Here is a 459,879-nt window from a genome sequence, read left to right on the forward strand (position 1 = left end):
CTTGGCCGGGTCGATCTCCCAGATCTCTTTCATGCCAACGCCGTATTTCTGCGGCAATTCGCAGCATCAAGTAGTCCCCAATAAATGAAGTGCGCTTTTATACTGTGAATTGGAACACGTTGGACAAATCCGGAATTCTTGGCGAACGTCCCCAATAAAAAGTGCGCTTTTGGCGAAACATCAATATCTTGGTGGGGGGCATCTTTTTTCACATCGAAGATGTCAGGAGTTCAAATCTCTCATCACCCACCATTCAACCCGCTGAAATACCTTACTTTTCGCCCAATCCGCACGTTGAAAAGAAGTGCGTCATGGTCATTTGAACCCAAGCGAACCTAATACCGCACCGAATCCGGTTCCGGCCAAGTGGGAAATTTCTCCGTCGCTGGCACGTCCTTGCGTTCCAACCATTCCTTGATTGCCATCCAGTAGTCTTGCAGCTCGGCGGCGTACTGGCGCGGTTGAAGGCCGTCGATCGAGCGCTGTAGCTGTGGGTACCACAGGATCTTGAGCTTCAGCCCGTGGGCCTTTGCCCAGACGCGCAGAGCTATTTCCCAGTCCGTTGTTGGGCGGGCTTCAAGTTCTTTGTGGAGGTCGAAGGGGATTCGGTTGGGTCAGGTAGTCATGGCGCTGATATGGGGCAGTCAGCAGCGGTCGGCAAAGCCGCTTATTTATGAGATCCCGAATGACCGGAGAGCCCCAAACTGCCTTAGCTGAACCATTTGAACTCTGCACCTGCATGCGTCCGGTCAGCGGGACCGAAGCCGACATATGCAGAGCGTTGACCAACGACCGCTTCCCGGGGCTTCGACCGGAATCGGAGCTCAAATCGACATGAGCCACTTCTTGAATATTCTCACTGTGACCCGCTCTTGATCTCCGGGTCGGCAAACGAAATAGAGCCCACGATCCAGCGGCACACGGCTTTCATCTAGGCGGACCAACCGTCCAAGTTTCAAATCCCTCTCCGCCAAAAGATGCCTTGCTAATGCCACGCCTTGCCCGTCAATTGCAGCCTCCAACAAGACAGCGCTGTCCACGTACTTGACGCTCTGAGCGTTGATCCGATCACCATTTAAGCCGACTTGCGCTGCCCAGCTTTCCCACCCGACATTGTAGGCATCGTGCAATAAGGGGAGATCGGCCACGTCCTCGGCGCGCATTGGTCGCCGTGCTTTCTCAACAAGGGACGGCGCGGCCACGACAATCAATTCCTCTTGTCTTATTTGCTTATGATAGAGCCCGTCCCAAGCAGGTTCCCCGAACCGTAAGGCGACATCGACCTCGGATGTATCAAAATCCGCAAAGGCGTCATTTGTGTCCAGCAGCAATGCGATACCGGGATGGTCCTGTTGAAACGAACTCAATAAAGGCACAAGCCATTTGAGCGCCAGCGACGTGGACAAAGACACCGTAATCGATTGGCGGCGATGTAAGCGCCTCACTTCCGATACACCCAACTGTAGTGCCGAAAATGCCCCACGCGTTGAGTGGTGCAGACGTTCCCCGGCTTGGGTCAGTTCAACGCCATTCGGTCGGCGATGAAAGAGTGGCACGCCAAGGTGCAATTCCAACAGCTTGATCTGCCGACTGATCGCACCGTGTGTGACGTTCAGCACATCCGCTGCCTTAGTCAGGCTAGAGTGGGTTGCGGTTTCGTCAAATGCCTGAAGGGCACGAAGGTGTCTGAGGTTTTCCGCCATGTGAGAAAATCTAACAGCAACGCGCCAAAATCTCGATAGGCGGCTGCAAATTTAAAGAGTTACACTGACTTAATTCCCAAAAACCTCATACCCTTTGTACCACAAGAAAGGAAACACTATGCCCGAAGTCAAAGTCGCGGTGATGACAGGCACGGGACAAGGCATCGGACGGGGCTGTGCCATTGAGATGGCAAAGGCAGGCTACAAAGTTTCGCTGATGTCCCCGTCCAACCGGTCTGTTGAACTGGCGCAGGAGCTTGGGGGCATTGGCCGTCGCGGCTCTGTACTGGACGTCGATGATCTGCAGGCGATGATCGATGACACCATGAGCAAATACGGGCGGATTGATGCAATTGTCAGCAACATGGGTCACGGTGGAACAGTGCCCGAAGCCATCAAGACAGTAGGATTCGACCCCGACTTTGATGGGCCTCTTTTAGAGCTTAGCGACGCGCTGTGGCACGAAAGTCTGGACATGTACGTGCTTAACGTCGTCAAGATTGCTCGTAAGGTAACGCCCATCCTGATGGAACAGGGTGGAGGTGCCTTCGTAAATATCTCGTCCATGAACACAATTGAGCCCCGCGCCCCTTACCCAATGAGCATGCTGCGCGGCGCGTTACACAGTTTCTCAAAACTCTACGGCGATCGATATGCTCGATATAACATACGCATGAACAATCTGCTCCCCGGCTTCTGCGAGAACGTGAACCTATCCGAACAGGCCCGTCGGGAAATCCCAGCTCAGCGAACAGCCACATTCGAAGAAATTGGACACGTTTGCGTGTTTCTCGCCAGCGAGGGGGCTCGGTACATCAACGGCCAGAGTATATTGTCGGACGGCGGGATGAACCGCGCGGTAAGGTAGCAAGGAGGCGATGAAATATGATTGTCAAATCACTCAATGAAATCCTTGATACAGGACGTGACGTTTCCGGGCCGGGATGGAATAGCAGAAGACTGCTGCTCGCGTCAGATGGCATGGGGTTCTCGTTAACAGACACGGTCATCAAAGAAGGCGCAGAGCTTGAGCTGGAATACACCCACCATTTGGAGGCGTGTTATTGTATCGAGGGCAAGGGTCAGATCCGGGCGTCAGAAGATGAAACTTGGTATACTCTTGAACCATTTACCCTCTATGCATTGGATCAACACGACCGACACTTAGTTCGCGCTACAGGTGCAGATCTGCGGCTTGTCTGCGTATTCAATCCACCGCTCAGCGGGCGCGAAGTGCACCGAGAAGACGGAAGCTATGCACCAGCTGCATCCTAATGAGCGCTTTGACGACTTTCGCAAACCGGCCAATCATGCACCGCGCAGCACCTGAAAAAATGGGCTCTTTCCGGATTTCGGGTGCGACGCAGCATCGGGCTGCTGCGGGAAACCGTCGCCCGGCACTCACCGTCCCATATCGGACCATCGGCACCTCGGTAGAATGCTGCGGTGACAGCCCGCTTTGCGGTCATTTTCTGTGAGAGGGAAATCTAAAGCCGTTTTGCATCTGCATCAACTAAGGAGCGATCCCTCATGCGGACGCTTTCTGCGCAAGTGTTTACAGATTGTTGTTATTGCCATTGGGCAGTCCTAAGCTTCTAAAGGCAATGCCGGAGATCAAACGATGCCAGAAGTTAACGAACGGCCAAACGTCATTTTGATCCTCGCCGATGATTTGGGATTTGCGGATCTCGGCGTGACGGGTTCTGAAATCAAGACACCCAACATTGATGCGCTCGCTCGGGATGGCACCATGTTGTCGGCCATGTACAATTGCGCCAGATGTTGCCCGACCCGCGCGTCGTTACTGACGGGGTTGTATCCTCACAATGCAGGCGTTGGTCACATGGGGGCAAATCTTGGCACGCCCGCTTATCAAGGGTTCTTGCGCAATGACAGTGCCACGATTGCAGAGCATCTTAGGGCCAACGGCTACCGAACACTGATGTCCGGCAAGTGGCATGTGGCCGGGGATTTTATGGCTCGCGAGGTCGACAGTTGGCGCGTCGGCGATCTGGAACACCCGACGCCGCGCCAACGAGGGTTTGACCGCTTTTATGGCATCGTCGATGGCGTCACGCATTTCTTTTCACCTCACTACATGTTGGAAGACGATAGCCGGGTCGAGACATTCCCCGACAATTTCTATTTCACCGACGCAATTACCAACAAAGCCATCGGTATGATTGAAGAGACGTCCGATGATCAGCCGTTTTTCCTCTACTTGGCACACACCGCCCCGCATTGGCCGCTTCACGCGCATGAAGAAGACATTGCCCGATACGACGGAGTCTACAATGCCGGGTGGGACGCCACTCGCACTGCGCGGCACGAGACGATGAATGCCATGGGGCTGTTCCAGACCAACTGGGACATTTCACCGCGCGATGACCAGGTTCACCCGTGGACTACAGAGAAAAACACTGACTGGGAAGCCCGGAAAATGGCGACCTATGCCGCAATGGTGGACCGGATGGATCAGTCCATTGGCCGTCTGATCGCCGAGCTGAAACGCATGGACAGGTTCGACAACACGCTGATCTTGTTTCTGTCCGACAACGGCGGTTGTGCCGAGTTCATGGCCGAAGATGGTTGGTGCAAGTTCTTCCCAGATACCACCTCTGACGGTCGCAAGATCGATATGGGCAATCGCCCTGACGTTATGCCTGGTAGTGCACTGACCTATCAAAGCTATGACAAACCTTGGGCCAACGTTTCCAATGCACCATTTCGGCTGTTCAAGCATTACGTGCACGAAGGTGGGATATCAACGCCACTGGTCGCGCATTGGCCCAAAGGGTTAAAAGCCCGGGACACGACCCATGCTGCCTGTCACGTCGTAGATATTCTGCCGACCATCCTTGAGGCGACAGGGTGCACATATCAAGAGGAGGTTGGAGGGCACGAAATTCAGCCTATGCAGGGTGAATCCCTGCTTTCCTTGCTCCGCGGAAAAGACTGGGAACGCGAGCAACCGATCTTCTTCGAACATGAAGGAAACGCAGCAATTCGACTCGGGCAGTTCAAATTGGTGCGTCGATTCTCGCAGGATTGGGAACTATACGATATGGAAGCGGATCGTACGGAGTTGAACAATCTGGTTGGTGCATCTTCCAAGCTTGAGGAAGATTTGAAAGGTCAATACCAATCATGGGCCGCCCAAACCGGGGTTTTGGATTGGGAGATTGCACTTCCGAGGTTACTGGACGCCTGGAAGATTGAGACTGCTGAAGGCTAGTCAAAAGCTTTTTCTCGGTTATTTCGGCCCAAACCGGCCATTGAACAAGTGTCATGTATTCTTCTGCACCGCTGTTGATGCAGGTCTTAGCTGCACCGGCAAACTGCACTCCAAAATCATCCCATGTGATTCAAACCTGTCCGGGAAGCCACAGAACGATTGCGGGGAAGGCAACGAGCATCGCGATTGTTGCAGCATCCGCCAGAAAGAAAGGCGTTACACCTTTAAAAACATCCTGAACGCTTAGGTCATCACGAACGCCGGCCACGACAAAGCAATTCAGCCCAATAGGTGGGGTGATCAGGCAAAACTCGGCCATTTTGACAACCAGAATGCCAAACCAGATAGCACACATAGGCCCGGACATACCGAAAGTGCTATCGGCTGCGCTTACGGCTTCACCACCATTCAACGCCATCACGGCGGGGTAAACTACCGGTAACGTCAGCAGCAGCATACCTATCGCATCCATGAACATGCCCAGCACAGCGTAAGCCAGAAGTATACAGATCAGGATCAGCATCGGAGACATCTCAAGCGAGGTGATCCAGTCGGAGAATGCACTTGGCAGTTCGGCGAAACCAAGAAAACGAACGTAAACCAAAACGCCCCAGATGATCGTGAAAATCATGACGCTCAGCTTGGCGGTTTCCAAAAGCGCGTCTTTGAGTTCCGACCAGCGCATGCCCTGATACAGCGCCATCAGGAACACCACGAATGCTCCAATTGCGCCGCCTTCGGTTGGCGTACCCCAGGCATCGCCGCCGAACGGGTTGTAGACAAAGAAGATGATGGTGACGACGACAATCACGATGGGCAATGCGGGCGGCAAGGAGAGGAAACGTTCTTTCCATGTAAACCCGGTGACTGCGGGACCAAATCCTTTGATCACGACAGCCATGCCAATGATCAGCAAGCCATAAATTACCGCCGAGAACATGCCCGGGATGAACCCTGCCAACAGCAGTTTTCCCACGTCCTGCTCGACAATAATCGCGTAGATGACCAGAATGGCCGAAGGCGGGATGAGCGAGGCGAGCGTACCACCTGCAGCGACGACACCTGCAGCAAAACGCTTGTCGTAGCCGATCTTCAGCATCTCAGGGATGGCGATACGGGCGAACACAGCGGAAGTGGCGACCGAGGCCCCGGATACCGCGGCAAACCCAGCGGTTGCGAAAACGGTCGAAACCGCCAGACCGCCGGGGACCCACGCCAGCCAACGCTTTGCGGCTTCGAACAGTGCTTTGGTCAGGCCCGCGTAATAGGCGAGGTAACCGATCAGGATGAAAGTCGGAATAAGGCTCAAAGCCTGGCTTGAAATCTTGGAATGCGGCACCTGCCCCGCTGTTTTGACGGCCACAGTCACAGCCTTGCCGAACCGCGCCGGATCGTACCCAAACTTGGCCCAGAAGATCCAGATCAGACCAACCATGCCAGCTGTCGCGGCGGCGAAGGCCACGCGCATCCCCAGCACCACAAGAACAAGCATACCACCCGAGACGGTCAGACCAATATCAATGGGTTCCATCAGATTTAACCTCAGTTATCGTGGCCCGAGACGTGCTCGGCTTCCATTGCAGCTTGAGTGGCTGCGTCAGCTATCAGCGGGACGGCAATAGGTGCCTGATCGGGGTGCCGGATCGCGCGACCGTAGGCCCAGAGCTGTAAAGCAAGCCTTAGGCAAAGCACGCTAAAGGCAACGGGGGCCAACAGCTTTGCGGGCCACAGCGGGATACCTATGTCGATGGAGCTGTCGCGGCTCCAGAGTGGAGCACCAAAGTCAAAGCTGCGTGCGAAATGCGCCCAGCTCCCCCAGATCAGCAAGACGATCAGCGCCAGAATGACAGCGGTTGTAATGAACTCAACGATATAGAGCGTCCGACCTCTGAGCGCTCCAACAACCATGTCCATTCGTATGTGGCCGCCATCACGCTGCGCATAAGAAATCCCCATGAAGGCGATTAAAGGCATGGCCTGCTCGATCCAGTCCACATAACCGGGAAGTGGCGCATTGGCGAAATTCCGACCACCAACGGAGACTACGGCCATGACCATCAGCGAGAAAACTGCAAGACCGCTGATCAGAGCCAGAAAGCTTTCCAGTTTGTAGAGGCGTTGATCGAGAATGCTGAGACGGCTGTCGTCGGACAGCACCAGGGATGACCCGGCCATCGTTGTGCTCCGCTGTCAGGGGAAAAGGCACCCGACGCCAGCATGGCTGACGCCGGGTTGTGAGTGGATTAGCTGCCGTTTGCGATCTTACCAGTCACAAGGTCATAGAGCTCTTGTGCCGGCAGGCCACGCTCGGTGTTTTCTGCAATCCAGGCCTCGGCCGCGGGGGCGGCAGCGGCTTCTTTGAACGCTGCGATTTCTTCATCGCTGAAAGTGACCCGTTCGATGCCGCGTTGATCCAGCTCAGGGCCCCACGCTTCCATCGTTTTGGTCTGGTAGTGGCTCACATAGTGATCCAGTGCCTCTTCCACCGATCCCAACAGCGCTTCGCGATGTTCATCAGATAAATCTTCCAGCGCCAGCGTGTTCACCACGACAGGGCAGTTGACGGTGCCGGGGTTTAGGTTCGTCGTCCACCACGTACCATTTTCAATGGTGCCGAAGGACATATGCGCATGTGGCGCAAAGCTGACAGCCTTAACGATGCCACTGTCCATTGCCTGACGCACTTCGGATGCAGACATCGAGGTCGGAACTGCCCCAACCGTCTCCATCGCTTTACCGATGCCGCCCGTCGCGCGCACGCTCAGACCTTCAAAGTCGGTTAGGGAATTCGGCGCTTCACCGACACCAACAAGGTTGTACTGCGGCAGCGGCGACGGCATCAGCAGAGTCGCGTCCCAGCGGGCCAGATCCTCAACAACGGCCGGGTGTTGATAAACTGCCATCGACAGATCGACTTCCTGTTCAAGGGATGTCACGCCCAGAAACGGCAGTTCCAATACAGTGATCGAAGGGTTCTTGTCGCGGTGATAGCCAGCGCAGAACTGGGCCATTTCAAACGCACCTATCGAAATCCCATCGAGGTTTTCTTTGTTCTTCGACAGGCCGCCATAGCTGATGTTGAGTGTGAACTCACCGCCCGTCTTTTCGCTCACCAGTTCGGCAAGCTTCTCGACGTGTTCGGTAAAGGCACGACGCTTGCCCCACAGGGAAACGTTCCATTCGACAGCCAGCGCTTCGGATGCAACGGTCAGTGACAGGGCAGCAATGGCCGCCCGGTTAAGATGTTTGCGCATAGTGGCTCCTCCCAGATCACGCAATTCGCTTGGGTGGAGTATTCAGGATGCGCAGCAGCCTGCCTATGAAGGAAAACGCGCGAGAAATTACTGTTCCCCTGCGGATATCCGCAGAGTGGTTTCGCTTACAACAGCGCCTCTTTATCGAGACCGAGTTTGACAATCTTTTCGTTGAGCGTCCGGCGACCAATCCCTAGCGCTTCGGCCGCGGCATCCATGCGGCCTTTATGTGCCTTGATGGCTTTGCCGATCAGCTCGCGCTCAAAAGCAGCAACCGCTTCGCGCAGTGTATCCGGCACATCGTCTAAGTGCTGATCGCTGTGTATAGCCAGCGCTACCGATCCTCCTCCGCGGCGGGCCGCCAAAACGCGCCGTTCGCAGACATGGCGCAATTCACGCACATTGCCGGGCCAATCATGTGCAAGCAGAGCGGCCAAATCGTCCTGATCGAGTTCTGGCGCGTCTATCTCATAAACCTGCGCGTATTCGTTCAAGAAATGCGTTGCCAACAGAACCAGATCATCCCGTCTTTGTCGTAGCGGAGGTAAGGACAGGACGACAGTATTCAATCGAAACAATAGGTCCTGACGAAGGCGGCCTTCCTCGGCGGCCAGTACAACGTCTTCGTTGGTTGCTGACACGACCCTGAAACTTACCGGCACCGGCGACACAGCCCCCACCGGCAGGACCTGCTGATCTTCGATGACCCTTAATAGCTTGGCCTGCGCCGCTGGGGGGCACGAGCAGATTTCATCCAGAAACAAGGTCCCGCCCGATGCCGCCACAAGCCTTCCGTCGGATTCACCCGCGACGCCGAACATTTCTGCTTCAAACGTATCTGCCGACAATGCGGCGCAATTCAGCGCCAGAAACGGTGCCTCCGGCGAGCGGCCCAAATCATGTAAAGCATGGGCAACAAGCTCTTTCCCGGTCCCGGTATCCCCCTGCAACAAAACCGCAACCGATGTATCGGCAAGATCAAGTACTTCTTGTCGCAAGTCTGCAATTGCGTCTGTTTGGCCCAGCAGGATGCGGTCAAGGCCTGAAAGTTTGAACAGCCTGTCTTTGAGGCGGGCATTGCTTTTGCGCATTCGGTTTTGTTCAGCCGCATGCCTCAGCACAGTCAACAATCGCCGAGGTTCATATGGCTTTTCGATAAACCCGTACGCGCCTTCCTGTATGGCCTGAACCGCCATTGGGATGTCACCATGTGCCGAAATCAACACCACCGGAGGCGCCACATGCCTGTCCAGACTGGCCAGTAATTCAAGTCCCGACATACCGGGCATACGCACATCGGAGAGAATGACATCAGGCGAGGTGCCGGCCAGATGTTCTGTCACCTGGGTCGCGCGCGACAGGGCACTAACAATCCAGCCAGCGGCTTCGAGCAACTCGACAAGAGAGTGTCGCATCGATTTGTCATCATCAATGACCAGAACTTTGAAGGGTTGCTGCTGGGTCATTCGTCCGTTTCTTCAGTCATCGAGGCTATCGGGAATATGACTCGAAAAATTGTTCCGCCGCCATCACGGTTTCGGGCCGTCATTGTGCCATCGTGATCTTTGACAATGCTGGTGGAAATCGCCAATCCTAAGCCCATGCCTCGCCCGCTTTCTTTTGTGGTTACAAATGGCTCTTGCAACTCAGCCAGCGTTGCCTCGCCCAACCCGTGACCGTTGTCCTGAATTTCCAACACTGCCTCATCACCAGAAGCCATGATAGCGATATGGATTTCCGGCGCATCCGCTTCATCCGTTGCATCTATGGCATTGCGCAAAAGATTGGTGATGACCTGTTCGATCCGCAGGGCACTGCCCCGGATAAAGACCGGACTGGTCGGCGCATCAACTGAGATTTTCACCCCACCCTGCTCGATGTTTGGTGCAACCAGAGCCAAAGCGGCATTGACCGAAGTGCATAAGTCTACGTCGGCGAACGCTTCACTCTCTGACCGTGCGAAGAACCGCAATTGGCGCGTGATCCCTTCCATCCTGTCAACCAGGCTTCCGATTTTTTGCGGCAGCTTGGTCTCACCGGAAGTCGAGATCTCTGCTGCCACCAGATGATTGCGCATCGCAGCGATGGGCTGGCCCAGTTCATGCGTGACCAACGCGGATAGTTGCCCCAGAGCCGCCAGTCGGCTTGCGCGCTCCAACTCGCCTTGGGTGCGTTTGAGGCTCCGCTCGGCTGTCTTGCGGTCGTCGATTTCGATGGCGAGCCGTTCATTTGCCTCGCGCAGCTTTGCTTCTTCCTCTTCAGATCTCGCCAAGGCCGCACCTACGCGTCTCGCGCGTTGTATCTGGAAGAAGATAAATGCGAGCCCTGCCAAAAGGACAAAAACTGCTGTTACAAGCCAACTGCGCGCTACGGCCTGATCGTCACTTGCAAAATAGTGAAGCGACCAGCCATGGGGTAAGTCCGTAGCTGCAAGATGCAGGCGCTTCGTCCCCGCAATTCTGGCCTGATCTCCCGGTAACTCAACCCAATCCAACGCATCCAAGTCTTGCCCCAGAAACTGCCGGGCGTTTCGAATTCGCTCTCGTTGTGGTTCCGACAATGGCGTCAACGCGCGGTATTGCCAATCCGAGTTCGAAGAAAGCAGAACGACACCGTCTTCATTGGCCAAAAGAACCTGTTCGCCCGAGTTTTTCCAACTATCCTGAAGATCAGAGAAATCGATCTTTATCGCTATGACACCAGCCGAAGCTCCACGGTCGTCAAGTACTGCGTTGGCGATGAAGTATCCTGGCAGACCAGTCGTTGCTCCGATGGCATAGAAGCGGCCTTGTTTACCAGAAATGGCACTTTGGAAATACGGCCTGAAAGCGTAGTTCTGGCCAACAAAGCTTCCATTGTCGCGGTAGTTCGATGCGGAAATTGTGATCCCGTTTTTATCCATCAAGTAGATCGCATCCAGCCCCGCCTGCTCCGCAAAATCCTCGAGGCGTCGGTTTAAAGCTCCGGTGCCGTGTCCTTCGGCTGTTCCAATTACAAAGGAATCCTGTGACAGCACATATGTGAGGTGGGAAAATCGTTCGAGTTCGCTGTTCACCGAGCTTTGGTAGAGAGAGAGCCGGCCCTGAGCTTTCGAAAGCTCCTCCGAAACGAAGTATTGGTAAGAAACCAAATAAAGGCCAATGCTGGCGGCAATGGCTACCAAAATACCTACAATATACGACTTTGATCGCATTGAATGCCCATGAACTGCGACAGCATAGGATCACAGTAGAATTTAGCCGTCCATCCCAAGACTTCTAATCCGACATTTAGATGTTCTGACCAAACAAGAATGACCGATCAATTCGAGAACGCTAAGCAATGAACGAACCTGACGAAACAACTATTTGCTTTCCGCAAGTAGACGTCTGCCCAGAGCTGCCATTTGTGCGGCATTCAAATTAATGCAGCGCGGCCTGCCATTGCCGACATTCGCCGCGAGTGCGAACTCGGGGCCCTAGCGAACTCACATTCTGTGGACATAGCTCCAATTCGCTGCCGAGCAGCAACCCGGCAGTACAACGTCAGAAGACGCAGAAACCAGACTTTGCAAACTTTGGCGGACGAGCCAATGCGGACAGTCATCATCTCTCTCGGATGCTGCAGTTGCGACCCGCTTAGCTGAGGATCACATATTTCTTCATCTTTCGCTCCCTGGGTACTCGATCTGATTGTGTTGAGGCACCGGCATTCAGTGCGTATAACTCCTGTAATAACTACAGGATCAAGTGGAGGCACTTCACATGATTGCGATAGGTGAGGCTTCCCGGCAAACCGGGGTCGGAATAGAAACCATCCGCTATTACGAACGCGAAGGTATCGTACCAAGACCCGCACGAGCTCTGAACAATCGTCGGCTCTATTCAGCAAGCGATGTGGGAAGACTTCGATTTTTGAAGAAATGCCGCGACCTGGGGTTTCCTTTGTCTGAAGCAAAGGCGCTTTTGGAGCTGTCAGAAGGAAGTGCTGAAGACTGCCGGTCAGTGAAAGAATTGGCCGAGGCTCACATTACCAGCGTTCGAACCAAGATTGATGAACTCACACGCCTGGAGCACGCCTTGAGTGAGCTTACGGCCAATTGTGATAGCGGAAACGTTCAATGCCCGATGCTGCAAAGACTGAGAACGATGGATGATATCTGACTCTAGCCACTGGGTGGAAGCTCAGGATCTGAGATTTAACCAGATCACGTCAGACCAAGGTCTGTGGTGCGATAACAGATTGTAGTTCATAGTCGATTTCGCGATGAGAACGAAAGTAACTGACCTGACGATTGGCAAATGGTCGTTGTCGCGAGTGTTTCTTGCGGCCAGCATTTTCGTGATGGGTACTGCTACCGCAATCGTCGGGGTCTGGGTGTCAAATCGAATCCAGAACGCAGTCGTGCAAAACTCCGCCAACTCTGCGGCGTTATATATGGAAAGCGTAGTATCCCCGCTCAGCCAGGAATTGGCACATGGCGACCATCTTTCTGAGCAGGCGAGCCGAGCGCTGGACGAGATTTTTATGACCCAGCCAATGCGTGACCGCATCGTCTCCTACAAATTCTGGAAGCAAGGCGGAGTGATAGCACATGCTTCGGATACAGACATCATTGGAAACCGTTTCAATCCAACGGATGACTTAATGCGGGCGTGGAGCGGTGATATCTCCGGCTCTTTCGAAGAGCTTGATCATGCCGAGAGCGCCGCCGAGGCGGCATTGGGGATACCACTACTTGAAGTTTACAGCCCCATCCGCGAACTCTGGTCCGGCGAAATCATCGCAGTTGCGGAGTTCTACGAAAGAGCTGATCAGCTTGAGTTAGACTTAGCCAAGGCCAGGCGAACAAGTTGGTGGGTCGTCGGTTCCGCATTTCTGGCAAGTACTATTGTTCTGTATTCCATCGTCGCAATTGGCGACAAAACTATTCGACGACAGGGGGCTCTTCTTAGACAGCGCCTGACAGAAAGTGAGGGGATGGCTGAGCAGAACGCTCTCCTGCGGTCGCGTGTGGTCGAGGCGTCGGAAAGATATGCCGCGCAAACAGATCGGTTCCTCAAGAATCTGGGAGCTGAGCTACATGATGGCCCTGCGCAATACCTGTCCCTCGCCGCCCTTAGACTGGAGGCGGCGTTTTCCAAAGGGTCCGAAAGACCTAAGGATGCAGAGGAAATTCAGCAGTCTTTGCAAAAATCTCTGGCTGAAATTCGTGCAATATCGCGAGGGCTGTCCGCGCCAGATATCGACAGCCTGTCACTCGCCGATGTTGTGAAGAGAGCCGTAGAAGATCACGCCGAACACAGCCCGTTGCGACCGGATATTTCATTCTTGGGTAGCCAGGCGCCAGAGTTGTCATTTTCCGACAAGCTGTGCGTTTTTCGGTTCCTTCAAGAAACGCTTTCCAATGCCGCGAGATATGCCCCAGGTTCCAACTGCACTGTTACCTCTGAGGTGCAGAACGACCGCATAGTTGTAAAGGTCAAAGACGACGGACCTGGATTTAGAAAGTCAGAAGAATCCGCATTGCGTGACGATGGTGGCCAGGGGCTTATGGGCTTGCGAGATCGGGTCGAGAGTATTGGTGGCAGATTTGAGGTCGCATCGAGACCAGGCGAAGGCACCACCATTGCTATGGCACTATATTCCAGAAAGATGAGTGCATTATGACAACATCTGTCGTTATAGCGGATGATCATCCAATTTTCAGAGATGGTTTGCAGCGTACATTGGATGAAGCTGATGGGTTCGAAGTTTTGGCAGCTGGATCCAACGCTGAAGAGGCGGTATCGCTAGTTGGTACGCATCGGCCCGACATAGCCATTCTTGACCTCTCAATGCCCGGCGGAGGGATAAATGCGACACGTGAAATTGCGGCGATGGCAAATCCGCCCTTCATTGCAATCTTGACGGTCTCAGAGAACAGCAGCGATGTCGCGGACGCCTTGGAGGCGGGTGCGATTGGCTACATCGTGAAGGGAGTAACCGCGAGTGAATTGACTGCTTCCTTGCACAGCATCGCTGAAGGTGAAGGGTTCGTCTCTCCGGGCTTAGCCTCGCGTGTACTGCTCCAAATCAACACTGACAGCCGCACCTCCAAGAACGGCAGCATTCTCGATGACCTTACGCATCGTGAGGAGGAAATACTTCGACGTGTGGCCAAAGGACTGAGTAATCGTGAAATAGCTGACGAGTTAGACCTTCAGGAAAAGACCGTTAAGCACTACATGACGGCAATACTGTCCAAGCTTCATGCGCGAAATCGGGTAGAGGCCGCGCTCATTGCGCATGATGTTTGGAACAAGGGAGATTAACTGCGGTCTCTTTGAAGACGATGACGGCCCCTCACTCAAAGAAGCCGCCAACGGATTATCGACTGGAGTTGCTGTTCAGTTGGCAACCGACTGCAACCTCCTGCGATCAGAGGCCGTCGCGTTTCTTTCAACGACAGTCCGGTTGTACGGGTCTTTCAACTCGTAGCGCCCAAACTCGATCTCCTCTTTCCAACCATTGGCATAGTTCACTTCGATATTGTTGCCCTGGCGTTCGATTTTCGTGGGTCGACTTCCTGCTATGCCGCCTTGCCCAGAAGAGCGCACGTTGTCGATTGAGATGCCATTTGCCAAAGACCGAAGCCTTGAAACGTCAGCGCCAGTCGCGGGGCGCTCCTCAACAGTGCGGTTCTGAGCATTCTTTCTCTCATACCGCCCGTTTTCGATCTCCTCCTTGGTTCCGTCGGCGTAACGCACTTCAATACCGTTAGCGTTTGTTTCGACCTTTGTTATCCCAGCCGAACCCGACGGTTTGCCCCCTGCTTGAGACCGATCCTTCTTTCCGCTGCCTCTATTGGAGCGTTTGGAGTCATCATCGTCGTCGTCATCGTCGTCGCGACCACTTTTTCCTGATCCCGAATCGTCATCGCGGTCATCATCTCTGTCGTCGTCGCGGTCATCATCTCTGTCGTCGTCGCGATCATCATCCCGGTCATCGTCACGATCATCGTCGCGACCGTCCCCATCTTTCCCCTTGCCGCTTTTGGCAAAGGCATATGACGGTTCAAAATGTAGGCGACCATCGGCATCAAACGCTGGTACATAAGGCGTCGCCGCAATCAACGAAGCCAACGCCGCAGTACTAAGGAGTTGACCCGGCATTCTTTGAATTTTCATTTTCGTCTCCAATTTTGATTATCACGCTTCGTGACATTGGAGACAGGTTACTTCTGGCTCGGCTTTCCCACATCGGGCTTAGGTCTGACGAATCTCAAGCCGAACGTCTTAGTCAGGTTAGGCAAACCAATAGAGTATTTGCTGATCCATATGACCAGTTTAGTGAGAACTAACCCCGTCGCCCTTCAACTCGTCATCAGGTTCGAGGTGAATGACAAAGACAGATCCCGGATACAGTCGCACCAATTCTTCCTCAATGTCATTGCAAATATCGTGCGCTGCGCTGACTGGCATTGTGCCGTCCACAACAAGATGAAACTCCACGAAGATGACATTTGCGGATCTGCTCCCTTTGAGGTCGTGGTACTCTAAGGCTGCGCCGAGATTTGCCTCGATTGCATCAGAAACGGTCTGCAAGTCATGATCCGAAAGAGATACATCCATCAGGCCATCAACGGATGCCCGAATAACTTTCCAACCCTCCCACAATATGTTCAGCGCAACAAGAATTGCCAGGATTGGGTCCAGGATCAACCAGCCGGTGATAAACGCAAGTATCAGCCCCGCGACGACACCAACTGAGGTCATGACATCCGTAAAAATGCGCCGCGAGCTTGCTTCCAACGCGGGCGATCCCTCGCGCCTACCGATCTTAGGCAAGAGGTAGGCTCATGCACCGTTCACGCCCGTCGCAACGATATTGATGGCAATTCCAAGCAGCGGCGCAACCTCAAGATGCGGATTTGAAAGTACCAACACCGCTTCTCTGATGATCAAGAACGCTGCCAGCACAATAAGTGCGCCTTGGACGACGGTGGAAAGATACTCAGCTTTTTTGTGGCCAAAGGGGTGGTTTTCATCAGGAGGTTTGTCGGCAACCCGAACTGCGAAGCACGCCAGCAGCGCCACAACGACATTCACGGTTGATTCCATTGCGTCTGACAACAACGCCACCAAGCCAGCAGTTTCAGGGCCAGTACCGCAATGGAAATCGGAATGGACCAAAGAGCGAATATTTGTGTCATTCCGTAAAGACTCTCAGTCAATCGTTACAAATGATCCTGGGAAAAGTTGAGCTACCGTACTTAACACGTAAGACAGGAGTAGGATAAAATTGAATAGGGCTACAGGGTCGGTCATGCACGTCCGACTGTAGTGAATGGCGCCAGCACCATAGCGTCATACATCCGTTACTCGGATGGACCCGATGGTTACATACAGCTAGCATCGATGATTACACAGCACGAAGGGAGACACACATGTCGAAGCTCACCAAAAGAACAACTGCCCATGGAGTAGCTGCACTCGTGATCTGCTGTTTCGCAACGGCGGCACAGGCGCAATCGGCAGGCGAGGAGATGTCGTTTTTCATCACTAGTGTGGGCAAGGGGGACGGTGCAAATCTAGGCGGCCTCGAAGGCGCCGATGCTCATTGCAATGCACTCGCTTCCGCGGCCGGTTCTTCCAAGACATTTGCGGCCTATCTGAGCACCTCAATGTCCATTGATCGCAGCACCGACCCAATGACAATCACCAATGGCGTTTCTGCACGCGACCGGATCGGATCGGGTCCGTGGTACAATGCCAACGGAGAGCTCATCGCCAACAATGTCGAGGACCTGCACAGCGATAGCGTGAACATTAATCTACAGACCGCGCTCGACGAAAATGGTAACCCTGTCAATGGGCGTGGCAGTCAGCCGAACAAGCATGACATTCTGACTGGCTCCGATTCCGCGGGATACTTCTCGACAGCAGGAGGCGATACGACATGCAGCAACTGGACTTCTAATAGTGAAGACGGGTCTGCAATTGTTGGACACCATGACCGAGTAGGTCTCAATGATGCTCGAAATATGCTGTCCTGGAACTCATCGCACGGCTCGCGCGGATGCGGAGAGGAACATCTGCCACGTTCTGGCGGGGCGGGTCTGTTTTATTGCTTCGCAACTAACTAATCGGGCAGCATTGGTACGCGTGTCGCCCGCATTGAACCTGATATTTCCAAGTCAGTTTTGGGGATCGCGTTCTGGAAGCGGTTTTTGGGCGGAAATAGTCTAAATGCCGCTTCGTTGCGAGTTTACTAAAATGCAAAGCTTGGTTGAGAAGGTCCGCTTAGCCGATCTTTCATTCACGTTAGTGCGCAGAAACACAACTGCCTCGCAGCAGACAGGGCCAAATATTGCAGCGAAACAACTACTGCGCGTGAACATCAACATCTCCTCGCTAGCTAAAACAGACACAGACATTGGGTCAAAGCGCGGCCTTGTCGAAAATGCGAACGATCCAATCGAGGAAAACCCGGACGCGCGGGGAGAGTTGTCTGTTTTGTGGGTAAAATGCAGCCAACGGGGTTGGGGATGGCGGTGTATCCGGTAAAACTTCCACAAGACGACCATCTTCCAAATCGTCCAGAAAACGATACTTCGGCGCTTGAGTCATTCCGAACCCGTTTCGGGTCAAATGATGCACAGTGTCAGCGTCGTTTGCAGTAACCAACGCCGGTAACGTCACTTCCTTAACCTTGTCTCCGACCTTAAACTCCAGCGGCATTACTGTGCCTGTTCGCGAAGAGAGAAAACCAACCATCTGATGACCTTTCAGATCGTCTACCGACGTGGGAGTGCCAAACTTGGCCAGATACTCCGGACTTGCACAGGTGATTTCGGGGAGATCGGTCAGGTGCCGTGTGATCATGCCACTGTCATCAGGAAAACCTGCACGGATGACGCAATCGACCCCTTCGCGCACCAGGTCCACCAGGCGTTCTGTCTGACCGAATTGAAGGGTGATCTTGGGATATGTCGCCAAAAAATCAGACAGGTGCGGCAACAGGAAAACCCGCGTCAGAGTGCCGGGAGCGTCAATGCGCAGCAGACCTGAGGGCTCGTGCCCGCGCATTGCACCTTCAGCCTCTTCAAGATCAGCCAAAATGGACGCGCATCTTTGGTAATAGGCCTGTCCATCTGGCGTTGGGGCCACGTGGCGAGTTGTGCGATCCAGCAGTCGACTACCAAGGTCACGCTCCAGTCTCTGGATCGCTTCACTTGCGGTAGACCGCGGAATGTTCAGATCAGAAGCTGCCTTTGTGAAGCTCCCGCGTTCCAGGACGCGAACAAACAGGCGCATGGTTTCAAGTCTATCGATCATTGTTCGCTTTTACCGAATTGTAAATCCAACTCAAGACTGATTATCTGGCCTGTCTCCGTGTCTATCTTCGCTGCAAACAGAAAGGAGATTGACATGGTACACGGACAACGAACTGCAATTGTAACTGGCGCCAGCAAGGGGATTGGTGCAGCCATCGCGCTCCGCCTGGCTCAGGATGGCCATGGAATCATTGCCAATTATGCAAGTGATGAGGCCGGAGCGAACGAGGTTGTAGACGCTATCAAAAAAGCTGGCGGCCAAGCAATCGCAGTTCAGGGTGACATATCTCACATATCCTGCATGCCAAGATTGTTCGATGCGGCTGAACAGGAGTTCGGCTCTGTCGATGTTCTGGTCAACAACGCGGGTATAATGCGCCTGAGCGCGGTTGCTTCTACATCTGATGCCGATTTTGAGGATCACTGCGCCGTCAATATTGGGGGTGTGTTTCGCGGCATGCGGGAGGCAGCCAGCCGCATGAACGCAGGCGGCGCGATTATTAGCCTGTCCTCTAGTGTGGTCGGCCTCTATCAGCCGACATACGGGGTCTATGCGGCGACAAAAGCCGCTGTGGAAGCGATGACCCATGTGCTGGCCAAAGAACTGGGCTCACGTGACATCACCGTGAATGCCGTCGCGCCTGGGCCAGTCGGGACCGACCTGTTCATGACTGGAAAGCCCGAGGCGGTAATCGAGAACATCAAAAAGATGAACCCGTTTGGTCGACTCGGAACGCCCGAAGATATCGCTGCTGCTGTATCGCTTCTGGCCGGACCTGATGGCCGTTGGATCAGTGGGCAAACACTTCGCGCCAATGGCGGTGTTATCTGAAAGCTTAACCCGAAGCCTCTAGTGAATTTGCCTTTGAGTAGCGCGCGGGAGGGCAACCAACATAGCGGGAAAACGCAGTGCTGAAGGCGCTGGAGGACCCATACCCTGTCTGAGCAGAGATTTCGGCAATACTGAGATTACCCGCCCGGAGCATATGTTTTGCCAGAGTCATCCGCCAGTTTTGCAAGTAGCTCATTGGGGGCACTCCCATAAGCGCTTCAAACCGAGTGAAGAACGCAGAACGAGATAGTCCGGCTTCGGTTGCGAGTGCTTGAACGGTCCAACTGTGCGCCGGGGCCGCGTGCATGGCCCGCAAACTGGGGCCAATTCTCTTGTCTGCCAATCCACGCAAAAGACCCGCAGCAGGAGCTGTATCCGCACCGGATCGGAAGGCTTCAATCAACAACACCTGTAATAGGTTCTCGACGATCACATCTCGCGCCGGCCTGTTTGCGCGAGCTTCATCGCGAACAAGCCCCGTAAGCGCAGCCAACCGACCCTCACCGCGGACAAAGATCAGATCAGGCAGTAGAGAGATCAATAGATCAGCGTCGGGGCTGGCAAAGGTGCAATGGCCTACCAGCTGTTGAACCTCTGGATCCGCATCAGTCAACCCAAGCCGGAAAACTCCGTCTTCCCCCTCTATGGGATAGTTGACCAGTCCATCGGGCGGTGGAGGGTCCATGCTTGAAAAGGTGAAGGACTTGACCGCAGGGATCAGCACAAAGTCGCCCGCATTCAAAACCAAGGGTTCTTTCCTTTCGACCTCCAGGCATGCACGTCCCGCAAGTAGAGAACAGTAGAAGGCCTCATTTACATCCTCACGATACACCCGAAATGGCCCCGATGCATGCACCAGTTTTGAATAGGATGCCTTGGGTTGAAGGAAGGTGATGATTTCAGAGAATGGATCTGCCATGTCGGACTATTGATAACAAATAATGGATGATTGATTATATATAATACCGCCCACGTTGGTTACTTTCAAGGCATCAACGAACAGGAGACAACGTCATGAAGACCGTATTGATCACAGGATGTTCTTCGGGATTTGGGCTGGAGACGGCACGCTTCTTCCTGGAACAGGGCTGGTTGGTAATCGCAACAATGCGTAAACCAGATGAAGCATTATTCCCGGCTTCGGATCGTTTGACGATCCTGCCATTGGATATCTCGGACAGCGAGAGTATCGCAAGGGCTGTGAAAGCTGCGGGCCCCATCGACGCTTTGGTTAACAATGCAGGCGTGGGCTGGCTTTCCCCTTTTGAGGGCACATCAGAGGATAACCTGCGCCGGATTTTTGAGACCAACACGTTCGGCACCATGGAAATGGTCCGTGCCGTGCTGCCGCAAATGCGCGCCACGGGACCAGGGGTGATCGTGAATGTCTCTTCTAGCGTCACACTCAAACCGTTGCCGCTGGCCTCGGTCTACACGGCTAGCAAAGCTGCGGTGAACGCCTTCACCGAATGTCTTGCCCTTGAACTGGCTCCTCTTGGCATTCGCGCCCATATCGTGTTGCCGGGTCAGGCCCCAACAACGAATTTCGGTAAGAATGCAATGGCACTGATGTCAGAATCCAATGACACGCCTGAAGACTACAAGCCATTCGTCGAGCAGACTATGGCTGCCTTCATGAACACCGAAGGGAAAGAATACACCTTCTCCGAGGATGTTGTTCAAGCAATCTGGAAAGCCGTAACGGACACCACCTGTCCGATGCGGATCCCGGCCGGAAAGGACTCGGTCGCTCTGGCGGCGTGATACCCTCAACAATAAGAAGAAGACCGCTCGAAAATCTAGCATGGCCGACCTCAATGGGCCGGCCTTTTGCATCTGGTATTGCCTCACGCCAGCATTTTGCTCGCAGTGTCCTGCGTTTGCCGCGACTTAACAGCATTAAGCCACTCAACGGCAGCCTTCGTGCCACCAAAGGGATAAAGGTGAACCGCAACATCAGCTAAATTGCGTCGTTGCAGCTCTTGTTCGATCAAGCAGACCAGACGGGAAAAATCAACGATCCCGTCCACGGTGTCACTCACGTTGTTAAGTCCGCCAGTCGAAACCCCAAATGAGCGTGCAAACCTGTGCAGGCGATCCTTTTTAGTCGGCCCTGGTATCCCAATTTGGATCGTCTGGCTAACACCAACGTTTCGAAGCTGGCCTATCCAGTTGAGAATTCTGGTTGGATCAAAGGCAAGTTGAGTGGTTATGCTCACGCTGCACCCGTAGGACTCCAAAAGTTTTACTTTTTGCTCCAATAAGGCCACGTCTGAACGATAACCTATAGCTGCGTTTCCCTCTGGAAAACCTGGCAAGGTGACCCTCTTGATCGCGTATTTTTCAATCCACTCGGTTCGAAGGAGATCCATCGTATTGTTGAATGGACCCGACGCATCTGATGGATCACCGCCAACGACCATGACTTGTCCTTGTGCGCCGGCAAACCGGAGTTTTTCGGTCAGGTCAAACAAGTGTTTTTTTGATTGAAGGCGTCGAGCTGCAAATATCGGGACCGGCAATAGTCCAGCATCGTCTATCCGGCGCACCGTTCGCAGCCTGTCGTAATCATCCTCATCGTTCAGCCAGGCCACGTTGACAGCGGTTCTCGCAGGAATAAAGGGTGCGGCTGTTGTGAGATCCGCAATCGTCTTTCCTGTCGCCTCAAGTGAAAAGAAATTCAAATCCATCAAGGGAACCATCCTTTGAAAAGGCTGAGAACTCATTGGGAGGGAGGCTGGCTAGAACCCATGCATGCGTTTGGCCCATTGGTATCCGACAATCAGGCCCTTCATGACCGGCAGCAGCGCCAAGGCACCGACTACTGCGATGACCGACATGCTCAAAGCCAACACCCACGGCTCCGGCCGCCATGTCACCCAGGCGATGTGCAGCGCGAACCCCATAAGGTGGCCAACGATCAGGATCGTAAGGTAAGCCGGACCATCATCAGCCCGCTGATGGCTCAGATCCAATCCGCAATTCGAGCACTCATCGTTCACCTTGATGTAGCTATGCAGCAGTTTGCCTTCCCCGCAATTGGGGCACTTGAGGCGCATCCCATTCATGATCGCGGGTTTGATGGGGCGCTCTTCACTGTCGTCGTGGGCGTCAATTGCAAGTTCGGACATCTTTGATCTCCTTCTGTTGCGCCTCAGATAGCTCATCTTCAGACAAAATGCAATCAATAGCCAATCAATGTGATAGCGGGTGCGACAAATTGTTGATAATTACTTGGAAAAATGGTAAAGGTGACAGGCACAATCTTCTATATTGATTGGAGCGATGCCTTGAAGTCATGGACACCAAATCTGCGCGACGACGGAAAACCGCTCTACGTCCAGATCGCCGAAGCGATAAAACATGATGTAGAAACAGGTGTGCTTGATGCAGGTGACAGGCTTCCGCCTCAACGCAGCGTCGCCAAGCTTGTTGGCTTGGATTTCACAACTGTCTCTCGCGGATACTCTGAGGCTGCGAAGCGAGGGTATATCGACACTTTTGTCGGCCGGGGCTCGTTTATCCGGAAACCAGAAGAAACTTCAGAAAAAGCAGATCCACGTCGCGCGCTGGAAGAAGACCCGAACATGAACATGCCCCCGGAGCCAGATGATCCGGCTTTGGTGGCCCGTATGGAACAGGGCCTCACACATGTTGCTGCGAACCTCGTTCCTCTGCTTCGCTACCAGTCCATTATCGGGAGCCGGCAAGACCGGGAGACCGCAGCACGCTGGATGAACATCAATGGTATCGACGTTACAGCAGACCAATTGGCAATCACGCCTGGCGCACATGCCAGTTTGCTGTCGATCCTGACATTGCTCGCCAAGCCCGGAGACACCGTGATCTGTGAGCGTGTGACCTATCCCGGTATTCGTGCCATAGGCGCTCAACTTGGCATCCGGCTTGTCGGTGTGAGATCAGATGCCAGCGGTATTCTTCCTGATGTTCTTGATGCCGCTATCCAAGAGCACGCACCTTCTGCTCTTTATCTGAACCCGACGCTGCAAAACCCCCTGACGCTTACAATTCCGATGGAGAGACGTCAGCAGATCGCATCCGTATTGCGAAAGCATGGCGTTCCTTTGATTGAAGATGACGCCTGTCGCTTTGTGTCTTCGGATGCGCCGTCATCTATCTCACAGCAGGTTCCCGAATTGGGGTGGTACATCGCGGGTCTTTCGAAATGTCTGGGCGCTGGTTTGAGGCTTGCGCTTACGGTGGTTCCGTCCGGGCTGTCGAAAACCCACTTCACTCGGGCCTTGCAGGCATCGAATGTCATGGCGTCACCAGTCACAACAGCTTTGATGGCGCGATGGATCGAGGATGGTACAGCCGCGGCGGTGCAAAAGTTCGTCCGCAAGGAGGCGGGCCGTAGACAGAACTTGACGGCCAAGATTATGCACAACCAAGACTTTGTGGGGAGTCGAGAGGCATTCAATATCTGGCTGACACTGCCCGAAGGATCTAGCCGAGCTTATGTGATGAGTCACATGGCCAATCGCCAAATCGGGATTATGCCGAGTAATGCCTTTACGGTGACAGGAACGCCCGATGAAGCGGTCAGGGTATGTCTGGGAGGACCAATTTCATTCGGCCAACTGACTGAAGACCTCGAAGCATTAAACTATGCGATTACCCACCAAGATTGGGTTCCCTAGGCTGTTAGGCGGTGCCAAAGATCCGAAGCGCCCTTCGTCTCAGTTATTCAACTTGCTTTATGGTTACCGTTTATTTCTATACACTTAGTACCAGATTGGTAAATCGTTGAATGTCCGCTGATCTGACAGGTCGATGCTGAACAATGACGTGCCAGTAGAGCGGTGCGATAAACATATCCAGTATCATTTGCCGATCTGTGTCTTTTGTAAGCTCACCACGCTCAATAGCTCTGTCCAGCATGACCATTGCCTGGGCCCGGCGATCCCGCGTCACACTCTCCAGCAATTCTGCCAATTCATCAGAGCGTGCGTGCTCAGCATGCAGGTCCGGTAGAATCCGCCTAACAAGCGGATGACGCAGAGTTGCAGCCATTCTTCGCATAAGCTTGGCAACGTCCTTCTCAAAGGATCCTGTGTCCGGAATTGGAGTGATATTCGTGGCCGCTGATTTCACCGCTTCGGTCACCAGTTCAAACTTGGATTTACTCCTTCGATAGAGCGCCGCCTTTCCGACACCTGCGCGCGCCGCAATGCGCTCCATTCGTAGAGCCGAGTAACCCGTTTCCGCCCATTCCTCGAACAAGGCGCGTTGGATTGCTTCCGTGACCGTGTCTTGCAAAACGGCAGCCCCGGCCGGCTTCCGACGCGGCCGATCAGGATTTTTTACGTCGGAACTCTTGCGTTCCATCGCGATTCTCCTTTATATAGGACGAAACGGTATCGTTCCATTATACTTTGAGGCAAACTTATCGATACCGCAACCCGTTTTTGGCGGCTGATGAAAGGACGCTAAGATGGACCCGAAAATCGCACTTCTGTGGTTTGCGCCTCTGCTTTGCGGGGCCTTGATACCCATCCATGCCGGAATGAACGCAGAGCTCAGCCGCGCTGCTGGCCACCCACTCTGGGCAACTCTGTTGTCGTTTGGAATTTCATTCGTTTGCCTTGTGGTCGGCATCGCATGGCTTCGACCGACATTGCCAAGCTTACCATCACTATACTCGGCTCCTCCCTGGGCGTGGGTAGGAGGTGTGATCGGTGTCATTTACGTGATGGCGACCATGGTTCTGATCCCACGCTTTGGGGCCGCCGCTTTTATTGCCGCAGTCGTCGCCGGACAAATGACGATGGCACTCATCCTGGACCAGAACGGGCTTCTTGGGAACGCTCCTCGACCAGCAGATTTCTATCGCATCACTGGCGCTGTGCTGTCGATCTCGGGTGTCCTTATCATGCAGTTTGGAAAAGCGACATAAACCAAGCCACCAGTCACAGAACAACCCTCCCGTTTAGGGAACAACAAGAGGTAATGAGATCATGTCTGACACGAATAACATACCCAGCTTTGGCGCGATGCTTCGCGGTGCCCTCGGAGATGAAATCATTGCAGAAGCAGGCGAGAACTTTCTGGACATGTGTGACGAAAGCATCGTGTTCGAGTTCCCGTTTTCTCCAGAAGGCTCAGTGCGAAAACTCCGCGGCCGAGACACTATGGCCGCCTATCTGCCAAAAGCAGGCGGCCTCATCAGCTTTGAATCCATAAGCCCGGCAGTCACCCATGTTGCCAAAGACGGTGAAACCTTTGTTTTGGAGTTCTCTTGCAAAGGTAAAGGCGAGGCCGGGCGCTACGACCAGAATTACATCTCGGTCATCGAGGTCCAAAACGGACGTATCACGCGCTATCGCGACTACTGGAACCCTCTGGTTCTGCTGAATGCTGTCGGTGGCGTCGAAGTTCTTAAGTCCAACCTGGGAGACTTTATCGATGACTAATTCCATCCTTGTCACCGGCGGCACCGGCAAGACTGGCAGCCGCGTCGTCAAACAGCTACGTGCGAAAGGGTTAACCCCCCGCGTGGGAACACGCAGCCCTCGAAACAAAGATGAATTACGGTTCGATTGGAGCAATCCGTCTACGTTCAGGGATGCTTTCGAAGGCGTCAGGGCTGTTTACCTCGTAGCACCCACAGACACCGTGGATTCACTGGGAGCAATGCAGCCCGGTCTTGAGGCGGCACTTGCCGAGGGCGTCCAACGCTTCGTGCTACTCAGTGCTTCTTCTTTGGAAGAAGGCGGACCCATGATGGGCGCAGTCCACGCCTGGCTTCGCTCCAATGCTCCAGAATGAGCCGTTCTGCGCCCAACCTGGTTCATGCAGAACTTCTCAGAGCTACATCACCGAGACCCCATTCGCGATGAGTCCGCCATCTACACAGCGACAGATGACGGCCGAGTTGGCTTTATCGATGCTGGCGATATAGCGGCCTGTGCAACGACGCTGCTGGTCACTCCCTCGATCAAAAACACTGACTATATACTCACTGGTCCGGAAGCGATTTCTTATGATGTAGTTGCTGAGGCGCTAAGCAGTCAATTAGGGCGGCAGATCATCCACCATTCTCTGACGGTCGAAGAACTAGCGGAGCGTCATCAGAGCCTCGGATTGCCGGAAGAGTATGCAAAGACACTGGCTGCTACGGACGGCGCAATCGCTTGCGGAACCGAGGATCGTGTCACCAACAATGTACTTAAATTGACAGGCTCGTTGCCAACTTCCATCGATCAATTCGTTCAGCAAAATCTGGAAGCTTGGAAGCAGAGCAAAGATATCAAGATGCGAGTGGCTGAGTCAGCGAACATGTGAGATGCATGTGCCCTTGGCTGACCTTCGTGCTGGCTTCTGGAACGGTAGCAATGTTGCGCATGTCGGAGTTTGCAAAGCTCGGCGATGAATGTCCGGTTTGGGCTGATGGAGCCAATCATGCGAAAAACAGCGAATGGTCTTAGCGAGCCCATTCGGTACCTCGGGTTTTCGTGCTGCGCGCGCTCGCAGCACGATAACCAGACGTCGATGCGATACGCCCTGAATATGCGACCGGCAGTCCGTAGATCACGGATCTTCCCTGACAAATTCTTGCATCTTTCAGATGTAAGGTCTCAGCTCAAAGTGGACATACTTCGCTTACTATAGGTTGCTCGGTTGCAGCCCTCGCCGGAGGAGGCCTTAAATAACGGGCCATGTGCGCCAGTCCTGTTTTGGCCTCAAACACGGGTACGATTCTTCGTCACACGTGATCTATTCGCCGTCCCGTATCGTTTGTTCGAATCCAATGCGATCGGATTGAACGGCGTCAAAGGCTTCGCGCATCGGCTCTTTGGCCTCGTTATATGTACCGCCCCAGAGAATAATCTCTGCCAATATTGGCGCAAGCGTACGTCCTTTGGGCGTCAATTCGTAAAGCGAGCTGCGCCAATTATCGGGGTTCTTGCGCTTGGCTACGATCCCGCACTCTTCGAGATGTTTCATCCTTTGGGCTAGAATATTGGTCGAAATGCCCTCCCAACCGTCAAGAAGCTCTGCATAGGTTTTCACCCCTTTGATGGCTAGGTCGCGAACAAGAAGCAATGACCAGCGGTCGCCGAACACGCTGAGAGCATAATCGATGGGGCATCCCGACAAGGGGCGTTTTGAAGTCTTAGTCATGACATCAATCTAAATTTTCAACTTTCAACTTGCAAGTAACAAGTGGACGTGCGACCCATCCCATCAGCTTGCATCTTGCAAGTTGATTCGGAGAACCAAAATGACATCAAGAACACAACACGTAGAGGCCCGGTTTTCGCGCCGGGATTTCCTTATCGCCGCGGCCGGAACGGCCCTGGCACCATCGATCATTCACGCAAAGGATACCGCCATGACACCAAAGGCCTTCGTTTACACTGAGGTCGCAATTTCGATTGCCTTCAATGACGCCCCCTGGAGCGCGATAAACACTGAAATCAACAAGCAACCTGGCTTTCTGAACAAGACATGGCTGCATGGCCATGGAAACGGCTCGCTTGGCGGCTTTTACGCCTTTGATAGCCAGGAAAATGCCACCAAGTTTGTCACAGAATACTTTCCGTCAGAACCTCGTGCTTTTGGGGTGGCCCATAACACGCGCGTCTTTGACGCTGAAATCGTGCAGGAAGCCAGCCAAGATCTTGGATCGGTTCACTATGGCGGCACTACCGACAAAACACCGGGGGCATTTGTCTACACCGAGCTTCAAATCTCGCAGCCGTTTGACAGCTTCGACTGGCGCAAGCGTAACGCGGTGTTGAAAAACCAGCCAGGCCTTCAGAGCAAAGTCTGGCTTAGCGGTGCCTCCACAAACACGCTCGGAGGCTTTGACGCGTTTGATACCTTGGAAGCAGCCCTGGACTTTGCCTTGAACCGCTTCCCTAAGGTAGCTGCAGGATTGGGCGCCGCCCCTTATACGCGTGTCTTTGATGCCACGACGACTGCAGAGGCAAGCCGTCAAATGAACTCGCCATTCTATCTGTGATGCAACCAATGCACCGCGCTTAGCCCCGGCACAGGCGCGGTGCCCCTATCAGCAAACCTAGCCTGACCCTATTTTCCTGACACGGGCGCCAGTCCGACAAGTCTTTCCCAAAGGCTCGTCGCGACTGCGCCCGGAACAACATCCCGACGTCTTATAGCGTGAAGAACAGCAGTGCGGGGTGGAAAACTTGCCACCGTTATCGGAACGAGCTGGCCAGACCTTCGTTCGTCAGTTGTAAAATGGTCAGGCAGCCCACCCCAGCCCAATCCCGCCAAAATCACTTCTTTTTTCGAAGAAAAGTCTGTGACCGTCCACTTGTTTCCCCCAGCAAGCAGATCTCGACTCTGTTCGAATTTTTGCCCACCGGTGCCTGCGACCACCACTTGAATATGCGTTTGAAGTATCGCTTGTGACACTGAATCACTTCCGATCTTTGCCACAAATTCCGGCGAGGCCATCGGGCGGATTGTCGTCTCTGCCACCGGATGCGTTTCCATTGCGTCAATCGACACACCAGCCAGGCTGGCAATGGCGATATCCGCATGCCCTTCCATCAGCCGTGCAACGGGCCCGCCCATATTCTCGGTCGACAGGCGGATATGGGTGGACGGGTGGCGCTGACCAATGTCTTTGAGCGCCTCCAAGAGCGGCGGTAGAGGTAAAGTGCCGCTGATCGCAAGACGCAACTCACTTTCCTCTTGGGCCCGCAAACGACCAGCCGTCCGCTCCAACTCGCGCATCTGCTGCAACACGCGCAAAGCCTCGCGATAAAAAATCTCGCCTTCTTGAGTCAGGGTCGGGCGATAAGACGCGCGGCTGAGCACTTCTATCTGCAACTCATCCTCCAGGTTCTTAACCGCGTTGCTGATCGCACTTTGAGATTTGTTCAGGCGTTCCGCAGCAGCGCGAAATGTTCCCTGCGAGACGATCGCCTCCAGAACTCTGAGCTGCTCATACTTCATTTCTTGATCCTATTTCTCAATCATGATTATCATATAATGATACTTTTTTCGGATAATTCAGCAAGCTAACTTTGCGATCTAACCTTCTCAAGGAGATCAAAATGAAGCTTTACTACAAACCTGGGGCCTGTTCATTGGCTAGCCACATTGCGCTGACGGAGGCAGGTGCAAACTTTGCTCTGGAATCCGTGGACACCGATGCTGCGATCACCGAAACAGGGGCACCCTATCTGGACATCAACCCCAAGGGTTATGTGCCAACACTGGAACTGGACGATGGCGCTCGTTTGACCGAAGGGGCAGCCGTCTTACAGTATATTGCGGACACAAACGCCAATGCGAACCTGGCTCCCGCCAACGGCACGCTATCGCGTACACGCGTTCAGGAATACCTGAACTGGACCTCCTCTGAGCTCCACAAAGCGTTTTCACCGCTGTTCAACGCGCACACCACTGACGCGGGCAAAGCGGATGCCGGCAAGGCTGTCGCCAAGCGCTTTGATCTGCTGGAACCGCAACTCGCCGACGGGCGCACATGGCTGGTCGATAACACATTTTCGGTCGCAGACGCCTATCTCTTTGTTGTTGCCAACTGGGCCAATTTCACTGAAATCGACCTAACGCCCTGGCCCTACATCGCCGCCTTTATTGACCGCGCGGCTGCGCGTCCTTCGTCTCAAGCGGCCATGCGCGTCGAAGGGTTAATCCAATGACGCCAGAGGATCACAAGCAGGTGCTGTCTTTGGTCGAGTCGTACTTTGACGGCTTGCACCACGCAGACAGCAAAGCTTTGCGCAAGGTGTTCCATTCAAAGCTTGCCTATGTCTGCGCAACAGAAGGCGATGAGCTTTATCTCGACCTAGACACCTACATGTCCCGCGTGGATGCGCGCACCCCACCATCTGAACGCGGAGACCCGCGAGACGAAGCGATATTGGATATCGCTTTCGGGTCCGATCGCATTGCCCGCGTGACAGCCCGGATGAGCATGATGGGGCGGAATTATCTCGACTACCTGACGCTGGTCAGAGAAAATGGAGAATGGCGCATTGTAACCAAAGCCTTCACCTATCTTCTGAGAAAGGTATGACCGATGCCTTATGTTAACATCAAGGTAACAAAAGAAGGCGGCCCAGTCGGCACAGGGCCCAGCGAACACGAAAAAGCCGCGCTTATCTCAGGTGTCAGCAAGCTGTTGTCTGACGTTCTGGGCAAAGACCCCGCAACCACATTTGTGGTTATTGACGAGGTCGATCTGGAAAGTTGGGGGATTGGGGGCCTGCCCGTCCGCGAATACCGGCAACAGAAATAGGTCCGACCTGCTTGGCTGAAAGGTTGGGTCCCACCCAGCCGCTTTTGCAGACTTCCAACAGGCGGCGCGCGTTTGCGCGTCGCCTCCAAGGCACCGGGTCGCCTCCTCTGCCGGCCCAGCAAATGTTTGCATAGCCCAAACACAAACCGGACCTCTGAAATACAGGCCCCAACGATTTAGCAGCTTTAGTGACAAACATGGCGTTGTTTGCGAAGCGTTTCCAAATCAAAGAGCCGTTCCTCGTTCAATATCGGCATTTCGCCTCCCTGCTCTGATAACTCTCGTACCTCGCTGGCGGGGATCCCATACTTATCAGCAAGGAACTCTACCCCCAATCCTGCGTGACGTTCCGCCGACAGACATTGGCGCAAACTGTCTGGAATCCGCCGTCTCTGGTCGCTTTGCGCTCCAGTCCTGACCTGTGGCCGCTCTGCGTTTTGCGATTTTTCGTCCAAGAACGCTGCGGATAGCTCGGCAACGATTTCCGAGGCGGGCCGAACCGCACGAATTTGCCCCACCCCTTGACCGGCATAGAGGCTGAGCTTGCTGGCCAGATCGGGGTTATCGACCTTTCTAAGCCCCCCGCCCATAAACCGGAGCAGATTCCATCCTCCGCGGCCAAGAATGGCTCGGTGCGGTGTGCCGTATCGCCAACCATAGGAGTACCCGGTCAGGAACTTGGGATCATCTGTTTCCGCGTCCACGATCTTCTCCTTATAGGCGTTGTTCGCATCGCATTCCAAAGAGGCAAGAAAGGCAGTCCCACACCAAACACCGGATGCTCCCAGACACCTGGCAGCGCGCGCGGCGCGAATGTCATTTATCGCGCCGGCTGCAATCACGGGGCGACAATCTGCAATATCCACCACGGCAGGTAATAGCGCCATCAAGCCAACCCTGCCGCGCGTAAGATGCCCTCCGCCTTCGATGCCCTGGGCTATGATAATATCGGCCCCATCCAACACGGCTTTCTTGGCTTCGGCGACTGTTCCAACTTGCACCATAGTGGTGATACCGGCGGCCTTGGCCCGCGGAATGACCCCGGAAAAATCGCCGTAATACAAAGAAACGACCTTTGGTCTTTCTTCCAGTACGACTTTGAAACCTGCTTCAAAAAACTCAGGGCCGCCATATTGAGGTACCAAATTGACTCCAAATGGCTTGTCGGTGAGGTCCCTCGTTTGCCTGATCCAGTCCCTCAACGTTCCAGGAAGCACGCGCAGCGCACCCAAGTGCCCTAATCCGCCAGCTTCACTAACGGCGGCAACAAGGGCAGGACCACTCAACCCCGCCATCCCGGCCTGAAAAACGGGCGCGGAAATCTCACACATCTCTTTAAGGGACCCAATGCCCGAACTCGAATGCGTTTCATTAGTTTGGCGCGTTTGGCAACACCTTTGGATTTGATTTGTCATATCCCACCTGAAGGTAAAGCGATCACTCATAGTAGATAGGCGTATTAGAATCTAATAAAGTGAATTATAGTGACCTTAACATTCCCAAAAAGAGAACGGCTATGGAACTGAAGAACCTCCTCACCTTTGCGGCAGTTGCCGAAGAAGGGTCTGTCGCCAGCGCTTCGAAAACGTTGCATTGTGTCCAATCCAACGTGACCACAAGGATCAAAAACCTGGAGGCCGAGCTGGGGGTGACGCTGTTCAATCGAAGTCGATCTGGAATGGCACTGACAGCGGCAGGAGAAGCGTTTTTGCCCTACGCTCTCGATGTGATGCGCGCCGAAAATCGGGCTCGGGCATCAGTTGAGGATTTTGAAAGCTCAGTGAAGTTCATCAGGATCGGCAGTATGGAAAGCACATTGGCCGTGCGCTTGCCAAATATCCTTGCATCTTTTCGCGAAAAGCATCCAGGATTGCGCCTTCAGATCCATTCAGGCCCGACAGAAGATCTTCTTCATAAGCTCTTACAAGACCAAATTGATCTCGCCTTCGTTGGCGGAAAATTTGCCCGACCTGGGATAAAAGGGCAGGCATTGTTCGCAGAGGAAATGGTCATGATTTCTTCGGCAGAGCTTGCCGATTTCGAACAGCTGCGGTCGATGCCCATAGCTGTATTCAAGCAGGGCTGTTCGTATAGGGACTATACGAGAAGATGGATGCGCATGTCGGGCTTGGCTCCGAATGACCTCTTTGAACTGGGAACCTTGGACGGCATTTTGGGTTGCGTTGCTGCGGGTGTCGCCATCAGTTGCCTGCCGCGCTCGGTTATCGAAGGCAGCCGATTTAGCGGTCTGCTCTCAATCCACACGTTGGAAGATCCTGAACGCTTCATTGATACATACGCAATGCTAAACGTCGATCAACCGCGCAACGGCACGGTCCAGGAGCTCCTCAAATTCATCCTCATTCCTGATCAACCTGACAAGGCCAGGCCGAAGGTGTGAGTATTCTAAAATTGTGATGGGTATGATCTCATAAAAAGTCTTCTTTGCTTGCCCTGACCGCGCTCAAATATCGTAATGTGCGAGGGCTGGATAATGAGATACAGAGACAACGGGCTACATTTCGGATTTGTATCCATCGTTGGGCATTGGGTCGGCGGGGCGACATTTCTGGCGTTTTTAATCTTCGCTTTTGTAGCGGACGTCTCGGTGTCCAATTCCGGGCCAGCGCACAGAATGGCGCTTTGGATGTCATTATTGGCAATGCCGGCTTCTGCCTTTCGCCTATATTGGAGGATCGCGAATTATCATCCGGCACCGCTGGGCGGTGCAAATCCGGCACAAGTGCTTGTTGGACGGGGAATAGCGCTCGGCATGCTGTTGGCAGGCGTTGTGCTTCCGACAATGTACTGGATCAAGGAGGCGTTGGCCCCGACAAACAGCTGGTGGCTGACGCCTCTGTTCTGGCTGGGCACGGCAAGTTTCTGTTGCGGCTTGGCATTACACCTCTACGGCGCTTTCACCCATGCTTTTGTTCTCAAAGACGCCAGTTTGAAAAGAATACTCGGCTCTCAGGTCGAGCTTTGACAGCCAAGAATGATGACCTTCCGGTTGTTTTTCACCGTTTCTCGGCTTTGTTAATGCTCTGGCCTGGTAACAACTAACTGCGGTCGTGGATTCATAGCAACCGCCCTCTCGAAAGACCGATCCAATAAAGTTGGCTAAATCGTAAAAAGACTTGCGCAGCATCCTCAAACACATTCTGCGTCAGCAAAAGCCGCACATGCGCAAGTCCGGTTTGTTCGCTTCACTAGCCTTTCCAGCTTGGGGAATCGAATGACAGGTTTGTGTGGTTCGCGACGTGCTGCGCTAGCAAAATCTGGTGTCCTAGCGGAGGCCCGGAAAGGGATCTTACTACCGGTCTACGCTCTCCGCAGAGAATGGCTGGAACGGAGTCTAACCGGACCTTCACAGCCATCTAGAGCGTCACATTTGCAGCAAGGTGCGAACCGCAACAATCGGACATTCACGCCGTTTGGTGAAAGACCATGAGGCGATCTGCCATCCACTCTCACAGCAAGTGCGCAGCGTTGTTCTGATCTGCCGCCAGCAGATTCCATGTCATCCGGTCCAGTTTGTCGCCTGTAGTCAACAGTCAAAAGAGCAACAGAGCCCATTTTGGTAATACCAACTAGAGTGTTCTACGGGACTCCCTTCCCAACCCAATTGCTGACAGAGCTTTCTCGAAACTTGCTTTGTCCTGTGCCTGGCCAAACCATATCTGTCGTTTTGATGTATCTGAAAGTTCCGGATGCTTTTCCATGAGCTCGCAACCGACAGCAACCGCAGCTTCTGTTTCACCTCGCAACCATAGGAATGCCCCGTGCACGAGCTTGTTGCGTTCCATCATCGGATTGCTTTCGATAAGCAGAGATGCCATTTCAGATGCAGTCGTAACATTACCTGCAACGAAATTGGCTATCGCCAATTCGCGTTGATGTCGGAAACGGTGGGGATCAATCCGACTGGCGTCCAGGACCCTCTTCAGATCCGCAATTCCGGCATTGATTTCCCCTAAGTGGCATCTTGCAATAGCCACCATCCCGTGCGCGCCGAGAAGATCTGGGTTGGCGTCCAACGCCGCTTCTGCGTGTCGCCGTGCTCGCTCGAAATCGCCGAATATGTCTTGGGACAGGATCGCTGCGACGAGGTGGGCGAAGTAACTGTCCGGTTTCAACGTTACTGCTCTTTCTGCCAGACCGTTCATCTCGTCAATGGACTCCGTTGACGGTGCCAGCGGAGAGTACTCAAAACCTCGGTGCAGGCAGAACGAGAGCATCGCCATAGCCATTGAGTTGTTTGAATCGCGTGCAAGTGCCTCTCGTAACGTAGCTTCAATCTTGTCATTCTCACCTGGGCCATGGACGAAATAGGCTGCACCTTTTCTGAGTAAGTCGGCGACAGGTAGGTTTTCGTCCTTAGCATTTCTCAGATTTTCAAACTCAAAGTCCTTCAATTTGACGCGAATGGCAGCAGCGACGGCCCGTGAAATCTCCTCCTCCAGATCGAAAACATCACCGACATCGCGGTCAAATCGCTCGCTCCAGATCTGGGTGTGCCGCGTCACTTCAATCAAACTGAACATCAATCGCACGCGGCCGTCCCGCGCACGAACAGAGCCTCTCAGCTCAAATTCCGCGTCGGGATTAGATACTGACTGTTCGTGTATCAGACCGATTTCCGAGTCTTTGCTGATGCTATTGAGGAACCCGTCTCTAAGCCCTTCAGCGAGAAATTTTGCCTCTTCGTTTCCCGCCACATTGAACTCGCGCACCAGCAGTGTGTGAACAGGCTGGCCGGCTTGATTGGAACTCTCAATATTGGGATGATACGGTGCGCCTTGATGGCCATTTTCGCTCTCATCGCTGTTTTGATTGTTTGAGTGCAACTGAAATACGCGGACAGACCCGTCAATGTTCTTCAGTTCATGCTCACCGAAATCAACGAATGGTAACTTGAGAGTGCGTCGCACTTCTTCAAATACCTTGTGAGAAATGCAGACGCCGGACGGCTTTCCCATCTCTTCCAGCCGGGCGGCAATATTGACGCCCTCCCCATAGAGGTTTTCTCCATCGATCATCACGTCACCCAGATTTATACCGACGCGGAACCACATTTGCTGTCGTTTCGGACGATTGTGATTTCGGGCGGCAATCTGTTTCTGAAATTCTACCGCAGACAGAACAGCGAAAGAAGGGCTGGAAAACTCGGCGATCAATGAGTCACCAGCACCCCCAAAAACACGGCCCTTGTGCCTTCGAATACTGTCTTCAATTATCTCAAAGCACGCCTTCAAAGCTTGCAAAGCATCGCGCTCGTCCCGACCCATCAAACTAGAGAAAGCAACGACGTCGGTTGCGAGAATAGTAGTTAGTTTTCTATCGACCTCTGACATCTGTCGTGCAGCCCGGAGTTCTTGGAAGTAGATTTTACCTGCAATGGGTCATGCATACAAACTGGGTCGCTACTGAAATTCTCTGCGCTGCTTCCGAGCTGGTGGATTAGAGCCCCAACCGGGTTTTGATGCGCTGCTAGGGTGCTATAGATGCAAAAGGCAGGTTGCAGCCCATAGCGGACCTTGATCGGATGATCTCGGTGCTTGAACTGTTGCACATGATGGGCGGTTCACTTTAGTCGTGGGCAGCTCAAGCGTTCTACCCAATAGCCCCACGTTCTTCAGAATAGATCTTCTTGACGTATAAGAAGACAGCCGGCTGTCTACTCGGTGTAGGTGGTGCTTTTCATTTCACGTTTAATCTATCGTAAACAGCTCCTGTCTTTCAGCAACACCACGTAGTCTGTATTGGCCAAGGGAAACAAGACTTGGAATGGTTTTCACCAAGTCGCCAGCCACCTTGTCGGAAACAACAATGTTTTGATCGAGCGCGCTGCACATGCCAAGAATGCGGGACGTTGTATTGACTGCCGGGCCGACTACTGTGAAATCCAACCGAGACCTGCCACCAATGTTGCCATAAAGTACATCGCCGGCGTGCAAGGAAAGAGTGAAGCCGGTCGTTGGTAGACTGTCTGCTTGCCGTCGTTGGTTGAGTTTATCAAATGAATCTCGCAACTCCACTGCTGCGTGAATTGCGACGCGGCGAGCGTCCGGAACCTGATCGATGTCGAAGATGGCAAGCATTCCATCTCCCATAAATTTCAGAACGTTACCGCCATTGCGTTCGACCACGTCAACGGCTTCTGCGAAGTAGTCGTTTAGCAATTCTATGATTGAATTTCCCGGAAGCGCCTCTGACAATTTGGTAAATCCTTGCAAATCAAAATACCAAATCACCGCTGAAATGGTTTCGGATGAACCTCGGGTGATGTCCCCGGAAAGAACGCGCCTACTGGCGTCCCGGCCCAGATAAGCAGCCGTTATGTCTTCTGCCATCAGTCTGTTTGCCCCGCATTTCAGCGTCAGGCAAAGTGGAGAAATCAGTTGGCGCAAACCGTCAAGTTGCTGGCTTGTGAAGCCCCCGCTCGCGTCGGTTGTCAACGAGATAATAGCGCCTTCCTCGGCCTGCATTGGATCGACAGGCGTAGCATTATCCTGAATAAGGAAGAACCGTTTAACAGCGAAGTAGTCCGTCGCACCGCGCTCGCGAAGTTCGTCGAAAATAGGAAAATTTAGCTCTGGTTCCTCGACTGTGAGGTTTTGTCTGATTTCTTCAACGTTGTTTACCAGAAGATAGTAAATCGGGCTCAAGATGTATTCTTCAGGCGCATCCGTTCTTCGGATAAACTCCTGTCGCTCATTTCCTCCATCCCTGTGCCAGCGGAAAGCGACCGTCCCAATCTCGGGATGATGAGCGCGCACAGTGATGTTTGCGCGTTGAAGCGGAATTCCTGCCGAAACAAGACGGTTGCAGAATTCTTCTAGCCAGATTTCAACCGGCGCATTCTCTAAACCCTGTTGAACCAACCAATCGGCTAAGTCCTGTATGGCGGCGGTCAGTTCCCAGTTCTGGATTAAAGGAGCTGCCATGATGTCCTCACAATGAGCTATCTGAACAGTTAGTTCCCAGTCTAAATCACTTCAAGGACACCTCAAATTCAATTTTCCCACGGCGCTTGCAGCCCATTGCGGTCATTGCGCCGGCGGCCCACACAATCCAATGCGGACTTTCACATTTTGGTCACGACGCAGTTTGGTTGGCCAGTTTCACGCGTGACCAATCAAAGACGATATTGAAGAAGAATGTATATACTAAAATAAACACAATCAGTACCGCCTCAAGTTTCATCGCATCCCAAAGTGTCAAGCCAAGGGCCCAGGCGAGAACAGGCAGGGTCAGCGCAACAAAGGTGCCCTCGAATAGAAGTGCATGAACCATCCGCACAGCCACTGATTTTTGCGCGTTTTTTCGGATGGTCACCAAAAACCAATCAAACGTCATGTTAAAGACCAAGTTCCACAGCATTGCAGCCAAGGAAAAGAACACCCCAAGGACCAGCGATTTCTGTACATCGACATGCGAGATCAGCGGAAGCAGCAAGGCAATGCTCAATAGCGCAAAGACTTCAAACAGCACCGCGTGCACCATCCGACCAGCAAAACTCATAAGTGTTCTCCTCTATTATGTCTTCGCAAGAGTTTTACCCTGTTGTTGTGATCCATAAAGGTGGATACCATATGCTAAACAGATAGATGGAAGAGAACTTCCGATGCGCGCATCATTCGAGCAGTTAGAGGCATTCGTTACCACCCACAGCGAAGGGTCATTTTCCGCCGCAGCCCGCAAATGCAATAAGGCGCAATCGGTGATGAGCACCCTGGTCGCCAATCTTGAGGTCGATCTGGACGTCGAGCTTTTTGACCGTAGCCGAAGATATCCGACCCTCACCAAAGCAGGAGAAGTGTTAATCTCGCAGGCCGAAATTCTGTTGGAACGGCGCAACCGGTTTCTGGCCATTGCCGACGCGCTGTCGATGACATTGGAGAACCGCATTACGCTAGCAATGGCACCACATATCAAACTGGCCAACCTGGGAGAGATCATCCGTACCTTCAGCGCCGAGTTTCCGTCTGTTGATGTGGAAATCCAATCATTTACGGCCGGGGAAATTCAACGGTTGATCGTCGAAGGCGAGGTGGATTTAGGCATTATTCTGGAACCCGAGGGCATCCCCCAAGCACTCGACTTTCGATCTTTAGGCACACTCAGGTTGGTCTGCGTCAGCCATCCGGAAAGCTCGCTGGCACAAATGCCATCGGTCTCTTGGGAGGAGTTGCGTCTGCATCGTCAAATATTGTTGAAGGAAGCCGACAACCCCAACAGCGCTATCCTTAAGGCCTCGCCATCAATTTGGCAGGTCAGTACTGCATCGGAGGCCATTGATCTGGTACAGGCCGACCTGGGGTGGTCGGCGCTGCCACTGCATGCGGTGGATGTCTTTGTTCAGACCGGTGCGCTGAAGATCCTGCCATTGCAATTCGAGACCAAACCCTATGCCGAACGCTCGGTGGATATGGTCTGGTCTTTCGAAAAACCCATGGGTCAGGCAACTGCCAAGCTGCTGGAGCAACTAACCGAAAACGCCGTCATTCAGAATTCCACTGTGACTTAAGCCTCGCCGCGAAGCTCCTTGGCGAAGGAGGTAATCGTGTATTTTGGTGATCCAAGGACCTCACGGGTTTCGCCATCCACTTGTTCTTCGCGTAGCTGTTGCACGAATGTCAACAAGTGTTCGATGAATGCCGCCTGCTCTTCCGGCAACCCCATCTGGCCGACCGCCTCCATAGGCAACTGGATGACTTCAGCCTCGGGAGCGTAGGTTTCCAGAAACTCGGTTGCCCCCTCGGTGTAGGTCTTGGCTTGCTGACCCTGAACGGCGAACTCTTTGTTTTTGGCCGCATCATTACCAATGGCATTAAAAATCAGTTCCGCCAGATCGCTGGAATTTGTGAACCAAATTGGATGAACGTGATTTCCGATGACGGCCAGTTGGTTGTCCATTAGGAATTTTGGCAGTGAATCTAAAAAGAAAGAGCAATAGAAAAATGTATAGGGAATGCCCGATGCCTTGATGGCATCGATGCCGACCTGGCGGATTGCATTTGTGCCATAGGCCATACCTTCGGTCGAAAACTCTGGATAGGCAGTGTCGACCCCTGCAATTTGCATGATGTGCTGAACGCCTGCCTCTTTTGCGGCTTCGACAATATTGATCACACCTTCCCGTTCCGTGTGGAACGGCAGGCTGGTGTCCAGCGACTCGGTGTTCAGGGTGATGTACAGCGTCTCAGATCCCTGCAAGGCGGATCTCAGGCCGGCCGGATCTGACACGTCGCCCTGAACAAGCCGAACATCAGAGGGCAGCGCGGATTTCGCCGCCTCTGGATCCCGCACTATGGCAGTCACTTCCGAGCCATTTTCAACAAGCTTTGCGGTCACGCGATGCCCCAGATGGCCCGTGGCGCCGATGATGGTGATCTTTTTGGTCATGGTAGTATCTCCTGTTTCAGCGACGCTTCTACAGGTTTAGCTGCAATGCGTTTAATTACGATCCATCTGATTGATAGATATTACGAGGACAAACGAAGGATCGGGCCTTACGATCTCAAGGAAAACGTGCACTTTGAAGTCATTCAGGAAATGTGTCTGCTTTCGCGAAGCGACGCCGACGTTGCAAAGTCCAGAGTCTACGCAAAGTTGCTGTTAGGTGCGCACAACGCTGCTAATACAGCGAATGACGGCTGTGTGGCGTTATCCCTTATCTTGCCCAACAGATTACAGGCGCGGCGAATGTCGGCAAGGTCGGCACAGCAGTCAATTGATTTTTGGGTGAACCCAAACCTCAGCTTCCGGATCGTGATCAGCGCGGCGGCCATCTGTCTGGGCTCCAAGCCGCTCTGCTACGGCCTGAGAACGACGGTTTTCATGGTGTACGTAGCTGACCAATCGATTAAGGCCGTGACGACGGTTGGCCCAGCTGCGAACTACCTTTGCGGATTCCGTTGCATATCCACTGCCTTCCGCTCCATCAAAAAGATGTCAGGCCAGCTCGACCTGCGGCCAGCCGGAATGCTTGAGTAATCCTACGCGACCAATTGGAGTGGTTTCCCCATGCAACGTCAAAATAAAGAACCCGAACCCATGCCATTGCCAATGGCCAATGCCAGTCAAAAAGCTATACCAAGCTTGGTCCTCACTGACCGTTTCTCCTTGCGCTTTCATTCGTGGCGAACTTGTCATGAAGCGTGTGAAATCAGGCAAATCACTCTTTTGAGGGCCACGTAGTATCAGTCTTTGCGTTTTTAGGATCGGCGCGAGAGTCAAAGCTTGGGACACATCTAGCTCCTTGTTGTGGACTTCCGCGTAGCCAAACAACCTCGGCAAAAAGCGCGGTAATTGCAATCAACACAATAGCAACTACAGCAAAGAACCGAATAAACTGAGTAGCCGCTCCGAAGTGAGCCTCCCCAAACGAACTGGTCCACCGCTATGTTTAAGAAACGGAGGGCCACGAATGGCAAACAAGAGACCGAAGCCCGAAGAGATTGTCTCGAAGTTACGGCAAGTTGACGTTCTGATGGGGCAAGGGATGTCCCGTCTTGATGCGATCAGACAGATCGGTGTTGTTGAACAAACCTATTACCGCTGGCGAAAGAAGTACGGCGGAATGGGCGTAGATCAGTTGAAAGAATTGAAGCGGCCTTAGAAAGAGAACGAGCGGCTTAGACGCGCCGTTTCTGATCTGACGCTGGACAAACTGATCCTGACGGAAGCTGCAATGGGAAACTACTGAGCCCCACTCGTCGTCGCGCCTGCATCAGCCATGTACGCAACCAGCTGAACGTTTCCGAGAGACGTGTCTGCTGCGTGCTTGGTCAACACCGGTCCACGCAACGGCGTGTCCCACAGGGTCGCGCAGACGAAGACCAACTGGTGGCCGACATGATCGAGCTGACCCGACAATACGGCCGATATGGCTATCGCAGGGTCGCTGCGTTGCTGAGAGAGGCTGGATGGTCTTCAGCGATGGGAGGATTGAACGGCTTTGGCGGCGAGAGGGGTTGAAGGTTCCAATGAAACAACCAAAGAAAGGACGGCTGTGGCTGAATGACGGCTCATGCGTGCGGCTGTGGCCTGGATATCGCAACCACGTGTGGAGCTATGACTTCGTCCATTGCGGAACCGATGATGGCAAAGCGTTCCGGACGCTGAACATCGTCGATGAGCACAGTCGAGAGTGCCTGGCGATCAGAGTGAAGCGCAAGCTGAACTCGGTCGACGTGATCGATTCCCTGACGGATCTGTTCATACTTCGAGGTGCACCCGGATTCACACGTTCAGACAATGGGCCAGAATTTATCGCCCAGGCCGTCCGAGACTGGATTTCCGCCGTCGGCGCTCAAACGGCTTACATTGAACCTGGGAGTCCGTGGGAGAACGGATACTGTGAAAGCTTCAACGGCCAGTTCAGGGATGAGCTGCTCAACGGCGAAATCTTCAACAGCCTACGCGAAGCACAAATCCTGATCAAACAATAGAGGAAACATTACAATACAAAACACCCCACAGTGCACTGGATTATCGCCCGCCAGCGCCCGAAACCATCATCCCGATGGATCACAGGCCGATGATGCACTAACAATCAACTTGGACCAGTAAGAGGATGCGGCTCACCCAATGGTCCACGTTTACAAGCTACCCACTTAGTCAGACTCATTTGCAGACAAAACTTTCGAGCCTTGTTATGCTTCAATGCCTGTCTCGCGTTTCCTGCTGAGACCTTTAGCGCCACCTTGGTATCCTGTTGGGCAAAGAGGTCTTCGCGGTAGATCGCAAATCACTTACAACAATGCACGCATTTGAACCTTTGATCGTCTTTTGGGACGCGGGGTTGGCTCATGTGGGCTTCGTCTTAGCCATTGCAACGTATGCCAGGGATGCAGTTTTGATCGGATCGCGTAGATTACCTGATCTGAATGGCAGCTTTTAGGCTGCGATCAGCCACTGATGCGACTCAGGGCAAACCGGGAATCTGGATCTGGGCGGCCGTTCTCTTCCTTCCTATTCATCTCAGCAATGCAAAGTGTCGGCTCACATGTGCCCAAAGAGATGGCACCAAAGGCTCGGCGATCCCGCATAAGAATCTGACGATCCCTCCAGTTATTCTCAAGACATGCGAGCTGCTCCTCATTTCTCGGCGTTGGAAGTCCTGAACTACGCAAACAATTGCCTAGAGTTGGCGAAGTTCTGCTAATCGGCGGCTAACCGACCAGGACTCTGATCGCGATCGTATCTATGCCCGCGCTGCCCGTTGGCTATGCTATACTTCACTAAAACGGACGCATTGTTGTGGAGGTAACTTATGATTATTCGCTTAATAGCAACGCTTGGACTCACGTTTTCATTTGCCGCGGCCGCTCCTCAGATTGCACGAGCCGATGCGGGCGACTTTATCGGCGGCGCTGTCGTTGGTGGGGTCGTGGGTTACGCAATTGGCAAGGACCAGCAGAAGAAAAAGGCTCAGTCTACAACCCGGACCACCCGGTCGGGCATTCCGTCGACTACACATGGTGCGCAGACCCAGACTGCGCTCAATTATTTCGGTTACAATGCCGGAAGGGTTGATGGCCAGGTCGGCCGCGGTACCCGATCAGCGATCGAACGCTACCAGGCTTCAATGGGTTATCCTGTGAATGGCTATGACTTTCAGCCCTACCAGTACGACTTTCTGATGCAAGCATATTACTGGGCAACAAGCGGTGGGCAGGCCACGACTCAACTATCGGGTCAGCCACTTTTGATGGCGTACCGCCAACAACTCCAAACCGGTTCTGCTGTTGCGGTCGCTCCTCAGGCTCCGGCACAGGTCACCCCGGTTGTTACGCCTCAGGATGACGCGTCCGCGACGAACACGACCGAAACAGCGGCGAATAGCCTGCCGAGCCTGTTCTCTGGCGGTACAACAGGTCCTTCGCTTGCCAATCGCTGTAGTGCAGTCATGCTGCAAACCTCAACCAATGGCGGGTACACGACTCTGTCAAACATGTCCGATCCAAATTTTGCGCTAAGCGAACAGTTCTGCCTCGCCCGCAGCTACGCGATGGCGCGTGGTGAGGAACTTATGGCGGACGTACAAGGGCTCACGCCAGACCAGGTGTCCGCCCAGTGCGACGCTTTTGGAGCATCGCTGGCGCCGCAAGTCGATACGCTCTCTCTGAGTTCACAGGCAGAAGCGGAATCCAAAATGCGTGAGTTTGCGTTGGGTACCGGACTTAGCCCAGAAGATCTGGCGGCAACGAGCAAGGTCTGTCTGGCAATTGGATACCGTCAGGACAACATGGATAGCGCACTGGGCTCTGCACTGATGTTGGTCGCAATGGGCGAGCCTGCCTACGGAGAGTTGATCGGGCACCACCTGCGTGAAGGCTTTGGTGTGCAGGAACGCCGCGATCTTGCGATGCAATGGTATGATGCGAGCCTTTCGGCGCTGGACGCCGGATCCCAGGCTGTCTTCTTGCCGTCCCAGTCCGACCGACCACAGCTTTTGCGGGCGGCGATGACGGAGGCGCAATAAGCCGAATTTGCTGCTTTCCCGCGGGCGAACTGACTGCCCGCGGTACAAATCCATAATCCGCTTCTTTCACCATTAGTGTGTCAGGATCGGCAGTTTCCGTTGGCGAATTGTATCGAAGTTGCAAAGATCCAACGGCGGCTTGGCCGGTCACCTGGTTTATATCGGCAGGGCGATGCACTGCAGTTTGGCCCGATGTTTGGGGCGTCGGCGCCAATCTACACCGAACGGCAACTACGCCAACACAGTGCCCAACGATCAGGCATCCCGGAAGGCCACCAAGAACTGTTCCGGCGTCTGTAGAAGTGTGATTTTCGAGGTGCTCGCAACCTGCAACGTCATCACTTGACCAGTGTCCCTCAAAAGACCGGAAACAGCCAATTTGGTGTGTGGAGCGAGTGATTGTACACCGGGCTTGATTGCCGCCAGAGCAAACTGTCTGGTCTTCGCAACAAATCTGGTAATGGCCCCATTGCCGCCTTGTCGCACTGTTTGGCCTAATACAATCAGTCGGGCAGTTTCATTTCAAGGACCAACCGCAACGCGCGATGCGACCGAGAGTGACAGTTGTTCAATGGCCTTCCTGTGCGTAAACGAATTCGGCGCGACCGGTGTCAACTAGCTTTGGGCCACAAACCAAGATTGTTCCGCTTGCGGATTTTGATCCCTACAACGAGGCGGTTGATTGTATTATCAGCGCTGACCTACTCTGTTTTTGAACTGGTGTGGCTTTCGTCATTCCTCTTCCAACAACCAGATTGCGAATAGCTGTGGAATCCAAGCTCGTCACCACGATAATCGCCGATATTTCGGACAGCACCCCGTTTTACGAAGCAATGGGGGACGATCAGGCACAAAAGCTGATACAATCCGAGATCGACCGCCTGCGCGAGGTCGCACGGAGTTTTGGCGGAATTCCTGTCGGGCAAAAAGGTGACGACGTCCTGTGCTATTTTCTTGAGCCTGACGCCGCAGTTAATTCGGCCTTAGAGATGATCTGCAACCCGCCGGGTTCATTGTTGTCCATTCATGCGGGCGTGCATCATGGGCCGATTGTCGTCGCGGAGAACGGCATTTTTGGCGAGACCGTGAATCTGACGGCTCGATTGGCTGCGGCCGCCAATCCAGGTGAGGCCTGTGTTAGCGACAGTGTCGTGCACAACTTGTGTCCGGACCTCAGGCGATTGCTCACCTCTATTGGTCCGCTCCGTCTGAAAGGTGTCAGTGATCCTGTAACTGTCTATTCGCTGGTCTTGCCGACCAACGATCTGAGTACGGTAATGCATTTGCCCACCCAACTTGGTCCCGGCGACAAGCAGGGGGAACAGAGCGAAAACTTTGCCCTCGTCCTCTATCACGACGACCATTCATGGCGATGCCGAGAGGGCGACGAGCTAAAAATCGGCAGGTCCAACCAATGCGACGTGGTTTTACCCCAGCCGTGGATTTCGCGTCTACATGCCGTTCTGAGCATGAAAAGTGGAAAGCTCATGCTGACCGATCGCAGCTCGTCCGGGACTTACGTTCAAATTGATAATGCACGGGAAATTCAATTGAAGCGCGAAGCTGTCATGTTGGCGGGCAGTGGATTGATTTCACCGGCACTTCCTATTTTGCACGCTGATGCGCGCCCGTTGGAATTCGAGGTCGTTCGGCGATAGCTCCCTTCTTTTGTTGGTTTTTCGGGATCTGTGGCGAAAGTCTCAGAAAGGAACCTGCAATTCGTGGTAGGATCAGCGCGAAGTGCGGTTTTCAACTAACTTCAGGAGGGAAAGATGTCATTGAATTCTTCGGGAAACCAAGTGCGTCTGGGCGGTCTTGTCCTTGGCGTTCTCGCATTGATTTGCGGTTCGGAAGCAGCCGCGCAATCGGCGATGCCCAATGCCTGCCCGGTGGATGGATGTGAAGTGCGCATCGTCTCGGTCGAGAAAAATGGCGACGAACTTACAATTACTTACGAAGCAAACTTCACGCCTGACGTATCAAAGAACCATTTTCATGCCTGGTGGGGGGAAAGCTACGCAGTTGAGCAGGTTGGCAGGAATGCCCAGAGCGAATTCAACGTTGAGCAGGGTCGATGGCACCGGCACGACGAGTATCCCTCTTACGTGACGAAGGAGGCCGCATCGACATCGGCACGGGACGGGGCCACAACCATGTGCGTCACTGCCGCAGATCGGGATCACAATATCCTGGATGCGACCAAGTACCATTGCGTGGATGTGCAGGAGCATTTCTAAAGTATCGGATGCGTCATGAGTTTCCCTGCGTTTATAGGTCGTTATGCCGTAGAGAGGGAAATTGCGAGTGGCGGATTTGCTGCTGTGGTGCTTGCGCGCGATGAAGAACTGGAAGTTCCCGTAACGCTGAAAATCCTGCACGCAAACCTTGCTGCAAATGACAAGGTCATCACGCATTTTCTTGAGGAAGCGCGGCTGCTGCGTCGTATTCGATCACCACGCGTTGTTTCCGTTCACGATGTGGGTCGCCTGGAAGATGGGCGGCCCTATTTCGTCATGGATTACGCGGACCGCGGCACGTTGGCCGAACGCCTGAAGCGTCTGGAGCCGGCGGCGTTGGCGAAGCGGGAAGGGCTCGACGTTTTGATTGACGCGCTGGCAGATGGTTTGGCCGCTGTCCACGAGGCAAACGTCGTGCATCGGGACGTCAAACCCGCAAACGTTCTTTTGCAGCGCATCAAAGGCAAAAAGGACGAAGAATCCACGGCGTCGTTTGGCGCATTGGTTGAACCGGATGAAAGAGTTTTTCTGGCTGACCTTGGGATCGCGAAAGATCTGGCGATTGGTGTGACCGGGGCGACCATGATGGCCGGAACACCGCTTTATCAGGCTCCGGAACAAGCCGAGAACGGGCATCCCGTTACTCCGATGACCGACATTTACTCGGCCACAGCGTTAATGTGGCATGTGTTGACGGGCAAGGCCCCGCCGCCGTTCTACCGTGTCTCGGAATTTCTGACGGGGCTGCCGGAAATGTGGCGGGAGTGCATAGAGCACGGAATGGCAATGGATCCAGATGCGCGGTTTCAGGAAATGGTGTCCTGGCGCAGTGCAATGAATGATGCGCTGGACCGCGACCGGCGAGAGGCAGCGTCCGAGGCTGTAACCCAGATATCGGCCAGCAAGGTGGAATGCCCCTACAAAGGACTGGCGGCTTTTCAGCCCGAAGACGCGAACTTTTTCTTCGGCCGGGAAGATCTGGTTGAAGAACTCTTACATCGGCTTCAACAGAGCCGCATTCTGGTTTTGGGCGGCTCCTCCGGCAGCGGAAAGTCTTCGGTTCTTCGCGCTGGGTTGCTCCCTGCGATTGCAGCGAACGCGATACCCGGAAGCGAGTGCTGGCGCACCTGTGTGTTTACCCCTGGCAGGGATCCGCTGACTGATTTGTATTTTCAGCTTATCGGAGACAACTCACATCTGACCGCCCAGATTTCACTGAACGACTTTATCGCATACCCCAGCGCAGCGCGCCGTCTCGCCACTGCCAATGACGGAGAATTGCTGATCTGTATCGACCAGTTTGAAGAACTGTTTACTCTGGTCACTCGGGAACGCAGGATCAATTTCATCGAGGCGTTGTCTGCAATGACTGATCCTGCAGACAGTCGCGTTCGCATTGTGATCACGATCCGCGCAGACTTTTATGCGTCCTGCGCCGAGATTCCCTGGCTTGCTGATCGGATTTCGGAAAACCAGCTGTTGGTCGGGCCGATGACACGACCCGAGCTTCGTCGCGCCATCAGCGAACCCGCGCGGGCGGCTGGTCTTCACATGGACAGATCGCTTATCGATGCCATAGTTGACGATGCTGGTCGCGAAGCTGGTTCACTGCCTCTGGTGGCCCATTCTTTGTATGAAACCTGGAGCCGGCGCAAAGGCGCGGTCATGTCACTGGACGGGTACCGACAGGCCGGCGGCGTGGCGGGTGCAATCAGCCAGACCGCGGAAACGCTTTTTTCCAACAGTTTTGACGAAAAGCAACAAGAGGCGACGCAACGGTTGTTCTTGCGCTTGGTGACGCCCGGAGAAGGTACGCCGGATACGCGAAGACTACTTCCAATTGATGAGGTCGAGCGGGACACCGATCCGGATACAACACGACGCGTTGTCGAAGCTTTGACGGATGCACGGCTGTTAACGCTGGACGAAAAAACCGTTCAAATCGCACATGAGGCCCTGCTGCGAACATGGCCAAGACTGAATTCCTGGATCGAAGACAGCCGCGACGATCTGCGAATGCGCCAACGCATCCAGCATGATGCTGCAGAATGGGAAAGCGAAAACCGCGAGCCTGACTTGTTGTATCGGGGAACAAGGTTATTGGCAGCAGAAGAATGGTCAGAGGACAACGAGAACGTACTCGGCGGGCTTGAGCGTGAGTTCCTCGGAGAGGCACGGGAAGCACGCGATAAGGCTCAAAAGGCATCCGAACGGAACAAGCGGCGGCGGCGGCGCCTCTATCAGGTCGCGGCAAGCGCATTGGGCATCCTGACCGTGGGTGCGACGGTTGCTTCGGTTCTTGCCATTCGTGCCTCCAACCTTGCTGAGCGCAATCGGATGATTGCTGTAGCCGCGACGGCTGAAGCCAACGAGAGATTTGCGCGGGCACTTGGGGCGGCGGCAAATGGATTATCCCAATCAGATCCGTTGCTTGCCCTTTCCCTGAGCGCCGAAGCCATTACCCGCGCCAACTCTGCCGGCTCAACATCAGAAGCCCGCACCGCGATGCTGATGGCGCGAAATCGATTGAACGAGGCCGGTCTGATCCCATTGGGCAGTCCGCTGACAGTCGGAGATGCGCAGACAATGGAAATTGATGCCGCGGGTCTCAGAGTCGCAGTTGGATTGCGCGATGGCCGAATTGTAATCCACAGCACCACGTCTGACGAAGGCGTTTTGGCCGAATTGGTCGGTCATACCGGAGGAATAAGGGATATCGCCTTCTCTCCTGATGGAAACTTGCTGGTTTCTGCGGCGACCGATGGCGATGTCCGGCTGTGGGATACAGAGTCGTCTCAGTACAGCCCGATAACCACTTTGTTTTCCGGCGATGACGTGGCCTTTGGCGTGGCATTCGACGCGACAGGAAAACGTGTTGCATCCGCAACCGGCGATGGAACGGTGCGCCTGTGGGACGTGACGAATGGAATGCAGCTAGGAGCCCCCCTGGCGAAAATGCCGCTTGGGTTCAAAAGGGTGGCATTCTCTCCGGTTTTGGAAGGCTTGGTTGCCGGAAATGTCGACGGTGCCATTTTTGGATGGGTGGACAAAGATGCGAAACCGGCATTCCCGCCAATTCCAGGTGGCCCACTGGGCCCTGATCCGGATCACCTGTCTTTCAGCATGGACGGCGATTCCTTTGCAGTGTCTCATACGAATGGAAAGGTCACGACAATTGGCTTCCCCTCAGGCGCCCCAATTGTCGATCGCTTTCCCAATGCAGGAACCGTTGTAGCGGCCGCATTTGCCGGCCCTGACAACGTACTGATAGGTGCCAGGTCTGACGGAACTCTTCTCATGGAAGCCTCAAACCTTTCGCCTGTCGGAGATGTCGTGCAGGCGCACAGCCAGAGCATCCTAGATATCGGCGTAGCCGACCGTGTATCCGTATTGGCAACCCTTGGTCGTGATCAGCAAGTTCGCCTGTGGCAAATCGCAACCGAACCAAGCTATGGCGAGACCCTGGCATTCGAAGACGACGTAAAGGCGCTTGGGGTGGCATACAGTCCGAATGGCAAGTCGATTGCCGTTGGCGACGGCGAAGGTAACGTCTGGATTTGGGATGTGGGCTCGACCATGAAGCCCATGCTGTTACGGGGTCACCGAAATCAGGTGTGGGCCGTGGCGTTTTCGCAAGACGGTCGCAGTCTCGTGACCGGTGATCGAGATGGTAACATCCGAATTTGGGATACAACTGTCGCGCAAGTGAAAGACCAGCTCAGCCTGGGACAGACACCCATTTGGAGTATTGCGCCAACTTCCTCATCTGTATTTTTTGCGGCCACCGAGGACGGGATCCATCGGATTGACACTGCAGACACAAATGTCGTCCAGACTTTTGGACCAACTGGTGTGTCATTTAATCGGGCGGCCGTCTCACCAGATCAATCGCGGATTGCTGCGGCTTCTTCCGACGGGAAAATCTATATATGGACGATTCCCGATCTTCAGTTGGAAAAAGTGATTGATGCAGACGACAACACGCTCTGGAGCGTGGCGTTTTCTGCCGACAACTCTCGGATTGCGTCTGCATCAAGCGATGAAGTGGTCAAAATCTGGGATTTGGAAAGCGGCGCAGAACTGGCGTCTTACGGAGGCCACAAGGGCGGCGCCACGGATATTGCGTTTTTGGATGATCAGGCAACTTTGGTCGCAATTGACCGAGCGGGAGAATTGCATTGGTGGGATACTGCCGCAAACAGACGGCTTATACCGGTTCAGAAAGTTCACACAGCTCCGAGCTGGCGAATTGCGCTTGCCCCCAACGGGCATTCGTTCGCGACAACCAGCGAAGAAGGCCTTACCAGAATTTGGGATGGGCTGAGTTTGGAATTAGCCTGCTCCTTGAGCAAACCTACTTTCGACAAAGGGCGACGGATCCAGTATCTGGGTAGTGAAAAGCCGACATCCAGTTGTGACGCTTTTGTTGAGTAGTAAAAAATGCTGATCAACACGTCGCTTTTGGGCAAATTGCGCCCAGTGAAAAATGTGATACTGCCCAAGGTCGCGCCTGCGCTGCCTGGCAGCCTTCACCCCCAAAAGCCAGGGAAATCAACGCAGGCTCAAAAACCGTCCTGAAAATCAGGCTCGTCATAGCCTTGAGTCAAGAGAAGGTCGGCCTCGTCACTGCAATCGAGAACGAGCTTTGCATTGGGAAGGTCGTTCTTTAGCGTCCTGTTCAGGGCGGTTTCGGCGTCCAGACCGTGGTTGATCCATCTTTGAATCAAACGATCCCTAAGCGCCTTCTTTGGCGGGCGAACAAACACGCGGACATCGAACAGGTCCTGCATGGAATTCCACGGCTCAGCGTTCAGCAACAGGTAGTTGCCCTCGACAACGACAACCGGGGTGTCGGGGTGAATTGCGATTGCATTCGCAATTGAGAGATCCAGGTGCCGGTCAAACCTTGGGTGAAACGTCTCCTGTCCGGCCGTTGCCAGACGCTGCATCGCTTCCACGAACCCGACGGCATCGAAAGTCTCCGGAGCGCCTTTCCGAGGTAGTAGTCCACGTGATTCCAGTAGCTGATTGTCCAAATGGTATCCGTCCATTGGCAGAAGCGCGGCCACAGGAGTTGTTTCATTAAATTCCGAATTCAATGAACGCACCACAGCATCGGCCAATGTGGACTTGCCGGAAGCAGGCGGTCCTGCAATCGCGACGATTGTCCTGGTCCCGTCCTGCTTTCTGTCCTTGATAAGGTCGCAGACACGTATTGTGTCATGATCGATCAAGCTGCGTCCTCACCTGGCGGTTCTTTCGCGCCGGTCATGAATGCAACCGCATCGGACATTGTGTAGTCCTTGGGATCGATGGTGCAGAGCCGTTTGCCCAGCCGGTGCACGTGAATACGGTCGGCGACTTCAAAAACGTGAGGCATGTTGTGACTGATCAGTATGATCGGAATGCCACGCGCCCTGACATCCTGAATAAGTTCCAGAACCTTGCGGCTTTCTTTGACGCCAAGCGCAGCCGTCGGTTCGTCCATGATGATGAACTTGGATGCAAAGGCGGCAGCACGGGCCACGGCAACACCCTGACGCTGGCCGCCGGACAGGGTCTCGACGGCCTGGTTGATTGACTGCACGGTCATCAACCCCAGCTCGGTCAGCTTGTCGCGTGCGAATTTCTCCATAGCGGGTCGATCCAGTTGACGCAGGTACTTTCCCATGAAACCGCTTTTGCGGATCTCGCGCCCCATGAACATATTGTCGGCAATCGACAGCGCCGGAGACATGGCAAGCTGCTGATAAACAATCTCGATCCCCATGTTTCTCGCATCGATCGGAGAGGTAAAATTGACCTGCTTGCCTTCAATCAGGATTTCGCCTTCATCGGGTATGGTTGCCCCGCAAATCGCCTTGACGATTGACGATTTGCCAGCCCCGTTGTCGCCGATAACTGCCAGGATTTCACCTTGACGCAGTTCAAAGTCTGAATGGTCGATCGCGGTCACGTGGCCATAACGCTTCACAAGTCCGCGGCCCTGTACGACAGGTGTATTGTCTGACATCAGCCCGATACCTTTCTGATCCACTGGTCAACCGCAACGGCGGTAATGATGAGAAGTCCGATAAGCAGGAAGGTCCACTGCGCATCCGCGCCCAGAAGCCTTAGCCCCAGCGTAAACACCCCGACGATCAGGGCCCCGAACAATGAGCCCAGGATTGACCCGCGCCCGCCGAACAGCGAAATACCCCCTATCACCACAGCAGTGATGCTTTCGATATTGGCCAGCTGGCCAGAGGTGGGAGAGACCGAGCCAATCCGGCCGATGAGGGCCCAGCCGGCAAAGGCGCAAATCAATCCAGAGAGCATGTAAACCGACATCAGCGTTTTGTGGACGTTGACACCTGACAGTTCGGCCGCCTCTGGGTCATCACCGACTGCATAGACGTGACGCCCCCATGCCGTATGTCTTAGCGCGTAGGCCAGCACAGAGATCAGCACCAGCATGAATACCACTCCGATGGTGAGGGTCGCCCCGCCGATTTCAAATTTGGTTCCGAAGAATTGCAGGAACGGCGCGTTCGCTTCAATGTCCTGGCTGCGGATGGTTTCGTTTGCGGAATACAGGAAGTTAGTGGCCAGAACGATCTGCCACATCCCGAGTGTGACGATAAATGGGGGCAGCTTAACGCGGCTGACGAGCCATCCGTTTATCGCCCCAATCGCAGTGCCAATGGCAAGCCCACACAGAACCGCAATCGGTACGGGAATGCCATAGCGGAAAGAGAACTGACCCATAATGACAGATGAGAAGACCATGATAGAGCCGACGCTCAGGTCGATACCCGCGGTCAGGATGACAAGGCTTTGCGCGGCCGCGACAATGCCGACGATCTGAACCTGTTGGAGGATCAAAGTCATTGCGAAGGGCGAGAAGAATTTTGAGCCCAGAAGCAGGCCGAAAATAGTAATTGCACCGACCAGAACGATCAAAGGCACAAAGGAAGGATTAACGTGAAGAATATGCTGCAACTTCCCGACAAAGCCAGTTCGATGGCTCTCGAACTCTGCAACTGTTTCTTTTCGGTTGGCCGCAGTTTCGAACTCTTGGGCACCTTGGTTAGCTTCAGACATTTCTCCCCCCTTTCGTGGCGGTGTTCGCTGCCAACGACGTCAGTTTACAGGAAGTTTCGGTTTTATTGCGATTGGATTGGTGAGGCGCGTAAACGCGCCTCACACAAGAGGTAAGGCATCAGCCCCAGCAGAGTTCCAATCCCTCCGCGACCGAAATCGAGTCCACTCCATCGACGGGTTGATCGGTTATCAGTGCAACTCCGGTATCGAAGAAGTCTTTTCCGGGAGTGTTTTCAGGCTTAATGCCTTCATCGGCCCATTTCTTCACCGCCTCTACACCAAGCGCCGCCATCAAAAGCGGGTATTGCTGGCTTGTCGCACCAATGACGCCGGCTTCGACGTTTTGAACGCCGGGGCAGCCGCCATCAACCGACACGATCAATACGTCGTTCTCACGACCGATGGATTTCAGGGCCTCGTACGCACCTGCGGCAGCGGGTTCGTTGATCGTGTGAACAACGTTAATTGTCGGATCCTTGGCCAGAAGGTTTTCCATGGCGCGCCGCCCACCTTCTTCATTACCGTCTGTGACATCGCTGCCAACCAGTCTCGCATCGGTTTCGTCACCGATGACATTGGGGTCGGCAAGATCCACGCCAAAGCCCTCCAGGAACCCTTGGTTGCGCAGAACATCAACGGTCGGTTGGCTGACGTTCAGATCAAGCGTCGCGATTTTTGCATCCGCTGCGGCGTCGCCCATCTTGGCCTTCGCCCATTGCCCGATCAGCAAACCGGCTTTGTAGTTGTCCGTGGCAAACGTTGCATCAGCGGCATCGATTGGGCTGAGCGGCGTGTCCAGCGCGATAACCAAAAGACCCGCATCCCGAGCTTGCTGGACTGCCGGAACAATGGACCCCGTATCGGACGCCGTCAGCAGGATGCCCTTCGCGCCGTCGAGAATACAGGTTTCAATGGCCTGAACCTGCGTTTCGTGGTCGCCATCGATCTTACCGGCGAATGCTTTCAGCGTCATTCCCAGCTCTTCAGCTTTTGCTGTCGCGCCTTCCTTCATTTTTACAAAGAAAGGGTTGGTATCAGTTTTCGTGATCAAGCAGACGGTTTCACCAGCGGCCTGCGCAGATGTTGCCCCGATGGTCAGGGCTGCTGCTGATGCTGCAATATAAAGAATATTCTTCATGGTTTCCTCCCGGGTAATATCTTTGGTCGCGCCGGTTTTCCGGCACCTGCCCGCATTTGTCCTCCAATACGGGTCTGACTATAGCAAAGGCGATTCTGTCGCGCCTGTCAATAAATAAATAAACTTGATTTATTAATCGGAGATGTCATCTTTCCAAAGGGATAGGAGGTGTCTATGGTCGGTCTCATGGAAAAAGAGATGCTGGCAAAACTAACGGGCGGGGTGAACCAAAGCGGTGTTCGCGACCACAATGAGCGCCTGATTCTCACGGTTTTACAAAGGCATGGCCCTACTGCGGGCGCGGATGTCGCGCGCCTTACAGGACTGTCCCCGCAGACCGTTTCCATCATTCTCAGAAAGCTTGAAAAGGACGAAATCCTAAGACGTGGTACGCCGATCCGCGGAAAAGTCGGAAAACCATCGATACCAATGGAACTCAACCCGGAAGGCATCCTGTCGGTGGGAATGAAGATCGGCCGGCGAAGTGCCGATCTTGTATTGATAGATTTTGCCGGCAATCCTCGCCGACAGTTTTCCATTTCTTATGACTATCCATTCCCCGAAACTGTGTTCGGATTTTTGGAAGAAGGGCTGGAAAAACTACTTGCTGATGAGCCGGACAGACTGCGCCGGCGCGTTTGCGGTATCGGGATCGGAACTCCGTTTGAACTCTGGAAGTGGCATGACCTGACAGGCATCGCGGCCGAGAAGTTCCGGACATGGAAAGACGTGAATTTCTTCTCGGAAGTTGCCAAATTCAGCGATCTTCCAGTGTTTGTAGTGAACGACGCAACAGCGGCCTGCCATGCCGAGCATCTGTACGGGCGCGGGGGCGAGTATCGCGACTATTTCTATTTCTTCATTGGTTCGATGATTGGTGGGGGCGTTGCTCTTAACGGCACTGTTTTCGAAGGAAATCAGGGCAACGCCGGCGCATTGGGGGCGATGCGCACCACAGGTCCATTGGGTGAAAGCCAGCAACTTATCGATGTCGCGTCGCTGCACTTGCTTGAAGACCGTTTGGTTGAAGCGGGGGTCGATCCATCCATTCTCTGGAAAAAGCCGCAGGACTGGAGCAGTATTTCCCGCTACGTTGACCCGTGGATCGGCACGACGGCGCAGGAACTTGCCAAAGCTGCCCTGTCCATTTGTGCGGTCATTGATTTCGAGGCCATTTTTGTCGACGGTGCCTTCCCGACGGATGTTCGCGAAGAACTGGTGGCGCGCGTTCGGCGATATTTGTTGAATCAGGACAAACGCGGGCTGATCCCTCCGAGGGTCGAGGCCGGGGCGGTTGGCGAAAACGCCAGAGGTATTGGAGCGGCAAGTAGCCCAATTTTTCGTCAATTCCTGTTGAACACGAACGCAGGATTGTCGGCGTTCTGAGTTGAAGCAACACGGCCAGATAACAACGAAAGTTTGATGAAGATTAGCGGGACCCGACTGCCACGGCAAAAGCAGCCCGACATGAAGCCGTGGAATTTTCAAGATATGACGTGCACAAAGCCATAATTTGACTTTTGAGAATAGCGTTAAAAGATCGCACCCATTTGTTCTTGGCTGTCATACGGGGCTACGAGCCACTTTCGGCGAAGGCAACATCCGCACGCTCAATCGTGCGTTCTATTAGCGCGTTCACCTGATCCGGCGTTTCGATCGATGACGAATGCCCTGCACCCCTGAACACGACCAGTTCCGATCCACGGATCGCCTGATGCATGTGTTCGGATTTTTCGGCAACCGTCGCAACGTCTTCATCTCCGACACCGATACCGACCGGTATTGCAATTTTGTGGAGCAGATCCGCGCAGCCATCCCTGTCGATCACCCCCTTGACCGCGCGCGTGATACCAATTCGATCATTGCTGGTGATGGCCCGCGCCCAACGTTTCCTTTCATTGTCGCGTTTGGGATCATTCAAAAAACTCTTTCCGAACATGATCGGCATGACCCGATTGATCACCGCCCATAGGCCAATCCAGCGTGCCACAAAATTAAGCATGCGGTACTTTGGTGCATTTTGGGGATCTTCAGGGTGCGCAGAAGTCTCAAGTAACGTCAGGGTCCGGATCAGTTCCGGCTCACGTGCCGCCAATCTCATCCCAACAAATCCACCCATACTCAATCCAACAAAGTGACATGGAGCTGCATCCAATTCCCTGATCAGAGCAGCGGCATCCCTGGTCAGGGTATCAATGTCATAACCCTCTTCGGTGATTCCGCTTTGCCCCTGCCCTCTGTGGTCAAACGTAATACACCGGTACCGATCCCTGAGATGAGCGACTTGCGCTTCGAACATTGCACCACTGAAGAGAAGACCATGGGAAAAAACTATGGGCTCGCCATTTCCCTGGGTATCTTCGAAATGGATGCGTGCTCCGTTCACCTCGATATGGGGCATGATGAGTCTCCGATCATTTTGAGCGCAGTGTAGCACAACCGGGGATATCTTCGGCGTCCGGGTGTTTGCCGTCTGTTCAATGCGAAATTGTCGTATTCAGGTATGCCCGATCTACCGCCCTGCGCGTATCTTCAGCGCAACCCATCCATCAGCTATGAATTCCGGCAAACCGATTGCGAGCGATACCGGCAGCGAGCGATTCAATGTCGGCGCCCAACGGACGGTCTTCGACGAGAGGGGGCGAAACCTCGCGAATGTCGTCGCAAATTCCGGCCAGTACATTTCCCAAAGATTGCCGGCATCCGCGCAGTTCTACGGCTTGGCAGGCTGCCAACAGTTCGATTGCAGTCAGGTGACGCAAATACCCGACTACTCTGTTCAACGCCTTAACGGATGCTGGTGAGCCGGGAAAGCAATCCTCTACACCGTTGGCATTCAAGCTGGGCCAGATCGGTACGGATTGAGCCGCGTGCGCGAGCTCTGACAACAGCGCTTCGGCCACTTTCATAACAGGAGCGAAGCCATTGGACGCGCTGTCTGGTTTTGCCAGAAAGCCGGGCAGCGCGCTGAATTCAGGGTTCAATAGCTTCGAAACCCGTGCCAACTGCGCCATCGCCAACGGGACAATTGATCGGGAAAGCGTTTCCATGACACTGGTGATTTCAGACGTGAAGTAAGCCCCGCAAGAAATCATCTCATCGTTGTCAACAAAAGCTACCGGGTTGTCGCTGGAACTGTTGATTTCAATCGTCAGGCACTCGATCGCACTGTCGAGGGCTGCGCGAGTCGTGCCGTGGATCTGAGCCACGTTTCGAAACGACAAAGGATCCTGCAAACGCCGCGCCTGCTCCGGATCAAACAAAGCTCCACCGGTCAATCGTTTGCGCAACCCTTCGGCGGCTTTCAATTGGCCGGGATGTGGCTTGATACGAAGCACCCGTGGCTCCAGCGGCCCGGCATTCGCGCGAAACCCTTCCATTGAAAGCGCCGCGGCAGATTGTGCCGCCTCGAACGCACAGGCTGTTTCTGCCACCGCAAGTGCCGCGGCCCCGGCAACGGCACAGGCATGGTTTGCCAGCGCCAGCCCGTCGCGCGGCGCCAATTTCAACGGCTCAATTCCGTGTGCGCGCATAACCTCGATGCTGGGGCCAACGGTTCCGTCAGGGGCTCGCATCTTCCCTTCGCCGATTAACGACAATCCGACAGTTGCATTGATAACCAGATCGGCCGCACCAATTGAGCCGATGTCCCCGACGACAGGCGTCAAGCCTGCATTCAGACACTCCGCAATGTGCTTCGCAACCTCGGGTCGGGCTGCACTGTGACCTGTCAGCATCGTGTTTACCCGCACAATCAGCCCCGCCCTGACGGTGTCTGGCGCAGCTTGCGGGCCGATCGCCTGAGCCCGCCCGCGTAACGTCTGAACCGAGAATTCGGACAGCGCGTCCGCCGACAGCACTTCGGTGGCCCGGGCGCCCAATCCCGTTGTGACCCCATACACAGGTATCCGTTCCTGGATGGCGCGTGCCACCAGCGCATGTGACTTGGCCATTTCCGCCAGCCCTGCGGGATCAAGCGAAACTGGCCGAGATTGCCGTGCCGCCACGCTGAGCGCTGCAACGGTCAATGACGCTCCGTCTAGCCTGAGTGAACCCATCTCAGGCATTCCGGTAGAGAAGCTTCTGAACGATACCGAGCTCTCGGGCCCGCTCCAGAATCCGGGCTCCCAGAGCAATGTCCGCGGTCGACATGCCACGGTGCCAGAACAAAATGGTCTCGTCGTCGGATTCCCGGCCCGGTTTCAACCCCGCTGCAATTTCGCCGATTTCGGCGTAAAAAGTGTCTTCGCTTACAAGGCCGGCGTCTATATGCGGACGCAGCGCGCCCAGATGACCCGCGCGCATCTGGCCCAGATCGTCCATGACAAACTTGTCGAACCCCTCAGTAAAGTTCAGCGGCAGGGCGCTCATCGTGCCGTATGGCACCACAAATGCGCCTTTTTTGACCCAAGACCGGTCAAACATTGGCGTTGGTTCGTTTAGGCGCGTTGCTTCGATCAGGATGTCTGCCCCATTCAGGCAGCTCTGCCAGTCTTCGGTGACAATCACCTTTTTGCCCAGATCACCGCTGAGTCTTTCACCGAAGGCATCACGGCTTTCCTGACGTCGCGAGTGCACCCGGATTTCTTCAAAGTCGAACAGATGATCCAACAACCTGACATTCCAGTAGGATGTGCCGCGCGCGCCGACATGCCCCAGTATTCGAGGGTTTCGGGGACCCAACCATTTGGCGCCAAGGGCGGTCAGAGCACCTGTCCGCATATCGGTGATACCAGCGGCATCAATCACTGCACGCGGGGCGCCGGTTCTGGGACAGAACAGGTTCAGCAGGGCCAGTTCCGACGGCAAGCCCTGCTTGTAATTGTCGACATAGTCGCCAACAATTTTCACCCCGGCATAGCCCAGCGGCTCCACATAGCCACGCAGCACGTTGAAATGCCCGTTGAACGCGGGGTCAGGCGTCAGATGCATGCGCGGCTCTATGACCGCCTTACCCTGCCCCGCCGCGATCAATCCCTGCTCGATCGCGTTCAGAATGTCATCATTGCTGAGTGCCACCTGATCGACTTCGGGCTGACCCAGGTATTCGATTTCAATTTTTGTCATGCGTAGATCCCGTGCTTTTTGTCATCTTGAAGAATGCATGCTGGCGTTCCAGATCAAAAAATGTGACGCTTGCCTAAGAATTCCTGATGCAAAGGAATGCCGCCTGTGCGACTTCCCCCGCTGAACACACTCAAAGCATTTGAGGCAACCGTCCGACTTGGCGGGTTCACCGCGGCCGCGGCTGAACTGGGAGTGTCGCCTGCCGCAGTGAGCATGCAGGTCAAAAAGGCCGAAGAATTCCTTGGGAAAAAGCTGTTTCATCGGACCAACAACAGCCTGTTGCTGACAGATGCAGGGCGATCCTACCATCCAACGATCGGCGACGCGCTGATGAGCATCTCAGCCATCACAGACCAACTCCTGGAAAACGAAGCGCGCTCTCGGATCATCATCAGCACTATTCAATCTTTGGCAGAAAAATGGGTCGCTCCTGCAGTATCCAGATTTCGATCTTCTCATCCAGACATAGGGATAGAATTGCGCATCGAAGGTGACCCGGTGGATTTGACAAGCACCCAAACCGATATCCGGATCACTGCTGAAAGCCATCTGTATCCCCAACACACAACCGAACCCCTTTTCACCGATACCGTCTATCCCTATTGCAGCCAACATTTTCGCAAGCGATTTATTTCGAACGGAAGTCTTGCCGAAATTCCTGACAACCTGCTGATCCATACCGATTGGGGTGAACAATATGCGTCATACCCGACATGGGCCGCTTGGTTCCGTGCCGCGGGGCTCGCAAGAACACCGGACATCCGCAAAGGCCTGCGGATCGGAGGCGCAGCCGTTGCCTTTGCACTTGCGTCCCGGGGTACGGGTATAGCTCTCGTACCGAAAATGCTCATTGATGCGGAGCGCGGTGCGGAGTGTCTTCCGCAATCCGCATTACTGGGTTTGTCTTTGCCTTATGGCTATGCAGCCATTCTTCCCAAACACTCGGCAGACCTGCGCCCCCCACCCTTCAAACCGGCATTAATTCAGGCGATTCTTGCCGACTTGAAGCAAAACGGCTGACACTTTCAGGGTATGCCATGCCTGTCTTCCGAAATTCAGTGACAAAGCCAGAATTGCTATGAAACCGGTTGTCTTTTCGTCCGATCCCGCCTAGGCACAACAACACCTCGGGGTGCGCGGCTTGCCGTGCTGAGATGCCTTTGGCGAACCCGTTGAACCTGAACCGGCTAGAACCGGCGGAGGGAAGGGTAGCGGTTTCATCCATCCTTGCCCTCTCGCCGCAATGGAGGATGATATGAAACATCTGATGATTGCTGCGGGAATACTGAGTGCAACATCGGCCATCGCCGCCGACAAACCTCAGCTGACCGTTTATACCTATGACAGCTTTGTCTCGGACTGGGGCCCCGGCCCGCAGGTCGAAGAAGCCTTTGAGGCAGTGTGCAACTGCGACCTGAACCTGATTGGTGTCGAGGACGGCGCGGCGCTGCTGTCACGTATCCGGCTTGAGGGTGAGAGTTCCAACGCCGATGTCGTGCTGGGGCTGGATACCAACCTGATCACCGCAGCGAAGGAAACCGGTCTGTTTGCCCCCAGCTCGGTCACAGCTGACTACACGCTCCCGATCGAGTGGACGGATGATGTCTTTGCACCCTACGACTGGGGGTATTTTGCGTTCGTCCACAACGCGGATTCACCGGCGCCTGCCAATTTCCAAGAACTTGCAGACGGCGACACCAAAATCATCATTCAGGACCCGCGCTCGTCCACTCCGGGCCTTGGGCTGTTGTTGTGGGTCAAAGCGGCCTATGGCGATGAAGCGCCGGACATCTGGGCCGGGCTTGCCGACAACATCGTAACCGTGACCAAGGGTTGGTCCGAGGCCTATGGCCTGTTCCTTGAGGGTGAGGCGGACATGGTCCTCAGCTACACGACCTCTCCGGCCTATCATCTGATCGCAGAGGAAGATGCCAGCAAGGCAGCGGCGGCCTTTGACGAGGGGCACTACATGCAGGTCGAAGTTGCGGCAAAACTGGCCGGAACCGATCAACCCGAACTGGCCGATCAATTCCTGGAGTTCATGGTTTCGGACGCTTTCCAACAGATCATTCCAACGACCAACTGGATGTATCCGGCGGTAACGCCGGCCTCTGGACTGCCTGAAGGGTTTGAAACTCTGATCGTGCCCGAGAAATCCCTGCTCTTCGGAGCGGATGAAGCCGCCGCAATGCGGGATCAGGCGCTTGCGGAATGGCTGGGCGCGCTCAGCCAGTAAGCCCGTTACCGGGTATCGGCGCGGCCGCGCTGGTCGCCGCGCTGATACTGGGTACGCTCGGCGCGGTCGCCCTGCGTGCCGAAGCAGCCGGCGGGTTTGGCCCCGCCGACTGGTCTGCCCTGCGCTTTACGCTTACGCAGGCGGTGTTGTCCGCACTGTTCAGCGCGGGATTGGCCGTCCCGGTTGCACGGGCACTCGCCCGGCGAAGGTTCAAGGGGCGACAAGCCCTCATTGCCTTGTTGGGCGCGCCTTTCATTCTGCCGGTTATCGTTGCAATCCTCGGACTGTTGCAGGTCTTTGGCCGTGCGGGGTGGATCTCGGACATTCTGGGGTTCTTTGGCCTCGCCCCCATTCGCATCTACGGATTGCATGGTGTCGTTCTGGCCCATGTGTTCTTCAACCTGCCCTTGGCCACGCGCCTCATCCTGCAGGCGTGGCAGGAAGTTCCCGCCGAGAGGTTTCGCCTGGCCGCGCAATTGGACTGCAACGGCATGGCGATGTTCCGGTTGATCGAACTGCCCATGCTGACACGGATACTCCCCGGGGTGCTGGCCGTAATCTTCGCCATTTGCCTGACAAGTTTCGCCGTTGCTTTGACGCTGGGCGGGGGACCGCGGGCGACGACACTTGAACTCGCAATCTATCAGGCCTTCACCTATGATTTTGACCTTGGTCGCGCCGCACTGCTGTCAGCGCTGCAACTTGCACTAACCGCAGCCGCCGCGCTGGCAGCGCTCAGGTTTTCGCGCAGAGATGGCCTTGGCGCAGGGTTGGATCGTGCCATTCGCCGCTGGGATGGAGGGGCGCCTGCAATCGATGCGTTCTGGATCTTGGCGGCGGCGGCATTCCTGTTGCTCCCCTTGGCATCAGTGGTGATTTCGGGGTTCACGGGGTTCTTTGACATGCCAGCAATTGTGTTTCGCGCGGCGCTGACCTCGATCATTGTGGCCGCTGCCAGCACTGCGATCCTGCTGATGCTTGCACTGCCGATGGCAACGGCCGTCGCGACCGGGCGTTTCGGGATTGTCGAACTCAGCGGAATTCTGGGTCTGGCCGCGTCACCGTTGGTTATCGGCACCGGTCTGTTCATTATGATTCGTCCACTGGCAAACCCGACTTCGCTGGCGCTTCCTGTGACCGCCCTGGTGAATGCCGTCATGGCCCTGCCCTTTGCCCTGCGCATTCTCGTGCCAGTAGCCCGCGATATCGTCGCGCGGCACGGGCGGCTCGGGCTATCACTGGGCATGGGAAAGAAGACCTTTATTGCCTGGATTCTGCTCCCTCGAATGCGCCCGCAAATCTGCTTTGCCGCTGGCCTCGGTGCCGCACTATCGATGGGTGATCTTGGCGTAATCGCTTTGTTCGCTGATCCCCAGATCGCAACATTGCCACTGCAAATTTATCGTCTGATGGGTGCGTATCAGATGCAGGCCGCCGCAGGAGGCGCATTGTTGCTACTGTTGCTGTCGATGGGGGCATTCTGGCTTTTGGATCGCGGAGGGCGCTGGCATGCTGAAGCTTGACGGCTGTGTCATCGAAAACGGAGGTTTCGCACTGCACGCCGATATTGGCGTCGAAGCCGGAGCCAGCGTTGCCATCATCGGCCCATCCGGCGCAGGAAAGTCCACATTGTTAGAAGCGATTGCCGGTTTTCGCGATCTCAAACAAGGCCGAATTCTCTGGAACGGTGATGACATTTCCGTGCTTCACCCCGGGAAACGTCCGCTGGCCATGCTGTTTCAGGATGGGAACCTTTTTCCGCACTTGACGGCCGAGCAGAATGTCGCGCTAGGCCTGCGCCCGAACGGACGACTTTCGAAGGACGAACACACCAAGGTGCAAGCCGCCCTCGATCGCGTCTCACTGCACGGATTGAGCAACCGGAAGCCATCAGAACTGTCCGGTGGGCAACAAAGTCGTGTCGCACTGGCCAGGGTCCTTGTGCAACGTCGCGAAATGTTGCTGCTGGACGAACCCTTCGCCGCCTTGGGACCGGCGCTGAAGGCAGAAATGCTTGATCTCGTTGCCGACCTGACAACGGAGACCAAAACAACTTTGCTGATGGTCAGTCATGATCCGCAAGACGCGCATCGAATAGCCGGACAAACAATCCTCGTGGCGGATGGATTGGTGAATCCTCCTGCTGCGACATCTCAGCTCTTTGAGAATCCGCCCCCTGGTTTGCGCGACTATCTGGGATAAGATTCCATCGAAATCCGTCATGCCCGAAACTTTTTGCGGGTGCGTGTCGAAAGATGGTTACTGCATAGGTCTTTGGCGGATTTGTGCGGCTAAAGCTTCCGTAAAGGGGTGGCTGGAAGACAACGCAGCGATTAAAGTGGTTCCTGCTTGCTGGGAATGTCGGGGGTCTTTTCACAGCTATCTGTTCCGCGTTTGGTGTTTCACACAATGAAAAGAAAAGTCGTATTTGCCTATCGCATAGGGCAAAAGAAAATGGGCGGCAAAGTCATGCGCGTCGATCAGTTGGCAGCGATGGCTCGGTCCCATCTTTCAGAACGTTACGAATTTGACGTGGCGTTGGCGCCAAGAAGCGCACGTCCGTACATGTGCAAAAGATTCGTGGAACAGTGCAAAGATGCCATTGTGATTTTTCACAAAAACGCGGCGGAAAACCTTGGGCCAGACTTTCGCGAAGCCCTGAAAAGCGTAGCCGCAGGTATCTGCGTCGATCACTTGGACGTGGTCGCGGGCCCATTTGAGTCAGGGTTCGTCGACATCCACATAGCCGCTTCTTACGAAAGCGAGCGGATTTTGTATCAAAACATGAACTCGCTCAACCCGGTTCCCGGAACGCAGATACGTCATTTGCGACATCACGCAGACCCGCGCTTAAAGGCGGGAACTGCGCCGGATCACAAACTATGTCCAGGGTATTTTGGATTGGCATCCAATGTAACAATGCCGGATGCATTGGCCGAAACGGTATTTACGCCGCAATACGATGGAAAATCGAATGCTGACGATTTTATTCAGAAAATGTCGCACGCGAACTTTCACATCTGCACGCGCGATCCACCAAAAAGAAATTCTTTTAAGCCCTTTACAAAAGGTTTCAATGCCGCTGTGGTCGGTGCCAATGTTCTTGTGAATAAACAGGTCCATGATGCAGAGCACTATCTGGGGTACTCTTATCCTTATCTGATCGAGAGCACCAATCCTGATGAAATAATGGAATGCATTTCGCGCGTAGAATCAGAATTTGGTAATCGTCAATGGAATAAGGCATTGAAGATAATGGAGGATGTATCCCGACAAGTGTCCCCGAAAAATGTTACGACCGAATTGGACAGGATTCTAAGACTGTTTTAGGCGTGGCCTGTGTCTCTACAGATAAAGCGCATGGCACCTGCTGAAGTTACGCAATGCAAACATTATTCTCATAGCCAGTGCTCGCGCCAGACAAGAACACCTGAAATGCCTCGCATTCGTGCAGCTCCCAGTCTGGGTAATTGAAATATTATTAAACCGACGGGCGAGGCTCGGGTCAGAACCCGTTTGATTCAGCCTGACCTCGTGGTTCATCGCAGCCCAAGCAACCTCAATCCTTTAATGGCGCTCGTCGATACCAAGATCGGTCCAGCTTTGTCCTTCATGGCCTAAAGGCGAAGCTACACAGCCGTCAGTTCGTTCACAACCAGTTGGGTCAATACTAGTGCAGGATCCAATTGCCGGACACGACATCCGGTGTGATCACCAGCCCTATACTCCTTGTGGTGTTCCTTCCACAAAACAGGTATTGCGGTTCATTGCCAAGGCACCCGGGCCGCCCTGTCACGCACGACTAACCGCTGTCCTGTTCCGGATTGTACCCGTTGTGGTTTCGCGGGTTGAGCGTTAGAACCTGAACCCATGAGGATCAGGATCATTTCTCCCGCCATTGTCACCGGTGGACCAGAGCTTCTGCATCAGCTTTGTCATGAGCTCTGCACAAACGGCTTTGATGCAGCCATGTGTTACACGCCTTTCGGCGAGAACCTTGAAACGCCCAGCGCCTATTCGGACTATGTAACACCGACCGCGGAATTCGAAGATGATGCGGATGTTCTTTTCGTGATCCCGGAATCCAGAACGGGATTGGTAAAATACATCAGGAAAGCTCAAATCTGCATTTGGTGGTTGTCTGTGGACAATTATCTGGCTCGAAAGCTGTTTCCCGAAGATAATGACGGCGCCAAAATGCGAATAAATTGGGGCCTGAGACACCGCATCGATATTGACAGATTGGCGGGCATGAAATTGATCCACCTGAGTCAGAGCCACTACGCGACGGAGTTTCTGGCCCGGCATGGTATACCCAGCTATCCACTTGGCGATTATTTGCACAATGCCTTTATTGAGGCATCAAGTCTATCCAGTTTGGAAAGAAAAGACTTGATTGCCTACAATCCCAAAAAAGGAATGCGGCGTATTCGTCATTTGATGAAAAAACTCCCTGGATTTGAATGGGTGGCGCTTGAGAAAATGACTCGATCCGAACTGATCGACTGCTTGCGACAAGTAAAACTGTATGTGGATTTCGGCAATCACCCGGGGAAAGACCGAATTCCACGCGAGGCGGTGATCTGCGGCGCTTGCTTAATTACTGGTCAAAATGGGTCGGCCAAAAATCCAATAGACATTCCCATCCCCAGTCGTTTCAAACTTGATTTCGAAAGTGCCGATTTTTCCTCAGAGTTTGAAAACCTCGCGGAAGGTACCATGAAGGACTTCGCAGAGGTTACTCGGGACTTTGATGATTATCGACAACACATAAAACAGGAGAGAGCAGCTTTTCGAGGCAGTGTCAGGAACCTGTTCGAAAATTTCACTTGACCCACTCACTCAAGTTGATGGGAACTTCATTGCATTAGCCATCAGTGTATCAGGCTCAACAGAAACTGTATTGCTTACTGCTTCTGCAACCAACTGGTGAAAGCCATGACACTGGCTCGGGGGCGGGCATTGCGCGGACGAGCCAAGAAATAGCCATAGTCCCCAAGCTCATACCCGGACAGAGGGAACAGCTTTTCCTCTTCAAGCTCACGGTCAATCAGGGCGTCCATCAGGGCAATCCCCTGCCCGTCAATAACCGCCTGAACCCGTACATTGGGGTCCGGGATGATCAACGTGTCCCGGCGTGTCTGGTGCGGCAACTGTGCGGCGTTTAACCAATCGGTCCAGGCATTACTGTCATCATGATCCCGTAATAGCGTAAATCCGGAAATCGCCTTCGCCATACCCCGCTTTCTTACCTTATCCAACGCCTCGGCGTTGCCAACGGGAAAGGCCGGGCACGGCATGAAAGGCGTGATTTCGCAATCATCCCAATGTCCGCTCCCCCAGCGGATCGCGATATCTACACCTTGAGAGTCGAGGTCGAACAACCGGATCATGGGCTGTAGTCGCAGCTGGATTTCTGGATGATCCTGCATGAAGGACATCAGCCGCGGTGACAACCAACGGGCGGCGAAAAAAGTAGAGACGCCAACAGTCAGTGTACTGGAAGATACGCCCTTCAAAGCCTGTATTTCCACCTCGATCTCATCGTAGCGGCTTTGACAGGCCCTCAGTAGCTTTTGCCCGACCGCCGTTACCCGGACCCCTCGGGAACTGCGTTGAAAAAGCGCAAAACCCAGATCGACCTCAAGCGTTTTGATCTGATAGCTGACTGCGCCTTTGGTCATGTTCAGCGCTTCGGCGGCATCAGAAAAGCTCCGGTATCGGGCAATTTCGACAAACAGGCGCAAGCTGTCGTGGTGGCGGAAGTCAATCGGCATGTGTCTAGCGTATAAATTTTTTGCACACCAAGTGAAGATAATTTCGATTTATTAGCGCCAAATTTCATAAATAATAAGGGTCGGAGTTGCCCACAGGAGTTTGGTGGTTGGGAAATATGAACAGCCAAACACATATCACCCAACGCGGCCGGTCGCGCCAAGGGCGATTGACCCGACACAATGCACGGCAAACAACGCCGGTCTATCTGAGTCGCAAAATCCCCGCTTATGATCTGCTGAGCGACGTCGCATTGACCCGCATCGAGGCCCAGGCGGATTGGATCCTGGAGCATATTGGCATCGAGTTCCGAGGCGATGAGGCTGCCCTTGCATTCTTTGCCGAGGCTGGCGCGCGCATCGATGGTTGCAGGGTACAGCTTGCACCGGGTCATGCCCGGCATCTTTGCGCCTCGGCACCAGCCCAGTTCCAGCTGCACGGCCGCGACCCCACACGAACAGTGACACTGGGCGGCGACAATCTGGTGCTGATGCCGGGCTATGGCTCGCCTTTCGTATCCGATCTTGAACGCGGTCGGCGCTATGCCACCCTGGCAGATTTTGAGAACTTCGTGAAACTCGCGCATCTTTCGCCGGCGCTGCATCACTCAGGCGGCATCGTCGTCGAACCGACGGATGTACCTGTGAACAAACGGCATCTGGACACGATGCTGGCGCATCTCACGCTGTCGGACAAACCGTTCATGGGCGGGGTGACGTCAGCACAAGGCGCGCAAGATAGCATTGATATGGTCCGATTGGCCTTTGGCAAAAGGTTCGTGGATGAAAACGCCGTAATTCAAGCCAACATCAACGTGAACTCGCCGCTGGTCTATGACGAGGTGATGTCCACATCCTTGCGCATTTATGCAGAGGCGAACCAATGTGTCTGTATCTCGCCCGCCATTTTTGCCGGAGCCATGGGGCCTCTCTCTCCTGCCGCCGTCGCTGCCCAGACCCTGGCCGAAGCCATGATCGGCATTGCCCTGGTGCAACTTGTACGCCCAGGGTGCCCGGTAGTGTTTGGCAGTTTTCATTCCACCATGAATCTACGCACCGGCGGGCTGACATTTGGCTCGCCCGAGGCCAACCTGACCACCATGGCGCTCTCACAGTTGGGCCGCCGACTGGGGGTTCCCGTGCGGTCGGGCGGGGGTCAGGTAACGGCGTCGAATGCCCCGGATGGGCAAGCTATGCAGGACAGCACCGGCGCGATGTGGGCCACGCTTCTGTCCGGCGGGCATCAGGTCTGGCACGCGGCTGGCTGGCTCGAAGGCGGGTTGGTGATGTCATATGAGAAATTTATCCTGGACCTCGACCATTGTGGCGCCATGCTGAAAATGCTGCAGGGATTCGACACCGATGACGAAGACTTTGGCCGCGACGCCTATAGCGAGGCCGGGCCAGGGGAGAATTTTCTCTCGACCGGTCACACATTGCGCCATTACACCACCGCCAATTTCGAGCCCTGGGTGCCAGACGGAGGTCCCTTTGAAGCCTGGCAAGAAAACGGCTGTATGACCGCAGATCAACGTGCTTCCATCCGATGGCGTCAGATGCTGGAAGAGTATCAGCCACCAGAGATGCCTGAAAGTATCCGAACAGCCCTGAATGACTTTGTGACAGAGCGCAAAGCGAGCATGCCTGACGAATGGCATTGAGAAAGGACCCTTGCACATGACCGAAGAACTGAGCCGCACGTCCGCGCTTGCCTCCCGCCACATAGCGCTTGGATCGGGCCTGGAGGACTGGAACGGAATGGGAACTGCCTGGACCTACAACAGCGAACCGAACGATGAGCACGACGCGGTGCGCGACCACGCCGGTATGTTTGACATGTCACCGCTGAAAAAAGTGCTTGTTAGCGGACCGGACGCACAGTCAGTGCTTGACCACCTGACGACCCGCGATTTGTCCAAAGTAACTGTGGGCAAGGCCGCCTATCTCTGCGTACTGACCGAGGAAGGCGGAATTGCAGATGATGCCATCGTGTCAAACAATGGCAATGATGAGTGGATGATCGTGCACGGCTCGGGCGACACGATGGCGTTGCTGCAGGCTTCTGCCGAAGGGCGAACCGTATCGGTCGAATTTACCGACGATTTGCACGACGTCTCGGTGCAAGGCCCGGCGGCCTTGGATATCCTGAATGCGCATTGCGATTGTGATCTGGCCCAACTTGCCTACTTTGAACATACGCCTGCAACCCTGTTCGGGCATCCCTGCCGCATTTCACGCACAGGGTATTCCGGTGAACGCGGGTATGAGATTTTTGCAGACGCCGAGGTAGTCACAGATATCTGGGACAATCTCGTTGAGGCAGGCGTCACGCCGTGCTCTTTCACGGCGCTGGACAAAGTTCGGATCGAGGTCGGGCTCTTGTTCTATGGATACGATATGACGGAAGAGCATACACCCTGGGAAGTCGGCTTGGGCTTTACGGTCAGTAACTCCAAACCTGACTTCCGCGGCAAGAAAGCTCTGATGGCTGCCAAAGGCCAGGAGAAGATCAGCAACGTCTGCCTCGATATCGATCATCCCGACATGGTCGAGGGCGGCGAGATCTTGTTGCTGGACGGCAAAGAGGTTGGCGTGATCAACAGCCCCTGTTATTCGCACCGGATGAACAAGTCGCTGGCACTGGCACATGTCGGAACCGAGATTGTCGTCGGATCGGTTTTAGGGGTCAAAAGCGCGTCACTGGACACTACCGCAACTGTTGTCGACGGTCCGATCTACGACCCTCAGAAATCCCGGACGCATCAGTAAGCTGGTGGGCTCGGCGTAGCGAGTGACATTGAGTACGCATTTCACAAGGGTTCTCAAGTCGGCTGATCTTCCGTCCTGATGGGTAAGATGCCACTCAGAACAAGGCCGCTCCCGCCCTGCCCCATATTCAAGTCTCATGCCAATTGCATGATCAACTCGACCTCGCCATCAATTACTCTTCCCGTCGGGCGGAAACCAAACCTTTCGTAAAGCGGCATTGCCCCACCGGGTTCGTCAACGACGCTGACAACCAGCCGGGCACGGCCCCTTTTTTGTGCCAGCGATCTGGCGAACTCCAATGCGGACCAGCCGTGGCCGCGCCCCTGATGGGCCTGGTCCACCATCAATCGCCAGATGTATATCCCATTCGGGTCATCGCCATCATCGAGTTGTGCTTCGGGATGAGACATATCGACAACGGCAAGCAACCCGACCGGGCAATCGCCTTCCCAAATTCCATAGATCTCTGATCCCGGCTCAAAAATGGACTGAGCCATAGTCATGAGGTTAGGTGCAACAAATGCCGCCTGTTTGTCGCCCACCTGAAGTGTTGCCAACGGTCGAAGTGAGTCTCGCTCTAAAGGTTGAAAATCAGGCATGGCGAATGTCTACCAGATGACCTGGTATCCGGGAAGCTCTGGATCAATCAGACACAGACACCTGATGGAATTGCGTTTCCAAGGAATGAAACACGACGCATCGTTTTGGATCACTCCCTTCCAGCCACCTTGTTACGGCTGGGCCTCACTGGATTCCTGTGCACTTCCTTGTCCAGAATACTCTTTCTCACGACCTTCAAAAACCGGGAACTCCACGAAGAATTCCGTGCCTGTTCCGACTTTACTTAGGTAATCTATCGTGCCGCCAAAGTGTTCAACGATTTCCTTGGAAATATTCATCCCCAGCCCGGTACCGCCCGCGTGCCGTTCGTCGGATGAGTCAATTTGCGAGAAACGCTCGAAGACCTTGTTCCTGCTGCCAGGAGGGATTCCGACGCCCTGATCCTTAACGAAAATCCGAACACGATTGCCTATAGTTTTGCACCCCACAGTGACCTTGCCACCGTCGAAGGAAAACTTGGCCGCGTTGGATATCATATTTGTCAAAACCTGATTAAGGCGAGACGCATCACCCCTGATCAGCGCGTCGCACTGACCCTGACAGTCTTCTTCGATTTCGACGTTGTGAGCACTGGCATATCCCAGGTTGCAGGCTATGGCCTCCTCAACCAGTGAGCAGACATTTATCGCATCGTCGCGGTAAACCATTTCTCCGGCTTCCATTTTTTGGATATCCAGAACATCATTGATCAGCGATGCAAGGCGTTCACTATTCTTGCTTGCCAATGAAACAAGGCTTTGCATCTTCTCTGGTATTTCACCCAAGGCGCCTGAGTTCATTAAGTCCAACGAGCCTTTGATCGATGTCAGCGGCGTGCGAAGTTCATGACTGACGGTCGAAATGAACTGAGTCTTCGCAATATACGCGGCTTTGGTACGTTCGTGCTCTTTCTTGAGTTTCTCCAACTGTTCCAGGTTTTTCCGGTAAAGACCCAGAAACACGAGCGAACAATCGATCAGAAAGTACATCACGAAGACGACGGTAAAAAAATGTAGCCAAAGTTCCGACGAAAGATCAGGCTGTTCGACCCAGATGTCTTTAACAACAATCACCATGAACGAAATGCCGTACATGACCAACCGGACAATCATTGCCCAAACGAACTGATGGTTGTTCATTGCCGCAAAAAGAGCGGCAGCAAAAAGGAAGAACAAAGGCGTAAAATGCCCACCGGACTCCTGTTTGAACGCCACTGATACGGCATAAAGGCAGATGGCCGTAGAACTGAGAACCGTGTTCACCAGGATCCAGGCGACCATCATGCGGATCGCTTTGCTCTGGTTGGGCTTCAGAACAGCCACACGTTTTGCGAGATACAAATCCTGCAGCTCGCAAATAAGGATTGTTGCGTAAAACAAAAGTGCATTTATGGGATTGAAAAAGAAGGCGGTCAGGATCGTCGAGGCGAGAAAAATCGCCTGACGCTGCCATAGAAGCGACGTGATCATGGCAGTGTAGTCTTTGATGTTCTGCAGCAGCCTATCGTCGGGAAATTCGGGTACCCGATCCGGCTGTTTCGCTTCGATGACCGTCATTTCAAGATCTTCACTACTCGCACTCGCGTTTCCTTCTAACCAAACAATGAGGACGGAGTTGGCCAGAATTGAGTTCACAGTTTGTCAATAATCATTGCGGGCGCTCAAAACTGTTGCGCTGTCAGGCAATGTCTCGCAGTTGCGACCGTCGGTATCTGACTGAAAAGGCGCGCGAAATTGCGAAAGTGTAATATGGTAACGCATCAAAAAAGCTTTGCCCCACTCAGCCTTCCGTTGCGTCAGCAGCGAGCAACATACCGTAGGGTCATTGAAACCAGAACGTCCCAGAGCATACTGGCCTAATGCCGCCTTTTCGTTACTTTCGAGAAAGGTGTGTTTCCTGACCGTAGAGTTCGTGCAGCACCTTTTCGAACAGGCGCGGGCTCGCGAGTTCTTTTTGCTCAGCCTCAAAATCGCAACCGGTGTGAACCCGTGCCGCGGCACCCTTTCTCAAAGCCTGTTCCCGATTGTTTACCTGCTCAACGGCCATCTTCAATGCCGACAAAGCTCCTGATTTCGAGATGGAACGCATGGGTACTGGCGAACTCATCAATGTCCGCAGATGCGCAGAAGCACCGCGCGTACTGAGAACCATCCCCAGTTTCCTGCTCAAAATCTCTTCAGACGGGAGAAAATCTGTGCTGTCCCGGCCGTGGGTGACAATAAGAAAAACACCGCCACCCCGGTAGGAAAAAACTGCATCGGCGTCTTTCATTACCTTGTCAATGCAGAAACCGATATCGGAAATCGCACGGCGGAAGCTGCCAAAGTCATTCATGTCGTAACGGTACTCGGCATCCTGCAATTTTACCGCTGTAACCGAAGAGTCAAAAAGGCGACCCAGCGAAAGGTTCTCGACATAACTGTCAAACTCGACATATCCCAAACACCGTTTCGGGCCATCGATAGACAGTGGATCCTCGAAACTGAATTGCCGGTTGTAATCAAGCTTTTCTTTGAGGGACTTGACCGACGCCATAGTTCTCTTGGCCTTGATCCGCTCCTGCATCAGCAAGTGCGCTGCATTCATACGGCTGCGCAACTCAAAAAAATCGAACGGCTTTGTAATGTAGTCGAATGCGCCTTCCTGAAATGCATCTTCGACATGTTGCCTGTCGCTCATTGCAGTCAACATTATCACGGGTGTTTCGGAATTATCCGGCAGGCTTCGAATTTTCCGTAGAAGCTGAATTCCGTTTGTACCCGGCATTTGAATGTCCAGCAGAATGCAATCGAACGGGGTTTCAGACATCTTGATTTTTTGCAGCGCCTCAGAGGCTGAACCAGCCTCCGTGACATGACAGTTCTTGAATGCGGAAAGTCCGGTCTGAAGAAGTTCCAGCACACCCGGTTCGTCATCGACCGCCAATACTCTGAACGTAGTCTGTTTCAGCGCCCGAAGTTCCAACTTCTGCTGAAACTGTTCTTTTGCGGGGATCGAATGTTTCATGACTGGCTAACCGCTTTTGCCCGTTTAACGACGCCAGACTATGAAACGACTAGGACGAAACCGCGGCAAAAAAGCAGAAAAGCAACAAGGAACAAGGTATTTTCTTGACCTTATTTGGGCGCACGTTCACCGATTGCGGCGTCTGAGTGACGGGCTTCCCTCGGAGTTTACCTACGAAAGATACGCACGAACCGCAAAGTTCAACCTTGCTGGCCCTGCATACTTTGTCGGCTGATCCAGATGAAAAACCACCGTCGCACTCGCACCGCGCCACAGCAAACCTGCCACGCAAGGCAATTCTCAGGCTATATCGTCTGCTTGTATCTGTACGTCGCTTGAACCGATATTCCCGTGGGTCTTGATGTTGAACAAAACCGACTGACTTGCGGTTCCATCAATCGAGAACTTTGCGCCAACTGGTGCAGCACCAACCCCTAGTCGCCGGGACCACCGCGCCCAAACAGAAGGTACAATCCCGAGAATGCTGGTCGCACCACCTTCTTGCGCTGTCACTGTCATTTGGCGGAACAACTCCTGCTGGACGATGGTCCTGCGTGTCGACGGAACATTGTCCGTGATGAAGAACCGTGATGCTTCCCAAACGGTAGGTTTGACCGGTGCTTCAAAGAACAGAATGTCGGTAGGCAAGCTTTTCAGAATACCTTTCTGGGCATCCCGCAGCATATAACTGTACACACCGCATTTCGCCGTGGTGGGCAGGAGGCGCACTCCACCAAAGATTTCTCCGAACTCGTGAAGCACGACCCACTGGCAGGCGGGGGTATCGTATTGGTCGAATTCCATACCGTCGGCCTCGCCGACCTGCCACTTCAAGCGGTCGATGAATATGGACTTTCGGATTTCAAGGTATTGCGCAAGCAATGTGCCGTGCTCATGCATATTGCGAAAGTTCATCGTCGCAGCACGGATGCCCCCAAGCCTGCTATCACGCTCGAGCGCATCACGACTGAGCGCAAAGAGATTGCGCGGCGCCGTCCCCGTCGGCGCAATCTTAGAGTCGTTGGCAGGCTCCAGGTCCGGAAGTACCTTCGGCGCCGGGAATGCCTGCTCATACCTGAGTGGTCTGTCCATATTTTGCTCTTAATTTCGCCACACTTATGACAAGATGTAGCTTAGCAAGTCTACAACTTATTGCAGTATTTTTTTCAATTGACCGGAATGTGTGACCAATTCGCCCTCAATGAGATGCATTGTGCAATAGCTTGGTGCCATTTCGATAGATTTGCGCAGACTTACCACTCAATAATGTAGCGTTGTGGGAACACATTCCGAATTCAACGCATTGATAGGAATTGTTTTTCTCCAGACTCAGTCGGATGCGTGCGGCGAAATTGACCCAAAGGTGTTTTTGCCCGAAGTCAAGCGCAGAAATTGCCGATACGCGGGCTACCTCTTGGTTTTTACGGGGTCAAACACCAGGCCAATTGCAGCTTCGGATTACGTGCTTTCAACTGGAAGGCTGAATGCACTGTGGTTAAGGTTTGCTGACAAACTGACGCCTTTCACGGGTCATCCTTTCGCCGCTTTTATCCGTCAGATTGAACCAACCCTAAGAGTTTCAAACACCAACCGACCTTTGCCCTAAGTCTGCAATGCCCAGAGGTCGGTTTGGTGAAAAAAGTTGGTGAATAGTTATGCGTATACTTGCCGTAGACGACGACCCTAGCATTCTGGAACTTCTGACCTGTGTCCTGGCGACGTTCGGCTATGAAGATGTCGTTACAGCCCGAAGCGGCCGCGAAGCCCTGCAGATTCTTTCAGAGCGTAAAGAGGCATTTGATTGTTTGCTTCTGGATGTCCAGATGCCGCAAATGAACGGGATAACTCTGTGCGAAGAAGCTCGAAAGATCCCGGGCTACAAGTTTACGCCCATAATCATGGTAACCGCCATGGTTCAGAAACAATATATAGACGAGGCTTTCGAAGTCGGGGCAACGGACTACGTAACTAAGCCTTTCGAGTTTTCCGATCTGAAGCAACGGCTGTCGGACGCCTACAGGATGGCTGCGGAGCGCAGAGCTGCCATCGAGGTGATGGAAGCCGATGTTTACGTTTGGAAGGATTCGGAGGTTAATCCCGACCTTCGGTTAAGTGACCCGCTGTATTTTGGTGATTTGCCCGGATGCATCGGGTTGGCGGAATTCGAGAACTACGTCATTCAGCTTTCGACGATGCATTCAATGGCCTCGAAAATCGTGGCGGTCAAAGTCGCGGACGTCGAGCAAGTTTTCAAGTCGAGCACTCCCGCCGAGTTTCGAAAAACCATGGCGTCGGCAGGAACCGCACTTTTGTCGGCAACCCAGGAAGGACGCAATTTCGCAACTTATTGGGGCAATGGCGTATTCCTTCTGATCCACGACAGCCAAAAGGGACTGAGCGCAGAGCAGTTGCAAAAACTGTTGGAAGAAATTCCGGCGGATGCTGTGGAAGGCGTTTTGCAAGACCAGGCGATAACATATCAGGCTGGCGAAGAGGTCGCGTTGAAAGCGACGTCAAAAATGGAAGCATTGTTCCTGATCGACAAGGCTGTCGAACTTGCCGAATTAAGCGACCGGCAAGTAGCCAGATTTGGTTAATATGCGCCCATCGTAACCGCCAAAATGTCGGCTGGCTTATAGTCAAAGAACAGATTGGCGATTTTGCCATTCTGCCCACTCCTCGACAGGATGGTGTCCAGCTTGATGCCGCCTCAGGCAAGCGCAATCCGCTCACCCTTTTTTCGGCACCTTGCTTGTGCCAACCTAGGCTGACGTCCCCAGGAATCGAAGCGGGGCTTGTTCCCCGGTCTGCAAAACGACCGCCTGACCGAATACATTCATGACTTCCTAAAGACCCCTTATGGGCGGCCTACTAAGCGTGGGAATTCGTCGCTGAACCCCCGAAGACAGTGCGCGATATCATTGCCGAACCCCTGGTGGCCTCCGGGAAGTTCAAAGATAGCCAAAAAATCGATGCCCGGCAGGCCGCCATCGGGCAAAGTGATGCACTTCGCGTTGTGCAGGATACAAAGCAGTACCTAGTTGCCCTTAGTATCGAGGGCTTGGACACCCGGATGTCGAAACAGTTTTGCCATCGCAATCAGCGCCAAAATGCAGCATGCGATGGCGATGAGAAATGGCATCCGCAGATTGATGGCCATGAGTGACCCGCTCAAGGCTGTAATTGTTCCGGACCCCAACGCGTAAATTGCTACAGTCACACCCATCACCCAGCCTTGTTCGGACGAGCCGACACTCCCGGAGAATAAGGACAACATGGTCGGATACATGATCGCAAAAGCGATCGTTATTGGAACGATCAGGACATAAGAAAGATCGGCCACAGGGTTAAGCATGAATGCCAAAATCCCAATGCCCATGGCCGCGATAGAGGCGTATAGTATGCGGAATTTCTTGTATCGTTCGTGCAATGGCGCCGTCAGGTAAGCGCTGCCAAAGGCCATGGATGCACCGAATACAGCAAGAGCCATGCTGTTTTGAAGCGTGCCGAACTTGAATTTGGTCAGTAGATAGGTGTCAAGGAAAAAGAAAAACGCGTTCAGGCACATAAGCGAGAACAGCATGACAACAGAAAGCCGCAGAACAACCGGATGCGAACGGACTTTCCACAAATTCATGGCGACATCCAGAAGCCCAAAGTCAATTTTTCGTTTTTTGAACCCGGGCTCCGAGAAGAAAACCAGGATCAGCGCCATGTTGATCAGGATAAGGCCGATTGCGACATAAAATGGCAACTCGAGCGATGCAAATGACCCCATCAGGTTTTGGTCACTCAACAATCCCGAAATCAACGGCCCCCCGAGAAGACCCAAGGCCGATGCCGCGACAATCATCCCCAGGTTTTTCGATTTCTCCTGATCGTCACGACTTATGTCGATCAAAGCGGCCTGCGCGATGGGTTGATTTGCCGTCGTAAACCCGGAAATCGCACGCCCCAACAGCAGCAGCCAATAGCTTGCTGTCATGATCGCCGCCACGGTCAGAACATACCCAATCAAAGCACCGGTCAGGCAAATCATTATTCCTTTCTTGCGTCCTATATAGTCTGACACCTTGGCGATGAAGGCAGCCCCAAAGAAGTAGAACAAAAAGAAAACCGCAATCAGAACCGTGTAATCGAACTGACGAATGTTTGTCGGAGTATCTTGCGGAAGGAAGTTTTGCTGTGGATCCAGTAAGATCGTATTGAAGATTGGCAGAATTAGACCAAAACCCATCACGTCAATGAACACAACAAGCAGCAAAGATAGTCGCGAAAGGTTCATGAAGGCTGCCTCGGTGTTATCCTTGAATTGAACAATTTTGCAAAAAAACTGAATGCCGGCTTTTGAAGGCAAAACAAACCGACAATGGATTTCGGGTGTTGTCTTCAATACTATTCTATTGGCCAATCATACTTGTGTCCAATTCAACGGAGTCATCTGTTCTTTGGTGCGCCGACCGGCCAAACGCCAATACGACTGTCTTTTAGCACGAAGGCCCATCGTAGGTTCCCAGGGTCTGGACACATAGCCAGTAGATGACGGTAGCCGGAAGTGAGATTGTAGATGGGAATGCATTTGGGCACCTGTCGTATCCGATCGCGACACGCCCCAGTTCGTAAACCAGCCGAACAGGTCCCCATTGCGGTTGCGAATTCTGGAGCGCTTATCAAAATTGACGGTCACTTTACGTTGCTTCGGCCAGAGATACATGCGCGTACCACCTTGTCTTTTATGGATTTTATGACCCAACCGGCGCCGTGGTCTTGATCCCTCAGCAACCAGTCGACACGTCTGGCGGCTCAAGAGGGCCTGTATACCGATGCAATCGCTGACCCGTCCGGCATTAACGATAGGATTCAATGGTCGCCCGTTGCGATCACAGATGGCGTTCAGCTTGTTACTCCCTTCAACTCTGGTTCTTTCAATCAGGTGTTCGCATCCCCTTTTCGACGTCCAAACTGGACGCCGAACGGCGGTTTGCCGATGCTCGGCGTCAATCTGATTGTCTGCTTTTTCATGCTCGGCAGCCAGGCCAGCCGCACGCGCCATTCGCCCGTCCATAAGTCAGAAAAGACCAGAAATACCCACCGTTTGCTTTCAAGTCGTGAATCGCGTCACTCGCGTAAGTAGTGGGTACGGAACTATAGCCAGCGGATGAGAGAGGCCGATTTCTAATGCCTTTCTCTGGCACTGCGGTAGAGTTTGCTCGCACGACTTAGACTTGCGAGCAACTCTCAGGCTTCTTGTCCGGTTGAAACGAATGCTTTTTGATTATTTCGGATAGCTCGGGCCGACAGGAACCACAGCCTGTTCCGGCTTGCACGGTTTCTCCAAGTATGTCCACATCAACAACATGCCCGGTGTCAATTGCGCGGATTATGGTTTTTAAACCGACGCCGAAACACGAACAGACTGTTGGCCCGGCATCTTCTACATCCAAAGAAGGACGCCCGGACAAGACCTGCAAGGGTGAGACGTCAGGCAAGGTCGCGATGTAGTCTCGCATCAGTTTTACCGGTTCAGGGGATACAAACAGTGCCGCCAAAAGGTGATGCCCTTCGAAGAATGCAATTCTGAATGACCCTCGATTTTGATCCGTTATCGATGCGCAGACGGCATCGGGTAAGCCAAACCATTCTCTTGCCGAACTCTCCCAATCCTCGACGAGCCGGTATCCTGCAAGCTCCGTTCTGTAACCCTTGTCCGTTTTGGCCGTCGCCCAGTAGTCGGCCCCAGGCGATGGAGCTGTAACAGACACCGCGAACCCATACCAAGCAGCCTTCATACGCCGAATGGACACCGCCGTTGCCTTGCTTTCAGGTTGCCCGGAGATTGGGTCGGTCACACTTGGAACCAACGCATCCACACGGGATGATGGGGCTGTTTCACCAGTCCAGTGAATTGGCGCGAATACCTGGCCGGTTGCGACAGTATCTGTGGTACGAAGTCGAAATACTCCACTTCCAACAGGGCTTTTGACTTCGACCAAGTCGGCGGTGGCGAGGCCCAATCTTCCGGCGTCCTTGGGGTTGATATCCAAAAAAGGTTCGGCGAGGTGAGCTGACAATCGGGGTGACAGCCCTGAACGGGTCATGGTGTGCCATTGGTCCCGAATGCGCCCGGTATTCAAAAGATACGGGTATTGTGCAGATGTTCCAGCTATTGGCGGTCGATGGGTAACCGGCACAAAACGCGCTTTGCCGTCAGAATGAAAAAACTGTCCGTCGCCAAAGAACCGCCCGTCCGTAGCACCCGATGTCACCGGCCAACGCGTGGGCGCCAAGTCTGCGTATTCAACGTCTTCGATTTCCGATAATCCTGAAATGTCAAAGTCTTTGCCAAACGATTTTGCAAGAGAAGATAATGCAGCATGTTCACGAAAGATCTGTGCCGGAGTCTCATAGCTGAAAGACGACACCCACCCCATGCGACGTCCCACTTCGGCAATTATGTCCCAGTCTGCACGTGCTTGCCCCGGCGGTGCCAAAACGGCGCGCTGTCTGCTGATCGTGCGGTCTGAATTGGTTACGGTGCCGCTCTTTTCCGCCCACCCCGCCGCCGGCAACAGCACATCTGCTATGCGCGAAGTGTCCGTATGGGCTGTCAGGTCGCTGACAACGGTAAACGGGCAGTGTTCAATGGCCGCCCTCACTCGGTCAACGTCGGGCATGGTGACCGCCGGATTGGTGTGGATGATCCAGAGCGCCTTGACCTGATCGTCCTCAATGGAACGAAACAGATCGACGGCTTTCAGCCCCTGTCTTGGCGCCATGGTCGGCGCGCCCCAGAACTCCTGAACCGCGGCGCGGTGGCTTTCGTTTTCTATGTCCAGATGGCATGCGAGCGTGTTGGCCAAACCGCCGACTTCGCGGCCGCCCATTGCATTGGGTTGCCCCGTCACCGAAAAGGGGCCCATTCCTTTTCGCCCGATCCGGCCAGTGGCCAGGTGGCAGTTCAGGATCGCGTTGACCTTGTCAGTTCCGCTGGAGGACTGGTTCACGCCCTGACTGAAGATTGTCACCACGCGCTCTGTCTTGATCCAAAGATCACAGAACGCCTCGATCAGATCTGGGCTTAGACCCGTTACGGCTGGATCCTCATGTTGCGCCGTGTCGAGGGCATCGGAAAAGCCGACGGTCCGCTCCAGAAACTCTGACGCTACATGCCCGCCTTCGTGAATTCTGCCTAGCAAGCGGTTGAACAAGGCGACGTCACTTCCGGGCTTTAGTGCCAGATGCAGATCCGCCTGATCGCAACTGGCCGTGCGACGGGGGTCAATCACGACGATCTTTGTTCCTCGAGACTGACGCGCTGCCAACACGCGCTGATAAAGGACCGGATGACACCACGCTAGGTTGGACCCGACCAGGACGACCAGATCGGCGTGATCCAAATCCTCATAGCTACCCGGTACCGTGTCCGTTCCGAAGGCACGTTTATGACCGGCCACAGTCGAGGCCATGCAGAGCCGCGAATTGGTGTCGATATTGGCCGAACCTATGAACCCCTTCATCAGCTTGTTGGCGACATAGTAATCTTCGGTCAACAATTGGCCTGAGACATAGAAGGCGATGCTGTCAGGCCCGTAAGCCTCGATGGTCGAGGAGAAACGATCAGCCACCAGTTGCAGCGCATCGTCCCACGCGACGTCCTTGCCAAAAGCACGCGGGCTCATCAACCGGTGTTCTGTTCCGACGGTTTCACCCAAGGCCGCACCCTTGGAACAAAGACGCCCGTGGTTTGCCGGGTGGTCCGGGTCGCCCCGAACCGCCAGCCCTCCGGCACCGTCAGGGCGCAGCAGGACGCCGCAGCCAACACCGCAATAGGCGCAGGTCGAGCGGACCTCGGGCAGGCCGGTACCGTCCATCAGGCTGCACTCCGCCGGGCAACTGCGCTGTCGTCCAGCAGGATGCGACCGTCCTTCAGGCGCACCGGATAGGTGGTGATCCGCCCGTCATCGGCGCCTTGCGCTTCGCCTGTATTCAAGTCGAAGACCCAGTTGTGCAGCGGGCAAGTCACCGACTGGCCGTGCACGATCCCTTCGGATAAAGGACCGCCCTTGTGCGGGCAGCTGTTGGTGGCGGCAAACACCTCAGACTCGGCTGTGCGAAAAACCGCGATGCAGCCGATATGAGTTTTCACAAGCCGTGCTCCGCGTAGGGGTACGTCGTCGATTTGTCCGATGTCGATCCAGCTCATTCCGCGGCCTCCAGTGTGAAATCTGCAATTGGCGCAAAGGTTTGCGCTTTTTCCCGCACGTGTTCTGCCCAGGGATCCTTGCGGTAAACGCTTTGCGACAGCTCGAACCGGGCGACCAAAGCGGTCCGGTTTTCAAGATCATCGACCACCTGCGCCTTGACCCAGTCCATGCCGACCTTTCCCAGCCATTTGTACAGACGGTCCAGATACTTGCCGCCTTCGCGATAGGCTTGCGTGACGGCCATCACGACCTCAATCGCCTCCTCTTCAGTGGGCACTTGGCATAGCAGCTCGGTCTCTTTCACATCCATGCCGGCGGCACCGCCGATGCTGATCTGGTAGCCGGAGTCCACACAGACCACGCCGATATCCTTGCATGTCGCCTCGGCGCAGTTGCGCGGGCAACCCGAAACGGCCAGTTTCAGTTTGTGCGGTGTCCATGAGCCCCAGAGAATTTTCTCTAATTTGATACCGAGGCCGGTGCTGTCCTGCGTTCCAAACCGGCAGTGATCGGTTCCAACACAGGTTTTGACCGTGCGGAGGCCCTTGGAATAGGCATGGCCCGAGACCAGCCCGGCTTTGTTCAAGTCCGACCAGATCGCCGGCAAGTCCTCTCCTTTGACGCCCAGCAGGTCAATGCGCTGCCCGCCAGTGACCTTGACTGTCGGCACATTGTACTTGTCGGCGGCGTCAGCAATGGCGCGCAATTCGGCTGGGTTGGTGATCCCGCCCCACATACGTGGCACGACGCTGAAGGTGCCATCCTTCTGGATGTTGGCATGCTTGCGTTCGTTCACAAAGCGGCTTTGCGGGTCGTCCTGATACTCCAGCGGCCAGTCCGCCAGCAGGTAATAGTTGATCGCCGGACGGCAGACATGGCAGCCGTTGGGCGTTGTCCAGCCGAGCTCTTGCCAGACAGCGGCCTGACTTTTTAGTTCCTGCCCTTTGATCAGACGCCGTACATCCTCGTGGGTCAGATCGGTGCAACCGCAGATCGGCTGCGCCGCAGGCATCTGGAACTCGCCTCCCATAGTGACCTGCAATACTTGTTCAACCAGCCCCGTGCAGGTTCCGCAAGAGGCGCTGGCCTTGGTGCTTGCACGCACCGCACCCAGATCGCCGGCCCCTTCATTGATCGCCTCAACAATCTCGCCCTTGCATACGCCGTTACAGCCGCAAATCTCCGCCTCAGGCGGCAATGCTGCAACGGCTGAGAGAGGGTCCGCGGTATCGCCCCCCTGATAGGCAGGGCCGAAAATCAACGTCTCTCGCATTTCGTCGATGTTGGTGCCGTCTTTGATCAAGCCGAAGAACCAGCTTCCATCGGTGGTGTCGCCGTACATAACGGCACCGATTAAGCGATCCTCTTCAATCACCAGACGTTTGTAGACACCGCGTGTGGGGTCGCGGAAGACGATGTCCTCTCGTGCCGGCCCGTCTGCGAAATCGCCCGCGCTGAACAGGTCACAGCCTGTAACTTTCAATTTGGTGGAAAGGGTTTTCTGAACGAACGCCGCCTCTTCCTCCAACAAGGCCTGCGCCGCCGCATTCGCCTGATCGTAAAGCGGCGCGACAAGGCCAAAGACCTCTCCGTCATGCTCGACGCATTCGCCCACGGCATAGATGTCCGGGTCCGAGGTCAGCATCTGATCATCCACATGGATTCCTCGCCCGATGGCCAGTCCGGCCTCTTGCGCCAAAGCTGTGTTCGGACGGATGCCCACGGCCATGACCAGTAGGTCACAGGGCAATTCGGTCCCGTCCTCCAACAGTAGCGCACGGACCTTGCCATCGTGCCCGAGGATTTCCTTAGAATTCGCTTGCAGGCAGATCTTGATGCCCTTTTCTTCCAGCGATTTCTTAAGAAGATACCCGGCGGCCTCGTCCAGCTGACGCTCCATCAGGTGACCCATGATGTGCACCACGGTGACGTCTACGCCATGCGCGGCCATACCTGCCGCCGCTTCAAGCCCCAACAAACCGCCGCCAATCACAACGACCTTGTTGTCCGGGCCCAGGGCCATCATCTGCTGGGTGTCTTCCAGATCGCGGTAGGCGATCACACCGTCCAGATCATGACCCGGCAGCGGGACAATGAACGGGTTCGACCCCGTCGCGATGACCAGCTTGTCGTAGGGAACGTGGCCATTCGCGCCCTCGACCACTTTCATCTCACGGTCGACATTCACGACACGCTCGCCGAAACGGCAGGTAATACCACGCTCTGCATACCAAGCGTCGTCATGGGTGACGATCTCTTCGTAGGTCTTGTCACCCGACAAAACCGGGCTGAGCATGATGCGGTTGTAGTTTCCGCGCGGTTCCGCGTTGAACAGGGTGATGTCGAACGCATCTGGTGCCGCGTCGGTCAGGTGCTCCAGCACCCGACCCGAGGCCATGCCCGCGCCTATGACAACAAGTCTTTGCTTCATGGTTTCACTCCGCTGCAATCGCCTTAGGGGCGGGTGTTTTTGGCTTGGCGCCGTGTTCGTATTCTTCGAGGAAATCGAGGACTTCCTGCCGGTAAGCGTAGTAATCCGGGTGCTCCAGCAGCGCTTTGCGCGTACGCGGACGCGGCAGGTTGACCGATGTGATCTTGCCGATGGTTGCTTGCGGACCGTTGGTCATCATCACCACCCGGTCGGCCAATAGGATCGCCTCATCCACGTCATGGGTTACGCAGATTGCGGTGACCTTGGTGCGGGACCAGACCTCCATCAGGACCTCCTGCAACTCCCAGCGCGTCAGACTGTCGAGCATCCCGAAGGGTTCATCCAGCAGCAGGAGCTTGGGGGACAGGGCAAACGCGCGGGCAATACCAACACGTTGCTTCATGCCGTTCGAGAGATCAGAGGCAGATTTGTCCATTGCATCGGCCAGTCCGACACGTTCCAGATAGTATTCCACAACGTCCTGCCGCTCGGCGATGCTTGCCTTGGGATAGACCTTGTCGACCCCAATCGCGACGTTTTCCTTGGCGCTCAGCCAGGGGAACAAATTGGGCGATTGGAACACCACCGCGCGTTCCGGGTCAGCCCCTTCGACGTGACGACCATCCAGTTTGATCGCGCCTTTCGAGATGTCGTTCAGACCCGCAGCCATAGTCAAAACCGTGGACTTGCCACAGCCGGAATGGCCGATCAGAGAGATGAACTCACCCTTGTCGATCTTCAGGTCAAAATCCTCGACCACGGTCAGAGGGCCTTTGGGCGTCGGATACACCTTGTGCAGCTGCGAGAAGTCGAGGAAGCGGTTCTCGATCATCCCCTTTTGCGCCTCGGCCACTGCCGTTGGAACGCCGTGGATTGGGGTGACATCCGGGAGGATCCGCGAGCCTTCGACCTTGGCCTCGATCCCCACGTCCATCAGGTATTTGGTGACGTCAGCGCGGAGGCGTTTGAAGGTCTCATCGTTGTTCATCGCACCCCGATCCCGTGGGCGGGGGATCGACACGCGGAACGCTTGCCCCAAAGTCCCATCAGGGTTCAGAGCAATGATCCGGTCGGCCAGAATGATCGCCTCATCCACATCATTGGTGATCAACACGCAGGTCTTCTTGTCAGCTTCCCAGATATGTTCGATCTCATCCGCCAGATTGGCGCGGGTCAGCGCGTCAAGCGCCGACAGTGGTTCATCCAACAGCAGCACTTCGGGGTTCATCGACAGCGCCCGCGCCACGTTGACCCGCTGGCGCATCCCACCGGACAGCTCAGCCGGGCGGCGCGTGGCGGCGTGGCTGAGACCAACCATCTTGACGTAGTGCGCCACTTTCTCGGCTTTCTCCGCCTTGCTGAGGTTGGGAAAGACAGTATCCACCGCCAGACCCACATTGCCGCTTACTGTCAGCCAAGGCATCAGAGAGTAATTCTGGAAGATCACGCCACGTTCCGGGCCCGGCCCCTTGATCGGAGTGCCTTTGAACGTGACCTCTCCGCCGGTTGGGGTGTCTAGCCCGGCCATCAAATTGATCAGGGTCGTCTTGCCGGTGCCCGAGAAGCCTAGGATCACCAGAAACTCACCCTCTTGCACGTCAAGATCGATGCCTTTCAACACATCGGTGCGCGCGGTGCCTTCACCGAAGGACATAGATGCATTTTTGAAGCTCAGAATGCCCATCGCGCTCACCGGTTGTTCGTAAATGTGAAGAGCGATTGCAGCGCGTACATCACCCGGTCCAACAGGAAGCCGATGATGCCGATGGTGAAGACCGCAACCATGATCTTGGCCAGAGAGCTGGACGAGCCGTTCTGGAACTCATCCCAGACGAATTTGCCCAGGCCAGGGTTCTGCGCCAGCATCTCGGCCGCGATCAGGACCATCCAGCCGACACCCAAGCTAAGGCGCAAACCCGTGAAGATCAGTGGCAGGGCTGACGGCAACACCAGCTTGGTGATTTTGGTGTAGGTGTTCATTTTCAGCACTTTGGAGACGTTCACCAGATCCTTGTCGATGGTCGCCACACCTAGTGCCGTGTTGATCAGGGTCGGCCACAGCGAACACAGGGTCACAGTGATGGCCGAGATCAGGAAGGATTTAGCGAACAAGCCGTCATTGGTGACGTAAACGGCCGAGACGATCATGGTCACGATCGGTAGCCAGGCCAATGGCGAGACCGGCTTGAAGATCTGAATCAGTGGGTTCAGCGCCGCATTGGCAGTGGGCGAGAGACCGGCCGCGATGCCAAGTGGGACAGCAACGACCGTAGCGATCAGAAACCCGAAGAATACGGTTTTGATCGAAGTCCATATCTGTTGGTAGTAAGACGGGGCGCCCGTGTAGGCGACTTGCTTGACCTCATCCGCGCGGCCTGCGTCGACCAGCTTTTGGTTCCGTTTCTCGACCATTGCCTCGAATTTGGCGCGTTTGGCGGCCTTGGCCCGTGCGTCCTCGTTCAGGTTGATCATCTCTTCCCAAACCTGAGCCGGTCCGGGGACCGCGCCAAGCGAGGTCTGCACTTTGGGGGCCAAAGTCGCCCACAACAGCAGAAAGGCACAAATCGACAACAGAGGCACCACCAGCAAACGCCAGATCTCGGCCATCTGGGCGCGCGGGTTGTCTCCGGCGGCGGCCTTTAGGACCGGTGTGGCCCAGCTGAGGCCAAGAACCTGGAACCATTTGTCGGCGGCGTTGATGCGGGTGAAAAGGCGGGCGCGGCGCTCTTGCTTGGCAGCGTCCGCATTGAATTCGGGATCGACCGTTGTCATCTGATGTGTCCTTGCGATGGCGGGGCACTTGTGGGGGCCACGTCCGACTGATGCCGGGCGTGGCGCTGCGGATTTATCCTTGCACGTCCGAGCCGACGATCTTCTGATCGCCCTTCAGACCGATGGGCAGACTTTCGAGATAGGCGTTGGGCGTGCGACCGTCGTAGGCTATGCCGTCGATGATATCCTCGGACGGTGTCGGCGCTTTGTAACCGTCGCTGTCCCAGGGAAAGTCGGCCTCATTCGCCAAACCTTCTTCGACCAGCAGGCGTGCTGCATCCAGATAGATCTCGGGTTTGTAGACGGACTTGGCCACTTCGTTATACCAGCTGTCCGGCTTCGCATCGGCGATCTGGCCCCAGCGACGCATCTGTGTCAGGTACCAGACGGCGTCCGAGTAGAACGGGTATGTCGCATTGTAACGGAAGAATACGTTGAAATCGGGGACTTCGCGCTTGTCGCCCTTCTCGTATTCAAACGTGCCGGTCATCGAGTTTGCGATGACGTCATAGTCTGCGCCCACATATTCCGGACGGCTTAGGATTTCGACCGCTTCTGGGCGGTTGGCGTTGTCGTTTTCATCCAGCCACATCGCAGCGCGGATCAGGGCTTTGGTCACTGCCAGCGTAGTGTTCGGGTATTCCTCGGCAAACTCGGCGGTGATGCCGAAGACTTTTTCAGGGTTGTTCTTCCACAGCTCATAGTCGGTGATTACCGGAACGCCGATCCCCTTGAATACGGCCTGCTGGTTCCACGGCTCACCCACGCAGTAGCCATAGATCGTGCCGGCCTCCAAAGTGGCCGGCATTTGCGGCGGAGGGGTCACCGACAGGAACACATCCGCACCAATCTGACCGGTCACGTTTTCGGGGCTGTAAAATCCCGGATGCAGACCGCCCGCGGCCAGCCAGTAGCGCAGTTCGTAATTGTGGGTCGAAACCGGGAAAACCATACCCATGTTGAAGGGCTTGCCTTCGGATTTGTACTTCTCAACGACCGGAGCCAGCGCTTCGGCGCTGATCGGGTGTTGCGGGCGACCATCATCCATCACCGGGATGTTTGGCTTCATCTCTTCCCATATCTCATTGGATACGGTGATGCCGTTGCCATTCAGATCCATCGAAAACGGTGTGATAATATGTGCCTCGGTCCCGTATCCGATAGTCGCAGCCAGCGGCTGACCAGCCAGCATATGCGCCCCATCCAACTGCCCGTCGATCACTCCGTCCAACAGAACTTTCCAGTTGGCTTGTGCTTCAAGCGTAACGAAGAGACCTTCGTCCAAAAAGTACCCCTGCTCATAAGCCACAGCCAGCGGCGCCATGTCTGTCAGTTTGATAAAGCCAAAGGTCAGTTCGTCTTTTTCCAGCTCAAGTTCGGCCAAGGCCGGAGAAACGAGCGCGGTGGTCGCCGCAAGGCTCAGAACAAGTTTTTTCATTTCGATCCCTTTCGGTCCCGCCCAGTTCCTTGGGCAAACAAAAAAGCCGCCGACACAAACCGCCGGGAAGAAATGGCGGTTGGTCGAGCGGCTTTGCTCTTGTGAGATGCCCACAGCTTTGGGCGAATTCCTACGGTGGGCGACGCTGCCTGCCGATAAGATGATTACGACATCGTTGTCTTAGGGTGTCATCAAGAAAGGTGTATCGATCGGATTTCTTTCTGCATCGCAGCAATTTTTCTCGCTGCAGTGCAATATTTTTGTGCACTCTTATCCGGAGGGCTCAAAAATACGCCGATCGAAAAAGACGTTCGGGGGTAGAATCAGGCTACCAGTGGCAGAAGCCACCGCCGTCGAGTTGGGGATAGCGCCTTCCAGCTTTTCCGATGCGCCGGGCAGTTCCGCCCCGGAACCCTGCAACTCGCGGCGATACAAATCGCTGCGAAACACTTCGGCCGCCAGACGCTCGGCCTGCATCGGACCGATGCCGCTTCTAACCGCCAGTTGATGCCCGATCCACTTGGCCTGACTGCGCCATGGAAATGAGGCTGCGCCATCGAAGAACTCGACAAACTGCTCGATCGTCCTCTGGTCGCCACGCGCAGAGATGGTGAACTCGCCCAACAACGCCCGATCAACCAGATCCGGAGATACGTTCAGATAAGTCTTTCGTGAGAGCATTTCAGATGCGGTGGTCCGACTTTCGGGCTTCGAAAGCCACCGCCCAGCCCGCCAGACTGACCGCATTAGACTGCCCAACAAGTACGGTTCAGTTTCGGCCCAGTCAGAGCGAACCGCCAACACTTTCTCGGGTGCGCAAGTCCAAATCGCCCGTCCCGGCAGAAGCAGCGCGCCGACTTCCTTGTCGACGGCAAATGACCCCCACGGTTCACCCACGCAAAAAGCATCAATCTCGCCGGCAGCCAGAGCCTGCGCCATTAGCGGAGGCGGTACAGTACGTATTTCGACTTGTGTTGATGCAAGTTCCGTTCCCTGCACCCAATAACGTAGCAGCTCGACATGCATTGAAAACGGAAAGGGCACACCGATGACAAGCGGTCCACCAGCAACCCGAGCAAGCGCGGCGCCTGCAATAGCTGCATCGCGAAAATCAAAGCCATACCCGTGTTTACGCAATCGGTTTTCCAGGCTGCGACCGACACCGATTACGTTTCCATTCAAGGACAATACGGAAACCGCCGAAATCGGCGTTGAGATACCTCCGAGGTTCAGAGCCATGGCGACCGGGATCGGCGACAATAAATGCGCTGCGTCCACATGCCCGAAGGCCAGCATGTCCCGCAGGGATGACCAGGACGGTGCCGGGCGCAGATCCAGAGAAATCCCTTCGGCACGATCAAAGCCCATTTCTCGAGCGACGATCAAAGGGGCCGCATCGACAAGGGGCATATACGCGACCGGAAGGGATACGGTTCTCATGACAAGAGCCCTGATGCGGTCACCAGCGCCTCGGCCACATCGGCAACACGACGGTTTTGGTTCATCGCAGTCTTGCGCAACAGGGCATATGCTTCATCTTCGGATAGGCCCTTGGCTTTCATGAGCAAACCCTTGGCCCGGTCGATGACCTTGCGTTCTTCCAGCGCGCGGCGTGTCTCGGCCAATTCCGTACGCATCTGGCGCAAAACCTGAAACCGAGCGATTGCGGTGTCGATGACGGGTTTGATGCGCTCACTCTGCAGACCATCAACAACATATGCAGATACTCCAGCCTCGACGGCTGTCTTGGCCAGTCCGCCTGCTGCGCCAGACACGAACATTGCAACGGGACGCTCCAACGGACCCGACGCGACCGTCAGCTCTTCCAGCATATCGCGCGAAGGGTTGTCGATATCGATCAACACGATATCCGGGTTGTGCGTAGCAATCTTGCGCGCCAGCCCTGAGACACTGCCAATCACAAAGACGTCTACATCCCCAGACTCCTTTAAGGCATCGACAATTGCGAAAGCGCGTTCTTTGTTCTGCTCGACAACAACGACAGTCAAATTTTGGTTCATGGCGTGTCAGCTGGACCGAGTCCTCGACAGCGACAATTGGAAAGTACTCGTCCTCCATACTAGCGCTGCCAGCCTGCATAAATTGTCAGCCACTTTTCGCAATTCGCGGAAAGAATAAGCAGAACAATATGCTCATTTTCAGCACTGAATGTCTGAGGTGCGGCCTTAAAGGATTTATTCGCTTCTTCTGTTTTGAAGAAAACTTTTGTCAGAAACACCGCGATATGGATTGATCCAAATTAATGCGAAGATTTTGCAAATCTGGTAAAATTATCCAATCAGGTAATGGGAGGAGATTTTGATGCCAGAACAGGAACGCCAATCAAGTTACCCCAGCACCCTTGTCGACGTATTCAGGCTGATGCAACCCTCGGCTGCGACAAACCCCGTTTTAGATGCTCAGATCGAGCAATTCTGGGACGCCCAAGAAAAAATGCTTGAGGAAGCCGAAACCTTTGCACAGCACTGGTTTGAACGGCGCCATGAGGCTGTCCGGACCGCGCTCAAGGCTGCGCGTACTGCGTCGTCCGCGAGCCCTGCTGATCCGTCCAAAGCGATGCAGACCATGACAGAATGGCAACGCCGTTCAGCAGACCGCATGATAGCAGACGCGCAAGAGTGGTTCGAAACCGTTGCCCGCTGTGCGGCTTATGCCGCAGAAACCGAGGTCGACGCCGTCGAGAAAACGATAGACGACGTTGCCAGCGCCGCAAAGAAAGCCGGGAAGTCCTCAAATTCTGAACCGGTTTAGGGACTTGTCTGCTGGAGATGTCAGCTGACATCATCGGAAGCAGTTGAGAGGAGATGAAGTACACAGGAAGATCCCGCTCCCTGTGGCGTTTGATCGTGAACACGAGACAAATCATCTTTTGAACACGCAAAGTGCTCAGGTCATCTGGCCCGGTAAAGTGTTTCAAAACCTTGCCTATTTCAAAGACCGGATTGCCAAAGAAACCTCGATCTGCCCGGCAATCCAAGTGTTCCTCGGGCAACGAGGCTGGTTGCTGTCATTAGTAGATTGGATGCGACGGTTCAGCGCGACCCATCGAACTCTCAGTAAACCGTCATGCAGTGAACAACCAAAGATGTCGCCAATCCGGGCATTCGACGCTGCGCCATAAGTTGCATTGCAGTTTTCGCGTGCCAATCATTTGGATAACACCTTCAAGTCTGTGCCCTCGAAGAAAGCGCTTTTCCTAATGGTATCGACATCAAACGAGAGTTTGCTGGGAACCTATGGCACCGTTTCAGATCTCCTCACTAACATCCGCAAAGCGTCTGTTTTGCGTCGCGCGGCACGCAGCAGTCACTGCAAACTCAACGCGGCGTTTTGGGTTTGGGTGCTCGCGCTGAGGGGTAAATGCTGGCCTTCGCTGAATTAGTAGAGAAAAAGCAGCGCGGAAGGCTGAGCATTCGAGGGAAATGCCACCTGCGCTGGTATCGATCTCAGAACCCAGGACAACATCAGCCCTTTTCGGTGTGAGGCATTTACTGTCCCCTTGCCCGACCCGCTCAATAGGCGCACAATATGGTCTTACACCCCAAATTGCGCCCTAGTTGCGCACCGTGACAGTTTCGCGACCGGGACGCCTTCGAAAACACGGAGGGCACCATGACTATTGCAACTCGCCTGAAACATCATCTGGACGCTCAAGGGATTCCCTTTGATATTGTTCCACATCCCTATGCCGTAACCGCCAGCGAATGCGCCGAAGCGGCACATGTACCCGGCGACCACCTTGCAAAATCCGTTCTCATCCACATGGAGGAAGGTCCGATGCTGGCAGTTCTGCCTAGCAATCATCAGGTTGACCTCACCGCTCTGCAATCAATGATGAACCGCCGCCTCGGTTTGGCGCCAGAATCTGAAGTGCGCGATCTGTTTGATGATTGCGACCTTGGTGCGGTACCGCCAGTAGGCGAAGCCTATGACGTACCCACCGTCGTGGATAACAGCCTTACAGGGCTTGACAAAATCTGGTTCGAGGCGGGAGACCATAAGACTTTGGTCGAGATGCGCGGCGAGGACTTCGACACGTTGATGAAGGATGTCAAACACGGCGCTTTCTGCTGCATGCACTAGTTGCCTGAAAAAACTCTCTCGGATTGCCGTCAGACTTCTTGGAAAAGGCCGTGGCTCGAACCCGTATTGTCTTCACAGTCAAGAAGCAGTTCGAACAATTATTGCATGGAATTGTACCAACCATTCGCGAGGAGAAAATCGTCATGGCTCGCCTCATGATCACAGCTGTTTTGATGGGATTGGCCACCGGTGGAATGGCACAGACGGCACCCACGGCGCAGGAGATTTCCGCTTACGTCGGGCTTTTAAAAGCCGCGCAGGAAGGTGATGTCGCAAAAATCAGGCACTTGGTTGCAAAGGGTGCCGACGTCGATATTCGCGATTCCCGCGGACGCACACCGGTGCACGTGGCAGCCTTCGCCTCGGAAGACGAAGCCCTTCGCGCATTGGCTGAAGCCGGGGCCGACATGAACGCACTTGAAGGACAGGCCTATGATGTGGTCACAATTGCCGCAGTAGCTGACGATCCTGAACTGATGTCGCTTGCTATTGAACTTGGCAACGATCCGGGCCTCACAACCAGCCCCTACGACGGAACAGCGCTTATCGCAGCGGCGCATCTCGGTCATGTCGAAGTTGTCAGACGATTGGTAGCCGCCGGCGCACCGCTTGACCATGTCAACAATCTGCACTGGACGGCGGTGATGGAGGCCGTGGTTCTGGGCGACGGTGGAGAAAACCACCAGGCCGTGCTCGACGCACTGCTCACGGCCGGGGCCGATCGAATGCTCACCGACCGAGAAGGCGCCACACCTCTTCAACACGCAGAAATGCGCGGATTTTCCGAAATGGCGGAACGGCTAAGGCAAGCAGATTGAGTGCAGCGACATAGTACGAAGTAACCTGAGATTCTTCCGGTCTAACTATCTGAAACTGTCGGAGTTTGTTTCCTTTTTGCCAAGCGAGGGCGCGACGATTGGACGATGCCGGCGAGGTGTAGTGACGACAAAGCTCCATCGGAATGGGACGACCGAAGTAGAAAACACCGTTTTTTACAAAGGTGACGAGTTTAAACTGGCCTCCACCATGGTCTACGGCTCCAACCTGATTTAAAAAGCTGGAGTGAAACCGAGAGTTTACCTGATGAAGTGGTGCCCGGGGGCGGATTCTAGCTCTTTTAATTTCAACCACTTACGGGGCGAATTTTCAAGCTTTACGTCGATTTTACGTCTTTTTAGCCAATTAGTGATCCTCAACCTTTTGGGTGACGTAAAGTACAACGCCGCCTGAAGATTGCGTGCCTGCCAAGAACAGAAAACCATGCGTTGGAAGCGTGGAATCTTCAGCATGTATGCTTAAGTGAGCTGTATTGGTGCGCGCAGATTCTGCTAACATCACTAGCTATGCGATCCGTTTATTTTGGGAAGCGCACGCCAAACATCTTCCGAAGCAGTTTTTCTACAATCCCTCTATACTCAATAATATCTCGATCCAGAATCTGAACTGATGCTCGTTCGTGTATCAGCTTGTTTCGCAGTCCATAGAAGTATTTCAGCTTGGCTTCAGTATTACTGTCGATGCTTAGATGCCCTTTCACCTCGTTCAGCACTTTTGTTCGGTTTGTGAGTATGTCTGAAAGCGCATTCCCTTTGTATTTGTGAGGTGGAAACAGAGCCGCGTTATTTACAATGTATTCCTTCATTCCAATCTCGACATTGCTATCAAGAAGTATCAAGGCAGCTCTATTTTTTGTCTCAAAACCTTGATCAAGTGCTACGTCGATCATGCCCATTGCCTCAACTAGTCCCAAGGTCCAAGGCTTTCGCGCCATCGTCCCTTGGTTTAGCTGCAATAACTTCTGCGAGTAAGAAAGCTTTGGCTCTCGCTTTATCGGCGGTAAAACCAGACGCTTCTTGGATGCTTTGGTGGTTGGCGTCAAAGGTTCGACGGTACCGGAGTCGTGCTGGTAGACTCCTTCTTCCCGATTGTTCTTGAAACGACGTGACAACTTGGAAAAGTACGTCACCAACTCAATGATACTAGGTCTCACTTGCGTAAAAGCAGGATGGCTGAAACTAATTCCGTTCTTACTACTGTTCCAAGGCATTAACTCTGCTGAACCATCGAGTTCTACAATTACCCGGCAAAGCGACCCATCTGGGTGCGGTACGCCCGCCTCAGCGGTAATGAAATACCCGACATCTCTTGTCTTAAGTTCTTTCAGTATGAGCCGTCCGTTGCAGTAGAACTATACTCCGTAGTTGTCAGCTTCTGGAATTCGGTCTCTGATTAGTCCGCCGGTGACCTTAGCATTGAGAAACTCTCCCTCACCCAACTCAACGTCGAAACTCATTTCCTTAGGGGGGTGACCCGGCGGATAGGCCCATGTGTCGAAAGTCGTTGCTCCCACCGGGGTGCCGTTCAAGAAAATCTGGCAACCCTCCTTTATGAAACTAGCGTACGTCGCCTCTAGATGCTTGTATAGTTCATCCAAATCTTGTTGAGAAAAGCCCTGGCGAACTTCGGAAATACTGACGTTTGTTGTGTTGGGATCAATGTTGGGAACGCGACTTACGTCGATTCTCCAGTCCTCGTCTGCTAACCAGTCCTTCGTAATTTCTAGCTGGTAACTATCCTGCTTCTTGAAACGAGAAGTGATTGTGACCTGCTCCCCCAATGCCACGCTGGCTCTTTTTCCTCCTACTCCGAAGTTACCAATCAAGTTTCCTGTATCGAATAATCGGGTGGCTCCCGGCGCGATCAATAACCTCATCTGATCAACAGGAACGCCGCCCGCGTTGTCGCGTACCGTGATGAGTTGGCGCTCTGTGTCCAGGAACAGCCAAATTTTAGTGCCGTCGGGTTTTTCTGTTGCGATCCAATGGTCAATCGCGTTGTCGACCAATTCACAGATTGCCGTCGGCAGATCGTAGTCTGCCATTATTGAGAGAAACATGCGTTTTTGAGGAGTTCCGTCAATTCTCTCAAAAAACTCTTTCCGCGATACGCCAGCCACTTCTCAAATCACTCCTAAAATCTCTTTTAAGCAAACCATCTTAGCATTCAATCTTCAATACAATCACAGCCATAGATTGTAGCGACATGTGCCAAAACAGGAATGCGTAGCGCAAAAAAAACCAAAATCGAGAACCAAGCCTAGCACTAACGGCCTTAAGCTGTTCAGGCTTGGAATCCATACGGAGAGGATGATGGTTCGATTCTACTGAGTGGAATCGAACTTTACGTCATCTTACGTCCATCGATTCTATTTAAATTATTGATTTTATTGACTTAATGGTGCCCGGGGGCGGAATCGAACCACCGACACGAGGATTTTCAATCCACTGCTCTACCCCTGAGCTACCCGGGCACGGGAACGGTGTTTGCCGTTGGGTGGAGGCCTTCTATGACTTGCACTCCGCAGTGTCCAGAGGGTTTTTGACATTTTTTCAATGCGGGAGGGATGGTTTGGATTCCTCATGATCCAGCTCGGCCTCTGCCTCGTCTTCACGCTGCGATGGTACTGCATAGGAGCCGTTCAGCCACTTGGCCAAATCAATATCGGCACACCGTTTTGAACAGAACGGGCGAAAGGAATGCTGTGTGTCTTCTCCGCAGATTGGGCAGCTCATTTCAACACCTCCGCCAAGGGGATACGACCGCGTTTGCGTTGCAACTCATAGTGCCCGAGCGGCGTCCAGCCGGCCATAATTGTCTCTTCAGGATCAGATTTGAAAGCCGACCGCAACGCAGACTCAAAGCCGCGACGGTCTTTCTTGGGCATTGGCGCCAGGTCGAGGGTGATCTGACCGCCCAGACCGCGCACGCGAAGTGCCCGGGGCAGCACCTTTGCGCAGGCGAAATTGGCCTTGGTCCCGGCTGCAAGCGAACTGTCGCTGCCGGTGTTCACGTCGACGGCCACAAGGGCGCGGGTTGGCTGGATGTACAGGTGCCCACCCCCGGGCAGCGGTTCTGCTACGCCCCTGACTGTTTCCAGCGCATCCAGAATTCCGTGCATTTCAAAACTGCCCGCAGCGGTCGCGACCTCGGCCGGTTCGGTCCAGTCGCGCCACGCCAGGATATGTGGTCCGTCTCCATCGCTCAGCGTTTCCGGGTCTGTGCCGGGATCATTCATGACCTGCTCGGCCTGCGCTCGCATGGCCACGATATCCTCGGCGATTTCGTCCTCGTCGGCACTCTGGCAACAGGATCGAAGGATCAGGCCATAGGGGCTGTCACTCATCTGCTCATGCGCGATTTCCAACAACCGGTCACGCATATCTTCGTCACGGATGCTGCGCGAGATATTCAGGCCGGGCGCATCCGGGGTCACGATGGCATATCGGCTTTTGAACAGAATGCGGCTGGTCACCGGGATCGCTTTGCCGGATTCGGCATAACCGGTCACCTGTACAAGAAGTAAGGAACCCTGAGCCAGCCCCTTGACCTGACGCAGGAATGCCGGGCCGTCAGGCGTGGTCAGAAACATTCCGCCCTGCCCTTTCACTGGCCTGTCCGCGCGGGCGCGATAGATGGTACCAGGTGGCGGTGCATCGGCAGCGATCAGAAAGTCCTCCAAAACACCGTCGACCATCAGAGCAGCCGCTTCGCGGCCTTGAATATGGTCCAGAACGACAGTGCGACCCTTCATGATGCCTCGCGATACAATGGGTAACCGATGCCTTGCAGCAAGGCTGCGGTTTCGGAAAGGGGCAGACCGACAATGCCGGTGAACGACCCCGAAATCCAGGGAATGAAAGCCCCCGCGGGGCCCTGAATGGCGTATGCACCGGCTTTGCCCTGCCAGTCACCAGTGGCCAGGTAGGCGTTGATCTCGGTGTCCGACAGGCGTTTGATCCTGACCTGTGAGACCACGTCGCGCTGCAAAACCCTGTGACCGCGCCGTACCGCGACCGAGGTGATGACCCGATGTCGGCGCCCCGACAATGCATGTAGAAATTCGGCTGCCTGACCGACGTCAGCAGGTTTGCCCAGAATGCGGCGACCCATCGCTACGGTGGTATCCGCGCACAGCGTGATGTCGTCGCTATCTGCCTGAACCGCATGTACTTTTGAGCGGGTGATACGACTGCAATAGGGGGCGGGCAGTTCCCCTTTCAATGGCGTTTCATCAATGTCTGGCGCACGAATTGCGTCGGGTATGACGCCAAGCTGCGCCAACAGGTCCAGCCGTCTTGGGCTGCCTGATCCCAGAATAAACGCCATTGGGTTGGGCGTTACTTGAAGCGGTAGTTGATCCGACCCTTGGTCAGATCGTAAGGGGTCATCTCGACCTGAACCTTGTCGCCGGCCAGAACACGGATGCGGTTCTTGCGCATCTTGCCTGCCGTATGTGCGATGATTTCATGGCCGTTTTCCAGCTCGACCCGAAACGTCGCATTAGGCAGGAGTTCCTTCACGACACCGGGAAATTCGAGCGTATCTTCCTTGGCCATGTTGTCTCCATCATTACGTTGCACCCGCAGAATCTACGGGGATGTGGGCTTAAATGAGCCTATTTTGGCCCTATTTCAAGGGCGGAATCACCTAAAGTCGGCACTTTGTGACCGAATTGACTCTGGGATCCTGCTCGCCCCAGTGGGCGCGGTTCAGCACATGCCCATCCGCGCGGACATTGGCGATGGCGGCGGGGTCGACCACGGCGTAGGTCCAGCCTGGTTGGTTCAAACTGCCTTCGGCCAGTACTCCGGTTTGCGGAAATCCCTTATCGGGCGGGCCAAAAATACCTCCGGTTCCGGTATTCATGTCCACCGCTTCTGACCATTCATTGTCGCCGACCAAAGATGCAATGACCGTAACGCATTGATTTTCCAGCGCGCGTGACATTGCACCTATCCGAACACGCCAATATCCCGAAAGCGCCTCAGTGCAGGACGGGACAAGAATCAGATCAGCCTCGCACAGCGCGCGACCCAGCAAGGGGAACTCGCTGTCATAGCAGATCAGAACGCCAATCTTTCCCAACGTTGTGTCGAACAGTTTGAGCGGACCGCCGGGGGCGATATCCCACGACTCGCGTTCGAAGCGTGTCATGATCTGTTTGTCCTGATGATCATGCGCACCGTCGGGTCCGTAAAACGCAGCGCGGTTTACAGGGCGCCCCGGTCCAGCCACCACAGGGGCCGACGCACCCAGAATATGAGTTTTGTACTCTTGTGCGAGGCGGATATGCACATCTTGCACATCCTCCATCCGATCAGAAACCGCGTGAATAGAACGCTCCAGATCGCCAGCCGCCTCGGGTCCGTCAAGGGTCGACACCTCCATTGCACCGTATTCGGGGAAGACCAGCAGATCGGCCCCCTGCCCGACCGCTTCAGAAACCCAGCCGGCCAGTTTGTCCTCGTATTGCGCCCAGCTGTCGAGCCAGTCCAGTGGATAGGCGGCGGTGGCGATTTTCATCCTGCTGTCCCCGTGTGCACAATCTGAAGGACATTAGCCACGCGCACGCAGGAGTGTACAGCCCGTTTAACGCGCCGTGGTCGGATCGATAATCGTGGTAATTTCGGTGATCGTGGTGGCCGGAAACCCGCTCAGCTCCGCATGCTTGTGAATCGCATCCTCGTTTTCCGCCAAATAGATGCAGAAGGTCTTATCGCCTGCGACATAAGAATGCTGCCATTGAACACCAGGAATTTTTTCCAACGCCTCGTTCGACTTGGCCGAAGCTCCGCTGAGCTCATCACCTGACATTCCGCCTACTCCGGGCAGGTCACGTTCGATTACATATCTCTTCATCGTGCAATCCCCCATGGAAAGCACCACCATATCATAATTTCTGATTTTGATCGCCTGCCCTGTGGGATGAAAGAGCAGAATTGGGCGCTAGATGTCCCTGATCCAGAACTGCAACGGTTTCGATGTCTCCTCGACTTCGCCAAGGTCCTTCCAGGAAAACTGCGCGACGACACCATCCATCGGTTCATATCCCCGTGCCCGCCAAAAGGCATCGAGAGGCCGATAGTTTTTCGGCCGCATCGGGTGATCCGCTGGACGCTGCACGCCGCAAAAGGCACATTTTGAGAAACCCAGGCGGCGCGCATGTGCTTCTCGCAGGTCAAAGAACTTATGCCCCACCCCCTGTCCGCGATAATCCGGCAACAAAACGGATTCCGCGCAATAGAAGATGTCGTCGAGTTTCAGGCCCGCGCCTTCGAACGCGGCAGCAAAATCATCGGCATGATCGGTCAGTGGCGCTCCGGTCGAAGCACCGACCAGGCGGTCGCCATCAAACGCGCCAACCACGATTGCCCGGTCACTGTCGCGGTAGGATTGCAGGTACTTGCGTTCATATTCGAGGTCGCCGTCATACAGATACGGCCAGGCGTGAAACACTTCGATCCGCAAACGCGCCACATCGTCCAGCGCGCCCTCCAGAGCCGATCCGGTTAGCGCACGGATGTCGTTGACCTTAGCCATTCGAAACCTGCTTGGTCCAATCGGCAAGGTTGTAGAAAGTGGTGACACGAGTGATCTTGCCACCCTTCAGGTCAAAGAACGATCCGGCAGGCAGACGATAGGTTTGACCGTGGGCCTCGGGCAGCCCTTCGTCGGTTTCCAGATAGGTGCCGTTCACGATGAACTCTGCTGCTGCGCGGGTGCCGCCTTCGGCTTCGAATACCACGATGTCAGTCAGGTTTTCCTTGTAGCAGCGGTTCATGTGAGCGCAGAACGCCGCAAACTTTTCCTTGCCAACGCGAATTTGGCCTTCGTTGACGTGGTGCGCCACATCTTCGGACAGACAAGCCAGCATTCCGTCCACATCACCGGCATTGAAGGCATTGAAATAGGTCTTGACGGTCGGATTCATGATCACTCCATTGGTTCACCCCAGCAGTCTTTCAGATGCTTGATGATCTGATCGCGGGTCTGTCGATAGTGATGTAACTTTTCTTCCCTCGTTTCGCCCAGTCCGGTAGGGTCCATTATTGGCCAATAATCGACATCGAGGTGAAAAAACCGCGTCAGTTCCAGCGCCTTTCGCTGACTGGCGGGCGAAAGCGCCACGATCAGGTCGAACGAACTGAGATCATCACCCCACTCTTCCATCTCGTCGAATGAACGCGACCGGTGGCGGGACAGTTCCACGTCGATTTCCTGACAGGCGGCGATGCAGAACCCGTCAATCTCAAGGTCGTTATGCACACCGGCGGACTGAACATAGGTTCCGGTGCCATAGAATTTCTTCATGATGCCTTCGGCCATGGGCGAACGGACCGAGTTGTGGTCACAACAAAACAGGACCGACTGCGGCAAAGGCTTCACCCGTCACCCCCCGAAATGCAGCACGCAGATCAGCGTGAACAGGCGACGGGCAGTGTCGGTGTCGATCTCGGCCTTCCCTCCCAACCTTTCCTGAAGAACGCGGCTGCCTTCGTTGTGGATACCGCGGCGGGCCATGTCTATGGTCTCGATCTGGCTGGGTGGCAGGGTCTTGACCGCGTTGAAGTAGCTTTCGCAAATCTGGAAATAGTCTTTGACTACCTGACGGAAGGGTCCAAGCGACAGATGGAACTCGGCCGCCTTTTCGCTGGCCTCGGTCTCAATGTCGAAAACCAGCCGCTTGTCCCGGATCGACAACTGCACGCGATAGGGGCCTTCGGGGACGACACGGTCATCCCGCTGCGGCAATGCAAACGAGTTCTCTTCGAGCAGGTCGAAGATCGCTACTTTGCGCTCCTGCTCAATCTCCGGGGTTGGAGGCGGCAGGTTGCTGTCGTCCAGTTCGATATGCGAAATTCGGGTCATTTATTGCAGTGGTCCGTTCAGATCAGGTCAGACCTATAACAACATATCGTCCGGGGCAACGTGGCAGAGCTCACCCTTTCGCAATCAGCCATTCAACCGCTGCAACCGTGCCAGCACGGACAATCCATGCGCCTCGAGACTTTCGGATTGCGCCAATTGTGCTGCGCTGGGGCCGATGGCCTGCAAAGCCTGTGGCGTCATCTGACTGAGCGTGGTGCGCTTGAGGAAATCCATCACGCTAAGACCCGAAGAAAACCGGGCCGAGCGGGCAGTCGGTAAAACGTGATTTGGTCCGCCAACATAGTCACCGATGGCTTCGGGTGTGTATTGGCCGAGGAAAATTGCGCCTGCGTGGACGGTTTTGGCGCTGAGTGCCGCAGGGTCGGCAACGCAAAGTTCTAGATGTTCCGGCGCGATCCGGTTGGACAGGGCCGCAGCCTCGTCCAGATCACGCACAGTGATCACGGCGCCAAAGTCGCGCCAACTGGCCCCGGCGATCTTGCGACGCTGCAGGGTTTCGAGTCGTTTGTCGACGGCCTGCGCCACCGCTTTACCAAATACGGCGTCATCGGTAATCAGTATGGACTGCGCACTTTCGTCGTGCTCCGCTTGGCTTAGCAGGTCCAGCGCGATCCAGTCAGGATAATTGTCTTTGTCAGCGATCACCAGAATCTCAGAGGGGCCAGCGATCATGTCGATGCCCACCTTGCCGAACACCCGGCGCTTGGCCGCCGCGACGAAGGCGTTGCCCGGACCGGTAATCTTGTCCACTGGTGAGATGGTCTGCGTGCCATAGGCCAGCGCAGCCACCGCCTGAGCACCGCCGATCCGATAGATCTCATCAACACCTGCCAGCTGCGCCGCCAGCAGCACCAGCGGATTCACCTGCCCATCCGGTGTGGGCACGACAATAGCCAGCCGCTCAACCCCGGCGACCTTGGCCGGGATGGCATTCATCAACACCGAAGACGGATAAGATGCCAACCCACCTGGTACGTAGAGGCCCGCCGCCGACACGGGCGACCAGCGCCAACCCAACGTGGCACCCGCCTCGTCCGTCCATTCGTGATCCGACGGCATCTGTTTTTCATGGTATGCCCGGATGCGGTTGGCCGCCAGTTCCAGCGCTGCACGATCCTGCGACGAAACCTGACACACCGCCTCTGTGATCTCTGCCGCGCTGAAGGCCATCGTCTCGGGCGTCAGCTCCAACCGGTCGAATTGCGCGGTCAGTTCAATGACGGCCGCATCGCCGCGGTCGCGGACATCCTCGATGATCTGCGCAACGACTGCATCCACATCCGGGCTGTCTTCGCGTTTGGCAGACAGCAGCGCCTGAAAGGCGGGTTCGAAATCTGCGAACGTTGTGTCGAGGAATACAGGCATGGTCAGAAACTCCGGACAGGTGCGAGGGTCTTATCGCCGGGATCGGGCACCCTCAACCCTCAGACCGGGGGGTGCAGCGATTTGCGCATCGGAAATTGCGGGATTCCGTTCCAATTGCCGGATGGACCGAATGGCTGCCACCCGCGCGCGATATAGAAATCACGAGCTGTCAACGTCGCCTCCAAATGCGCTTCGCTGCATCCAACCGCAACAAGTTCGCATTCGAGTCGGTTTAACAACTGCGCGCCGATCCCCCGCCGGACATGATCCGGGTCGACATACAGCAACATGACCTTGCCGGTCTCGCACAAGCCCCCCACCGCAGTTATCTGTCCCGAGACGTCCGCCAGCCAGATCTGCCTGCCGGAGACAATCCACCTCCGAATGGAAGCCGGGTCCTTCATTGCTGTCCAAAGCGCCATGTTCCGCGGATCATTCCCGTGGTCCGCTTCGCAAAGCCGCTCTATCGACCGGATCAACACCCGGCTGACTGCAAACACATCGAAAACCGTTGCGCGACGCAAAGTCATCCCCTGCGGCGGGTTGGAAAACGCCTGCGCTATGCCGCGCTTGTTTTTCATTCAGTCCGGGTGATGCGGCGCGTGGCCCGAAGGTGCGCGATACGGCCGGGTAACGTCTTTGAGAGTGGCGTCAATAGCTTCGACATTCAGGCGGATCGCGCCATCACCGGCCAGTGTCAACAGGACCTGACCGGCGCCATCGTCGCCTGCTTCGAAATCGACCGACAGCAGGGACAGAACCATATCTTTGTCGCTCCGGTCGATGCCCTGACTGGCGACCGACAGCACGGAATCAAAAACCAAAACGGATTGCACCCGCTCGAAATCCCGGTTGCGTCGGGTTGCGGCGTCCTTGTCCTCCCATCGAAATCGGTTCAGCAACAATGCGAACCTGCGCTCGGATGGGCGCCAGGTCATTTCAGTCACTGGAAAAATGGCATCCTGTGCCAGGGTCGCGATGACCTGAAGGTCGTCCCTGTCTTCTGCGCCGAGGTTCAGCGGAGCCTCGCGCCCGTCCTTGAAACTTGCGTCAGTCATTGGCCCTTGATCCGTTCAATCTTTGCGCCTACGCCTTCCAGCTTGCGCACCACATGTTCATACCCTCGATCGAGGTGATAGACGCGGCTGACCGTCGTTTCCCCCTCGGCCGCCAGCCCGGCTAATATCAAGGAGACCGAAGCGCGCAGATCTGTCGCCATCACCGGCGCACCCTTCAGCCGCTCCACCCCCGTTACCGTGGCGGTCCCGCCGTGTACTTCGATCTGCGCGCCCATGCGCACCAGTTCAGGGGCATGCATGAAGCGGTTTTCGAAAATACGTTCTTCCAGAACAGATGTCCCCTCAGCCGTGCACATCAGCGCCATCATCTGCGCCTGCAGATCGGTCGGGAAGCCCGGGAAAGGTTCGGTCACCACGTCCACCGACGTAACACGCCCATTCTTGCGAACGACCTTCAGCCCCTTGTCAGTCGGTTCGACACTTACCCCCGCCGCATCGAGTTTCTCGGCAAAGGATGCAACAAGATCAATGCGCCCGCCCAACAGCTCGACCTCGCCACCGCAGATCGCCGGAGCCAGCATGTAAGTGCCCAACTCAATCCGGTCGGTCACAACCTGATGCGTCGCGCCGTGCAGGCGATCAACACCTTGGATTTCAATGGTCGAGGTCCCCTCGCCCGAAATCTGCGCCCCCATCTTACGCAGACATTCGACCAGATCGACAATCTCCGGTTCGCGCGCGGCGTTTTTCAGAACGGTAGTGCCCTTTGCCAGCGTGGCGGCCATCACGATGTTCTCGGTCGCGCCCACCGAGGCAAACCGCATCTCATGCACGGCACCCTTCAACCCATCCGGAGCCTTGGCGTGAAGGTAGCCATCTTTCAGTTCAATCTCGGCGCCCAGCGCCTCGAGGCCTTCGACGTGCAGATCCATCGGGCGCGCACCAATCGCGCAGCCGCCGGGCAGCGAGACCACCGCTTGCCCCAACCGCGCCAGCATCGGGCCCAAGACCAGATTGGACGCCCGCATCTTGCGCACGATGTCGTAATCCGCCGTATGACTGGTCAGGTCGTGGCTGGACATCGCAATCACCTGACCGTCCTGCAATTGTGACACCTCGGCCCCAAGCGATTGCAGCAACTGAGACATGGTCTTGATGTCACTCAAGCGCGGCGCATTGGTGAGCGTCAGCGGTTCGTCGCTCAGCAAGGTTGCGGGCATAAGCGTCAGACACGCGTTCTTGGCCCCCGCAATCGGAATCTGACCGTTCAGCGGCCCATTGCCCGTCACCAGAATCGAATCCATCTGCTCTTAATCCTCGTTTTTGCCGGTTTTATCCCCGGATGCCGCCCGCGCCTTGGCCTGCGCCTTACGCCGCGCCATATTGGCCTTCAGCGCGGCCTTGAGTCTTTCATCGCGCGCAGTCCCGGTTTTGCCGTGTTTTTTTGGTGAATTTCTGTCTGCCATTGTCTTTCTCTACAGGAGACGCAAAAAACCGTCCAGACACCCTTGCGCCGCGTTTCGTTTGAGTCTAATCACCCGCCCACAGCGCTGCTGTAGCTCAGAGGTAGAGCACTCCCTTGGTAAGGGAGAGGTCGAGAGTTCAATTCTCTCCAGCAGCACCATGATTTCCTGACAAATCAACGACTCTCGAATGCGATTTGATAGAATGGCTATTCGGATGCGGCAGGTCGACGCTTGGCTTTGGTGGCGAAACAGTGAATTCATTTTTTAGCCTTTACGCTTCTAAATTATTCCGTTCGTTGCTTATTCTGCCGCTATGCGATTCCGAAACGCGCACAAACCCCATAAGCTCGAAACCCAGGCGTTGCTAAATGAGACCTCAAACGCTAGTCTAAACTTAATTGATTGATAACTTTTGGGGGCCGTGATGAGACTTTTCCTTGCTGCCGTTATCACTTGCGTAGCGGGTGCTTCGAACGCGCTGACTATAACGTTTGACCACGAAACGACAGAACCCGGTGGCACCCCATTCAGCCACGTGGGTTTTAGTCAAGGTTTTCGGTATGATTTCAGTGATGTCCACCTGACCGGAAATCATGTTGCGCTTCATGACGATAGCGGAATCACCTCTTCGATGATTCGAGCGATCGATGGTGCCCAATTCACCCCGATCTCTATCGACACAAATGGGTTCAGTCGGATCTTTATGACAGGTAGCGAAGAGGCCGCCGGCGATATTACTTACGACTGGGCAACTGCAGGAACAGCACCGGCCGTAACGCTGGTCTTTCAAGGGGTGAGAGACAGCCAGGTTGTTGCAACGCAATCAATATCGACCGTTGCGCGTAATCCACTGTCTTGGGCAGCCATGACATTTGGCACTGCGTTCCAGGCCATAGACGAACTTATACTAAGTCTCAGGTTCCAGTCTGACCCTGAGTATTTCGCCGGTCTTCCAGACGGCGAATTTGATCCTGATACGGCCTGGTGTGATCAGTGGTGTGGCGAGTATCGTGTGGATAACCTCGTGGTGTCCCAAGAAGTGGCACCTGTACCGTTGCCAGCCAGCGGGTTGCTCCTCATTGGAGGTATTTTAGGGTTGATGGGGTTCAGAAGCTTTCGGCGGCAGACCCAATAGCCATTGATACTACTGAAAGAGCCGTTTGAGGTTAATAGCATCGTCTGAATCCGCAAATGCCGGATGAGTTGGTACGACCCAACTCAGTGGAATGGGCGTTGAGGTAATGATTTGGCCACAAGTCAATCTCGCCGGGGCGTGATCAGTGTTTATTGGTCTTCCGAAGTTTCGGTTCCATCTTGTCAGGTGGAAACGTCGACCAAATGGGGGGAGCGCAATGGCAAGGGTAAAGACAATACTCCAGTCAGCTGTGGTAGTTCTGGTTGTCGGCGGACCTCTTACCGCTGTCGGACAGACCCATCCGGTTGGAACGGCTGATGGTTTCAAGAAAATTCCGGCGATCACCGCCGGGCGGGGCGCAAGCCTGCATATCCCGACCAAACTCAACCGACATTTCGGAACTGTTCAGCGCTCGCTGCCTTACCGGGCCCATAGGCATACACCGCGCCTAAAACGGACAAGCGACCATGGCCGGTCTTATCGGCGAGATTACAAGTACAAGGTGTACATATACGCGCGACCTCGTTCTTCCATCAAATACGGATATCACCTGCGCTTAGGACCAAAATATCGCGCCCACAAACCCACCCGACATTTCGGCGGCCACAATGGATTTCACATCAGGCATAAAGGATTGCGCAGGCCGTACTGATCAGCGATCAGCCGCCGCGAAGCCGTTGCATCAGATAAATTTCCGCGCCTTCCGGTATTGGCTCAGCCAGTCCTGTGGCAATAATCCGTCCGTCGATCGCAATCGACACGCCGGCGTCAATTGGCCCCTGCAATTGCGGATGGGCGCGTATCAGCTCACGTAGCAACTCGCCGGTTGTGGTCGCCTCAACTTCGACGACCTGCCGGCCCCCGGTCAATGACCGGAGGCCGGACCAAAGGTGGACCTCAACCATTGTCCTTTAGCGCCGCAAGGATGCGCGGCGGCGACATCGGCAATTCCCGCATCCGTACGCCGGCCGCATGAGAGACTGCGTTGGCGATGGCCGCCAAAGGCGGCACGATACCGGTTTCACCGACACCACGCACACCGAACGGGTGACCGGGGTTCGGTACCTCGACAATCACGGTGTCGATCATCGGCAGGTCCGAGGCCACAGGAATGCGGTAGTCGAGGAAGATCGAATTCTGCAGGCGACCGTCGTCGCCATAGATGTATTCCTCGTTCAACGCCCAGCCGATACCCTGCGCGGCACCGCCCTGATACTGGCCTTCCACATAAGTCGGGTGGATCGCCTTGCCGGCGTCCTGAATGACCGTGTAGCGGACGACGCTGGTTTTCCCGGTTTCCGGATCGACCTCGGCATCCACGATGTGCGTGCCAAAGGACACGCCCGCGCCTTCGGGCGTCGCTTCGAAATGGCCCGAAATCGGGCCACCGGTCGCACCCATGTCAGCGGTAATCTCGGCCAGCGGCATCGGATCGAAATCGCCTGCGTTCGGGCCGGAGGGCACGGCGCAACCGTCTTCCCATTTGACCGCATCGACCGGGATGCCCCATTTGGCCGCCGCCCGTTCACACAGTTTTTCAACCGCATGGCGGGCTGCCTTGATGGTGGCGAGCCCGCTGGCATAGGTCACCCGACTGCCATGGGACACGTCGTTATACCCCAACGAGGCTGTGTCGGCGACGGTCACACGGATATTCTCGTAGGGGATGCCCAGAACCTCGGCAGCCATAAGCGCCATCGACGCGCGCGAGCCACCGATATCGGGAGTGCCCACCATGACCTGAGCCGAGCCATCCTCGGACAAGGCCAGCGAGACACTGGTCTCGCCCCCGTGATTGAACCAGAAGCCGCAGGAAATCCCACGACCCTGCCCCGGTTTTAAAGGCGCCGAATAGTGTGGATGCGCCTTCGCCGCCTCCAGCGTCTCCACCAGACCAATGCGTTCGTAGGTTGGACCATAGCTTGCCTTGGTGCCTTCGTGCGCCGCGTTTTTCAGGCGAACTTCGATCGGATCGAGGCCCAGCTTCTTGCACAGCTCGTCCAGCACGGATTCAACCGCGAATGCGCCCATCGGCGCACCCGGTGCACGGTAGGCCGCCTGCTTCGGACGGTTGGCCATGACGTCATAACCCACCTGCCGTACATTCGTCAGGTTGTAGGGCGCAAAGGCACACATGGCGGTCATGTCGCCCGGCGCACCGGGGAACGCCCCGCCTTGCAGGCGGAAGATACCTTCGGCGGCGGTGATCGTGCCGTCTTTTTTCATCCCGATCTTTATGTCCATCGACGCCGACGCGGTCGGCCCGGTGGCCCGGAATACTTCAGACCGGCTCATGACCAGCTTGACCGGGCGATTGGCCTTGCGGCTCAATGCCAGCGCAACCGGTTCAATGAACACTGTGGTCTTGCCACCGAACCCGCCGCCGATCTCTGACGCAGTGACCCGCAGGTTTGAAGTTTCGATCCCCAGAACCGCAGCACAGGTTTTCTGGACGATCCAGTGCCCTTGGGTGCAGCACCACAGCTCGCCCTTGCCGTCATTGCCCAGCATCGCCAGACATGCATGAGGTTCGATATATCCCTGATGGGTCGCCTCGGTGACAAAGCTGTCTTCGATGACCAGATCGGCCTCGGCAAAACCGGCCTCGACATCGCCATGGCCGCTTTCGTGATACCGCACGACGTTCGGGTGCATGCCTTCGGGAACCGAATAATCTGCCGCACCTTCGCGGATGACCGGCGCGTCCGGCGCCATCGCCTTGTCCACATCGGTGACATGCGGCAGGACTTCGTATTCGACCTCGATCAGCTTCAAGGCATCGCGCGCCGCCAGTGCCGAAGTTGCGGCTACAGCGGCCACAGCGTGCCCGTCATACAGTGCCTTTTCACCCGCCATGACGTTTTCAAGCACGTTCCAGAATTCACCTTCCAGGCCCGGTTTGAACGGGACATCGGCAAAATCGGCACGGGTGACAACGGCCTTAACGTCCTTGAGCGCCTCGGCCTTCGAAGTGTCGATCTTTACGATCCGCGCATGCGCGTGGGGCGAGCGCAGGATTGCGCCATGCAGCATACCCGGAGCGGAAACATCCGCCCCGAACTTGGCGCGACCTGTTACTTTGTCCAGCCCGTCCGGCCGATCGGGGCGCGTGCCGACAAAATTGAATACGGATTTACGATCGTCGAGTGCCATTACGAAGCCTCCCGCAGTTCAGCGGCCGTATCCATCACGGCGCGAATGATCTTGTCATAACCAGTGCACCGACACAGGTTGCCCGCCAGCCAATAGCGCGCCTCTTCCTCGGTCGGATCAGGGTTTTTCTCCAACAGGGATTTGGCGGCCACAAGAATGCCCGGCGTGCAGACACCGCATTGCAAGGCAGCATATTCGATGAATTTCTTTTGGAGCGGATGCAGAACGTCACCTTCAGCGATGCCTTCGACAGTTTCGATCTGCTTGCCGTCGGCCTCAACCCCCAGCATCAGACAGGAACAGACCAATCGGCCATCCACCGTGACCGAACAGGCACCGCAATCTCCAGTGCCGCAGCCTTCCTTGGCGCCGGTCAGGTTCAGTTTGTCGCGCAGGCAATCCAGCAGGGTTTCTCGCGGGTCGCACAGATATTCGACCGTATCGCCGTTGACAGTGGTGGATACGTGGAACTTGCTCATGCTTGCTCTCCCTTCGCGCGGGCATAGGCGATTTTGGCGACCCGTTTGGCCAGAACGCCCGAAACTTCGGTTCGGAATGCGATTGTGCCCCGTTTGTCGTCGATCGGGTTGCAAGCCGCCGACGCAGCGGCCGCCAACGCATCCAGCGCGGCATCGTCCAGCGTTGTACCAATGATGGCGCGGGCAGCGTCCTCGACCAACAGGACGGTTGGCGCGACAGCACCCAGAGATACGCGGGCCTCGGTGATCGTGTCACCGTCAAGACGCAGGTTCACGGCAACGCCGACCACGGCGATGTCCATTTCCGTGCGGGGGATGAAGCGCTGATAAGCGTCGCCACCGTTTTCACCGCGCGCCGGGATGTTCACCGCAGAGATCACTTCGCCCTTGGCCAGTGATGTCTTGCCGGGGCCGGTCGGAATTTCCTCGACCGCAACTTCACGCGTGCCATTCGGCCCCGTGACAGTCACGGTCACGCCTGCGGCCACCATGGCAGGTACGGAATCAGCCGCAGGTGATCCGTTGCACAGGTTGCCGGTCAGTGTCGCGCGCCCCTGAACCTGAGTCGATCCGATCAGATCCATCGCCTCAACCACACCGGGCCAGTCGCGACTAAGTTCGGGATGCTCGCTCATTTCCGCGCCGGTTGCGGCAACGCCCAGCGTCCAGCTGCCATCTGCATTGCGTGTGATGTCGCGTACACCGTTGATTTTCTTGATGTCGATCAGCGTATCGGGTGTGACCAGATCCGAGCGCAACTGCACCAGAACGTCGGTACCGCCGGCCAGAAACCGGGTGATGCCCGTCGCGTTTGCAGCCAGAGCCGAGGCTTCGGCAAAACTGGCGGGGCTGTGATAGTCCATGTATTTACCTCGTACCTGTGGATCAGGATTCACTGGGATTCGCCGGGGACGTTAGTGCAGCAACCCCAGCGCGTCCATGGCCGGAACGACCAAAATTCACGATTCAGCAGGCTGTCTCCAAACTCTGATCAAAGGTCGAGCTCGACGACCCCACCCGGTTGGGCAGCCCGGCTCTGGCACAGGATGATCGCCGCTTCGCGTTGTTTGTTCGAAAGAACAAAGTCTCGATGCTCGATATCGCCCGAAATCACACCGCATTTGCAGACACCGCAAATCCCGTCAGAGCATTTCACATCTACGTGAATCCCAGCCTCGTTCAGCACCTGAGCTGCATCTTTGTCTTTGGGAACCGTCAACTCTCGCCCCGACTGCGCAAGACGCAGGGTGAAGGGGTGGTTCTCGTATTCCGGCTGCTCGGGGACCGAGAAATATTCAAGGTGGCGGGCGTCGTCCGGAAATCCCTGCCGTTCCGCCACCTGCATGACGCCGTCCATGTATCGATCCGGACCGCAAGTGTAGACATGCCAGCCTTCCTGATACCCCGACAGAATGGCATCCAGGTCAGCACGCGTGCCTTCGTCCGAAAAATGATAGAACACCCGATCTGCCCATGGCATCGAAGCCAGATCATCCAGATACCCGGCCCCAGAACGTGTGCTGGCCGAATAGTGAAGCTCGAATTCTCTTCCCAGCGCGTGTAGGCGATGGGCAAAAGCGATCATTGGCGTAATGCCGATGCCACCGCCCATCAGAAAAGTCCTGGTCGCCGTTTCATCCAGCTCGAAATGGTTGATGGGTTTCGAAATGAAGACCTTGCGCCCCTCGTTGAAAATGCGGTGCAGCAACGCGGATCCTCCGCGCCCTTTGTCTTCGCGTAGTACACCGATCTGATAGGTGCCTGTGTCCCCCGGGTTGCCGGACATTGAATACTGGCGCAGAAACTCGGGTGCGACCAGAACGTCCAAATGGGCCCCGGCGGTCCATTCTGGCAATGGCGCGCCATCAAGGGCCGAGAATTCATACTTGGTCACGTCCGCAGTCATCTTGTCGACCTTGGTGAGCTCGACCCGCATCACCGGGGCGTCGCCCGCAACCTGATATCGATGGACAACGGATATATCCCCGGCAGCCTTGCGGGCCTTGTATTCATCTGCCGTGACCATCGCCTCATAGGCCGCAATTCCGGCCTCACGATCCATGGCAAAGGGATAGGGCCAGGGATGTGGTGCCAGGTAGGCCGGATAGACGGCCAGTGTCTGATCTTCGTATTTCAGATCCAGGTCCTTTTGCAGGTCGCGCCGGTTCAGAGGGTGAACCGACGGGCGATAGGCTCCGTCGGCCTGCAACTCGATATCCCACCACCACTTCTTGGTGTCGTTCAACCGGCCATTTCCGACCGCATCGTCCAGCTTGGCCAGCGCGGGCGCCGCTTGGGGAATGTTCATCGCGGCCCAACGGAAAGGGCGTTCCTTGAAAATCCCCTCAAGGTTCCACGGACACGTCTTCATACACCGGCCACACATCGCTCCACCGGGTGTGGTCACACGATAGGTCGCACATTTCTGACTGTCCGATTTCCAGATTTCATAACCGTTGAACATCAGTTTCGGCCCAGCCGTGATTGCCCCCGACGGGCATTCGCGCGCACATTTGTTGCAGGCTTCGCAGAAAGTCTGCAGACCGAAATCAATCGGCTTGTCGTGGGTCAACGGCATGTCGGTGGTCACAACACCGGATTTCAAGCGTGGCCCAAGATATGGGTTCAAAATGACCTCGCCAATCCGGCTGACCTCGCCCAGCCCGGACAGCAGCAGCAGCGGAGGTTGCAGCACCTCGCCATCCATCACCGTATGCGCCTTGGCCTTGTAGCCGAGGTTGCGGATCTGCTGAGCGACAACACCGCCCAGCAGTGAAAACCGCAGATAGGCACGCATGGACTGCGCAACGCTGATCCAGTCATCGCCGCTTGCGCCTTCCATCGTCTCATAGCCCTGATCGATGATCATGCTGATGGCCTGATCATGGGGCGGCGTGATCTCCTCTCCGGTGGCATCGTGGGAATACCAGCTCCATTCGGGACATCGGCTGAGACCCACGGCGTCGACACCCAGAAAATAGGTTGCTGCCTTGACATTCGCCGCATTGCGTTCGGCGTCGGTGGGTTGGGCAACTTCGGCGCTTTCGCCATCCTGCAGCAGCACAAACGCCCCCAATGCGCGGCGCTGTGCGAAACTGGGTGCGGATTTGCGAACATAGTGCCCGCCTTTCGCCGCGTCTTGCAGCGACTTGCCCATGTCCCCGAACTGCGCGCGGGCAAACATGTCGGCCCGTTTTGGCACGCGGGCGACATTTTCTTCGTCAATATACGTGGTGGGCGTATCGACCCGTTTGAGCTTTTCGAACGGGTGCGCGCCTTCCATATACCGCCGTCTGGCATATGGGTCGCGGTTCAAAGCGTTCTTGGCAAAACCCGTTCCCAACCACCAAGCCGGACCTTGCGTGCGGATCCACGGTTGCTGTGCCATGGGCAACAAGGGCTGATCGTGCGCAATGTCCATCTCGGTTGTGACGGCTGCCAGACCAAAGCGCCTGCCAAGCCATGGAACAACAACGTCACCGTCTTCGACCGACGCCAGCCCGGCCGCAACGGCAAGCCTGCCAAGATCAACATCAGACGACATTGCCGTATGCGCCCGCGCATCGAAACCCAACAGGCGAATGTAATTGGCGATGACCACGGCGTTTTCCGTCGCCAACAGACAGGCACGATGATCCTGCGCGGCCAATATCCAATCAGACCCAGGCTCATGCGGGTCGGGGTCCCGATTGAATTCATACAGGAAAACAATGGCATGCCGGTGGTTGTCGATTGAACCAGGTTTTGCCTCCATGCTTTCCTTGAGATCAGCCATGATCACGTCGATCCCCGAGGCCAGTGTCTTGGTCTGTCGCGTTTTCAGCGCGTGGGCCAAACGGTCGATATCCGGATTACGGCGGGGCCGCTGCAACAACGCTTCGGGCGGCAGAGGGCCACAGCCCATCATCGAGGCGTCATTGAAATAACCGAAAGCCTTCAGATGATGGGCACGCTCGGTCGGGTCCGTCGGGATTTCCGCCGCAGCCGGATTCACGAACCCATCCCGGATCGCGTCCATCATCGCCTGAAACTCGCCCATTGCGTTAACAATGCTCTCCGGCTGGTCGGGTCGGTGGAAGCTTAGTTCGGGCATCGGTGTTGCCGCGGACAAGTCCGGCATGCCTTCCTGCCGCACCAACCGCTCCAGCGGGTACGGGCCCATATGAACGGGTCTGTTCTTGTCCGAGAAAAAGCGGATTCCCATCATGCGCCTCCTGTTCCACATCGTCCCCTATCGCCTCATGGACAGCAAATCCATTCATGAATAATCATAAAGGGTATGAGCAAAACTAATTTCACTGACTTGGACGGAAAAGTTCTGCGAGTCTTTCTGACCATCCTCGAGGAAAGCTCGGTTTCCAAGGCCGCCGACCGGTTGGGCGTTACGCAATCCGCGATAAGCCATACGCTGTCCAAGTTGCGTCAGGTGTTGGGTGACCCGCTGTTTGTAAGGTCAGGACAGGGCCTGACGCCAACCGAACGCGCTTTGTCGTTGAAGGAACCAGTTCAATTGGTGCTGGACAATATGCGCTCTCTCACCGCCGAGCGCCCTTTTGACCCCCAGTCCGAGGATATCAAAATCGAGATCGCCACCAATGATATGCCGCGAGAGTTGATCTTTCCGCAACTATTGCGCGCCGTTCGTACCGAAGGTGTACGTCTTCGATTGGGTTTCATACTTTCGGGAGTTCCGGATCCCGACCTGTTGCGCAGCGACCGGTGCCAGTTGATGCTGACGCCCCTGCCCCCGGACGGACCGGATATTTTTCAGAAACGCTTGCTGCAAAGCCCGCTGATGATCTATTTCGACGGCGACCACTGTCGACCACCGCACAATTGGCAGGACTATTGCGAAACAGAACATGTCGAGGTGCGTTTCGCGGATGGCCGCAGTTCCCGCGCGGTTATGCGCGGTGTGGATCAGAGTCAGATCCGGCCACCCACCGTCACGCTGCCTCATTTCAATGCGATTCCGTCTTTCGTGAAAGGCAGTGATCTGATCTCAACGGACACCGAGCTAATGAAATTCGGTCCACTGGCGGGGCTGGACTGCGCGCCCCTTCCCTTCGCGTGCGAACCAGTTTCGATCTATATGGTCTGGCATCAGCGATCCGCCAACGACCCGGCGCACCGTTGGCTCCGCACCCGGATCGAGGCAATCGCCACTAAACTTCAGGCCTGAGACAGCAACCAGTCCTTCATTTTCTCGACCAGCTCGGGTTGGCGTGGCTTCCGCGGCGCAACCACATAGAACCCCAGGTCTTCTATCAACACGTCTTCCAGTGGCTGGACAAGGCGGCCCGTTGCAATCTCGGTTGCCACGAGCGGAGCGTTTGCCAGAGCAATGCCCTGCCCCGACACCGCCGCATCTATCGCAAGACTGGTCTGGCTGAAATTCATCATTCTCGGCTTCCCGCTAACTGCGACACGCTCAAGAAACAATGGCCAAAGCCCGTGTGTGTCATTAAGCAAAACCTGTTTGATCAGGTCGAAAGGCTTGGTTACCTGACGGGCCAGATCAGGGCTACACACCGGAACGAATTCGGTCGAGAACAATGGAACGGCGGTCAGGTCAGGCCCAAATGGCGCACGCCCCTGCCGAACCGCTAGGTCCACGCCGTCGGTTTTGAATTCAGCAAGGCGTTCGCGCGCGTCGACCTGAACCGAGATATCTGGATGCCTGGCCGTGAAATCCGCCAATCGTGGCACCAGCCATTTCGACGCGAAGCTTGGCGTGACCGAAATTGTGATTTGCCGGTCTCCTGAAAGATCATCAACCGCCTCTTCGATCAACCTGAAAGCCCGCTTCAATGGCGCATGAAAACGCCGCCCGGCTTCCGTCAGGCGCAAACCGCGTGGCAGGCGCTCGAACAGCTTTTCGGCCAGCCGCGCCTCAAGCCCGCGCACCTGCTGGGCAACGGCGCCTTGTGTCACGCCCAACTCCTCGGCGGCCAGACGAAAGTTAAGGTGCCGGGCCGAAGCTTCGAAAGCCCGAAGTGCGTTCAAAGGGGGAAGAGCGGCCATTGGATTACCCAGTAGATTTTCTACAGCATACGGTCAGAAGAACTGATTGGTCAAACCGGTCATAGGACCGCATTTTGAAAGAAACGGATTGTCAGGAGAAAACACATGACAAAAGTAGCTCTGATCACGGCCGGCGGCAGCGGCATGGGCGCGGATTCAGCCCGAAGACTCGCGGCCGACGGGTTCAAAGTCGGTATCCTGTCCTCCTCGGGCAAAGGCGAAGCCCTTGCGCGCGAATTGGGCGGCGTCGGCGTCACCGGATCAAACCAGTCCAATGACGATCTGCAAAAGCTTGTCGACGCAGCCATGGCCCATTGGGGGCGCGTCGATGTTCTGGTCAATTCAGCCGGGCACGGACCGCGGGCACCAGTCCTGGAGCTGACGGATGAAGACTGGCACACTGGTATGGATGTCTATTTCATGAACGCGGTGCGCCCGACACGGCTGGTGACGCCGATCATGCAGGCGCAGGGCGGTGGCTCGATCATCAATATCTCTACCTTTGCTGCGTTCGAACCTGATCCGGTATTCCCGACATCGGGCGTTTTTCGCGCGGGGTTGGCAGCATTTACCAAGCTGTTTTCGGACCAATACGCCGCCGACAATATCCGGATGAACAACGTTTTGCCGGGTTTCATCGACAGCCTGCCGGAAAAAGAAGAGTTTCGCGCCCGTATCCCTCTGGGGCGCTATGGCCGCAGCTACGAGGAAATTGCATCGGTTGTAGCCCTGCTCGCGTCGGAAGGCGGGGCATACATGACCGGACAGAACATCCGCGTGGATGGTGGGATCACACGTTCGGTCTGATCAGCAGCGGCGCTAAAACCGCGCCTTGATCAAATGGGTTACCGCCGCGCCTGCTTCGAAAAAGGCGCGGCGCAGACCCGTCCAGCTTTCTCGATACTGAGTGATAGGCCGCACCGGCAGGTAGGACGGGTCCCCATCCAATAGACTGTTCGCCATCAGGCGCCCGAACACGGTACCCGGCCCGATCCCCCGGCCCGAGAAACCATGTACCGAAAGCGCATTGGGTCCCATTTCGATAATCTTGGGAAGATGATCCGATGTCATCGCAATTCTGCCGTGCCAACCATCGGTCAGAGGCTGATCCGCCAGTTGCGGATAAAGCTCGGCCATCTTTCGACAGACCCATCGACTGTGCGCAAACCTGCCGATCTGACCCAGATCGCCCATGCCGCCGATGATGAACCGCCCATCCTGATCCAGTCGGAATGATGTCATGATCAACCCGGTATCCCAGCATCCCTCGCCACCCGGCAGAATGCTGGCGCGAAGGTTTTCCGACAGCGGATCCGTGGCGTATTGGAAATAGTAGACCGGTACATAAGCAGGCGTGGATTGGGAAAGCTCCTGATGATATGCATTTGTGGCCTGGATGACCGCCTTCGCCTGAACCCTGCCCCGAGGTGTGGTCAGCACCCAGGCACCACCCTGATGAATCAGCGACCGAACCGGGCTGTTCTGAAAAACCTGAGCTCCGGATTGCACGGCCGCACGCGCCAACCCCTTGGCAAAGGCCAGCGGCTGGATCGTTCCGGCGCGCGGGTCGAACAAGGCACCGTGAAAGCCCGCGCTGCCGGTTCTTTGGCCTGCCTCGTCTGCCGAAACCAGCGTAACCGGCGCACCTGAAGCGGTCAGTTGTTCATGCCGGGATTGCAAGTCGCGCAGACCACCGGTGGAATGGGCACAATGCAGTGTACCGCATCGAACCGGTGCGCAATCAATACCGTGCGCTTCGATAAGACCAAAAACCTCTTTGGGTGCAGCGGCCAGTAATGCGATCAGGTGATCGCCCGTGTCCTGACCCAAGTAAGATCGGATTCGGTCCGGCGGCATCCAAAGGCCGGCATTCACAAGCCCGACATTGCGCCCCGACCCACCATGCCCGATCTCCTTCGCTTCCAGCAAACAGACCGATGCCCCCGCCTGGGCAGCAGTCAGGGCGGCCGAACACCCGGTGTAACCACCGCCTATGACAGCGAGGTCGACGCTCAGGTCACCGGACAGTGCAACGGCGTCGACGTTTTCTACGCAAGTTTTTCGCCACAGCGATTGGTTGTGATCACCCAATTTGAACCTCATGGATTTGAGCGGATCTTCGGTGCGGACGGGCCCGGTTACAAGCGCCGATCGATCATCGCCATCCATTTCTTGAATTCGAGTAGAACAGTCAAATCAAAAACGCGATGCGGCCGTACCTGTCGCCGACTCCGAGGCCAAAGGCGTGTCGCAACGTTGGCTCACTACTCGGCGCAGACCCGTGTTCGGGTCGAGGGGCGATTTCCTGACTTTTTCGACTGTGGCCCCAGCCCAAACTAAAACCGCGGAGACCGCATTGCGCAAGCAAATCAGAATTTGCCGTTGTCGTTCTTCCATTCGTTGCGCGGGGCAATTGTCTCGACCGTGTCCCAATGCTCGGCAATCTTGCCGTTCGCCACACGGAACAAATCATAAAATGCGCTGTGGTTGCCGTTGAATCTGCCTTCGCACACGGTCAGAACGAAGTCTCCTTCGGCCAACACCCGATGAACGCGCCGATAATCGACAACCCGATCACCATTTAGCCTCGCTGCCAGAGAGGATCGCAACTCTGACACCTCATCAGATAGCCGTGGGTTGTGTTCGACATATGCATCAGAGTCGATATCAGTTTCGAGCCGATCCAAGTCACCCGTAATAAGTACGGCTTCGACAAAGGCGTGCACGAAGGCCCGGTTTGCTTCTGTGAGATGCTCGTCACTGGCGCCCGTTACCCCGTCCACCATGCTGTGACCGGATCTGTTCGGCCCCTGCCGCTTTTGAATATTATCCCAATGTTCGACGGCCTGACCGTCTTCAAATCGAAAAACCTCAAACCCGATATTGCGACGGGAAAAATCATACTCCGTATGAGCAAATACGTAGTCTCCGTCCTCGAAGGCCCTGACGACATTCACGCGGGGCGAGGTTTCTGACAGGCGCTTGAACAAGGCGGCTAGACCCTCACTGCCTTCATGGGTTTGAGGGTTGTGCTGAATGTAGCGGGCCTCGTTCACCACGGAAACTGGGCCGGGGTCACCGGTCTCAATGCTTTTGAGCAGGGCTCGGATTCGATTCTTGTTAGTGTCCACCATGACGGCGCCCTTAGGGTCGATTTCGATACCCGGCCAGAATGCCATTCAGATCAACGCGGAACAATGGCGCCAAGTTGGATTTGCTGCGCAGCCTTCGGCTTTGCGTCCTGCGGACAGCAGGTGGGCCGGGCAGGCGCGGGCTTCGCCCGCGCCTGCCCGGCCCAACGGGAGGAGACGTTCCGAAAGGAATGTCGACGACGGGCGGGAGCCTACTTCTTCCGACTACTCGTCCAACGAGCGGGCAATGAGTTCCTTCATCACCTCATTTGTACCGCCGTATATCATCTGAACCCGCGCATCCGCATAGAGGCGGGCAATTGGGTATTCCATCATGTATCCGTAACCGCCGAACAACTGCAGACATTCGTGCATGACTTCATTCTGCACTTCCGATCCCCAGTATTTCACCATCGAGGCAGTCGCAGCATCCAGTTCACCCGCCTCCAGTTTGGCAATGCAATCATTCACGAAACTCCGCAGCACTTCGGCCTTGGTCTTGCACTCGGCCAGCTTGAAACGCGTGTTCTGGAAATCCATTACACGCTGCCCAAACGCCTTGCGTTCCTGAACATATTTCACGGTCTCGGCGATGGCGAAATCGATTGCTCCCAGCGCCATGATACCAATGGTCAACCGCTCCCACGGCAGCTGCTTCATCAACTGATAGAACCCCTGCCCCTCTTCCGGGCCCAGCAGGTTGGTCATCGGCACTTTGACGTCCTCAAAGAACAGCTCGGCCGTGTCGTTCCCCTTCATTCCCAGCTTTTTGAGATTGCGACCCTTGCGAAACCCCTCGACCCCGCCAGTTTCCACCACAATCAGCGAAACACCCTTTGCGCCCAGAGATTTGTCGGTCTTTGCCGCAACGATCACCAAGTCAGCCGACTGGCCGTTGGTGATAAAGATCTTTGAGCCGTTGATCTTGTACGAATTCCCGTCCTTTTCGGCCATGGTCTTTACGGCCTGCACGTCAGAACCGGTTCCGGGTTCCGTCATAGCCAACGCGCCGACCATCTCACCCGAAGCGAGTCTCGGCAGCCATTTCCGCTTTTGCTCATCACTGCCATAAGCGGTGATGTAATGGGTCACGATAGACTGTATGCCATAACCCCACCCGGCATCCCCTCGTGCGGTCTGCTCATAGAGAGTCACGGCGTCAAACCCCATGCCGCCGCCGACGCCGCCGTATTCCTCGGCAATCGAACCCGCCATCAGCCCTGTTTCACCTGCCTTCAACCAGAAGGCGCGATCAACGACACCGTTCTCGACCCAGGTCTCGATATTCGGCACCAGGGCGTCATCCAGGAACCGGCCCGCCATTTCGGCAAACATCCGGTGTTCATCGGTGACCCATGCGGCAGAGCTGGTAAAAAGAGACATTGAGACCTCATTCCTCTGGATTTGCTCCAAAACTAGCGGCTGCTTCACTTTCAGCCAATCCATGTGACGTCGCGTTCGGACAGACCGATACGCAACGTTTTGAATTTCACGCGCCTGTTGTAACCTTCGCCACGATCACGCTTTTGTCAGCGGCCCGGTCCAAAACCATGCCCATATAGTTGGTTCAAACTTTCGACCAATGCGCCACTTGTCGTGCGATTCAATGCCCTCGGTTCTCGAGGGTCACGAAAGGAACTTCGATGCCACGCGCCTTTTCTCAGTTGACTTTCACTCCGGCCGTACGTGCCTATCAGGACCGAATGGGGTCCGCCGCGACTTATGCCAAGTTCATTGAAGGCGGCCCGCAAAAAGGGCATGAGATCGGACCGAACGAAAAAGCCTTTATCGAGGCACGCGACGGGTTCTATCAGGCCACGGTGTCCGAGACGGGCTGGCCTTATGTGCAGTTTCGCGGCGGTCCTGTCGGCTTTCTGAAGGTTCTTGACGAACGCACAATCGGATACGCGGACCTCACGGGAAACAAGCAGTACATTTCGCGCGGGAATCTGGACGTCAATGACCGGATCGCGATGATCCTGATGGATTATGCGAACAAACGTCGCCTGAAAATCCTGGGCCGGGTCTCGTTTGCCGAAGGCGCTGAAGCCGCTACTGATTTGTACCCCGAAGGCGCCGAAACCGAGGCAGAACGCGCCGCCACAATACGGGTAGAAGCGCTGGACTGGAACTGTCCGCGCCATATCACACCGCGCTTTACGGAAGCCGAGTTGCGCCCCCATCTGAACAAACTGGGGCGCGAGATGGCGCAGCTTCAGGCCGAAAACGAGCGTTTGAAGGCCGAGTTGGACCGCATCAAAGCGACTTGGGGCTAAAATACGGCAAATAAGCGGAACACCCCTTGACCTTCCCGTGACTGGAACCCCCATCTGGAGGGTACTGCCAGTATCAGGACGACTCGGATGACAGAACTCAAACACGCTCAGATCAAAGTCACGGGAATGGGCTGTGCCTCATGTGTTGGACGGGTTGAAACCGCGTTGCAGGCCGTTCCAGGCATCGGCGAGGCTTCGGTCAATTTTGCGACCGAGACTGCACAGATCGCGTATGATGGCCAATTCCCTGAGATCGCCAAGGCGCTGGAAGCCGCTGGATACCCGGCCGCCACACAGGAAAGCATTTTGCAGATCGACGGGATGAGCTGCGCCTCCTGCGTTTCCCGGATTGAAAAAACCCTGACCTCCAGCCCCGGTGTAATTGGTGCAAACGTGAACCTTGCGACACAAAACGCGACGGTGATTTATCTCCAAGGAGCAACAGACCCGGCCGCGCTTGCAAAAACCGTGACCGAGGCAGGATACCCAACCCGCCCTGCAAGCAAGCAGGACGATCACGATCTCTCCGCAAAAACGGAAGAAATCAAAGCGCTCGCCCGGACGACCTTGTTCGCTGCGCTGCTGGCCCTGCCAGTTTTTGTTCTGGAGATGGGTGGTCATATGATCCCCGTATTTCACCATTGGGTGCAGGCGACCATCGGCACGCAGAACAGCCATTTGATCCAGTTCGCTCTGACCTCGGTATTGTTGGTTGGTCCCGGTCGGGTGTTTTATGCAAAAGGTGTCCCGTCGCTGTTGCGGGGTGCGCCGGATATGAATGCTCTGGTCGCGCTGGGAACCGGGGCAGCCTATTTGTACTCTGTCGTTGCAACTTTCGCGCCACAAGTGCTGCCGCAAGGCACAGCCAATGTATATTTCGAGGCCGCCGCCGTCATCGTCGTCCTGATCCTGTTGGGCCGACTGCTGGAGGCGCGCGCCAAGGGCCGGACCGGCGCCGCAATTCGCAAACTGGTCGGCCTGCAACCCAACACGGCCCGCGTGGCGCGTGACGGCGTCTTCGTCGACCGCCCGATTGCCGAGATTACAGTGAATGACATTATCCAAATTCGCCCCGGTGAGCGCGTCCCTGTGGACGGGCTCGTTCTGGACGGCAGCTCCTATGTGGATGAAAGCATGATCACGGGCGAACCGGTTCCGGTTGGCAAAGAGACCGGTGACGAGGTCGTCGGCGGCACGGTCAACGGCACAGGTGCGCTGCAAATCCGTGCAACCCATGTGGGCGCCGATACGGTGCTGGCGCAGGTTATCCGGTTGGTCGAGCAGGCTCAGGGCGCGAAGCTGCCCATTCAGGGGCTGGTGGACCAGATCACTCATCGCTTTGTTCCGGCCGTCATCGGTGTCGCCGTACTGACTGTTCTGGCGTGGTTGCTCATCGGTCCGGCCCCGGCGCTGCCGCTGGCATTGGTGGCGGGTGTTTCGGTGCTGATCATCGCCTGCCCTTGCGCCATGGGTCTGGCCACGCCGACCTCGATCATGGTGGGCACCGGTCGGGCGGCGGAATTGGGCGTTTTGTTCCGCAAGGGAGACGCGTTGCAGCAGTTGCAGCAAGCGCGGGTCGTTGCACTGGACAAGACCGGAACGCTGACACTGGGCCGACCCGAACTGGTCGAGGTGATCACCGCCTGCGGTTTTGCCCGGGAAGAGGTACTGCAATTGGCTGCGGCGGTTGAGGCTCGATCGGAGCATCCGATTGCAACTGCGATTACCCGTGCCGGACCGACGGAATTGCCGGAAGTTTCGGATTTCGAATCCCTCACGGGTCTCGGCTTGCGTGCAGCGGTCCAAGGGCGCAGCGTTTTGATCGGATCAGACCGTCTCATGGTGCAGAACGATGTTGATCTTGGCGCGTTGGAGACTGAAGCCGCACGACTGGCTGCCACTGGCGCAACGCCACTTTATGTCGCCGTCGACGGGCAACCGGCTGCCGCGCTGGCCGTTTCGGATCCGATTAAGCCAGGCACGCGGGCAGCACTGGAACGCCTGCATGAAATGGGGCTGAAGCTTGCCATGATCACTGGCGACAATGCGCGAACGGCGCAGGCTTTGGCGGGTGAGTTGGGCATAGACCATGTCACCGCTGAGGTGCTGCCAGACGGTAAACTGGCGGCAATTACCGATTTACAAAGCCGGTTTGGACCTGTGGCTTTCGTCGGCGACGGCATCAATGACGCTCCGGCCTTGGCGGCTGCCGATATCGGGATCGCCATTGGCACCGGCACGGACGTTGCAATTGAAACCGCCGACGTGGTTTTGATGTCGGGCGACCTGCGTGGCGTGGCGAACGCCGTTGAGATCAGCCGCCGCACCATGCGCAATATCCGCCAGAACCTCGGCTGGGCGTTTGGGTACAACACCTTGCTGATTCCCGTCGCGGCAGGCGTGCTGTATCCGTTCGGCGGTCATCTGCTGTCCCCGGCGCTAGCGGCAGGTGCGATGGCTTTGTCCAGCGTCTTTGTCGTCTCCAATGCACTGCGTCTGCGTCGCGTACGCGCAAGCGTGCCCGAAACGCCCCAACCATCCTTATCGCAGGAGGCACATTCATGAATATCGGAGACGTCGCCACCCGAACCGGGCTGCCTGCCAAAACCATCCGCTATTACGAAGAGATCAACCTGATCAAACCGTTACGCGACGACAATGGCTATCGCCGGTTTCGTGAGCAGGACATTCACAAACTGAACTTCCTGGGTCGCGCCCGAGCGCTGGGATTCACCATTGAAGACTGCCGCACGCTGCTGGCGCTTTACGAGGATGAAAGCCGCGCCAGTGCTGACGTCAAACGGATCGCGCGCGAGCATCTGACACAGATCGACGCCAAGATCGCCGATCTGAAAGCGATGCGAGACACACTCGGCCACTTGATCGAGGCCTGCGCCGGAGATGATCGCCCCGATTGTCCCATCCTGCGGGATCTGGGTGGACAAGCGTAACTCGGGGTTGCCCTTTGGTCCCGGCTTTGCTTTGTCAGACCTGAACATTCCGGTACTGGCCACAGCCGCCGCCGGACAGGGGAGAGGATCACAAAATGGCAAAAGTCGCGTTCCTTGGCCTGGGTGTCATGGGCTATCCCATGGCAGGGCACCTTCAGGCAGCAGGGCATCAGGTCACGGTCTATAATCGCACATCCGCCAAAGCCGAGGCCTGGGTCGCCGAGTACGCCGGCACAATGGCCGCAACGCCGCGCGAAGCGGCGCAGGGCGCGGAATTTGTCATGGCCTGCGTGGGCAATGACGACGATCTGCGCATGGTCTGCACCGGCGAAGACGGGGCCTTTCGCGGCATGTCAGAGGGTTCGGTTTTTGTCGATCACACAACCGTTTCCGACAAGATCACGCGCGAGCTTTATGCCGCCGCCAAGGCGCAAGGCATTGCATTCGTTGACGCCCCGATCTCGGGTGGGCAGGCGGGTGCCGAAAATGGCGTTCTGTCGATCATGTGCGGTGGTGATCAAGCTGCCTATGATGCAGCTGAACCGCTGATGCAGGTCTATTCGAAAATCTGCCGTCGTATCGGCGACAGCGGCGCCGGGCAATTGACAAAGATGTGCAACCAGATCGCCATTGCGGGGTTGGTTCAGGCCCTGAGCGAAGCATTGCATTTTGCCGAGAAGGCAGGGCTTGACGGTCGTGCAGTGGTCGAAGTGATCAGCCAGGGTGCGGCCGGTAGCTGGCAGATGTTGAATCGGCACGAAACCATGCTGGACGATCATTTCGAACATGGCTTTGCAGTCGACTGGATGCGCAAGGATTTGGGCATCTGTTTGGACATGGCCAACGAAACCGGCGCTTCGTTGCCTGTCACGGCACTGGTCGATCAGTTCTACAAGGATGTTCAGAAGCTGGGCGGCGGGCGTTGGGACACATCCTCGTTAATCAAACGGTTGCGGGCTTTGGACTGACGAAAGGGGGCTGTCTGCCCCCTCTTGGCCCATTGGGCCAATTCACCCCCGAGGATATTTGGGGCCAGATGAAGAGGATCCCGGTGCAAGCGGGACACAGAATCAAATGAGCGACTTGAACACATTCTGGACCAACGCCCTGCGCCAATCCTGGGGGCTGGACGCCCGGTTGACGCGTTTGGATGGTGAGTATGACCTGAATTTTCTGGCCCGGGCGACCAACGGCCAGGACTATGTGCTGAAGGTCATGCGGGCGGATTGCGCGCCCGATCTGGTCGATCTACAGATCAGGGCGCTGAAATACATCGCCGCCGAAGCTCCGGGCCTGCCATTTCCTCAACTGTACCCGGATCTGAATGGAGATTTCCTGCCTGAGATTGCGGATGAAAACGGACAGACACGACTTGTTTGGTTGTTGGAACGGCTTCCGGGACATTGTTATGCAAGTACGGCACCGAAGACCGAAGACCTGATCCTGAAATTGGGCCGTGTCCTGGGTGCGACTGACCGGGCACTGGAAGGGTTCACCCATGCCGCTTTGATCAGGCCGGATTTCAAGTGGGATTTGATGCAGGCCGGTTGGATCGCAGACAGACTGGACGCTATTTCGGATCCGAACCGGTGCGCGCTATTGCAGGAAATCGTGGAGGGCTTCGAGACGATATCGGACACGCTGTCCAGCTTACCTGTTCAGGCCATCCACAACGACGCCAACGACTATAACATTCTGGTTGAGGGCGAGTTGAGCGAACGCCGCAGCGTTTCGGGTCTGATCGATCTGGGAGACATGTGCGCGGCGCCGCGAGTATGTGACCTGGCGATTGCCGGAGCTTATGTGGTGCTGGATCATCCCAAACCTGAACGCGCTCTGGCGGCTCTGGTGCGGGGCTACCATGCGGCAAACCACCTGCGCCCTGAAGAGGTTGATCTGATCTGGCCCTTGTTGCGCATGCGGCTGGCCGTTTCGGTCGTCAATTCGACTTTGATGGCGCTGGAAAACCCGGACGATCCATATGTCACTATCAGTCAGGCACCGGCCTGGCGCTTTCTGGAAAACGGCACCGTCAATGGCGGCCTGATGCCTGCGCGGCTGCGCGCCGCCTGTGGGCTGCCGGTTGTCGATGGGGCCGAACGGATACACGCTTATCTGTCCGATCATCGCGACCATTGCGCGCAATTGTTCGGGCAGGACCTGAATGAGGCGCCCATGGGGTCACTGTCCGTTGAGAACTCTACCTGGCCGCAAAACCCATTTCACATGCCATTGGCCGAAGCCGCGCGCGTGGGTGAGGAATTCGGAGGCGGCCTCTGGCTTGGCTACTATAACGAACCCCGTTTGATCTATGCGGAACCCGGGTTTCGCAAGGGGTCGTGGAAGGCTTCGGACCGGCGTACGATTCATCTGGCCGTAGATGTATTCGCGCCAGCGGGGACTGTCCTCTATGCACCGATCAGTGGGCGGGTCGAGGTTGTGGAAAACCGCGACAATCACCTGGACTATGGCGGCGTTGTGATCCTGCACCACGAAACGCCAGAGGGTGATTCATTCTACACGCTGTATGGCCATCTGGACCCGGAGGTCTGCGACCGCCTTAAGCCGGGGGATCCGGTGGCGCAGGGTGCAGCTTTTGCCAGATTGGGCGAGGCAAACCAGAATGGCGGTTGGGCACCGCACGTGCATTTCCAACTGGCCCTGACCACCGCCGGGATGGACGCGGACTGGCCGGGGGTTGCCGACCCGGATGAGATGGAGCTATGGAACGCCCTCTGCCCCAATCCTGCGGCGCTGCTGAATCTGCCTGACGACAAGGTGCATTATCTCCCGACGGACAAGCAGGCCATCCTGCAAGGGCGTCAGGCGCATTTCGGCGGCAATCTGAGCCTGACATATGATGACCCGGTCATGCTGGTGCGCGGTTGGAAGCATCATCTGTTTGACGAATGGGGACGCCCCTATCTGGACGCGTATAATAACGTCCCGCATGTGGGTCATGCACATCCACGCATTCAGGCCGTCGCGGCGGATCAGTTGAAGCGGATGAATTCGAACACCAGGTATCTGCACCCCGCGCAGACCGCTTTTGCCGAGAAAATTCTCTCCAAACTGCCGGATCACTTCGAGGTCTGTTTTTTCGTCAACTCCGGCACGGAAGCGAACGAACTGGCCTTGCGTCTGGCCCGTGCCCATACCGGGGCAAAGGGTATAGTGACTCCGGATCATGGATACCACGGCAACACCAACGCGGCCGTGGCGATCTCGGCTTACAAATTCAACAAGCCCGGCGGCGTTGGTCAGGCGGACTGGGTCGAATTGGTCGAAGTCGCGGATGACTATCGCGGCTCGTACCGACGAAACGACCCCAACCGCGCGCAAAAGTTTGCGGATCTGGTCGACCCGGCGATTGCCGAATTGCGAAACAGGGGCCACGAGCTTGCCGGTTTCATTGCAGAGACCTTTCCATCGGTCGGCGGACAGATCATTCCGCCAAAAGGCTATCTGCCTGCGGTGTACGAAAAAATCCGCGCCGCCGGGGGCGTCTGTATTGCCGACGAGGTGCAAACGGGCCTCGGGCGGTTGGGAGATTATTACTTTGGCTTCGAACACCAGGGCGCCCTGCCCGACATCGTGGTGTTGGGCAAACCCATCGGCAACGGCCATCCGCTGGGCGTACTGGTAACGACGAAGGCCATCGCTGAGAGTTTCGACAACGGGATCGAGTTCTTCTCGACCTTCGGCGGCTCGACCCTGTCATGCCGGATCGGGAAGGAGGTGCTGGACATCGTTGATGACGAAGGCTTGCAGGGTAATGCCAAGGCCATGGGCGAGCGGTTGATGGATGGCCTCAGACAGATCGAAGCCGACTTTCGGCACGTTGGCGACGTGCGTGGCATGGGGCTGTTTCTGGGAGTTGAACTGATAAACCCCGACGGCTCGGAAGGCACCGAGATCTGCAGCTACGTCAAAAACCGGATGCGCGACCACCGCATCCTGATCGGTAGCGAGGGCCCCAAAGATAACATCCTGAAGATCCGCCCGCCTTTGACGATTGAAGCCGGAGATGTAGATATGATCCTGTGGGCATTGCGCGATGTATTGGCAGAGGTTGGAGATTACACGCCAGCGCCGGTTTGCGACCACGATCATCACCACGCGGGTTGCGGATGCTGCTGAGGTACGCACTGTAAGCCAGAAAAACAAAACCCCGGCGGTAATTGCCGGGGTTTTGCAGTACCGATCAATGCAACATCGCAGAGGGTGCGTGATGCCCTGTCGTCGGCACTGGGGGTGCGGATATCATTTGGCGCAGGGCCAGCCCGAGCTCTTCGGACAAGGACGCCAGAGCCGGCGCAAAGTCGGGGCGCACGATCAGTGAGGCCATCATCATGGCGTCTTCGCGCGCACCTTCCGAAGCGGCGGCAACCATCTGCGCGAAACAGTTTTCGTCAGCACCAATACACGAACACTCCAACCCGTGCCGGATAAGCGAACGACGCCCATAATTGGCACAAAGCGTGCACAGGCGGTCCAGCGTCAGCATCACCGCCTGCCCGCGATCCGAGCCGAGCGCGATATCGAAATCACTTGCCGCGTCAGCCCGACCGGACGCTCCGTCACTCCAGAGCCGCAGATACATGACTGCCCCGGCTTCGACAGGACTCAGATCAGCCAGTCGGCCAACAGCCGCCCCGCCGCGTGAGGATGGCGCGCTCATTTCGTCAGGATCAGTTTGCCCGCGCGCGTGATGCGCAGGGTATAAAGCTGGTCGCCAAGCTCGATATGAGCCAGGTTGCCACCATTGGTCAGCTCTTCGGCCTTGTGAGCCGGCAGCATTGAGACAGCATAGCCTTGGGTCGGTGTGGGATTTTGCGCGTTCATCGGACATCTCCAGAGCGTGTCGGGCAAAGTGCCATATCTGTTAATGGTTTTCGTGATCTGGCTGACCCTGACGGGCTGGCTTTCTGTTCCTGAAACTTAATCTGATTATTTTAGTCGGGATTGTCAAGCGCCAGATTTCAAACCTTTTGTTGGACTGCCGGTTGCGCACGGACACCTGCACGGGATAGGCCTGAAACCGACAAAGCCAGAGGCGGACCTATTCATGAGCGCAACCATTGTTTTCGACTTGGACGGTACACTCATCGACAGTCTCGCCGACCTCTCACAGGCAGTGAACCGGATGCTCGCGGACGTCGAACTAGCGCCGCTTCCGCAGCAAACGATCCGGCAATTTGTCGGCAATGGCCTGCCGAAACTGGTGGCGCGGACGATGGACCACTGCGGGCTGCCCCAACATCGCCATTCCGAACTGACAAAGGTAACTCTGAACCACTACAATTCGGCAGCATGTGATCTTACGACTGTCTATCCCGGCGTGCCGGAAGCGCTTGGCAATTTGCGCGATATGGGCTGTGCTCTGGGTGTCTGCACGAACAAACCTGAGGCCCCTGCAAGGCACGTTCTCGACGAGTTGAATCTGTCAGGGTTTTTCGACGCCGTTTTGGGCGGCGATACCTTAAACACACGAAAGCCGGACCCGACCCATTTACACGCCAGCTTTGAAGCATTGCCGGATGCCGGCCCGAGGATCTTTGCGGGGGACAGCGAGGTCGACGCCGAAACCGCGCAGCGGGCCGGGGTCCCATTTCTGCTGTATACCGAAGGTTACCGCAAATCCCCCATTGCGGATCTGCCGCATCATGCCAGCTACGGCCACAGCTCAGAATTGCCGGGACTCGTTTTGCAACTGCTACACGATGATCCCCACCTTGCCACCTGATCGGCCCGACTGGTTAAGACCCCCAAAATGAAATTGAGGGGCTGGCCGAGGGGGTAAAGAGCCAGCCCCCCATAGGGGAATTAAGTGAGAGTGGTAAGGCCTGAGCGGCCCTGGTAATACGCAATAGATAGCGCATGTGTTGAGAGAACGATATTGGGGAATTCCCGTAGAGCCTGTATTTGCCAATCAGGAGGCGGATTTTTGCCAATATAATCGGGACACTCAACCCTTGGGGGCGAAGTCAAAAGCGGCGCGGGCGATAACCAGTTCTTCATTTGTGGGAATGACCAAAACCTGAACTCGGGATGCCTCAGTCGAAATGGTTCGCGCGCTGCTCTGATTTGCGTCCTTGTTCAGTTCGATTCCCAGCCACTCCAAATCTGCGCAAATCTGGTCCCGAACACGCGCCGAATTCTCACCGATTCCACCGGTGAATACCACAGCGTCCACTCCGCCCAACACTGCAGCCAGCGAGCCAAGCTCTCGGCGGGCGCGGAAAGTGAAATACTCGATTGCCTGACGGGCATCGGCTGTTTCTGCCTGCTCAAGCGTGCGCATGTCGTTGGACAAACCGGACAGGCCCAGCAATCCGGATTTGCGATACAGCAGGTCCGAGATTTCGCCGGCACTCATTCCTTTCTGTTCCATCAGGTACAGGAGGACACCGGGATCGATCTGTCCGCTGCGCGTGCCCATCGGCAGACCATCCAGAGGCGAAAAGCCCATCGTCGACCCGGCTGAGCGCCCCCCACGTATGGCGCACATGGACGCCCCGTTTCCAAGATGAGCGACAATGACCCGACCAGCATGCAAATCCGGAGCGGTCTGTTGCAGATGACCGGAAATGTAATCATAGCTCAGCCCGTGAAACCCGTATCGCCGCACACCCATGTCGTAATACTCGGTGGGCAGAGCAAAAGTGTCGTTCACCCACGATTGGGTTCTATGGAAGGCGGTATCGAAACAGGCAACTTGTGCCGCCTTCGGAAACCGGCCCATTGCCGCGTGTACTCCGGCAAGGTTGTAGGGCTGGTGCAAGGGTGCAAAGGATGAGAGGTCCTCCAGGGTTTTCAGGCTGTCCTGTGTCAGCAGGACTGGCCGATCGTTATCCGGCCCGCCATGCACGATCCTGTGGCCCACTGCCGCGATCCGGGCGCCCGGAAACTGCTGCTGCAGCAGCGTCAATACATGCTCAAGTGCCGAGTCGTGATTCTGGATGACGTCCGAAGTTTCATCGGCCAAAACCTCGCCGTCCGACATGCGTGCGCGGACCTTCGCGGCCGGGCTGCCGATACGGTCGACGAGACCGGTGCAAACTTCCGACGGCTCTCCTCCGTCCGCCTGGAAGAGACCAAATTTCAAAGACGAAGACCCCGCATTCAGCGTGATGATATGATCCATCAGATTTTCCCCGAAAGCCGCGCTGCATGTAGTGCCGCAACGGCGCATGAGGCCAACCGAGCCTTGTCGTCATCCGCGCGGCTGTTCAGGATGATCGGCACTTTTGCACCCAGGACAACACCGGCGCCCTCGGCATGGGCGATGTAGGTCAACTGCTTGGCCAGCATGTTGCCCGCGTCCAGATTGGGCACCACCAGAATATCAGCCCGCCCCGCCACCTCGGAGACGATACCCTTGGTTCGTGCAGCGGCCAGGCTCACTGCATTGTCCATCGCCAGAGGGCCATCGACCAGCCCGCCCTTGATCTGCCCACGTTCGGCCATCTTGGACAGCAGCGCCGCGTCAATCGAGGACCGGATGGCCGGATTGACTGTTTCGACGGCCGACAGAACCCCCGCTTTGGGGGCGCTGATCCCGATTGAGATTGCCAGGTCGATCGCATTCTGGGTGATGTCGATCTTAGTCTCCAGATCGGGTTCAATATTGATCGCGGCATCGGTCACCAGCAACGGATGCGGCTGACCTGGGACATCCATCACGAAGACATGCGTAAAGCGCCGCCCGGCCCGCAGCCCGCGGTTGCGCCGCAGGGCAGCGTGCAACAACTCGTCCGTATGCAGGTGGCCTTTCATCAATGCCTGCGCACGCCCATCCGCTACAAGGTCGACGGCCACATTGGCGGCCTCGAAATGCCCCTTTACCGGGATGATTTCCGTGTCCCCCAGCGGTACTTCCGTTTCACGCGCCGCCGCGGCGATTTTGTCCGGATCGCCGACCAGGATCGGCTTGATGATCGTCTCCTGCGCGGCCAGCAATGCCCCGCCCAGTGAATTGGGCTCTTCTGGCGCAACCACGGCCGTTGGCATCGCCGCCAAGGGACGCGACCGTTCCAGCAGCGCGTCGAAATGCCGATGTCGCTGGACCACTAGGCCGGGCAATTCGATCTCGTGAAAGGACAACTCTTTTTCCGGCGCAATAACGACGGCCGTCCCGGAAACGATCACCGCATCGTCACTGGGTCGCAGGACGCTGGTGTCCATGACAACTTCGCGATTTTCCCGCTTTTCCAACACCTTAACCCTCGCCTGCAATTCCTCGCCTGCATGAGCCCGGGCGCCAAATTCGAAATGCTGTGATTTATACAGCGTCCCCGCCCCGGGCAGGATATTCCCAAGCACCGCTGAAATCAGCGCACCCACGAACAAGGCGGGTGCAATGGCTTCGTTGACGGAATCGCCGTCCCCGTCTTCCGTCGACAGGTGCAGCGGGTTGTGATTTCCAGAGTTCGAGGCGAAGACAAAAAAATCGTCTTCGGTACAGATTCGCGTCAACTCGGCCGAGTCGCCGACATTCAGCTGGTCGTAGGGTTTATTGTGATAATGCATCGGGTTTCTCGGCGGCTGCTTGCATCGGTTCACGCCCCCGGATCATGCACGAACCGTTGAGGCCGGGGCTCCGGTTCGGGACTTTAGGAAGTTTCGTCGGGAAGTCCACTGATATCACCGCTTACAAACCAAAGCGGTGACCTGAAATGCGTACGCCCACCAACTGAGCCGGCACAAGTGACCGAATTATTCAGGCATCGCATAATGGTCCGTGCATCACGAACACTCCGCAATTGCGGGTTCTGCATTCCTGACAAATTGGAACCGACGGGCCTAATGGTGGTCGACGGCGACCGCAGATCTAAACGTCCAACTTCACGAGGATCGGAAAATGATCAGACACCCCGTCCAAATCAACGCCCGATTTGGCGGACGGTCTGCTAAAGCGCCTCGGTCGACCACTGGAACCCACCATCACAGCAGGTCGGAATATTTCCACCGTGTCTGCATCCACCTTGATCGGGCTGGGTCCTCGGAGCATGCCATAAGACACCAGAAACTGATCCAGCATGTTCCAGTCGCTTTGGTAGAGATATGTCCCGGGATCATGCCCGAACATTATCGGCCACATCAGGTTCAACATGTGCCCGGATCTCGAATAGCGGACCCGACCCGGATCGCGGCTGCCCAGGAGATACTCCTGCATCGATCTGTTGAAGGGTTCGTCATTGAAATCACCCATTGAAATGATCGGCAGATTTTTGTCACCGCCGGCCTCCTCGTTCAGCATGTTTGCTGTGATGTAGGCATGCGTTTCGCCGGTGAGCATCCGAAAGGGTTCGGAACTGTACTGCCCCGCGCTTCTTGACGGCCAGTGGTTGGCGATCGCGACAAATTCCTCGTCGCTGGCAGCAACTTTGAGCCGCGCCCAAAAGATATCCCGCGTCGCAGAACGTTTGATAACGCTCTGATGATCAGTTTCCACTACGGACAGCTCATTCGCGTCAAAGATAAATGACGTGTCGATTCCCCGTGCATCCGGAGACGCGTGCGCAGCGATCTGGTAATTTCGACCCGGGATGTTGATCGCATTCGCCAGACGCTGAACCACGTCTTCGTTTTCGACCTCACAAAGGCCAAGCAAGGCAGGTCCGGTGCCGTTGAACATCTGTTCTACCACGCTCGCCAACTGAGTGATCTTTTTGTCTCTGACAGCGGCGGTCCACCCCACCAGTTCATCCGCCAGCTTCTGCTTCAGCTTGGGGTCTCGGGGGGCGTTTTCATGGTCAAAAAGGTTTTCAACATTCCAAAACGCAACGTTCAAAGTTGCCATCAAGCTGTCTCCTAAAAAATCGGCATCTCAATAGGCTAAGCCTAGCACGTTTTTTGAAGGATATCTTTGATATTTGGAAATTTATCGACATAACCGACGATCGAGTGACCTCGACCCCGCTGTTTTTTCGGACGGCAACAACTGCCGACGACCGGCACTTCACACTGAGGGTGTAGCACCGTGAAACAAGTATTGGGATGGCAGAATGGCCTCAGGTCATCCCCAGCGCTTCTTTGTACATCTCGATGACGGCTTCTTGTTCAGCAATGTCATCCTTATCGCGCTTCCTGAGGGAAATGATGCTGCGCATCGCCTTCACATCGTAACCGCGTGCCTTGCTTTCGGCGTAGACCTCTTTGATCTGATCCGCGATATCCTTTTTCTCCAGCTCCAGACGCTCGATCCGCTCAACGAACTGGCGTAGTTCGCCTGCAGTAACTCGGTAATTGGCAGCGGCCTGATCTTCGGTGATGTCTTCCATCTGCGTCTCTCCCAGGGACTGTTTGGTGATGCGATGTCATCGGGCAATGTGCCGGATACATCGACACCGCGCGGGGCGCAAGCGTGCAATCGGGCAGCCGGGCTTGTACCGACGACACCGATCCGCTAAGCGCGGTTGCAGGAATTTTGGCAAGTGTTGGAAACTATGTTCGACATCATCGTCTGGGGCGGGGCCGCCCTGTCCTTGGCCGGGTTGGCCGGCCTTATCTGGTGCATCCTGCGTGTGATGAAAGCGCGCAGATCCGGATTGTCGGACGATGAATTGAGGGCCGCCGTTCAAGGCGTGCTGCCATGGAACATGGCTGCGCTTTTTCTGTCGGTGATTGGATTGATGATGGTCATCCTTGGCATTTCGCTTGGATGACCACCCCGGTCAGACCGGCATATTGTCAAATCGCGCTTCAAGCGCATCTTCGCACAGGGCCGCATCCAGTCGTCGCAGGCGCGACGGAATATGAACACCTGTTGCGCGCATCCGATCCAGAACTTTGCTGACACTGGGTTGCAGAGCCAGACGTGTGTCCAGACAAGCGTTCTGCAGCTTTTGTTCCAGCTGTTCCGCTTCGGCAAAAAGATCCTGAGCAGTCATTTGCTTCCTCCCACATGTCGTTACTGTGTCTGATATAGGTAACGACATTAAGACCAGAATGAGACTAGATGAACGTCGCGCAATTTCTTGCCTGTTCTCTCGAAAAATCGGCGATACACCACTGGTCGATTAATCCTTATACGAAAATCTCTCGAATTGCCTTGACTGACATCAACTCGTGATTTGGAACTTCCATCACATTCCGCTATCAATATATGAACTAACCGGCGGGAGGACCCAATGACACCCATCGTGAAAGCATTCTTTGAGCCCGAGACCTTCACCGTTTCCTACGTGGTGCAAGAACCAGAGGGCTCGGCCTGCGCCATCATCGACAGCGTGCTGGATTTCGATCATGCCTCGGGTCGCACCAATACGACGTCAGCGGATCAGATCATCGATTACGTGACGGAACAGGACCTCAAGATTGAGTGGATTTTGGAAAGTCACGTTCATGCCGATCACCTGTCCGCAGCCCCTTATTTGCAGCAGAAGCTTGGCGGCCGCATCGGCATCGGCGCAAACATCGTGGTGATCCAGGACACGTTCGGAAAGATCTTCAACGAAGGCACCGAATTCCAGCGCGATGGCAGCCAGTTTGATGCGTTGTTCAAGGAAGGAGACAGCTTTCACATAGGCCAGATGCGCGGGGATGTCCTGCACACGCCCGGCCATACACCCGCCTGCATGACTTACGTTATCGGTGACGCAGCCTTTGTCGGAGATACCTTGTTCATGCCGGATTTCGGCACGGCGCGCTGCGATTTCCCGGGTGGATCGTCGGCCGATCTATATGCGTCGATACAGAAAATTCTGTCATTACCGGATGAAACACGCGTGTTTGTCGGCCATGACTACAAGGCCCCCGGTCGGGACGAATTTGCGTGGGAAACAACCGTGGGCGAGCAAAAGGCCCTCAATGTCCATATCGGACAGGGTCGCAGCATCGAAGAATTCGTCGAGATGCGCGATGCGCGTGACGCGACCCTGTCCATGCCCCGGCTGATTCTGCCGTCGCTGCAGGTGAATATGCGCGCAGGTCAGATGCCGCCCGTGGATGAAAAGGGCGACGTGTTCCTCAAGCTGCCGGTCAACAAACTGTGAACGACGAAAAAGAGATGTTTGGATGAACGTTGAATGGATCTGGGGCCTTGCCGGAGGTCTGATGATCGGACTTGGCGCTGCGGTTTTTCTGCTGGGCAATGGCCGCATCATGGGCGCCAGCGGGATACTGGGTGGATTGATTGAACGCAGCGACCGGAAGATCCGGACCGAGCGTCTGGCCTTTGTTGCTGGCCTCATTGGCATGCCTCTGCTGCTGCGCCCGTTGATTGCACCTCAGGCCCAGACGCACCTGACCGGCGATCTGGCCATCGTGATTCTGGCGGGTCTGCTGGTTGGCATTGGCACACGGATTGCAAATGGCTGCACATCCGGTCACGGGGTCTGTGGGATATCTCGGTTTTCCATGCGCGGGATCGTCGCCACCGTGTTTTATATCCTTGCCGGAGGTCTGACTCTGGTGCTGTTTCGCCACGTTCTGGGGGTGGTTTGATGCGGATTATGCTTGCCTTTGTGGCCGGGTCCCTGTTCGGCATCGGCCTGCTGATCTCCGGCATGACTGATACGACCAAGGTACAGGGCTGGCTGGATGTTTTTGGCAACTGGGACCCGACGCTGGCCTTTGTGATGGGCGGTGCAATTCTGCCCATGCTGGTGGCCTGGCGGCTGACCAAGGGACGCGAACCACTGGTCGGCGGGCAGTTTCCGACCGCGCCCAGGCCCGAGCTGGATCACCGTTTGATTGTCGGGTCTGTCCTGTTTGGTATGGGATGGGGTTTGGCCGGTCTGTGCCCGGGTCCCGCAATGGCGTCGCTCAGCTATGGCGGAACTGGTGGTGTCGTCTTTCTGATCGCTATGATCGCGGGCATGTTCGCGGCCCCGAAACTGGGCGCGCAACTGGACAGAATTGCCAACGCGGCCTAAGCATTCCTCATGGAGATTCGCCCGATTACACCCCGCTATGCCGTCTCGCCCCAGATCTCGGTCGAGGACGTGCCAGCCATTGCCGAGGCAGGTTTTGTCAAAGTGATCTGCAACCGGCCCAATTCCGAGGTACCACCGGATCAGCAGTCGGACGCTATCGGCGAAGCCGTGCGTGCTGCCGGGATGGAATATGAAGTGCTGGAGCTGACGCATCAGACCATGACGCCGGAAAACGTCGCGCGTCAAAGGGATATGGCCGAAAGCTGCACCGGTCCGGTTCTGGCCTATTGCGCGTCGGGCACACGGTGCTCGGTCGTTTGGGCATTGGGCCAATGCGACCAGTTGAGCACCGACGAAATCCTCGATGCGACGACCAAGGCGGGGTACGCGCTGGACAACCTGCGCCCGGCCTTGGAGCAGATGCGCAACGCGCCAGACTGATCGGATCAGGGCGTCCGATCTTCGTCCTCGTCGTATCCCGGCAAGCCCGCGAGCTGAGTGATTTCAGCCATCACCTGATCGGGGCTTGTAGCGGCCGTATCCATCTCCCCGTCGCCTGTCACGTTTGCCGGCAATTGCGCTTTGGAAACTCCGTGGCTTGAATCATGCTGAGGAACGACGTCCGGCGCGTCCGCGGGCCGCAATCCCGTGCGGCTTTCCATGAATGTCTGTTCGACCCCATCGGGTATGGCTGGCACCGACACTTGTTCATTGATCCGCACGGCACGCATGCCGCCACATTGACCCAACCTTCCAATTGCCGCTTTGGTTCTGTCGATGGTCTCGACATTGGTTCGATCAAGCCGCGCACCGGTCAGCGGCAGAACATCCCCGGTCTTGAGATTTGAAAAAGTGGAAAGTGGCAGTGACATACGGCAGATCATGGCGTGCAATTCAGCCCGCATAACGCCTGAAGCCACGCTCAGGCTTAACCCGTCATCCAAACTTTCGGCTTCCTGATCGCCCTCGGTCGCTTGAATTTCAGGTAGCAGAATCGCGATCTGGCCTTGCCTCAGCCCGCCTGCCAGATCGACGGTCAGATCGAAAACTCGGTAGCTGTCATTCACCATCCCCAGCACCAGCGACCGGGCGTCTTCGGCGCGTACCTCGAACTCGAATCCGGAGAGGCTTGCAAGGCCCATCGGCCCGTCCACAAGAGATTGCGCCCGGTTGAACAGATCATCAATCAGCGGCACCGCCATTGCCGCGTCGGTGTCAGTAAACGCCCGGGGTTGCGGTTGCCCGCCCATCACCTCTCCGATCGTCTGGGTTTGCACGATGGCCGAAACGAAGCCCGGATCAATGCACACCGCCGCCGCACCTTGATGATAGGTAAACCGCAGGAGCATCCAACCGTCGTTGACCACATCCAGCAGATCTTCCTGCGAACGTACCCCCTGCTTGATACCAATCACCGACAGGGACAGGTTCAATCGCTCACTGGCAGAACGCGCGAGAGCCAGACGCAGCGCCCGCAGAATCGATCGGGGATTGGTTCCTGCGCTGTCCTGCCCCGCCGAAAGCTTGCGCGCCAAAGCGGCATTGGCATGTTGTGTCATGTCACCGAACCGCCCAATACATCTTCTGATCCGATAACCGGTGTAACCCGCCGAAGGTTACGAAAATCTTTATGTATTTGTCATTGGGCCGCTTGGCTGAATGCCAGCGGCAATGAGACGCGGAAGGCCGCGCCGCCCTGACCTGGCAAATAGGTGATCTCTCCCCCCAAACGCTGCATGATCTCGCGGCAAATCGCCAATCCCAGACCCGCGCCGCCGGCCTTGTCGGAACCGACGCGGGCGAATTTCTCGAACACCATGGATTGTGCCTCGGATGGGATTCCACCGCCGTTGTCGATGAAATCGATCACAACCTGACCGCCCACGTCATGGGCCGAAATAGTCAGTACCGGCTCGATCGCATCACAGTATTTCTGCGCGTTGGAAATCAGGTTGATAAAAACCTGACCCAAACGATCCAAATCGGTGTATAGCGCGATACGTTCGGTCGATCGGACGCGTCGCACGACGAGAGTCCGGTTGCCACCGGCCAACGCGCTGGAAACGGCCCGGTCCAGCACCGCGCGCAGTGTACCGTCCCCCATATTCAGGCTGACTTGTCCGCTTTCCAGAACACTCAGATCCAGCAGATCATCCAACAGCCGCGTCAGACGCAAGGCTTCATCATGGATGATTGCCGCATATCGGGTCTGCTCGTCAGCGCTCAAACCATCCGTATCTCGCATGATCTCGGAAAACGCCCGGATCGAGGTCATGGGTGTGCGCAACTCATGGCTGACCTGACTGAGGAACGCGTCCTTTTGCATCGAGACCTGAGTCAGCTTCGCATTTGCTTCGCGCAACTGCCGCGCGGTGCGGCTCAGTTCGGCAGATTTCGCCTCAAGCTGGCTGGAATACTCAAGCATCTGCGCGGATTCATCCGCCACAGCCAGCAGGTCTTCGACAGACACGGACGAGCCGCCGACAATCTGACCGATCATCGCATGGGCAGTTGCAGCACCTACCGAACCGCTCAGCTCACGCTCAAGGCGTTGCAGAAAACTGGGCGTGGGTTCCGGCAGCCGCCCCGCCCGGCCATTTTGTTTGGCTGCCTCGGCCTGAAAGAACTCTTGCGCCGGCACGGTGCCCAGAATCCTCTGGGTCATGATCATCAGATCTTCGCTTTGCGCCACGGACCCGGACCAGCCGCGCGGCGCGATGGAATGGTCAAAAATGTCGACGAACTGCGCACCCTGCAAACGCTCGAGCGGGCTGGGAAAACTCAGCAGTGATGTCACGCAGAACGCGATGGTGTTCAGCGACATAGACCACATGACGGTATGCACCATCGGGTCGATCCCTTCGATTCCGAACAGCGCCTGAGGCCGCAACCAACCCCACCCGAAGGGGCCGTTTTCAATGACCGAACTGGGGATGATTCCACCCCCCATCCCCGGCAAAAGCAGCGTGTAGATCCACAGGCCAAACCCAACGCTGAGCCCGGCCAGTGCCCCGGCCCGAGTGGCCCCGCGCCAGAACAAACCGCCGACCAGTGCCGGCAGAATTTGCGAAATCCCGGCAAAAGCCACCAACCCGATCGAGGCCAGCGCAGCCCCTCCGCCCGACAGATGATAGTAGAAATACCCCAGCGCCATGATGACCGCGATCGACACCCTGCGCGCCATCAGAACGACAGTTCGCACATCACCCGAAACCGAACCCGAACCTTCCTGCGTGTTGAGCCAGATCGGCATGACCACATGGTTTGACACCATCGTCGACAACGCCATCGCCGTCACGATGACCATGGACGTGGCCGAGGAGAACCCGCCGATAAACGACAGCATTGCCAGCCCCTCGTTGCCGAGCGACAGCGGCACGGTGAGAACAAACAGGTCGGGATTCGACCCCTCGGGCAACAAATCCAGACCGACAACTGCGATAGGGACGACGAACAGGCTCATCAGCAGCAGGTACAGGGGGAAAGCCCAGGCGGCCGTGCGCAAATGGCTTTCGTCGTCGTTTTCCACGACCATGACCTGAAACATCCGCGGCAGGCAGATAAAGGCCGCAGCGGACAGAAAGATGAACGTCGTCCAGCGGCTGGCGTCCACGTTCCACTGTCCGATCTCCGACGCATCGATCCGCTCCATCATCGGTCCCAGCCCACCAGCGACACTCCAGACAACGAAAATGCCAACGGCCAGCAAGGCAAACAGCTTGACCACCGCCTCCAGTGCGATGGCAGTGACCACGCCATGGTGGCGTTCGTTGACATCCAGATTGCGTGTGCCGAACAGAATGGCGAATACGGCCAGCCCAGCGGCTACCCAGAACACGCTGGAGCCTTCGCGGTACAATCCCGTCGGGTCTGCTTCGGCAAAGATCGAAAAGGACAACGTAATCGACTGCAGTTGCAGGGCGATATACGGCGTTCCGCCAAGCACTGCCAAAATGGTCACGCAAACGGCGAGCGTGTTTGACTTTCCGTATCGCGACGAGATCAGGTCGGCGATCGAAGTTACACGCTGGCTGCGCCCCACGCGCACCAGCTTGCGCAGGCCCCACCACCAACTGACCATAACCAGAGTGGGCCCAAGATAGATGGTGACAAACTCAAGCCCCGATCGGGCAGCGTTGCCGACAGCGCCGTAAAAGGTCCATGCTGTGCAATAGATCGACAACGACAATGTGTAGATAAGCGGCGAGCGCAGCCACTTGCCCCGGCCCACCGCTGCCATGCGATCGGCGGCAAAGGCGACGGCGAACAGCAAAACCACGTAGCCGAGGCAAACCAGGATCAGGACATTCAGCGTTGCCATTCTTCAGGCTCCGGCGCGGGGCCGTCCGGAGCGGTCAGACGCCTTGCAGCAATCCCGAAGACCACACCAATCAGAATCAGAACACCCCAGCACGCAAAAATATAGAATATTGCAGCGGAAAGGGGTACGGCCCCCTCTCCGCCGCTTTGATCCGGCCACAACAGCGGCAGCGCAAGCATAGCCGCGCCAAGAAACGGCAGCAGTCGGGCGGCATCCGTCAGTCGACGCCTTCGATAGCTTTGCCGTTCGAGAAAAACCGACGGACGTACCGACGACGGATGTTGCTCGTCGTCCGGCGCGTTCATGACCTTGTGGCCTGCGCGTGCAGGTCGCGTACTGCGGTCAGAACTTCGGCGTTGGAGAAGGGTTTGGTCATGAACCGGCTCACCCCGGCCTGCTCTGCCATTTCCCGGTCGCGGGATTGGCCGCGGGCAGTCAGCATCAACACAGGCAGCCCCCTCAACTCGGCGTGTTCGCGCAGGTCACGCAGAATATCCATGCCGCTCTTGCCCGGCAGCATGACATCCAGAATGACCAAGTCCGGCTTGGCGGCCGCAATCACGTGGATCGCGTCCGAACCTTCCGAATGGGTTTCGACCTGCCAGCCTTCACGAGTCAGCAGGAAGCGGATTGCCTCGGCAATGTTGGGCTCATCCTCGATCAACAGAACCTTTCGGCTCATATTTTCAGTCCCTCCCCATGACCGGTCGCACGCCGGGCCACCTGTCTCTGCCAGATTAAGCGCTGTGTCTGGAACCTGTCAAAAGCCTTCGCTCAGAATCGACGGCTCGCGGCGCGACATGCAGTCTCGTTTCGGGCAAATCCGGCAGCTTGCCCCAGCTTGCGCGGTTGAGTCGGCTGGCTGCACCGCATCCTCGATCGGCAGCACCAGCATTACCGAGCGATAAACTGGGTCGACTCCAAAATCCTCGGATGGTTGCGGCCACGCTATTGCGTAGCATTCGAATTCTGCCGCCGCCCGTCCCATCTGAACGATACGCTTCCGGATCGGCACCAGCGGACGGTTCAGGGCCGTGTACACCGGCCAGAGCGGGCACCCCTCACCGTGGCGCGGCAAAGCGAAACCGGGTGTCGGTTTGTAAAACAGGATGCTGCCCGACGCGTCGCAAATCACCAAACCGGCCGGACGGGCCAATGTGCCCTCGGGTAGGAAAGCAAGCCGTCGCAGGACAGTGGCGAGATCGACCGAGAACGCCGCAGTCAGTGCCAGAGGGTCCGGGCCGGATCTATCGAGCGCAGCAAGGAATGCATCCAAAGGCAGAGCTTGGGCATCGGACGCATAAACATCCAGAAAATCATTGGCAAGCGATCTGGATGCCGCCGACTCCAATTCATCAAGTGTGGGCCGTTCTGTCCCGCCCGCCTCGATATCGGGAAAATGAAATCCGTGATCTGCAAAAAAATCCTCGACCGCGTCCAACGGCACACCGCGCCGATCCTTCTGCCCTTCGCTGTCATCCAGAAACGCCACCAACGCCTTGGAGCTTTCGGCAAGACGCTCGGCATCCTGATGCAGGTTCTTATGGAACCGGTTGCGCCACTCGGCATCGAGTTCTCCGGGTTCGGCCAAAATGGCTGCGGTCGATCGAATTGCGGCTGCGGTTGACAAAACTTCGTGCATCGAGGCGGCAAGGTGGGGATCATGCGTCAGGCGATCCGACAGGGTTTCCACCGTGCGTTCCAATGAAACCACCCGGTTGTGCATCTGTGCCAGTACGCCGGACCAGCCGGGAAAACGGCCTGCAAATTCCTCTAGCCCGTCCAACTCGGCCTGCTGGCCTACCGAATCCGCTGCCGCCTCACGCAGGGCGGAGATCAGAGTTTCCTCGATCCCTTGCGTCAGCGCCGAGGGTTCGACCGACAAGGCACCGGCGATATCGACCAGCAGCTTACCCCCGATACGACGGCGATTATGTTCGATCAGGTTCAGATACGACGCCGATATGCCGACCTGCCGCGCCAGTTCAGCCTGTCGCAGACCCGATATCTGGCGCCTTTCACGTATCCGACTGCCGGTTAATGTGTCGCGCATGATGGCTCAGCCCCAACAAAGCATATCTGAAAACGGTAACACTGTTTTCAGAATAATTAAATTTTTTGTAGCATTTATGAGTGGGTTTTCAAACGACGTTTACAGTCTTGACAGCTTCTGCGCCCCGTTATTCCGAGCTTTCTGAACCGCGCCTCTTCTCTTTCCCGCAAATACGCGTCACCATACGTATATGAGCGATCCCGCCTTCGAATATGCGCCAATTGGCCTGGTTGAACTGGAAAACCGGATCATCCGTCGCTGCAATCTGCAATTCGCCCGTACCTTTGGCGGTGACGAGGCCGAGTACCGCAACATGCCGCTGTTGCACCTGTATCCTTCGGTGGCTGACTGGGAACGCATCGGCGAACGCAGCTTACAGGTGATGCGCGACACCGGTTATTACACCGATGAACGGGTCATGCGGCGGCGCAACGGAGATCTGTTCTGGTGCCGCGCCCGCGGCCGGTCGCTGACGCCGGACGACCCTTTCCGCCATGGCATCTGGAGCTTTTCGGATATCTCCGAAGAACGACCATTGGTCGAGTTGACAGCCCGCGAACGCGAGGTTGCAATCCTGTCTTGTCGCGGATTGTCCGCAAAGGAAATCGGGGCCGAACTCGGGCTGAGTTATCGCACGATCGAGGCTTACCGCGCCCGGCTTCTGGAGAAGTACGGCGCGCGCAAACTGCCCGAATTGGTGGCAAAATTGTCGGGAACGCCGCTGTGACGTTTTAAGGCCGTCGCATTTACTGCAAAACCCTTACTTTTCATACTCAGACGGCGCTTTTCATGGTCGACCGCATGGCTTATAACCCTGCGTAATCAGACCGAGCCCGCAGGGAACAAACGGGCCAAAGGGGAACCTTCGAGGACACTCATGACAGATACCAAACACGAAGCGGATGTGGCGTTCATCAAGGCATTGGCCGAATTGCTGCGCGAAAACGATCTGACCGAGTTGCAGGTCAAGCGTGAATATGGCGAAGAAGACAGCCTGAACGTGCGCGTCAGTCGTGCAGCTCAAGCCGTGGCAGCCCCGGTTCAGGTGGCCGTACCGGCCGCCCCCGCTCCGATGGCACCCGCGCCCGCTGCTGCGGCGGCCCCCGCTGAGGCCCCGGCTGCAGCTACGGACGACCCCGCCAGCCATCCCGGCGCCGTAACCTCGCCCATGGTCGGCACTGTTTACATGCAGGCTGAACCGGGCGCGCCCGCATTCATCTCGGTCGGCGCGTCCGTGTCCGAAGGCGACACCCTTCTGATCGTCGAGGCGATGAAAACCATGAACCACATCCACGCCCCCAAGTCTGGCACCGTCAAACGCATTCTGGTCAGCGATGGCGACGCCGTGGAATTCGGCACTCCTCTGGTCATCATCGAGTAAGGCGGGCCCATGTTCGACAAGATCCTGATTGCCAACCGAGGCGAGATCGCCCTGCGCGTTATCCGCGCCGCGCGCGAGATGGGGATTGCGACGGTTGCCGTGCATTCGACCGCCGACAGCGACGCGATGCATGTGCGCATGGCCGACGAATCGGTCTGTATCGGCCCCGCGCCCAGCCCGCAAAGCTACCTCTCAGTGCCCGCGATCATTTCGGCCTGTGAAATCACCGGCGCGCAGGCGATCCACCCCGGCTATGGCTTCCTGTCCGAGAATGCCGAGTTCGTGCAGATCGTCGAAGATCACGGCATCACGTTCATCGGTCCCACCGCCGAGCACATCCGCATCATGGGCGACAAGATCACCGCCAAGGACACGATGAAGGAACTGGGCGTACCTTGCGTTCCGGGTTCTGACGGTGGCGTACCGGATCTGGCCACGGCCAGAAAGATCGGTGAGGAATTCGGCTATCCTGTCATCATCAAGGCCACAGCCGGTGGCGGCGGACGCGGTATGAAAGTCGCGATGAGCGCGGATGAGATGGAAAGCGCCTTCATGACCGCGCGGGCCGAGGGTAAGGCCGCCTTCGGAAACGACGAGGTCTATATCGAGAAATACCTGACCACGCCGCGCCATATCGAGATCCAGGTCTTTGGCGACGGCAAGGGCAACGCAGCCCATTTGGGCGAACGCGACTGCTCGCTGCAGCGCCGCCACCAGAAGGTGTTCGAAGAGGCCCCCGGCCCCTGCATCAGCCCGGAAGAACGCGCCAAGATCGGCAAAGTCTGCGCCGACGCCGTAGCAAAGATCAACTACATTGGCGCGGGCACCATCGAGTTCTTGTACGAAAAAGGCGAGTTCTACTTTATCGAGATGAACACGCGCCTGCAGGTGGAACACCCGGTGACCGAGGGCATCTTTGGCGTCGATCTGGTACGCGAGCAGATCCGCGTCGCAGCAGGCGAGCCCATGTCGTTCGGTCAGGACGATCTTGAGATCAACGGCCATGCCATCGAAGTGCGGATCAATGCCGAGAAACTGCCGAATTTCTCGCCCTGTCCGGGAAAGATCACGGCCTATCACGCGCCGGGCGGTCTGGGTGTAAGGATGGATTCGGCTCTCTACGACGGATACTCGATCCCGCCCTACTACGACTCGCTGATCGCAAAGCTGATCGTCCAAGGCCGCGACCGTGACGAAGCCCTGGCCCGTCTGAACCGCGCTCTGGGTGAACTGATCGTGGACGGGATCGACACCACCGTGCCGCTGTTCCACGCCCTGTTGCAAGAACCCGACCTGCACAGCGGTGATTACAACATCCACTGGCTGGAACACTGGCTTGCGGAGAACATGGCCCAATAGGACCCAAAATCCGGAGGGCCCTCGCCCTCCGGCCCCGGTGCACCCAACATGAGCCTGTCCCCTGAACTTCTGCTACACGGTTATTCCATCGGGATATTCCCGATGGCCGAACACCGAAACGACCCGGACCTGTTCTGGGTCGACCCCAAATTCAGGGGTGTTTTTCCTCTGGACGGTTTCCACATCTCACGCAGCCTGGCGCGCCGCATTCGCACGTGCGGATACACCGTCACTATTAATCGCGATTTTGACGGCGTTGTTGACGGGTGCGCGGACAGGGCAGACACCTGGATCAACTCGGAATTGCGCCGCCTGTACAGGCATTTGCACCGAAGCGGTCACGCCCACTCTCTGGAAGTGTGGGAAGGGGATGCACTGATCGGAGGTGTCTATGGCGTTGTTTTAGGGGCGGCTTTCTTTGGCGAAAGCATGTTTTCGCGGCGCACAGACGCGTCGAAAATAGGTCTGGCCTATTTGGTTGACCGGTTACGCCAAACCGGTTTTGCCCTGTTTGACACGCAGTTTCTGACGGCTCATCTGGCGTCCATGGGGGCCATCGAGATATCGCGGGCCGATTACCATGCCGAACTGAAACGGGCGCTGGATGCCAGCGCTGATTTCACGGCAGATTTGGATCAAACCCCTCAGGGGGTCATACAGCGGATCACCCAGACATCGTAGCGCGCATGATCCAGCGCATTCAGCGCCGGCGACGTCGCGATCATCCACCCGTCGAACAACTGCTGGGATTTTCCCTGCTCCCAGATCGTAAGGTATGCGAACGCGTCACCGGTCGGGTTATCAACCGGATAGCGACAATCCCCCAGCGCGACGTCCAAACCAAAGACCGTTGCGGTCTGACCGTTTTGCACCTGAACATCAACCGTCTGGCCGCTGACCTTGTCCAACCCGCGCAGCATGGCTCCGGGGCCGGATTGGACCTTTTCCTGCGCCACAGCGCCCGAGGCTGCCAGGAACAAAGCCGTCAGTAGTACGTATTTCATTCGCTGCCGTCCCCGGCCACGAATTTCACAAGCAGCGAAATCAGGCTAACCGCACCTTGCGTATCTTCGATCTGATCGCCGGGCTCGAAATAGAACGGAGATCCACCCGGCATGAGCTCAACAAAATTTCCGCCCAGCAGACCCTCGGAAGAGATCACGACCGCACTGTCATCGGGGATCAGTATGCCGTCCGCAACAGAAAAACTGGTGTCGGCCCGATAGGTTTCCGGGTTCAGCGTGACATCTGTAACCGTGCCGATCTTGACGCCGGCCAGCCGCACGTCGGTGCCCACACTGACACCTTCCAGCGACCGGAACGACGCGCCGAGCTCGTATCCGGTGCTTGACTGTGACAAACCGGTTGACTGGCTGGCATAGACGCCAAATGCAATGGCACCGGCCAGTACGGCCCCGCCGACAAGAACTTCGGTCATGGTGTGAGTCGACATAGGTGCCTCGCCTATTCCGGGCTCCAGGCCTCGTAATCCGTCCGTTCGACCGGATCGGGGCGGCGCAGCGAACCCGCGGGCGCGTAAGCCAGCGCCGTACCGGTCAAGTTCTCCTGATGCGGCTTTTCCCACGATTTGTGGGGCAGCGGCTTGTCCGTCGGTGGTTCATCCCATGTGCGGTGCAGCCACCCATGCCAGTCCGGATCAATGCGGCTGGCCTCGGCCTCGCCATTGAAAATCACCCAACGCTTGCTGTCATCGGAATTGCGGTAGAACACGTTGCCTTCGTCGTCCTCGCCAACCTTTACGCCCTTGCGCGCGGTGTAGATTTGCGTGTTCAGGGTGGCTCCGTTCCACCAGGTCACGGCCCGCAAAAGAGTGTTCAGGATTCCCATTGGCTGCCTCCGGCATTTCTGTTCCCGCAGATATGGACCAAAGGCGGGCCAAGGTCCAGTGCAACGAGGCCACCCTGCGTCATTCCAGCAAGAATGCAGTCACTTCAATTTCGATGCGGTATTTCGGGTCTATCAATCCGCACTCGATCATCGTTGCTGCAGGCGGATTGGCACCGAATGTTTCGGCAAGGATCGGCCAGCACGGCTCAAACTCAGCGCGATCCGGCAGCATGTAGGTGGCCCGAACGACATCCGCAAAGGTTGCACCTGCCTCAATCAGCGCCTTTTCGATGATCGAAAGGGCAGACCGGCATTGCTCGACCACATCATCGCCCTGCCCGACCGTGCCCGCAACATGAACCCAGCCGCCCGCTACGACGGCGCGACAATAACCGACTTTGGCTTCAAACTCTCCGCCGGACGAAATGCGTTTGATCATTGCTTTGCCCTTGTACGAAAAACGGCGCGGTCAAAGCCGCGCCGCATAATTTCATTGACTATCTGCGCTTAACCAGCCGAGGCCGACTCTGCCGCATCCGCATAGATGATCAAAGGCTGCTTGTCAGACGTCACAGCCTCTTCGTTCACCACAACCTCGGTGACGTTTTTCATCCCCGGCAGTTCGAACATCGTATCCAGCAGGATATCTTCGAGGATCGAACGCAGGCCACGCGCGCCGGTTTTGCGCTCAATGGCCTTTTTGGCGATCGCTTTCAGTGCGTCATCGGTGAACGCCAGCTCAGCATCTTCCAGTTCGAACAGACGCTGGTATTGCTTGACCAAAGCGTTTTTGGGGCTTGTCAGGATGGTGACCAAAGCATCTTCGTCCAGATCCTCAAGCGTTGCCAGCACCGGCAGACGTCCGACGAATTCCGGGATCAGACCGAATTTCAGCAGGTCTTCGGGCTCCAGTTCCTTGAAGATTTCGCCCACACCGCGTTCGTCATTTTCCCGCACGTCCGCGCCAAATCCCATGGCCGAACCTTTGCCGCGCTGCGCAATGATCTTGTCCAACCCGGCAAATGCACCACCGCAGATGAACAGAATGTTCGTCGTGTCCACTTGCAGGAATTCCTGCTGCGGATGCTTGCGCCCACCCTGTGGCGGAACACTGGCGACCGTACCTTCCATCAGCTTCAGCAACGCCTGCTGCACGCCTTCACCCGATACGTCACGGGTGATCGACGGGTTTTCCGATTTGCGCGTGATCTTGTCGACCTCGTCGATGTAAACGATGCCGCGCTGAGCGCGTTCGACGTTGTATTCGCTGGCCTGCAACAGCTTGAGGATTATGTTCTCAACGTCTTCACCCACGTAACCGGCTTCGGTCAGTGTGGTCGCGTCCGCCATTGTGAACGGAACGTCCAAAATGCGCGCCAATGTTTGGGCCAGCAGGGTCTTGCCGCAACCGGTCGGTCCAATCAGCAGGATATTCGACTTTGCCAACTCGATATCATTGCCCGCCTTCTGGGCATGATTCAAACGCTTGTAGTGGTTGTGAACGGCGACCGACAGAACACGCTTGGCGGTGGCCTGCCCGATGACATAATCGTCCAGAACTTCGCAGATATCCTTGGGTGTCGGCACACCATCCGAGGATTTCAGGCCGCTGGCCTTGGTTTCCTCGCGGATGATGTCCATGCACAGTTCAACGCATTCATCGCAGATAAATACGGTCGGACCGGCAATAAGCTTACGTACTTCATGTTGGCTTTTGCCGCAGAAGCTGCAGTAGAGCGTATTCTTACCGTCACCGCCTGAATTCGTCGCCATGTTCTACCTTTCGGGCTCCATCCCAGCGGCCCGCCCGGACCGCGTTTGCCGCCTTTGCCTGCAGCTTAGGCCAGCACTGTGGCAGCTACAATCTCAAAATCAATCCTCACGCACCTTGCGCGAGGTTTTGAACTCAGCCGTCATCGCCATCCATTTTCGCGCGGTTCTCGACGATTTCGTCGATGTGACCCCACTCCTTGGCCTCTTCCGGGCTCATGAAATTGTCGCGATCCAACGCCTTTTCAACCGCCTTTTTGGTCTGGCCGGTATGGCGAACGTAAATGTCATAAAGGCGATCCTTCAGCTTCTGCGTCTCGGCCGCGTGGATCATGATATCGCTGGCCTGGCCCTGATACCCGCCACTGGGCTGGTGCACCATGATGCGGCTGTTGGGCAGCGAAAACCGCATTCCCTTCTCACCACCGGCCAATAGCACGGAGCCCATCGACGCCGCCTGACCGATCACCAATGTGGAACATTTCGGCTTGATGTACTGCATTGTATCGTAAATCGACAAACCGCTGGTCACGACGCCGCCGGGCGAGTTGATGTAGATCGAAATCTCTTTGCTGGGGTTTTCGGCCTCAAGGTGCAGCAACTGCGCCACCACCAGATGGCTCATACCGTCGTGGATCGGACCGTTGATGAAAATGATCCGCTCTTTCAGAAGACGCGAAAAGATGTCGTAGGCGCGCTCACCCCGGCTGGTCTGTTCGACGACCATTGGGACGAGCGTATTCATGTAAGTGTCAACTGGATCGAACATTTCCTGACCTGCCTGCTTTGCTATGGATCGGGACATTACCCGAAGAGATGTTACCCGAGTCTTAGTGCTGCCACCGAGGGGCCGCAAGGGGTGCTGGAACGATCAGCAATTTCTGCTGTGAAACGGGCAATAAAGCCCGGCGTCCAGTTGGACAACCCGACCATCTTTTGTCGCCGGTTCCACGGTGCTGCCAATGCAATTCCTGAAAATCTTTTCTGTCCCATCACGCTATTTTGATTCATGCATATAGAATTAGATGAGCAAAAGTTGTACCAAGATAGCTCGCCTAAAGGGTGGTTCCAGTTGGCACAAAACACCCGCAGGACACGCAAGGAAATAGAAAATGGCTCTTCCCCAATTCTCGAACGACATGTCGTCGCAAAGCATGGATCAAATGGTCGAAAACGCCACGAAGGCTTCAAATTTTCTCAAGGCAATCAGCCACGAAGGCAGACTTATGATCCTGTGCCATCTGGTGTCCGGAGAAAAGTCGGTGACCCAGTTGGAAGAACTGCTTTCTGCCCGGCAAGCCGCCGTATCCCAACAATTGTCGAGGCTTCGTCTGGAAGGGCTTGTCGTCCCCCGCCGTGAAGGCAAGGCTATATTCTATCGTTTGGCGGATGACCGCCCCCGCCGGATTCTGGAAGTGGTCTACGAACTGTTCTGCGAAGCAAAGTAGCTCAACCCAGATGAGGGCTGACGCTTTCACCTGCATCTGAAAATTTGAACTGCTGACACCCCTTGCTTGGACAGACGAGGTGGGGAAGGCGTGCCGAAGTTGTGACCGGGTATTACGCGCTGCGTCTTACCCTGGGCATTAGGTTCGGAACGGCTTTGAAAAGCAGTGGCTTTGAACCCGGGAAACTGCTAGTCAAACCAAAACAAGCACTTATGGAGTTACAAATGATCCGCGCGATTCTGATTGGTTTGGCAATGTTCTCACTGACCGCTTGCGAAACGGCCAAAGGGGCTGGCAAAGATATCGAAAAAGCCGGTGACGCCATTCAGGGTGCGGCTACGGACGTTCAGGAAAACCTCTGAGTTTGGCCAAAATGTTGCGGGCCTTCGGAAATGGTCCGCAATATATAGTTGCGTTGCAATCCTGAACAGAGTAGCATGCTCAGTGTAGGTGCATAGACGCGGCATTGCATCATCTGACACTTCTACGGGGGTCCTTTGCGCAAGCAAAAGACCCCCGTTCCCGTTTCGAGGGCGATGAGTGGTAGCCTGTATGAACCCGGGGTTCAAGAAAAGGAAAAGGCGTCAGGTGCGCAGACGCGGTCTTTGCATGCATCCTTTCGGACACCCCTGACGCCTTACCGGTCCGACACGCCCGAGGGGCGTCCCGTTCCAGTTGCCCCGGCCCCGTTAAGGACCAAAGCCACTGCGCCACGCGCTATGTCGCGCCGCAGTACGCATCGGCTTTCTGAGAGGCTGATCATCTGATCCGAACATGACGTCCAATTCAGCTGACGAACCACCGGTAAGCTGCTGCAGCTCAAAACAGATCCTAAAATCCACTTTTGCCGCTGCGGCCCCCTAGGCCTGTGCGTCCCGCCCTGGTTCCTAAAAACCGTTGCGGTGATCAGACTGTTACATTCGCCTCATGATCCGACAAGAAAATAGCACTGCAGCATGAAAAATAGACGGGGATAAACTGTTGATATCTGCCGGGAAGGCGATGTGGATAACTCAAGAATGCGCGAATGCGTGCAGGGTTGACGGCGGAAAAGTTCAGCCAATCGGAAACACCCCTGTTTTTGGCAGTTTCTGCACCTGCAAAGGTCAAAGCGCCTTCCGCTGGACGGAATCGGCCCGATATGTACAACTTTCGGACCCAGATTCCTTCGAAACACGAACCCGGAGAATCGCCGTGGCGCAGAGTTCCAAGCAGCTGCCCTTCCGGAGCGGTTCGACACGTTGGAATTGGACTCTTGGCAAACCGATTGGCAGGGCAAAAACACAACCTGGCGGGTCTGGAAAACCGAAGCAGGGCAAATCCGAGATCTGCAAAACTACCCGGCTGGACATAGTCAGCATGCGGTTTGTGCGGGATTTGGTCTATGGGACTATACATCTGGGGAATGGAACCAGAGCCGGGCGTACCCAATGCCACCAAGCGACATCGCGCTGAAGGTCCGCAAGATCCAAATGACGCGTACCAAGGAACGCCGTATCCTGACACGCGGCAATCTGAACCCTGTCGCGGGTGCAGAATTGGTCGCCCGGCCCGTCCCCTCCCTGTGGAGACGATGGTTCCGTTTCTGAGAAGCGTTCCGGTCCGGCCGGGGCAACCAACTACATTCCGCCACAGCGGCACTTACCCCCTACTACCGCCCGGACCGGAACCGCTTCAGTTCACCTGCCGTTCCAGAACTGTGCTGTAAGTCGTTCCGTTGCGCAGGCTACGGAATTCGGCATAGATCTTGCCGTCTTCGTACCGGGCATCGATCAACGCGTTCGCGCCAATCACCAGCGGAGCGGTCTCTACGATTCCAATGGAACCCGAACCGTCAAGGCTGATCGTTCCCGTAGCTTCGTATTCGTTCCACTCGGTATCACCGTCTCGACGCCACTTGCTGGGGCCCCAAAAGACGTTGTTTTCTTGGATCTGAACATCCAGCATCCATTCGGCCTGATTGAAACGGGGTTCATTTCCGCCTCGGTAGTGGCTGGGTGAAACAGTCGTATACGACCCCAGCCATGTGCCGCGCAGGTCAGGCGTGTTGTCGGCCATTGCGGCTGTTCCAAGGGTTAGGCTCGTGGCCAGAGCGGCTGCTCCGGCAGTCATAAATCTGGTCATTGGCTCTCTCCTCCAAAACTCTGGGCCGTCGCTGGCCTGCTGAACAGATTGGGAGAGAAGGAGCCCGTTGCAACTTACCTAAGGGAAACTTCATGCTTGGTTTAGGCAAGCATTAGATGGCAGATGGCGTCCCGATTGGGATGGGCCCGAAAACCAAAATGTTTGTAGACACTTAGGCAAATATCGCGATCAGTTCCACCAGCCCGATGAGGCCGATCAGGACATTCGAGGTCAGGATCAACCCTTTTACGTTGCGCGACTTGAGGCCTCTGGCAAAGCTGGTTTGCGAAAATTCGTCGGTCATGTCATCCCGCAGGTTATCGACGTCTTCCAACGCGGTTTTGCCAGCGAGAATTCCGTAGGCAGCGGTCGCGATGACCAGAACGATCAGGACCAAAGAAATCCCCTCAGAGCCGAAGCCGATGATCGCGGCAATGGCGACATATGCGAAGATCGTGGTGCGCATGATGTGATAGTAATGGTCGAGACGACCCATCGAAATTTCAGTACGCAGTTTCGAATCCATTACACTTCTCCCTTGGAATAAACTGTTTGCAATACGCTGACAGTATCACCTTTTCGAAACTCCCGTAACGTAGTCACGCAACAAGACGCGGAAGCGATCCGCCTCCGCGCCCGTCTTACAATTCCGCCGGCTATCAGTCGATCGTGATGCTGCCTGTGATCGTGTTGACGAATTTCTTGGTGTCAGGATCAGTGAGCAACGAAAATGCTCCATTTCCCGACGCGTCAGCCCAGTTGCCAGTTCCGCCGGACACGGTCCAGTCCCCGGACAGTGCACCATCAGCACCGATACCGGTGGTTGTCCAACTCATCACTGCCTTGTCGCCCGAGCCGGTATCGAACACGCAATTGCCACCACCCGATACCTCGGCCCCGTTAACGAGCACCGCGCCGAAACAGGACCCGGTCGCGCCTTCCATCGGATTTCCGGCGGCAACTTCGAAACTGTCATAAGTGGTCAATGCCTTGATCACCGCGTGGCCGTCCGAGATGCCAAAAACCTCGTTCCCGTTCACCCCCATGCCCTTGCCGGCTGCGTCATAGGTCTCGGCATTGGCCGCGATGGACAGGCCGATAGCAAATACTGTAATTGCGGTCGTTTGTAAGAACTTGTGCATAATAACCTCTCATTTCTGAGGTTCTGGCGTTGCAAGTGCCTGAAAAACAAGGCGGCCTGAACGCGGTCCCCCAAGCAGATAGTATCACATTGATACATCTGCGTCTAAAGGCGCCCCCTCTTTTCGAAGACGGTAAAATGCTCTGCCGCTTGGCCTCAAATTTCCACAAACTTGCGCCAGGGAACCAACCCGTACAGTATTCATACATTCAGATGGGGGCTGGGAGGGTGTCATGGCGGCACATCAGGAAATAGGTCAAACCGGAGTTCGTATCCCTCGAATAGGGTTTGGCTCAACCGGTATCGGTAGCATTCCGCAGATCTATGGATACGAAGTCGACGAAGATCGGGCGCGGAACACCTTGCGCACGATCCTTGCCCGTCCCGATGGCTTCATCGACACTGCCCGCGGCTATGCGATGGGGCGCAGCGAAGAACGCATCGGGCATGTCATCCGCGAACTGGGAGGCTGGCCCGAAGGCCGGGTCCTGTCCACGAAAATCGACCGGGACATGGAGAGCAGCGTTTTCGACGCGGCCCAGGCGCGGCGGTCCTTCGAGCAGAGCCTTGAGGCGCTGGGTGTGGACCGCGTGGATATCCTTCACCTGCACGACCCGGAATACGCGGCCGACGTGACGGAGATCACCCGCAGCGGCGGCGCGCTGGACGAGCTGTTCCGGATCAAAGAGGAAGGTCTTGCAACCGCCGTTGGTCTGGCAGGCGGACGACTGGACGTGCTGATGCCGATGCTGCGCGACCGGGATTTCGACGTGGTGATGACGCATAACCGGCACACGCTTGTGAACGTGAACGCGGCACCGTTGATCGAACTGGCCAATGCGAAGGGCGTGACGGTTCTGAACGCCGCACCTTATGCGGGGGGCGTTCTGGCCAAGGGCAGCGCGCTGCATCACTTCTACGTCTATCGGCCGGCAACAGATGAGGCGCTCGACCCCGTGCGCAAGGTCGAGGAAATCTGTGCCCGCCACGACGTCCCCATGGGCGCGCTGGCGCTGCAATTCTCGATGCGGGACGCAAATATTGCCGCAACGGTGTGTGGCGTAACATGGCCGCAGCATGTGGAGCAGACGCTCGAATGGGCCGATTGGGACATTCCGGAGGCCGTTTGGAGCGAGCTTGCCGAGCTTGGTCAGAGCGACACTGATCCTGAGGCGTGAATCTCTGACCTGAACGGACGGAGCCCCCGGGGGGCAGCCGCGTTTGCGACAGTTGATCAAAAGAGAAGAGGGCAGCGCCGGCCCGAGGGGTGGCGCAAACGCGCCGCCCGTTTTGCCGGAGGCAAACCTCCGGTTTGACGGGGGCGGGTCGGCGCGGCCCGGCGGTGCCGCCGAGTGGTTCAATTTATCGCAGGTTTTAAGTTGGCGAATGCACACTCCGGGTTTGTTCGCTAGCTTGAATTCAACTGCGTCTCCGTAGTAGCAAGACCCAATAGTAAAAACCGCATTGTGAAGATTGAATATGGGAAGACCGATAACGAGCCTAGAAGGCTTCGTTCGAAAGGTTGCGAAACTAGCTAGCGAGAAGAAATACACGAATTTATTGTATCGTGGCCATTCGAAGCAGGAGTACGAACTAAAGCCATCAGTATTTCGGAGCAAAAACCATCGTCAGTCCGAACACTTGATGATGCGCCAGCTTTTAGCCTCTCACCCCTCTGAATTTCACCAAGACTCGACGAATTTTGATCGGCTGGTTAGAGCACAACACTACGGCCTACCTACAAGGCTACTGGATGTGTCCAGCAATCCTCTCGTGGCTCTTTATTTTGCTGCAGCCGCAAACCCTGGGACAAACGGGCAAGTGGTTGTTTTAAAACCCGAGATAAGCAAACAAAAGTACTTTGACAGCGATACTGTAAGCTGCATGTCCGCGCTTGCGCTTCTCAAAAACAACGAAAAAGACCAGATTCGACGTCTTTTGAAGGAGCTTTGGGATCAAGCGTACGATAGCTCAAAAGAGTCGTCCCAAGTTTTGAGCAAGGAGTTTAACCAAGTAATCGTCGAAGAATTCAACGAACACGAAGTGATAAAAACGCTCCTTCAACTCGTTAGGATCGAGAAACCGAACTTTCGGCCAATTCTATACCCAATGGACATTATTAAAATAGTCTCGGTTGTTCCCAAGAAAACCCACCCTAGAATATCCGCTCAAAGCGGAGCATTTTTACTTTTTGGGCTGGGTAGCCGGCCCAACGACTTGAACATGCCGGACGTTGCGATAGAGAAATTCAACATTTCTGGAGCCTCCAAGGTTAGAATCCTAGAAGAGCTGCGATCCGTAGGAATTTCAGAGGATTCACTTTTCCCCGAAATTGAGAAATCTGCTATTCAGATATCAAGGCGATATTCTTGATTGCTTGAGGTTCAATACCGCAGGCAAAAAATCGACCTATAACCTCGACTGCCACTCAAAATGGACAGCCTTAGCTGTCCATTTTGAGTGCTGAAATAAACGCCTCCTGCGGGATGTCGACCTTCCCGAACTGGCGCATCTTTTTCTTACCCGCCTTCTGCTTGTCCAGCAGTTTGCGTTTCCGCGTGGCGTCGCCTCCGTAGCACTTCGCCGTCACATCCTTGCGCAGGGCCGAGAGGGTCTCGCGGGCGATGACCTTGCCTCCGATGGCCGCCTGAATCGGGATTTTGAACATGTGGCGCGGGATCAAATCTTTCAGCTTTTCGCACATCGCCCGGCCCCGCATCTCGGCCCGGTCGCGGTGAACCATGGTCGACAGCGCATCCACCGGTTCGTCATTCACTAGCACCGACATCTTGACCAGATTATCCTCGGTATAGCCGGTCATCTGGTAATCGAACGAGGCATAGCCCTTGGTCACCGATTTCAGGCGATCGTAGAAGTCGAAGACGACCTCGTTCAGCGGCAGGTCATAGACGACCATGGCGCGGGAGCCTGCATAGGTCAGGTCCAGCTGGATGCCGCGGCGGTCCTGACACAGTTTCAGCACGTCGCCGAGGTATTCATCCGGCACGAGGATGGTGGCCTTGATGCGGGGTTCTTCGAGGTGGTCGACCTTGGAGAGGTCGGGCATGTCGGCGGGGTTGTGCAGCTCGATCATCTCGCCGTCTTTCATGAAGACGTGGTAGATCACGCTGGGAGCGGTGGTGATGAGCTCGATATCATATTCGCGTTCGATGCGGTCGCGGATGACTTCGAGGTGGAGGAGGCCCAGGAAGCCGCAGCGGAAGCCGAAGCCGAGGGCGGCGGAGGTTTCCATTTCGTAGGAGAAGGAGGCGTCGTTCAGGGCCAGTTTGTCGATGGCGTCGCGGAGGTCTTCGAATTCGGCTGAGTCCACGGGGAAGAGGCCGCAGAACACCACCGGTTGGGCGGGTTTGAAGCCCGGCAGGGCGTCCTCGGTGCCGTTGCGGTCGTTGGTGATGGTGTCGCCGACGCGGGTGTCGCGGACCTGTTTGATCGAGGCGGTGAGGAAGCCGATCTCACCGGGGCCGAGGCTGTCCACCATCTCCATCTCGGGGCGAAAGACGCCGACGCGGTCGACATGGTGCAGGGTGCCGTTCGACATGAACTTGACCCGCATGCCCTTTTTCAGCGTGCCGTCCATGATGCGGACCAGAACGATGACGCCGAGATAGGCGTCGTACCACGAATCCACCAGCATCGCCTTGAGAGGCGCATCCAGATTGCCCTGCGGCGCGGGCAGTTGTTTTACGATGGCCTCAAGCGTCTCGTGGATGCCCTGCCCCGTTTTGGCGCTGACCTGAATGGCGTCGGTCGCGTCGATGCCAATCACATCCTCGATCTGTTCGGCCACGCGGTCGCAGTCGGACGCGGGCAGATCGATCTTGTTCAGCACCGGCACGATCTCATGATCGGCATCAATGGCCTGATAGACATTCGCCAGCGTCTGCGCCTCAACCCCTTGGGTCGAGTCCACGACCAGCAGCGAGCCTTCGACCGCGCGCATGGAACGTGAGACCTCATAGGCAAAGTCCACGTGGCCGGGGGTATCGATCAGGTTCAGCACGTATTGCTCACCATTATCGGCGGTATAGTCGATGCGGACGGTGTTGGCCTTGATGGTGATGCCCCGTTCCCGCTCGATATCCATGCTGTCGAGCAGCTGTTCCTTCATGTCGCGATCCTTGACCGTTCCGGTCTCTTGAATGAGCCGGTCAGCAAGGGTGGATTTGCCATGGTCGATATGCGCGACGATGGAGAAATTGCGGATATGAGCGAGGTCTGTCATGAAGTGGGATATGTCCGGAGTTTTGAGCCTCGTCAAGCGTTGAAGCGTTGCAGAAATGGCCACAACGAGGTCTTTCTGCCTAACCGCATTTACCGGTTTTTGGCGAATGAGTAGGATGCTGGCACCGAACGGACCGACCACTAATCAGAGAGCAATTTAACCGTTGGCCGATTATTCGATCTTTGTACTTGGTGAAAGCCAGTTGTCGATCTCGGTGCCACAGGGGCTGGACGGCATCAATCAGGGCACCGGGATTCACCTGATCGGTGAGACCATTACAATTGACTCGCGAGCCGCGACAGAAGTCTTCATCTCCGATGCCGGTAGCGACACAAACTTTGCGGACAATGACGGAAATCAGCGCCTGAATGGCGACCAGACAATAGACGGGACGCTGTACAGCGATGGCACAAGAGTTGAAGCCGAATATGGCATTACGCTGACGGATGGCACGAATACATGGCAGGCAGTTGCATTTAATGTGAATAACTCGTCCCCGGCGTTCGGCACGGTCGAGGGGATCGCCTTTATTGGCGGTCCAGGAGGATTCCCCCCGGCAGGCGTTCCGCTAACAGTTGTCGGTACGCAGGAAGGGCCAAGTTTTAACGAGAATGAGTATGTCACTCCGATCTGCTATGCCAGCGGAACGCAGATCGAAACCGGCAAAGGGTGTATTCCCATCGAAGCTTTGCGTCCAGGTGACAAGGTTTGGACACTGGACGATGGCTATTTACCGGTGCAATGGACAGGATCACAGGATGTTGTCACGACGGGTCCGTTCCGGCTGGTCGACATCGCCGCAAACGTCCTGTCCAATTTTGCGCCTCTGCGAGTTTCGCAACAGCACAGGATGTTGATCTCCCATCCTCAGGCCGAGTTGCTTTTTGCCGCGCCCGAGGTTTTTGTACCCGCCATTAGTCTCGTTGATGCAGGGGTCGCGTCCCTTTCTGATGACAAAGCAACGCGTTATCATCACTTCCTGCTGGACCATCACAGTATCGTCCGGGCCAATGGTGCCGCGTCAGAAAGCCTTCTGGCATCCACTTCGGTTGATCAATCAAATCCCGACAGCTTGTTCTTTCCAGAGCTTGCGGGGCGCATTTCGACATCAACGAAAACAGCCAGACCATCCTTGAAACGTCGGGAAGCTGCATTCTTGATACGAACAATCTTGTCCATTGATCCAGCGGGTTGTTTGATTCATACTTCCGCGCAGACCGAGAGGGGCACCAGATCTCTCCGGGCAGGCAAAAACGAGGCAAGGGCATGAAACAGCTCCTTTTTATCGCATTCTGTGCAACATCACTGACAGCAGTGGTTCCGCAGGTCGCGGAGGCGGCCAAAATCAAACAAGCGTGTCTGGCGTCCGACCGCCAGGCAGCGACGCGGGCGCGGTGCAGTTGTATTCAGCGGGTGGCCAATCAGGCGCTCACCCGCAGCGATCAGAAAACCGTTGCCAAATGGTTCACCGACCCCCATCAGGCGCAGGAGTTGAAAATGTCGCAGACCGCGCGCGATGATGCGCTGTGGGATCGGTATCAGAACTTTGGCCAGATGGCGCAGGCGATCTGCAACTGAGCCGCTCACAATCCTTGACGTGATGCCTGCTGCGCCTCAGAAATGGCGCAGTGAAAGGTGTATCTTATGGTGATGAAAGGGCTGACCCTGCGCGGGCTCGAAGTGTTCGAAGCTCTGGCGCGGACGGGATCGGTGGCACAAGCCGCCGAGATCACGGGGCTCAGTCAGCCATCGGTGTCTCAACAATTGCGCAATCTGGAAAACGCTTTGGGCACTGAATTGGTGGATCACGGTCGCCGTCCGATGCGTCTGACGCAGGCCGGGCGCAGCTTTCTGGCTAGAACCGAAGCTGTTCTGGCCGAGCTGCAGATGGCCCAGAGCGAACTGACCGTGATGGATCTGGGTCATCTGACAACCCTGTCCATCGGATTGATCGACGATTTCGACAACGACCTGACACCGCGCCTGGCGACGATGCTGGCCGACAGCCTGACCCGGTCGAAATTCAAGCTGATAACACTGCCCAGCCTCGAGATATTCGAGGAGCTGGAGTCACAACGCTTGCATCTGGCCGTCTCTGCTCATAGCGGCGAGGTATTGGAGGGCGTTGTTGAATACCCTCTGGTGCAGGATCCGTTTATTCTGGTGGCTCCTAAAGGTGTGGAAAATGCCATGCGAGACCTGCCCTTTCTGCGCTATGCCCGCGAACAATTGATCAGCCGCCAGATCGAAAGCCATCTGGCGCGACAGCAGTTGGAGTTCGAGGAACGATTCGAAATCGGTTCGCACCTGGCGCTGATGGCGATGGTGGCGCGCGGTTTGGGCTGGGCGATCACTACGCCGCTGGGTTATATGCGGGCGGCACGCTTTCACGACGGAATGGATGTGCATCCTGCTCCGTTCGGAGAGTTCTCGCGCACGATTTCACTGTTTACCCGCACCGACTGGTCCGATCAGGTCCCGCAAGAGGTGGCAGAGATGATCCGGCGGCTCATGCAGAGCCAGATCATTGACCCGGCCATTGCGCAGGTGCCATGGCTGGACGGACGCCTGAAGGTGTTGGGTTAAGTGTCCAAGTGTGCCGCGAGCCCTGCAGCTGCTGCTTGAATCAGGTCCAGCGCGCCTTCGAAATCGCGCGTGTAATAGGGGTCGGGGACATGGTCAGCACCGGTGTGTTGCGCGAAATCGGTTAACAGGCACACGGGCGTTTCGTTGCCCCTTGGGCGCAGTTGCTCGATGTCGGCGATGTTGTTGGCGTCCATCCCGATGATCATGTCGAACCGATCGAAATCCGCCGCAGTGAATTGCCGCGCCCTCAGATCGCTGAGGTCGATACGCCGAGCCTGTGCCGCCTTTAGCATCGGACCGTACGGCGGGCTCCCGATATGCCAGCCCGACGTCCCGGCACTGTCGATGTCATGATGCGGCGCAAGGCTTCGAAAGGCGCCTTCCGCAGCGGGAGATCGGCATATGTTGCCCAAACAGACGAAAAGGATACGGTGTGTCATGGATCAAGGGTTTAGCGCGCGAGGCGTCGATGGAAAAGATCGTCATCCTGACCGGAGCCGGAATCTCGGCAGAAAGCGGTTTGAGCACATTCCGCGATGAAGGCGGTTTGTGGGCGCAACATCGGATCGAGGATGTCGCCACGCCCGAAGGGTTCGCCCGCGATCCGGCACTGGTGCACGGTTTTTACAACGCGCGGCGAGTTCATGCGGCAAAGGCGCAGCCCAACCCGGCTCATGTCGCGCTGGCTCGACTGCAGCGGGACTGGCCGGGCGACGTCATCATTGTCACGCAAAACGTCGACGGGCTACACGAGGCCGGCGGGGCCAAAGGTGTGATCCACATGCACGGCATTCTTGCTGGTGCATTATGTGCGGCTTGTGGTCATCGCTGGCCCGCGCCGCCCGAAATGGCGGTGGATGAAACCTGCCCATCGTGCCGCGCACCAACGGCCCGGCCCGACGTTGTCTGGTTCGGCGAGATGCCCTATCGCATGGACGAAATCTATGATCATCTGGCCGAGGCCCGGATCTTTGCCGCCATCGGTACATCTGGTCAGGTCTACCCCGCGGCAGCTTTCGTGCACGAGGCCATCGCGGCGGGCGCTCAGACAGTCGAGTTAAACCTTGAACCCTCGGTCGGAGTGTCCAGCTTTGATGAAACACTGTTCGGCCCGGCCACCGAAACCGTCCCACGCTGGGTGGATGGGCTACTCGGGCAGCGATGACATCGAAATCAGCAGACAGACGAGGAATCTGTCGTCTATGCTGCACCCAACTCTTATCGAAAGTGCGTTATGACAGAACCAGATACAAAAAGCGGTGAAATCCTTGATGACGGCAGCATCCGGTCGCGCGATGCGCTGAGTGATAACCTTGCGAACCTTTGGTGGACATTCCTGTTGCGTGGAGTTTTGGCCGTCTTGGTGGGCATTGCGGCGTTGTTCTGGCCCACCGGCAGCATTTCTTTGCTGCTGCGGCTGGTGGGGTTGCTGCTGGTTCTCGACGGTGGCCTGACGCTGCTGGGCTTCGGTCGCCGTGGCTTGATCGGCGGCGTCGGGGTCGGAGCGGTTCTGATCGGACTGGTGTTGCTGATCTGGCCCGAGGGCGCGGCCCGGTTGGCGTTCTTCCTGTTGGGTGCCTGGGCGCTGATCATGGCTATCGGCTCGCTGATGGCCTTGTCCCAGATGCATGAGCGGGATCCGGAACGGGCGACAGTGCGAAACTCGGGCATAGTGGCGCTGGTGATCGGATTGGTGCTGATCTTCTGGCCCGGAAGTGGCCTGGTCGCTCTGGGATGGGCCATCGCGTTTTCGGCCCTTGCCATTGCAGTGGTTATGTTTTTCCTCGCCGCCAGGTTCAAAAGCGCCGGCGACCGTTTGGCCATGCGCACCATCAACCGGTAACGCAACAGACCGGGCATTGCCCGGTCTGACGCATGGATGAAGGCCGCTTGCGGCCCGAAGACGGGCATCGCCTTAGTTGGAATGCGCCCCGGCGTCGTGACGTTCCAGATCGACGGGAATATCGATCTGAACTTCGCCCGCCTGCTCAAAGATCAGCGTCACTGGCACAAGTGCGCCGTGCTCGAAAGGCTGCGTCAGCCCCATGAACATCACGTGATCGCCGCCGCGTTTCAGCTTGTGGCTCTCGCCCGCGGGGATCACGAAGCCTTCCTCGACATGGACCATCTTGGCGACGCCATTCTCATCGATCTTGTGGGTGTGCAACTCGACCCGAGCGGCGACATCCGATGTTGCTCTGATCAGGCGGTCATCTGTTTCGCCTTCGTTGACGATCACCATGAACGCCCCGCCTGCTTTGGCATTCTGACCGGACGACCGGGCATAGGCGTCATCCACCTTGATATCTCCTCCGGCCAAAGCGGTAGTCGCAAGCGTTGCAGCGGCCAGAGTGGCCAGAATTCTGGATTTGAAGGACATCATGCCTCTCCTAAGTACATTGTCTGAAGATTGTGCAGGGAATCAGACAGCAACAGGAGGCGCCCGGGCCGGCGTCTGCGGAACCGGTGCGGCGATCAGACCATTGACGCGTTGTGGTTTTTCGTGCGGCGTCTGGTTGGGCGCGTGTGGCAGGTCAGTCAGCGAGGCAAGAACCGCGCCCAGAAGCGACAGCGCGTAGTCCGGACAATAATGAGGAGCGCCGGTCGGTTGACCATCTTCGTCCATGTAGACAACGACAGGGCCGGTTCCGGTGCACAGAACCATCTGGCCGACGGCTCGGTCGACCCCGCGTGAAGCGGCGACCCCCTGACCGGTCAGAATGACCAGCAAAGACAAGATCACTGGCAGAAAAATTCGATACGCAGTCGTCATGGTGATCTGAGATATAGGTTGGGAAATTCCCGGGCTTCAAGCACTGATCGCGCGCCTGCGGCGTTGCGTCAGTGGTCCAGCCCGGGGCGTTTTACATTTTCGACATTCAGGCTGTTGTGCTGCCGATTGACTCGCCGTTGCATCCGGGTGCACGCGCTGATGGTTTTACCCAGAAGTGCGGGTAGCAGAGTCAGGAAATCAAAGACTTTGGTAGGCATTGAAATGTCTCCGCCAGTTGAAAATACGAGCAAACATAACTCACATTCAACAGGCGTTATGTGAACAATTTCACCGTAGATCACGAATTAATATTAATTCGTATGTTCCGGTTTTAACGCGCTGCCTGCAAAAACGAAAAGCCCCGCACCGCTGGGTGCAGGGCTGAATTCCTCGAAAAGAAGTAAGGCTTAGGCCGAGGCTTGAGCCTTGGCGATTTCCTTCTTCACTTTCAACGCGTTCGCGGACAGCTCTTCGTCCTTGGCTTTGGCCAGGAATGCGTCCAGACCACCGCGGTGGTCAACCGAGCGCAGGGCAGCCGCCGAGATGCGCAGCTTGACGCCACGGCCCAGGGTTTCCGACTGCAGTGTGACGTCGTTCAGGTTGGGCAGAAAGCGACGCTTGGTTTTGTTGTTGGCGTGGCTGACATTGTTGCCAGTCATCGGGCCTTTTCCGGTCAGTTCGCAACGGCGCGACATGGTTTCTTCCTTTGTTTCTGGTGGCCGGGCATAGTGCCCTCGGCCAAATCACAAGGGGCGCAACCCGAAGTCGCGCCCGAAAACTGGTTGGATGCGTGTAGTGGGAATCGCCCGAAGGGTCAAGTCGGATGCTGCGAATTCTTTACGGTGTTCTTATGAACCCCACCGTCCCGCGATACATGCGCCTGCAACAGCGGTTTGTTGTTTTTCAGATGTCGCGCAACCAACTGCGCCTGCTGCCTGTTATGTGGAATGAGTCGCGCGGGATCTGCCCGATAGTCCAGGCGCGCCAGTTCGGGAAAAATTGCCAGAATTTCACGCCGTGCAGCCATGTTGAGCACCTTCATCGCTTCGAGTCCGGTGTACAGGCTCTCGGTCGGAGCGTTCTCGGCAAAAATCACTTGATGCCGATCGAAAAGCAGGTGGAAGTACTCAACGCTTTCCACGCTCTCATCGACAAAAATACCCGGCAGAGCGGTGAGCTTTATTGCCGGGATCAGCACTTCGGTCGTACCAAACATGCGTTGCGCTATTCTCGATTGCACCAGCATGCGATGCTGCCGGGAAACCAGCAGATCGCGATGTGGCAACCCCTTGCCCAGCGCCCCTGCAACGATGCGCACTGGCAAAAGCTTTGGATTCTCGCCGAGCGTCTGCGCGTCCAATCGGCGACGCCCGATCCAGCGGATGGGGCACAATCCGCAGCCCAGGGTGGGAATGAGATCACCGGTCGCGAGGTCCTGTATCGGAACCGAGCCTTCCTGCGTCTTAATTTTGGTCCCGAACGTGAAACAGGGAAATCCGGTTCCGTTTTCAAAGGTGGTGTAAGTCGCTGTTTTTCCTGACGGCAGCGTGAATGATCCGCTGGACAGAGAATAACTAACCCCCGCCTGTACGGTGATCGTTCCAAAGGTATTGTCGGTGATGACAGTACCGGCCGGCAGGTTGAGCGTATCGGTTCCGTTGCCGCCGCGAATATCGCCCGTTACGTCCGTGCTGCTGAAGTTCAGCGTGTCATCGTTGTTTCCAAGCCGAATTTCGCCGACCGTCGAACCGGTAACAGTAACCGTATCCGAACCCGACCCGCCCCCAACGCGGCCATCGACGGTGCTGTCTGTGACCGTGATCGCATCGCTTCCGGCATTGCCTAGGACGTTGTTGCTGATAGTGCTGTTCGTGACATCGATCTGATCGTTGCCACCGCGCCCCCGGACATTGTCTATGGGCGTTCCCTGCGGCGTCCCGTTCAGGGTACCGTTGTCATTTGTGACATCGATATCGTCATTGCCATTAGTCCCGTTGATATTGGGCATGGGTGACGGCTCCGTCGGCTGCGGTCAGACGTATTACTTTCTGCTACATCATCGATTCTTGCACAAATCGACAGGCTGACTCAACCTTTAGCTGAATCGCACATTAATCAGCAGATCGGACGCGGGAATACCTATAGCCAGCAGAAAACTCAGGCGTCTCTCAACCTGCCGAGCATTCGCTCTGCTGCCGCAGAAGGGCTAAGTTGCCCGGCTCGGACCTCGTCACCCAGCCGCTCCAGATCTGCGCGGGCCTGTGCGGTCGACAGGCGGGCCAGCAAGGCAGCACGGACCTCTTGCTCAAACCAGTATTGCGCCTGAACGGCCCGGTTTTGCGTCCAGTGGCCATTTTCACGCCGCCAGGTTGCAAGGCTCTGCATTTCTTCCCAGGCTTGTTCAAGCCCGTGCTCTTCAACAGCTGAGACAGTCATCGCCTTGGGAAACCCGTCGGGGTCCTGCGGGCGTTTCCGCAACAGGCGCAGCGCCCCGGCATAGTCGGCACAGGTTCGGGTCGCCGTCGATTTCAGATCACCGTCGGCCTTGTTGATCAGGATCATGTCGGCCATTTCCATTATGCCGCGCTTGACGCCCTGCAACTCGTCCCCGCCGGCCGGGGCCAGCAGCAGCAGGAACAAGTCAGACATTTCCGCCACCACTGTCTCGGACTGGCCGACACCGACTGTTTCGATCAGCACGACATCGAAGCCTGCAGCTTCGCACAGCGCGATGGCCTCACGCGTACGGCGCGCAACCCCGCCCAGATGGCTTTGGCTGGGGGACGGGCGGATAAAGGCGTTTTTCTCGCGACTCAGGCGCTCCATCCGGGTCTTGTCGCCAAGAATCGACCCTCCGGAACGGGCCGAGCTGGGATCGACGGCCAGCACCGCAACGCGTAGCCCCTGCCCCGTCAGCATCATACCGAAGCTTTCGATGAACGTGGATTTTCCAACACCCGGTGTGCCGGACAAGCCAATGCGCAGCGCCTGCCGTCCGGATCCCGACAGCTGATCGAGCAACGCAGTCGCCTGCGCGCGGTGATCAGCGCGCCCGCTTTCGACCAGCGTGATGGCCCGCGCCAAAGCGCGCCGGTCCCCATTCAAGATCCTGTCACCAAGGCTGCCTGTGTCCATTTCAACCTCAAATTCTAACGGCATGCCTACTTGCAGCCCCTCTGGCTGATTTGTCCAGCCCCGGATGGCCACGGAGCGATCTCATGTGTCACTAGCACGCATTTGCGGCTGGCGGGCCGGATCCATTGGAAAAGCCAAGACATACACGCTGCCCAAACTACACAGCCACAGCGGAACTGGACGGCGGTGATGTGATGACGGATAAAGCGCGCATGACGACCCGCTTGCCCATCGATGACGCCATACCCGAATTATTGGACGCTCTGCGCACCCATGGCAGGGCGGTATTGCAGGCGCCGCCCGGTGCGGGCAAGACGACGCGGGTGCCGCTGGAGATTTTGCAAGCTGGCCTGTGCCGCGGTCGGATCGTGATGCTGGAACCCCGACGGCTGGCTGCACGAGCTGCTGCAGAGCGGATGGCGGAAACTCTGGGTGAACCCGTCGGCCAGACCGTTGGTTACCGGGTGCGAGGTGAGGCCAAAGTATCGAAATCCACCCGGATCGAAGTCGTGACCGAAGGCATCCTGACCAGAATGCTGCAAGCCGACCCGGATTTGCCCGGTGTAGCAGCAGTTATTTTCGACGAGTTCCACGAACGGTCCCTGAATGCAGATCTGGGGCTGGCACTTTGCCTCGAAGTGGCGGGCGCATTGCGGGACGATCTGATCCTGCTGGCGATGTCGGCAACGCTGGATGCTGAGCCCGTCGGACAATTGATGCAGGCGCCACTGGTAACGTCCGAGGGTCGCAGCTTTCCCGTCGAAACACACTGGCTTGAGCGTCCTTTGAGTGCACAGGCCCGACGGCTGGACGCGCTGGTCGATCTGGCCGTAGAGGCCGAGCGGGAAACGCGAAACGCTGGCGGCGGCGTGCTGGTTTTTCTACCTGGCGAAGGTGAAATTCGCCGGGCCGAAGCGACACTGACCAACCGGCTGCCAAAAAACTGCTCAATTCGCCCTCTGTTCGGCGCTCTGCCCTTTGCCGCGCAACGGGCCGCGATCGCGCCGGTTCAGGAAGGCCGCAAGGTCGTGCTGGCAACATCAATTGCCGAGACCTCGCTGACCATACCGGACGTCCGGGTCGTGGTGGACATGGGGCAGGCTCGACGGGCGCGGTTCGATCCGGGCTCGGGCATGTCACGGCTAGTGACCGAGCGGGTCACGCGCGCCGAGGCGACGCAGCGCGCAGGCCGCGCCGGGCGAGTCGCCAAAGGAACTTGCTATCGACTGTGGTCAAAGGGTGAGGACGGCGCGCTGGCCGCTTTTCCTCCGGCTGAGATTGAAGCGGCCGATCTGACGGGTCTGGCCTTGGAACTGGCCTTGTGGGGGGCTGAACCGCAGGATCTGGCCTTTCTGACTGCGCCACCCGAAGGTGCCTTGGCAGAGGCCCGGACCCTGCTGAACATGCTGGCCGCGCTGGACCAGAAGGGACGGATTACGGAGCATGGTCGCGCCTTGGCAGCATTGCCGCTTCACCCCAGGCTTGGGCACATGATGGTGCGCGCCGGTGCCAACGCGGCACCGCTCGCAGCACTGATGGCGGAGCGTGATCCGCTGAAAGGCGCACCCACTGACTTGGCGCTTCGATTGGAGGCTTTACGGGACAAGCGCGCATTCCAGCGCAGCCGACCCTGGCAGGTCAACCCCAACGCGGTTGACAGGATCAACACTGAAGCCAGGCGATTGCAGTCTCAGGTCAGGGGCGAACAGGATGATCTGAGCCCGGCAGCCATGGCGGCACTGGCTTACCCGGACCGGATAGGGCAACGCCGAAAGGGCGATCTGCCCCGCTATGTTCTGTCAGGTGGCAAAGGCGTCGTGCTGGACAGCGACGATACGCTGGCCGGTTCCCCATATCTGGTCGCCACCGACACCGACGGAAACCCCCGCGAGGCACGGGTCAGGATGGCCGTACAAATCTCGGAACGGGAAATACGAGACTTGTTTGCTGACCAGATCGAATGGGTTGACAGCTGCGACTGGTCGAAGCGCGAGCGGCGGGTGGTGGCCCGCCAACAAGAACGGTTCGGAGCAATCACACTGAGTGACCGCATCTGGAAAGGCGTCCCGGACGCCACTGTCGCGATGGCCATGATGGATGGTGTCCGGGATCTGGGCCTGCGTCTGGACGGGGCCGCCGCCCGGTTGGCGGCACGGGTCGAGCTGGTTCGCGCCGAGGGTGTGGACTTGCCCGATTTTTCGGTCGCGGGATTGATGGCTGAACTGGAGGACTGGCTGCTGCCGATGCTCTCGGGCGTTCGCAACGCCGATGACTGGAAGCGGTTCGACCTGCTGCCCGCGCTGCGTGCCCGGCTGAACTGGGCACAGACACAGGAGCTGGATCGCCGTGCACCCGGTGCCTTCGAGACGCCACTGGGCCGGAAAGTACCGATTGAATATGGCGGTGCGGTGCCCGAAATCGCCTTGCGTTTGCAGGAGGTTTTCGGTGTCACAAAGCATCCCGTCGTGGGCGGCGAGCCATTGAAGATCACGCTTTTGTCCCCGGCGCAGCGTCCGATCCAGATTACCCGTGATCTGCCGGGGTTCTGGGCGGGGTCTTACGCGGATGTACGCAAGGACATGCGCGCGCAGTACCCAAAACACCCCTGGCCCGAAGACCCGACGAAGGCCGACCCCACATTGCGGGCCAAACGAAGGGGTCGCTGACCGAAAAGCCTGTTAATTCTGGCGAGCTCCGCCTTTCTTGGCGCAAATCTTCAAAAATCCTGCCGTTTTAGGGCAAATTCCTGCAATTCCGGGTGAATACATTGAGATATCCGGGATGTATGATTAAATGGTATCAACCCGGCACTCCGAAGGAGGCCAAACAGGCTGAACATGTCACACTGGCTGCGAAACATATGGGAAGAAGTGGCAAGACCGCTTTTCTTGCGCCCGCATAGGGTGCAATGCGCAGCGCTGTGCACAAGAAACAACGGCGGGCGGCGCGAAGTTTTACTGATCACAAGCCGGGATACCGGGCGTTGGATCATCCCGAAAGGCTGGCCAATCGACGGGCTGGACGGTGCGGGAACGGCACGCCAGGAAGCCTGGGAAGAAGCCGGGGTACGCGCCAGATCGATCGACGCGGAACCGATGGGCCAGTTCAGCTACAACAAAATCCTCAAGGATGGCTCGGCTCAGCCTGTGCTGACTTGGGTATATCACATCGATGTCGCCGAACTGGCAGAGGACTTTCCCGAGGCTCATCAACGAAAACGGTGTTGGTTCTCCCCCGAAAAAGCCGCGGAACGGGTCGAAGAGCCCGAATTGCGCGATTTACTCCTGCAAATGTAACAGTTTTGTATCACTTTTGTGACAGCGGCCTTGCCCCGGCGAGCTTAAGGCGGTAGCGCGCAGTTTCAAACCAGTTGTGCATGAAAACAATGCCCGAGACTCCGTCCAAAACACGCTGGCAGGCGCTGGACAACGACCTGCACCGCATTACGAACGTTGAGCGTGCAAATGCGTACGTCTCGCGCCCGTTGCTGGCGCCGGGGATTGCCTTGGCGTTCATCGCTCTGGCCGGATTAGTGGCGGCAATTTTGTTCGACCGGGCAGATGGCAGTCTGATCGTGGTCGCAGCGGCTGCGTTTGGCGCATATATGGCCATCAACATCGGCGCCAATGACGTCGCCAACAACATGGGGCCTGCAGTGGGCGCGAACGCGCTGACCATGGCGGGTGCGATTGCAATTGCCGCCGTCGCCGAAAGTGCGGGTGCGTTGCTGGCAGGTGGCGATGTGGTTTCGACCATATCAAAGGGCATTATCGACCCGGCCTCGGTACAAAACACCAACGTGTTCATATGGGCCATGATGGCGGCGCTTATTTCTTCCGCTATGTGGGTCAATCTGGCAACATGGATCGGGGCTCCGGTTTCCACCACCCACTCGGTCGTGGGTGGTGTGATGGGCGCCGGTGTCGCTGCTGCGGGACTTGGCGCGGTCGATTGGAGCACGATGAGTGCGATTGCCGCAAGCTGGGTGATTTCTCCGGTTCTTGGTGGCGTCATCGCCGCCCTGTTTCTGGCGCTGGTGAAGGCCAAGATTCAATATCAGGACGACAAGATCGCCGCGGCGCGCCGCTGGGTGCCCATTCTGGTGGCTTTCATGGCCGGAGCGTTTGCCACCTACCTGGCGGTCAAGGGCTTCAAGCGCATCATAAAGATCGAACTTGAGATGGCATTGTTGATCGGGCTCGGCGCGGGCGCCTTGGTATGGGCTGTCACCGTTCCGTGGGTACGCCGCAGGTCGGAAGGATTGGAAAACCGCACCCGGTCGCTCAAGACGTTGTTCGGCCTACCACTGGTGATCTCTGCGACATTCCTGAGCTTTGCGCACGGGGCCAATGATGTGGCAAATGCGGTTGGGCCTTTGGCCGCAATCGTCCATGCGGCAGAGTTTGGCGACTTTGCCGCCAAGGTCACCATTCCCACCTGGGTAATGGTCATCGGCGCATTTGGTATTTCCTTCGGTTTGTTCCTGTTCGGGCCCAAGCTGATCCGGATGGTGGGCAGCCAGATTACCAAGCTGAACCCGATGCGCGCCTTTTGCGTCGCATTGTCCGCTGCGATCACAGTCATCGTCGCCAGTTGGCTGGGGCTGCCGGTCAGTTCGACCCACATCGCCGTTGGCGCGGTATTCGGCGTCGGATTCTACCGGGAATGGCACGCCGATCGTCGCCGGAAAAGCTTGAACCTTCAGCGGCCTGTGGACATGCGCTTGGCCCAAGAGGAACACCGGCGGCGCAAACTGGTACGCCGGTCTCACTTCATGACCATTGTCGCAGCCTGGATCGTGACAGTGCCCGCAGCGGCCGTCATGTCCGGCGTGATTTTCTGGATGCTGACGGCTTTCAATTAATACGGAATTTACAGCAGCTACTGCCTGACTTGTCCGACGGTCAAGGGCGAGGCCGGGGCTTGCCGTATTAGGCCGGCCACACGGCGACTGATCGGAGTCGGTGTCCCCGTTTTCATGCCCAGTCGAATAATCTCTCCTTGCAAACTGTCGATTTCCGTTGGACGCCCCGCCATCAGGTCATAGGCCATCGAAGTCCGGGCGCTGGGGTCAATGGTGAGCATCCGGGCCGCAATACGAGAAAACAGAGATGTCGGCAGGCGCAGGATATGAGGTGTCATCCATGCAGGCAAAGGAGTGGTCGAGGTGATGGGATGCCCAGCGGATTTGAGGACCGAAAGCGCCTCGGCCATCTGATCGGCCATCAGACGTCGCCAGTCCCGGTCCAGCAGTTGCTTTTGCAAAGTCAACCCCGACAGGGCGTTCAGAGCATTGTTGAGGTTGACGACGAGCTTGCCCCATTGCACCGCCTCGATGTCTTCGCTTTCCGAGACGGGCAAAACGGCGCTTGAAAGGCGTTCGGCCAGCGCCCCCGCCCCGCCTTCAATGACTATGTCGCCGGACGAGGCACGGTGATATGACGCGTCTTTGGTGGGCACAACATTGAAGGGCACCATTCCCGCCCGCACGTCGCGATCTGGCAAGGTACGGCGCAAGATTTGAGCATTCTCCATCCCGTTCTGCCATGACAATACGGGCGCAACCCGGGGCGCAAATTGAGAGATTAAGTCAGCGATTTCACCCGTTGCACCGGTTTTGACCGTCACGATGATCAGGTCTGCCCTTTCCAGGCTGGCCGGCTGTTCCGTCAATGCCAGCTGGCTGCCTGAGAGAGTTCGGTGAAGCCCGGAATAATCCGTCATCGTCAACCCGTGCGCGCGGATCGGATCCAGCACTCGGGCCCGGCCCAACAAAGTGACGTCATGACCTTCGGTTGCCAGCAAGCCGCCGCAAAAGCAACCGATACTGCCGGCCCCCGCAATCACGATTTTCATGGTGTCCCTCCTTTGACAACCGAAGGATCACCGGCAAGCTTCTGGCTGGCAAGTTTGTGCATCAAATGACGTTGCGCAACAGCGCCTATCGCGCCAGCCGCGGACGGGTGCGTTCAAGTTCCTCGGAGATCTGGATGAATTCCTGGTCGTCACCGGGCGGCAAGTGAAATGCCCCATTGGCCCAATCAGCTGTCTTCCATTCGCGCGTGGCATTTTCGATCTTTTCTTTCGAGGAAGATACGAAATTCCACCAGATGTAACGATCCTCGTTCAGCGTCGCACCGCCCAACAGCATCAGCCGCGCGCCAAGTGGCCCGGCCTTGACCGAAAGTCGATCTCCGGGACGGAAGACCATCATACGGCCTTCGTCGAACCGATCGCCCGCCACTTCTACAGAGCCTTGGGTCACATATACGCCGCGATCCTCATGGTCATCAGGCAGCGGAAAAGATGCGCCCGGCTCCAGTTGCACGTCCAGATAGAAGGTCTCGGACAGCATCTTCACGGGGCTGTCCTCACCATAGGCGGATCCCAGGATCAGACGGGCGCTGACACCGATGTCTTCAATATGCGGCAAGGCGCCTTGCTTGTGGTGTTCGAAATCCGGGGCCATATCCTCGTGCGCTTCGGGCAGGGCAATCCAGGTCTGGATACCGAACAGGCTGTGGCTTTTGCTGCGGGTTTCGGCACTTGTGCGTTCGGAATGAGTGACACCGCGACCCGCCACCATCCAGTTGACCTCGCCCGGATAGATCATCTGATGGGTTCCGAGACTGTCGCGATGCTCGAATTCACCCTGATACAGATAGGTCACCGTACCCAGCCCGATATGGGGATGCGGGCGCACATCGATCCCGCCGTCGGTGATAAACTCTGCGGGTCCCATCTGGTCAAAGAAGATGAATGGCCCCACAAGCTGGCGTTTGACCGACGGAAGCGCGCGGCGCACTTCAAAGCCGCCCAAATCGCGAGCCCGTGGAATAATCAACGTTTCCAGCACAGAGTTTTCCGAGACGCATTCGGGATTGTGGGTGGGATTCCAACTCATTCCTGTTCTCCCTGAGCGGTGGCAGTATGTTCACAGTTGCAGGATATAGGGCCAAAGAAGGTGGAGAAAGCGCATTTCCGCACAATATTCGTGCGGCAACTTTCGATCAGTCAGTTCGTTCGAAAGCTCGGACCTGCTGATGGATAAAAAGCCGCTGCGCTGCTTTTGGCCGGTATCCCGCAAGTGTGAGGGATGATCGTGACCGGAATTACCGCACGACCTCGGAATTCCAAACAAACGTGCTATGCTTCTTCTGAGAATAGACCCGGCATGTGATCGATAGGAGGTTCCGGTATGTCGCTTGTTCTTCTGACCCGTCGTTCCTTTATCAGTGCTGTTGGCGTCATCTCGGCGAGCAGCGCAATCGGGGTCGCGGTATCTGCCCGCGCCGACGGTGTCGCACCAACACGTTCGATGCGCGGTGGATCAAACAATTACCGCCCCGGCGCGCCGATCGTGGATCGTATCGGCGGTGGCGGGTTCTGGATGACAGGTACTGTGCGTCGTGCCGGGGATGGTGCGCCGCTTTCGGGCCAGCGTATTCAGATCTGGGCCCACACAACCGAAGGGCACGAGCGCGACCCACACAGCCACGGGGCGACTTTAACCGACGCCAACGGGGAATTCCGACTGGAGATGCCGCAGATCGTACCCGCCTTCGGACAGCCACACGGGCATCTGGCCTATGACAGCGGCGAGTTCGAGACTGTGTTCCTGCGCCCGGTCATGGCGCGCGCCAGAGATAAAAGCCTCAGCGCGCATTTTGTGCTGCAACCTGTGTGACACCTGAAGCTGCATGAGCCCGACCCGCGCTATCCTGATCTGGGCGGCTCTGTTCTGTGCCATCTTTGTGCCTGCGCTTGCGGCCGCAGCCAGCCCATATCTTGCATGGCGTGACCGTGTTTATGTCGCTGCCGGGTTTGCCGGGATCGTGGGGCTCGACCTGTTGCTGATCCAGCCATTGCTGGCGGGCGGGTATCTTCCCGGACTTTCCCAGTGGACTTCACGACGTTTGCACCGATGGGTCGGAGGCACATTGGTTCTGGCGGTTTTGATCCATGTCGGCGGACTGTGGATTACCAGCCCTCCGGACGTGATCGATGCTTTGCTTTTTGTTTCGCCCACTCCGTTTTCGGCCTGGGGTGTCATTGCGATGTGGGCAGTGTTTGCAGCGGCCTTGCTGGCAATTCTGCGACGACAACTGCGCCTGCGGTTTCGCCCGTGGCGGTTGGGTCATACCTCGTTGGCCGCCGTGACCGTCATCGGCACCGTTGTCCATGCGATGCTGATCGAAGGAGCGATGGAAATCGTGACCAAGACCGCATTGTGCATTCTGGTTCTGTTGGCGAGCGTCCGAACGCTCGCCAAGTTGCGCGTATGGCGTGTTCGACGGCGCCCGGACTAGACGCCGAGACACCAGCGCATCACTGCCTTTTGTGCATGCAGGCGGTTTTCAGCTTCATCGAAAATAACCGAGTTGGAGCCGTCCATCACTTCGGAGGTCGCCTCCTCTTCGCGGTGCGCCGGCAGGCAGTGCATGAACAACGCGTCGGATTTGGCATAACTCATCAGCTCGGCGTTGACCTGATAGGGGCGTAGCAGATTGTGGCGACGTTCCTTAGCCGATTGAGAATCATGCATCGAGACCCAGGTGTCGGCAACAACCAGATCAGCGCCCTCGACGGCCTTGAAGGGATCGCGCTCGACCACGATTTTCGAACCTTTCTTACGGGCGAAACCCATGAACTCTTCCTCGGGGTCGAACTGGGCTGGTCCGGTGAAGGTCAGGTCGAATCCGAACTGGCCTGCTGCATGCAGGAACGAGGCGCACACATTGTTGCCGTCGCCGGTCCAGACCACCTTTTTTCCTTTGATCGGGCCGCGGTGTTCTTCGAACGTCAGCACGTCGGCCATGATCTGGCAGGGATGCGTACGGTCGGTCAGGCCGTTGACTACGGGCACGTCCGAGTATTCGGCCATTTCGGTCAGGATGGTCTCGTCAAACGTCCGGATCATGATCATGTCGACATAGCGCGACAGCACGCGCGCCGTGTCGGCGATGGTTTCGCCGTGGCCCAGTTGCATATCCTTGCCCGACAGCACCATGGTCTGCCCGCCCATCTGGCGTACACCCACGTCAAAGGACACCCGGGTACGGGTCGAGGGTTTTTCAAAAATCAGCGCGACCATGCGGTCCTTTAGAGGCTGGTCATTGTCGGGCGCGGCTTTCGGGCGGCCGAGGCGTGCCTGTTTCATCGCCCCTGCCTGATCGATCATGGTCCGTAATGCGGCGGCATCGGTTTTGTGGATGTCGAGGAAGTGGTTCATATCGTTTCGCTTTTGGCTAGTGGCGGGTGGGGGCCAGCCCCCACACCCCCGGAGTATTTGGGAAAAGATGAATGTCAGGCGTTGGCGAGGCTGGACTTGACCTGCGCGGCGGCTTTTTCGAGGCGGATCATGGCTTGTGCGATATCGTCCTCGGTCAAGTTGAGCGGCGGCAGCAGACGAATGACGTTGTCAGCTGCAGGGACGGTAATAACCTCGTTGTCATAACCTGCGTTCACCACGTCGGTATTGGTCGCCTTGCATTTCAAGCCCAGCATCAGCCCGACACCGCGCACATCTACGAAGACATCAGGGTGTTCTGCGACCAGACCTTCGAGCTTTTGGCGCAGCAACCCCGCCTTGCGGTTGACCCCTTCGAGGAAGGCCGGGGTGGCAACCTGATCGATCACGGCGCACCCGACCGCGCAGCCCAGCGGATTGCCGCCATAGGTTGAACCATGTGTGCCCGCGGTCATCCCGGAGGCCGCGTCTTCCGTAGCCAGAACCGCGCCCAACGGAAAACCGCCGCCGATACCCTTGGCAACCATCATGATGTCGGGGGTGATACCTGCCCACTCATGGGCAAACAGCTTGCCGGTCCGGCCGACGCCGCATTGCACTTCGTCGAGGATCAGCAACAGGCCATTGTCGTCGCAAATTTGACGCAGGGCCTTGAGCTCCGCATCCGGCACCGGGCGAATGCCCCCTTCGCCCTGGACAGGCTCGATCAGAATTGCGGCAGTTTTTTCACTGATCGCATTGGTAACACCGTCCAGATCACCAAAGGTGACATGCACGAAACCGGGCAACAGCGGGCCGAACCCTTTGGTCATCTTCTCGGATCCGGCTGCTGCGATACCGGCGGAAGACCGACCGTGGAACGAGCCATCGAAGGTGATGATCTCGACCCGTTCGGGCTCACCTTTGTCATAGAAGTACTTGCGGGCCATTTTCACGGCCAGCTCGCAGGATTCCGTGCCTGAGTTGGTGAAAAACGCTGTATCAGCAAAGGTATGATCCACCAGCTTGTCAGCCAGCGCCTGCTGCTGCGGAATGTGATAGAGGTTCGACACATGCCACAGCTTATGCGCCTGTTCCGTCAACGCAGCGACCAGTGCGGGATGCGCGTGGCCCAGGGCGTTGACGGCAATCCCGGCGCCGAGATCCAGAAAACGTCGGCCGTCCGCCTCGGTCAGCCAGGCGCCTTCGCCCTTTACGAAAGTCAGGGGCGCGCGGTTATAGGTCGGCAGAACGGACGGGATCATTGGATCATCCTCTTCAGATAGATTAAGCCCTGTGAGTGATACACCAGGGCCATGTTCGTCAACAGATTTGCAGGAAATTGCGCTGATTTGGACAGCACAAATGGATCAAACGGGCTGGTTACGCAAAAAAGCGTCGGCGTCGGAGGCGCAGTGTATGTGCGTGTTTGATCATGACGCGCCGTATAGCGGGGCAGGTGCGGACTGGAAACCCTGAAAATCGACGAAGTGGAAAATTCACAGTGGGACCGCGCTTTCGCCTCTTGCCAATTGGTCTGCATTGGCGCACCGCTGAACCATGTTTGTCGCCCAGAGACATAATCCACCCCTCGCGGCCGGGCTGATCTTTGCCGCCAGCGCCTTCATCGCGGCGACCACATTGCTGGCCAAGGCGCTGGGGACGGATACATTGGGGCCGGCGCTGCACCCGATGCAGATCAGCCACGGCCGGTTTCTGTTCGCTTTTCTGGTGATCGCCGGCGCAGTCGCCATTCTGCGACCGCGTCTGAGCCGACCGCATTGGGGGTTGCATATCGGTCGAACCAGTTTCGGCTGGTTGGGGATTACGCTGATGTTTGCATCGGTCGCTTATATACCCATGACCGACGCCACAGCGATTTCCTTTCTGAACCCGGTTTTTGCGATGGTGCTGGCCATTCCGTTGCTGAAAGAGGGCGTCGGGCCGTGGCGCTGGATTGCAGCTGCAGTCGCGCTGACCGGCGCATTGATCCTGTTGCGCCCCACACCCGACAGTTTCCAGCCCGCGGCCTTGCTGGCCCTGACGGCGGCAGCGGTAATCGGGATGGAGTTGATTTTTATCAAGAAACTCGCAAGCCGAGAAATCCCTATCCAGATTCTGCTTGTGAACAACGCGATGGGACTGACCATTGCAACCGTCGCCGTGAGTTTCGTGTTTCAGATGCCGACTGCAGAGCAATGGGCGGCGCTGGCAGGAATTGGCGTTTTGATGGCTTGTGCTCAGGCCTGTTTCGTCAACGGAATGGCACGCGCGGATGCTTCATTCGTGGCTCCGATCAGCTATGCGACGCTGATCTTTGCTGCGTTTTATGACTTCGCTGTGTTCGACGTTATCCCGGACGCAATCAGTTTGACGGGTTCGGCCATCATTTTGACCGGCGCAATGATCCTTGTCTGGCGGGAAACCCGCGCGGGTCGGAGCTGACAGTTCAAAAAATGTGTGAGGTTGGCCCAAGGGCGACCCCCATGTCGCAAATCCTCATGAACGCTTTGATCCGGGGTGCAATCTGGCCTCAGTTGATTTGAGAGTTTGTCCATGCATGAACGCCGCATCCCGGAATGGGTTCGCCACGCCCCAGCGCCTTCGGTCCGCGACTTCGGCATCCTTGCCGGGTTCGAGGCCATCGTGCGTGGAATCCTGATCTCGGTCTTTCCGTTGGTGATGTACCGTGCGCTGGGCGACGCATCGTCAGTGTCCTTTCTGTATTTTCTGGTCGGCATCATCTCACTGATCGCAGGGTTGATGGTACCGTTCATCATCCGGTTTGTTCCGCGCAGATGGGCTTATACCGTCGGTTGCATCATGTTCATTTGCGGCGCCGTTCTGGCGATCGAGGGCAGCCCCGCCGCGGTTGTCGGAGCCTTGGCACTGAATACCGTTGCTACGGTCGTGACCTTTGTCTGCTTCAACGCTTATGTGCTGGACTACATCAGCAAGATCGAACTTGGCCGGTGCGAGACCAGCCGCATGCTCTATAGCGCTATGGGATGGACGTGCGGTCCGATGGCAGGCGTGTTGCTGATGGAGGTCTGGGCCCCTGCCCCTTTCGTCATCAGCGCGATTGCGGCGGTCGCCATGCTGGCCCTGTTCTGGCGCATGCGCCTGGGTAATGGCAAACTGATCACCAAGGCACGTGGTCCCGCCAATAATCCACTGGCCTTTTTACCCAGGTTCTTTGCGCAGCCCAGATTGGTTGCCGGATACCTGTTCGCGATGATCCGCTCCTGCGGCTGGTGGATTTACGTCGTCTACCTGCCCATCTTTGCCATCGAGAACGGGCTGGGTGAGCAGTTGGGCGGTATCCTTTTGTCGGTCACAAACGCAATGCTTTTTGTTGCCCCTCTGATTCTACGCTGGGTCCAGGGGCGGTCATTGCGAACTGCGGTTCGAGTGGGTTTCGCCGCCTGCGGAGCTTGTTTTGTCGTTGCGGGCGCGCTGGCCGGGTGGCCCGTCGCCTCGGTTGCGGCATTGGTTTTAGGTTCGGTCTGGCTGATCGTACTGGATATTTGCGCCGGGCTGCCGTTCCTTATGGCCGTGAAGCCGTCCGAGCGCACTGAAATGTCGGCCATCTATTCCAGTTACCGCGATGTCTCGGGCATTTTGACACCGGGTGTCGCATCCTTGGTTCTGCTGGTTACACCCGTGGCCGGTGTCTTTGCGGTTGGAGGTTTCGCCCTCTTCGGGGCCTGGGCAATCGCCGCGCGGCTGCATCCCCGTCTGGGAAAGCCCCGGATCGCGTTTCAGCCCGGGGCGCTGGCCGAGGCATAGGCTTACACTTTGAGCCGATACCCGGTCCGCAGCATCTGCCAGGTTGCGGCCCCAACCAGCAGGGTCGCACCGCTGCACACCACCATACCCAGATAGGGCGAGCTGTCGGATACCCCGATCATGCCATAGCGCAGACCGTCGATCAGGTAGAAGACCGGGTTTATGTGGCTCAACCGGTTCAGAATGGGTGGCAGGGCCTCGACCGAATAAAAGGTTCCTGACAGAAACGCCAACGGTGTCACAATGAAGTTGGTGATCGCCGCCATCTGGTCGAACTTGTTGGCAAAGATCCCCGCAAACAAGCCCAACGCCCCCATGAAAGCGCCACCCAGGACCACAAAAACCAATGCTATGACAAAGTGCTGTGGAATCAGGCCCAGTGTGAGTGCAAGCGCTATGGCGACGACGAGGGCAATCATAACGCCACGAACTATGCCACCGGCAAGATAGCCCAGCAGGATCTCCAGCGGAGACAGCGGCGGCATAAGCGTGTCGACAATATTGCCTTGCACCTTGGCGATCACCATCGAGGACGAGGTATTGGCAAAGGCGTTTTGTATCACTGTCATCATCATGATGCCCGGTGCCAGAAAAGTCAGGAACGGTACGCCCATTACATCCGGGCGACCCGGTCCGATGGCGATATTGAAGATCAGCAGGAACAATCCCGCCGTCACCAGCGGGGCCAGCAAAGTCTGCGTCCAGACCGCCAGAAAGCGCAGAGTTTCGCGTTGGCCCAGCGTGTAGAGGCCCATCCAGTTAACTGCTCCGAAACGGCGCGGGTCGTGTTCTGTGTGAATCTGCATGTTCTGCCCCTTACCTGATTCGAAGACCGCTTGTAACTCGGGCCGCAGTGATTAGAATAGGGGGCTGAGACGAATTCCCAAGGCGGCCCGAATCCGGGGCCGCTTTCCGCTTTTGAAAGGCAAATGATGTCCTGGACTGACGAGCGCGTAGAACTGCTGAAGAAGATGTGGGGCGAGGGCCAGTCGGCCAGCCAGATCGCCAAGGAACTGGGCGGGGTGACCCGCAATGCCGTAATCGGCAAGGTGCACCGCCTCGGCCTGTCGAACCGCGCAACCGGCGCGACCCCGGCCAAGTCCGAACCCAAAGAGAAACCGGCACCCGCTCCCAAGGCCGAAGCCAAGCCAAAGCCCACGCCCAAGACGGAACCTGCCCGCCCGTCCCCGGCGCCCGAAGCCAAGCCGGCCATGCCGGCCCGCCGCCAGATCATCCCGGCGGGGCAACCTTTGCCGCCGCAGCCTTCGGCGAATGAAATCAGCCCCGAGGCGCTGGCCAAGGTCAACGAGGTCGAGAAAAAGGCCAAAAAACTGACGCTGATGGAGCTGACCGAGAAAACCTGCAAATGGCCCGTAGGCGACCCCGCGACCGAGGATTTCTGGTTCTGCGGCCTGCCGGTTGAGGCGGGCAAACCCTATTGCGAAGCGCATGTGGGCGTGGCGTTCCAGCCGATGAGCTCGCGCCGGGATCGGCGGCGCTGAGCTTGATCTAACAAATAGGCTGGCCGCTCGCCCAATGGCGGGCGGTCAATCTTATCACTCCGCTTTCTTTACCAGAGTTTTTCAGATTCAGTTCAAATTGAATCCCAAATACCTATTCTGCGGCTACGCTGCCCTGATCGTTTTGGCCTATTTCCAGCCTTTGGATCGAAATGCCGTCGAGCCGAACTATTCCTTCGGAACTTTCGAATTTTGGATACAGGCCATGTATCTTGTGGTCTGGATCGCGCCTGCGGTGCCTTTGATCCTTTCAGCCATGACCCTCATGGGTTTGCGCGGGATTCCCACATTTCTCGCCCATACCCTTTTCGCCGTCACACTTCTTCTTGGAGTTTTCTTCACAATAGCCTCTGGCGTACTTTCTCTGTTTTCCACCACTCAACTGCTCCATGGTTTTAGCCTGACAATGGCGTTGGGGTTCGGGTTCCTCATCTGGTCGGAGCAAGATGGAAAAGTACGTCCATCACGTTTTGCAAAGCTTGGAATGGCGGTGTCAGTTATCGCAGCGCTGTGGTCTTTGCTGACCGTTCCGATGATCCTTATTCAAACACGTGTGATCGCGGGTGGTTCACCCTATTGCATCGCCGAACATGCAGAAAACTCTCCGATCGAAACCCTGCACCAACTGCGTGGGTTTTCATTCTACACAACAGAGACCGGCTACAAATCGACTTCCGAATGGTACTTTCACGGTCTGCTGATTGTCGATGATACCGCCGAAGAACGTATCTACAATTGGTCCCCGAGACGATGGCGCTTCGATCTGGTCGAGCGTCCGGATGCACTGATCAAACAAGTCACAAACGTCTGCGTCCCAAGCTGACCTTCTACTGCGCCGGATGCGAGGGCAAATCCGGCATCGGCACCCAGCCCGGCAATTCATCCGGTGCGACCGAGACATGCAGGCGTTCTGACGGATCGCGCCCGATTTTCCGGTGCTTGCGCAGCAGGAAAATCTTGCCCCAGCCGCGCCAGGTTCCGACCGAAGGCGCAGTGGTTGCAGTCGGGAAGCGGTCGCGCCAGCCATCGGGCAAAGGCAAACCGTGCAGTTCGGCCTTGTCCAGCATCCAGATCAGGGAAATATTGCTGAGCGGCCGGGCCTCCTCGAACCCGTTCAACTGTCCGCCGACATCGCCGTGGGTGCCGCGGAACCAGACCTGTTCGATATGACCCTTGAATTCGGGGGAACACTTCCACAGAACCGGCTCGAACACTTCGCGTGTCTCGTCCAGTGCCATGGCGTGATAACCGTGACGCGTTGCCGGTCCAAGCTGGTGGTTGTGAAACGCATGACGCTCCTCGGCCCAACGCCACAAAAGCGGCAGGCGCAGGCCCAGTGCTTTGACCGTGTCCCAGACACCGATCATCTCGATAGCGACGTCCTCATGGCAAAACTTCCGACGAAAATCCCCTGCAGCTGTCCCGTTTGGATTACATTCATAGTGCCGGTAGGCCTGCTTGATATTTCGCACTGTCGCGTGTTCAGCCTTGAGCAGACCGATCATGTCGATGACACCCGCCAGGCTGCGCACGCCATAGGCACCACGTGAATAGCCGATAAAATAGATACGATCGCCCGGTTTATACCGGGACGCCAGATACCCGTAGGCACGACGGATCTGGCGGTTGATGCCTCGCCCCATCAAGACATCCAGCGAGGATTTCCAGTTTTCCCACTGCACCCCGGATTCATAAAAAACGGAAACCTGGCTGCCCATTTCCTGACACAGTCGATAGGTCTGGCCGGCATGGGTTTCATAGCCCGGTTCCAGCGTGGACATTGTGCCGTCAAGAATGATGACATGACTGATCGGTTCGCGACGGCGCGTCTCGGCAGAGTGCTCGGAGCGTAAGGGCCGTCCGAGCCACCCCAGAACCTTTCTACTTAGCCGCGACAGAACCATGCGTCAGCAATTCCCATGTTTTCTGGGGTGTGAAAGGCATATCCGCCCGCCGTACCCCGTAATCCCAGAGCGCATCCTGAACCGCGTTTGCCACTGCGGCCAGTGCGCCCACGGTGCCGGCTTCACCGCATCCTTTCATTCCCATCGGGTTGGACGTTGACGGAACCGGCGCCGAGGTAAACTTAATCATGGGTATCTCAACCGCACGGGGCAAGGCGTAATCCATGAACGAAGCCGTGAGCAGTTGCCCATCGGCATCATGAACGACGTGTTCATGCAGCGCCTGGCCGATACCCTGGACCACCCCGCCATGCACCTGTCCCTCGGCCAGCATCGGATTGATAATATTGCCGAAATCATCCACCACCGTGTACCGATCCACTTTTACTTTGCCGGTGAAAGAATCGATCACGACTTCGGCAACGTGCGCACCGTTGGGATAGCTGCGCGCATCCAGGTTGGCGCGCGCCTCGTGTTGCAGCAGATCGATGCGACCATCTGCACGGGCCATATCCGCGGCTTCGGTCAGGGTGGGCGTCAGGTTCGAACCGGGCGCCCGGAAGGTTTCATGGTCGAAACTCACGTCGGCCTCCTCGACACCCATTTTATCAGCCAGATATGGCGTGAATGCGGCGATCATTTTGTCGATCGTTGCCAAAGTTGCCGTACTCTGCACCGTCACCGAGCGCGACCCGCCCGTACCGCCGCCATGGGCCAGCAGATCGGTATCACCCTGCAAGATCGTGATACGGTCCATCGGAATCCCGGTCTGATCTGACAGGAATTGAGTATAGGCCGTCTCGTGACCCTGCCCGTTTGACTGGGTGCCAACATAGAGATTGACCGTTCCACCCTCACAGAACTCGATCTTCGCGTTCTCGGCAGGGTCACCCAAAATGCTTTCGATATAGTAACATAGCCCCTGCCCCCGGATCAGGCCGCGTTCGGCATCCTCGGCCTTGCGGGCTGCAAAGCCCCGAGTTTGTTCACTCGCGCGGCTGAGGAGCATATCAAAATCGCCGACGTCATAGGTCTCACCTGTTGCGGTTTTGTAAGGGAATTTCTCGGGCTGGATGAAGTTCTTGCGGCGCAGCTCCCAGGGATCGACGCCCAGCTCGCGCGCGGCGCGGTCCATCGCACGTTCCAGGACATAGATCGCCTCGGGCCGGCCAGCACCGCGATAGGCATCGACCTGCGTGGTGTTTGTATAAAAACCCTCGACCCGCAAATAAGTGGTCTGCACATCGTAGGCACCCATCAGGACCTTACTGAACAGACTGGTCTGGATCGCTTGCCCGAAATGGCTGTTATAGGCGCCAAGGTTGACCTTGCTATGCACTCGGTAGGCCGTGACCCTGTGGTCCTCGTCAAATGCCAGTTCAGCCAGCGAGGTCAGGTCGCGACCATGATGGTCGGACAGCATCGCCTCGGTGCGGCTGGACATCCAGTGTACGGGTTGGCCCAGCTTCATCGCAGCCACGGCGACACAGAAATATTCGGGATATGGCATCACCTTCATCCCGAAGCCGCCGCCCACATCAGGGGTGGTAACGCGCAGCGCCTCAGGAGCCAGATTTAGTTTCTGAGCCAGTTGCGCCTTCATCGCCCAAACGCCCTGACCGCCATAAGCGAAATGCAGCCGTCCGCCCGACCAGTCGGCCCGGCAGCCGCGCGGCTCGATCGGGTTGATAATCACCCGGTTATCGAGAACGTTCAGCGCGACGGTATGAGCTGCGGCCTGAAAGGCGGTCTCGGTCGCGGCCTCGTCGCCCAGAGCCCAGTCGAAGGCTCGGTTGTCCGGAGCCTCAGCGTGCAAAGGTTCACCGCCCAACGCGGCGTCAATCTTGGCCGGCAGGTCGTCGGTTTCCATCCAGATCAGCTCAACTGCGTCTTGGGCCTGCTCGGGCGTGTCCGCGATCACGACGGCAACGGGCTCACCGACAAAACGGACCCGATCCTTGGCCAGCATGTGCCGCGCGGGTGCTGCCCCCTCGGAACCGTCCCGGTTGGACACGATAGTGGCATTCATGACTGTGTCGATACCTGTCGCGGCCAGATCATCAATGGTCAAAATCAGGCGCACACCCGGGGCTTCACGTGCGGCATCCATTTCCAGCACGGTAATCTTTGCATGCGCAACCGGGCTGCGAAAGAACACGGCGTGCAACGCATTCGCGGGCACCGCATCGTCCATGTATTGGCCCTGCCCCGTCAGAAATCGCTGATCCTCGGTTCGCTTGACCGATTGGCTTCTGCCGAACTTTTCCATCGCCTGATCCTGTGACCACCCACCGGCGCGACACTAGCTTTCCGCGGTCCAAAGTCCAGTGTCCGGCGCATTTGCTTCAGGCGATCAGCATGTCGCAAACGGCAAAGCCGGAACCGCAATTCTCCATCTAGGCTGCCTCTGTGGATCAGCCTGACGGAGGTCGCATGACATCCTCGATCGAATTGCCGAATGGTCGCTTGCCAGTGCAACAGGTCAACAAATACTGGGAGGACGGCTTTCTCTTTCCGGTGACCGTGTTCGATCCGGCCGAGGCAGCGATCTTGCGCGCGGAGCTGGAGGAGATTGAAAAGACATGGCGCGAGGCCGATTTGCCTCTGCCTCTGACCATGTACAAACGAGTGAACGCACATCTGGTGATGCCGTTGGCTGCCCGCATTGCGTTGGATCCGCGGGTTCTGGACATCGTCGAAGGCGTTCTTGGTCCGGACCTTTTGCTCTGGTCTGCCGAGCTGTTCATCAAGGAAGCGCGCACGACGCAGGTTGTCAGCATGCATCAGGACCTGACCTATTGGGGCCTGGGTGAAACGCCGGATCAGGTGACTGCATGGATCGCCCTGTCACCGGCCACAACCGAAAGCGGTTGCATGGATTTCGTGAAAGGCAGCCACAAAAACCCGATCCTGCCCCACAACGACACATTTTCCGAAAACAACCTGCTGTCGCGTGGGCAGGAAGTGGCCGTTGATGTTGCGGAAGAAGACAAGACTCACATTGAATTGCAGCCTGGTCAGATGTCACTGCATCATGGTTTGACGATTCACGGCTCGGGGCCGAACATGTCGGATGACCGGCGGATCGGTTTGGCCATTCGTTATCTGAATCCAAATGCGCAGCAGAGTGTTGCGGACCGTGATTATGCCGTTCTGGCGCGAGGAGAAGACCGAAGCGGGAACTTCATTCATGTACCTGTCCCCGACGAGCTGTTCTCACCCGAAGCGCTTGAGCTTTACACGCGTATTCGCGAAGATCAGGCCAAGGCGATGGCGCAGGGAGCGACCGAAACACTGAAGCTTTACGACACCGCAACGACCAACCAATAGGGAAATAGGTGTCAAGCACCGGTTCCATGGCGCCTGAGGCGTGCGCAGACCCTTTCCCTTGCCTCGCGCATTCGCTATTGCAGGCGCTGACCCTCAATTCGATGACGCAGGACGCACCGCATGGCGATGGAAAAGACATTCAACGCGGCCGAGGCCGAGGCCCGCATCTACAAGGCCTGGGAAGAGGCCGGAGCCTTCAAGGCAGGCGCAAACAAGTCGCGCGACGAAAGCTTTACCATCATGATCCCGCCGCCTAACGTGACGGGCGCGCTGCACGTGGGCCATGCCTTCAACAACACTTTGCAGGACATCCTGATCCGCTGGCACCGCATGCGTGGGTTCGACACGCTGTGGCAGCCCGGTCAGGACCACGCAGGCATCGCCACGCAGATGCAGGTGGAAAAGATGCTGGCCGCCACCCAGCAGCCAAGTCGTCGCGAACTGGGGCGAGAGGCGTTTCTGGACAAGGTCTGGGAATGGAAAGGCGAATACGGCGGCACGATCATCGAGCAGCTGAAGCGTCTGGGGTCCAGCTGCGACTGGTCACGCAACGCCTTTACCATGGCGGGTGCACCGCGTGACCCGCGCACAGGGCACGAGAACTCGGCCAATTTCCATGACGCGGTGATCAAGGTTTTCGTCGACATGTACGAAAAGGGCCTGATCTATCGCGGCAAGCGTCTGGTCAACTGGGACCCGCATTTCGAGACCGCAATCTCGGACCTTGAGGTCGAGAATATCGAAGTTGCGGGACACATGTGGCACTTCAAATACCCGCTCGCGGGTGGTGAGACATATGAGTATTTGGAAAAAGATGAAGAAGGGAACGTGATATTCCGCGAAGAGCGGAATTACATTTCGATTGCCACGACCCGGCCCGAAACCATGCTGGGCGACGGAGCAGTTGCAGTTCACCCCTCGGATGAGCGTTACGCGCCAATTGTCGGGAAACTCTGCGAAATCCCGGTCGGTCCGAAGGAACACCGCCGCCAGATCCCGATCATCACCGACGAATACCCGGATCCCGATTTCGGCTCGGGCGCGGTGAAGATCACCGGTGCGCATGACTTCAACGACTATCAGGTCGCCAAGCGTGGCGGCATTCCTCTCTATCGTCTTATGGATACAAGCGGGCATATGCGGGCCGACGGCGCGCCCTATGCGAACGAGGCGTACAAGGCCGGGCAATATGCACGTGGTCAGTCCTTTACCGAAGGTGAGATTGACGCAATTAACCTGGTGCCGGATCACCTGCGTGGGCTGGACCGGTTCGAGGCTCGTACAAAAGTAATCGAGGAGATCACCAGCGAAGGCCTGGCCGTCATGACCCGCGCCGATGATCGGCGTCTGGGCTCGACCGCGCTGAAACCCGACCACGAGGGCGCAGGCAAAATGGTTCCGCTGGTCGAATCCAAGCCTATCATGCAACCCTTCGGCGACCGCTCGAAAGTTGTGATCGAACCGATGCTGACCGATCAGTGGTTCGTCGATGCCGAAAAGGTCGTTGGCCCTGCACTGGATGCGGTCAAGGACGGCACCGTCAAGATCATCCCCGAGTCCGGTGAAAAGACGTATTATCATTGGTTGGAAAACATCGAACCGTGGTGCATCTCTCGCCAGCTCTGGTGGGGTCATCAGATCCCGGTTTGGTATGGTCTCGATCTGTCCGCAGACGAATTCATGGATGACGAGAATGACGGAGAGCTTGATCTGGTCGAGCTCGGCCGCTTGCTGAACGAAGGCGGCATGCTGCATCGTGGCAATGTCATGGAATGTGCACCGAACTTTGACGCTGTCGTCGACAAGTTCCTGGATGACAATGCCAACATTCCCAGCCCTCTGAGCCATGCAACCGTAGTCGAAGTTTCCGACAAGCATGAGGCGATCCATCAGTTTGCGGAAAGCCTCGCCCAATACGCCGTCGAACAGGATCCAACCAAGCTGGTTTATCCGGTATGGCGCGACCCCGACGTCCTCGACACCTGGTTCTCCTCCGGCCTCTGGCCCATCGGCACGCTGGGCTGGCCCGAGCGGACCGAAGAGATAGAACGTTACTTCCCTACGGACGTTCTGATTACCGGCTTTGACATCCTGTTCTTCTGGGTCGCCCGGATGATGATGATGCAGCTGGCCGTGGTCGATCAGATCCCATTCCACACCGTCTACCTGCACCAGCTCGTCCGCGACGAGAAGGGCAAGAAGATGTCCAAGACCACAGGCAACGTCATCGATCCACTGGAGATCGTGGACGAATTCGGCGCCGACGCGCTGCGCTTTACCAACGCCTCGATGGCGGCGATTGGCGGCGTGTTGAAACTGTCCCGCGAGCGTATCACCGGTTACCGGAACTTCGGCACCAAACTGTGGAATGCCGTCCGCTTTGCCGAGATGAACGAAGTCTTCACCGACGCCGTCCCGCAAATGGATGTGGCCGATCTGAAGCCCAAAGCCGCAGTGAACCGCTGGATCATCGGCGAAACCGCCCGCGTGCGCGAAGAAGTTGACGCGGCGCTGGAAAGCTACCGCTTCAATGATGCGGCCAACGGTCTGTACGCCTTTGTCTGGGGCAAGGTCTGCGATTGGTACGTGGAATTGTCCAAGCCGCTGCTCCAAGGCGATGACGCCGAGGCACAGGCGGAGACCCGCGCCACCATGCGCTGGGTTCTGGATCAGTGCATGGTCCTGCTGCACCCGATCATGCCCTTCATCACCGAAGAGCTGTGGGGCCTGACCGGCAACCGCGCCAAAATGGTCGTCCACGCCGATTGGCCGACCTACGCCGCTGCCGACCTGATCGATGCAGATGCGGATCGTGAGATGAACTGGGTGATCTCGGTGATCGAAAACACCCGCTCGGCCCGCGCGCAGATGCGGGTGCCTGCCGGCCTCTACGTACCGATGCTGGTGACCGAGATCGACGCGAATGGACAGGCCGCATGGGACCGTAACGAGGCGCTGATCAAGCGTCTGGCGCGGATCGACAGCCTGACCAAAACGGATAAATTGCCCAAAGGCACCATCTCGATCGCTGCCCCCGGCGCGTCCTTCGACCTGCCACTGGCGGACATCATTGATATCGGCGCAGAAAAGGAACGACTTGAGAAAGCCAAGGGCAAGCTGGCCAAGGAACTTGGCGGCCTGCGCGGACGTCTGAACAACCCCAAATTCGTGGCCTCTGCCCCGGAAGAAGTTGTGGAGGAAGCCAAGGCCAACCTCGCCGCCCGCGAAGAGGAAGAAGCTAAACTAAACGAGGCCCTCGCTCGTTTGCACGAGATCGCCTGATCCTTTCACCTTTTTTTCAAATACTCAATTCCGAACCCCGCCGCGCGTGTAACGGCGGGGCTTTCATTTGACGGCGCCTCTTTTCCCCTTGTTCCCAGCAGCTTGCGATTGTTAGCAAGTTCATCAGGTAACTCCGAGGCAGTGATGGCGCACGTCCTACCCCCTGTGCAGACAATTTCGACCGGCCTTGTCGTGGCCGTCGTGGGCTTCTTCAGTTCATTCCCGATTGTGCTGCAGGGTCTTGCCGCCATGGATGCGTCGGCAGCCGAGTCCGCGTCCGGGCTGATGATGGCTGCAATCGCGATGGGATTGGCGGCGATCATTCTCAGCCTTTGGTACAAGCAACCAATCAGTGTGGCGTGGTCGACACCGGGTGCCGCATTGCTGGCAGTCTCGGCAACCCCTGCTGCAGGCTTTTCGGGCGCGATCGGAGCGTTTCTGTGCGCCGGGGCGCTGACGGTGTTGGCAGGGTTGTGGCGGCCGCTTGCTCGCCTGGCAGCAGCCATACCGACAACACTGGCCCAAGCCATGCTAGGTGGGGTTTTGCTGCCGTTGTGCATTACTCCGTTCAAGGCCGCCGTCGAGTTGCCATGGCAAGCGCTGCCTGTCATCTTGACCTGGTTTATCGCCGGACGGATCAACCGGCTGATCGCGGTTCCGGCTGCAGTGGCGGCGGCGGCAATCATAGTCGTTCTCAATGCTGGTGACAGCTCCGTCAGGCCCGAGCGTTTGATGGCGGCACCCGTCTTGACCATGCCGACCTTTTCGATGGCGTCAGCAGTTGGGATTGGCATCCCATTGTTCATTGTCACCATGGCAACGCAGAATATCCCCGGTATCGCAGTGATGCGCAGCTTTGGCTACGCGCCGAACGCAGGCAAACTGTTTTCGTCGGTCGGAGGCGCCAGCCTGCTGTCCGCGCCCTTTGGCGCCCCGGCAACGTGCCTGGCCGCCATTACCGCCGCAATGTGCTCGAACGAAGAAAGCCATCCGGACCCGGCCCAGCGCTATTGGTCGGCGATCATGGCAGGCGTGTTTTACTGCTTGTTTGGCATCTTCGCCGTGGCCATAACCGGCTTCGCGGCCCATGCCGACCCGTTGCTGATGGGGACACTGACCGGAGTAGCGTTGATCGGTGTCATGGCAAACGCAACCTTTGCGGCGCTGGAAGTTCCAACCGAGCGCGAAGCGGCGATCCTGACCTTCGCAATCACCGCTTCGGGCATCACCGTGTTCGGGTTGGGTGCTGCGGTGTGGGGCCTGGCAGCCGGCGGCATCGCGTATCTGGTAACCAACCGGGCTCGGTGAGCACTTTCGCCTGCCGAAACTGTCGGATACTATACCCTCTATGCTTGGATCACTTGGAAAACTGATCGAACGCCAGATCATGAAGGCGCAGGCCGAAGGTCAGCTGGAAGGGTTGGAAGGCGAAGGGAAGCCCCTGCCTGACCGTTCATCGGAGGCGCAGACAGACACGGCTCTGGCAGCCGGTCATCGGATCATGGCGCAAGCCGGAGTTCTGCCCGAAGAGTTCACGATCAAAAAGGAACTGGACGCGGTTCGAAGGTCCTATCCATCGCTGACAAACCCTAAAGAACGCAAGGCAGCGATGGCCCGCATCGCTGAACTGGAGATGCGGTACAACATGGCACGCGATGCGCGTCGCGCCTTTATGCGGTGATCACCTGAAATCCGGTTTCCGACCCTGCATCTGGGCAGCAATGACCTCGATCTGATCCGGCTTACCGATCAACGCCACCTGTTCGGCGGATTCTTCCAGCAGAACTTCGGCACGGGACTTGCTCTCGGCCACTTCGATCAGGCGTTTTGCGGCACGGATGGCCGACGGGCTTTTGCTGGCAATGTCTTCGGCCAGCGCCAGTGCTTCGGTCAAAGGCTCGTCCGACAATTTTGTGACCAGCCCCCAGTCCGCCGCCTGAGGGGCGCCAATGGGACGGGCCGTATAGGTCAACAGGCGCAGCACGTCCGAACGGACAAGCCGAGGCAGCAGGACCATGCCCCCCATATCGGGGATGATACCCCATTTCATCTCCATCACCGCCAGTTTGCTTTCGGGATGCGCGATGCGGATATCCGCGCCCAGTGCGATCTGTAACCCGCCGCCGTAAGCGACGCCCTGAATGGCGCAGATCACCGGCACTGGTACGCGCCGCCAGACCAGGGCAAGCTCCTGCATTTCATTGGCATCCTCATGACTGCGGGTCATCAGCCACTCGGTCGGATCAATATGCGCCATCTTGGCAAAGCTTGCCATGTCGAGCCCCGCGCAAAAACTTTTCCCCTCGCCTGACAGAACCACGGCGCGAGCATCCGAGGCCGCGACCTCCTGTCCGGCGGACAGGATCGCCTTGATCATCGCGTCATCCAGAGCGTTCATCTTGTCACTGCGGGTCAGAGTGACATGAGCAATGTGGTCCTTGTATTCGACAGATACACGCGCCATGCGGGCCTCCCAAATCTGGTTTTCCTGACAATGCCCTGAAAGGCGGGCACAGTTCCACAGCGACGTCAGGGCAGAACCTCTGATCGGAGGCTTGCCCAACCCTGCACCCTGCGTTTATCTGCGCACATGACTGACCTGCGCTACACTCCGCTCGCCCAATCTCTGCCCGCCACCGTGCCCTTTGTCGGCCCCGAAACGCAGGAGCGCCAGCGCGGCGGACAATTCAAAGCACGGCTGGGCGCGAATGAAAGCGTCTTTGGTCCCTCGCCCCGAGCAATTGAAGCGATGCAGAAGGCGACCGGTGATATCTGGATGTATGGCGACCCAGAGAATCATGACCTGCGCCTTGCGCTTGCCGATCACCATAAAGTCGCCGCCGAAAATATCATTGTCGGCGAAGGAATTGATGGCCTGCTGGGTTATCTGGTGCGCTTGATGGTCGGACCGGGTGATGCGGTGGTAACCTCCGACGGAGCTTACCCGACCTTCAATTATCATGTGGCCGGATATGGTGGCAAACTGCACAAAGTTCTCTATTCCGGCGATCACGAAGACCCGATGGCACTGTTCGCCAAAGCGGCTCAGGTTGATGCCAAGCTGGTTTACCTAGCCAATCCCGACAACCCGATGGGAAGCTGGCATCCCGGCGCAGAAATTTTAGCGGCGATGGAGACTCTTCCAGATGGTTGCCTGTTGGTTCTGGACGAAGCCTATGTGGAATGCGCCCCCGAAGGGACGGCAGCCCCGATTAGTATCGATGATCCGCGTGTGATCCGGATGCGGACGTTTTCGAAGGTTTATGGCATGGCAGGTGCGCGCGTTGGCTATGCCTTGGGTGCGACAGACCTGATCTCCGCATTCCACAAGGTCCGCAATCACTTTGGCATGAACCGGGCTGCGCAAGCCGGGGCGTTGGCCGCGTTGCAGGATAACGACTGGCTGCGGCAGGTTCAGAACAGGATTGTGCAGTCGCGTGAGCGGATCGGCGAGATTGCACGGAAAAACGGGTTGGAGCCCCTGCCGTCGGCCGCCAATTTTGTTGCCCTCGACTGTGGACGAGATGGGGATTTCGCCAAATCTGTGCTGGAATCTCTGGTCGAACAAGGTGTGTTCGTCCGAATGCCTTTCGCCGCCCCGCAAAACCGCTGTATCCGGGTCAGTTGTGGAACTGACGCTGACCTGGACAGATTTGCCGCTGCATTGCCCGCGGCTCTGACGGCGGCGAAGCGACAGGGTTAACGATTCTCAGCCAATACAGCGGCAGCAGCCTCCAGCGCGCCCGACCCACGCGGGATGTCCAGAGCGGCCATCGCGGTTTCCACACCGCCCAACATCGCCAGGATCATCTGCCCGTTCACATGACCCATGTGGCCAAGACGGAAGCAGCCATCCCAATCCTCCATCCCCAGACCGATGCCCAGCGTCAGACCCAGATTGGCTTCGGTATACTCGCGAAGCGGCGTACCGCGACCATCGGTTAGCCTCAGGGCTGTAACGGCGTGACTGCGGTGGGCGCGATCGGCGACATTCATTTGTAGCGCACCCGCTTCGGTCCAAACCTCGCATGCAGTCCAGACCGCCTTGGCCAAACGTTCGTGCCGGGCCCAGACATTCTCAACCCCTTCGGCGTGGATCAGGTCCAGCGCGGCGCGCAGGCCATAGAGATGATGCGTCGGCGCAGTCCCGTTGAAGTATTGGTAAAACAGGTCGGGTTTCGTTCTTGGCTGCCAGTCCCAGTACTGGGACACACGCGGCATAGAAGCCCGCTTGGACTGTGCCTTGTCATTGAAGAAAACAAAGCCTGTTCCGGCCGGGGTCATCAGCCCTTTCTGACATGCAGTGACAGTGACATCGACACCCCAGGCGTCCATCTCGAACCTGTCACAACCCAACGAGGCAATACAGTCAGCCATAAGCAAGGCCGGGTGATCCAGTTCGTCCAGCAGAGCCCGAAGCGCCGGGATATCGTTGCGGATGGAGCTGGACGTGTCCACGTGTACAGCCAGAACAGCCTTGATCCGATGGGCTGCATCTGCACGCAACGCCTCGGCGATCCGTTCGAAATTCCAGGGTGAAGATGCGCCAAAGTCTATCAGTTCCGCATTGGCACCGATCCCTTCTGCCATTTCGGCCCAACCGTGCGTAAAGCGGCCGGACGCCGGGGCCAGCACGGTTTCGCCCGGCGCGATGACGTTGGACAATGCGGCCTCCCACGTGCCGTGGCCGTTCGCGATGTAAATGGCGACATTGTATTCGGTCCGTGCCACGCGACGCAGATCGGCCGTCAACGCGGGCATCATGTCGATCAACTCGCCATCATATATGTTGGGCGACGGTCGGTGCATCGCTTGCAGCACCGCGTCAGGCATGACGGACGGGCCCGGAATAGCCAGATACTCGCGCCCCTGCGCGAGAGAAATGCGGTTTGTCATGGGGTCAACCTGTCTGAATTGACGCCTACCCTAGCGCCTGACCGGACGGCGTCAATCCATCAGCTTGGCAGCCTCGCGGGCAAGGGATTCAATCCCGGCCCAATCACCGTTCTGCACCAACTGCTTGGGCGCCACCCAGCTGCCGCCCGCACAGACGACGTTGGACAGCGACAGGTAATCGCGCGCGTTGGACGGAGAGACCCCGCCCGTAGGACAGAAGGTGATCTGCGGCAAAGGTGCGCCGATAGATTTAAGGGCGGGCGCACCGCCCGAAGCCTCGGCGGGAAAGAACTTCAACATGTCATAACCCCTTTCCAGCAGCCGCATGGCCTCGCTGGCAGTGGCAGCGCCTGGCAGCAGGGGCAGCCCCTCGGCCTCGCAGGCGGCAATCAGGGTATCGGTTGCCCCCGGTGAAACACCAAATTGCGCACCGGCCTCCTTTGCGGCCCGGACATCTTCGGGCGTGATCAGAGTGCCAGCGCCAACAACACCGCCGGGCGCTGCGGCCATGGCGCGGATCGCGTCCAGAGCCGCCGGGGTGCGCAACGTAACCTCCAACGCGGGAAGACCGCCGGCAACCAATGCCTCGGCCAGTGGTCGTGCGTGCGTTGCGTCGTCTACGACCAGAACGGGGACGATAGGCGCAAGGGCGCAGATTTCGCGAGTGCGTTGGGTTTTTGCTGACATTGGTTACGCTCCGAAAATACTGGCACCGGCATCGGCCGAGCCTACTGCGTTGCGGAACGCGCCAAAAAGGTCCCGTCCGACGCCATATTGGTTGGCCGAAAGATCGGCGACGACCGGGACCCGGTCCAAAACGCCGGGTGTCAGGATTTCCAGATCACCCTTCACCGCGTCGACGCGCAGAATGTCGCCATCCTGAAGGTATGCAATCGGGCCTCCGTCAAGTGCCTCGGGACACACATGGATCGCCGCAGGCACTTTGCCCGAGGCACCGGACATGCGGCCATCGGTGACCAGCGCCACCTTTTGTCCGCGTCCCTGAAGGATTGACAGGATTGGCGTCAACGAGTGCAATTCAGGCATCCCGTTGGCTTTCGGCCCCTGAAAGCGGACAACAACGATAACGTCACCCGTGAATTCTCCGGCCCTGAATGCGGTTTTGACTTCGTCCTGATCGTGAAACACGCGGACCGGCGCCTCGACGATCTGGTGTTCGGGAGCCACCGCCGAGACCTTCATGACCCCGGTGCCCAGATTGCCAGTCAGACGCGACAGGCCGCCCGTCGGCTGGAACGGGTCTTTGGCAGAGCGCACGATCTTTTCGTTGAGGCTATGTCCAGCGCCCTCTTCCCAGACCAGTTCACCGTCTTTCAGCTTGGGCTCTTTCGTGTAGTTGTGCAGCCCCTGCCCTGCGACGGTCAGCGTGTCGGGATGCAGCAGACCGTCCTCCAGCAATGTACCGATGCAATAGCCAAGACCGCCAGCGGCGTGGAAATGGTTCACGTCGGCCAAGCCGTTGGGATAAACCCGCGCGACCAGAGGAACTACGGCAGAAATGTCGGAAAAATCCTGCCAGTCCAGCACGATGCCGCCCGCCCGCGCCATCGCGATCAAGTGGATCAGCAAGTTGGTCGAGCCTCCGGTTGCCATCAAACCGACGATCCCGTTCACAAAGGCGCGTTCGTCGAGGATCTGGAAAACCGGCGTGTAATGGTTGCCCAGTGCGCTGAGCGATAGGGCGCGTCGGGCGCCTTCTTCCGTCAGGGCGTCTCGCAAGGGTGTGTTGGGATTGATGAAGCTTGATCCCGGAAGGTGCAGGCCCATGAACTCCATCAACATCTGGTTGGTGTTGGCAGTACCGTAGAAGGTGCAGGTCCCGGGCCCATGGTATGCGGCCATCTCTGCGGCCATGAGTTCTTCTCGGCCAACTTCTCCGGCGGCAAACTGCTGGCGGATCTTGGCTTTTTCGTCGTTCGGCAGACCGCTGGTCATCGGACCGGCAGGCAAGAGTACCGCTGGCAGGTGACCAAAAGCCTGTGCCCCGATCACAAGTCCCGGCACGATCTTGTCGCAAACCCCAAGAAACACGGCAGCGTCATAGGTGTTATGGCTGAGCGCCACCCCCGTCGCCAGCGCGATCACGTCGCGGGAAAACAGGGAAAGCTCCATACCCGCTTCGCCCTGCGTAACCCCATCGCACATGGCGGGCACACCGCCCGCGACCTGAGCTGTACCGCCCGCCGCACGGATCGCCTGTCGGATCAATTCGGGGTAACGTTCGAATGGCTGGTGCGCCGAAAGCATGTCATTGTAGGCTGTGACGATGCCCAGATTGCCTGCGGTTCCAGTCGCAAGAGATTGCTGATCCTCACCCGCGCCGGCGTAAGCGTGGGCTTGCCCACTGCAGGACAAATGCCCGCGTGCGGGGCCTTTGGACCGTGCGTGCTCCATCCTTTCCAGATGTGGACCACGCAGGTTTGCGCTGCGTTCAACAATCCGTTGCGTGACATCGGTAATGACTGAATGAACCATCGTTAACCTCCGATCTGCCGCCAGCGGCGCCCGTCGCGATGCATAAGCATCAGTGCGTCTTCCGGCCCCGAACTTCCCTGATCGTATTTCGCCGGGCGGTCACCGCGTTCTTCCCAGCCCTCGATAATGGGATCAACCCAGGCCCAGGCGGCCTCGGCTTCGTCACCGCGCATGAACAGGGTCTGATCGCCGCGGATCACGTCCATCACCAGACGTTCATAGGCATCCGGTGCGCTGGATTCTGTGCCCAGCGCTTCGGCAAAACTCATGTCCAACGAGACGTCGGACAGGCGAAACCCTCCCGGGCCGGGATCCTTGATCGTGGTACGCAGCGTGATGCCTTCGTCCGGTTGCAGACGGATCACCAGCACATTGCCTCGCAGGGGGCCGACATTGGGAAAGATCGTGTGCGGCGGGTCACGGAAAAACACCGCGATCTCGGATTCGCGGGCGCGCAGGCGTTTCCCGGTGCGCAGATAGAACGGAACGCCGGCCCATCGCCAGTTACCCAGATGCACCTTGAGGGCAATGAAGCTTTCTGTGCGACTGTCCGGATTGCCCACATGATCCAAATAGCTGTCACCGCCTTTTTCAGCCCGGTATTGCCCGCGCGCGATGTCAGACGGCTCGACCGGATCCAGCGCTTCGATCACTTTGACCTTCTCATCGCGTACGGCATTGGGCGAGAATTTCGAAGGCGGTTCCATCGCGGTGAGACACAAAAGCTGAACCAAGTGGTTCTGAATCATGTCCCGCATCGCGCCGGACTGATCGTAATACGCTCCGCGCCCCTCGACGCCCACGGTTTCCGCTACGGTGATCTGTACATGGTCGATATGGGTCGAATTCCACAGCGGCTCGAACAGGGAATTGGCAAACCGCAGGGCCATCAGGTTCTGCACTGTTTCCTTGCCCAAATAATGATCGATCCGATAGATTTGATGCTCCTCGAAACAGGTCCGCAGTCCTTGGTTCAGCGCCTTGGCCGACTCCAGATCGTGGCCAAAGGGTTTTTCGACCACGATCCGGCTGTCCGGCGTGGCAAGCCCGTGATCGTTTAGACGCTGCGCGATGCCCGAAAACAGGTTTGGGCCTACCGACAGATAAAAGGCGCGTACAACGTCCGGACGCAGTGTCTTGGCGAGTTCAGGCCATCCGGATTCGCCCAGTGCGTCGACAGCGACATATTCCACACGGGTCAGAAAACGATCCAGAACACTCTTGTCGAAACCGGGCGCGAACTCCTGCATCGACGATTTGACTTGTTCCCTGAAGTCACCGACATCCAGATCCGACCTGGCGGTCGCGACGATCCGGGCCTCGGCTGGCATCTGACCCACCTCGAATCGGTGATAGAGACCTGGCAGTATTTTGCGCTGCGCCAGATCGCCGGTCGCTCCGAACAAGACAAGGTCGAACGGATCAACCGGAATTACGCGTGAAACCATTGCCGGGCTCCTTCAGTGGCAACCTGATCCAAATTAACACGACTATCCTGCCGCATCGGCACATCAGGCCATGTTATCGCTAACATTCGCCCTGTGGATAGGCAAATCGATCAGGAAAATCAAGCTCTGACTTGCATGTAGTGCAAAACGGATCGCAGGCGCGTCATCCCTGGCTGCGCAACCAGTCCATCACCGCAGGACGTACCGACTGTTCGCCGCGATGGCGGGCGTCCGTGATGATCTTGCGTACAGCTTGCAGATCCGACCGCAAAAGCAAGCTTTTGACTGGCCCGATCGAAGCCGGGCGCATCGACAATATGCGGATGCCCATCGCCGCCAGACACAGCGCCTCAATGGGGCGGCCCGCGTCCTCGCCACAAAAGCTTAGTGGCGTGTCCGAGATCCCGCAACGTTCGACAATCCGTTCGATGAAGCTCAGGAAGCTGACATTCAGCGTGTCATAACGGCGGCGCACAAGTTCATTCTCTCGGTCGGCGGCGAAAAAGAACTGCTTCAGGTCGTTACCACCGATCGAGATGAAATCCACCTCGTCAAAAAACTTCTGCGGCGCAAACGCGAGTGACGGCGTTTCCAACATCGCACCGACCTCAAGCGTTTCCGGCAATACGTGACCCAACCGCTTCTCACGCTCGATGGTCTTGTTCACCTCCCACCGTGCTTCACGGTACTCTTCCGCCTGAGCGACAAAGGGGAACATGATCGTCAGCGGGCGACCATTGGCAGCGCGCAACAGGGCCTGCAACTGCATTCGCATAACGCCACGCTTGTCCAGACCGACGCGGATCGCGCGCCAGCCCAGCGCCGGGTTCGGTTCCGCCACGTGTTTCATATAGGGCAGGACCTTGTCCGAGCCGATATCCAACGTCCGGAACACCACGCGCTTGCCTCCGGCAGCATCCAGAACCCGCTGATATTGCGCAACCAATTCCGAACGTTTCGGCATCTGGTTGCGGATCAGGAATTGCAACTCGGTGCGGAACAGGCCGACACCTTCAGCACCCGAATTGCCTAGCGATGGCAGATCGGCCATCAGCCCCGCATTCATTACCAGATTCATCCGCGATCCATCCCGCGTCACAGTCGGGGTTTCGCGGATCGAGGCATAGCGCTCCTGCGCCTTGGCCTGCATGGCGATCTTGTCACGGAATGCACTGACGACCGTGTCCTCGGGGCGCAGGTGGACCACGCCATTGTCGCCGTCAACCAGAACATGGTCACCATTCAGCGCTTCGGTCGTGATCCGCCCGACATGTACCACAAGCGGAATTGCCAACGCGCGGGCGACAATGGTGGCGTGACTTCCGACCGAGCCTTCTTCGAGCACGATGCCTTTCAGCGACCGGCCGTATTCCAGCAGATCTCCAGGTCCGATGTTTCTCGCGATCAGGATCGGATCAGGCGGCAGGTCCGCTCCATCGGTCTTACCCTGCCCCGTCAGGATCCGCAGCAATCGGTTACTGAGATCATCAAGATCCGCCAGTCGTTCCCGCAAGTAGGGATCTGTCACCTGGCTCATGCGGGCACGGGCCTGCGACTGCTCCATCTCCACAGCGGCCTCGGCGCTAAGACCGCGAGAGATGTCTTCTTCCATACGCCGCATCCAACCCTTGGAGTTGGCGAACATCCGGTATGCTTCGAGAACCTGCAACTGTTCCGTGTCGCCGTCCCGCGAGATTTCCAGCATCTTGTCGACGCCGACCCGCAATTCGTCCACCGCCTCAGACAGGCGCTCAAGTTCGCGGTGCGGATCGTCGGCGATCGGGTTGGTGACGACAACACGCGGTTCGTGCAGCCAGACATGCCCCTCGGCCGAGCCCTCCTGTGCCGGGCCGCCGCGCAACAGAACCGACTGTTGGTGCAAGGGCGACAGGGCCGCCCCTTCGCCGACAAATGCACCCAGTTCGGCCATTTCGGCCAGAACCATGGCGACCACTTCCAGCGCATAGACCTCATCCGCGGAAAACTCGCGCGCCTCGCGCGATTGCACAACCAGAACGCCCAGTTTTTCGCCCAGGCGCTGGACAGGAACGCCAAGGAACGAGGAAAACCGCTCTTCGCCCGTTTCCGGCATATAACGGAAACCCTTGGCAGAAGGTGCATTTGCGGTATTCACCACCTTACCGCTTTTGGCGACGCGGCCTACCAGACCTTCGCCCATACGCATACGCGTTTTGTGTACGGCTTCCGGCGACAACCCCTCGGTGGCGCAAAGTTCCAGCGTCTCTTCATCGCGAAACAGGTAGATCGAGCAGACTTCGGCCCGGATGCTGTCGGCAATCAGGTGCGTGATCCGGTCAAGCCGTTCCTGACCGGCGGCCTCGCTCGCCATTTCCTCGCGCAGCCGCCCCAGCAGCTTGCGGGATTCAGTTTCGGTGCCGTCCGCCATGGCCCACCCAAGTTTCGGTATCAGGCGACCCTTGTGGCTGAAATGCTCAGGCCGCCTTGTCCAGTTCAAAGGCATCATGCAGTGCCTGAACAGCAAGTTCCATGTATTTCCTGTCGACCAATACAGAAATTTTTATCTCGGAGGTTGTAATGACCTTGATATTGATCCCCTCATCCGAGAGCACCTTGAACATCTTGGCTGCCACGCCAGACTGCGAGCGCATCCCGATGCCGACAACGGAAACCTTGCAGACATCCTCATCCGCGACCAGCTCGGCGTAGTTCAGTTCGCCCTTTTCCTTGATCGCCAGCAGCGCCTGCTCGGCACGGGCTACCTGATTGGTGGGGCACGAAAAGGTCATGTCAGTGCGACCTTCGTCCGAGATGTTCTGGACGATCATGTCGACATTCACACCCTCATCGCTGAGCGCGGTGAAGATGGTCGAGGCAATGCCGGGGCGGTCCGCCACCGATACCACGGTCATTTTTGCCTCGTCCCGCGAATAGGCCACACCGGCCACTACATTGGATTCCATGATATCCTCCTCGTCGACGACCAGCGTACCGGCCTCATCGGATTGTTCCTCGAAGCTTGAGAGAACGCGCAGTTTCACCTTGTAGCGCATCGCCAGCTCGACCGAGCGGGTCTGCAGCACCTTGGCCCCCAGCGAGGCCAGCTCGAGCATCTCCTCGAACGAAATTCTGTCCAGTTTACGCGCTTTCTCGCAGATGCGCGGATCGGTGGTGTAGACACCATCGACGTCAGTATAGATGTCGCAACGCTCTGCCTCAAAGGCAGCCGCGAACGCAACGGCTGTCGTATCGGAACCACCTCGGCCCAACGTGGTAATACGGCCCTCGGGGCTGATACCCTGGAAGCCGGCCACGACTGCAACGCGCATGCCTTCGCCGAATTTCTGGTTGATATTGTCGGTCGGAATCTCTTCGATCCGGGCGGCGGAGTGGGCACCGTTGGTCATCAGCGGCACCTGCCAGCCTTGCCAGCTACGCGCCGGAACATCCATTTCCTGCAAGGTCAGTGCCATCAGACCAGCAGTCACGTTTTCCCCCGACGACACAACCGCATCGTATTCACGCGCATCATACAGTGGTGAAATCTCGTCGACCCAACCCACCAACTCGTTTGTCTTGCCCGACATGGCCGAGACGATGACGATGACGTCATATCCTTTGGCCACTTCAACGCCGATGCGCTTGGCGGCACGGCGGATGCGGTCAAGATTGGCAACCGAAGTGCCGCCGAATTTCATCACGAGTACGGGCATGGGGGCAAGTGTCTCCGCGCCTTGGGATTCCGATCCCGTGCCTCTTATGCGAGGGGGGACGCAAGGGCAAGTGTGCGGGCGAACTTCAAACTGCGGCACGGGGCCGCTTTACAATATCGTGCGGCAATGTCAGCGTGGCCGGTAACTGCTTAATCCACGGGGATTTCCATGTATCGTTTTGCCTTCGCCCTCACGCTGATATCGACACCTGCACTCGCGCAGGTGGCCACGCTGTCGGGCACGGACGGCCAGAATTCGTTGGGCACCGTGCCCTGCGCCGCCTTAGCCGGAGAACCATTGTCCAGTTGCCCCGCCGAACTGCGCCACAAAGAGGATGGTACAGCAACGCTGGCCGTTCAGCTCAGCACCGGAGAAGTTCGACGGATCTATTTCACTGACGGCGTGCCGGATTCCAGCAGCTCGACCGCGAAGATTTCCTACGAAACACCGGGCGATAAGATGGTCATCTTTATTGAGCCCGGAGAAGTCTACGAAATCCCGCAGGCGGCACTGAAAACTCAATAGGCGTGTGGGCGACCGTCCCAGGTTTCGAAACAGCCGGTATTTTCCGGCGACAACGCTTCAAATCGAGCGACCAGCCCAGTCACTGCCTGTTCCACCGTGATTTCGGCCGCTGCGCCCCCCATGTCCGTTTGCACCCAACCGGGGTGATAAATGCCCACGGAAATCCCGTCAGCCCGCAGGTCGCTGGCGAGGTTCCGGCCCAGATTAAGCGCTGCCGCCTTGGAGGCGCGATAGATATAGCTGCCTCCCGGTGCGCGCGTATGCGATGCCATCTGAGACGACAAGATTGCGATCTTGCCCCTTCCGGCGCGCAGATTGGGCAACAGCGCCTGAACTGTCAGGAACACGCCAGTCACATTGGTAGCAAAGCTCTGCGCCCACATCTCGGCCGGGTAACCGTCAATCCCCTGTCCCTTGTCCAGATATACACCGGCGTTACAGATCAGAAGATCGACGGGACGGGCTGTCAGCGCTTCGGACATCGCCGCGTGCTGGGCCGGGTCGGTGACATCCAGCGCCACCTGGGCGCCGTTGTCACGGGCGGTTCCCGTTACCTCATCGCCCTGAGCACGATAGTGACCGGCCAGAGCCTTTCCGATTCCGCGATTGGCGCCGGTGATGACGATATGCATAGTTCAGTTCGTTTTACGACTGGGAATGAAAGGCAGCGGCGCAACCGGAACACCGTCTTCGATCAGCGCCCGCGCCTCCTCTGGCCCAGCCTCACCATAAATCGCACGTTCAGGCGCGTCACCCAGGTGCATTTTTCGGGCCTCGGTGGCAAATTCCTTACCTACATAATCCGAGTTTTCTTCGACCTTGCGGCGGATATCGGCAATCGCCTTTTCGATCTCAGGCGCAGGTGTGGCTACGTCGATGCTTTGGGCTTGGGGCTGTTTCGCAACAGCGGGCACCGCACTGCGCGCTGGCCGCACCCGAGGCGTCATGATTGCCTTTTCAACGTCCGAACACCCGCAGACGGCGCATGTCACCATGCCTGCGCCAGACAGTTTGTCGAAGGCAGCAGCAGATTGAAACCAGCTATCAAAGCTGTGGCCCTCTTTGCATTTCAACGCGTATTGAATCATGGTCGGTCCAACTGTCGGTCGGCGAATAGATACCAACCGAAATGGTAATATCAAGCCCTTCTGTCAGCGCAGCATACGCCTGGACAGCCGTTGCACCAATTCCTCATGGGGTATATCGGCGTCCACCGCCAAACGGCGCAGGCCGAAATGCACGTGCGCAATTTGCTGATAATACCGGGTGTAGACATAATTTGTCCCGCCGCCCGCCAGCGCGCCCAGCAAAGGTACAGATTGCACGGCAAGTTTCTGCCCCAGAACCACCGATAACTTCGGTGCCACAGTGGCGATCAACCGCTGCACGGTCGGGCCGGTCAACGTCAAGCGAACCGAGAAAAACCCCATATCCGCCCCGTCGTCATGGGAAAGCGGTCCAGCGGCGGACAAAACCCGGACGCAATCGAATTTCACACCTTCTTCGGCGGGATCAAACCCTTCCCGCGCGGCGGCACCCTGAATAGAGCGCAAAAGCATTGTCGTCGTTGCAGGCAACTCCATCAAAGCCGTAGATACGCCGCCCAGGCCACCAGCGGCGCCCATCGCAGTGGCGACTGCCGTATTCACCCAGGGCGGCTGATCGGGCACTGCGCGGCGCGAACCTTGCGCCGCTTGCATCGCGACCCAAAGCGCCTGTTCCGTCGCACTTGTCAATCCCTGCCTGACCGGCTCGGGCAGTTGTTCCAGCAGGGACTCCGCCGATCCGCCAAGCCGGTTCAACAGTTTGATGCCTGCTCCGCCGGCGGCCTTATAGTGTTCTGCCAGACGATCCAGTTCGACCTCGGGATCGATTTTTTCGACCAGAACCACGTCCTGCATATACGCCCTCCTGTTCAGGAAAGATCGGTATTTTGCAGCTGGTTTTCAATGGGTCAGTGTGTCCATCGAGTGACAGCGCCTTGAATTCCGTCCCAGTCACCGGGCGCAAGTTCTAGCCCGAGAACACGGTCCGGGTTGGTCGGAGGCGGCATCTCGATACCCTGCAAACGCGTGAATCCGAACCGGGCGTAATACGGCGCATCCCCGACCAACATGACACGATTCCAGCCCTGTTGGCGCCCGGCTTCAACACCTTGGTGGATCAAGTAGCCGCCCAGCCCTTCGCCCTGATGGGTTGGGTGAACGGCAACCGGGCCCAGCAATAATGCATCGTGAACCCCGATATGGACGGGCCAGAACCGAATTGCGCCAGCCAGAATGCCTTCACCATCGCGGGCCACCTGCGACAGGCCGGCAACCGGTGGGATATCATCGCGCAGCCGGTAAGATGACAATGCCTCGCGACCGGGCGCAAAGCACAGGTCATACAGGGCCTCGACCTCCCACCAATCCTCCGGCTCTTCCGGCCTGATGTTGAACTGCTGCACCCCAGCCCTCTTTTCCTTGCTGGAATTCGCCCTAGCACTTCGTTACGCCTTGGGCAAACGCTTGGAGATCAGATGTTCTATCGCCCTGAAGATGGCCACGGCCTGCCGCACAACCCGTTCAACGCTATCATAACCCCCCGTCCCATCGGCTGGATCTCGACGCGGGACGCAAACGGGATCAACAATCTTGCGCCCTATTCGTTCTTCAACGGTGTCGCCTACACACCACCGCAGGTGATGTTTGCAACTACCGGAACCAAGCACGATCAGGATGGGGGCAAAGACAGCGTCGCCAATATCCAGGCGACGCGTGTTTTCTGCGTCAATGTCGTCGCACACGCCCACCGCGATGCCATGAACGCAAGCTCGGCAGGTTTACCCAAGCATATCGACGAGTTCGATCATGCCGGACTGACACCGGTCGAGTGCCGAACCATCCCCTGTGCTCGGATCGAAGGCGCTCCCGCCGCGTTGGAATGCAAGCTGACGCAGATCGTCACATTGCCGGGAGAGGCCAACCGAGTGGTCTTTGGCGAGGTGACGGGAGTGCATCTGCATGACGATCATATCCGCGATGGCAGATTCGACGTCACATCCTTCAAACCGCTGGCACGGCTTGGATATCGGGATTACTCGGTCGTGACGGAACTTTTCTCACTCAACCGGCCGGATGATTGAAACGGTGCCGTGGGGGCTCTGCCCCCGCCGCCCTGCGGGCGTCTCCCCCGAGATATTTTTGGCCAGATGAAGCAGGGGATCCGTGCTTCATCTGGCTCCAAATATCCCGGAGCGCGAGGCAGAGCCTCGCATAATTCTCAATGGCCGCCCAGAATACCGGTTCGAACCGAGTAGTCCACGACCAGTTCATAATCAGGGTCGTCATCGCTATCGACCATCAGGTGGCCGGCTTTGGTCAGCAGCTTGTGGCAGTCACGGCTCAGGTGGCGCAGCATGACGCGCTTACCTGCCGCCTCATATTTGGCCGCAACATTCTCGATGGCCTGCAGGGCGGATTGGTCGACGACGCGGCTGTCGGCAAAATCCACGATCACGGTTTCCGGGTCGTTTGCCACGTCGAACAGTTCGACAAAACCATCCGATGAGCCAAAGAACAGCGGTCCCTGAATTTCGTAAACCTTTGCGCCCTGTTCGGTGGCGGAGTCGCGCGTAACGGCGTGGATGCGCTTGGCGTTGTTCCAGGCATAAGCCAGTGCCGAGACAATTACGCCGACGACCACCGCAACGGCAAGGTCTTCCATCACAGTGACAACCGTTACCAATACGATCACGAAGGCATCCATCATCGGAACCTTGAGCAGAATCTTGAACGAGTTCCAGGCGAAGGTGCCGATCACCACCATAAACATAACGCCCACCAGAGCGGCCAGCGGAATCTGCTCGATCAGGGGTGACGCAAACAGGATAAACACCAGCAGGAACATCGCCGCCGCAATGCCCGCGATACGGGTTCGGCCACCGGATTTCACGTTGATCATCGACTGACCAATCATCGCGCATCCACCCATGCCGCCGAAGAAGCCGGTCACGACATTCGCTGCGCCTTGCGCGATGCACTCTTGCGACGCACCGCCCCGCTTGCCGGTGATCTCGCCCACAAGGTTCAGGGTCAGCAAGGATTCGATCAATCCGATGGCAGCCAAAATAACTGCATACGGCAATATGATTTCAAAGGTTTCCCAGGTCAGCGGCACCATCGGGATGTGAAATTTCGGCAGGCCGCCTTCGATTGAGGCCAGGTCGCCAACACGCGGCACGTCCAGACCCATACCGATCACCAGCGCTGCCACAACCGCGATCCCGGCCAAAGGCGCGGGTACGATGCGCGTGATACGCGGCATAACCCAGATCACCGCCATGGTCAGCGCGACCAGGCCCAGCATCGTGTAAAGCTGCATGCCGGACAGCCACTCACCACCGCCCATGCCGTGGCCCGTGTTTTCCATGGTACCGGGCACTTTGAATTGCCCCAACTGCGCCAGAAAAATCACGATGGCTAAACCATTCACGAAGCCAAGCATCACCGGATGCGGCACCAATCGGATGAACCGGCCCCAGTGCATCGCGCCCGCGATGACCTGCAAAATCCCCATCAGAACAACTGTAGCGAACAGATACTCGACACCGTGCTCGGCCACCAGCGCCACCATGACCACAGCCAAAGCCCCTGTCGCGCCCGAGATCATCCCTGGGCGGCCACCGATCAATGCGGTTATTAGTCCAACCAGAAAGGCTGCATAGAGGCCAACCAGCGGGTGCACACCTGCAACGAAGGCAAATGCCACGGCCTCGGGCACCAGAGCCAGCGCCACGGTCAGGCCGGATAACAGCTCGATCCGCAGACGCGATACCGTCATCCCTTCGTCCGGCGACCAGCGCAGATCGGGTATGGCAAGGCGATTGGCAAAACTTGCCAGCATGGCTCGGGGCATGGAGTTGTCCTGTGGTTTGGGTCTGTTGGCGCGAAAGCGCCCTTTTACCTGTGCGAATCGATATGTGATACCGCGAAAATGGGATGCTGGTATGCATCCTGCGCATACCATCGCCCTGCCGATTCAAGATTCGTTCCATGCAAACCGCTGAACATACTTGCCAAATGGCACCTCGATACGCAGATAATCCGAATTGAAAACACAAAGCGGAGACAGCACGTGACCCAAACAAAAATCGCCGTCATAGGAGGATCGGGCATCTATGACATCGAAGGTCTGGAAAATGCCGAGTGGGTCACGGTTGAGTCGCCCTGGGGTATGCCGTCGGACCAGATCCTGACCGGATCACTTGATGGGGTGGGGATGGCGTTCCTGCCGCGCCACGGCCGCGGTCATGTGCATTCCCCTACCGAGGTACCCTATCGCGCCAATATCGACGCGCTGAAGCGGCTGGGTGTTACAGATGTGATTTCCGTCTCGGCTTGCGGATCATTCCGTGAACACATGGCACCCGGCGATTTTGTCATCGTCGACCAGTTCATCGACCGGACTTTCGCGCGCGCGAAAAGCTTCTTTGGCACCGGCTGTGTCGCACATGTCAGCGTTGCCCATCCAACCTGTCCGCGCCTGTCGGACGCCTGCGAAACAGCGGGCAAGGCGGCTGGCATCAACATCCACCGCGGCGGCACTTATCTGGCGATGGAAGGGCCACAGTTTTCGTCGCTTGCCGAGTCGAAGATGTACCGCGAACAGTGGGGTTGCGACGTGATCGGCATGACCAACATGCCCGAAGCGAAACTCGCCCGTGAGGCCGAGCTTTGTTACGCCTCGGTCGCAATGGTCACGGATTACGACAGCTGGCATCCTGACCATGGTGAGGTCGACGTTGCGGCTATCATAGCGACTTTGACCGGCAATGCCGACAAAGGCCGCGCCTTGGTCAAAGGTCTGCCGTCCCTGTTGGGGGCTGAGCGCCAGCCCTGCCCGCATGGTTGCGACCGGGCGCTGGAATACGCCATCCTGACCGCGCCCGAGAAGCGCGACCCGGCGTTACTCGCCAAACTGGATGCCGTTGCCGGAAGAATCCTCTGACGTTGGCGCCGTATCTTCAGTTCAGAGGTACTTGCTGACGCACGTCCTGCCACAGCCCGTGCGACCACAAATCGTTGTGCATACCGCCCGGAATGATGAAAAGCTGCGTGGACTCATCCGTTAGCTCCGCCAGCGCATGACTGTGGTGAACTGGAACGGTTTCGTCATCTGTGCCGTGAAAAATCAAAGTAGGAACTTCAATCGCCCCAATGATGTCACGGGTGGCGAATTGATCTTTCATCAGGGAGTGTACAGGCAACCATGGGTATCTTTCCGCTGCAACATCGACAGTCGCCGTGAACGGAGCCTCAAGCACCAGCAATTCGGCGTTTGGTCGCTGCTCAGCAACGGCCGCCGCAATTGCGGTTCCAAGGCTCTGACCATGGAGCACAACCTCGTCACCCTGCTCCTGGAGCTGGTCGAACAGCGCGAGCCCATCTGAAATCAGCGCCTCTTGAGAAGGTTCGCCGCCGCTACCCGGAAACCCTCGGTAGCTGGGCGCCAGAAGGCCATAACCGCTGTTGAGAATTTCGCGAAACCGGTCGGACCGGTCTGACAGATTTCCACTTTGCCCGTGAAAGAACAGAACCGTCGGAGCCCCATCAGTGGCCGGGCGCGCAGACCAACCAGTCAACTCAACACCGTCAGACATGGGAAGCGTCACAACCTCGACGTCCGCCAACCCGATCGCGCCGGGCTCAGGCAATTTGCCATCGGGTTTGTACAGCAAAGCCTGTTGGTTGAAATACATGTACCCAACCGCCGCCGCGTAGAGAACGCTGACGAGCACTACAACGGCAATCAGAACCTTCCCAACCTCAAACGGCCGAAAGCGAAAGAAAGCTTTGGGTTCGATGTCCTGCGTCTGCGTCATCCGTTCCTCCGTCACAGTGGGCTGCTCTTGAAGTCTGGGAACGTAGCGGGAAAATTCAAGAAACGCCCGCAAAGCTTAATGCAATCTTTAACTTGTTGCCCATTTACCAGCAGCGAAACCGATTCAAGCCTAACGGCCTGAAATGCCAAATAGTTACGCTGTGCTGGGTCTGATCAAAGCGACCGCGTTCAACGCGGATATCCTGCATTGTATCACCCTTTTTTCGTGGCCAGCGCGGTGTTTCTGACTGCAACTCAAGAGTCTTTGTGGCTAGAGACGCTGATGCAGCGCGTGGCAGAGCCACGAAAGGCTTGACGTTACTGCGCCACCAAGGCTTGCTGGCGCAGTAACGAAAGGGACGCCTTATGGAACTCGACTTATGGTTGGCCTTTGTGGCAGCTTCAACTGCGCTTTTGCTTATACCCGGCCCCACGGTGTTGCTGGTGCTGAGTTATGCGCTGTCAAAGGGACGCAGCGTTTCTATCGCCTCGGCCACAGGGGTGGCGGCTGGTGATTTTATCGCCATGACAGCGTCGCTGCTGGGGTTGGGTGCGCTGGTACTGGCGTCGGCCACCTTGTTTTCCGTTCTGAAATGGGTGGGTGCGGCCTATCTGGTGTGGCTTGGCCTCAAACTGCTACGCAGCGCGCCTTCGGGCGGATTGAGCCCTGTGGACACTGGAAAAGACGTCACGGCGCGCAGCGTTTTCGGCCATGCGGCGGCCGTAACCGCGCTGAACCCTAAATCGATTGCCTTTTTTATCGCCTTCGTCCCCCAATTCCTGCGCCCGGCCGAGCCGCTTGGCCCGCAATTCGCTATTCTGATTGCCACCTTTGTCGGTTTGGCATGGTTGAATGCGCTGGCTTATGCATTGCTGGCGGATCGCCTGCGCAGGACGATTGGTCGCGCAGGTGTCATCACCGCGCTAACACGCTTTGGCGGGCTGACATTGATGGGTATGGGTGTGGCCACGGCGATCCTGCGGCGCCCGGCCTGATGTCCTAATCTTCCGCGTTCTCTTTCATGAAACCGCGGATAAAGCGCCGGATTTCCCGTGCCGCGGAGGTGTCGAGCTCTTTGCACAGCTCGACAAACGCATCTCTTTCGTCCTTGTCCAGACGCAGAACTAACTGACTGTTTTTCTTGGTAGAACCCTTGCCGTCTTTCTTTGCCACGCGTTCCGTTCCTATTAATACTTGATTCCATATGCGATGCATTGTATATACATAGCATAGAAGTTGTAGTTATCGGGCACCTAACAATAAAAAAAGGATTATGGCAATGAATCTTCATGTCGCTCAGGCATTTCTTTTGCGAGATCAGCGCAACTGGCGCAAACCGCACCTATCTTGGCTTCCGGCATCGCTGTACCGCTACTACAGCCTGCCAAACACTTTAACGCGCCGCCGCAAATAGTCTCGGTCGAAAGACTTTCCTTGCATGAATGGACCTGATGGGCCAAAAACTGGCGTGTTTTTTGCCGCGAAGTAGAGTGCCCATGTCCAGAAACAAGACCGTCAAGGATTACATCCGAACCATCGTTGATTTCCCGCATGAGGGGATCATGTTCCGGGATGTGACAACCCTGTTCGCGGACCCGCGTGGATTTCGTATCGCAATCGACCAGATGTTGCATCCCTATGCCGGCGAACGGATCGACAAAGTAGTTGGTCTTGAAGCGCGCGGCTTTATTCTGGGTGGTGCTATCGCGCATCAATTGAGCGTGGGTTTCGTGCCTATCCGCAAAAAGGGCAAGCTGCCCGGCACCACCATCAGTCAGGATTACAAGTTGGAATATGGCGAGGCCATTGTCGAGGTCCACGATGACGCCATCCAGCCGGGCGAGAAAATCCTGGTTGTGGACGATCTGCTGGCCACCGGTGGCACGGCCGAGGCGGGCATCAAGCTGATCGAGCGTCTGGGGGGTGAAATCGTCTCGTGTGCGTTCATTATCGATTTGCCAGAATTGGGTGGCCGCAAGGTGCTTGAGAACTTGGGAATGGACGTCCACGTCTTGTGCGAATTCGAGGGCATGTAAAGGCAGCCGGATCACAAGAACGTGACTGGAAACACCAAAACGTCCGGGCTTAGCGCGGGCGTTTTTCATTTCAACATCTCCATTCTGTTACGGGCAGTGATCTATTTGCGATGTCGTCGCGTCCCCGGGACGATGCCAAATGAGGCATTTTCAACAAGGGAAGTTATCTCGATGTTTCGCAAAACTGCTTTCGCCAGCGTCGCAACTGTTCTTCTGGCCACTTCCGTCTTTGCTGACGGGCACAAGAAGGACATTGTTGACACCGCAGTCGGTGCCGGCAGCTTCAATACGCTCGTCGCTGCCGTACAGGCCGCAGAATTGGTTGACACGCTGAAAGGTGAAGGGCCGTTCACCGTATTTGCTCCCACGGACGAAGCGTTTGCCGCCCTTCCGGAAGGTACGGTGGAGAATTTGCTCAAGCCGGAAAACAAGGATCAGCTCGTCGCCATTCTGACCTACCACGTGGTTCCGGGAAAGGTGATGTCGACCGATCTGTCCGATGACATGTCGGCAGCCACGGTTCAGGGTGGAAACGTCACGATCGATCTGGACAACGGTGTGATGGTCAACGATGCCAACGTCGTTCAGGCCGATATCGAAGCCGACAACGGTGTGATCCACGTGATCGATAAGGTCATCCTGCCTGCATCCTAAGAAAATCCTAGGCGTGGCCCGGATAATCCGGGCCGCAGTCCTTATCGAAGCACAGCACCGGGGTTCATGATCCCCTTCGGATCAAGCGCATTCTTGATGGCCCGCATGGCTGCCAGTTTCGTAGGGTCGACATATCGCTCGACATCTTCGGTTTTCAGACGCCCGACTCCGTGTTCCGCACTGACAGAGCCGCCGAATTCATGAACCAGATCATGGATAGCATGTTTGACGATCAGTCTTTGGTCGTCGACCTCTGACCTGCTGCGCCCTTTAGGTGGAAACACGTTGTAGTGCAGGTTTCCATCGCCCAGATGCCCGAAACAATTGATGCGATAATCCCCGAGTTCTGCAACCACAGCCGCACCGCGTCGGATGAACTCGGGAATGGTCGAAATCGGAACCGAGATATCGTGGCTGGATACCGACCCGATGATCCGGTTGGCTTCGGGTATCTGTTCGCGCACTGACCACAGGTCATTCCTTTGAGACAGGTTCTGGGCGATCACCCCGTTCGTGACCAGCCCCCGTGCCTGCCCCGCCTCGTACAGGCATTCCAGGACAGCCATGGGATCTTGAGCAGATGCCAGACCCAGCTCAACCAGAACGCTCCATTCCGGGGGCGTGTCAAAGGGTTGACGGGTATTCGGCAACACTTCCGACAGGAACTCAAGCCCTTGACGGTGAAGCAACTCAAACGCGCTGACAGCCTCGCCAACCTGATCCCGCAACACCGAGAGCAGGTCGATGGCGGCTTCAGGCGACGGAACCTCAAGAATTGCCGTCCCGACCCCCGCAGGCTTGGGGTACAGCTTCAGTGACGCCGCCGTGATGATCCCCAACGTGCCCTCGGACCCGATCAGCAGGTCGCGCAGGTCGTAACCCGTGTTGTCCTTGCGAAGCCGGCTCAGACCGCGCCAGATGTCGCCGTTGGGCATCACCGCCTCCAACCCCAGACACAGATCGCGCGCATTGCCATAGCGCAGTACGTTGAGGCCACCCGCATTCGTGGCAAGGTTCCCTCCGATCCGGCAGGACCCTTGCGCCGCCAGCGACAGAGGGAACAACCGGTCTGCGGCATCCGCAGCGGTCTGGATGTCTTCCAGAATGGCTCCGGCTTCGGCAATCAAGATATTCTCAGTCGGATAAATGGCCCGGATCGCCGCCATTCGCTCAAGCGAGACTACCAATGGCTGCGGCCCATCAGGGGCCACCTGCCCCCCGACAAGCCCCGTGCCACCGCCATAGGGGACAATCGGCACACACGCGTCGAAGGCAAGTTGAACCAGCGTGCTGACCTGTTCGACCGTTCTGGGCAGCGCCAGCAACCCGGCCTGCCCCGCAAATCGGCCCCGCGGCTCTTCAAGGTAGCGCGCAGCGACAGGACACAGCACATCCTCGGGCAGTCGCTCCCGGATCTTTTGGGCAAGGCTGTCATCGGCGGGATTCAATGTCATGCCCATTCCTTGCCCAAGCCTGCGGGTCACGACAAGCCCTATTCCAATTCAATCAGATAACGGGGCTCCAGAACCACAACGGTCGGCCGGTCCGGCAGCGTGCGCAGGGCAACGACGATTTCGGATTCCCCGTCCCGCTCCACCGGAAATTCATCCCGGATGTCGATCAGGAAGCGTTCCAGAGAAAACCCGGAAAACCAATGCATCGGAATAATGATCGAACTCTTCAGTCGTTTCAGTACCTCGATCATCTCCGGCAGTGGCATCGTTGTTCCCCCGTCGACAGCGGCCATCACGACGTCCAGCCGCCCCAGCGCCGCAAATTGCTCGTCTGACGGAACGTGGTGGAGATGCCCCAGGTGACCGATGCACAGCCCCTCGACCTCAAACACAAAGATTGAATTGCCCCGTTCTTCAACCCCACCATAGGCTGAACGGATATCTGTCGACACATTGCGTACCAGCAATTCACCCAGGTCGAGATAATGGTCGATTCCCTGACCGAATTCGCCCCAACCGGGCAGGACGTAGGGAATGGCGGGATCGGGGTTGGCGGTCCAATGAGTGCTGTGCGCATGGTTCATCGTGACAATGTCGGGGATCAGATCTGCCGCACCGATAAAGCCCGTGAAATCCGTTACAGCGTTCAGCCCGCCGCGAGTCTGGATCAGAAAAGAGGCATGGGCGATATAGCTGATCCGCACCGAATACTCTGGAACCGGGTCATTCCAGGCTGCCTTGTAAAGGTATTCAATCCCCGGTGCTGCATCGGCGATGGCGATACAGTGGCTCGGCCGCCGCTCTTGCGCCGCAGCCCCGCCCGAGATCACCATCAATGCCGCAACAACCCAGCGCATGGGGGAAGTGTAGCGCAAGTTGCTGCCAAGTCATGTCCCTTGTTCATCTGGCTGCAAATATCCCGGGGGTTTGGGGGCAGAGCCCCCAATGGCCCACTAGGGCCAGCTACCCGGCGTCGGTCTTACCACGCCGATCCGACCGCAGGCTGGCATAGAGCACATGCGTCCGCCACCGTCCATTGATCTGCAGGTAGGATTGCGCGACGCCCTCGTATTTGAAGCCCGAGCTTTCCAGCAATCCTCGCGAAGCCGCGTTTTCCGGCAGACAAGCAGCCTCGATGCGGCTCAGATCCAGCCGGGTAAACGCGTGGTGAACCAATGCACCGATTGCCTCGCGCATATATCCTTTCCGCGCAAATGCCTGACCTGTCCAATAGCCAAGCGTCCCGGCCTGCGCTGGCCCCCGGCGAATGTTGTCCAGCGTGATCGCACCAAGCAACACATTGTCGCTTCGGCGAAACAGGAACAGGGGAACGGCTGTTCCGCCGGCAATCGACCGCTGGGCCCAATACACCCTGTTGGTGAAGGACTTGCGTGTCAGATGGTCCGATGCCCAGATCGGCTCCCACGGGGTCAGGTGTTCCTTTGACGCCCGCCGCAAGGCGGTCCAGTCACTAAAATCAGAGTGAACGGGAGGACGCAGGCTCAGCCGCTCGGTTTCGAGTTTCAGCTTACGTCGGCCCAACAGCATCACGCCGCACGCCTCTCCTGCAATTCGGCGAGTGTAGGTGCGCTTGAAACCGGACCGTACAGCGCCAAAGCGGCCGGGGCCTGGACGGCCATACATTCGGCGAATGCACGGACATCTTCGGTGCTGACCGCATCAATCTTGGCAACGGTATCCTCCAGCGAGGGCACCCGGCCCCAGATCTGCACCAGCCGCGCCAGGCGTTCAGCGCGGTTCGACGGGCTTTCCAGCCCCATCAGCATCCCCGCCTTCATTTGCGCGCGGGCACGGGCAACCTCTTCGGAGCTCATGTCTTCGGCGGCGCGCCTCATCTCGTCGATCGTAATTGTGGCCAGTTCTTTGACCTGATCGGCCGAAGTTCCGGCATAGATCGTGGTGGTCCCGGTATCGGCATAGGCGCCGGTCTGGGCAAAGATCGTATAGCAGAGTCCGCGCGTCTCGCGCACTTCCTGAAACAGGCGCGAGGACATGCCACCGCCCAAAGCGGTCGAATAGATCTGAGCGGTATAGATTGCATCATCACGATAGCCGGGGCTTTCCAACGCTAGCGCGAAATGGGCCTGCTCAAGCTCTTTTTCCTGCCGCGCTTCACCGCCCGTGAAACAGGCAGGTTCGGCGATCAGCCCCTTGCGCGGTTGCAAATGACCGAACATGTCTTCGGCCATTTTCATGAGCGCATCGTGATCAACCGCACCTGCCGCAGACAAGATCATCTGCTCAGGTCCGTAGTGTTCTGCCACAAAGCCCGACAGGTCCTCACGCGAAAAGGCGCTGACCCGTTCGGTCGGGCCCAGAATAGTCCGGCCCAGAGGTTGATCGTGATAGCTCTGCTCTTGCAACCAGTCAAAGATCACGTCGTCCGGTGTGTCATAAGCCTGACCGATCTCTTGCAGGATGACGCCGCGCTCGACCTCGATCTCGCGCGGATCGAAAACCGGGTTCAGAACGATATCGCCGATAACATCCATCGCCAGTGCTACGTCGTCTTTCAGCACACGTGCGTAATATGCCGTCACCTCGCGCGAGGTATAGGCGTTGATGTAGCCGCCTACATCCTCGATCGCTTCGGCAATTTGCAGCGCGGACCGGCGCTCGGTTCCCTTGAACGCCATATGCTCAAGGAAATGCGCAATCCCGTTCTGCTCAATCCGCTCATGCCGCCCGCCGGCGGTTACCCAGATGCCGATGGCCGCAGATTGCAGCCCCGGCATATGTTCACTGACGATACGAAATCCGTTCTTCAGTTGGTCTTGTCTGACAGTCACTCAGCGATGTGCCCTTTGATATGATCCTCAAGGGCGCCCAGATCGTTGGCGATGCGGGTCACCCGTTCCGGACGTTCATACAGATCAGACATGCGAGAGGGAAGAGGCGGATGCACATCGCTGGCCTTCTCGACTGCTGCCGGGAATTTCGCCGGGTGCGCGGTGGCCAACGTGATCATCGGGACGCTGGCGACGCGATGTTCTTCCGCGACCTTGATGCCGACTGCCGTGTGGGGACACACCAGTTCGGCGCTGTGGGCCAGCGTGGACTTGATCGTCGCCAGCGTCTCATCCTCGGAGACTCTCCCTGAGTCAAAACTCTCGCGCAGCGTTTCCATCGCGCCCTGGCTGACGTTGAAGCCACCACTCTTGAGTTCATCCATCAGCTGCGCAATTGCACCGCCATCCTCGCCATAGGCATAGTAAAGAGCGCGCTCGAAGTTCGAGCTAACCTGAATATCCATCGACGGGCTGATCGAGGGGATGGTGTCGCCTTTGAAATAACCCTCGCCCGAGAGGCAACGATGCAGGATGTCGTTCTGGTTGGTTGCCACGACCAGACGGTCAATCGGCAGGCCCATGCGCTTGGCCAGGTAGCCCGCGAAGATGTCACCGAAATTGCCGGTTGGCACGGTGAAGCTGACCTTGCGATGTGGCGCGCCAAGACTTACGGCAGCCGAGAAGTAATACACAATCTGCGCCAGAACGCGGGCAAAGTTGATCGAGTTCACCCCTGCCAGCTTCACCCCGTCGCGGAAATCAAAGTCGTTGAACATATCCTTCAATGCGGCCTGACAATCGTCGAAATCGCCGTCCACGGCCAAGGCATGCACGTTGCTGTCCGCCGGAGTTGTCATCTGGCGGCGCTGTACCTCGGACACGCGGCCATGGGGGAATAGGATGAACACATCCACAGCATCCAGACCCCGGAACGCCTCAATAGCGGCCGAGCCGGTATCGCCACTGGTTGCGCCAACAATGGTCACGCGATCTTCGCGACGTTTCAGGGCGACCTGGAACAGCTGACCGATCAGCTGCATGGCAAAGTCCTTGAAGGCCAGAGTTGGCCCGTGGAACAGCTCCAGCAGGAAGTGGTTCTCGTTCAGTTGTTTCAGCGGCGCGCGGGCGTCATGGCCGAACCCTTCATAGGCGCGGGCGATGATCGCCCTGAACTCATCCTCTTCAAACGATCCGCTGACATAGGGCCACATCACGCGAAACGCGATTTCCTCATAAGGCAGCCCTGCCAGCGCGGCGATCTCGTCTTGCGACATCACCGGGATTTCAGCGGGCAGGTACAGGCCACCGTCGCGGGCCAGTCCGGTCAGCATCGCCTCTTCGAAGGTCAGTTCGGGCGCTTGCCCACGGGTCGAGATGTATTTCATTTCGCGTCACTTTCAGAATTGGCGCGGTTGCGCCACAGGAAGTATCCGGTCATCGCCGCCCAGACCAGAGCCAGGCCAAACCAGGTGATTGCATATTGCAGATGATCATTTGGAATTCCCGCCGAATCCACCGGCAAGGGCGTCACGCCAGGATCGGTCACTGTTCGTGCGATCAGCAGCACTGGCTCAGCCCCTAAAGCAGCGGCCAGGTTGGGCACATCCCGGGCAAACCAGATATTGGCGTCGATATCTGCCTCGGGCGTGTAACTGTCGATCTCGTCGGGCCAGTGCAGATTGCCAGTCACCTCCATCGGACCGGTCAGGCGTTCGGCATCCTTGGCAGCCGTCGGGACAAAGCCGCGGTCCACAAGAATGGTCCGAGCCTCGGTGCTGAAAGACTGGATGACGCGGTACCCCGCCCCGACCTGTTTGACAGAGACCAGAACGTGGATTTCACCCGGCTCCATCTCGCCCGAAACGGTCACGGGCAGGTATTTGTCCGCGTCTTCGGAAACCTGCGGTGGCAAGGCGATGGGATCAGCAGAAATGCGGCTTTCGATCTCGGCCAAAACGCCCTGCTTCCACCCCATCCGCTGCACCTGCCACACGCCCAGCGACAACAGCACGCCCAGACCGGCAAGGCCGAAGATCAGCAGGAACAGAATGCGGCGCATGACAGACTCTTGTTGCAGAAACCGGCGTCTTGTTAAGGCGCGCGCGGGCGCAAATGCAACCACGCAATTGTATCGGGCGCAATCTTGCGCCCTTAACAGAGAAAAAGCCGCCCCAAGGGGCGGCTTTTGCAATTGGATCACCTGTCCGGTGTTACATCAGCGGGGCCTGACCCCAGATGTAGACGGCAAAGAACAGGAACAGCCAGACAACGTCAACAAAGTGCCAGTACCAGGCAGCGGCCTCGAAACCGACGTGTTTTTCCGGCGTGAAGTCACCTCGAAGCGCCCGGATCAGACAAACGCTCAGGAAGATCGTCCCGATGATCACGTGTGCGCCGTGGAAACCTGTGGCCATGAAGAAGTTCGAATAGAACTGGTCGCCGCCAAATTTCCAGCCATCATGGGCCAGCAGCTCATAGTATTCAAAGGCCTGAAGCGCAGTAAAGGCGATGCCCAATGCGATACCAATCGCCAGTCCCTGCACCAGCGCCTTGCGGTCGTTGCCATGCACCAACGCATGGTGCGCCCAAGTGATCGCGCAGCCCGACAGCAGCAGAACCAGAGTGTTGATCAGCGGCAGGTGGAACGGGTCAACGGCGTGGATGTCCGGCTGAATGTATTCGGTGCCGGCATAGTCGTACATCGGGTACATGCGATGCTTGAAGAACGACCAGAACCAGGCAAAGAAGAACATCACCTCGGACATGATGAACAGAATGAAACCGTAGCGCAGACCAATGCGTACAACCGGCGTGTGATCACCGGCGTGGCTCTCGGCCACGACGTCAGACCACCAGGCAAACATGGTGTAAAGGACGGCCACCAGACCGGCCCAGAAAATCCACGGGGTAATCCCATGCATCCACAGAACGGCGCCGAACAGCATGGTGAATCCGCCAATCGCACCAATCAGCGGCCAGATAGACGGGTTCAGAATGTGGTAGTCATGGTTTTTAGCGTGTGCCATCAGCGTCCCTCACCTACAGGCGTTAGTTCGTGTTTGTATCTGCCTGCGCGTCAAGGGCGGCATAGCCCTCGGGCAGGTCAATTTCGTAGAATGTATACGACAGAGTGATCGTATGAACATACCTGGCTTCCAGATCTTCGACCATTTCCGGATCGACGAAGAAAGTCACCGGCATCTGCACCCGCTCGCCGGGCTCCAGCACCTGCTCTTCAAAGCAGAAACAGGCTATTTTCTGGAAATAGCCACCGGCTGAATATGGTGCCACGTTGTAGGACGCCTGCCCGGCAATGGGGCGGTCGGTCGGATTGTAAGCCTCATAAAATGCCAGCCCCGTCTCGCCGATGCGCACTTCCATCTCACGTTCGACCGGCTTGAACTCCCAAGCCATATCCTTGGCTTTCGAGGCATCAAAGCGGACCGTCACGGTCCGGTCCAGAATGTCCTCGGGCGCCGTCTCGGCCACACCGGTAGTTCCGCCGAAACCAGTGACGCGGCAGAACCAGTCATAAAACGGCACAGCGGCCCAGGCGAGGCTGCCCATCAGCACGACCACGCCTACTGTCTGCACTACGGTTTTCTGCGGACCCGACAGTGCCATCAGTTCTGCACCTCTTGTGTGGCCACACCGAAATCAGTGCCTGAAACTTTGACAACCGTCAGGCCGAAAATGATAACGATGAACGCGGCCAAGGTCAGGCCCACGCCAAGGTTTCGACCGAACCGACGTTGATGCAATTCATGGCTTTTCCGCAGACTCATGACCAGCCTCCCAACCCATAAGGTTTCAACAGCGCCTCAGCGAGAATTGCGCCGAAGTGCAGGAAGAGATAGAGCAACGACAGCTTGAAGAAAGTGCGTTCGGCCTTGAAGTTATCCGCCTCTGCTTCTTCCTCTGACCGTCGCGAAATCCGCCCTGCACCTCGCAGGAACAGGGCGTTCATCACCAGTGCGACAGTCAGGTAAACCGGCCCGCCAATGTCGGAAAATGCCGTGCCGATGGCCAATACCGCCAGCAACCCGGTGTAGACCAAGATATGCGTGCGGGTCGCGCGGCGGCCATGAGTGACCGTCAGCATCGGAACACCTGCATCGTCATAATCAGACCGCATGAACAGGGCCAGCGCCCAGAAATGCGGAGGGGTCCACATGAAGGTCAGGGCAAACATCAGCCATGGTTCGATCGACATCGATCCGGTGGCCGCAACCCAGCCGATCACCGGGGGAAACGCTCCGGCTGCGCCACCGATAACAATGTTCTGCGGTGTCAAGCGTTTCAGCCACATCGTGTAAACGACGACATAGAAAAAGATAGTGAAGGCCAGAAAAGCGCCTGCGAACCAGTTCGTCGCCAGGCCCAGCATGATGACGGACAACCCCGACAGAGCCAGTCCAAGCGCCAGAGCTTCGCCTTCTTCGACTTTACCGGACGGGATCGGGCGCCCTTTTGTGCGCTTCATCACTTTGTCGATATCCGCATCCCACCACATGTTCAGGGCGCCGGAGGCGCCACCGCCGATGGCGATGAACAGGATCGCGCAGAATCCGACGAACGGGTGCACAGGGACCGGAGCAGCCAGCAACCCCACCAAGGCGGTGAACACGACCAGCGACATCACACGCGGCTTAAGCAGGGCGAAGTAATCGCCAAAGCTGGCCTCGTCCGCGTGGGTCTTGGCGGTCACTGTGCTGGCATTGATGCTTGCGTCGCTCATGTCCGGTCCTTCAGGGGCGAAAGCTGCGCGAATGCCGCGCAGCCCGTCTTATTCAACGCGCGGGTGCTGGCCCGCGCCGGATCTTAGTTCGAGGCAACCTGGTAAACGGCAGGCTGGCCCGCATACTCTTCCAGAGCGCCCTGCAGCCACTGCTCATAAGCCTCTTCGCTGACCACTTTGACGGTGATCGGCATGTAGGCGTGGTCCTTACCGCAGAGTTCCGAGCACTGACCGAAATAGACACCTTCCTTGTCGGCCTGGAACCACAGTTCGGCCAGACGTCCCGGAACACCATCCTGCTTCACACCAAAGGACGGAATCGTCCAGGAATGGATCACATCGGACGCTGTCACCTGCATGACGATGATCTTGCCAACCGGCACAACCACTGCGGTGTCCGTCGCCAGCAGCCACTCGTCTTCACCGTAGCCCGCATCGGTCAGCTTGGCGCGCATGGCGTCATCCAGAACAAACGGCGTGACATCTGCATCCTCAGGCCGCGCGCTTTCGTCCAGTGTGGCCGGGTGCCCCAACAGATAGCTGTCGAACGCAAAGTCATGATCAACGTATTCGTAGGTCCAGTACCACTGGTTGCCGACCACTTTGATGACGACGTCCCCTTCGGGAATCTCCTGCTGTTTGAACAGAACCGGCAGCGAGAAAGCCCCGATAAAGACCAGAATCAGGATCGGGCCCAGGGTCCAAGCGATCTCGACCGGGGTATAGTGCGAGAATCGCGCGGGTGTCGGGTTCACGCGTTGGTTATAGCGCACGATGCAGTAGACCAGCAGGCCCGCCACGAACAGGCAGATGGCGGTGATGATCACCAGAATCATTCCGTCCAGACGATGAATCCCCTCGGCAAGGCTGGTCGCCGCAGGCTGGAAACCCATGCCGCCATCGACCGGCTTGCCAATAATCTCAAGCTCCTGAGCCATGGCGGGAAGGCTGGAGAGGGCAGTTGCAAGCCCCGAAAGCATCAAAGCATTCTTCATGTTCTGTCCTGATCGTTTGATCTTTGCGTCCCTGGCGAAAAGGCGTGAATCGGTCACACCTCACCCGTTGTCTTTGGCCGCGTTAAAAACCATATTCCTGCGGGTAGATAAAGCAAAATGCTTGCGTCAAACAGACGCTATTTTTGATCTGGATCAAACCCGAAAGGTCCCAACCGATGCCCAACGACCCGTTTCGCCCCTTTGAGAGCGCCCTTCCGAAGGACGAAGCCCTGTCAATTCTACAGGGTGCGACCGCTGGCGCCGAGGATGGCGAACTGTTCGTAGAGCGCCGAAAATCCGAGTCTCTGGTGTTTGACGACGGGCGATTGCGCACGGCATCTTATGATGCGTCCGAAGGGTTCGGTCTGCGCGCCGTACAAGGTGAGGTAGCCGGATATGCGCACGCGACAGATGTCTCGATCCCTGCTTTGAAACGGGCTGCGGAAACCGCACGTCTGGCTGTTGGTGACGGCGGTGGAACGCTGGCCGAGGCACCGCGCGCCACAAACATCCGACTCTATACGGATGAAGACCCGATCGAGTCCGCGGATTTCCCGGTCAAGATCGAGACCCTCCGCGCCATTGATGCCTTCGCCCGTGACCTCGACCCACGGGTCGTTCAAGTCAGCGCAACGATCGCCGCCGCCGTACAGGAAGTGGAAATTCTGCGCCCCGACGGCGTTCTGGTCCGCGATGTGCGCCCAATGACCCGGCTGAATGTCTCGGTCATCGTTGAACAGAACGGTCGTCGGGAAAGCGGCTCGGCTGGCGGCGGCGGTCGGGTCGGTCTGGATGGGTTGATCGATTCTGCCGACTGGCAGGACAAAGTTCGCGAAGCGTTGCGAATTGCCATGGTCAACTTGGAAGCCGTCCCCGCCCCTGCCGGCGTGATGGAAGTCGCGCTTGGTCCCGGCTGGCCGGGCATTCTGCTGCACGAAGCCATCGGCCACGGGCTTGAGGGTGATTTCAACCGCAAGGGCAGTTCGGCTTTTGCCGGTCTGATGGGAAAACGGATTGCCTCAAAAGGCGTGACGGTGGTCGATGACGGCACGATTGCCGATCGGCGCGGCTCGATCACAGTGGATGACGAAGGCACGCCCAGTTCACGGACCGTGCTGATCGAAGACGGCGTACTGACAGGATATATGCAGGACCGACAAAATGCCCGCCTGATGGGCGTTTCGCCCACAGGCAATGGGCGGCGGCAAAGCTATGCGCACAAACCCATGCCACGTATGACCAACACAATCATGCTGGGCGGCGATTCCGATCCAGCCGCGTTGGTTGCCGATATCAAAGATGGCATCTGGGCCGTTGGGTTCGGCGGCGGTCAGGTGGATATCACCAACGGTAAATTCGTGTTCTCTTGCACTGAGGCTTATCGCGTCGAGAACGGCAAGATTGGCGCCCCTGTGAAAGGCGCGACCCTGATCGGAGACGGCCCGTCAGCGCTCAGGCGTATTCGCGGGCTGGGCAACGACATGGCGCTGGATCCCGGCATGGGAACATGTGGCAAGGACGGCCAGTGGGTGCCGGTTGGAGTGGGACAACCGACTGTCCTGATGGACGGTCTGACCGTCGGCGGATCGGCTGCCTGAGTCGCCGTCCACACCAAATGCGCGCGGCGCAAGGTTAACTTGACGCCGCGCGCTCCGAGGATTCGCTCAACTCTGCGCGTGTCGAAACGCAAACGGAACACAAAACTTTCCGTTTAAAATCAAATATATATAAGATTACCCCTCAAAATTCTCGGAAGTTTTGCATAGAATTTTCGCGGATTCACAAGCTGTTAACCCCACATCCCGTAAACCAGTTCTGCAACCAGGCGGAGCATCGGATGACCGAAGAGCAGCTTTCTTCCAATCACCCCACACTCCCACCCACCACGGAAGAGGATCGGTTTTCCTGGCTTCGTCTGTTGCGCTCGCGCAAGGTTGGCCCGGCGACGTTTCGTCGGCTGCTGCGCGAACATGGCTCGGCGCAGAACGCGCTGGCCGCGCTGCCGGAAATGGCACGCGCCGCCGGAATCGAAGGGTATGAAGTCTGCCCGCCCGGCGTGATCGAGGCGGAACTCAAGGCCGCAAAAGCCGCCAAGGCGCGGCTTCTGTGCCTTGGGGCCGCCGACTTTCCTTCAGCCCTGCACGATGTGACCGACGCGCCGCCTCTACTATGGGCGATAGGCGATACCTCGGTACTGAAACGCCCGGCGATTGCCATGGTTGGCGCCCGCAATTGCTCGTCGCTGGGCGCGCGAATGGCGCGCGGTTTGGCAAAAGAACTGGGTGAGAAGGGATACATCGTGGTGTCCGGACTGGCGCGCGGCATTGACACTTCGGCCCACCTTGCCGCTTTGGATTCGGGCACTGTCGCCGTTATGGCCGGGGGCGTCGATGTGGTCTATCCGGCGGAAAACACGGACCTGGCGTGCAGTATCATCGAGAACGGATTGCGTTTGTCGGAACAACCGATGGGCGTCACCCCACAGGCGCGTCACTTTCCGCGCCGCAACCGGATCATATCCGGGTTGGCTCAAGCCGTTGTGGTCGTCGAAGCCGCAGCGAAATCGGGCAGCCTGATCACGGCGCGCGACGCACTGGATCAGGGGCGCGAGGTGCTGGCTGTTCCCGGCCATCCCTTTGACGCGCGAGCCGCGGGCTGCAACCTGTTGATCCGCGATGGCGCAACTCTGGTTAGGTCTGCCGCCGATGTCATCGATGCATTGCCGCCGCAAGGTGACTTGTTTGACTCTCCTGCGTCGGACCCAGTTTTTGACAATGATGAACGGCCCCATACGGATGCAAGGGAGTTACACGCACAGATACTGGCGCGACTTGGACCGTCCCCGATTGCAGAAGACCAATTGCTGCGCGATGTCTCGGCCTCGGCGGGTGAAATCGGACCCGCGCTGGTCGAGCTGGAACTGGACGGGCGAATCCACAGACAACCCGGCGGTCTTCTGTCACTGGCAAGCTGACGCTTGGCGCAGTCGGCGCGAAACCGAATGTATCTGACTGAAATCGCCGCATCTTTCGAAGAATTCAAGGAACGCATTGACAATTCCGCCTTCCCCCACACATTTTGCACGGCCATAGAAGGCGCCAAATTCGTCGAGCGAGGTTTTCCCCTAAATGCCCGTAGTTGTTGTAGAATCCCCGGCCAAGGCAAAAACGATCAATAAATATCTGGGGCCCGACTACACGGTTCTGGCCTCGTACGGCCATGTTCGCGACCTGCCGCCCAAGGACGGATCGGTCGATCCAGACCATGAATTCTCGATGAAATGGGAAGTCGGGAATGACAGCCGCAAACACGTAAAGGCCATCGCTGACGCGCTGAAAGAAGACAACGCCCTGATCCTCGCCACCGACCCTGATCGCGAGGGTGAAGCAATCAGTTGGCACTTGCAGGAGGCGCTGACCAAGCGCCGCTCGATCAAGAAGGACACGCCGGTCAGCCGCGTCACGTTCAACGCCATCACCAAGGAAGCGGTGACCCAGGCAATGCAGAACCCGCGCGAGGTGGATATGCCCTTGGTCGAGGCCTATCTGGCCCGCCGCGCGCTGGACTATCTGGTAGGATTCAACCTGTCGCCGGTTCTGTGGCGCAAGCTGCCAGGCGCGAAATCCGCCGGAAGGGTGCAATCGGTCTGCCTTCGTCTGATCGTCGAGCGCGAGATGGAGATCGAGGCGTTCAAACCCGTCGAATACTGGTCGGTCCGGGCGCTGTTCGAAACACCGCGCGGTCAGACTTATGAGGCGCGGCTGGTCACGCTGGCCGGCAAAAAACTAGACAAGCACGATCTGGCCAACGCCACTCAGGCCGAATTGGCTGTGCAGGCGATCACCAGCCGCGCGCTGAGCGTCACCTCGGTCGAGGCCAAGCCAGCCGCGCGCAACCCCAGCGCACCGTTCATGACTTCGACGTTGCAACAGGAGGCCAGCCGCAAATTCGGTATGGGCGCGCGGCACGCAATGCAGGTGGCACAACGGCTCTACGAGGCCGGCTACATTACTTATATGCGGACCGACGGCATCGACATGGCGCCCGAGGCCGTGGCTGCTACTCGTGAGGTAATCGCCGACCGGTATGGTGCGGAATATGTGCCGGACAGCCCGCGGATGTATAAAAACAAGGCCAAGAACGCTCAGGAAGCCCACGAATGTATCCGCCCCACGGATATGTCGCGCGATGCCAAGGCGTTGAAGGTGACCGATGAAGATCAGCGAAAGCTCTATGATCTGATCTGGAAACGCACCATTTCCTGCCAGATGTCCGCTGCCCGTCTGGAGCGCACGACAGTCGAGATCGGCAGCGACGACGGTCAGGTTGGCCTGCGTGCGACCGGTCAGGTGGTGTTGTTCGACGGCTTCATGCGTGTTTACGAAGAAGGCCGCGACGATGTGGCCGATGACGACGAAAAACGCCTGCCCCAGATCGCTCAGGGCGATCCTGCCCCGTTTGCCAAGACCTCGCTGCGCGATCAGTTCGCCAAGGCGACGAGCGGCAACGGCGACAAGGTCGCGAAAGAGGCTATTCTGTCCGAAAACGAGTCCGTGCTTGCCCTGCAACACCACACACAACCCCCACCGCGCTATACCGAGGCAACTCTGGTCAAGCGGATGGAGGAGCTGGGAATCGGGCGGCCGTCGACCTATGCCTCGATCGTGACCACGATTCAGGATCGCGGCTATGTGCGCAAGGACAAGAACCGGCTGATCCCCGAGGAAAAGGGTCGGATCGTCACGATTTTCCTGCTGAACTTCTTCCGCCAGTATGTCGGGTACGAGTTCACCGCGAACCTGGAAGAACAGCTAGACGATGTCAGCGCCGGTGATCGGGATTACAAGGACCTTTTAGGCAAGTTCTGGCGCGATTTCTCAGCGGCAATCGGCGAGACATCTGAACTGCGTATTTCCGAAGTGCTGGACAAGCTGGACGAGGCCTTGGCGCCCCAGCTTTATCCCCCGCGCGAAGACGGCTCGGACCCGCGCATCTGCCCGAAATGCGGTGTTGGCCGGTTGCACTTGAAGACGTCGCGCACCGGCGGATTTGTGGGCTGCGGCAATTACCCGGAATGCAACTATACGCGCCCCATCGCAGGAGAGGGCGCGGAAGGTGACGAACGTTTGCTCGGCGAAGATGCAGGCGATGAGATCTGGCTGAAATCCGGTCGCTTTGGTCCCTATGTCCAGCGCGGTGAGCCAACACCCGAAAACAAAAAGCCACCGCGCGCGTCGCTGCCGCGCGGATGGAGTAAGGACGACATGGATCTGGAAAAGGCGCTGACCTTGCTCAGCCTGCCGCGTCAGATCGGCGAACATCCCGACGGAGGGATGATCAGTTCAAATTTCGGGCGCTTCGGGCCGTATCTGATGCATCAACTGCCGGACGAGGCGAAACCGGTATATGCCAACCTGAAGGACCCCAACGACGTGTTCGAGATCGGCATGAACCGGGCGGTGGAGTTGCTTGCCGAAAAACGCGCCAATCCAGGGCGGCGTGGACAGGCGGCGGCGAAACCGTTGAAAGAGCTGGGCGAGCACCCTGACGGTGGCGCGATTCAGGTTTTGGATGGGCGCTATGGGCCTTATGTGAAATGGGAAAAGGTCAACGCGACCTTGCCCAAGGACATAAAACCCGAGGACGTGACGCTGGAAATGGCCGTGGAATTGGCCAACGAAAAGGCGGCCAAGAAGGGAACCAAGCGGAAAGCGGCACCGAAAAAGAAAGCAGCGGCCAAGAAGGCAAGCAAGAACGCGGCAGGCTGAACCGGTCGTGTGGCCGGCCTCGGTCGGCTGCGTTAGGTAGAAATACCACTGACCCCTTGGTTTCATTGACTTCCCCGTGACGTGGCGGCACAACCTGCCCATCACCATGTCATTGGGGGAGTTTTCCATGAAGAAAATCTATGCCAATGCCACCGAGGCACTCGATGGGGTGCTCGAGGATGGCATGCTGATTGCCGCAGGCGGGTTCGGTCTGTGCGGCATTCCCGAACTGCTGCTGGAAGCGATCAGGGAGTCGGGCGCTCAGGACCTGACCTTTGCCTCGAACAACGCGGGCGTTGATGATTTCGGTATCGGCATCCTGCTGCAGACCAAGCAGGTCAAGAAGATGATCAGCTCTTACGTCGGCGAGAACGCGGAATTCATGCGTCAGTACCTGGCCGGGGAACTTGAGCTGGAATTCAACCCGCAAGGAACACTGGCCGAGCGTATGCGCGCGGGTGGTGCGGGCATCCCCGGATTCTACACCAAGACCGGCGTAGGTACGGTGATTGCCGAAGGCAAAGAGCATAAGGATTTCAACGGCGAGACCTACATCATGGAAGAGGGAATCTTTGCCGACCTCGCCATTGTCAAAGCCTGGAAAGCCGACGACACCGGCAACCTGATCTTCCGCAAGACTGCGCGTAACTTCAATGTACCTGCTGCGACCTGCGGCAAGGTCTGTATTGCGGAAGTCGAGGAAATCGTTCCCCGCGGCTCCTTGGACCCGGACTCGATCCACCTGCCCGGTATCTACGTGCATCGCATCATTCAGGGCGAGCACGAAAAGCGCATCGAACAGCGCACCACCCGCAAGAAGGAGGACGCATAATGCCCTGGGACCGCAATCAGATGGCCGCCCGCGCGGCGCAAGAGCTGGAAGACGGCATGTATGTGAACCTCGGCATCGGCATTCCGACGCTGGTGGCGAACTATGTGGGGGACAAGGACATCACCCTGCAATCCGAAAACGGCATGTTGGGCATGGGCCCCTTCCCCTTTGAGGGCGAGGAAGACCCCGACCTGATCAACGCCGGCAAGCAGACGATCACCGAATTGTCCCGCACCTCGTACTTCGACAGCGCCACATCCTTTGCAATGATCCGGGGCGGCAAGATCGCCGCGGCCGTTCTGGGCGCGATGGAGGTGGACGAGGAAGGCGATCTGGCCAACTGGATGATCCCCGGCGTGCTGGTCAAAGGCATGGGTGGCGCGATGGATCTTGTGGCCGGTGTGGGCCGTGTGATCGTGGTGATGGATCACACCAACAAGCACGGCAAGTCCAAGCTGCTGAAGAAATGCACTCTGCCCCTGACCGGCAAAAAGGTCGTCAACCGCATCATCACCAATCTGGGTGTTCTGGATGTGGTCGAAGGTGGCCTGAAAATCGTTGAACTTGCTGAAGGTGTCACCGAGGATGAGATTCGGGCGGCGACCGAGGCGAAAATCGTCAACTGACGTCCCACCAGAGTTAAGGCCCGCCAATCGAGCGGGCCTTTGTTAGTTCAGTGTTTGGAATACGCATCCATCCGAGATCAACTCGGGCGGCGTGGCGCATAAGGCCTTGGCCACCTGAAAGGCGGCCAACACCTTGGGAACGTAGTCGCGTGTTTCCGCATAAGGCGGCACTCCGCTGTGCTTGTGCACAGCCCCCTCACCGGCATTGTATCCTGCCAGAACCAGAATCGGGTCGTTGCCGAACTCTTCCATGAGCCAGTTGAGGTATTTGACTCCTCCGGCAATGTTCTGCTCGGGCACGAGGCTGTCCTTGACGCCGAATCTGGCCGCCGTTGCAGGCATCAATTGCATCAAACCCTGCGCCCCGGCAGAACTAACTGCTTTATCCCGTCCAGCCGACTCAACAGAGATCACCGCCAGCACCAGCGCCGGAGAAACCTTGGTTCCAACGGTTGAGCGAAGGATATCCACGCCGCGCTTCTGCGCAATGTCCTGAAGCGTCTGCAGTCGTGGCGACGCTACTCCGGTCGACGCCAAAGCCTGAATTGCTTCGGTCAGTCGGCCAGAACTGGCATTTGCCAGATCCGGAGAAACTCGGTTCCAGAACGCTTTGTAAGAGCCAACGGGTTTAGAGGCAGCCCCGGCCTGTGGCAGGTTTCCTGGCGGGACTTTGGTACGCGCGATAATTTTAGGTACGACCAATTCTGCACCGGTACTGGGCGCTGAAGGTTGCGCTGCATGTTCTTCAGGAGAGATTTGAACGGTCACACGGGGACGGCTGCCCGGTTTGGGCGCTTTGATACGTTTGTAAACACCGCGCGGTTCCTGATCGGCGGCGAACACTGTGGACGCATCGGTCGTCAGCAACACCGCAGCAATTGCGCTCACAAGAGCGTTTCTAAAAACCATCTTTGCCTGCCTCAATTCGTCTTTTGGTTGAATTTGAACTCTGAATCGGCCTGCAACGCCAGAAAAACAAAGCGAATTGGGGCAATTTTGCCTCATTTGGCGCAATTTTGCACCGCCTGGATACGTACCAACAGAAAAGTTCAAACTATTTTTTGTTTAAAATCTGATGGTTACAAAAATCCCCAACAAAAAGTTAAGCTTAGAGAGAAAAAAATGCCGTTTGGCCCAATTCCTGCCACGCCGACCCGTCAAACATAGTGCCATACCGAGACGATCGGGAGCGGACTGAGAGAGAATGCTCTGGAAGACGCCGAGGTTAAATTACTTTTGATCCTTTAGGAGGGACGTAACATGATCAAGTTCATCAAGAACTTCCGTAAAGACGAAGACGGCGCCGTAACCGTTGACTGGGTCGTTTTGACCGCAGCCGTTGTTGCTCTGGCAGCCATCGCATACAACCAAGTTCGCACCGGCACCAGCGATCTGGCGGGCGACGTGAACAGCGCCCTGCAGGGTGCAAATGTTGGCTCGATCAACCTGGGCAACAGCAACTAATCCGCGACTGCGGAATAGCCTAACTGTATCGACGTAAAGTCGTGTGTGGGGGTCATGTCTTGGATAGAGGCATGACCCCTTGTTTTTAACCACTGTTGAATTGGTGACCTTATGCTGACCCAACTAAAACTCTTTGGGCCGGATGAAAGCGGCGCAATTACAGTCGACTGGGTAGTGTTGACCGCAGGCATTGTTGGCCTGGGAGCGTTGATGTACTACTACCTGAGTGGACCAATTGAAGAGATCGACAGAAAAAACGGGGAAGCCCTCGCGAACATTCAGGTCGATCCGATTTCCTTCGACTAATTGACCAGCGCTGGGCACTTCCGCTCAGATTTCGCACATCATTTCGCGAAATAGCTTACAAAATTCAGGATTGTCCCATTTTTGAACACAATTGGGACTTACTGTGAATTTCGAACAGAAGTGATGCTGGGCATCTTGGTATCGCAAACAAAGAAGAGACGAGGGACAAATGCGAGCTGTTTTTGGACTTGTTCTGGTTATCGGGGTCGCCCTGGCTGGGGGGGCTGTCTATTTGGCCCGCGACTATATTTCAGAGAATCAGGCCCAACTGGCACTGGAGAGGCAACTGCGTGAAGAGGCACTGGCCAACGTCAAATCGGTTCCGACCGTTGGCGTTATCGTCTCCAATCGATCGCTTCGGTACGGGGAAAAGCTGACACAAGAAGATGTGCGTGTCGTGCATTGGCCGGAAGACGCGATTCCCGAGGGGTCGTTCGTGGATTTGGCCGCGCTCTTTCCAGAAACCGGCAACAATGACCGATTTATCCTGCGAGCGATGGAAAAAGACGAAGCCGTGATGGAAGTGAAAATTACAAGACCCGGTGAAGCAGCCGGGCTTACCTCGCGTCTCGAAAAGGGCATGCGCGCATTTGCCATCAGCGTTGACGTATCCTCTGGTGTGTCGGGTTTCCTGCGCCCAGGCGACAGGGTCGATGTCTATTGGACCGGATCATTGCGCGGCCTGGTTGATGGGGCGGGAGGAGAAATCACCCGTTTGATTCAAACCAACATCGAGTTGATCGCCGTAGACCAAACCGCTGGGTCGGACATCACCGGAGCGACGATTGCTCGCACAGTCACCGTTGCCGCGACACCGGAACAGATTGCGGCGCTGGCCCAGGCTCAGAACACCGGGCGGCTGTCACTGGCATTAGTAGGGGTACAGGACGAAACAATCGCCAGCGCGGTAGAAGTCGATCAGAGGAAGCTTCTGGGAATCAAAGAAGCGGCACCGGCTCCCGTTAAAGCTGAAAAGAAGGTTTGCACCATTCGTACCCGTCGCGGCGGCGAGACAGTGGAGACCCAAATACCCTGCACAAACTGACGCCTAATCAGACTGTTAGGTAGTGAGGGCCGCGCATTCTGCGCGGCCCTCTTCGTTGCATTGTTGCGCATTATCCACATAAGGAAAATTCCAGAAACCATTGATTATTGCAAAAAAACTGGTTTTCGCGCAGGGTTCCGAGACATAGGGCACAAGACCCGAAAAAACATAGTGGTGATCGGAGAGGCAGGTCACATGACAATACGTTCCTGGATCAGCGCAACCCTAATGGGGTTGACGCTTGTTATGGGCCCGATCGGCGACGCCGCTTGGGCTGAAAATCTTCGCGTGGTGAAAAAGGGGACGGCGGAATCGCTGGATGTCCCCATTAACCGCGCGATCGTAGTGGAAAGCGAAGTCCCCTTCGCTGAACTCAGTATCGCGAACGCTGGTATCGCGGATATCTCATCGCTTTCAGAACGCACAATTTATGTTCTGGGTAAGGCGCCGGGTCTGACGACGCTGACGCTGTTTGACGGTGCCGGTAATCTGATCACGAATGTTCAGGTTCGTGTTTCACCGGATGTCACAGAATTTAAAGAACGGCTGCGTCAGATTTTGCCTAGCGAACAAATCGAGGTTCGCACCGCAAATGACGGGATCGTGCTGTCCGGTACAGTGTCCAGCAGCGCGAAACTGGCCCGTGCCCTAGAACTCGCCGAGCGGTATGCGCCCGAGCGCGTTTCGAACCTGATGAATGTCGGCGGCGTTCAGCAAGTGATGCTGAAAGTGCGCTTTGCCGAAATGAATCGGTCCGTCGCCAAGAGCCTGACGGCATCACTCGGTTTCGGCGGTGGCGATGTCACTGGTGGTTTCAATACTTTGAACACGCAGGGTGCTCTGACCAACGCTTTGAATAATAATATCCCGTTAACCCAAACCAACACAGGCGCAATTCTGTTTGGCTTTGGCGCTGGATCGACGCAGGTCCGGTTGTTACTGGAAGCCCTTGAATCCAAAGGGATGGTTCGCAGTCTCGCGGAACCAAACCTGTCTGCGCTTTCCGGTCAGGAAGCGATATTCCTTGCAGGCGGAGAAGTACCGATTCCAGTGCCGCAGGGCGATGGTGTGGTCGCAATCGAGTACCGTCCATTCGGGGTCCAGCTCGACTTTGTTCCTCGTGTCGTGGATGGAAACCTGATCAATCTCGAACTGACCGCCGGTGTTTCGAGTATCGACCCCAACTCCAACACGTCCATCAACGGCGATCCCGTTCCGACATTCATTGTTCGTCAGACCAGCACAACAGTTGAACTGCGCGATGGTGAGAGTTTTGCGATTGCAGGTCTGCTTCAGGATGATTTCACCGATCTGAACAATCAGATTCCATGGCTGGGTGACGTACCCATTCTGGGCGCGCTGTTCCGCAGTGCTCAATACCAACGTGAGCAGAGTGAATTGGTAATTATCATTACCGTGCATCTGGTGACACCGACTCGGGGCGAGGCGCTTGCCCTGCCCACGGACCGTGTGAAACCGCCCAGCGAGTTTGACCTGTTCATTAACGGCCAAACCGCACGAACAGAGCGCGCGGGCAACGGCGCAGCCTCAGAAGTGGCCAAACAGGACTTTGGCAGCTCCTACGGCTACGTCCTGGATTGATTGGGAGGATTGACCAATGCAGAAGTGGATCATCATCCTGGGTCTTACCGCCTCATTCGCAGGTTGCACCCGCGAAGCCGGCTATGAGATTGACCAGGGCGCATTCGGAAATGCGACACTGAACAATATCCAGGTCACAAACGGTGAATTGTCCTATGCTCAGATACTGGGCCAGCGTTTTGCCGCCGAGGTTCCAACACAGATCAACTTTGCCTTTGACAGTGCACAGCTTGATGCATCGGCTCAACGTATTCTGTTGCAGCAGGCCGATTGGATCAAACAATTCCCAGAGGCTCGGTTCCGTGTATACGGCCACACCGACGCCGTAGGGTCTGTGGCCTATAACAAAGCCTTGGGCCAGCGCCGCGCCAATGCGGCGGTTGCATTCCTTACCCGGCAGGGCATCTCGCGGAACAGGTTGGAAGCGGTTGTTTCCTTCGGCAAGTCCAGACCCCTGATCGATACACCGAACAGGGATCGGCGTAATCGCCGCACAGTCACCTCAGTTTCCGGTTTCGTTGATCGGCACCCGCAACTCCTGGATGGCAAATACGCCGAAGTCATTTACCGAGAATATGTCGAGAGCGCCGTACCAAGAAGCGAATTGACTTGGCAGCCCGATCTCGGCGGTGGCGACGAGTAAGACAATAAAACGTGATTGGGCGGCATCGTCGCCCAATTCCCAACAATTGGTTCTTTTGCGCCTAAATCTCGCCCAACTTTCAAGCGACATTGAAAACAATAGGGTGACCTGCGGCCAGGATTGACCGCACCAGGGCGACAGCAGACCAGAACATTTCTTCCAAAGATTGTGCGGTTTGCTCAGCCCTCTCTACGAGGATTGTGTTAATGACGAGCGCGACGCCGCAAGACGAAAATACAAGCATTCTGGCCTGCACCGTCAGCCGGGACGTTCAGAATTTCGATCTTCTTATCGAAGATATGGAAGCCTCGCTGGGGGAAAGGTGGGGTGACCTGGGATTTGCCGAAGCACTCGCATTTTTTAGCCAGCCCGAGGCCGAGTCGTTGCAGTTTATCGCTCTGGCCCTTGATGGCGAGGACGAAGACAACCTGACCCTGATGGGCGAGATCATCACCCAGGCCAAAGAAAAAGGCATCAAGGTCGTATTGATCGCAGAAGATGTGACGCCTGCTTCACTGCACCAGCTGCTGCGCAAAGGTGCAGACGAATTTGTCCCCTACCCGCTTCCCGAAGGTGAATTGCAGGAAGCTATAGATCGGATGAATCAACCCGATCCGGTCGTCGCCCCTCAGGCTGCAGTTACTCTGTCGGACAGTTCAGCGAAGGAAGGCGCCCTGTTTGTTGTACAGGGACTGGCCGGTGGCGTGGGTGCAACAACTTTGGCCGTCAACCTTGCCTGGGAACTTGCGACTGTATCTGACAAAGACGCACCCAAGGTCTGTTTGATCGATCTGGATCTGCAGTACGGTACCGTTTCGACTTATCTGGACCTTCCCCGGCACGAGGCAGTGTTTGAAATGCTGTCGGACACTGACACTATGGACGAGGAAGTCTTTGGTACGTCACTGCAGACATTCGAAGAAAAGCTTCAGGTCCTCACGGCACCCTCCGATATGGTTCCATTGGACATTATCACGCCCGAAGACGTCCAGCGGGTGATCGACACGGCCCGCGCGCATTTTGACTATGTGGTTATCGACATGCCGAAAACGTTGGTGCATTGGTCCGAAACAGTTTTGCAGGCCGCCCATGTTTATTTTGCTTTGCTCGAACTGGACATGCGATCTGCCCAGAACGCGCTGCGACTGAAACGCGCGCTGCAGGCCGAGGAACTTCCGTTCAACAAGCTGCGGTTTGCGATGAACCGGGCACCCAAATTCACTGATCTCAGCGGCAAGGGTCGGGTCAAACGCATGGGCGAAAGCCTGGGCATTTCGATTGACTTGCTTCTGCCGGATGGTGGCAAGCAGGTCATGCAAAGCGGTGACCACGGTCTGCCCCTGGCAAGTTCCGCCGCGAAAAACCCGCTTCGACGGGAAATCGCAAAGCTAGCGCAATCGCTTCATAGCCTGGGCAGCAGCAGCGCCGAGGCCGCATAGCACGAAGGGGAGCCGCCGTGTTTTCAAGATACAAGAAACAACCCGCCGCGCAGCCAGTAGATGCGCAACCACAAGCTCGGGCAACCGCTGCGACTACACCTGAAGCACAGGTTTCGCAAAGCACGGCAATGGTTCGGAAACCGATCAAGAAAAAGGTGGCCGAGGTTGTCGGCACCGACAAAGAGCGTAAACGCAAAGAGCGTTTGGGCGAGATCAAGCTGGAACTGCACCGGGAACTGCTCGAAAATCTCAACCTCGCTGCGCTGGAAAATGCCGCTGAGGCAGAATTGCGGGCCGAGATCAGTGCGATTGCAAGCGAAGTTCTGGAAGCCCGCAACATTGTTCTTAACCGTGAAGACCGCACGCAGCTGAACAAAGAGCTCTATGACGAAGTCACAGGGTTGGGACCGCTTGAGACCCTTCTACAAGACGATTCCGTCAACGATATTCTGGTGAACGGCCCGCAACAGATTTTCGTGGAACGCGCGGGCAAGCTGGAAATCAGCGACATTACATTCAAGGACGAAAAGCACCTGATGCGGATCATCGACAAGATCGTGTCCGCCGTGGGTCGTCGTGTCGATGAATCCAACCCGTATGTTGACGCCCGTCTGGCCGACGGCTCGCGTTTCAACGCCATGGTGCCGCCAATCGCGGTGGATGGTTCGTTGGTTTCCATTCGTAAGTTCAAAAAAGACAAGCTGGGCATTGACGATCTGGTTAGTTTCGGCGCGTTTACCGAGGAAATGGCCGCCTATTTGCAGGCTGCCGTGTCCACCCGCCTGAACATCATCGTTTCGGGCGGTACCGGTTCCGGTAAAACGACGACGCTGAACGCACTTTCCAGTTTTATCGACGACGCTGAACGTATCCTGACCATCGAGGACACAGCGGAACTCCAGCTTCAACAGACGCATGTGGGTCGGATGGAAAGCCGCCCGCCAAACGTCGAAGGCAAAGGGGAAGTCAGCCCACGCGACTGTCTGAAGAACGCCCTGCGTATGCGCCCCGACCGCATTATCGTGGGCGAGACACGCGGCGCCGAAGTGATCGACATGTTGCAGGCCATGAACACCGGTCACGACGGCTCGATGACCACGATCCACGCCAACTCGGCCCGTGACGGGATCTCGCGTCTGGAAAACATGATCGCCATGGCCGGGATCGAAATGCCGATCAAGGCGGTGCGTAGTCAGATTGCCTCGGCTGTGAACCTGATTGTACAGGCCAGCCGCCTGCAGGACGGTTCGCGCCGCATGACCTCGATCACCGAGATCACCGGTATGGAAGGCGACGTGATCTCGATGCAGGAAATTTTTAAATTTCAACGCGTTGGACTTACTCCGGACAACAAGATCATCGGCCATTTCACGGGAACAGGTGTGCGCAGCCACTTCTCGGAACGCTTCCGTCTGTGGGGCTTTGATCTGCCGGCGTCCATCTACGACCCAACCACGATGTAGGAGACCAGGGTTATGCAACTCCCAACAGAGGCGCTTATCTATGTCGCCATATTTGTCGGCGTTCTTGCTCTGGTCGAAGGTATCTATCTGGTCGCCTTCGGAAAATCCATCAGCCTGAACAGCCGGGTCAACCGCCGCCTCGACATGATCGACAAGGGTGTCGGTCGCGAACAGGTTCTGGAACAGCTGCGCAAGGAAATGCGGCAGCACATGAAAAGCCAGAGCATTCCGCTTTATTCCCTGCTGGCGGACAAGGCGCAGAAAGCTGCGATCGCTTTCAGCCCACGGCAACTGATCATGATCATGGCCCTGGTTTCGGGCATGGCTTTCATGGCGCTTAGCATCGGTACGGCGACTGACGCTGCCCTGCGTGCAGCGATTTCGGTCGCCATCGGTGTTGGTGCTGTCTATGCCTGGGTCAACAACAAGGCCAAAAAGCGGATGGCTCTGATTGAAGAGCAGCTTCCGGACGCAGTGGAACTGATGGTCCGCTCGTTGCGTGTCGGTAACCCTTTCGCATCTTCCGTTCAGATTGTCGCGTCAGAGGTCGAAGACCCTCTGGCGACGGAGTTCGGCGTGATTTCGGACGAAGTTGCCTATGGTCGGGAAGTCGGCGAAGCACTCAAGGAAATGGCTGAACGCCTGGATATGCAGGATTTGCGCTTTCTTGCGGTTGCGGTGTCCATTCAGCAGCAATCTGGTGGTAACCTTGCTGAAATTCTGGCCGGCCTGGCCAAAGTGATCCGCGCCCGGTTCCGCCTGTTCCGCCGCGTCAAGGCGATCACCGCCGAAGCACAGTGGTCAGGGAAATTCCTGTCCGGCTTTCCCGTGGCCTGTCTGGTGTTCATTCTGGTCAAGGATCCGAACTACTATGACTCGGTTCTGGATCACCCGTATTTCATTCCGGCATGTTTCTTTGTCGGCATCATGCTGACGTTGAATCTGATCGTCATGCGCATTCTCACCAACATCAAGGTCTGAGGTCACTGCCATGGAAATCCTTTCGCAAGCAAATGAGTTTCTGACACAACACCTTGGTGAGTTCGGCCCTCTGATCGTTATCGGGGTCTTGGGTCTTTTCATGATCCTGATCACCATTCCGATGATCCTGAATCAGCCGGAAGACCCGTTAAAGAAACTGCAGCGGTCCAATACTCCGCCCAAGAAAAGCAAGAAAGACAAGAAAGAGCGCCTCCGCAACTCGGGACAGAACGAACAACTTGAGAAGTTTGCGAACTTCCTAGAGCCGAAGAGTCAGGAAGAATACTCGGCGGTGCAACTCAAACTTCGTCAGGCGGGGTATCAATCCAAAGACGCGGTGCGGTTTTTTCATTTCGCCCAGTTTGCGTTGGGATTGGCCGGGCTTCTGATTGGAGTCCTGTTGGTGACCGTCTTTGCCGGCGATCAGGAATTCGATGCTCAGCAACTTCTGATCCGGGTCCTTGTTCCTGGCGCCATCGGCTATTTCATTCCCAAGTATTGGATCACCCGTCGCGTGGCCGAACGTGAAGAGGCAATCACAGCCGGCTTCCCGGACACTCTGGATCTGATGCTGGTCTGTGTCGAGGCCGGCCAGTCCCTGGATCAGGCCATTGTGCGCGTCGCTTCGGAAATGAAGGCGTCCTACCCCGACATCGCGCTCGAGTTCGAAGTTGTCGCCCACGAAATGAAGGCGGGTAAAGAAAAGGACTCGGTCTTGCGTGATTTTGCGACACGATGTGGCGTGCAGGACGTCAGTGCCTTTGTCACCGTGATGATTCAGTCGGCAACATTCGGTACATCAATCGCCGAGGCATTGCGGGTCTACGCCGGAGAAATGCGTGACAAGCGCGTGATGCGCGCCGAAGAGGCCGCGAACAAGTTGCCAACCAAAATGACACTTGCCACAATGATGCTGACCGTGCCTCCGTTGCTGGTCATTCTTGTGGGTCCTTCGGCAAAAGGTCTTACGGAGTTCGGCAGCGGCGGTGGAACAACCACCGGACTTTGACACCCCGATGAACCCGGCAATTTCTGCTGCCCTCGGACGGCTTCGAAATGCAGCTCAGGCCATCATGGTATTCGCCATGGTGGCCTCTTGCACAGATGACGGATTCGGCGACGATCCTTTCGCACCAGGGGTTGATCCAAAAGGGGCACCCATTGATGAAATCGCGGTTGGCAATCGTTTGATGGCTGCGGGCGAATATGAACTGGCGCTTGAATCATTTACCCGTGCTGCCCTGAACGAAGGGATGACGCCTGAAGTTCTGACATCCATCGGCACGGCAAATCTGGGGCTGCGCCGGCTAGGGCAAGCGGAACCTCTGTTGCGTCGTGCTGTCAAAAACGAACCAGATTGGCCCGTGGCCTGGAACAATCTTGGTGTCTTTTTGATGGAAACCGGTGAATACGCCGAAGCGGCACAGGTCTTTCGGCAGGCTTACGCGCTGGACAATGGCGAAAGTGACGCAATCCGTGACAATCTGCGGTTAGCACTCGCAAAAATGGAAAATCCTGCTAATAATACCCCTCAAGAACAAGAATTTGAGCTGGAGCAACAAGGGAACGGAGAATTCCTGTTGCGTAAAATCCAGTAACAGAGGCAAGAGCAGTAGAGGACGCAAAAATGCGCCAACCCTTCTTGATTCCGACCATCGTTGCGTGCGGGGTGGTTCTGACCGCCTGTGCAAAAGAAACCGAAGAGGAAAAGGTCGAACGCACCTTTCAGGAAGTGAACGTCATTGACGAGACCAACCTGAATGACGTGATGCTGAGCGCCGCCAATCCGAACGAAGCCGTAACCTATTTCCAGGGCGCGGCGGCCAAGAATCCCGACAGAATAGACCTGCAGCGTGGGCTGGCTTTCTCTCTCACGCGGGCCAAACGCAGCACCGAGGCCGCCGCCGCATGGAAGCGTGTCACTCAAATGAAGGGTGCAAGCAACGCGGACAAAGTCGAGTACGCCGATGCGTTGGTGCGCAGCGGCAACTGGAACGGCGCCAAGACGACACTGGATTCCATTCCTCCGACCTATGAAACATTCAAAAGGTATCGGCTTGAGGCTGTCGTCGCCGACTCGAACAAGGACTGGAAACGTGCGGATCAGTTTTATGAAACCGCTGTGGGCCTGACAACGCGCCCGGCCGGTGTCATGAACAACTGGGGATATTCCAAGTTGACCCGGGGTCAGTATTCCGAGGCTGAACGCCTGTTTACAGAAGCAGTCCGCCAGGACAATTCCCTGTTCACTGCAAAAAACAACCTCGTCCTGGCGCGCAGCGCGCAGCGGAAATACAGCCTACCGGTTGTTCCAATGAGTCAGACCGAGCGTGCGCACCTGTTGAACACGATGGCCATCTCGGCGGTCAAACAGGGCGACATTAAAACAGCCAAAAACCTGTTCCGCGAGGCAATCGCCACGCATCCTCAGCACTACGACGAAGCTGTCCGCTCTCTCCGCGCGCTCGAGGAAGCCTGATCCATGGCCATACCGGCGCTGGCGGCGGCATGGTTCTTACCTTTTGTGCTGCCGATCTGCTTTTACGTGGCGTTCACGGACATGCGTGAAATGCGGATCAAGAACCATGCAGTTTTGGTGCTGGCGCTGGTCTTCGTCGTCGTAGGTTTTTTCGTGCTGCCTCCGTGGTCCGGAGCGTGGGTCTCGGGCAATGTTGGGCCACTGGCTTTGACCCTGCCCGTATATGTCTGGCAACTGCTTCATATCATTGTTGTTTTGCTGATCGGGATTGTTTTGAACGCAGCCGGTGTCATGGGGGCCGGGGACGCCAAGTTTTGTGCCGCTGCGGCCCCGTTTATCTGGCTGGGAGACGTGCTTCTGGTTCTGATCATCCTGATGGCAACGACGCTTGCCTCTGTTGCCGCACACAGGCTGGCAAAACACACAAGGTTGCGCCAAATCGCGCCACATTGGGAAAGCTGGGACAGCGGCAAGAAGTTCCCCATGGGTTTCACATTGGCCGGCGCGCTGTCCATCTATTTGATTCTGGGCATAATTAACGGATCGTAAACAATCATAAGCCCGCCTTGCCTGCGCCTTGGTCATGCCACAAATCCGCGCCACATTTTCCCAAGCTGCCCCGCGTGGGGCGATTGGTGTGACGACAGGACAGACGAGCGACGCTCATGAATATGCAGACCACCGCCGTTATGGCCCCTCCTGCCCCCAAAGGGTTGGGCGAAATGCAACTCCCGCTGGTGATGATGCGGGATATTCTGCTGAAAACAATCTTTCGCAAAAACGTGAATACCGTCACCGAAGTGGCCGAGGCGATCTGCCTACCGGGTTCCGTGACCCAGGAACTGATCGACATCGCGCGCGAACAGAAGCTGATCGAGGCAACCGGCACGCTGAATGCCAACAGCGGCAACGAGATGGGGTACCAATTGACCGACGCCGGCAAGGCGCGTGCTCTGGATGCGCTCAGCCAGTCGGAATATTTCGGCGCCATGCCTGTACCGCTTGACGTGTATCGCGAGCAGGTAAAGCGTCAGTCGATCCGCAACATTCAGGTCACCCGAGATCAACTGACAGGTGCGATGGGCCATCTGGTCCTGCCCGACAGCTTGCTGGATCATCTGGGTCCGGCGGTTAGCGCCGGACGTTCGATCCTGATGTATGGCCCGCCGGGTAACGGTAAATCGTCGATTTCTAACGGGATTCGCGACGCGCTGGGGGACAATGTTTATGTCCCGCGCGCCATCGAATATTCCGGTCAGGTGATCACCGTTTACGACCCGATCGTGCACACGGCCATTGAACAGGAAGCCGACGACCCCAACAGTCTGCGCCGCCGCAAACGTTTCGACACGCGATATGTGCAGTGCGAACGTCCGACTGTTGTGACCGGTGGTGAACTTTCGCTCAGCATGCTTGACCTGGTCTACAACCCGACCGCGCGAACGTATCAGGCGCCTTTGCAGCTGAAATCGACCGGTGGCATCTTCATCGTGGACGACCTTGGCCGTCAGCAGGAACCGCCCCAGGCGTTGATCAACCGTTGGATCGTCCCGCTGGAAGAAAGTAAGGACATTCTTGGCCTGCAGTCGGGAGAAAAGTTCGAGGTTCCATTCGATACGCTGGTCATCTTCTCGACCAACTTCCACCCGAATGAAATCTTCGACCAAGCGGCCCTGCGCCGTATCTTCTTCAAGATCAAAATCGACGGCCCGAACCAGGAGAACTTCCTGAAAATCTTTGCAATGGTGGCCCGCAAACGCGGTATGCCGCTGGACGAGGCGGCGCTGGTGCATTTGCTGAAGGTCAAATACCCGACCATCAACAACATCTATGCGAACTATCAACCGATCTTCCTGATCGACCAGATGATCTCGATCTGCGAATTCGAGGGCATCCCCTATCAGATGAGCCCGGACCTGATCGACCGCGCCTGGTCCAACATGTTCGTCAAAGACGAGAAAATCGTAAAATAACGCCATGCCAATCCGGCGCGGAGACGGGTAGTCTGCCTCCATGACGCAGATTCCCGCCCGGATTCAAGACTGGTTCACCGCCAGGGGTTGGTCCATCCACCCACATCAGCAAGACATGTTCGACCGTGCGCGCGACCCCGCAACCTTGCTGATCGCGCCTACCGGTGGCGGCAAGACCATGGCCGGGTTTTTGCCCACCTTGGCGGAATTGTCCGGTGGGTCTTATTCGGGTTTGCACACAATATACGTCTCGCCACTCAAGGCTTTGGCCGCGGATATCCGACGCAACCTGCGCATCCCGGTTGATCAAATCGGCTTGCCTATCCGGATTGAAGATCGCACCGGCGACACTTCGGCCACGCAAAAGAAACGGCAGCGAGTGGATCCGCCCCATATCCTGCTGACGACGCCCGAAAGCCTGGCTCTGTTGACCTCATATGAAGACGCGCCGCGCATGTTTGCCGGGGTGGAGCGAGTGATCGTCGACGAGATTCACGCCCTTGCTGAAAGCAAGAGGGGTGACCAGCTTATGCTGGCTCTGGCGCGCCTTCAGACCCTCTGCCCAGATCTGCGTCGAGTCGGGCTTTCCGCTACTGTCGAAGACCCCGAGGCGATTGCCCGCTTTCTAGCCCGCCATCCGGATCCATGTGAAATCATTCAGGCGGACCCCGGTCCCGACCCCGACATTTCGATGCTGGAAACTACGGAAATGCCACCCTGGTCCGGCGGTGGGGCCGCTTATGCGATCCCCGCCGTTTTGGACCAGATCAGGCGCCACAAAACAACGCTGGTCTTTCACAATACGCGGGCTCAGGCCGAGATATTCTTTCATAATCTCTGGCTTGCCAATGACGAAGGGTTGCCCATCGGTATTCATCACGGCAGCCTCGACCGACAACAGCGCGAACGGGTCGAAGCTGCCATGGTACGCGGAGACCTGCGCGCGATAATCTGCACCGGCAGTCTGGACCTGGGCATTGACTGGGGAGACGTCGATCTGGTGATCCAGATTGGCGCGCCCAAGAACGTCAAGCGGCTTGTGCAGCGGATCGGACGCGCGAACCATCGCTACAACGCGCCTTCCAAGGCTCTGCTGGTGCCTGCAAACCGGTTTGAGGTGGTCGAATGCGTCGCAGCCCTTGAAGCTGCGAGGGCTCATGAACTGGACGGTGAACCGCGCGGCCGGGGTCCAAGGGATGTCTTGTGCCAGCATATATTGATCACCGCTGCCGCGGGTCCGTTTCAGGCCGATACGCTGTATGCAGAAATGACTAATGCCGGTCCCTATGCGCATCTTTCCCGGGCCGAGTTCGACGCTTGCCTCGACTTCTGTGCCACCGGTGGCTATGCGCTGCGCGCCTACGACCGCTGGCAACGGCTGCAACAGCGACCCGATGGTTCATGGCAATTGCGCGATCCCCGGGCGGCGCAACGTATCAGGATGAATCTGGGCACGATTCAAGACACCGACACCCTGAAAGTTCGCCTGAAACGCAATCGGGGGGGCAAGCCTCTGGGCGAAATAGAAGAAGGCTTTGCCGCGTCACTTACGCCCGGTGACACATTCCTGATCGGCGGGCAGATCGTGCGTTACGAAGGCCTGCGCGAAATGGTGGTCGAAGTCAGCCGGCGCGCAGACAAAAAGCCCAAGATTGCAACCTTCATGGGCACGAAGTTCGCCACATCCACACAGCTAAGCGACCGAATTCTGCGCATGTTCGCCTTGCCTGACTGGCCGCAGCTTCCGCCCCACACGGCCGAATGGCTGGCTCTGCAGCGAGACATGTCCCGCCTGCCCCAACGCGACCGGCTGCTGATCGAGAGCTTTCCAAATGACGGCCGCGAAAACCTTTGCGTCTATGGATTTGCCGGACGCAACGCACAACAGACCTTGGGCCTGCTGCTGACCAAAAGAATGGAGGAAACGGGTCTCGCTCCGCTGGGGTTCGTAGCTACGGATTACGCCACGCTGATCTGGGGGCTGGATGCGGTGACCGACCCACGCCCCTTGTTCAATCTGGATGCTCTGCGTCAAGGGTTGGAGACTTGGCTGGCAGGGAATGCCGTGATGAAACGTACTTTCCGCGCTTCGGCCACAATTGCCGGTCTGATTGAACGCAACACCGGCGGTCAGCGCAAATCGGGTCGGCAGGCGACGTTTTCGTCCGACATCCTTTACGATACACTACTGAAATACGACCCCGACCATCTTCTGATGCAGGTTACCCGAGAAGAAGCCATGCGGGGCTTGGTTGATTTCGGGCGAATAGAAGCGATGATTGCCCGTATTGGCGACAGGATCGACTTGATGCGGTTGAACCGTGTCTCGCCCCTTGCCGCGCCACTGTTTCTGGAAGTTGGGAAAGTCCCCGTCAAAGGCGCCGCCGAGGAACGGTTGCTGGCGGAAGAAAGTGCACGTCTGATGAGCGCGGCCGGTCTGACCATGGGTTGAACCCACTTGCAAATCCGAATGGAAACGGCAAAGAACAGATCATGAACGCTTTTGAATTCTCGTTTTCCGGCCAGCGCATGATTGCATTGGGGACAGGCGCTTTGTGGTGGCCCAAGCAGGACTTACTGTGTGTTTCCGATCTGCATTTGGGAAAGTCCGAGCGTATAGCCCGGCGTGGCGGCCCTGTCCTGCCTCCGTATGACAGTCGCGAGACGCTGAACAGGCTAGCAGCGGATTTGACACGGGCGAGTGCGAAAACGGTTGTCTGTCTGGGCGACAGCTTTGACGATCTGGATTCTTCCCGCTCAATGGACACGGCGGACAGATTACAGGTTACTTCACTGCAGGCAGGTCGGCGATGGATCTGGATCGAAGGCAACCACGATCCGGGTCCGGTTGAACTCGGCGGAGAGCATTTGACGGATTGGTCATGCGGACCGCTGACCTTTCGCCACATCGCGCAAAAAGACGCCAAATGCGAAATCTCGGGTCATTATCACCCTAAGGCACGAATAAGCGTCAGAGGCCGTTCGATCACCCGCCCCGCGTTTCTTATGGACAGCAGAAAGTTGATCCTTCCGGCCTACGGTACCTATACCGGCGGGCTGCGCAGCACTGACGGGGTGCTGTCCGCATTGATGGCTCCGGATGCGCAGGCCATTCTGACCGGACCTCAACCGCAGATCATTCCGATGCCTCGCTAGGTCAAAGCAAACCGGCCTTTTCCAGCCCGGGGCGGTATTTCCGACTGACTGGAACCAGATCATCGTTGCAGAGTTTCAGGTACGTTCGGCTACCCTGTTTCTCGACCCCGACAATAGCTGCACCCGTCACCCAATGCGACCTATGGGTACAGTAACCCGGCTCAGGGTCCATCTCTTCGATCGCATCGGTAAAGCGCGAGCGAATTGTGAATATCCCGGCGGACGTGACAACATCGACGTAGTGGTCCCGCACCGTCAGGCGATACACCTGACCATCGAAACCGGGCGACAGGCGGCGATACAGGCGGGGCACCGGCTGGGGTTGCGGATCATAAACCTCCCCCTCTCGTTGCCGTATCAGCATCAGACCAGTGGCCAGCATCACGCCGTACGGCATCACCATCAAAGGGCCCGGCGATTCCTGGCCACTGAACGTGAATACCAGCCAGGTCAGCAACCACAACGCCGGCGCAAACTGAGCTAGAATCAATAAGGCGAAGGCCGCGTCGCGAAGGTACACTGTTGTGTGGTGAATACGTTCACGCACCAGTTTTCCTGCGACCCATGTCACGGTCAGAGCCAGAGCGATGACACCGGTCCAGAATGCCAGACGAACAGGATAGGAGATATTCACGTCTCGAAATGGAGCAAAGGAATACGCCAACAGAGGAATAAGCACGAAAGCGGCCAATACCCGCTGAAGATTGAAATGTACGAAAATTGGGCTCAGTTTCGACATGGCACTTAGTAACAAACACCGCCCAAGGCCCAGCCTTCACACCCCGGTCGGCCTGAAGATTCTCAGCTTAACTGGCTGGAATTGAAGGTTTATCACCGGTTGGCTTATATTCAAACCCATTAACTTACGAATTAGTGATGCGGTCAGGACATGAAAAAGGGCCGAAAAGCGCGACGGCTTTTCGACCCTTTTCATTCATCGACGCGCGTGACTGGCGTCAGGCTGTCAGGCCTTCGGGTTCCGGCAGACCGTTCGCCCGGCAGCATGCGGTCAGAGTGTTGGCCAGCAGGCAGGCAATTGTCATTGGCCCAACACCACCCGGCACCGGCGTGATCGCACCTGCGCGCTCAGAGGCGCTGGCATAGTCCACGTCACCTACCAGCTTGTTCCTGCCGTCGCGCTCGATCCGGTTGATACCAACGTCGATCACTGTGGCGCCTTCCTTGATCCAGTCACCGGGCACCATTTCGGGGCGGCCAACGGCGGCCACGACGATATCGGCACGGCGCACAACATCCGGCAGGTCTTTGGTACGCGAATGCGCAATGGTCACGGTGCAGCTGTCGCCCAGCAGCAGTTGCGCCATAGGCTTGCCCACGATGTTAGAGCGCCCGATCACAACTGCATCCAAACCGGACAGCGAACCGTGATAATCGCGCAGCATCATCAGGCAACCCAGCGGCGTGCAGGGGACCATCGATTTTTGCCCGGTGCCCAGCAGACCAACGTTGGAGATGTGGAAGCCGTCGACATCCTTAGCCGGATCGATGGAATTGATCACCAGGTCTTCGTTCAGATGCTTGGGCAGCGGAAGCTGCACCAGAATACCATGCACGGCGGGATCGTTGTTCAGCTTGTCGATCAGCGCCAGCAGATCCACTTCGGAGGTGTCGGCATCCAATTTGTGCTCGTACGAGTTCATACCGACCTCGACGGTCATCTTGCCTTTCGAGCGGACGTATACCTGGCTCGCCGGGTCTTCTCCCACCAGAACCACAGCCAGGCCCGGAGTGATGCCGTTTTCTTCCTTCAGCTTCGCAACCTGATCGGCCACCTGCGCGCGTACTTTGCCGGCAAAGGCCTTACCGTCGATAACCTCAGCTACCATCCTTTGATCCCTTCTCTCCAAAAGCGGATCGGGCGCAAAAAGCGCCCGGTTATTCAGTCGGGGCCGAGCACACGTTCCTCACGAGCGATCGACCAGTCAATCAATATGCGCCATAGTCGTTCGGCCAATTCTGGGTCCATCCCCAATTCACCGGAGCTTGCACGCACGCGCTGCACCACTTCTTCGACACGATCCGGAATTCGGGCCGGCAGGCCCTCGCCCGGTTTCAGCTCGGACGCGCGGTCGATGTAGGACGCACGCGTCACCAACATTTCGATCAGTTGGCGATCCAGCTTGTCGATCTGAGCCCGCAGTTCCTGCATCGAATGACAGTCTTGCGGCGGTGTCAGAGTGGGCATTGCGATCTCCTCATGGCCCGGGGATTCCCCGGACCACGAGATGTCTTATTCGGCGGCTTAGAACAAGCCCTCGATCTCACCTGCGTCATTGAGGCAGATCGATTCCGCGGCAGGTTTGCGCGGCAGGCCGGGCATGGTCATGATCTCGCCGCAGACGACGACGATAAAGCCGGCACCGGCGGACAGGCGAACCTCGCGCACCGGAACCGAGTGGCCGGTGGGCGCGCCGCGCAGGGATGGGTCAGTCGAGAACGAATACTGCGTTTTCGCCATGCAGACTGGCAGGTTGCCGTATCCCGCAGCTTCCCAGTCTTTCAGCTGGTTGCGGATCTTGGCATCAGCCAGAACCTCGTCCGCGCGGTAGATGCGCTTGGCGATGGTTTCGATCTTCTCGAACAGCGGCATGTCGTCGGGGTAGATCGGCGCAAAGTTCGCGCTGCCACCTTCGACGATTTCGACAACCTTCTCGGCCAGCGGTGCGGAACCATCCGAGCCCAGCTCCCAGTGACGCGACAGGATCGCTTCGACACCGTGCTCACCGCAGTAGTCTTTGACCGCCTGAACTTCGTCATCGGTGTCGGTGACGAAGTGGTTGATCGCGACGACAACTGGTACGCCGAACGATTTCACGTTCTCGATGTGACGACCCAGATTGGCGCAGCCCGACACGACGGCGTCGACATTCTCGGCGCCCAGATCGGCCTTGGCCACACCGCCGTTCATCTTCATCGCGCGCACGGTGGCAACCAGAACGACTGCCGACGGTGCGATACCTGCCTTACGGCACTTGATGTTCATGAACTTCTCGGCACCCAAGTCGGCACCAAAGCCGGCTTCGGTCACGACATAGTCAGCCACTTTCAGAGCGGTCTTGGTTGCGATGACCGAGTTACAGCCGTGTGCGATGTTTGCGAACGGGCCGCCGTGGACAAAGGCCGGGTTGTTTTCCAGCGTCTGCACGAGGTTCGGCTGCATCGCGTCTTTCAGCAGCACGGTCATTGCGCCTTCGGCCTTGATGTCGCGGCAGTAGACCGGCGAGCGGTCGCGGCGGTAGGCCACGATGATGTCGCCCAGGCGCTTTTCCAGATCCTGAAGGTCGGTAGCAAGGCAGAGGATCGCCATGACCTCGGATGCCACGGTGATGTCATATCCTGCTTCGCGTGGGAAACCGTTCGATACGCCACCCAGAGAACAGGTGATCTGACGCAGCGCACGATCGTTCATGTCGACCACACGACGCCACACGACGCGGCGCATGTCGATGGCCTGCTCATTGCCCCAGTAGATGTGGTTGTCGATCATGGCCGACAGCAGCGAGTGGGCCGAGGTGATGGCGTGGAAGTCGCCGGTGAAGTGCAGGTTCATTTCTTCCATCGGAACAACCTGCGCGTAACCGCCACCTGCAGCGCCGCCCTTCATGCCGAAGTTCGGGCCAAGCGAGGCCTCGCGGATACAGATCATCGCGTTCTTGCCGATGCGGTTCAGACCGTCGCCCAGACCTACGGTGGTGGTGGTCTTACCCTCACCCGCAGGTGTCGGGTTGATCGCGGTCACGAGGATCAGCTTGCCGTCCTCACGGTCCTGCACCGAGTTGATGAAGTCCTGGCTGACCTTTGCCTTGTCGTGCCCATAAGGCAGCAGGTCGTCGCTGGAGATGCCCAGCTTGGCGCCGATTTCCTGAATCGGCTTCTTGTTCGCTTCGCGGGCGATTTCGATGTCGGATTTGTAGCTCATTGGGCAGGGTCCCTGGTTGAATGCCGTGCAAAACCGACGCGGTACGTCGGCGCTGGGTAACCCATACCGTTGTGTACATTCCCGATGGATATGGATTCCGACATAATCATGCCGTGAAACGGCGTGGCGCTATTTCCACGGTTTCAAATCGGAAACGTCCGGCCTCTATGGTGCCCACGCCCTTTGATCCGGGACGAATAACCTCATTACATCGCCCACCTTCAATTCACCGGGTCGTTCGACCCAAGCCGTTACCCCGCGCCGCCCCGCGGCGGCTGGTTTGAACGCAGCCCCGTGACCGGGTAGATCTGCTTCGATCTCTTTGCCGGGAAACACGCAGGGGCGGTTTTCCATATCCACGGTAATCGTCAAACCACCCGTTGCCTGCAACCGCGACGATGGTGGGATATGGGTAAAATCAGGAATTCCGCGCAATACGATACTGGCACCCAGGAAAGACGGATCCAACCAGTCCAGCGCCATATCCTTTGCAATAATTTCCATTTCGTCTGCCGACAGAACCGAGAGCTGGCGAACATTGCGGATTTCAGTCCCGCTCGGGTAGAGATTTCTTACTCTCGAACAGGACGCCCGATTGACCCCTTCGTGCCGGGCACCGCGCTCGCCTGAGAAATTCAGTTCCAGCCTGTCGACTGCCCGCGCGCGCAAAGAGCCGCCCGCCGGGACATGCCCAAGCCAGGTCACTTCACCAGAATATTCGGTTTCCCTGAGCACCGGCATCTTTGCATTTCTCCGGCCCCGGCGATCGTGAATGGAACCCGCAACGCACAGATAGCCGGAGCAAGAAATCTGGCGACAATCAGGGCTTGGACGACTCAGCCCAAGCCTTTGAATAGAGGCAAATGGCCAGAATCGTCACAACGACAAAACCCAGTTCCATCAATTCCTCGCCGACGATCAAGCCAAATTCGAACAAAGGCGAAATTTCAATCCCAAACGGGCTGAGTTTACGACCCGCGCCGTCGATACCTTTCGAAACAACAGCCAGAGAAAAGGCCGCTATCACCGCCCAAACCCAGGCAAGCTTGTCTCGCATTCCATGCACCACTTCGTGCCAGTTGTAGCGGACCAATCGAACACAGACGACTAAGACCAGTGCTACAACGGCCAAACCAACCAGCTTTTCAACCAATGGGGCGTCACCGGAATACAGGCGCGCCTGCAGGATACCCTTGCTGAGAAACTTCTTGTCGAAGTCCATCTCGCGCGCCGCGAACAACAAAAACAGCACAGGGACATGCCAGCTTTGTCGCAGAACGTTTGGGGGAAACAGCCAGGTAAACGTCGCCGCAGCAAATACCCAAAGGATAGCTGAAGCGACCTCAACCGGGCCACTTTCGGTCGTAACGGAGCTCAGGCCACCACCGTACCATAATGCAAACGAAGCACTGGATGCTGCAATTGCCGCGGCCACCCAGAAAGGCACGAGACCAACGGCACCCATTGGCCTTTCGGCATAGATCGACTTCACCTGTATTACCTGCGTCATGTTTTTGTTACATAGGCACGCAGGATTTGGGAACTGTCGTCGAGCGTTGCAACGGCCCCGACATCACAAAGGCCGGAGGTGATCTCCGGCCTTGTTTTATTCTACAACTTTTTTGGCAGATCAGGCTGTTGGCTCCGGCTCCATGCCACCGTCGGGAGGGGATTTCTTGGCTTTGGTCTTGGGAATGGCCGTGACGCTTGGCGCGTTGCCTTCATCCGGGCTGTCGCCTTCATCGTCGCTTTCGTTGGGCGACTCGCCATTCATGACGCGCTTGATCTCATCTCCCGTCAGGGTCTCGTATTCAAGCAGCCCTTGCGCCAGTCTTTCCCAACCTTCGCTCTGCTCGGTCAGGATCTGGTAGGCGCGTTCATAGCCTTGCTGGATCAGGCGCTTCACCTCTTCCTCGATCAGCTCTTTTGTATGAGCTGATACCGAGAACCCGGCTGTGTTGCCCTGATAGCCCTCATGAGCCTCGGCATAGTCGATATTGCCGACCTTGTCCGACATACCCCAGCGCATCACCATGGCGCGCGCCAACTGGCTGGCCTGCATGATGTCTCCCGCCGGACCGTTCGAGACGTGGTCTTCACCGTATTTGATCACCTCGGCAGCTTTGCCGGCCATGGTCATGGCCAGCTTTTGCTCACATTCATCACGGTGATAGTTCAGACGATCCATTTCCGGCAGGGACACAACCATACCCAGCGCACCACCGCGCGGAATGATCGTCGCTTTATAAACCGGATCACACAACGGCAGGGTCAAACCAACCACGGCGTGACCGGCCTCGTGATACGCGGTTTTTTCCTTCTGGTCCTGCGTCAGCACCATCGAGCGCCGCTCGGCCCCCATCATTACTTTGTCCTTGGCGTTCTCAAAGTCTTCCATGGTGACAAAGCGACGACCCACACGCGCAGCCATCAGCGCCGCCTCGTTCACAAGGTTGGCCAGATCAGCACCCGAGAAACCCGGTGTACCACGCGCAATGATGCGCAGATCGACATCGGGGCCCAGCGGCGTTTTGCGTGCGTGAACACCCAAAATCTTTTCACGACCTTTAATGTCGGGGTTGCCGACAGTGACCTGACGGTCGAACCGGCCCGGACGCAGCAGTGCGGGGTCAAGAACGTCCTTACGGTTGGTGGCTGCCAGAATGATCACGCCTTCATTGGCCTCGAACCCGTCCATCTCGACCAGCAACTGGTTGAGCGTCTGTTCGCGCTCGTCATTGCCGCCGCCGTAACCGGCACCACGATGGCGACCCACGGCATCGATCTCGTCAATGAAGACGATACAGGGCGCGTTCTTCTTGGCCTGTTCGAACATGTCACGCACACGGCTCGCACCCACACCCACGAACATTTCGACAAAGTCGGACCCCGAGATGGTGAAGAACGGTACGCCCGCTTCGCCTGCGATTGCACGCGCGAGCAGCGTCTTACCGGTCCCCGGAGGGCCCACCAGCAGCGCGCCTTTCGGAATCTTGCCGCCCAGACGCGAGAATTTCTGCGGGTTGCGCAGGAATTCCACAATCTCTTCCAGCTCTTCTTTTGCTTCGTCGATCCCGGCCACGTCGTCAAATGTCACACGGCCATGCTTTTCCGTCAGCATCTTCGCCTTGGACTTGCCAAAGCCCATCGCCCCGCCTTTGCCGCCGCCCTGCATCCGGTTCATGAAATAGATCCAGACACCGATCAGCAGCAGGAAAGGAAGAATGCTGAGGATGAAGGTCTGGAATCCGGACTGCTGCTGCTTTTCGGCGCGAACAGGAATGTTTTTGTCGATCAACAGCTTCGTTACTTCGGCGTCGCTGGGCTTGATCGTGACATAGTCGCGATTGTCGTTTGTGCGATAGCGAATCTGTTCACCGTCCAGCGTCACGTTGGTGACATCTCCGGCATCCACGGCGCTGACGAATTCGGAATAAGTTCTTTCGTTGCTTTGAAGCGTTCCGCCCGATCCGCTGAACAGATTGAACAGTGCAAGAATCAACAGGAACAGAACGACCCAGAAGGCGATGTTACGAGCGTTGCCCAAGGAAAATCTCCTAAAACGTTTCGACAGACGGGGATCTGTCGCGTTGCTTCTTAAAATAGAGATGATTGTAGCAGGTTCAATGCGATAAAATCGAAGTGTAAAACTCAGGTCTTTCCTGCGGCGCTTCTGTTTGCCACGAATTGCTGAAACCGGCCAGAGGTGCCGCCAACACGGTATCGTTGGACCAGGCGGCGGGCGAGGACAATAGTGCTGCGCGGGGTTTGCCTGTTGCGCGCCAGTCTGCAAGCTGTGCGATCCCGTCTTCTCCCAAAGCCCGAATTTCGACGTCGGTGGTCGCCGGGCCGGTCAGGATCCAGCGATTGTCCCACAGCTCTCCGGGGCGCACCGTGTGGTTGGCGACGGCGTTTAGTTCTCTGCAAATCCAAGTCTTTTTGCCTTCGGGGATCAGGATGCAGCCCCCAAGGGTGGCCGCCGTGGCCGCCGAAATGGCTCGCAGTGCCTGATCTGTCGCACTGCGCCGCGGCGCGTATTCACCGCTTGCAATCCACAGGATCGTAGCCACCAGAATACGGCGGCGAATTTCGTCCGGCAGTGCCTCGAAGCCGGCGCAATCGATGCATAGATCCCCATCCTCAACCTGCACCACCCAGCGAGCGGACTCCTGCGCATATTGCGCCAATGCCTCACGCGCTTGTGCCAGGTTATCAGCCACACGTGACAGGGATTCCGCCGTTATTCCAATCTGATCCAGCCCGGATAGTGCCGTACGCGCCTTGATCCGATCAAACCGCTGGTCCTGATTCGAAGGGTCATCGATCCAACTGATGCCTTCCGCCCGCAGGTAGTTCCGCAGATGCTCCCGGGTTGTCGACAACAAGGGACGCAGCAATTTGATGCCACCTTCCAAACGCATCGGTGCCATTGCCGACAGGCCCGACACCCCAGACGCACGCGCCAGCCGCATCAGAACGGTTTCCGCCTGATCATCCGCAGTATGGCCCAGCGCAATCGCTTCGAGCCCAAGCTCGTTTGCCCATTGGATCAGCAATCGGTATCTTGCGCGGCGGGCCGCATCCTGCAGATTGCCGGTGCCGTCCCAGCCGCTCCACCTGAGTGTCTCATGCGGGATATTCCAACCCCGTGCCATTGCCGCCACTGTCTTCGCCTCAGCGGCCGAGTCCGGTCGCAGACCATGATCCACAGTCGCAGCAAACACCTCCGCCTGCTCGCGCCGTGCTACATCGGTCAGCAGGCGCAGCAGAGCCGTCGAGTCACTGCCGCCGGACACCGCAACACCCAATCGTTGCGGTAGCGGGTCAGGCAAGCGCGCGCTGAGTTCATAGCGAAGAGTTTCGGCGTCAGAGGTCAAGAACAGCCCAGCGATGCCATTTCCTGTGCGGCAGAACCGGCCGGGGCCGAAGTCGGGAAGCGTACACCCACTTCACCCAGTGTTATGCAGGCCTGATCGGTTTGCCCCAAACGTCCAAGCGCCGCGCCCAGCTCGAACAACGCTTCGGGCGCCAATGGGCCTTCGGAATCGCCGGTAAAGCTGGCCAGAAATGCCTTTGCCGCTTCGCGTGTATCCCCCAGGCCCTCAAGGGCCTGTCCACGCCGCAAGTTGGCGCGCGGGGCCAGCGGGCTGCCGGGATAGGACAGGTCGAATTGAGAAAACAGATCCGCCGCTGTCTGGAAATCTCCATCCGCCAACGCCTGCGCAGCTGCGTCGAAATCAGCCTGTTCGCCTACGGCCAGCTCTCCCTGCTCGGCAACGGACGGTTGCACAGGTGTCGGAGCCGCCGTCACCGCAATCTGGTCGTCCCCACCCAAGGTAGTCGTTTCGCCCAATGTACTGAGGTCGCCGCCCTCGAGCTCGACCAGGCGAAATTCCAGGTCACCTATCCGGTTGGTGCCGTCGGTGACAATGCTTTGCACACGTTGATTCAACTGCTCGGTCTGGCGCGTCAGACGCTGCAACTCGGCCTCGATGGCGTCTACGCGCTCCAGCACAGAACTGCCGGACAGGTTTGGCGCCGGAGAGCCCGTTGTCGAGAACTCGCGCTTCAGACGCTGGATTTCCACATGAAGCACCGTCAGTTCCTGCCGGATATCTGCCAGCGTCTGCTGATCCTGCGCCTGTGCCACACCAGCGACGGTCACCACCGCCGCCAGAACCAAACCTGCAATTCGCATCGTCTTACCCCAGTGTTGAGCCGGTCAGCACCGTGACCGCCCGGCGGTTCTTGGCATAGCATTCTTCGGTACTGCAAATCTCGATCGGGCGTTCCTTGCCATAGCTGACGGTTTGCAGACGGTTCCCCGCAACGCCGCGCGAGATCAGGAATTCCCGAGCTGCGTTCGCCCGCCGCGCACCCAGGGCGAGGTTGTATTCCCGCGTGCCCTGCTCGTCCGCGTGCCCTTCGATTGTGGCCACGTAGTCCGGGTTGGCCAACAGCCAGTCCGCCTGTCCTTGCAAAATGGTCTGCGCCTGCGGAGACAGCGTCGACTGGTCCACGGCGAACAGCACGCGATCCCCGACCGTTTGCTGGAAATAGGCTGGCGAACGCGGATCGCTTGGCGATCCCGGAACCAGAGCACCGCTGCCACCTGCACCGCCGCCCAATGCCGAAGGATCGTTGTTCGTACAGGCGGCTATCAGGGCCAGCGCGCCCACCGCCGCGAATTTGCTCAGAAGTTTCATCTCAATGCCTCGTGTTCCGTTTTGTTTATTGACGTCTCTACTAGCATAGCGCGAGTTTCTTGTGAACTTTGACGACCCGCTGCCGTCGATCAATTCTGCAGTGGCCCCCAGGACGGGTCGCTGCCGCCATCCGGTGTGCGCACCGGACGAAGATTGCGCCCCGAAATATCGACCGAATAAAGCGAGGATCGCCCGCTGGCACCCTGCGTTTCCCGCGTGAACATGATAACGCGCCCGTTGGGCGACCAGGTCGGGCCCTCATCAAGGAAAGAAGCCGTCAGAAGACGCTCTTCACTGCCGTCCGTACGCATGACACCGATATGAAACCGGCCTTTGTTTTGTTTGGTAAAGGCAATCAGATCACCGCGCGGCGACCAGACCGGGGTACCATAGCGGCCCTGACCGAAACTGATCCGCGTCGCCTCACCACCGCTTGCAGGCATTATGTACAGCTGCGGCGAACCCGAACGGTCGCTTTCGAACACGATCTGGCTTCCGTCCGGAGCGTAGCTGGGCGCGGTTTCAATCGCCGGCGTGTTGGTCAACCGCACGCTTTGGCCCGAGGCCAGATCCATTTTCCACAGATCCGTATTGCCACCTTGCGTCAACGAATAAACGATAGACCGTCCATCAGGCGAAAAACGCGGAGAGAAGCTCATTGTGCCTTCCTGCGTTTTAAGCGCCTGCTGCCGCACCCGGGCGACGTCCATCACGTAGATACTCGGTTGGCCAGATTCATAGCTGGTGTACAGCAACCGGTCGCCCGAGGGAGAGAACCGAGGAGCAAGCACGATTGCTGCGCTGTCGGTCAGGTATTGAACGTTTGCACCGTCATAATCCATGATTGCCAGCCGCTTGCGCCGCTGATCCTTCGGCCCGCTTTCCGAAATGAAGGCGACACGGCTGTCGAAATAGCCCCCCTCGCCGGTGATCCGACTATAGACCTGATCGGCGACCTTGTGCGCCATGCGCCGCCACCCCTCAGTGGTGCCCGCGAACTGCAACCCGTTGCCCAATTCCTGGCCCGAGAATACATCCCAAACCCGGAACCGCACCGTCAGTCGCTTGCCCGAGACATTGACCGCCCCGGTCACCAATGCTTGCGCATTGATCGCCTTCCAGTCAGCAAACTGGACGGGGGCGTCGAAACTGCTGACCCGGCTGATGAAAGCATCCGAAGAAATCTCGCGGAACAACCCGGTTCCCGTCAGATCCTCTGCTACCACGCGCGAGATGTCCTGCGCATATTGGGCCGCGGCTGCGCTGTCTGGCACGAAGCTCGGCACCGCGAAAGGCATCGGCTCGATGATCCCCTCGTCGATTTCCAGACGCAGCGGTCCGCTTTGCGCGTAAACCGGTGCCGCCAGCAACGAAAGGCCAACAAAGAGGCTGGTCAGAAGTTTCATCATTTGATCCGCATCCTCTCGGGATTGAATGTAATCTCAATATCCTGCCAATGGTCGAATTTGTCAGCAGGCAGGGTGTATCCTTTGGCCCCGCAGCGTAAAATCGCGCGCCGGGCGGCCTCATAGGCTTGTTTCGCAGACGAAGCCGTACCGCCGGTACTGTCCAGCATCCGCATACTACCGCCCACCACCTTGCCGTCACGGGACAGCGAGAATCCAACAACAACAACCGTTTGCAGGGCGTCCGTCGACAGCGACCCGACGTTCCAGCACTTTGACACGGCCAGACGCATGGCGTCCTTTTCACCACTTGTCAGGGGTGGGCCAGAGGGTTCGCTGCCCTGACCGAGCGCCTGGGCCAACGCGTCGTCGATGGCTTGCTGGTTGTTTTGTGCGGGCTCTTCCGCAGGTTCGGCGGATTCCGCGACTTCAGGCTGAGCCGGTGGCTGGGGGCGGTTGGGCCGTGTACGGGGTCGTGGAGACGTCAGGGGCGACGTTTCGTTTGTCTCCTCCGCCTCGGTCACGATTTGATCGGTGGCTTCTTCCGGCGCGGTCTCATCCTGCTGTTCCTGTTGGGTTTCGGCCCCGTCGTCCAACGAGACGGGTGGCGTCTCAACGTCATCCAGTTTGACATCAGGCGGGGGCGGCGCGACGGGTTCCGGAGCAACCCTGTCCACCGGACGAGGCTGGGCCTCGGGGCCGGGTGGCACCGGTAATACCGCAACCTCGGTTTCAGGTTGCTCCAATGTCGGCGGTTCTTCGGTCAGTTCAGGCTCGGGGGCTATTTCAACGGCTTCCGGTTCGGGTTCAGGCTCGGGTTCGTCGGGTGTGGTTGTCTCGGGGCTTGGTTGCACCACTTCCGTCGGCAGCGGAGCATTGATTTCAACCTCGGGCTCTGCGGGTTGTTGCAGGTCGGTGGGCGGTGCCGGGACTTGCGGTGCCTCGCGCTGGGCAGTCATGGACGCGAATTGCTCAGACGATATCACGGATACATCCTGCACCGCCATCGGCAGCGGCTCGGACCGAAAGGTCCCGCCGAACAGCGCCCAGCTGATCAGGCTGACATGCGCAATCGCCGAAATCTTGGTGCCGGTCTCCACCGTGCGACCTCACTCTCCACCATCGTCCAGCGTCGGCCCGCCAGTATCGGTCACAAGGCCCACATTGGAGAACCCACCCGCATTCAGCGCGCCCATAACCTGCATCACCTGCGCGTACGGGATCGCGCCATCGGCCCGCAGGAACACGCGGTCACTGCTGCGTTCTGCTGCAATCGCGCGCAGTTTTCCAATCAACTCTTCGCGCAGAATATCGGTTGTCTGTATCTGCACCCTGCCATCAGCCGTCAGTGTCACTGTCAGCGGTTCTTCGCTGTCGCCGGGCAGAGCACTGGCAGCCGTCTTCGGCAAATCCACGGGCACACCGACCGTCAACAGTGGTGCCGCCACCATGAAGATAATCAGCAACACCAGCATGACATCCACGAAGGGTGTCACATTGATCTCGGACATTGGGTTAGCGCGACCACGCCGACGCCCGCGCCGACGCCCGTTCCCACCAGAAGGTTGTTGTACCGCCGCGCCCATATCAGCTGTCCAACTGGCGCGACAGGATGGTGGCGAACTCGTCGGCAAAGGCCTCGTAGCCATTGACGATGCGATCGCTGTCCGCGCTCAGCTTGTTGTAGAAGATCACTGCCGGGATCGCCGCCAGCAGGCCAAGACCCGTCGCCAGCAGTGCCTCGGCAATACCGGGCGCCACAACGGCAAGGTTCGTGTTTTGCTGCTCGGCAATCTCAATGAAGGCGTTCATGATGCCCCAAACGGTGCCAAACAGGCCGATAAAGGGCGCGGTCGAACCGACCGTGGCCAGAATGGGCAGACCTTTTTGCAGGGTTTCGGCCTCTTTCGCAATGGCCACATCCATCGAACGGTCAATCCGTGCTGTGGCGCCTGCGATCAACCCACCATCCGTCCGATGCGAGCGTCGCCATTCGATCATACCGGCTGCGAAAATCTTTTCTGAGCTTCCATCGGGTTGAGTCCCGATCTGCTCGAACAGCTCGTCCAGCGGATTACCTGACCAGAATGATTCATCAAACACCTGCGCCTCGCGCCGAGCGGACCGATAGTTGATCAGCTTTTGAATGATGATCGCCCACGACCAAAAAGATGCGACCACCAGGATCAGCATCACCACCTTGACGATAAATGTCGCGCGGGCAAACAGCCCCCACATGGAGAAATCGATCTCCTGCGCCAGCGCCAGCGTTTCAGCTTCCATGAACCTGCTCTTTATTAAATGCCTGACAGCCATTTGGCCTTGTTTTGCCAAACGCTAACGCAGTTGGTCATGAAATGCCAACAGAACCACCCTGGCTGGCCATTTTGTTACAGCAATGCGCGAATCTCTGCCGGAAGCCGCACTGGTTTGCCCTGATCATTCATACATACCGCTGTGACAACAGCACGAAAAACCTCAGTATCACCGCGTTTGACCATTTGCGACATGGTCAGTCGCGCACCTGAGATCGATACAACACCCGTCTCGATCGTCAGCTCGTCATCGAACTTTGCAGAAGCCAGATAATCTGCCTCGATCCGGCGCACGACCCAGACGACACCTGCATCCCGCATGGCGTTCTGATCGTTGCCCAGGTTTCTGACCCAGTCCGACCGGGCGCGCTCGATGAATTTGAGGTAGTTCGCGTGATAGACCACGCCGCCCATGTCGGTGTCTTCATAATATACGCGGACCGAGTAGGTGTGCGTGTGTTTTCCGGCAGATTTTTCATCCATGCTGACAAGTCCGGCAAATCTGTTGGCGACAAATTTTCTGGCACGACAAGGCCATTTCCCCACAGGGATGCACGCATGTGGCACGACCTGCAATCCCGGATTTCAATGCTTTACTCGAAATCCGCGCGGCGGGCGTCTAGGGTTTGCCTTATCATTTGACGCAGAATGGACGCACGCATGGTTCAGGCCGCACAGAAAAAGACCAGGACACATATGCCGGTTCTGCGGGGGGTGCTGCCGTTCAACCGGACGCGCCTGCCGACCGAAATCCTTGCCGGGCTTACTTTCGCATGCCTCGCGATCCCAGAGGTGATGGGCTACACTAAAATCGCCGGAACACCTGTCGTTACAGGGCTTTACACGATCCTTATTCCGATGGCCCTGTTTGCGATTTTCGGATCGTCCCGACATCTAGTGGTGGGCGCGGATTCGGCCACGGCGGCAATCACCGCCTCGGCATTGGCGGGAATGGCGGTTTCTGGTACATCCGAATACCTGGCTCTGGCCTCCCTTCTGGCGCTGATGGCGGCGGTGCTTTTGATTGCCGCCCGGATTATCGGATTAGGCTTTCTGGCTGACTTTCTGTCCAGAACGGTACTTGTCGGTTTCCTGACTGGCGTCGGCATTCAAGTTGCGACGGGCGAGTTGCCGGGGATGCTTGGGATAAAGGTCACCGGCCACGGAACGGTTGAGAAACTTCAGGGAACTTTTCAGAACATCGATCAGGCCAGTTGGTCGACGCTGGCGGTTTCCATGGCTGTGTTATTCATCGTCGTGGGCTGCACGCGGTTATCCAGGAAAATCCCGGGCCCCCTGATCGCTATTCTCGGCGTGATCCTGTGCAGTTGGGCCTTCAATTTCGATACGTTCGATATCGCCCTTCTGGGCGCGGTACCGGGTGGTTTGCCCTCCCTCTCGCTGCCCGATGTCGACTGGAACTGGTCTTTGTTCAAACAGCTGCTCCCCACTGCGGCTTCAATCTTTGTCGTCATACTCGCGCAGAGTGCCGCCACCTCGCGCGCCTACGCAGCCCGGTATGAGGAGAAGTTCGACGAGAACACCGACCTCGTCGGGCTGGGTCTCGCCAATTTGGGGGCCGCCTTTACAGGCACGTTCGTGGTCAACGGCAGTCCAACCAAGACTGAAATGGTGGCCAGCGCCGGTGGTCGCAGCCAGCTCGCACAACTGACGACCGTGGCCATTGTGCTGGTGGTAATTCTGTTTCTCACCGGCCCCCTCGCCTATCTTCCCAATGCCGCACTTTCGGCCATCGTGTTTCTGATCGGCGTCAAGTTGATCGACGTGCGTGGGCTTGCGCGGATTTACCGTCAAGCCCGGTCAGAATTCTGGATTGCAACGGGAACAGCCGCCGTTGTCGTGATTGTCGGTGTTGAACAAGGAATCCTCTTTGCCATGGTCCTTTCGCTCATCGACCACACGCGCCGGGGATATCGACCGAAAAACTCTGTGATCGTCAAAAATGAAACCGGTGGCTGGCACGCAAAAGCTCTCGAGCAGCCAAACCAGTTCGAACCCGGCCTGGTGATCTATCGGTTCTCTCACAGCTTGTACTACGCCAACACGCAGCGCCTATCCGATGACATCAACATGATCATCCAAAACGCCAAATCGCCCGTTAACTGGATATGCATCGACGCATCTTCTGTGGATGATGTGGATTTCACGGCCGGCTATACGCTCCGATCTGTTCACGAGGCCTTGCAGGAAAAAAACATCGAGCTGGTGTTTGTTTATGTTGAACCCGACGTCAAAGCAGAATTGGATCGGTATGGTGTAAGTGCTCTGGTTGGAGAAGCCGCGTTTTTCGACAGCGGAACTGACCTCCTGCACGCCTTTCACAATCGCAAGGGCGATATTGCCAGCGGACATTGACCGAAGGCGGCAAAGACCGCCGCCTACTGTGGCAGCTCCAGCCTGGCAAACAGACGCAATGCATGGGATGGGTCCTGCGCGGCCCCCGGCAAAACCGGATCATACGCCGCGCGGATCAGCGCAGCTATTTCTGGGCGCAGAATCGTTGCATCCCCTGCGATTGCCAACGGGGATTTACTTCGAAAGGCGATGTCCGACCACAACAGAATTGTCTGCACAACCTGGCTCAGGGCCAAAGTCTCGGCCGGAACCTTCGACAACTCTGCGTCCATCTTCAAAAAGACAAAAGCAGCTCGAATGGCGCCGTCTTCCTCAAACCGAAATATGCGATACTGATTGGCCTCAGCAGCAACCAATCGATCCACTAGCGGCGCGAGGTCCGGGATCAGCCGATCCAGATCGGGGACCGCAAGCAATTCCTGCCACTCGCGAAAGAAGAAGACCATGCAGTTGGCACCAAGCTCCGGGTCGGTTTCAGCCATCTTGTGACCGGCCAGGGTCACAACGGCCTCGAACGCCCCTTTCACCGTGGACAGGGTTTCGTCCTCGACACCAAATACGATGGGAACGATCGGCCGCCCCCAGCGCGCAAACAGGAACTCACCGCTTTCGCGGGTGAACAGCACCTCGATTTCTTCCGGTGTCACGCCCAACCCTTCATCTTTTCAAAAATACTCTCGCCGAAGGCTTAAGATCTAAAAGGGCCAGCTTCAACCAAACAGATCGTTTTGGCCTCTGGGCGCAGCCATCCCCAAATGCGCCCATGCTTTCTGCGCCAGCATTCGTCCGCGCGGCGTACGCTGGATCAACCCTTGCTGCAGCAAAAAGGGTTCAATGACTTCCTCCAGTGAATCCCGACTTTCAGACAACGCAGCCGAGAGCGTCTCGATCCCCACAGGACCACCCGCATAGTTTTCGGCAATCAGTTTCAGATACCGCCGATCCGCACCATCCAACCCCAGATTGTCGACACCCAAGCGGGTCAACGCTCCGTCGGCCAATTCTCGCGTGATCCGCCCGTCTCCTTCAACAATGGCGAAATCCACCACGCGCCGCAGCAGCCGCCCCGCGATCCGGGGCGTTCCCCGCGACCGCCGGGCAATCTCGCGCGCGCCATCGTTATCTGCCGGCGCGCCGAGTTTACGGGCGTTTCGGGTGACGATCTCGTGCAGCTCGTCCACCGTATAGAATTGCAGCCGCGTCGGAATGCCGAAGCGGTCACGCAGCGGCGTGGTCAACAACCCCATCCGCGTCGTCGCCCCAACCAGCGTAAAGGGCTGCAATTCGATTCTCACCGTGCGTGCCGCCGGGCCTTCACCGATCACCAGATCCAGCTCGAAATCTTCCATCGCCGGATACAGCACCTCTTCGACCGCCGGGTTCAGCCGATGGATCTCGTCAATGAACAGTACATCGCGCGCTTCCAGATTGGTCAGGATCGCCGCCAGATCCCCCGCCTTGGCCAGCACCGGCCCCGAGGTCATGCGGAAATTCACCCCCAGCTCGCGCGCCATGATCTGCGCCAGCGTGGTCTTGCCCAGGCCCGGAGGACCATGGAACAGCGTGTGATCCATCGCCTCGCCCCGCTGACGCGCGGACTGGATGAATATGCGCAGATTGGCTCGCGCTTCCGCCTGGCCGATGAATTCATCGAGGCCCTGAGGGCGCAATGCGCGGTCATTGTCTTCCGGCAATGGCTCGGGGCGCAGGGCGGGGTCGGCATCAACCATCTTCTCAACCTTTCGGAGCCAATAGTTTCAAAGCGGCGCGGATCAGGTCGGCCTCGCCTGCGTCGGGCGTGCTTGCCGCAGCCTCCGCAACGGCGGATGCGGCTTCGGATGGTCCATAGCCCAGATTGGACAGGGCAGACAACGCACCCGCCGAGGCCGCCGCCGCCCCCGAGGTCGGCCTGGCTGCGCGTTTGGGCACAAGAGCCGGCTCAGCCAGTTCGACAACGTCGAGGTCCGGGCCGTCCATCGCTTCGGCTACCGTACCCCCCATGGCCATAACGCCCGGCGCCTTGTCCTTGAGATCCAGTACGATCCTCTGCGCCGTTTTCGGGCCGACGCCCTTGGCCGCCTTGACGGCACCCCAGTCACCCAGGGCAATTGCGCGACTGACACCGTCCGGTCCCAGCGCACTGAGAATGGCCAGCGAAACCTTGGCACCGACACCCTGTACCGAACACAGCAAACGGTGCCATTCTTTTTCGATCAACGACAGAAAGCCATAAAGCTGCATCAGGTCTTCCCGGACGACCATGTCGGTGTAAATCGATACGGCTTCTCCGACACCCGGCAAGGCGGCCATGGTCCGGTCGGAACAATAAACGATGTACCCGACGCCGCGCACGTCGATCAGCACGTGATCCGCCGCACGGTAATCCAATCGCCCTGTCAACTTGCCGATCATGCCCGCACCTCTTTCAACCGCGCCTGCTGAGATTTTCCGTAATAGGCGTGGCAGATCGCAATCGCCAGGGCATCCGCCGCATCCGCTCCTCTGGGCTGGCACCCCGGCAGCTGAAGCTTGACCATGTGAAGAACCTGCTCTTTTTCCGCGTGCCCTACCCCAACCACAGTTTTCTTGACCCTGTTGGGCGCATATTCCCCCACCGGCAGCCCGGCCTGAGCCAGCGTCAGCAAGGCAACGCCACGCGCCTGACCCAGCTTGAGCGTTCCCGCACCGTCCTTATTGACAAATGTCTGTTCGATTGCGGCCTGATCCGGCTGATGTTCGGCAATGACTTCGACAATCTGGTTGTGCAGCGACAGCAGGCGTTCCCCCAGATCGTCCCCGTCCGACTTGCACAATCCATTTGAAACGTGACTCAGGCGGCTGCCATTTGATTCGATGACGCCCCATCCCAGGGTCCTAAGCCCCGGATCAATGCCCAGAATCCGCATGTTTTGCCTCGGCCTGCTCGGGTTTTCCTGATCTTTTTTACCGATTAGCACGAAACATGAACATTTTCCAAGCGAATTGACCTCACGGCTAAAAACGACACATCTGTTCCGCTGGCGACAAAGAGGACTGTTTTCGACCTCGAATGGTCTGGAATCGACCCGTTTCATTAACGCATTTTCACCAATTATTTAAGGGGATTACAGGTTCTCAGAGCATTGCAGAAACTGCATAGGACACATGCAAAAAATGCTCTTGCACGGGTAATTCGACATCACTAGATGCCCGGCAGATCGCAAGATCAAAGCTTAACACAAACCAGAAGGAAACAGGATATGGCTGCACTGGACACTACCCGCATCGCCTCCACTGGCTCGTTCGGCCTCGTTGGCCGTATCGGCGCAATTTTCGTATCGGCGGTGAGCGCCGTTGTGGAATGGAACGACGCCCGCGTAACCCGCAACGCGCTGAGCGGTCTGACCGACCGTGAACTGGAAGATATCGGCCTGTGCCGCGGTGACATCGACGTTGTCGCCGAAGGTCGCCGGTAAGGCTGTTACAGCCACCACTCACATGCCCCTTCCTCCTCCCTGTGGGGCAAGAAAGAACACCGCATGCTGCAAAGCACGCGGTGTTTTTTTTCCAATAGGAGATGTATCGGGCGGGTCAGTACCAGAGTTTGACGAATTGCACCGACAGGAATTCGGATACCGGGTCGATCTGCATGATCCAGGCGCCGGCTTTTTCTACTGACGTTCCTGCGTTCAGACTGTCAACGCGGTCCTGATAGGTCGAGGCCCCGAGGTGGAACAGCAAGAACGCTTTAAACGCAAAAAAGCCAACCAGGGCCAGGATCAACACACGCGCTGGAATCGCCGAACGCACCCGCTGCGGCTTCATCACAACCAACCCGTCCGAGCGCATGGTCGCACGGTATCCACGGTTCAGCTTTTGATGTTTCTTGGACAGACGCGTAATGCGCTGATTGAATTCCAGTTGTTTTCCAGTCATGGCAGCCTCCGAAAACCGCCCCCCGATTGCATCCAGTAAGGTTAGGAACAGAATGCGACAAAAGAGTGGCGAGACTCCAGAAAACTCCCGTAAATGGTCTAATTTTGGCCCTGTTTCGTTAAGATTAGCGTCGTCCATTCACCAATTTCGCCCCTCCGAGCCAAATTGAACCCGTTTTGAGCATAAACAGACAGCACGTCGTCAGCCTGTTCATTCAGGATTCCGGACAGAATCGCCTGCCCTTCAGCGCGCAAATTGCTCGATATTTCGGGCGCCAGCACAACGAGAGGGCCTTTCAGGATATTGGCAAAAATTAAGTCATAAGGCGCGTGGGACTGCAGGTCGGGATGATCAAATCCCGCGGCTTCGACACAGTGAACCTTTCCGGCCATACCGTTTGCTTTCAGGTTTGCCTCTGCCACGTCGACAGCCACCTGATCGATGTCACTGGCCAGGATGTCGCCGTCCCACACCCGCGCCGCGGCCATGGCCAAAACTGCTGTGCCACAGCCGATATCGGCCACTTTGGTGGCCGAGAATCCCTGATCCAACAGCCAGTCCAGCGCCTTGAGGCAACCCAAAGTGGTGCCATGGTGGCCGGTGCCGAATGCCATGGCCGCCTCGATCAACAAGGGAATGCTGTCGTCGGGAACCTTGTCCGCGTCGTGGCTGCCATGGACAAAGAACCGGCCCGCCTCGACCGGAGCCAGTTCGCGGCGCACATGAGCCACCCAATCGGTTTCGGGCAATTCCGAAACCACAAAGGGCTTGGCTTCGAATGCGGCGGCCAAAACGGCCAGCGCCGTTTCATCCGGGGTTTCGGTGAAATAGCCTCCGACCTCCCACAATCCCGACCCGTCTTCGACCTCGAACACGCCAATGCCGGTGGGTTCGGGATCAAGACGTTCCATCGCTTCACCCAATCCTTCTGCGGCAGTTTTACCGGTCAGGGTGGTCAGCGCGGTAAATGTGGGCATGGGGGCCTCCTGTCTAAGCTGCATCAGCGCCTAGGGCGATGGATAGCCAAGGTCAAGCGCAAGCGCCTATTCGGCTGGCGCAGGCGCGTATTTTGACAGGATCGTTTCGTTGCCGGGTTCGGGGTGGCGCGGGATCAGCAGCGACAATGCCAGAGACACCAGAGCCATCGCAGCCGCCAGACCAAACACCGCACCGGGCGAAATCACCCACAGCAGTCCAAGCAAGGCAGGCAGGAACACCGCTGCGATATGATTTATGGTAAAGGCCACAGCAGCGGTCGGCGCGATATCCGCCGGATCCGCGATTTTCTGGAAATAGGTCTTCAGGGCCAGCGCCAACGCGAACAGCACGTGATCAATTACGTAAAGGATCGCCGCCAGCAGCACGCCCCAGCCGAACCAGTAGATCCCCCCATAAGCCGCGAACACGATGGCCAGCCCGGTGTATTCGAAGATCAATGTGCGGCGTTCGCCAAAGACAGCCACAGCTTTGCCAAGCATGGGGGCGGCTGCCATATTGATCATCAGGTTGATCAGGTAAAGGCTGGTCAGTTCATGCACCTCGAACCCGAATTTCTCGACCATCATGAAGCCTGCAAAGACGACAAATATCTGCCGCCGGGCACCTGCCATGAACTGCAACGCGTAGTACAGCCAATAGCGGCGACGCAGCACCAGTTTCTTGGTTTGAGGCGTCGGGGCTTCAAATTGTGGATAGGCGAACAGACAAAACAATGCCAGCAGCGCCGTAAATCCACCGGCAGCCATGAAAACGGTGTTATAAGACAGATCGAACCGATCCCAGGTCAGCACGATCAGGCCATAGACCACCGCCGTCGCCGCCGAACCCATGGCCACCAGCCACCCCAGAACCTGCGGCGCCCGGTCCTTGGGCAGCCACTGCAACTGCAGCGATTGGTTCACTGTTTCGTAATAGTGAAAGCCGATCGAGCTGAACAGAGTGACAAATAGCAAGCCACCCAAGCTCGGGAACCACGCAGTTACTGCCGTTGCGACGCCCAGCATCATCAGTGAGATCATCGCCAGAACCTGTTCGCGGACAAACAGGATCACTGCAATCACGCCAACAGCCAGAAAACCCGGAATCTCGCGCACCGTGTGCAGCAGACCGATATCCGCCCCGTCGAAATTCGCCACTTCGATCACGAAATTGTTTAGCAGCGCGCTCCACGCATTGAACGCGATAGGCATGGTCAGCGCCATCACGAACAAGAGCGTCACTGGACGGCGCCAGAACGGAAGGCTCTGCGCCTCAGACAAGGGCACGGGTTTCTGCATGAGACTCCTGTACGCCCATTTCCGCACTTTGGCGAGAGGCAAGAAGGCACAGTGGCTCTGCATGTATGCGGAAGTCAGTAAAAACTCTGTGGGTCGATATCCACGGTCAGCCTGATTTCGCCTTTCAGGCGCAACGGCGCGATCCAGTGCGCGATGGCGTCCTGAATGGGTGCGCCTTTCGGCGCTTTGACCAGCAAACGAACCCGGTGCCGCCCGCGGATACGTGCAATCGGCGCGGGCGCGGGCCCAAAGACCTGCGCACCGATCTGGCGCAGTGACGCGTCGTTGCGCGCCATCGCATTGCCGATGTCAAACACCGGCCCGACCTCTGGTCCGGACAGAACGATCCCGGCCATCCGGCCAAAAGGTGGAACACCGGCGGCCTGTCGCCCGGCAGCTTCGGCTTTCCAGAATCCTTCCTCATCACCGGACAGGATTGCCCGGATCACCGGGTGTTCCGGCTGAAACGTCTGCAATAGGGCCTGCCCCGGCTTGTCCGCCCGTCCTGCGCGCCCTGCAACTTGCCGCATTAGCTGGAATGTCCGTTCGGCCGCCCGAAGGTCGGCACCATGCAGGCTCAGGTCGGCGTCAATGACACCAACCAACGTCAGTTTCGGAAAATTGTGTCCCTTGGCCACCAATTGCGTTCCGATGATCAAATCTGCATCGCCTTCGGCAATCTCTTCGATTTTGGCCTTCAATGCCCGAGCCGACCCGAACAGATCGGAACTGAGCATCGCGATCTTGGCCTCGGGAAAGGTCGCTTCGGCCTCCTCGGCCAAACGCTCGATCCCTGGTCCGACAGGAGCCAACTTGCCCTCGACCCCGCAGGAAGGGCACGCTTCGGGCATCGGCTTGGTCTCACCGCATTGATGGCACATCAGGCGTTTCAGAAACCGATGCTCGACCATCCGTGCATCGCAGTGATCACAAGCGATCTGCTCACCGCACGCCCGGCACAGCGTCACAGGTGCATAACCGCGCCGGTTTATGAACAGAAGTGACTGTTCACCCCGTTCGACCCGTTGTTGTACCGCCTGTCGCAGGGATGGGGAAATCCATGTTCCCGGCTGCATTTGCTCGGCCCGCATGTCGATTGGCTTCATTTCGGGCAATACCGCATCACCAAAGCGCGAGGTCAGATCGATCCGCTCATACTTGCCCGCCTCGGCATTGGCCCAGCTTTCCAGTGACGGTGTTGCGCTGGCAAGGACGACCCGAGCCCCGCAGATCGCGGCCCGCAACACGGCCATATCGCGGGCGCTGTAGTGCACGCCGTCTTCCTGTTTGTAGGACGTGTCGTGTTCCTCATCGACGACAACCAGACCCAGATTTCGGAACGGTAGGAACAACGCGGACCGCGCCCCGACAACAAGATGCGCATCCCCTTGCCCGACCATCCGCCAGACCCGGCGGCGTTCGGTCATCGTCGCCCCCGAATGCCATTCTGCCGGGCGGGCGCCAAACCTTGCTTCCACCCGGGTCAGAAATTCCGCGGTCAGTGCAATTTCGGGCAACAGAACCAGCGCCTGCCGACCCATCCGCAGGGCCTCGGCAACAGCTTCCAGATAGACCTCGGTTTTGCCCGAGCCTGTGACGCCTTTCAGCAGCGTGGTTGCATAATCCCCTGACCGCTGGCCATTCCGCAATTTCATAACTGCGGCGGCCTGATCGTCGGTCAATGCCTTGCCCGGCAAATCCGGGTCAAGATGCGGATAAGGCAAATCCCGGGGGCTGTCTTCCTCGCGCACAGCGCCCTGTTTAACAAGCCCCTTGATGACAGAGGATGTGACCCCCGCCTGCTCAGCCAATTCTTTCAGCGTGAAGGCGAGCCCACCATAATCGCGCAAAACCTCCAATACACGGGATCGCGCATCGGTCATCCGGTCCGGTTCACCGCTGCCGAGACGATAAATTTTGCGCATCGATGGCGGATCGCTCAGCCCCGGCGCGCGCGTCGCCAGCCGCAGCATCGCAGGCATCGGCGTTAGAGTGTAATCTGCCACCTTGCCCAGAAACACCCGCATTTCTTCCCGCATCGGGGCAACCTCAAGCACCCGGATCACCGATCGCGCCTTGGCCAGATCAAAGCCCCCCTGCCCCGGTCCCCAGACCACGCCCAGCACCTTGCGCGGCCCGAGTGGCACTTCGACGAACGCACCCAGAAAACACCCGCCCTCGGGCGCCTTGTAGTCCAGCGTTCGGTCCAGCGGCTGTGTGGTCAGCACCGCCACCAGCTCTCCGTGGTCGAAATACTCCTGAGTGCTCACCGCATATCCTTGGAAGGGGTTTCAGCATGGGTCTCTTTGAGGTAAAGCCATCCGCGACCAAGGCCAACCCATCAAAGGACTGCCCTCATGAAATTCTTCGTAGACACCGCCGAGATCGACGCCATCACCGAACTGAACGATCTGGGCATGGTGGACGGTGTAACCACCAACCCCTCGCTGATCCTGAAATCGGGCCGCGACATTCTGGAAGTGACCAAAGAGATCTGTGACCTGGTCGACGGCCCCGTGTCCGCCGAAGTTGTCGCCACCGAGGCCGACGACATGATCGCCGAAGGCCGCAAGCTGGCTAAGATTGCGCCGAACATCGCCGTTAAGGTTCCGCTGACCTGGGCCGGTCTAAAGGCTTGCAAGACGCTCACGGACGAAGGCCAGATGGTTAACGTGACCCTCTGCTTCTCGACCAATCAGGCGATTCTGGCCGCCAAGGCGGGCGCAACCTTCATTTCGCCCTTCATTGGTCGCCTCGATGACATCAACATGGATGGCATGGAACTGATCGCGGACATCCGTCAGGTCTATGACAACTACGGGTTCGAAACCGAAATCTTGGCTGCGTCGATCCGCACCGTGAACCACGTGACCGACAGCGCGCGCATCGGTGCCGACGTGATCACCGCGCCTCCGGCCGTGATCAAGAAGCTGGCCGATCACCCGCTGACCGACAAGGGTCTGGAAGCTTTCCTGTCTGACTGGGCCAAGACCGGTCAGAAAATCCTCTGATAGGATACGAGACCGCACGGCGCCATCAGGCGCCGTGCCCGGCCCAACCGGACATTCCTGATCTCTGATCGGGTCTGTCCGGGTGGGAGCCCCCTCGCCACAACACGCAAGGAAATCCACTTTTGCGTGCATTTTTCCCAAGGTAATTTTGGCAAGGCATGTTATAAGCCGCCAAAACAAAAAAGACCGGACGGGACATGAGCAGTAATCCGAAACTCGAGGACAATCTCCGCGCGGCGATCCTGGCTGAGCCGGATGCCGTGCTGGAAGACAAGGACCTGATGCAAGCGCTGGTGGCCGCAAATGAACAGGCGCGCGGCGAGAACATAATCGACCTGCGCGGCATTGCGATGCAGCGGCTGGAAGATCGGCTTGGACGTCTGGAAGACACGCACCGGTCGGTGATCGCAGCGGCCTATGAAAACCTCGCCGGCACAAATCAGGTCCATCGCGCCATTTTGCGCCTTCTCGAACCCACGGAATTCGAAGATTTCCTGCTGACACTGGGCAAGGACGTCGCCGAGATTCTGCGCGTGGATCAGGTTACCCTGGTTCTGGAAACAACGGCCGTGCGCGACGACCCGGCCGTCGAAAAGCTCGGCGGCGTTTTGAAGATTGTCGAACCGGGGTTTATCGACGGCTACCTGACACGGGATCGAACCACACCTGCGCGCGAGATCACGCTGCGCGAAATTCACCGGCCCAACCGCCAGATTTATGGCGATCAGATAAATCCCTTGCAGTCCGAAGCCTGTTTGAAACTGAATCTCGGACCAGGTCGTTTGCCCGGGATGATCGTGATGGGGGCCAGGGACCCGCGTCATTTCACGCCGCAGCTTGGAACCGATCTTCTGGCCTTTTTTGCTGGCGTGTTTGAACGCTCGATGCGTCACTGGCTGTCATGAGCCTGATCTCTCCAGCCGTACGTGATGCTCTGCAGCATTGGCTGGACAGTCTGGGGGCCTTGGCAGGGCGTTCCGAAAACACCCAGAACGCCTATCGCGGTGATGTCACCGAGTTTCTGTCGTTCATGACATTGCACCACAGCGAACGGCAGGGTTTGGCCGCGCTGGAGCGCATTACGGTGGCCGACATGCGGGCGTGGATGGCGGACCAGAGAGGCTCTGGTGTGGGTGCACGATCGCTGGCGCGCAAACTCTCGGCCGTCAAAAGCTTTTACCGATGGCTGGCTGAACGCGAAGGGTTCGAACCCACTGCAGTCTTGTCGACCCGGGCACCGAAATTCACAAAAAAACTACCTCGCCCACTTGCCGAGGACGCCGCCCGGGCGATGATTGACACGGTCGAAATGCAGTCCACCTCGGATTGGGTTGCAGCGCGGGATGTTGCTGTTGTCACGCTGCTCTACGGATGCGGATTGCGGATTTCCGAGGCGCTGTCACTGAAAGGGGCCGATGCACCGCTGCCGGACACTTTGCGAATTCTGGGCAAGGGCGACAAGGAACGGATTGTGCCGGTCATACCGGTCGCGCGCGCGGCAGTAGACCGTTATCTGCGTCTCTGCCCACACCCGCAATCTTCCAACGCATCCCTTTTCCGTGGTGTCCGAGGCGGGCCGCTCAATCCACGGGCCATCCAAGGTGTGATGGCCAAGGCCCGGATGCAGTTGGGCCTGCCTTCGACCGCCACGCCGCACGCGATGCGGCACAGCTTTGCAACGCATCTGCTGTCCGCAGGCGGTGACCTGCGTGCGATACAGGAATTGCTGGGGCACGCCTCGCTTTCCACAACGCAAACTTATACTGCCGTGGATACGGCACGGTTGATGGAAGTCTACAACCGCGCCCATCCCAAAGCGTGATCAACGGCAAAAAACAAACAGATCGAAGACACTTGTCTGTCAACAGGCTTTTTGCTTTGCATCTGCCCCACGCATCGTACATGACAGCCGCATGACACTCAGATTCAAAGCGCTTTTCGTCCATCTTTTCACTGCAACAGGCGCCGTTTTCGCAATGCTGGCCATGCTGGCCGCGGTCGAGGGAAAATGGAGCCTGATGTATTTGTGGCTGGTTGTATCTTTCATCGTTGACGGTATCGACGGACCTCTGGCCCGCCACTATCACGTCAAGAAGAATGCGCCTGAGTTCGACGGGGTGCTACTGGATCTGATCATCGACTACCTCACCTATGTCTTCATTCCGGCCTTTGCTTTGTTCAAATCCGGGCTGATGGACGGCTGGACCGGTTGGTTTGCCATCATCGTGATCACCTTTGCCAGCGCAATGTACTTCGCTGACACGCGCATGAAAACAAAGGATAATTCCTTTTCGGGTTTCCCTGGCTGCTGGAATATGTTCGTCGTCGTGATCTTCGCGCTCGAACCCAATTTCTGGGTCATCCTGTCGCTTGTCACGCTTTTGTCGCTGGCGATGTTTCTGCCGCTCAAATTCGTGCACCCGGTCCGCACCGAGCGTTGGCGCACGCTGACCCTGCCAATGGCCTTTGCCTGGACGTTCTTTGCAGGCTGGGCGGCCTGGGTCGACTTTCATCCCGAAAGCTGGGCGCATTGGGGCCTTGTTGTGACCAGCCTTTACCTTGTCTCCGCCGGTATTGCGCAGCAGGTTATTCCGCCGCGCAAAGCCTGATAAAGGTGGTTCGGGTCAGAGGACTTCCTGCACCTCAAACTCCGTTCCGTTATGGGTAAAAACGTCCCCCTCCTGCAGCCCGGCCATGGCCAGGTAAATGGGGCTCTGCGTTGAAATACCCATATAGGTCTTGCCGTCCACTTCGAACCGTGTGGTCGAAACACAGACGACAAACCGCCGATTGTTGAACTTGATTACAGCACCCGGGCGCACCGTGTCGGTGACGCTGAAATCCGTATTCTCGATCACGTCGATCTTGGCATGGTGGGCATGTACAGGCGCATCAAACGCCGCCGCAAGATCAGCATTCTCGCGCGAGGCCGCGATGTCGTCCTTGTCGTGACCTTCGCGGTCATCCAACTGAGAATCCTTGAGGAACGCGTCATAGTGTGCCTGCGCGGTCGCCAATTCCTGTTCTTCCAGCGACATCAGGCGTTCAACGATGATCTTCTTGCGTGCGGCAGCGTCTGTTGGGCCAGTCATTCAATACAGTCCTTCGAATTCAGCATCTGACATAAGTTGAAGCCCGAAAACGCGGAATGCAACAGGAATCCCTTGCTCAGATCAACAGACCCGCCGCGCCTTCATGCCGCAACAGCGCAACCTTGGTCTCAACCCCGCCCTGTCCGGAAAAGCCGACCATCTTGCCATTTGCGCCCAGAACACGGTGGCACGGAATAATGATCGGAATGGGATTGCCACCACAGCCGCGTCCGACCGCCTGCGCCGAATACCCGAGTTCATTGGCAAGTTCGCCGTAGGTTCGCGTGTCTCCGAAAGGTATGGCGAACATCGCATCGCAAACACGGCGCTGAAATTCGGACCCCTTTATCCGATAAGGCAGATCGAATTTTTGCAGGCGCCCTTGGTCATAGGCCCGAAGCTGCGCTGCAGCCTCGCGCTGCAACAGGGAGCCCGGGTCACCTTCGGCACCGTCCCAGGTCAGACCAACGATGGCCTCGTCTTCTTCGACAATGCCCAAGCGCCCGAAACGGGTTTCTATCGCAATTTGTCCCATAGAGAGATGCTGACAGAGGAAGCATCGATCCCGCAACCCGTTTTTTGACGATCCGTGTCGTGCAAAGATCAGATGTGCATATCGGCGCGAGGCAGTGCTTGATTGGCACTGCCTCGCATAATCGGATGGGAGTCAGCCCAGCGCCTCATCACAACGACCGCAAACGCCGGGGTTGGAATGACGATTCACATCCGGCAGGATTTTCCAACAGCGCTGGCACTTGGCGCCTTCGGCTTTTTCGAAGACCACGCCGACGCCCTCGATCTCGGGTACACGGAAGGCTTCGGCCGGGGCCGGATCACCGGTCACGGTCACACCAGACGTGATGCACAGGTCGTCAACGTCGAACGTAGCCAGAAGATCGCGCGTATCGGCATCCTCGACATGTACGATCGGCGCCGCCTCTAGGCTGGACCCGATCACCTTGTCCTGTCGCTGAACCTCCAGGGCCGCGGTCACAGCGCGGCGGACGCGGCGGATCTTGGCCATGTTGGCCTCCAGTTCTGCGTCGCGCCATTCGGCGGGCGTATCAGGGAAATCCACCAGATGAACCGAGCTGTCATCCGCCGGGAACCGCTCCAGCCAGACCTCTTCCATCGTGAAAACCAGAATCGGCGCAAGCCATGTGGTCAGGCGGTGAAACAGGATGTCCAAAACGGTACGTGCTGCGCGACGGCGCAAGCTATTGCCGTCGCAATACAGCGCATCCTTGCGGACGTCGAAATAGAAGGATGACAGATCAACTGTCGCAAAGGTGAAGACCACGCTGAACACGCCTTGGAAATCGAACGCTGCATAGCCCTTGCGCACCTGCTCATCCAGATCGGCCAGACGGCTCAGCACCCAGCGTTCCAGACGCGGCATATCCTCGGGCGCGACGCGATCCGCTTCGCTGAAGTCCGCCAGCGAACCCAGCATGAATCGCATGGTATTGCGCAGGCGGCGATAGCTGTCGGCAGTGCCTTTCAGGATTTCCGGCCCGATCCGTTGGTCGGCAGTATAGTCAGTCTGAGCCACCCACAGGCGCAGGATGTCAGCGCCATATTGCTTGACGACCTCTTCCGGCACGATGGTGTTGCCCAGCGATTTGGACATCTTGTTGCCCTTGGCGTCCAGCGTGAAGCCATGGGTCACCACATTGCGGTAGGGCGCACGGCCCTTGGTGCCGCAGGCTTGCAGCATCGACGAGTGGAACCACCCGCGATGCTGGTCGGTGCCTTCCATGTAGACGTCGGCGATGCCGTCCTCGGTGCCGTCCTCGCGGTCGCGCAGAACGAATGCGTGGGTCGAACCGGAATCGAACCACACGTCCAGCACGTCGAACACCTGATCGAAGTCATCCGGGTTTGCGATTCCGTCGAGGATCTTTTCTTTGAACCCATCCGTGTACCAGACATCTGCGCCGTCCTTCTCGAACGCTGCCTTGATGCGGGCGTTCAGGTCTGCATTGCGCAACAGGTAATCCGCGTCGGTTGGCAAAGCCCCCTTTTTGGTGAAGCAGGTCAGCGGAACACCCCACGCACGTTGACGGGACAGAACCCAGTCCGGGCGCGCTTCGATCATGGAATACAGGCGGTTGCGGCCGGTCTGCGGTGTCCATTTCACCAGCTCATCGATGGAGCGCAGAGCCCGTTCACGGATGGTGTCACCCATTTGGCCCATACCATCATCCAGCTTGCGGTCGACCGATGCAAACCACTGCGGCGTGTTGCGATAGATGATCGGAGCTTTCGAGCGCCACGAATGCGGATAGCTGTGCTTGATCTTGCCGCGCGCCAGCAGGCCACCGACCTCTACCAGCTTGTCGATGACGGCTTTGTTTGCGTCACCCTCTCCGCCCTTGCGGGACAGGATGTATTTTCCGCCAAAGAACGGCAGATCGGCGCGGAACGAGCCGTCATCCATCACGTTGTAAGTGATGACCTGTTCCAGCATGCCCAGATCGCGGTAAAGTTCGAATTCCTCCATACCGTGCGACGGCGCACAGTGGACGAAGCCAGTCCCTTCGGTATCGGTAACGAAGTCGGCAGCCCGGAAGTCGCGGATGTCGTCCCATTCGCCATGGCCACCCTCAGCCCCGGCCAACGGGTGGGTCAGTTGGACGCCCGCCAGCTCATCTTCGGTCACGTCACGAACACGGGCCCATTGGTCGTCGTTCAGACGCGCACGGCCCAGAACGTCGGCCGCCAGATTGTCCGCCAACAGGAACTTGTCACCCACGGCGGCCCAGCACTCGTCCGGCGTGTCGGTGACTTCGTACAGACCGTAAGAGATGTCCTTGCCAAACACGACCGCCTTGTTCGACGGCATAGTCCATGGAGTCGTTGTCCAGATCACGACAAAAGCGTCATCCAGATCGCCCGCATTTACGACCTTGAACTTCACCCAGATAGTGAAGCTTTCCTTGTCGTGATACTCGACTTCAGCCTCGGCCAGAGCGGTTTTCTCGATGGGCGACCACATCACAGGCTTCGAGCCCTGATAGAGCGTACCGTTCATCAGGAACTTCATGAACTCGTCAGCGATCACCGCCTCGGCGTGATAGTCCATGGTGATGTAGGGATCGGGCCAGTTGCCGGTGATGCCAAGACGCTTGAATTCGTCGCGCTGGATGTCGATCCAGCCTTCGGCGAACTTGCGGCATTCCTGACGGAAGTCGACGATGTTCACCTCGTCCTTGTTCTTGCCCTTCTTGCGGTACTGTTCCTCGATCTTCCATTCGATCGGCAAGCCGTGGCAGTCCCAGCCCGGCACATAACGCGCGTCGAAGCCCATCATCTGATGGGACCGCACGATCATGTCTTTGATCGTCTTGTTCAGCGCGTGGCCGATATGCAAATGGCCGTTCGCATACGGAGGGCCATCGTGCAAAGTAAAGGGCGTGCGGCCCTCTTTCTCGCGCAGGCGGTCATAGACGCCGATCTTCTCCCAACGCGCCAGCCATGCAGGCTCGCGCTTGGGCAGGCCGGCGCGCATTGGGAATTCGGTTTTGGGCAGGTTCAGCGTGTCTTTGTATTCAGGTGTTTGGGTCGTGTCGGCGCACATTGGGGGCGTCCTTGGATGATCTTGACTTGTGAAGGATCGAAGCGGTCAGTGCGATATCTCAAGCACCTTTGCCCGGCGTCTCAGGTGGGTCAGAGCGCCGGGGATATAATTCGAATAATGATGGCCAGCCGGTCAAACATGGCCGCGCTTATAGGATGCCTTCGCCTAATGGTCCAGAGGTTCCGCCACCTGCGGCGAATGGCGCAGCTTGGCCCAACGGTTCAGCCACGCAAGCCCCGCCAACGCCAGTCCCAAAGCCAGCAGCGAGAATACGCGGATCAGCCCGCCCAGACCGGCGATGTCGATCAGGAACACCTTTGCCACGGCCAGTCCGATCACGGCTAGCCCTGCTTTGCGCATCAGATCGGACTGACGCGCAAGAGACTGGTAGAACAGCACGGCCCCGACCAGCAGCAAGACCATTGTGTAGGTGTATAGCTCGGGCTGTGTGACGCCGTTGGCTTCATACATGCCTTCGGCGCCCTGCCAGACGTGCCGGATCATCAACCCAAGCCATACAGTTGCCAGAACCCCGGCAATGGCGAAACTGACCTGCCGGAGCCGAACAGGCATCGCAACAATACGCCAGGCTGAAAATCCAATGGCCAGCGCGGGCAACAGGTAAGCGATTGCAAGTGTATTCACCATCGGCGGTCCCAGTACCGGATCGGCATATTGATTCAGCAGCGGGTTCTGATCGGTGAGCGCTTGGACCAGCCGGATGCCGCCATGTGCAGCAAAAAAGGCCGCCAGCGCATAACGTGCATAGTTCAGCTTACCGCCCAGCTGGAACCTCTGCACCTGAGCATACGCCAGCAGCAGCCAGATGACCGCCAGCAGCCCCAGCCCCCAGTGGCTATCCCTTGCCCCCCCTTCGCCGAACCCTTCGAGCCAACGCAAAAGCAACAGAGAAAGCAGAATGCCGCCCGTGGCCCAGGCCGCGCTTTCCAGCAACAGCGAGGCAAGCGGTCTTGTCAGAGGTTTCAACAGCCACCACGCGACCAGGAAACCTGCGGCCGCGGTCGCGTAAACCAGCGTCATCTCGTGAATTGGCGCAGTGTCGGCCCAGTCAAGACCCGGATCAAGAACTAGGCGCACAGTCACTGTGAACACGCCCGCCCAGATGAACCACGTCATCGGTGGCAGAGTGAATTTCCGGTCCAGCGCTGCGGCAACAACAATTGTTGCGGTCAGGGCAATGGTCAGCGCTGCGGAGCTCAACACTATGACGCAGGCAAAGGACAGGCAGGAGAGCGCCGAAAGTGTCGCGAGTGCCGGGCGCATCCTGTCATCGCCATCAACGCGTGCAAATCGCTCTGCCAGAACGACCATCATCGCGCCCAGCGCTATCGCGTGCAGCGCCCAGGGGTATGCTCCGATCACTGACGCCGGGCGCCAGCCGATCTCCAACGCAATCGCCAGCAGGGGGGCGAACAGGACCGCGGCCGCAGCCCAAATCGCCCGGTATTGTGTGGACCGGAAAGACCGCCATGCGGCAAGATAGCTGATCAGAGCGCCAAGAGCCACCAAAACGGTTACCACAAACGGATAATCGGCCTCGGCCGTTTCCGAGTAGGTTTCGGCAAACGTACGTTCGACAATGCCGCCATCCAATCCATGCGCCAGGACAAACCAGATCAAACCTACAGCGGGGAACAGGCTGACATCTTGCAGTGCCGGTGCTTTCTGTGCCCACAGGATCAAGGCCAACGCCAAAATTGTGAACAATGTGATCGTCAGCCAGAATTCGGCACTGGTGTCCGCCCAATGCATCGACAGGATGAAGGCACTAACGGCAACCGCGCCAAAGGCCAGCCGGGTCGGGAATTCAGGCCAAGCTTCCCCTTTTCTGCGGCGGGCGATTTCGGCGATCATTGGCCCTGAATGGTTGGGCCACACGCGTTGCACCGGGATTGCAATTGCGATCAAGGCCAGCGCCGTGGCGCACAGCAGATAAGCAGGTTCGGTCGCTGACGAGGACAGCACAAGCAACATCGAAGCCGTATACGCGCCAATCAGGGTCAGCACCGACACCCATGCCCAGCGGCGGACCGTATCGATACCCAGACCGAGAACAGCAATCACGAAGAAGTAACCGTAAAGCCAGCTGGGATCATCTGAGGAGCCGCCTACGGCAAATGGCGCTGCAAAGGCACCGATCAGTCCAACGGCGGCCAGCAAAGGCCCGTGGAACCATCCCAATACCAGCCCGACCAAGGCAATGACAACCATCCCGGCCAGAGCAGTTTCGGCGTTGATCAGGTCGTACAATTGGCGTGCGGCCAAGACACCACCGAACAAGGTCACCAGACCAGCGCCAGAAAAAACCGATGGCAGATAGGCAGTGGCAGATTCCTCGTCATCGCCGAAACGACGGCGCAGAATTTCACCCGCCGCGATCAGTGCCACGCCAAAGGCGAGCGCTGCCAGGACACGAGCGAACGGCGGGAGAAGGCCGTTTTCGACGCCATACTGGACCAGAAATATCCCCGCGAGCGCCAGTGACAGCGCGGAAACGGCGTAGAACCAGTTCTCTCGCAACCACGCGCCCAGCGCCGCAATCCTGTCCTCTCGCAGCACGATTGCCGCCGGGGGGCTTTCTGGCGCGCCCGGCATCTCATCCTGATCCTGTTGGGTTCCATCCGCGCCCTGTGACCTGTTTACTTTAGGCGCGGACCACGGAGCAGGTCGCGGCCTATCAGCTTTGGGCGTGGCAGTTTCCGGCGCAGGGGTCTCTTGCGGTTCGATTGCCTCAGGGCGTTCTGTTTCCGGTTGAGTATGACGCGCAATCTGCTGCTCCAGCAGCTCAACCCGTTTTCGCAGGCGAGACTGCCCGACCAGCAGCACAACGATCGAAATCGGGATCGCAAGCACGATCAGCCCAACGATGGCAAGCGCAAGATCCAAGCATCACCTCCGAATAAAACAGATACCAGAATATACCGACCCTGTTGCGGGCAATAGTCCGGAAATTCAAATGGAATCAGCCTGTTGCCAAGCAGTCGAATTCAGGGCCAAGCAAGATCGGGTCGCGACAACATCAGCCAGAGAATGGCCAGCACCGCCAGAAACGCAGGAATTCCGCAGGCAATCCAAATCCGGAACAGCCTTTGGTATTCGTCAGATAGCGGAGTGTTCTGGTCTATGGCCGCTTGGGCCAGGCCACGAAGCCTCGTCTGAATCCAAACAACTGGAAGCCAAATCAAACCCGTCAGGACGTAGAGCAGTAGAGAAAGTGCAATCCAACCCTCACTGAAACTCCAACCCAACTGCCATGCCAGCAATGCGCCCGTGATCGGCTGCAGGATCACCGCAGTCGTCGTGAACAGCAGGTCGCCCAGCACAACGATACCCGCAGTATGCGCGATGATGCGTGGATCACCGCTGCGATGCGCCATCAGCATGAAAAAAGCGATACCTGCTCCGGTTCCCAACAAGACACAGGCGCCAATGACATGCGACCAGCGCAGGAACAGTTCCCATTCCATCTAACGGCTTTCCAACACGACGCGCACGAAAAGCGGCAAAAGGATTGCAGGGAGGATTTTGACCAACGGCCCCAACGGATCGGCCCAGAGGGACGGCACAGTAAACGTTGCCGCAATCAGATAGAACGTTGCTGCAGCCGCCTGCGCGAGGCACACCCGTGCCGCCCAGGGCCGCCACAACAGGGCCGCACCAAGCACGAGATCGACGATTGACCAGAAAAGGACACTCGCTGTCGCAAGTGCCAGCGGCCAGCCGGCGGTGATCAGAATCTCGGCAGCTTGTCTCAGGCTCATTAGCCCGAACACGCCCGAGGCCATCCAGAAAACGAACAAAATGGCGATGGCAGGCGGCAGCAGCAAATTCATCCGCGCGGAAAGGCGATGCTCGCGCGCGCTGGTCAAACCGTTGTAAATCTGCGGCAAGGATGCGATCCGACGGCCCGAGGCCGCGCGATAAGATTCAGGATTACCTGTCACCCCATCAACCATCACGGACATTGCAGTACTGCGTAGTGGCGAACGCCAACCCAAACGGCCCAACAGATCGGCACCGGCGGCAATCCATGTGGTGACCACGTTCGGCACTGTCACAGTCGCGTGCGCGGCTGGAAATCCCAACCAGCTGCGTGTTTCCGATACCACCTCGGACAGGGTCTGCGGCGTGTCTTCGACAAAGTCGTAGCTGCCCTGAGGAATGTCCGAGCGGATCGCCAGGATGACGGCATCGCACAGGTCGTCCATCCCGACGCATTGCACCGGTGTTTCGGGATACGCGATAGGCTGTATCAGGGGGATCGCGGCCAGCATCCGCAGCAAGGTCGTCCCGCCATAGTCGGTTTGCCCGATAACGAGCCCCGGCTTCAGGATCCAAAGCCGCGCACCGCACCGGCGCAGCGCTGTGTCGCCTGCTGCTTTGGTCCGCATGAACACAGTCACTGCTTCCGCTTCAGCCCCGATTGCCGAAATTTGCACAATCGCGATGTCACGTTCTGCGCAAGCCTCGCCCAGAGCCGCAATAGCCGTGTGATGTACGGCCACCAAATCGTCCTGCAAACCATCTTGCAGTGCGCCCGCGCAATTCACGACTACATCGACGTCCGTCAATACGTTTTGCCAATCTTGAGCGCCGGAAAACTCTCGCAGGTCGCCCCGGATCAATGCCATTTCGGGCAAAACCCGGCCACTCGTTTTCGGGTTTCGAACCATTCCGGTCACTCGCGCGCCTTTGGTCACTAGTGCACGCGTGACCGATGCGCCGATGAAACCATAAGCGCCCAACACTAAAACACTTTTCCCGCGCAAGTCCGGGTTTGGCATAGTAACTCGACCGTTTTGGGCAACACTAACGGATCGTGTCGCCCGGGCCAGCGCTGTTTCGCGCCCTGCGACAACTGAGCAGTTCAGGGATGGAATACCGAACCGACCATATAGGCAATCAGGGCGGCCGCCCCTCCGATCACGAAAGTTTCGAACCCCGAACGCCACCACGGCGCCAACGACCAATGGCTCTTGAGCGCACCGATGGCAAAGAAGACGCCCATCGTCATCCAGGCAGAAACGGCAAAAGCGTTATCGAGCGACAGCAGAAACGGCAGCAAAGGGATCATGCCGGCCACCAGAAAAGAAAGGAATGTCGCCAAAGCGGCCTTGATCGGGTGCGGGTCCACGCTGCCCAGCCCGTATTCGCCTTCGATCATCAGGTTGATCCAGTTTTCGCGACTGGCGGTAATTGCGTCGGTCGCGTCATCCAGCACCTGACCTGAAAGCCCCTTCTGCAGAAGGATTTCGCGCACCTCTCGACGTTCGCCATCAGGATAAAGGCGGATATGGCGTTCCTCGATTGCGCGAATGCGGCGGATATTGTCCGTTTCGGCTTTGGTCGCGGAATAGTTCCCTGCCGCCATCGAGAAACCGTCGGCCAACACGTTGGCCAGGCCAAGCGCGACGATAACAAAGGGCGAAAGACCGGCCCCTGCCACTCCGGCAACGATGGCGAATGTCGTGACGGACCCGTCAATGCCGCCATAGACCACATCGCGCACTACACCCCGTCCGGGCGGTGCGTTGATCCGTGCGGCGATTTCCTGCTGGCTGTGGCCGTGATCGGTCATGGCTGGCTCCGTGCTGACTATGCAAACCCAGCGTGACCGTGGCTTTGCGACAGATCAAGTCTTGGAAAACAGCCCACTTAAGGCGCGTTTGACCATGCCGCGCGTCGATGGCTTGTGCCGGTCGGAGAACGGAAGCGGGCGGCAAACCTCCATCGCCGCAACCCCGACACGGGCGCTGAGCGCACCATTGACCAGCCCTTCGCCAAACCGGCGCGACAGTTTGCTGAGGACCGAACCGCCCAAAATGGGTTCCAGCAGATCATCCCCCACGGCTACCGCTCCGGTTGCCACCAGATGCACAAAGACGGCCCGTGTCAAACGCCAGCTACCGAGAAACCCGGCGCGTCCGCCATAGATCTCGGCTATCCGGCGGATCATACGCAACGAAGCGGCGAGGGCGGTCACAACATCTGCCAGCGCCAATGGCACCAATGCCGTCACAGTCGCCACCTGCCTGGCGGCGGCCTCAACCTCGCGGCTGGCGGCGGCGTCGAGCGGCGCCAGAACTTCGTCCTCGGCCAGTGTCAGAAGGGTCGAGGCGTCGAATTGCTCTCCCATCCGTTCTTGCAAACGGTCGCGGCCCCACCGGGTTTCCTCGCGCCCCTTGTAGAATGAAATCAGCCGGTTCGTGACTGCGCGAGCCTGCGCCAGATCATCTTCGGCAATTGCCGCATCAGCTGCACGGCGCATTCCGTCAACGCGCGACAACCGTCCGATCGCGGCCAGTTCGCGCAAGGCTATGACCAAGCCGACCAGCAACAACGCAACGATCAGTGCCGAAATGATCCCGCCCAAAACCGGTGACCGGGCCAGCAGAGATGTTGCGAAATCCCAGGCGGCAACGGAAGCAATCGCGCCAATGACGGCCAGCGCAAGACCCCAGAACCAACGCGACAAGGCCGAAGGCTTTCGCGCAGCCAGGCGCGCGGCGCCCTGCATGGCCTGCCCCTGAGGCAGCGGGATATCCGGAACCGGAGGCGCCTGCGCGACGTCTGTGACCGGCGCGTCGTCTTCAAGATCAATCACTACGGGGCCTTTAGCCACGGCCAGCCTCCTCACTGTGCCAGACATACTTGATGTCGGGCAGATTTTCATCGTTGTCCGCCCCATCGCTGCGCGCAACTTCGGCAAATCCGTTGCGCTCGTAAAAGCGGCACGCGGGGGCGTTGGCCTGAAAGGCAAACAGAGACAGCGAGGGCTGGCGCGACTTGGCATGGTGCAGCAATTGGCGACCAACGCCCTGCCCGCGCGCCGATTCCATCAGATAAAGCGAGTGAATTTCCTGTCCTTTGAGGGCTAGAAATCCGACCACGCCATCCTCGGTCTCTGCCACGGTGACCCAACCCTGATCGATCATCCAACCGCAAAAAGCGATAGTTTCCGCACAAGTATGCAGTTCGGGCATCCAGGGGTTTTCCTGGGCAAATGCGTGCAGAATTTGTCCGGTACGACCGGCGTCAGTGCTGCGGGCGGGCCTGAGTTCTGCGGTCACAGGCGGTCTCCGATCAGGAATTGGACGGCGCGGTCCAGGCGGATATGCGGCGGACCATCTCCAGGTTGCAGTGTAAGGGCCGCTGGCGCAAAGGCCATGGAACCAAAATCCTCTCCCAGCCACGATACTGCTCCATTTCGCGCCGGACCCAGCAGGTGCGAGGGGTCTTCGGGCAGTTCGCCCGGATAAAAGGCCGCCTGTTTGCCGCTATCCAGCAGGGCGCCGCGAACACAAGGCAACTCTGCCCCGTTGTGGTTGCGCATCTCCTCGGTCGTCGCGCGCAAGGCGGCCAGAGACAGGGCGGCCGTTTCCGCACGGGCGAAATCAGCACGATCGCGGGCCTCTCGTGTCAGCGCCTCCATGATCGCGGTCAGACGCGGGTGCTGCAGATGGTGTAGATGGTCGGCCTTGGTCGCGGCAAAAAGGATGCGTTCGACCCGTTTTCCAAGCAACAACTGGCTGAGCCACGCATTCCGTCCGGGGCGAAAAGCGGCCAGAATGTCGGCCATGGCTCTGCGCATATCCTCGACCGCCTGCGGTCCTTTGTGAATGGCACCCAGCGCGTCAACCAGAACAACCTGCCTGTCAATCCGTGCGAAATGATCGCGAAAGAACGGTTTGACGACCTGTGCCTTGTAGGCTTCGTATCGCCGCTCCATTTCGCGCTGCAACGTGCGACGACGAGACGGGCCGGAAACGGGCAAAGGCGCAAAGGTCAAGACCGGCGACCCCGCCAGATCACCTGGCAAAAGGAACCGGCCCGGTGTGCAGTCGTAAAAACCGTCTTCCCGCGCCGCGTGCAGATAATTGGTGAATCCGCGCGCCAACTCCTGTGCCGTGGGCTCATCATGCGGCCCTGAGGGATCGGCAGTTTGCAGACTTGTCAGAAACTCTCTCGACTGTGGGCGGTTTTCGATCCGTGTCAGCGTCTCCTTCGACCAATCCGAATAGGACCTGTCCAGCAAAGCAAGGTCCAGAAGCCACTCGCCCGGATAATCCACGATATCGAGATGCAACGTTCGCGGCCCCTGAAGCCCGGACAACAAGCCGCCCGGTTGCACTTTGAACGACAATCGCAATTCGGAAACTGCCCGCGTGCTATCGGGCCAATGCGGCGAAGGGCCAGTCAGCGCCGACAGATGCGCCTCGTAATCGAAACGGGGCACGGTATCGTCGGGCTGGGGTTGCAGGTAAGCCGCTGTAATCCGCCCCTCTTGCTGCGCTACAAGACCGGTCATGCGGCCGCGATCCAGCAGGTTTGCCACCAGAGAGGTGATGAACACCGTCTTGCCTGAGCGTGCCAACCCAGTGACGCCAAGCCGGATCACCGGCTCGAAAAAGGTCTCGGACACGCTGTCGCCGATGGTTTCGAAGCCGCGCACAAGACTGTCTGCCAGTAATGAGATGACCAAGCTGTCGCCCCGCAATTATCGTTTCGTCCAAGATAGGTAGCGGGCCGCAGACATGCCAGAGCTTTCCCGCTCTTGCCCGCAGCGCCCGGGCGCGATACCAGCGCCTCATGGCGAGATACGCATTGAAAGTTGAATACCAGGGGGCGTCGTTTGCCGGGTGGCAGCGGCAGAAGGACCTGCCGTCAGTACAGGGGGCCATCGAAGAAGCCCTGTCGTGCATTCAACCGGGTGAGCACACAATTGCCGCCGCCGGGCGTACCGACGCCGGCGTGCATGCGCTGGGACAAGTGGCGCATTGCGATCTGGTCAAGGACTGGGATCCGTTCCGCCTGTCCGAGGCGCTGAACTACCACCTCAAGCCACAGCCGGTTGCCATTGTAAAAGCGGCGCGCGTCGACGACGACTGGCATGCGCGCTTTTCTGCTGTCGAGCGGCAATACCTGTTTCGCATCCTGATGCGCCGCGCGCCTGCGACCCATGACAGTGGGCAGGTCTGGCGGATCAATCACCGGCTGGATGTCGACGCGATGCAGGCCGGAGCGAATACGCTGATCGGAAGACATGACTTTACAACCTTCCGATCCTCGATCTGTCAGGCGGCAAGCCCGGTCAAAACTCTGGATGAACTTCGCGTCGAACAGGTCGAGGGCTTTTCAGGTCCCGAGGTGCATTTCCACGTCCGCGCCCGGTCCTTCCTGCACAATCAGGTGCGCAGTTTCGTCGGCACGCTTGAGCGTGTCGGTGCAGGGGCGTGGACGCCCGAAGACGTAAGGGATGCGTTGGAGGCAACTGACCGTGCTGCCTGTGGTCCGGTCTGCCCGCCACAGGGCCTGTATCTGGCGCGGGTAGGATACCCGGATCTGGTTTTCTAGAGCGTTCGCAGCAGCAATCCCCCTGCGATCACGGCGATCAGCAGACCCGCCACCAGCTCGATGGTGGGGGCCAGCACCGATGCAAAGCGCGTCGCGGAAGCCGAGGCAAGCAACCCTCCACGCAGCCCGAACGAAGTCCAGCCAACGAGCGTCGTAACCAATGCGGTGCCCAAAGCCATGGCAAATGCTCCGGCAATTCCGACCATCGCGATGCCCATCTGCCATGTCAGGATCAACACGAACAAAGCCCCGGTGCACGGCCGCGCCGCAATACCGCCAATCAAAACGAGTGCCTCGCGTAGACTTCCGACACTGGCGACATCTTCGGCGCTGGGTCCGTGGCGATGGCCGCAATCCGAACAGGCTGCATCATCATGTCTGTGGTGATCGTGATCATGGCCGTGATGGTCATGATGAACGTGGGATGCGTGGTTGCGGTGCCGCCTTGCAAACCCGCGCACCGCGCGAAAGACCAGCCATAGGCCAATCGCAGAAATGGCTGCGTAACTGATCGGGGTCATTACCTGTTCGGTCGCGCCAACAAGACTCTGCCGTGACATCTGAAAGATCAGCACACCGGCGTAGACCAGAATAATGGCCGTGACAGCCTGACCGAGACTGGAAAGAACGCTGATGGCCGACAAGCGCCAGAACGCGACACGGCGGCCCAGACCATATCCGCCGATCAGGACCTTTCCGTGCCCCGGGCCAATGGCATGAAAGAAGCCGTAGGCAAAACAGACGGTCAGCAGGGTTGCAACTGCCTCGGGCTGTTCGGCACGGGCCGCCCGCAGCGATCGGGCGATTTCATTCTGAAAGGCGCGCTGTTCTCCGGCGGCCCAGGCGGCCAGGCTGTCGAACCCTCCGCTGCCCCAGAACCAGAGAAGCAGGCCACAGGCGATAGCAACCGGGACAATCAAGTATTTGGACATGAAACGCGGATCTCTGTCGCGAAGCTTTCCCCGACCAAGGGTATATCGTTTTCCTCAAGGTCATAGTCCGCGTCCAGTGTGAGCAGAAATGCCTGCATCTGCGCCAGTTGCCCGTCGATATCCGGCTCGGTTCGGTCTATCGAACAGGTGTCCAAACCTGAAACCGTCACCGGCCGCGTGACCTCATAGGCCGTATAGAAGCTTTCGTCGTAAGCCTTTGCCATGAGGCCGGCCGCCGGGATCGGGCCGTCATGGACTGCGCGCAGATGACTTGTAACGATACGGCCGTCTTCGGTCGTGGCCGTTGGCTTCATCGGGCCGGACAACGCGACGGGCTGGCCTTCTGAAAAAACAACCAGATCACCGTTATAGCCTTCGACCCACTGGGCGTCGAAACCGGCCAGAACCTGTTGCTCAGCCGGTGTCAGCTGACCGTCGCCATCCTGATCCAGCCTCATGTCTTCCAGAACCAGCAGCGAGTAAAAGTCATCATAGGCCCAAGTCACCCTGACATGGGTCAGATGGCCGGCATCGTCCACGATGAATTCCAGCCCGGTGTCTATGAAGACATGCGGGTGCGCCATTGCAGGCAGCGGCAAGCAGCAAGTCAGAAACGGGATCATCCAACGCATGGCCGAAAGATAGGGGCAACCATGGGTCCCGGCAACGAGTTTCCAAGCAAAAGCGCAGAAACCAGCCGAGCGGATTCAACCCGGTGGGAACAGAACCAAAGTCTGCAAGGCCGTTCCGATCGGTCCATGAGTATCATACAAGACCGCCTGAGACATACCGATGCCGGACGGCTGCCAGTGCGATATAGATTGCGAGGCCATCCAGTCGGATACAGGTTCACGGTGGATATTCACCGTCAGGTCCGTGTTAATGAACCCCATTTCGGTTGGTTGGGCATTCCAGGATATCCCGTTACCGCAATCCGCCAGCGCGCAGAGTGACTGGATCGGGGATTGCGCTTCACCGTCCAGCAACTGAGGCGTGCGCATCCAGATCGTCTTGGGACCCGGCCCCTGATTGCCTTCTGCCGGATAGAGCACGTCTGCGTAATGGGCAAAACCGGGAAGGCTGTGGCGTAACTGGTTCAGGGGGAATGGTCCCTCGACAACTTCGGCAAGGTCCGGATGGGACGTCGACGCATTCGGAACCGCACCAAGATCCCTGCGCACAATATGCATGGTGGTTGCAGTGGCACATAGCGTGTCATCCAGGTCGTGCACCGTCACACGAGTCGTCGCCAGAGTCTTGGTATGCCGGGTGGTTTCCGCCGCAACGCGCAATCCCGTCAGGGGCAGAGGCCTCAACAGGTCGACCGTCAACCGGGTCAGCATTTTGTCGGGCCCCACCTCGGTTTCTGCCGCACGTACAATCAATCCGCTGACCGGTCCGGCATGGCAGTGGTCCGGCGACCACGGGCCTCGCGCCGGATCGTTACCGACAAATGCACCGTCATCGCGCAGGTGGAAATAGGGCGGTTTCCCGAGATCGTCCCGCATCGTCATGGTCTCAAATCTTTTCCTGAGTGTGTTTCTTCAACTCCGCCCGCGCTACCTGTCGGCGGTGGACCGCGTCGGGACCATCGGCCAATCGCAACGTGCGCACATGGGTCCATGCGCTGGCCAGAGGCGTATCCTGGCTGATTCCTTGGGCTCCGAACATCTGTACGGCCTCGTCGAGCACCTTAAGGGCAACACGCGGAGCAACAACCTTGATCTGACTGATCCACGGTGCGGCCGCGCGCGCGTCGCCCTGATCCATGTACCAGGCCGCCTTGAGGCACAACAAACGCGCCATTTCAATCTCCATCCGGCATTCCGCGATGATGTCGAAATTCGCGCCCAGCTGCGCCAGCTTCTTTCCAAATGCCTCACGCTGAAGGGATCGCTTGCACATCTGCTCCAATGCAATCTCGGCCTGCCCAATAGCACGCATGCAGTGATGAATGCGACCCGGCCCCAGACGACCCTGCGCGATTTCGAAACCGCGCCCCTCGCCCAGCAGTATGTTCTCGGCAGGGACACGCACATCTGTAAAACGAATATGCATATGACCGTGCGGTGCATCGTCGTGACCGTAAACCTCCATCGGTCGCAGAACCTCGATCCCCGCAGTGTCGGCTGACACCACAATCATGGACTGGCGCTTGTGTTTCGGCTGCTCTTCCCCGGCGGTTCTGACCATAACGATATACACCTTGCAGCGCGGATCACCGGCGCCGGAGGCCCACCATTTCTCACCGTTGAGAACATAGTCGTCACCGTCGCGCACACAGGACATCGAGATATTGGTCGCATCTGAAGAGGCTACATCCGGTTCGGTCATCAGATAGGCGGACCGGATTTTCCCGTCGAGCAACGGCGCCAACCATTGCGCTTTCATCTTCTCGGTTCCGTAGCGCTCGAAAACTTCCATATTGCCGGTGTCCGGGGCCGAGCAGTTGAACACCTCGGCGCCCAGGGGCGTCTTGCCCATTTCTTCGGCGAAATAGGCGTATTCAACTGTCGTCAGGCCGAACCCCTTGTCGCTGCCGGTCAGCCAGAAATTCCACAACCCGGCAGCTTTGGCTTTGGCCTTGAGGCCCTCCAGTATTTCCGCCTGCCGCCTCGTGTACTGCCAGCGATCGCCCCTGTTGATCTCGGCCTGATAATCGTTTTCCAGGGGCATGATCTCGGTGCGGATCATGTCTGCGACCCGCTGCAGCAATTCGCGGTTTTCCTCGCGCAATCCGAATGCCATGTTCATCGCGAAATCCTCCTCGGAGCCCGTGGACGGGCTTTACCTTTGGCAAAAGGATGGCTTAGCTGCCCGCACACTGTCCAGTTGGGTGACGGGACGTCACAGAACCCAAATTGAAAAGAAGGAGCCGTCCAATGGCCTTGTTGATCGACGCCGGAATGTCCAATTGGATGACCGATACGGAAATCGCTGACGGTATCCGTAAAACCGCACCCGATCTGGACGTGCGAACACCTGAAACAATTGGCAACGCGGATGAGATTACAATGGTCGCGGTCGTCGGTCTTCGTGACGATCATCTGACGGACCTGCCCAACCTGAAACTGGTGCAAAAACTGGGCGCCGGGGTCGAGACGATTCTCAGCAATCCTGCCCTGCCGAACCATTTGCGCGTTGCCCGTCTGAAACCCGATGCACCTGCACAGGGCATTGCCGAGTGGTTTCTGGCCTATGTCCTGCGCACCCAGCGCAATATGGCCTTTCACGAGGCTGCGCAGAAACGGGCAGAATGGGCCCCAAAGGCGCCTATGTTCTCGCCAGAGACCGTCGTTGGTGTTCTGGGGCTGGGCCATATCGGCAGTCGCACCGCCCGCATGATGCACGCCGTGGGTTTCAAGGTTCTGGGGTGGAGCCGCTCGGCCAAACAAATCGATGGTGTCACCAGCGTTCACGGCATGGCGTCATTGCCTGACATGCTGAGCAAATGTGATCATGTCTGCGCAATCCTGCCGTCGACCCCGGAAACGATCGGGATGTTCGATGCCGGCATGCTGGCGCAGATGAAGCCCGGCAGTCAGTTGTTGAACGCAGGCCGTGGCGATCTGATCGACGAAGAAGCTCTGGTGGCGGCACTTGACCTCGGAACTCCGGCCCATGCGGTTTTGGATGTGACCAGTCAGGAGCCTCTGCCTGCCGTTAGCCCACTCTGGCACCATCCGGGCGTTACGATTACGCCGCATGTGTCCGGTTGGTATTTGGGGGATGCTCTTTCGGATGTTGCCAGAAACTATCAGAATCTGACGGTTGGAGCGCCCCTGCTGCACGAAGTGGACCGGACGCGCGGGTACTGATCCGAGATCTGGCGCGGTCTTCGGCTACGGGGTCAGTATCCACTTACCATTGCCGTCCCTGCAGCGCCGCGTTCGGATCTCCCGCGACGCGTCTGCGCCGGCAGGCTGAACGAAATGCTGCAGGCTGACGCAGTTGTTCTGCACGCTGCGCACCCGGATGGTGCCCTTCGAACCGGTATCCTCATTGACCCAGCTGCGTTCTTGCCCGACGCTGGGCGTGCCGCCTGACAGCATTGCATTCGAGGTCGCGTTGACCACCTCGAAATCTGCGGGGCTCAATCCCATTTCGGCAATGATTCGTGAAATTGACTTGGCCTGCACCGTCCCTGCCGCTGCGAGCACTGCCAATGTGATAAATGCTAATATCTTTCGGGCTTTCATATCTGCCTCGCCATGGTGAAATCGATTTGCGCCCAAGGATATACTTCGTCACGTAGGTGGCCAAGCCCACCTTCAAATTATCCCGAACAAACCTATTGCACCGCCAGTGCTAGGCCCGGCGCTGCGATCCCGCCATAGTGCACCAAACTTTGTTTCCGAGGCTACGATGGCAAACCCAACCTATTACGCGCCCGCCGGCGGGCACCCTGACCAAACCCAGCTTTTGACGGACCGGGCCATGTTCACCGATGCCTATGCGGTGATCCCCAAAGGCACGATGCGCGATATCGTTACCAGCTTTCTGCCCTTCTGGGAGGGCACGCGGCTTTGGGTTCTGTCCCGCCCCCTCAGCGGATTTGCCGAAACCTTTTCTCAGTACATCATGGAGGTCCAGCCCGGGGGTGGGAGCGACACGCCGGAAACCGATTCAAATGCTCAGGGTGTCCTCTTTGTCGTCGAGGGCAGAGTGACCCTAACGCTGAACGGGGCAGAGCATATTCTGGAAGAGGGCGGTTATGCCTATATCCCGGCAGGCAGTGTTTGGACACTGCACAACCGTGGCGAATCCACCGCCCGCTTTCACTGGGTCCGCAAGGCTTATGAGGCCGTGCCCGGGCTACCTGCCCCCGATCCCATCATTACCAATGAGCGTGATGTCGCCCCCATTCCTATGCCCGGCACCGAGGGGCGCTGGGCCACGACCCGCTTTGCCGACCCCGAAGACCTGCGCCACGACATGCATGTCAATATCGTCACGTTCGAGCCCGGCGGCGTGATCCCCTTTGCCGAAACGCACGTGATGGAACACGGCCTTTATGTCCTGGAAGGCAAGGCGGTCTACCGGCTCAATCAGGACTGGGTCGAGGTCGAGGCCGGCGATTACATGTGGTTGCGCGCTTTCTGCCCGCAGGCCTGTTATGCAGGTGGACCGGGGCGGTTCCGTTATCTTCTCTACAAGGATGTGAACCGTCACATGCCGCTGACGCTTTCCAAGCGTTAAAAGGCAATGCGCATCGGGGCTTCACAGAAGCGGTTGAATCTGTTGAAATCAGATCAGATTTTCAGCACTGGAGATTTTCGATGCGACTGCGCTTAGCATCTTTGGCACTGGCAACCGCGATTGGCCTGACAGCCATAGTCGCGATGCCCGTTGCAGCCAAGGAAGAGACCAAAACCGTCAATGTCCTCAGCCGCACCTGGGCGGTAACCCAGGTTTCGGACGAGCCGGTGGTGTACCGGGCGACACGCGACAACAACAACCTCAATCCATTTGGTCCGCCGCCGCGCCTGCGCACCGTGCAGGCCATCGCCGCGATTCAAAAGGCGACAGGGTGCAAGGTGATCTTTTCCAGCATGTACCAGAACATATCCGGCCAGTTCTTCTCGCAAGTCAGTTGCGGATCGTGAGGCCGATCAACTGGCATTGAGGTCGGCAGAGCGGCCTGCCATAGCTTGCACATGAAACTCGCAATGAATGGATTCGGCCGAATTGGCCGCACGATTCTGCGGCAGGTTCTGGCCATGCCGCGGGATACAGATATCGAAGTGGTGCTGATCAACGATATCGCGCCACTGGAAACCTGTGCCTACCTGTTCAAATATGACAGCACCTTTGGCCCCTTCCCCGGTGACGTGGCGCAAGGCAACGCCGCCCTTGAGGTCGACGGACGCAGCTTTCCCGTGACCCACAGCCCGGATCTGACCCGTGTTGACCTGTCGGATGTCGATGTCCTGCTGGATTGCACCGGTATCGCGCGCACGTCGGATGTGGCCAGCCAGGGTTTGACGGCCGGGGCCGGCAAGGTTCTGATCTCAGGCCCCTCCCCTGCCGCCGAGGTCACAATTGTACTGGGCGCAAATGAGGACAAGCTTGGCAATGCGAGGATCGTGTCCAACGCTTCCTGCACCACCAACGGGCTGGCCCCTCTGGTCGCTGTTCTGGATCGTATCGGTGGCGTTGCGTCCGCTCACATGACAACTATCCATTGCTATACCAACAGCCAGCCAATGGTCGACGCGCCGCGCGGTGATCTGGCCCGGTCGCGGGCGGGTGCCCTGTCCATGGTGCCCACAACCTCCAGTGCCACCCACCTTATCGATGAAATCCTGCCGCATCTGGCCGGGCGTATCTCGGGCGCCGCTGTCCGCGTACCTACGGCCAGTGTTTCGGCGGTGGATCTGGTTGTAACGCTTGAAAACAGGCTGTCGCCTGAGTTCTTCCAGGACACCCTGCGGGGAGCGGTCGACCAATCATTTGTTCTGGGTTGGACAGACCAGCCGCTCGTGTCCTCCGATCTGCGGACACGCCCGGAATCCCTTGTCATTGCAGGCCCCGAAACGCGCATCGTTGACGGACACCAAATCCGCCTCTTTGGCTGGTACGACAATGAATGGGGATTCTCGGCACGCATGCTGGACGTCGCCCGATTGATGGCAAATAGCTGACACAGCATGCGGGCCTGCCCGCTCGCCGCCCTCCGCAACTGGTCGGGATACATCTCTGATGCATACAGGTCAGGCGCGGGCTATTGCGCCTCAGCCCGCAACAACTTCATAGGGTGCATCAAACCAGAATTCCTCCAGATTGGCTCCATCGCCGATCCGGTCCACGACCGCAAACAGGCCCGGCGCATGTAGCGGCGTCAGCACCCCGTGCCAGGTGCCGCGATGATAGTTCACAGCCTGCCCCGGCCGGGTCACAAAGGCACGCGGCCGCCCCGGTTTGCCACTGTCATCCAGCGCCACGATGACAAGAAACGGCTGGTGCGTCATTGGAATGAATGCCTGACTGCCTTCCGGATGCCTCTCGACCATGTCGAGTTGATAAGGCAACGCGCGGGGGTTGGCATCGAACAGGCTGATCCCGGCGCGGCCATCGCCGAAATCCAGCTCTGCGCGATCATGGTATCGACCGCATTGGCCCTGATTGATGATCTTGTCCGGCGCGCCGGACAATTCAATCAGGTCCCCGAAAGGCGCAAACACCGCCGCCGAAATCGGCTCGATCACGATCTGCCGGGTCATGACGGCAGCAGATCCTGCAAGCGGAACTCGGCTATACGCTCGACCTGACGGCAGGCCTCGGCAAATTCTGTTTCCCGATCCTGATCAATGCGCCGTTCGAAGGCACGCAAGATCGAGGTTTTGTCATGATCCCGAACCGCGATGATGAACGGGAACCCGAATTTCTCGGTGTAACGTGCGTTCAGTTCTGTAAATGCCGCTTTCTCGTCATCTGTCAGTGCGTCCAGACCGGCCGAGGCCTGTTCGGACGTGCTTTCCTGTGTCAGCCGTTTGGCCTGTGCCAGTTTACCTGCAAGGTCCGGATGCGCCGTCAGAACACCCAGCCGTTCATCTTCGGAAGCGGACCGGAACACACGGGTCAATGCGTTGTGCACTCCTCCGGCAGTATCGTGTGCCGGTCCAAGCTCCAGATCATATGCCCGCTCGGCAATCCACGCGGAATGTTCGAAAATACCACCATATGAAGCAACGAATTCATTCTTCTCCATCTCAGACGGCCTGACACGCTCCGCAGGCGGATGCATCGCGGCCCAGTGTTCCGCGATATCCAGCCGTGTGGCAAACCAGACGTCGGAAAACCCGCGCGCGTAGTCCAGGAAGCGCTTCAGCGCCATCACACGTCCCGGCCGCCCGATCAGACGGCAGTGCAACCCGATGGACAGCATCCTGGGAGATCCGGCCTCGCCTTCCGAATAGAGCGTATCGAAACTGTCTTTTAGATAGGCAAAGAACTGATCGCCGGAGTTGAACCCTTGCGGCGTGGCAAAACGCATATCGTTGCAGTCCAGCGTGTAAGGAACAATCAACTGATCCCGCCCGCCTGTTTGAATCCAATAGGGCAGATCGTCCGCATAAGTATCGGCGACATAGGCGAACCCACCCTCTTCGGCTACCAGTCTCACTGTATTCTCGGAACACCGTCCGGTGTACCAGCCGTGCGGGCGTTCACCGACGACTTCCGTGTGGAGACGCACGGCCTCTTCTATCTGGGCGCGTTCTTCGTCCTCGGGCATATCCTTATGTTCAACCCATTTCAGCCCGTGACTGGCGATCTCCCACCCGGCCGCCTTCATCGCGGCAACCTGATCGGGAGATCGTGCCAATGCGGTCGCCACACCATAAACCGTGACAGGTAAATCCTTCATCAACCGATGCAGCCGCCAAAACCCCGCGCGGGCGCCATACTCATAGATCGATTCCATGTTCCAGTGGCGCTGACCGGGCCATTGCGCCGCGCCCACGATCTCGGACAGGAACGCCTCGGACGCCGCATCGCCGTGAAGAACGCAGTTTTCGCCCCCTTCCTCGTAATTCAGCACGATCTGAACGGCCAGCTTTGCACCGCCGGGCCATTGCGCATCTGGCGGGTTGGCTCCGTATCCGATCATGTCACGGGGGTAACGTGGGGGCTGCATAGCGTCTTCCATTCCGGTTTGGTGTTTCGACAGCATTAGCCTAGAAATGCGCGGGGGATTATCAAATCAATCCGAACGCTGTTTCCGGTTCTTTCGGCATTTCAACTGTTTTGATGTTTGTTCCACACTGTGGCAAACCAAAAAAGCCAATCAACGGAGATCCCCATGGCAGGCTATCTGACGACCCATGTACTGGACACGGCCCGCGGTTGCCCTGCCCAGGGGTTAAAAATCGCGCTCTACAAAGTGTCCGGGAACTCTCATCAATTGCTGGTCGAGATGGAGACCAACTCTGACGGGCGCACCAACAGCCCGATCCTGCCTCAGGCAGACTTTGAAACCGGTACGTACGAGTTGATCTTCTTCGCCGGGGATTACCTGCGCGCAACCGGTCAGGACGGGGACGATCCCCTGTTTCTGGATCAGGTTCCAATACGGTTCGGCATGTCGGACCCCGACGCCCACTACCATGTACCCTTGCTGCTGTCGCCCTACGGCTATTCAACATATCGCGGCAGCTGATCCATATACAGATGCTCTCCCGCCCGTCGGACGCCCCCTTCGGGATCGCCTCCCGTTAGGCCAGGCGCCACGCCTTTCAGGCGCGGCGCGGGAGTGCCCTGCGAAATCATTGCTTCCACGACACATTTCGCAACCGCGCCGCAGCCTAACGCTGCACAGCGCCTATACGGCGCAAGCAGGGGCGGGAGCCTTTGCTACTCTGTTTTTTCCGAGTTTCGGACGACCTTGCCGATATGCGAGACCATAAAATCCATGAACAGTCGCGCTTTGGGGTCCTGATGACGACGATGGGTATACAGGCAGGCCATCTGAACCGGCACCGGTGGCATTTCTTCGGCAACGGTAACAAGCCTGCCAGCCTTCAAATGCTCGGCCACCTCGAATACCGGCTTCATGGCGATCCCCTGCCCCGACAAGGCCCAATCCGTCAACACATCGCCATCGTCACATTCGAACCGGCCCGAGACGGCGAATCGTTTCGCGCCTTCCGGCGTTTCCAGCATCCACTGGAACTCGGTCGCGCCTGGAAACCGCAAATTCAGACATTCATGCCCGCCTGAGATAAGGTCAGCACCGGTGCGAGGCATGCCCCGCCGCTTGACGTAATCCGGCGCGGCGCACAGTACGCGCTGGCAATCTGCGATTTTCCGGATTCTCAGCGTGCTGTCCTCGGGCTGGCCGATGAAAAAGGCCAGATCGAGCCCCTCGGTCGTCAAATCAACAGCTCTGTCCGTTAATCGCAACCGGACGTCAATCTCGGGATATTCCGACAAAAATTCAGGCACATGCGGTGCAAGCAGCCTTCGCCCGACACCCAGTGGGGCGGCCACGAACAGCGACCCGCGCGGGGCCTCGGTCAGATGCATGACCTGCGCCTCGGCTTCATCCACCGCGTCCAGAACCGACACGGCGCCTGGATAAAAAGCTCGTCCCTGCTCGGTCGGTGTCAGGTTTCGGGTCGTGCGCTGGAACAGACGCACGCCAAGATGGTCTTCCAACTGAGAAATCCGCGCCGAGGTCACCGCAGGTGAAATGCGCAGATCCCGCCCGGCCGCAGACATGCTGCCCAGATCATAAACCCTGACGAAGGTACGGATATTGTCGAGATAGGACATCTTATCGTTTTTTTTGATACAGTTTGACAATATACGGGAATACCGAAGAAAAGCCCACTTGCCTAGTGTGACGGCAAGCAATCGGAGACCTCTGAAATGTACGACTTCGCCGTGTTCTGGGACTGGATGGCATTTGCCGTGCGCTGGCTGCACGTCATCACCGCAATCGCCTGGATCGGATCATCCTTTTACTTCATCGCACTGGACCTTGGCCTGAACCGCAATATCCCCGGCCCCGCTGACGGAGAAGAATGGCAGGTTCACGGAGGTGGGTTCTACCATATCCAGAAATATCTGGTGGCCCCCGAGCGGATGCCGGATCACCTGACCTGGTTCAAATGGGAAAGCTATGCAACGTGGCTCAGCGGTGCAGCGCTGCTGATGATCGTCTATTGGGTCGGTGGAGAGCTGTATCTGATCGACGCGCAGAAAGCCGATCTGGCGCTGTGGCAGGGTATCCTGATCTCGGCGGCTTCTTTGACCATTGGCTGGCTGATCTACGACTTCCTGTGCAAATCCGGCCTGGGCGAACGCCCGACGCTTCTGATGCTGCTTCTGTTCGTCCTCCTGGTGGCGATGGGCTGGGGCTACAACCAGATCTTCACCGGACGGGCGATGATGCTGCATCTGGGTGCCTTCACCGCCACGATCATGACGGCAAACGTTTTCTTCGTCATCATGCCGAACCAGCGCATCGTGGTGGATGACCTCAAGGCCGGTCGCACACCCGACCCGAAATATGGCAAGATCGCCAAGCTGCGCTCGACCCACAACAACTACCTGACGTTGCCAGTCGTGTTCCTGATGCTGTCGAACCACTATCCGCTGGCTTTTGCGACGGAATACAACTGGATCATTGCCGCACTGGTCTTCCTGATGGGTGTCACCATCCGGCACTACTTCAACACCCGCCACGCCCGCGCAGGCAACCCGACCTGGACCTGGCTGGTCACCGCGTTGCTGTTCATCGCCATCATGTGGCTGTCGACCGCACCGATGTACAAACCTCTGGAAGAGGCCGAGGCGCAACCGCTTACGCCCTATGAACAGAAATTCGCCGCCGCCGACGGATTTGAAGAGGCACATGACATAGTTCTGGGCCGTTGCTCCATGTGCCATGCGCGAGAACCGGTCTGGGAAGGGATCCTTTGGGCGCCAAAAGGTGTATTGCTGGAAACCGAAGGCGACATCGCCCGCAATGCCGAACAAATCTACCTTCAAGCCGGCGTCACCCATGCCATGCCGCCTGCCAATGTGACATTCATGGAGCCCGAGGACCGCGAAGCCATCATTCGCTGGTTCCGCAGTGTCGGACTGTAATGCCGGGGCCTGCCGACCACAGGGCGGACAATTCTCATGCTCTGACGCATAAGGACTTCCCCTGAATGCAATCAAATGCTCTAAGATGAAGTCAACTCGCCGCTATCAAGGTTTTTGCGGCAATAATGATTTCGACCTGGGGCAGTTGGTATCACATGATGATGGGGAGCAGGCCGCGCGGTGTTCTGAGATACTGGCTGTTTGGTGCCGTGGCCGCCCTTGTTCCGAGCCTGTCCGCGGCCCTGGAAATCACCCTGACAGCTCCCGGCGCGTCGAAGGACCTGATTGAGCGATTAAAGGAAACTTCTTCAGTATATACGGCGGATTCGCGCGGTCTGGATACCTCGCTTGAGATTTTGTCTGCCGCGCTTTCTGACTACCGGACCATCGTACAGATCATGTATGACGAGGGTTACTTCGGCCCGGTCGTCAGCATCAAGCTGGACGGAAGAGAGGCCGCGGATATCAACGCGCTTGACGCTCCGGCTCAGTTCCAACGTGCAACAATTTCTATTACGCCCGGACCGACGTATCGCTTTGGGTCAGCTATCGTACAACCGCTGGCACCGGATACCGAGTTGCCGGATGAGTTCGCCACAGGCAAATTGGCAACAACTGGTGCCATTCAGCAAGCCACATCAGCCGGCGTGCAAGGATGGAAGAATGTCGGCCACGCCAAAGCGGATGTTGAGGATCAGAAAGTCATTGCGCGTCACGCACAAGCGCGATTGGATGCCGAGATCGATCTGGCACCCGGACCGCGCCTGACCTTCGGGAAAATGATCATCCACGGCGACACCAGAGTACGCCACCGCTCCATCGAAAAGATTGCCGGATTTCCCTCGGGTGAGGTCTATTCGCCGCAAGAACTGCAAAAAGTCGGCACCCGTCTGCGGCGTACCGGTACATTCAGCACGGTTTCCATCAAGGAACGGGACACGCCGAACCCCGACGGAACGTTGGATTTCGACGCCACGTTCGAGGATTTGCCTCCGCGGAGGCTGACGTTCGGCGTTGAAATCGCTTCGCGGGATGGGGTCGATGTGACCGCGACCTGGACGCATCGAAATGTCTTCCGACGCGCCGAGAGGCTGCGGTTCGAGGCGGCACTCCGCAATATTGGCGGGTCGGAGGATCTGGATGGTCGTATAGGTCTGCGACTGGACCAACCTGACCGGCTTGGCCCGGATGACAACACATTCTGGAGCGCTCTTCTGGAGCGGCGCAATACCGACAACTACAACGTGTCTGTGGCATCGCTTGCCTATGGTGCGCGGCGTACGTTTTCTGATCGGCTTTATGCCGAGGCGTCAGCCGGCTTTCAGTGGTCGGATGCAGACGACGCCTACGGCTCAGGGCGCAAGTTCAGGTACTTCATTCTGCCGCTCCGTTCGGAATGGGACCAACGGGACAGTAAGGTCAGTGCTACGCGCGGCTTCTATCTGGACTCACAGGTAATGCCATTTGTCGGGCTGTCCGGAACCGACACCGGTTTGAGGCTGTTCTTCGACGGGCGTGCTTACAATGATCTGGGCACCAGCGGCCGATTGGTTCTGGCCGGACGGGTGCAACTGGGTTCGGTCATCGGGCCACCAGCTGATGGCGTAACTCCGGATTTTCTGTTCTTCTCAGGCGGCGCAGGCACCGTACGCGGTCAACCCTTCGAAAGCCTCGGTATCCCTGTCGGAACGGGCGTTGCAGGCGGCAAATCGTTCCTTGGCTTTTCCGGCGAGGTGCGTGGCCGCGTGACCGAAACGCTGTCTCTAGTCGGTTTCTATGACTACGGAACCGTCGACATTTCATCCTTTATTGGCAGCGGTGCCGAATACCATGCAGGTGCCGGTATCGGTGTTCGCTACGACCTGGGCGGATTTGGCCCGTTAAGGTTTGACCTGGCGTTCCCGGTTCAGGGCAATACTGGGGACGGGTTACAGTTCTATATCGGGATCGGGCAGGCCTTTTGACACGCCGTATCGCATATCCACTGCTTATCGCCTCGGTGGCGATGGCCATGCCCGTGCCTCTGGCGGCGCAGGATGACGGCGGCGGCAGCATGATCGAACGGTTTCTGCAGGACACTTTGTCGGGTGACGACCAGAATGTCCGCGTCATCGGCCTGCAAGGCGCGCTGAGTTCGCGCGCCACGATTCAGGAAATCACGGTCGCCGACGATGAAGGCATCTGGCTGACCATCAAGAACGCAGAACTGGACTGGAACCGCCTGGCGCTGATCCGGGGGCGGTTCTCGGTCAATGCCCTGACGGCTGAAGAGATCGACGTCGCCCGGGCTCCGGGTACGACGACCAAGGAAACTCCTCCGCCCTCGGCTGAAACCCAGCCGTTCCAGCTTCCGGAGCTGCCGGTTTCGATCGAGATCGGGGAACTGCGCATCGACGACCTGTCTTTGGGTGAGCCGTTGATCGGCGTCGCCGCCGACCTGCAGGTAAATGGAAACCTGACACTTGCGGATGGGGCATTGAACACGTCTCTGGATATCGACAGGCTTGACCGGGCCGGTGACACAATTGATCTGACTGCCGGGTTCAGCAATGAAAGTCGCCAGATCGACCTGGACCTGACCGTAACCGAAGCCTCGGGCGGGCTGATTGCCACCGCCCTGGGCATTCCCGACAGCCCCCCTATCGGTCTTACGGCAAAAGGATCCGGCCCGGTAAACGACTTTACCGCTGATATCGGGCTCAGCAGTGACGATCAGCTGCGCGTGACGGGTCAGGTTCGGTTGCGAGCCGCCCCGACAGCGGCCGCCAGTGCAGATGACGGAATCGCGTTCACAGCCGATCTGGGTGGTGATCTGACACCATTTTTGGCCGAGAACATGGATTCGTTCTTTGGCACCGACACGAAACTATTCGTCGATGGCTTGACGCACCCTGATGGCGCACTGGACATCACGGACATTGAAATTACCGCACAAGCGCTCAAGCTCGAAAGCCAGCTGAGCCTTGCGGCAGGTGGAAAACTGCAATTGCTGGCTGTGCAAGGCCGGATTGCCCCTCCGGAAGGCGACAGCGTTGTGCTGCCCATAAGCGGGGGCAAGACCTCTATCGGAGCGGCACAAGTATCCGCGCTGTTTGATGCCAAGAAAGGCAACCTGTGGGACCTGAGCCTGACAGCGAATGACGTCTCGGCGGAGCAGTTGAACCTCAACCGCGCGCAGATAACGGGCCAGGGGACGCTGGATCAAAGCAGCGGACTGAGCGTAGATGGCGACCTTCAGGCAGCACTTGATGGCATCGACATGTCAGACCCAGCACTAAACTCCGCTATCGGAGATCGCGTGACGCTGGATGGTCAGTTCGACTATGGCGCAGATCAGTCCTTGCAGCTTTCCGGTTTCGAACTTGTCGGCAGCGACTATGCGTTGGCTGCTGATGCCATTATCAGCGGGCTTGCCACCGGATTGCAGGTCGATGGCTCGGCGTCTTTACAAGCCACGGAATTAAAACGGTTTTCGGATCTGGCCAAGCTCGATTTGGGCGGCAAGGCCTCGATCAGAGTTGAGGGAAACGGTTCGCCTCTCGAAGGCAGTTTCGACGGCAAGCTGGTCGTGAATGGCAGCAACCTGTCCACCGGCCGCAACGACATCGACCCGGTGATCGACGGGGAGACGGAAATCACGCTGGACGCCAAGCGCGACTCGGATGGCATCACCATCCGCGACTTTTCGATCACGTCCGAGGAATTGACCGCGCAGGCCAGCGGCGATGTCACGACCCCGAACGGAAACCTGACGCTGGACGGTCAGGCCAGCGTTGATGCAAATGACTTGTCGATTTTCTCGGGGCTTGCGCAGCAGGATCTCAGCGGCGCGGTTCAGGCAAAACTGGACGGCAAGGGCTCATTGCAATCGCTGGAGTTCGACGGCACGGCCAACGTGACCGGCGACAATATCCAAACCGGATTGGCCCAATTTGATCCGTTGCTGAAAGGTCAGGTGAGCATTGAAATTGATGGCACCAAAACCGGCGATCTGATCACGATCCGTAATGCCACAGTGAACAGTCAGGCCGTGAATGCGCAAGTCGCGGCCACAATTGACGATCCCGCCGGAAACCTGAGCGTCGATGGTCAGGCGCGATTGGATGCGCCGGATCTCTCGCTGTTTTCAGGACTGGCAGGGCGCGATCTTGCTGGATCTGTCATGGCAAACGTGACCGGGAATGCCGCGCAGGGCAGCAAACTCTTCGACATTCAGGGCAGTGTTTCGGCGGATGACATTGCAACTGGCATCGATATGGTGGACGCGCTGACTCAAGGGCGTACAACCTTGACAGTCGATGCCGTGAATGACGATCAGGGTCTGAACATTCGAACGTTCCGCCTGAATGGTACGGCACTGACCGCCACGGCGTCCGGTCAACTGGACCGCGACGCCGGAGGTCTGAGTTTTTCGGCTGAACTCGACAATTTGGGGCGTCTCTCCCCCGCGCTGTCCGGCCCTATGAAGCTTGACGGGAACGTTGCACCAACCGGGTCGGGGCTGGAAGGCGCTGCCAGACTGCAAGGCCCCGACAGTTCCTACGCCAACCTGACGGGTACGGTCGAAACCGACGGATCGGCTGATCTCGACTTCGAAGCCCGGTTTAATCGGATCGAGCGGTTCGTGTCCGAGTTCCCCGGCACGGTTTCGGCAAACGGTACCGCAAAGCGGGACTCAGGGGTCTGGACAATCGATGCGAAGGCAGAAGGCCCTGCACAGATCAACACCACTGTCGCGGGAACTTTTGACGAAGGCAGCGGCACAGCGGATCTGGCCATGCGGGGTGGCGTGAACATCGGTATCGTCAACGCATTCATATCGCCCAACAATATAGATGGAACCGCGAGTTTTGATCTTGCCCTGAAAGGTGCCCCGTCACTCGGCGCGTTAAGCGGCACTATCTCCACCTCCGGCACCTCCGTCGCCATTCCGAATGTGGGACAGACCATCACGGGGATCGGAGGGTCGGTCAACATAGCACAAAGCCGCGCTACGATATCGCTGCAGGGCGGAGTACGCGCCGGGGGTGGTTTCACGGTCAGCGGGCCGGTCGAATTGACGCCCCCGTTCAACGCGCAGATTACCACCGCGCTGAACAACCTCGTGCTCACCGATGACCTGCTGTACGAAACCACTTTGAACGGACAGATTGCGCTGAACGGCGCATTGACGGGCAACAGTTCACTGGCCGGGCAGATCAATTTCGGAGAGACCAATATCAATCTCGCCGCTGCCGGTGGCGCCGTTGGTGCCGCACCCATCCCGCCGATTGTGCATGTCAACGAAAGCAATGCCAGTTTCGTAACCCGTGAACGGGCGCAACTGGTCGAAACCGAAGAGAAAAGCAAAAGTAACTCGCGCATCTCGCTGGACATAGGGCTGCTCGCCCCCAAGGCGGTTTTTGTACGTGGGCGCGGTGTGAACGCAGAACTGGGAGGGCGCATTCAGATTGGCGGAACTACAACGTCGGTGGTTCCATCCGGCCAAATTGAACTCATCCGAGGCAACATCGACATTCTCGGTCGCCGCCTGGCGCTGACCAAGGGCCTGGTCACGCTGCAGGGTGACCTGACGCCTTATATCGAGTTCGAATCTTCGACCAGCACGTCGGATGGCACAGCCACGATTGAAATCGCCGGTCCGCTGGATTCGCCCGAGGTCGACGTGTTTTCTGACCCCGAGCGCCCAACGGAAGAAGCCTTGGCCATGCTGCTGTTCGGCAACCGTTTTTCCGAGCTTTCACCATTTGTCATCGCCCAGATGGCGGCGTCGCTGGCACAGCTGAGCGGTGCAGGTGGTGACGCAACCAAGGGTGTGCGCGAGGCAACCGGGCTGGACACAATCGATATCGGCGCATCAGAAGGAGGCGCAGGCCGACTGGGTGCAGGAGCTTACCTGAGCGACAACCTCTACACCGACTTCACCGTCAACACGGAAGGCGATACCGAGGTGAACCTAAACCTGGACGTGACCGACAACTTCACCGTTCGGGGCACGGTGGACGGTCGGGGCGAAACCGGTATCGGCCTGTTCTTCGAGCGGGACTATTAGCGCCAAGACCGTCCAACACCCGTCACTTGCGCCGAATACCGATTGGTTGTCCGATCTGGGGTGCAGGTTCCAAATGCTGGTGGTCTTCGACCATCTGCGCCAAACGCGCAATCGCCCAATCCGGATAGGCAGTGGATCGCCCGGTGGCATGGCTGACATTCATGAAAATCACTTCCTGCGTCGCACAAACCTGATCATTGCCGGATGAAATCATCTGGGCAAAGTAGTGCCCGCGTTTTTGATCTGCATCCAGCATGCGGAAATGAAAGTGGAATTCCTCATCCGCACGGATTTCCCGGAGGAATTGAAGATGCGATTGAAGAACATACGGCCCCTGCCCCAACGCCTGCACCTGCGCCTCACCCAGGCCCAACTGGCCGACCAGCACTTTTTCAAACGCCATATCAAAGACGACGCCGTAGTACCCGACGTTCATGTGGCCGTTATAGTCGATCCATTCAGGCTGTACCGTGAATCCTGTGACCTCAACCGGCGCCGCATATGGGCCGTCATGCCCGCCATGTGGATTAGTCATTGCCTGCATCCTTCATTCGCTTGGTTCGTCCAGATCATCAAAGATTGCAACGGCCCGGACAAAGCCTGCGGAGGCGCCTTTGATCTTGTATGGGAAGCAAGAGATTTCAAACCCTGTCGGCGGAAGGTCTTCAAGGTTGGTCAGTTTCTCGATATGGCAGTAGCCGATGTCCATCGAGGCGCGGTGTCCCTCCCAGATAGTCGAAGGATCTTGCGTTTCCGCGTATTCCTGCGCCGTCAGTGGGAACGGGGCATCCCAACTCCAGGCATCCGTACCGGTCACGCGAACGCCGCGCCCGGTCAGGTACAGCGTCGCCTCACGACCGATCCCACAACCTTTCATAAGATAGTCAGGCTCGCCATAACGCGTCCCGGCTGAAGTATTGACCACGACAATATCCAGCGGCTGTAACTCATGGCCAATGCGCTTCAGTTCAGCCTCGACATCCGCAGCGGTGGCGACATAGCCATCGTCGAAATGACGGAAATCCAGTTTCACACCGGGGTTCATGCACCATTCCAGCGGTACTTCGTCGATGGTAATCGCCCGCTCGCCTTTGTTCATGGTCGAATGATGATGATAGGGCGCGTCCAGATGAGTGCCGTTATGCGTGGCGATCTGCAGACGTTCTATGGCCCAGCCTTCCCCACCGGGCAGGTCCTCTTTTTTCAGTCCGGGGAAGAACGCCATGACCTGTTCGGCTGTTTGTTCATGGGTCATGTATTCGATTATAGGCAACATGATCGGCGGATCGGATACGATGCCGGTTTCCAATGGTACGGACAGATCGACAAAGCGGCGCGGCATGAACTCCTCCGGGGCTGGATGCCGCCACAGGGTTGGCCGCGCGCAACCTGCTGTCAAGACGTGAAAAAGGCGACCCAACTGGGCCGCCTAATCCTGCTTCGTGAGTGGTAGTGGTATTACTCCGCCGCGATGGCGTCTTCGATTTTTTCGACCCGGATGGCCGAGAATTTGAACTCGGGGATCTTGCCATAAGGGTCGATGGCCGAGTTGGTCAGTATGTTCGCCGCCGCCTCGACATAGGCAAACGGGATGAAAACCATATCCTCGGCAATGGCCCGGTCAGCACGCACCATGATCTCGATGGACCCGCGACGGGTGGTCAGGCGGATCGTCTCGCCCGGTTCGATCCCCATCAGCTTCAGCGTGCGGGGATTCATCGAGCAGTTCGCCTCGGGCTCAACCGCGTCCAGTACATTGGAGCGGCGTGTCATCGAACCGGTGTGCCAATGCTCCAGCTGACGGCCGGTGGTGGCAATCATCGGGTATTCATCATCCGGGGCTTCATCCGGTGGGATGATGCTGGCTGGTGTGAATCTAGCCCTGCCGTCCGCCCGCGGGAAACCGTCGCCAAACACAATCGACTGACCCGGATCAGTCTCGCTGAGCGAGGGGTAAGTGATCGACTCGGTCTCAAGCCGTTCCCAAGTGATGTTGTCCAATGACTCCATTGTCAGCTTCATCTCGGCAAAGACTTGGGACACATCGGTATAGTCCCAATTCAGCCCGATCCGCTGTGCCAGTTCGACGGTGATCGCCCAATCCTCACGCGCCTCACCCGGAGGCGCCACGGCAGGGCGTACCCGCTGAACCTGACGGTTGGTGTTCGATACCGTGCCGTTCTTTTCGTACAGCGCCGAGGCAGGCAGGATGATGTCGGCATAGTTTGCCGTTTCGGTCAGGAAGATGTCCTGCACGATCATCAGATCCAGCTTGGCCAATGCCTCACGCGCGTGGCCCACGTCCGGGTCGGACATGGCCGGGTTTTCACCCAGAATATACATGCCCTTGATGTTGCGCGCATAGATCTGGTCGATGATCTCGGTGACGGTCAGGCCCTTCTCGTTCGAGAAATCGTCGGACCCCCAAACTGAGGTGAACTGAGCCCGGATATTGTCATCCGTGACGGTCTTGTAGTCCGGCAAGAACATCGGGATCAGGCCCGCATCGGATGCCCCCTGCACGTTGTTCTGACCGCGCAGCGGATGCAGACCCGCGCCGGGCTTGCCGACATTCCCGGTCATCAGAGCCAGCGAAATCAGGCAGCGTGAGTTGTCGGTGCCGTGGATGTGCTGGCTGACGCCCATGCCCCAGAAGATCAGGCCGGCCTTGGCCTGCGCAAAGGTGCGGGCGACACGGCGGATTTGATCCGGTTCAATGCCGCAGATCGGGGCCATCGCCTCGGGCGTGAACTGGCGCAGGTGCTCTTTCTCGGCTTCCCAGTTCTCGGTCCAGCGGTGGATGTACTGGCTGTCGTACAGCTCTTCCTCGACGATCACGTTCATGATCGCGTTGAGCATCGAGACATCGGCACCGGGACGGAACTGCAGCATTTCATCAGCAAACTTGCGCATACCGACGCCGCGCGGGTCCATCACGATCAACTTACCGCCGCGTTTGGTGAACTGCTTGAAATAGGTCGCGGCAACAGGGTGGTTTTCGATCGGGTTGGCCCCGATGATGATCGCCACATCTGCGTTCTCGATCTCGTTGAAGGTCGCGGTCACAGCGCCAGACCCGACGTTCTCGATCAGAGCCGCAACGGACGACGCATGGCAAAGACGGGTGCAGTGGTCGACGTTGTTGTGCTTGAAGCCCTGACGGATGAACTTCTGGAATAGGTACGCTTCTTCGTTGGTGCACTTGGCCGAGCCAAAGCCCGCAACACTGCGCGGGTCTTCGTCGCGCAAGGCTTTCAGCTTGGTCGCGGCCAGATCCATCGCCTCTTCCCACGTCGCTTCGCGGAAATGGGTCGACAGGTTGCCCGGATCAACGTTCAGACCTTTGGCTGGTGCGTCCTCACGACGGATCAGCGGTTTGGTCAGGCGGTGCGGATGGTGGATGTAGTCGAAACCGAACCGGCCTTTTACGCACAGACGGCCTTCGTTTGCGGGGCCGTTGATGCCCTCGACATACTTGACCTTGCCGTCCTTGACCTTCAGCGAGACTTTGCAGCCCACGCCGCAGAACGGGCAGACGCTTTCGGTTTCGCTGTCGTAGTCCTTGCTGTCGCCCTGCTGCTTGTCGTCCAGCACGGTGGCGGGCATCAGAGCACCGGTCGGGCAGGCCTGAACACATTCACCGCAGGCCACACAGGTTGAATCACCCATCGGGTCGTTCTGATCGAACACCACTTGTGCGGTGTGACCACGACCTGCCATGCCGATCACGTCATTCACCTGCACGTCACGGCAGGCGCGGACGCAGAGATTACAGTTGATGCAGGCATCCAGATTGACTCGCATCGCAACGTGGCTGTCATCCAGCAGCGGGATTTTCTCGGGCTCTTTCGCCGGGAAACGGCTGTCGCTGACATCGTTCAGCTTGGCCATGTCCCAGAAATGGCTTGAGGCGTCATGTGCCTCTTCCGGCTGATCGGCGACCAACAGTTCCATCACCATGGCGCGCGATTTCTCGGCGCGGTCGGTGTCGGTCTTGACCACCATCCCCTCGGCCACCGGTCGGATACACGAGGCGACCAGCGTACGTTCGCCTTCCACCCCGACCATACAGGCGCGGCAGTTGCCGTCGGGTTTGTAGCCGGGTGCCGGCTTGTGACACAGGTGCGGGATCACCAGTCCACGGCCATTGGCCGCGTCCCAGATCGTGGTGCCCTCGGGCACGGTGACGTCATCGCCGTTCAGGTTGAAGGTGACGGTCTTGGTTGGGCTTGCATCAAGCATGGCTCTGTCTCCCTCAGATTTCGTCAGCGAAGTGTTTCATGACCAGGCGGATCGGGTTCGGGGCCGCCTGCCCCAGACCGCAGATCGAGGCATCGCCCATGACCTGACACAGATCTTCCAGCAGGTCCTGATCCCACTTGTCGGCCTGCATCAGCTTCACCGCCTTTTCACAGCCCGCCCGGCAGGGCGTGCACTGGCCACAGCTTTCATCTTCGAAGAACCGCAACATGTTCAGTGCCGCATCGCGGGCGGTGTCCTGATCGGACAGAACCACAACCGCAGCGGACCCGATAAAGGTGCCCAGCGGCTGAAGGGTGTCAAAGTCGAGCGGGACGTCGTCTATCGTAGAGGGGAGAAGACCTGACGACGGCCCGCCCGGTTGATACGCCTTGAACGCATGACCTTCGGCCATGCCGCCGGCGGCATCAATCACGTCAAGAATGGTCGAGCCTGCGGGCAGCAGGTAAACGCCCGGCTTTGCCACCCGACCCGAGACCGAATAGCTGCGCAGGCCCTTACGGCCATTCTTTTCTGTGCTGTTCAGGCACTCAGGCCCCTCGCGGCACACTTTGGTGACCCAATAGAGGGTCTCGACATTGTGCACCAAGGTCGGGCGATTAAAGACCCCAACCTGCGCCACGAACGGAGGACGGTGGCGCGGCAGGCCCTTCTTGCCTTCAATCGACTCGATCATCGCGGATTCTTCTCCGCAGATATAGGCGCCAGCACCGCGGCGCAGGTCGATATAGCCTTTCTCGACAATCCCGGCCTTTTCCAGCGCAACGATCTCGCGGCGCAGAATTTCCAGCACCGCAGGGTATTCGTCGCGCATGTAGATGAAGCAGGTCTCAGCCTCAACCGCCCAGGCGGCGATCAGCATCCCTTCGAGGAAGACATGCGGCGTGCGCTCCAGATAGTAGCGGTCCTTGAACGTACCGGGTTCGCCTTCGTCCCCGTTCACGGCCAGATAACGCGGGCCTTCGTTCATCCGAACAAAGCCCCATTTCTTGCCGGACGGGAAGCCAGCACCGCCCAGACCGCGCAGGCCCGAGGACAGGACATCTTCCTGCACCTTCTCCCAGTCACCACCGTCGCGCAGCTCTCTCAGCTTGGCGTAGCCGCCGTTTGCCTCATAGGCGGCAAAGTTCTCGTAGTCGGGCAAATGCGCGTGGGTATCATCGGCCGCAATCGCGGCCTGCACCTTTTCGGGGGTCGCGTGGTCGATATGGTTGTGGCCGATCTCAAGTACCGGAGCGGTGTCGCAGCGGCCCATACAGGGCGCGCGCACCACTCGGACCTTTGCTGGGTCCAGCCCATCTTCCAGCGCTTTTTGCAGCTGCTGGGCTCCTGCCATCTCGCAAGACAGAGAATCACAGACACGAATCGTCAGCGCGGGCGGAGGGGTTTCACCCTCTTTCACCACATCGAAGTGGGCGTAGAAAGTCGCGGTCTCATAAATTTCAGCCTGACCGATGCGCATCTCGACCGCCAAAGCGGCGATATGGTCGGAACTGATATGGCCGTGTTCGTCCTGAATCAGATGCAGGAATTCGATCAGCAGATCCCGGCGGCGCGGGCGGTCGCCCAGCAGGCGCGCAATTTCGGCCTGTGCCTCATCCGTGAACTGACGGCCTTTGGGCGTGTGCCGCCCTTTGCCTTTACCTGACTTCCAGACGCCCTTGGGTGCGCCTGATGGCTTGGTGTCTAATGGTGCCATGATGCCCTCCGATTGAGGCCCCGTGTCTCATCAGAATATCATATCGTCAAATCGCCAAATTCAATCGCACGATAACGACAGTTTATCACCGCAAAGACGTCACTACGGCGCGCAATGCCTCGACTGTCGGCAATTCAGGGTCTCGAGTCAGCGTCGCCAGACAAATCGGTTTGCTTACAACCGGATCAACCAGAGGCAGCACCTTCGTTCCCTTCAAATCACCCAGTGCCCGGACCAGAACGCGGGGAACAACCGTGGCCGCCAGCCCCTCGCGCGCCATGACCATCGAGGCGGTAAAGCCGCTGGTTTCCGCGACCACATGGGGATGCAACCCCTGTTCAGCAAAAATACGGTCGAGGATGCGACGGTTCTGCATCTGCGGCTCCAGAAGGCTGATCGGGAATTCGGCCACCTGGGCCCAAGGGATCGGACCGGTTTCTTTGGTCATGTGCGACGGGACCAGCAGCACATAGGTCTCTTCGTACAATGGCTGCACCTGTCGCAGGTCTGTGCCGATGCTGTCGCCATAGGTGATGCCTGCGTCCAGACTGCCCTCGTCCAGCCGATGCTGGATGGCCGAGGCCGACATGGTTTCGATACGAGTCAAGATACGCGGATGAGCCTGTTGCAGGCGCTTGATCAGCCGTCCGGTGAACGCGATCGCCGTGGGGATCACGCCCAGAATCAACGTGCCAGTGATCTCTCCACGCGCCGCCAGCACCTGCTGTTCCAGCGCCTTGGTATCGTCGAGGATACGGCGCGCGCGCTGAACGATCATTTCGCCTTCCTCGGTCAGGCCCTGAAACCGATTGGCACGACGCACGATGGAAACCCCCAACCGGTCTTCAAGGTTGCGGATGCGCATCGAGAATGCAGGCTGAGAAATCCCGCATTCCTCTGCCGCCTTGGCAAAATGGCGGTGCCGCGCAAGGGCAGTCAGGAGTTCCAGGTCGCGGAGGTCGATCATACTGTCTTTGCTCAACTTGGTCAGAAGCGCACAGTAGCGCGTTTGCGGCGTGGCGAAAGCTCTAGTTGTAATCCACCCTTGGCACTGAGCCGAGTAGTGCGGTTTCTTCTTTATAAATGAGCGCGCTATCGTGATCAGGAGTCGACATAGCGGGCGGAGGACATCAATGGTCAGAAAACGTATCGGCTTGAATATGCGTATTTGGACGCTGGCGGTGTTGCTGGCCTTTATGGCAGGAGGAACTTCCATGGCACAAGAGAACAAGATCTCTACATCAAAGAACCTGTCTCGACAGGCCGCTGAAATGTGGGCTGCCGACGCCACTATTGACGAGTCAATATTTGCCGAGAACTACCAAAACCATCAGGCACCATTGGCCACTGGCGGCACCGGAACCGTCGATTTGACCGCCTGGGCTGGCATTGTCCGGGAAAACCACAAGGCATTTCCTGACCTGCAGGTCGAAATTTTTGCACAAATCGCCGAAGGTGATCGCGTGTCCACCCATTGGCGCTTTTTTGGGACCCAGCAAGGTCCATATCTCGGCACGCCTGCCTCAGGCCGTCAGGTTAGCTGGACCGGTGTTCAGATCGACCGGATCGCAGATGGAAAAATCGCGGAAAGCTGGGTCGTCTGGGACTATTTCACGCTGCGACAAGCGCTGGGATTGGGAAACTAGGGTCAGATACTCGAGTACGACCACTTTCTAAGGATCTGTGAACTCAAGCTGTGCTCAGGTGTTGAACAGGAAGTGCATCACGTCGCCATCCTTGACGATGTAGCCCTTGCCCTCGGCCCGCATCTTGCCGGCTTCTTTCGCCCCTTGCTCGCCATTGGCGGCGATGTAATCGTCATATGCGATTGTCTCGGCCCGGATGAAACCCTTTTCGAAATCGCCGTGGATCACACCAGCGGCCTGCGGGGCGGCGGTGCCGGTGCGGATGGTCCATGCCCGGGCCTCTTTTGGGCCGACAGTAAAATAGGTTTCCAATTTCAGCAGGTCGTAACCGGCGCGGATCAGACGGTCGAGGCCGGGCTCGTCCAGCCCCATCTCCTCAAGGAACATCTGCGCTTCTTCGTCTTCCAGCAGGCTGATCTCTTCTTCGATCTTGGCGCTGATGATGACATGCGCATTGCCCTGCGCCGCTGCCATTTCGGCAACTTTGGCTGAATACTCGTTGCCTTCGGCCGCCTCTTCCTCGGACACGTTGCAGACATAGAGCACCGGTTTGGTGGTCAGCAGCTGCAGCATTTTCCATGCCTTGGCGTCTTCGTCGGAAACTTCGACCAGCCGAGCAGGTTTGCCGTTTTCCAGCATCTCTTGCGCCGTGGCCAGCAAACGATCCTGCTGTTGCGCCTCTTTGTCATTGCCCTTCAGCTTGCGCACCAGGTTGGCCCGGCGCTTTTCGATGCTTTCCAAGTCGGCCAGCATCAGCTCGGTCTCGATGGTATCGGCGTCGGCCACCGGGTCGACGCGACCATCGACGTGGGTCACATCGCCATCTTCGAAACAACGCAGAACATGAGCGATGGCATCTGTTTCGCGGATGTTGGCCAGAAACTGGTTGCCCAGCCCCTCGCCTTTGGACGCACCTTTCACCAAGCCAGCGATATCCACAAAAGTCATCCGGGTCGGAATGATCTGTTTCGAGCTGGCAATCGCCGCCAGTTTATCCAACCGGTCGTCGGGAACCGCAACGTCGCCCACATTGGGCTCGATGGTGCAAAACGGGAAATTCGCCGCCTGAGCAGCCGCGGTTTTGGTGAGCGCGTTGAAGAGGGTCGATTTGCCCACATTCGGCAAACCCACGATTCCCATTTTAAAGCCCATGACGGTCTCCTGATGCCATTCGAGCGCTGCTTCTATGCAGGTCCGCGTTGATACGCAAGCCGGACAGAAGGAACATCCACAATGTCTAATTTTGCAACATCACAAAGACGTTGGAAAAACGTGAGCTTGCACAGATTGAAAACTGCGCTTTATGGTCACCACTAAACTGTTAAGAGCAATTAAGTAGTGAAGAAAATGAAATACCTTGTCGTTTCGGCTGCATTGTTGGCAGCCACCACGTCCGCACATGCTCAATCCCTGATATTCGGGGCGGGCTATGCCGATTTCTCTGACAGTCAATCTGAAGATCAGGCGATCTTTTCGCTGGAATACCAGCATCAGCCATTTCATGAGGCCACCAGATTCAGCGCAACATGGGGTGCGGCGTTGTCCATAGACACGGATGGCGACACCCATATCGGAGCTGGCTTGATCGGAATCTACGCATTCTCGGACCGCTGGTTTGTCGAAGGCAGTGTCATGCCCGGATATTTCAGCGAGGCCGACGAGTTGAACGATCTGGGTGGCAGCTTTCAGATCCGCAGTCTTTTGGGTTTGGGGTATACGCTGAACAATGGCAACAAAATCTCTGTGGCCATCACCCATAAATCCAATGCCAGCACGCAGGAAGAAAACCCGGGCGTAAACTCATTGCTCCTGCGGTATCATTACGCCTTCTGACACCGCTCTGCTGGTGCGGGATTGATTTTCGGGCAAAGTTTCTGCACATCAGGTTCAAACCCGAGTGCAAGGACATCTGATGACCCGTATCGACGCCAAATTCGCTGCTCTGAAAGACGAGGGCAAGAAAGCCTTTGTCGCCTATATCATGGCAGGAGATCCAGACTTTGAAACTTCGCTGGAGGTTGTAATGGGCCTGCCCGGGGCCGGTGTCGATGTTATCGAATTGGGTCTGCCCTTCACCGATCCCATGGCGGACGGCCCGACCATTCAGGCCGCAGGACAACGGGCGCTGGACTCTGGCATGACGCTGCAACGCACCCTGGACCTGGCGCGCGCCTTCCGCGAGAGCGACGAAACCACCCCAATTGTTCTGATGGGGTACTACAACCCGATCTACAACCGGGGCGTCGACACGTTTCTGGCCGACGCCAATGAAGCCGGGATCGACGGTCTGATCGTTGTCGACCTGCCCCCAGAAGAAGATGACGAGCTGTGCCTGCCAGCGCAGGCGGCCGGATTGAACTTTATTCGTCTGGCTACGCCGACGACCGACGACAAGCGCCTGCCGCGCGTTCTGCAGAACACGTCGGGCTTTGTCTATTATGTTTCGATCACAGGCATCACCGGCGCGGCCGAGGCACAGGCAACCGATGTGGGTCCCGAGGTTTCGCGGATAAAAGCGGCCACCGATCTACCCGTCATTGTCGGGTTCGGCATCAATACGCCGGAAAAATCCAAAGCCATCGCCAGTGTCGCTGATGGTGCAGTTGTGGGCTCTGCCATCGTCAGCCAGATCGGCGCGGGCAAACCCGCCAGCGAGGTGCTGGATTTCGTCAAGACCCTCGCAGATGGGGCCCACGCTGCCTGAAAAATACTTCAATCCGATAGGATTGGTGCACCGCGGTTGGCCTTGGCCTGCCGCGGTTTTGTTTTGCACCCGTATCAGCGCGGCAACCAACCGCATAACTGCCAAGTTGCGGTCGGTTGGAATAATTGGTAAAGAAACCTAACCAATATTGCGAAAGCCGGAACTCATGCCCGTCATCACCAATATCCAGGACCTTAAACGGATTTACGAACGCCGCGTGCCGCGGATGTTCTTCGACTATGCCGAAAGCGGCAGCTGGACTGAGCAGACGTTTCGCGAGAATACCACAGATTTCGAGGATGTCCGGCTGCGCCAACGGGTTGCGGTGGATATGTCCGGGCGAACGACTGCTTCCCAGATGATAGGGCAGGATGTCGCGATGCCCGTCGCACTGGCGCCAGTGGGTCTGACCGGCATGCAGCACGCCGACGGTGAGATCAAAGCCGCAAGGGCCGCCGAAGAATTCGGCGTGCCGTTCACCTTGTCGACCATGTCGATAAACTCCATCGAGGATGTCGCCGAAGCCACGTCCAAGCCTTTCTGGTTTCAGTTGTACACCATGAAGGACCAGGATTACGTCAGTCGTCTGATACAACGCGCCAAGGATGCCAAGTGTTCGGCGCTTGTGATCACCCTGGACCTGCAGATTCTGGGACAAAGGCACAAGGACCTGAAGAATGGCCTGTCAGCCCCGCCAAAGCTGACGGCCAGGACCATCGCCAACCTTATGACGAAATGGTCATGGGGTATTGAGATGCTGGGGGCCAAGCGGCGCGAGTTCGGTAACATTGTAGGCCATGTCGACACGATCACTGACACCCGATCGCTGGGCACCTGGACGGCGGAACAGTTCGACCCAAGCCTGGATTGGAAAAAGGTCGAAAAACTGATGGAGCAATGGGGCGGAAAGGTGATCCTCAAGGGTATACTTGACGCCGAGGATGCCAAAATGGCTGCAAAGCTGGGGGCCGATGCCATCGTCGTCTCTAACCATGGTGGGCGGCAACTGGACGGCGCGCTCAGTTCCATTCGTGTATTGCCGGAAATCATGGATGCGGTCGGACGTGACGTCGAAGTCCATCTGGACAGCGGTATCCGGTCCGGTCAGGACGTACTTAAAGCGTTGGCTCTGGGGGCCAAAGGTACATTCATTGGCCGGGCTTACATCTATGGGCTTGGCGCCATGGGGCAAAAGGGCGTGACCACCGCGCTTGAAGTCATCCAGAAGGAGCTTGATACAACCATGGCGCTGTGCGGTGAACAGAATATTGACGGCCTGGGCCGGCATAATCTGCTCGTACCCGAGGATTTTGGCGGGCGCTGGCAGGACTGATCCGCATACCGATCCAAAAGCTGTAAAAACCCCTTTCCAATTGCAATGAATCAAGTTATGGACGCGGCTTCACGCGGGCATACAGCCTTGGAGGATGCCCGCCCTTACATTGGAGATTTATCATGGCTGGTGAGATTCCTGATCTCGTAGCTCTGGAACGGACGGGGACAGGCAAGGGCGCCGCTCGTCAGGCACGCCGCGACGGCATGGTTCCGGGCATTGTTTTTGGTGGCGACAAAGATCCGCTGCCGATCCAGATCCCGTTCAACGAACTGTTCAAACGACTGAAAGCGGGCCGGTTCAAGTCGACCCTGTTCAACCTGAAGGTCGAAGGCCAGGAAGACGTCCGCGTCATCTGCCGCGACGTGCAGCGTGACATCGTCAAAGACCTGCCGACCCATCTGGACCTGATGCGCCTGCGTCGGACCACCAAGATCGCGCTGTTCATTCCTGTTGAGTTCATCAACGAAGAAGCGGCCCCCGGAATCAAGAAGGGTGGCGTTCTGACCGTTGTCCGTCCGGAAGTTGAACTGGTCTGCACCGCGGGTGACATTCCTGAGAAGATCACCGTTGATCTGACCGGCATGGAGATCAACGACGTTGTGACCATTTCGTCGGTTGAATTGCCCGTCGGCACCAAGCCGACCATCGACCGTGACTTCGTGATCGCGAACGTCTCGGCACCGACTGGTCTGTCGACCAGCGATGACGAGGAAGAAGGCGAAGAAGTTGCAGCGGATGAAGTCGAAGTCGTCGGCAAGGAAGACGGCGAAGGCGAAAGCGAAGAATAGCTCCGGCCTCAGTCATCCGGATCATCAAACGGGGTTCTTCTGGAGCCCCGTTTTCTTTTGCAAGATGCAAATTTTGGAATTTGTTCACAGATTGTGGTAGCTTCGCCGGCAGCGGCCCAGTTTCGTGGCCGCATTTCCTTCAATTATTTCATTGGAGCCTGCGATCATGACCATGCGTTTCAAGTTCCCAGCAGCCTTGATTTCAACGATTGGCGGCGTTGCCTGCGGGTATGCAGCGCTTGCGCAGGTGCAGGACACGCTGCCCAGTAAAGACGATGTTGCCGAGCGGTTCACGTCGGATCACTTCTCGCCTTACGCAGGGCGAAATTTCCCGACCCGGCCACTTTGGGGCGACACACATCTACACACCGAGGTTTCGGTGGACGCCGGCACAATGACACGTCTGAGCCAGGAAGCTGCCTTCCGCTTTGCGCGTGGTCATGAGGTCACGACAACGCATGGCTTACAGGCAAAGCTGTCCCGGCCTTTGGACTGGCTGGTTGTTTCAGATCATGCCGAAATGTACGGGTTGATGCCCCAGCTACTTGGCGGTGATCAGAATATCCTGTCCACTCAACAGGGCAAGGTGTGGTACGACGCGCTTACCAGCAACGACCAGGACCTGGTCTTTGCGACCGCGATGGAAATCGTGGCGTCCCTGTCTGGCGAAGACCCCCCAATCGACAACCCGAAAGCCATCAAGGACGCCTGGCAGGAGTACACGGCCCTTGCAGACCGCTACAACGAACCCGGCATATTCACGGCACTGATCGGATATGAATGGACCTCGGAAGGCGGGGACAACATCCACCGCAACGTGATTTTCCGCGATGGGGCCGAAATGGCGAACCAGGTACTGCCGTTTTCACAGTTTGACAGCAAGAACCCCGAAGACCTTTGGGCGCATCTGGCAGAATTCGAAAATCGCTCCGGCGGAGATGTGCTGGCTATTCCACACAATGGGAACCTGTCCAACGGGCGCCTGTTCTCTGTATCGAACTTCGATGGCTCGCCGCTGACAGAGGAAAACGCACACCTGCGGGCCCGGTTCGAACCTGTCATCGAGACGACGCAGATCAAAGGTGACGGTGAAGCGCACCCGTTCCTGAGCCCTGATGACGAGTTCGCCGACTTCGATACATGGGATGCGTCGAACCTGAACGGGACCGAGGCCAAGACACAGGACATGTTGCAATACGAATACTCGCGCGAGGCTTACAAAACCGGTCTGATGCTGGAAGAGCAACTGGGTATCAATCCGTACAAAGTCGGCCAGATCGGTTCGACGGACGCGCATACAGGTATGGCAGCGGTTGAAGAGGAAAACTTCTTTGGCAAGCATTCCGGCGTGGAACCCGAGCCGAACCGATGGGAGCATCTGGTCATCGAAGCTCCGAACCCGGAGTTCTCGATTTACGGTTGGAAACAGGCCTCGGGCGGTTACGCTGCCGTCTGGGCCATCGAAAACACACGCGAAGCCATCTTTGATGCGCTCGAGCGGCGCGAGGTTTATGGCACCACGGGTTCGCGTATCATGGTGCGGTTCTTCGGAGGCTGGGACTTCGAAGAATCAGACGCCTCGTCTCGCTTGCCAGCCGATATTGGTTATGCCAAGGGCGTGCCGATGGGGGCGGACCTCCCGGCCAGATCCGGTGAAGGTGCACCGAACTTCCTTATTGCGGCATTGAAAGATCCCTACAGCGGTAATCTCGACCGCGTGCAGGTCATCAAAGGTTGGTTGAATAAGGACGGTACGCGAGGCGAAAAGGTCTATGACGTGGCATGGGGCGGAGACCGCTCGCCCGGATCGGATGGCAAACTACCACCGGTGGGAAACACGGTGGATATTGAGAACGCCACATGGACCAACACGATCGGCGCGCCGGAACTGATCACGTATTGGCGGGACCCGGATTTTGATCCGGCACTAAAGGCTTTCTACTACGTCAGGGTGATCGAAATCCCCACCCCGCGCTGGACTGCGTACGAGGCCAAGAGGTTCGGTATTCAGATGGATCGGGAGGTGCCGATGACAACGACCGAGCGAGCCTACACCTCGCCCATCTGGTACACGCCTGAGGGCTGACACCTCTCGTTCAAGCAGTGACGGCAAGGCTCGACTGGATTTCTGATCCATTTCCGGGCATGAGAAGGCGAAGCGAAAAAAGACACGCGGAGCGCTGCCATGAAACTATTTGTCGGATTGGGTAATCCGGGCCAGAAGTATGCCCGGAACCGGCACAATATCGGCTTCATGGCTGTGGACAGGATTGCCGCGGATCATGGATTTGGCCCGTGGCGGTCCAAGTTTCAGGCCGAAATTGCCGAAGGCCGCCTGGGCTCCGAAAAGATTCTACTTATGAAACCGCAGACGTTCATGAACCGCTCGGGCCAGTCGGTGGGCGAAGCCATGCGGTTCTACAAGCTGGATTCCACTGACGTAACAGTGTTCCACGATGAGCTGGATCTCGCCCCCGGAAAAGTGCGTGCCAAGGCCGGCGGAGGTCATGCAGGTCATAACGGCTTGCGCTCGATTCACGATCACATTGGTGCCGCCTATGACCGGGTGCGCCTTGGAATCGGGCATCCGGGTCGGAAGGAGATGGTCTCTCCTTACGTGCTGAGCGATTTTGCCAAAGCCGACGCCGATTGGTTGGAGGACGTCCTGCGCGGTGTCTCGGATGGTGCGGCGTATCTTGCGGAAGATCAGGGTGGCAAGTTCATGAATGCGGTCAGCCTGCGTACCGCACCTGCCCGGTCTTCAAAAACCCCAACCGCCCCCGCAGCGCAGACCAAACCGGCAGACAAACCGGAGCCCGTGACCGACGAACGCTCTGCCATGCAAAAGCTTCTGGACAAGTTCAGGTAGTTCTCTGGCGGGTGCCGCAACGTTTTGATTGCGGGCCAGTTACTGCCGCGCTCCTATATAGCAGGCTAAAGGGAGGCGACGGATGAGAACCGTGATCAAATGGCTGTTGCGTATCGTGCTGGCGCTGGTTCTGGCCGCCGTGGTCGTCGGCGTGTGGAAGCGCGAAGAGCTAACGCGCTTGATGGCCGTGAACTCTCTGTTTTCCGAAGAAAAGATCGTCCACAATTTTTCGCACATGGATGAAGCCTTCCTGACCGTCGACCTGCCGCGCGGCAATGGCCCAACCTGGGAACTTCCCTATGGTTCCGGGTTCGAGTTACCAGAAGGTACTGACGCATGGATTGAGGAGCGTGCCGTAACCTCCCTCATGGTTCTGCAAAACGGGCAGATTCGGTTTGAAGAATACTATCTGGGCACAGGCCCGGATGATCGCCGGATTTCATGGTCTGTCGCCAAAAGCTATCTGTCGGCCCTGTTCGGCATCCTGTTGGACGAAGGCGCGATTGGGTCGCTGGACGACCCGGTGATCCAATACGCACCAAAGCTCAAAGGCAGCGCTTACCAGCAAGCGACGATCCGAAACGTGCTGAACATGGCCAGCGGTGTCACGTTTGACGAAGATTATCTGGACTACAACTCGGACATCAACCGCATGGGCCGTGTCGTGGCACTGGGTGGCGAGTTGGATGACTTCGCCGCCTCGCTTCAAGACAGCTTCACCGCTCCGGGGGATGTCTGGCAATACGTGTCCATCGACACGCACGTGATCGGAATGGTGATCCGTGGCGCCACAGGGCGCAGCGTGGCGGACCTGATTACCGAAAAGATCGTGCAGCCACTGGGGTTGGAACGCGATGGCTACTACATCACCGACGGCGCCGGTGTCGCCTTTGTGCTGGGCGGACTGAACTTCACGACCCGCGACTTCGCCCGCTTTGGGCAGATGATCCTACAGAACGGAATGCGCGACGGCAAACAGCTGGTTCCGGTGGATTGGATCGCTGAATCGACTTGGCCCAGCGCCCCGACCGAGCCCGGCAAGATCGGATACGGCTACCAGTGGTGGATCCCCATCGGAGCGCACGAGGGTGAATTCCTGGCGCGCGGTGTATACGGCCAATACATCTATTTCGACCAGCCACGGGGTGTTCTGATCGTGTCGACCGCGGCCGACCGAAAGTTCCGGGAACCCGGTGTCAGCGACCAGAACGTCGAAATGTTCCGCAAGATCGCGCAAAACCTGTAAGGTGGCGTTATGCAGAAACAAGACAGCATCAATGTGCTCGGCGGTGTCCTGGCCCCCTGCTCGCGCAAACCCTTGACGGGGTTCTTTCGGGACGGCGCCTGCAACACCTGCCCCGAGGATCAAGGCAGCCATACTGTTTGCGCTGTCATGACAGCCGAGTTCCTGGCCTATTCGAAATACGTCGGCAACGACCTGAGCACACCCCGCCCCGAGTTCAATTTCCCTGGCCTCAAGTCCGGCGACAGCTGGTGCCTGTGTGCCGGGCGCTTCTTGCAAGCCTATGACGAAGGGTGCGCACCCAAGGTGCATTTGGAGGCCACGCACCAGCGTGCGTTGGAGGTTGTACCGCTAAAGTTGCTTCAGCAAAACAAGGTGGATACTTAGTTCGCACGCCGGACTGAATTTCCTGCGCCTGCAAAATGACCCTGCATAACCAGGCAAATCTGGTCGTTCAGAACGTCATCTGCCACGTCAAGCCGAGGCTGTAGCTTTCAAAGCTGTTCTCGCCGATGCCATCGTAGAAAACGTTTGCCGCCAAAATGCTGTCGTTTTCCATCTGGTAATCGAAGCCGAGATCCACACGCGCGCGCGCCGTGTCTCCGATCGGGGCGACACCCGGCACCGTTCCCGTTCCGGAAGTCGTGCTCCAGATACCCGATAGCCCTCCGGTCAACATCATCTCGCCGCGCGTGACTGCGATGGGATGGCTGAAATCCAAACCCAAGCGGGCCGTGCTCAGGCTGAAGTCTTGCTGGGCGATCAGATTGCCAAGGCTGTCAGTATAAGCGTTTTGATCGTCGCTGACATAGCTGACGTCCAGCAAAGGCATCAGTGTCAGGTCGCCGCGCTTCAATTCGCCTGTGACCCTGGATTGGATCAACCAGCGATCACTGTCAAAGCTGTCCTCATACGTGCCAAAGGGTGAAATATCGTTGTCCGCCTGCCCGTAGAGCACGCGCCCCTCGAAAAACACCGGCTGACTTGGCAGCTTTGCAACCAGATACGGTCCGACCAGCCAGCCAGTACCATCGACACTGGATGCACCTTCTTCCGTCTCGGCATAGTCAATCTGCAGCATCGCGCCGATCAACAGGTTCTGATTGATCAGCCGGTGCGCCCCCAAAACAGCCAAAGCATAGGAACTGTCGAAACTGTCCTGCGAGCTCCAGTTGCCCGTCAGGTTGAACCAAATCGGATGCTCCGGGTTGCTTGCAAAGTTCAGATATCCATTGTCGCGCGTGACCGATGTATCAAGATTGCCTGCCCCGGTTCGCTGCAGGAACTGCGTTAACTCGGGTTGGTTCGTCACCAAACTGTTCGCGCGGGCGTTTTGAAAGGCCTGTATCTGACGCTGGGTGTTGGTGACCGCCTGAAGCGAGCTCACCCGGTTTGACTCGAGGTTGGTATTCCCAGCCGCATCGGTAAAAACACCGGCCGGGATAAACAATTCGATTGTCCCGTTATTCTGGGGTGTCAGGGTGGCGACGTAATTTGTCCCGGACCCGGTCATATTGGCCGTGGCATTGGTGACGGATAAGTCGCCAACGGTGAAATCCGTGCTTGGTTCGCTCAGCGTAATCGTCGCTTGAAAAGTGCCGCTGCCAGTTGGGGTCAACGCACCGATTGTTGCTGTTGGCTGCGTTGTATCGACCATGGTGCGCGTGTTGATAATTTGGGTATTGGTTACGCCGGACAAGGCGATTTCATACCGGTAAAGCGGTCCTCCAACTGTTTCGCGCGCAGTAAAGACAACTCCAAGATAATTGTCTGCAGCATAAGTCGAGTCTGCACCGTCCTGACTGATGATGGTTGCCCCGATCCATCCTAGGGCCGCTAGACCGGCTGGCGTGATAGCAGGAAGCGACGTATCAACTCCGCCATTGAAATAGTATGACCCTGCAGGCACCTCCGCAGGACTTCCCATCGATACAAATGCGGTGGATGTTGGAGGTATGTTGTTAAAAAAGACTGTGCCCCCATTTGGTGTCGAAACCGAGGTGGCAATGAAGCCTCCGCCCAAGGCGACGGCATCTTTGTTGCTGCCAATCACAAGAGCCGAAACCAGAACAATGAGGCTGCAAAACCTCGATACCAGGGACCAGAACATTCAAACCTCCTACGACACCGATTGGGTGCGAAACACCGGGGCGTTCGGATTGGTTTCAAACCGCGAACAACATCACTCAACGTCCCATCAACATGGAGACTCCCCGGAACCGGCGGCCCACAAGCGCCGGTTAACAAAACGCTAATTCATTTCGGTTGCGCTGTATAGAAATCCAGAAACTTCAATTGCGGGACGGAAATGGTCGATCAGAGGTTTCACCGGGTGATTGTCTGGAGGAGCGCGCGTGCGTCACACAAAATTCTGTTGTTTATTAAGCTAACCCCGCCAAAAAACACAGATGCTCGCCGTAGCAGGCGAACCAAGGCCTCAATTCACCTCGGAATGAACCGCACTTCTCGATCCGCAAATCTGCAACAGTCCACCAAATTTTCCGGCACTAATTCCCTTGGGTAAACGCCGTGGCGGCTACCCAAACAAAAAGACGGCAGCCGATTCTATGGGCTGCCGTCTAGAGCGTGTCGATTCCCGCGCGATAAAGTCGCGCGCTCTAACCGGCTTCGCGACCTTCCGTATCTGACATGTCAAAGTTCAGATACTTCGCAACCGTCTGCACATCCTTGTCGCCGCGACCGCACATATTCATGCAAATGAGGTGATCCTCGGGCAGATCAGGAGCGATTTTCATAACGTGAGCCAGCGCGTGACACGGTTCGAGCGCCGGGATGATCCCCTCAGTTGCACAGCACAACTGGAACGCCTCCAGCGCCTCTTTATCTGTGATCGAGACATATTGCGCACGGCCGACTTCGTGCAGCCAGGAATGCTCGGGGCCAATACCGGGGTAATCCAGACCTGCCGAAATCGAGTAACCCTCAAGAATCTGCCCGTCGTCATCCTGCAACAGATACGTCCGATTGCCATGCAGCACGCCCGGACGGCCGCCGGTCAGCGAGGCGCAATGCTCCATCTTTTCGTTGACGCCCTTGCCACCAGCTTCGACGCCGATGATGTTGACGGATTTGTCGTCGAGGAACGGATAGAACAGGCCCATTGCGTTTGATCCACCGCCGATAGCGGCGATGATCGTATCGGGCAAGCGGCCTTCGGCCTTCATCATCTGTTCCTTGGCTTCCTTGCCAATAATCGACTGGAAATCACGGACCATCGCAGGATAGGGGTGAGGACCGGCCACGGTGCCGATGCAGTAAAAAGTGTCGCGCACATTGGTCACCCAGTCGCGCAACGCGTCGTTCATGGCATCTTTCAGGGTGCCTCGGCCAGAGGTCACCGGAATCACCTCGGCTCCCAGCAGGCGCATGCGAAACACGTTCGGGGCCTGGCGCTGAACGTCATGCGCGCCCATGTAAACCACGCATTTCAATCCAAATTTGGCACAGACAGTGGCAGTTGCCACGCCATGTTGTCCTGCGCCGGTTTCCGCAATGATACGGGTCTTGCCCATGCGCCGTGCCAGAATGATCTGCCCCAGCACGTTGTTGATCTTGTGCGCGCCGGTGTGGTTCAGCTCATCGCGCTTGAGGTAGATCTTGGCTCCACCCAAATGCTGGGTCAGGCGTTCCGCAAAATACAGCGGCGAGGGGCGACCCACGTAATTTGCCCAAAGGTCGTCCATCTCGGCCCAGAAGGTCGGATCATCCTTGGCTTTGTCATATTCCTCTTCCAGCGACAGGATCAGTGGCATCAGCGTTTCGCTGACAAACCGTCCGCCAAAAATGCCAAAACGGCCGCGTTCGTCAGGGCCGGACATGAAGGAATTGAAAATATCGTTGGCCATGGGTGTCTCCATCGTCGTACCCGTTGTTCATAGGAGGTGGCCGCAGGATTTGCCATGGCAAAACGTATTATTCCGCGTCCTCGCGGTGCTGCCTCCAAACCTCCAGGGCCTGCGCACGGGTTGGGACGGCAATGCAGGCGAACTGGCAAAACCGATCTGTTTCTGCCAGCCGGGAAGACATCTGCATGACCCGGCGATGCGGGCCGGATTGGGCAAAGGTCAACATCGCTTCGACGTCGTGCCAGACAGTGAGCGAAAAATAGAGGCCCTGATGCGGAAAAACCTCGGCGTGAAGACACAAAGGGTCGCCTTTTGCCTGTCGCAATGCCTGGCCCGCGCGCCAGAAAAATTCCGGCGCGTGATACCAGTGTTTCAGGGCAACTCCACCAATCGCTGCAAGCATTTGCGCGTCCTCCACAAGGTGAAGTACGCGGTCAGTACCCGGTCAGATCACTGGGCGGCGTCGATAAATGCCTTGATAAGGTTCGGGTCCTTGACGCCCGGGGCGCTTTCCACCCCGGAAGCGACATCAACCTGCTTCGCGCCGGTCATTCGAATGGCCTCGGCCACATTGCCCGGATTGAGCCCGCCTGACAGCATCCACGGCGTGCGCCAGTACTTGCGCCCTGCCAGCAGCCGCCAGTCAAACGGCAGCCCATTCCCCCCTGGCAATTCCGAGTTTTTTGGGGGTTTGGCATCAATCAGCAGTTGGTCTGCCGTTTCCGAATATCGGTCGATCGCCGCCAAATCCTCGGCTTCGGCCACACCGATCGCCTTGATAACGGGCAGCCGATAGCGCTGCTTTATCTCGGCAACACGTTCGGGACTTTCCGCCCCGTGAAGTTGCAGCATATCCAGCGGGACACCAGCAACAATCTCATCAAGCTGCGCGTCCGAGAAATTCACGGACAATGCCACCTTGGCTACGCCGGCGGGCACGTCGGCGGCCAAAGACGCTGCCTGCGCAATGGGGGCAAAGCGCGGTGACTTGGGAAAGAAATTGAACCCGATGTAACGCGCGCCGGCATCAACGGCGGCACGCACGTGTTCCGGAGCGGTCAGGCCGCAGATTTTGACACTTACCTCGGTAGACATAGGATGTCCTCAGCTGGCCTCATCCAGCAGCGCCAGAACGTCGTCCTGGCCTTCATTCTGCTTTTTCTTGAGCTTCTTGACCTCACGCTCAAGCTTTCGCACTTCGCTTTTCTTTACGGTGGCGTCCCTGCGGTGCTTGTGCTCGCGCAGCCATTCCCACAGGAATCCGATCACCAAACCGGCCACAACGCCCCCCAGAACCACGATAAACAGCGGCAGAGATGTAGACAGGTTAAAGCCCAGTAACTCGGACAGTGCATCGGGCATCAGTTTGAGTTCAACCATCTCGCGGTTGGCCAGTGAGATTGACACCAGAACAATCCCCAGAACGCCCAGGAATCCATATCGAAGATAACGCATCATAGGGTCAGGCTTTACCGTTCAAACGATCCCTTAGCAACTTGCCAGTTTTGAAGAATGGAACGCATTTTTCCTCGACCTGAACCGTCTCGCCGGTTCGCGGGTTCCGACCCACACGCGCATCCCGCTTTTTGACCGAAAACGCACCGAATCCACGCAACTCGACACGGTCACCACGTGACATTGCATCCGTCACTTCTTCGAATACGGTATTCACGATCCGTTCGACATCCCGCTGATAGAGATGTGGATTTTCGTCGGCGATTTTCTGAATCAATTCTGAACGGATCATGCGTGTTACCCTCCCAGGTGACCGGTTAACCATGCCTATTATTCTGGACAGTATAGAAAAAAACCCGGAACGGGGGAACGTAAACTCTGTGTGCAAAGGCTCTAATTTTCAGGAAACTCACGCAATTTTTTGCTTGTCGGGCGGGTTTTCACACCTATTGCGCGAACGATTGCACGATTAACCCGAGAATTTGGAACACATTGATTCGCAACAAAAACGGCCCCGCGCGCTCGCACGGGGCCGTAATTTCAGCTTGGACTGTCGTCCGGGCTTAGTCGCCGGATTTCAGCGCTGCACCCAGGATATCGCCCAGCGATGCGCCCGAGTCGGAAGAACCGTACTGTTCCACGGCCTCTTTCTCTTCGGCGATCTCACGCGCCTTGATCGACAGGCCCAGACGGCGGGTTTTGCTGTCGACGTTGGTAACGCGGACGTCGACTTTGTCACCGACCGAGAAACGCTCGGGGCGCTGTTCGGCACGATCACGCGACAGATCGGAGCGGCGGATGAAGGACTTCATGCCTTCGTATTCCACTTCGATGCCGCCATCTTCGATCGCAGTCACTTCGACGGTGATGACCGAGCCACGCTTCACGCCGCCCACGGCTTCGGCAAACTTGTCACCGCCCAGGGCTTTGATCGACAGCGAGATACGCTCTTTCTCAACGTCAACTTCCGAGACAACCGCCTGAACAACGTCGCCTTTGCGGTAGTTCTGGATCGCATCCTCGCCACGCTCGTCCCAGGACAGGTCGGACAGGTGAACCATGCCGTCGATGTCGCCTTCGAGACCAATGAACAGACCGAATTCGGTGATGTTCTTGACTTCGCCTTCGACCTCGGTGCCCTCGGGGTGTGTTTCTGCAAACACTTCCCATGGGTTGCGCTGAGTCTGCTTCAGGCCCAGAGACACGCGACGCTTGGCACCGTCAATTTCCAGAACCATGACGTCGACTTCCTGGCTGGTCGAAACGATCTTGCCAGGGTGGACGTTTTTCTTGGTCCAGGACATCTCGGAAACGTGCACCAGACCTTCGACACCGGCTTCCAGCTCGACGAACGCGCCGTAGTCGGTGATGTTGGTGACGCGACCCTGATGGACCGAGCCCAGCGGGTACTTGGCAGCAACCAGATCCCACGGATCTTCCTGCAGCTGCTTCATGCCCAGGCTGATGCGGTGGGTCTCTTTGTTGATCTTGATGACCTGAACCTTGATGGTTTCGCCGATCGTCAGGATCTCGGACGGGTGGTTCACACGGCGCCATGCCATGTCGGTGACGTGCAGCAGGCCGTCAACGCCGCCCAGGTCAACGAATGCACCGTATTCGGTGATGTTCTTGACGACACCCTCGACGGTCTGACCTTCGGACAGGTTGCCGATAACTTCGGCACGCTGTTCGGCACGCGATTCTTCCAGGATTGCGCGACGCGACACAACGATGTTGCCACGGCGGCGGTCCATTTTCAGGATCTGGAACGGCTGCTTCAGACCCATCAGAGGGCCAGCGTCGCGCACGGGGCGAACGTCAACCTGCGAGCCGGGCAGGAACGCAACTGCGCCACCCAGATCGACGGTGAAGCCACCTTTGACGCGACCAAAGATTGCACCTTCGACGCGCTGGTCGTCGGCGTATGCTTTTTCCAGACGATCCCATGCCTCTTCACGGCGGGCCATCTCACGCGAGATGACGGCTTCGCCACGGGCGTTTTCTGCGGCGCGCAGGTAAACTTCTACCTCGTCACCAACAGCGATTTCAGGGGCTTCGCCGGGATTTGCGAATTCTTTCAGATCAACGCGGCCTTCCATTTTGTAGCCTACGTCGATGATGGCTTGGCCGGCTTCAATCGCCAGAACCTTGCCTTTGACAACAGAACCCTCTTCGGGTGTGTCCATTTCGAAGCTTTCATTCAGGAGGGCTTCGAATTCCTCCATGGATGCGTTAGCCATGTGGCGTTGTTTTCCTTTACATACGTTTTTGCTGGCCGAGCGGTTGTCTCCGCCGGTCTTGTTTCATGATGTCTTCAGGCGTGACCCGGTGCGTCCCTGAGCAAACAAACACAAAGGGCCGAGGTTTCCCGGCCCTGCTCAGAAACGCCATCCGGACGTTGACCGCCCTTGTGTTGACAGCGCGCGTATAGGCGGATTCCACCGCAGGCGCAAGAGCAAACCCCTGCAATGCAAGGCCTTGACCGCCGCAGGCGCGATCCCGCTTATCAGTCTGATCACCGACCCATGTCCCAGACCCGCGCGTCCTTCTGCAACATGGATTCTCGATCGCATTCAATCGGGAATAGGCCGCGACAGGATTTTGGGCACCACCTGCCCTGTCCCAAATGCGCAAAGCCGATGCCGGGCTCCAGGGTAGACAGGCCGAGGCAAGCCACCGCCGCAGTTCACCGGGCAGAGCATCATAGGCCTGCATGGGCGATCCGGCCCGCCGGCGACGTTTGATCTGGCTGCGCAGATTTCGCTTTTTTCCACGATCGCTCATCACACGCTTCGGCAATTTTTCGCATGGCTCGGTTTTTGCATTGAAGACAGAATTTTGTCATGCTCAACCCTCATTGTGCAATGTTATTACATTTTCATAACACGCGCACAACCTACTTTTCCGGCAATGAATGTCGTGTTTCGGAAAGAAAGGAGTACCCGCAAAGCACATCTTTGGCGTACTTGGAGGAACTTATGAGCCAGCAACTCAACTTTCTTGTCATCATCTCAGACGAACACCGCAAAGACGCTATGGGATGTGCGGGCCACCCGATCGTGAAAACTCCGAACCTGGATGCGCTGGCGGCGCGCGGTACGATGTTCGACGCTGCTTATACGCCTTCGCCAATATGTGTCCCGACCCGTGCGGCGTTGGCCACCGGGGACTGGGTCCATAAAACCGGCAATTGGGACAGTGCCACGCCCTATGATGGCGAACCGCGTAGCTGGATGCGACAATTGCGGGATGCAGGCCGCGAAGTTGTTTCCATTGGAAAATTGCACTTTAGATCCAACGAGGACGACAACGGGTTCTCGCAGGAAATCCTTCCGATGCATGTTGTCGGCGGAGTCGGTTGGGCCGTCGGCTTGCTGCGCGAGAACCCGCCCGCCTATGACTCGGCGGCTGAGTTGGCGGGCGATGTAGGCGTCGGACCCAGCACTTATACCGACTATGACCTGGACATTACTGCTGCGACCGAGGCATGGCTGTCCGATCCAGCCCGGAAAAGTCAACCTTGGGCCGCATTCGTGTCGCTGGTCAGTCCGCACTACCCGCTGACGTGTCCCAAGGAATGGTACGACCTCTATGATCCCGCAAAGATGGACCTGCCAGTCGGTTATGGCAAAGGCCTGCCCGACCATCAGGAACTGAGAAATATCGCCTCGTTTTTTAACTATGACGACTACTTTGACGAACGGAAGATGCGTGAGGCCAAGGCCGCTTATTACGGACTGACCTCCTTGATGGACGATTGCGTCGGGCGCGTCTTGCGGGCCCTCTCCGAAAGCCAGCAGGCCGAAAACACGGTGGTGATTTATGTCTCGGATCACGGAGACATGATGGGCGATCAGGGTTTCTGGACCAAGCAGGTCATGTATGAGGCAAGTGCCGGCGTTCCGATGATCGTGGCTGGTCCGGGCGTTCCAGCCGGACGCCATGTGGCCACATGCACAAATCTGACCGATATCGCTGCCACCGCCCGCGAGGTTTGCGGCGTAGCAAATGACGAAGTTAACGCAGGCCAACCCGGCCAGTCCCTGCGTGCCATTGCGAATGCAGACGACGACCCCGACCGCACCGGATTCAGCGAGTACCACGATGGCGGATCGAAAACCGGCAGCTTCATGGTGCGTTGGAGAAACTGGAAATACGTTCACTATGTCGGCTTTTCGCCGCAACTGTTCGATCTGTCATCGGACCCCCACGAACAGGTCAACCGTGCTCTGGAAGGGGTGAATGATCCGCTGGTTCAGGCCGCACTAGTCGAAGGAGAGCGCCGCTTGCGTGAAATCTGCGATCCCGACGAGGTCAACGCCCGCGCCTTTGCCGATCAACGCAGGAAGATCGAAGAGTTGGGCGGAGAGGAGGCCTGCCGCACCGCATTCGTGTTCAACCATACTCCCACGCCTTCAGAGCAGGAAAAGATGCGCGAAGGTCCGGCACTCTGAATTCAGCATTCCTTGCTCTTCGTGAGGTTCTGTTCGATCAATGCAATCGGCAAGCCGTTACCGTCGCCGCCGCAAAGCCGAGCGGCACAGCCGGAAAACAAAGGTGTCATAGGTCTTGGCTGTATTCACCGTCTGCGCGAGACCCGACGACCTCCAAGACATCCCACACAGGCATTTTGTAAGAGTGCTACCAAGACCTACTCAAAACCCTGGTCGCCGAGGCGAAGGCGAAGAGTTTCCTCCCCGCCTCTCATCAAATTCTAAAAATCGCCCTGCGCACAGGGCGAAATGAATTGCTAGAACAGTTGCAAATCCTTCTTGCCGCTTTGGATTTCGTCCAGGTTTGGCATGTTCTGAATCACCACGGGTTCCGGCGACACACCCGGCATCGCCACTGTCGGTTTCATCGGCGCCGCCATGGCAAAGGCCGGTTGCTTCAGCTCACCCCGGATATCGCGCAGTAGCGTTTTGTGATCTGGCATCGTCTTGAGTATCTGCGCAAGGTCCACTTTCGCACCCTTCCACCACTGAAACCAAATCGCTTTGTTCAACGGCCGCAGACGATCGCGGATACCGGTACCATAACCCGTATCATAGACCTGTTTGCCCAAAAGAACCGTCTGATAAACGCGATGGTCAAACAGCGTGGCGAACTCGACGTCGTGCTGCATCGGCAGGCGGTGCTGCCACAATTCCAGGTTCTCGGCCAAACGATCCGGCAACTTCATCTCGGTCCGTGCGTCGATCCAGTATTGGTCATCCGTACGGTTGCCCAGTCGGTAGTGCAGGCAAATGAATTCCAGCACCTCGTTGTAGAGCTTATCCATCTGCCGGTTGTATCTGGCCCGCAATGACGGTTCGATGTCCCGGGTGGGCAAGTGCTCTGCGAACCAGCGTATCGCGTGATCAATCATATGGATCGCGGTACTTTCAAGAGGTTCTATGAATCCTCCCGACAACCCGATCGCCACACAGTTTTTGACCCAGGCATTGCGTACGCGCCCGACGCGCATCGGGATTACGCGCGGCGTCGCGCCCTTGCCGCTGTCTCCCAGCCACTCAAGGTATTCATCTGCCGCCTGATCGTCCGTGCGATGCGCGGAAGAATAAACGTAACCCGTCCCCACACGGTTGTAGAGCGGTACCCGCCATGTCCAACCTGCGCCAAGTGCGGTAGACCGCGTGACGCTTTCGATCTTTCTTGGATTGGGATGCTCGATCTGCAACGCCATGGCGCGATCGTTGGGCAGATAATCCGAGTAATCCAAAAACGGCTCACCAAGAGCCTGATTGATGATCAACCCGCGGAACCCGGTGCAATCAATGACCATTTCGATGTCATGGCGGCCCGTGCGCTCCAACATCAGGTGGCTGACGTTTCCTTGTTCATCCAGCTCAACCGCTTGCACCTCATCCTGGATGTGTTCCACACCGCGCTCGGTGCAGACCTTGGTCAGCATGCCTGCAAACTTCACGGCGTCCAGGTGATAGGCATAGCCAAACCGCTGCTCAAATTCGGGCTGCCCCAACTGCCGCCCACCTTTGCACAGGCGAGCCAGATCATCATGCGGCGAGATGGACTGCGTAAAATCCCGATCCCCATTGCCATAGCGCAGGAAAAACTCGGAGGCCTCCAGCCCCTCCAGCAACTGGCCGTGGGCAAAGGGGTTCACGTAATCGATGCGATTACCCTTGGCGTCCTTGTTCCAATTGCAAAACTTCACACCCAGTTTGAACGAGGCGTTGGTTTCGCGAAAAAAATCCCGCTCTGAAATACCTGCCTGACGGAGCGTGACCGGCATGCGTGGCACCGTGGCCTCGCCTACACCGACGGTGGAGATATTGGGGCTTTCGATCAGGCAGATGCGCGGGCGATCCTTGGGTGCTGAGGTGCGGGAAAGCACCATCTCCAGGATTAGTGCGGTCATCCAACCAGCCGTGCCGCCACCAACGATGGTGATTTTGCTCAAACGATTGTTCATGTGGTTCTGTCCCTGTTGGTTCGGGGGATTTATTAGCTGCATCCCCTTTTTGTTTGGGGGTTAATATTGCAGCTTTCCCTTTTTGTTTGAGGGGTAGTATAGCAGCTATCGCGCATCCAGCTAGGGCTTTCCTGGCCTGAACGTGCTCCGGCCCCGCGACCCGCAGTGACCGATTCTTGGCCTTTTTGTCAGTACGGAACCGCGAAGCGGTCGCCACAAACCTTGCCGCGTATCTTCCTTAGCTTTTTGGTTTCTTCCAAACAGGATTGCATCAGGATAAGCGCACTTTCCGGGCAACCGTCAGATTTCTTCGCCTTTCTTCAGTAGCTCTTCGATCAAAGCGCGCTGCAAATCATGGCTGTCGCCTCCGCCGAATTCCGCCGCACCACCGGAATACAAGGTGCCGTAAGTCTTGGCGATGTTCACGGTTTGCGCCAGCCCCGAGATCAACTGGTTCTTGTCCAGTCGAGACAACGGGTGGATGAATGCAGCCCACAATGTGCCATTGGCGATCGCGTAACGCGCATCCAGCGTACTGTCGAAATTCGCCTGCATCATGCGCTTCAGGTCCGCGGGCGACAAATCTTCTGCGCTGCCGATCGCGACCATTGCCCGCATCCGGTCCGCATTTGTGTCTGTGACAACAAGCACCGTCACATCCGATACCGTCAACTCAAAGCCCGGCCCAAGCGGTCGTGCCTCAGGATCAAGCGCAAAGAGAATTTTGCCCAGCCTTTCGTAATCCATCGAAGGTTCCGCCTCTTGGGCGGCAAGGCTTCCGGCCAGCAATACCAGAACAAGGGCAAGGCGGATCATGATCATTCTCCAGACGACAATGATCCAACCTTAGGCGCGCAGCGGTTAGCTGACCAAACACAGCTTGGTGAACTCTGTTTTCGCTTCGACGTTACTGCCCGGCGCGCCACTTGTCCGCGACTAAGGCAATCGCCTCGCTCAGCGCCTGATCAATCGACAGATCGGAGGTATCCAGCAGCACCGCATCCTTTGCGGGTTTCATTGGGGCCGTACTACGTTCGGCGTCACGCGCATCCCGCTCGCGCACGTCGGCAAGAACCTGTTCTCGGGATAGTTCCGCACCCTTGGCAATCAGTTCCAGAAAACGGCGCTCGGCCCGAACCTCGGCGCTGGCGGTGACGAACACCTTGACCTCAGCTTCCGGGCAGATCACGGTTCCGATGTCGCGGCCGTCCAGAACCGCACCGCCCGATCGTCTCGCAAAAGCACGCTGAAAATCGACCAGCGCGGCCCGGACCTCGGGGATGACCGCGACTTTGGATGCCGCTTGCGCGATTTCTGCCGTGCGCAGGTCTCCCTGCTCCAATTCTTCCGCGGTCAGCGATTGCGCCGCAGCTATCGCGTCCAGTCCGTTCAACGTGCGCCGTCCGACCGCACGATACAGCAGACCGGTGTCAAGATGCGCAAAACCGAACGTCTCAGCGACCGCCTTGGAGATCGTCCCCTTGCCTGCCGCAGCAGGCCCGTCAATGGCAACCGTGAAACTGCGGGTTGTCATCAGACTTGCCGGTTGTTGCGCGCCAACTGAGCGCCCAACCGCTCCATCAAGGGCTCGAACACCGGGAAGGACGTTGCGATGGGTCCGGCGTCATCGACGGTCACCGCATCAATTGCGCCCATGCCAAGGATCATGAATGACATCGCGATGCGGTGATCCAGAAAGCTCTCGCAGATACCACCACCTGGAACGTTGCCAATGCCCAGCCCCTCGACCGACCACCATTCCTCGCCCTCTTCAACCGTCACGCCATTGGCGCGCAGGCCGCGGGCCATTGCGTCAATCCGATCGCTTTCCTTGACGCGCAGTTCCTTGACGCCAGCCATCATCGTGGTGCCCATGGCGTTGGCCGCAACAACGGACAACACCGGGTATTCATCGATCATCGAGGCCGCACGTTCGGCCGGCACGTTGATCCCCTTCATGTTCGGCGAATAGCGCGCGCGCAGGTCGGCAACGGGCTCGCCACCTTCTTCGCGCTCGTTTTCATAGGTCAGGTCGGCACCCATTTCGCGCAGCGTGGTAAACAGACCAGCGCGGGTCGGGTTCAGACCAATCCCCGGCACCAGCACATCCGAATCCGGCGTGATCAGCGCCGCACAGACCGGAAAGGCGGCACTGGACGGATCGCGCGGCACGGCGATAACTTGCGGCTTCAACTCGGGTCGACCGGTCAGAGTGATCACACGACCCTCGTCTGTGTCCTCGACAGAAATTTCTGCACCAAACCCGGCCAGCATCCGTTCAGAGTGATCGCGCGTGGCCTCTTTCTCGATCACCACGGTTTTGCCGGGCGCGTTGAGACCGGCCAGCAGTACAGCGGACTTCACCTGCGCCGAGGGGACCGGCACTTCATAACGCACCGGAACCGGGTCGGCGGCACCCACAATGGTCATCGGCAACCGACCGCCCGTGCGTCCAACCGATTGAGTCCCGAATAGCGCCAGAGGATCCGTGACCCGCGCCATGGGGCGTTTGTTCAGACTGGCATCGCCCGTGAAGGTCGCCGTGATCGGAGAGGTCGCCATAGCGCCCATGATCAGGCGCACTCCGGTTCCCGAATTGCCGCAATCGATCACCTGATCCGGCTCGGCAAAACCACCAACCCCGACACCGTGGACGGACCATTCGCCGCCGCCATGATCTGTGACTTCAGCCCCAAACGCGCGCATAGCTTTGGCCGTGTCCAGTACATCCTCGCCTTCCAGCAGGCCCGTGATCCGGGTCTCACCCACTGCCATGGCCCCAAGGATCAGCGAACGGTGCGAGATCGACTTGTCTCCGGGCACTTCGGCCGTGCCGGTCAGCGGACCGCAGGGATGCGAGGTCATCGGGATGGGCGTGCCGTGTCCGGACATGGGGGCTCCTTTTGCGCTATCAGTGCTCAAGCCGATTAGCGAATTGGGGCCGCTTGGTCCAGCGGCAATGATGCGCTGGTTGGCTGCGAAAGCGCTTGTCAGGCCTCTCCCAGCCATTTGGCGGGATTCTCTTCGGCGATCTGCCGGAAAATTTCTTCGCCCAGCGCATTTCGCAGACGGATGCAGACCGCTCTTTCCGACAGCTTTTCCTGCCGGGTCATGTAGTAATCCGACCCGAACAGAACCCTTGACCGCAATCGCGTGCTTTCTTCATCGTCGCCGGTCAGGAAAATTCTAAGGAACGGAGCGTAGTCCTCGAACTGAAACAGTGTGTAGGAAATGTCGGTCCATAGCCCAGGGTAATCCCCGCTGCCAATCATACGCCGGATCGCCACCTGCCAGTTTCGACTGAACGCATCATCCAAAGGATCCTCGCGATCCGGGTTGGCGTAAGCTTCCCAGTCGCGCTGACCGCCGAAATGCGCGAGGCAAACGCGGAGCGTAGGATGTGCCCGCATCACAGGAATAAATGCCTCTGGCTCAGTGAAACGATCAGCCCAGTAATCCGGCAGATACCGCCCCTGAACACCCCCGCGCGAGCAGTGGGACATCACCGGCAGGTTCTTTTCCGCAAGTCGGGGATACACGTGGCGCATCAGCACAGGGTCGTCCGGGGCGAAGCCCAGTCGCGGGTATAGCTTTAGACCACGGAAACTTAGACCATCAATCGCGCGCCATAGCTCTTTCGCCTCGGGGTCCGCCCGTGGGTCAATCGTGGCAAAGGGAATAACCGAGCCACCAACGGCCGGATCACCAGCCAGCTTTGCCAGTTCGTCGTGTTGCGCGCTGAGCGGCAGGGACGGCGCACCGTACCCAAATGCCGACAGATCCATCGGCAGCACAACAAAACGGGTATTGCCCGGATAGTGCCGCCTTAGGTTGCTCAGAATGTCCCGTTGGCTGTCTTCGGCGGTCTCCCTCTGAAACCGGTAGAGTCGATCCAGTTTTTCCGCGACCGGGTGCTGCCCGATAAGGCGCGCACCGAATGCCAGTGCTTTCAGAAGCCAAGGCATTTTCTTGAATGGTTTCAGCGCAGGATAAGGGTAATCTTCTGGAACATGGCCCGCGTGGAATAGGTGGGTATGGCAATTTGTGATCCGAATATCAGACATGGCAATTCCCGAAATATACTTGAGCGAACAGACCGCGTGTGGCCTGCTCAACCTAGCATAGCGTTCAGGATTACAGAAATCTGAAAAGGGTCAGTTTTCGGTGCGCCGGAAGGTCAGGTAATGCGGTGTGCGACCTTCGCGCAGCGCCTTTTGTTCATACCGGGTCGAGATCCAGTCGTCCCAAGGCTTACGCCAGTCCGCAGGGCGCTCGGCCAGCCATTCGAAACCGGCGCGCGGCACCTCTTCGAGGGTCTGGCGCACATAGTCCGGGATGTCCGTCGCCACCCGGAAAATCGCGCCGGGTTTCAGTGATCTGGCCAGCGGCTCAAGATGTTCAGGTGTGACAAAACGGCGGCGATGATGCCGCGCCTTTGGCCACGGATCAGGATAAAGCAGAAACGCACGCGAGATACTGGCGTCGGGCAGCACGTCGAACAGGTCACGCGCATCGCCAGGATGAACTGCAAGATTTTCAACACCAGCCCGGCGGATTTTGCCCAACAGCATGGCGACACCATTGATATACGGCTCTGCCCCAATGATGCCGATATCGGGGTTGTTCCTTGCCTGATGCACCAGATGCTCGCCGCCGCCAAAACCGACCTCAAGCCAGACCGGTTTGCCACCAAACAACGCGTCGAGGTCAAGCGGTGTGCGTTCAGGGTTGGCCTCCCAATCGACTGGGCCGGGCGACAGGGCCGCAAGGTCTTCCGACAGATAGGTCTTTTGGCTGGGCTTCAGGGTTTTGCCCTTGAAGCGGCCATAGAAGTTCCTGCGGGGGCGTTTTGGGGTCTCGGTGCTCATGGCGGTGGCATTACTTTGACGCCGAAACCGTTGCAAGAGGCGAGGCTTGGTTAGCTGGCAACTGGCCTAAATGAAAAACGCGCCTCAAAGGGCGCGTTTTTTTGAATTGAAGATCAGACTGCTTTTTTAAGGGCGTCGACCAGATCGGTGCGTTCCCAACTAAAGCCACCATCCTCATCCGGGTCACGGCCAAAGTGGCCATAGGCAGCCGTGCGCTGATAGATCGGCTTGTTCAGTTGCAGATGCTCACGGATGCCACGCGGCGTCAGGTCCATTACCTCGCCGACCGCTTTTTCGATTTCAGCGTTTGCGATCTGGCCCGTACCGTGTGCGTCCGCGTAAATCGATAGCGGCTTGGAGACACCGATCGCGTAGCTTAGCTGGATCGTGCATCGCTCTGCCATGCCCGCGGCCACAACGTTCTTGGCCAGGTAGCGCGCAGCATAAGCGGCCGACCGGTCAACCTTGGTCGGGTCTTTGCCCGAAAAAGCGCCGCCGCCATGAGGGGCAGCACCACCATAAGTATCCACAATGATCTTCCGCCCGGTCAGACCTGCGTCGCCATCCGGCCCGCCAATCACGAACTTTCCGGTTGGGTTTACGTGCCACTCGGTCTCGGCCGACAGCCAGCCGTCGGGCAGAGTTTCGCGAATATACGGCTCGACAATCTGGCGGATGTCGTCCGAGGTCAGCGACTCGTCCAGGTGCTGCGTCGACAGCACGATCGAACTGACACCAACCGGCTTGCCGTCACGATAAACCACCGACAACTGTGATTTCGCATCCGGGCCGAGGGCAGGTTCCGTGCCGTTCTTGCGAACTTCTGCCAGGCGCCGCAGGATTGCATGCGAATACTGGATCGGTGCAGGCATAAGAGCCGGCGTTTCAGTCGTCGCGTGACCGAACATGATCCCCTGATCGCCTGCGCCCTCGTCCTTGTTATCCGACGCGTCGACACCCTGCGCGATATGAGCGGATTGTTCGTGCAGCAGGTTCGTCACTTCGACGGTTTCGTGGTGAAACTTGTCCTGTTCGTAACCGATATCCTTGACACAGGCGCGCGCAATCTCGTCGATGCGGCCCATGTAGTCATGCAACGTGTCCTGATCCGACAGGCCAACTTCGCCGCCGATAACAACGCGATTGGTGGTTGCAAAGGTTTCGCACGCCACGCGCGCTTCGGGTTCTTCGTTCAAAAACGCGTCGAGAACGGCATCCGAAATGCGGTCGCAGACCTTGTCCGGGTGCCCCTCGGAAACGGATTCCGAAGTAAATGTGTAGTTCTGTCGGGACATGAAAGTGCTCCATTAAGATTTCCCCGCCACGCCAGGAAGCCGTTGTGACAGGCATTTCGAGGGGATACGCCCGCAGAAAAAAAGGGTCAATCGGAAATTACCCGTGATCGTGCCGGGCGTTGCGCCAGAGCAGCAAAAAAGTGGCCAATAGCGCAATTAGAATCGGATTATCTCCAATTCGAGAATAAATCGTCGACGCCATAGCTTGCGGCAACTCCGCGTCGATATAGCCCGCCTGCCCCAACGGTAGGGCATCGGTAATCTGTCCCAACGGGTCAATCATCGCCGAAACGCCTGTGTTGGCCACGCGCACCATTGGCAACCCCTGCTCGATCGCGCGCATCTGCGCCTGCGCCAGATGTTGGTACGGACCGGACCGCGTACCGAACCACGCGTCGTTTGTGATCTGCAACAAAAAATCCGCGCGTTCCGGAGCCGCAAAAACATCCTGCGTGAATACGGCCTCGTAACAGATCAGCGGCAGGGCGGTGCCCAACTTACCCGCGTCCATCACTGCCGCCCCCGGCCCTGCACTGAACCCATTCCCGGTTGTCGTCGCCAGACCCGCAATGCCAAACCGCGCCATCAGATTGCCGAAGGGCACGTATTCGCCGAAGGGTGCCAGATGATGCTTGTCGTAGAGCCCCGCCTGACGTCCCTGATCGTCCAGATATATCATCGAGTTGTAGATCCGCGCGCCGTTCGCCCGTTGAATTCCAAGGACAACCGGAGTGCCCTGTGCCGCCTCGGCTATGGCCGTCAAATAGGGCTGGGCGCTCCCCAACCAGGCTGGCACCGCTGTTTCGGGCCAGACGATCAAATCCGGTCGAGGCTCCGCTGCCGTAAATTCGATTTGTCGCGCGAAAAACAGTGGAGCATAATCCGGGTCCCATTTCTGATGCTGAGGCGCATTGGGCTGCACGAGCCGGACAACATGTTCGGACAGAGACACCTGGGGACGCGTGGCGGCATATCCCGTGGCCAGCACAGCGGTTCCAACCGAAATGACAAGGGGCACAGCCAAACCACGCAACGTTCGGCTTTCGGCCAAGGCCGCCCCGAATGGAAGGGTGGCGGCCAAGGTCAGAGCCCCCAACCCGTATGGCCCCATCAGCGACAACACCTGGACAACCGGCGTATTGACCCAGACTTGAGCGACTCCGGCCCAGGGAAACCCGGTCAACAGATATCCCCGGCCAATTTCTGCCAGAGACAAGCTTACAGTCAAATACAATGCCTGTTGCACAGGGTCCGATTCCGGCCTGCGTGCGACCCAAAACGCCAGCCCCCAAAAAAGGGCCAACCCACCGGCCAATAACACCAGTGCGAACGGTGCCATCCAGGCATGACGTTCAGCATCGACCTGAAAAGGTTCGATAATCCAGCTTAGCGCATTGGCGAAATATCCGGTGGCAAATGCCCACCCCAACCAGGCGGCTTGACGACGGGTTTCGCAGGACAGAAATAAGGGAGCGATCAGAACACACGCCAGAAGCGTCGCGCCCCAATAGCCGAACGGCGCCAACCCAAACGCACCAAGCGCACCCAGCGACGCAGCCAATGCAAGCCTTAGCCAGAACGGCCAACCCTGCGCTGGGTTCATGTAACGGCGTCCGGCAGCATGACACGCAACCGCTTGATACGGCGCGGGTCGGCATCGAGCACTTCAAACTCGGGGCCCTCGGGGTGCAGCACAACTTCTCCCCGCGCCGGAACGCGCCCCGACAACATGAAGACCAACCCACCCAGAGTGTCGATTTCTTCTTCGTCCACATCTTCGTGATTGGTCAGCGAGCGGCCAATCTCGGCCTCGAAATCCTCCAACGGGACGCGGGCCTGAACAACATAACAGCCCGGCTTTTCCTGTACCCACAGTTGATCTTCGTCTGCGTCATGCTCATCCGCAATCTCGCCCACGACCTGTTCGATCAGGTCCTCGATCGTCAGCAACCCGTCGACGCCGCCATATTCATCAATCACCAGCGCCATGTGCCGGCGCTCGGTCTGCATCTTGGTCAGCAAAACCCCAATCGGCATCGATGGCGGTACGAACAACAAAGTGCGCAGCATCGAACGCAGGTCAAACTCGGTCGACTCTCCGTTGAATCCATGGGTGAGGGCAAAATCCTTGAGATGGACAAATCCCAAAGGAGTATCCAGCGTTCCGTCATAAACCGGAATCCTGGACAAACCGCTGTCCCGAAACAAAGCCGCCAACTCGTCTTTGGTAATAGTCAACGGAACCGCAATGATCTCAGCCGTCGGGATCGCCACGTCCTCAACCCGCATTCGGCGCAGGTTGATCATGCCCCGGGATTGCGGGTTGGTCGCATTGTGCCCATTGACCGGGCTTGGCTCTTCGTCGCCTGGCGGAGAAAACGCATCAATGATGCGAGAGAAAAATCCGCTTTTTTCTTCTGTGTCTGTGCTGCTGTCCTGAGGTTGCGCGCGCTGCGCCGCCCTAGAACTGCCGTCTATATCGCCCATTACTCTGTTCCAGTTGATCGAGCCCAATTGGCCCACGCTAAGCATTATATGGGTCATCTATACCCATTTTGCCAAGTATCTCGACTTCTGCGGCCTCCATTAAAGTGGCGTCCGCGTCACGAATGTGATCATAACCCAGCAAATGCAACGTCCCATGAACCATCAGATGAGTAACATGATCATCCATGGATTTACCGGCTTCGGCGGCCTCTCGCGCGCAGGTATCGTAGGAAATCGCGATGTCGCCCAGCGCGATTTCACCCGTAAAATCGGGTTCTGCGGCCATGGGCATTTGGCCGGCTTCTTCTGGCGTCAGATCCTCTGCCGGCCAGCTTAGCACATTTGTCGGAACGGGTTTTTCGCGAAACTCGGCATTCAATGCGGCAATACGGGCGTCATCGCATCCCAGCACACTGACTTCGCAGCTCTCCGCATCCAGGCCGCAATGATCCAGGACGGCCCCGACGGCCGACCGCGCCAGCTTGGCCAATCCCTGCCAGCGGTCATCTTCAATGGTGATTTCAAGATTCATGACGTCAAATACCAAGGCCCCGCACGCGAGACCTCGGCAACTCAACCCGTTTCGCGACCCGCGTCGGCCTCATACGCTTCAATAATGGCGGCCACAAGCGGGTGCCGCACCACATCTTTCGATGTGAAGTAGTTGAAGCCAATATTCGGAATCGTCTTCAGCAAGCGTTCGGCGTCCTTCAGTCCCGATTGCACCCCGCGCGGCAAATCAACCTGAGACCTGTCACCAGTGATGACCATGCGGCTGCCTTCCCCCAGACGAGTGAGAAACATCTTCATCTGCATGGTTGTGGCATTCTGCGCTTCGTCCAGCACCACGAAGGCATTGGCCAGAGTGCGGCCGCGCATGAATGCCAGCGGCGCGATTTCGATCCGTTTTTCTTCGATCAGTTTGGCAAGCTGTTTACCCGGAAGAAAATCGTTCAATGCGTCATAGAGCGGCTGCATGTAAGGATCGACCTTGTCCTTCATGTCGCCGGGCAGATAGCCCAGCTTTTCACCGGCCTCGACGGCCGGGCGACTGAGGATAATGCGGTCCACATGGCCCCCGATGAACATCGAAACGCCGACGGCAACCGCCAGATAGGTCTTCCCGGTACCCGCCGGCCCGATACCAAAGGCCAGTTCATTCTGGAACAGCGATTGCACATAGGCCTTTTGCGCATCTGTTCGCGGTTCGACCAACTTTTTGCGGGTCTTGATTTCGACCGTGCCGCCTTTGAACATCTCCAGCTGATCGCCGTCGCGGGTTCCTGTTCCAGCTTCAGAATTGCCCATCCGCAGCTCGCGGTCGACATCCGCGGCTTCCACGTCACGCCCACCTTCCAAACGGGTATAGAGTGCCTGCAGAACATCGACGGCCTGTTTCTGCGCCTCCTCGTCACCCAGCACGACAAGCTGATTGCCGCGCCGCACGATCTGGACGGTCAGTTTTTGCTCGATCTCTGCAAGGTTGCGATCATATTCGCCGCATAAATCAATCAACAATCGGTTGTCGGGGAATTCAACAAGCGCCTCACGCTGGGGCATGTCATCTTGCGGTGGGGTCAGGGCACCGATGGCCAATCCGTTCTCCTGTCTTGGCGGTTCACCCTGAGCGTGACAACAAATCCGGGTCGACGCAAGGCGCAGATTTAAATTTTCCAGCCCCGATGACAAATGCGCCAGACAGCCGGGTCAAATCCCTGCAGTTTCTGACAAGCAGGGCACCTGAACCAGAAGCGTTTAGAAAGCGTAATTCAACCCGAACCGGACCCCGCGAAAGCTGGGAGTTGATTTGGTCGAAAACCCCGACCCCAAATCCACGACCTTCGATTCGAACTGCATGTACTCGATTTCACCGGTGATCGACCAGCGTTCGGTCAGTTGATGCTCCGCACCCAAACTTGCCGAAAAGCCACTGCGCCGGTCCTGCTCCTGAAAACGCGTCACCGGGCCGCCAGCGGCCAAAGAACTCGACGTAGTGATATCGCCGGTGACATATCCAACAGTCGCAAAATAAAGAATGCTGCGGCTCTTGTTGCTCAGACCGCTGCGCAGCCGTACCGAAAAAACGTCGGAAATAGATGACTGCGCCGTAACAGTCGTGATCCCGATTTGCGTCGATGCACTGTCGTCCAGGGTTCCGAAATCATACCCGATCTCCAAACCGTATACATAGTCCCGCCCGCCCCGCGTGGGCAGAATACCCCGCCAACCGCCACGGACGCCGCCATAACTTCCTGACGGTTCCAGATTGCCGATCGGAAACAAACCGCCCGAGGTTCTGAAGCCAAACTGGTCCTCTCCGCCAGACCCATAGCCGCCACTCAAACCCAGATAAAAGGCGCTGACATCACGTGAAAGTTCCAGCGGAGCAATGACATCCGGTTCGGTCACATCACCGATTACATCACCGGCCAGCGTCGGGGCGGCACTGAAGGCTGCGATCACCATTGCGCTGAACAACCGGGACGCACCAAATCCCCTGAAACACGTCCTACTCACTACTCGCGCCCTCCTTCACACGGATCCCAACATTAAGATCCGGGCAGATTTCTCATAGTACCCAAAAGACCTGCATGAAAAATCTGGCTATTCTCGGAACATAGTTCCAAGCTATAAATCAAGGGTTAATTTCCTGATATTTCGTCAGTTATGACGTTCAGGCACCCGTTCAGATTGCTTCGCCAGCCAGCGAGTTCGCACCCGACCCTGTGATTTTGACCGCTCGCAGATCCCCGGCGCCGATTTCCGCGTTTGTGACGTGAACTGCGTGAAGATACTCGGATTTTCCGACCATCTGATCGGAGAGACGACCGGGTTTTTCGAACAAAACTTTCACGGTCCGACCAACCATCGAGTCCTGGATCTCCTGCTGGTGGCGCGTAATCACGGCCTGCAGACGCTGTAGACGCTCATCGGCCACTTCCGCTTCGACCTGTGGCCGTTCTGCCGCAGGCGTTCCCGGCCTGGTTGAGTACTTGAAGGAATAGGCGTACCCGTATTTGACTTCTTCCACCAAATCCAGCGTGGCCTGAAAATCCTCATCCGACTCTTCCGGGAAACCGACAATAAAGTCACCAGACATGAGAATATCCGGCCGTGCCGCGCGGATGCGTTCGATCAGGCGCAAGTAGCTTTCGGCGGTGTGGCTGCGGTTCATCCGCTTAAGTATCTTGTCCGAGCCTGACTGAACCGGCAGGTGCAGGTAGGGCATCAGCTTGTCACAGGTGCCGTGCGCCTCGATCAGATCATCGGTCATGTCGTTGGGATGTGATGTGGTAAAGCGGATGCGTTCCAGCCCATCCACTTTGTTCAGTTCCCATATCAAACCGGCCAGTGACATATCTCCGTCAGCGCCAGCGCCATGATAGGCATTGACGTTCTGCCCCAGCAGCGTGATCTCGCGCACACCCCGTTCAACCAGATCCCGGGCCTCGCGCAGAATGCGGTCCGCCGGACGACTGACCTCGGCGCCGCGTGTATAGGGCACTACACAGAAGGCGCAGAACTTGTCGCAGCCTTCCTGCACCGTCAGAAATGCGGTCGGCCCACGTTTGGCCTTGGGGCGGTTCTTGAGCTTTTCGAATTTGTCCTCTTCTGGGAAATCCGTATCCAGCGCCTTTTCGCCTTCGCGCGTCTTTGCTTCCATCTCGGGCAAACGGTGATAGCTTTGCGGGCCTACCACCAGGTCGACCAGCGGTTGGCGGCGCATGATCTCTTCGCCCTCGGCCTGCGCAACACAGCCTGCAACGCCAATTTTCAGATCCGGCTTTTCCGCTTTCAGCCCTTTGAAGCGCCCCAGCTCAGAGTAAACCTTTTCGGCGGCCTTTTCCCGGATATGGCAGGTGTTCAGCAGGATCATGTCCGCGTCATCCGCAGACTTGGTCTCGACATAGCCCTGACCACCCAACGCCTCGGCCATACGCTCGCTGTCATAGACATTCATCTGACAGCCATAGGTCTTGATAAACAGCTTTTTCGGTTCGGACATGGTGCGGGCCTTTGCAGTCGCTGGATCGGCGTCATCTATATGCTTCGAACGCCGCTTGCAATGGCGGCGCAATTACCCGAATTTGGCCGGTAATTCCAGCAAGACGGAACTGAAACAGGCAATGCACTACGAATCCCCCGAGCATTTTCTGAAAACAGGCCAGACGGTCCTGGCAAAGGGGCCTGTGGCCCTGATCTTTGCCGAAGACGACGTTGAACTGAACGGTACACTGCGCCATCACCTCGAACTTGGGTTCAAGTCTGTGATTGCTTTCATGCCGAGGGAGTTCCACCTGGAACCGGACATCACAGACACAGTTCACCGCGTTACCTTGACCTGTGCGCCCCGAACCGTTGTGTTCGATACGATCAATCGGATCATTCAGGCGGCACCGGGGCTATGGATGTATTACTGCTATAACGCCGAGTACCTGTTCTTTCCCTTTTGTGAGACACGCACTGTCGGCGAGATGCTTGCCTTTCATACAGAGGAACGGCGCAGCGCGATGCTGGCGCATGTCGTCGACCTTTATGCCGATGATCTTGCCGCCGCACCCAACGGGGTTGCCCCCGACCGGGCCATGCTGGACAGCAAAGGCTATTACGCACACACCCGCCATGACGCTGCGGGGCAACCGTTGGAGCGGCAACTGGATATGTCCGGTGGCTTGCGTTGGCGGTTCGAGGACCACATCCCGTATGAACGCCGCCGCATCGACCGCATCGCCCTGTTCAAGGCGAAGAAAGGCCTGACTCTGCTGCCGGATCACACCTTCAACGACGCAGAATACAACACTTATTCCTGCCCGTGGCATCACAATATGACGGCGGCGATCTGCTCGTTCCGCGCGGCCAAAGCTCTGAAAACAAACGCCGGCTCGACCTTCGACATTCCCAGCTTTCGCTGGCGCAATTCGATCGAATTTCAGTGGTCTTCACGCCAATTGCTTGACCTTGGCCTGATGGAGCCTGGGCAGTGGTTTTGACCGCAGCTCCCCTTTAGCCTCGCAAGGTCAGCCGAGCCAGCGGCCGTGATCCTGTCAACGTTTTAGAAGCACCGGGAACCAGTCTTCGCGCAAACGCTGACCCGGCGTCATGTCATGGCCAGGAAATGGGGGCGAAGTCCGTCCCGGACGTTCGACATATCGCGCATCGTCTCCGACCAGACGCAGCGAAAATGCCCGGCGCCGGCTGTCGGACTGATTGCCACGCGCCCCATGCAGCGTGCGATAGTTGAAAGCCACCGCATCGCCGGGCTCCATCTCGAATTCGACCACTTTCATGCCCTCGGCATCCGGGTCAGGCACGGGGATGTACTGGCCTTCATCCGGAAAGTAACCCTCCTCCGAAACCCAACGCGTGGGCAAAACTTCTTTTTCCCAACGATGTGACCCGGCGACACAGCGCAATGTTGCCTGTTTCACCGGGTCCAGCGGCGACCAGAAGCTGATCGTCTGCTGGCCTTCGACGAAATAATACGGTCCGTCCTGATGCCACGGCGTTGACATCGAGGTTCCCGGTTCCTTGACCAACACGTGATCATGGAACATCTGAACCGTCTGCGACTGCATCAGATCTGCGGCCACTTCGGCGGCAGGAGACGTTTCAATCACCTCACGAAACTGCGGAATGCGCGTCCAGTTGCAGTAGTCATCGAAGAAGCGACCAGTTTCACCTTCCTTCTGGTTCTCGGACGCATACGGGCCGGGCTCTGCCATATTTGCCGCAACCCCGTCCCGCAGAGTGTCTACGTGATCAACAAAAAGGCCCTTGATCAGGACCACACCGTCATCCTGATAGGTGTCGATCATCTCTTGGGTCACGAGGGGATGGGGCATGTCAGTCTCCATGGAAAAGCTGACTGATCTGCGCATGAAAAGTACGTCTGTTCAAATCATATCTTTCAAAGTAAGCATTAACTTCATGTTATATATTTCCCTGCGCCAGTATGAGTACGTTTGCGCGATTGGCCAGTTTGGCAGCCTGTCCGCAGCGGCCCAGGCTCTGAATGTGTCCCAACCTGCTTTGTCGAACGCACTGACCCGTGTCGAAGCACACTTGGGGTATCAGCTTTTTGTCCGCCGTCGTGGCGCTGCGATGGCTTTGACGCCACAAGGGCGTGTTTTCGTCGAAGAGGCCGAAGCGCTCTTGCAAGGTGCGGCTCGGCTGGAAGGATCAGAACAACTTCGCACAGGTTCAAACCGCCTGAGACTGGGGTGCTTCGTGGATCTGGCACCTTTCATACTGGCCCCTGCTCTGCATCTGTTACGCCACCACCTTCCGGATGCCGAGGTAAGCAGTATCGTTGATCGGTTCGAAGGACTTATCAACGGGCTCGTTGACGGGCAGATCGATCTGGCAATCACTTATGATCTTGGGATGGACGCAGGTTTTACACGTGACAAGCTTTTTGAAAGCACTCCGCACGCGCTAATGGCACCGGATCATCCACTGGCAGCGGCCGAGGACATCACACTCGAAGACCTTGAACGTTACCCTCTGATTCTGTCTCAGGAGGGGTTGTCGGCCCAACATGTTTTGGGGTTGTTCAGACGCAACGGCTTGCATCCGACCGTTGCACATCGCGCCGCTTCGCTGGAAATACAACGGAGCCTGGCAGCTCATGGCGAGGGGATTGGCATCAGCTATGCGAATCCACCCGGCAACTTCAGCTACGACCGCATGCGGCTAACCAGTGTTCCAATCAGCAATTCGGATGCTACAGAATCCGCAGTTCTGGCATTGCACGGCACCGGCCCGGCCGGCACGGTTGTTACCGGTGCCCGAAAAGCGTTGAAAAATGGCCTGAGAAAGCTTTGACTACTGCTTCTTACGCAGACGGATCACCACATCCACCGATGCAATCTCGACGCCTTCCGGCGCCTCGGGCAGGCGTTGGATCACCAACTGGTCCGACGGCGCATCGCTCAACCGGCTTTCGTCTTCCCAGAAGAAATGTGGGTGGTCATGGGTGTTGGTGTCGAAATAGCTTTTTGAGCCATCTACGGTAATTTCCTGCAACACGCCGGCCTCACAGAACGCCCGCAATGTGTTGTAGACCGTTGCCAGCGAAACGGCGTCACCGTTGCGCTTTGCGGACTCGAAAAGGCTTTCGGCCGTCACGTGGCGATGGCGCCCGTCACCGACAAGCAACTCTGCCAACGCAACGCGCTGACGCGTCGGCCGCAATCCGGCGTCGACCAGCCAGTTTGTCGCGATTTCTCGGCTCTGAGGTGTCATGAATCCGATACCTGTTGTTGCTGACTGTATATATAGGTGCGCTCGGCCTGCAATTTCAAATGAAATTCATTCGCAAAGAATATCGTAGGCACAACAAGATGTGGCGTGGCGCTCTTGCAGGACCTTGCCTACGGGTGATAGACGAGGCCAGATATGACGAACGGACCCCTGGCAGGAGAGGCGGCAGAATGGCCCAATTCCCGAGCAGTTTTGACAAGGACGATCTGCTGAAATGCGCCCGTGGCGAATTATTCGGCCCGGGCAACGCGCAGTTACCTGCTCCGCCCATGCTGATGATGGACCGGATCACCGATATTTCGGGTGATGGCGGAGCGCATGGCAAAGGTCATGTAATCGCTGAGTTTGATGTGACGCCGGACCTTTGGTTTTTTGACTGCCACTTTCCCGGCAACCCGATCATGCCCGGCTGTCTGGGGCTGGACGGTTTGTGGCAGTTGACCGGCTTCAACCTGGGCTGGCGTGGCTGGCAGGGTCGCGGAATGGCCGTCGGTGTCGGTGAGGTCAAGCTGACCGGCATGGTGCGCCCGGACCGCAAGATGCTGACCTACAAAATCGATTTCAAAAAGGCGATTCAGACCCGCCGCCTGACCATGGGTGTGGCTGATGGTATCGTCGAAGCGGACGGCGAAATGATTTACGACGTCAAAGACATGAAAGTCGTTCTGTCCGAAGCCTGAGCCTGACCGGCCCGAAATAAGGAGCACGCACATGCGTCGAGTAGTTGTCACCGGGTTGGGGGTCGTCTCCTCCATCGGGAACAATGCCGAAGAGGTTCTGGCCTCACTCAAAGCCGGCAAATCCGGGATCGAGGCCAATGAGCAAATGGTCGAGCATGGCTTCCGCAGCCAGATCGCCGGATCGCTCAAGATCGACGTGACCGAGCATGTGGACAAGCGCACCCTGCGTTTCATGGGCCCCGGCGCAGCATATGCCCATATTGCCATGAACCAGGCGATTGCGGATGCAGGTCTGACCGAAGAACAAGTCGTCAACCCGCGCACTGGGCTTGTAGCCGGGTCCGGTGGCCCGTCGACCAGCGCGATGCTGACCGCGCACCAGACCGTACTGAAAACCGGCGCAACAAAGCGCATCGGCCCGTTCGCGGTTCCGAAATGCATGTGCTCGACGATCTCTGCGAACCTCGCGACAGCGTTCAAGATCAAGGGCATCAACTATTCGATCACGTCGGCTTGCTCGACCTCGCTGCACTGTATCGGCAATGCGGCCGAACAGATCATGCTGGGCAAGCAGGACGTGATGTTTGCCGGCGGCGGAGAGGAACTGGACTGGACCCTGTCCTGCCTGTTCGACGCGATGGGTGCGATGTCGTCGAAATACAACGATACGCCCGAAAAAGCCTCGCGCGCGTTTGACGAAAACCGCGACGGATTTGTGATCTCCGGCGGTGGCGGGATCGTTGTGCTCGAGGATCTGGACCACGCGCTGGCTCGTGGCGCCAAGATCTATGCCGAGGTCACCGGATATGCCGCCACCTCGGACGGCCATGACATGGTCGCCCCGTCCGGCGAGGGCGGTGAACGCGCGATGCGCCTGGCCCTGTCGACCCTGCCCGAAGGGCGCAAGGTCGGGTACATCAACGCCCACGGCACCTCGACCCCGGTCGGCGATGTGGGTGAGGTTGAGGCCGTCCGCCGCATCTTTGGCGAAGGCAATGTGCCACCGATTTCTTCTACAAAATCAATGACAGGCCACGCACAGGGCGCGGCCGGTGCGCTTGAGGCGATTTTCTGCCTGCTGATGTTGCACCATGACTTCATTACTCCGTCGATCAACGTCGACACACTTGCCGAAGGCATCCTGCCCGGTGAAATTGCTACTCAAGTAGTTGAAAACGCAGGACTGGACAGCGTGATGACCAATAGCTTCGGCTTTGGTGGCACCAACGGATCCATGGTTCTGTCAAAGTATAACGGGTGAATGTGATGTCGGAACTTCTAAAGGGTAAACGCGGCCTGATCATGGGCGTTGCCAATGACCGCTCGATTGCGTGGGGCATTGCCAAGGCTATGCACGAGGCAGGCGCCGAACTTGCATTCACTTATCAGGGCGAAGCCTTCGGCAAACGGCTTGAGCCGCTGGCCCAAAGCCTCGGCAGCGACTTCATGGTCGATGCGGATGTAACCGACGATGAGTCCCTGGACCGCGCATTTGGTGAACTGGCTGCACGCTGGCCAACCATCGATTTTGTGGTTCACGCCATCGCCTATTCGGACAAATCCGAATTGACGGGCCGGTTCCTGAACACCACAAGGGCCAATTTCAAACACTCGCTGGACGTATCCGCCTATTCCTTTATCGAAGTCGCGCGCCGCGCCTATCCGTTGATGAAGGATACTGGAGGCACACTGCTGACCCTGACCTATCAGGGCTCGAACAAGGTTGTTCCGAACTACAACGTGATGGGCGTCGCCAAGGCCGCGCTGGAATCGGCCACACGTTATCTGGCCAACGATCTGGGCCCCGAAGGCATCCGCGTGAACGCGATCTCTCCCGGTCCTATGAAGACGCTGGCCGGGGCCGCCATCGGCGGAGCACGCAAAACCTACAAGTTCTGCGACCAGAATGCACCTATGCGCTCAAATGCGACGCTTGAAGCTGTGGGCGGCACCGCTGTCTATCTGGCGTCGGATGCCGGTGCCTATACAACGGGTGAGATTATCCGTGTGGATGGCGGGTACCACATATTGGGCATGCCACAACCCGAATCCATGTGACCATAACTTTCCCTGCCAACGCCCAGATTTAACCATCTTTGGGCGGCAGGGATTGGATCATGAGCAAAGTTGACCACATCCTAGCCAGTAACGGCCGCGTTCCGCACGCGACAAAGACACCCGGGATTCGCGGTGGGCGCGCTCGCGCGCTGCTGGTCACCCTGATCGCCCTGCTGACCGCGTTTGTATTTTTCACGCAGCCAGAGGTCGTTGGGGCGATCGAAGCGTTGATTGGCTAGGTATCGATCTTTGAGCGGTCCGCTCAGTTGATCGAAACGATTTCGAAATCGAACACCAGGTCCTGTCCGGCCAGCGGATGGTTTGCATCCAGCATCACAGTGGCCTCGTCTGCTTCGACCACGGTAACAGGCACGGCCTGCCCCTGCGGCGTCTGCATCTGCAACTGAGTACCGGGCTCCAGCGGGATATCGTCAGGAATACCCTCGCGCGGAATTTCTTGTCGCATCCCGGGATTGATCGGGCCATAGGCATCAACGCAGGCAATCTCGACACGCTTTTTCTCACCGATTTCCATACCGGGTAGCGCGGCATCCAGACCGGGGATGATCTGTCCCGAGCCGACCACGAACTCCAGCGGGTCGCGTCCTTCGGAACTGTCGAACACTTTACCGTCCAGCAACGTTCCTGTGTAGTGGATGCGAACGGTGTCGCCTTGTTTGATAGCGGTCATGGTGGCCTCCGGCCTCAAGGGGAATGAACCGCGCAGCCTAGGGTTTCAAACTGTATTGTAAACCCTATGCCCTTTAACCCACGCGGTGGTTATGCTTACCTGCGCCCGATCAGGGGAGGAGCAGATGGCAATCACCACTTGTGTATTCGACGCCTATGGTACGTTGTTCGACGTGGCGGCTGCCGCGCGTCAGGCTGCGGCTGAGCCCGGCTTTGAGGCCTTGCTGAACAAATGGCCCGAGTTGGCCAACCACTGGCGCCTGAAACAGCTGCAATATACCTGGTTACGTGCCGTCACTGACGCCCATGCCGATTTCTGGGACGTCACGCAAGACGGCCTGGATTGGGCGTTGGAGGCAACCGGCCTTCAAGGTGACGCCGCCCTGCGTCAGAGGTTGCTGGACCTGTATTGGCAGCTACAGGCGTATCCCGAAGTACCTGCGATGCTGGCTGCTCTCCAGGCCGGAGGGAAGCAGACCGCCATCCTCTCCAATGGCTCCCCGCCGATGCTGGATGGTGCGGTGCAATCCGCCGGGATCGGCAGCGTGCTTGACGATGTATTGTCGGTCGAAAGTGTCGGTATCTTCAAACCGCACGCGCGGGTCTACGATCTGGTTCAACAGAGGTTTGGTTGCGCCCGTGATGAAGTCCTGTTCGTCAGCTCGAACGGATGGGACGCAGCCGGGGCCAGCGGGTATGGATTTGTCACCGCGTGGGTGAATCGGGCGAAAGAGCCGATGGATCGCCTGCCCTGGACGCCCGCCCATGTGCTTTCGGATCTGACAACAATTCCTGAACTGGCTGGGCTGTAATGGCATTTTTCACCACGACCGACGGAAAGCGCATTCACTATGAGGACGCGGGTACCGGGTTACCGGTTTTGTGTCTGGCCGGTTTGACCCGAACAGGTCGCGACTTTGGTTATTTGGCGCCGCATATGTCTGACATGCGGATGATCACGATGGATTATCGCGGGCGTGGTCAGTCTGACTTTGATCCGGATTTCATGAATTACAACATCTTCCGCGAATCCCATGATGCTATCGAATTGCTCGATCACCTGAGCCTGAACAAAGTCAGCGTTCTGGGAACATCCCGCGGCGGCCTGATCGCTATGGCGCTAGCCGCCAGCCACCCTGAACGGTTGGCGCGGGTCATTCTCAATGATGTCGGACCGGTGATCGAACCCTCAGGAATCGCCCAGATCATGGACTACGTCGGCAAGCAACCGACCGCAAAGTCTTATGACGAAGCCGCGCAGGCACTAAAACTGTCGATGGAAACGCGCTTTCCCGGTGTTCCGTTGGAAAGATGGCGCCAGCAGGCCGAAGTGCAATATTCCGTGACCGAAGCGGGGCTTGCGCTGCGATATGACCCGGCCCTGCGTACCGCCTTGATCGAGCAGTCCGCAACAGGCGCTGTCCCAGATCTGTGGTTGTTTTTCGAAGCATTGCGCGACATTCCGACCGGTGTGATCCGGGGCGTAAACTCAGACGTTCTGGGGGCGGAGACACTGACGGAAATGCATAACCGGCATCCTGGCCTGATCTCGGCCGAGGTGCCGGATCGCGGCCATGTTCCATTTCTGGACGAGCCTGAGTCACTTGATCTGATACGCAAGGTATTGAGCAAACCATGAGTACGTTGGAAATGATTGAGGCCGCTGCCTTGCGGCTGCAAGGGCACGTGCGCGAAACGCCGATTCTGACATCGCCCTTTCTGGACGAAATCGCAGGCCGCCGGGTTCTGGTAAAACCGGAATGCCTGCAACACACCGGCAGCTTCAAGTTTCGCGGCGCGTGGTCAGCCATTTCGGCGCTGGATGAGACTGCCCGCAAACGCGGGGTCATCGCCTATTCGTCGGGCAACCATGCCCAAGGCGTTGCCTATGCCGCCTCGTTGCATGGTGTGTCGTCGGTCATTGTCATGCCCTCGGACGCGCCACAGTTGAAAATCGAAAACACCCGCGCATTGGGGGCCGAAGTGGTGCTGTATGACCGCGCCAACGAAAGCCGGGAAGAGATCGGCGAAGCCTTGGCGGATCAGCGGGGTCTGACCCTGATCCGCCCGTATGACGAACCGCAGGTCATTGCCGGGCAAGGCACCGCAGGGCTTGAACTGGCACGGCAGGTGCAAGAGTTGGGTGTGACAGAGGCGGATGTTCTGATTTGTTGCGGGGGCGGCGGTTTGACCTCGGGCATTGCACTGGCATTGGAAGGTCACGCCCCGGGTTTACGTCCTCGTCCATGTGAGCCGGAAGGGTTCGATGACGTCAAACGCTCGCTGGCTGCCGGACGCATTCAAAACAACAATGCCGCGTCAGGAAACATTTGCGACGCGATTTTGACGCCACACCCGGGTGAAATCACGTTTCCCATCCTGAAACGTCTTTGCGGGCCAGGATTTTCCGTGTCTGAACAAGAGGCTCTGCGAGCCATGGCGCTGGCCTTTCTGCGGCTGAAGATCGTGTTGGAACCAGGCGGCGCTGTTTCTCTGGCGTCGGCCCTGTTCCGCAAGAACGACATCGAAGGCGACGCTGTGATCGTCGTGGCCTCGGGCGGCAACGTGGACCCGCGGATTTTTGCGCAAGCGTTGGAATTCCTGACCTGACAATCAGATGCAACAGGTGCAAACTTCGGCAACAGAAATTCGCTCAGCAAGCTGAGCTCACGGGGACCATAACCATGCAATTCGCCGACCTCGGAGACGTGGGTCTACACTATCGAATCGACGGCGAGGAAGATGGCGCGCCTCTGGTGTTTGCCAACTCGCTGGGAACCGACTTGCGCCTGTGGGATCCGGTGTTGCCGTTTTTGCCCAAAGGTCTGCGCATCATTCGCTTTGACAAACGCGGACACGGATTGTCGTCTCAACCTCCTGGCCCATACTCCATGGGAAGCCTGGTCCGGGACACCGAAAGGCTGCTGGATCATCTTCAGGTCAAGGACTGCGTTTTTGTCGGCCTGTCCATCGGCGGCATGATCGCGCAGGGCTTGGCCGTTAAGCGCCTGGATCAGATCCGTGCATTGGTGTTGTCCAACACGGCGGCCAAGATCGGCACGCCCGCGATCTGGGACGAACGTATTGCGGCAGCACGCGCGGGCGGTGTCGAAGCTTTGGCGGATGCCACCATGGAGCGCTGGTTTTCGAAGTCCTTCCAAGCAAGCGCCCGGATGACCCTCTGGCGCAATATGATGGTCCGGCAACCACTGGAAGGGTTTTTAGGCTGCTGCGCCGCGGTATCGGGCACCGATTTCTACACGCCCACCAGCGGATTGCGCCTGCCGACGCTGGGAATTGCCGGCAGCGAAGACGGCTCGACCCCTCCTGATCTGGTGCGTGAAACGGTTGATCTGATCCCGGGCTCTCGGTTTGAACTGATCCGAAAAGCCGGACATCTGCCCTGTGTCGAGCGACCCACAGAATACGCGGCCTTGCTCACAGAATTTCTGACTGAGATTGGGCACATTTGAGGAAGAAAAGTCATGGCGGATTTCTTGTTGGTCCACGGCTCGTGCCACGGTGCGTGGTGCTGGCGCGATCTGGCTCCTGAACTAAGGGCGCTGGGCCACACTGCCCGTGCCATCGACTTGCCAAGCCACGGTTCCGATCCAACGCCGATTGCCGACGTCACACTGGACCTGTGCCGCGACACTGTTCTGGCCGCCTCGACACCGGACACGATCATATATGGCCATTCCTGGGGCGGTTATCCGATCAGCGCTGCGGCCGAAGCAGATCCGGGCGCCATGCGCGGGTTGATCTACCAAAGCGCCTATGTGCCCCAATCCGGGCTGTCCATGGTCGAGATGCGCAAACGCGCGCCCCGTCAACTGATAGTCGACGCGGTCGAGAAATCTGCAGACGGACTGTCCTACAGTGTGCTCCCCGACCGGGTTCAGAGCCTGTTTTATCACGATTGCCCTTCGGAGGTCGTGACCTATGCCCTGGCTCGCATGTGCCCACAGGCAATCCGGCCGCAGAACACGCCTTTGGTTACCGGTGACAACTTTGACAAGGTGCCAAAAGCCTACATCCGCTCTACTGACGACAGAACAGTTCCAACGGAATATCAGGCGCAGATGAGCCAATGCGCCGACCCGGATCAGCGATTGACCATAGACAGTTCACATTCGCCCTTTTTCTCTCATCCCGGGCAATTGGCTGAACTGATCGACCGGGTTGCAAGACGGATGTGACGGTGCGTTTGACCAACAGTACATCTCTTTTCACGGCGCATTACCGGGGCTAGGGTCCGGCTACGAACCAGCTTTGGATTCCCATGCGCCTGCCATTTCTATTCGTTCTTGGAACCGTGATGATCGACGCGATGGGCATCGGTCTGGTCCTGCCCATCATGCCGCAACTGATCGTGGATGTGCAGGGCGGCACGCTGGCCAGCGCGGCCATATGGGGTGGTGTTCTCAGTACAGCCTTTGCCACCATGCAATTTCTGTTCGGACCGGTTCTTGGCAACCTCTCGGATGCCTACGGGCGCAGAACGGTATTGCTTGTGTCGCTGTTTGTCATGGCTCTGGACTATGTGGTGATGGCCATTGCAGGAAGCATCTGGTTGTTGCTGGCCGGCCGCATTGTCGGAGGCATAACTGCCGCCACGCACTCCACGGCGGCGGCATTCATGGCCGATGTCTCGAAACCTCACGAAAAGGCCGCGAATTTCGGTCTGTTGGGCGCGGCTTTCGGGCTTGGGTTTGTTCTGGGGCCTTTGATGGGCGGGTTATTGGGTGAATTTGGAACGCGTGCACCCTTTTGGGCCGCCGCGGGCCTCTCGGCCTTCGGGTTTCTGGTCGGTTTGCTGGTGATGCCGGAAACTGTCACGGACAAGAACAGACGACCCTTTCGTTGGAGACGGGCGAATCCGGCCGGAGCGCTGAAGGCTGTTGCTGCCCTGCCAGGCATTAGACCGCTTCTGTGGGTCTATTTCCTGTATTCCGTTTCGATTTACGTCTACCCGGCGATCTGGTCCTATTTCACGCTCGAACGTTTTGGGTGGTCTCCGCAGATGATCGGGCTGTCCTTGGCCGTTTATGGGCTCGGCATGGCTGCGGTTCAAGGCGGGTTGATCCGGCCGGCGACGCGGCATCTGGGGGAAAGGGTGACGATCATCTGGGGCATGGGGTTCGAGATCGTCAGTTTTGTCCTTTTGGCCTTTCTTACAAACGGCTTCATTGCCCTGATGCTGATACCCGTGACTGCCCTGGGCGCAGTTGTTACGCCAGCACTGCAGGCGATGATGTCCAAGGCAACTCCGGATTCGCAACAAGGCGAGTTGCAGGGCGTGCTGGCTGCGCTGCACGCATTGTCGATGATAGTCTCACCGCTGATGATGACCTACGTCTTTGCAAAATTTGCCGAACCGGGTGCTTTGATCTACTTGCCGGGCGCGCCATTCCTGCTGGCGCTTGTCCTGATGCTTATTGGACTCATGCTGTTCCTGCGCCCCGCGCGGGCTGTAGCGTAAAACGACATGGTCGTGACGGAAACCGTCTTGCAGGTCGCTGCGCGAAAGGTCACCGTGGCCAGAACTGGAAACGGGGACAGATATGCAATCCATCAAAGCAGCCGTTTGCCGCGCGTTCGGCAAACCCTTGGTCATCGAAGAAATCCAGATCGCCCCGCCCGGCTTGGGTGAGGTCGAAGTTACTCTGGATGCGGTGGCAATCTGCCACTCGGACATTACTTATGCCAGCGGTGCCTGGGGCGGGTTTCTGCCCGCCGTCTATGGGCACGAGGCCGCAGGAGTCATCACAGCGCTGGGTGACAATGCCGGTGATTTCAGGATCGGCGATTCCGTTGTCGTCACACTGATCCGGGCGTGTGGGTCCTGCCCCTCCTGCGCGGGCGGTAAACCCACCATTTGCGAAACGCCCCATGACACAGTCAAAGGTCCGTTGCGCACGGCAGACGGTGGACCACTGGAGCAGGCAATGGCTTGCGGTGCCTTTGCAGAAAAGGTCGTGGTCAGTCATCGTCAGATCGTAAAGATACCCGAGACCATGCCCAAGGACGTGGCGAGCCTTCTGTCTTGTGGGGTCATCACCGGTGTCGGCGCGGCCGTAAACGCCGCCGGGTTGCGCGCGGGTCAGGATGTGGTTGTGATCGGCGCTGGAGGCGTTGGGCTGAACGCCATTCAAGGCGCGCGCATTGCCGGTGCGCGCCGCATCGTAGCGGTGGACATGACCGAAGAGAAACTTGAAATCGCCCGCGAATTTGGCGCCACGGATGGTGTGCTGGCCAGCCGCAAAGAACCATGGAAAGCTGCCTACAAAGCCATGGGAGGCCGAGGCGCGGACGCGGTTCTGATCACCGTGGGGGCAATTCCAGCCTATGATCAGGCACCACGTTATCTGGGTCGGGGCGGCAAAGCGATTATGATCGGAATGCCGCATTCGGGTGATCAGTCCACCTATGAGCCCGTTATTCTGGCCGCATTGGGGCAAGGTCTGATCGGCTCAAAAATGGGTGACGTGGTCATCCAGCGCGATATCCCGTGGATGATTGACCTCTACGAACAAGGACGGTTGAAACTGGACGAGTTGATCTCGGGCCGCTGGACCCTGTCGCAGATCAACGAAGCGATTGAGGACACCAAGACCGGTTCAGCCAAACGCAACGTGATCATGTTCGACTAGGGCCAAGTCGCGGCGAAAGGACATCAGATGAAACTGCAGGATCTTGATATCATCGTCACCGCCCCACCCGCGCCGGGCTGGGGTGGGCGCTATTGGATATTGGTCAAAGTGACAACCGACACCGGGATCACGGGTTGGGGCGAATGCTATGCTTCGTCTGTTGGTCCGGAAGCCATGCGCCATGTGATCCGCGATGTCTTTGACCGGCATATGGCCGGCGAAAACCCCGAAAACATTGAACTGATGTTCCGCCGCGCCTATTCGAGCGGCTTTACCCAACGCCCGGACCTGACGGTGATGGGCGCGTTTTCGGGGCTGGAGATTGCGTGCTGGGACATACTGGGAAAGGATCGCGACAGGCCGGTCTACGCACTGCTCGGCGGGCTGGTGAATGATCGCATCCGCGCCTACACATATCTTTATCCCCTTCCCCGGCATAATCTGACCGACTTCTGGACATCACCGGACCAGGCCGCCGAATGCGCGGTCGAAATGGTCAGACAAGGGTTTACGGCAGTGAAATTCGATCCGGCCGGGCCCTACACGATCCGGGGTGGGCATATGCCTGCGATGTCCGATATCTCGATGTCGGTCGCGTTCTGCAAAGCAATCCGCGAGGCGGTTGGCGACAGGGCCGACCTGCTGTTCGGCACTCATGGCCAGTTCAACACTGCCGGCGCAATTCGTCTGGGTCAGGCGTTGGAGCCCTACTCTCCGCTGTGGTTCGAAGAACCCACACCTCCGGACATGATCGAGGATATGGCCCGCGTCGCGCGCAATGTCCGCATACCGGTGGCGACCGGAGAGCGCATGACAACCAAAGCCGAGTTCGGGGCCGTTCTTCGCGCGGGGGCTGCGGAAATCCTGCAGCCTGCCTTGGGTCGCGCGGGTGGCATCTGGGAAATGAAGAAGGTTGCAGCCATCGCCGAAGTGTTCAACGCCCAGATGGCGCCGCATCTTTATGCCGGTCCTGTAGAATGGGCCGCCAATGTCCATCTTGCGGCCTCGATTCCGAACCTGTTGTTGCTGGAAACCATCGAAACCCCGTTCCATGCCCAACTGATCAAAGGATCAATCAATGTGCAGGACGGCTTTGTGCCTGCACCCTCGGCGCCGGGTTTGGGCATTGAAATCGATGAAGATCTGGCCCGCGCGCACCCGTATGCCGGCGACGGGTTGCACCTTCAGATGCAGGAAGATCCTTGCGATTACGTCAACGGTAACGCTTTTCAAGGCGGGGCTCCGGCGCGGGAGGGGTGACAAAGCTCAAGGAAATACGGCATATTGCATCAACCACTCATTGCAATCCGGTTCTTGCGTGACTGTTCAAAACACCACTTCGTCTCATCTTCCGCCGAAGAACCCGGCCGATATGGAAGAAAGCGCGGCTTTGGCGGCGGCCTTCCTCAAAGCCCTTGCCCATCAGGGCCGCCTTATGATTCTGTGCCATCTGAGCATGGGTGAACGCTCTGTCGGCGAGTTGGAGGCCTTGTTGGACATGCGACAGGCGGCAGTCAGCCAGATGCTGGCACGCCTGCGGGAAGAGGGGTTGGTGAAGAACCGCCGCGAAGGCAAGACCATCTACTATGCCCTGCACGACGGGAAGACTGCCCAGGTTATCGAACTGCTGTACGACCTGTTCTGCAAACCGACCGACTGACGTCGGTTAGTTGGAGACATACCCGGCGATCACCTGCATCAACTTGAAGGCCGTCGCCGCATCGTTTTCCACAACGGCCAGGAATTCCTCTTCCCCGACGCGCAGACAAGACAGCTCGGTCTCGGCGATCATGCTCAGCGCGCGGGGTTCTTTTCTGATCAAGCCCAACTCGCCAACCAGTGCACCGGCACCTACCTTGGTGATCAGTTGATCCGGCCCATCGGGTTGCGGCAGATACAGCCCTGCCTCACCTTGAAGGATTACATAAGCCCCATCGGTGGGCTGATCGTCTTTAAGAAAGACAATCTCTCCCGGTTTTGCCGCAAACCACTGCGCTCCAAAAGCCAACAGGCGCAATTGGCGCCTGTCCAACCCCGAGAACAACGGGGTCTGTTCGAGCGCGCGCAACTTGCGCGCCAGATCGGCTGAAGAGGCACCGTCTTCTTCCACGTCTGCGGGTCCTTCGTCCGAAACAACCCGGCCCTGGCGAATTTCGACAAACATGTCAAACGCCTGCGGGTTCTGAAACTGGTCATTCAAGTATATGACAGTCGTCTCTGGCAACAAAGCCCGCAGGTTCTTGTATACCGCCACCTGTGTTTCCATGTCATAGCTGGCCAACGCATTTTCCAGGATCAGGACATCGGGTTTTTTGATGGTGGCCCGGGTAAAGGCCAAAGGTTCAGCAAATACCGCAGGCAGGTTCTGGCCGCCCAGCGCCACGGGAACATCGTAGATCAATTCGACCACCAATGGCCGGGCGCCGTTTTCCGTCAGCACATCGACAATCGTTTTGCGAACCTCGTCCGAGCGCGCACCACCGATCTGGCTGACTTTGCCGAACAGGGCATTTTCCATAACCGTCAGCCCTGGCGCAAATTCGTTCATGTCCAAAGGGACAAACACATCATGCAACCGCTCCATCAGCTTTTCGGAGTGACTGGCCCGCAGCTCGAGAATTCGATTCTTCAATCCGTCCGTGAACGCGGGTCCGATCTGTTCGGCCGAGATGACAAAGGGGACGGCCAACAGGCTGGCCAACTGTTCATCATCCAGTCCCGACGCTCCCTCTTTCCTTGTGTGTTCCACAAGTTCAACCGCGGCTTCATAGGTCTGCACCTCCAGCCCCAGCTTGCGGAACAGCGGGTGATCGGTTCCGTCCAGCCCAAAGATCTGGCGCAACATGTCGATCACATCGCGGGTCAGTCCGATCAGGGTTTCGTCCAGTCCCAACTCGCGCAACTGACCCAGGAAAACTGTTTGCCGGGCCAGCAACTCCTGAGTGACCGGAACGCGCGGCGTGGCAAACAGCAGGTTTTCGACGACGGGCAATGCGGGATTGTAGGTGTCGCGGTCGAAAACCAGCGCCTGTTGCTCCAACCCGGCGTTCTGCACGGCCTGTTTCACGAGCGGGCGAAGCTCGACCAGTTTTCGAGCCAATTCCGGATGCTCGTCTGCATCAAATGCCTGTTCCGCACCGCGCAGGAACAGCGCGGTTCCGGACCCCATTCCGTCGATCAGTTGCAACCACCAGTCGCGCAGGTTTTCAGGACCCTCAAACCCGGCCAACGACGGATCCAGCCATTCGGCCCTGAAGGGATCGTCGCTGTTGCCGGCGCGCAAAGTCTCCGCGAAATCGGCGTCGTCAAGAATTTTGGACAGGGGCCTGATGCGCATCGGCATCATCACGTTATCGCCCAACGAACCCTGAAACATGACCGGCCGGGACGAAGCATAGCCAATGCGCGCGGCCACGACCGCCTGATGCAGCTCCGACAGGTTCTGGCCCCCTATTTCCACTCGCCCGGAGCTGGGCAGGATTTCACGGGTCAGCAAGTCGGCCAGTGCGCGCCGATCCTCTTCACTTGGGGCTGAGATACCTACGGTCTTACCGGCAGGAAAAGTCAGTTCCAGATCGTCTAGTACGTGGTTGCCATCCATATCGCGAACCGAAACATGATCCAGAACGATGTCACCAGTCAGTCGAGGACGCGTTTCCGGATCACCTTCAAACAGCTTTTCGTCGACCATGCCGGATGGCGCGAAGCGTTCAACCACAACTTCCCAGCGCAGCGACATGTCCTGCGTCTGGTTGTAATAGGTCAGCAGTTCTTTCCAAGGAGAGCTCAGATCCTTGTAGGCCGCCAACGCCGCAACCAATGCGCCCAGCGAGACCGAGCCCTGCAGAACCAGTAGACCACCAACAAGATAGAACATGAAGGGCGTAAGTTGCGAAATGAAGTTGTTGATAAACTTCATAAAGAACTTTTTCTGGTAGATCTCGAACCGGATGCCGAACAACCGCCCCAACTGATCTGAAATCATGGCCCGACGATAGCGCCACCCACCGTTGGCGCGCAGGGTCGAGGCACCGGCCGCATTCTCGCCGATCTGAGCGGCCAGAACGCGCACTTCCTGAATACGTTTCTTGTTCAGCAGATTGATCTGACGTTGCAGGCGCGGGATCAGCCAGGCTTGCAATGGTATCAATGCTACAGCCGCAAGACCGAACCAGAAGCTTTGCAAAAACAGGAACGACAGGATCGTGATCATCTGCCCGGCTTGCAGGACAGGTTGGCTGATCGCATCGCCCATCAAACCACCCATCGGCTCGCTCTCGGCCGTGATCATCGATACCATCTCGCCCTGGCTGACCCGCTCGAAATACGGTTGCGGAAAGCGAAGGGCGCGGCTGATCAACTGATAGCGAAACCGACGCAACATCCGTTCGCTCAGCACGCCTTTCATCGTGTTGATACGCATTTTCATCAGGCCATGGGCCAGTACCGCGATTAGAAAGGCAAAGCACAGGATCATCAGGAACGTTGTCTGTTCCAGACTGAACCCCCAGACATTCACGACGGGACTTGCGGCACCAATAGCATCGTTGATGATACGCTTGGGTAATTCCAACGTCAGGTAGAGCAGCGGAAACAGCGTGGAAGTCACGGCCAGCAGGATCAGCTGATCGCGTTTTGAGTATTTCCAGATAAACCGAAAAATCGTGCTTTCTATGGAACCTGCCCCTGCTTCTGTTCCGTCGCTTAAATCACTGATTTCGACGCGAATACAACGGTCCGAATTTACCGCAATCGTATCCAACGACGCAAATGAATTCCCGATTTACGCCAAATTTCCCTTGTGTGAACAAGTTCATTTGCGTGCAGCAGTTTTAACCCCTAGTCTTTGGTTCAGGACGATATCGGGAGGGTCCATTTGCCTGTTACAATAGGCACCGTGTTCCTGTTGCTCTGCCTGCTGCAGATCAAACACATGTTTGCCGACTACTATCTACAGACGCCCAAGATGCTTTCCGGGCGAGGCACATATCTCCATATGGGCCGGGCTCAGCATGCCGCGGTGCATGTCGTGGGGTCTGTCATTATTTTTGCTCTTTTTCGCGCGCCGGTTGAGTTTATTCTGATCATTGCGGCGCTTGAATGGATTGTTCATTTCCACATCGACTTTGCCAAAGCCAGCTATTCCGACAAGAAACAGCTACAGCCCAATCAGGCTGCTTTCTGGCGCGCGGCAGGGTTGGATCAGTGTTTGCACAATCTCACTTATATTGCCATGGCGTGGGCCTGGGCGACGTTTGCGGCTTGACGGTCAAGGCACAATCGGCCGATTGCGTTTGATCGTACGCAACACAACATTTGTCTGCGCGCTGGCGACGGCGGGCAGACGAAACAGGAAATCTTCCAAAAATTCGTTATAGGCCGCCAGATCATGGCAAAGAACGCGCAGGTGATAATCGGCCTGCCCTGTTGTGGCATAGCATTCCTGCACTTCCGGGCTCACCTCCACCGCTCTGATAAAGTCGACAATCCTCTCCGGGTCGTGGCGGGTCAGGTGAACGTGGACGATGGCCTCGAATGCCAGCCCCATGGCGGGCGGATTAACCACTGCGCCATAACGTTCGATGATCCCCGCCTCTTCCAGCGCACGCACCCTGCGCCACAGTGCCGAAGCGGACATGCCCACCCTGTCCGCCAAATCGGCGTTCGACATTCGGCTGTCCGTCTGAAGATGCTCCAGGATAAGGCGATCTCTGTCATCCAGATGGCTCAATTTGGACGCTCCTTTCAAAACTTGCCTCACCACTGAACAGATTTTTCGTCAAACCTTCAATACCAAGTCAACCTTGGCACAATTTTCCACCGAAAGTGGGCTAGAATTCCCGGGTATCACAGGCAATCCGACGGAACTACGCGATGACCCACCCCAACCCTGCGCTGCGCACCTATCAACTTGAGGACCGATATACACAGACTGAAGGTCGCGTTTTCCTGACCGGCACTCAGGCTCTGGTCCGGATCATGATGGATCAGGCCCGACGTGACCGGAAGGCGGGCCTGAACACGGCCGGTTTTGTCTCGGGCTATCGCGGTTCCCCGCTGGGCGGTCTGGATCTGGAGCTGTGGCGGGCAAAGGATCGCCTGCAGACCGACCGCATCACCTTTATGCCAGCGGTGAATGAAGACCTGGGCGCAACCGCCGTACTGGGCGCCCAGCAAGCCACACTGGACCCACATTGCGAGGTCGAGGGCATTTTTTCCATGTGGTATGGAAAAGGGCCAGGTGTTGACCGCTCGGGTGACGCACTGAAACACGGAAACGCCTACGGGTCGGCCCCCAAAGGAGGGGTGCTGGTCGTGGCGGGCGACGACCATGGCTGCGTCAGCTCCTCGATGCCCCACCAGTCTGACGTGGCTTTCATGGCGTGGTTCATGCCGACGCTAAACCCCGCTTCGGTCGAGGAGTATCTGGAGTTTGGCGAATACGGTCTGGCACTGTCGCGGTTTTCAGGCACATGGGTCGGTTTCAAGGCAGTATCTGAAACCGTGGAAAGCGCACGCTCCGTGGAACTGCGCCCGGACCGTCAATTCATCCTACCGCAGATTGAACTGCCGCCGAATGGATTGCACGTGCGCTCGGCCGATCTGCCATCGCCAGAAATCGAAACGCGCATTCAGCACAAGCTGCGCGCGGTCCGGGCTTTTGCCGAAGAAAACCCGATCGACCGGCGAATCTATGACATCGAGAACGCCAAGTTTGGGTTCGTCACCACGGGAAAAGGGCATCTCGATCTGATGGAGGCGCTACGTCTGCTGGGGTTAGACGAGGCCGCCTGCCGTCGCTTGGGCATTGACATCTACAAGGTCGGTATGGTCTGGCCACTGGCCCGCCGCAACGCGCTGCGCTTTGTGAAAGGCAAGGCCGAGGTGCTTGTCGTCGAAGAAAAGCGCGGGATAATCGAAAGCCAGTTCAAGGAATATTTCTACGACTGGCCCGGGGACAAGCCACACAAGATGGTCGGCAAATATGACAGCCATGGCGAACCGTTGGTCCCCTGGACCGGTGAGCTGAGCCCTCTGATGTTGGCGCCGATCGTCGCCACGCGGCTGCACACCTTCTTCCCCGAGGAAGGGCTGCCTGCCAAGGCCAAAGTGCTGACCGAAACATCCCCCCAACTGATCAACGTACCGGGGGCCACGCGCACGCCGTATTTCTGTTCGGGCTGTCCGCACAACACGTCCACCAAAGTTCCTGAAGGCTCGACCGCAGCCAGCGGAATCGGGTGTCACGTTATGGCGTCATGGATGGACCGCGAAACCGCCGGCTATGCGCAGATGGGCGGTGAAGGGGTGCCGCATGTGGTCGCCTCGAAATTCAACGGCGGAAAGCACATCTTCCAGAATCTTGGCGAAGGAACCTGGTATCACTCGGGCTCGCTGGCGATCCGGCAGGCGGTCGCCGCAGGAACCAATATCACCTACAAAATCCTCTATAACGACGCCGTCGCCATGACCGGAGGGCAACCGGTCGATGGGCCGGTCAGCGTTCCGGGCATCGCCCAGACCTGCCGTGCCGAGGGCGTGGACCGGATCGCGGTGGTTTCGGATGACATAGGCAAATTTTGTCATGCGGACTTTCCGCAGAGGGCTTCATTTCACGACCGCTCCGAACTGGATACCGTGCAGCGCGAACTGCGCGACATACCCGGCGTTTCCGTCCTGATCTACGAACAAACCTGTGCCACCGAAAAACGCCGCCGCCGCAAGCGCGGCACGATGGCGGACCCGGACCGCTTCGTATGGATCAACGATCTGGTCTGCGAGGGGTGCGGGGATTGCTCCGTCGCCTCGAACTGTTTGAGTGTCGAACCGCGCGAAACACCCTTTGGCCGCAAACGCAAAATAAACCTCAGCACCTGCAACAAGGATTTCTCGTGCCTGAACGGGTTCTGCCCCAGTTTTGTTACCGTGGAAGGTGCCAAACGCCGGAAACAAGCCGTCGACCTTGATCTGAGCGATCTGGAGAGCGACCTGCCCGCCCCAGCGCTGCCAAATTTGGATCAGCCTTACGACCTGCTGGTCACCGGGGTTGGCGGAACCGGCGTTGTGACCGTCGGCGCCCTGATCACCATGGCAGCGCATCTTGAAGGTAAAGGAGCATCCGTTCTGGACTTTACCGGGTTTGCCCAGAAGTTTGGGACAGTCCTCAGCTATATTCGCCTCAGCGCGTCCCCGGATGCGCTGAATCAGGTTCGCATTGACATACGCGCCGCGGATGCCGTGATCGGATGTGACGTGGTGGTCAGCTCGGCGCCCAAGGCTTCGGCGCATTATCGCAAGGGTACGCAGATTGTGTTGAACCGGGCCGAGATGCCAACCGGGGATCTGGTTCTGCACCGCGATGCTCAGTTGAACGTATCCGCCCGAGAACAGGCGATTGAAAGCGTCGTGGGATCTGAAAACCTGTTGGGGTTTGATGCAAACCGGGCTGCTGAAACCCTTCTTGGGGATGCTGTTTTCGCCAACATGATCCTGCTGGGTTACGCATGGCAAATGGGTTTGGTTCCGGTGTCTCACAGCGCCTTGGGACAGGCAATTCTTTTGAACGGAGTTGCAGTTGAGAAAAACCGGCTTGCCGTAGCCATCGGACGATGCCTTGCCGCTGATCCCGGCCGTCTGCCAGACGGTGTCGAGCCGCAAGACAAAGCCGAAACACTGGAACAGATGATTGCACGTCGCGAAGCCTTCCTGTGCGATTATCAGAATGCGGATTATGCGAAACGCTATACTGATCGAATTGCCACCCTGCGCGCTGCGCAGCCGCAAATCTCGGACAGCGTCATCGAAAGCATTGCTCGAAACCTGTTCCGGTTCATGGCTTACAAGGACGAATTCGAAGTCGCTCGTTTGCAGACTTCAGATGCTTTCACAGACGAGCTGAACTGCACATTCGATGGTGAATTCAAGACGAGATACCATTTCGCCCCGCCGCTGATGAGCTGGCGAAAAGACGCGCAAGGCCGACCGGTCAAATGGCAATTCGGACCCTGGTTCCGCCCCGTGTTGACGAGAATTGCCAGCGCCAAAGGGTTGCGTGGTAAGGTCTGGAACCCGTTCGGGTATCACTCCGAAGCGCGGCTGCACCGCAATATACTCGCTTGGTACGAAAACCTTTTGATCCGGCTGGAAACAGACTATTCCGCCCGGTCTGAGAATAGCTGGCTGGATAGCCTGTCAGCAGCCGATCAGATTCGAGGTTACGGGCCTGTTCGAGCGTCCAGCTTTGAACAAGCCCGCAAAGCCACCGCCTAGCCCAGAACCGAAAAACTGCTATCCGTGTTGATCGGTCGTTTGCGGGAATAGAACCCGACATCGATTGTGCGCTTGATATAGGGCAACTCGAACTGCAGAGGCGCGGTGTCGTGGTTCTCCCCGCCTTCGCAATACTCTATGAGGGCCGCCATCATCTTGCCGGCAATCGGTGCGTTCTTGTATTGGTTACCGCTTGTACCGCAAGCCATGTAAAACCCCGGCAGGCTGGATTTATCGTAAATCGGTATCCAGTCGGTTGATGCATCATACAGATCAACGACGCCGCGTGTTTTTGACGGGATGCCCAGGCTGGGCACGCGTTGCGCATACCGCATGGCTTGCGTCGTCCACTGGTCCGTGAAGTCGTGATTGTAGTTCCGGTCATCCTCACACCACTGATGCGGATCGCACTCGGGATCCTCGGACCCGATCAGAATGTGGTTACCGTGTTCCGGCCTGCAATAAAGCGCGATGTCACTGTCCGAAACGATTGTACCGTGATGTTCAAAGTCAAAGCCTTCGGGCGCAGGAACGTGCACCACCTCCTGCCGCAAGGGGCGGGTTTCGATCGTCATGTCGCCCAGAACGCCCGCCATTTTGTTGACGATTGCAGACCCCGGGCCGGCAACGTTCACGACGATTTTGGCCTGAATCTCTTCGCCCGAGGCCAGCTTGACACCGAACACACGGCCGTTCTGCGTCAGGATTTCGACCACTTCCGCACCTGTGCGCACTTCCGCGCCATGCGATTTGGCCGCATCCATCAGGTTTTGCGCCGACAGCGCCGGGTCCGTGACATATCCCGCTTTTGGCCAGAAGACAGCACCCTGTAGGTGGCCGCCGTTTGGTTGCCCGAATTCCGGGTCATCCATGCGTCGCGCGGGGGCATAGCTTTCCAGCGAATAGATCGGCAGGTGTTCGACGATTTTCTCTGGCGACCATTCCTCGAAGGGGCACTCCAAGGCCAAACTGTTTTGTTTGTGCTTTTCCAGCATTTCGTTGGCTTCAGTCTTCATCACCAGACAGCCCGTTTCACGAAACTGCGCCAGGTTGGCATCGTCTGGCAGACCCAGATAGTCCGCCCAGTCGCGCCAGTAGTGATATCCTTCCCATGCGAAGGCGGTGCCGTCGAAGGTAGAATAATGCATGCGAATGATGGCACAGGACCCGGCTGTCGACCCGTGTCCAATCTGAGTATTTCGATCCAGCGACAGGGTTTTCCATCCCTTCTTCGCCATCTCGAAGGCAATAGCTGCACCGATCACTCCGGTTCCGATGATGATTGCGTCAGGTTGGCTCATGATCTGTTCCTTCCCAAAACCGTTTTGCGTAATCGCTGAATTCTTCGATCTCTTCTGGCCGTGGCTCGACGCCGGTGAAGACATAAAGGTAGTGCGGAACCATCGACAACCGGATGGCCATCGGCTCGTTCAGCTGCGCCAGATCGTATCCGATCTGCATGTAGTACAGTACACGGGCGCGGGTTTCGGCCTCGGTCTCGTCATAGCCAAAACGGATGAACATGGCGCACAAGGCTGCCAAGCGCCGCGCATCCGACTGATCCAGCATTCTCCGCACCTTGCCGGACCGGCGTGCCCAATCGCGCACTGCGAAATCCAGCGCCGTATCGAACAGTTCGGTATTCACGACGCATCGCTGCACGTTACAAACCGCCGCCGTAATCGTATCTGCCGGTAACTCGGACTGGGCGATCAAGGCCGCCGTGTTGGTCGCCTGCCACCGGGCAAGCAACGCATCCAGCAATTCCTGCCGGGATTTGAAGTACCAGTAAAACGATGACCGGGACACAGCCATCCGCTCGGCCAGGTTCATTACCTTGACCTGCTCGACGCCGTCCGAGATCAGCACGTCCATTGCCACGTTCAGCCAGTCATCCCGCGTGACCTTGATGTTACCGACCAAGGGCTCGGCCTCGGGATCATCACGGTGAAGGATCGGTTTGGTGCTCATTTAACTCTCCGGCGGTGCGCCGCCTTCTTCGGTGCGGCGAGCGATGAAGTCCTGCAACGCCCCAAGGCGACCCGCATCCTGATCGGGTGCTTCGAAGTTGGCCAGAATGTCTTTCCAAACCCCGGTTGCGCGATGATTTGCGTCGATCGCCCCGCGTTCGGTCCAGGTGCCGAAATTGGCATAGTCGTGCAGGTGCGGTTCGTAAAAGGCGGTGTTGTAGCGATCCATCGTCTGGCTGGTTGCAAAGAAATGGCCGCTGGGATCAACTTCGCTGAGGGCAGTATCGTACCCTATCTCGGCCGCGCTGGCCTGTGCCCCGGCGCAAAGCTCGGCCACCATGTTCAGCACTTCGGCGTCGCAGATCATCTTTTCGAACGACACAGTCAAACCACCTTCCAGCCAGCCAGCCGAGTGGATGATCACTGTCGCGCCCGCCATCAGGCAGCCCCAAAGCCCAAACTGGTTTTCGTTGGCGGCCTGCACGTCGTTGATGTTTGCGGCCGATCCCGCCGCTGAACGCCATGGCAGGCCCAAATGCCGGGCCAATTGGCCGGCTGCCAGCGACGCTTGAAAATGCGAAGGCGTGCCAAAGGCGGGCGCTCCCGATTTCATATCGACATTGCTGGTGAATGTCCCGTAGCAGACTGGCGCACCGGGGTTCGTCAGTTGGGTCAGCGTCAGCGCCGCAAGTGCTTCGGCATGAGACAACGTAATCGCACCGGCCACGGTTATCGGCGCCATCGCCCCCATCAGGGTGAAAGGCGTGATAATCGACATCTGGCCGTGCCGCGCAAAGTCGATCAAACCCTGCGCCATGGGGATATCCAATGTGCGCGGGCTGTTGGTGTTTATGATTGTGTAGCAATGCGGATTGGCGCGGAACTCATCATCTGTCAGCCCGCGCGCCATCGAAAGCATCTGCAAGCAATCCATTACCTGCGGCGTTCCGCGTGAGAAGAAAAATGGAAACTTGTCGGTCAACTCCATCTGCGCCTGCGTCGTGAAGTAGTGGCGCAGGTGGGTCGGTACGTCCTGTGGCTCGACCTGTGGCGAGATCATCTGGAACACGTCGAAATGATGAGTGAGTTTCAGGAATTCCAGATAATCCTGTCCGCTCGCCGGGCGACGCCCGCGCTCCAGATCGGTCGCGTTCGGAGCCCCTGCCCCCGGCTGAAACACCAGACTGCCCAATTCCAGTGTGAAGTCCCTGCGCCGCGCTCCGGCCCTGCAAGCGATGGATTTCGGGGCCGAGGTCACTGCGGCCTCGACCATATCGCGCCCGATGAAGACCATTTCGCTGTCTTCATCCACCCGCGCGCCACCCTGAGCGTAGATTTTTCGTGCCTCTGGCAGCAGGACTTTGACCCCCAACTCCTGCAATGTTCGCAGCGCAGTTTCGTGCATGTCAGCGATTTGATCCGACGGGAACACTTCCATCAACGGGAAGGGGTTTCGCAACTGGCGATAGTTCACATCGCGGCTGGGCTGCGGAGCAGCTTCAGCGCCCCGCCCCCGCCGTCGTCGCCCTCGGTCCTGAGTCATCATGATCAGCCCCGCATCGCTTTGCCCTGAGGATCGTAAGGCGACGGAGCGATCACTCGCGCGGGGCGTTCAACACCCACCACGTGGACCGACAATTCGGTTCCCGGCGCGGCTTTGTCGCGGTCGATCAGAGCCATTGCCAGCGACTTGCCGGTATAATGTCCGTAGCCCCCCGAGGTAACAAAACCCACGCGTTCACCATTGGCCCAGACCGGCTCATACCCGCTGGCATCGGCATCCAACGCGTCGATTTCAAGCGTCGCCTGCACCTGAGCCGGGCCGTTGCCGTCACGTTCGGCCTTTGCGGCTTCTTTGCCAACAAACTCCTTTTCCCAGTCTACCCAGCGATCCATGCCGGTCATACCCGGCGTGTAAAGCTGCGTGAATTCCGCTGACCAGATGCCAAAACTCTTCTCCAACCGCGTCGACAGCATCGCATTGAACCCGCATTCGCGGATTCCTTCCTCAACCCCGGCCTCCAACAATATCCGGCGCAGCTTGATGTGATCGCCATAGCGGCAGTTGATCTCGTATCCCTTTTCACCTGTCACTGACATGCGCGCGACACGAGCGCGGACGAGACCGATGTCAAAATCACCGCAGCCCATGAATTTCAGACCCGAGATATCCTGTTCCGCCAACTTCTCGATCACCGCCTGCGACTTCGGGCCAACAAGGCCAAAGCCGCAGTATTCCTCACCCAGATCGCGGACAGTTACGCCATCCATCATGTGATCATCGAACCAACGCATATGCCAGGCGCGCAGGTAGTAGCTGCCCATGATCCACCAGCTGCCATCACCCCAGTTGAGTACGGTCAGATCACCCTTGAGACGTCCGTTTTCGCCCAGCATCGGCGCCAGCTTGGCGCGCCCCGGTGCGGGCAGTTTCGAGGCCATGACCTTATCCAACCAAGCCTCGGCGTTTGGACCCGAAACCTCGAAACGCGAAAAGCCCGAGATATCCAGCAGCCCAACGCCTTCGCGGATCACCTTGCATTCTTCGGCCACGATGTCATGCGCGTTTGACCGTTTCAGCGTTGGGGTTTCCTCGAACCCTTTCGGCGCGAAATAGAGCGGGACTTCCAGATCCCAGCTCACGCCCCACTTGCAGCCCGCCTCGGTCATTGCATCATGTGCCGGAGCCATTTTCAGCGGACGACCGGCGGGAAGTTGTTCGTTCGGGTATGTCATCACGAAACGGCGTGAATAGAACTGACCGGTCGTCTCGCGGATATACCGCTTGTTCTGAGCAAAATCGCCATAGCGCGCCACATCCATTGGCCACGCGTCTGCCTCGGGCTCGCCATGGATCATCCACTCGGCCAGCGTCTTGCCAACGCCGCCACCCTGCAGGAAGCCCGCCATCACAGCGCAGGCCGACCAATAGCCGGGCTTGCCGGGTACCGGACCCACCAGAGGGTTGCCGTCGGGCGAGAACGTAAACGCGCCGTTCACCCAAGTCTTGATGCCCACATTCTGGATCGAGGGGTAACGTTCAAAGCCCAGCGTCAGTTCGTTCTCGATCCGGTCGAGTTGTTCCTGAAACAGTTCCTCGCCATAATTCCACGGCGCGCCATCCATGGCCCAGTGTTCGTGGTCGACCTCATAGATACCGACCAGAACGCCCTTTTGGTCCTGCCGCATATAAGTGAAGCCTTCGAGGTCCACGGTCATCGGCATCTCGAAATCAGCCTCGGCCACCTCGGGCACGGTGTCGGTGATCAGATAGTGGTGTTTCAGCGGAGACACCGGCAGTTCCACCCCAGCCATGCGCCCAACCTGCTTGGCCCAGAGACCCGCCGCGTTGACCACATGCTCGCAGGTAATCGTGCCCCGGTCGGTCACCACCTGCCAGCCATCAGCAGTCTGGATCAGTTCTTCGACCTTGGTTTCCTCGTAGTATTCGGCCCCACGTTTCTTGGCTGCCGTCGCGTAGGCCTGCACCGTGCCAGTCGTGTCGATATACCCCTCACGATCGGCCCACATCGCGCCCAACACGCCATCGGTGGACATGATGGGGCAGCGTTTTTGCGCCTCTTGCGGTGTCAGCAACTCGCAGTCATCAATGCCGATAGACTGGAAGATGCGATAGTTCGCCTGCAACCACTCCCACCGCTCGGGCGTTCCGGCGAGCGTCAGGCCGCCCGTCATGTGCAAGCCGATATTCTGGCCCGACTCTTTCTCGATCTCGCTCAGCAGGTCGATTGTATAGGCCTGCAACGACGCCATGTTTGGATCGGCGTTCAGCGCATGGATGCCGCCTGCCGCGTGCCAAGACGACCCGGACGCCAATCGCCGCCGCTCAAGCATGACCACATCCGACCAGCCGAACTTGGCCAGATGATACAGGACCGAGGCGCCAACAACTCCGCCCCCGATGACCACGACACGATACTGGGATTTCATCCCAACCTCCCCTGAACAGAATCTGAGGAGACGCTAATAGCACTGTTCAGTTCTGTCTAGACATTTCTGTACAGTACAGGAGAAACGCGGGTATGCGCTGATGCGAGAACTAGATTTCTGCGCTGGGCCGGGCCTTGATGCTGTCAAACCAAGCTCGTGAGGCCGTATTTTCATCGGGAATACGCATCTTAATGACCCGGGCAAAATCAACGAAAACAAAGGCCGAGATATCGGCGAGCGAGAAGAATTCGCCAGCGACAAATGTGCTTCTTTTCAAACGCGTTTCCAGCAGTTCAAAGAACGCGTTGACCCGGTCGCGACCGCGATGTGCCAGTTCAGGAATCTGCGCATAGCTGACAGGGCCGGGAATGGCGCGGCTTTCGAAGGCGGGATGCGTGTTGCGCAGTGTCTCGGCAATCGGCGCGCCGCCTTGCTGTTCGACAATTGCGTTCCACATGAGCACGGCACCCTTCTCATCCGCGGTCTTGCCCATCAGTGAAGGCTCAGGAAAGCGCGCCTCGAGATAGGCCGCAATCCCCAGATTCTCCGTCAAAACGGTACCTTCGTCCGTCACAAGAACAGGGACGGTCGCTCTTGGGTTCACCGCCATGAACGCGTCACCCAGTTGCTCCCCTTTCGCGATTGAAATGTCGCGGGTTTCGATCTCAAGCCCTTTTTCCGCAATGAACATCCTGGCGCGGCGCGGACTTGGCGCGGTCGGGCAATCATAGAACAGCATTCGGGCGATCCTTCCTGAAACAACATGCTGACAGGTTAGACCGTGAAAATTGTGTAAGGCGAGTCGCAGCCGGTGTGACGCGACGGCAGATCAGCGTTGATAGATGAAACAGCGCCCCTCGACTGCGCCATCGGGCAGCGGCACTTCCTTGAGGTTCGCGAAGTACATCCGGTCGCTGGACACCATCAACCCACCCGGCGCCAGCAGCGGTTCGATCAGAGGTGAGACCAGGCGGGCAAACACGTCGTTCTTATCGCGGTTGTGTCCACCAAGATCGGCGTGGATCAGACTGGCGGTCGCGCCAAACCGGTCAACCGACGCGGGAAGAGTATCCCTGACATCGCCCAGAATCACCTGATCATCCGGCGGCGTCGACTCCGGGTGCGAGGCGATGGCGCGTTCGAAGACATAGACGGGACGATTCCGGATGTGTTGCATCATGTGGTGGTAAGTGCGCCCGTTGCCCAGCCCCAACTCAAACACCGGACCAGCCTGATCTGCGGTCCGCGCAATGGCGTAATCCAGGCAGGCGCGCTGCGACACCATGCGGTCAATAAACAGATCCAGGCGACTTTGATTGTTGGGCACGGGCCAAACCTCTTGTTTTGTTCAAACGACACTTAATCGGTGCCGATCGGAGGCTTGATGACAAAATCTCAACACTTTGTGTAGTCGCACCGGTCCGGATTTCATGATTCCGCGACGTTTCTGCCCAATAAGGTGTTTGACTAGCCCGCCCCAACCGCGCGAAACTGCATCAAAAAAGACAGGGAGTTGAAACAGCCGATGTCAATCCACGGCCAGCCGGGTGGAAATCCCGAATGAACGCGTTGTTGTCCGTCCGTGATCTCAGCATCGGTTTTGGCGCGGGCGCCGACGTTGTTCAGAACGTCAACTTTGATGTCGATCCGGGACAAACGCTTGCCTTGGTCGGAGAATCCGGCTCGGGCAAAACGATTTCGTGCCGGGCCGCTCTGCGAATTCTTCCGCGCACGGCGCAAATTCGTAGCGGCACGATCACGCTGAACGACTCCAAGGGAACGGCGGACCTGACCGCAATCAGCGAACGTCAGATGCGTTCTGTTCGCGGAAACAGGGTTTCGATGATCTTTCAGGAGCCAATGAGATCGCTGTCGCCGCTGCACAAAATCGGCAATCAGGTGAGTGAGGTTCTGTGGCTGCATCGCGGCGCATCAGAGGCGCAGGCCCGAAAGGAAGTTCTGACCCAGTTTGAACGGGTCGGTTTTCCGGACCCTCAACGGGCCTATGATTCATATCCTTTCGAGCTGTCTGGCGGGATGCGCCAACGGGCCATGATCGCGATGGCCATGGTCGCCAAACCCGAACTGCTGATCGCCGACGAACCGACAACGGCGCTTGATGTCACAACTCAAGCGCAGGTTCTGGGCCTGATCAAAGAGTTGCAGCTGGAAACGGGCATGGCCCTGATCCTGGTCACACACGACCTCGGCGTCGTGGCGAATATGGCCGAGCAGGTTGTGGTCATGCACAAGGGGCGCGTGATGGAATCGGGTCGGGCCGATCTGATCCTCAACGATCCCGCTCACCCCTATACGAAACAACTGTTCGATGCTGCGCCGGAAATCCCGGATCAGGAAGCTGTCGGCCTGCCAATGCCGGACGAGGACCTGATCCTTCGGATGAGCGGAGTGTCCAAGACCTATACCATGCGGTCCTCCCGGGGGTGGAAGGCGGACAAGCTTATTCACGCCTGCCGGGGGGTGGATTTAAAACTGGCACGCGGAAAAACACTGGCGATTGTCGGCGAAAGCGGCTCCGGAAAGACAACGGCGGCACGAATCGCCCTTGGGGCCGAGTTGCCCGATCCCGGTGGTGAGGTTCTGTTCCGCACGTCGGCCGATGCAGAACCCATAACGGTGCACCGGATGACACGAGAGGAACGGACGGCCTTTCAGCGCAAAGCGCAAATGGTATTTCAGGATCCTTACAGTTCGCTCAGCCCACGAATGCGCATTCAGGACGCCATGACCGAGCCGTTGGAGATTCATCGCCTTGGCTCAGCCGCCGAGCAACGGGACAAAGCCGCTGATATGCTCAAGCGGGTTGGGTTGAATGCCGACATGCTCAAACGCTATCCGCATGCGTTTTCAGGTGGCCAGCGCCAGCGCCTGTCGATCGCACGCGCCATGATGCTGGATCCTGCCCTGATTGTGTGTGACGAGCCTACTTCGGCGCTGGATGTATCCGTTCAGGAACAGATACTGACCCTTCTTGAAGATTTGCAGGACAGTCTGAACCTGTCCTATCTTTTCATCTCTCACGACCTTGCCGTCGTGGCCCGCATCGCCGACGAGGTTGCTGTTATGCGTCAGGGACTGGTTGTCGAACAGGCACCGCCCGAGACGCTGTTCTATAATCCTCGCCACCCCTACACCAAGGCTCTGATCGCTGCTCAGCCTGAACCTGACATCAATCGCCCGATCAACCTCAAACTGGTTGCTTTGGGCGCAGGTTCGCCGGACAGTTGGGAAGACGCCTTTCGTTTCACGGACTCCATGCTACCCTCACTTGTAGAGATGGAGCCCGGCCATAAGGTACGTTGCCATGTTTAAGACCACTCGACATCTGTTTCTGGGGCCTGCGCTGGCCTTTTTGGGGATGCTGCCCGCCATGGCAGAGATTCCCGCAAATCTTCAGGAAAGCGCATTTTGGAAAGCCGAAGTCGACAGCGGCCACCTGCCGCCTGTCGCTGAGCGCGTGCCACAGGAACCGCTGATCGTCGATCTGGCAGCCAAGGGTCGTGAATTCGGCAAACCGGGCGGGACTTTGCGCACCATGGTCACACGATCCAAGGACATTCGGCAAATGGTTGTGTATGGTTATGCGCGTCTGGTCGGATTTGACCACAACTACGAAATTACTCCTGACCTGCTTGCCTCATTCGAAAACGAAGACAACCGCAAGTTCACTTTGCGCCTGCGTGAAGGGCATAAATGGTCTGACGGATCGCCATTCACGTCCGAAGATTTCCGTTACTGGTGGGAAGATGTTGCCAACAACGAGCTGCTCAGCCCGTCAGGCCCACCCGATTTCCTGCTGGTTGAGGGCAAACCGCCTGTCGTGACTTTCCCTGATGACAAAACCGTAGTTTTCGAGTGGGAAAACCCAAACCCGAATTTCCTGCAATCTTTGGCGCAGGCCCGACCACCGTTCATCTATCGACCATCTGCGTTTCTCAAACAATATCACGAAAAATTCGCCGATCAGGAAGAACTGGCCTTCCTGGTCGAAGATGCCCGCGTCAAAAGCTGGGCCGCGCTGCACAACAAACTGGACAATCTCTATAAGTTCGACAATCACGAACTGCCGACGCTGCAACCCTGGCTAAATGCAAGTTCTGGCAAAAAGATCCGGCACAACTTTGTGCGCAACCCTTATTATCACCGCATCGACAGCAATGGCGTGCAACTGCCTTATATCGACGTGGTCGAAATGGAAATCGTGGCCCCCGGACTGGTCGCCGCCAAAACCAACGCGGGCGAAAGCGACCTGCAGGGGCGCGGCTTGGCGTTCCGCGATGCTTCGATCCTGAAAAAGGGCGAGGCCGAGGGCAATTACAAGACGCTGCTCTGGAAGACAGGCGTCGCATCGCAGATCGCCATCTATCCCAACCTGAACTTCGAAGACGAAACCTGGAGAGAGGTCCTGCGCGATGTCCGCGTGCGGCGCGCCCTGTCGCTGGCGATAGATCGCAAGACCATCAATCAGGCGCTGTACTTCAAACTGGCGCAACCGGGTGCCATGTCCGTTCTGCCTGCATCCCCTTTCTATGATGCAGAGAATGCCAAGGCCTGGGCGCAATACGACATCGACATGGCAAATGCCCTTTTGGACGAGGTCGGCCTGACCGAACGGAACAGGGACGGTATCCGAATGCTGCCCGATGGCCGACCGATGGAATTTGTCATTGAAACGGCCGGGGAACGGCAAGAGGTCGAAAACGCCCTGCAAATCGTTACCGATACGTGGCGCGAGATCGGTGTGAAGCTGGTGATGCGCCCGCTGGACCGGGACATCCTGCGCAATCGCGTCTTTTCAGGCAGCACCATGGCCTCGGTCTGGTTCGGCTGGGATGACGGTATTCCGCAATACCATACTTCTCCGGCTTACCTTGCCCCGACCGATCAGGTGTTTCTGGCCTGGCCCAAGTGGGGACAACATTATCAGACCGGTGGCGACGCCGGCGAGCCGCCCGACATGCCGGAAGCCGAGCGCCTGATGCAGCTTGCGCATGACTGGGAAGTTGCAACAACGGACGAAGAGCGCACCGCCGTCTGGACGGAGATGCTGAAAATTCACGCCGATCAGTTATTTGCAATCGGTATCCTGAACGGTGCACCTCAGCCCATCGTCGTTTCGAACCGGCTGCGCAATGTTCCTGAACAGGCCATGTGGGCCTGGGAGCCCGGCGCCCATTTCGGCATCCACCGCCCGGACGAGTTCTTTTTCGCCGACTGACTAGGAGCAGCTAAATGATCATGCTCCGCTATGCGGTGTATCGCTTTTTCACCATGCTGCTGACGCTTCTGGTGGTCTCGGTTCTGATCTTCGTGATCATCAACTTGCCACCCGGTGACTACCTCAGCAATCAGATCGCGGAATTGCAGGCTTCGGGCCAGTCCGCAGGCGTGGCCAAGGCCGAGTTTCTGCGCAAGGAATACGCGTTGGATCGGCCAATGTGGGAACAGTATCTGATCTGGGTCGGATTCTGGCCCGGCCCGCATGGGTTTGAAGGGCTGCTGCAAGGTAACTACGGCTGGTCATTTGAGTTTGACAGACCGGTATCCGAAATCGTCGGCGACACTCTCTGGCTGACCGTCGTGGTCAATCTGGCCGCCATCCTGTTCGTCTATGCCGTTGCCCTGCCCCTCGGCGTCCTTGCCGCAGCAAGGTCACGCACGTGGATCGATTATACCTCGGCTTTCGTCGGTTACCTTGGTCTGGCCACGCCGAACTTTCTGCTGGCCTTGATCCTGTTTTATTACGGGCACCGCTATTTCAACCTGCCCATCGGCGGACTAATGGACCCGGTCTATGAAGGTCAACCGATGAGCTGGGACAAGCTCAAGTCCATTCTCGTGCACCTGATCGTGCCCACCTTTGTGATCGGCACCTCAGGAGCATCAGCAATGATGCAGCGTCTGCGCGCGAATATGCTGGATGAGCTGGGCAAACCCTACGTGGAAACCGCGATTGCCAAAGGCATGGCACCATCCCGGATGCTGACGAAATACCCGCTGCGCGTTGCCTTCAACCCGTTTGTTGCGGACATCGGCAACCTGCTGCCGTCGATGGTATCGGGATCGGTTCTGGTATCGGTCGTGCTGGGATTGCAGACCATTGGCCCGACCCTGCTGACCGCGCTCAAGACCCAAGACCAGTTCCTGTCCGCGTTCATCCTGATGTTCGTCGCGTTGCTGACCCTGATCGGCACAATGATCTCGGACATCCTGCTGGTCATGCTGGACCCGCGCATTCGATATGAGGGGCGCGAAGCATGACCAAACAACCCGACGGTCGCTATGTCGACGACGCTCCCTTTGATCCGCAGGCGTCTCTGCAACAACTTGAACGTGCCGATCTGGACGCCCCGAACTGGGTATTGGTCTGGCGCAAGTTCAGGACCCACAAGCTGGGCCTGATATCCGGTGTTTTCTTGCTGCTGTGCTATCTGATGCTGCCCTTCGCGGGGTTCATAGCACCCTATGGTCCGAACGACCGAAACGGCGAACATCTTTATGCACCGCCTCAGTCGGTGAACTGGTTCCACGATGGCGAATTCGTTGGCCCGTATGTTTATCCAATCGTGGCCGAGGCAGACCTCGAGACCTTCCAGTGGAAATTCGTACCCGATACCGAAGACCCCCGACCGATCCGTTTCTTCTGCGAGGGGTCCGAATACAAACTGGCAGGTCTGATCCGTTCGGATACCCATCTGTTCTGCGCCCCCGAAGGCGCGACCCTGTTCCTGTGGGGGTCGGACAGGCTTGGACGGGACGTATTCAGCCGTATCCTGTACGGCGCTCAACTATCACTGACCGTCGGCCTGATCGGCATATCTGTCTCGTTCTTTCTGGGCATCCTGTTCGGATCGCTGGCGGGATATTTCGGCGGCAAGATCGACTGGGTCATAAACCGGGTGATCGAAATCCTGCGCTCATTGCCCGAGCTGCCTCTGTGGCTGGCTCTGTCCGCCGCGGTGCCTTCGAACTGGAGCCCGGTCGCCGTCTTCTTCATCATCTCGATCATCCTCGGCATCCTTGATTGGCCCGGCCTCGCCCGCTCCGTGCGTGCAAAATTCCTGTCCCTTCGGGAAGAGGAATATGTGCGCGCTGCCGAGATGATGGGCGCCAGTTCCGGTCGCGTGATCCGCAAGCACCTGCTGCCGAACTTCATGTCACACCTGATTGCCTCGGCCACTTTGTCGATCCCCGCGATGATCCTGGGGGAGACGGCCCTCAGCTTCCTTGGCCTTGGTCTGCGTGCGCCTGCAGTCAGTTGGGGTGTCATGCTGAATGACGCACAGAACCTCGCATCAATCGAAATCTATCCCTGGACCGCTATCCCGATGCTGCCGATCATCATCATCGTGCTGGCCTTCAACTTCCTGGGCGACGGGCTGCGCGACAGCCTGGACCCCTATCAGCAATGAGTCTGCTGGCATCTCTCCCTGCGGCCGACACCTATGAGGTGAAAGGGACAGGTGCCCGCCCCAGTGCCTTTGCGGTCTCAGAACTGGCAACCGCCAGCTTTGCGACTGTCGGTAAAGAACTCTCGCGCCTTTCGGTGGACCTGAACCTGACCGACAAGCCGCCAAAGGTGGCCGTTGATCACCGGCTCGCCTCTTTGTGGTTCGGGTATTCGTTCAAACCGGACGGGTGGGAAATGCCTGGTCTTTGGGACGCCATAGCGGGTGACTATCGGGCATCTGACGGCTGGATCAGACTTCACACCAATCTGCCACATCATCGCGCTGCAGCGTTGAAAGTTCTGGGCGTCAAAGCGGATCGAAACCTCGTCAGCGAAGCGGTAAAAAGTTGCCCGATTTCCGAGCTGGAAACGGCAATCGTGGCCGAGGGCGGCGTCGCCGCAGCCATGCGCAGCCGGTCCGAGTGGCAGGATCATCCACAAGGCCGCGCCGTGGCGCGCGATCCGCTGATCGGCTGGCAGGGGCCACGCAGCATCACGCTGCGCGAACGCCCGCGGGCGACAGCCGAACGCCCCTTGGCGGGTCTGCGCGTCCTTGACCTGACACGTGTGCTGGCGGGGCCAGTCTCTACGCGTACCCTTGCCGGGTTCGGCGCCGACGTACTCCGCATCGATCCTCCTGGTTGGGACGAACCCGGTGTGATCCCGGACATCTCGCTTGGTAAAACATGCGCCTATCTGGATCTGAAATCGCCTGTGGGGCTTGACCAGTTAAAAGATTTGCTGGCGCAGGCTGATGTTTTCGTCCACGGCTATCGCCCCGGTGCGCTGGATGCACTTGGACTGAATAAATCCCAGAGGGACACGCTGGCCCCCAACCGTATCGAAGTGACACTGGACGCCTATGGCTGGCAAGGCCCGTGGGCTTCGCGGCGTGGCTTTGACAGTCTCGTCCAAATGAGTTCCGGGATCGCGGATACAGGACGCGACTGGGCCAAGTCTGACAAACCGACGCCTCTGCCCGTACAGGCTCTGGACCATGCAACCGGTTACTTCATGGCTGCGGCGGTATTGTCAGCTTTGGCTGAGGCCGCATCGCAAAACGCCGTGATGGATGCCCGACTGTCGCTTGCCCGTACGGCCGAACTGCTTGCCAGCCTCGCCAAATCCAGCGCTGGAGATGACATCACGGATGCAGCACCCGACGATTTCGACCGGACTATTGAAATATCCGGCTGGGGACCCGGTCACCGTCTGAAACCCGCTTTGAACGTCGGTGCCGCAAACATGCACTGGTCTCTTCCCGCCTCAAAAACGGGAACGTCCGAACCGGTCTGGCCCTCTTTGAAATCCTGAGCAATCGCCGTGCGGAACGCACGGCCCGGCCCAACGCTTTGACCGGCGTCTCGCCAGAGACGCAGATCAAAGGGGCGGGAGACCACCCTATCGGTCATCCCCGCCAGCCGGGCCGATTTCGTCCAGCATGTCTTCGTCTATGGCGGCCTGCACCGCCCCTGTCACCGCTTCGCGCTGCTTCGGTGTCAGATCGTCGGTATCCTTTCCGTCCGCCAACCGTACGGTGACTTCGCGGTGCGCAAAGCGGATGCCTTCGCGCGCAAACAATTCGCGGATTTCCTGATACACTTTCTTGCGCACCAGCCACTGATCACCCGGCTTCGTCATGAACTTGACCCGGATGATCATCGCCGAATCCTGCATCTCGATCACGCCCTGGGACTTCAGCGGCTGGATGAAATTGTCTCCGATGACCGGATCGCTCAACAGTTCCTGACCAAGCTTCTTGATCAGCTTGCGTACCTTCTCGACATCTGTGTCATATGTCACACGCAAAGGCAGCTTCATGATCACCCAGTCGCGGGAGTAATTGGTCAGAACCTTGATTTCGCCAAACGGGATCGTGTTCAACGCGCCCAGATGGTGCCGTAACTGGAACGACCGAACCGAGATTTTCTCGACCGTCCCCTTCACATCCCCGATGTCGATATACTCACCCTTTCGGAACGCATCATCCATCAGGAAAAACGCGCCCGAGAAAATATCCCGCACCAGCGTCTGCGATCCAAAGCCGACGGCCAGACCAACGACACCGGCGCCCGCGAACAACGGGCTGACATTGATGCCCAATTCCATCAGCACGATCAGAACAATCGTGACAACCACGACCGCAAGGATCGCCCCCCGGAACAACGGCAGCAATGTAGCCAGTCGGCTCTGTCCACCTTCGCCGCCTTCATCGCCCAACTCGGCTTCCGCTGCTCCATCGTCGGATTCCTCGGCGATCTTGCTGTCGATCCAGATGCGGAAGAAATGAAACAGAATGTAACCGATGAAGATGATGACCATCACATCAAGGGCGCGTTCGACCGGCAGTTCCTCGCTCCAGTCCGCGTCCGGATACCAGATCACCACCAACGCATAGGCGCCAATGACAAAGGCCAGAATTCCGGCAACCCTGCGCGCCAGATCTTCGTATGTTAGCAGATAGTGCTTTCTCTGCTCAGCTTCGGGGGTTTCAGCGATTTCGATTTCCTCATCGCTGTCGGCGCCCTCTGCATTCATCTCCTCAATCTTGCGAGAGCGATCGAAGTAGCGCTCCAGAAAGTAGTTCATCGCGCCATATGCGATGACGACGGACATGAAGATCAGGTATGTGCTGGCAATCAGCGGGATCGGCGTCGGGTTTTCAAGCGCAAGATCGACCGCCAGCCGGAACCAGCTGAACACGATATAGACGATCAGCGCAGGTGCCCACCCGTACGAGACGACCCGCAGAATCCAAGACACCTGATCCGCCGCGCGTCCGCCCCGGATGGCATTCGAAATCGCCCGCGCATTGAACAGGATCATCAGGATATTGCCCAACGCACCGAGCATCGTCAGCACGCCGTAAACCATGGCGTAGACGTTGTAATTCAGTCCGAAATCCGCCACCCAGGTCGAAAACATCACGACCGAGATATCAAAAGTGGCCAGAGCGGACGCCCAAATATACAGCCGCTTTGCATCCCGGTCTGAGAACGGCGGTAGTCGATATTGGCTAAGATACGGTGACAGGACCATTCGCCACAAGTCAGACACGGTACGCGACAGGAAGAAGGCGGTGAAAATGGCCGTTACCGTGAACTGTATCGAGATATCCTTTTCCGTTCCGATAAAGAACAACTCTCCGACGATATACGCCAGCACCATCGCGAATACCGTCGCACCAACCCCCATGAGGAAACGGAACACCAGAAAGGGCATTTTTTCACGATAACCTTGCGGGTTTTCCTTGATGCGCGACACCACATGACGGCGGGCAATGCGCTTTCCGTATATCTCGATCGACAGCCAGCGGCCGATCATCAGGAACAGGATCGCCCAGAGCAAAACCTCGACATAGGTCATGATCCGCCCGTCCGGGCTGGTTTGGCGCAGGACGTACTGAACTTCGAAGATCGAATAGGGCAAGGCCTGCAAGCGAGAGTCGAGCGATGCGCGGAATTTCGAAAGCCGCTCCTGCGCCTTCATCAGTTGCGACCCTTCGCCCATTGGGTCCGCAGATGCATCTTCGCCGGTTCCGCTGGTCTGCTGGGCGGTGGATGAAACGACCTGACCAGCACTGTCGATCACGATTACGCTCGCGCCCGCCTCGGAGGCAGCGCGGATCGCTGCAGCCAGATCTCCGTCGGATGTGGCAGTTGTCTCTTCGGTCGTGCCGGATGGGTAACCAGGTATCAACGACGTCTGCGCCGCAACTTCTTTTGCAAGGCCCAAAGCCGCCAGCCAGAACACCAGGATCAGCCCGGCAAGATAGTTCATTTTCATAGTATGTTGCATCCAGTTCGCAGTTGTCAGGCAGATTACAGAAGCCATGAAGCCTGTACAATCTTCTGCGTGCAGCCCCTGAATATGTGCTTTGCTCCAGTTCCTGCGGCGGCTGAGGGGATAATGTGTTTCCAACTCTCAGAAAATTGAATATGACCGCTCGGGGTAACCTGTATGTGCTCGGCGTGAGCCAGGCGAGTTTGACAGGCAGGCAAACTGTTGTGTTCGCGCGGATCGGCTGTTGCCAAATCGCAATGCTTGTCGCATTTGCTGGATCACGAAAGTCCCTTTGGCAAGCAGGGGCATAAGATATACGATAACTGGTGCAAACGCGCGGATTTGCACCGAAACCTTAGACAGGCGAAGGCATGAGCCTAGGCACTATAAACGAAAAACAAGGCCGCGCTCCGCGCATCCTGTTCTACAGCCACGACACGTTCGGGCTCGGCCATCTACGCCGGTCGCGAGCTTTGGCTTCTGCAATGACGCAGGCCGACCCCAGTGCATCGGCCCTGATCCTGACAGGATCTCCCGTGGCGGGGCGTTTCACGTTCCCGCGCCGCGTTGATCATGTGCGTTTGCCGGGTGTAACCAAACGTGCGGACGGCTCTTATGCGGCGCGAACAATTGGCATGGGCATTGACGAAGTGACCGAACTGCGCTCGGGCCTGATCCAGACGGCGGTTCAGCAATTCGACCCCGACGTCCTGATCGTCGACAAGGAGCCGACCGGGTTTCGGGGAGAGCTCTTGCCGACCCTGGAACGGCTCGAACATTCCCAAGGTACGCGGCTGGTTCTGGGCCTGCGCGACGTTCTCGACGAGCCGGAAGTCCTGGCTGCTGAATGGGACCGGAAAGAGGCCGTTGCTGCGACTGAACGTTTTTATGACGAGATCTGGGTATACGGTTTGCGCTCGGTCTATGATCCAACTGAAGGATTGCCACTCAGCCCGGCGACGCAGGCACGCATTCATTGGACGGGCTATCTGCGCCGGGATCTTGGCCCGATCGGCGAAGCGCCCGAGCAACCGTATATCCTGATCACGCCAGGTGGCGGCGGTGACGGCAAGTCGATGGTCAATCTGGTCCTGTCCGCCTACGAAAAAGACCCCAACCTGAACCCGAGGGCCATACTGGTCTACGGTCCGTTCCTTTCTGGCGAGTTACGCGAGGAATTCGAAACCCGTGTTGCGGCGTTGAACGGGCGGGTTACGGCAGTTGGTTTCGAATCGCAGATCGAAACCCTTTTTGCCGGTGCCGCTGGCGTAGTCTGCATGGGCGGCTACAACACTTTCTGCGAGGTGTTGTCCTTTGACAAGCGCGCCGTGATTGTTCCCCGAACCACGCCCCGACTGGAACAATGGATACGCGCCTCACGCGCGGAAGAGCTTGGGCTGGTGCGGATGCTGGACGAAAACCGCGACGGGCTGACAGCAGACGCCATGATCAACGCGATCCGCGAACTGCCACATCAACCCCTGCCCTCTCAGGCCATTCGGGCCGGTTTGCTGGATGGGTTGCAATACGTCACCCATCGCATTGATGCCCTGCTGGGCGCGGAACAAGAGCGCGCGACCGGATGACGGCGAAAAGCCCCAAACTGGCGGTGCTGGTCAAAGGATGGCCGCGCCTGTCCGAGACGTTCATTGCGCAGGAACTGGTGGCCCTGCAAGAGGCCGGGCACCGGTTCGATATCTGGTCACTGCGTCATCCCACAGATGCCAAGCGCCACCCGTTGCATGACCGGTTTCGTGGCCAAGTCCATTATCTGCCCGAATATCTGTACGATGAACCGGCTCGCCTGACCGCAGCCCGCGAGGTCGCGACCCGCCTGCCGGGCTATGCGCAGGCCTATCAGATCTGGCGGCAGGATTTGCGACGCGACCCAACGCACAACCGCATTCGCCGTTTCGGCCAGGCCTGTGTTCTGGCCGCCGAGTTGCCAAGGCAAACACGCGCTCTTTATGCACATTTCATGCACACGCCATCTTCGGTCGCACGCTACGCGGCGATCATGCGCGGCTTACCGTGGAGTTTTTCAGCACACGCCAAGGACATCTGGACCTCACCCGATTGGGAAAAGCGGGAAAAACTGCAAGCCGCAACATTCGGAGCCGCCTTTGGAGCAACCTGCACGGCCATCGGTGCCAACCATCTGCGGGGGCTCTCGGATGACCCGGCACGGGTCGATCTGATTTATCACGGGCTGGACCTCGCTCGATTTCCGGAAGCGCCAAATAGGGCAAAGCGAAGGGCGAATGGGCCATTTCACATGCTCTCGGTCGGACGGCTGGTCGAAAAAAAAGGCTTTGACCGCCTGATCGATGCCTTCGCTCTGTTGCCTCAGTCGTTGGACTGGCATTGGACGCACATTGGCGGCGGCACTCTTGGGGACGTTTTACGCGAAAAGGCAGCAAAGGCTGGCCTTTCGAACCGTATCACCTGGAAAGGCGCCTGTGACCAGCCTGAGGTCATTGCAGAAATGCGGCGCGCAGACCTGTTTGTTTTACCCAGCCGAATTGCAGCGGACGGAGATCGGGACGGATTGCCCAATGTCCTGATGGAGGCAGCCTCGCAACGCCTGCCGATCCTGTCCACGCCAGTTTCGGCAATTCCCGAGTTCATTGCTAACGGGACACATGGAGTTCTGTGCAATGATGAACCCAGCGCTTTGGCTCAGGCCATCGTGGACCTGGAGTCTGACCCCGAAAGAACGGATAAAATGGCCGCAATGGCCCATGAAAGATTGATTGCCGAATTTCGTATGGACCCGGGCATCGCCCGCCTGTCCGCGCGTCTCAGCGCCCTTTGCGCGGGTGACGCCTGATGGCACGCGTGGCTTTCTACGCACCGATGAAATCCCCCGACAGCTCCAACCCCTCGGGTGACCGCGAAATGGCGCGCAACCTGATGGCGGCCATCGGCGCCCAGGGTGATCGCGTGGATTTGGTGTCCCGGTTGCGGGTTTACGACAAGACAGGTGATGCTGCGGTTCAGGAAGCGCTGCGCGCCGAGGCTGAGATTGAAGGAAACAGGCTCATAGCCGAACTGCCGGCCGACATTGACCTGTGGGTCACCTATCACAATTACTACAAGGCCCCCGATCTGCTGGGACCACTGGTTTGCCGCGCCCGAGGCATTCCTTACGTGCAGTTGGAAAGCACCCGCGCAAGCAGCCGCCTTAACGGTGGATGGGCTGACTTCGCAAAGGCTGCGCATCAGGCCTGCGACGCTGCTCATATCATTTTCTATCATACCGCAAACGATCTGATAACGTTGAAGCGGGAACGGTTCGGGGAACAGCGTCTGGTGGAATTGCCGCCCTTCCTGCCCATTTCGAAACTACCGACGGCGTCCAACGGCGACGGACCGATTTTGACCGTGGGGATGATGCGGCATGGGGACAAACTTGCCTCCTATCGGATACTGGCCGATACCTTGACTGAACTGACCGGCGAGTGGGGTCTGAGCATCGTGGGCGACGGACCGGCCCGGTCAGAGGTTGAGGCCCTGTTGGAGCCGTTCGGGGCGCGTGTGCGGTTTTTGGGACAACTGGATCGCGATGATCTGCAACAGCAGTATCAATCGTCCTCGATGCTCCTTTGGCCCGGTGTGAACGAGGCATACGGTATGGTTTACCTCGAGGCACAAGCCAGCGGATTGCCTGTCGTTGCGCAAGACCGGCCCGGTGTGCGCGACGTTTTGGCCCCGTCGGACCATCCGACAGTGGAATGCGGACCAAAAGGCCTGGCGCAGCGCATTCAGAGGCTTAACTCTGACCTCGACCTTCGCCGCGCCGAAGGGGTAAAGGCACGCTCTTACGTTGAGAAACGCCACCTGATGCCGTCAGCCACCAACTGCTTCTGGACGGCGGTGCGCCCTTTGTTGGAGGCCGGTCCATGACACGATTGGCATTGCTGCGCCACGGGCACACAGCATGGAATCGCGCGGGTCAGATTCAGGGCCGCAGCGACATCCCTCTGGACGCCGAAGCCCGATCCGAGCTTGCAGGCTATCAGCTGCCGGAACCCTGGGACGCCGCAACCCTTTGGTCCAGCCCGTTGTCTCGTGCGGTTGAAACCGCCCGCCTGGTTGCCGATCGTGACCCGCTGACTGCACCCGCGCTGACCGAAATGAATTGGGGTGATTGGGAGGGCAAACGCGGCGCAGACCTGATCGAACAACCTGAAAGCGGTTATTGTCATATCGAGGATTGGGGTTGGGACTTTCGCCCTCCGTCGGGGGAAAGTCCGGCCGAATTATGGAACCGCCTCGCACCCTGGCTGGCAGAGCTGCAAGGCGACAACATTGCCGTATGTCATATCGGCATCATGCGCGTCATTCTGGCGAGGGCCTGGGGATGGGAATTTCGTGGCCCCGCGCCGTTCAAGATCAAACGGAACCGCCTGTTCATTCTGGACATCGACGATATGCGGCCCGTGAGCGAACCCGTTCGACTTCAAAAACGTCAGGTGTCCGGATGAAGGTCATGATCGTCGTCACGCACCTTTTGGGCACTGGACATCTGAGCCGCGCACTGACGATTGGCCGCGCGTTTGCGGAAAAGGCTCACGAGGTCCTTGTCGTCTCGGGTGGAATGCCTGCGCCGCAGTTGAACAGTGCGGGAATGTCCATGCTGACGCTTCCGCCGCTCCGGTCGGATGGTGTCGATTTTACTCGCCTGCTGGACCAGAAAGGTCGTGTTGCGGGGGAAGGGTATTTTTCCGCACGAAGGACAGCCCTTACTCAAGCTGTTCGCAGTTTTAAGCCTCAGGTCTTGATTACCGAGCTTTATCCCTTTGGCCGCAGGTCCCTGACGGAAGAGTTTCAGGCTGTTCTGGAGGCCGCGCGAAGCTTGCCACATGATCCGGTCATTCTCGCCTCGGTCCGTGACATCCTTGCACCACCTTCCAAACCGTCCAAGGCGACCCGCGCGGACGAAATTGTGACGCAGTTCTACGACGGCGTGCTTGTTCATTCCGACCCGCAGATCACATCGCTAGAGGTCAGTTGGCCGGTTTCAGAAGATCTGGCGGCGCATCTGCATTACACGGGGTTTGTTGCGCCAGCGCCGGCAGATCGACACCCTGATGGCGAAGGACAAGGCGAAGTTTTGGTCAGTGCCGGTGGTGGTTCCGTTGGGCAACCGATCTTTCGCGCGGCCATCGAGGCCGCCCGCAAGATGCCCCACAGGCGCTGGCGCCTGTTGGTCGGCGGATCAGACGCGCGCGAACGCATCGCCGAATTGTCACGGTTGGCAGAAGGCGCGCCGGTCACTTTGGAACCGGTGCGACCTGATTTCCGGCAAATGTTGCCACTGGCCGCGGCCTCGGTCAGCATGTGTGGTTACAACACGGCGATGGACCTGCTGCAAAGTGGCGTCCCGTCGGTCTTGATCCCTTTCGACGATGGAAAGGAAGTCGAGCAGAGCCTGCGAGGACAAAGCCTGTCGCAACTGCAGGCTGTGGAAGTCACGCGGAGCGCTGACTTGTCAGGTCAGGTGTTGGCCGAAGCTGTTTCCAGGGTGATCACAGAAGGGCCACGCGTCCCGATCACCCAGGGCTTCGATGGTGCAAAGCGATCCGTTGAAATTGCCGGACGTATGGTGGAGGCGAAAGATTGACTGCGGATTGGACGTCACTGCAAGCCGAGTTGCGGCGATGGCGGGACGAAAATCTGGATTTGCCGCTGTGGTGGCGTGATGACGACGCGATTGCAGTCACGCCTCAGTTAGAGCGCTTGTCAGAGTTATCGGACGAGTTGGGGCTGCCGGTGCATCTCGCGGTCATCCCGCGCCACGCAGAGGAGGCTTTGGCAGAATACCTCGCCAACAAGTCAGGTCTGATGCCAGTGGTGCATGGCTGGGCCCATCAAAACCACGCCCCAATCGATGAGAAAAAATCCGAGTTTCGTCTGCATCGCCCCATGGACAGTATCGTTGAAGATGCCAGAGCGGCGTTTTCCCGTCTGAGCGAGCTTTTCGGAGATCGGCTGCAGCCTATGTTCGTGCCGCCGTGGAACCGCATCGCACCGGAAGTGGCCGCACATTTACCGGACTTGGGATATCGGGTGCTGTCCACGGCAACGCCACGCGGTGCAGCGTTGGCCGCCCCGGGATTGGAACAGATCAACACGCACCTGGACCCGATCGACTGGCGCGGAACCCGTGGGCTGATCGATCCAGACGCCTTGATTGCCACTACAATCAAACTCTTGCAGGATCGCCGCAGAGGACGCTCGGACAACAGCGAGCCATTTGGCGTGTTGACCCACCATCTTGTTCATGATCAGGACGTCTGGCGCTTTTCCCGCGACCTGCTCTGCCGGTTGCTGGATGGTCCCGGATTTGCCTGGACCGGAATAAAACGCGGAAAGACGAGGGAGACCCCGAATGAGCCGACTTGATTCAATGCTGCGCCGCCTGACCGCCCAACGTGACGGGTTGAACTGGGCTGCGGAGCAAATTGGTGAATTGGGCGGCGATGTTCTGGACATGGGGTTGGGCAACGGCAGAACCTATGATCACCTGCGTGAAATCCTGCCCACGCGCCGGATCTGGGTGATGGACCGGGTGCTGCAATGCCATCCCGACAGCACACCTCCTGCCGGGGATTTCCTGCAGGGCGAGGCCGAGCCCATGCTGCACAGGCTGACTGAGGCAGGCCACCGCATGGCGCTGGCGCATTACGATTTCGGGCGTGGTATCAAGAGCGAGGATGTGGCCGAGGCCGCCCGCCTCAGCCCCCTGATCGCACAGGTGATGCAACCGGGGGGGCTGCTGATCTCTGGACAACCTCTGGTCGGGTTCAGACAGATCAAGGGCCCCGACACAATCGCGCCGGATCGCTACCTGTTCTATCGCGCCGGATCAGGCGACTCGATGGCCACGTGACCAGACGGCTCTCAGTGCGGGCACATCCGCACGCATCCGGAACCGGATCAGATCGGCGCGGGCGCCTGGGCGCAGTTCTCCGCGATCCTCCAGACCCGCAGCCTGCGCAGGCGTTTGCGTAACCGTTCGCATTCCGCGCGCCATATTACCCCACAACTCGCCCAGCCGAGTGGCCGACAGCAGCAGCGCCGAAGGAACATAGTCCGAAGACATGATGTCCAGATATCCCAGTTCGGCCAGTTCGCGTGCCGCGACATTGCCGGAATGCGATCCGCCCCGGATCACGTTGGGGGCACCCATCATAACCTTGATGCCGTGATCGTGACATGCGCGCGCGGCTTCGACCGTGGTTGGAAACTCTGCCAGCCGAATTCCGTGCTTCGCAGACACGCGAACCTGTTCGTGGGTGGTGTCGTCATGGCTGGCCAAAACGGCACCAAACCGGCGCGCGGCCTTCACCGTCTCGACCTCATGTTTGTCACCGTGGCGATCCCGCAAGGCCTGCAGCTGAGCAATGTGCTGCAGGAACGCGTCATCGACCAGCCCATATTTGCCCTTCATGTAGTCTTCAAGCTTTGTGATATCGCGAAACTGACGCTGACCCGGAGTGTGGTCCATCAGCGAGACCAAACCAACCCGATCCTCCGGGCCGAACTCATCCAGTTCCTCGATCAACGTCTCCGAACACACTTCGGCCCTAAGGTGCAGAAAATGGCTGATTTTCAACGCATCCTGTTCGCGCAACTGCCATAGCTCCCGGGACAAACCCCGTGCATATTTCAGATACCGCCCTGCCCCGCTTGGGATCGACCCCACGCGCATCGCGTCAAAAACGGTTGTGATGCCGGTGCTGGCCAGCTCGGCATCATGCGCGATAATGGCCGAGGCATGAGGCCAGTCCACTTTGGGGCGCGGTTGGATGTGGCGTTCAAGATTATCCGTATGAAGTTCGACCAGACCGGGGCTGACATAGTCACCTTCGCAATCCACCGCTCCGGACGGAACTGCAGTGCCTGTGTCGACCTCGACGATGACCTCCCCGGCGATCCGGATGCTGCCGGTGACGATCTCGTCAGGCAGAACAAGCGTGGCATTGGCAAGGATCAATTCTTCTGTCATCTGAACTTCACGTGGTTTGAGAAATTGGAATGGCCACGCAATAGGAGGCCAATGTGACATTCACGCGATACGCGATCTACTACGCACCCCCGGCCGATGCGGAGTGGGCGAAATTCGCAACCAGTTGGCTGGGGTGGGACATGGAGACCGGGCAACCGGTCGCACATCCGGCAATCGATGGAATGGATGTTGCAACTGTTACCGAGGTGCCCAGAAAATACGGGTTGCACGCGACGATGAAACCACCGTTTCGGCTGCAGGCCGGGCATTCGATTGCGGGATTGCAGGATGCCTGCGCTCAGCTTGCGGCCCGTTGTACACCGGTCATGATCGAGGGTCTTGAAGTCGCGCGGCTGGGTCGGTTTCTCGCGCTGCGCCCGCTGGGCGACACCAGCGCGCTGAACGCATTGGCCGCAGCTTGCGTTCGCGATCTGGACAAGTATCGCGCCCCGACCTCGGACTCCGAGATGGCCCGCAGGCGCAATGCGAACCTGACCGCCGGGCAGGAAGCCAACCTGATCCAATGGGGCTATCCATACGTGATGGAGGCGTTCCGCTTCCACATCACGCTCAGTGGCAAGCTGAACGAAACTACGCTGGCGCAGGTGCAGTCCACGTTGGAGAATCACCTGACCCCGTTGCTGCCCTCGCCTTTCCCGATCAGTGATCTGGCATTGATGGGCGAGGCCGAAGACGGGCGGTTTCACCTGATCCATCGCTACGCCCTCACAGCCTGAAGCTGGCGCAATATCGATTCCACGGTCGCATCCAATGTGCCGGAATTGTCGATTTCGATCAGACGGTTCAGGCCGCTTGGAAGCGGCGCCCCGGATCGGCCAAGTCGCCGCATCTGTTCATCTGCGCTTTCTCGTCCACGGGCCATCAGGCGTTGTGCCAGAACCTCTGCATTTGCGGTCAGCGAAACAACAATAAAGTCACCAAAAACCTCCTGCGCAAGCAGCAACACTCTGCGCGACAGGTTCACCAATACGGCATCGGCTTCGCGTCGCTGTGTTTCGATTTGCCTCGGAATTCCATAGTGCAACCCGTGTGCCGGCCAACTCAGTGCAAAGTCGCCGGCCTGTTCCATCTGGTCAAACGTTTTGACAGAAACCCGATCGAAATCTTCGCCGTCTTCGCCTTCGGGCCGGGTAATTACCCTGCGGGCTCTTGCAAAACCGGGTGCCCGCGCGATCAGCGCTTCCATCACACTGTCCTTGCCAACCCCGGACGGGCCGACGACCGCTATGACCGGAGCAGGGCTCATGCTGTCAATTCCGGTGAAAAGCCCGAGACATTGACCTCGCGATCACAGACACGATCCCGCGCACCGACATCATGGAATATCCCGACAATCGCAGCGCCGCGCGCTTTGGCTTCTTCGATCAGTGAAAGGACGGTCTCGCGGTTCTGGACATCCAGACTAGCCGTGGGTTCATCCAACAGCATCGCCGGGTAGTCATGGGCAAAACCGCGCGCGATATTCACACGCTGCTGCTCGCCGCCGGAAAACGTGGTCGGGCTGAGGGGCCACAGGTTTTCGGGAATATTCAGGCGCCGCAGCAGGGCTTTCGCCTTATCCATCGCCTGTTGCCTGTCACAGCCGAGCGCCAGCAGCGGTTCGGCCACAACGTCAACCGTCGGAACCCGCGGAACGACTCGCAAAAACTGACTGACATACCCCAACGTCTCACGTCGCAATGCCAGAATTTCACGCGGCTCTGCCTTGGCGACGTCCAGACCACCCACCATTACCTGACCGGTTGCGGCAAGATAGTTGCCGTAGATCACCCGCATCAACGTCGACTTACCGGCGCCGGAGGCACCGGTCAGGGCAACACATTCCCCGGGCGCGACCGAAAGCGAGGCGCCCTCCATCACCGGAATGACCGCACCGCCTTGATTGTGCAAAGTAAAGCTCTTGCTGACGTCCTTGAGTTCAATCATCGCACTTCATCTTTTTCCAAATACTCAAACTTGCAGAACGCTCGACACAAGCAACTGCGTATAGGCGTGTTGTGGGTCGTCCAGCACCTGATCGGTCAGCCCCGCTTCAACGACAAACCCGTCCTTCATCACCATCAGGCGATCCGCCAGCAATCGGACAATGGCCAGATCGTGCGTGACGATGATTGCGCTCAGTCCCATTTCTCGAACCAACCCGCGCAACAGGTCGAGCAAACGCGCCTGCACCGAAACATCCAGCCCACCGGTCGGTTCGTCCATGAACACCAGCCGGGGGCCGGTCACCAGATTGCGCGCAATCTGCAATCGTTGCTGCATCCCGCCTGAAAACGCGGTTGGACGATCGTCGATGCGCGTTTCATCGATCTCGACCCGGCCCAGCCAATCCATGGCCTTGTCCCGGATGCTTCCGTAGTGACGGTCACCAACGGCCATCAATCGCTCGCCGATATTACCGCCGGCACTGACCGACATCCGCAACCCGTCGCGGGCATGTTGATGCACAAAGGCCCAGTCGGTACGGCCCAGCATCCGGCGTTCGGGTTCCGACATTGTGACCGTATCCACCTGGCCATCAACCCGCGTGTCAAAGATCACCTGCCCGGCATCGGGTTCCAGATGACCCGCCAAACAATTCAACAAGGTCGACTTGCCCGACCCGCTTTCGCCGACGATCCCCATCACCTCACCGGGAAAAAGATCGAAACTTACATCCGCGCATCCGATCCGCGCGCCATAGTTTTTCTGGATGCCTCTGACCTGCAACAAAGGTGTCACGCCGCGTTCTCCTCGGCCAGTCGGCCTACATGGCCCGCCTCGCGGCGTGACCGGCAATAATCGGTGTCCGAGCAGACAAACATCCGGTTGCCCGCGTCATCCATGATCACTTCGTCCTGATAGCTGTCCTTGGCCCCGCACAGGTCACACGGATGATCGGCCTTGGTGGCCTCGAACGGGTAGTCTTCGAAATCGAGGCTCACCACTTTGGTATGTGGCGGTACCGCATAAATCCGCTGCTCTCGCCCAGCGCCGAACAACTGGATCGCGTCCATTTCAAGCTTGGGGTTGTCGAATTTCGGAATTGGCGATGGGTCCATCACATAGCGCCCCAACACTTTCACCGGATAGGCATAAGCTGTCGAAATCGCGCCATGCTGGCTGATATCCTCGTATAGCTTCACATGCATCAGACCGTATTCCTCGAGGCTGTGCATCTTGCGCGTTTCGGTCTCGCGCGGTTCCAGAAACCGCAGCGGCTCCGGGATCGGCACCTGATAGACGATGATCTGATCCTCGCGCAGCTTCGCCTCGGGGATGCGGTGGCGGGTCTGGATGACTGTCGCCTTGCCCGTTTCTTCAGTTGTCTCCACGCCCGCCGTGTTCTCAAAGAACCTGCGGATCGAAACGGCATTAGTCGTATCGTCCGCGCCCTGATCGATCACCTTGAACACGTCATCTGGCGTTAGCGTCGCAGCCGAGACCTGAACGCCGCCGGTGCCCCAACCATATGGCATGGGCATCTCGCGGCTGGCGAAGGGAACTTGATAACCCGGAATAGCCAATCCTTTAAGGATCGCACGCCGGATCATGCGCTTGGTCTGTTCGTCCAGATAGGCGAAGTTGTATTCGCTCATAGCATCCCTCGCTCGATCAGGGCCGTTTCAAAGGCTTGGGGGGTTGTGAAGTGAACCGCGTCCATACCTGCGGCACGGGCACCCTCGACGTTCTTCGGACTGTCATCGACGAAGATGCAGTCCTGCGGCGCAAGGTCGGTGCGGTCGCAGAGCAGGTGGAAAATCTCAATCTGTGGTTTCAGCAGTTTTTCACGCCCCGACACGACCGTGATGCCGAAAACCTCGTCCAGTTCAGGGTGCACGGACACACCTCCGGGCCAGGTTTCAGCGGACCAGTTCGTGATGGCGTGGATTGGTGTTCCACGTTCCTTAAGCCGGTAGAGGATGTCCCACGTACCTTCGATCTTGTGCGGAACAGTAGTCGCATAGCGCTCGACATAGCTGGCCAAGCGCTGCTGATCCTCCGGGCAATCCAGTTCTGCCGCCAGCGCGCTGAAGGTTTCGCCCGCGTCCGCTCTCATGTTGCGGTCGAAAAAATCGACACGTGTCAGGAATTCGTCGACGGCCTCGCGGCTGCCCATATCGTCCAGCCATGCCAGATGCGGGTCCCATTTGATCAGGACATTACCGATATCGAAAACGACCGCTTTCATTCTGCAGCCTCCTTTGGCGCAATGCGTTCTTCGGCCTCACGACGCAACTTGCGAACCAGCTCCAGTTCGGACTGGAAATCCACGTAGTGCGGTAGTTTGATATGTTCGAGAAACCCGGTGGCCTGAATGTTGTCCGCGTGGCTCAGTACGAACTCTTCGTCCTGCGCGGGGGCACCCAGGTTGTCCTCTCCCAACTCTTTCCAACGCAGTGCACGATCCACCAGTGCCATAGCGATGGATTTGCGTTCAGATTGACCGAAGACCAGCCCATAGCCGCGCGTGAATTGCGGCGGTTCGGTCTTGGAGCCTTTGAACTGGTTCACCGTTTCGCATTCAGTCAGCTCGATCTCGCCGATCTCAATCTCAAAGCCCAGTTCAGGAATATCCATCTCGACCGCGACCTTGCCGATCCGCAACTCGCCCACGAAGGCGTGGTTTCGGGCATATCCGCGCTGGGTCGAATAGGCCATTCCCAGCACGAACCCCTCGTCCCCACGCGTCAGAGATTGCAGACGCAAAGGTCGGTTTGAGGGAAATTCCATTGGCTCCCGCGTCAGATCCCCGGGAGTGGTATTGATTGCGGGCTCGTCCTGGATGATGTCCTCATCCTTGAGGAACTCAGTGATGTGTGGCGTCGGCTCCCGCCGTGCTGAGCCTCTCGGCGCAGGTTCGACTTCGCCATCGGCGGCCAGTTTGAAATCCAGTAACCGGTGCGTGTAATCGAAAGTCGGCCCCAGCACCTGTCCACCGGGCGCATCCTTGAATGTTGCCGAAATCCTGCGCTCACAGGCCATGCCTCCGGTATCAACCGGGTTCGAATAGCCAAAACGCGGCAACGTGGTACGGTATGCGCGGATCAGAAAGATCGCCTCGATCAAGTCACCACGCGCCTGTTTGATGGCCAATGCGGCAAGGTCGGGATCGAACAGGGATCCTTCGGCCATGACCCGGTTGACCGCCAGACTAAGCTGTTCGCGGATTTGCGCAATGCTCAGTTCCGCCACGTCCGTGTCACCACGCCGCTCTTCAGCCAGCCAGGCGTGGGCGTTCTCGATGGCTTTTTCACCCCCTTTAACAGCAACATACATGGCCTAACCCTCTGCCTCGATCTGTGTACTGCGCGGAAGTGCCGCGACCCGGTTGCCACTGGTGAAAAAGAAATCGCACCCTAACGGATAGAGCGTCGAATTGCCCTGCAGAGCCACGACATCCGGCAGTGACAAACGCGCGGTGTTCTTTATGCCCGGCCCTCGCAGGATCGCACCTTGCGGCCGTAAAGCTTCGCATTCGACAATCAGCGTCGCAGAACGGTCCGGGTATTCAGGCGTACCAATGCGATAATTGCTCAACGGCATCAGATTCAGCCAGGCGCCGACGGCAAAATCGGCCTGAGATGCACCAACAATCGGTGCGCCCGTGTGGAAAGTCAGCCATTGGCGTATATTTTCAGTGTCCACCGCACCGGCCAGAAAAACGCCGGTATCCGCATCACACAGTGTCAGCAACAGCGTGCCCGCTGCAACTGATAGCGGTGCCGGAGGCTCGACCCCAGCAATCGTTCGAATTTCGCCGGGTCTCGCCATGACGGCCATTGCCGCGCGAAACGCATATGCGGCGTCTCTGGGGGCGTCGTGAAAACCGCCGGAAAACGGCGTTTGCGCATTCATCAGTCTTCTCCCCGAACCAGTGTGAAGAATTCTACCTTGGTGGCGGCGGCCTTGGCTGCACGTGCGTTTCGTGCGGCCTGCATCTGCTGTTTCAGTGGCTCGATCAGTGTTTCTCGGATCCCGCTGGCGGCTTTGGTCTGCATCAGCGCGTCGATCAAGGCCGCCACTTCGGCCCTGGATTTCGATCGCCCCCGCACATATCCATGCCCCACCGTGCCATCCTTCAGCACCAGAGAGCAGCGCGTCACCGTCATCTCACCAAGGTTGAACGGCGCGCCGGTTGCCCCTGTGCGCCCTCGTACCATCACGCCGCCAATTTCAGGACTGCGCAGCCACTCGAACGACGGACGCTCTGCGACGTTGGCCCAGAGGGCCATCAACGTCTCTTCCGGGGCACGCGCCAACAGCCCCATCCATTCCTGCCGCGCGGCGGTATCGGTTTCTGTCTGTTCTTTCATCGAAAGCCCTTGTCGCGGTTGTCTATTCGAACTATACAACTAGACAAATATTACAGCTCGCGGCCGCGTGCTGCAATCCTCGATTCCATGAAGTTTTGGTGACATGAACAAAACACCTGTCTGGAAAAGCATCGCCCTGAGCCTCACATCAGATATCGCCGAAGGGCGTTACGGGACCGGAGATCGCCTGCCGACCGAAGCGCAACTGTCGGCGACGCACGGTGTCAATCGCCATACCGTTCGGCGCGCCCTGTCCGAGCTTGCCGATCAGGGCCTGGTCCACGCCCGCCGTGGCGCAGGTGTATTTGTGACAGCGCGACCCACGGACTATCCAATCGGTAAACGGGTCAGATATCACAAAAGCATATCTGCCAGCGGAAAGATTCCGGGCAAACGTATTCTGTCATTAACGACACGCGCTGCTGACGTAGCGGAGGCTGGGGCGCTTGGGCTGAACCCCGGCGACGCGGTGCACGTCTATGACGGCTTGTCCCTTGCCGATGGTCAGCCCGTGGCAGTGTTTCAAAGCAGTTTTCCGGCAAACCGCTTTCCGGACATCCTGCAGACCCTGACCGAAACACAATCCGTCACAAAAGCGCTGCAACGATGCGGTGTTGAGGATTACATCCGAATCTCCACGCGCCTGACCGCGCGGGCTGCTACTGCGACACAAGCCCTGCACCTGAACCTGAGTGAAGGGGCTCCGGTTTTGCATTCGGTCGGTATCAATGCCGACCCGGACGGGCGACCGGTTGAATATGGCAAGACAGTCTTTGCCGGTGAACGTGTCACGCTGACCATCAGCGATCCTTGATTGTCAGACATTCTCCCGCCCGTCTTCGGCCTCCTGTCGGAGTCCTCATCCGGTTGGGCCCGGCGCCGCGCGCTGCGCGGCGCCGGGCCCAAGGCCGCCAGGGGGTATCGGCGTAGCCGATGCGCCAGCGGGCGCGGGAGGGCCATGGCTCAAGAAATCCGCGTTATTCGTACTTTTCCAGGAATGCCTCAGCCTGAAGAGCGCGAAAATCTGGCAGCACTTCACGCAGTCTCGCATGGTCCCAGTCCCACCAGGCAAGCGCCATCATACGCTCAGAAATGTTCTCAGAGAACCGGCGACGAACCGGCTTGGCGGTCACACCGGCGACAATTGTATATGGCGGCACATCCTTGGTTACGATTGCTCCGGATGCGACCACCGCTCCGTGGCCGATGGTCACTTCGGGTTTGATGATCGCCGCATGCCCAATCCAGGTATCATGGCCGACATAAGTCGTCCGACCCGCACGATGGGCGAACCAGTCCGCATCGTGTTCGACATCGTCCCAATAGTCTCCCGAGCGATAGTGGAAATGATGCAGCGAGGCCTTCTCCATCGGATGATCCGTGGCCCCGATCCGCGTAAAGCTGGCGATATTGGCAAACTTGCCGATCCGGGCATTTGCGATGTCACAGGTTCGGTCGCAGTAGGAATAGTCCCCAAAATCGGAGTTCGCCACGCGTGTACCGGCTCCGATCTCGACATACGCGCCAAAGGTACTTTCTGTGATCTGGCAATCGGGCTGGATCAACGGCTGGTCGAAACGCAGTCGCGCCATGGTCTTGTCGTCCTTTTTCTTTCTTAAGGCAGCAGGAACGGCTTGGCCTTCGGGTCGCGCGGCTTGCGCTTTTTGCCGGTCTCACCCTGGATCAGGCGTTTGCGCAACCAGCCCGAGAACCAGTCCATCAGCATCACCATCAGGATAATCAGGACGATGTAATAGGCGACTTCTTCCCAGTCCTTCTGGGTAATAATCGCCTGCGTCAGCAACAGACCGATCCCACCGCCGGTGATCGCCCCGATCACGGTGGCGCTGCGGGTGTTGGATTCGAGAAAATAGAGAAGCTGGCTCAGCAGCACCGGAGTGATCTGCGGGATCACCCCAAACCGATAGCGCTGCGGTGCGTTCGCGCCGGTGGACTGGACGCCCTCGATCTGCTTCTGGTCGACGTTCTCCAGAGCTTCCGAGAAGATCTTGCCGAACGTTCCGGTATCCGTCACCAGAATGGCAAGCGCACCGGTTAGCGGGCCAGGGCCAAAGGCTCGGGCCAGAACGACCGTCCAGATCAGCGCGTCCACACCACGGACAAAGTCGAACACCCGTCGGGTGACAAACCGGACCGACCGCAGCGGGTTGAAGTTGCGTGTCGCCAGGAAGGCAAGCGGCAAGGCGATCATGCCTGCGCCCAAAGTCCCGAGGAACGCCATCAGAATGGTCTCGAAGATCGCCCAGGCCACGTCCTGATGCCGCCACATCTTGTTGGTCCAGAAATCGTTGAAGATCGCCCCGGCCTCTCCTGATGCCGCGCGCGCTGTCAATTCGGGAAAAGACTTGCCGTAGAAGGGGCTGTCGAGTGTGAACCAGAACAGCTCCCACCCGGTAAAATAGCGAAACACCTCGGACCGATTTCGGGTGACGGTCAGGCGGCCAGCGTCGGTGGTGATCGCCAATCGGTTCTTTGACACGTTGATCCAGTCAGGCACTTCACCTGCTGGCAACTCGGCCTGCACTCCGGCCGATCGGCTGGGCGTCGCGCGCACCGTGCCATAGCCCGGGATGTCGTACTCGACCGTTTCAGGGCCGAAGCGCACCACATGACCGTCTTCCAGATCAATCACCGTCGTCTCACCCAGCGCGACCCATTCGGGCGAGGTGCCCTCGGGATAAGCGCCTTTGCGTTCACCCTCGATTGCGACCGATATTTCACCATTGCGATTGTCGCGCTCGACATGGGTTTTGTAGCTGTAGCTGTCAGACACAAGCGTCTTGCCGTTTTCCCAGTTGGCGCGTTCGGCCAGACCGGGGACATCGAAGGCAAAGACGACGTAGGTCAGGTATACAAGCACCAGCCCCGGCAGACCGAAATTCATGATACGCTTGCGGTTGAACAGGCGGTCGGCCTCGGCCTTGAGTTCGTCAATCGACAGGTCTGTGGCAAAGGTGCTCATGCCGTGGTTCCTTTTTCGGACCCGTGGGTCAGACGGTCGCGCAGATACCCGGACAGTTGATCCACAACGACGATGGTAACGAAGAGAAGGATAAAGATGGCTGCGGCCTCATCGTAACGACCCTGCCCCCAGGACATGGCGTTGCGCAGTTCGTAACCCAGACCGCCCGCTCCGACGAAGCCAAGGATGGCCGAGGCACGGATGTTAATTTCAAACCGCAGCAATGCATAGCTGACATAGTTCGGACCGACCTGCGGGATAACGCCCAGATACATTCGCTGTGACCAGTTGGCCCCTACGGAATGCAACCCTTCGACCGGTTTAAGTGAAGCGTTTTCATTAACTTCCGAGAACAGCTTACCCAGCGCACCAGCCGTATGGATGGCAATGGCGATCATCGCAGGGATCGGGCCGCCACCCAGAATGAAGATCAGCACCAGCGCAATCACGATCTCCGGGATCGCGCGGAAGATATCCGAGATACGGCGGAAGACCGGGATCAGCGACGGCCAGAGCGCCATGCCGCGTGTCGACATGAGCGCAAGGAATGTTCCACCTATTGTCCCGACCAGTGTCGCGGCTGCGGCGATATTCAGTGTCTCAACCAGCGCCGGGAAAAACTCGACAAGATTTGCCGGCATCGCGCCGATCTTTTCCCACGCCTCGGACAACATCTCGGACGGGTAGTCCAAAATACGATGCCAGCCATCTGTGAAACTGCCCGCATTGCGGCTGTCGGCTGTGCGGAAGCCCGCAGCCATCAGCGCAACAAACAGGATCAGAAGGATACCACCATAGACCCGCTTGCGTCGTGTCATCGCTGTGTAGTCGTCGCGGATCTGATCGACGCCTGGGGACCCAGCAGTCAGGTCTGTCATGGAATGCTCCTGAGTGGAAAAACGGGGCCCGGTTTTCCACCGGACCCCGATCATTGGATATGCAGGCTTAGTTGGACTTCAGCTTGCGTGCTTCGATGATGATTTCGTAGGCGCCGTGGGTGATCGGCTCGAACGCCTTTGCCTCACCTGCGGCCACGCCATAGAAACACTCTTGGTCTTTCTCGTGCAGGCCGGCCATCAGGGCGGTCATCTTTTCCTTGACGTCCGCAGGCAGCGCGGTGCGCAGCACGATCGGTCCTTCCGGGATCGGTTTGGACTTCCAGATTTCAACCAGGTCGTTCATGTCGACCAGGCCGGCATCAACAGCGCGGCGCAGGGCACCCGAGTTGTAGCCGTCTTCCCAATTGCCCAAACCGTCGGCCCAGGTCACACCGCCGTCGACGTCACCGTTGTTTACGGCAACGATGGTCTGCTCGTGACCGCCGGTGAATTTCACTTCGCCGAAGTAATCACCCGAGTCCATGGTTGCGCCTGTAGCCTGCGGAATTTCGATCGACGGGATCAGGTAACCCGAGGTCGAATTCGGATCGCCGAAGCCGAAGGCCTTGCCCTTCATGTCTTCCAGCGAAGTGATGCCGCTGTCCTTGCGAGCGAAGCCAACCGAATAGTAGCCATAGCCACCGTCAAGGTTCACTTTTACCAAAACCGGCTCGACCGCTTCGGGGTCGCTCAGATAGGTTTTTGCATAGCCCGATGCGCCCAGCCATGCCATGTCGATGGTGCCGCCCAGCAGGCCCTGGATCACACCGTTATAGTCGGCAGGTGCAAACAACTTGGTTTCAACACCCAGCTCTTCTTCGGTGTACTGACGAAGACATTCGTTGTTGTTCAGACGGTCCTGGGCGTTTTCGCCACCCAAAATACCGATGCGGAACTCGTTGATTTCCTGAGCCATTGCAGGTGCGGCCATGGCAGTGGTCGCAACAAGGGCAGCAATTAGTTTTTTCATCTGTCTTTCTCCAGGTTGATGTCCCCGACCTCTCATCGGGCCGGGCGATGAAAGGTGGTGGGGGGCTCAGATGGTGGCTTCGGCTTCCATCAGGGCCTTCTGGGTGGCGTCGAGCGTGTCGATCTCGGTCGATGTCGCCTCCTCCGAGAAGCTTGCATCGGCGCCATAGATCTCACGGGCGACGCCGGTGGTCAGCTGCTCGGGCAGCCCGTCGAACACGATGCGTCCGTCGCGCATGCCAACCACGCGGTCGCAATAGCGGCGCGCGGTATCCAGCGTATGCAGGTTGGCGATGACGGTGCGCCCGTCCTCTTCATGGATGCGACGTAGCGCCTGCATCACAACCTGCGCATTCATGGGGTCCAGCGAGGCGATTGGTTCATCCGCCAGAATGATCTTGGGGTCCTGCATCAGGGCCCGCGCAATCGCGACTCGCTGCTGCTGACCGCCCGACAAGGCTTCGGCCCGTTTCGGCGCATGTTCGGCAATGCCCAGACGGTCCAGAATATCGATGGCCCGATGGATGTCCTCCATCGGAAACAGGTTGAACATGGTGGCCAGCGTCGAATGCCGATTCAGCGTTCCGTGCAGTACGTTTGATACGACATCGAGGCGCGGCACCAGATTGAACTGCTGGAAGATCATCGCGCAGTCGGCCTGCCAGGCGCGCTTGTCTCGGCCTTTGAGTTGAGTGACGTCGCGACCTTCAAACAGAATCTGGCCATCGCTCGAATCCGTCAGGCGGTTAATCATCCTGAGCAGAGTCGACTTTCCCGCACCCGACCGGCCAATAATGCCGATCATGCAGGGCTTGTCGATGTCCAGAGTCGCGGCATCTACAGCCACGTTGTCGCCAAAACGTTTGGTCAGCTTGTCTATGCGCAGCACGTGCCACCCCCACTTCGTGTTGGCGGTCAGCTACAGATACCATTCAACGGCTTTGTGTCGGTTCGGTGAAAGTTTTGTAAACGTCCGCTGCCCTGTTGAGAGGCCTACACTTTGGCCACATTCGCGGATATATGCGCGTGACACCAAGTTACTCACATGAGGCCAACCATGAGCTTTGACCGCAAGATCAAGATCGCCCCGTCAATCCTCTCTGCCGATTTTGCCAATTTCGGACAGGAAATTCAGGCTATCGAGGCTCAGGGGGCCGATTGGGTCCATGTGGACGTGATGGACGGACATTTCGTACCGAACCTCACTTTCGGTCCGCCAGCGGTCAAAGCGTTTCGCCCGCATGTGAAGACGGTGATGGACGTGCACCTGATGATCACTCCGGTCGACCCATATATCCAGGCCTATGCGGATGCGGGCGCAGATGTGCTGACCGCGCATGTCGAAGCCGGACCGCATACGCACCGGACCTTGCAGGCGATTCGCGCTGCCGGGATGAAGGCGGGTGTAGCACTGAATCCCGGCACTCCGGCCGAGGCGGTCGAACACCTGCTTGATCTGACCGATCTGGTCTGCGTGATGACCGTGAACCCCGGATTTGGCGGTCAGAAGTTCATCGACATGACGAGCAAGATTCGCCGTCTGCGTCAGATGATCGGCGACCGCCCCGTCCATATTGAAATCGATGGCGGCGTCGACCCCAAAACGGCCCCCTTGGTTGCCGCTGCAGGTGCTGACGTTCTGGTCGCAGGCTCGGCTGTCTTCAAGGGCGGATCCGTAAACAAACCCGAAGTCTATGGCGAGAATATCCGTGCGGTTCGCGCTGCAGCCGAAAGCGTGCTGACCTGATCAGGCGGTACTCCCGCCAGCCGTCTGTGTTGCAGTCGAAACACCTCCTTTTGTTGGGCCCGGCATCGTGCTACGCGCGATGCCGGGCCCAAGGCCGCTAGCGGTATTGGCGCAGCCAATATCGCGCGGGCGCGGGAGGCTTTCGTTGCCTAAAGCCGACAACCCTTTACCAGAAGGGAAGCTATCTGTTCAGATCCTCGAAACAGCGCTCTTCTGCGACCAGTTTTTCAAGCAAAGGTGCAGGTTGCCAGAAATAGCCGTCCTCCGCCGACCATGAGCGGATATCGGACAAGACTTCTGGCAAACCTCGAATATCGGCCCATTTCAAAGGTCCGCCCCAATAGCGCGGGAAGCCGTAACCATAAAGCAGGACGACATCCACATCCAACGGGCGGCGGGCGATGCCTTCGCCAACCACCTTGGCGGCTTCATTTGCCATTGCGGTCAGGTAGCGGCGAACAATCTCTTCGTCCGAGAATGCACGCGGCGTGATCCCGTGTGTTGCTCGATCCGTTTCCACCAAAGTCAAAACTTCGGGGTTTGGCACACCGCCTCGCTTGCCCGGTTCGTATACGTAATATCCCCTGCCAGTCTTCTGTCCGAAATGCCCGGCCTCACACAGCTTGTCCGCGTATGAGCTGTCTCGGGCACGCGGGTCCAACCCTTCCGCCCACTTGCGTTTTCGTGCGGCCCAACCGATGTCCAACCCGGCCAGATCCGATACCGCAAAAGGACCCATCGCAAAGCCGAAATCGGTGAGAGCCTTGTCAATCTGAAACGGGCTTGCCCCGTCCAAAACCATATGATCGGCGCAGGCGCGGTACGTATTCAGGATACGATTCCCGATGAATCCGTCGCAAACCCCTGCCCTCACGGACACTTTTTTCAACCTGCGCCCAAGAGCGAAACCAGTTGCCACAACCTCGGGACCGGTTTGCTCGGCCACGACGATTTCGAGAAGCTTCATCACATGGGCAGGCGAAAAGAAATGCAGCCCGATGACGTCAGAAGGCCGCCCCGTTGCCTTCGCGATCTCGTCGATATCCAGGTAGGAGGTATTTGTCGCGAGGATTGCACCTTCCTTGCAGACCGCATCCAGGCTGGAAAACACCTGCTTTTTGACCTTCATATCCTCGAACACGGCTTCGATCACAAGATCGGCGGCACTCAGAGCGCCGTACTCCGTGGCCAGTTCCAACTTATTGGCCAGGATGTCGTCATGGTTGCTCTGGGTCAGCTTGCCGCGCTTGAGCGCGCCACCAAGGTTCGAGGCGATCCGACCCTTGGCAGCGTGGGCGGCGTCATCGGACATCTCCAGCAGCGTCACCTGCAAACCTGCCAACAGGGCAGACGTTGCAATTCCGGCACCCATCGTGCCACCGCCGACAACGCCGATCTGATGCAGATCCCTCGGCGCGACATCTTTCAGTTCCGGCAGTTTCGACACCGCGCGTTCGGCAAAAAAGGCGTGGATCAACCCTTTGCGCTGATCAGACGCCATCAATTCCATGAACAACTCACGCTCACGCGCTTGACCGGCCACAAAACTTTCTGCCTCGCAGGCGGCCTGCACCGCGCGCACTGCGACGGCCGGTGAGAGTTGACCACGCCCCTTCTTCAACACGGCATCATAGGCCGCGTCGAAGTCAATCGGTTCAGGGGCGGGCATATCGCAGATCGGTCGGCGAGGCGTGTCAGTTTCCAGCAACTCGGCCACATACTCCAGACCGATCTGGCGCGGTTCACCCTCCTGGACCCTGTCCAGCACACCCAGTTCCAAGGCTTCGGGCGCCGACACATGGCGGCCTGTCGTAATCATGTCCAGCGCCGCCTGAACTCCGGTCACGCGCGGCAGGCGTTGAGTGCCACCTGCGCCCGGGATTATGCCCAGATTCACTTCGGGCAGACCGACCTTTGCAGAAGGTACGGCAATTCGGTAGTGACAGGACAATGCGACCTCGAGCCCGCCACCCAGCGCGGTTCCGTGCATTGCCGAAACGATCAATAGTGGCGATGCTTCGATCCGATCACAAAGTGCCGGGAGCCAGGGATCTTGCGGCGGTTTGCCAAATTCCCGGATGTCGGCGCCCGCGAAATAGGTCCGGCCATCTCCATGGATCAGCACTGCCCGCGCCCCCTCGGTCTCGGCGCGCTCGATCCCGGCCAAAAGGCCCCGTCGCACATCAACACCCAGAGCGTTTACCGGTGGGTTCTGCGCTGCAAGAACGGCAATATCTCCAACTTTCTCATATCCAATGACCTGGGACATTCGCCTCATACTCCCCCGATTGATGCACACAGCACACCCGCTTTTGGCCTTGTTATGGTGTGCGCCCGGAGACTGAACCGGGACGCGCTCGTATTCAACCCCATTTACCGACTAATCGTTCGGTTTTTTGCTAAACACCAAGAATTGATAAGTATTTTATGGGTCACCAATCGTGTGCGCCCTAAACTGACCAGAGGCTGTTGGGTGTACCAAGACCCTATGCTGTCGTCTTCACCAAGAACCAAACAGGGAGCATGATCATGTGCGATATTTGCGTCATCAACTCGGTGAAGGACCGAATGCTGTCCCGCCGATCGTTCTTCAAGGCCAGCGCCGCTGTGGCAGCGGGTACAGCACTCGGGACTGCACGCACCACTCCGGCCATGGCCGCAGGGCACGGAGAAATGGTGGACATGACCCACGTCTACGACGCCGATTTCCCAACCTATTTTGGCCAACCGGGGATCGAAGCGGACCAGATCTTCAATCTTGAGGACAATGGGTTCAACCTGTTCAGTCTGGCGGTCAATGAACACACCGGAACGCATATCGATGCGCCGCTGCATTTCTCGGCCGACGGACAGTCGGTGGATGAGATCCCGGTGTCGAACCTGGTCTGTCCGCTCTGCGTCATCGATATCGCCATGCGGGCGAGTGAGGATGCAGATGCCCAGGTCACCCCAGATGACCTAAAGACCTGGATCGCAGCGCACGGCCCGATCCCCGAAGGTGCCTGTGTTGCGATGCATTCCGGCTGGGGAAACAAAGCCAACTCACCTGAATTCCGCAACGCCGATGACGACGGTACGATGCACTTTCCAGGGTTTCACGTCGAGGCAGCACAGATGCTGATGGATGAAACAGGCGCAGTGGCTATTGCCGTAGATTCCCTGTCGCTGGATCATGGGCCATCAGCAGATTTCGCAACACATCACGCGTGGCTGCCAACCAATAGGTATGGTATCGAAAATCTGGCAAATCTCGATAAGGTACCGGCCAGCGGTGCCACTTTGATTGTAGGTGCACCCACGCACCGCGGTGGAACGGGCGGACCGGCCCGCATTTTCGCGATGGTTTAAAGACACATCCAATTGTGGCTATTGGGTTCAAGGACATCATACTTCTGATCTGCACACGCTGCACAACGGCTATGCGCAATACTGTATGGCCGATTGCGGCCAGGATGAATAAATCACGTCGGTGAAAAAACCTCGACGAAAGATGGATCAATGCGTCAATCCACCACTCACCTGTCTTTGACCGAAATTGCAGCCGATATTGCCAAAGGCATTTGTGTCGCATTCGCTGAAATTGGCGAGGCACGCGCCAAGTCGCGCAAAGTGCAAATGCTATGGTCGTTGAGCGACGCCGATCTGGCCACGCGTGGAATTGATCGCAAAGACATCATTCGCCTTGTTATGGCTGGTGTCGTCTGAAGGTATCGCCAAGCCTTTTCAAGAGATCTGGATCAAGACCGTCGCATCGTTCTGACCGCCGTGACAGCCCGCAATTCTGCGGGCTTTTTCTTTTGTCGGGCTTGATATGTTACATTTTTCTTAACGTATCCAGATTCACGTTACATTTTTTCTTGCCGCGAATCACACGCAGGTTTATTAACCGACCTAGCGGTCAATTATTGTTGCTGACCTAGTAGGGAGAGTTCGATCCATGGATGCCTTTATCTGCGACGCTCAGCGGACTCCTATCGGTCGCTACGGCGGCAGCCTCAGCGCGGTTCGGACCGACGATCTGGCGGCTGTTCCGATGGCGGCATTGATGGCACGGAACCCACAGGTCGATTGGGCCAGTGTCGATGACGTCATCTTTGGCGATGCCAATCAGGCGGGGGAAAGCAACCGCAACGTGGCGCGCATGGCTGCCTTGCTGGCCGGGCTACCAATGGACGTGCCGGGAACAACGCTCAACAGGCTTTGCGCCAGCGGAATGGATGCGGTTGGCATGGCCGCGCGGGCGATCAAGGCCGAAGATTACGACATGGCGATCGCAGGCGGTGTCGAAAGCATGTCGCGCGCACCGTTCGTCATGCCCAAGGCCACATCCGCGTTTTCGCGTGCAAATGCCGTATACGACACCACAATTGGCTGGCGGTTCGTGAATCCCAGGATGCAGCGAGAGTTTGGTATCGACTCGATGCCGGAAACCGCAGATAACGTGGCGGAAGCTTATGGCATCAGCCGCGAAGATCAGGATGCTTTTGCGGAACGCAGCCAGGCCCGCTGGGCCGCGGCGCACCAGGCCGGGGTGTTTCAGGAGGAGATCACCCCGGTCACAATTCCCCAGCGCAAGGGCGACCCGATCACCGTGGACACGGACGAGCATCCTCGCCCGGGCACGACGGCTGACAAGTTGGCTGCTCTCAAGGGGATCAACGGCCCGGACAAGACGGTCACAGCCGGAAACGCATCGGGTGTTAATGACGGCGCGGCGGCCATCCTGCTGGCGAACGAAGCTGCTGCGAGCAGAAATGGGCTTACCCCGATTGCACGCGTCGTTGGGATGTCCGTTGCGGGTGTCGAACCCCGTATTATGGGTATCGGCCCGGTCCCGGCCAGCCGCAAGGTGCTTGAGCGCGCCGGACTAAGCATCGAACAGATGGATGTGATAGAATTGAACGAGGCTTTTGCCTCACAAGGTCTGGCCACGCTGCGCGAATTGGGTGTGCCTGACGACGCACCTCATGTGAACCCAAATGGCGGAGCGATTGCCATTGGCCACCCGCTTGGCATGTCTGGCGCGCGGCTGGTGATGACGGCAGCATACCAGCTCCGCCGCACCGGCGGTCGCTACGCGCTGTGCACGATGTGCGTAGGCGTTGGCCAGGGCGCCGCACTTGTACTTGAACGCGTGTGACGCGCAGCCCGAAAAGCGGGACCCGGATCTCGGTTTCCGCTGCGCGGCATCAAATATGGGAGGAGACCCCACATGTATGCTCAGATGATCAAAACGGCCGGAACGGGCGTCAAATCCCGCGAGGAGATGACCGAACAGGAACGCGCCTTTCAGGACAAGATCGACGCCGATATCAAGATCGAGCCCAAGGACTGGATGCCTGACGATTACCGCGCGACCCTGATCCGCCAGATCGGCCAGCACGCCCACTCCGAGATCGTGGGACAGTTGCCCGAGGGGAACTGGATCACCCGCGCCCCGACGCTTGAACGTAAGGCGATCCTGTTGGCCAAGGTGCAGGATGAGGCCGGGCACGGGCTTTACCTGTACTGCGCAGCGGAAACGTTGGGTGTCAGCCGCGACGAGATCACCGAGATGCTGCTGGACGGCCGCATGAAATACTCGTCGATCTTCAACTATCCGACGCTCAACTGGGCCGATATCGGCGCGGTCGGCTGGCTGGTCGATGGCGCGGCGATCATGAACCAGGTGCCGCTGCAGCGCACGTCATTTGGGCCGTATTCCCGTGCTATGATCCGCATCTGCAAGGAAGAAAGCTTTCACCAGCGCCAGGGCTATGACGCGATCCGAAAGATGGCGGAAGGCACGCCGGAACAGAAGAAAATGGCACAGGATGCGCTGAACCGGTTCTGGTACCCGTCGCTGATGATGTTCGGGCCATCCGACAAGGACTCGGTTCATTCAGCACAGTCGATGGCGTGGAAGATCAAGATCAACACCAATGACGAGCTGCGCCAGAAATTCGTCGACCAGACGGTCCCGCAGGCCGAATACCTGGGCCTGACAATCCCTGATCCGGATCTGAAATGGAATGAAGAACGCGGGCACTACGATTTCTCAGAGCCCGACTGGTCCGAATTCTTCGACGTCATTAAGGGGAACGGCCCTTGTAACGTGGATCGTCTGGCCGCACGCAACAAGGCCTGGGATGACGGCAAGTGGGTCCGCGACGGACTTCTGGCCCACGCCCGCAAGAAACGCGCCGGAAATCTGGCAGCCGAATAAGCCCACCCTGAGGAGGAAACCCGATGAATAACGAATGGCCCCTGTGGGAGATATTTATCCGCGGTCAACACGGCATGAGCCACCGTCATGTCGGCTCGCTGCACGCGCCTGACGCCGAAATGGCGATCAAGAACGCACGCGACGTCTATACCCGCCGCAACGAAGGCGTTTCGATCTGGGTGGTCGAGGCCAACAACATCTCGGCCTCATCGCCCAGCGACAAAGGCCCGCTGTACGAACCCAGCGAAAGCAAGGTGTACCGCCACCCGACCTTTTTTGACATCCCCGAAGAAGTGGGGGCAATGTGATGACCCGCGACGAAGCTTTCCTGCAATTCCTGCTGCGGATGGGGGACAACACCCTGATCCTGGGCCATCGCGTCAGCGAGTGGTGCGGCCACGCGCCCGTGTTGGAAGAAGACATCGCGCTGGCGAATACCGCGCTGGACCTGATCGGCCAGACGCAGATGTGGCTGGGGCTTGCGGGTGAGATCGACGGCGGCAAAAGCGCCGATGACCTGGCCTTTCTGCGCGACGCCTGGGATTTTCGCAATGTGCTGTTGGTTGAAGTGCCAAACGGTGACTTTGGCCGGACACTGATGCGGCAATTCCTGTTCGATGCGTGGCATTCGATCATGCTGGGGCGGTTGATGAAGTCCTCTGACGATCGCGTCGCCGCCATCGCGGCAAAGGCCAGCAAAGAGGTTGCCTATCACCTCGAACGCTCGGGCGACACTGTCGTCGGGCTGGGTGACGGCACCGAGGAAAGCCAAACACGGATGCAGGAAGCGCTGGATTACCTTTGGCCCTATGTCGGTGAGATGTTCGCCAGCGACGATGTCGATGCCGAGATGGTTGCGGCAGGTATCGCGCCCAATCCGGCCGATTTGCGCGCAGAGTTTGATGCTCTGGTCGAACGGATCCTGAACGACGCAACGCTGACGATCCCCGATAGTCGCTTTGCCCACAAGGGCGGGCGTGACGGGCGCATGCATACGGAACATTTGGGTCACCTTCTGACCCAGATGCAGTGGCTTCAACGCGCCTATCCCGGCGCGACCTGGTAAATCGATGCGTGCCTCGACAGATCAGATCTGGGAATGGCTGGATGCCGTACCCGACCCTGAGATTCCGGTGATTTCGGTCGTCGATCTGGGCATAGTGCGCGATGTGCGCTGGGACGAGAAGACGCTGAAGGTGACGGTAACACCCACCTATTCCGGCTGCCCGGCAACATCCGTCATCAGCATGGACATCGAAACGGCCCTGCGGGACCACGGTATCAGCGATATCCGCATCGAGACCAGTATCTCGCCTGCCTGGACGACAGACTGGCTGAGCGACAAGGGCAAGGAAAAGCTGGAAAAATTCGGCATCGCCCCACCGCAGCCTGCGGGTGGGCCTAGCCGCTGCCCGCGCTGCGGCAGCAAGGCGGTTGAAAAGATCAGCCAGTTTGGCTCGACCCCGTGCAAGGCGCATTGGCGCTGCACCGACTGCCTGGAACCTTTTGACTATTTCAAGTGCATCTGAGGAGGAGCACCGGATGGCACGCTTCCACGACCTGAAAGTCACCGACATCCACAAGACCATCCGCGATGCGGTGGTTGTGACCCTGGAGCCGGTGAACGGAACTGCGGATCAGTTCGATTTCACTGCCGGCCAGTACCTGACCTTCCGCCGTGACTTTGATGGCGAAGAACTGCGCCGGTCTTATTCGATCTGCGCCGGCAAGGACGACGGTGTATTGCAGGTCGGGATCAAGCGGGTGGACGGCGGCGCCTTTTCGAGCTGGGCCAATGCGGATCTCAAAGTCGGAGACATTGTCGAGGCAATGCCGCCCATGGGCAGCTTCCACACCCCGATCGAGCCGTCATCCGACAAGCAATATCTGGGGTTCGCCGGCGGATCGGGGATCACGCCTGTCCTGTCCATCCTGAGGACTGTCCTTGCGCGCGAGCCCAAATCTCAGTTCACGCTTATTTATGCCAACAAAGGCATCAATACGATCATGTTCCGCGAAGAACTTGAAGATCTCAAAAACCTCTATATGGGCCGGCTCAACGTCATCCATATTTTGGAAACTGACGCGCAGGAAATCGATTTGTTTACCGGGCTGGTCACACAGGAAAAATGCGCTGAACTGTTCAAGCACTGGATCGATATCAAGAACGTCGACACGGCCTTCATCTGCGGCCCCGAACCGATGATGCTGGGTATCGCCGCAGCGCTGCGCGAACATGGACTGGGGGACGACCAGATCAAGTTCGAACTCTTCGCCAGCGCTCAGCCCGGTCGCGCCAAGCGCAAAACAACTGCGGCCGATGCGGCGACTCAAGCTAATCAGACCAAAGCATCCATAACGCTGGACGGGTCGACACAGACCATAACCTTACCCAAGGATCAGTCCATTCTGGAAGCCGCCCTGGAAAACGCGATGGACGCGCCCTATGCCTGCAAGGCCGGGGTCTGCTCGACCTGCCGCTGCCGGGTGCTGGAAGGCGAGGTTGAAATGGTCGCAAACCACGCACTTGAAGACTACGAGGTTGAAAAAGGGTATGTCCTGAGTTGTCAGGCCTACCCGGTGACCGACCGCGTTGTCGTCGACTACGACCAGTAAAAAGGGGAGAGGACCAATGGCCGAAGACATGACAATCGACAGCTATCTGGCTGCGGGCGGCGTTCTGACCAACCCGACCAACGTCCCGCCCCGCTATCGTGCCGAACTGATGAAGCTGATGGCCACATTCGTTGACAGTGAACTGGCCGGTGCCGCCGGGTTTGCCGACGTCATCAACATGGGCCCCGGCATCAAGGAACGCATCGCGGCCGCCAAGATCGTGCTTGAGAAAACCGACAACGCAGATCGCGTTCTGAAGATAATGGGCGAATTCGGCGCTGATACTCAGCGATACGTAACTCATCATCCGTGGACCACCCGGCTAAGCCGGGGCGCAGACATCGGCGCGACCCGTAGCGAGCACGATATGCGCCTTGCGGTCTTCAACTATCCGATCAATGGCTGGACAGATGCGGTAATCATGAACCTGCTGATGAGCCGCGCCGTAGCCGAGCAACTGGCCGAATTCTCGACCATCTCATACCAGCCATTGGCCGAGGCGTTCCGGTCCATCGCCCCGATCGAAGCACACCATGGTGAGCTGGCTCTGGAAGGTGCCGTCAAATTGGCCGAGCAGGGTGAAACCGAGCAGATGCAAAAATCGGTGGAGTACTGGTGGCCGCGCGTGGCGGCAAGCTTTGGCACTGCGAGCGACGAGAAGATGGAGCACCTGAGAAAGCAGGGGCTGCGTCGCCTGAGCGGGTCCGAACTGAAGTCGCGGTGGACGGTCCAGGCGACCCGCGCGGTCAAACAATTGGGTCTGACCGCCCCTGAATGATTAATCCGCGCGGCTGCGACTGATCAGCCCGTATTTCAAGGCAAAAGACCTGAGCGAACGACGTTTGGGCCTTTTCTGCGCAACGGATCGCTTCGCCTGAGCGCCGCCCTGACGGTTGAATTCATAGACGTCGATCACCTTTTCGGCACAACCACAGGCCTCGCCCAAACCGACTTTGGTGAAATAGAACTTGTCGAACCGTTCGGGTGTTTGCATGGGCGCCCTCCTGCCCCCTATTGAACCCCGAAAGACAGGAAAAACCAAATCACATCCGCGCAAGGGAGCCTTTGCCGTCGGTCCCTAAAGGCCATTCAGACCGTCCAGGGTCAGGTCGCTGACAAGCGTAGCATAATTTTTGCGGGCCTCGGCGTCAGCACCCGAGTTCCACATGTAAAACCAGTTCAGCATGCCAAAAACCGACATGGTCGTTGCGCGCAGCTTGGCAGCGTCTTCGCGCAGAACGTTCGGTGCTATATCGGCGAGGATGTCGCTGAGAAAAACCACAAGATCGCGCTGATAGCCGCGCAGCAACCTTTGCTGATCCGCAGGCAGGGCCGAAATGCCCGTGGACTGGACGCGGTGTTCATCGTCCACACCCTGATAGGCCAGCAGAATCTCCCGAACCGCCTTTCGTAGCCGGTCCGGCGCGCTGAGCCCGTCCATATCCAGCCCGCAAATCCCATCACGTAACTGCCGCAGATAGGATTCGAGCATGTCAAAAAGGATGGCATCCTTGCTATCGTAGTAGTGGTAGATGTTAGCCTTGGATATTCCGCACTCGGTTGCCAACTGCGCCATCGAGGCCCGGTCGAACCCTTCACGCGCAAAGACGCGCGCGGCCGATTTCAGAATGCGTTCGCGCTTGTGATCGTGGTCTTTCGCTATCGTACGGGCCAAATCGTGATCTCCGCCTCTGCCTTATTCATTCCGGTTGTCGATGACGCGGCGCGCCTTGCCCTGGCTGCGTTCAACTTCACCCGGATCGCCTATATTGATCTCGGTCGAAATACCAACGACATCTTTGATCCGGCGCGTCAGCATGCGGACAGCAGCGGTTTTGCTTAGCTCGTCCGCGGCGTCCGGTGTGGCCTCGACATGAATGCGCATCGCATCCATGCGGCCGGCGCGATAGAGTTCGATCTGGTAATATGGCGCAAGCCCACCTGTGGCCAGAACCTGTTCTTCAATCTGGCTTGGGAACACGTTGACACCGCGCAGGATGATCATGTCGTCCGACCGCCCGGTGATCTTTTCCATCCTCCGCATCGACCGCGCCGTGCCCGGCAACAACCGCGTCAGATCGCGGGTACGGTAGCGGATCATCGGCAAGCCTTCCTTGGTCAGAGTGGTAAAGACCAGCTCACCCATTTCTCCGTCAGGCAGCACTTCGCCTGTCTCGGGGTCGATGATTTCGGGGTAGAAGTGATCCTCCCAAATGACAGGGCCGTCTTTGGTTTCCACGCACTCGTTGGCAACGCCCGGCCCCATGATCTCGGACAATCCGTAGATATCGACCGCGTGCATGTCAAAAGCCTGCTCAACCTCGGCCCGCATCGAATCCGTCCACGGCTCGGCACCAAAAACACCAACCTTCAGTGAACAGGCGCGCGGGTCGATCCCGACCTTATGATATTGTTCGAGAATATTGAGCATATAAGACGGCGTCACCATGATCCCGTCCGGTTTGAAATCGGTGATCAGGTCGACCTGTTTTGACGTCTGCCCGCCACTCATCGGGACAACCGTAGCCCCAAGCCTTTCGATCCCGTAATGCGCGCCCAGACCGCCGGTGAACAAGCCGTATCCGTAAGCGTTATGCACCATATCCCCACGGCGCAGACCGCTGGCCCGCAGCGACCGGGCCACCAGATCGGCCCAGTTGTCGATATCGCCCTGAGTGTATCCCACGACGGTCGGCTTGCCGGTCGTTCCCGAGGACGCGTGCACACGGATAATCTGATCTCGCGGAACGGCAAACAGGCCAAATGGATAATTGTCCCGCAGGTCGTTTTTGTAGGTGAATGGGAAACGGCTCAGATCGCTCAGCGTTTGCAGATCGTCGGGATGCACGCCCGTTTCGTCACACCGCTGACGATACATCGGCACATTGTCATAGGCATGGCGCAGCGACCATTTCAGCCGATCCAGTTGCAACGCCCGGATTTCGTCAATCGAGGCGATCTCAATCGGATCGAGATCCGCCTTGTTCGGAGTAAGATCCTTCATGCTATCCCCCTTTTCTCAGGTTTCTTCAAAGACCAAACCGCCAACTGCACGGGAAAAACCCCGAAACTCGGCGATCTTCCGGCCGTCTTGGTTGGTGACTGTCACATCATAGATTCCGCTGCGCCCGGTCAGGCTCTGCTCGGTCGCCAAAGCCGTCAGGCAATCGCCCGAGCGGGCCGGAGCCACATAGCTGATTACGTTATGCTGGGCCACGGTGGACTGGTTGCGACTGTTGCAGGCAAAGGCAAAGGCGCTGTCGGCCAGCATGAAGGTCACGCCGCCGTGGCAGATGCCATGGCCATTGCAGTGATGATCCTGAACCTCCAGGGTCAGCCTCGCTGTGCCCTCTGCAATATGCGCCAGCTGCATCCCGGCCCATTTCGACGCATTGTCCCGGCCCCACATGGCAGCGGCTGCTTTTTCTGCGCGATCGTTCGGCGTCATCCTATTTTCCTTGGAACACTGGCGCGCGTTTTTCCAGAAAGGCTGTCACGCCTTCTGCGTAATCCGCGCTTTCGCCGCAGGTTTTCATGGCGTCCGCCTCAAGCTCCAGATGGTCGGTCAGGGACGTCGTCGCTGCGGTCTGAATGGTCTGCTTCGTCAACCCAAGTCCCAGCGTCGGACCGTTAGCGAACTGTTCGGTCAGCGCGCGGGCCTCGCTCATCAATTCGGCGTCCGGAATGGCTTTCCAGATCAATCCCCATTGCTCGGCTTGCGTCGCTGGCAACGGCTGACCGGTCAACGCCAATCCCTTGGCGCGCGCCTCGCCCAACAAGTGCGGCAAATGCCAACTTCCGCCGGTATCCGGTATCAGACCGACCTTGGAGAAGGACTGAATGAATTTGGCGGATTCAGCGGCCAACACAACATCGCAGGCCAAGGCGATATTGGCCCCTGCCCCGGCTGCCACTCCGTTCACGGCACAGACGACGGGGAAATCCAGCGAGCGAATCAGCCGCACGAGCGGTGCGTAAAACGTGCGGACCGTGTAGCCCAGATCGGGCGGGCCAGCCATTGTCGCAGGATTCCGGTCGCCCAGATCCTGACCGGCGCAGAACCCTCGACCCGCTCCAGTCAACAGAACGGCACGCGCACCGCGATCACGGGCGGCCTCAAGCTCTGCCCGCAAGGCCATGTGCATTTCATCGGTAAAGCTGTTCAGGCGATCCGGACGGTTCAGGGTGATTTCAACCCATTTTCCGTGATCCTGCGAAAGAATCGTATCAGTCATACCCAATTCTCTTTGCATAAGTTTCAACAAACTTCTTGCATAAACCGAACGGTTGGTCAATAAATTCTGAGACCCTTGTGACTCGGCCACGTGGAAAGGCTCTGGACCAACATGCCCAGCCCGCCCCTCGCGTCGTTGATAGTTACAAAACGCACTATTAACATGTTCACGACTTACGCTTTTGAGGAGGAGACCCGGTCATGAAATTTTCCAAACTCACCACCCTGCTGGCCTCAGCAACACTGGCGGTATCAGGCACAATCGCGTTTGCTGCCGACTACACCCTGACAATCTCTAGCTGGGCGCCGCCGACCCATGGCATCAACGCAAAGATGTGGCCCAAGTTCGTCGAAATGGTCGAAGAGGCCACCGACGGCCAGGTCACAGCCGAATTGAAACTGGGCATCGCCCCGCCCCCGGCGCAAATGGACCTGATCATGGACGGCGCGGCAGATGCCTCGATCATTTTCCACGGCTACCAGCCGGGGCGTTTTGTCACCACCAAACTGATCGAACTGCCCGGCTACGAAGGAACTGCGGAAGAGGCATCCGTTGCTTACTGGCGCGCCTATGACGCACACCTCAAGGCAGCTGACGAACACCGCGGCGTGAAGGTCATTGCGTTGCACACCCACGGTCCAGCGCAATTGCATTCCAGTGCTCCTGTGACCACGCTGGACGAAGTATCCGGCCTCAAGGTCCGTATCCCCGGCGGTGTTGGCGGTGACGTCGGCACAGCACTGGGAGCGACAGGCATTCAGGTTCCGGCCCCCAAGGTCTACGAAACATTGGCGTCCAAAGCGGCGGACGGCGTTGTCATGCCTTTCGAATCCCGCAAAGGCTTCAAGCTGACCGAGGTTGCGCAGAACGTTTATGAATTGCCGGGCGGCCTGTATCGCGGGTCGTTCGCCTTTATCATGAACGAAGACACTTTCGCCGACTTGCCTGAAGACCTGCAAAAGGCGCTTGAGGAGAATGTCTTTGGCGAACCGCTCAGCCGGGAAATCGGCAAGATCTGGGATGAGATCGACGCCATCGGACGCGAAGCCACTGAAGCTGCCGAAGGCAACGCGATCAACGCGGCCAGCGATGCAGATCTCGAGAAATTCTCGGCCATCGCCGAAGATATTCGCGGCAAAGTCATCGCGGAAGTGGACGCGACAGGTGTCGACGCACAAGCCGCATATGACATGATCAACTCGGAACTGTCCTCCAACTGATCCAAGCTCCGGGGCGGTTGCCAATCCCGCCCCGGACCACTGCCCGAGGTACCGATGTCTCCCTTTATCCAGCTCATTCGCCGTGCCAGCATTCTTCCGGTGGTCGTGGCCAGCGTTGCGCTTTTCGTCCTGATGGTGATGACGTTTTGCGATGTCATCCTGCGGTCGGTTTTCAATGCGCCGATTGAGGCCGCGACCGAGTTGACCCGTATCCTGATGGCCATCCTGGTGTTTTCTGTCCTGCCCATCGTTTCGACCACAAACGGTCATATCGCGGTGGACCTGACCGACGGTGTATTCAACCGCCTCCACCTGTCCCGCGTGCGCGATCTGGTCATTTATCTGGTCAGCGGAATGATGCTTTACTGGCCTGTTCAGCGCGTATGGGTTCTGGCCGAGCGGGCACGGGATTATGGGGATGTCACCGAATACCTCTCGATCCCGACCTATCTGATCGGCTGGTTCATCACCTTGTCCGTTGCCGTGACTGCCGTGGTGATGATCGCCACCGGCCTGCTGCGTTTCTTTGCCCCTCACATCCTTTCGGAGACCAATTGATGACCGCCGCACTGATCGGATTCGCGATTGTCCTGATCCTTGTCCTGATGCGCCTGCCCATCGTCTTTGCCATGGGTCTGGTTGGAACGCTGGGTTTTGCCTATGAACGTGGCGGATCCATTTTCGACGAACGCGGCCTCAAAGCCGCCATGTCCATGGTGGGGCGTCAGATCACAGACACCGCGCAGGACTATGGCCTGTCGGTGGTGCCGCTGTTCATCCTGATGGGGCTGTTCGTGAACAAGGGCGGCATGGCGCGCGAGCTTTATGCCGTATCCAACGCTTTTCTGGGCCATATGCGCGGCGGTATCGCCATGGCAACGGTTGCTGCTTGCGGTGGGTTTTCGGCGATCTGCGGCTCGTCGCTGGCCACCGCCGCCACCATGTCCAAGGTCGCCATGCCGCAGATGCGCCGTTATGGCTATTCTGATGAGTTGTCGACCGCGTCCATCGCGGCGGGCGGCACACTCGGCATCCTGATCCCACCGTCGGTCATTCTGGTCATCTATGGGTTGCTGACCGAAACCTCGATTGGCAAGCTGTTCATGGCGGGCATCATCCCCGGAATCCTGGGTATTCTGTTCTACCTGTTCGCCGTGCGCTGGACAGTCTGGCGCAACCCCGAGGCCGGCCCTGCAGGCGAACGCTCAAGCTGGGCTGATCGCCTTCGCGCCCTGGGGTCTGTCTGGGCCGTCCTGCTACTATTCTTCCTGGTGATCGGCGGTCTTTATGGTGCGTTTGATTTCGAACCTCTGAACCTGACATTCTCGCCGACCGAAGCCGCCGGCATGGGTGCTGCCGGTGCGTTTCTGATCGCCCTGTTCCGGGGCGGACTGACAGTAGGCTCGACGTTCGAAGTCCTGAAAGAAACCTGCTTTACGGCCTCGGCCCTGTTTGCCGTACTGATCGGCGCACAGATCTTTTCGAATTTCATTAATCTGGCCGGATTGCCCGAGGCGCTGATCGCCCTGGTCACCGCATACGACGTGTCGCCCTTTGTCGTGATACTCATGATCCTCGGCATCTACATCATTCTGGGCTGTGTGTTTGAATCGCTGTCGATGCTACTGCTGACCGTTCCAATCTTTTTCCCGCTGGTCACTTCGCTGGGGTATGACCCAATCTGGTTCGGCATTGTCGTTGTGGTCGTCACGGAGATCTCGCTAATCACTCCACCTGTCGGGCTGAACGTCTTCATCCTGAAAGGCGTGGTCGGAGACGTCTCGACCGGCACGATCTTCCGAGGCGTCACCCCGTTCTGGGTCGCCGACATCTTCCGCCTGGCGCTGATCGTACTTGTGCCCATCGTGGTCCTGTACCTGCCTCAGCAGATGGGCGCATTGGGGCACTGAGCCCGACTGACTGAAATTCAACAGGAGGACGCACATGTCCCTGCATCAGATTTCCAGCTTTGCCGCCGGAGCGTGGATTGCGCCCGGATCCGGCGCCCGGACCATCGCCTCGGCCATCACCGGCGCACCCTTTGCCACGGCGGGCAATGCCGATCTCGACGTGCAGGCAATGCTGGACTATGCCCGCAATACCGGTGGACCCGCCCTGCGTGCCATGACCTTCCATCAACGCGCCCGCATGCTGAAGGCGCTGGCACAGGCCCTGTCCGAGCACAAACAGGCGCTGTATGATCTCAGCTTCGAGACCGGGGCCACGCAAAAAGACCACCTGATCGATATCGATGGCGGAATCGGCACCATGTTCGTTTTTGCCTCGAAAGGTCGGCGAGAAATGCCTGACGCGCACGTCTATCTGGATGGCAACATCGAACAGCTGTCGCGCAACGGAACGTTTCTGGGGCAACACATCTGCACCCCGTTGCAAGGCGTCGCGGTACATATCAACGCATTCAACTTCCCGGTCTGGGGCATGCTGGAGAAACTGGCCCCCACCCTGCTGGCCGGGGTGCCTGCCATCGTGAAACCGGCAACAAACAGCTGCTATGTCACCGAGCTGGCCGTGCGGATCATGCTGGACAGCGGTATTCTGCCGGAAGGTGCGCTGCAACTGGTTTCGGGCGGTCTGGGCGATATGTTGGATCGTCTGGGCTGTCAGGATGTGGTCAGCTTCACCGGTTCGGCGGACACGGCGCTGAAACTGCGGCAAACACCGGCAATCGTGCGCAACTCGGTTCGGTTTGTAGCCGAGCAGGACAGCCTGAATGCCTCGATCCTGGGGCCGGACGTGGTCGCGGGCACGCCCGAATTCGACCTGTTTGTCAAGGAAGTCACCCGCGAGATGACCGCGAAAGCGGGACAAAAATGCACGGCTATCCGTCGGATAATCGTGCCCGACGCGCAGATACAGGCCGTGATCGACGCGCTGTCCGCTCGGCTGGCTCAGGTCACGATCGGCGACCCGCGGCTTGACACGACACGCATGGGGGCGCTGGTATCGAACGGGCAGAAAGCAGATGTGCTCGCCAAGGCCGACGTGATCGGAACTGAAGCCGAACGGGTCTTTGGTGACCCCAAGGCATTCAAAATTGAAGGGCCCGACACCGGCGCCTTTGTTCCGCCGATGCTGTTCCACTGTGCCAATCCCGACAACGCCCAGCGCGTCCATGATACCGAGGCTTTTGGCCCGGTTTCGACCATCATGGGGTATCGGGATCTGGATCATGCGGTGGCGCTGGTCAACCGGGGCCAGGGATCACTGGTCACATCGCTGATCACCCACGACCCGGACGTTGCACGCGAAGTGGTTCTGGGGGCCGCCGCCTATAACGGTCGTATATACATCAATGACCGCGACTCGATGGCGGAATCCACCGGCCATGGCTCGCCTTTGCCGCACATGGTCCATGGCGGACCGGGCCGTGCGGGCGGTGGCGAAGAAATGGGCGGAGTACGTGGCGTTATGCACTATATGCAGCGCACGGCGATTCAAGGCTCGCCCCGTATGCTGTCCGCAATTGGACACAAATGGGTTCCCGGCGCGCCCGAAATCAGCGGCCCGGAGCATCCCTTCACCCGCAAGTTCGGCGAACTGAGCATCGGGGAAACCCTGAACACCGCACCGCGCACCATTACGCTGGAAGACATTGAGCACTTTGCCAATTTTACCGGCGACACATTCTATGCCCATATGGATGAAGACGCGGCGGCACGTAACCCGTTCTTCCCCGGTCGCGTGGCGCATGGCTATCTGCTGCTGAGCTTTGCCGCAGGGATGTTCGTCGAACCGAACGAAGGCCCGGTTCTGGCCAATACCGGACTGGACGGGTTGCGCTTCATGAAGCCGGTCGTCCCGGGCGACAGCATCAAGGTGCGTCTGACAGTCAAGCAGAAGACCCCGCGCAACGACGAATATGGCGAAGTGCGCTGGCACGTCACGCTCACCAATCAGGATGATGAATTGGTGGCAGAATACGAATTGCTGACCATGTGCGCGTGCTGACAACCGGCACACGGGAAATGTGATTTTCTTATTTCCCCGAAAGGGTTAAACTGGCGCGTATGATCAGCCAGGACACGTGGTTCGAAACGGCCGTTGCCGAATTGGCGGACCCGCGGGATCAGCGGGTGTGGTCGATCATCGTGTCTCTCTTCGGCGATCTCGCTCAGGAGCCCGGCGCACAGATCTCCGGCGGAGCGCTTACGCGGGTTATAGAACCTATCGGCATCAAGCCCGAGGCCATCCGTGTCGCGCTGCATCGGCTGCGAAAGGACGGCTGGATCGAAAGCGATCGCATCGGGCGGGTGTCGATGCATTTCCTCACCGATTATGGCCGCACACAATCCGCTGCGGTAACGCCCCGCATCTATGCCCGCAGTTCTGAGCCAAACCGCAAATGGCACTTGTTGATCGCCGAGGACGGAGGCGGTTCGCAGGTGCTGGACGAAATGCTTCTCAGCTACGACTGCACGCCCATCGCCCGCAATGTGGCCCTGGGCCCGGGTCCTGTGCCCGAACAGACCGAAGGCCTGCTGGCGTTTGAGGTTTCGGCCCACACTGCACCGCAATGGGTTCAGGATCGCCTGTGTCCTGCCGATCTGCGCCTTGCGTGCCGGTCTCTTCTGGAAGACGTGCAACGGGCAACGCATACCCGCCCGGCGGATTGGGCAGCCACTCCGGCGCAAAGCGCCACATTGCGTACCTTGTTGGTGCATCGTTGGCGTCGGGTTGTACTGCGTCAACCGGACCTGCCCGCAGTGTTTTTCCCGCCGGACTGGACCGGGCCGGAATGCAGGGATGCCGTGTTCGATCTTCTGGACACCTTGCCCCGCCCAGCGCTGAATTTCCTGAACAGCACGGCGTAACCCGACGGCAGGCTATTCACGGAAGCGTCGAACGGCCTATCCTGAGTTCGGGCAATCCAGCAATGCCGGAGGGAGCCGAACGTGACTGAAACGGATATGCTGATCATCGGCGCCGGTTTTTCGGGGTTGATCATGGCCATCGAGGCCCGCAAACGCGGGATCACCGATATCACCATTCTTGAAAAAGCTGGTGATGTCGGGGGAACCTGGCGCGAAAACACCTATCCCGGCGTGGCCTGTGACGTGCCCTCTCACCTTTATTCAATGGCCACGCACCTGAACCCGGACTGGAGTCGGGCCTATGCCGGAGGGGCAGAGATTCTCTCCTATCTGCAGCGTGTGGCACGTGCCGAGGGCCTCTATGAGCTTTGCCACTTTCATCAGGAACTGAAATTTGCCCGCTGGAACGGCGCGCGCTGGCTAGTTGAAGCCCGCAACGGACACCGCTGGTCCGCTCGGTTCTTGGTGTCTGCAATTGGCGCGTTGCACATACCGCGTTTTCCGAACATCCCGGGCGCAGACAGTTTCCCCGGGCCCAGCTTTCATTCCGCTGAATGGGAGCATGAAGTCCCCCTGAAAGGCAAGAAGATCGCCGTGATCGGCACCGGCGCTTCGGCGGTGCAATTCGTACCCGAAATCGTCAAATCCGCCCGTCAGGTCACGATTTTTCAACGCAGCGCACCCTATGTGTTGCCGCGACCGGATGGACCGATCGCGCCGTGGATACGTCGACTTTACCGACGGCTGCCAGTCCTGCCACGTGTTCGGCGCCGACTGATTTATACATTGTTCGAATTTCGGCATCGTGTGTTCCGAGGAGAAAAGGGCGCGGTCGAGTTTGCCATGAAGATGTGGCGGAAGGCGCTGGATAGCGCCATCACAGACCCACTGGAACGTAAGAAGCTGACTCCGGACTACCGGATCGGATGTAAGCGTATCCTCAGTTCAAACGACTGGTATCCGGCTCTGGCGCGGGACAATGTCACGGTGATCCCGCATGGTGTTGCGTCAATCGACAAGGACCTCATTACAGCAACCGATGGCTCTCGGTTTCAGGCTGACGTGTTGATCTGGGGCACCGGATTTCACGTCACCGACGCGGTGGAAAGACTGGACATTACCGGAGCCAACGGCCTGACGATCCGCCAGGCTTGGGCAGACGGGATGCAAGCAAATCTGGGAACTGCCATCGCGGGTTTCCCGAATTTCTTTATTCTGCTCGGCCCTCATACCGGTCTGGGTCATAACTCGGTGGTGCTGATGATCGAAGCACAGGTTGCACATATCGGTCGTGTGCTGACTGAAATGGAGGCGCGGCAGTGGTCCGGTATCGCGCCTGATCCCGCAAAACAGGTGGCATTCACGCAGGAAATGCAAGACCGCCACAAAGACAGCATCTGGCAGGCCGGCGGGTGCACGTCCTGGTATCAGGATGCAAACGGACGCAACACGACCCTGTGGCCCGGAACAGTTTCAGAGTTCAAAAAGCGCATGGCGCGATCCGGGCTGGAACAATACCATCCAATCACCCGGCCTACGAATGGAGACGCCTGACATGACGGTACTTCTGACGATCCTCGCCCTGTTTGGCATTTTCTTACTGGGCATGAACCTCTGGACACGCCGCCTGACCCATCAAGGCATGCAGATCGTGCCGCAGCTGGGACAAATCATACCGGTACAGGGTGGACGCATACACTATGTCGAAAGGGGCGATCCGACGAATCCGGCTATTGTAATGATCCACGGGCTATCCGGCCAATTGCAGCACTTTACCTATGCTCTGATGGATGATCTGGCGGATGACTACCACGTCATTGCTGTCGACCGCCCCGGCTGTGGTTACTCAACGCGAGCCTCTGCGGCTCTGGCGACGTTGCCGGAACAAGCCCGCATGATCCACGAGTTCTTGCAGAACAAGGGCATTGAAAGCGCCGTGCTGGTGGGTCACTCGCTGGGCGGAGCAGTAGCGCTGGCCATGGCGCAGAACTATCCCAAAAATACCAAAGCCCTGGCCTTGCTGGCGCCGCTGACGCAGAAAATGCCGTCAACGCCGCCCGTCTTCAAACCCCTGGAGATTCGCACCGGATGGTTGCGCAACCTGATCGGATACACGATCGCGGTGCCCTTGGCGCGAAAAACCGCTCCGCTGGTGCTGAAAGACGTGTTCGCCCCTGAACCTGCGCCAGCGGATTTTCTCGACCGGGCCGGTGGTGCTCTGGGATTGCGGCCCTCTGCCTTTATTACCGCGTCTCAGGATGTCATTGGGGCCGAGGCTAGCATCGAGGCGATAAGTCATGGTTACCAGAACCTTCAGGTCCCCGGCGGCATCCTGTTTGGAGCTGAGGATCCGGTTCTGTCGCCGGATCAACACGGGGCCAAAATGGCGCAATTTGGCTTAACCTGTGAAACGCTGGAGGGCCGTGGGCACATGATTCCGATTACTGCCCCCGAAGCGTGTGCAGCCTTTGTCCGCAAGGTCGCGCAAAGCACTTTGTCGGATCAGACACGGTCTGATCAGGCCTGCACTTAGCTGGTTCAAGAATCCCCCAAGACTTGCACTTTTCCCTCTTGACCCTCCTGCGCCCCTCCCTTACATCGCCTTTCACTCGTGGCGGAGTAGCTCAGTTGGTTAGAGCAGCGGAATCATAATCCGCGTGTCGGGGGTTCAAGTCCCTCCTCCGCTACCAAAATTCCCCAAAAAGTTTACAGTTACGCCTAAGGTGGCGGGGCCTTCGATTGAAATGCCCGTGCGCAGGCGTTGACGCCACTCATTTGGCGGCGTCGAGGCACTGCACGTTTTATTGATCAGCCGGGTCTCCCACACACGCTGGAGTAACTTGCACAAAACCTAATCCGACAAAAAAACTCAGGTTGACATAGCTGAGTGTTTCTCTCAGATATTATCGCGCTCACTCCCCGAAACCTCGTGGGAATCGAATCCCGATTTGACAGGAAAGATCGAACCTTATGACCAAGTTTTTCGCGGCAACCAGCGCCATGACGCTTTGCATTGCGACGGCGGCTGTAGCCGAAGCGCCGTCCAAAGCTGATGTATTGAACACATATGCCGACATTGCCGAAGCAAAATACGAGGACAGCCTGATAACCGCCCAAAAGCTGCAATCAGCCGTCGAAGCTCTGATCGCAGATCCATCGGACGCAACTCTGAACCAGGCACGCGCAGCGTGGATTGCGGCCCGCGTACCCTATCAGCAAACGGAAGTTTATCGCTTTGGCAACGCTATCGTCGACGATTGGGAAGGCAAGGTAAACGCCTGGCCGCTGGATGAAGGCCTGATCGATTACGTGGATGCGTCTTACGGTGGTCCGAGTGACGAGAACGAATTCGCCGTTCTGAACGTTATCGCGAACCCCAGCTTCGAGCTGTCGGGAGAGACCATTGACGCCAACGAAATCACGCCGGAACTTCTGTCCGAAACTCTGCACGAGGCCGATGGGATCGAAGCGAATGTCGCCACCGGTTATCATGCCATCGAATTTCTTCTTTGGGGTCAGGACCTGAATGGCCACAGCGAAGGCGCCGGCGACCGCCGCTGGACTGATTACGCCAAGGGCGAGAAATGCACGGGCGGCAATTGCGAACGCCGCGCTCAGTACCTGAGCGCTGCCACCGATCTGCTGATCAGCGACCTGGAGTGGATGGCCGCCCAGTGGCAGCAAGGCGGCGAAGCGCGCGCAGCACTGGCTGCCAACGAAGATGCGGGTGTTGCCGCGATCCTGACCGGCATGGGCTCGCTGTCCTACGGCGAACAGGCGGGAGAGCGGATGCGTCTGGGCCTGATGCTGAACGACCCCGAAGAAGAGCATGATTGCTTTGCCGACAATACGCACAACAGCCATTACTATGACGGGCTGGGTATTCAGAATGTCTATCTTGGAAACTATACGCGCGTAGATGGCTCTCCGGTCTCTGGTGCTTCTCTGTCAGATCTGGTTGCCACAACTGATCCGGCACTGGATGCCGAGATGAAGACAAAGCTGTCGGCTACAATGCGAGCGCTTGGCCGCATCAAATCGACCGCCGAGGCCGGCTTTGCCTACGATCAGATGCTCGAACGCGGCAATGCCGGCGGTGAAGCGCTGATCATGGCAGGTGTTGACGGTCTGGTCGATCAAACCAAGACCATCGAGCGCATCGTCAGCACGCTGAAACTGGATCAGATCGAGTTTGAAGGCTCCGACAGTCTGGATAACCCCGACGCGGTGTTCCACTAAACAATGCACCGCTGCTTCGGAGGCGCGAACATGCGCCTCCGATACTCAAATCACAAAAGTTTGGATTGCCAGACTGGACCTCAGCCCAATAACCTAGTAAATAAGTAGGATATGTAAAACTGGTCGAATCGCCATGATCGTTTGCCATTGCACCAATATCTCGGACCACGATATCCGTGCCGCCATCGACTGGATGCGGACATCCGATCCGCAGGCGATCATTACCCCTGGCAAAATCTACCATGCCCTTGGAAAATCAGCGGATTGTGGCGGATGCATGCCCCTTTTCCTAGACACCATGAAGTCAGATGATAACCTGCAAGTGCCAATGCAACTGCGCGCCCTGCGCACCGCAGTAACACAGGAGAGTGTCAATGAAGGGCGATCCCAAGGTCATAGAATATCTCAACAAATCACTGCGGCATGAGCTGACGGCCGTCAGCCAGTACTGGCTCCATTATCGGTTGCAGGAAGACTGGGGTCTGGGCCACATGGCCAAGAAAAGCCGCGAGGAATCCATCGAGGAAATGGGCCACGCAGACAAGCTGATCGAACGGATCATTTTCCTGGAAGGCCACCCGAATCTGCAAAAGCTGGACCCGTTGCGGATCGGTCAGACACCGAAAGAAACTCTGGAATGTGATCTGGCAGCCGAAAACGACGCGCGTGCTCTTTACGTCGAAGCGCGAGAGTACTGCCGCGAGGCCGGTGATTATGCCTCGATGTCTTTGTTCGAGGATTTGATCCGCGATGAAGAAGGTCACATCGATTTTCTCGAAACGCAGCTCGATCTTTACGAAAGGATTGGCGAAGCCAATTATGCGCAACTCAACGCCTCGAAAATGGACGAAGGCGAATAGCCTTCTGTTAGTGGTGGCCGTGAATGCGGCCACCCCCGCCCTGTCAGCCGAGCTGCAGGACCTTCACCTGAACACCCTCCTCCGTACCGAAGAAGAAAAAGCCCGAATTTCGGACGTAACTTCCGCACCCGACGATTTTTCTGTGCCCCAACGGTTCGAAGAGTTGTCGGCAGGCGCCGCAACGGTTCGTGTGCGCACGGATTCGGATGCGTTTTTGCAACCCTCCGCCAATATCACATTTGAGCAGGAGCTGGACTTCAAGGTCGGCAACGGGCTGTTCAAGAAAATCTGGGTGTCATCCCCGTCATCGACGAAGGCCTCAGACGGGCTCGGCCCGCTTTACAATGCGCGCTCCTGCCAGCGGTGCCATATCAAGGACGGACGCGGGCATACACCAAATGGGCCGGATGACAACGCGATCTCCATGTTCCTCCGGGTCTCAGTCCCCGGCGTGCCCGAGGATGCGCCCGCAGAAATCGAAGACTACATCGCCACCCGGCCCGAGCCCAATTACGGCGGGCAAATGCAGGACTTCGCTCTGGCCGGCCATCCCGCCGAATATCGGTTGGGTATCACTTACGAAGAAATTCCGATGGAAGTGTCCGGCGGTGAAATGGTTTTCCTGCGCAACCCGGCTTACACGCCGGCCGATCTGGGCTATGGGCCGCTTCATCCGGATGCGATGCTCAGCCCACGCGTGGCGCCGCAGATGATCGGTTTGGGGTTACTGGAGGCAATCCCGGTCGACGATCTGCTGGCCAACGCCGATCCTGATGACTCGGATGGTGACGGCATCTCGGGCCGACCTAACATCGTATGGTCCGTTGAATTCGACCAACCCATGATGGGTCGGTTCGGACACAAGGCCGGGATGCCCACGGTGATGGAGCAATCCGCCGCCGCCTTTGCCGGCGACATCGGCATTTCCAGCCCGCTTTATCCGGCGCCTTTCGGTGATTGCACCGAAGCGCAGACCGACTGTGTCAACGCCCCGCATGGGGATCAGGACGATCGCGTGTTCGAAATTGACAAAACCGGCATGGATCTGGTTGCGTTCTACAGCCGCAATCTGGGGGTGCCGGCGCGTCGGGATGTGGACGATCCACAGGTCCTGCATGGCAAGAAAGTGTTTCACGACACAGGGTGCGCCGCTTGCCACACGCCCGCGTTCGTCACGCACAGGATGCCGGATCGCCCGGAACACAGTTTTCAGCTGATTTGGCCTTATACCGACCTGTTGCTGCACGACATGGGCGAAGGTTTGGCCGACAACCGCCCCGAGGCCCGTGCAACAGGGCGGGAATGGCGCACGCCTCCGCTTTGGGGTATCGGCCTGACCGAACGTGTGTCCGGACATACTCAGTTCCTGCATGATGGCCGCGCCCGGTCACTACTCGAAGCGATCCTGTGGCACGGGGGTGAAGCCCAGGTCGCCCGCGACACTGTCGTTTCGATGCCCAAGGCCGACCGCGACGCTCTGATCCGATTTCTCGAAAGCCTCTGACCTATGCGCATAATCAGCCTTCTAGCCGCGCTGCTGTTGCCCTTGTCTGCCATGGCTCTGGATCATGCCCCGATCCTGAACGACGTGACGGAAAATCATGTCCTGCCGAAGTTTGCGCAATTGGCCGACGACGCGCGACAGCTTCAATCTGCCGCCGCGAACGATTGTGCGCCGAACTCTCCGGAGTTGCGTGAAGCCTACGGAGCAGCATTTGACAGCTGGATTTTCGCCAGCCACCTGCGCTTTGGCCCGACTGAAAAGGATGAACGCGCCTTTGCTCTGGCGTTTTGGCCCGACACCAAAGGGTTTACCACTAAATCCCTGTCGCAACTGATCACGGATGAAGATGCGGCCGCAAGTGAGCCCGAGGCATTTGCCGCCACATCCATTGCCAGCCGCGGCTTTTTCGCATTGGAGCTCATGCTTTACGACCCGGAATTTGTAGCCAGAGGGCGTGACACTTATCGTTGCGCTTTGATCCGGGCCATCGCGGGCGACATTGTTCGCAATGCCACCGCCATGAACGACAATTGGCAAACCTATGCGTTCAAACTCACGCAACCCGGGTCGAACGGCCCTTATCGGACTGAAAAAGAAGCTTTGCAAGAGCTGTTCAAAGCCCTGAGCAGCGGGCTGCAATTCACTGCCGAAACTCGATTAGGCCGCCCTCTTGGAACGTATGACCGACCACGCCCCAAGAGAGCCGAGGCGTGGCGCTCCGAACGATCCGCACGCCACGTGGAACTTTCTCTGGTTGCATTACGCGATCTGGCTGCGCGGTTGTCCATCGATCATCCGAACATCGCGGGCGACCTCGACGCCGGTTTTTATAAGGCACTTGATCGCGCCCGTTCCTTGGGCGACCCATCATTTGCGGGTGTAGACACTCCGCAAGGACGATTGCGGGTCGAGGCACTGCAGCAGTCGATCAACGATATCCGCACGATAGTAGCCAATGACCTCGGTCCGACGCTGGGTATCAGTGCCGGTTTCAATTCGCTTGACGGAGACTGACCATGACCACGCGTCGACATTTCCTGGCCGGCCTGGCCGCCGCCTCATTCGCACCTATCCGGGGATGGGCAGCTGTTGGCGCACCCGCATTTCTGGCCGCAGCGCTCTTTCCTGATGGTTCCTACCGGCTGGCCGGGCTGGATTCCGGCGGAACGATACTGTTTTCGGTGCCCCTTCCCGCCCGTGGCCACGCCGCGGCGGCTCATCCGCACCGTGCGTTGGCCATAGCCTTCGCCCGCCGTCCGGGAACCTTTGGGCAGGTGATCGATTGTGCCGCAGGACGAATACTCGAACAAATCCATGCCCCGGCTGGGCGCCATTTCTACGGCCACGGCGTATTCTCATCCGACGGCGCCCGGTTCTTTACGACCGAAAACGACTTTGATGCCGGGGCTGGTGTGATCGGCGTTTGGGAAACCGACAGCTACAAGCGGTTGGGTGAATTCTCATCCGGCGGTATCGGGCCCCACGACATTCGACTTATGCCGGACCAGGACACTCTGGTCATCGCGAATGGCGGCATCGAAACCCACCCCGACACGGGCCGGAGCAAGTTGAATCTGCCCACAATGCAACCGAACGTGACTTTTGCCAGCCTGTCAGGGGTCGTACGAGAGCAGGTGAAATTGCCCGCCTCCTTGCGCAAGAACTCGATCCGACATCTTGCCGTGCACCGCGATGGCTTGGTGGGTTTTGCGATGCAGTGGCAGGGCAACCAGACCGAGCATCCGCCCTTGTTGGGCCTGCATCGCCGGGGTGCGGCGCCACGCCTTTTGACGGCACCGGAAAGCGAACAAACTACACTGCAAGGTTACGCAGGCAGCATCGCCTTCTCCGCGGACGGAAATACCATTGCCATCACCTGCCCGCGCGGCAACGCATTGCACCGGTTTGACGTATCAGGCGGCGCGTTTACCGGTGCGTTCCAACTGGAGGATGTCTGCGGTCTCGGCACCGGTCCGGATGGGTTGGTTTTTACCACCGGCACCGGCCAATTCGGGGTTTTGGGTCGCAACCGCCCGACGGCATTGGCCCATCTGTATTGCCACTGGGATAACCACCTGATCCCGATAGGCTGATTCAGGTAAAGTTCGGCAAAGCCAGTTGCATAGATTACACTTGGAAGAATCAAACTCCTGCCGTATTGGCGGGCGCGAACTCGGACATCCGAACGGCAAGGACTGACTTGATTGAAACAGACGCCTGACGCACCGCATTCCATCTACGGGGTTGAGAAATGGGGCAAAGGCCTCATCGAGGTGACGGAGCAGGGCGAGATCGGTCTGCGCAACCCGATGGCGCCAGAGGCGGCTGCGATTAGTCTGCCGGGTATTCTCAGCGATCTGGACGAACGTGGCATCAAAGCCCCGATGATCCTGCGCGTCAGCTCCTATCTGGAAAACGAAATCGCGCATATCAACGAGAGCTTCGCCGAAGCAATAACGCGCACCGGATACAATGGCCACTACCGCGGCGTGTTCCCGATCAAGGTGAACCAACAGGCGCAAGTGGTCGACCGGATCGTCGAGTTCGGTCAGAAGTATAACTATGGGCTCGAAGCTGGGTCCAAACCCGAACTGGTGGTGGCGCTTGCCCACCGCCTGGCCCCCGAGGCGCTGATCGTCTGCAACGGCGTCAAGGATGCCGAGTTCATCCAGCTCGCGATCCTCAGCCGCAAGATCGGCTTCAACACAGTCATCGTGCTGGAAAGCCCGAAAGAGGCGGACACGGTGATCGAGGTCTATAACGAACTTGGCATTGAACCCCTGATCGGCGTGCGGGTGAAATTGACCAATCAGATCAGCGGCAAGTGGGAAGAAAGCTCGGGCGACCGCTCGGCATTCGGCATGAACACCGATCAGCTTGTCGCCACGGTGGACAAGCTGAGCGCGGCTGGCCTGCTGCATTGCCTGAAACTGCAGCACTCGCACCTGGGCAGCCAGGTGCAGGACGTCAACGACGTGCGCCGTGCCGTGGGCGAGGCCTGTCGCTATTACACCGAACTGACGCGTGAAGGCGTGCCGCTAACTCACCTAGACCTCGGCGGCGGTATGGGCGTGGACTATACCGGCGAAAAGAAGGCCGCCGAGAACTCGATCAATTACACGGTCGAAGAATACTGTGCCAACGTCGTCGAAGCGGTGGCCTATGCGATGGATGAAGCAGAAGTAGCCCACCCCACTCTGGTTACCGAAAGCGGCCGTGCGGTTGTGGCGACCTCTTCGATGCTGGTGTTCAACGTGTTAGAAAGCACGCTGTATGACGCGCCCAACGGGCCCGAGGTCGAACCGGACGATCACCACATGGTTTCGGACCTCGCATTGGTGCACACGTATCTTTCCCGTGATCGACTCCAGGAATGCTGGAACGACGCCACCTTCTATCGCAACGAACTGCGCGCCCTGTTCCGCCGGGGCTACGTCGACCTACGCCAAATGGCCCGGGGCGAACGCATCTATTTGTCGCTGATGGCGCGCCTCAAGGCGCTGGCTGCCAGCGATGATCTGGAAACAGATGTGGACGATCAGCTTGAGAAGGTGGCCGATATCTACCACTGCAATTTCTCGTTGTTCCAGTCGCTGCCGGATGTCTGGGCCATCGACCAGCTACACCCGATCGTTCCACTACAGGGCTTGAACCAGACCCCGGATCGCCGCGCGGTGTTGTCCGACATCACCTGCGACAGCGACGGCAAGATCGACCGGTTCATCCTGGCCGACGGCGTCTCACCCAGCTTGCCGGTGCATTCCCTGCCCGAGAACGAAGAATATTTCATGGGCGTTTTCTTCGTCGGTGCCTATCAGGAAACGCTGGGCGATCTACACAACCTTTTTGGTGACACCAACGTTGTCACCATCGACCTGCGCGCCGATGGCGGCTTTGACTTGTTGCATGAACAGGAAGGCGACACGATTTCCGAGGTCCTCTCCTATGTCGAGTTCGACCCGCAGGACTGCGTCGCCGCCTTCCGCAAAATGGTGGACGAGGCGATCTCGACCGGTACTCTGAAAGCCAAGGACCGCAAAACCCTGATGAGCGCCTATCGCGACTCGATCAACGGCTACACCTATTACGAATAACCCCCTGTAAGAGGAGAATACCCCATGGGCAAAACACTGGTTGTCGGCGCGGGTGGCGTATCCCACGCCGCCGTGCACAAGATGGCGATGAATTCGGATATCTTCACCGAGATCACGCTGGCCAGCCGCACGAAATCGAAATGCGACGCCATTGCCAAAGCGGTCAAAGAGCGTGTTGGTGTCGATATCGCAACCGCTGAGCTGGACGCCTACAAGGTCGAAGACACGGTCGAGCTGATCAAGGAAACCGGAGCGGAGATTCTTGTGAACCTTGCTCTGCCCTATCAGGACTTGGTGCTGATGGACGCGTGCCTCGAGGCGGGCATCCACTATCTCGACACCGCGAATTATGAACCCGAGGATGAGGCCAAGTTCGAATACCACTGGCAATGGGCCTATCAGGACAAGTTCAAAGAGGCCGGCCTGACCGCCATCCTCGGCTCCGGCTTCGATCCGGGCGTAACCTCGGTCTTCGCCACCTGGCTCAAGAAACACAAGCTGGACACGATCCGCCAGATCGACGTGCTGGACGCCAATGGCGGCCAGAACGAGCAAGAGTTTGCCACCAACTTCAACCCCGAGATCAACCTGCGCGAAGTGCTGGCCGAAGTACGCCACTGGGAAAACGGTGAGTGGAAACACTCCCCCGCCATGACCCACAAGGTCGAGTTCGACTTCCCCGCCATCGGCCCCAAGAACATGTACCTGATGTATCACGAGGAACTGGAGTCGCTCTCGACCCACTTCCCCGAGATCGAACGCGCCCGCTTCTGGATGACCTTCGGCGACGCCTACATCACCCACGCCAAGGTACTGGAAAACGTCGGCATGACCCGCATCGACCCGGTGATGCATGACGGCAAGGAAATCATCCCGATCCAGTTCCTGAAAACCCTGCTGCCCGATCCCGGCGATCTGGGTGCCGAAACCAAAGGCAAGGCCTGCATCGGCGACATCGCAACTGGTCAGGCCAAGGACGGTTCAGGCGAAAAGACCTATTACATCTACAACATCTGCGACCACGAAGAGTGCTACCGCGAGGTTGGTTCTCAGGCCGTCAGCTATACCACCGGCGTCCCAGCCATGATTGGCGCAGCGCAGGTGCTAAAGGGCAACTGGCGTGAGCCCGGCGTGTGGAACATGGAACAGCTCGACCCCGATGACTTCATGGACATGCTGAACGAACATGGCCTGCCGTGGCAGGTCCACGAACTCGACAGCCCGGTCGACTTCTGATCCGATTGCGCTTCATCTTTTCGAAAATACTCCGGGGGTCCGGGGGCAGCGCCCCCGGCCTCTCCACCCAAGGAGACGCCGGACATGTCTGACATGATGACAACCCAGGCCGGAGATGCCGGAGCCTTTCGCAAATTCGACCTCAGCCGTGTACCATCGCCGTGTTTCGTGGTCGACGAAAAAGCCGTCGAAAGAAACCTGCGCATCCTTGCCGACGTGGGCAGCCGATCCGGCGCACATGTGCTGAGCGCCCTCAAGGCATTCTCCATGTTCTCGCTGGCACCGCTGGTCCGACAACACCTCGGCGGCACCTGTGCGTCCGGCATCTATGAGGCCCGTCTGGGCCGAGAGGAATACGGCGGCGAGGTCGCCACCTTCTGCGCCGGATACAAGGATGCCGATATAGACGAGATACTTGCGCTGTCCGACCACATCATCTTCAACTCACCGGCCCAGAAAGACCGATTTCTCGCCAAGGCACAGGGCGCAGGCGTACAGGTCGGCCTGCGGATCAACCCGGAACATTCCGAAGGCGAGGTCGCCAAATACGATCCCTGTGCGCCCTGTTCTCGTCTGGGCACACCAGTCAGTCAGTTAACTGCCGAAACGCTGGACGGAGTCGTCGGTCTGCACATGCACACGCTCTGCGAACAGGGGTTCGAGCCCTTGCATCGCACATGGGCCTCGGTGGAGCCGAAACTCAAGCCATTCATGGGCCACCTTAAATGGCTGAATTTTGGTGGCGGCCATCATATTACCCGTGACGACTACGACCGCGATGGGCTGGTTTCCTTCATCAAATCCATCCGAGACGAGTACCACATTGATGTCTATCTCGAACCCGGCGAGGCCGTCGCGCTGGACGCAGGCATTCTGGTCGGAGAAATCCTTGACCTGCCAACCAATGGCATGAACCTTGCGATCACCGATATCTCGGCCACCTGCCACATGCCTGATGTGATCGAAGCGCCCTATCGCCCCGCTCTGATGGACGAGATCAGGGCTGGCCACACCTACCGTCTGGGCGGCCCGTCCTGCCTAGCCGGCGATGTGATCGGTGACTATACGTGGGAGAAACCGCTGGAGATCGGTCAGCGCTTCGCCTTCCTCGATCAGGCGCATTACTCAATGGTCAAGACCAACACGTTCAACGGTGTTCCCCTGCCCACAATCGCGCTATGGAACAGCGAAACGGACGAGCTGAAGATCATCAAGCAGTTCGGCTATGACGACTTCAAGGACAGACTCTCATGACCATTTTCCTCGACAGTGAACTGACGGAATCCGAGCGCACCGAAGACGCCCGTTTTCGCGTGATCCCGGTGCCGCTGGAACGCACTGTCTCCTACGGATCGGGCACCGCGAATGGCCCCGCAGCAATCATCGAGGCCAGCAACGAACTGGAACGTATCACCGGCCACGCCGAACCCTGCGTAGAGGGCATTTTCACCGAAGACCCACTGAATTGCGACGCCGCCCTGCCTGACATCATGGAACGCCTCGCCCAACGCACCGAAGCTGCCGTCCGAGCGGGCAAAGTGCCGGTGACCTTGGGCGGAGAGCATTCCCTCACCTACGGCGCGGTGACGGGCGTGGCGCGCGCCCTGAACCAGCCTGTCGGCATCGTCCAGATCGACGCTCATGCCGACCTGCGCAATGCCTATCAGGGCGAGAAACACAGCCACGCCTCGGTCATGCATCTGTTGGCCGAAGAAGGCATCCGGCTGGCTCAGTTCGGCGTTCGCGCCTTTTCGACGGAAGAGGCCAAAAGCCGCCTGAGAAACCACGTCTTTCATGTGGATGCCGAGGATCTGGTCACCGGCAATATCCACGCCGTCGACCTGCCCAGCGACTTTCCCGATCTGGTCTATGTCAGCTTCGACGTCGACGGGCTGGACCCGTCTTTGATGCCCGCAACCGGTACACCAGTCCCCGGTGGGCTGGGCTATTATCAAGCCCTGAGGCTAGTGGAGCACGCCTTGAAAGGCCGAACATGCGTGGGCTTCGACGTGGTGGAACTGGCCCCGGACGGCAATGCTGCCTGGGACTTCACCGCGGCACAGATTGTCTATCGTTTGATGGCAAGCTGCTGAGACTGCAATCGGTCAGGACGGGCCAGCCCGGCCCGCCCTGCACGCTTTTCAATCCGATTTACCGTCGTCTGCGGTCTCGTTCAGCTCCATGTGACCTTCGCTCTTGTCGAGTATGCGGCGCAGCATGGGTTCGAAAAACTCCAGCGGTTTGGTCGGATAGTTCGGATCAAAAGCGCATTGATCGTATTCGTGGCAGAAGTACCGGCAATCTTCCCAGTAAGGGCTGTCGCGGTACTTGTCGCGCGCATTCCGGTCACCCCCAAGAAAGTGGTTGTAGTAATAGCCCTGAAACACACAGTGGTGTTTGAGTATCCAATAAGTACGTTCGCTGACATAAGGCTTCATCATGGCCGCCGACAGCTCACCATGGTTGTACGGAGACAGGATATCGCCTGTATCATGCACCAGCGCTGCAATGACAATCTCCTCGTCTGCGCCGTCGTTGTAAGCACGGGTCGCAGCTTGCAGGCTGTGCTGGTAGCGATTTACCGGGTAAGGCGTCCACTCTTCATCTAATGATCGGATCGCGTCCAGAATGCGATCCGCCAGGGCCGCATTATAGGCGTCCTCGTAATCCATCACCGCCAGAAAATCTTCCTTGGTGGCGTTTTCGAAACTGGTCCAGGTGGGTTTGTGGCTTTTGTCCAGCATGGCGCGTCCTTTGGCTGATGAGCTACGCCCAGTCTACCAAATCCAGTGTGAGTAAAAAAATGAATTGATTTTATCAAACTGATTAAAAAATACTTTCGATATGCAGATCAATGCCCTTGAAACATTTCTGTGCGTAGCCGATTTGGGCGGGTTCCACGCCGCAGCCCGCAAGCTAAACGTAACTCAAACCGCCGTCAGTGCCCGCATCCGACTGATTGAAGAGGAAACCGGAAAACCCTTGTTCAGTCGTGGCGCGGGCGGCACGAGCCTGACAGACTTTGGACGACAATTCCGGCCTTATGCCGAACAGATGCTGTCGCTCTGGTCCTTTGCTTCCCGCGATTTACCCCTGCAAACCCAGAACCGAGTTGTCCTTCGACTTGGGGCGCAACTGAGTGTCTGGGACCCGCTTCTGGTTGATCTGGCCGTGCTGTATGAACAGCGCCTCGGCCAACTGTTGATGACGCTCAACTACGATCATGACCTGAATATGGTCGAGGCCGTCGCGACCCACGTTCTGGATGCAGCACTGACCCACGAAAAACCCTCGGACCCGCGTGTGCTGTATCGGGAACTGAACGCTGAACGCCTATTGCTGGTAGAAACCAAGGGATCCGGCGAGGACCGGGTTTTCGTAAACCTGGAACTGGGTGAGATCTATCAAGATCATGTGCGATCGGCAGCGCGACAGGCATCCGGCCAAACGGTTTTTCTTGGAAATTGCATGATGGCTTTGCGCTATGTCCTGCGGCGGGAAGGCGCCGGGTACTTCCCGCAATACGTCATCAAAGAACACCTGCGTACAGGTGAGCTGGTCCCGGTTGCCGGAGCATTGGATTTGATGCTGCCCCTATATCTGGTTGCCAGGCGAGACGGAACCGCATTCGACGACATACTTGGCTGCCTGATCGATCTGCGAGAGGTGTCTTAGGCCTGTGACAACGTTCCGTTCGCGCCCTTGGGTCGAGCACGAAATAAGGGTCGCCCCGATATCATCAGGAAAAGGCAAGAGATCAGGATGCCGATGATCGCCGGCAGATACAGCAGTATCCACAGGTTCGGATCTTCGATCACAATGGGCGAGATCAGCCCCCGTACACCTTCCAGCAAAACCAGAATCAAGAACGCGCAGAGAATTTGCGGCCAGAGGCCGAAGCGAGAGAAACTGCCAAGCGTCAGGGTCGCGTACCCGACCAAAGCCACAGCGATACAAATCGCAATCCAGGAAAAGCGCTGATGCAGTTCTTCGATCAGGCGCCCCTGACTGTGCCCGTCGGACTGCGCCACCGCATCGCGGTTATTGATCAGATCAATAGTTGAAATCGCACCGATACTGCGGTGACCCATTTCTCCACCACTGGTCAACTCTGTGATATCATAGGACGCGTCTTCAAACAGGGTCGATGACAATGTCTTTCCGTCGGCATTCAGCCTGAGCGCAACACCATCCACCATCACGAGGTGAATGCCCGTTTCCTCGTTGACGAGATAAGCTGTCGTACTGGAATAGCTGACCGGGTTTTCTTCGTCCCGCCGGTCGGACACAAAAACCTCGTGCAATGTGCCGTCCAGATCAATCTGCCCAATGTAGACCGTAACACCTTCTGCCGGGTGCAGAAATTCACCTTCGTTCAGTAGCTGTGCAGTGACGTCTCCGGCAACCTCGGCTTGCCGCAGTTCCAGTTGCTCGACCGACGCCGGGCGCAGGAAGACACTGATCACCGCCATCATCAGACCGGCGATCAGACCAAAGAAAAAAACGGCTCGCGCAAGCCGCCATGGGCTGGACCCGGTGGCCAGCATTACGGTCATTTCGCTTTCACGGCTCAATCGGTTGGTGGCGTAAACCGCCGCGGCGAATATCGCCATCGGCATCACGGTTCGGATCAGCGTTGGAAGTGTCAGAGCCGTGAATTCCAGAAACACCATCGCGGACTGACCGCCACTGATCACACGATCAAACAGGCTGACTGACCGCGTGATCCAGAAAACTCCGACCAGAACCAGAGTAAAAAAGCCGAACAGAACCAGCAATTGCCGCAGGAAATACCCATCAAAACGCGACATGTGACCTCTTCTTGGCTGTTGGCGACGTGCGGGGACATTAGGGCAAACGCAGGGCAGAGGAAACCGGGATTACCCGACCAGAATCCTGTTTTGCCAGAGCCACCGTAGTATCCGCGTCGCGCGATCCACGCCCAGAATGTCCGACCATCGGCTGAGAATACCCGCCGAAGATTCCGGGCGATCCAGCTGGTTTAGCAACGGAATGATCGGGGTCCCTTCAAGATTGGCAACCGGACGCGGCAAGGCTGGATGATACAGGACGGTCGCGGGCTCGATATGGGTTTCAGTCTGAAGGCCAGACACCGATACTCTGGTTTCTGGGGCCAGTTGCAGCGGCATTCCTTTGGGTATGTCGGTCATTTCCGGCTCGACCGGGGTTCGAGAAACCGAACTCATCGGGTGAGAGCGCGCCGACCAGAACTCCGCTGACGAAACCTTATGCTGCCGGGCATAGAATTCAGCGGCCAGAGCAGCGTGTGTCTGAACCCTCTCGGTCTGCCGGTCGCGGTAGAACGACAACGCCAGATCTGTATTTTCGGGGCGAGTCAGAACCGTATTAACAACCGCGGCGGCCTGCACCGCCTGACCCATTGCCAGCTGCACCCCTTGTGACGACAAAGGGTCAACTGTGAAACTGGCTTCTCCGACCCGCAATAAGTGCGATTCAGGAGATGTGGTTTCGATCAGGCTGGTGGCGTCGATGCGTCGGACGGGGCCAATCCGTTGCTGTTCCAGGCAGGGCGACAAAAGCGTCGATTGCGCCAACAAGTTCAGATAGAGATCGCGGCGATCTGCCGGCGACAATCCGGTGCACGAGGCCGGATCGACAAACACCATCGCGTTGACGGAATGATCTGGCAGCATCGCCCCCCAGTACCAATGCGCGTATCCTGCCTCGACACGTGTTTGCGCGCCGAATCCTCGGGGCGCGTTCCAGTAAGCGTAGAGTGCAAGCAGCGGTTGCGAAGCTGGACGAAACCTGCGCCCCAAGCCCGCCTGCCGACCGGCAGCATCCACCAATATCCGGGCGCGGATGTACTGTACTCCGCCCCGATTTTTCACGGGAATTTCCCACCCGGTTTTGAAGCGCCGAGGGCGATAAGCCCGGGCGGAATCCAAAACCTGTACCCCAGCTTTACCTGCACATTCCAACAGCAAGGCGTCAAACTTGCCACGATCGACCAACAGCCCAGTCTCTCCTTCACCAGGTCCACGACGCTCGAATGTGCCGCCCCAATGAAGAATCGAGCCGGTGGAATTCAGAAAGCCGCCTGATGCGATCTGCTCTGACAGGCCCAGAAGGTGTAGAATTGGCCTGATCGAAGGAGGCAGCGACTCTCCGACATGGGCGCGGGGAAACGCCGCGCGCTCAAGCAGGCAAACCTTCCGACCGAGCTGTGCCAATCGCAGCCCAACAGTCGATCCGGCGGGTCCCCCACCGATCACGCAGACTTCAGTGTCTATAATCTCAGGCATCGATCAGGCAGACACGGATTGTGCCGTCCCGCCAAAGTAATCCGGTCGGGCCTCGGACAGGCGGACATACGCTTGCAGGCAATAGTGCAACCAGCCGCGAATGTAGTCGCAGGCCGGGCGACCGCGATGAATCACCTCGTGATGGCACCCACCACCGCAGAGGTAGCGCGCCCAACATGTGTTGCAGGGCGACTGCCCATGAACGTGCCGCTCCACCAGCCAACGATCGCGGCGCAAATCCGGTCCGTTGAAAACATCGCCCATAGCGCCTGCCTTGTCCTCGACAAAGCGGTGACAGGCGAACAGACCGCCTTCGGCCGACACACCGAAATACCCCGCTCCTGCGCCACAGGCATACGGGCGATGGGTGCCGCGGTGAATTTCCTGCATGGCGGCCGACATGTTCGAAAACGGATAGCGCCGCCCCCGGATCACCGCCGCCTCAAACGCTTGCCCACAGAGGATCATCTGCCCCAGCATGTCGTCCAGATCCGAGCGGCTCAGCTCGTGACGGCCATTTGGCGAGGCCAGCATCGGTGAGAACCCCACCGAGTGAAATCCCATGCCCACAAACTGTTCCAGTGTTTCCGGCAAATCCATGTTCTGAGGCGTCACGGTCACACGCGCGCCGACCTGCATTCTATGCTGCCTTTCCAGCAGCGGCTCAACGCGCTTCAATATTGTGTCATAGCTGCCGCGCCCGCCACGATTGGGGCGCAAACGATCATGCGATGCGCCCACTCCATCCAGACTGATCGTGACTGCAAATCCATACATTTCAAAGAATTCGGCATCCTCTGGGCGCAGCAACGTGCCATTTGTGGTGACCGAGAACCCAACCCGCAAACCATGCGCCCGCGCGCGATCTGCTGCATACTCGGTGGTCCGATGGATTAAGTCACGATTGATCAGGGGTTCGCCGCCAAGATAGGCCAGATTGATCCGCACGCCAGGTTCGGCTTCGGCCACCAGACGGTCGACGGAGGCTTTGGCAACTTCCCATTCCATGTTCCGCGCAGGGCCTCCGAATTCTCCACCCGAGGCGTAGCAATAGGTGCAGGCCAGATTGCATTTCTGCGCGACAGCCAAGGACAGGGACCGTACGGGCATGTCTTCCGGCGGGCGGTCACCGATATACGGCGCTCCCTCCAAACCCATCGACAAGAGGTAAGCGCGCTGAGCGTCGGGATCGGAGGCGGCAAACCGCTCAGCTGCATCAGAAGGCACGTCAAAAACCCGCGACCCATCCACCGCCAGCATGTGGTGCCCGTGATCGGTTTCAAAAAAGTGCACCTGCGATGCGGGCGGAATCACACTCAATCCTCCGGCCAGAACGGGATACCGATCTCTTCCGCCGCCAGCTTTTCGCCTTCGACGCGGAGCAGTTTCATGATGTCACGCACCTGTTGAATGTAATCTTGCGCCTTTTCGTACTGATTTTTGGCCTCCAGAGCGTAAGCGTTGTTCAGGCCATCCTTGACCTGCTCAAACAGCCTGAGCGCGTCTTTGGTCTGCGCTTCGGTTCCCACCTGAACCGGTCGCAGATACGCAGGAGTCCCCACTCCGGTATCGTATTTGGCCAGAACCTCTTTCATTTGGCGGAACCGCAGGAAATGCTCGTCACCGTCACTGTCGATCCGCACAGCCAGGGCGTAGAGGCGGCGGTTGGTGAAGGTCTTCTGCTCCAACGTCTTTACACATTTCGCATAAGCACGGTCGATGTATCCTCCGGGGCGTTCGATCTCGATAAAATCGTCGATTGCCTCCTGTGTCAGCGGTCGTAGCGACCTGAGGTAGACCTTTCCGTGCCCCGGCCCAAAGCGCAGGGTCTTGGCGGGGGTCAGGACCGGCTTGTATGCGTCACCCTGAAGTTCCCACAGCAGTTGGTTGGCCCAACGCATATGGGTCATTTCTCCGACGGCGACCTCCACCACAGCGCGACGGGCAAAAATCAGATCGTCTTTCAGCGTCGGCCAACGCTTGGTATCGGCCGTCTCGGGATCGGCCAGCGAGAAGTACGCGTAGAGATACTGCAGGCTCAGCGTCATCTCCATCGGAGCCAACCGCTCTTGCAGATCATCGATCATTTCTTCGATCGAATCGTAGGGCTCGGTATCCGGCAATTCCGGATCAACTTCGTAGACCTCCCCGGTTTCCCGGCCTTCCACCACAATGGGCAGCTCGCTCCACATCTTGTTCACCTGATAGTGGTCAATCTGATAGGGGCGGTTCTGTTCCACCGTATTCATCGCTGCCACGTTCCCGGACGGAGATTTGTCCGACCGCAACCAGTCCAGATAGGTCTCGGCCGCGATGGGATTGTCCGGTTGCCCAGTGGGCAGAGCAGCATCATGCGGCACTTCGGCAACCACCACATCGGGGTGGTTCGACGGCCAGTAGTGGCAACCGCAATCGCGAAAATCGTGGGACCAGGGATTGCACAGGCTCTGCGTCAGTTCACCGGGGTCATAGGCGTCGCTGAACACTCCGGCGTCGGTCCTGTACTGGCGGCGATAACCATGCAGAACCACTTGCTCGCTATCTACAATGCCGTCGTGATTGCGGCGTTCCAGCGCGATGGTGACCGGGTTGCCGTCACCGCATTCCAGGCTGCGAATAAAACGCCACACCATGAGCCCGTCATACGGCTCACCATTCTCATCCCTGAAGGTGATCCGCTTGCCCCCCTGTTCGACCCAGGAAAGAAACCAGCGGCCCTGGCTGAGCTTGGCGCCAACCTCACCGCTATAGGCCGTCAACAGGGATTGCACCCAGTCCTCGGGGCTGTTGTCGGGCAGCATCGGGTCGTAGAAATAGTCGACAAAGACCAGATGGAAGCCCTGCGTGTTCTTCGGTGCCTCAGGCACCGGGCTGAGCGGGACACGCGCCGCGTTGAAAACCAGACCGGGAAAAAACCGCCGGTCGAGATTGCGAACATCCATCTCAAGGCCGGGGAAACAGTTTCCGACCGATCCGTCCATGCGCGTATTGTCCGGGTTGCCCGGCACCTTATAGGCAGCGCGCGCTGTCAGGTTGCGGGGTTTGACGCGGATTTGGTCGGGGCGATCAGACATCCTGAACCTCCGTTTCCTGAGAGGACGATTGCGCCGCCAGATAGTCGATGAACGAGATCACCAGATGGTATTGCCGCCGCGAAAGGGACAGCGGGTAATAGTTGGAATCGCGCATATAAGGCGGCATCCGCGCATCGTGCATCATGTCGCGCACAATCCGCGGATCACGGAAGTTCGGGTTCGGCGTCTGGTCCGGGTTCGGGTCGGTCTCAAGCTGAGTCAGGATGCCATAAGGGGGACGTAGCAGGGTTTTCACGAAATCCGGGCGACGGCGCAGAAAATCCAGCAGATTCTCCTCATCAATCAGTTGCTCGTGCACGAATTTAGTCGCCACCGTGTAGGGCAGCCGGTCATTCGGCACCGAGTTCGAGAACACCGACACAGGTTGCGGTCGGATCAGGTCAGGGATCTTGTCGGGCGGTCTGGCGTCTTCCTCGGTCATCGAGGCCGCGTCGGTCGAGGGAAGGCCCTCGGTTGGTGAAATCTTGGTTTTTGCCTGAAGCTTGGCGTTGTCCTTCAGGCCCTGTGCCCGAATATCGTCGAGATTGATCAGGCTGTTGGTCTCGAACGCACGGCGGAAAATATCGACGACTTCGGCCTTGGCCTGCACGAAATTGTCTTTGGTTACGGACACCAGAGACAAGTCGCGGTCGGCCAGGTCGTCTTCGAGACTGTAGAACGGCCGACAGTCCGGAGCGAAATCAGGCGGACCCGTCATGATATTCGCCCTTGCGGTAAACCTTTGCCCGCGCACGGACAATGTGGCCTCGATCGTGCCGTCGCTGGTATCGTCAGCCACGCCCCAGGACTGATCGTTTCCCACGCGCGCGCCGTCATAGCTGTCATGCGGTTCGGGGTCGTCCGACATCCCGCTCATCATGATCCATTTCGACCACGGCGTATCCGGGTTCAGAATGCGGTTCTGTTCGGGTACGATTTCGTGAATGCGACCATACTCGGATTTCGGCGGGTCGTTCTGGTAGCCCGGTACGGCCAGCGTTGCCGGACCGTAGGCAGCGTCGGGTGGGCCATAGACCTCGCCCTTGGGCGGGGTAAAACGCAAACGCAGAATGCTGCGGTCGACAGGCTGACCTTTGACGGGCTCATCATGACCGTGCACCGGGTGGATGGCGCGCACCGACCCCAGAGGGATCGGGTTATGCTCATAGACCATCGGTTGTTGCTCGGATGTATGGGGACTGAAGGCCAGCAGAGGTTTCGGCGCAAAATCCTCGCCCGCGATTTCGACCCGAGCCCTGAAACCGCAAGCCGCGTCGCCGGTCCGACGTTCCGCCTTCTGGTTGCCCACTGCAATGGTGTACCGAATATGCTGCAGCGACAGCCCCTGCCCATCGAGAAAATCCAGCGAAACAGGGGTTTCGTATTCTTCACCGGTTTCCGCATCATGCATCCGGGCCCACAGCTCAAAAAACGGCGCGACCGGGCGCAAGGCACCGCCTTCATCCCGGAACCGAATTGTCTTGGGATCGGGCAGATAGGCTGAGATGCTGCCATCCTCGTTTTCGCGCAGGGTCACGTTCGATCGGATGACGGTCTTGTTGTTCCCATGCGCATCCATGTCCTGTTGCCATTCATAGCTTTCCAGGGGTGTTTCACCCGGCCCCAAACGGGCAACCGCCATTGGTGGCAGAAAAAATATCTCCTGTATCGTATCCATGCTGGGCCCTCCCCCCGTTTGGCCATGGCGGTCCCTGTTTTCAGGGCTTGGAATAGAATTGGTAACTGATTGTCTTGTCCTTGAAAAACGACTTGGACTTGTCCCGGATAATGTATCCGGGCGATCCCTTGGGGACCGGAGAAATACTCTGCTGATAGTGGAAGAAATTGTGCGGGTCGTATTTCTGCTTAACGAACAGAAGAGAGTTGAAATTGTCGCCCCAATACATCCAGCGATAGTTCAGCTGCGTCCGGCGCGGATAGTTCTGATAAACGTGACCGTTAAAGAACTCTTTCTCGTTCATCAGCTTCATGAACCCGTCGAGCCACGGCACGACAATATCCTTTTCTTCTTTGGACAACCAGAAGACATCCACGTAAAAATTCAACGAGACATTGCGGTGAATGAAGGCATTGCCGTCCTTGCCGACCGGCACTTTGTTGATGGCACCTCCGTAGGGCTCGATCGCGACGGCGCCATACGCATTCGGCGTGCTGTCGAGGTAGTCGACCACCAACTGCCAGTCCGCCGCGCTGAGCTGGCGATCAATGTAACCGGCCTGCTTGTCCTCGCGGGCCTGATCAGGAACGACCGGAATGTCGTATTTCTCGTCATATAACCACGAGTTGATCTGCTGATACGTCCCGGTCTTCTGGTTCTCAAGCTGACCACCGATGGGTTTGTCCAGCAGCGGCTGGATCACCTTCATTCCGTCTTTCTTGCTGCCGTGATACAGACCCGAGACCAGCAGGACCTTTTCGTCCCCCTGATATGCCAGAAAAATATAAGCTCCGAACTTGTCGGAGATACCGTCTCTCATATAGTTGGCCTGCAGAAACTCCAGCGCCTTGGCCGCCTTCTTCAGCGGCCATTTGATGTGGAATCCCCAGACCTTGTAGAGCTTGTGCAGCTTGTAACGTATTTCAAGCAGCACACCGAAATTGTTGCCGGTTCCTCCCCGGATGGCCCAGAACAAGTCAGGGTTTGTCTCTTCGTCGGCGATCGCGATGCTGCCATCCCACAACATGACCGTGACGCCCAGCACGTTGTCACAGGCCATACCGAAAAGGCGCGAGGTGAAACCGTACCCACCGCCCATCATGAAGCCCGCCACGCAGACATCCTGGCAGGCCCCGCCCGGCACATGCAGGTGATACGAGTTCAGCACAGAGTTCAGCATCTTGAACGGCGTGCCCGGACCCACATACGCCATCGGCATATCCGGATCGACGGTCACATAGCGCATTCGGCTGGTGTCCAGCACCATTGCGTTGTTGACCGAGTACCCCGCAGTACTGTGTCGGCCGGACCGCGCGACCACCCACAGATCGTGCTCGCGCGCAAAAGCAAGGCTGGCACGCACATCCTCAATGGTTTCGCAATATACGATGATTTCGGGATAGTCCTGAAACGCCGGATTCCAGACCTGCCGATCATTGTTGTAGTCCGGGTCCGTTGGCAATACCACCGAACCAATCAAACCCTTTTCAAACACGCGGATCTGCTTCGGTTTGATCGGGTGAAACCGCTGTAGCGTCAGATCCGTTCGGCTTTGAATGATGCGATCTTTGGACAATAGGGTTTTACTGATCTTGCGCATTGGCGCTCCTCAATACAGATACGGCATGGGCGCAGATACGCCTGGATCCGCGCTTTGAAATTGAATTTCAGGTATCAACCCATATCTGCCCGCACCCAAGCTGGCAGCAATCGACCCCTTCGGTCAAGTCAATGTTTCCAACAACAAGCGTGCTTCTTTCAGGTCGGGCAAGTCGTCATCCCGAGCGAACCGCGCCAGAACCGACCCAAGATCATCGCCCAGCGGTGCATCGTTCTGCTGGCGCCACTGGGCCAGAGCTACGGCCGAGCGCAGCTCGTAGAGGCGCGCACCTTGCTTTCCGGCAGTTTCGATTGCACGCAGCAGCAGAGGCTCCGGGTCTCCGCTTGTTTGAATCGTCAACTCGGCCTGTATTCGCAAGTGCTCTGCTTCGGCCCATTTCTCTTCTGTGTCTGCCAGAAACCGCCCGGCTTGTTGCAGCATGCGCCGCGCAGCATCGTAGTCGCCGACCTGTATTTGCAGCTCTGCAATAAGGGACAGGAAGTAACTTTTGTAGTTCCCTGCCCCGACGGCCCACCAGGCTTCGGCAGCCATGTGCAGGTTTTCTATGCTCTCTGCGTTCGGCGTTGTCGCTGCGTCGGCCCAACTGCCCCAGAAGCGCGCGATGGTTGCCATCAGGGGCAAGGAATGCTCTTCCGCTACCTTGGCCAATGTCTCGACATCCTTCCGCAAAGCGGGAATATCGCGGGAAAGAAGGTGGACCTTGCACATGTAGACCAGGGTTTGCGCGACACTGTGTGCGTGGTTGAGTTCTTGTGCAAGCCCCAGTGCAGTGCGCTGTATGCGCAAGGCTTCCTCGTGCCGTCCCATCAGACAGTAGCACGTCCCCAAAAACGCCGCTGTGATCGCCGAATGGTCGGTGCCATAGACATAGGCAAGTTGGCCGTGCTGATCAAAGTCGTACAGCGCCCAGGCTTTTTCCAGATTCTTCTCTGCCTCTGGCAGGTTGCCCAGATGCAACTGGACCGCGCCCATAGCACGATGACCAACCATCTGATGCTCGGTCCGGCCACTGTCTGCCGCGAGGTCGAGAATCTGTGTGGCCACGTCCTGGGCCATCCGGTATTCGGCCCGCACCAGATGGAATGCATAAAGCCCGTTCAGGACGGGGAACAACCTCTCGGTCTCGTTCGCGCGGTGACACAGTTCACGCAGACGGGCGTAGGCCTCGCCGGTGGCGTCACCCGGTATTCCGCTTGTGGACCGCAACACACCCGCGCGCAGGATTTGAATGTCAATTTCGCGCAGGTCCCGTTCCTGGCTTTTCGGCAAATCCGCCAATTCGTCCAACGCTTTTGACAAGTGGGTCAATGCCTCGGCCAGGCCCGACCTTTCAATTGCGCGACGCCCGGCCTTTTGCCAATGTTCGACGGCCTCATCTTTGCGATTGGCCAATGTGTAGTGCTGCGCCAAAACTTCGGGCTGGGTCTGCGCCATTTGCGGCCGGTTCTCCAGCAACGCGCCGGCCGCCCGGTCGTGCATGACCTGGCGTTCGGTGCGCAACAGGCTGTCATAAGCCATGTCGCGGATCAGCGCATGCCGGAACATGAACTCATCCCCTGCGGATTCCGAAACCTGAAGGATCAGCCCTGCCGAGGACAGCTGATCCAAGCCCGCCTGCAACACTGTCGGCGACAGGATCGAAACAGACGCCAACAAGGCCAACGAAAACTGGCGTCCGAATACCGCCCCGGTCTGGGCCACTTCCTTGGCCATGCCCAGGCGGTCCAGACGCTCCATCAACGAATCCTTGAGCGTGTTGGGCACCGACAACGACGGCAGCGGGCCTGTGAGGGCATAGCCCTTATCCGTCAGTTGCAACTGCCCCGATTCCAACAGGGCGCGCGTTACCTCTTGCACATAGAGCGGAATGCCGTCGGTCTTGGCCGCGATAAGCTCACAAACCGGGGCTGGAACCGCGTTCCCCCCAGCGACGTCTGCAACGATCTCGGCGACGTCGCGATTTGCCAAACGCCTGAGGGGAATATGCAAAGTATTGTTGTGATGCCCCCAGCCCGGATCGAAACCCGGCCTGGCGGTCATGACAATAAGTACCGGCAGATCTCTGATACTTTCGATCACGTGATTGGTCAGCGACAAAGTCGTCGGATCGACCCAGTGCATATCCTCGAACAGCAGCAGAACAGGCTTTTCCTGCGCCAGCGCCGCCAATTGTTCCGTCACCGCTTCCAACGTTTTCTCAAGCTTGACCTGCGGCGGCAATTCAAGCGGGCCCAACGTGCTATCGGCGTCGACACTCAGAAGATCGGCAATCAGACGCAGATGCTCGGGCGGATGGCGTCGCATGATATGCGCCAGCTTCGCCAGTTTTTCTGCATCGCTGTCTGCAGGTGCAAGACCGGCTGCGCTTTCAAGATGCTGAATGACAGGAAACAGAGCACTGTTGGCGTGCAATGGCGAGCATTGCAGATTCAGCCGCAACACGTCCTGTCCCTGCAATTCCTGACCAAGCCCTTCGATCAGGCGGGATTTTCCGATGCCGGCCTCGCCCGTAATCAGGATCGATTGACCGGCGCCCTGGCTGGCTTCGTGCCATTTCTCACGCAGCTTGTGAAACTCGGAATGGCGCCCCACAAGCCGACCGGCACCCGCACCTGGCATGATATCGAAACGTCGTTCAATCCGGGCCTGACCAGTGACGGTCCAAGCCTGTATCTTTTCAGAAAAACCTTTCAGTTCAAAATGGCCTTTGTCTTCCAGATCAAAGGCATTTCCGATCAATCTTCGGGTCGACGGGCTGATGATCAGATCGTTCGGCTCGGCCAGTGCCTGCAGCCGTGCGGCCAGATTCGGCGTACGCCCCATAACCACGTCATGCTCTTTCAGGCCCTCGCCATGGATGGTGCCTACCACCACCAGCCCGGTGGACACCCCGACCCGCGCCCGCAGGGTTTCCTGCCCTTCGATGCGTTTCAAGCCGTCCAGAATTTCCAGCCCCGCGTTAATGGCGCGTGAGGCAGCATCTTCAAGCGCGTGCGGATACCCGAAATAGATCATCGCTCCATCGCCCATGAAGCTGGCAACGTGGCCCCCAAACCGCGCAACTGCGGTTGTACAGGTTTCCTTGAAACGTCGGATCAGCTCACCCAGATCCTCGGGGTCCAGGCGTTCTGACATGGCTGTTGAACCGACCAGATCCACGAACATCACCGTCAGTTGCCGCCGTTCGGCGACAATCTTGCCATGCCCAATGACCGGAGCAACGGTCCCGGTGTCACTCAATGCCGCCATAAGGCGCCGCCTTGGCCCCAACGGCAACCCCATGTCAATCAGATCGTGCTCGGACAAATGCGCGAGATCCGACAGCGTTACTTCGTTCGACGAGAATACGGGCACGTACTTCTCCAGCCCGAGCTCCTCCAAATATGCGCCAATCTCTGTCATTGCCCCCACTGTCCCCATCCGACACCGGCTTACCGCCACCGGCCAGAGCAGACCAGTCCCGAGTAAAAGCCGTTCAGCCTTGGCAGCTTAGGCCAAGTAACTGGCGCTTTCATCGGCTGTGCGGGTAGCTTTTTCTTTCTACCCCAAAACGTCAAGTGAATTAACGGGGGCAGACGGACGTCCAACAGCCAGATTCGTGACACATTTGTCCGCCCAGTGCGGAAGCGCCGAAGCAAGTGCACTGTCCGTGTCAGCACGAAAATGCTCTATGAGGAACATTTAGGCTGTCAGAGAAATGAGCAGATCATGGAAGGGAGGGTTCGTGGGGCGGCACCTCGCACTCGTAACCCCCTCGATAAACCAGTTGAAAAACCAGTATGTGCTAAAATTCAGACGTGCCGCCCACCAACGCAGAGTGACATTGTGGCAAAATTGTGTCCACGATTCATTGGGAAATTCACTGTTTTCAGATTTGAAACGAAAATCGGCCGCCAGAAAATGGCGCCATTAAGGGATTTCCCCAATTTCGCTGTGTCCGTGCAAATCATAAAGTGAAGTTATCGGAACGCATTTATCGGACCGTAGATCCCCGAGAGGGGCTGGTGATAACCCCCTCGGCCAGCCCCTCGAACCTTCCACGCCAATATGCCGTCCGACCTGCCGACGGTCACGGTTTTCCGCCAGATTGCGCTTGCGCGGGCCGCCTCCAGAAACTCAGCGGGCAGCGTAATGCGGGATCGGTGATTGATTTGAATGGCAGGGGCAGCAGGGTTCGAACCCGCGACCTACGGTTTTGGAGACCGTCGCTCTACCAACTGAGCTATACCCCTATGGTGCGCCCTCAGATATGCCAGTGGCGCGGCGGACTCAAGAGGCTTTTTCACATTCTCCGACAGTTTGCCGCCTGACAAAAAAGTTGCGCTTGACGAGCAGTTCTTTAAGACAGGGCTCGGCCAGCAGAAGGACACCACTCTTGAGCATCCGCAAGAAAATCGCCGACAGCGAAACCGTTCTGAACTGGTTTGCCCGGCGCATTGCAAGCTATATCCGGTTGGTCCACCGAAATACGCGCTGGCAGCGCATCGGCTATGAAGAGCTTGACAAGCTGGCCGAACAAGGTGAGCCGGTCATCGTTGTCCTGTGGCATCAACGTCTGGCCCAGTCGCCTTATTTCTTCCCCCTCGACAAAGGGCGGATCTGTTCCATCACTTCTGCCGCGCGTGCAGGCAGCATGGTCGGCCGCGTTCAAAAGCTGTTCGGGATGGATACCATCGCCATGACCAGCAGAAAACGTCATGTCGCCCTGTCCCGAGAAGTTTTGGGTAAGATGAAACAAGGCGTCTCGATCGGCATCGCCGCAGACGGGCCCCGTGGTCCGGAACGGGTTTCATCGACGGTACCGCTCATCTGGGCCCGCACCTCGGGCAAACGGGTCTTTGGCATCACCTACTCGGCCCGATATGGCCGCGAGGCAAACACCTGGGATCGTTTGCTGATGCCGCGCCCCTGGCGCAACGAAGGCGTGTTTCTGTGCCGGGAATGGACCGAAACCGTGCCCCGCAAAGCGACCGAAGACCAGATTGAGTCTTTGCGGCAATGCCTTGAGCAGCACATGAACGACATCACCGCCGAAGCGGACCGAATGGTTGGTCGCGAACCATGGAGCCCGGAACCGCAATCAGCGCAGTTCCAGGCCTAAGGTCTGGATATATCTCATTCCGCCTTGGGTGTGTACCAGATCGGCGAGGAATAGGCCCGCTCTTGGTGGGTCAACTGAGCCTCCGGCGGCAACTCCACCCCATAGCGAAGCTTGTCGTACAAAACCCAACGCGGAGTCGGAATCTCCAGAACACGGACATAGTAGAACGCCCTCTCGGCAGGATCGAAGTCAGGATCGGTCCACACCGTGACGAACTCGGATGTGCCAATGCTGTTTATCCAACTCGCCTTCTCTAGGTCCACAGTGTTACCCACTGCGGGTAGCTTGCCGTTTCCATCCGGCTCTCTGCCGTCGGACCATGCGACATCATAGACCTTTTCCTGCAGCGTTCCGTCTGCCCTTAGCCAACCTTTGACAACCTGCACCCGGTCTAGGTTTGCGCCCACCGGATCGCGCAAAGCAGCGATCAGGAAATTTGGCGCTCCGTCACCTTCGCGTTCTCTCAGATCACTGCCCATCGGAACGCCTTTGACATAGCCGACATCAGCGACAGCGCGCGTCTGAAGGTCTTCTTCATTGAAGTCCCAACCGCCGAAGAATCTCAGCCAAATTCTAGGTCCGGTCGTTGCATACGTCTCGCGACGTTTGAAAGCGTCGAAAATGGCGGAGCGCGAGTTTTCAGTGGCCCAAACGGCGGTGTAGCCGGAGGCGACAAGCGTGTGGCCTTCGAAGGCGCCCAAATCGCTTTGCACAAACGGATGTAGCACGCGGGTTGGGGAGGGTTCGGCGCTGACGCTTTTGCCGAAATAGTTGTCTTCTTCGGCAGTTGCCAGTGATGTATGGCTGTCGGTCGCGCCACCCATGCCGAATTTATAAGGATTCACTCCAAACTTTTCTTCTAACATGAGACCGCGCTTCAATGCCTCGCGCGCGTATTCGCCGGCCAGCATTTCGTCCGTCTTGAGCTCTGTGATATCCAGATTCCCAACGTCCCAGTTTTCGTAGTCGGCAAACTCGTCATCCGGGCTCAGAAACGGGTGCGCTTCGCCATCCCCTTTGATTTGGGTCACTTCGTAATGGGGTTCCCACTTGGCGCGATTGCTCACGTACTCTTCGTCGACTTTCCCGCCATGATACGTATCCTCGGTCGGGAACATCCAGCCATTTGACAAGTTGCCGTTATGCGCAAATGCAACTGCGCGCCCGCCCGTTTTCTCTTGATACCGCTCGAGCCATGCATAAAGGCTTTTCGGGTCCGTGTCACCAAATGGGGGCTGCGTGACCGGGGGCACAAACTGCAATGCCCGAATTGGACCGTCGCGCAACATGACATTGCGGTGAAGGTTGAAGCCCTTTGGAACCGACGTCCATTCAAAACCGATGAATGCAGTAAATTTCCCCGGATCGTTGTGACGCTCAGCGGCCATCACAATGTGCTCCCAGGTGAAGGCAAATGCGTCTGCACCCGGGCTATACGAGTTCAGAAGAACCTCAGGCAAAGTGCCCTGAGAAAAGTTACCTATTATGTCAAATGCGGCCTCGCCTGCCGCATCACCGCCAGCTTTGTACCCTTCATACCACTCAAGTCCCTTGGGATGGGACAACACCCCCGGCTTGCCCGCCTGCAGGTCTGGCGCGAAGCCCATCAGATCCGTGTGATCAGTCAGAACCATCCAGTCCAGCGGTCGCGCTAGCCTGACGGGTTGTCCTGTCGAAGAGATTATTTGCTCTCCTTTCGCAAACCGCCACGCTTCATCCGGTAGCAACGTATTGCCAAAGGCTCCAGCATCGAGGGACAGGCCCGTATGAAGGTGCGTATCCCCCCAAAGCGGCCGCTCAGGGATAGTCCGGTTCGCATAGGGCGAAAACGGCTTCTCTGCAAAGGTTCCTTCGGCCGCTTCCTTGCTTGGGGCACCATCCGAGAATGCCGATGTTGCAAAAACAAAACCTAAGGCGAACGAGGTCAGGAACCGAACCATTTTTTCCTCCACAAACGGCTACGCAAAAGGCTCTTTTGGTTTTGCTCGCCATCTATTCTCTAAAAAACATTATATTTACAGTCTTGAATACAATGTCGTGGAATTTCGATTCTGCCAAGCTGGGAGAAAATCCGGCAATGAGAAAAAGGGCGCCCCGAGGGACGCCCTTTCTGTCTGCTCATTCGCTTGCGCGACTTACTCGATGATTTTCGACACGACGCCGGCGCCGACGGTGCGGCCGCCTTCGCGG

Annotated in this window: 431 protein-coding genes, 4 tRNA genes, 2 pseudogenes and 2 riboswitches; of the genes and pseudogenes, 195 read left to right on the forward strand and 242 right to left on the reverse strand. The window is 57.6% G+C overall.

What is annotated here, in order from left to right:
* Positions 1–824: 824 nt before the first annotated feature.
* Positions 825–1,703 (reverse strand): LysR substrate-binding domain-containing protein, encoded by an 879-nt coding sequence (locus AC2TEL_RS05840; RefSeq protein WP_480844625.1) that lies wholly within the window; start codon positions 1,701–1,703, stop codon positions 825–827.
* Positions 1,704–1,821: 118 nt separating this feature from the next.
* Here AC2TEL_RS05840 and AC2TEL_RS05845 point away from each other — a divergent pair, with 118 nt between their 5' ends.
* The 3 genes from AC2TEL_RS05845 (at position 1,822) to AC2TEL_RS05855 (ending at position 4,938) form a co-directional block, all read left to right on the forward strand.
* Positions 1,822–2,571, forward strand: a complete 750-nt coding sequence (locus tag AC2TEL_RS05845) for an SDR family oxidoreductase (protein ID WP_480902530.1) — start codon at positions 1,822–1,824, stop codon at positions 2,569–2,571.
* A gap of 17 nt (positions 2,572–2,588) precedes the next feature.
* Entirely contained in the window at positions 2,589–2,978 is a 390-nt protein-coding gene (locus AC2TEL_RS05850) for an ectoine synthase (protein ID WP_480844623.1), read from the forward strand.
* 346 nt (positions 2,979–3,324) lie between these two features.
* Complete coding sequence (locus tag AC2TEL_RS05855) at positions 3,325–4,938, forward strand: arylsulfatase (protein ID WP_480902532.1); 1,614 nt, start codon at positions 3,325–3,327, stop codon at positions 4,936–4,938.
* Positions 4,939–5,068: 130 nt separating this feature from the next.
* Here AC2TEL_RS05855 and AC2TEL_RS05860 read toward each other — a convergent pair whose 3' ends face one another.
* The 5 genes from AC2TEL_RS05860 to AC2TEL_RS05880 form a co-directional block, all read right to left on the reverse strand.
* Positions 5,069–6,469: a TRAP transporter large permease gene (locus tag AC2TEL_RS05860; protein WP_480902534.1), complete on the reverse strand. Its 1,401-nt coding sequence runs from the start codon at positions 6,467–6,469 to the stop codon at positions 5,069–5,071.
* A gap of 11 nt (positions 6,470–6,480) precedes the next feature.
* On the reverse strand, positions 6,481–7,113 hold the full coding sequence (locus AC2TEL_RS05865; RefSeq protein WP_480902537.1) for a TRAP transporter small permease subunit: 633 nt from the start codon (positions 7,111–7,113) through the stop codon (positions 6,481–6,483).
* Between the two features lie 68 nt (positions 7,114–7,181).
* Positions 7,182–8,192 carry a TRAP transporter substrate-binding protein DctP gene (gene dctP, locus AC2TEL_RS05870; protein ID WP_480902539.1) on the reverse strand — a complete coding sequence of 337 codons (1,011 nt, stop codon included), beginning with the start codon at positions 8,190–8,192 and terminating at the stop codon, positions 7,182–7,184.
* 125 nt (positions 8,193–8,317) lie between these two features.
* Positions 8,318–9,658, reverse strand: coding sequence for a sigma-54-dependent transcriptional regulator (locus tag AC2TEL_RS05875; RefSeq protein WP_480902541.1), 1,341 nt, complete (start codon positions 9,656–9,658; stop codon positions 8,318–8,320).
* Positions 9,655–11,385: a sensor histidine kinase gene (locus AC2TEL_RS05880; RefSeq protein ID WP_480902543.1), complete on the reverse strand. Its 1,731-nt coding sequence runs from the start codon at positions 11,383–11,385 to the stop codon at positions 9,655–9,657. The genes AC2TEL_RS05875 and AC2TEL_RS05880 overlap by 4 nt, the downstream gene beginning before the upstream one ends.
* 550 nt (positions 11,386–11,935) lie before the next feature.
* On the opposite strand from AC2TEL_RS05880, the gene AC2TEL_RS05885 reads away from it, so the two are divergent.
* The 3 genes from AC2TEL_RS05885 to AC2TEL_RS05895 all read left to right on the forward strand — a co-directional run bounded on the left by AC2TEL_RS05885 (position 11,936) and on the right by AC2TEL_RS05895 (position 14,485).
* Entirely contained in the window at positions 11,936–12,334 is a 399-nt protein-coding gene (locus AC2TEL_RS05885; protein WP_480902546.1) for a MerR family transcriptional regulator, read from the forward strand.
* A 103-nt stretch (positions 12,335–12,437) separates the two neighbouring features.
* Positions 12,438–13,841, forward strand: a complete 1,404-nt coding sequence (locus tag AC2TEL_RS05890; RefSeq protein WP_480902550.1) for a sensor histidine kinase — start codon at positions 12,438–12,440, stop codon at positions 13,839–13,841.
* The gene (locus AC2TEL_RS05895; protein WP_480902552.1) at positions 13,838–14,485 is read left to right on the forward strand and encodes a response regulator; all 648 of its coding nucleotides are present in this window, start codon (positions 13,838–13,840) and stop codon (positions 14,483–14,485) included. Before AC2TEL_RS05890 ends, AC2TEL_RS05895 begins: the two co-directional genes overlap by 4 nt.
* 75 nt (positions 14,486–14,560) lie before the next feature.
* Here the strand turns inward: AC2TEL_RS05895 and AC2TEL_RS05900 are convergent, their stop codons facing one another.
* Together AC2TEL_RS05900 and AC2TEL_RS05905 are read right to left on the reverse strand one after the other, a co-directional pair.
* Positions 14,561–15,340, reverse strand: a complete 780-nt coding sequence (locus tag AC2TEL_RS05900) for a hypothetical protein (protein ID WP_480902554.1) — start codon at positions 15,338–15,340, stop codon at positions 14,561–14,563.
* A gap of 159 nt (positions 15,341–15,499) precedes the next feature.
* Positions 15,500–16,273 (reverse strand): annotated as a pseudogene (locus tag AC2TEL_RS05905) (cation diffusion facilitator family transporter).
* Positions 16,274–16,599: 326 nt separating this feature from the next.
* Here AC2TEL_RS05905 and AC2TEL_RS05910 point away from each other — a divergent pair.
* On the forward strand, positions 16,600–17,298 hold the full coding sequence (locus AC2TEL_RS05910; protein WP_480902557.1) for a hypothetical protein: 699 nt from the start codon (positions 16,600–16,602) through the stop codon (positions 17,296–17,298).
* 295 nt (positions 17,299–17,593) lie between these two features.
* Here AC2TEL_RS05910 and AC2TEL_RS05915 read toward each other — a convergent pair whose 3' ends face one another.
* Positions 17,594–18,490, reverse strand: coding sequence for a LysR family transcriptional regulator (locus AC2TEL_RS05915; RefSeq protein WP_480902559.1), 897 nt, complete (start codon positions 18,488–18,490; stop codon positions 17,594–17,596).
* A gap of 93 nt (positions 18,491–18,583) precedes the next feature.
* Between AC2TEL_RS05915 and AC2TEL_RS05920 the strand changes: the two genes are divergently transcribed.
* A complete protein-coding gene (locus AC2TEL_RS05920; RefSeq protein ID WP_480902561.1) occupies positions 18,584–19,321 on the forward strand; it encodes an SDR family oxidoreductase in 738 nt (245 codons plus the stop codon).
* Between the two features lie 4 nt (positions 19,322–19,325).
* Here AC2TEL_RS05920 and AC2TEL_RS05925 read toward each other — a convergent pair whose 3' ends face one another.
* Complete coding sequence (locus AC2TEL_RS05925) at positions 19,326–20,240, reverse strand: AraC family transcriptional regulator (RefSeq protein WP_480902563.1); 915 nt, start codon at positions 20,238–20,240, stop codon at positions 19,326–19,328.
* 95 nt (positions 20,241–20,335) lie between these two features.
* Here AC2TEL_RS05925 and AC2TEL_RS05930 point away from each other — a divergent pair, with 95 nt between their 5' ends.
* Positions 20,336–21,085 carry an SDR family oxidoreductase gene (locus AC2TEL_RS05930; RefSeq protein WP_480902564.1) on the forward strand — a complete coding sequence of 250 codons (750 nt, stop codon included), beginning with the start codon at positions 20,336–20,338 and terminating at the stop codon, positions 21,083–21,085.
* Positions 21,086–21,168: 83 nt separating this feature from the next.
* Here AC2TEL_RS05930 and AC2TEL_RS05935 read toward each other — a convergent pair whose 3' ends face one another.
* Entirely contained in the window at positions 21,169–22,011 is an 843-nt protein-coding gene (locus AC2TEL_RS05935) for a methylenetetrahydrofolate reductase (RefSeq protein WP_480902567.1), read from the reverse strand.
* Between the two features lie 51 nt (positions 22,012–22,062).
* Positions 22,063–22,452, reverse strand: coding sequence for a DUF983 domain-containing protein (locus AC2TEL_RS05940; protein WP_480902569.1), 390 nt, complete (start codon positions 22,450–22,452; stop codon positions 22,063–22,065).
* Between the two features lie 111 nt (positions 22,453–22,563).
* Here AC2TEL_RS05940 and AC2TEL_RS05945 point away from each other — a divergent pair, with 111 nt between their 5' ends.
* On the forward strand, positions 22,564–23,982 hold the full coding sequence (locus tag AC2TEL_RS05945) for an aminotransferase-like domain-containing protein (RefSeq protein WP_480902572.1): 1,419 nt from the start codon (positions 22,564–22,566) through the stop codon (positions 23,980–23,982).
* 76 nt (positions 23,983–24,058) lie between these two features.
* Here the strand turns inward: AC2TEL_RS05945 and AC2TEL_RS05950 are convergent, their stop codons facing one another.
* Positions 24,059–24,670, reverse strand: a complete 612-nt coding sequence (locus AC2TEL_RS05950; protein WP_480902575.1) for a TetR/AcrR family transcriptional regulator — start codon at positions 24,668–24,670, stop codon at positions 24,059–24,061.
* A 106-nt stretch (positions 24,671–24,776) separates the two neighbouring features.
* Here AC2TEL_RS05950 and AC2TEL_RS05955 point away from each other — a divergent pair, with 106 nt between their 5' ends.
* The 4 genes from AC2TEL_RS05955 to AC2TEL_RS05970 all read left to right on the forward strand — a co-directional run bounded on the left by AC2TEL_RS05955 (position 24,777) and on the right by AC2TEL_RS05970 (position 26,626).
* Positions 24,777–25,238, forward strand: coding sequence for a DMT family transporter (locus AC2TEL_RS05955; protein ID WP_480902577.1), 462 nt, complete (start codon positions 24,777–24,779; stop codon positions 25,236–25,238).
* Between the two features lie 61 nt (positions 25,239–25,299).
* Positions 25,300–25,755 (forward strand): nuclear transport factor 2 family protein, encoded by a 456-nt coding sequence (locus tag AC2TEL_RS05960; protein ID WP_480902580.1) that lies wholly within the window; start codon positions 25,300–25,302, stop codon positions 25,753–25,755.
* On the forward strand, positions 25,748–26,110 hold the full coding sequence (locus AC2TEL_RS05965; protein WP_480902581.1) for an NAD(P)H-binding protein: 363 nt from the start codon (positions 25,748–25,750) through the stop codon (positions 26,108–26,110). The genes AC2TEL_RS05960 and AC2TEL_RS05965 overlap by 8 nt, the downstream gene beginning before the upstream one ends.
* 24 nt (positions 26,111–26,134) lie before the next feature.
* Positions 26,135–26,626: a Rossmann-fold NAD(P)-binding domain-containing protein gene (locus AC2TEL_RS05970; protein WP_480902583.1), complete on the forward strand. Its 492-nt coding sequence runs from the start codon at positions 26,135–26,137 to the stop codon at positions 26,624–26,626.
* Positions 26,627–27,058: 432 nt separating this feature from the next.
* Here the strand turns inward: AC2TEL_RS05970 and AC2TEL_RS05975 are convergent, their stop codons facing one another.
* Positions 27,059–27,466, reverse strand: coding sequence for a winged helix-turn-helix transcriptional regulator (locus tag AC2TEL_RS05975; RefSeq protein ID WP_480902585.1), 408 nt, complete (start codon positions 27,464–27,466; stop codon positions 27,059–27,061).
* Between the two features lie 100 nt (positions 27,467–27,566).
* Between AC2TEL_RS05975 and AC2TEL_RS05980 the strand changes: the two genes are divergently transcribed.
* The gene (locus tag AC2TEL_RS05980) at positions 27,567–28,310 is read left to right on the forward strand and encodes a YdhR family protein (RefSeq protein ID WP_480902587.1); all 744 of its coding nucleotides are present in this window, start codon (positions 27,567–27,569) and stop codon (positions 28,308–28,310) included.
* Between the two features lie 68 nt (positions 28,311–28,378).
* Here the strand turns inward: AC2TEL_RS05980 and AC2TEL_RS05985 are convergent, their stop codons facing one another.
* Complete coding sequence (locus tag AC2TEL_RS05985; RefSeq protein WP_480902589.1) at positions 28,379–29,272, reverse strand: LysR family transcriptional regulator; 894 nt, start codon at positions 29,270–29,272, stop codon at positions 28,379–28,381.
* 101 nt (positions 29,273–29,373) lie between these two features.
* Between AC2TEL_RS05985 and gstA the strand changes: the two genes are divergently transcribed.
* From gstA to AC2TEL_RS06000, 3 genes are read left to right on the forward strand one after another with little or no spacing between them, the layout of a single operon-like run.
* Positions 29,374–29,985, forward strand: coding sequence for a glutathione transferase GstA (gene gstA, locus AC2TEL_RS05990; protein WP_480902591.1), 612 nt, complete (start codon positions 29,374–29,376; stop codon positions 29,983–29,985).
* The gene (locus AC2TEL_RS05995) at positions 29,982–30,362 is read left to right on the forward strand and encodes a nuclear transport factor 2 family protein (RefSeq protein WP_480902594.1); all 381 of its coding nucleotides are present in this window, start codon (positions 29,982–29,984) and stop codon (positions 30,360–30,362) included. Before gstA ends, AC2TEL_RS05995 begins: the two co-directional genes overlap by 4 nt.
* A gap of 3 nt (positions 30,363–30,365) precedes the next feature.
* The gene (locus AC2TEL_RS06000; RefSeq protein WP_480902596.1) at positions 30,366–30,584 is read left to right on the forward strand and encodes a tautomerase family protein; all 219 of its coding nucleotides are present in this window, start codon (positions 30,366–30,368) and stop codon (positions 30,582–30,584) included.
* A 185-nt stretch (positions 30,585–30,769) separates the two neighbouring features.
* Here AC2TEL_RS06000 and AC2TEL_RS06005 read toward each other — a convergent pair whose 3' ends face one another.
* The gene (locus AC2TEL_RS06005; protein WP_480902597.1) at positions 30,770–32,029 is read right to left on the reverse strand and encodes an NAD(P)H-dependent flavin oxidoreductase; all 1,260 of its coding nucleotides are present in this window, start codon (positions 32,027–32,029) and stop codon (positions 30,770–30,772) included.
* Between the two features lie 71 nt (positions 32,030–32,100).
* On the opposite strand from AC2TEL_RS06005, the gene AC2TEL_RS06010 reads away from it, so the two are divergent.
* Together AC2TEL_RS06010 and AC2TEL_RS06015 are read left to right on the forward strand one after the other, a co-directional pair.
* Positions 32,101–32,985: a LysR substrate-binding domain-containing protein gene (locus AC2TEL_RS06010; RefSeq protein WP_480902599.1), complete on the forward strand. Its 885-nt coding sequence runs from the start codon at positions 32,101–32,103 to the stop codon at positions 32,983–32,985.
* A 93-nt stretch (positions 32,986–33,078) separates the two neighbouring features.
* Complete coding sequence (locus AC2TEL_RS06015; protein WP_480902601.1) at positions 33,079–33,570, forward strand: cytochrome b/b6 domain-containing protein; 492 nt, start codon at positions 33,079–33,081, stop codon at positions 33,568–33,570.
* A gap of 604 nt (positions 33,571–34,174) precedes the next feature.
* On the opposite strand, the gene AC2TEL_RS06020 is transcribed toward AC2TEL_RS06015, so the two are convergent.
* The 3 genes from AC2TEL_RS06020 to AC2TEL_RS06030 all read right to left on the reverse strand — a co-directional run bounded on the left by AC2TEL_RS06020 (position 34,175) and on the right by AC2TEL_RS06030 (position 38,108).
* Complete coding sequence (locus tag AC2TEL_RS06020; protein WP_480902604.1) at positions 34,175–35,938, reverse strand: adenylate/guanylate cyclase domain-containing protein; 1,764 nt, start codon at positions 35,936–35,938, stop codon at positions 34,175–34,177.
* Positions 35,939–36,295: 357 nt separating this feature from the next.
* The gene (locus AC2TEL_RS06025) at positions 36,296–37,531 is read right to left on the reverse strand and encodes an adenylate/guanylate cyclase domain-containing protein (protein WP_480842943.1); all 1,236 of its coding nucleotides are present in this window, start codon (positions 37,529–37,531) and stop codon (positions 36,296–36,298) included.
* A gap of 151 nt (positions 37,532–37,682) precedes the next feature.
* The gene (locus AC2TEL_RS06030) at positions 37,683–38,108 is read right to left on the reverse strand and encodes a PACE efflux transporter (protein ID WP_480842944.1); all 426 of its coding nucleotides are present in this window, start codon (positions 38,106–38,108) and stop codon (positions 37,683–37,685) included.
* Positions 38,109–38,211: 103 nt separating this feature from the next.
* Here AC2TEL_RS06030 and AC2TEL_RS06035 point away from each other — a divergent pair, with 103 nt between their 5' ends.
* Positions 38,212–39,114 (forward strand): LysR family transcriptional regulator, encoded by a 903-nt coding sequence (locus tag AC2TEL_RS06035; protein ID WP_480902606.1) that lies wholly within the window; start codon positions 38,212–38,214, stop codon positions 39,112–39,114.
* Here AC2TEL_RS06035 and AC2TEL_RS06040 read toward each other — a convergent pair.
* The gene (locus tag AC2TEL_RS06040) at positions 39,111–39,992 is read right to left on the reverse strand and encodes an SDR family oxidoreductase (RefSeq protein ID WP_480902608.1); all 882 of its coding nucleotides are present in this window, start codon (positions 39,990–39,992) and stop codon (positions 39,111–39,113) included. The genes AC2TEL_RS06035 and AC2TEL_RS06040 overlap by 4 nt on opposite strands.
* Between AC2TEL_RS06040 and AC2TEL_RS06045 the strand changes: the two genes are divergently transcribed.
* Positions 39,954–40,583 carry a hypothetical protein gene (locus tag AC2TEL_RS06045; protein ID WP_480902610.1) on the forward strand — a complete coding sequence of 210 codons (630 nt, stop codon included), beginning with the start codon at positions 39,954–39,956 and terminating at the stop codon, positions 40,581–40,583. The genes AC2TEL_RS06040 and AC2TEL_RS06045 overlap by 39 nt on opposite strands.
* Here the strand turns inward: AC2TEL_RS06045 and AC2TEL_RS06050 are convergent.
* Complete coding sequence (locus AC2TEL_RS06050; protein ID WP_480903088.1) at positions 40,542–40,742, reverse strand: hypothetical protein; 201 nt, start codon at positions 40,740–40,742, stop codon at positions 40,542–40,544. The two genes, AC2TEL_RS06045 and AC2TEL_RS06050, sit on opposite strands and share 42 nt — an antisense overlap.
* Positions 40,743–41,016: 274 nt before the next feature.
* On the opposite strand from AC2TEL_RS06050, the pseudogene AC2TEL_RS06055 reads away from it, so the two are divergent.
* The 5 genes and pseudogenes from AC2TEL_RS06055 to AC2TEL_RS06075 all read left to right on the forward strand — a co-directional run bounded on the left by AC2TEL_RS06055 (position 41,017) and on the right by AC2TEL_RS06075 (position 50,747).
* Positions 41,017–42,141, forward strand: a pseudogene (locus tag AC2TEL_RS06055) (IS3 family transposase).
* Between the two features lie 723 nt (positions 42,142–42,864).
* A complete protein-coding gene (locus AC2TEL_RS06060) occupies positions 42,865–44,076 on the forward strand; it encodes a peptidoglycan-binding domain-containing protein (RefSeq protein ID WP_480902611.1) in 1,212 nt (403 codons plus the stop codon).
* A gap of 767 nt (positions 44,077–44,843) precedes the next feature.
* Positions 44,844–45,734 (forward strand): adenylate/guanylate cyclase domain-containing protein, encoded by an 891-nt coding sequence (locus tag AC2TEL_RS06065; RefSeq protein ID WP_480902613.1) that lies wholly within the window; start codon positions 44,844–44,846, stop codon positions 45,732–45,734.
* 114 nt (positions 45,735–45,848) lie between these two features.
* On the forward strand, positions 45,849–46,313 hold the full coding sequence (locus tag AC2TEL_RS06070) for a hypothetical protein (protein WP_480840269.1): 465 nt from the start codon (positions 45,849–45,851) through the stop codon (positions 46,311–46,313).
* Positions 46,314–46,328: 15 nt separating this feature from the next.
* Positions 46,329–50,747 (forward strand): WD40 repeat domain-containing serine/threonine protein kinase, encoded by a 4,419-nt coding sequence (locus AC2TEL_RS06075; RefSeq protein WP_480902615.1) that lies wholly within the window; start codon positions 46,329–46,331, stop codon positions 50,745–50,747.
* Between the two features lie 128 nt (positions 50,748–50,875).
* Here AC2TEL_RS06075 and AC2TEL_RS06080 read toward each other — a convergent pair whose 3' ends face one another.
* From AC2TEL_RS06080 to AC2TEL_RS06095, 4 genes are all read right to left on the reverse strand, one after another.
* Entirely contained in the window at positions 50,876–51,364 is a 489-nt protein-coding gene (locus AC2TEL_RS06080; RefSeq protein ID WP_480902618.1) for a nucleoside/nucleotide kinase family protein, read from the reverse strand.
* 179 nt (positions 51,365–51,543) lie between these two features.
* A complete protein-coding gene (locus tag AC2TEL_RS06085) occupies positions 51,544–52,326 on the reverse strand; it encodes an ATP-binding cassette domain-containing protein (protein WP_480902620.1) in 783 nt (260 codons plus the stop codon).
* On the reverse strand, positions 52,326–53,396 hold the full coding sequence (locus tag AC2TEL_RS06090) for an ABC transporter permease (protein ID WP_480902622.1): 1,071 nt from the start codon (positions 53,394–53,396) through the stop codon (positions 52,326–52,328). The genes AC2TEL_RS06085 and AC2TEL_RS06090 overlap by 1 nt, the downstream gene beginning before the upstream one ends.
* A 118-nt stretch (positions 53,397–53,514) precedes the next feature.
* Positions 53,515–54,534 (reverse strand): substrate-binding domain-containing protein, encoded by a 1,020-nt coding sequence (locus AC2TEL_RS06095; protein WP_480902624.1) that lies wholly within the window; start codon positions 54,532–54,534, stop codon positions 53,515–53,517.
* 186 nt (positions 54,535–54,720) lie between these two features.
* Between AC2TEL_RS06095 and AC2TEL_RS06100 the strand changes: the two genes are divergently transcribed.
* A complete protein-coding gene (locus AC2TEL_RS06100; RefSeq protein ID WP_480841417.1) occupies positions 54,721–55,920 on the forward strand; it encodes an ROK family transcriptional regulator in 1,200 nt (399 codons plus the stop codon).
* A 187-nt stretch (positions 55,921–56,107) separates the two neighbouring features.
* Here the strand turns inward: AC2TEL_RS06100 and AC2TEL_RS06105 are convergent, their stop codons facing one another.
* From AC2TEL_RS06105 to AC2TEL_RS06115, 3 genes are all read right to left on the reverse strand, one after another.
* Positions 56,108–56,935 carry an alpha/beta fold hydrolase gene (locus AC2TEL_RS06105; RefSeq protein ID WP_480902626.1) on the reverse strand — a complete coding sequence of 276 codons (828 nt, stop codon included), beginning with the start codon at positions 56,933–56,935 and terminating at the stop codon, positions 56,108–56,110.
* A gap of 148 nt (positions 56,936–57,083) precedes the next feature.
* The gene (locus AC2TEL_RS06110; RefSeq protein WP_480902628.1) at positions 57,084–58,592 is read right to left on the reverse strand and encodes an aromatic amino acid lyase; all 1,509 of its coding nucleotides are present in this window, start codon (positions 58,590–58,592) and stop codon (positions 57,084–57,086) included.
* Between the two features lies 1 nt (position 58,593).
* The gene (locus AC2TEL_RS06115) at positions 58,594–59,601 is read right to left on the reverse strand and encodes an ornithine cyclodeaminase family protein (RefSeq protein WP_480902630.1); all 1,008 of its coding nucleotides are present in this window, start codon (positions 59,599–59,601) and stop codon (positions 58,594–58,596) included.
* 105 nt (positions 59,602–59,706) lie between these two features.
* Here AC2TEL_RS06115 and AC2TEL_RS06120 point away from each other — a divergent pair, with 105 nt between their 5' ends.
* The 6 genes from AC2TEL_RS06120 to AC2TEL_RS06145 all read left to right on the forward strand — a co-directional run bounded on the left by AC2TEL_RS06120 (position 59,707) and on the right by AC2TEL_RS06145 (position 66,670).
* Entirely contained in the window at positions 59,707–60,621 is a 915-nt protein-coding gene (locus AC2TEL_RS06120) for a LysR family transcriptional regulator (protein WP_480902632.1), read from the forward strand.
* Between the two features lie 98 nt (positions 60,622–60,719).
* Positions 60,720–60,823: riboswitch (TPP riboswitch) on the forward strand.
* Between the two features lie 33 nt (positions 60,824–60,856).
* Positions 60,857–61,837 (forward strand): thiamine ABC transporter substrate binding subunit, encoded by a 981-nt coding sequence (thiB, locus tag AC2TEL_RS06125; RefSeq protein ID WP_480902634.1) that lies wholly within the window; start codon positions 60,857–60,859, stop codon positions 61,835–61,837.
* Positions 61,813–63,360 (forward strand): thiamine/thiamine pyrophosphate ABC transporter permease ThiP, encoded by a 1,548-nt coding sequence (locus AC2TEL_RS06130; RefSeq protein ID WP_480902635.1) that lies wholly within the window; start codon positions 61,813–61,815, stop codon positions 63,358–63,360. The genes thiB and AC2TEL_RS06130 overlap by 25 nt, the downstream gene beginning before the upstream one ends.
* Positions 63,347–64,039: a thiamine ABC transporter ATP-binding protein gene (locus AC2TEL_RS06135; protein WP_480902637.1), complete on the forward strand. Its 693-nt coding sequence runs from the start codon at positions 63,347–63,349 to the stop codon at positions 64,037–64,039. Before AC2TEL_RS06130 ends, AC2TEL_RS06135 begins: the two co-directional genes overlap by 14 nt.
* 207 nt (positions 64,040–64,246) lie before the next feature.
* Positions 64,247–65,167, forward strand: a complete 921-nt coding sequence (locus AC2TEL_RS06140) for a hypothetical protein (RefSeq protein WP_480902639.1) — start codon at positions 64,247–64,249, stop codon at positions 65,165–65,167.
* A 540-nt stretch (positions 65,168–65,707) separates the two neighbouring features.
* Positions 65,708–66,670 (forward strand): hypothetical protein, encoded by a 963-nt coding sequence (locus tag AC2TEL_RS06145; RefSeq protein ID WP_480902642.1) that lies wholly within the window; start codon positions 65,708–65,710, stop codon positions 66,668–66,670.
* 74 nt (positions 66,671–66,744) lie between these two features.
* On the opposite strand, the gene AC2TEL_RS06150 is transcribed toward AC2TEL_RS06145, so the two are convergent.
* Positions 66,745–67,614, reverse strand: a complete 870-nt coding sequence (locus AC2TEL_RS06150) for a LysR substrate-binding domain-containing protein (protein ID WP_480902645.1) — start codon at positions 67,612–67,614, stop codon at positions 66,745–66,747.
* A 116-nt stretch (positions 67,615–67,730) separates the two neighbouring features.
* Here AC2TEL_RS06150 and AC2TEL_RS06155 point away from each other — a divergent pair, with 116 nt between their 5' ends.
* Together AC2TEL_RS06155 and AC2TEL_RS06160 are read left to right on the forward strand one after the other, a co-directional pair.
* Complete coding sequence (locus AC2TEL_RS06155; protein WP_480902647.1) at positions 67,731–69,272, forward strand: trimethylamine methyltransferase family protein; 1,542 nt, start codon at positions 67,731–67,733, stop codon at positions 69,270–69,272.
* 16 nt (positions 69,273–69,288) lie between these two features.
* On the forward strand, positions 69,289–70,380 hold the full coding sequence (locus AC2TEL_RS06160; protein ID WP_480902649.1) for an aminomethyl transferase family protein: 1,092 nt from the start codon (positions 69,289–69,291) through the stop codon (positions 70,378–70,380).
* A gap of 134 nt (positions 70,381–70,514) precedes the next feature.
* Here the strand turns inward: AC2TEL_RS06160 and AC2TEL_RS06165 are convergent, their stop codons facing one another.
* From AC2TEL_RS06165 to AC2TEL_RS06180, 4 genes are all read right to left on the reverse strand, one after another.
* Positions 70,515–70,877 (reverse strand): GNAT family N-acetyltransferase, encoded by a 363-nt coding sequence (locus tag AC2TEL_RS06165; protein WP_480840305.1) that lies wholly within the window; start codon positions 70,875–70,877, stop codon positions 70,515–70,517.
* Positions 70,878–71,111: 234 nt separating this feature from the next.
* On the reverse strand, positions 71,112–72,536 hold the full coding sequence (locus AC2TEL_RS06170) for a sensor histidine kinase (RefSeq protein ID WP_480902652.1): 1,425 nt from the start codon (positions 72,534–72,536) through the stop codon (positions 71,112–71,114).
* 316 nt (positions 72,537–72,852) lie between these two features.
* Positions 72,853–73,905, reverse strand: coding sequence for a response regulator (locus AC2TEL_RS06175; protein WP_480840309.1), 1,053 nt, complete (start codon positions 73,903–73,905; stop codon positions 72,853–72,855).
* Positions 73,906–74,286: 381 nt separating this feature from the next.
* Positions 74,287–75,078 carry an acyl-homoserine-lactone synthase gene (locus AC2TEL_RS06180; protein ID WP_480840311.1) on the reverse strand — a complete coding sequence of 264 codons (792 nt, stop codon included), beginning with the start codon at positions 75,076–75,078 and terminating at the stop codon, positions 74,287–74,289.
* Positions 75,079–75,641: 563 nt separating this feature from the next.
* Here AC2TEL_RS06180 and AC2TEL_RS06185 point away from each other — a divergent pair.
* A complete protein-coding gene (locus tag AC2TEL_RS06185) occupies positions 75,642–76,583 on the forward strand; it encodes a response regulator (RefSeq protein ID WP_480902654.1) in 942 nt (313 codons plus the stop codon).
* A 440-nt stretch (positions 76,584–77,023) separates the two neighbouring features.
* Here AC2TEL_RS06185 and AC2TEL_RS06190 read toward each other — a convergent pair whose 3' ends face one another.
* The 9 genes from AC2TEL_RS06190 to AC2TEL_RS06230 all read right to left on the reverse strand — a co-directional run bounded on the left by AC2TEL_RS06190 (position 77,024) and on the right by AC2TEL_RS06230 (position 90,852).
* The gene (locus AC2TEL_RS06190) at positions 77,024–78,271 is read right to left on the reverse strand and encodes an MFS transporter (RefSeq protein ID WP_480902656.1); all 1,248 of its coding nucleotides are present in this window, start codon (positions 78,269–78,271) and stop codon (positions 77,024–77,026) included.
* Positions 78,272–79,205: 934 nt separating this feature from the next.
* Complete coding sequence (locus AC2TEL_RS06195; RefSeq protein WP_480902659.1) at positions 79,206–81,857, reverse strand: molybdopterin-dependent oxidoreductase; 2,652 nt, start codon at positions 81,855–81,857, stop codon at positions 79,206–79,208.
* Positions 81,857–82,189, reverse strand: a complete 333-nt coding sequence (gene nirD / locus AC2TEL_RS06200) for a nitrite reductase small subunit NirD (RefSeq protein ID WP_480840321.1) — start codon at positions 82,187–82,189, stop codon at positions 81,857–81,859. Before nirD ends, AC2TEL_RS06195 begins: the two co-directional genes overlap by 1 nt.
* Positions 82,186–84,621: a nitrite reductase large subunit NirB gene (nirB, locus tag AC2TEL_RS06205; protein ID WP_480902661.1), complete on the reverse strand. Its 2,436-nt coding sequence runs from the start codon at positions 84,619–84,621 to the stop codon at positions 82,186–82,188. Before nirB ends, nirD begins: the two co-directional genes overlap by 4 nt.
* A 4-nt stretch (positions 84,622–84,625) precedes the next feature.
* Complete coding sequence (locus tag AC2TEL_RS06210) at positions 84,626–86,305, reverse strand: ABC transporter ATP-binding protein (protein ID WP_480902664.1); 1,680 nt, start codon at positions 86,303–86,305, stop codon at positions 84,626–84,628.
* A 5-nt stretch (positions 86,306–86,310) separates the two neighbouring features.
* Positions 86,311–87,393, reverse strand: a complete 1,083-nt coding sequence (locus AC2TEL_RS06215) for an ABC transporter permease (RefSeq protein ID WP_480902666.1) — start codon at positions 87,391–87,393, stop codon at positions 86,311–86,313.
* A 73-nt stretch (positions 87,394–87,466) separates the two neighbouring features.
* Positions 87,467–88,831, reverse strand: coding sequence for a CmpA/NrtA family ABC transporter substrate-binding protein (locus AC2TEL_RS06220; protein ID WP_480902668.1), 1,365 nt, complete (start codon positions 88,829–88,831; stop codon positions 87,467–87,469).
* A 270-nt stretch (positions 88,832–89,101) separates the two neighbouring features.
* A complete protein-coding gene (locus AC2TEL_RS06225; RefSeq protein WP_480902671.1) occupies positions 89,102–90,271 on the reverse strand; it encodes an ABC transporter substrate-binding protein in 1,170 nt (389 codons plus the stop codon).
* The gene (locus tag AC2TEL_RS06230) at positions 90,268–90,852 is read right to left on the reverse strand and encodes an ANTAR domain-containing response regulator (protein WP_480840333.1); all 585 of its coding nucleotides are present in this window, start codon (positions 90,850–90,852) and stop codon (positions 90,268–90,270) included. Before AC2TEL_RS06230 ends, AC2TEL_RS06225 begins: the two co-directional genes overlap by 4 nt.
* Positions 90,853–91,153: 301 nt before the next feature.
* Here AC2TEL_RS06230 and AC2TEL_RS06235 point away from each other — a divergent pair, with 301 nt between their 5' ends.
* From AC2TEL_RS06235 to AC2TEL_RS06245, 3 genes are all read left to right on the forward strand, one after another.
* The gene (locus AC2TEL_RS06235) at positions 91,154–91,603 is read left to right on the forward strand and encodes a phasin family protein (protein ID WP_480840335.1); all 450 of its coding nucleotides are present in this window, start codon (positions 91,154–91,156) and stop codon (positions 91,601–91,603) included.
* A gap of 861 nt (positions 91,604–92,464) precedes the next feature.
* A complete protein-coding gene (locus AC2TEL_RS06240) occupies positions 92,465–92,935 on the forward strand; it encodes an aminoacyl-tRNA deacylase (protein ID WP_480902672.1) in 471 nt (156 codons plus the stop codon).
* Positions 92,936–93,078: 143 nt separating this feature from the next.
* Positions 93,079–93,753: an ankyrin repeat domain-containing protein gene (locus AC2TEL_RS06245; RefSeq protein WP_480840339.1), complete on the forward strand. Its 675-nt coding sequence runs from the start codon at positions 93,079–93,081 to the stop codon at positions 93,751–93,753.
* A gap of 536 nt (positions 93,754–94,289) precedes the next feature.
* On the opposite strand, the gene AC2TEL_RS06250 is transcribed toward AC2TEL_RS06245, so the two are convergent.
* From AC2TEL_RS06250 to AC2TEL_RS06335, 18 genes are all read right to left on the reverse strand, one after another.
* On the reverse strand, positions 94,290–94,883 hold the full coding sequence (locus AC2TEL_RS06250; RefSeq protein WP_480902674.1) for a hypothetical protein: 594 nt from the start codon (positions 94,881–94,883) through the stop codon (positions 94,290–94,292).
* Between the two features lie 240 nt (positions 94,884–95,123).
* Positions 95,124–95,891 (reverse strand): ATP-binding protein, encoded by a 768-nt coding sequence (locus AC2TEL_RS06255; protein ID WP_480902676.1) that lies wholly within the window; start codon positions 95,889–95,891, stop codon positions 95,124–95,126.
* A 279-nt stretch (positions 95,892–96,170) separates the two neighbouring features.
* Positions 96,171–96,245 (reverse strand) — tRNA-Phe (locus tag AC2TEL_RS06260).
* Positions 96,246–96,324: 79 nt separating this feature from the next.
* Positions 96,325–96,507 (reverse strand): DNA gyrase inhibitor YacG, encoded by a 183-nt coding sequence (locus AC2TEL_RS06265; RefSeq protein WP_480840425.1) that lies wholly within the window; start codon positions 96,505–96,507, stop codon positions 96,325–96,327.
* Entirely contained in the window at positions 96,504–97,526 is a 1,023-nt protein-coding gene (locus tag AC2TEL_RS06270; protein ID WP_480902678.1) for a ribonuclease E/G, read from the reverse strand. The genes AC2TEL_RS06265 and AC2TEL_RS06270 overlap by 4 nt, the downstream gene beginning before the upstream one ends.
* The gene (locus tag AC2TEL_RS06275; RefSeq protein ID WP_480902680.1) at positions 97,523–98,101 is read right to left on the reverse strand and encodes a Maf family protein; all 579 of its coding nucleotides are present in this window, start codon (positions 98,099–98,101) and stop codon (positions 97,523–97,525) included. The genes AC2TEL_RS06270 and AC2TEL_RS06275 overlap by 4 nt, the downstream gene beginning before the upstream one ends.
* An 11-nt stretch (positions 98,102–98,112) precedes the next feature.
* A complete protein-coding gene (gene infA, locus AC2TEL_RS06280) occupies positions 98,113–98,331 on the reverse strand; it encodes a translation initiation factor IF-1 (protein WP_005978431.1) in 219 nt (72 codons plus the stop codon).
* 91 nt (positions 98,332–98,422) lie between these two features.
* Complete coding sequence (locus AC2TEL_RS06285) at positions 98,423–99,298, reverse strand: carbon-nitrogen hydrolase family protein (protein WP_480902683.1); 876 nt, start codon at positions 99,296–99,298, stop codon at positions 98,423–98,425.
* A gap of 66 nt (positions 99,299–99,364) precedes the next feature.
* Positions 99,365–99,634 (reverse strand): DUF4242 domain-containing protein, encoded by a 270-nt coding sequence (locus tag AC2TEL_RS06290; RefSeq protein WP_480902686.1) that lies wholly within the window; start codon positions 99,632–99,634, stop codon positions 99,365–99,367.
* 87 nt (positions 99,635–99,721) lie between these two features.
* Positions 99,722–100,315, reverse strand: coding sequence for a GNAT family N-acetyltransferase (locus AC2TEL_RS06295; protein WP_480840435.1), 594 nt, complete (start codon positions 100,313–100,315; stop codon positions 99,722–99,724).
* Positions 100,308–100,706 carry a ketosteroid isomerase-related protein gene (locus AC2TEL_RS06300; protein WP_480902688.1) on the reverse strand — a complete coding sequence of 133 codons (399 nt, stop codon included), beginning with the start codon at positions 100,704–100,706 and terminating at the stop codon, positions 100,308–100,310. The genes AC2TEL_RS06295 and AC2TEL_RS06300 overlap by 8 nt, the downstream gene beginning before the upstream one ends.
* Before the next feature lie 2 nt (positions 100,707–100,708).
* Positions 100,709–101,161 (reverse strand): arsenate-mycothiol transferase ArsC, encoded by a 453-nt coding sequence (locus AC2TEL_RS06305; RefSeq protein WP_480840440.1) that lies wholly within the window; start codon positions 101,159–101,161, stop codon positions 100,709–100,711.
* A gap of 3 nt (positions 101,162–101,164) precedes the next feature.
* Positions 101,165–101,644 (reverse strand): UPF0262 family protein, encoded by a 480-nt coding sequence (locus AC2TEL_RS06310; RefSeq protein ID WP_480840442.1) that lies wholly within the window; start codon positions 101,642–101,644, stop codon positions 101,165–101,167.
* Positions 101,645–101,728: 84 nt separating this feature from the next.
* Positions 101,729–103,030: a histidinol dehydrogenase gene (gene hisD / locus AC2TEL_RS06315; RefSeq protein WP_480902690.1), complete on the reverse strand. Its 1,302-nt coding sequence runs from the start codon at positions 103,028–103,030 to the stop codon at positions 101,729–101,731.
* A 59-nt stretch (positions 103,031–103,089) separates the two neighbouring features.
* The gene (locus AC2TEL_RS06320; RefSeq protein ID WP_480902693.1) at positions 103,090–103,611 is read right to left on the reverse strand and encodes a GNAT family N-acetyltransferase; all 522 of its coding nucleotides are present in this window, start codon (positions 103,609–103,611) and stop codon (positions 103,090–103,092) included.
* Positions 103,612–104,088, reverse strand: coding sequence for a DUF2948 family protein (locus tag AC2TEL_RS06325; RefSeq protein ID WP_480902696.1), 477 nt, complete (start codon positions 104,086–104,088; stop codon positions 103,612–103,614). It abuts the gene before it with no gap.
* On the reverse strand, positions 104,085–105,353 hold the full coding sequence (gene murA / locus AC2TEL_RS06330) for a UDP-N-acetylglucosamine 1-carboxyvinyltransferase (RefSeq protein ID WP_480902698.1): 1,269 nt from the start codon (positions 105,351–105,353) through the stop codon (positions 104,085–104,087). The genes AC2TEL_RS06325 and murA overlap by 4 nt, the downstream gene beginning before the upstream one ends.
* Positions 105,354–105,359: 6 nt before the next feature.
* A complete protein-coding gene (locus AC2TEL_RS06335; RefSeq protein ID WP_480840451.1) occupies positions 105,360–105,515 on the reverse strand; it encodes a hypothetical protein in 156 nt (51 codons plus the stop codon).
* 83 nt (positions 105,516–105,598) lie between these two features.
* Here AC2TEL_RS06335 and AC2TEL_RS06340 point away from each other — a divergent pair.
* Together AC2TEL_RS06340 and AC2TEL_RS06345 are read left to right on the forward strand one after the other, a co-directional pair.
* A tRNA-Thr gene (locus AC2TEL_RS06340) sits at positions 105,599–105,673 on the forward strand.
* Positions 105,674–105,939: 266 nt separating this feature from the next.
* Entirely contained in the window at positions 105,940–106,650 is a 711-nt protein-coding gene (locus AC2TEL_RS06345) for a hypothetical protein (RefSeq protein ID WP_480902700.1), read from the forward strand.
* Between the two features lie 244 nt (positions 106,651–106,894).
* Here AC2TEL_RS06345 and AC2TEL_RS06350 read toward each other — a convergent pair whose 3' ends face one another.
* From AC2TEL_RS06350 to AC2TEL_RS06375, 6 genes are all read right to left on the reverse strand, one after another.
* Positions 106,895–107,083 (reverse strand): hypothetical protein, encoded by a 189-nt coding sequence (locus AC2TEL_RS06350; RefSeq protein ID WP_480902701.1) that lies wholly within the window; start codon positions 107,081–107,083, stop codon positions 106,895–106,897.
* A gap of 226 nt (positions 107,084–107,309) precedes the next feature.
* Complete coding sequence (locus tag AC2TEL_RS06355) at positions 107,310–107,555, reverse strand: MoaD/ThiS family protein (protein WP_480840455.1); 246 nt, start codon at positions 107,553–107,555, stop codon at positions 107,310–107,312.
* Positions 107,548–109,803, reverse strand: coding sequence for a xanthine dehydrogenase family protein molybdopterin-binding subunit (locus tag AC2TEL_RS06360; RefSeq protein ID WP_480902703.1), 2,256 nt, complete (start codon positions 109,801–109,803; stop codon positions 107,548–107,550). The genes AC2TEL_RS06355 and AC2TEL_RS06360 overlap by 8 nt, the downstream gene beginning before the upstream one ends.
* Positions 109,803–110,282, reverse strand: coding sequence for a (2Fe-2S)-binding protein (locus AC2TEL_RS06365; protein WP_480902705.1), 480 nt, complete (start codon positions 110,280–110,282; stop codon positions 109,803–109,805). Before AC2TEL_RS06365 ends, AC2TEL_RS06360 begins: the two co-directional genes overlap by 1 nt.
* Positions 110,279–111,145 carry an FAD binding domain-containing protein gene (locus tag AC2TEL_RS06370; RefSeq protein WP_480902707.1) on the reverse strand — a complete coding sequence of 289 codons (867 nt, stop codon included), beginning with the start codon at positions 111,143–111,145 and terminating at the stop codon, positions 110,279–110,281. Before AC2TEL_RS06370 ends, AC2TEL_RS06365 begins: the two co-directional genes overlap by 4 nt.
* Before the next feature lie 128 nt (positions 111,146–111,273).
* Positions 111,274–114,486 (reverse strand): reductive dehalogenase, encoded by a 3,213-nt coding sequence (locus AC2TEL_RS06375; RefSeq protein WP_480902709.1) that lies wholly within the window; start codon positions 114,484–114,486, stop codon positions 111,274–111,276.
* A gap of 75 nt (positions 114,487–114,561) precedes the next feature.
* Between AC2TEL_RS06375 and AC2TEL_RS06380 the strand changes: the two genes are divergently transcribed.
* Positions 114,562–115,464 (forward strand): LysR family transcriptional regulator, encoded by a 903-nt coding sequence (locus AC2TEL_RS06380; protein WP_480902712.1) that lies wholly within the window; start codon positions 114,562–114,564, stop codon positions 115,462–115,464.
* Here AC2TEL_RS06380 and AC2TEL_RS06385 read toward each other — a convergent pair.
* Positions 115,455–116,306 (reverse strand): LysR substrate-binding domain-containing protein, encoded by an 852-nt coding sequence (locus tag AC2TEL_RS06385; RefSeq protein WP_480902714.1) that lies wholly within the window; start codon positions 116,304–116,306, stop codon positions 115,455–115,457. The two genes, AC2TEL_RS06380 and AC2TEL_RS06385, sit on opposite strands and share 10 nt — an antisense overlap.
* A gap of 105 nt (positions 116,307–116,411) precedes the next feature.
* Between AC2TEL_RS06385 and AC2TEL_RS06390 the strand changes: the two genes are divergently transcribed.
* Positions 116,412–117,113 carry an SDR family oxidoreductase gene (locus AC2TEL_RS06390; RefSeq protein WP_480902716.1) on the forward strand — a complete coding sequence of 234 codons (702 nt, stop codon included), beginning with the start codon at positions 116,412–116,414 and terminating at the stop codon, positions 117,111–117,113.
* A 12-nt stretch (positions 117,114–117,125) separates the two neighbouring features.
* On the opposite strand, the gene AC2TEL_RS06395 is transcribed toward AC2TEL_RS06390, so the two are convergent.
* The 3 genes from AC2TEL_RS06395 to AC2TEL_RS06405 form a co-directional block, all read right to left on the reverse strand.
* The gene (locus AC2TEL_RS06395; protein WP_480903090.1) at positions 117,126–118,409 is read right to left on the reverse strand and encodes an NAD(P)/FAD-dependent oxidoreductase; all 1,284 of its coding nucleotides are present in this window, start codon (positions 118,407–118,409) and stop codon (positions 117,126–117,128) included.
* Positions 118,410–118,675: 266 nt separating this feature from the next.
* Positions 118,676–119,485 carry a nuclear transport factor 2 family protein gene (locus tag AC2TEL_RS06400; protein WP_480902718.1) on the reverse strand — a complete coding sequence of 270 codons (810 nt, stop codon included), beginning with the start codon at positions 119,483–119,485 and terminating at the stop codon, positions 118,676–118,678.
* A gap of 177 nt (positions 119,486–119,662) precedes the next feature.
* Positions 119,663–120,820, reverse strand: a complete 1,158-nt coding sequence (locus tag AC2TEL_RS06405) for an acyl-CoA dehydrogenase family protein (protein WP_480840473.1) — start codon at positions 120,818–120,820, stop codon at positions 119,663–119,665.
* A gap of 260 nt (positions 120,821–121,080) precedes the next feature.
* Between AC2TEL_RS06405 and AC2TEL_RS06410 the strand changes: the two genes are divergently transcribed.
* From AC2TEL_RS06410 to AC2TEL_RS06430, 5 genes are all read left to right on the forward strand, one after another.
* Positions 121,081–121,713: a pyridoxamine 5'-phosphate oxidase family protein gene (locus tag AC2TEL_RS06410; protein WP_480840475.1), complete on the forward strand. Its 633-nt coding sequence runs from the start codon at positions 121,081–121,083 to the stop codon at positions 121,711–121,713.
* An 87-nt stretch (positions 121,714–121,800) separates the two neighbouring features.
* Positions 121,801–124,278, forward strand: coding sequence for a heavy metal translocating P-type ATPase (locus AC2TEL_RS06415; RefSeq protein WP_480902720.1), 2,478 nt, complete (start codon positions 121,801–121,803; stop codon positions 124,276–124,278).
* Positions 124,275–124,664, forward strand: coding sequence for a Cu(I)-responsive transcriptional regulator (gene cueR, locus AC2TEL_RS06420; RefSeq protein WP_480840479.1), 390 nt, complete (start codon positions 124,275–124,277; stop codon positions 124,662–124,664). Before AC2TEL_RS06415 ends, cueR begins: the two co-directional genes overlap by 4 nt.
* A gap of 95 nt (positions 124,665–124,759) precedes the next feature.
* Positions 124,760–125,632: an NAD(P)-dependent oxidoreductase gene (locus tag AC2TEL_RS06425; RefSeq protein WP_480902723.1), complete on the forward strand. Its 873-nt coding sequence runs from the start codon at positions 124,760–124,762 to the stop codon at positions 125,630–125,632.
* Between the two features lie 106 nt (positions 125,633–125,738).
* Positions 125,739–128,804 carry an aminotransferase class III-fold pyridoxal phosphate-dependent enzyme gene (locus tag AC2TEL_RS06430; protein ID WP_480902725.1) on the forward strand — a complete coding sequence of 1,022 codons (3,066 nt, stop codon included), beginning with the start codon at positions 125,739–125,741 and terminating at the stop codon, positions 128,802–128,804.
* 64 nt (positions 128,805–128,868) lie between these two features.
* Here the strand turns inward: AC2TEL_RS06430 and AC2TEL_RS06435 are convergent, their stop codons facing one another.
* Positions 128,869–129,345 carry a hypothetical protein gene (locus tag AC2TEL_RS06435; protein WP_480902727.1) on the reverse strand — a complete coding sequence of 159 codons (477 nt, stop codon included), beginning with the start codon at positions 129,343–129,345 and terminating at the stop codon, positions 128,869–128,871.
* Positions 129,342–129,509, reverse strand: coding sequence for a hemin uptake protein HemP (gene hemP, locus AC2TEL_RS06440; RefSeq protein ID WP_298387027.1), 168 nt, complete (start codon positions 129,507–129,509; stop codon positions 129,342–129,344). The genes AC2TEL_RS06435 and hemP overlap by 4 nt, the downstream gene beginning before the upstream one ends.
* A gap of 223 nt (positions 129,510–129,732) precedes the next feature.
* Between hemP and gph the strand changes: the two genes are divergently transcribed.
* The gene (gene gph, locus AC2TEL_RS06445) at positions 129,733–130,410 is read left to right on the forward strand and encodes a phosphoglycolate phosphatase (RefSeq protein WP_480902729.1); all 678 of its coding nucleotides are present in this window, start codon (positions 129,733–129,735) and stop codon (positions 130,408–130,410) included.
* 222 nt (positions 130,411–130,632) lie between these two features.
* Here the strand turns inward: gph and AC2TEL_RS06450 are convergent, their stop codons facing one another.
* The 4 genes from AC2TEL_RS06450 to AC2TEL_RS06465 form a co-directional block, all read right to left on the reverse strand.
* Complete coding sequence (locus AC2TEL_RS06450) at positions 130,633–131,811, reverse strand: acetate/propionate family kinase (protein ID WP_480902731.1); 1,179 nt, start codon at positions 131,809–131,811, stop codon at positions 130,633–130,635.
* Positions 131,811–133,196, reverse strand: coding sequence for a bifunctional enoyl-CoA hydratase/phosphate acetyltransferase (locus AC2TEL_RS06455; protein ID WP_480840491.1), 1,386 nt, complete (start codon positions 133,194–133,196; stop codon positions 131,811–131,813). Before AC2TEL_RS06455 ends, AC2TEL_RS06450 begins: the two co-directional genes overlap by 1 nt.
* A 301-nt stretch (positions 133,197–133,497) precedes the next feature.
* A complete protein-coding gene (locus AC2TEL_RS06460; protein ID WP_480902733.1) occupies positions 133,498–134,469 on the reverse strand; it encodes an endonuclease/exonuclease/phosphatase family protein in 972 nt (323 codons plus the stop codon).
* A gap of 211 nt (positions 134,470–134,680) precedes the next feature.
* Positions 134,681–134,950, reverse strand: a complete 270-nt coding sequence (locus AC2TEL_RS06465) for a DUF2312 domain-containing protein (RefSeq protein ID WP_480840495.1) — start codon at positions 134,948–134,950, stop codon at positions 134,681–134,683.
* Between the two features lie 165 nt (positions 134,951–135,115).
* Between AC2TEL_RS06465 and AC2TEL_RS06470 the strand changes: the two genes are divergently transcribed.
* Positions 135,116–135,334 carry a hypothetical protein gene (locus AC2TEL_RS06470; protein WP_480840497.1) on the forward strand — a complete coding sequence of 73 codons (219 nt, stop codon included), beginning with the start codon at positions 135,116–135,118 and terminating at the stop codon, positions 135,332–135,334.
* A 9-nt stretch (positions 135,335–135,343) separates the two neighbouring features.
* Here AC2TEL_RS06470 and AC2TEL_RS06475 read toward each other — a convergent pair whose 3' ends face one another.
* Positions 135,344–135,559, reverse strand: a complete 216-nt coding sequence (locus tag AC2TEL_RS06475; RefSeq protein ID WP_480840499.1) for a hypothetical protein — start codon at positions 135,557–135,559, stop codon at positions 135,344–135,346.
* Positions 135,560–135,799: 240 nt separating this feature from the next.
* Between AC2TEL_RS06475 and AC2TEL_RS06480 the strand changes: the two genes are divergently transcribed.
* Genes AC2TEL_RS06480 through AC2TEL_RS06495 form a run of 4 tightly spaced genes read left to right on the forward strand, consistent with a single transcriptional unit; the run spans position 135,800 to position 137,986 of the window.
* Positions 135,800–136,663 (forward strand): MBL fold metallo-hydrolase, encoded by an 864-nt coding sequence (locus tag AC2TEL_RS06480; protein ID WP_480902735.1) that lies wholly within the window; start codon positions 135,800–135,802, stop codon positions 136,661–136,663.
* Between the two features lie 22 nt (positions 136,664–136,685).
* Entirely contained in the window at positions 136,686–137,114 is a 429-nt protein-coding gene (locus AC2TEL_RS06485; protein WP_480840503.1) for a YeeE/YedE family protein, read from the forward strand.
* Positions 137,114–137,545 (forward strand): DUF6691 family protein, encoded by a 432-nt coding sequence (locus AC2TEL_RS06490; protein WP_480902737.1) that lies wholly within the window; start codon positions 137,114–137,116, stop codon positions 137,543–137,545. The genes AC2TEL_RS06485 and AC2TEL_RS06490 overlap by 1 nt, the downstream gene beginning before the upstream one ends.
* Before the next feature lie 9 nt (positions 137,546–137,554).
* Entirely contained in the window at positions 137,555–137,986 is a 432-nt protein-coding gene (locus tag AC2TEL_RS06495) for a protein tyrosine phosphatase family protein (RefSeq protein WP_480840507.1), read from the forward strand.
* Between the two features lie 5 nt (positions 137,987–137,991).
* On the opposite strand, the gene AC2TEL_RS06500 is transcribed toward AC2TEL_RS06495, so the two are convergent.
* The 5 genes from AC2TEL_RS06500 to AC2TEL_RS06520 form a co-directional block, all read right to left on the reverse strand.
* Positions 137,992–139,104 carry a FliM/FliN family flagellar motor switch protein gene (locus tag AC2TEL_RS06500; protein WP_480902740.1) on the reverse strand — a complete coding sequence of 371 codons (1,113 nt, stop codon included), beginning with the start codon at positions 139,102–139,104 and terminating at the stop codon, positions 137,992–137,994.
* An 80-nt stretch (positions 139,105–139,184) separates the two neighbouring features.
* Positions 139,185–141,866, reverse strand: a complete 2,682-nt coding sequence (locus AC2TEL_RS06505) for an ATP-binding protein (RefSeq protein WP_480902743.1) — start codon at positions 141,864–141,866, stop codon at positions 139,185–139,187.
* Complete coding sequence (locus AC2TEL_RS06510) at positions 141,854–142,171, reverse strand: hypothetical protein (protein WP_480840513.1); 318 nt, start codon at positions 142,169–142,171, stop codon at positions 141,854–141,856. The genes AC2TEL_RS06505 and AC2TEL_RS06510 overlap by 13 nt, the downstream gene beginning before the upstream one ends.
* Positions 142,168–142,548 (reverse strand): response regulator transcription factor, encoded by a 381-nt coding sequence (locus tag AC2TEL_RS06515; protein ID WP_480840515.1) that lies wholly within the window; start codon positions 142,546–142,548, stop codon positions 142,168–142,170. Before AC2TEL_RS06515 ends, AC2TEL_RS06510 begins: the two co-directional genes overlap by 4 nt.
* 78 nt (positions 142,549–142,626) lie before the next feature.
* Complete coding sequence (locus tag AC2TEL_RS06520) at positions 142,627–143,919, reverse strand: short-chain fatty acyl-CoA regulator family protein (protein ID WP_480840517.1); 1,293 nt, start codon at positions 143,917–143,919, stop codon at positions 142,627–142,629.
* Between the two features lie 190 nt (positions 143,920–144,109).
* Between AC2TEL_RS06520 and AC2TEL_RS06525 the strand changes: the two genes are divergently transcribed.
* From AC2TEL_RS06525 to aat, 4 genes are all read left to right on the forward strand, one after another.
* Positions 144,110–144,646, forward strand: coding sequence for a LuxR C-terminal-related transcriptional regulator (locus AC2TEL_RS06525; RefSeq protein WP_480902745.1), 537 nt, complete (start codon positions 144,110–144,112; stop codon positions 144,644–144,646).
* A 150-nt stretch (positions 144,647–144,796) separates the two neighbouring features.
* Positions 144,797–145,300: an acetyl-CoA carboxylase biotin carboxyl carrier protein gene (gene accB / locus AC2TEL_RS06530; protein ID WP_480840521.1), complete on the forward strand. Its 504-nt coding sequence runs from the start codon at positions 144,797–144,799 to the stop codon at positions 145,298–145,300.
* Positions 145,301–145,309: 9 nt separating this feature from the next.
* A complete protein-coding gene (gene accC, locus AC2TEL_RS06535) occupies positions 145,310–146,659 on the forward strand; it encodes an acetyl-CoA carboxylase biotin carboxylase subunit (protein WP_480902748.1) in 1,350 nt (449 codons plus the stop codon).
* 48 nt (positions 146,660–146,707) lie between these two features.
* The gene (gene aat, locus AC2TEL_RS06540; protein ID WP_480840525.1) at positions 146,708–147,340 is read left to right on the forward strand and encodes a leucyl/phenylalanyl-tRNA--protein transferase; all 633 of its coding nucleotides are present in this window, start codon (positions 146,708–146,710) and stop codon (positions 147,338–147,340) included.
* Here the strand turns inward: aat and AC2TEL_RS06545 are convergent.
* The 6 genes from AC2TEL_RS06545 to AC2TEL_RS06570 all read right to left on the reverse strand — a co-directional run bounded on the left by AC2TEL_RS06545 (position 147,304) and on the right by AC2TEL_RS06570 (position 151,046).
* Positions 147,304–147,663: a DUF2155 domain-containing protein gene (locus tag AC2TEL_RS06545; protein WP_480840527.1), complete on the reverse strand. Its 360-nt coding sequence runs from the start codon at positions 147,661–147,663 to the stop codon at positions 147,304–147,306. The two genes, aat and AC2TEL_RS06545, sit on opposite strands and share 37 nt — an antisense overlap.
* A complete protein-coding gene (gene mlaD / locus AC2TEL_RS06550; RefSeq protein ID WP_480902750.1) occupies positions 147,660–148,112 on the reverse strand; it encodes an outer membrane lipid asymmetry maintenance protein MlaD in 453 nt (150 codons plus the stop codon). Before mlaD ends, AC2TEL_RS06545 begins: the two co-directional genes overlap by 4 nt.
* A gap of 11 nt (positions 148,113–148,123) precedes the next feature.
* The gene (locus AC2TEL_RS06555; RefSeq protein WP_480902752.1) at positions 148,124–148,507 is read right to left on the reverse strand and encodes an NADH:ubiquinone oxidoreductase subunit NDUFA12; all 384 of its coding nucleotides are present in this window, start codon (positions 148,505–148,507) and stop codon (positions 148,124–148,126) included.
* 79 nt (positions 148,508–148,586) lie between these two features.
* Positions 148,587–148,946, reverse strand: coding sequence for a RidA family protein (locus AC2TEL_RS06560; protein WP_480902753.1), 360 nt, complete (start codon positions 148,944–148,946; stop codon positions 148,587–148,589).
* A 68-nt stretch (positions 148,947–149,014) separates the two neighbouring features.
* Entirely contained in the window at positions 149,015–150,280 is a 1,266-nt protein-coding gene (clpX, locus tag AC2TEL_RS06565; protein ID WP_480840534.1) for an ATP-dependent Clp protease ATP-binding subunit ClpX, read from the reverse strand.
* Between the two features lie 133 nt (positions 150,281–150,413).
* Positions 150,414–151,046, reverse strand: coding sequence for an ATP-dependent Clp protease proteolytic subunit (locus AC2TEL_RS06570; protein ID WP_480840536.1), 633 nt, complete (start codon positions 151,044–151,046; stop codon positions 150,414–150,416).
* Between the two features lie 343 nt (positions 151,047–151,389).
* On the opposite strand from AC2TEL_RS06570, the gene AC2TEL_RS06575 reads away from it, so the two are divergent.
* The 3 genes from AC2TEL_RS06575 to AC2TEL_RS06585 all read left to right on the forward strand — a co-directional run bounded on the left by AC2TEL_RS06575 (position 151,390) and on the right by AC2TEL_RS06585 (position 153,314).
* Positions 151,390–151,725 carry an ArsR/SmtB family transcription factor gene (locus AC2TEL_RS06575; RefSeq protein ID WP_480840540.1) on the forward strand — a complete coding sequence of 112 codons (336 nt, stop codon included), beginning with the start codon at positions 151,390–151,392 and terminating at the stop codon, positions 151,723–151,725.
* 224 nt (positions 151,726–151,949) lie between these two features.
* Positions 151,950–152,087 (forward strand): entericidin A/B family lipoprotein, encoded by a 138-nt coding sequence (locus tag AC2TEL_RS06580; RefSeq protein ID WP_480840542.1) that lies wholly within the window; start codon positions 151,950–151,952, stop codon positions 152,085–152,087.
* A 1,068-nt stretch (positions 152,088–153,155) separates the two neighbouring features.
* Entirely contained in the window at positions 153,156–153,314 is a 159-nt protein-coding gene (locus AC2TEL_RS06585) for a hypothetical protein (protein WP_480840544.1), read from the forward strand.
* An 85-nt stretch (positions 153,315–153,399) separates the two neighbouring features.
* Here the strand turns inward: AC2TEL_RS06585 and AC2TEL_RS06590 are convergent, their stop codons facing one another.
* From AC2TEL_RS06590 to AC2TEL_RS06600, 3 genes are all read right to left on the reverse strand, one after another.
* On the reverse strand, positions 153,400–153,849 hold the full coding sequence (locus AC2TEL_RS06590) for a hypothetical protein (RefSeq protein WP_480840545.1): 450 nt from the start codon (positions 153,847–153,849) through the stop codon (positions 153,400–153,402).
* Positions 153,850–154,021: 172 nt separating this feature from the next.
* On the reverse strand, positions 154,022–154,375 hold the full coding sequence (locus AC2TEL_RS06595) for a hypothetical protein (protein ID WP_480902756.1): 354 nt from the start codon (positions 154,373–154,375) through the stop codon (positions 154,022–154,024).
* A 133-nt stretch (positions 154,376–154,508) separates the two neighbouring features.
* Positions 154,509–154,991 (reverse strand): hypothetical protein, encoded by a 483-nt coding sequence (locus tag AC2TEL_RS06600; RefSeq protein WP_480902758.1) that lies wholly within the window; start codon positions 154,989–154,991, stop codon positions 154,509–154,511.
* Between the two features lie 232 nt (positions 154,992–155,223).
* Between AC2TEL_RS06600 and AC2TEL_RS06605 the strand changes: the two genes are divergently transcribed.
* Positions 155,224–156,168, forward strand: coding sequence for an aldo/keto reductase (locus AC2TEL_RS06605; RefSeq protein ID WP_480902760.1), 945 nt, complete (start codon positions 155,224–155,226; stop codon positions 156,166–156,168).
* 301 nt (positions 156,169–156,469) lie between these two features.
* Positions 156,470–157,363: an FRG domain-containing protein gene (locus tag AC2TEL_RS06610; protein WP_480902763.1), complete on the forward strand. Its 894-nt coding sequence runs from the start codon at positions 156,470–156,472 to the stop codon at positions 157,361–157,363.
* 70 nt (positions 157,364–157,433) lie between these two features.
* On the opposite strand, the gene lepA is transcribed toward AC2TEL_RS06610, so the two are convergent.
* Entirely contained in the window at positions 157,434–159,233 is a 1,800-nt protein-coding gene (gene lepA, locus AC2TEL_RS06615; RefSeq protein ID WP_480902765.1) for a translation elongation factor 4, read from the reverse strand.
* Positions 159,234–159,396: 163 nt separating this feature from the next.
* Here lepA and AC2TEL_RS06620 point away from each other — a divergent pair, with 163 nt between their 5' ends.
* The 3 genes from AC2TEL_RS06620 to AC2TEL_RS06630 all read left to right on the forward strand — a co-directional run bounded on the left by AC2TEL_RS06620 (position 159,397) and on the right by AC2TEL_RS06630 (position 161,819).
* A complete protein-coding gene (locus AC2TEL_RS06620) occupies positions 159,397–160,503 on the forward strand; it encodes a Hint domain-containing protein (protein WP_480840557.1) in 1,107 nt (368 codons plus the stop codon).
* Complete coding sequence (locus tag AC2TEL_RS06625; protein ID WP_480840559.1) at positions 160,500–160,811, forward strand: hypothetical protein; 312 nt, start codon at positions 160,500–160,502, stop codon at positions 160,809–160,811. Before AC2TEL_RS06620 ends, AC2TEL_RS06625 begins: the two co-directional genes overlap by 4 nt.
* A 66-nt stretch (positions 160,812–160,877) precedes the next feature.
* Positions 160,878–161,819 carry a LysR family transcriptional regulator gene (locus tag AC2TEL_RS06630; protein ID WP_480902767.1) on the forward strand — a complete coding sequence of 314 codons (942 nt, stop codon included), beginning with the start codon at positions 160,878–160,880 and terminating at the stop codon, positions 161,817–161,819.
* On the opposite strand, the gene AC2TEL_RS06635 is transcribed toward AC2TEL_RS06630, so the two are convergent.
* Positions 161,816–162,259, reverse strand: a complete 444-nt coding sequence (locus AC2TEL_RS06635) for a low molecular weight protein-tyrosine-phosphatase (RefSeq protein WP_480840563.1) — start codon at positions 162,257–162,259, stop codon at positions 161,816–161,818. The genes AC2TEL_RS06630 and AC2TEL_RS06635 overlap by 4 nt on opposite strands.
* Before the next feature lie 29 nt (positions 162,260–162,288).
* Here AC2TEL_RS06635 and AC2TEL_RS06640 point away from each other — a divergent pair, with 29 nt between their 5' ends.
* On the forward strand, positions 162,289–162,984 hold the full coding sequence (locus tag AC2TEL_RS06640; RefSeq protein WP_480903092.1) for an NAD-dependent deacylase: 696 nt from the start codon (positions 162,289–162,291) through the stop codon (positions 162,982–162,984).
* Positions 162,985–163,053: 69 nt separating this feature from the next.
* On the forward strand, positions 163,054–163,662 hold the full coding sequence (locus AC2TEL_RS06645; RefSeq protein ID WP_480902769.1) for an HdeD family acid-resistance protein: 609 nt from the start codon (positions 163,054–163,056) through the stop codon (positions 163,660–163,662).
* 72 nt (positions 163,663–163,734) lie between these two features.
* Here AC2TEL_RS06645 and AC2TEL_RS06650 read toward each other — a convergent pair whose 3' ends face one another.
* The 6 genes from AC2TEL_RS06650 to meaB all read right to left on the reverse strand — a co-directional run bounded on the left by AC2TEL_RS06650 (position 163,735) and on the right by meaB (position 167,727).
* Positions 163,735–164,199 (reverse strand): copper chaperone PCu(A)C, encoded by a 465-nt coding sequence (locus tag AC2TEL_RS06650; RefSeq protein ID WP_480840567.1) that lies wholly within the window; start codon positions 164,197–164,199, stop codon positions 163,735–163,737.
* 42 nt (positions 164,200–164,241) lie between these two features.
* Complete coding sequence (locus AC2TEL_RS06655) at positions 164,242–164,592, reverse strand: hypothetical protein (RefSeq protein WP_480902772.1); 351 nt, start codon at positions 164,590–164,592, stop codon at positions 164,242–164,244.
* Positions 164,593–164,660: 68 nt separating this feature from the next.
* Complete coding sequence (locus tag AC2TEL_RS06660; RefSeq protein WP_480840571.1) at positions 164,661–164,810, reverse strand: hypothetical protein; 150 nt, start codon at positions 164,808–164,810, stop codon at positions 164,661–164,663.
* Positions 164,811–164,999: 189 nt separating this feature from the next.
* Positions 165,000–165,287 carry a 50S ribosomal protein L28 gene (gene rpmB, locus AC2TEL_RS06665; RefSeq protein ID WP_171094054.1) on the reverse strand — a complete coding sequence of 96 codons (288 nt, stop codon included), beginning with the start codon at positions 165,285–165,287 and terminating at the stop codon, positions 165,000–165,002.
* Between the two features lie 119 nt (positions 165,288–165,406).
* Positions 165,407–166,600, reverse strand: a complete 1,194-nt coding sequence (locus AC2TEL_RS06670; RefSeq protein ID WP_480840573.1) for a Hint domain-containing protein — start codon at positions 166,598–166,600, stop codon at positions 165,407–165,409.
* Between the two features lie 149 nt (positions 166,601–166,749).
* Positions 166,750–167,727: a methylmalonyl Co-A mutase-associated GTPase MeaB gene (meaB, locus tag AC2TEL_RS06675; RefSeq protein ID WP_480902774.1), complete on the reverse strand. Its 978-nt coding sequence runs from the start codon at positions 167,725–167,727 to the stop codon at positions 166,750–166,752.
* Positions 167,728–167,921: 194 nt separating this feature from the next.
* Here meaB and hrpB point away from each other — a divergent pair, with 194 nt between their 5' ends.
* The 3 genes from hrpB to AC2TEL_RS06690 all read left to right on the forward strand — a co-directional run bounded on the left by hrpB (position 167,922) and on the right by AC2TEL_RS06690 (position 172,591).
* Positions 167,922–170,393 carry an ATP-dependent helicase HrpB gene (gene hrpB / locus AC2TEL_RS06680; protein ID WP_480902777.1) on the forward strand — a complete coding sequence of 824 codons (2,472 nt, stop codon included), beginning with the start codon at positions 167,922–167,924 and terminating at the stop codon, positions 170,391–170,393.
* 171 nt (positions 170,394–170,564) lie between these two features.
* Positions 170,565–171,023, forward strand: a complete 459-nt coding sequence (locus AC2TEL_RS06685; RefSeq protein WP_480902780.1) for an NUDIX hydrolase — start codon at positions 170,565–170,567, stop codon at positions 171,021–171,023.
* Between the two features lie 89 nt (positions 171,024–171,112).
* Positions 171,113–172,591 (forward strand): inorganic phosphate transporter, encoded by a 1,479-nt coding sequence (locus AC2TEL_RS06690; protein WP_480902783.1) that lies wholly within the window; start codon positions 171,113–171,115, stop codon positions 172,589–172,591.
* A 17-nt stretch (positions 172,592–172,608) separates the two neighbouring features.
* Here the strand turns inward: AC2TEL_RS06690 and AC2TEL_RS06695 are convergent, their stop codons facing one another.
* Together AC2TEL_RS06695 and AC2TEL_RS06700 are read right to left on the reverse strand one after the other, a co-directional pair.
* A complete protein-coding gene (locus AC2TEL_RS06695; protein WP_480902785.1) occupies positions 172,609–173,583 on the reverse strand; it encodes a 2-dehydropantoate 2-reductase in 975 nt (324 codons plus the stop codon).
* An 85-nt stretch (positions 173,584–173,668) separates the two neighbouring features.
* Complete coding sequence (locus tag AC2TEL_RS06700) at positions 173,669–174,631, reverse strand: pirin family protein (RefSeq protein ID WP_480902787.1); 963 nt, start codon at positions 174,629–174,631, stop codon at positions 173,669–173,671.
* Between the two features lie 294 nt (positions 174,632–174,925).
* Here AC2TEL_RS06700 and AC2TEL_RS06705 point away from each other — a divergent pair, with 294 nt between their 5' ends.
* Both AC2TEL_RS06705 and AC2TEL_RS06710 read left to right on the forward strand, forming a co-directional pair.
* Positions 174,926–175,414 (forward strand): twin-arginine translocation pathway signal, encoded by a 489-nt coding sequence (locus AC2TEL_RS06705; RefSeq protein ID WP_480902789.1) that lies wholly within the window; start codon positions 174,926–174,928, stop codon positions 175,412–175,414.
* A gap of 13 nt (positions 175,415–175,427) precedes the next feature.
* On the forward strand, positions 175,428–176,036 hold the full coding sequence (locus AC2TEL_RS06710; RefSeq protein WP_480902791.1) for a ferric reductase-like transmembrane domain-containing protein: 609 nt from the start codon (positions 175,428–175,430) through the stop codon (positions 176,034–176,036).
* Here AC2TEL_RS06710 and argF read toward each other — a convergent pair.
* A complete protein-coding gene (argF, locus tag AC2TEL_RS06715; RefSeq protein ID WP_480902794.1) occupies positions 176,033–176,959 on the reverse strand; it encodes an ornithine carbamoyltransferase in 927 nt (308 codons plus the stop codon). The two genes, AC2TEL_RS06710 and argF, sit on opposite strands and share 4 nt — an antisense overlap.
* Positions 176,960–177,033: 74 nt before the next feature.
* A complete protein-coding gene (locus AC2TEL_RS06720) occupies positions 177,034–178,221 on the reverse strand; it encodes an acetylornithine transaminase (protein ID WP_480902796.1) in 1,188 nt (395 codons plus the stop codon).
* Between the two features lie 295 nt (positions 178,222–178,516).
* Between AC2TEL_RS06720 and AC2TEL_RS06725 the strand changes: the two genes are divergently transcribed.
* Positions 178,517–179,401 carry a DMT family transporter gene (locus tag AC2TEL_RS06725; protein ID WP_480902799.1) on the forward strand — a complete coding sequence of 295 codons (885 nt, stop codon included), beginning with the start codon at positions 178,517–178,519 and terminating at the stop codon, positions 179,399–179,401.
* A 111-nt stretch (positions 179,402–179,512) separates the two neighbouring features.
* Positions 179,513–180,745, forward strand: coding sequence for an MFS transporter (locus AC2TEL_RS06730; protein WP_480840594.1), 1,233 nt, complete (start codon positions 179,513–179,515; stop codon positions 180,743–180,745).
* Between the two features lie 2 nt (positions 180,746–180,747).
* On the opposite strand, the gene AC2TEL_RS06735 is transcribed toward AC2TEL_RS06730, so the two are convergent.
* Positions 180,748–181,551, reverse strand: a complete 804-nt coding sequence (locus tag AC2TEL_RS06735; protein WP_480902802.1) for an ABC transporter permease — start codon at positions 181,549–181,551, stop codon at positions 180,748–180,750.
* A 126-nt stretch (positions 181,552–181,677) separates the two neighbouring features.
* On the opposite strand from AC2TEL_RS06735, the gene AC2TEL_RS06740 reads away from it, so the two are divergent.
* Together AC2TEL_RS06740 and AC2TEL_RS06745 are read left to right on the forward strand one after the other, a co-directional pair.
* On the forward strand, positions 181,678–182,247 hold the full coding sequence (locus tag AC2TEL_RS06740; RefSeq protein ID WP_480841423.1) for a GcrA family cell cycle regulator: 570 nt from the start codon (positions 181,678–181,680) through the stop codon (positions 182,245–182,247).
* Positions 182,248–182,344: 97 nt separating this feature from the next.
* A complete protein-coding gene (locus AC2TEL_RS06745) occupies positions 182,345–183,088 on the forward strand; it encodes a hypothetical protein (RefSeq protein WP_480902805.1) in 744 nt (247 codons plus the stop codon).
* 4 nt (positions 183,089–183,092) lie between these two features.
* Here the strand turns inward: AC2TEL_RS06745 and AC2TEL_RS06750 are convergent, their stop codons facing one another.
* Both AC2TEL_RS06750 and AC2TEL_RS06755 read right to left on the reverse strand, forming a co-directional pair.
* On the reverse strand, positions 183,093–184,169 hold the full coding sequence (locus AC2TEL_RS06750; protein WP_480902807.1) for a DUF2235 domain-containing protein: 1,077 nt from the start codon (positions 184,167–184,169) through the stop codon (positions 183,093–183,095).
* Positions 184,147–186,438 (reverse strand): xanthine dehydrogenase family protein molybdopterin-binding subunit, encoded by a 2,292-nt coding sequence (locus AC2TEL_RS06755; protein ID WP_480902810.1) that lies wholly within the window; start codon positions 186,436–186,438, stop codon positions 184,147–184,149. The genes AC2TEL_RS06750 and AC2TEL_RS06755 overlap by 23 nt, the downstream gene beginning before the upstream one ends.
* A gap of 164 nt (positions 186,439–186,602) precedes the next feature.
* Here AC2TEL_RS06755 and AC2TEL_RS06760 point away from each other — a divergent pair, with 164 nt between their 5' ends.
* The 4 genes from AC2TEL_RS06760 (at position 186,603) to AC2TEL_RS06775 (ending at position 192,462) form a co-directional block, all read left to right on the forward strand.
* Positions 186,603–187,499, forward strand: coding sequence for a phytanoyl-CoA dioxygenase family protein (locus AC2TEL_RS06760; RefSeq protein ID WP_480840604.1), 897 nt, complete (start codon positions 186,603–186,605; stop codon positions 187,497–187,499).
* A gap of 120 nt (positions 187,500–187,619) precedes the next feature.
* Complete coding sequence (locus AC2TEL_RS06765) at positions 187,620–190,781, forward strand: valine--tRNA ligase (protein WP_480902812.1); 3,162 nt, start codon at positions 187,620–187,622, stop codon at positions 190,779–190,781.
* A 144-nt stretch (positions 190,782–190,925) separates the two neighbouring features.
* Positions 190,926–192,089, forward strand: a complete 1,164-nt coding sequence (locus tag AC2TEL_RS06770; RefSeq protein WP_480902815.1) for a benzoate/H(+) symporter BenE family transporter — start codon at positions 190,926–190,928, stop codon at positions 192,087–192,089.
* Between the two features lie 40 nt (positions 192,090–192,129).
* Positions 192,130–192,462, forward strand: coding sequence for a DnaJ family domain-containing protein (locus tag AC2TEL_RS06775; RefSeq protein ID WP_480840610.1), 333 nt, complete (start codon positions 192,130–192,132; stop codon positions 192,460–192,462).
* Here the strand turns inward: AC2TEL_RS06775 and AC2TEL_RS06780 are convergent, their stop codons facing one another.
* Positions 192,463–193,245 (reverse strand): crotonase/enoyl-CoA hydratase family protein, encoded by a 783-nt coding sequence (locus AC2TEL_RS06780; RefSeq protein ID WP_480902818.1) that lies wholly within the window; start codon positions 193,243–193,245, stop codon positions 192,463–192,465.
* Positions 193,246–193,371: 126 nt separating this feature from the next.
* Between AC2TEL_RS06780 and AC2TEL_RS06785 the strand changes: the two genes are divergently transcribed.
* On the forward strand, positions 193,372–194,484 hold the full coding sequence (locus AC2TEL_RS06785) for a pyridoxal phosphate-dependent aminotransferase (RefSeq protein WP_480902820.1): 1,113 nt from the start codon (positions 193,372–193,374) through the stop codon (positions 194,482–194,484).
* On the opposite strand, the gene AC2TEL_RS06790 is transcribed toward AC2TEL_RS06785, so the two are convergent.
* The 6 genes from AC2TEL_RS06790 to AC2TEL_RS06815 all read right to left on the reverse strand — a co-directional run bounded on the left by AC2TEL_RS06790 (position 194,481) and on the right by AC2TEL_RS06815 (position 203,313).
* Complete coding sequence (locus AC2TEL_RS06790; RefSeq protein WP_480902823.1) at positions 194,481–195,677, reverse strand: pyridoxal-phosphate-dependent aminotransferase family protein; 1,197 nt, start codon at positions 195,675–195,677, stop codon at positions 194,481–194,483. The two genes, AC2TEL_RS06785 and AC2TEL_RS06790, sit on opposite strands and share 4 nt — an antisense overlap.
* 51 nt (positions 195,678–195,728) lie before the next feature.
* A complete protein-coding gene (locus AC2TEL_RS06795; RefSeq protein WP_480902826.1) occupies positions 195,729–196,364 on the reverse strand; it encodes a bifunctional 4-hydroxy-2-oxoglutarate aldolase/2-dehydro-3-deoxy-phosphogluconate aldolase in 636 nt (211 codons plus the stop codon).
* 3 nt (positions 196,365–196,367) lie between these two features.
* Entirely contained in the window at positions 196,368–198,173 is a 1,806-nt protein-coding gene (gene edd / locus AC2TEL_RS06800; protein WP_480902828.1) for a phosphogluconate dehydratase, read from the reverse strand.
* A 2-nt stretch (positions 198,174–198,175) separates the two neighbouring features.
* Entirely contained in the window at positions 198,176–199,621 is a 1,446-nt protein-coding gene (zwf, locus tag AC2TEL_RS06805; RefSeq protein ID WP_480902831.1) for a glucose-6-phosphate dehydrogenase, read from the reverse strand.
* 163 nt (positions 199,622–199,784) lie between these two features.
* Positions 199,785–202,028, reverse strand: a complete 2,244-nt coding sequence (ptsP, locus tag AC2TEL_RS06810; protein ID WP_480862132.1) for a phosphoenolpyruvate--protein phosphotransferase — start codon at positions 202,026–202,028, stop codon at positions 199,785–199,787.
* Positions 202,029–202,074: 46 nt separating this feature from the next.
* Positions 202,075–203,313, reverse strand: a complete 1,239-nt coding sequence (locus tag AC2TEL_RS06815; protein ID WP_480840625.1) for an aspartate kinase — start codon at positions 203,311–203,313, stop codon at positions 202,075–202,077.
* Positions 203,314–203,481: 168 nt separating this feature from the next.
* On the opposite strand from AC2TEL_RS06815, the gene AC2TEL_RS06820 reads away from it, so the two are divergent.
* Positions 203,482–203,838: a hypothetical protein gene (locus AC2TEL_RS06820; RefSeq protein WP_480840627.1), complete on the forward strand. Its 357-nt coding sequence runs from the start codon at positions 203,482–203,484 to the stop codon at positions 203,836–203,838.
* Here AC2TEL_RS06820 and AC2TEL_RS06825 read toward each other — a convergent pair.
* The 4 genes from AC2TEL_RS06825 to AC2TEL_RS06840 all read right to left on the reverse strand — a co-directional run bounded on the left by AC2TEL_RS06825 (position 203,832) and on the right by AC2TEL_RS06840 (position 206,287).
* Positions 203,832–204,470, reverse strand: a complete 639-nt coding sequence (locus AC2TEL_RS06825; protein WP_480840629.1) for an SDR family oxidoreductase — start codon at positions 204,468–204,470, stop codon at positions 203,832–203,834. The genes AC2TEL_RS06820 and AC2TEL_RS06825 overlap by 7 nt on opposite strands.
* Positions 204,471–204,473: 3 nt before the next feature.
* Entirely contained in the window at positions 204,474–204,926 is a 453-nt protein-coding gene (locus tag AC2TEL_RS06830; protein WP_480840631.1) for a DUF1178 family protein, read from the reverse strand.
* Positions 204,927–204,989: 63 nt separating this feature from the next.
* Positions 204,990–205,739, reverse strand: coding sequence for an EcsC family protein (locus tag AC2TEL_RS06835; RefSeq protein WP_480902833.1), 750 nt, complete (start codon positions 205,737–205,739; stop codon positions 204,990–204,992).
* A gap of 53 nt (positions 205,740–205,792) precedes the next feature.
* Positions 205,793–206,287 carry a GNAT family N-acetyltransferase gene (locus AC2TEL_RS06840; protein WP_480840635.1) on the reverse strand — a complete coding sequence of 165 codons (495 nt, stop codon included), beginning with the start codon at positions 206,285–206,287 and terminating at the stop codon, positions 205,793–205,795.
* 72 nt (positions 206,288–206,359) lie between these two features.
* Here AC2TEL_RS06840 and AC2TEL_RS06845 point away from each other — a divergent pair, with 72 nt between their 5' ends.
* Positions 206,360–206,965 carry a flavin reductase family protein gene (locus AC2TEL_RS06845; protein WP_480902835.1) on the forward strand — a complete coding sequence of 202 codons (606 nt, stop codon included), beginning with the start codon at positions 206,360–206,362 and terminating at the stop codon, positions 206,963–206,965.
* A gap of 137 nt (positions 206,966–207,102) precedes the next feature.
* On the opposite strand, the gene AC2TEL_RS06850 is transcribed toward AC2TEL_RS06845, so the two are convergent.
* On the reverse strand, positions 207,103–208,737 hold the full coding sequence (locus tag AC2TEL_RS06850; protein WP_480902836.1) for a SulP family inorganic anion transporter: 1,635 nt from the start codon (positions 208,735–208,737) through the stop codon (positions 207,103–207,105).
* Between the two features lie 219 nt (positions 208,738–208,956).
* Between AC2TEL_RS06850 and AC2TEL_RS06855 the strand changes: the two genes are divergently transcribed.
* On the forward strand, positions 208,957–209,829 hold the full coding sequence (locus tag AC2TEL_RS06855) for an S-methyl-5'-thioadenosine phosphorylase (RefSeq protein ID WP_480902838.1): 873 nt from the start codon (positions 208,957–208,959) through the stop codon (positions 209,827–209,829).
* 16 nt (positions 209,830–209,845) lie between these two features.
* Here AC2TEL_RS06855 and AC2TEL_RS06860 read toward each other — a convergent pair whose 3' ends face one another.
* Entirely contained in the window at positions 209,846–210,703 is an 858-nt protein-coding gene (locus AC2TEL_RS06860; RefSeq protein ID WP_480902841.1) for an alpha/beta hydrolase, read from the reverse strand.
* A 365-nt stretch (positions 210,704–211,068) separates the two neighbouring features.
* Here AC2TEL_RS06860 and AC2TEL_RS06865 point away from each other — a divergent pair, with 365 nt between their 5' ends.
* Complete coding sequence (locus AC2TEL_RS06865; RefSeq protein ID WP_480840645.1) at positions 211,069–211,698, forward strand: LysE family translocator; 630 nt, start codon at positions 211,069–211,071, stop codon at positions 211,696–211,698.
* Positions 211,699–211,702: 4 nt separating this feature from the next.
* On the opposite strand, the gene AC2TEL_RS06870 is transcribed toward AC2TEL_RS06865, so the two are convergent.
* Positions 211,703–211,876: a hypothetical protein gene (locus AC2TEL_RS06870; protein WP_170354960.1), complete on the reverse strand. Its 174-nt coding sequence runs from the start codon at positions 211,874–211,876 to the stop codon at positions 211,703–211,705.
* Between the two features lie 323 nt (positions 211,877–212,199).
* On the opposite strand from AC2TEL_RS06870, the gene AC2TEL_RS06875 reads away from it, so the two are divergent.
* Positions 212,200–212,739, forward strand: a complete 540-nt coding sequence (locus AC2TEL_RS06875) for an adenine phosphoribosyltransferase (RefSeq protein WP_480840647.1) — start codon at positions 212,200–212,202, stop codon at positions 212,737–212,739.
* Positions 212,740–212,910: 171 nt separating this feature from the next.
* Positions 212,911–213,393, forward strand: coding sequence for a fasciclin domain-containing protein (locus tag AC2TEL_RS06880; RefSeq protein WP_480840649.1), 483 nt, complete (start codon positions 212,911–212,913; stop codon positions 213,391–213,393).
* 41 nt (positions 213,394–213,434) lie between these two features.
* Here AC2TEL_RS06880 and AC2TEL_RS06885 read toward each other — a convergent pair whose 3' ends face one another.
* The 11 genes from AC2TEL_RS06885 to coxB form a co-directional block, all read right to left on the reverse strand.
* Positions 213,435–214,847 (reverse strand): FAD-binding oxidoreductase, encoded by a 1,413-nt coding sequence (locus AC2TEL_RS06885; protein ID WP_480840651.1) that lies wholly within the window; start codon positions 214,845–214,847, stop codon positions 213,435–213,437.
* Between the two features lie 38 nt (positions 214,848–214,885).
* Positions 214,886–215,704 (reverse strand): MBL fold metallo-hydrolase, encoded by an 819-nt coding sequence (locus AC2TEL_RS06890; protein WP_480902844.1) that lies wholly within the window; start codon positions 215,702–215,704, stop codon positions 214,886–214,888.
* 106 nt (positions 215,705–215,810) lie between these two features.
* Entirely contained in the window at positions 215,811–216,395 is a 585-nt protein-coding gene (locus AC2TEL_RS06895; RefSeq protein ID WP_480841427.1) for a GNAT family N-acetyltransferase, read from the reverse strand.
* On the reverse strand, positions 216,395–217,657 hold the full coding sequence (locus AC2TEL_RS06900; protein ID WP_480902846.1) for a M16 family metallopeptidase: 1,263 nt from the start codon (positions 217,655–217,657) through the stop codon (positions 216,395–216,397). The genes AC2TEL_RS06895 and AC2TEL_RS06900 overlap by 1 nt, the downstream gene beginning before the upstream one ends.
* Positions 217,654–219,042, reverse strand: a complete 1,389-nt coding sequence (gene thrC, locus AC2TEL_RS06905; protein WP_480902847.1) for a threonine synthase — start codon at positions 219,040–219,042, stop codon at positions 217,654–217,656. Before thrC ends, AC2TEL_RS06900 begins: the two co-directional genes overlap by 4 nt.
* A complete protein-coding gene (locus AC2TEL_RS06910; protein ID WP_480840659.1) occupies positions 219,039–219,716 on the reverse strand; it encodes an SURF1 family protein in 678 nt (225 codons plus the stop codon). Before AC2TEL_RS06910 ends, thrC begins: the two co-directional genes overlap by 4 nt.
* 151 nt (positions 219,717–219,867) lie before the next feature.
* The gene (locus AC2TEL_RS06915; protein WP_480840661.1) at positions 219,868–220,683 is read right to left on the reverse strand and encodes a cytochrome c oxidase subunit 3; all 816 of its coding nucleotides are present in this window, start codon (positions 220,681–220,683) and stop codon (positions 219,868–219,870) included.
* Positions 220,684–220,705: 22 nt separating this feature from the next.
* Complete coding sequence (locus AC2TEL_RS06920; RefSeq protein WP_480840663.1) at positions 220,706–221,281, reverse strand: cytochrome c oxidase assembly protein; 576 nt, start codon at positions 221,279–221,281, stop codon at positions 220,706–220,708.
* The gene (locus tag AC2TEL_RS06925) at positions 221,281–221,442 is read right to left on the reverse strand and encodes a hypothetical protein (RefSeq protein ID WP_480840665.1); all 162 of its coding nucleotides are present in this window, start codon (positions 221,440–221,442) and stop codon (positions 221,281–221,283) included. The genes AC2TEL_RS06920 and AC2TEL_RS06925 overlap by 1 nt, the downstream gene beginning before the upstream one ends.
* The gene (cyoE, locus tag AC2TEL_RS06930) at positions 221,439–222,395 is read right to left on the reverse strand and encodes a heme o synthase (RefSeq protein ID WP_480840667.1); all 957 of its coding nucleotides are present in this window, start codon (positions 222,393–222,395) and stop codon (positions 221,439–221,441) included. The genes AC2TEL_RS06925 and cyoE overlap by 4 nt, the downstream gene beginning before the upstream one ends.
* An 83-nt stretch (positions 222,396–222,478) precedes the next feature.
* Positions 222,479–223,390, reverse strand: a complete 912-nt coding sequence (gene coxB / locus AC2TEL_RS06935; protein ID WP_480902850.1) for a cytochrome c oxidase subunit II — start codon at positions 223,388–223,390, stop codon at positions 222,479–222,481.
* 176 nt (positions 223,391–223,566) lie between these two features.
* Between coxB and tldD the strand changes: the two genes are divergently transcribed.
* From tldD to AC2TEL_RS06960, 5 genes are all read left to right on the forward strand, one after another.
* On the forward strand, positions 223,567–224,988 hold the full coding sequence (gene tldD, locus AC2TEL_RS06940) for a metalloprotease TldD (RefSeq protein WP_480902853.1): 1,422 nt from the start codon (positions 223,567–223,569) through the stop codon (positions 224,986–224,988).
* Positions 224,989–225,227: 239 nt separating this feature from the next.
* Positions 225,228–226,364, forward strand: coding sequence for a DNA-processing protein DprA (dprA, locus tag AC2TEL_RS06945; RefSeq protein WP_480902856.1), 1,137 nt, complete (start codon positions 225,228–225,230; stop codon positions 226,362–226,364).
* Positions 226,365–226,518: 154 nt separating this feature from the next.
* Positions 226,519–229,158, forward strand: coding sequence for a type I DNA topoisomerase (gene topA / locus AC2TEL_RS06950; protein ID WP_480902858.1), 2,640 nt, complete (start codon positions 226,519–226,521; stop codon positions 229,156–229,158).
* 127 nt (positions 229,159–229,285) lie between these two features.
* Complete coding sequence (locus AC2TEL_RS06955) at positions 229,286–229,990, forward strand: CoA transferase subunit A (protein ID WP_480840677.1); 705 nt, start codon at positions 229,286–229,288, stop codon at positions 229,988–229,990.
* A complete protein-coding gene (locus tag AC2TEL_RS06960) occupies positions 229,990–230,616 on the forward strand; it encodes a CoA transferase subunit B (RefSeq protein WP_480902860.1) in 627 nt (208 codons plus the stop codon). Before AC2TEL_RS06955 ends, AC2TEL_RS06960 begins: the two co-directional genes overlap by 1 nt.
* Positions 230,617–230,658: 42 nt before the next feature.
* Here the strand turns inward: AC2TEL_RS06960 and AC2TEL_RS06965 are convergent, their stop codons facing one another.
* Positions 230,659–231,525 carry a lytic transglycosylase domain-containing protein gene (locus AC2TEL_RS06965; protein WP_480902863.1) on the reverse strand — a complete coding sequence of 289 codons (867 nt, stop codon included), beginning with the start codon at positions 231,523–231,525 and terminating at the stop codon, positions 230,659–230,661.
* 351 nt (positions 231,526–231,876) lie between these two features.
* On the opposite strand from AC2TEL_RS06965, the gene AC2TEL_RS06970 reads away from it, so the two are divergent.
* From AC2TEL_RS06970 to pdeM, 15 genes are all read left to right on the forward strand, one after another.
* Positions 231,877–232,080, forward strand: coding sequence for a hypothetical protein (locus AC2TEL_RS06970; protein ID WP_480840683.1), 204 nt, complete (start codon positions 231,877–231,879; stop codon positions 232,078–232,080).
* 111 nt (positions 232,081–232,191) lie between these two features.
* Positions 232,192–232,386 (forward strand): hypothetical protein, encoded by a 195-nt coding sequence (locus tag AC2TEL_RS06975; RefSeq protein ID WP_480840685.1) that lies wholly within the window; start codon positions 232,192–232,194, stop codon positions 232,384–232,386.
* Positions 232,387–232,555: 169 nt separating this feature from the next.
* The gene (gene cpaB, locus AC2TEL_RS06980; protein ID WP_480840687.1) at positions 232,556–233,431 is read left to right on the forward strand and encodes a Flp pilus assembly protein CpaB; all 876 of its coding nucleotides are present in this window, start codon (positions 232,556–232,558) and stop codon (positions 233,429–233,431) included.
* Between the two features lie 195 nt (positions 233,432–233,626).
* A complete protein-coding gene (locus AC2TEL_RS06985) occupies positions 233,627–235,033 on the forward strand; it encodes a type II and III secretion system protein family protein (RefSeq protein ID WP_480840689.1) in 1,407 nt (468 codons plus the stop codon).
* A 16-nt stretch (positions 235,034–235,049) separates the two neighbouring features.
* The gene (locus tag AC2TEL_RS06990; protein WP_480840691.1) at positions 235,050–235,676 is read left to right on the forward strand and encodes an OmpA family protein; all 627 of its coding nucleotides are present in this window, start codon (positions 235,050–235,052) and stop codon (positions 235,674–235,676) included.
* A gap of 206 nt (positions 235,677–235,882) precedes the next feature.
* The gene (locus tag AC2TEL_RS06995) at positions 235,883–237,115 is read left to right on the forward strand and encodes a CpaE/TadZ family protein (protein ID WP_480902865.1); all 1,233 of its coding nucleotides are present in this window, start codon (positions 235,883–235,885) and stop codon (positions 237,113–237,115) included.
* A gap of 17 nt (positions 237,116–237,132) precedes the next feature.
* The gene (locus tag AC2TEL_RS07000) at positions 237,133–238,578 is read left to right on the forward strand and encodes a TadA family conjugal transfer-associated ATPase (protein WP_480902868.1); all 1,446 of its coding nucleotides are present in this window, start codon (positions 237,133–237,135) and stop codon (positions 238,576–238,578) included.
* A gap of 12 nt (positions 238,579–238,590) precedes the next feature.
* Positions 238,591–239,559: a type II secretion system F family protein gene (locus AC2TEL_RS07005; RefSeq protein WP_480840697.1), complete on the forward strand. Its 969-nt coding sequence runs from the start codon at positions 238,591–238,593 to the stop codon at positions 239,557–239,559.
* Positions 239,560–239,569: 10 nt separating this feature from the next.
* Positions 239,570–240,568 (forward strand): type II secretion system F family protein, encoded by a 999-nt coding sequence (locus AC2TEL_RS07010; protein ID WP_480840699.1) that lies wholly within the window; start codon positions 239,570–239,572, stop codon positions 240,566–240,568.
* Positions 240,569–240,632: 64 nt separating this feature from the next.
* The gene (locus tag AC2TEL_RS07015; RefSeq protein WP_480903094.1) at positions 240,633–241,157 is read left to right on the forward strand and encodes a tetratricopeptide repeat protein; all 525 of its coding nucleotides are present in this window, start codon (positions 240,633–240,635) and stop codon (positions 241,155–241,157) included.
* 29 nt (positions 241,158–241,186) lie between these two features.
* Entirely contained in the window at positions 241,187–242,038 is an 852-nt protein-coding gene (locus tag AC2TEL_RS07020; protein WP_480840701.1) for a tetratricopeptide repeat protein, read from the forward strand.
* A 3-nt stretch (positions 242,039–242,041) separates the two neighbouring features.
* Positions 242,042–242,587: a prepilin peptidase gene (locus tag AC2TEL_RS07025; protein WP_480840703.1), complete on the forward strand. Its 546-nt coding sequence runs from the start codon at positions 242,042–242,044 to the stop codon at positions 242,585–242,587.
* Positions 242,588–242,703: 116 nt separating this feature from the next.
* Positions 242,704–244,011 (forward strand): P-loop NTPase family protein, encoded by a 1,308-nt coding sequence (locus tag AC2TEL_RS07030; RefSeq protein WP_480840705.1) that lies wholly within the window; start codon positions 242,704–242,706, stop codon positions 244,009–244,011.
* 40 nt (positions 244,012–244,051) lie between these two features.
* Entirely contained in the window at positions 244,052–246,463 is a 2,412-nt protein-coding gene (locus tag AC2TEL_RS07035) for a ligase-associated DNA damage response DEXH box helicase (RefSeq protein WP_480902869.1), read from the forward strand.
* 41 nt (positions 246,464–246,504) lie between these two features.
* A complete protein-coding gene (gene pdeM / locus AC2TEL_RS07040) occupies positions 246,505–247,167 on the forward strand; it encodes a ligase-associated DNA damage response endonuclease PdeM (RefSeq protein WP_480902871.1) in 663 nt (220 codons plus the stop codon).
* A 1-nt stretch (position 247,168) separates the two neighbouring features.
* Here the strand turns inward: pdeM and AC2TEL_RS07045 are convergent, their stop codons facing one another.
* The 15 genes from AC2TEL_RS07045 to ybgC all read right to left on the reverse strand — a co-directional run bounded on the left by AC2TEL_RS07045 (position 247,169) and on the right by ybgC (position 261,517).
* Positions 247,169–247,906: a LytTR family DNA-binding domain-containing protein gene (locus AC2TEL_RS07045; protein WP_480840711.1), complete on the reverse strand. Its 738-nt coding sequence runs from the start codon at positions 247,904–247,906 to the stop codon at positions 247,169–247,171.
* 217 nt (positions 247,907–248,123) lie between these two features.
* Positions 248,124–249,014 (reverse strand): bifunctional methylenetetrahydrofolate dehydrogenase/methenyltetrahydrofolate cyclohydrolase FolD, encoded by an 891-nt coding sequence (gene folD, locus AC2TEL_RS07050; RefSeq protein WP_480902874.1) that lies wholly within the window; start codon positions 249,012–249,014, stop codon positions 248,124–248,126.
* A gap of 53 nt (positions 249,015–249,067) precedes the next feature.
* Positions 249,068–249,373, reverse strand: coding sequence for a chorismate mutase (locus AC2TEL_RS07055; protein WP_480840715.1), 306 nt, complete (start codon positions 249,371–249,373; stop codon positions 249,068–249,070).
* 57 nt (positions 249,374–249,430) lie between these two features.
* Positions 249,431–251,107 carry a formate--tetrahydrofolate ligase gene (locus tag AC2TEL_RS07060; protein ID WP_480840717.1) on the reverse strand — a complete coding sequence of 559 codons (1,677 nt, stop codon included), beginning with the start codon at positions 251,105–251,107 and terminating at the stop codon, positions 249,431–249,433.
* A gap of 165 nt (positions 251,108–251,272) precedes the next feature.
* Positions 251,273–251,848 carry an MOSC domain-containing protein gene (locus AC2TEL_RS07065; protein WP_480840719.1) on the reverse strand — a complete coding sequence of 192 codons (576 nt, stop codon included), beginning with the start codon at positions 251,846–251,848 and terminating at the stop codon, positions 251,273–251,275.
* A 79-nt stretch (positions 251,849–251,927) separates the two neighbouring features.
* Positions 251,928–252,617 carry a hypothetical protein gene (locus AC2TEL_RS07070; protein WP_480840721.1) on the reverse strand — a complete coding sequence of 230 codons (690 nt, stop codon included), beginning with the start codon at positions 252,615–252,617 and terminating at the stop codon, positions 251,928–251,930.
* A gap of 120 nt (positions 252,618–252,737) precedes the next feature.
* The gene (gene ftsH / locus AC2TEL_RS07075; protein WP_480840723.1) at positions 252,738–254,654 is read right to left on the reverse strand and encodes an ATP-dependent zinc metalloprotease FtsH; all 1,917 of its coding nucleotides are present in this window, start codon (positions 254,652–254,654) and stop codon (positions 252,738–252,740) included.
* A 76-nt stretch (positions 254,655–254,730) separates the two neighbouring features.
* Positions 254,731–255,984 (reverse strand): tRNA lysidine(34) synthetase TilS, encoded by a 1,254-nt coding sequence (tilS, locus tag AC2TEL_RS07080; protein WP_480902875.1) that lies wholly within the window; start codon positions 255,982–255,984, stop codon positions 254,731–254,733.
* Positions 255,981–256,805 carry a tol-pal system protein YbgF gene (ybgF, locus tag AC2TEL_RS07085; protein WP_480840727.1) on the reverse strand — a complete coding sequence of 275 codons (825 nt, stop codon included), beginning with the start codon at positions 256,803–256,805 and terminating at the stop codon, positions 255,981–255,983. Before ybgF ends, tilS begins: the two co-directional genes overlap by 4 nt.
* 4 nt (positions 256,806–256,809) lie before the next feature.
* On the reverse strand, positions 256,810–257,313 hold the full coding sequence (pal, locus tag AC2TEL_RS07090) for a peptidoglycan-associated lipoprotein Pal (protein WP_480840729.1): 504 nt from the start codon (positions 257,311–257,313) through the stop codon (positions 256,810–256,812).
* Positions 257,314–257,402: 89 nt separating this feature from the next.
* A complete protein-coding gene (tolB, locus tag AC2TEL_RS07095; protein WP_480902877.1) occupies positions 257,403–258,722 on the reverse strand; it encodes a Tol-Pal system beta propeller repeat protein TolB in 1,320 nt (439 codons plus the stop codon).
* Positions 258,719–259,819: an energy transducer TonB gene (locus AC2TEL_RS07100; RefSeq protein ID WP_480902879.1), complete on the reverse strand. Its 1,101-nt coding sequence runs from the start codon at positions 259,817–259,819 to the stop codon at positions 258,719–258,721. Before AC2TEL_RS07100 ends, tolB begins: the two co-directional genes overlap by 4 nt.
* Before the next feature lie 9 nt (positions 259,820–259,828).
* On the reverse strand, positions 259,829–260,305 hold the full coding sequence (gene tolR / locus AC2TEL_RS07105) for a protein TolR (protein WP_480840735.1): 477 nt from the start codon (positions 260,303–260,305) through the stop codon (positions 259,829–259,831).
* A gap of 1 nt (position 260,306) precedes the next feature.
* Positions 260,307–261,002 (reverse strand): protein TolQ, encoded by a 696-nt coding sequence (tolQ, locus tag AC2TEL_RS07110; protein WP_480840737.1) that lies wholly within the window; start codon positions 261,000–261,002, stop codon positions 260,307–260,309.
* 107 nt (positions 261,003–261,109) lie between these two features.
* Entirely contained in the window at positions 261,110–261,517 is a 408-nt protein-coding gene (gene ybgC, locus AC2TEL_RS07115; protein ID WP_480902882.1) for a tol-pal system-associated acyl-CoA thioesterase, read from the reverse strand.
* Between the two features lie 165 nt (positions 261,518–261,682).
* Here ybgC and AC2TEL_RS07120 point away from each other — a divergent pair, with 165 nt between their 5' ends.
* Complete coding sequence (locus AC2TEL_RS07120; protein ID WP_480902885.1) at positions 261,683–263,410, forward strand: SulP family inorganic anion transporter; 1,728 nt, start codon at positions 261,683–261,685, stop codon at positions 263,408–263,410.
* 23 nt (positions 263,411–263,433) lie between these two features.
* Here AC2TEL_RS07120 and AC2TEL_RS07125 read toward each other — a convergent pair whose 3' ends face one another.
* The 4 genes from AC2TEL_RS07125 to ruvC all read right to left on the reverse strand — a co-directional run bounded on the left by AC2TEL_RS07125 (position 263,434) and on the right by ruvC (position 266,316).
* Positions 263,434–264,057 carry a hypothetical protein gene (locus AC2TEL_RS07125; RefSeq protein WP_480840743.1) on the reverse strand — a complete coding sequence of 208 codons (624 nt, stop codon included), beginning with the start codon at positions 264,055–264,057 and terminating at the stop codon, positions 263,434–263,436.
* 63 nt (positions 264,058–264,120) lie between these two features.
* Positions 264,121–265,140, reverse strand: a complete 1,020-nt coding sequence (gene ruvB / locus AC2TEL_RS07130; protein WP_480840744.1) for a Holliday junction branch migration DNA helicase RuvB — start codon at positions 265,138–265,140, stop codon at positions 264,121–264,123.
* 4 nt (positions 265,141–265,144) lie between these two features.
* Complete coding sequence (ruvA, locus tag AC2TEL_RS07135) at positions 265,145–265,822, reverse strand: Holliday junction branch migration protein RuvA (RefSeq protein WP_480840746.1); 678 nt, start codon at positions 265,820–265,822, stop codon at positions 265,145–265,147.
* Complete coding sequence (ruvC, locus tag AC2TEL_RS07140; RefSeq protein WP_480840748.1) at positions 265,819–266,316, reverse strand: crossover junction endodeoxyribonuclease RuvC; 498 nt, start codon at positions 266,314–266,316, stop codon at positions 265,819–265,821. The genes ruvA and ruvC overlap by 4 nt, the downstream gene beginning before the upstream one ends.
* Positions 266,317–266,649: 333 nt before the next feature.
* Here ruvC and AC2TEL_RS07145 point away from each other — a divergent pair, with 333 nt between their 5' ends.
* Positions 266,650–266,865, forward strand: coding sequence for a DUF1127 domain-containing protein (locus AC2TEL_RS07145; RefSeq protein ID WP_480840750.1), 216 nt, complete (start codon positions 266,650–266,652; stop codon positions 266,863–266,865).
* Between the two features lie 115 nt (positions 266,866–266,980).
* On the opposite strand, the gene AC2TEL_RS07150 is transcribed toward AC2TEL_RS07145, so the two are convergent.
* From AC2TEL_RS07150 to AC2TEL_RS07165, 4 genes are all read right to left on the reverse strand, one after another.
* Positions 266,981–267,325 (reverse strand): hypothetical protein, encoded by a 345-nt coding sequence (locus tag AC2TEL_RS07150; RefSeq protein WP_480840752.1) that lies wholly within the window; start codon positions 267,323–267,325, stop codon positions 266,981–266,983.
* A gap of 98 nt (positions 267,326–267,423) precedes the next feature.
* Entirely contained in the window at positions 267,424–268,302 is an 879-nt protein-coding gene (locus AC2TEL_RS07155) for a 50S ribosomal protein L11 methyltransferase (RefSeq protein ID WP_480902888.1), read from the reverse strand.
* Between the two features lie 66 nt (positions 268,303–268,368).
* Complete coding sequence (locus AC2TEL_RS07160) at positions 268,369–269,601, reverse strand: MFS transporter (protein WP_480840756.1); 1,233 nt, start codon at positions 269,599–269,601, stop codon at positions 268,369–268,371.
* 74 nt (positions 269,602–269,675) lie between these two features.
* On the reverse strand, positions 269,676–271,871 hold the full coding sequence (locus AC2TEL_RS07165) for a primosomal protein N' (RefSeq protein WP_480902890.1): 2,196 nt from the start codon (positions 271,869–271,871) through the stop codon (positions 269,676–269,678).
* An 87-nt stretch (positions 271,872–271,958) separates the two neighbouring features.
* On the opposite strand from AC2TEL_RS07165, the gene fsa reads away from it, so the two are divergent.
* The 4 genes from fsa (at position 271,959) to AC2TEL_RS07185 (ending at position 275,221) form a co-directional block, all read left to right on the forward strand.
* Entirely contained in the window at positions 271,959–272,612 is a 654-nt protein-coding gene (fsa, locus tag AC2TEL_RS07170; protein WP_480840760.1) for a fructose-6-phosphate aldolase, read from the forward strand.
* Positions 272,613–272,809: 197 nt separating this feature from the next.
* Entirely contained in the window at positions 272,810–273,517 is a 708-nt protein-coding gene (locus tag AC2TEL_RS07175) for a DUF484 family protein (RefSeq protein WP_480840762.1), read from the forward strand.
* Positions 273,514–274,434, forward strand: a complete 921-nt coding sequence (locus AC2TEL_RS07180) for a tyrosine recombinase XerC (protein WP_480902893.1) — start codon at positions 273,514–273,516, stop codon at positions 274,432–274,434. The genes AC2TEL_RS07175 and AC2TEL_RS07180 overlap by 4 nt, the downstream gene beginning before the upstream one ends.
* 91 nt (positions 274,435–274,525) lie before the next feature.
* A complete protein-coding gene (locus AC2TEL_RS07185) occupies positions 274,526–275,221 on the forward strand; it encodes a CDP-alcohol phosphatidyltransferase family protein (RefSeq protein WP_480840766.1) in 696 nt (231 codons plus the stop codon).
* A 15-nt stretch (positions 275,222–275,236) separates the two neighbouring features.
* On the opposite strand, the gene AC2TEL_RS07190 is transcribed toward AC2TEL_RS07185, so the two are convergent.
* The 10 genes from AC2TEL_RS07190 to AC2TEL_RS07235 form a co-directional block, all read right to left on the reverse strand.
* Positions 275,237–275,704, reverse strand: a complete 468-nt coding sequence (locus AC2TEL_RS07190; RefSeq protein WP_480840768.1) for a hypothetical protein — start codon at positions 275,702–275,704, stop codon at positions 275,237–275,239.
* Between the two features lie 76 nt (positions 275,705–275,780).
* Positions 275,781–276,239: a methylated-DNA--[protein]-cysteine S-methyltransferase gene (locus AC2TEL_RS07195; protein WP_480840770.1), complete on the reverse strand. Its 459-nt coding sequence runs from the start codon at positions 276,237–276,239 to the stop codon at positions 275,781–275,783.
* A gap of 132 nt (positions 276,240–276,371) precedes the next feature.
* Entirely contained in the window at positions 276,372–279,284 is a 2,913-nt protein-coding gene (gene ileS, locus AC2TEL_RS07200; protein ID WP_480840772.1) for an isoleucine--tRNA ligase, read from the reverse strand.
* 165 nt (positions 279,285–279,449) lie between these two features.
* Complete coding sequence (locus AC2TEL_RS07205; protein WP_480902896.1) at positions 279,450–282,191, reverse strand: DUF2339 domain-containing protein; 2,742 nt, start codon at positions 282,189–282,191, stop codon at positions 279,450–279,452.
* 101 nt (positions 282,192–282,292) lie between these two features.
* Positions 282,293–282,772 carry a DUF2269 family protein gene (locus AC2TEL_RS07210; protein WP_480902898.1) on the reverse strand — a complete coding sequence of 160 codons (480 nt, stop codon included), beginning with the start codon at positions 282,770–282,772 and terminating at the stop codon, positions 282,293–282,295.
* Positions 282,773–284,089, reverse strand: a complete 1,317-nt coding sequence (locus tag AC2TEL_RS07215; protein ID WP_480902901.1) for an SDR family oxidoreductase — start codon at positions 284,087–284,089, stop codon at positions 282,773–282,775.
* An 83-nt stretch (positions 284,090–284,172) separates the two neighbouring features.
* Positions 284,173–284,883: a VIT1/CCC1 transporter family protein gene (locus tag AC2TEL_RS07220; protein WP_480902903.1), complete on the reverse strand. Its 711-nt coding sequence runs from the start codon at positions 284,881–284,883 to the stop codon at positions 284,173–284,175.
* Between the two features lie 54 nt (positions 284,884–284,937).
* Positions 284,938–285,927: a YcjF family protein gene (locus tag AC2TEL_RS07225; RefSeq protein ID WP_480902906.1), complete on the reverse strand. Its 990-nt coding sequence runs from the start codon at positions 285,925–285,927 to the stop codon at positions 284,938–284,940.
* Positions 285,920–286,375, reverse strand: coding sequence for an N-acetyltransferase family protein (locus AC2TEL_RS07230; protein ID WP_480840784.1), 456 nt, complete (start codon positions 286,373–286,375; stop codon positions 285,920–285,922). Before AC2TEL_RS07230 ends, AC2TEL_RS07225 begins: the two co-directional genes overlap by 8 nt.
* The gene (locus AC2TEL_RS07235) at positions 286,372–287,787 is read right to left on the reverse strand and encodes a YcjX family GTP-binding protein (RefSeq protein ID WP_480902909.1); all 1,416 of its coding nucleotides are present in this window, start codon (positions 287,785–287,787) and stop codon (positions 286,372–286,374) included. Before AC2TEL_RS07235 ends, AC2TEL_RS07230 begins: the two co-directional genes overlap by 4 nt.
* A 107-nt stretch (positions 287,788–287,894) precedes the next feature.
* On the opposite strand from AC2TEL_RS07235, the gene truA reads away from it, so the two are divergent.
* Positions 287,895–288,659, forward strand: a complete 765-nt coding sequence (truA, locus tag AC2TEL_RS07240; protein ID WP_480840786.1) for a tRNA pseudouridine(38-40) synthase TruA — start codon at positions 287,895–287,897, stop codon at positions 288,657–288,659.
* Here truA and AC2TEL_RS07245 read toward each other — a convergent pair.
* From AC2TEL_RS07245 to AC2TEL_RS07260, 4 genes are all read right to left on the reverse strand, one after another.
* Positions 288,656–289,591, reverse strand: coding sequence for a nickel/cobalt transporter (locus tag AC2TEL_RS07245; RefSeq protein WP_480902911.1), 936 nt, complete (start codon positions 289,589–289,591; stop codon positions 288,656–288,658). The two genes, truA and AC2TEL_RS07245, sit on opposite strands and share 4 nt — an antisense overlap.
* Positions 289,576–290,223, reverse strand: coding sequence for a DUF1007 family protein (locus AC2TEL_RS07250; protein WP_480840790.1), 648 nt, complete (start codon positions 290,221–290,223; stop codon positions 289,576–289,578). Before AC2TEL_RS07250 ends, AC2TEL_RS07245 begins: the two co-directional genes overlap by 16 nt.
* A gap of 75 nt (positions 290,224–290,298) precedes the next feature.
* Positions 290,299–291,105, reverse strand: a complete 807-nt coding sequence (locus tag AC2TEL_RS07255; RefSeq protein WP_480902912.1) for a thioesterase family protein — start codon at positions 291,103–291,105, stop codon at positions 290,299–290,301.
* A gap of 4 nt (positions 291,106–291,109) precedes the next feature.
* Complete coding sequence (locus AC2TEL_RS07260) at positions 291,110–292,345, reverse strand: acyl-CoA dehydrogenase family protein (RefSeq protein WP_480902914.1); 1,236 nt, start codon at positions 292,343–292,345, stop codon at positions 291,110–291,112.
* A gap of 128 nt (positions 292,346–292,473) precedes the next feature.
* Here AC2TEL_RS07260 and AC2TEL_RS07265 point away from each other — a divergent pair, with 128 nt between their 5' ends.
* The gene (locus tag AC2TEL_RS07265) at positions 292,474–293,409 is read left to right on the forward strand and encodes a 2-hydroxyacid dehydrogenase (RefSeq protein WP_480840796.1); all 936 of its coding nucleotides are present in this window, start codon (positions 292,474–292,476) and stop codon (positions 293,407–293,409) included.
* A gap of 24 nt (positions 293,410–293,433) precedes the next feature.
* On the opposite strand, the gene AC2TEL_RS07270 is transcribed toward AC2TEL_RS07265, so the two are convergent.
* Positions 293,434–293,790, reverse strand: coding sequence for a hypothetical protein (locus AC2TEL_RS07270; RefSeq protein WP_480902917.1), 357 nt, complete (start codon positions 293,788–293,790; stop codon positions 293,434–293,436).
* 166 nt (positions 293,791–293,956) lie between these two features.
* On the opposite strand from AC2TEL_RS07270, the gene AC2TEL_RS07275 reads away from it, so the two are divergent.
* The 3 genes from AC2TEL_RS07275 (at position 293,957) to AC2TEL_RS07285 (ending at position 296,235) form a co-directional block, all read left to right on the forward strand.
* Positions 293,957–294,790: a bifunctional allantoicase/(S)-ureidoglycine aminohydrolase gene (locus AC2TEL_RS07275; protein ID WP_480902919.1), complete on the forward strand. Its 834-nt coding sequence runs from the start codon at positions 293,957–293,959 to the stop codon at positions 294,788–294,790.
* 80 nt (positions 294,791–294,870) lie between these two features.
* A complete protein-coding gene (locus AC2TEL_RS07280) occupies positions 294,871–295,197 on the forward strand; it encodes a hypothetical protein (RefSeq protein WP_480840802.1) in 327 nt (108 codons plus the stop codon).
* Positions 295,198–295,248: 51 nt separating this feature from the next.
* Positions 295,249–296,235: a type I glyceraldehyde-3-phosphate dehydrogenase gene (locus AC2TEL_RS07285; protein ID WP_480902922.1), complete on the forward strand. Its 987-nt coding sequence runs from the start codon at positions 295,249–295,251 to the stop codon at positions 296,233–296,235.
* A 90-nt stretch (positions 296,236–296,325) separates the two neighbouring features.
* Here AC2TEL_RS07285 and AC2TEL_RS07290 read toward each other — a convergent pair whose 3' ends face one another.
* Positions 296,326–296,814, reverse strand: a complete 489-nt coding sequence (locus tag AC2TEL_RS07290; protein WP_480840806.1) for an ureidoglycolate lyase — start codon at positions 296,812–296,814, stop codon at positions 296,326–296,328.
* A complete protein-coding gene (puuE, locus tag AC2TEL_RS07295; RefSeq protein ID WP_480841433.1) occupies positions 296,811–298,229 on the reverse strand; it encodes an allantoinase PuuE in 1,419 nt (472 codons plus the stop codon). The genes AC2TEL_RS07290 and puuE overlap by 4 nt, the downstream gene beginning before the upstream one ends.
* Positions 298,230–298,394: 165 nt before the next feature.
* Here puuE and uraH point away from each other — a divergent pair, with 165 nt between their 5' ends.
* Positions 298,395–298,751 carry a hydroxyisourate hydrolase gene (gene uraH, locus AC2TEL_RS07300; RefSeq protein WP_480840808.1) on the forward strand — a complete coding sequence of 119 codons (357 nt, stop codon included), beginning with the start codon at positions 298,395–298,397 and terminating at the stop codon, positions 298,749–298,751.
* A 194-nt stretch (positions 298,752–298,945) separates the two neighbouring features.
* Here the strand turns inward: uraH and AC2TEL_RS07305 are convergent, their stop codons facing one another.
* A complete protein-coding gene (locus AC2TEL_RS07305) occupies positions 298,946–299,866 on the reverse strand; it encodes a LysR family transcriptional regulator (RefSeq protein WP_480840810.1) in 921 nt (306 codons plus the stop codon).
* 96 nt (positions 299,867–299,962) lie between these two features.
* Between AC2TEL_RS07305 and AC2TEL_RS07310 the strand changes: the two genes are divergently transcribed.
* From AC2TEL_RS07310 to AC2TEL_RS07320, 3 genes are all read left to right on the forward strand, one after another.
* Positions 299,963–301,186 carry a urate hydroxylase PuuD gene (locus AC2TEL_RS07310; protein ID WP_480902925.1) on the forward strand — a complete coding sequence of 408 codons (1,224 nt, stop codon included), beginning with the start codon at positions 299,963–299,965 and terminating at the stop codon, positions 301,184–301,186.
* 125 nt (positions 301,187–301,311) lie between these two features.
* Positions 301,312–303,150: an autotransporter assembly complex protein TamA gene (locus tag AC2TEL_RS07315; RefSeq protein ID WP_480902927.1), complete on the forward strand. Its 1,839-nt coding sequence runs from the start codon at positions 301,312–301,314 to the stop codon at positions 303,148–303,150.
* On the forward strand, positions 303,147–307,238 hold the full coding sequence (locus AC2TEL_RS07320) for a translocation/assembly module TamB domain-containing protein (protein WP_480902929.1): 4,092 nt from the start codon (positions 303,147–303,149) through the stop codon (positions 307,236–307,238). Before AC2TEL_RS07315 ends, AC2TEL_RS07320 begins: the two co-directional genes overlap by 4 nt.
* Before the next feature lie 22 nt (positions 307,239–307,260).
* Here the strand turns inward: AC2TEL_RS07320 and AC2TEL_RS07325 are convergent, their stop codons facing one another.
* The 5 genes from AC2TEL_RS07325 to AC2TEL_RS07345 form a co-directional block, all read right to left on the reverse strand.
* Positions 307,261–307,773, reverse strand: coding sequence for a thioesterase family protein (locus AC2TEL_RS07325; protein ID WP_480840818.1), 513 nt, complete (start codon positions 307,771–307,773; stop codon positions 307,261–307,263).
* 12 nt (positions 307,774–307,785) lie between these two features.
* A complete protein-coding gene (locus AC2TEL_RS07330; protein ID WP_480840820.1) occupies positions 307,786–308,580 on the reverse strand; it encodes a cyclase family protein in 795 nt (264 codons plus the stop codon).
* A gap of 116 nt (positions 308,581–308,696) precedes the next feature.
* On the reverse strand, positions 308,697–311,480 hold the full coding sequence (fdhF, locus tag AC2TEL_RS07335; protein ID WP_480902931.1) for a formate dehydrogenase subunit alpha: 2,784 nt from the start codon (positions 311,478–311,480) through the stop codon (positions 308,697–308,699).
* Between the two features lie 13 nt (positions 311,481–311,493).
* Complete coding sequence (locus AC2TEL_RS07340; RefSeq protein ID WP_480902933.1) at positions 311,494–313,197, reverse strand: NAD(P)H-dependent oxidoreductase subunit E; 1,704 nt, start codon at positions 313,195–313,197, stop codon at positions 311,494–311,496.
* Positions 313,198–313,282: 85 nt separating this feature from the next.
* Positions 313,283–314,164 carry a LysR family transcriptional regulator gene (locus tag AC2TEL_RS07345; protein WP_480840825.1) on the reverse strand — a complete coding sequence of 294 codons (882 nt, stop codon included), beginning with the start codon at positions 314,162–314,164 and terminating at the stop codon, positions 313,283–313,285.
* 166 nt (positions 314,165–314,330) lie between these two features.
* Between AC2TEL_RS07345 and AC2TEL_RS07350 the strand changes: the two genes are divergently transcribed.
* Positions 314,331–314,843 carry an ester cyclase gene (locus AC2TEL_RS07350; RefSeq protein WP_480902935.1) on the forward strand — a complete coding sequence of 171 codons (513 nt, stop codon included), beginning with the start codon at positions 314,331–314,333 and terminating at the stop codon, positions 314,841–314,843.
* Positions 314,844–314,897: 54 nt separating this feature from the next.
* Here AC2TEL_RS07350 and ychF read toward each other — a convergent pair whose 3' ends face one another.
* The gene (gene ychF, locus AC2TEL_RS07355; protein ID WP_480902937.1) at positions 314,898–315,995 is read right to left on the reverse strand and encodes a redox-regulated ATPase YchF; all 1,098 of its coding nucleotides are present in this window, start codon (positions 315,993–315,995) and stop codon (positions 314,898–314,900) included.
* A gap of 195 nt (positions 315,996–316,190) precedes the next feature.
* Here ychF and AC2TEL_RS07360 point away from each other — a divergent pair, with 195 nt between their 5' ends.
* The 8 genes from AC2TEL_RS07360 to AC2TEL_RS07395 all read left to right on the forward strand — a co-directional run bounded on the left by AC2TEL_RS07360 (position 316,191) and on the right by AC2TEL_RS07395 (position 324,170).
* On the forward strand, positions 316,191–316,676 hold the full coding sequence (locus AC2TEL_RS07360) for an acyloxyacyl hydrolase (RefSeq protein WP_480902939.1): 486 nt from the start codon (positions 316,191–316,193) through the stop codon (positions 316,674–316,676).
* 79 nt (positions 316,677–316,755) lie between these two features.
* A complete protein-coding gene (trpA, locus tag AC2TEL_RS07365) occupies positions 316,756–317,547 on the forward strand; it encodes a tryptophan synthase subunit alpha (RefSeq protein WP_480902940.1) in 792 nt (263 codons plus the stop codon).
* A gap of 166 nt (positions 317,548–317,713) precedes the next feature.
* Positions 317,714–318,880, forward strand: coding sequence for an alpha-hydroxy acid oxidase (locus AC2TEL_RS07370; protein WP_480902942.1), 1,167 nt, complete (start codon positions 317,714–317,716; stop codon positions 318,878–318,880).
* A gap of 122 nt (positions 318,881–319,002) precedes the next feature.
* Entirely contained in the window at positions 319,003–319,671 is a 669-nt protein-coding gene (locus AC2TEL_RS07375; protein ID WP_480902944.1) for a 50S ribosomal protein L25/general stress protein Ctc, read from the forward strand.
* A gap of 166 nt (positions 319,672–319,837) precedes the next feature.
* Positions 319,838–321,757, forward strand: coding sequence for a DUF3604 domain-containing protein (locus tag AC2TEL_RS07380; RefSeq protein WP_480902945.1), 1,920 nt, complete (start codon positions 319,838–319,840; stop codon positions 321,755–321,757).
* A 99-nt stretch (positions 321,758–321,856) separates the two neighbouring features.
* Entirely contained in the window at positions 321,857–322,540 is a 684-nt protein-coding gene (gene pth, locus AC2TEL_RS07385; protein ID WP_480902947.1) for an aminoacyl-tRNA hydrolase, read from the forward strand.
* Positions 322,541–322,622: 82 nt separating this feature from the next.
* The gene (locus AC2TEL_RS07390) at positions 322,623–323,786 is read left to right on the forward strand and encodes a serine hydrolase domain-containing protein (protein ID WP_480902949.1); all 1,164 of its coding nucleotides are present in this window, start codon (positions 322,623–322,625) and stop codon (positions 323,784–323,786) included.
* A gap of 9 nt (positions 323,787–323,795) precedes the next feature.
* Positions 323,796–324,170, forward strand: coding sequence for a DUF2237 family protein (locus tag AC2TEL_RS07395; RefSeq protein WP_480840845.1), 375 nt, complete (start codon positions 323,796–323,798; stop codon positions 324,168–324,170).
* A gap of 67 nt (positions 324,171–324,237) precedes the next feature.
* On the opposite strand, the gene AC2TEL_RS07400 is transcribed toward AC2TEL_RS07395, so the two are convergent.
* From AC2TEL_RS07400 to AC2TEL_RS07435, 8 genes are all read right to left on the reverse strand, one after another.
* Complete coding sequence (locus AC2TEL_RS07400) at positions 324,238–325,893, reverse strand: Ig-like domain-containing protein (RefSeq protein ID WP_480902951.1); 1,656 nt, start codon at positions 325,891–325,893, stop codon at positions 324,238–324,240.
* Positions 325,894–326,401: 508 nt separating this feature from the next.
* Positions 326,402–327,649 carry a tryptophan synthase subunit beta gene (trpB, locus tag AC2TEL_RS07405; RefSeq protein WP_480902952.1) on the reverse strand — a complete coding sequence of 416 codons (1,248 nt, stop codon included), beginning with the start codon at positions 327,647–327,649 and terminating at the stop codon, positions 326,402–326,404.
* Positions 327,650–327,716: 67 nt separating this feature from the next.
* A complete protein-coding gene (locus AC2TEL_RS07410; RefSeq protein WP_480840851.1) occupies positions 327,717–328,052 on the reverse strand; it encodes a hypothetical protein in 336 nt (111 codons plus the stop codon).
* Between the two features lie 47 nt (positions 328,053–328,099).
* Positions 328,100–328,744 (reverse strand): phosphoribosylanthranilate isomerase, encoded by a 645-nt coding sequence (locus AC2TEL_RS07415; protein ID WP_480840853.1) that lies wholly within the window; start codon positions 328,742–328,744, stop codon positions 328,100–328,102.
* Positions 328,745–328,753: 9 nt separating this feature from the next.
* Positions 328,754–329,104: a lipopolysaccharide assembly protein LapA domain-containing protein gene (locus tag AC2TEL_RS07420; RefSeq protein WP_480840855.1), complete on the reverse strand. Its 351-nt coding sequence runs from the start codon at positions 329,102–329,104 to the stop codon at positions 328,754–328,756.
* Between the two features lie 7 nt (positions 329,105–329,111).
* Complete coding sequence (gene ihfB / locus AC2TEL_RS07425) at positions 329,112–329,396, reverse strand: integration host factor subunit beta (protein WP_008758048.1); 285 nt, start codon at positions 329,394–329,396, stop codon at positions 329,112–329,114.
* A 271-nt stretch (positions 329,397–329,667) separates the two neighbouring features.
* On the reverse strand, positions 329,668–331,344 hold the full coding sequence (gene rpsA / locus AC2TEL_RS07430) for a 30S ribosomal protein S1 (protein ID WP_068337749.1): 1,677 nt from the start codon (positions 331,342–331,344) through the stop codon (positions 329,668–329,670).
* A 16-nt stretch (positions 331,345–331,360) separates the two neighbouring features.
* Positions 331,361–331,888, reverse strand: coding sequence for a DUF6525 family protein (locus AC2TEL_RS07435; RefSeq protein ID WP_480840857.1), 528 nt, complete (start codon positions 331,886–331,888; stop codon positions 331,361–331,363).
* A gap of 194 nt (positions 331,889–332,082) precedes the next feature.
* Between AC2TEL_RS07435 and AC2TEL_RS07440 the strand changes: the two genes are divergently transcribed.
* Positions 332,083–333,558, forward strand: coding sequence for a sulfatase family protein (locus tag AC2TEL_RS07440; protein WP_480902954.1), 1,476 nt, complete (start codon positions 332,083–332,085; stop codon positions 333,556–333,558).
* A 296-nt stretch (positions 333,559–333,854) separates the two neighbouring features.
* Here the strand turns inward: AC2TEL_RS07440 and AC2TEL_RS07445 are convergent, their stop codons facing one another.
* From AC2TEL_RS07445 to miaB, 13 genes are all read right to left on the reverse strand, one after another.
* Positions 333,855–335,540: a tryptophan halogenase family protein gene (locus AC2TEL_RS07445; protein WP_480902956.1), complete on the reverse strand. Its 1,686-nt coding sequence runs from the start codon at positions 335,538–335,540 to the stop codon at positions 333,855–333,857.
* Between the two features lie 300 nt (positions 335,541–335,840).
* Complete coding sequence (locus tag AC2TEL_RS07450) at positions 335,841–336,356, reverse strand: hypothetical protein (RefSeq protein ID WP_480840863.1); 516 nt, start codon at positions 336,354–336,356, stop codon at positions 335,841–335,843.
* 91 nt (positions 336,357–336,447) lie between these two features.
* Positions 336,448–337,074: a (d)CMP kinase gene (locus AC2TEL_RS07455; protein ID WP_480840865.1), complete on the reverse strand. Its 627-nt coding sequence runs from the start codon at positions 337,072–337,074 to the stop codon at positions 336,448–336,450.
* Positions 337,074–338,432 (reverse strand): 3-phosphoshikimate 1-carboxyvinyltransferase, encoded by a 1,359-nt coding sequence (gene aroA / locus AC2TEL_RS07460; RefSeq protein WP_480840867.1) that lies wholly within the window; start codon positions 338,430–338,432, stop codon positions 337,074–337,076. The genes AC2TEL_RS07455 and aroA overlap by 1 nt, the downstream gene beginning before the upstream one ends.
* A gap of 98 nt (positions 338,433–338,530) precedes the next feature.
* On the reverse strand, positions 338,531–339,505 hold the full coding sequence (locus AC2TEL_RS07465) for an amidohydrolase family protein (RefSeq protein WP_480902958.1): 975 nt from the start codon (positions 339,503–339,505) through the stop codon (positions 338,531–338,533).
* A 189-nt stretch (positions 339,506–339,694) separates the two neighbouring features.
* On the reverse strand, positions 339,695–340,408 hold the full coding sequence (trmB, locus tag AC2TEL_RS07470; RefSeq protein ID WP_480902960.1) for a tRNA (guanosine(46)-N7)-methyltransferase TrmB: 714 nt from the start codon (positions 340,406–340,408) through the stop codon (positions 339,695–339,697).
* A gap of 113 nt (positions 340,409–340,521) precedes the next feature.
* Positions 340,522–341,703, reverse strand: coding sequence for a methionine adenosyltransferase (gene metK, locus AC2TEL_RS07475; RefSeq protein ID WP_480840873.1), 1,182 nt, complete (start codon positions 341,701–341,703; stop codon positions 340,522–340,524).
* A gap of 5 nt (positions 341,704–341,708) precedes the next feature.
* Positions 341,709–341,757, reverse strand: a riboswitch (SAM-SAH riboswitch).
* 43 nt (positions 341,758–341,800) lie between these two features.
* Positions 341,801–343,306, reverse strand: coding sequence for an apolipoprotein N-acyltransferase (lnt, locus tag AC2TEL_RS07480; RefSeq protein ID WP_480902962.1), 1,506 nt, complete (start codon positions 343,304–343,306; stop codon positions 341,801–341,803).
* The gene (locus AC2TEL_RS07485; protein WP_480841435.1) at positions 343,303–344,190 is read right to left on the reverse strand and encodes a hemolysin family protein; all 888 of its coding nucleotides are present in this window, start codon (positions 344,188–344,190) and stop codon (positions 343,303–343,305) included. The genes lnt and AC2TEL_RS07485 overlap by 4 nt, the downstream gene beginning before the upstream one ends.
* Positions 344,191–344,227: 37 nt before the next feature.
* Positions 344,228–344,722: an rRNA maturation RNase YbeY gene (ybeY, locus tag AC2TEL_RS07490; protein WP_480902964.1), complete on the reverse strand. Its 495-nt coding sequence runs from the start codon at positions 344,720–344,722 to the stop codon at positions 344,228–344,230.
* A 41-nt stretch (positions 344,723–344,763) separates the two neighbouring features.
* On the reverse strand, positions 344,764–345,786 hold the full coding sequence (locus AC2TEL_RS07495) for a PhoH family protein (protein ID WP_480840879.1): 1,023 nt from the start codon (positions 345,784–345,786) through the stop codon (positions 344,764–344,766).
* A gap of 159 nt (positions 345,787–345,945) precedes the next feature.
* On the reverse strand, positions 345,946–346,656 hold the full coding sequence (locus AC2TEL_RS07500; protein ID WP_480902966.1) for an outer membrane protein: 711 nt from the start codon (positions 346,654–346,656) through the stop codon (positions 345,946–345,948).
* Positions 346,657–346,876: 220 nt separating this feature from the next.
* Positions 346,877–348,196, reverse strand: coding sequence for a tRNA (N6-isopentenyl adenosine(37)-C2)-methylthiotransferase MiaB (miaB, locus tag AC2TEL_RS07505; protein ID WP_480902968.1), 1,320 nt, complete (start codon positions 348,194–348,196; stop codon positions 346,877–346,879).
* Positions 348,197–348,317: 121 nt separating this feature from the next.
* Between miaB and AC2TEL_RS07510 the strand changes: the two genes are divergently transcribed.
* Positions 348,318–349,181 (forward strand): hypothetical protein, encoded by an 864-nt coding sequence (locus AC2TEL_RS07510; protein WP_480902970.1) that lies wholly within the window; start codon positions 348,318–348,320, stop codon positions 349,179–349,181.
* Positions 349,182–349,235: 54 nt separating this feature from the next.
* Here the strand turns inward: AC2TEL_RS07510 and AC2TEL_RS07515 are convergent, their stop codons facing one another.
* Positions 349,236–350,033, reverse strand: a complete 798-nt coding sequence (locus AC2TEL_RS07515; protein ID WP_480902972.1) for a phytanoyl-CoA dioxygenase family protein — start codon at positions 350,031–350,033, stop codon at positions 349,236–349,238.
* Positions 350,034–350,118: 85 nt separating this feature from the next.
* Here AC2TEL_RS07515 and AC2TEL_RS07520 point away from each other — a divergent pair, with 85 nt between their 5' ends.
* The gene (locus tag AC2TEL_RS07520) at positions 350,119–351,015 is read left to right on the forward strand and encodes a LysR family transcriptional regulator (RefSeq protein WP_480902974.1); all 897 of its coding nucleotides are present in this window, start codon (positions 350,119–350,121) and stop codon (positions 351,013–351,015) included.
* Here the strand turns inward: AC2TEL_RS07520 and irrA are convergent, their stop codons facing one another.
* Positions 351,016–351,435, reverse strand: a complete 420-nt coding sequence (irrA, locus tag AC2TEL_RS07525; RefSeq protein WP_480902976.1) for an iron response transcriptional regulator IrrA — start codon at positions 351,433–351,435, stop codon at positions 351,016–351,018.
* Between the two features lie 188 nt (positions 351,436–351,623).
* On the opposite strand from irrA, the gene fabA reads away from it, so the two are divergent.
* The 4 genes from fabA to AC2TEL_RS07545 are packed head-to-tail and all read left to right on the forward strand — an operon-like array spanning position 351,624 to position 354,430.
* Entirely contained in the window at positions 351,624–352,133 is a 510-nt protein-coding gene (gene fabA, locus AC2TEL_RS07530) for a bifunctional 3-hydroxydecanoyl-ACP dehydratase/trans-2-decenoyl-ACP isomerase (RefSeq protein WP_480902977.1), read from the forward strand.
* A gap of 31 nt (positions 352,134–352,164) precedes the next feature.
* Entirely contained in the window at positions 352,165–353,394 is a 1,230-nt protein-coding gene (fabB, locus tag AC2TEL_RS07535; RefSeq protein WP_480840895.1) for a beta-ketoacyl-ACP synthase I, read from the forward strand.
* A 5-nt stretch (positions 353,395–353,399) separates the two neighbouring features.
* Positions 353,400–354,191, forward strand: coding sequence for an enoyl-ACP reductase FabI (locus AC2TEL_RS07540; RefSeq protein ID WP_480902979.1), 792 nt, complete (start codon positions 353,400–353,402; stop codon positions 354,189–354,191).
* 59 nt (positions 354,192–354,250) lie between these two features.
* A complete protein-coding gene (locus AC2TEL_RS07545; RefSeq protein ID WP_480840898.1) occupies positions 354,251–354,430 on the forward strand; it encodes a hypothetical protein in 180 nt (59 codons plus the stop codon).
* 23 nt (positions 354,431–354,453) lie between these two features.
* Here the strand turns inward: AC2TEL_RS07545 and AC2TEL_RS07550 are convergent, their stop codons facing one another.
* Positions 354,454–354,882: an FKBP-type peptidyl-prolyl cis-trans isomerase gene (locus AC2TEL_RS07550; RefSeq protein ID WP_480840899.1), complete on the reverse strand. Its 429-nt coding sequence runs from the start codon at positions 354,880–354,882 to the stop codon at positions 354,454–354,456.
* A 124-nt stretch (positions 354,883–355,006) separates the two neighbouring features.
* Between AC2TEL_RS07550 and AC2TEL_RS07555 the strand changes: the two genes are divergently transcribed.
* From AC2TEL_RS07555 to AC2TEL_RS07595, 9 genes are all read left to right on the forward strand, one after another.
* On the forward strand, positions 355,007–355,693 hold the full coding sequence (locus AC2TEL_RS07555) for a haloacid dehalogenase type II (protein WP_480902981.1): 687 nt from the start codon (positions 355,007–355,009) through the stop codon (positions 355,691–355,693).
* Positions 355,693–356,520, forward strand: coding sequence for an alpha/beta fold hydrolase (locus tag AC2TEL_RS07560; RefSeq protein WP_480902983.1), 828 nt, complete (start codon positions 355,693–355,695; stop codon positions 356,518–356,520). The genes AC2TEL_RS07555 and AC2TEL_RS07560 overlap by 1 nt, the downstream gene beginning before the upstream one ends.
* Positions 356,517–357,491 carry a threonine ammonia-lyase gene (locus AC2TEL_RS07565; RefSeq protein WP_480902984.1) on the forward strand — a complete coding sequence of 325 codons (975 nt, stop codon included), beginning with the start codon at positions 356,517–356,519 and terminating at the stop codon, positions 357,489–357,491. Before AC2TEL_RS07560 ends, AC2TEL_RS07565 begins: the two co-directional genes overlap by 4 nt.
* A 74-nt stretch (positions 357,492–357,565) precedes the next feature.
* Positions 357,566–358,354, forward strand: coding sequence for a 3-oxoadipate enol-lactonase (gene pcaD / locus AC2TEL_RS07570; RefSeq protein ID WP_480840907.1), 789 nt, complete (start codon positions 357,566–357,568; stop codon positions 358,352–358,354).
* 12 nt (positions 358,355–358,366) lie between these two features.
* Complete coding sequence (locus AC2TEL_RS07575) at positions 358,367–359,080, forward strand: alpha/beta fold hydrolase (protein WP_480840909.1); 714 nt, start codon at positions 358,367–358,369, stop codon at positions 359,078–359,080.
* 83 nt (positions 359,081–359,163) lie between these two features.
* On the forward strand, positions 359,164–360,363 hold the full coding sequence (locus tag AC2TEL_RS07580) for a TCR/Tet family MFS transporter (RefSeq protein ID WP_480902986.1): 1,200 nt from the start codon (positions 359,164–359,166) through the stop codon (positions 360,361–360,363).
* Between the two features lie 82 nt (positions 360,364–360,445).
* Positions 360,446–361,534: a Zn-dependent alcohol dehydrogenase gene (locus tag AC2TEL_RS07585; protein ID WP_480902987.1), complete on the forward strand. Its 1,089-nt coding sequence runs from the start codon at positions 360,446–360,448 to the stop codon at positions 361,532–361,534.
* 27 nt (positions 361,535–361,561) lie between these two features.
* On the forward strand, positions 361,562–362,794 hold the full coding sequence (locus AC2TEL_RS07590) for a mandelate racemase/muconate lactonizing enzyme family protein (RefSeq protein ID WP_480902988.1): 1,233 nt from the start codon (positions 361,562–361,564) through the stop codon (positions 362,792–362,794).
* Positions 362,795–362,906: 112 nt separating this feature from the next.
* The gene (locus AC2TEL_RS07595) at positions 362,907–363,194 is read left to right on the forward strand and encodes an ArsR/SmtB family transcription factor (protein ID WP_480841437.1); all 288 of its coding nucleotides are present in this window, start codon (positions 362,907–362,909) and stop codon (positions 363,192–363,194) included.
* Positions 363,195–363,200: 6 nt separating this feature from the next.
* On the opposite strand, the gene AC2TEL_RS07600 is transcribed toward AC2TEL_RS07595, so the two are convergent.
* Positions 363,201–366,197 (reverse strand): ABC transporter transmembrane domain-containing protein, encoded by a 2,997-nt coding sequence (locus tag AC2TEL_RS07600; RefSeq protein WP_480903096.1) that lies wholly within the window; start codon positions 366,195–366,197, stop codon positions 363,201–363,203.
* 213 nt (positions 366,198–366,410) lie between these two features.
* Between AC2TEL_RS07600 and AC2TEL_RS07605 the strand changes: the two genes are divergently transcribed.
* On the forward strand, positions 366,411–366,800 hold the full coding sequence (locus tag AC2TEL_RS07605; protein ID WP_480840917.1) for a DUF3307 domain-containing protein: 390 nt from the start codon (positions 366,411–366,413) through the stop codon (positions 366,798–366,800).
* A gap of 3 nt (positions 366,801–366,803) precedes the next feature.
* On the opposite strand, the gene AC2TEL_RS07610 is transcribed toward AC2TEL_RS07605, so the two are convergent.
* The gene (locus tag AC2TEL_RS07610; protein ID WP_480902990.1) at positions 366,804–367,265 is read right to left on the reverse strand and encodes an Lrp/AsnC family transcriptional regulator; all 462 of its coding nucleotides are present in this window, start codon (positions 367,263–367,265) and stop codon (positions 366,804–366,806) included.
* Between the two features lie 143 nt (positions 367,266–367,408).
* Between AC2TEL_RS07610 and AC2TEL_RS07615 the strand changes: the two genes are divergently transcribed.
* The gene (locus AC2TEL_RS07615) at positions 367,409–370,804 is read left to right on the forward strand and encodes an indolepyruvate ferredoxin oxidoreductase family protein (RefSeq protein ID WP_480902992.1); all 3,396 of its coding nucleotides are present in this window, start codon (positions 367,409–367,411) and stop codon (positions 370,802–370,804) included.
* Here AC2TEL_RS07615 and AC2TEL_RS07620 read toward each other — a convergent pair.
* From AC2TEL_RS07620 to AC2TEL_RS07645, 6 genes are all read right to left on the reverse strand, one after another.
* The gene (locus tag AC2TEL_RS07620; protein ID WP_480902994.1) at positions 370,801–372,105 is read right to left on the reverse strand and encodes an NAD(P)/FAD-dependent oxidoreductase; all 1,305 of its coding nucleotides are present in this window, start codon (positions 372,103–372,105) and stop codon (positions 370,801–370,803) included. The genes AC2TEL_RS07615 and AC2TEL_RS07620 overlap by 4 nt on opposite strands.
* A complete protein-coding gene (locus AC2TEL_RS07625) occupies positions 372,092–372,775 on the reverse strand; it encodes a TetR/AcrR family transcriptional regulator (protein ID WP_480840925.1) in 684 nt (227 codons plus the stop codon). The genes AC2TEL_RS07620 and AC2TEL_RS07625 overlap by 14 nt, the downstream gene beginning before the upstream one ends.
* Complete coding sequence (locus tag AC2TEL_RS07630) at positions 372,776–374,317, reverse strand: trimethylamine methyltransferase family protein (protein ID WP_480903097.1); 1,542 nt, start codon at positions 374,315–374,317, stop codon at positions 372,776–372,778.
* A 5-nt stretch (positions 374,318–374,322) separates the two neighbouring features.
* A complete protein-coding gene (locus AC2TEL_RS07635) occupies positions 374,323–376,725 on the reverse strand; it encodes a GcvT family protein (protein ID WP_480902996.1) in 2,403 nt (800 codons plus the stop codon).
* Between the two features lie 109 nt (positions 376,726–376,834).
* Complete coding sequence (locus AC2TEL_RS07640) at positions 376,835–377,464, reverse strand: glutathione S-transferase (RefSeq protein WP_480902998.1); 630 nt, start codon at positions 377,462–377,464, stop codon at positions 376,835–376,837.
* 90 nt (positions 377,465–377,554) lie between these two features.
* Complete coding sequence (locus AC2TEL_RS07645; protein ID WP_480840931.1) at positions 377,555–378,052, reverse strand: class I SAM-dependent methyltransferase; 498 nt, start codon at positions 378,050–378,052, stop codon at positions 377,555–377,557.
* A gap of 233 nt (positions 378,053–378,285) precedes the next feature.
* Between AC2TEL_RS07645 and AC2TEL_RS07650 the strand changes: the two genes are divergently transcribed.
* The 5 genes from AC2TEL_RS07650 to AC2TEL_RS07670 are packed head-to-tail and all read left to right on the forward strand — an operon-like array spanning position 378,286 to position 385,510.
* Positions 378,286–380,058 (forward strand): ABC transporter ATP-binding protein, encoded by a 1,773-nt coding sequence (locus tag AC2TEL_RS07650; RefSeq protein ID WP_480903000.1) that lies wholly within the window; start codon positions 378,286–378,288, stop codon positions 380,056–380,058.
* Positions 380,051–381,964, forward strand: a complete 1,914-nt coding sequence (locus AC2TEL_RS07655) for an ABC transporter substrate-binding protein (protein ID WP_480840935.1) — start codon at positions 380,051–380,053, stop codon at positions 381,962–381,964. Before AC2TEL_RS07650 ends, AC2TEL_RS07655 begins: the two co-directional genes overlap by 8 nt.
* 14 nt (positions 381,965–381,978) lie before the next feature.
* A complete protein-coding gene (locus tag AC2TEL_RS07660) occupies positions 381,979–383,007 on the forward strand; it encodes an ABC transporter permease (RefSeq protein ID WP_480840937.1) in 1,029 nt (342 codons plus the stop codon).
* Positions 383,004–384,158, forward strand: coding sequence for an ABC transporter permease (locus AC2TEL_RS07665; RefSeq protein WP_480840939.1), 1,155 nt, complete (start codon positions 383,004–383,006; stop codon positions 384,156–384,158). The genes AC2TEL_RS07660 and AC2TEL_RS07665 overlap by 4 nt, the downstream gene beginning before the upstream one ends.
* Positions 384,155–385,510 carry a CoA transferase gene (locus AC2TEL_RS07670; RefSeq protein WP_480903002.1) on the forward strand — a complete coding sequence of 452 codons (1,356 nt, stop codon included), beginning with the start codon at positions 384,155–384,157 and terminating at the stop codon, positions 385,508–385,510. The genes AC2TEL_RS07665 and AC2TEL_RS07670 overlap by 4 nt, the downstream gene beginning before the upstream one ends.
* A gap of 87 nt (positions 385,511–385,597) precedes the next feature.
* On the opposite strand, the gene AC2TEL_RS07675 is transcribed toward AC2TEL_RS07670, so the two are convergent.
* The gene (locus tag AC2TEL_RS07675) at positions 385,598–387,982 is read right to left on the reverse strand and encodes a mechanosensitive ion channel family protein (RefSeq protein ID WP_480903004.1); all 2,385 of its coding nucleotides are present in this window, start codon (positions 387,980–387,982) and stop codon (positions 385,598–385,600) included.
* A 368-nt stretch (positions 387,983–388,350) separates the two neighbouring features.
* On the opposite strand from AC2TEL_RS07675, the gene AC2TEL_RS07680 reads away from it, so the two are divergent.
* From AC2TEL_RS07680 to AC2TEL_RS07710, 7 genes are read left to right on the forward strand one after another with little or no spacing between them, the layout of a single operon-like run.
* On the forward strand, positions 388,351–389,565 hold the full coding sequence (locus tag AC2TEL_RS07680; protein WP_480840945.1) for a glycosyltransferase family protein: 1,215 nt from the start codon (positions 388,351–388,353) through the stop codon (positions 389,563–389,565).
* Entirely contained in the window at positions 389,562–390,809 is a 1,248-nt protein-coding gene (locus tag AC2TEL_RS07685; protein ID WP_480903006.1) for a glycosyltransferase family 4 protein, read from the forward strand. Before AC2TEL_RS07680 ends, AC2TEL_RS07685 begins: the two co-directional genes overlap by 4 nt.
* Complete coding sequence (locus AC2TEL_RS07690; RefSeq protein ID WP_480903007.1) at positions 390,809–391,885, forward strand: glycosyltransferase family 4 protein; 1,077 nt, start codon at positions 390,809–390,811, stop codon at positions 391,883–391,885. Before AC2TEL_RS07685 ends, AC2TEL_RS07690 begins: the two co-directional genes overlap by 1 nt.
* Positions 391,882–392,466 carry a histidine phosphatase family protein gene (locus AC2TEL_RS07695; RefSeq protein ID WP_480903009.1) on the forward strand — a complete coding sequence of 195 codons (585 nt, stop codon included), beginning with the start codon at positions 391,882–391,884 and terminating at the stop codon, positions 392,464–392,466. The genes AC2TEL_RS07690 and AC2TEL_RS07695 overlap by 4 nt, the downstream gene beginning before the upstream one ends.
* Positions 392,463–393,605 carry a glycosyltransferase family protein gene (locus AC2TEL_RS07700; RefSeq protein ID WP_480903011.1) on the forward strand — a complete coding sequence of 381 codons (1,143 nt, stop codon included), beginning with the start codon at positions 392,463–392,465 and terminating at the stop codon, positions 393,603–393,605. Before AC2TEL_RS07695 ends, AC2TEL_RS07700 begins: the two co-directional genes overlap by 4 nt.
* Positions 393,602–394,387 (forward strand): polysaccharide deacetylase family protein, encoded by a 786-nt coding sequence (locus tag AC2TEL_RS07705; RefSeq protein ID WP_480903013.1) that lies wholly within the window; start codon positions 393,602–393,604, stop codon positions 394,385–394,387. Before AC2TEL_RS07700 ends, AC2TEL_RS07705 begins: the two co-directional genes overlap by 4 nt.
* Positions 394,374–394,874, forward strand: a complete 501-nt coding sequence (locus AC2TEL_RS07710) for a class I SAM-dependent methyltransferase (protein ID WP_480903014.1) — start codon at positions 394,374–394,376, stop codon at positions 394,872–394,874. The genes AC2TEL_RS07705 and AC2TEL_RS07710 overlap by 14 nt, the downstream gene beginning before the upstream one ends.
* Here AC2TEL_RS07710 and AC2TEL_RS07715 read toward each other — a convergent pair.
* Positions 394,851–395,993: an alpha-D-ribose 1-methylphosphonate 5-triphosphate diphosphatase gene (locus AC2TEL_RS07715; protein ID WP_480903016.1), complete on the reverse strand. Its 1,143-nt coding sequence runs from the start codon at positions 395,991–395,993 to the stop codon at positions 394,851–394,853. The two genes, AC2TEL_RS07710 and AC2TEL_RS07715, sit on opposite strands and share 24 nt — an antisense overlap.
* Before the next feature lie 53 nt (positions 395,994–396,046).
* Between AC2TEL_RS07715 and AC2TEL_RS07720 the strand changes: the two genes are divergently transcribed.
* A complete protein-coding gene (locus AC2TEL_RS07720) occupies positions 396,047–396,730 on the forward strand; it encodes a DUF1045 domain-containing protein (RefSeq protein WP_480903018.1) in 684 nt (227 codons plus the stop codon).
* Here the strand turns inward: AC2TEL_RS07720 and phnN are convergent.
* From phnN to phnG, 8 genes are read right to left on the reverse strand one after another with little or no spacing between them, the layout of a single operon-like run.
* Positions 396,712–397,260 (reverse strand): phosphonate metabolism protein/1,5-bisphosphokinase (PRPP-forming) PhnN, encoded by a 549-nt coding sequence (phnN, locus tag AC2TEL_RS07725; RefSeq protein WP_480903019.1) that lies wholly within the window; start codon positions 397,258–397,260, stop codon positions 396,712–396,714. The two genes, AC2TEL_RS07720 and phnN, sit on opposite strands and share 19 nt — an antisense overlap.
* Positions 397,257–397,940 (reverse strand): phosphonate C-P lyase system protein PhnL, encoded by a 684-nt coding sequence (gene phnL, locus AC2TEL_RS07730; RefSeq protein WP_480903022.1) that lies wholly within the window; start codon positions 397,938–397,940, stop codon positions 397,257–397,259. Before phnL ends, phnN begins: the two co-directional genes overlap by 4 nt.
* 24 nt (positions 397,941–397,964) lie before the next feature.
* The gene (gene phnK, locus AC2TEL_RS07735; protein WP_480903023.1) at positions 397,965–398,735 is read right to left on the reverse strand and encodes a phosphonate C-P lyase system protein PhnK; all 771 of its coding nucleotides are present in this window, start codon (positions 398,733–398,735) and stop codon (positions 397,965–397,967) included.
* Positions 398,732–399,592: an alpha-D-ribose 1-methylphosphonate 5-phosphate C-P-lyase PhnJ gene (locus AC2TEL_RS07740; RefSeq protein ID WP_480903025.1), complete on the reverse strand. Its 861-nt coding sequence runs from the start codon at positions 399,590–399,592 to the stop codon at positions 398,732–398,734. Before AC2TEL_RS07740 ends, phnK begins: the two co-directional genes overlap by 4 nt.
* Positions 399,589–400,185: an HAD family hydrolase gene (locus tag AC2TEL_RS07745; protein ID WP_480903027.1), complete on the reverse strand. Its 597-nt coding sequence runs from the start codon at positions 400,183–400,185 to the stop codon at positions 399,589–399,591. The genes AC2TEL_RS07740 and AC2TEL_RS07745 overlap by 4 nt, the downstream gene beginning before the upstream one ends.
* Positions 400,182–401,273 carry a carbon-phosphorus lyase complex subunit gene (locus AC2TEL_RS07750; protein WP_480903028.1) on the reverse strand — a complete coding sequence of 364 codons (1,092 nt, stop codon included), beginning with the start codon at positions 401,271–401,273 and terminating at the stop codon, positions 400,182–400,184. The genes AC2TEL_RS07745 and AC2TEL_RS07750 overlap by 4 nt, the downstream gene beginning before the upstream one ends.
* A 3-nt stretch (positions 401,274–401,276) precedes the next feature.
* Positions 401,277–401,852 (reverse strand): phosphonate C-P lyase system protein PhnH, encoded by a 576-nt coding sequence (phnH, locus tag AC2TEL_RS07755; protein WP_480903030.1) that lies wholly within the window; start codon positions 401,850–401,852, stop codon positions 401,277–401,279.
* Complete coding sequence (phnG, locus tag AC2TEL_RS07760) at positions 401,852–402,310, reverse strand: phosphonate C-P lyase system protein PhnG (RefSeq protein ID WP_480903031.1); 459 nt, start codon at positions 402,308–402,310, stop codon at positions 401,852–401,854. Before phnG ends, phnH begins: the two co-directional genes overlap by 1 nt.
* A gap of 103 nt (positions 402,311–402,413) precedes the next feature.
* Between phnG and phnF the strand changes: the two genes are divergently transcribed.
* Entirely contained in the window at positions 402,414–403,124 is a 711-nt protein-coding gene (gene phnF / locus AC2TEL_RS07765) for a phosphonate metabolism transcriptional regulator PhnF (RefSeq protein WP_480903033.1), read from the forward strand.
* Between the two features lie 163 nt (positions 403,125–403,287).
* Here the strand turns inward: phnF and AC2TEL_RS07770 are convergent, their stop codons facing one another.
* The 5 genes from AC2TEL_RS07770 to phnC form a co-directional block, all read right to left on the reverse strand.
* Positions 403,288–403,902 carry an LbetaH domain-containing protein gene (locus AC2TEL_RS07770; RefSeq protein WP_480903035.1) on the reverse strand — a complete coding sequence of 205 codons (615 nt, stop codon included), beginning with the start codon at positions 403,900–403,902 and terminating at the stop codon, positions 403,288–403,290.
* Between the two features lie 23 nt (positions 403,903–403,925).
* On the reverse strand, positions 403,926–405,293 hold the full coding sequence (phnE, locus tag AC2TEL_RS07775) for a phosphonate ABC transporter, permease protein PhnE (protein WP_480903037.1): 1,368 nt from the start codon (positions 405,291–405,293) through the stop codon (positions 403,926–403,928).
* Positions 405,290–406,171 (reverse strand): phosphonate ABC transporter, permease protein PhnE, encoded by an 882-nt coding sequence (phnE, locus tag AC2TEL_RS07780; RefSeq protein ID WP_480903039.1) that lies wholly within the window; start codon positions 406,169–406,171, stop codon positions 405,290–405,292. The genes phnE (AC2TEL_RS07775) and phnE (AC2TEL_RS07780) overlap by 4 nt, the downstream gene beginning before the upstream one ends.
* A 67-nt stretch (positions 406,172–406,238) precedes the next feature.
* A complete protein-coding gene (gene phnD / locus AC2TEL_RS07785; RefSeq protein ID WP_480903041.1) occupies positions 406,239–407,141 on the reverse strand; it encodes a phosphonate ABC transporter substrate-binding protein in 903 nt (300 codons plus the stop codon).
* Positions 407,142–407,207: 66 nt separating this feature from the next.
* On the reverse strand, positions 407,208–408,029 hold the full coding sequence (gene phnC / locus AC2TEL_RS07790; protein ID WP_480903043.1) for a phosphonate ABC transporter ATP-binding protein: 822 nt from the start codon (positions 408,027–408,029) through the stop codon (positions 407,208–407,210).
* A gap of 168 nt (positions 408,030–408,197) precedes the next feature.
* Between phnC and rpe the strand changes: the two genes are divergently transcribed.
* Positions 408,198–408,887: a ribulose-phosphate 3-epimerase gene (gene rpe, locus AC2TEL_RS07795; RefSeq protein ID WP_480840991.1), complete on the forward strand. Its 690-nt coding sequence runs from the start codon at positions 408,198–408,200 to the stop codon at positions 408,885–408,887.
* A 181-nt stretch (positions 408,888–409,068) separates the two neighbouring features.
* Here rpe and AC2TEL_RS07800 read toward each other — a convergent pair whose 3' ends face one another.
* Positions 409,069–411,156 (reverse strand): 3-hydroxyacyl-CoA dehydrogenase NAD-binding domain-containing protein, encoded by a 2,088-nt coding sequence (locus AC2TEL_RS07800; RefSeq protein WP_480903044.1) that lies wholly within the window; start codon positions 411,154–411,156, stop codon positions 409,069–409,071.
* Positions 411,157–411,416: 260 nt separating this feature from the next.
* On the opposite strand from AC2TEL_RS07800, the gene AC2TEL_RS07805 reads away from it, so the two are divergent.
* From AC2TEL_RS07805 to AC2TEL_RS07845, 9 genes are all read left to right on the forward strand, one after another.
* Complete coding sequence (locus tag AC2TEL_RS07805; protein ID WP_480840996.1) at positions 411,417–412,235, forward strand: cyclase family protein; 819 nt, start codon at positions 411,417–411,419, stop codon at positions 412,233–412,235.
* 150 nt (positions 412,236–412,385) lie between these two features.
* A complete protein-coding gene (locus tag AC2TEL_RS07810) occupies positions 412,386–412,592 on the forward strand; it encodes a hypothetical protein (protein WP_480903046.1) in 207 nt (68 codons plus the stop codon).
* Between the two features lie 232 nt (positions 412,593–412,824).
* On the forward strand, positions 412,825–414,027 hold the full coding sequence (gene pcaF / locus AC2TEL_RS07815) for a 3-oxoadipyl-CoA thiolase (protein WP_480903048.1): 1,203 nt from the start codon (positions 412,825–412,827) through the stop codon (positions 414,025–414,027).
* 72 nt (positions 414,028–414,099) lie between these two features.
* Positions 414,100–415,092 carry a 1,2-phenylacetyl-CoA epoxidase subunit PaaA gene (gene paaA / locus AC2TEL_RS07820; RefSeq protein ID WP_480841001.1) on the forward strand — a complete coding sequence of 331 codons (993 nt, stop codon included), beginning with the start codon at positions 414,100–414,102 and terminating at the stop codon, positions 415,090–415,092.
* Between the two features lie 23 nt (positions 415,093–415,115).
* Complete coding sequence (gene paaB / locus AC2TEL_RS07825; protein WP_170404692.1) at positions 415,116–415,400, forward strand: 1,2-phenylacetyl-CoA epoxidase subunit PaaB; 285 nt, start codon at positions 415,116–415,118, stop codon at positions 415,398–415,400.
* The gene (gene paaC / locus AC2TEL_RS07830; protein WP_480841003.1) at positions 415,400–416,158 is read left to right on the forward strand and encodes a 1,2-phenylacetyl-CoA epoxidase subunit PaaC; all 759 of its coding nucleotides are present in this window, start codon (positions 415,400–415,402) and stop codon (positions 416,156–416,158) included. Before paaB ends, paaC begins: the two co-directional genes overlap by 1 nt.
* 4 nt (positions 416,159–416,162) lie before the next feature.
* Complete coding sequence (gene paaD, locus AC2TEL_RS07835; RefSeq protein WP_480841005.1) at positions 416,163–416,621, forward strand: 1,2-phenylacetyl-CoA epoxidase subunit PaaD; 459 nt, start codon at positions 416,163–416,165, stop codon at positions 416,619–416,621.
* Positions 416,622–416,634: 13 nt separating this feature from the next.
* Positions 416,635–417,708, forward strand: a complete 1,074-nt coding sequence (locus AC2TEL_RS07840; RefSeq protein ID WP_480841007.1) for a 2Fe-2S iron-sulfur cluster-binding protein — start codon at positions 416,635–416,637, stop codon at positions 417,706–417,708.
* A gap of 16 nt (positions 417,709–417,724) precedes the next feature.
* A complete protein-coding gene (locus AC2TEL_RS07845) occupies positions 417,725–418,486 on the forward strand; it encodes a Phenylacetic acid catabolic protein (protein ID WP_480841009.1) in 762 nt (253 codons plus the stop codon).
* Here AC2TEL_RS07845 and AC2TEL_RS07850 read toward each other — a convergent pair whose 3' ends face one another.
* From AC2TEL_RS07850 to paaG, 5 genes are all read right to left on the reverse strand, one after another.
* Positions 418,487–418,702, reverse strand: a complete 216-nt coding sequence (locus AC2TEL_RS07850) for a hypothetical protein (RefSeq protein WP_480841011.1) — start codon at positions 418,700–418,702, stop codon at positions 418,487–418,489.
* Between the two features lie 84 nt (positions 418,703–418,786).
* Positions 418,787–419,383: a TetR/AcrR family transcriptional regulator gene (locus tag AC2TEL_RS07855; RefSeq protein WP_480841013.1), complete on the reverse strand. Its 597-nt coding sequence runs from the start codon at positions 419,381–419,383 to the stop codon at positions 418,787–418,789.
* Positions 419,384–419,404: 21 nt separating this feature from the next.
* The gene (gene paaK, locus AC2TEL_RS07860; RefSeq protein WP_480841015.1) at positions 419,405–420,712 is read right to left on the reverse strand and encodes a phenylacetate--CoA ligase PaaK; all 1,308 of its coding nucleotides are present in this window, start codon (positions 420,710–420,712) and stop codon (positions 419,405–419,407) included.
* A 15-nt stretch (positions 420,713–420,727) separates the two neighbouring features.
* On the reverse strand, positions 420,728–421,156 hold the full coding sequence (gene paaI, locus AC2TEL_RS07865) for a hydroxyphenylacetyl-CoA thioesterase PaaI (RefSeq protein ID WP_480903050.1): 429 nt from the start codon (positions 421,154–421,156) through the stop codon (positions 420,728–420,730).
* Between the two features lies 1 nt (position 421,157).
* Entirely contained in the window at positions 421,158–421,943 is a 786-nt protein-coding gene (gene paaG / locus AC2TEL_RS07870) for a 2-(1,2-epoxy-1,2-dihydrophenyl)acetyl-CoA isomerase PaaG (RefSeq protein WP_480903052.1), read from the reverse strand.
* Between the two features lie 200 nt (positions 421,944–422,143).
* On the opposite strand from paaG, the gene AC2TEL_RS07875 reads away from it, so the two are divergent.
* From AC2TEL_RS07875 to speB, 18 genes are all read left to right on the forward strand, one after another.
* Entirely contained in the window at positions 422,144–423,163 is a 1,020-nt protein-coding gene (locus tag AC2TEL_RS07875; RefSeq protein ID WP_480903054.1) for a TRAP transporter substrate-binding protein, read from the forward strand.
* A gap of 54 nt (positions 423,164–423,217) precedes the next feature.
* Entirely contained in the window at positions 423,218–423,721 is a 504-nt protein-coding gene (locus AC2TEL_RS07880; RefSeq protein ID WP_480841022.1) for a TRAP transporter small permease, read from the forward strand.
* Entirely contained in the window at positions 423,721–425,073 is a 1,353-nt protein-coding gene (locus AC2TEL_RS07885; RefSeq protein WP_480903055.1) for a TRAP transporter large permease, read from the forward strand. The genes AC2TEL_RS07880 and AC2TEL_RS07885 overlap by 1 nt, the downstream gene beginning before the upstream one ends.
* 34 nt (positions 425,074–425,107) lie before the next feature.
* Positions 425,108–427,132 (forward strand): phenylacetic acid degradation bifunctional protein PaaZ, encoded by a 2,025-nt coding sequence (paaZ, locus tag AC2TEL_RS07890; protein WP_480903057.1) that lies wholly within the window; start codon positions 425,108–425,110, stop codon positions 427,130–427,132.
* 59 nt (positions 427,133–427,191) lie between these two features.
* Positions 427,192–427,995: a PaaX family transcriptional regulator C-terminal domain-containing protein gene (locus tag AC2TEL_RS07895; protein ID WP_480841028.1), complete on the forward strand. Its 804-nt coding sequence runs from the start codon at positions 427,192–427,194 to the stop codon at positions 427,993–427,995.
* Positions 427,996–428,076: 81 nt separating this feature from the next.
* Positions 428,077–429,549, forward strand: coding sequence for a flavin-containing monooxygenase (locus AC2TEL_RS07900; RefSeq protein WP_480903059.1), 1,473 nt, complete (start codon positions 428,077–428,079; stop codon positions 429,547–429,549).
* A gap of 1 nt (position 429,550) precedes the next feature.
* Positions 429,551–430,528, forward strand: coding sequence for an alpha/beta fold hydrolase (locus AC2TEL_RS07905; protein ID WP_480841032.1), 978 nt, complete (start codon positions 429,551–429,553; stop codon positions 430,526–430,528).
* An 80-nt stretch (positions 430,529–430,608) separates the two neighbouring features.
* Positions 430,609–430,685, forward strand: a tRNA-Met gene (locus AC2TEL_RS07910).
* A gap of 280 nt (positions 430,686–430,965) precedes the next feature.
* Positions 430,966–432,234, forward strand: coding sequence for an imelysin family protein (locus AC2TEL_RS07915; protein WP_480862092.1), 1,269 nt, complete (start codon positions 430,966–430,968; stop codon positions 432,232–432,234).
* 133 nt (positions 432,235–432,367) lie between these two features.
* Positions 432,368–432,661 carry a (2Fe-2S)-binding protein gene (locus AC2TEL_RS07920; protein ID WP_480841036.1) on the forward strand — a complete coding sequence of 98 codons (294 nt, stop codon included), beginning with the start codon at positions 432,368–432,370 and terminating at the stop codon, positions 432,659–432,661.
* Complete coding sequence (gene bfr / locus AC2TEL_RS07925) at positions 432,609–433,094, forward strand: bacterioferritin (RefSeq protein ID WP_480841038.1); 486 nt, start codon at positions 432,609–432,611, stop codon at positions 433,092–433,094. Before AC2TEL_RS07920 ends, bfr begins: the two co-directional genes overlap by 53 nt.
* A gap of 13 nt (positions 433,095–433,107) precedes the next feature.
* A complete protein-coding gene (locus AC2TEL_RS07930; RefSeq protein WP_480903099.1) occupies positions 433,108–434,598 on the forward strand; it encodes a di-heme oxidoreductase family protein in 1,491 nt (496 codons plus the stop codon).
* Between the two features lie 3 nt (positions 434,599–434,601).
* Positions 434,602–435,612 carry an imelysin family protein gene (locus AC2TEL_RS07935; RefSeq protein WP_480903061.1) on the forward strand — a complete coding sequence of 337 codons (1,011 nt, stop codon included), beginning with the start codon at positions 434,602–434,604 and terminating at the stop codon, positions 435,610–435,612.
* 2 nt (positions 435,613–435,614) lie between these two features.
* Positions 435,615–436,691: a DUF1513 domain-containing protein gene (locus AC2TEL_RS07940; protein ID WP_480903063.1), complete on the forward strand. Its 1,077-nt coding sequence runs from the start codon at positions 435,615–435,617 to the stop codon at positions 436,689–436,691.
* Positions 436,692–436,802: 111 nt separating this feature from the next.
* A complete protein-coding gene (gene speA / locus AC2TEL_RS07945) occupies positions 436,803–438,692 on the forward strand; it encodes a biosynthetic arginine decarboxylase (protein WP_480903065.1) in 1,890 nt (629 codons plus the stop codon).
* Positions 438,693–438,716: 24 nt separating this feature from the next.
* The gene (locus AC2TEL_RS07950; RefSeq protein ID WP_480903067.1) at positions 438,717–439,928 is read left to right on the forward strand and encodes a saccharopine dehydrogenase family protein; all 1,212 of its coding nucleotides are present in this window, start codon (positions 438,717–438,719) and stop codon (positions 439,926–439,928) included.
* 84 nt (positions 439,929–440,012) lie between these two features.
* Complete coding sequence (nspC, locus tag AC2TEL_RS07955; protein ID WP_480903068.1) at positions 440,013–441,182, forward strand: carboxynorspermidine decarboxylase; 1,170 nt, start codon at positions 440,013–440,015, stop codon at positions 441,180–441,182.
* The gene (speB, locus tag AC2TEL_RS07960) at positions 441,179–442,021 is read left to right on the forward strand and encodes an agmatinase (RefSeq protein WP_480903070.1); all 843 of its coding nucleotides are present in this window, start codon (positions 441,179–441,181) and stop codon (positions 442,019–442,021) included. Before nspC ends, speB begins: the two co-directional genes overlap by 4 nt.
* Before the next feature lie 48 nt (positions 442,022–442,069).
* On the opposite strand, the gene AC2TEL_RS07965 is transcribed toward speB, so the two are convergent.
* On the reverse strand, positions 442,070–442,672 hold the full coding sequence (locus tag AC2TEL_RS07965) for an HD domain-containing protein (protein ID WP_480841052.1): 603 nt from the start codon (positions 442,670–442,672) through the stop codon (positions 442,070–442,072).
* Between the two features lie 100 nt (positions 442,673–442,772).
* On the opposite strand from AC2TEL_RS07965, the gene AC2TEL_RS07970 reads away from it, so the two are divergent.
* Complete coding sequence (locus AC2TEL_RS07970) at positions 442,773–443,603, forward strand: LysR family transcriptional regulator (protein WP_480903071.1); 831 nt, start codon at positions 442,773–442,775, stop codon at positions 443,601–443,603.
* Here the strand turns inward: AC2TEL_RS07970 and lptF are convergent.
* The 8 genes from lptF to AC2TEL_RS08010 form a co-directional block, all read right to left on the reverse strand.
* Positions 443,600–444,739, reverse strand: coding sequence for an LPS export ABC transporter permease LptF (lptF, locus tag AC2TEL_RS07975; protein ID WP_480841056.1), 1,140 nt, complete (start codon positions 444,737–444,739; stop codon positions 443,600–443,602). The genes AC2TEL_RS07970 and lptF overlap by 4 nt on opposite strands.
* 69 nt (positions 444,740–444,808) lie before the next feature.
* The gene (gene qhpG / locus AC2TEL_RS07980; RefSeq protein ID WP_480903073.1) at positions 444,809–446,215 is read right to left on the reverse strand and encodes a flavin-dependent monooxygenase QhpG; all 1,407 of its coding nucleotides are present in this window, start codon (positions 446,213–446,215) and stop codon (positions 444,809–444,811) included.
* 3 nt (positions 446,216–446,218) lie between these two features.
* Positions 446,219–447,529: a radical SAM protein gene (locus AC2TEL_RS07985; RefSeq protein ID WP_480903075.1), complete on the reverse strand. Its 1,311-nt coding sequence runs from the start codon at positions 447,527–447,529 to the stop codon at positions 446,219–446,221.
* A gap of 2 nt (positions 447,530–447,531) precedes the next feature.
* Complete coding sequence (locus AC2TEL_RS07990; RefSeq protein ID WP_480903077.1) at positions 447,532–449,289, reverse strand: ferritin-like domain-containing protein; 1,758 nt, start codon at positions 449,287–449,289, stop codon at positions 447,532–447,534.
* Entirely contained in the window at positions 449,282–450,967 is a 1,686-nt protein-coding gene (locus tag AC2TEL_RS07995) for a hypothetical protein (RefSeq protein ID WP_480903079.1), read from the reverse strand. The genes AC2TEL_RS07990 and AC2TEL_RS07995 overlap by 8 nt, the downstream gene beginning before the upstream one ends.
* A 40-nt stretch (positions 450,968–451,007) precedes the next feature.
* Entirely contained in the window at positions 451,008–452,567 is a 1,560-nt protein-coding gene (locus AC2TEL_RS08000; protein ID WP_480903080.1) for an FAD-binding oxidoreductase, read from the reverse strand.
* 123 nt (positions 452,568–452,690) lie between these two features.
* Complete coding sequence (locus AC2TEL_RS08005) at positions 452,691–455,990, reverse strand: adenylate/guanylate cyclase domain-containing protein (RefSeq protein WP_480903082.1); 3,300 nt, start codon at positions 455,988–455,990, stop codon at positions 452,691–452,693.
* 754 nt (positions 455,991–456,744) lie between these two features.
* A tRNA-Trp gene (locus AC2TEL_RS08010) sits at positions 456,745–456,820 on the reverse strand.
* A gap of 143 nt (positions 456,821–456,963) precedes the next feature.
* On the opposite strand from AC2TEL_RS08010, the gene AC2TEL_RS08015 reads away from it, so the two are divergent.
* The gene (locus tag AC2TEL_RS08015; protein ID WP_480903084.1) at positions 456,964–457,689 is read left to right on the forward strand and encodes a lysophospholipid acyltransferase family protein; all 726 of its coding nucleotides are present in this window, start codon (positions 456,964–456,966) and stop codon (positions 457,687–457,689) included.
* A 14-nt stretch (positions 457,690–457,703) separates the two neighbouring features.
* Here the strand turns inward: AC2TEL_RS08015 and AC2TEL_RS08020 are convergent, their stop codons facing one another.
* A complete protein-coding gene (locus tag AC2TEL_RS08020; RefSeq protein ID WP_480903086.1) occupies positions 457,704–459,629 on the reverse strand; it encodes a DUF3604 domain-containing protein in 1,926 nt (641 codons plus the stop codon).
* Positions 459,630–459,879 lie beyond the last annotated feature (250 nt).

Source organism: Ruegeria sp. HKCCD9138 (assembly GCF_057220975.1).

Coding starts and splice junctions, on each gene's coding strand:
- gstA (WP_480902591.1), top strand. CDS start 29,374: ATGAAGCTTTACTACAAACCTGGGGCCTGTTCATTGGCTAGCCACATT.
- AC2TEL_RS06955 (WP_480840677.1), top strand. CDS start 229,286: ATGAAGAAAATCTATGCCAATGCCACCGAGGCACTCGATGGGGTGCTC.
- AC2TEL_RS07260 (WP_480902914.1), bottom strand. CDS start 292,345: ATGAACATGGCATTCGGATTGCGCGAGGAAAACCGCGAATTGCTGCAG.
- AC2TEL_RS07145 (WP_480840750.1), top strand. CDS start 266,650: ATGGCTGCACTGGACACTACCCGCATCGCCTCCACTGGCTCGTTCGGC.
- AC2TEL_RS07010 (WP_480840699.1), top strand. CDS start 239,570: ATGGAAATCCTTTCGCAAGCAAATGAGTTTCTGACACAACACCTTGGT.
- AC2TEL_RS07275 (WP_480902919.1), top strand. CDS start 293,957: ATGGCAAACCCAACCTATTACGCGCCCGCCGGCGGGCACCCTGACCAA.
- AC2TEL_RS06925 (WP_480840665.1), bottom strand. CDS start 221,442: ATGAGTCTGCGGAAAAGCCATGAATTGCATCAACGTCGGTTCGGTCGA.
- AC2TEL_RS06585 (WP_480840544.1), top strand. CDS start 153,156: ATGCCACCAAGCGACATCGCGCTGAAGGTCCGCAAGATCCAAATGACG.
- AC2TEL_RS06500 (WP_480902740.1), bottom strand. CDS start 139,104: ATGACACAACATGCCAATGCCGCTTTGGCGCGCAAGCTTTCGGCGGGG.
- AC2TEL_RS07160 (WP_480840756.1), bottom strand. CDS start 269,601: ATGCAGAAACCCGTGCCCTTGTCTGAGGCGCAGAGCCTTCCGTTCTGG.
- AC2TEL_RS05960 (WP_480902580.1), top strand. CDS start 25,300: ATGTCTGACACGAATAACATACCCAGCTTTGGCGCGATGCTTCGCGGT.
- AC2TEL_RS07315 (WP_480902927.1), top strand. CDS start 301,312: ATGATTTCGACCTGGGGCAGTTGGTATCACATGATGATGGGGAGCAGG.
- AC2TEL_RS05965 (WP_480902581.1), top strand. CDS start 25,748: ATGACTAATTCCATCCTTGTCACCGGCGGCACCGGCAAGACTGGCAGC.
- clpX (WP_480840534.1), bottom strand. CDS start 150,280: ATGGCGACGAATTCAGGCGGTGACGGTAAGAATACGCTCTACTGCAGC.
- AC2TEL_RS06590 (WP_480840545.1), bottom strand. CDS start 153,849: ATGACCAGATTTATGACTGCCGGAGCAGCCGCTCTGGCCACGAGCCTA.
- AC2TEL_RS07965 (WP_480841052.1), bottom strand. CDS start 442,672: ATGCTGGACAAAAGCCACAAACCCACCTGGACCAGTTTCGAAAACGCC.
- AC2TEL_RS06580 (WP_480840542.1), top strand. CDS start 151,950: ATGATCCGCGCGATTCTGATTGGTTTGGCAATGTTCTCACTGACCGCT.
- tldD (WP_480902853.1), top strand. CDS start 223,567: ATGCCCAACGACCCGTTTCGCCCCTTTGAGAGCGCCCTTCCGAAGGAC.
- AC2TEL_RS07845 (WP_480841009.1), top strand. CDS start 417,725: ATGGCCGAAGACATGACAATCGACAGCTATCTGGCTGCGGGCGGCGTT.
- AC2TEL_RS07565 (WP_480902984.1), top strand. CDS start 356,517: ATGAGTACGTTGGAAATGATTGAGGCCGCTGCCTTGCGGCTGCAAGGG.
- AC2TEL_RS06140 (WP_480902639.1), top strand. CDS start 64,247: ATGAAAAGAAAAGTCGTATTTGCCTATCGCATAGGGCAAAAGAAAATG.
- AC2TEL_RS06975 (WP_480840685.1), top strand. CDS start 232,192: ATGCTGACCCAACTAAAACTCTTTGGGCCGGATGAAAGCGGCGCAATT.
- AC2TEL_RS07685 (WP_480903006.1), top strand. CDS start 389,562: ATGACGGCGAAAAGCCCCAAACTGGCGGTGCTGGTCAAAGGATGGCCG.
- AC2TEL_RS06890 (WP_480902844.1), bottom strand. CDS start 215,704: ATGCGCTGGGTTGTTGCGGCATTGATGGTGATCTCGGGCGGGGCTGCG.
- qhpG (WP_480903073.1), bottom strand. CDS start 446,215: ATGCCTGAGATTATAGACACTGAAGTCTGCGTGATCGGTGGGGGACCC.
- AC2TEL_RS07800 (WP_480903044.1), bottom strand. CDS start 411,156: ATGTCCCAGGTCATTGGATATGAGAAAGTTGGAGATATTGCCGTTCTT.
- AC2TEL_RS06495 (WP_480840507.1), top strand. CDS start 137,555: ATGGAGATTCGCCCGATTACACCCCGCTATGCCGTCTCGCCCCAGATC.
- AC2TEL_RS07520 (WP_480902974.1), top strand. CDS start 350,119: ATGTTATATATTTCCCTGCGCCAGTATGAGTACGTTTGCGCGATTGGC.
- AC2TEL_RS06390 (WP_480902716.1), top strand. CDS start 116,412: ATGACAAAAGTAGCTCTGATCACGGCCGGCGGCAGCGGCATGGGCGCG.
- gph (WP_480902729.1), top strand. CDS start 129,733: ATGAGCGCAACCATTGTTTTCGACTTGGACGGTACACTCATCGACAGT.
- paaG (WP_480903052.1), bottom strand. CDS start 421,943: ATGACTGATACGATTCTTTCGCAGGATCACGGAAAATGGGTTGAAATC.
- AC2TEL_RS07640 (WP_480902998.1), bottom strand. CDS start 377,464: ATGCTGTTCTATGATTGCCCGACCGCGCCAAGTCCGCGCCGCGCCAGG.
- trmB (WP_480902960.1), bottom strand. CDS start 340,408: ATGAGCACCGAGACCCCAAAACGCCCCCGCAGGAACTTCTATGGCCGC.
- AC2TEL_RS06295 (WP_480840435.1), bottom strand. CDS start 100,315: ATGGCTAAGGTCAACGACATCCGTGCGCTAACCGGATCGGCTCTGGAG.
- AC2TEL_RS07150 (WP_480840752.1), bottom strand. CDS start 267,325: ATGACTGGAAAACAACTGGAATTCAATCAGCGCATTACGCGTCTGTCC.
- ileS (WP_480840772.1), bottom strand. CDS start 279,284: ATGTGCGCCGACACGACCCAAACACCTGAATACAAAGACACGCTGAAC.
- AC2TEL_RS06105 (WP_480902626.1), bottom strand. CDS start 56,935: ATGCCCCATATCGAGGTGAACGGAGCACGCATCCATTTCGAAGATACC.
- AC2TEL_RS07670 (WP_480903002.1), top strand. CDS start 384,155: ATGAGTCTGCTGGCATCTCTCCCTGCGGCCGACACCTATGAGGTGAAA.
- AC2TEL_RS06040 (WP_480902608.1), bottom strand. CDS start 39,992: ATGACCAAAAAGATCACCATCATCGGCGCCACGGGCCATCTGGGGCAT.
- aat (WP_480840525.1), top strand. CDS start 146,708: ATGAGCCTGTCCCCTGAACTTCTGCTACACGGTTATTCCATCGGGATA.
- AC2TEL_RS07390 (WP_480902949.1), top strand. CDS start 322,623: ATGAGAACCGTGATCAAATGGCTGTTGCGTATCGTGCTGGCGCTGGTT.
- AC2TEL_RS07875 (WP_480903054.1), top strand. CDS start 422,144: ATGAAATTTTCCAAACTCACCACCCTGCTGGCCTCAGCAACACTGGCG.
- AC2TEL_RS06325 (WP_480902696.1), bottom strand. CDS start 104,088: ATGACTGACGCAAGTTTCAAGGACGGGCGCGAGGCTCCGCTGAACCTC.
- ybgF (WP_480840727.1), bottom strand. CDS start 256,805: ATGCGAATTGCAGGTTTGGTTCTGGCGGCGGTGGTGACCGTCGCTGGT.
- AC2TEL_RS07630 (WP_480903097.1), bottom strand. CDS start 374,317: ATGACTCAGGACCGAGGGCGACGACGGCGGGGGCGGGGCGCTGAAGCT.
- AC2TEL_RS06010 (WP_480902599.1), top strand. CDS start 32,101: ATGGAACTGAAGAACCTCCTCACCTTTGCGGCAGTTGCCGAAGAAGGG.
- AC2TEL_RS05935 (WP_480902567.1), bottom strand. CDS start 22,011: ATGGATTTGAATTTCTTTTCACTTGAGGCGACAGGAAAGACGATTGCG.
- AC2TEL_RS07420 (WP_480840855.1), bottom strand. CDS start 329,104: ATGCGTTATCTTCGATATGGATTCCTGGGCGTTCTGGGGATTGTTCTG.
- paaZ (WP_480903057.1), top strand. CDS start 425,108: ATGTCCCTGCATCAGATTTCCAGCTTTGCCGCCGGAGCGTGGATTGCG.
- AC2TEL_RS07750 (WP_480903028.1), bottom strand. CDS start 401,273: ATGTATGTTGCTGTTAAAGGGGGTGAAAAAGCCATCGAGAACGCCCAC.
- AC2TEL_RS07280 (WP_480840802.1), top strand. CDS start 294,871: ATGCGACTGCGCTTAGCATCTTTGGCACTGGCAACCGCGATTGGCCTG.
- AC2TEL_RS07895 (WP_480841028.1), top strand. CDS start 427,192: ATGATCAGCCAGGACACGTGGTTCGAAACGGCCGTTGCCGAATTGGCG.
- AC2TEL_RS06475 (WP_480840499.1), bottom strand. CDS start 135,559: ATGACTGCTCAGGATCTTTTTGCCGAAGCGGAACAGCTGGAACAAAAG.
- AC2TEL_RS07155 (WP_480902888.1), bottom strand. CDS start 268,302: ATGCCCACATTTACCGCGCTGACCACCCTGACCGGTAAAACTGCCGCA.
- AC2TEL_RS07940 (WP_480903063.1), top strand. CDS start 435,615: ATGACCACGCGTCGACATTTCCTGGCCGGCCTGGCCGCCGCCTCATTC.
- AC2TEL_RS07440 (WP_480902954.1), top strand. CDS start 332,083: ATGAGCCAGCAACTCAACTTTCTTGTCATCATCTCAGACGAACACCGC.
- AC2TEL_RS06300 (WP_480902688.1), bottom strand. CDS start 100,706: ATGAATCCGACCGTCAAGACCTATTTCAATGCCTTCAATGCCGGTGAT.
- AC2TEL_RS06225 (WP_480902671.1), bottom strand. CDS start 90,271: ATGAGAACCGTATCCCTTCCGGTCGCGTATATGCCCCTTGTCGATGCG.
- AC2TEL_RS05895 (WP_480902552.1), top strand. CDS start 13,838: ATGACAACATCTGTCGTTATAGCGGATGATCATCCAATTTTCAGAGAT.
- fabA (WP_480902977.1), top strand. CDS start 351,624: ATGGCCCAATTCCCGAGCAGTTTTGACAAGGACGATCTGCTGAAATGC.
- dctP (WP_480902539.1), bottom strand. CDS start 8,192: ATGCGCAAACATCTTAACCGGGCGGCCATTGCTGCCCTGTCACTGACC.
- AC2TEL_RS07990 (WP_480903077.1), bottom strand. CDS start 449,289: ATGTCTGATCGCCCCGACCAAATCCGCGTCAAACCCCGCAACCTGACA.
- AC2TEL_RS05850 (WP_480844623.1), top strand. CDS start 2,589: ATGATTGTCAAATCACTCAATGAAATCCTTGATACAGGACGTGACGTT.
- AC2TEL_RS06165 (WP_480840305.1), bottom strand. CDS start 70,877: ATGGCTCAGTCCATTTTTGAGCCGGGATCAGAGATCTATGGAATTTGG.
- AC2TEL_RS07660 (WP_480840937.1), top strand. CDS start 381,979: ATGATCATGCTCCGCTATGCGGTGTATCGCTTTTTCACCATGCTGCTG.
- AC2TEL_RS06740 (WP_480841423.1), top strand. CDS start 181,678: ATGTCCTGGACTGACGAGCGCGTAGAACTGCTGAAGAAGATGTGGGGC.
- AC2TEL_RS06970 (WP_480840683.1), top strand. CDS start 231,877: ATGATCAAGTTCATCAAGAACTTCCGTAAAGACGAAGACGGCGCCGTA.
- AC2TEL_RS06095 (WP_480902624.1), bottom strand. CDS start 54,534: ATGAAGAATATTCTTTATATTGCAGCATCAGCAGCAGCCCTGACCATC.
- AC2TEL_RS06660 (WP_480840571.1), bottom strand. CDS start 164,810: ATGCCTACCAAAGTCTTTGATTTCCTGACTCTGCTACCCGCACTTCTG.
- AC2TEL_RS06155 (WP_480902647.1), top strand. CDS start 67,731: ATGAACAGCCAAACACATATCACCCAACGCGGCCGGTCGCGCCAAGGG.
- AC2TEL_RS07465 (WP_480902958.1), bottom strand. CDS start 339,505: ATGCCTTGGCTTCTGAAAGCACTGGCATTCGGTGCGCGCCTTATCGGG.
- AC2TEL_RS07035 (WP_480902869.1), top strand. CDS start 244,052: ATGACGCAGATTCCCGCCCGGATTCAAGACTGGTTCACCGCCAGGGGT.
- AC2TEL_RS07380 (WP_480902945.1), top strand. CDS start 319,838: ATGACCATGCGTTTCAAGTTCCCAGCAGCCTTGATTTCAACGATTGGC.
- murA (WP_480902698.1), bottom strand. CDS start 105,353: ATGGATTCGATTCTGGTGACGGGCAATGGGCCGCTGAACGGTCAGATT.
- AC2TEL_RS06775 (WP_480840610.1), top strand. CDS start 192,130: ATGCTTGGATCACTTGGAAAACTGATCGAACGCCAGATCATGAAGGCG.
- ihfB (WP_008758048.1), bottom strand. CDS start 329,396: ATGATCCGTTCAGAATTGATTCAGAAAATCGCCGACGAAAATCCACAT.
- AC2TEL_RS06695 (WP_480902785.1), bottom strand. CDS start 173,583: ATGAAAATCGTGATTGCGGGGGCCGGCAGTATCGGTTGCTTTTGCGGC.
- AC2TEL_RS07590 (WP_480902988.1), top strand. CDS start 361,562: ATGAAACTGCAGGATCTTGATATCATCGTCACCGCCCCACCCGCGCCG.
- AC2TEL_RS06545 (WP_480840527.1), bottom strand. CDS start 147,663: ATGAAATACGTACTACTGACGGCTTTGTTCCTGGCAGCCTCGGGCGCT.
- AC2TEL_RS07030 (WP_480840705.1), top strand. CDS start 242,704: ATGAATATGCAGACCACCGCCGTTATGGCCCCTCCTGCCCCCAAAGGG.
- AC2TEL_RS06525 (WP_480902745.1), top strand. CDS start 144,110: ATGAGCGATCCCGCCTTCGAATATGCGCCAATTGGCCTGGTTGAACTG.
- AC2TEL_RS07045 (WP_480840711.1), bottom strand. CDS start 247,906: ATGTCGAAACTGAGCCCAATTTTCGTACATTTCAATCTTCAGCGGGTA.
- AC2TEL_RS06785 (WP_480902820.1), top strand. CDS start 193,372: ATGACTGACCTGCGCTACACTCCGCTCGCCCAATCTCTGCCCGCCACC.
- AC2TEL_RS06045 (WP_480902610.1), top strand. CDS start 39,954: ATGGCCCGTGGCGCCGATGATGGTGATCTTTTTGGTCATGGTAGTATC.
- AC2TEL_RS06115 (WP_480902630.1), bottom strand. CDS start 59,601: ATGACAAAAATTGAAATCGAATACCTGGGTCAGCCCGAAGTCGATCAG.
- AC2TEL_RS06130 (WP_480902635.1), top strand. CDS start 61,813: ATGGCTGGGCGCGCTCAGCCAGTAAGCCCGTTACCGGGTATCGGCGCG.
- AC2TEL_RS07310 (WP_480902925.1), top strand. CDS start 299,963: ATGTACGACTTCGCCGTGTTCTGGGACTGGATGGCATTTGCCGTGCGC.
- AC2TEL_RS06780 (WP_480902818.1), bottom strand. CDS start 193,245: ATGGCGCGTGTATCTGTCGAATACAAGGACCACATTGCTCATGTCACT.
- AC2TEL_RS06395 (WP_480903090.1), bottom strand. CDS start 118,409: ATGAGGTTCAAATTGGGTGATCACAACCAATCGCTGTGGCGAAAAACT.
- AC2TEL_RS07120 (WP_480902885.1), top strand. CDS start 261,683: ATGGACGCACGCATGGTTCAGGCCGCACAGAAAAAGACCAGGACACAT.
- AC2TEL_RS07970 (WP_480903071.1), top strand. CDS start 442,773: ATGCAGATCAATGCCCTTGAAACATTTCTGTGCGTAGCCGATTTGGGC.
- hrpB (WP_480902777.1), top strand. CDS start 167,922: ATGACGGATAAAGCGCGCATGACGACCCGCTTGCCCATCGATGACGCC.
- AC2TEL_RS06860 (WP_480902841.1), bottom strand. CDS start 210,703: ATGACGCAGACGCAGGACATCGAACCCAAAGCTTTCTTTCGCTTTCGG.
- AC2TEL_RS06505 (WP_480902743.1), bottom strand. CDS start 141,866: ATGGCAACGCTGAATGTCCTGATCCTGGTTTGCCTCGGCTACGTGGTT.
- AC2TEL_RS06160 (WP_480902649.1), top strand. CDS start 69,289: ATGACCGAAGAACTGAGCCGCACGTCCGCGCTTGCCTCCCGCCACATA.
- AC2TEL_RS05915 (WP_480902559.1), bottom strand. CDS start 18,490: ATGATCGATAGACTTGAAACCATGCGCCTGTTTGTTCGCGTCCTGGAA.
- AC2TEL_RS05930 (WP_480902564.1), top strand. CDS start 20,336: ATGAAGACCGTATTGATCACAGGATGTTCTTCGGGATTTGGGCTGGAG.
- AC2TEL_RS07710 (WP_480903014.1), top strand. CDS start 394,374: ATGAGCCGACTTGATTCAATGCTGCGCCGCCTGACCGCCCAACGTGAC.
- AC2TEL_RS07935 (WP_480903061.1), top strand. CDS start 434,602: ATGCGCATAATCAGCCTTCTAGCCGCGCTGCTGTTGCCCTTGTCTGCC.
- AC2TEL_RS07635 (WP_480902996.1), bottom strand. CDS start 376,725: ATGAAATCCCAGTATCGTGTCGTGGTCATCGGGGGCGGAGTTGTTGGC.
- paaA (WP_480841001.1), top strand. CDS start 414,100: ATGTATGCTCAGATGATCAAAACGGCCGGAACGGGCGTCAAATCCCGC.
- AC2TEL_RS07585 (WP_480902987.1), top strand. CDS start 360,446: ATGCAATCCATCAAAGCAGCCGTTTGCCGCGCGTTCGGCAAACCCTTG.
- AC2TEL_RS05865 (WP_480902537.1), bottom strand. CDS start 7,113: ATGGCCGGGTCATCCCTGGTGCTGTCCGACGACAGCCGTCTCAGCATT.
- AC2TEL_RS07745 (WP_480903027.1), bottom strand. CDS start 400,185: ATGAAAGCGGTCGTTTTCGATATCGGTAATGTCCTGATCAAATGGGAC.
- tolR (WP_480840735.1), bottom strand. CDS start 260,305: ATGGGCGCGGCGGTACAACAACCTTCTGGTGGGAACGGGCGTCGGCGC.
- AC2TEL_RS06825 (WP_480840629.1), bottom strand. CDS start 204,470: ATGCATATCGTCATCACCGGCGCCAATCGCGGAATCGGAAAGGCTCTG.
- AC2TEL_RS06610 (WP_480902763.1), top strand. CDS start 156,470: ATGGGAAGACCGATAACGAGCCTAGAAGGCTTCGTTCGAAAGGTTGCG.
- AC2TEL_RS06020 (WP_480902604.1), bottom strand. CDS start 35,938: ATGTCAGAGGTCGATAGAAAACTAACTACTATTCTCGCAACCGACGTC.
- AC2TEL_RS06400 (WP_480902718.1), bottom strand. CDS start 119,485: ATGGCATTCTGGCCGGGTATCGAAATCGACCCTAAGGGCGCCGTCATG.
- miaB (WP_480902968.1), bottom strand. CDS start 348,196: ATGTCCGAACCGAAAAAGCTGTTTATCAAGACCTATGGCTGTCAGATG.
- AC2TEL_RS07245 (WP_480902911.1), bottom strand. CDS start 289,591: ATGTCCAAATACTTGATTGTCCCGGTTGCTATCGCCTGTGGCCTGCTT.
- AC2TEL_RS07700 (WP_480903011.1), top strand. CDS start 392,463: ATGAAGGTCATGATCGTCGTCACGCACCTTTTGGGCACTGGACATCTG.
- AC2TEL_RS06220 (WP_480902668.1), bottom strand. CDS start 88,831: ATGAAAAAACTTGTTCTGAGCCTTGCGGCGACCACCGCGCTCGTTTCT.
- phnF (WP_480903033.1), top strand. CDS start 402,414: ATGAACAAAACACCTGTCTGGAAAAGCATCGCCCTGAGCCTCACATCA.
- AC2TEL_RS06815 (WP_480840625.1), bottom strand. CDS start 203,313: ATGCCCGTACTCGTGATGAAATTCGGCGGCACTTCGGTTGCCAATCTT.
- AC2TEL_RS05980 (WP_480902587.1), top strand. CDS start 27,567: ATGACATCAAGAACACAACACGTAGAGGCCCGGTTTTCGCGCCGGGAT.
- AC2TEL_RS07180 (WP_480902893.1), top strand. CDS start 273,514: ATGAGCCTGATCTCTCCAGCCGTACGTGATGCTCTGCAGCATTGGCTG.
- fabB (WP_480840895.1), top strand. CDS start 352,165: ATGCGTCGAGTAGTTGTCACCGGGTTGGGGGTCGTCTCCTCCATCGGG.
- thrC (WP_480902847.1), bottom strand. CDS start 219,042: ATGAAATACATCTCGACCCGTGGGCAAGCGCCCGAACTGACCTTCGAA.
- AC2TEL_RS06210 (WP_480902664.1), bottom strand. CDS start 86,305: ATGGGCATTCTGAGCTTCAAAAATGCATCTATGTCCTTCGGTGAAGGC.
- ychF (WP_480902937.1), bottom strand. CDS start 315,995: ATGGGCTTTAAAATGGGAATCGTGGGTTTGCCGAATGTGGGCAAATCG.
- AC2TEL_RS07515 (WP_480902972.1), bottom strand. CDS start 350,033: ATGCCCCATCCCCTCGTGACCCAAGAGATGATCGACACCTATCAGGAT.
- AC2TEL_RS06515 (WP_480840515.1), bottom strand. CDS start 142,548: ATGAGCCGAAAGGTTCTGTTGATCGAGGATGAGCCCAACATTGCCGAG.
- AC2TEL_RS07290 (WP_480840806.1), bottom strand. CDS start 296,814: ATGACCCGGCAGATCGTGATCGAGCCGATTTCGGCGGCGGTGTTTGCG.
- rpsA (WP_068337749.1), bottom strand. CDS start 331,344: ATGGCTAACGCATCCATGGAGGAATTCGAAGCCCTCCTGAATGAAAGC.
- paaD (WP_480841005.1), top strand. CDS start 416,163: ATGCGTGCCTCGACAGATCAGATCTGGGAATGGCTGGATGCCGTACCC.
- AC2TEL_RS05950 (WP_480902575.1), bottom strand. CDS start 24,670: ATGGAACGCAAGAGTTCCGACGTAAAAAATCCTGATCGGCCGCGTCGG.
- AC2TEL_RS06770 (WP_480902815.1), top strand. CDS start 190,926: ATGGCGCACGTCCTACCCCCTGTGCAGACAATTTCGACCGGCCTTGTC.
- AC2TEL_RS06880 (WP_480840649.1), top strand. CDS start 212,911: ATGTTTCGCAAAACTGCTTTCGCCAGCGTCGCAACTGTTCTTCTGGCC.
- AC2TEL_RS05845 (WP_480902530.1), top strand. CDS start 1,822: ATGCCCGAAGTCAAAGTCGCGGTGATGACAGGCACGGGACAAGGCATC.
- ybeY (WP_480902964.1), bottom strand. CDS start 344,722: ATGAATCTTGAAATCACCATTGAAGATGACCGCTGGCAGGGATTGGCC.
- AC2TEL_RS07340 (WP_480902933.1), bottom strand. CDS start 313,197: ATGGCACCATTAGACACCAAGCCATCAGGCGCACCCAAGGGCGTCTGG.
- AC2TEL_RS06705 (WP_480902789.1), top strand. CDS start 174,926: ATGTCGCTTGTTCTTCTGACCCGTCGTTCCTTTATCAGTGCTGTTGGC.
- AC2TEL_RS06245 (WP_480840339.1), top strand. CDS start 93,079: ATGGCTCGCCTCATGATCACAGCTGTTTTGATGGGATTGGCCACCGGT.
- AC2TEL_RS06050 (WP_480903088.1), bottom strand. CDS start 40,742: ATGACAAGTTCGCCACGAATGAAAGCGCAAGGAGAAACGGTCAGTGAG.
- AC2TEL_RS06270 (WP_480902678.1), bottom strand. CDS start 97,526: ATGAAGGGTCGCACTGTCGTTCTGGACCATATTCAAGGCCGCGAAGCG.
- paaC (WP_480841003.1), top strand. CDS start 415,400: ATGACCCGCGACGAAGCTTTCCTGCAATTCCTGCTGCGGATGGGGGAC.
- AC2TEL_RS07620 (WP_480902994.1), bottom strand. CDS start 372,105: ATGAGCCAACCTGACGCAATCATCATCGGAACCGGAGTGATCGGTGCA.
- AC2TEL_RS06080 (WP_480902618.1), bottom strand. CDS start 51,364: ATGGACGGATACCATTTGGACAATCAGCTACTGGAATCACGTGGACTA.
- AC2TEL_RS06215 (WP_480902666.1), bottom strand. CDS start 87,393: ATGACAACGGTCGATCCCGAATTCAATGCGGACGCTGCCAAGCAAGAG.
- AC2TEL_RS06850 (WP_480902836.1), bottom strand. CDS start 208,737: ATGCCCCGAGCCATGCTGGCAAGTTTTGCCAATCGCCTTGCCATACCC.
- ruvA (WP_480840746.1), bottom strand. CDS start 265,822: ATGATCGGCAAGTTGACAGGGCGATTGGATTACCGTGCGGCGGATCAC.
- AC2TEL_RS06360 (WP_480902703.1), bottom strand. CDS start 109,803: ATGGCACTCGACGATCGTAAATCCGTATTCAATTTTGTCGGCACGCGC.
- AC2TEL_RS07215 (WP_480902901.1), bottom strand. CDS start 284,089: ATGCCAAACCCGGACTTGCGCGGGAAAAGTGTTTTAGTGTTGGGCGCT.
- AC2TEL_RS06460 (WP_480902733.1), bottom strand. CDS start 134,469: ATGGCAACTTTGAACGTTGCGTTTTGGAATGTTGAAAACCTTTTTGAC.
- AC2TEL_RS07450 (WP_480840863.1), bottom strand. CDS start 336,356: ATGATCCGCCTTGCCCTTGTTCTGGTATTGCTGGCCGGAAGCCTTGCC.
- AC2TEL_RS06410 (WP_480840475.1), top strand. CDS start 121,081: ATGCCACGCGCCTTTTCTCAGTTGACTTTCACTCCGGCCGTACGTGCC.
- AC2TEL_RS06965 (WP_480902863.1), bottom strand. CDS start 231,525: ATGGTTTTTAGAAACGCTCTTGTGAGCGCAATTGCTGCGGTGTTGCTG.
- AC2TEL_RS07445 (WP_480902956.1), bottom strand. CDS start 335,540: ATGAACAATCGTTTGAGCAAAATCACCATCGTTGGTGGCGGCACGGCT.
- AC2TEL_RS07070 (WP_480840721.1), bottom strand. CDS start 252,617: ATGACGCAGGTAATACAGGTGAAGTCGATCTATGCCGAAAGGCCAATG.
- ruvC (WP_480840748.1), bottom strand. CDS start 266,316: ATGCGGATTCTGGGCATTGATCCGGGGCTTAGGACCCTGGGATGGGGC.
- AC2TEL_RS07575 (WP_480840909.1), top strand. CDS start 358,367: ATGGCGGATTTCTTGTTGGTCCACGGCTCGTGCCACGGTGCGTGGTGC.
- AC2TEL_RS06415 (WP_480902720.1), top strand. CDS start 121,801: ATGACAGAACTCAAACACGCTCAGATCAAAGTCACGGGAATGGGCTGT.
- AC2TEL_RS06915 (WP_480840661.1), bottom strand. CDS start 220,683: ATGGCACACGCTAAAAACCATGACTACCACATTCTGAACCCGTCTATC.
- AC2TEL_RS06985 (WP_480840689.1), top strand. CDS start 233,627: ATGACAATACGTTCCTGGATCAGCGCAACCCTAATGGGGTTGACGCTT.
- AC2TEL_RS06185 (WP_480902654.1), top strand. CDS start 75,642: ATGCGTATACTTGCCGTAGACGACGACCCTAGCATTCTGGAACTTCTG.
- AC2TEL_RS07615 (WP_480902992.1), top strand. CDS start 367,409: ATGACCCACCCCAACCCTGCGCTGCGCACCTATCAACTTGAGGACCGA.
- AC2TEL_RS05890 (WP_480902550.1), top strand. CDS start 12,438: ATGAGAACGAAAGTAACTGACCTGACGATTGGCAAATGGTCGTTGTCG.
- AC2TEL_RS06480 (WP_480902735.1), top strand. CDS start 135,800: ATGACACCCATCGTGAAAGCATTCTTTGAGCCCGAGACCTTCACCGTT.
- AC2TEL_RS07015 (WP_480903094.1), top strand. CDS start 240,633: ATGGTATTCGCCATGGTGGCCTCTTGCACAGATGACGGATTCGGCGAC.
- AC2TEL_RS06150 (WP_480902645.1), bottom strand. CDS start 67,614: ATGCCGATTGACTTCCGCCACCACGACAGCTTGCGCCTGTTTGTCGAA.
- AC2TEL_RS07265 (WP_480840796.1), top strand. CDS start 292,474: ATGGCCTTGTTGATCGACGCCGGAATGTCCAATTGGATGACCGATACG.
- AC2TEL_RS07740 (WP_480903025.1), bottom strand. CDS start 399,592: ATGAGCGAATACAACTTCGCCTATCTGGACGAACAGACCAAGCGCATG.
- AC2TEL_RS06005 (WP_480902597.1), bottom strand. CDS start 32,029: ATGAGTGATCGCTTTACCTTCAGGTGGGATATGACAAATCAAATCCAA.
- AC2TEL_RS07285 (WP_480902922.1), top strand. CDS start 295,249: ATGAAACTCGCAATGAATGGATTCGGCCGAATTGGCCGCACGATTCTG.
- lnt (WP_480902962.1), bottom strand. CDS start 343,306: ATGAACCCAGCGCAGGGTTGGCCGTTCTGGCTAAGGCTTGCATTGGCT.
- AC2TEL_RS07840 (WP_480841007.1), top strand. CDS start 416,635: ATGGCACGCTTCCACGACCTGAAAGTCACCGACATCCACAAGACCATC.
- AC2TEL_RS05840 (WP_480844625.1), bottom strand. CDS start 1,703: ATGGCGGAAAACCTCAGACACCTTCGTGCCCTTCAGGCATTTGACGAA.
- folD (WP_480902874.1), bottom strand. CDS start 249,014: ATGGTAGCTGAGGTTATCGACGGTAAGGCCTTTGCCGGCAAAGTACGC.
- AC2TEL_RS05860 (WP_480902534.1), bottom strand. CDS start 6,469: ATGGAACCCATTGATATTGGTCTGACCGTCTCGGGTGGTATGCTTGTT.
- AC2TEL_RS07850 (WP_480841011.1), bottom strand. CDS start 418,702: ATGCAAACACCCGAACGGTTCGACAAGTTCTATTTCACCAAAGTCGGT.
- AC2TEL_RS06875 (WP_480840647.1), top strand. CDS start 212,200: ATGTCCAGAAACAAGACCGTCAAGGATTACATCCGAACCATCGTTGAT.
- hemP (WP_298387027.1), bottom strand. CDS start 129,509: ATGAACGCGCAAAATCCCACACCGACCCAAGGCTATGCTGTCTCAATG.
- accB (WP_480840521.1), top strand. CDS start 144,797: ATGACAGATACCAAACACGAAGCGGATGTGGCGTTCATCAAGGCATTG.
- AC2TEL_RS07210 (WP_480902898.1), bottom strand. CDS start 282,772: ATGGAATGGGAACTGTTCCTGCGCTGGTCGCATGTCATTGGCGCCTGT.
- AC2TEL_RS06640 (WP_480903092.1), top strand. CDS start 162,289: ATGGAAAAGATCGTCATCCTGACCGGAGCCGGAATCTCGGCAGAAAGC.
- AC2TEL_RS06465 (WP_480840495.1), bottom strand. CDS start 134,950: ATGGAAGACATCACCGAAGATCAGGCCGCTGCCAATTACCGAGTTACT.
- AC2TEL_RS06560 (WP_480902753.1), bottom strand. CDS start 148,946: ATGATCAAACGCATTTCGTCCGGCGGAGAGTTTGAAGCCAAAGTCGGT.
- AC2TEL_RS08000 (WP_480903080.1), bottom strand. CDS start 452,567: ATGCGCAAGATCAGTAAAACCCTATTGTCCAAAGATCGCATCATTCAA.
- paaB (WP_170404692.1), top strand. CDS start 415,116: ATGAATAACGAATGGCCCCTGTGGGAGATATTTATCCGCGGTCAACAC.
- AC2TEL_RS06425 (WP_480902723.1), top strand. CDS start 124,760: ATGGCAAAAGTCGCGTTCCTTGGCCTGGGTGTCATGGGCTATCCCATG.
- AC2TEL_RS06195 (WP_480902659.1), bottom strand. CDS start 81,857: ATGGACGGTACCGGCCTGCCCGAGGTCCGCTCGACCTGCGCCTATTGC.
- AC2TEL_RS07715 (WP_480903016.1), bottom strand. CDS start 395,993: ATGACAGAAGAATTGATCCTTGCCAATGCCACGCTTGTTCTGCCTGAC.
- AC2TEL_RS06895 (WP_480841427.1), bottom strand. CDS start 216,395: ATGCTGTTGGGCCGACGTAAGCTGAAACTCGAAACCGAGCGGCTGAGC.
- AC2TEL_RS07770 (WP_480903035.1), bottom strand. CDS start 403,902: ATGGCGCGACTGCGTTTCGACCAGCCGTTGATCCAGCCCGATTGCCAG.
- AC2TEL_RS06345 (WP_480902700.1), top strand. CDS start 105,940: ATGAGACTTTTCCTTGCTGCCGTTATCACTTGCGTAGCGGGTGCTTCG.
- AC2TEL_RS07370 (WP_480902942.1), top strand. CDS start 317,714: ATGCCCGTCATCACCAATATCCAGGACCTTAAACGGATTTACGAACGC.
- AC2TEL_RS06490 (WP_480902737.1), top strand. CDS start 137,114: ATGCGGATTATGCTTGCCTTTGTGGCCGGGTCCCTGTTCGGCATCGGC.
- AC2TEL_RS07550 (WP_480840899.1), bottom strand. CDS start 354,882: ATGACCGCTATCAAACAAGGCGACACCGTTCGCATCCACTACACAGGA.
- AC2TEL_RS07350 (WP_480902935.1), top strand. CDS start 314,331: ATGGTCAGAAAACGTATCGGCTTGAATATGCGTATTTGGACGCTGGCG.
- AC2TEL_RS06630 (WP_480902767.1), top strand. CDS start 160,878: ATGGTGATGAAAGGGCTGACCCTGCGCGGGCTCGAAGTGTTCGAAGCT.
- AC2TEL_RS06060 (WP_480902611.1), top strand. CDS start 42,865: ATGATTATTCGCTTAATAGCAACGCTTGGACTCACGTTTTCATTTGCC.
- AC2TEL_RS06790 (WP_480902823.1), bottom strand. CDS start 195,677: ATGACAAACCGCATTTCTCTCGCGCAGGGGCGCGAGTATCTGGCTATT.
- AC2TEL_RS07060 (WP_480840717.1), bottom strand. CDS start 251,107: ATGAGCTACAAATCCGACATCGAAATCGCCCGCGAAGCGAACAAGAAG.
- AC2TEL_RS06370 (WP_480902707.1), bottom strand. CDS start 111,145: ATGGACTATCACAGCCCCGCCAGTTTTGCCGAAGCCTCGGCTCTGGCT.
- AC2TEL_RS07025 (WP_480840703.1), top strand. CDS start 242,042: ATGGCCATACCGGCGCTGGCGGCGGCATGGTTCTTACCTTTTGTGCTG.
- AC2TEL_RS06100 (WP_480841417.1), top strand. CDS start 54,721: ATGGAAAAAGAGATGCTGGCAAAACTAACGGGCGGGGTGAACCAAAGC.
- AC2TEL_RS06375 (WP_480902709.1), bottom strand. CDS start 114,486: ATGGGAATCCGCTTTTTCTCGGACAAGAACAGACCCGTTCATATGGGC.
- phnH (WP_480903030.1), bottom strand. CDS start 401,852: ATGAATGCGCAAACGCCGTTTTCCGGCGGTTTTCACGACGCCCCCAGA.
- AC2TEL_RS05920 (WP_480902561.1), top strand. CDS start 18,584: ATGGTACACGGACAACGAACTGCAATTGTAACTGGCGCCAGCAAGGGG.
- AC2TEL_RS06835 (WP_480902833.1), bottom strand. CDS start 205,739: ATGCAGGACGTGGTTCTGGTCGAAAAAATCGATCCCGAGGTCGAACTG.
- AC2TEL_RS07395 (WP_480840845.1), top strand. CDS start 323,796: ATGCAGAAACAAGACAGCATCAATGTGCTCGGCGGTGTCCTGGCCCCC.
- AC2TEL_RS06910 (WP_480840659.1), bottom strand. CDS start 219,716: ATGCGCCGCATTCTGTTCCTGCTGATCTTCGGCCTTGCCGGTCTGGGC.
- AC2TEL_RS06710 (WP_480902791.1), top strand. CDS start 175,428: ATGAGCCCGACCCGCGCTATCCTGATCTGGGCGGCTCTGTTCTGTGCC.
- AC2TEL_RS06760 (WP_480840604.1), top strand. CDS start 186,603: ATGACATCCTCGATCGAATTGCCGAATGGTCGCTTGCCAGTGCAACAG.
- hisD (WP_480902690.1), bottom strand. CDS start 103,030: ATGCCTGTATTCCTCGACACAACGTTCGCAGATTTCGAACCCGCCTTT.
- AC2TEL_RS06885 (WP_480840651.1), bottom strand. CDS start 214,847: ATGACATTGAATCCCGCCGATGACAGCCTTGCCCAAAAGATCCGGGAG.
- AC2TEL_RS06750 (WP_480902807.1), bottom strand. CDS start 184,169: ATGGTTCTGTCGCGGCTAAGTAGAAAGGTTCTGGGGTGGCTCGGACGG.
- AC2TEL_RS07995 (WP_480903079.1), bottom strand. CDS start 450,967: ATGGATACGATACAGGAGATATTTTTTCTGCCACCAATGGCGGTTGCC.
- AC2TEL_RS07415 (WP_480840853.1), bottom strand. CDS start 328,744: ATGTCTACCGAGGTAAGTGTCAAAATCTGCGGCCTGACCGCTCCGGAA.
- AC2TEL_RS07005 (WP_480840697.1), top strand. CDS start 238,591: ATGCAACTCCCAACAGAGGCGCTTATCTATGTCGCCATATTTGTCGGC.
- AC2TEL_RS07810 (WP_480903046.1), top strand. CDS start 412,386: ATGCGTCAATCCACCACTCACCTGTCTTTGACCGAAATTGCAGCCGAT.
- AC2TEL_RS07345 (WP_480840825.1), bottom strand. CDS start 314,164: ATGATCGACCTCCGCGACCTGGAACTCCTGACTGCCCTTGCGCGGCAC.
- AC2TEL_RS06820 (WP_480840627.1), top strand. CDS start 203,482: ATGTATCGTTTTGCCTTCGCCCTCACGCTGATATCGACACCTGCACTC.
- edd (WP_480902828.1), bottom strand. CDS start 198,173: ATGGTTCATTCAGTCATTACCGATGTCACGCAACGGATTGTTGAACGC.
- AC2TEL_RS06730 (WP_480840594.1), top strand. CDS start 179,513: ATGCATGAACGCCGCATCCCGGAATGGGTTCGCCACGCCCCAGCGCCT.
- pcaF (WP_480903048.1), top strand. CDS start 412,825: ATGGATGCCTTTATCTGCGACGCTCAGCGGACTCCTATCGGTCGCTAC.
- cpaB (WP_480840687.1), top strand. CDS start 232,556: ATGCGAGCTGTTTTTGGACTTGTTCTGGTTATCGGGGTCGCCCTGGCT.
- mlaD (WP_480902750.1), bottom strand. CDS start 148,112: ATGTCGACTCACACCATGACCGAAGTTCTTGTCGGCGGGGCCGTACTG.
- AC2TEL_RS06145 (WP_480902642.1), top strand. CDS start 65,708: ATGAGGATCAGGATCATTTCTCCCGCCATTGTCACCGGTGGACCAGAG.
- truA (WP_480840786.1), top strand. CDS start 287,895: ATGGCGAGATACGCATTGAAAGTTGAATACCAGGGGGCGTCGTTTGCC.
- ptsP (WP_480862132.1), bottom strand. CDS start 202,028: ATGGCGGACGGCACCGAAACTGAATCCCGCAAGCTGCTGGGGCGGCTG.
- AC2TEL_RS07510 (WP_480902970.1), top strand. CDS start 348,318: ATGCACTACGAATCCCCCGAGCATTTTCTGAAAACAGGCCAGACGGTC.
- phnE (WP_480903039.1), bottom strand. CDS start 406,171: ATGACAGACCTGACTGCTGGGTCCCCAGGCGTCGATCAGATCCGCGAC.
- AC2TEL_RS06230 (WP_480840333.1), bottom strand. CDS start 90,852: ATGAACCAAAATTTGACTGTCGTTGTTGTCGAGCAGAACAAAGAACGC.
- AC2TEL_RS07055 (WP_480840715.1), bottom strand. CDS start 249,373: ATGCCCACTCTGACACCGCCGCAAGACTGTCATTCGATGCAGGAACTG.
- trpA (WP_480902940.1), top strand. CDS start 316,756: ATGACCCGTATCGACGCCAAATTCGCTGCTCTGAAAGACGAGGGCAAG.
- AC2TEL_RS07020 (WP_480840701.1), top strand. CDS start 241,187: ATGCGCCAACCCTTCTTGATTCCGACCATCGTTGCGTGCGGGGTGGTT.
- phnG (WP_480903031.1), bottom strand. CDS start 402,310: ATGAAAGAACAGACAGAAACCGATACCGCCGCGCGGCAGGAATGGATG.
- AC2TEL_RS06265 (WP_480840425.1), bottom strand. CDS start 96,507: ATGAGCTGCCCAATCTGCGGAGAAGACACACAGCATTCCTTTCGCCCG.
- AC2TEL_RS07400 (WP_480902951.1), bottom strand. CDS start 325,893: ATGTTCTGGTCCCTGGTATCGAGGTTTTGCAGCCTCATTGTTCTGGTT.
- AC2TEL_RS07680 (WP_480840945.1), top strand. CDS start 388,351: ATGAGCCTAGGCACTATAAACGAAAAACAAGGCCGCGCTCCGCGCATC.
- rpe (WP_480840991.1), top strand. CDS start 408,198: ATGAGCTTTGACCGCAAGATCAAGATCGCCCCGTCAATCCTCTCTGCC.
- AC2TEL_RS06090 (WP_480902622.1), bottom strand. CDS start 53,396: ATGTCTGAAGCTAACCAAGGTGCCCAAGAGTTCGAAACTGCGGCCAAC.
- AC2TEL_RS06290 (WP_480902686.1), bottom strand. CDS start 99,634: ATGAAGAGATATGTAATCGAACGTGACCTGCCCGGAGTAGGCGGAATG.
- AC2TEL_RS06845 (WP_480902835.1), top strand. CDS start 206,360: ATGTTCTATCGCCCTGAAGATGGCCACGGCCTGCCGCACAACCCGTTC.
- AC2TEL_RS06025 (WP_480842943.1), bottom strand. CDS start 37,531: ATGGCAGCTCCTTTAATCCAGAACTGGGAACTGACCGCCGCCATACAG.
- AC2TEL_RS07950 (WP_480903067.1), top strand. CDS start 438,717: ATGGGCAAAACACTGGTTGTCGGCGCGGGTGGCGTATCCCACGCCGCC.
- AC2TEL_RS05970 (WP_480902583.1), top strand. CDS start 26,135: ATGCAGAACTTCTCAGAGCTACATCACCGAGACCCCATTCGCGATGAG.
- lepA (WP_480902765.1), bottom strand. CDS start 159,233: ATGACAGACCTCGCTCATATCCGCAATTTCTCCATCGTCGCGCATATC.
- fsa (WP_480840760.1), top strand. CDS start 271,959: ATGAAATTCTTCGTAGACACCGCCGAGATCGACGCCATCACCGAACTG.
- ybgC (WP_480902882.1), bottom strand. CDS start 261,517: ATGGATGAAAAATCTGCCGGAAAACACACGCACACCTACTCGGTCCGC.
- AC2TEL_RS05995 (WP_480902594.1), top strand. CDS start 29,982: ATGACGCCAGAGGATCACAAGCAGGTGCTGTCTTTGGTCGAGTCGTAC.
- AC2TEL_RS06725 (WP_480902799.1), top strand. CDS start 178,517: ATGTTTGTCGCCCAGAGACATAATCCACCCCTCGCGGCCGGGCTGATC.
- AC2TEL_RS06310 (WP_480840442.1), bottom strand. CDS start 101,644: ATGACCCGAATTTCGCATATCGAACTGGACGACAGCAACCTGCCGCCT.
- speB (WP_480903070.1), top strand. CDS start 441,179: ATGACCATTTTCCTCGACAGTGAACTGACGGAATCCGAGCGCACCGAA.
- AC2TEL_RS06645 (WP_480902769.1), top strand. CDS start 163,054: ATGACAGAACCAGATACAAAAAGCGGTGAAATCCTTGATGACGGCAGC.
- AC2TEL_RS06555 (WP_480902752.1), bottom strand. CDS start 148,507: ATGGGAATCCTGAACACTCTTTTGCGGGCCGTGACCTGGTGGAACGGA.
- meaB (WP_480902774.1), bottom strand. CDS start 167,727: ATGGACACAGGCAGCCTTGGTGACAGGATCTTGAATGGGGACCGGCGC.
- AC2TEL_RS06655 (WP_480902772.1), bottom strand. CDS start 164,592: ATGACGACTGCGTATCGAATTTTTCTGCCAGTGATCTTGTCTTTGCTG.
- AC2TEL_RS06685 (WP_480902780.1), top strand. CDS start 170,565: ATGTCACACTGGCTGCGAAACATATGGGAAGAAGTGGCAAGACCGCTT.
- AC2TEL_RS05885 (WP_480902546.1), top strand. CDS start 11,936: ATGATTGCGATAGGTGAGGCTTCCCGGCAAACCGGGGTCGGAATAGAA.
- argF (WP_480902794.1), bottom strand. CDS start 176,959: ATGAACCACTTCCTCGACATCCACAAAACCGATGCCGCCGCATTACGG.
- AC2TEL_RS06995 (WP_480902865.1), top strand. CDS start 235,883: ATGACGAGCGCGACGCCGCAAGACGAAAATACAAGCATTCTGGCCTGC.
- AC2TEL_RS06275 (WP_480902680.1), bottom strand. CDS start 98,101: ATGGCGTTTATTCTGGGATCAGGCAGCCCAAGACGGCTGGACCTGTTG.
- AC2TEL_RS07665 (WP_480840939.1), top strand. CDS start 383,004: ATGACCAAACAACCCGACGGTCGCTATGTCGACGACGCTCCCTTTGAT.
- AC2TEL_RS06635 (WP_480840563.1), bottom strand. CDS start 162,259: ATGACACACCGTATCCTTTTCGTCTGTTTGGGCAACATATGCCGATCT.
- AC2TEL_RS06405 (WP_480840473.1), bottom strand. CDS start 120,820: ATGTCTCTTTTTACCAGCTCTGCCGCATGGGTCACCGATGAACACCGG.
- AC2TEL_RS07580 (WP_480902986.1), top strand. CDS start 359,164: ATGCGCCTGCCATTTCTATTCGTTCTTGGAACCGTGATGATCGACGCG.
- AC2TEL_RS07555 (WP_480902981.1), top strand. CDS start 355,007: ATGGCAATCACCACTTGTGTATTCGACGCCTATGGTACGTTGTTCGAC.
- lptF (WP_480841056.1), bottom strand. CDS start 444,739: ATGTCGCGTTTTGATGGGTATTTCCTGCGGCAATTGCTGGTTCTGTTC.
- AC2TEL_RS07255 (WP_480902912.1), bottom strand. CDS start 291,105: ATGACGATGCGGGACGATCTCGGGAAACCGCCCTATTTCCACCTGCGC.
- phnD (WP_480903041.1), bottom strand. CDS start 407,141: ATGAAAAAACTAATTGCTGCCCTTGTTGCGACCACTGCCATGGCCGCA.
- cueR (WP_480840479.1), top strand. CDS start 124,275: ATGAATATCGGAGACGTCGCCACCCGAACCGGGCTGCCTGCCAAAACC.
- AC2TEL_RS06735 (WP_480902802.1), bottom strand. CDS start 181,551: ATGCAGATTCACACAGAACACGACCCGCGCCGTTTCGGAGCAGTTAAC.
- AC2TEL_RS05875 (WP_480902541.1), bottom strand. CDS start 9,658: ATGACCCAGCAGCAACCCTTCAAAGTTCTGGTCATTGATGATGACAAA.
- AC2TEL_RS07885 (WP_480903055.1), top strand. CDS start 423,721: ATGACCGCCGCACTGATCGGATTCGCGATTGTCCTGATCCTTGTCCTG.
- AC2TEL_RS07695 (WP_480903009.1), top strand. CDS start 391,882: ATGACACGATTGGCATTGCTGCGCCACGGGCACACAGCATGGAATCGC.
- thiB (WP_480902634.1), top strand. CDS start 60,857: ATGAAACATCTGATGATTGCTGCGGGAATACTGAGTGCAACATCGGCC.
- AC2TEL_RS05955 (WP_480902577.1), top strand. CDS start 24,777: ATGGACCCGAAAATCGCACTTCTGTGGTTTGCGCCTCTGCTTTGCGGG.
- tolQ (WP_480840737.1), bottom strand. CDS start 261,002: ATGGAAGCTGAAACGCTGGCGCTGGCGCAGGAGATCGATTTCTCCATG.
- uraH (WP_480840808.1), top strand. CDS start 298,395: ATGGCAGGCTATCTGACGACCCATGTACTGGACACGGCCCGCGGTTGC.
- aroA (WP_480840867.1), bottom strand. CDS start 338,432: ATGTCCGGACACGGCACGCCCATCCCGATGACCTCGCATCCCTGCGGT.
- AC2TEL_RS07360 (WP_480902939.1), top strand. CDS start 316,191: ATGAAATACCTTGTCGTTTCGGCTGCATTGTTGGCAGCCACCACGTCC.
- AC2TEL_RS07880 (WP_480841022.1), top strand. CDS start 423,218: ATGTCTCCCTTTATCCAGCTCATTCGCCGTGCCAGCATTCTTCCGGTG.
- accC (WP_480902748.1), top strand. CDS start 145,310: ATGTTCGACAAGATCCTGATTGCCAACCGAGGCGAGATCGCCCTGCGC.
- AC2TEL_RS08005 (WP_480903082.1), bottom strand. CDS start 455,990: ATGACAGAGATTGGCGCATATTTGGAGGAGCTCGGGCTGGAGAAGTAC.
- AC2TEL_RS07330 (WP_480840820.1), bottom strand. CDS start 308,580: ATGCCGCGCCGCTTTGTCGATCTGTCCGTACCATTGGAAACCGGCATC.
- AC2TEL_RS06690 (WP_480902783.1), top strand. CDS start 171,113: ATGCCCGAGACTCCGTCCAAAACACGCTGGCAGGCGCTGGACAACGAC.
- AC2TEL_RS05940 (WP_480902569.1), bottom strand. CDS start 22,452: ATGTCCGAACTTGCAATTGACGCCCACGACGACAGTGAAGAGCGCCCC.
- AC2TEL_RS07915 (WP_480862092.1), top strand. CDS start 430,966: ATGACCAAGTTTTTCGCGGCAACCAGCGCCATGACGCTTTGCATTGCG.
- AC2TEL_RS06385 (WP_480902714.1), bottom strand. CDS start 116,306: ATGGCCGCTCTTCCCCCTTTGAACGCACTTCGGGCTTTCGAAGCTTCG.
- AC2TEL_RS06670 (WP_480840573.1), bottom strand. CDS start 166,600: ATGCCCAATATCAACGGGACTAATGGCAATGACGATATCGATGTCACA.
- AC2TEL_RS06510 (WP_480840513.1), bottom strand. CDS start 142,171: ATGAACGCGCCGGACGACGAGCAACATCCGTCGTCGGTACGTCCGTCG.
- nspC (WP_480903068.1), top strand. CDS start 440,013: ATGTCTGACATGATGACAACCCAGGCCGGAGATGCCGGAGCCTTTCGC.
- AC2TEL_RS06700 (WP_480902787.1), bottom strand. CDS start 174,631: ATGAGTTGGAATCCCACCCACAATCCCGAATGCGTCTCGGAAAACTCT.
- AC2TEL_RS05925 (WP_480902563.1), bottom strand. CDS start 20,240: ATGGCAGATCCATTCTCTGAAATCATCACCTTCCTTCAACCCAAGGCA.
- irrA (WP_480902976.1), bottom strand. CDS start 351,435: ATGACACCTCAGAGCCGAGAAATCGCGACAAACTGGCTGGTCGACGCC.
- phnN (WP_480903019.1), bottom strand. CDS start 397,260: ATGAGCCCTGCTCCGGTCATAGCGGTCGTCGGCCCGTCCGGGGTTGGC.
- AC2TEL_RS07375 (WP_480902944.1), top strand. CDS start 319,003: ATGGCTGGTGAGATTCCTGATCTCGTAGCTCTGGAACGGACGGGGACA.
- AC2TEL_RS07325 (WP_480840818.1), bottom strand. CDS start 307,773: ATGACTAATCCACATGGCGGGCATGACGGCCCATATGCGGCGCCGGTT.
- AC2TEL_RS07675 (WP_480903004.1), bottom strand. CDS start 387,982: ATGAAAATGAACTATCTTGCCGGGCTGATCCTGGTGTTCTGGCTGGCG.
- paaI (WP_480903050.1), bottom strand. CDS start 421,156: ATGACGCCGAACGATCGCGCAGAAAAAGCAGCCGCTGCCATGTGGGGC.
- AC2TEL_RS05900 (WP_480902554.1), bottom strand. CDS start 15,340: ATGAAAATTCAAAGAATGCCGGGTCAACTCCTTAGTACTGCGGCGTTG.
- AC2TEL_RS07540 (WP_480902979.1), top strand. CDS start 353,400: ATGTCGGAACTTCTAAAGGGTAAACGCGGCCTGATCATGGGCGTTGCC.
- AC2TEL_RS08020 (WP_480903086.1), bottom strand. CDS start 459,629: ATGGTTCGGTTCCTGACCTCGTTCGCCTTAGGTTTTGTTTTTGCAACA.
- AC2TEL_RS05985 (WP_480902589.1), bottom strand. CDS start 29,272: ATGAAGTATGAGCAGCTCAGAGTTCTGGAGGCGATCGTCTCGCAGGGA.
- AC2TEL_RS07435 (WP_480840857.1), bottom strand. CDS start 331,888: ATGAGCGATCGTGGAAAAAAGCGAAATCTGCGCAGCCAGATCAAACGT.
- AC2TEL_RS06455 (WP_480840491.1), bottom strand. CDS start 133,196: ATGCATTATCACAATAAACCCTACGACCAGCTGAATGTCGGCGACTCG.
- AC2TEL_RS06035 (WP_480902606.1), top strand. CDS start 38,212: ATGCGCGCATCATTCGAGCAGTTAGAGGCATTCGTTACCACCCACAGC.
- AC2TEL_RS06605 (WP_480902760.1), top strand. CDS start 155,224: ATGGCGGCACATCAGGAAATAGGTCAAACCGGAGTTCGTATCCCTCGA.
- AC2TEL_RS06190 (WP_480902656.1), bottom strand. CDS start 78,271: ATGAACCTTTCGCGACTATCTTTGCTGCTTGTTGTGTTCATTGACGTG.
- fdhF (WP_480902931.1), bottom strand. CDS start 311,480: ATGCTTGATGCAAGCCCAACCAAGACCGTCACCTTCAACCTGAACGGC.
- pth (WP_480902947.1), top strand. CDS start 321,857: ATGAAACTATTTGTCGGATTGGGTAATCCGGGCCAGAAGTATGCCCGG.
- AC2TEL_RS07595 (WP_480841437.1), top strand. CDS start 362,907: ATGGAAGAAAGCGCGGCTTTGGCGGCGGCCTTCCTCAAAGCCCTTGCC.
- AC2TEL_RS07410 (WP_480840851.1), bottom strand. CDS start 328,052: ATGCTTGCAGCGATTGGTGGAGTTGCCCTGAAACACTGGTATCACGCG.
- bfr (WP_480841038.1), top strand. CDS start 432,609: ATGAAGGGCGATCCCAAGGTCATAGAATATCTCAACAAATCACTGCGG.
- tolB (WP_480902877.1), bottom strand. CDS start 258,722: ATGATGAAACTTCTGACCAGCCTCTTTGTTGGCCTTTCGTTGCTGGCG.
- AC2TEL_RS06015 (WP_480902601.1), top strand. CDS start 33,079: ATGAGATACAGAGACAACGGGCTACATTTCGGATTTGTATCCATCGTT.
- AC2TEL_RS05855 (WP_480902532.1), top strand. CDS start 3,325: ATGCCAGAAGTTAACGAACGGCCAAACGTCATTTTGATCCTCGCCGAT.
- AC2TEL_RS06235 (WP_480840335.1), top strand. CDS start 91,154: ATGCCAGAACAGGAACGCCAATCAAGTTACCCCAGCACCCTTGTCGAC.
- AC2TEL_RS06625 (WP_480840559.1), top strand. CDS start 160,500: ATGAAACAGCTCCTTTTTATCGCATTCTGTGCAACATCACTGACAGCA.
- AC2TEL_RS06170 (WP_480902652.1), bottom strand. CDS start 72,536: ATGACGGTCATCGAAGCGAAACAGCCGGATCGGGTACCCGAATTTCCC.
- AC2TEL_RS06485 (WP_480840503.1), top strand. CDS start 136,686: ATGAACGTTGAATGGATCTGGGGCCTTGCCGGAGGTCTGATGATCGGA.
- coxB (WP_480902850.1), bottom strand. CDS start 223,390: ATGAAGAATGCTTTGATGCTTTCGGGGCTTGCAACTGCCCTCTCCAGC.
- AC2TEL_RS06135 (WP_480902637.1), top strand. CDS start 63,347: ATGCTGAAGCTTGACGGCTGTGTCATCGAAAACGGAGGTTTCGCACTG.
- AC2TEL_RS07220 (WP_480902903.1), bottom strand. CDS start 284,883: ATGACCGATCACGGCCACAGCCAGCAGGAAATCGCCGCACGGATCAAC.
- AC2TEL_RS06355 (WP_480840455.1), bottom strand. CDS start 107,555: ATGGTTGAGGTCCACCTTTGGTCCGGCCTCCGGTCATTGACCGGGGGC.
- AC2TEL_RS06600 (WP_480902758.1), bottom strand. CDS start 154,991: ATGCACAAGTTCTTACAAACGACCGCAATTACAGTATTTGCTATCGGC.
- AC2TEL_RS06570 (WP_480840536.1), bottom strand. CDS start 151,046: ATGTTCGATCCAGTTGACACTTACATGAATACGCTCGTCCCAATGGTC.
- AC2TEL_RS06030 (WP_480842944.1), bottom strand. CDS start 38,108: ATGAGTTTTGCTGGTCGGATGGTGCACGCGGTGCTGTTTGAAGTCTTT.
- AC2TEL_RS07270 (WP_480902917.1), bottom strand. CDS start 293,790: ATGAAAGCCCGAAAGATATTAGCATTTATCACATTGGCAGTGCTCGCA.
- pal (WP_480840729.1), bottom strand. CDS start 257,313: ATGAAACTTCTGAGCAAATTCGCGGCGGTGGGCGCGCTGGCCCTGATA.
- AC2TEL_RS06075 (WP_480902615.1), top strand. CDS start 46,329: ATGAGTTTCCCTGCGTTTATAGGTCGTTATGCCGTAGAGAGGGAAATT.
- AC2TEL_RS06450 (WP_480902731.1), bottom strand. CDS start 131,811: ATGGATCATATCATCACGCTGAATGCGGGGTCTTCGTCTTTGAAATTT.
- AC2TEL_RS06920 (WP_480840663.1), bottom strand. CDS start 221,281: ATGGCACTGTCGGGTCCGCAGAAAACCGTAGTGCAGACAGTAGGCGTG.
- AC2TEL_RS06335 (WP_480840451.1), bottom strand. CDS start 105,515: ATGGCAGACAGAAATTCACCAAAAAAACACGGCAAAACCGGGACTGCG.
- AC2TEL_RS05975 (WP_480902585.1), bottom strand. CDS start 27,466: ATGACTAAGACTTCAAAACGCCCCTTGTCGGGATGCCCCATCGATTAT.
- AC2TEL_RS07175 (WP_480840762.1), top strand. CDS start 272,810: ATGAGCAGTAATCCGAAACTCGAGGACAATCTCCGCGCGGCGATCCTG.
- AC2TEL_RS07185 (WP_480840766.1), top strand. CDS start 274,526: ATGACACTCAGATTCAAAGCGCTTTTCGTCCATCTTTTCACTGCAACA.
- AC2TEL_RS06795 (WP_480902826.1), bottom strand. CDS start 196,364: ATGTCAGCAAAAACCCAACGCACTCGCGAAATCTGCGCCCTTGCGCCT.
- dprA (WP_480902856.1), top strand. CDS start 225,228: ATGACCGAAGAGCAGCTTTCTTCCAATCACCCCACACTCCCACCCACC.
- AC2TEL_RS06000 (WP_480902596.1), top strand. CDS start 30,366: ATGCCTTATGTTAACATCAAGGTAACAAAAGAAGGCGGCCCAGTCGGC.
- pdeM (WP_480902871.1), top strand. CDS start 246,505: ATGAACGCTTTTGAATTCTCGTTTTCCGGCCAGCGCATGATTGCATTG.
- AC2TEL_RS07625 (WP_480840925.1), bottom strand. CDS start 372,775: ATGAGCACCAAACCGATCCTTCACCGTGATGATCCCGAGGCCGAGCCC.
- AC2TEL_RS06595 (WP_480902756.1), bottom strand. CDS start 154,375: ATGGATTCGAAACTGCGTACTGAAATTTCGATGGGTCGTCTCGACCAT.
- AC2TEL_RS07655 (WP_480840935.1), top strand. CDS start 380,051: ATGTTTAAGACCACTCGACATCTGTTTCTGGGGCCTGCGCTGGCCTTT.
- paaK (WP_480841015.1), bottom strand. CDS start 420,712: ATGAAGGATCTTACTCCGAACAAGGCGGATCTCGATCCGATTGAGATC.
- AC2TEL_RS07500 (WP_480902966.1), bottom strand. CDS start 346,656: ATGGTGATCGCAGCCTTCAGTGCCGCCCCGACGCTGGCCGGTGATGTA.
- AC2TEL_RS06650 (WP_480840567.1), bottom strand. CDS start 164,199: ATGTCCTTCAAATCCAGAATTCTGGCCACTCTGGCCGCTGCAACGCTT.
- AC2TEL_RS07650 (WP_480903000.1), top strand. CDS start 378,286: ATGAACGCGTTGTTGTCCGTCCGTGATCTCAGCATCGGTTTTGGCGCG.
- AC2TEL_RS06470 (WP_480840497.1), top strand. CDS start 135,116: ATGTTCGACATCATCGTCTGGGGCGGGGCCGCCCTGTCCTTGGCCGGG.
- AC2TEL_RS07250 (WP_480840790.1), bottom strand. CDS start 290,223: ATGCGTTGGATGATCCCGTTTCTGACTTGCTGCTTGCCGCTGCCTGCA.
- puuE (WP_480841433.1), bottom strand. CDS start 298,229: ATGCAGCCCCCACGTTACCCCCGTGACATGATCGGATACGGAGCCAAC.
- pcaD (WP_480840907.1), top strand. CDS start 357,566: ATGCAATTCGCCGACCTCGGAGACGTGGGTCTACACTATCGAATCGAC.
- AC2TEL_RS07305 (WP_480840810.1), bottom strand. CDS start 299,866: ATGTCCTATCTCGACAATATCCGTACCTTCGTCAGGGTTTATGATCTG.
- AC2TEL_RS07690 (WP_480903007.1), top strand. CDS start 390,809: ATGGCACGCGTGGCTTTCTACGCACCGATGAAATCCCCCGACAGCTCC.
- AC2TEL_RS07905 (WP_480841032.1), top strand. CDS start 429,551: ATGACGGTACTTCTGACGATCCTCGCCCTGTTTGGCATTTTCTTACTG.
- AC2TEL_RS06960 (WP_480902860.1), top strand. CDS start 229,990: ATGCCCTGGGACCGCAATCAGATGGCCGCCCGCGCGGCGCAAGAGCTG.
- AC2TEL_RS06240 (WP_480902672.1), top strand. CDS start 92,465: ATGACTATTGCAACTCGCCTGAAACATCATCTGGACGCTCAAGGGATT.
- AC2TEL_RS05880 (WP_480902543.1), bottom strand. CDS start 11,385: ATGCGATCAAAGTCGTATATTGTAGGTATTTTGGTAGCCATTGCCGCC.
- AC2TEL_RS06180 (WP_480840311.1), bottom strand. CDS start 75,078: ATGGACAGACCACTCAGGTATGAGCAGGCATTCCCGGCGCCGAAGGTA.
- AC2TEL_RS06765 (WP_480902812.1), top strand. CDS start 187,620: ATGGCGATGGAAAAGACATTCAACGCGGCCGAGGCCGAGGCCCGCATC.
- AC2TEL_RS07455 (WP_480840865.1), bottom strand. CDS start 337,074: ATGACAACCCGCAGTTTCACGGTTGCCATTGACGGGCCTGCTGCGGCA.
- phnE (WP_480903037.1), bottom strand. CDS start 405,293: ATGAGCACCTTTGCCACAGACCTGTCGATTGACGAACTCAAGGCCGAG.
- AC2TEL_RS06990 (WP_480840691.1), top strand. CDS start 235,050: ATGCAGAAGTGGATCATCATCCTGGGTCTTACCGCCTCATTCGCAGGT.
- metK (WP_480840873.1), bottom strand. CDS start 341,703: ATGTCCCGACAGAACTACACATTTACTTCGGAATCCGTTTCCGAGGGG.
- nirB (WP_480902661.1), bottom strand. CDS start 84,621: ATGAAGCAAAGACTTGTTGTCATAGGCGCGGGCATGGCCTCGGGTCGG.
- AC2TEL_RS05945 (WP_480902572.1), top strand. CDS start 22,564: ATGGTAAAGGTGACAGGCACAATCTTCTATATTGATTGGAGCGATGCC.
- AC2TEL_RS07195 (WP_480840770.1), bottom strand. CDS start 276,239: ATGGGACAAATTGCGATAGAAACCCGTTTCGGGCGCTTGGGCATTGTC.
- AC2TEL_RS06110 (WP_480902628.1), bottom strand. CDS start 58,592: ATGGGTTCACTCAGGCTAGACGGAGCGTCATTGACCGTTGCAGCGCTC.
- AC2TEL_RS07920 (WP_480841036.1), top strand. CDS start 432,368: ATGATCGTTTGCCATTGCACCAATATCTCGGACCACGATATCCGTGCC.
- AC2TEL_RS06320 (WP_480902693.1), bottom strand. CDS start 103,611: ATGAAAAACAAGCGCGGCATAGCGCAGGCGTTTTCCAACCCGCCGCAG.
- AC2TEL_RS06865 (WP_480840645.1), top strand. CDS start 211,069: ATGGAACTCGACTTATGGTTGGCCTTTGTGGCAGCTTCAACTGCGCTT.
- AC2TEL_RS05910 (WP_480902557.1), top strand. CDS start 16,600: ATGTCGAAGCTCACCAAAAGAACAACTGCCCATGGAGTAGCTGCACTC.
- AC2TEL_RS07560 (WP_480902983.1), top strand. CDS start 355,693: ATGGCATTTTTCACCACGACCGACGGAAAGCGCATTCACTATGAGGAC.
- rpmB (WP_171094054.1), bottom strand. CDS start 165,287: ATGTCGCGCCGTTGCGAACTGACCGGAAAAGGCCCGATGACTGGCAAC.
- trpB (WP_480902952.1), bottom strand. CDS start 327,649: ATGGCCAACGATATTTTCAATTCCTTCATGTCCGGCCCTGACGAACGC.
- AC2TEL_RS06085 (WP_480902620.1), bottom strand. CDS start 52,326: ATGTCAGACAATACACCTGTCGTACAGGGCCGCGGACTTGTGAAGCGT.
- zwf (WP_480902831.1), bottom strand. CDS start 199,621: ATGGTTTCACGCGTAATTCCGGTTGATCCGTTCGACCTTGTCTTGTTC.
- topA (WP_480902858.1), top strand. CDS start 226,519: ATGCCCGTAGTTGTTGTAGAATCCCCGGCCAAGGCAAAAACGATCAAT.
- AC2TEL_RS06380 (WP_480902712.1), top strand. CDS start 114,562: ATGAGCAAAACTAATTTCACTGACTTGGACGGAAAAGTTCTGCGAGTC.
- AC2TEL_RS07065 (WP_480840719.1), bottom strand. CDS start 251,848: ATGCCGGTGCTCAGGGAAACCGAATATTCTGGTGAAGTGACCTGGCTT.
- AC2TEL_RS06435 (WP_480902727.1), bottom strand. CDS start 129,345: ATGAGCGCGCCATCCTCACGCGGCGGGGCGGCTGTTGGCCGACTGGCT.
- cyoE (WP_480840667.1), bottom strand. CDS start 222,395: ATGAGCGACGCAAGCATCAATGCCAGCACAGTGACCGCCAAGACCCAC.
- AC2TEL_RS06350 (WP_480902701.1), bottom strand. CDS start 107,083: ATGGGCCCGGTAAGGCAGCGAGCGCTGAACAGTTCCGAAATGTCGGTT.
- AC2TEL_RS07545 (WP_480840898.1), top strand. CDS start 354,251: ATGAGCAAAGTTGACCACATCCTAGCCAGTAACGGCCGCGTTCCGCAC.
- infA (WP_005978431.1), bottom strand. CDS start 98,331: ATGGCCAAGGAAGATACGCTCGAATTTCCCGGTGTCGTGAAGGAACTC.
- ruvB (WP_480840744.1), bottom strand. CDS start 265,140: ATGGTTGATGCCGACCCCGCCCTGCGCCCCGAGCCATTGCCGGAAGAC.
- AC2TEL_RS07190 (WP_480840768.1), bottom strand. CDS start 275,704: ATGACTGGCCCAACAGACGCTGCCGCACGCAAGAAGATCATCGTTGAA.
- AC2TEL_RS06520 (WP_480840517.1), bottom strand. CDS start 143,919: ATGCGCGACACATTAACCGGCAGTCGGATACGTGAAAGGCGCCAGATA.
- AC2TEL_RS06285 (WP_480902683.1), bottom strand. CDS start 99,298: ATGAAAATCGCCACCGCCGCCTATCCACTGGACTGGCTCGACAGCTGG.
- AC2TEL_RS06430 (WP_480902725.1), top strand. CDS start 125,739: ATGAGCGACTTGAACACATTCTGGACCAACGCCCTGCGCCAATCCTGG.
- AC2TEL_RS06575 (WP_480840540.1), top strand. CDS start 151,390: ATGGCTCTTCCCCAATTCTCGAACGACATGTCGTCGCAAAGCATGGAT.
- AC2TEL_RS07485 (WP_480841435.1), bottom strand. CDS start 344,190: ATGGGCGATATAGACGGCAGTTCTAGGGCGGCGCAGCGCGCGCAACCT.
- AC2TEL_RS07805 (WP_480840996.1), top strand. CDS start 411,417: ATGTGCGATATTTGCGTCATCAACTCGGTGAAGGACCGAATGCTGTCC.
- AC2TEL_RS06720 (WP_480902796.1), bottom strand. CDS start 178,221: ATGATCCCGTCCGTTCTGCCGACCTATAACCGCGCGCCCCTGACTTTC.
- AC2TEL_RS06365 (WP_480902705.1), bottom strand. CDS start 110,282: ATGAGCAAGTTCCACGTATCCACCACTGTCAACGGCGATACGGTCGAA.
- AC2TEL_RS06830 (WP_480840631.1), bottom strand. CDS start 204,926: ATGATTCAATACGCGTTGAAATGCAAAGAGGGCCACAGCTTTGATAGC.
- AC2TEL_RS06755 (WP_480902810.1), bottom strand. CDS start 186,438: ATGGAAAAGTTCGGCAGAAGCCAATCGGTCAAGCGAACCGAGGATCAG.
- phnL (WP_480903022.1), bottom strand. CDS start 397,940: ATGATTGAACTCAAGGACGTCAGCAAGAGCTTTACTTTGCACAATCAA.
- nirD (WP_480840321.1), bottom strand. CDS start 82,189: ATGAGCTGGATCGACATCGGACAAATCGACGACGTACCCCTACGCGGA.
- AC2TEL_RS06070 (WP_480840269.1), top strand. CDS start 45,849: ATGTCATTGAATTCTTCGGGAAACCAAGTGCGTCTGGGCGGTCTTGTC.